Origin of the sequence: Allokutzneria multivorans (genome assembly GCF_039537405.1) — a bacterium.
Lineage (GTDB): Bacteria > Actinomycetota > Actinomycetes > Mycobacteriales > Pseudonocardiaceae > Allokutzneria > Allokutzneria multivorans.
The window spans coordinates 56111-418753 of the sequence record NZ_BAABAL010000009.1 but is presented as its reverse complement, the minus strand read 5'-3'; the positions used below and the strand labels follow the sequence as shown (position 1 = coordinate 418753).

348 protein-coding genes, 1 pseudogene and 1 riboswitch (1 of these 350 running past the window's edge) are annotated in these 362643 nt (G+C 70.0%); of the genes and pseudogenes, 163 read left to right on the top strand and 186 right to left on the bottom strand.

Features of this window, described 5'->3' with window-relative positions; genetic code table 11:
- Window positions 1-201: 201 nt before the first annotated feature.
- Together ABD798_RS16905 and ABD798_RS16900 are read right to left on the bottom strand one after the other, a co-directional pair.
- On the bottom strand, window positions 202-1899 hold the full coding sequence (locus ABD798_RS16905) for an alkaline phosphatase family protein (protein ID WP_344875755.1): 1698 nt from the start codon (window positions 1897-1899) through the stop codon (window positions 202-204).
- A 50-nt stretch (window positions 1900-1949) separates the two neighbouring features.
- Window positions 1950-3515 (bottom strand): PP2C family protein-serine/threonine phosphatase, encoded by a 1566-nt coding sequence (locus ABD798_RS16900; protein WP_344875753.1) that lies wholly within the window; start codon window positions 3513-3515, stop codon window positions 1950-1952.
- 188 nt (window positions 3516-3703) lie between these two features.
- On the opposite strand from ABD798_RS16900, the gene ABD798_RS16895 reads away from it, so the two are divergent.
- The gene (locus ABD798_RS16895; protein WP_425549229.1) at window positions 3704-8473 is read left to right on the top strand and encodes a HAMP domain-containing protein; all 4770 of its coding nucleotides are present in this window, start codon (window positions 3704-3706) and stop codon (window positions 8471-8473) included.
- A gap of 23 nt (window positions 8474-8496) precedes the next feature.
- On the opposite strand, the gene ABD798_RS16890 is transcribed toward ABD798_RS16895, so the two are convergent.
- Together ABD798_RS16890 and ABD798_RS16885 are read right to left on the bottom strand one after the other, a co-directional pair.
- Entirely contained in the window at window positions 8497-9141 is a 645-nt protein-coding gene (locus ABD798_RS16890) for a hypothetical protein (protein WP_344875752.1), read from the bottom strand.
- A 358-nt stretch (window positions 9142-9499) separates the two neighbouring features.
- Window positions 9500-11242, bottom strand: a complete 1743-nt coding sequence (locus ABD798_RS16885; protein ID WP_344875750.1) for an ATP-binding protein — start codon at window positions 11240-11242, stop codon at window positions 9500-9502.
- Window positions 11243-11507: 265 nt separating this feature from the next.
- Between ABD798_RS16885 and ABD798_RS16880 the strand changes: the two genes are divergently transcribed.
- Window positions 11508-11909, top strand: a complete 402-nt coding sequence (locus ABD798_RS16880) for an STAS domain-containing protein (RefSeq protein ID WP_344875748.1) — start codon at window positions 11508-11510, stop codon at window positions 11907-11909.
- 96 nt (window positions 11910-12005) lie between these two features.
- Here the strand turns inward: ABD798_RS16880 and ABD798_RS16875 are convergent, their stop codons facing one another.
- A complete protein-coding gene (locus ABD798_RS16875) occupies window positions 12006-12344 on the bottom strand; it encodes a PepSY domain-containing protein (RefSeq protein ID WP_344875746.1) in 339 nt (112 codons plus the stop codon).
- Window positions 12345-12502: 158 nt separating this feature from the next.
- Between ABD798_RS16875 and ABD798_RS16870 the strand changes: the two genes are divergently transcribed.
- The 7 genes from ABD798_RS16870 (at window position 12503) to ABD798_RS16840 (ending at window position 22205) form a co-directional block, all read left to right on the top strand.
- Entirely contained in the window at window positions 12503-13522 is a 1020-nt protein-coding gene (locus ABD798_RS16870; RefSeq protein WP_344875744.1) for a hypothetical protein, read from the top strand.
- Between the two features lie 267 nt (window positions 13523-13789).
- The gene (locus tag ABD798_RS16865; protein WP_344875742.1) at window positions 13790-14500 is read left to right on the top strand and encodes an Imm1 family immunity protein; all 711 of its coding nucleotides are present in this window, start codon (window positions 13790-13792) and stop codon (window positions 14498-14500) included.
- Window positions 14501-14679: 179 nt separating this feature from the next.
- Window positions 14680-16788 (top strand): HelD family protein, encoded by a 2109-nt coding sequence (locus ABD798_RS16860; protein ID WP_344875740.1) that lies wholly within the window; start codon window positions 14680-14682, stop codon window positions 16786-16788.
- A gap of 125 nt (window positions 16789-16913) precedes the next feature.
- Window positions 16914-18125 carry a glycosyltransferase 87 family protein gene (locus tag ABD798_RS16855; RefSeq protein ID WP_344875738.1) on the top strand — a complete coding sequence of 404 codons (1212 nt, stop codon included), beginning with the start codon at window positions 16914-16916 and terminating at the stop codon, window positions 18123-18125.
- Window positions 18126-18154: 29 nt separating this feature from the next.
- Window positions 18155-19372, top strand: a complete 1218-nt coding sequence (locus ABD798_RS16850; protein ID WP_344875736.1) for a glycosyltransferase 87 family protein — start codon at window positions 18155-18157, stop codon at window positions 19370-19372.
- Window positions 19373-19933: 561 nt separating this feature from the next.
- Window positions 19934-21106, top strand: a complete 1173-nt coding sequence (locus tag ABD798_RS16845) for a glycosyltransferase 87 family protein (RefSeq protein WP_344875734.1) — start codon at window positions 19934-19936, stop codon at window positions 21104-21106.
- On the top strand, window positions 21099-22205 hold the full coding sequence (locus ABD798_RS16840) for a glycosyltransferase 87 family protein (RefSeq protein ID WP_344875732.1): 1107 nt from the start codon (window positions 21099-21101) through the stop codon (window positions 22203-22205). Before ABD798_RS16845 ends, ABD798_RS16840 begins: the two co-directional genes overlap by 8 nt.
- Here ABD798_RS16840 and ABD798_RS16835 read toward each other — a convergent pair.
- Both ABD798_RS16835 and ABD798_RS16830 read right to left on the bottom strand, forming a co-directional pair.
- The gene (locus tag ABD798_RS16835; protein WP_344875730.1) at window positions 22171-22563 is read right to left on the bottom strand and encodes a PPOX class F420-dependent oxidoreductase; all 393 of its coding nucleotides are present in this window, start codon (window positions 22561-22563) and stop codon (window positions 22171-22173) included. The two genes, ABD798_RS16840 and ABD798_RS16835, sit on opposite strands and share 35 nt — an antisense overlap.
- Complete coding sequence (locus tag ABD798_RS16830) at window positions 22560-23036, bottom strand: vitamin K epoxide reductase family protein (protein WP_344875729.1); 477 nt, start codon at window positions 23034-23036, stop codon at window positions 22560-22562. Before ABD798_RS16830 ends, ABD798_RS16835 begins: the two co-directional genes overlap by 4 nt.
- A gap of 446 nt (window positions 23037-23482) precedes the next feature.
- Here ABD798_RS16830 and ABD798_RS16825 point away from each other — a divergent pair, with 446 nt between their 5' ends.
- From ABD798_RS16825 to ABD798_RS16795, 7 genes are read left to right on the top strand one after another with little or no spacing between them, the layout of a single operon-like run.
- Window positions 23483-25474, top strand: coding sequence for a hypothetical protein (locus ABD798_RS16825; RefSeq protein ID WP_344875727.1), 1992 nt, complete (start codon window positions 23483-23485; stop codon window positions 25472-25474).
- A 5-nt stretch (window positions 25475-25479) separates the two neighbouring features.
- The gene (gene pelF / locus ABD798_RS16820) at window positions 25480-26907 is read left to right on the top strand and encodes a GT4 family glycosyltransferase PelF (protein ID WP_344875725.1); all 1428 of its coding nucleotides are present in this window, start codon (window positions 25480-25482) and stop codon (window positions 26905-26907) included.
- Complete coding sequence (locus ABD798_RS16815; RefSeq protein WP_344875723.1) at window positions 26904-28352, top strand: hypothetical protein; 1449 nt, start codon at window positions 26904-26906, stop codon at window positions 28350-28352. Before pelF ends, ABD798_RS16815 begins: the two co-directional genes overlap by 4 nt.
- 12 nt (window positions 28353-28364) lie before the next feature.
- Complete coding sequence (locus ABD798_RS16810) at window positions 28365-29360, top strand: SDR family NAD(P)-dependent oxidoreductase (protein ID WP_344875722.1); 996 nt, start codon at window positions 28365-28367, stop codon at window positions 29358-29360.
- Window positions 29361-29374: 14 nt separating this feature from the next.
- Window positions 29375-30091: a nucleotidyltransferase family protein gene (locus tag ABD798_RS16805; RefSeq protein ID WP_344875721.1), complete on the top strand. Its 717-nt coding sequence runs from the start codon at window positions 29375-29377 to the stop codon at window positions 30089-30091.
- Window positions 30088-31002 carry an SDR family oxidoreductase gene (locus tag ABD798_RS16800; protein ID WP_344875720.1) on the top strand — a complete coding sequence of 305 codons (915 nt, stop codon included), beginning with the start codon at window positions 30088-30090 and terminating at the stop codon, window positions 31000-31002. The genes ABD798_RS16805 and ABD798_RS16800 overlap by 4 nt, the downstream gene beginning before the upstream one ends.
- Entirely contained in the window at window positions 30990-31619 is a 630-nt protein-coding gene (locus tag ABD798_RS16795) for a spherulation-specific family 4 protein (protein ID WP_344875719.1), read from the top strand. The genes ABD798_RS16800 and ABD798_RS16795 overlap by 13 nt, the downstream gene beginning before the upstream one ends.
- On the opposite strand, the gene ABD798_RS16790 is transcribed toward ABD798_RS16795, so the two are convergent.
- From ABD798_RS16790 to ABD798_RS16775, 4 genes are read right to left on the bottom strand one after another with little or no spacing between them, the layout of a single operon-like run.
- Window positions 31616-32026 (bottom strand): VOC family protein, encoded by a 411-nt coding sequence (locus ABD798_RS16790; protein ID WP_086819337.1) that lies wholly within the window; start codon window positions 32024-32026, stop codon window positions 31616-31618. The two genes, ABD798_RS16795 and ABD798_RS16790, sit on opposite strands and share 4 nt — an antisense overlap.
- Window positions 32027-32036: 10 nt before the next feature.
- Window positions 32037-32426 carry a helix-turn-helix domain-containing protein gene (locus tag ABD798_RS16785; RefSeq protein ID WP_344875787.1) on the bottom strand — a complete coding sequence of 130 codons (390 nt, stop codon included), beginning with the start codon at window positions 32424-32426 and terminating at the stop codon, window positions 32037-32039.
- A 29-nt stretch (window positions 32427-32455) separates the two neighbouring features.
- Window positions 32456-33076, bottom strand: a complete 621-nt coding sequence (locus ABD798_RS16780) for an HAD family hydrolase (protein WP_344875717.1) — start codon at window positions 33074-33076, stop codon at window positions 32456-32458.
- Window positions 33073-33369: a SemiSWEET family sugar transporter gene (locus ABD798_RS16775; protein WP_344875715.1), complete on the bottom strand. Its 297-nt coding sequence runs from the start codon at window positions 33367-33369 to the stop codon at window positions 33073-33075. The genes ABD798_RS16780 and ABD798_RS16775 overlap by 4 nt, the downstream gene beginning before the upstream one ends.
- 61 nt (window positions 33370-33430) lie before the next feature.
- On the opposite strand from ABD798_RS16775, the gene ABD798_RS16770 reads away from it, so the two are divergent.
- Complete coding sequence (locus tag ABD798_RS16770) at window positions 33431-34606, top strand: ROK family transcriptional regulator (RefSeq protein WP_344875713.1); 1176 nt, start codon at window positions 33431-33433, stop codon at window positions 34604-34606.
- 430 nt (window positions 34607-35036) lie between these two features.
- Here ABD798_RS16770 and ABD798_RS16765 read toward each other — a convergent pair whose 3' ends face one another.
- The 3 genes from ABD798_RS16765 to ABD798_RS16755 form a co-directional block, all read right to left on the bottom strand.
- Window positions 35037-35528, bottom strand: coding sequence for a YfbM family protein (locus tag ABD798_RS16765; protein ID WP_344875711.1), 492 nt, complete (start codon window positions 35526-35528; stop codon window positions 35037-35039).
- Between the two features lie 34 nt (window positions 35529-35562).
- The gene (locus ABD798_RS16760) at window positions 35563-36675 is read right to left on the bottom strand and encodes an HNH endonuclease signature motif containing protein (RefSeq protein ID WP_344875709.1); all 1113 of its coding nucleotides are present in this window, start codon (window positions 36673-36675) and stop codon (window positions 35563-35565) included.
- Between the two features lie 346 nt (window positions 36676-37021).
- Complete coding sequence (locus ABD798_RS16755; protein ID WP_344875707.1) at window positions 37022-37756, bottom strand: MBL fold metallo-hydrolase; 735 nt, start codon at window positions 37754-37756, stop codon at window positions 37022-37024.
- A gap of 154 nt (window positions 37757-37910) precedes the next feature.
- Here ABD798_RS16755 and ABD798_RS16750 point away from each other — a divergent pair, with 154 nt between their 5' ends.
- The 3 genes from ABD798_RS16750 to ABD798_RS16740 all read left to right on the top strand — a co-directional run bounded on the left by ABD798_RS16750 (window position 37911) and on the right by ABD798_RS16740 (window position 42868).
- Window positions 37911-40937 (top strand): AfsR/SARP family transcriptional regulator, encoded by a 3027-nt coding sequence (locus ABD798_RS16750; RefSeq protein ID WP_344875705.1) that lies wholly within the window; start codon window positions 37911-37913, stop codon window positions 40935-40937.
- Between the two features lie 319 nt (window positions 40938-41256).
- Window positions 41257-41607 carry a hypothetical protein gene (locus ABD798_RS16745; RefSeq protein WP_344875703.1) on the top strand — a complete coding sequence of 117 codons (351 nt, stop codon included), beginning with the start codon at window positions 41257-41259 and terminating at the stop codon, window positions 41605-41607.
- A gap of 94 nt (window positions 41608-41701) precedes the next feature.
- Window positions 41702-42868 (top strand): glutathionylspermidine synthase family protein, encoded by a 1167-nt coding sequence (locus ABD798_RS16740; RefSeq protein ID WP_344875701.1) that lies wholly within the window; start codon window positions 41702-41704, stop codon window positions 42866-42868.
- Window positions 42869-42873: 5 nt separating this feature from the next.
- On the opposite strand, the gene ABD798_RS16735 is transcribed toward ABD798_RS16740, so the two are convergent.
- Both ABD798_RS16735 and ABD798_RS16730 read right to left on the bottom strand, forming a co-directional pair.
- Window positions 42874-43335, bottom strand: coding sequence for a hypothetical protein (locus ABD798_RS16735; protein WP_344875699.1), 462 nt, complete (start codon window positions 43333-43335; stop codon window positions 42874-42876).
- A 4-nt stretch (window positions 43336-43339) separates the two neighbouring features.
- Entirely contained in the window at window positions 43340-44425 is a 1086-nt protein-coding gene (locus ABD798_RS16730; protein ID WP_344875697.1) for a carboxylate-amine ligase, read from the bottom strand.
- Window positions 44426-44551: 126 nt separating this feature from the next.
- Here ABD798_RS16730 and ABD798_RS16725 point away from each other — a divergent pair, with 126 nt between their 5' ends.
- A complete protein-coding gene (locus ABD798_RS16725) occupies window positions 44552-46159 on the top strand; it encodes a PucR family transcriptional regulator (RefSeq protein WP_344875695.1) in 1608 nt (535 codons plus the stop codon).
- Here the strand turns inward: ABD798_RS16725 and ABD798_RS16720 are convergent.
- Window positions 46121-47362 carry an MFS transporter gene (locus tag ABD798_RS16720; protein ID WP_425549234.1) on the bottom strand — a complete coding sequence of 414 codons (1242 nt, stop codon included), beginning with the start codon at window positions 47360-47362 and terminating at the stop codon, window positions 46121-46123. The genes ABD798_RS16725 and ABD798_RS16720 overlap by 39 nt on opposite strands.
- A gap of 2 nt (window positions 47363-47364) precedes the next feature.
- Window positions 47365-47877, bottom strand: coding sequence for a helix-turn-helix domain-containing protein (locus ABD798_RS16715; protein ID WP_344875691.1), 513 nt, complete (start codon window positions 47875-47877; stop codon window positions 47365-47367).
- 213 nt (window positions 47878-48090) lie between these two features.
- Here ABD798_RS16715 and ABD798_RS16710 point away from each other — a divergent pair, with 213 nt between their 5' ends.
- Both ABD798_RS16710 and ABD798_RS16705 read left to right on the top strand, forming a co-directional pair.
- A complete protein-coding gene (locus ABD798_RS16710; RefSeq protein ID WP_344875689.1) occupies window positions 48091-49119 on the top strand; it encodes a glycoside hydrolase family 5 protein in 1029 nt (342 codons plus the stop codon).
- 161 nt (window positions 49120-49280) lie between these two features.
- Window positions 49281-50840 carry an NCS1 family nucleobase:cation symporter-1 gene (locus tag ABD798_RS16705; protein ID WP_344875687.1) on the top strand — a complete coding sequence of 520 codons (1560 nt, stop codon included), beginning with the start codon at window positions 49281-49283 and terminating at the stop codon, window positions 50838-50840.
- On the opposite strand, the gene ABD798_RS16700 is transcribed toward ABD798_RS16705, so the two are convergent.
- Together ABD798_RS16700 and ABD798_RS16695 are read right to left on the bottom strand one after the other, a co-directional pair.
- Window positions 50794-51111 (bottom strand): DUF3040 domain-containing protein, encoded by a 318-nt coding sequence (locus ABD798_RS16700; RefSeq protein ID WP_344875685.1) that lies wholly within the window; start codon window positions 51109-51111, stop codon window positions 50794-50796. The genes ABD798_RS16705 and ABD798_RS16700 overlap by 47 nt on opposite strands.
- 65 nt (window positions 51112-51176) lie before the next feature.
- The gene (locus ABD798_RS16695) at window positions 51177-51680 is read right to left on the bottom strand and encodes a peptide deformylase (protein WP_344875683.1); all 504 of its coding nucleotides are present in this window, start codon (window positions 51678-51680) and stop codon (window positions 51177-51179) included.
- Window positions 51681-51744: 64 nt separating this feature from the next.
- On the opposite strand from ABD798_RS16695, the gene ABD798_RS16690 reads away from it, so the two are divergent.
- On the top strand, window positions 51745-52407 hold the full coding sequence (locus ABD798_RS16690; RefSeq protein ID WP_344875681.1) for a pentapeptide repeat-containing protein: 663 nt from the start codon (window positions 51745-51747) through the stop codon (window positions 52405-52407).
- 4 nt (window positions 52408-52411) lie between these two features.
- Here the strand turns inward: ABD798_RS16690 and amcA are convergent, their stop codons facing one another.
- Together amcA and amcB are read right to left on the bottom strand one after the other, a co-directional pair.
- Window positions 52412-52597: a multiple cyclophane-containing RiPP AmcA gene (gene amcA, locus ABD798_RS37215; protein WP_425549228.1), complete on the bottom strand. Its 186-nt coding sequence runs from the start codon at window positions 52595-52597 to the stop codon at window positions 52412-52414.
- Window positions 52575-53681 carry a cyclophane-forming radical SAM peptide maturase AmcB gene (gene amcB / locus ABD798_RS16685; RefSeq protein WP_344875679.1) on the bottom strand — a complete coding sequence of 369 codons (1107 nt, stop codon included), beginning with the start codon at window positions 53679-53681 and terminating at the stop codon, window positions 52575-52577. The genes amcA and amcB overlap by 23 nt, the downstream gene beginning before the upstream one ends.
- A gap of 119 nt (window positions 53682-53800) precedes the next feature.
- On the opposite strand from amcB, the gene ABD798_RS16680 reads away from it, so the two are divergent.
- Both ABD798_RS16680 and ABD798_RS16675 read left to right on the top strand, forming a co-directional pair.
- Window positions 53801-54973 (top strand): helix-turn-helix domain-containing protein, encoded by a 1173-nt coding sequence (locus ABD798_RS16680; protein WP_344875677.1) that lies wholly within the window; start codon window positions 53801-53803, stop codon window positions 54971-54973.
- A 262-nt stretch (window positions 54974-55235) separates the two neighbouring features.
- On the top strand, window positions 55236-55847 hold the full coding sequence (locus tag ABD798_RS16675; protein WP_344875675.1) for a hypothetical protein: 612 nt from the start codon (window positions 55236-55238) through the stop codon (window positions 55845-55847).
- Here ABD798_RS16675 and ABD798_RS16670 read toward each other — a convergent pair.
- Both ABD798_RS16670 and ABD798_RS16665 read right to left on the bottom strand, forming a co-directional pair.
- Window positions 55828-56247 carry an organic hydroperoxide resistance protein gene (locus ABD798_RS16670; RefSeq protein WP_425549227.1) on the bottom strand — a complete coding sequence of 140 codons (420 nt, stop codon included), beginning with the start codon at window positions 56245-56247 and terminating at the stop codon, window positions 55828-55830. The two genes, ABD798_RS16675 and ABD798_RS16670, sit on opposite strands and share 20 nt — an antisense overlap.
- 91 nt (window positions 56248-56338) lie before the next feature.
- The gene (locus ABD798_RS16665) at window positions 56339-57292 is read right to left on the bottom strand and encodes a quinone oxidoreductase family protein (RefSeq protein ID WP_344875671.1); all 954 of its coding nucleotides are present in this window, start codon (window positions 57290-57292) and stop codon (window positions 56339-56341) included.
- Between the two features lie 75 nt (window positions 57293-57367).
- Between ABD798_RS16665 and ABD798_RS16660 the strand changes: the two genes are divergently transcribed.
- The gene (locus ABD798_RS16660; RefSeq protein WP_344875669.1) at window positions 57368-58042 is read left to right on the top strand and encodes a TetR/AcrR family transcriptional regulator C-terminal domain-containing protein; all 675 of its coding nucleotides are present in this window, start codon (window positions 57368-57370) and stop codon (window positions 58040-58042) included.
- On the opposite strand, the gene ABD798_RS16655 is transcribed toward ABD798_RS16660, so the two are convergent.
- The 3 genes from ABD798_RS16655 to ABD798_RS16645 form a co-directional block, all read right to left on the bottom strand.
- Window positions 58017-58328: an ArsR/SmtB family transcription factor gene (locus ABD798_RS16655; protein ID WP_344875667.1), complete on the bottom strand. Its 312-nt coding sequence runs from the start codon at window positions 58326-58328 to the stop codon at window positions 58017-58019. The genes ABD798_RS16660 and ABD798_RS16655 overlap by 26 nt on opposite strands.
- A gap of 72 nt (window positions 58329-58400) precedes the next feature.
- Complete coding sequence (locus ABD798_RS16650) at window positions 58401-58838, bottom strand: SRPBCC family protein (protein ID WP_344875666.1); 438 nt, start codon at window positions 58836-58838, stop codon at window positions 58401-58403.
- A complete protein-coding gene (locus tag ABD798_RS16645) occupies window positions 58825-59979 on the bottom strand; it encodes a glycosyltransferase 87 family protein (protein ID WP_344875664.1) in 1155 nt (384 codons plus the stop codon). Before ABD798_RS16645 ends, ABD798_RS16650 begins: the two co-directional genes overlap by 14 nt.
- 67 nt (window positions 59980-60046) lie before the next feature.
- On the opposite strand from ABD798_RS16645, the gene ABD798_RS16640 reads away from it, so the two are divergent.
- A complete protein-coding gene (locus tag ABD798_RS16640) occupies window positions 60047-61297 on the top strand; it encodes a glycosyltransferase (RefSeq protein WP_344875662.1) in 1251 nt (416 codons plus the stop codon).
- A 91-nt stretch (window positions 61298-61388) separates the two neighbouring features.
- Complete coding sequence (locus ABD798_RS16635; protein ID WP_344875660.1) at window positions 61389-62897, top strand: AAA family ATPase; 1509 nt, start codon at window positions 61389-61391, stop codon at window positions 62895-62897.
- Between the two features lie 563 nt (window positions 62898-63460).
- On the opposite strand, the gene ABD798_RS16630 is transcribed toward ABD798_RS16635, so the two are convergent.
- The 9 genes from ABD798_RS16630 to ABD798_RS16590 all read right to left on the bottom strand — a co-directional run bounded on the left by ABD798_RS16630 (window position 63461) and on the right by ABD798_RS16590 (window position 76387).
- Entirely contained in the window at window positions 63461-64657 is a 1197-nt protein-coding gene (locus ABD798_RS16630) for an HNH endonuclease signature motif containing protein (RefSeq protein ID WP_344875658.1), read from the bottom strand.
- Between the two features lie 399 nt (window positions 64658-65056).
- A complete protein-coding gene (locus ABD798_RS16625; protein ID WP_344875656.1) occupies window positions 65057-66592 on the bottom strand; it encodes a GMC family oxidoreductase in 1536 nt (511 codons plus the stop codon).
- Window positions 66589-68088, bottom strand: a complete 1500-nt coding sequence (locus ABD798_RS16620) for an APC family permease (RefSeq protein ID WP_344875654.1) — start codon at window positions 68086-68088, stop codon at window positions 66589-66591. The genes ABD798_RS16625 and ABD798_RS16620 overlap by 4 nt, the downstream gene beginning before the upstream one ends.
- An 18-nt stretch (window positions 68089-68106) precedes the next feature.
- Complete coding sequence (locus ABD798_RS16615; protein WP_344875652.1) at window positions 68107-69567, bottom strand: aldehyde dehydrogenase family protein; 1461 nt, start codon at window positions 69565-69567, stop codon at window positions 68107-68109.
- Between the two features lie 90 nt (window positions 69568-69657).
- Window positions 69658-70770, bottom strand: coding sequence for an aromatic ring-hydroxylating oxygenase subunit alpha (locus ABD798_RS16610; RefSeq protein ID WP_344875650.1), 1113 nt, complete (start codon window positions 70768-70770; stop codon window positions 69658-69660).
- Window positions 70767-71897, bottom strand: coding sequence for an N-methyl-L-tryptophan oxidase (solA, locus tag ABD798_RS16605; protein ID WP_344875648.1), 1131 nt, complete (start codon window positions 71895-71897; stop codon window positions 70767-70769). Before solA ends, ABD798_RS16610 begins: the two co-directional genes overlap by 4 nt.
- A 15-nt stretch (window positions 71898-71912) precedes the next feature.
- On the bottom strand, window positions 71913-74324 hold the full coding sequence (locus ABD798_RS16600) for a GcvT family protein (protein WP_344875646.1): 2412 nt from the start codon (window positions 74322-74324) through the stop codon (window positions 71913-71915).
- The gene (locus ABD798_RS16595; protein ID WP_344875644.1) at window positions 74324-75409 is read right to left on the bottom strand and encodes an S-(hydroxymethyl)mycothiol dehydrogenase; all 1086 of its coding nucleotides are present in this window, start codon (window positions 75407-75409) and stop codon (window positions 74324-74326) included. The genes ABD798_RS16600 and ABD798_RS16595 overlap by 1 nt, the downstream gene beginning before the upstream one ends.
- Before the next feature lie 195 nt (window positions 75410-75604).
- Window positions 75605-76387 carry an IclR family transcriptional regulator gene (locus ABD798_RS16590; RefSeq protein ID WP_344875642.1) on the bottom strand — a complete coding sequence of 261 codons (783 nt, stop codon included), beginning with the start codon at window positions 76385-76387 and terminating at the stop codon, window positions 75605-75607.
- A 140-nt stretch (window positions 76388-76527) separates the two neighbouring features.
- On the opposite strand from ABD798_RS16590, the gene ABD798_RS16585 reads away from it, so the two are divergent.
- Together ABD798_RS16585 and ABD798_RS16580 are read left to right on the top strand one after the other, a co-directional pair.
- Entirely contained in the window at window positions 76528-76842 is a 315-nt protein-coding gene (locus ABD798_RS16585; RefSeq protein WP_344875640.1) for a bifunctional 3-phenylpropionate/cinnamic acid dioxygenase ferredoxin subunit, read from the top strand.
- Window positions 76839-77978 carry an NAD(P)/FAD-dependent oxidoreductase gene (locus ABD798_RS16580; protein WP_344875638.1) on the top strand — a complete coding sequence of 380 codons (1140 nt, stop codon included), beginning with the start codon at window positions 76839-76841 and terminating at the stop codon, window positions 77976-77978. The genes ABD798_RS16585 and ABD798_RS16580 overlap by 4 nt, the downstream gene beginning before the upstream one ends.
- Before the next feature lie 391 nt (window positions 77979-78369).
- Here ABD798_RS16580 and ABD798_RS16575 read toward each other — a convergent pair whose 3' ends face one another.
- Entirely contained in the window at window positions 78370-79929 is a 1560-nt protein-coding gene (locus ABD798_RS16575; RefSeq protein WP_344875636.1) for a cation:proton antiporter, read from the bottom strand.
- Between the two features lie 68 nt (window positions 79930-79997).
- On the opposite strand from ABD798_RS16575, the gene ABD798_RS16570 reads away from it, so the two are divergent.
- The 3 genes from ABD798_RS16570 to ABD798_RS16560 all read left to right on the top strand — a co-directional run bounded on the left by ABD798_RS16570 (window position 79998) and on the right by ABD798_RS16560 (window position 81361).
- Entirely contained in the window at window positions 79998-80372 is a 375-nt protein-coding gene (locus tag ABD798_RS16570) for a VOC family protein (RefSeq protein WP_344875634.1), read from the top strand.
- Between the two features lie 44 nt (window positions 80373-80416).
- A complete protein-coding gene (locus tag ABD798_RS16565; protein ID WP_344875632.1) occupies window positions 80417-81007 on the top strand; it encodes a TetR/AcrR family transcriptional regulator in 591 nt (196 codons plus the stop codon).
- 84 nt (window positions 81008-81091) lie between these two features.
- A complete protein-coding gene (locus ABD798_RS16560; protein ID WP_344875630.1) occupies window positions 81092-81361 on the top strand; it encodes a GlsB/YeaQ/YmgE family stress response membrane protein in 270 nt (89 codons plus the stop codon).
- A 46-nt stretch (window positions 81362-81407) separates the two neighbouring features.
- Here ABD798_RS16560 and ABD798_RS16555 read toward each other — a convergent pair whose 3' ends face one another.
- The gene (locus ABD798_RS16555; protein ID WP_344875628.1) at window positions 81408-82454 is read right to left on the bottom strand and encodes an LCP family protein; all 1047 of its coding nucleotides are present in this window, start codon (window positions 82452-82454) and stop codon (window positions 81408-81410) included.
- A gap of 121 nt (window positions 82455-82575) precedes the next feature.
- Between ABD798_RS16555 and ABD798_RS16550 the strand changes: the two genes are divergently transcribed.
- From ABD798_RS16550 to ABD798_RS16535, 4 genes are all read left to right on the top strand, one after another.
- A complete protein-coding gene (locus tag ABD798_RS16550; RefSeq protein ID WP_371503595.1) occupies window positions 82576-83139 on the top strand; it encodes a sigma-70 family RNA polymerase sigma factor in 564 nt (187 codons plus the stop codon).
- On the top strand, window positions 83136-83780 hold the full coding sequence (locus ABD798_RS16545) for an anti-sigma factor family protein (protein ID WP_344875625.1): 645 nt from the start codon (window positions 83136-83138) through the stop codon (window positions 83778-83780). The genes ABD798_RS16550 and ABD798_RS16545 overlap by 4 nt, the downstream gene beginning before the upstream one ends.
- Window positions 83777-84016, top strand: a complete 240-nt coding sequence (locus ABD798_RS16540; RefSeq protein ID WP_344875623.1) for a glutaredoxin domain-containing protein — start codon at window positions 83777-83779, stop codon at window positions 84014-84016. Before ABD798_RS16545 ends, ABD798_RS16540 begins: the two co-directional genes overlap by 4 nt.
- 70 nt (window positions 84017-84086) lie before the next feature.
- A complete protein-coding gene (locus tag ABD798_RS16535; RefSeq protein ID WP_344875621.1) occupies window positions 84087-85130 on the top strand; it encodes an NAD-dependent epimerase/dehydratase family protein in 1044 nt (347 codons plus the stop codon).
- A 166-nt stretch (window positions 85131-85296) separates the two neighbouring features.
- Here the strand turns inward: ABD798_RS16535 and ABD798_RS16530 are convergent, their stop codons facing one another.
- Both ABD798_RS16530 and ABD798_RS16525 read right to left on the bottom strand, forming a co-directional pair.
- Window positions 85297-86322, bottom strand: coding sequence for a sensor histidine kinase (locus tag ABD798_RS16530; RefSeq protein WP_344875619.1), 1026 nt, complete (start codon window positions 86320-86322; stop codon window positions 85297-85299).
- A 3-nt stretch (window positions 86323-86325) separates the two neighbouring features.
- On the bottom strand, window positions 86326-87600 hold the full coding sequence (locus ABD798_RS16525; protein WP_344875617.1) for a hypothetical protein: 1275 nt from the start codon (window positions 87598-87600) through the stop codon (window positions 86326-86328).
- A gap of 151 nt (window positions 87601-87751) precedes the next feature.
- Here ABD798_RS16525 and ABD798_RS16520 point away from each other — a divergent pair, with 151 nt between their 5' ends.
- The 6 genes from ABD798_RS16520 (at window position 87752) to ABD798_RS16495 (ending at window position 91499) form a co-directional block, all read left to right on the top strand.
- Window positions 87752-88396 (top strand): glycosyltransferase family 2 protein, encoded by a 645-nt coding sequence (locus ABD798_RS16520; RefSeq protein WP_344875785.1) that lies wholly within the window; start codon window positions 87752-87754, stop codon window positions 88394-88396.
- Window positions 88393-89040: a TIGR04282 family arsenosugar biosynthesis glycosyltransferase gene (locus tag ABD798_RS16515; protein WP_344875615.1), complete on the top strand. Its 648-nt coding sequence runs from the start codon at window positions 88393-88395 to the stop codon at window positions 89038-89040. Before ABD798_RS16520 ends, ABD798_RS16515 begins: the two co-directional genes overlap by 4 nt.
- Window positions 89037-89639 (top strand): class I SAM-dependent methyltransferase, encoded by a 603-nt coding sequence (locus ABD798_RS16510; protein ID WP_344875613.1) that lies wholly within the window; start codon window positions 89037-89039, stop codon window positions 89637-89639. The genes ABD798_RS16515 and ABD798_RS16510 overlap by 4 nt, the downstream gene beginning before the upstream one ends.
- Entirely contained in the window at window positions 89636-90715 is a 1080-nt protein-coding gene (locus tag ABD798_RS16505) for a molybdopterin-dependent oxidoreductase (RefSeq protein WP_344875611.1), read from the top strand. The genes ABD798_RS16510 and ABD798_RS16505 overlap by 4 nt, the downstream gene beginning before the upstream one ends.
- A complete protein-coding gene (locus ABD798_RS16500; protein ID WP_344875609.1) occupies window positions 90712-91083 on the top strand; it encodes a hypothetical protein in 372 nt (123 codons plus the stop codon). The genes ABD798_RS16505 and ABD798_RS16500 overlap by 4 nt, the downstream gene beginning before the upstream one ends.
- A 107-nt stretch (window positions 91084-91190) precedes the next feature.
- Complete coding sequence (locus ABD798_RS16495; RefSeq protein WP_344875607.1) at window positions 91191-91499, top strand: hypothetical protein; 309 nt, start codon at window positions 91191-91193, stop codon at window positions 91497-91499.
- 109 nt (window positions 91500-91608) lie between these two features.
- On the opposite strand, the gene ABD798_RS16490 is transcribed toward ABD798_RS16495, so the two are convergent.
- Both ABD798_RS16490 and ABD798_RS16485 read right to left on the bottom strand, forming a co-directional pair.
- A complete protein-coding gene (locus ABD798_RS16490; protein ID WP_344875605.1) occupies window positions 91609-92952 on the bottom strand; it encodes a serine hydrolase domain-containing protein in 1344 nt (447 codons plus the stop codon).
- Window positions 92953-93011: 59 nt separating this feature from the next.
- Entirely contained in the window at window positions 93012-93185 is a 174-nt protein-coding gene (locus ABD798_RS16485) for a hypothetical protein (RefSeq protein ID WP_344875603.1), read from the bottom strand.
- Window positions 93186-93321: 136 nt separating this feature from the next.
- Here ABD798_RS16485 and ABD798_RS16480 point away from each other — a divergent pair, with 136 nt between their 5' ends.
- The 9 genes from ABD798_RS16480 to ABD798_RS16445 all read left to right on the top strand — a co-directional run bounded on the left by ABD798_RS16480 (window position 93322) and on the right by ABD798_RS16445 (window position 101190).
- Window positions 93322-94512, top strand: coding sequence for a sensor histidine kinase (locus ABD798_RS16480; protein WP_344875601.1), 1191 nt, complete (start codon window positions 93322-93324; stop codon window positions 94510-94512).
- On the top strand, window positions 94509-95138 hold the full coding sequence (locus ABD798_RS16475; protein WP_344875599.1) for a response regulator: 630 nt from the start codon (window positions 94509-94511) through the stop codon (window positions 95136-95138). Before ABD798_RS16480 ends, ABD798_RS16475 begins: the two co-directional genes overlap by 4 nt.
- A 52-nt stretch (window positions 95139-95190) precedes the next feature.
- Entirely contained in the window at window positions 95191-95493 is a 303-nt protein-coding gene (locus tag ABD798_RS16470; RefSeq protein WP_344875596.1) for an urease subunit gamma, read from the top strand.
- On the top strand, window positions 95490-95792 hold the full coding sequence (locus ABD798_RS16465; protein WP_344875594.1) for an urease subunit beta: 303 nt from the start codon (window positions 95490-95492) through the stop codon (window positions 95790-95792). Before ABD798_RS16470 ends, ABD798_RS16465 begins: the two co-directional genes overlap by 4 nt.
- Window positions 95789-97492: an urease subunit alpha gene (locus tag ABD798_RS16460; RefSeq protein ID WP_344875592.1), complete on the top strand. Its 1704-nt coding sequence runs from the start codon at window positions 95789-95791 to the stop codon at window positions 97490-97492. The genes ABD798_RS16465 and ABD798_RS16460 overlap by 4 nt, the downstream gene beginning before the upstream one ends.
- Window positions 97492-98118, top strand: a complete 627-nt coding sequence (locus ABD798_RS16455) for an urease accessory protein UreF (RefSeq protein WP_344875590.1) — start codon at window positions 97492-97494, stop codon at window positions 98116-98118. The genes ABD798_RS16460 and ABD798_RS16455 overlap by 1 nt, the downstream gene beginning before the upstream one ends.
- Complete coding sequence (ureG, locus tag ABD798_RS16450; RefSeq protein WP_344875588.1) at window positions 98108-98788, top strand: urease accessory protein UreG; 681 nt, start codon at window positions 98108-98110, stop codon at window positions 98786-98788. Before ABD798_RS16455 ends, ureG begins: the two co-directional genes overlap by 11 nt.
- A gap of 56 nt (window positions 98789-98844) precedes the next feature.
- Entirely contained in the window at window positions 98845-99507 is a 663-nt protein-coding gene (locus ABD798_RS37210; RefSeq protein ID WP_425549226.1) for an urease accessory protein UreD, read from the top strand.
- Window positions 99508-99957: 450 nt separating this feature from the next.
- The gene (locus ABD798_RS16445) at window positions 99958-101190 is read left to right on the top strand and encodes an HNH endonuclease signature motif containing protein (RefSeq protein WP_344875586.1); all 1233 of its coding nucleotides are present in this window, start codon (window positions 99958-99960) and stop codon (window positions 101188-101190) included.
- 321 nt (window positions 101191-101511) lie between these two features.
- On the opposite strand, the gene ABD798_RS16440 is transcribed toward ABD798_RS16445, so the two are convergent.
- The 3 genes from ABD798_RS16440 to ABD798_RS16430 all read right to left on the bottom strand — a co-directional run bounded on the left by ABD798_RS16440 (window position 101512) and on the right by ABD798_RS16430 (window position 104265).
- Entirely contained in the window at window positions 101512-101955 is a 444-nt protein-coding gene (locus ABD798_RS16440; protein WP_344875584.1) for a hypothetical protein, read from the bottom strand.
- A gap of 69 nt (window positions 101956-102024) precedes the next feature.
- Window positions 102025-102711, bottom strand: coding sequence for a tetratricopeptide repeat protein (locus ABD798_RS16435; protein ID WP_344875582.1), 687 nt, complete (start codon window positions 102709-102711; stop codon window positions 102025-102027).
- Window positions 102712-104265 carry an ATP-binding protein gene (locus ABD798_RS16430; RefSeq protein ID WP_344875580.1) on the bottom strand — a complete coding sequence of 518 codons (1554 nt, stop codon included), beginning with the start codon at window positions 104263-104265 and terminating at the stop codon, window positions 102712-102714.
- Window positions 104266-104345: 80 nt separating this feature from the next.
- Between ABD798_RS16430 and ABD798_RS16425 the strand changes: the two genes are divergently transcribed.
- The gene (locus tag ABD798_RS16425) at window positions 104346-105194 is read left to right on the top strand and encodes a hypothetical protein (protein WP_344875578.1); all 849 of its coding nucleotides are present in this window, start codon (window positions 104346-104348) and stop codon (window positions 105192-105194) included.
- A 247-nt stretch (window positions 105195-105441) separates the two neighbouring features.
- On the opposite strand, the gene ABD798_RS16420 is transcribed toward ABD798_RS16425, so the two are convergent.
- Both ABD798_RS16420 and ABD798_RS16415 read right to left on the bottom strand, forming a co-directional pair.
- Window positions 105442-105846: a DUF6247 family protein gene (locus ABD798_RS16420; protein WP_344875576.1), complete on the bottom strand. Its 405-nt coding sequence runs from the start codon at window positions 105844-105846 to the stop codon at window positions 105442-105444.
- Window positions 105847-105919: 73 nt separating this feature from the next.
- Window positions 105920-106099 (bottom strand): hypothetical protein, encoded by a 180-nt coding sequence (locus ABD798_RS16415; RefSeq protein WP_086820483.1) that lies wholly within the window; start codon window positions 106097-106099, stop codon window positions 105920-105922.
- 181 nt (window positions 106100-106280) lie between these two features.
- Here ABD798_RS16415 and ABD798_RS16410 point away from each other — a divergent pair, with 181 nt between their 5' ends.
- The 4 genes from ABD798_RS16410 to ABD798_RS16395 all read left to right on the top strand — a co-directional run bounded on the left by ABD798_RS16410 (window position 106281) and on the right by ABD798_RS16395 (window position 110320).
- Window positions 106281-106586, top strand: a complete 306-nt coding sequence (locus tag ABD798_RS16410) for a hypothetical protein (RefSeq protein WP_344875574.1) — start codon at window positions 106281-106283, stop codon at window positions 106584-106586.
- Between the two features lie 49 nt (window positions 106587-106635).
- A complete protein-coding gene (locus ABD798_RS16405; RefSeq protein ID WP_344875572.1) occupies window positions 106636-107946 on the top strand; it encodes an MFS transporter in 1311 nt (436 codons plus the stop codon).
- A gap of 7 nt (window positions 107947-107953) precedes the next feature.
- On the top strand, window positions 107954-108961 hold the full coding sequence (locus tag ABD798_RS16400) for a PucR family transcriptional regulator (protein ID WP_344875570.1): 1008 nt from the start codon (window positions 107954-107956) through the stop codon (window positions 108959-108961).
- Window positions 108962-109177: 216 nt separating this feature from the next.
- A complete protein-coding gene (locus ABD798_RS16395; RefSeq protein ID WP_344875568.1) occupies window positions 109178-110320 on the top strand; it encodes a sensor histidine kinase in 1143 nt (380 codons plus the stop codon).
- Here ABD798_RS16395 and ABD798_RS16390 read toward each other — a convergent pair.
- Window positions 110317-110763, bottom strand: coding sequence for a hypothetical protein (locus ABD798_RS16390; RefSeq protein WP_344875566.1), 447 nt, complete (start codon window positions 110761-110763; stop codon window positions 110317-110319). The two genes, ABD798_RS16395 and ABD798_RS16390, sit on opposite strands and share 4 nt — an antisense overlap.
- Window positions 110764-110855: 92 nt before the next feature.
- Between ABD798_RS16390 and ABD798_RS16385 the strand changes: the two genes are divergently transcribed.
- From ABD798_RS16385 to ABD798_RS16375, 3 genes and pseudogenes are all read left to right on the top strand, one after another.
- Window positions 110856-111761, top strand: coding sequence for a bifunctional helix-turn-helix transcriptional regulator/GNAT family N-acetyltransferase (locus ABD798_RS16385; RefSeq protein ID WP_344875564.1), 906 nt, complete (start codon window positions 110856-110858; stop codon window positions 111759-111761).
- Window positions 111762-111931: 170 nt separating this feature from the next.
- Window positions 111932-113677: pseudogene (locus ABD798_RS16380) on the top strand (glycoside hydrolase family 3 protein); the annotation flags it as partial.
- A gap of 33 nt (window positions 113678-113710) precedes the next feature.
- Window positions 113711-114097: a carbohydrate-binding protein gene (locus ABD798_RS16375; RefSeq protein WP_344875783.1), complete on the top strand. Its 387-nt coding sequence runs from the start codon at window positions 113711-113713 to the stop codon at window positions 114095-114097.
- Between the two features lie 265 nt (window positions 114098-114362).
- Here ABD798_RS16375 and ABD798_RS16370 read toward each other — a convergent pair whose 3' ends face one another.
- From ABD798_RS16370 to ABD798_RS16355, 4 genes are read right to left on the bottom strand one after another with little or no spacing between them, the layout of a single operon-like run.
- Window positions 114363-114740, bottom strand: a complete 378-nt coding sequence (locus tag ABD798_RS16370; RefSeq protein ID WP_344875562.1) for a septal ring lytic transglycosylase RlpA family protein — start codon at window positions 114738-114740, stop codon at window positions 114363-114365.
- Between the two features lie 28 nt (window positions 114741-114768).
- Entirely contained in the window at window positions 114769-115581 is an 813-nt protein-coding gene (locus tag ABD798_RS16365) for a MaoC/PaaZ C-terminal domain-containing protein (protein ID WP_344875560.1), read from the bottom strand.
- Between the two features lie 2 nt (window positions 115582-115583).
- Window positions 115584-116345, bottom strand: coding sequence for a 3-oxoacyl-ACP reductase FabG (gene fabG, locus ABD798_RS16360; RefSeq protein WP_344875558.1), 762 nt, complete (start codon window positions 116343-116345; stop codon window positions 115584-115586).
- Window positions 116346-116359: 14 nt separating this feature from the next.
- On the bottom strand, window positions 116360-117886 hold the full coding sequence (locus tag ABD798_RS16355) for a PucR family transcriptional regulator (protein WP_344875556.1): 1527 nt from the start codon (window positions 117884-117886) through the stop codon (window positions 116360-116362).
- A gap of 163 nt (window positions 117887-118049) precedes the next feature.
- Here ABD798_RS16355 and uraD point away from each other — a divergent pair, with 163 nt between their 5' ends.
- From uraD to ABD798_RS16285, 14 genes are all read left to right on the top strand, one after another.
- Window positions 118050-118538, top strand: a complete 489-nt coding sequence (uraD, locus tag ABD798_RS16350; protein ID WP_344875554.1) for a 2-oxo-4-hydroxy-4-carboxy-5-ureidoimidazoline decarboxylase — start codon at window positions 118050-118052, stop codon at window positions 118536-118538.
- Window positions 118535-118870, top strand: a complete 336-nt coding sequence (gene uraH / locus ABD798_RS16345; protein ID WP_344875551.1) for a hydroxyisourate hydrolase — start codon at window positions 118535-118537, stop codon at window positions 118868-118870. Before uraD ends, uraH begins: the two co-directional genes overlap by 4 nt.
- A gap of 2 nt (window positions 118871-118872) precedes the next feature.
- Window positions 118873-119730: a factor-independent urate hydroxylase gene (gene pucL, locus ABD798_RS16340; protein ID WP_344875549.1), complete on the top strand. Its 858-nt coding sequence runs from the start codon at window positions 118873-118875 to the stop codon at window positions 119728-119730.
- 17 nt (window positions 119731-119747) lie between these two features.
- A complete protein-coding gene (locus ABD798_RS16335) occupies window positions 119748-120626 on the top strand; it encodes an FAD binding domain-containing protein (RefSeq protein WP_344875547.1) in 879 nt (292 codons plus the stop codon).
- Entirely contained in the window at window positions 120617-121096 is a 480-nt protein-coding gene (locus ABD798_RS16330) for a (2Fe-2S)-binding protein (protein WP_344875545.1), read from the top strand. The genes ABD798_RS16335 and ABD798_RS16330 overlap by 10 nt, the downstream gene beginning before the upstream one ends.
- Window positions 121093-122454, top strand: a complete 1362-nt coding sequence (locus ABD798_RS16325; protein ID WP_344875543.1) for an 8-oxoguanine deaminase — start codon at window positions 121093-121095, stop codon at window positions 122452-122454. Before ABD798_RS16330 ends, ABD798_RS16325 begins: the two co-directional genes overlap by 4 nt.
- A complete protein-coding gene (gene pucD / locus ABD798_RS16320; protein WP_344875541.1) occupies window positions 122451-124751 on the top strand; it encodes a xanthine dehydrogenase subunit D in 2301 nt (766 codons plus the stop codon). Before ABD798_RS16325 ends, pucD begins: the two co-directional genes overlap by 4 nt.
- Window position 124752: 1 nt before the next feature.
- Complete coding sequence (locus tag ABD798_RS16315; RefSeq protein ID WP_344875539.1) at window positions 124753-125805, top strand: XdhC family protein; 1053 nt, start codon at window positions 124753-124755, stop codon at window positions 125803-125805.
- A gap of 16 nt (window positions 125806-125821) precedes the next feature.
- Window positions 125822-126211 carry an allophanate hydrolase-related protein gene (locus ABD798_RS16310; protein ID WP_344875537.1) on the top strand — a complete coding sequence of 130 codons (390 nt, stop codon included), beginning with the start codon at window positions 125822-125824 and terminating at the stop codon, window positions 126209-126211.
- On the top strand, window positions 126208-127512 hold the full coding sequence (gene allB / locus ABD798_RS16305) for an allantoinase AllB (RefSeq protein ID WP_344875535.1): 1305 nt from the start codon (window positions 126208-126210) through the stop codon (window positions 127510-127512). Before ABD798_RS16310 ends, allB begins: the two co-directional genes overlap by 4 nt.
- A complete protein-coding gene (gene alc / locus ABD798_RS16300; RefSeq protein ID WP_344875533.1) occupies window positions 127509-128627 on the top strand; it encodes an allantoicase in 1119 nt (372 codons plus the stop codon). Before allB ends, alc begins: the two co-directional genes overlap by 4 nt.
- Window positions 128624-129193: a nucleotidyltransferase family protein gene (locus tag ABD798_RS16295; RefSeq protein ID WP_344875531.1), complete on the top strand. Its 570-nt coding sequence runs from the start codon at window positions 128624-128626 to the stop codon at window positions 129191-129193. Before alc ends, ABD798_RS16295 begins: the two co-directional genes overlap by 4 nt.
- 89 nt (window positions 129194-129282) lie before the next feature.
- Complete coding sequence (locus ABD798_RS16290) at window positions 129283-129687, top strand: hypothetical protein (RefSeq protein WP_344875529.1); 405 nt, start codon at window positions 129283-129285, stop codon at window positions 129685-129687.
- Window positions 129684-130220: a DUF3558 domain-containing protein gene (locus tag ABD798_RS16285; RefSeq protein WP_344875527.1), complete on the top strand. Its 537-nt coding sequence runs from the start codon at window positions 129684-129686 to the stop codon at window positions 130218-130220. Before ABD798_RS16290 ends, ABD798_RS16285 begins: the two co-directional genes overlap by 4 nt.
- A 13-nt stretch (window positions 130221-130233) precedes the next feature.
- Here ABD798_RS16285 and ABD798_RS16280 read toward each other — a convergent pair whose 3' ends face one another.
- Together ABD798_RS16280 and ABD798_RS16275 are read right to left on the bottom strand one after the other, a co-directional pair.
- Window positions 130234-130584, bottom strand: a complete 351-nt coding sequence (locus tag ABD798_RS16280) for a DUF3817 domain-containing protein (RefSeq protein ID WP_344875525.1) — start codon at window positions 130582-130584, stop codon at window positions 130234-130236.
- On the bottom strand, window positions 130581-130955 hold the full coding sequence (locus ABD798_RS16275) for a hypothetical protein (RefSeq protein ID WP_344875523.1): 375 nt from the start codon (window positions 130953-130955) through the stop codon (window positions 130581-130583). The genes ABD798_RS16280 and ABD798_RS16275 overlap by 4 nt, the downstream gene beginning before the upstream one ends.
- A gap of 243 nt (window positions 130956-131198) precedes the next feature.
- Between ABD798_RS16275 and ABD798_RS16270 the strand changes: the two genes are divergently transcribed.
- Entirely contained in the window at window positions 131199-131480 is a 282-nt protein-coding gene (locus ABD798_RS16270) for a hypothetical protein (protein WP_344875521.1), read from the top strand.
- Window positions 131481-131699: 219 nt separating this feature from the next.
- On the opposite strand, the gene ABD798_RS16265 is transcribed toward ABD798_RS16270, so the two are convergent.
- Complete coding sequence (locus ABD798_RS16265) at window positions 131700-133067, bottom strand: aminotransferase class I/II-fold pyridoxal phosphate-dependent enzyme (RefSeq protein ID WP_344875519.1); 1368 nt, start codon at window positions 133065-133067, stop codon at window positions 131700-131702.
- A 118-nt stretch (window positions 133068-133185) separates the two neighbouring features.
- On the opposite strand from ABD798_RS16265, the gene ABD798_RS16260 reads away from it, so the two are divergent.
- From ABD798_RS16260 to ABD798_RS16235, 6 genes are all read left to right on the top strand, one after another.
- Window positions 133186-134028: a nitrilase-related carbon-nitrogen hydrolase gene (locus ABD798_RS16260; RefSeq protein WP_344875517.1), complete on the top strand. Its 843-nt coding sequence runs from the start codon at window positions 133186-133188 to the stop codon at window positions 134026-134028.
- Between the two features lie 6 nt (window positions 134029-134034).
- Window positions 134035-135357 carry an aspartate aminotransferase family protein gene (locus ABD798_RS16255; protein WP_344875515.1) on the top strand — a complete coding sequence of 441 codons (1323 nt, stop codon included), beginning with the start codon at window positions 134035-134037 and terminating at the stop codon, window positions 135355-135357.
- The gene (hydA, locus tag ABD798_RS16250; RefSeq protein ID WP_344875513.1) at window positions 135354-136757 is read left to right on the top strand and encodes a dihydropyrimidinase; all 1404 of its coding nucleotides are present in this window, start codon (window positions 135354-135356) and stop codon (window positions 136755-136757) included. The genes ABD798_RS16255 and hydA overlap by 4 nt, the downstream gene beginning before the upstream one ends.
- Window positions 136758-136767: 10 nt before the next feature.
- Complete coding sequence (locus ABD798_RS16245) at window positions 136768-138255, top strand: CoA-acylating methylmalonate-semialdehyde dehydrogenase (protein WP_344875511.1); 1488 nt, start codon at window positions 136768-136770, stop codon at window positions 138253-138255.
- Between the two features lie 9 nt (window positions 138256-138264).
- The gene (locus ABD798_RS16240; protein ID WP_344875509.1) at window positions 138265-139263 is read left to right on the top strand and encodes a TIGR03842 family LLM class F420-dependent oxidoreductase; all 999 of its coding nucleotides are present in this window, start codon (window positions 138265-138267) and stop codon (window positions 139261-139263) included.
- Window positions 139264-139383: 120 nt separating this feature from the next.
- Window positions 139384-140634, top strand: coding sequence for an MFS transporter (locus tag ABD798_RS16235; protein ID WP_344875508.1), 1251 nt, complete (start codon window positions 139384-139386; stop codon window positions 140632-140634).
- On the opposite strand, the gene ABD798_RS16230 is transcribed toward ABD798_RS16235, so the two are convergent.
- The 10 genes from ABD798_RS16230 to ABD798_RS16185 form a co-directional block, all read right to left on the bottom strand.
- Window positions 140598-142124, bottom strand: coding sequence for an alkaline phosphatase D family protein (locus tag ABD798_RS16230; RefSeq protein ID WP_344875506.1), 1527 nt, complete (start codon window positions 142122-142124; stop codon window positions 140598-140600). The genes ABD798_RS16235 and ABD798_RS16230 overlap by 37 nt on opposite strands.
- A 1-nt stretch (window position 142125) precedes the next feature.
- The gene (locus ABD798_RS16225; protein ID WP_344875504.1) at window positions 142126-142509 is read right to left on the bottom strand and encodes a peptidase inhibitor family I36 protein; all 384 of its coding nucleotides are present in this window, start codon (window positions 142507-142509) and stop codon (window positions 142126-142128) included.
- 378 nt (window positions 142510-142887) lie between these two features.
- Window positions 142888-143742, bottom strand: a complete 855-nt coding sequence (locus tag ABD798_RS16220) for a M23 family metallopeptidase (protein WP_344875503.1) — start codon at window positions 143740-143742, stop codon at window positions 142888-142890.
- A gap of 239 nt (window positions 143743-143981) precedes the next feature.
- A complete protein-coding gene (locus ABD798_RS16215; protein ID WP_425549233.1) occupies window positions 143982-144932 on the bottom strand; it encodes a sensor histidine kinase in 951 nt (316 codons plus the stop codon).
- 26 nt (window positions 144933-144958) lie between these two features.
- A complete protein-coding gene (locus ABD798_RS16210) occupies window positions 144959-145672 on the bottom strand; it encodes a response regulator transcription factor (protein ID WP_344875499.1) in 714 nt (237 codons plus the stop codon).
- Window positions 145673-145737: 65 nt separating this feature from the next.
- Window positions 145738-146307, bottom strand: a complete 570-nt coding sequence (locus ABD798_RS16205; protein WP_344875497.1) for a carboxypeptidase — start codon at window positions 146305-146307, stop codon at window positions 145738-145740.
- Window positions 146308-146356: 49 nt separating this feature from the next.
- On the bottom strand, window positions 146357-147163 hold the full coding sequence (locus ABD798_RS16200) for a carbohydrate ABC transporter permease (protein WP_344875495.1): 807 nt from the start codon (window positions 147161-147163) through the stop codon (window positions 146357-146359).
- Window positions 147163-148035, bottom strand: a complete 873-nt coding sequence (locus ABD798_RS16195) for a carbohydrate ABC transporter permease (RefSeq protein ID WP_344875493.1) — start codon at window positions 148033-148035, stop codon at window positions 147163-147165. The genes ABD798_RS16200 and ABD798_RS16195 overlap by 1 nt, the downstream gene beginning before the upstream one ends.
- The gene (locus ABD798_RS16190; RefSeq protein ID WP_344875491.1) at window positions 148022-149350 is read right to left on the bottom strand and encodes an extracellular solute-binding protein; all 1329 of its coding nucleotides are present in this window, start codon (window positions 149348-149350) and stop codon (window positions 148022-148024) included. The genes ABD798_RS16195 and ABD798_RS16190 overlap by 14 nt, the downstream gene beginning before the upstream one ends.
- Before the next feature lie 14 nt (window positions 149351-149364).
- Window positions 149365-150492, bottom strand: coding sequence for a carbohydrate kinase family protein (locus ABD798_RS16185; protein WP_344875489.1), 1128 nt, complete (start codon window positions 150490-150492; stop codon window positions 149365-149367).
- Between the two features lie 155 nt (window positions 150493-150647).
- On the opposite strand from ABD798_RS16185, the gene ABD798_RS16180 reads away from it, so the two are divergent.
- On the top strand, window positions 150648-151400 hold the full coding sequence (locus tag ABD798_RS16180) for a DeoR/GlpR family DNA-binding transcription regulator (RefSeq protein WP_344875487.1): 753 nt from the start codon (window positions 150648-150650) through the stop codon (window positions 151398-151400).
- Window positions 151397-152734, top strand: a complete 1338-nt coding sequence (locus ABD798_RS16175; RefSeq protein WP_344875485.1) for a 6-phospho-beta-glucosidase — start codon at window positions 151397-151399, stop codon at window positions 152732-152734. The genes ABD798_RS16180 and ABD798_RS16175 overlap by 4 nt, the downstream gene beginning before the upstream one ends.
- 199 nt (window positions 152735-152933) lie before the next feature.
- Here the strand turns inward: ABD798_RS16175 and ABD798_RS16170 are convergent, their stop codons facing one another.
- The 6 genes from ABD798_RS16170 to ABD798_RS16145 all read right to left on the bottom strand — a co-directional run bounded on the left by ABD798_RS16170 (window position 152934) and on the right by ABD798_RS16145 (window position 160515).
- A complete protein-coding gene (locus ABD798_RS16170; protein WP_344875483.1) occupies window positions 152934-155099 on the bottom strand; it encodes a 3-hydroxyacyl-CoA dehydrogenase NAD-binding domain-containing protein in 2166 nt (721 codons plus the stop codon).
- A 21-nt stretch (window positions 155100-155120) separates the two neighbouring features.
- Window positions 155121-156332 (bottom strand): acetyl-CoA C-acetyltransferase, encoded by a 1212-nt coding sequence (locus tag ABD798_RS16165; RefSeq protein WP_344875481.1) that lies wholly within the window; start codon window positions 156330-156332, stop codon window positions 155121-155123.
- 100 nt (window positions 156333-156432) lie between these two features.
- Window positions 156433-157275 carry an oxygenase MpaB family protein gene (locus tag ABD798_RS16160; protein WP_344875479.1) on the bottom strand — a complete coding sequence of 281 codons (843 nt, stop codon included), beginning with the start codon at window positions 157273-157275 and terminating at the stop codon, window positions 156433-156435.
- On the bottom strand, window positions 157265-158143 hold the full coding sequence (locus ABD798_RS16155) for an oxygenase MpaB family protein (protein WP_344875477.1): 879 nt from the start codon (window positions 158141-158143) through the stop codon (window positions 157265-157267). Before ABD798_RS16155 ends, ABD798_RS16160 begins: the two co-directional genes overlap by 11 nt.
- Window positions 158144-158210: 67 nt before the next feature.
- Window positions 158211-159353, bottom strand: coding sequence for an acyl-CoA dehydrogenase family protein (locus tag ABD798_RS16150; protein WP_344875475.1), 1143 nt, complete (start codon window positions 159351-159353; stop codon window positions 158211-158213).
- 1 nt (window position 159354) lies between these two features.
- Window positions 159355-160515 (bottom strand): CaiB/BaiF CoA transferase family protein, encoded by a 1161-nt coding sequence (locus ABD798_RS16145; RefSeq protein ID WP_344875473.1) that lies wholly within the window; start codon window positions 160513-160515, stop codon window positions 159355-159357.
- A gap of 61 nt (window positions 160516-160576) precedes the next feature.
- Between ABD798_RS16145 and ABD798_RS16140 the strand changes: the two genes are divergently transcribed.
- The gene (locus ABD798_RS16140) at window positions 160577-161296 is read left to right on the top strand and encodes a MerR family transcriptional regulator (RefSeq protein ID WP_344875471.1); all 720 of its coding nucleotides are present in this window, start codon (window positions 160577-160579) and stop codon (window positions 161294-161296) included.
- 75 nt (window positions 161297-161371) lie between these two features.
- Here ABD798_RS16140 and ABD798_RS16135 read toward each other — a convergent pair whose 3' ends face one another.
- Window positions 161372-161992, bottom strand: a complete 621-nt coding sequence (locus ABD798_RS16135) for a VC0807 family protein (protein WP_344875469.1) — start codon at window positions 161990-161992, stop codon at window positions 161372-161374.
- Window positions 161993-162174: 182 nt separating this feature from the next.
- Here ABD798_RS16135 and ABD798_RS16130 point away from each other — a divergent pair, with 182 nt between their 5' ends.
- Complete coding sequence (locus tag ABD798_RS16130) at window positions 162175-162651, top strand: hypothetical protein (protein ID WP_344875467.1); 477 nt, start codon at window positions 162175-162177, stop codon at window positions 162649-162651.
- A 13-nt stretch (window positions 162652-162664) separates the two neighbouring features.
- On the opposite strand, the gene ABD798_RS16125 is transcribed toward ABD798_RS16130, so the two are convergent.
- Together ABD798_RS16125 and ABD798_RS16120 are read right to left on the bottom strand one after the other, a co-directional pair.
- On the bottom strand, window positions 162665-164188 hold the full coding sequence (locus tag ABD798_RS16125; RefSeq protein ID WP_344875465.1) for an FGGY-family carbohydrate kinase: 1524 nt from the start codon (window positions 164186-164188) through the stop codon (window positions 162665-162667).
- Window positions 164185-165459 (bottom strand): four-carbon acid sugar kinase family protein, encoded by a 1275-nt coding sequence (locus tag ABD798_RS16120; protein WP_344875463.1) that lies wholly within the window; start codon window positions 165457-165459, stop codon window positions 164185-164187. Before ABD798_RS16120 ends, ABD798_RS16125 begins: the two co-directional genes overlap by 4 nt.
- A gap of 122 nt (window positions 165460-165581) precedes the next feature.
- Here ABD798_RS16120 and ABD798_RS16115 point away from each other — a divergent pair, with 122 nt between their 5' ends.
- Window positions 165582-166163, top strand: a complete 582-nt coding sequence (locus tag ABD798_RS16115) for a pyridoxamine 5'-phosphate oxidase family protein (RefSeq protein WP_344875461.1) — start codon at window positions 165582-165584, stop codon at window positions 166161-166163.
- A 541-nt stretch (window positions 166164-166704) separates the two neighbouring features.
- Here the strand turns inward: ABD798_RS16115 and ABD798_RS16110 are convergent.
- Both ABD798_RS16110 and ABD798_RS16105 read right to left on the bottom strand, forming a co-directional pair.
- Window positions 166705-167490, bottom strand: a complete 786-nt coding sequence (locus tag ABD798_RS16110) for a response regulator transcription factor (protein ID WP_344875459.1) — start codon at window positions 167488-167490, stop codon at window positions 166705-166707.
- Between the two features lie 477 nt (window positions 167491-167967).
- Window positions 167968-169296: a helix-turn-helix domain-containing protein gene (locus ABD798_RS16105; protein ID WP_344875457.1), complete on the bottom strand. Its 1329-nt coding sequence runs from the start codon at window positions 169294-169296 to the stop codon at window positions 167968-167970.
- A gap of 27 nt (window positions 169297-169323) precedes the next feature.
- Here ABD798_RS16105 and ABD798_RS16100 point away from each other — a divergent pair, with 27 nt between their 5' ends.
- Window positions 169324-169707 carry a hypothetical protein gene (locus tag ABD798_RS16100; protein WP_344875455.1) on the top strand — a complete coding sequence of 128 codons (384 nt, stop codon included), beginning with the start codon at window positions 169324-169326 and terminating at the stop codon, window positions 169705-169707.
- Window positions 169708-169813: 106 nt separating this feature from the next.
- Here ABD798_RS16100 and ABD798_RS16095 read toward each other — a convergent pair whose 3' ends face one another.
- Window positions 169814-170479 (bottom strand): DedA family protein, encoded by a 666-nt coding sequence (locus ABD798_RS16095; RefSeq protein ID WP_344875453.1) that lies wholly within the window; start codon window positions 170477-170479, stop codon window positions 169814-169816.
- Between the two features lie 355 nt (window positions 170480-170834).
- Between ABD798_RS16095 and ABD798_RS16090 the strand changes: the two genes are divergently transcribed.
- Window positions 170835-171002 (top strand): hypothetical protein, encoded by a 168-nt coding sequence (locus tag ABD798_RS16090; protein ID WP_344875451.1) that lies wholly within the window; start codon window positions 170835-170837, stop codon window positions 171000-171002.
- A 142-nt stretch (window positions 171003-171144) separates the two neighbouring features.
- Complete coding sequence (locus ABD798_RS16085; protein ID WP_344875449.1) at window positions 171145-173490, top strand: SulP family inorganic anion transporter; 2346 nt, start codon at window positions 171145-171147, stop codon at window positions 173488-173490.
- 45 nt (window positions 173491-173535) lie between these two features.
- Here ABD798_RS16085 and ABD798_RS16080 read toward each other — a convergent pair whose 3' ends face one another.
- Genes ABD798_RS16080 through ABD798_RS16055 form a run of 6 tightly spaced genes read right to left on the bottom strand, consistent with a single transcriptional unit; the run spans window position 173536 to window position 177383 of the window.
- The gene (locus ABD798_RS16080) at window positions 173536-174408 is read right to left on the bottom strand and encodes an alpha/beta fold hydrolase (RefSeq protein WP_344875447.1); all 873 of its coding nucleotides are present in this window, start codon (window positions 174406-174408) and stop codon (window positions 173536-173538) included.
- A complete protein-coding gene (locus ABD798_RS16075; protein ID WP_344875445.1) occupies window positions 174408-175145 on the bottom strand; it encodes a metallophosphoesterase family protein in 738 nt (245 codons plus the stop codon). Before ABD798_RS16075 ends, ABD798_RS16080 begins: the two co-directional genes overlap by 1 nt.
- On the bottom strand, window positions 175142-175402 hold the full coding sequence (locus ABD798_RS16070; protein WP_344875443.1) for a BON domain-containing protein: 261 nt from the start codon (window positions 175400-175402) through the stop codon (window positions 175142-175144). The genes ABD798_RS16075 and ABD798_RS16070 overlap by 4 nt, the downstream gene beginning before the upstream one ends.
- Window positions 175341-175976 carry a nucleotidyltransferase family protein gene (locus ABD798_RS16065; protein ID WP_344875441.1) on the bottom strand — a complete coding sequence of 212 codons (636 nt, stop codon included), beginning with the start codon at window positions 175974-175976 and terminating at the stop codon, window positions 175341-175343. The genes ABD798_RS16070 and ABD798_RS16065 overlap by 62 nt, the downstream gene beginning before the upstream one ends.
- 4 nt (window positions 175977-175980) lie before the next feature.
- Complete coding sequence (locus ABD798_RS16060) at window positions 175981-176412, bottom strand: hypothetical protein (RefSeq protein WP_344875439.1); 432 nt, start codon at window positions 176410-176412, stop codon at window positions 175981-175983.
- On the bottom strand, window positions 176409-177383 hold the full coding sequence (locus ABD798_RS16055; RefSeq protein WP_344875437.1) for a TIGR03557 family F420-dependent LLM class oxidoreductase: 975 nt from the start codon (window positions 177381-177383) through the stop codon (window positions 176409-176411). The genes ABD798_RS16060 and ABD798_RS16055 overlap by 4 nt, the downstream gene beginning before the upstream one ends.
- Before the next feature lie 88 nt (window positions 177384-177471).
- Here ABD798_RS16055 and ABD798_RS16050 point away from each other — a divergent pair, with 88 nt between their 5' ends.
- Window positions 177472-178413, top strand: a complete 942-nt coding sequence (locus ABD798_RS16050; RefSeq protein ID WP_344875435.1) for a baeRF2 domain-containing protein — start codon at window positions 177472-177474, stop codon at window positions 178411-178413.
- On the opposite strand, the gene hisS is transcribed toward ABD798_RS16050, so the two are convergent.
- On the bottom strand, window positions 178410-179681 hold the full coding sequence (gene hisS, locus ABD798_RS16045) for a histidine--tRNA ligase (protein WP_344875433.1): 1272 nt from the start codon (window positions 179679-179681) through the stop codon (window positions 178410-178412). The two genes, ABD798_RS16050 and hisS, sit on opposite strands and share 4 nt — an antisense overlap.
- A gap of 135 nt (window positions 179682-179816) precedes the next feature.
- Between hisS and ABD798_RS16040 the strand changes: the two genes are divergently transcribed.
- Window positions 179817-180083, top strand: a complete 267-nt coding sequence (locus tag ABD798_RS16040) for a GNAT family N-acetyltransferase (protein WP_344875430.1) — start codon at window positions 179817-179819, stop codon at window positions 180081-180083.
- 331 nt (window positions 180084-180414) lie between these two features.
- Here ABD798_RS16040 and ABD798_RS16035 read toward each other — a convergent pair whose 3' ends face one another.
- Entirely contained in the window at window positions 180415-180678 is a 264-nt protein-coding gene (locus tag ABD798_RS16035) for a DUF3039 domain-containing protein (RefSeq protein ID WP_344875428.1), read from the bottom strand.
- 63 nt (window positions 180679-180741) lie between these two features.
- Between ABD798_RS16035 and ABD798_RS16030 the strand changes: the two genes are divergently transcribed.
- Together ABD798_RS16030 and ABD798_RS16025 are read left to right on the top strand one after the other, a co-directional pair.
- Entirely contained in the window at window positions 180742-181665 is a 924-nt protein-coding gene (locus ABD798_RS16030; protein WP_344875426.1) for a pseudouridine-5'-phosphate glycosidase, read from the top strand.
- Window positions 181662-182549, top strand: a complete 888-nt coding sequence (locus tag ABD798_RS16025) for a carbohydrate kinase family protein (RefSeq protein ID WP_344875424.1) — start codon at window positions 181662-181664, stop codon at window positions 182547-182549. The genes ABD798_RS16030 and ABD798_RS16025 overlap by 4 nt, the downstream gene beginning before the upstream one ends.
- Before the next feature lie 145 nt (window positions 182550-182694).
- Here ABD798_RS16025 and ABD798_RS16020 read toward each other — a convergent pair whose 3' ends face one another.
- Window positions 182695-183015 carry a DUF3099 domain-containing protein gene (locus ABD798_RS16020; protein WP_344875422.1) on the bottom strand — a complete coding sequence of 107 codons (321 nt, stop codon included), beginning with the start codon at window positions 183013-183015 and terminating at the stop codon, window positions 182695-182697.
- Window positions 183016-183077: 62 nt separating this feature from the next.
- Here ABD798_RS16020 and ABD798_RS16015 point away from each other — a divergent pair, with 62 nt between their 5' ends.
- Window positions 183078-184613, top strand: a complete 1536-nt coding sequence (locus tag ABD798_RS16015; RefSeq protein ID WP_344875420.1) for a PucR family transcriptional regulator — start codon at window positions 183078-183080, stop codon at window positions 184611-184613.
- Window positions 184614-184718: 105 nt separating this feature from the next.
- Complete coding sequence (locus ABD798_RS16010; RefSeq protein ID WP_344875418.1) at window positions 184719-186002, top strand: NAD(P)/FAD-dependent oxidoreductase; 1284 nt, start codon at window positions 184719-184721, stop codon at window positions 186000-186002.
- A gap of 66 nt (window positions 186003-186068) precedes the next feature.
- Here the strand turns inward: ABD798_RS16010 and ABD798_RS16005 are convergent, their stop codons facing one another.
- Window positions 186069-187133, bottom strand: a complete 1065-nt coding sequence (locus ABD798_RS16005; protein WP_344875416.1) for a C45 family autoproteolytic acyltransferase/hydrolase — start codon at window positions 187131-187133, stop codon at window positions 186069-186071.
- Between the two features lie 102 nt (window positions 187134-187235).
- On the opposite strand from ABD798_RS16005, the gene dtd reads away from it, so the two are divergent.
- Window positions 187236-187661 carry a D-aminoacyl-tRNA deacylase gene (gene dtd / locus ABD798_RS16000; protein WP_344875414.1) on the top strand — a complete coding sequence of 142 codons (426 nt, stop codon included), beginning with the start codon at window positions 187236-187238 and terminating at the stop codon, window positions 187659-187661.
- Window positions 187662-187936: 275 nt separating this feature from the next.
- Window positions 187937-188911 (top strand): sigma-70 family RNA polymerase sigma factor, encoded by a 975-nt coding sequence (locus ABD798_RS15995; RefSeq protein WP_344875412.1) that lies wholly within the window; start codon window positions 187937-187939, stop codon window positions 188909-188911.
- Window positions 188912-189396: 485 nt separating this feature from the next.
- Here ABD798_RS15995 and ABD798_RS15990 read toward each other — a convergent pair whose 3' ends face one another.
- Together ABD798_RS15990 and ABD798_RS15985 are read right to left on the bottom strand one after the other, a co-directional pair.
- Entirely contained in the window at window positions 189397-190113 is a 717-nt protein-coding gene (locus tag ABD798_RS15990; RefSeq protein WP_344875410.1) for a tyrosine-protein phosphatase, read from the bottom strand.
- Between the two features lie 4 nt (window positions 190114-190117).
- Entirely contained in the window at window positions 190118-191110 is a 993-nt protein-coding gene (locus tag ABD798_RS15985) for a LacI family DNA-binding transcriptional regulator (protein ID WP_344875408.1), read from the bottom strand.
- A gap of 53 nt (window positions 191111-191163) precedes the next feature.
- Between ABD798_RS15985 and ABD798_RS15980 the strand changes: the two genes are divergently transcribed.
- From ABD798_RS15980 to ABD798_RS15960, 5 genes are all read left to right on the top strand, one after another.
- A complete protein-coding gene (locus tag ABD798_RS15980) occupies window positions 191164-192297 on the top strand; it encodes an adenosylhomocysteinase (RefSeq protein WP_344875406.1) in 1134 nt (377 codons plus the stop codon).
- Window positions 192290-193243, top strand: coding sequence for a Gfo/Idh/MocA family protein (locus ABD798_RS15975; RefSeq protein ID WP_344875404.1), 954 nt, complete (start codon window positions 192290-192292; stop codon window positions 193241-193243). Before ABD798_RS15980 ends, ABD798_RS15975 begins: the two co-directional genes overlap by 8 nt.
- A gap of 89 nt (window positions 193244-193332) precedes the next feature.
- The gene (locus ABD798_RS15970; RefSeq protein ID WP_344875402.1) at window positions 193333-194997 is read left to right on the top strand and encodes a fumarate hydratase; all 1665 of its coding nucleotides are present in this window, start codon (window positions 193333-193335) and stop codon (window positions 194995-194997) included.
- 47 nt (window positions 194998-195044) lie between these two features.
- Window positions 195045-196268 carry a hypothetical protein gene (locus ABD798_RS15965; RefSeq protein WP_344875400.1) on the top strand — a complete coding sequence of 408 codons (1224 nt, stop codon included), beginning with the start codon at window positions 195045-195047 and terminating at the stop codon, window positions 196266-196268.
- Window positions 196269-196328: 60 nt separating this feature from the next.
- On the top strand, window positions 196329-197522 hold the full coding sequence (locus tag ABD798_RS15960; protein ID WP_344875398.1) for a hypothetical protein: 1194 nt from the start codon (window positions 196329-196331) through the stop codon (window positions 197520-197522).
- 62 nt (window positions 197523-197584) lie between these two features.
- Here the strand turns inward: ABD798_RS15960 and ABD798_RS15955 are convergent, their stop codons facing one another.
- Window positions 197585-198061 (bottom strand): hypothetical protein, encoded by a 477-nt coding sequence (locus ABD798_RS15955; RefSeq protein WP_344875396.1) that lies wholly within the window; start codon window positions 198059-198061, stop codon window positions 197585-197587.
- A 146-nt stretch (window positions 198062-198207) separates the two neighbouring features.
- Between ABD798_RS15955 and eccCb the strand changes: the two genes are divergently transcribed.
- Together eccCb and ABD798_RS15945 are read left to right on the top strand one after the other, a co-directional pair.
- Entirely contained in the window at window positions 198208-200832 is a 2625-nt protein-coding gene (eccCb, locus tag ABD798_RS15950) for a type VII secretion protein EccCb (RefSeq protein ID WP_344875394.1), read from the top strand.
- Window positions 200829-203264, top strand: a complete 2436-nt coding sequence (locus ABD798_RS15945) for an FtsK/SpoIIIE domain-containing protein (protein ID WP_344875392.1) — start codon at window positions 200829-200831, stop codon at window positions 203262-203264. The genes eccCb and ABD798_RS15945 overlap by 4 nt, the downstream gene beginning before the upstream one ends.
- Here the strand turns inward: ABD798_RS15945 and ABD798_RS15940 are convergent, their stop codons facing one another.
- From ABD798_RS15940 to ABD798_RS15905, 8 genes are all read right to left on the bottom strand, one after another.
- On the bottom strand, window positions 203265-204290 hold the full coding sequence (locus ABD798_RS15940; protein WP_344875390.1) for a hypothetical protein: 1026 nt from the start codon (window positions 204288-204290) through the stop codon (window positions 203265-203267).
- Window positions 204287-204628 (bottom strand): PadR family transcriptional regulator, encoded by a 342-nt coding sequence (locus ABD798_RS15935; protein ID WP_344875388.1) that lies wholly within the window; start codon window positions 204626-204628, stop codon window positions 204287-204289. The genes ABD798_RS15940 and ABD798_RS15935 overlap by 4 nt, the downstream gene beginning before the upstream one ends.
- Window positions 204629-204767: 139 nt before the next feature.
- Window positions 204768-205907 (bottom strand): hypothetical protein, encoded by a 1140-nt coding sequence (locus ABD798_RS15930; protein ID WP_344875386.1) that lies wholly within the window; start codon window positions 205905-205907, stop codon window positions 204768-204770.
- Window positions 205904-207163 carry a glucarate dehydratase family protein gene (locus ABD798_RS15925; protein WP_344875384.1) on the bottom strand — a complete coding sequence of 420 codons (1260 nt, stop codon included), beginning with the start codon at window positions 207161-207163 and terminating at the stop codon, window positions 205904-205906. Before ABD798_RS15925 ends, ABD798_RS15930 begins: the two co-directional genes overlap by 4 nt.
- Window positions 207160-208059, bottom strand: coding sequence for a 5-dehydro-4-deoxyglucarate dehydratase (locus ABD798_RS15920; RefSeq protein ID WP_344875382.1), 900 nt, complete (start codon window positions 208057-208059; stop codon window positions 207160-207162). Before ABD798_RS15920 ends, ABD798_RS15925 begins: the two co-directional genes overlap by 4 nt.
- A gap of 17 nt (window positions 208060-208076) precedes the next feature.
- Window positions 208077-208934, bottom strand: coding sequence for a carbohydrate ABC transporter permease (locus ABD798_RS15915; protein ID WP_344875380.1), 858 nt, complete (start codon window positions 208932-208934; stop codon window positions 208077-208079).
- The gene (locus ABD798_RS15910) at window positions 208931-209887 is read right to left on the bottom strand and encodes a carbohydrate ABC transporter permease (protein WP_344875378.1); all 957 of its coding nucleotides are present in this window, start codon (window positions 209885-209887) and stop codon (window positions 208931-208933) included. The genes ABD798_RS15915 and ABD798_RS15910 overlap by 4 nt, the downstream gene beginning before the upstream one ends.
- Entirely contained in the window at window positions 209884-211203 is a 1320-nt protein-coding gene (locus tag ABD798_RS15905) for an ABC transporter substrate-binding protein (RefSeq protein WP_344875376.1), read from the bottom strand. The genes ABD798_RS15910 and ABD798_RS15905 overlap by 4 nt, the downstream gene beginning before the upstream one ends.
- Window positions 211204-211329: 126 nt before the next feature.
- Here ABD798_RS15905 and ABD798_RS15900 point away from each other — a divergent pair, with 126 nt between their 5' ends.
- The 4 genes from ABD798_RS15900 (at window position 211330) to ABD798_RS15885 (ending at window position 215830) form a co-directional block, all read left to right on the top strand.
- Window positions 211330-212127 carry an IclR family transcriptional regulator gene (locus tag ABD798_RS15900; RefSeq protein ID WP_344875374.1) on the top strand — a complete coding sequence of 266 codons (798 nt, stop codon included), beginning with the start codon at window positions 211330-211332 and terminating at the stop codon, window positions 212125-212127.
- A gap of 15 nt (window positions 212128-212142) precedes the next feature.
- Window positions 212143-212958 carry an NAD-dependent epimerase/dehydratase family protein gene (locus ABD798_RS15895; protein ID WP_344875372.1) on the top strand — a complete coding sequence of 272 codons (816 nt, stop codon included), beginning with the start codon at window positions 212143-212145 and terminating at the stop codon, window positions 212956-212958.
- Complete coding sequence (locus ABD798_RS15890; RefSeq protein WP_344875370.1) at window positions 212955-214445, top strand: aldehyde dehydrogenase (NADP(+)); 1491 nt, start codon at window positions 212955-212957, stop codon at window positions 214443-214445. The genes ABD798_RS15895 and ABD798_RS15890 overlap by 4 nt, the downstream gene beginning before the upstream one ends.
- Before the next feature lie 191 nt (window positions 214446-214636).
- The gene (locus ABD798_RS15885; RefSeq protein ID WP_344875368.1) at window positions 214637-215830 is read left to right on the top strand and encodes an RtcB family protein; all 1194 of its coding nucleotides are present in this window, start codon (window positions 214637-214639) and stop codon (window positions 215828-215830) included.
- A gap of 54 nt (window positions 215831-215884) precedes the next feature.
- On the opposite strand, the gene ABD798_RS15880 is transcribed toward ABD798_RS15885, so the two are convergent.
- From ABD798_RS15880 to ABD798_RS15860, 5 genes are all read right to left on the bottom strand, one after another.
- Window positions 215885-216112 (bottom strand): hypothetical protein, encoded by a 228-nt coding sequence (locus ABD798_RS15880; RefSeq protein ID WP_086822773.1) that lies wholly within the window; start codon window positions 216110-216112, stop codon window positions 215885-215887.
- A 317-nt stretch (window positions 216113-216429) separates the two neighbouring features.
- A complete protein-coding gene (locus tag ABD798_RS15875) occupies window positions 216430-216831 on the bottom strand; it encodes a hypothetical protein (RefSeq protein ID WP_344875367.1) in 402 nt (133 codons plus the stop codon).
- A 108-nt stretch (window positions 216832-216939) separates the two neighbouring features.
- On the bottom strand, window positions 216940-218265 hold the full coding sequence (locus ABD798_RS15870; RefSeq protein WP_344875365.1) for a hypothetical protein: 1326 nt from the start codon (window positions 218263-218265) through the stop codon (window positions 216940-216942).
- 74 nt (window positions 218266-218339) lie between these two features.
- Window positions 218340-218663: a hypothetical protein gene (locus tag ABD798_RS15865; RefSeq protein WP_344875363.1), complete on the bottom strand. Its 324-nt coding sequence runs from the start codon at window positions 218661-218663 to the stop codon at window positions 218340-218342.
- 84 nt (window positions 218664-218747) lie between these two features.
- Window positions 218748-219305 (bottom strand): YceI family protein, encoded by a 558-nt coding sequence (locus tag ABD798_RS15860; RefSeq protein ID WP_344875361.1) that lies wholly within the window; start codon window positions 219303-219305, stop codon window positions 218748-218750.
- 115 nt (window positions 219306-219420) lie between these two features.
- On the opposite strand from ABD798_RS15860, the gene ABD798_RS15855 reads away from it, so the two are divergent.
- Both ABD798_RS15855 and ABD798_RS15850 read left to right on the top strand, forming a co-directional pair.
- A complete protein-coding gene (locus tag ABD798_RS15855; RefSeq protein ID WP_344875359.1) occupies window positions 219421-219912 on the top strand; it encodes a MarR family winged helix-turn-helix transcriptional regulator in 492 nt (163 codons plus the stop codon).
- 164 nt (window positions 219913-220076) lie between these two features.
- Window positions 220077-220568, top strand: a complete 492-nt coding sequence (locus tag ABD798_RS15850) for a DUF4232 domain-containing protein (protein ID WP_344875357.1) — start codon at window positions 220077-220079, stop codon at window positions 220566-220568.
- Between the two features lie 28 nt (window positions 220569-220596).
- On the opposite strand, the gene ABD798_RS15845 is transcribed toward ABD798_RS15850, so the two are convergent.
- From ABD798_RS15845 to ABD798_RS15815, 7 genes are all read right to left on the bottom strand, one after another.
- Complete coding sequence (locus ABD798_RS15845) at window positions 220597-223239, bottom strand: bifunctional acetate--CoA ligase family protein/GNAT family N-acetyltransferase (protein WP_344875355.1); 2643 nt, start codon at window positions 223237-223239, stop codon at window positions 220597-220599.
- Window positions 223240-223255: 16 nt separating this feature from the next.
- Window positions 223256-224428, bottom strand: coding sequence for an acetoin utilization protein AcuC (locus tag ABD798_RS15840; protein WP_344875353.1), 1173 nt, complete (start codon window positions 224426-224428; stop codon window positions 223256-223258).
- Window positions 224429-224511: 83 nt separating this feature from the next.
- A complete protein-coding gene (locus ABD798_RS15835; RefSeq protein WP_425549225.1) occupies window positions 224512-225126 on the bottom strand; it encodes a hypothetical protein in 615 nt (204 codons plus the stop codon).
- A 122-nt stretch (window positions 225127-225248) separates the two neighbouring features.
- Window positions 225249-225908: a response regulator gene (locus ABD798_RS15830; protein WP_344875349.1), complete on the bottom strand. Its 660-nt coding sequence runs from the start codon at window positions 225906-225908 to the stop codon at window positions 225249-225251.
- Window positions 225905-227035: a sensor histidine kinase gene (locus ABD798_RS15825; protein WP_344875347.1), complete on the bottom strand. Its 1131-nt coding sequence runs from the start codon at window positions 227033-227035 to the stop codon at window positions 225905-225907. Before ABD798_RS15825 ends, ABD798_RS15830 begins: the two co-directional genes overlap by 4 nt.
- A 10-nt stretch (window positions 227036-227045) precedes the next feature.
- Window positions 227046-228344, bottom strand: coding sequence for an APC family permease (locus ABD798_RS15820; RefSeq protein WP_344875345.1), 1299 nt, complete (start codon window positions 228342-228344; stop codon window positions 227046-227048).
- Between the two features lie 188 nt (window positions 228345-228532).
- Window positions 228533-229381, bottom strand: coding sequence for a sulfurtransferase (locus tag ABD798_RS15815; RefSeq protein ID WP_344875343.1), 849 nt, complete (start codon window positions 229379-229381; stop codon window positions 228533-228535).
- 98 nt (window positions 229382-229479) lie between these two features.
- On the opposite strand from ABD798_RS15815, the gene ABD798_RS15810 reads away from it, so the two are divergent.
- The 3 genes from ABD798_RS15810 to galE are packed head-to-tail and all read left to right on the top strand — an operon-like array spanning window position 229480 to window position 232394.
- A complete protein-coding gene (locus ABD798_RS15810) occupies window positions 229480-230172 on the top strand; it encodes an iron-dependent transcriptional repressor DtxR (protein WP_344875341.1) in 693 nt (230 codons plus the stop codon).
- Window positions 230169-231419, top strand: coding sequence for a galactokinase (gene galK / locus ABD798_RS15805; protein WP_344875339.1), 1251 nt, complete (start codon window positions 230169-230171; stop codon window positions 231417-231419). The genes ABD798_RS15810 and galK overlap by 4 nt, the downstream gene beginning before the upstream one ends.
- A 24-nt stretch (window positions 231420-231443) precedes the next feature.
- Window positions 231444-232394: a UDP-glucose 4-epimerase GalE gene (gene galE / locus ABD798_RS15800; protein WP_344875337.1), complete on the top strand. Its 951-nt coding sequence runs from the start codon at window positions 231444-231446 to the stop codon at window positions 232392-232394.
- 41 nt (window positions 232395-232435) lie between these two features.
- On the opposite strand, the gene ABD798_RS15795 is transcribed toward galE, so the two are convergent.
- The 3 genes from ABD798_RS15795 to ABD798_RS15785 form a co-directional block, all read right to left on the bottom strand.
- On the bottom strand, window positions 232436-233488 hold the full coding sequence (locus tag ABD798_RS15795) for a DUF4192 domain-containing protein (protein WP_344875335.1): 1053 nt from the start codon (window positions 233486-233488) through the stop codon (window positions 232436-232438).
- 173 nt (window positions 233489-233661) lie between these two features.
- Window positions 233662-237048, bottom strand: a complete 3387-nt coding sequence (locus ABD798_RS15790; RefSeq protein WP_344875333.1) for a phosphodiester glycosidase family protein — start codon at window positions 237046-237048, stop codon at window positions 233662-233664.
- A gap of 148 nt (window positions 237049-237196) precedes the next feature.
- Entirely contained in the window at window positions 237197-239053 is a 1857-nt protein-coding gene (locus ABD798_RS15785; protein ID WP_344875331.1) for a Xaa-Pro dipeptidyl-peptidase, read from the bottom strand.
- A gap of 252 nt (window positions 239054-239305) precedes the next feature.
- Between ABD798_RS15785 and add the strand changes: the two genes are divergently transcribed.
- A complete protein-coding gene (gene add / locus ABD798_RS15780) occupies window positions 239306-240316 on the top strand; it encodes an adenosine deaminase (protein ID WP_344875329.1) in 1011 nt (336 codons plus the stop codon).
- Window positions 240317-240427: 111 nt separating this feature from the next.
- On the opposite strand, the gene ABD798_RS15775 is transcribed toward add, so the two are convergent.
- Genes ABD798_RS15775 through ABD798_RS15765 form a run of 3 tightly spaced genes read right to left on the bottom strand, consistent with a single transcriptional unit; the run spans window position 240428 to window position 242724 of the window.
- Window positions 240428-241024 carry a class I SAM-dependent methyltransferase gene (locus ABD798_RS15775; protein WP_344875327.1) on the bottom strand — a complete coding sequence of 199 codons (597 nt, stop codon included), beginning with the start codon at window positions 241022-241024 and terminating at the stop codon, window positions 240428-240430.
- A 48-nt stretch (window positions 241025-241072) separates the two neighbouring features.
- On the bottom strand, window positions 241073-242002 hold the full coding sequence (locus ABD798_RS15770; protein WP_344875325.1) for a nucleoside hydrolase: 930 nt from the start codon (window positions 242000-242002) through the stop codon (window positions 241073-241075).
- A gap of 50 nt (window positions 242003-242052) precedes the next feature.
- Window positions 242053-242724 carry an alpha/beta fold hydrolase gene (locus tag ABD798_RS15765; protein ID WP_344875323.1) on the bottom strand — a complete coding sequence of 224 codons (672 nt, stop codon included), beginning with the start codon at window positions 242722-242724 and terminating at the stop codon, window positions 242053-242055.
- Window positions 242725-242818: 94 nt separating this feature from the next.
- On the opposite strand from ABD798_RS15765, the gene ABD798_RS15760 reads away from it, so the two are divergent.
- Together ABD798_RS15760 and ABD798_RS15755 are read left to right on the top strand one after the other, a co-directional pair.
- Entirely contained in the window at window positions 242819-243784 is a 966-nt protein-coding gene (locus ABD798_RS15760) for a helix-turn-helix transcriptional regulator (RefSeq protein WP_344875321.1), read from the top strand.
- Window positions 243785-243799: 15 nt separating this feature from the next.
- Window positions 243800-244255: an SRPBCC family protein gene (locus ABD798_RS15755; RefSeq protein WP_344875319.1), complete on the top strand. Its 456-nt coding sequence runs from the start codon at window positions 243800-243802 to the stop codon at window positions 244253-244255.
- Here ABD798_RS15755 and ABD798_RS15750 read toward each other — a convergent pair.
- Both ABD798_RS15750 and ABD798_RS15745 read right to left on the bottom strand, forming a co-directional pair.
- A complete protein-coding gene (locus ABD798_RS15750) occupies window positions 244252-245442 on the bottom strand; it encodes a GNAT family N-acetyltransferase (protein WP_344875317.1) in 1191 nt (396 codons plus the stop codon). The two genes, ABD798_RS15755 and ABD798_RS15750, sit on opposite strands and share 4 nt — an antisense overlap.
- A gap of 61 nt (window positions 245443-245503) precedes the next feature.
- A complete protein-coding gene (locus ABD798_RS15745; RefSeq protein ID WP_344875315.1) occupies window positions 245504-246823 on the bottom strand; it encodes an MFS transporter in 1320 nt (439 codons plus the stop codon).
- 70 nt (window positions 246824-246893) lie between these two features.
- Here ABD798_RS15745 and ABD798_RS15740 point away from each other — a divergent pair, with 70 nt between their 5' ends.
- Window positions 246894-247862 (top strand): GlxA family transcriptional regulator, encoded by a 969-nt coding sequence (locus ABD798_RS15740; protein ID WP_344875313.1) that lies wholly within the window; start codon window positions 246894-246896, stop codon window positions 247860-247862.
- Window positions 247863-247936: 74 nt separating this feature from the next.
- Window positions 247937-249166, top strand: a complete 1230-nt coding sequence (locus ABD798_RS15735; RefSeq protein ID WP_344875311.1) for an alpha/beta fold hydrolase — start codon at window positions 247937-247939, stop codon at window positions 249164-249166.
- Here ABD798_RS15735 and ABD798_RS15730 read toward each other — a convergent pair.
- Entirely contained in the window at window positions 249163-249657 is a 495-nt protein-coding gene (locus tag ABD798_RS15730; RefSeq protein ID WP_344875309.1) for a carboxymuconolactone decarboxylase family protein, read from the bottom strand. The two genes, ABD798_RS15735 and ABD798_RS15730, sit on opposite strands and share 4 nt — an antisense overlap.
- Before the next feature lie 27 nt (window positions 249658-249684).
- On the opposite strand from ABD798_RS15730, the gene ABD798_RS15725 reads away from it, so the two are divergent.
- Window positions 249685-250182 carry a MarR family winged helix-turn-helix transcriptional regulator gene (locus tag ABD798_RS15725; protein ID WP_425549224.1) on the top strand — a complete coding sequence of 166 codons (498 nt, stop codon included), beginning with the start codon at window positions 249685-249687 and terminating at the stop codon, window positions 250180-250182.
- A 7-nt stretch (window positions 250183-250189) separates the two neighbouring features.
- Here the strand turns inward: ABD798_RS15725 and ABD798_RS15720 are convergent, their stop codons facing one another.
- From ABD798_RS15720 to ABD798_RS15700, 5 genes are all read right to left on the bottom strand, one after another.
- Window positions 250190-250621 carry a CBS domain-containing protein gene (locus ABD798_RS15720; protein ID WP_344875307.1) on the bottom strand — a complete coding sequence of 144 codons (432 nt, stop codon included), beginning with the start codon at window positions 250619-250621 and terminating at the stop codon, window positions 250190-250192.
- A 111-nt stretch (window positions 250622-250732) separates the two neighbouring features.
- On the bottom strand, window positions 250733-251587 hold the full coding sequence (locus ABD798_RS15715; protein ID WP_344875305.1) for a neutral zinc metallopeptidase: 855 nt from the start codon (window positions 251585-251587) through the stop codon (window positions 250733-250735).
- Between the two features lie 13 nt (window positions 251588-251600).
- Entirely contained in the window at window positions 251601-252191 is a 591-nt protein-coding gene (locus ABD798_RS15710; RefSeq protein WP_344875303.1) for a hypothetical protein, read from the bottom strand.
- A gap of 59 nt (window positions 252192-252250) precedes the next feature.
- Window positions 252251-252799: a DUF2165 domain-containing protein gene (locus ABD798_RS15705; protein ID WP_344875301.1), complete on the bottom strand. Its 549-nt coding sequence runs from the start codon at window positions 252797-252799 to the stop codon at window positions 252251-252253.
- On the bottom strand, window positions 252796-253950 hold the full coding sequence (locus ABD798_RS15700; protein WP_344875299.1) for a DUF6923 family protein: 1155 nt from the start codon (window positions 253948-253950) through the stop codon (window positions 252796-252798). The genes ABD798_RS15705 and ABD798_RS15700 overlap by 4 nt, the downstream gene beginning before the upstream one ends.
- A gap of 241 nt (window positions 253951-254191) precedes the next feature.
- Here ABD798_RS15700 and ABD798_RS15695 point away from each other — a divergent pair, with 241 nt between their 5' ends.
- Window positions 254192-254878, top strand: coding sequence for a bestrophin-like domain (locus ABD798_RS15695; RefSeq protein ID WP_344875297.1), 687 nt, complete (start codon window positions 254192-254194; stop codon window positions 254876-254878).
- Window positions 254879-254899: 21 nt separating this feature from the next.
- Here ABD798_RS15695 and ABD798_RS15690 read toward each other — a convergent pair whose 3' ends face one another.
- On the bottom strand, window positions 254900-255769 hold the full coding sequence (locus ABD798_RS15690) for an ADP-ribosylglycohydrolase family protein (protein ID WP_344875295.1): 870 nt from the start codon (window positions 255767-255769) through the stop codon (window positions 254900-254902).
- Window positions 255766-256395: a TetR/AcrR family transcriptional regulator gene (locus ABD798_RS15685; protein WP_344875293.1), complete on the bottom strand. Its 630-nt coding sequence runs from the start codon at window positions 256393-256395 to the stop codon at window positions 255766-255768. Before ABD798_RS15685 ends, ABD798_RS15690 begins: the two co-directional genes overlap by 4 nt.
- Window positions 256396-256448: 53 nt before the next feature.
- Between ABD798_RS15685 and ABD798_RS15680 the strand changes: the two genes are divergently transcribed.
- The gene (locus ABD798_RS15680) at window positions 256449-257264 is read left to right on the top strand and encodes a CPBP family glutamic-type intramembrane protease (RefSeq protein WP_344875291.1); all 816 of its coding nucleotides are present in this window, start codon (window positions 256449-256451) and stop codon (window positions 257262-257264) included.
- Here ABD798_RS15680 and ABD798_RS15675 read toward each other — a convergent pair.
- The 6 genes from ABD798_RS15675 to ABD798_RS15650 all read right to left on the bottom strand — a co-directional run bounded on the left by ABD798_RS15675 (window position 257228) and on the right by ABD798_RS15650 (window position 260277).
- A complete protein-coding gene (locus tag ABD798_RS15675) occupies window positions 257228-257419 on the bottom strand; it encodes a hypothetical protein (RefSeq protein WP_344875289.1) in 192 nt (63 codons plus the stop codon). The two genes, ABD798_RS15680 and ABD798_RS15675, sit on opposite strands and share 37 nt — an antisense overlap.
- Window positions 257420-257946: 527 nt before the next feature.
- Window positions 257947-258396 (bottom strand): cytotoxic translational repressor of toxin-antitoxin stability system, encoded by a 450-nt coding sequence (locus ABD798_RS15670; protein ID WP_344875287.1) that lies wholly within the window; start codon window positions 258394-258396, stop codon window positions 257947-257949.
- The gene (locus ABD798_RS15665) at window positions 258372-258788 is read right to left on the bottom strand and encodes a prevent-host-death protein (protein ID WP_344875285.1); all 417 of its coding nucleotides are present in this window, start codon (window positions 258786-258788) and stop codon (window positions 258372-258374) included. Before ABD798_RS15665 ends, ABD798_RS15670 begins: the two co-directional genes overlap by 25 nt.
- 65 nt (window positions 258789-258853) lie before the next feature.
- Window positions 258854-259465: a hypothetical protein gene (locus ABD798_RS15660; RefSeq protein ID WP_344875283.1), complete on the bottom strand. Its 612-nt coding sequence runs from the start codon at window positions 259463-259465 to the stop codon at window positions 258854-258856.
- 138 nt (window positions 259466-259603) lie between these two features.
- Entirely contained in the window at window positions 259604-260020 is a 417-nt protein-coding gene (locus ABD798_RS15655; protein WP_344875281.1) for a type II toxin-antitoxin system VapC family toxin, read from the bottom strand.
- Window positions 260017-260277 (bottom strand): type II toxin-antitoxin system Phd/YefM family antitoxin, encoded by a 261-nt coding sequence (locus ABD798_RS15650; RefSeq protein WP_344875279.1) that lies wholly within the window; start codon window positions 260275-260277, stop codon window positions 260017-260019. The genes ABD798_RS15655 and ABD798_RS15650 overlap by 4 nt, the downstream gene beginning before the upstream one ends.
- A 47-nt stretch (window positions 260278-260324) precedes the next feature.
- Between ABD798_RS15650 and ABD798_RS15645 the strand changes: the two genes are divergently transcribed.
- Window positions 260325-260789: a hypothetical protein gene (locus ABD798_RS15645; RefSeq protein ID WP_344875277.1), complete on the top strand. Its 465-nt coding sequence runs from the start codon at window positions 260325-260327 to the stop codon at window positions 260787-260789.
- A gap of 58 nt (window positions 260790-260847) precedes the next feature.
- Here ABD798_RS15645 and ABD798_RS15640 read toward each other — a convergent pair whose 3' ends face one another.
- The 3 genes from ABD798_RS15640 to ABD798_RS15630 all read right to left on the bottom strand — a co-directional run bounded on the left by ABD798_RS15640 (window position 260848) and on the right by ABD798_RS15630 (window position 265030).
- Complete coding sequence (locus ABD798_RS15640) at window positions 260848-263667, bottom strand: vitamin B12-dependent ribonucleotide reductase (RefSeq protein WP_344875780.1); 2820 nt, start codon at window positions 263665-263667, stop codon at window positions 260848-260850.
- 227 nt (window positions 263668-263894) lie between these two features.
- Window positions 263895-264386 (bottom strand): transcriptional regulator NrdR, encoded by a 492-nt coding sequence (gene nrdR, locus ABD798_RS15635; RefSeq protein WP_344875778.1) that lies wholly within the window; start codon window positions 264384-264386, stop codon window positions 263895-263897.
- Window positions 264387-264667: 281 nt separating this feature from the next.
- The gene (locus ABD798_RS15630; RefSeq protein WP_344875275.1) at window positions 264668-265030 is read right to left on the bottom strand and encodes a LysM peptidoglycan-binding domain-containing protein; all 363 of its coding nucleotides are present in this window, start codon (window positions 265028-265030) and stop codon (window positions 264668-264670) included.
- Between the two features lie 490 nt (window positions 265031-265520).
- Between ABD798_RS15630 and lexA the strand changes: the two genes are divergently transcribed.
- Together lexA and ABD798_RS15620 are read left to right on the top strand one after the other, a co-directional pair.
- On the top strand, window positions 265521-266183 hold the full coding sequence (gene lexA, locus ABD798_RS15625; protein WP_344875776.1) for a transcriptional repressor LexA: 663 nt from the start codon (window positions 265521-265523) through the stop codon (window positions 266181-266183).
- Window positions 266184-266402: 219 nt separating this feature from the next.
- Complete coding sequence (locus ABD798_RS15620) at window positions 266403-267695, top strand: KamA family radical SAM protein (RefSeq protein ID WP_344875273.1); 1293 nt, start codon at window positions 266403-266405, stop codon at window positions 267693-267695.
- Window positions 267696-267972: 277 nt separating this feature from the next.
- Here the strand turns inward: ABD798_RS15620 and ABD798_RS15615 are convergent, their stop codons facing one another.
- The 5 genes from ABD798_RS15615 to ABD798_RS15595 form a co-directional block, all read right to left on the bottom strand.
- Complete coding sequence (locus ABD798_RS15615) at window positions 267973-268980, bottom strand: LPXTG cell wall anchor domain-containing protein (protein ID WP_425549232.1); 1008 nt, start codon at window positions 268978-268980, stop codon at window positions 267973-267975.
- Between the two features lie 55 nt (window positions 268981-269035).
- A complete protein-coding gene (gene hflX, locus ABD798_RS15610) occupies window positions 269036-270469 on the bottom strand; it encodes a GTPase HflX (RefSeq protein ID WP_344875271.1) in 1434 nt (477 codons plus the stop codon).
- Window positions 270470-270648: 179 nt separating this feature from the next.
- Entirely contained in the window at window positions 270649-271506 is an 858-nt protein-coding gene (dapF, locus tag ABD798_RS15605) for a diaminopimelate epimerase (protein WP_344875269.1), read from the bottom strand.
- Window positions 271466-272362 (bottom strand): tRNA (adenosine(37)-N6)-dimethylallyltransferase MiaA, encoded by an 897-nt coding sequence (gene miaA, locus ABD798_RS15600; protein WP_344875267.1) that lies wholly within the window; start codon window positions 272360-272362, stop codon window positions 271466-271468. The genes dapF and miaA overlap by 41 nt, the downstream gene beginning before the upstream one ends.
- Window positions 272359-273090 (bottom strand): class III extradiol ring-cleavage dioxygenase family protein, encoded by a 732-nt coding sequence (locus tag ABD798_RS15595; protein WP_344875265.1) that lies wholly within the window; start codon window positions 273088-273090, stop codon window positions 272359-272361. The genes miaA and ABD798_RS15595 overlap by 4 nt, the downstream gene beginning before the upstream one ends.
- A gap of 233 nt (window positions 273091-273323) precedes the next feature.
- Here ABD798_RS15595 and ABD798_RS15590 point away from each other — a divergent pair, with 233 nt between their 5' ends.
- Window positions 273324-274700 (top strand): DUF349 domain-containing protein, encoded by a 1377-nt coding sequence (locus ABD798_RS15590; protein ID WP_344875264.1) that lies wholly within the window; start codon window positions 273324-273326, stop codon window positions 274698-274700.
- A 55-nt stretch (window positions 274701-274755) separates the two neighbouring features.
- Here ABD798_RS15590 and ABD798_RS15585 read toward each other — a convergent pair whose 3' ends face one another.
- Together ABD798_RS15585 and ABD798_RS15580 are read right to left on the bottom strand one after the other, a co-directional pair.
- Window positions 274756-276237, bottom strand: coding sequence for an esterase/lipase family protein (locus ABD798_RS15585; protein WP_344875262.1), 1482 nt, complete (start codon window positions 276235-276237; stop codon window positions 274756-274758).
- Window positions 276237-276656: a hypothetical protein gene (locus ABD798_RS15580; protein WP_344875260.1), complete on the bottom strand. Its 420-nt coding sequence runs from the start codon at window positions 276654-276656 to the stop codon at window positions 276237-276239. Before ABD798_RS15580 ends, ABD798_RS15585 begins: the two co-directional genes overlap by 1 nt.
- Window positions 276657-276814: 158 nt before the next feature.
- On the opposite strand from ABD798_RS15580, the gene ABD798_RS15575 reads away from it, so the two are divergent.
- The 4 genes from ABD798_RS15575 (at window position 276815) to ABD798_RS15565 (ending at window position 279759) form a co-directional block, all read left to right on the top strand.
- Window positions 276815-277726, top strand: coding sequence for a hypothetical protein (locus tag ABD798_RS15575; RefSeq protein WP_344875258.1), 912 nt, complete (start codon window positions 276815-276817; stop codon window positions 277724-277726).
- A gap of 94 nt (window positions 277727-277820) precedes the next feature.
- Window positions 277821-278558: an LppM family (lipo)protein gene (locus ABD798_RS15570; protein WP_344875256.1), complete on the top strand. Its 738-nt coding sequence runs from the start codon at window positions 277821-277823 to the stop codon at window positions 278556-278558.
- Window positions 278559-278661: 103 nt separating this feature from the next.
- Window positions 278662-278736 (top strand): putative leader peptide, encoded by a 75-nt coding sequence (locus ABD798_RS37205; protein ID WP_425549231.1) that lies wholly within the window; start codon window positions 278662-278664, stop codon window positions 278734-278736.
- Window positions 278737-278793: 57 nt separating this feature from the next.
- Window positions 278794-279759 (top strand): helix-turn-helix domain-containing protein, encoded by a 966-nt coding sequence (locus tag ABD798_RS15565; protein WP_344875254.1) that lies wholly within the window; start codon window positions 278794-278796, stop codon window positions 279757-279759.
- A gap of 4 nt (window positions 279760-279763) precedes the next feature.
- On the opposite strand, the gene ABD798_RS15560 is transcribed toward ABD798_RS15565, so the two are convergent.
- The 3 genes from ABD798_RS15560 to ABD798_RS15550 form a co-directional block, all read right to left on the bottom strand.
- The gene (locus tag ABD798_RS15560; RefSeq protein WP_344875252.1) at window positions 279764-280237 is read right to left on the bottom strand and encodes an Rv2732c family membrane protein; all 474 of its coding nucleotides are present in this window, start codon (window positions 280235-280237) and stop codon (window positions 279764-279766) included.
- Window positions 280234-281724: a tRNA (N6-isopentenyl adenosine(37)-C2)-methylthiotransferase MiaB gene (miaB, locus tag ABD798_RS15555; RefSeq protein ID WP_344875772.1), complete on the bottom strand. Its 1491-nt coding sequence runs from the start codon at window positions 281722-281724 to the stop codon at window positions 280234-280236. The genes ABD798_RS15560 and miaB overlap by 4 nt, the downstream gene beginning before the upstream one ends.
- Window positions 281725-281849: 125 nt before the next feature.
- Window positions 281850-282329 carry a hypothetical protein gene (locus tag ABD798_RS15550; RefSeq protein WP_344875250.1) on the bottom strand — a complete coding sequence of 160 codons (480 nt, stop codon included), beginning with the start codon at window positions 282327-282329 and terminating at the stop codon, window positions 281850-281852.
- A gap of 110 nt (window positions 282330-282439) precedes the next feature.
- Here ABD798_RS15550 and ABD798_RS15545 point away from each other — a divergent pair, with 110 nt between their 5' ends.
- On the top strand, window positions 282440-283393 hold the full coding sequence (locus ABD798_RS15545) for a TAXI family TRAP transporter solute-binding subunit (protein ID WP_344875248.1): 954 nt from the start codon (window positions 282440-282442) through the stop codon (window positions 283391-283393).
- A gap of 195 nt (window positions 283394-283588) precedes the next feature.
- Here the strand turns inward: ABD798_RS15545 and ABD798_RS15540 are convergent, their stop codons facing one another.
- Window positions 283589-284998, bottom strand: coding sequence for a sensor histidine kinase (locus ABD798_RS15540; RefSeq protein ID WP_344875246.1), 1410 nt, complete (start codon window positions 284996-284998; stop codon window positions 283589-283591).
- Between the two features lie 81 nt (window positions 284999-285079).
- On the bottom strand, window positions 285080-285748 hold the full coding sequence (locus tag ABD798_RS15535) for a response regulator transcription factor (RefSeq protein WP_086828266.1): 669 nt from the start codon (window positions 285746-285748) through the stop codon (window positions 285080-285082).
- Between the two features lie 168 nt (window positions 285749-285916).
- Between ABD798_RS15535 and ABD798_RS15530 the strand changes: the two genes are divergently transcribed.
- From ABD798_RS15530 to ABD798_RS15510, 5 genes are all read left to right on the top strand, one after another.
- Window positions 285917-286645 carry an amino acid ABC transporter ATP-binding protein gene (locus ABD798_RS15530; RefSeq protein ID WP_344875770.1) on the top strand — a complete coding sequence of 243 codons (729 nt, stop codon included), beginning with the start codon at window positions 285917-285919 and terminating at the stop codon, window positions 286643-286645.
- Window positions 286646-286712: 67 nt separating this feature from the next.
- Complete coding sequence (locus tag ABD798_RS15525) at window positions 286713-287555, top strand: glutamate ABC transporter substrate-binding protein (RefSeq protein WP_344875243.1); 843 nt, start codon at window positions 286713-286715, stop codon at window positions 287553-287555.
- A gap of 93 nt (window positions 287556-287648) precedes the next feature.
- Window positions 287649-288329 (top strand): amino acid ABC transporter permease, encoded by a 681-nt coding sequence (locus ABD798_RS15520; protein ID WP_344875241.1) that lies wholly within the window; start codon window positions 287649-287651, stop codon window positions 288327-288329.
- The gene (locus ABD798_RS15515) at window positions 288326-289246 is read left to right on the top strand and encodes an amino acid ABC transporter permease (RefSeq protein ID WP_344875239.1); all 921 of its coding nucleotides are present in this window, start codon (window positions 288326-288328) and stop codon (window positions 289244-289246) included. Before ABD798_RS15520 ends, ABD798_RS15515 begins: the two co-directional genes overlap by 4 nt.
- 43 nt (window positions 289247-289289) lie before the next feature.
- Window positions 289290-290222, top strand: a complete 933-nt coding sequence (locus ABD798_RS15510) for a transporter substrate-binding domain-containing protein (RefSeq protein WP_344875237.1) — start codon at window positions 289290-289292, stop codon at window positions 290220-290222.
- A gap of 375 nt (window positions 290223-290597) precedes the next feature.
- Here the strand turns inward: ABD798_RS15510 and ABD798_RS15505 are convergent, their stop codons facing one another.
- The 4 genes from ABD798_RS15505 to ABD798_RS15490 form a co-directional block, all read right to left on the bottom strand.
- A complete protein-coding gene (locus ABD798_RS15505) occupies window positions 290598-291344 on the bottom strand; it encodes a succinate dehydrogenase/fumarate reductase iron-sulfur subunit (RefSeq protein ID WP_344875235.1) in 747 nt (248 codons plus the stop codon).
- Window positions 291341-293236 (bottom strand): fumarate reductase/succinate dehydrogenase flavoprotein subunit, encoded by a 1896-nt coding sequence (locus tag ABD798_RS15500; protein ID WP_344875234.1) that lies wholly within the window; start codon window positions 293234-293236, stop codon window positions 291341-291343. Before ABD798_RS15500 ends, ABD798_RS15505 begins: the two co-directional genes overlap by 4 nt.
- 20 nt (window positions 293237-293256) lie before the next feature.
- Window positions 293257-294057 (bottom strand): hypothetical protein, encoded by an 801-nt coding sequence (locus ABD798_RS15495; protein ID WP_344875232.1) that lies wholly within the window; start codon window positions 294055-294057, stop codon window positions 293257-293259.
- 69 nt (window positions 294058-294126) lie between these two features.
- The gene (locus ABD798_RS15490; protein ID WP_344875230.1) at window positions 294127-294408 is read right to left on the bottom strand and encodes a hypothetical protein; all 282 of its coding nucleotides are present in this window, start codon (window positions 294406-294408) and stop codon (window positions 294127-294129) included.
- 326 nt (window positions 294409-294734) lie between these two features.
- Between ABD798_RS15490 and edd the strand changes: the two genes are divergently transcribed.
- Together edd and eda are read left to right on the top strand one after the other, a co-directional pair.
- Entirely contained in the window at window positions 294735-296597 is a 1863-nt protein-coding gene (gene edd, locus ABD798_RS15485; RefSeq protein ID WP_344875228.1) for a phosphogluconate dehydratase, read from the top strand.
- Window positions 296594-297217: a bifunctional 4-hydroxy-2-oxoglutarate aldolase/2-dehydro-3-deoxy-phosphogluconate aldolase gene (gene eda, locus ABD798_RS15480; protein ID WP_344875226.1), complete on the top strand. Its 624-nt coding sequence runs from the start codon at window positions 296594-296596 to the stop codon at window positions 297215-297217. Before edd ends, eda begins: the two co-directional genes overlap by 4 nt.
- Before the next feature lie 44 nt (window positions 297218-297261).
- Here the strand turns inward: eda and ABD798_RS15475 are convergent, their stop codons facing one another.
- The 4 genes from ABD798_RS15475 to ABD798_RS15460 form a co-directional block, all read right to left on the bottom strand.
- Window positions 297262-297933: an HAD family hydrolase gene (locus tag ABD798_RS15475; RefSeq protein ID WP_344875224.1), complete on the bottom strand. Its 672-nt coding sequence runs from the start codon at window positions 297931-297933 to the stop codon at window positions 297262-297264.
- A gap of 345 nt (window positions 297934-298278) precedes the next feature.
- Window positions 298279-298956 carry a regulatory protein RecX gene (locus ABD798_RS15470; RefSeq protein ID WP_344875222.1) on the bottom strand — a complete coding sequence of 226 codons (678 nt, stop codon included), beginning with the start codon at window positions 298954-298956 and terminating at the stop codon, window positions 298279-298281.
- Between the two features lie 133 nt (window positions 298957-299089).
- Complete coding sequence (gene recA / locus ABD798_RS15465) at window positions 299090-300139, bottom strand: recombinase RecA (RefSeq protein ID WP_254236766.1); 1050 nt, start codon at window positions 300137-300139, stop codon at window positions 299090-299092.
- A 214-nt stretch (window positions 300140-300353) separates the two neighbouring features.
- Window positions 300354-300548, bottom strand: coding sequence for a DUF3046 domain-containing protein (locus ABD798_RS15460; RefSeq protein WP_344875218.1), 195 nt, complete (start codon window positions 300546-300548; stop codon window positions 300354-300356).
- 24 nt (window positions 300549-300572) lie between these two features.
- On the opposite strand from ABD798_RS15460, the gene ABD798_RS15455 reads away from it, so the two are divergent.
- On the top strand, window positions 300573-300695 hold the full coding sequence (locus ABD798_RS15455) for a hypothetical protein (RefSeq protein ID WP_344875216.1): 123 nt from the start codon (window positions 300573-300575) through the stop codon (window positions 300693-300695).
- Here the strand turns inward: ABD798_RS15455 and ABD798_RS15450 are convergent.
- From ABD798_RS15450 to ABD798_RS15440, 3 genes are read right to left on the bottom strand one after another with little or no spacing between them, the layout of a single operon-like run.
- The gene (locus tag ABD798_RS15450) at window positions 300640-301959 is read right to left on the bottom strand and encodes an MFS transporter (RefSeq protein WP_344875214.1); all 1320 of its coding nucleotides are present in this window, start codon (window positions 301957-301959) and stop codon (window positions 300640-300642) included. The genes ABD798_RS15455 and ABD798_RS15450 overlap by 56 nt on opposite strands.
- A complete protein-coding gene (locus tag ABD798_RS15445) occupies window positions 301956-303113 on the bottom strand; it encodes an acyl-CoA dehydrogenase family protein (RefSeq protein WP_344875212.1) in 1158 nt (385 codons plus the stop codon). The genes ABD798_RS15450 and ABD798_RS15445 overlap by 4 nt, the downstream gene beginning before the upstream one ends.
- 43 nt (window positions 303114-303156) lie before the next feature.
- Entirely contained in the window at window positions 303157-305001 is a 1845-nt protein-coding gene (locus ABD798_RS15440; protein ID WP_344875210.1) for an Hsp70 family protein, read from the bottom strand.
- Window positions 305002-305122: 121 nt separating this feature from the next.
- Here ABD798_RS15440 and ABD798_RS15435 point away from each other — a divergent pair, with 121 nt between their 5' ends.
- The 3 genes from ABD798_RS15435 to ABD798_RS15425 are packed head-to-tail and all read left to right on the top strand — an operon-like array spanning window position 305123 to window position 310895.
- A complete protein-coding gene (locus tag ABD798_RS15435; protein ID WP_344875208.1) occupies window positions 305123-305614 on the top strand; it encodes a GNAT family N-acetyltransferase in 492 nt (163 codons plus the stop codon).
- A 24-nt stretch (window positions 305615-305638) separates the two neighbouring features.
- Window positions 305639-306223 (top strand): class I SAM-dependent methyltransferase, encoded by a 585-nt coding sequence (locus ABD798_RS15430; protein ID WP_344875206.1) that lies wholly within the window; start codon window positions 305639-305641, stop codon window positions 306221-306223.
- Window positions 306224-306260: 37 nt separating this feature from the next.
- Window positions 306261-310895: an ATP-dependent helicase gene (locus ABD798_RS15425; protein WP_344875204.1), complete on the top strand. Its 4635-nt coding sequence runs from the start codon at window positions 306261-306263 to the stop codon at window positions 310893-310895.
- A gap of 19 nt (window positions 310896-310914) precedes the next feature.
- Here the strand turns inward: ABD798_RS15425 and ABD798_RS15420 are convergent, their stop codons facing one another.
- The 4 genes from ABD798_RS15420 to ABD798_RS15405 form a co-directional block, all read right to left on the bottom strand.
- Window positions 310915-311943, bottom strand: coding sequence for a 1-aminocyclopropane-1-carboxylate deaminase (locus tag ABD798_RS15420; protein ID WP_344875201.1), 1029 nt, complete (start codon window positions 311941-311943; stop codon window positions 310915-310917).
- A 231-nt stretch (window positions 311944-312174) separates the two neighbouring features.
- The gene (locus ABD798_RS15415) at window positions 312175-312951 is read right to left on the bottom strand and encodes a maleylpyruvate isomerase N-terminal domain-containing protein (RefSeq protein ID WP_344875199.1); all 777 of its coding nucleotides are present in this window, start codon (window positions 312949-312951) and stop codon (window positions 312175-312177) included.
- Window positions 312948-313400, bottom strand: a complete 453-nt coding sequence (locus ABD798_RS15410; protein ID WP_344875197.1) for an SAV_6107 family HEPN domain-containing protein — start codon at window positions 313398-313400, stop codon at window positions 312948-312950. The genes ABD798_RS15415 and ABD798_RS15410 overlap by 4 nt, the downstream gene beginning before the upstream one ends.
- Before the next feature lie 334 nt (window positions 313401-313734).
- Window positions 313735-314103: a hypothetical protein gene (locus ABD798_RS15405; RefSeq protein ID WP_344875195.1), complete on the bottom strand. Its 369-nt coding sequence runs from the start codon at window positions 314101-314103 to the stop codon at window positions 313735-313737.
- A gap of 163 nt (window positions 314104-314266) precedes the next feature.
- On the opposite strand from ABD798_RS15405, the gene ABD798_RS15400 reads away from it, so the two are divergent.
- The gene (locus ABD798_RS15400; RefSeq protein ID WP_344875193.1) at window positions 314267-314755 is read left to right on the top strand and encodes a YbaK/EbsC family protein; all 489 of its coding nucleotides are present in this window, start codon (window positions 314267-314269) and stop codon (window positions 314753-314755) included.
- Complete coding sequence (locus ABD798_RS15395; protein ID WP_344875191.1) at window positions 314752-315354, top strand: GNAT family N-acetyltransferase; 603 nt, start codon at window positions 314752-314754, stop codon at window positions 315352-315354. Before ABD798_RS15400 ends, ABD798_RS15395 begins: the two co-directional genes overlap by 4 nt.
- On the opposite strand, the gene ABD798_RS15390 is transcribed toward ABD798_RS15395, so the two are convergent.
- On the bottom strand, window positions 315344-316231 hold the full coding sequence (locus tag ABD798_RS15390) for a PI-PLC domain-containing protein (RefSeq protein WP_344875189.1): 888 nt from the start codon (window positions 316229-316231) through the stop codon (window positions 315344-315346). The two genes, ABD798_RS15395 and ABD798_RS15390, sit on opposite strands and share 11 nt — an antisense overlap.
- Window positions 316232-316298: 67 nt before the next feature.
- Window positions 316299-317996, bottom strand: a complete 1698-nt coding sequence (locus ABD798_RS15385) for a DUF885 domain-containing protein (RefSeq protein WP_344875187.1) — start codon at window positions 317994-317996, stop codon at window positions 316299-316301.
- 629 nt (window positions 317997-318625) lie between these two features.
- Here ABD798_RS15385 and ABD798_RS15380 point away from each other — a divergent pair.
- Window positions 318626-319291, top strand: a complete 666-nt coding sequence (locus tag ABD798_RS15380) for a DUF3153 domain-containing protein (RefSeq protein WP_344875185.1) — start codon at window positions 318626-318628, stop codon at window positions 319289-319291.
- On the opposite strand, the gene metF is transcribed toward ABD798_RS15380, so the two are convergent.
- On the bottom strand, window positions 319292-320203 hold the full coding sequence (gene metF, locus ABD798_RS15375; protein WP_344875183.1) for a methylenetetrahydrofolate reductase [NAD(P)H]: 912 nt from the start codon (window positions 320201-320203) through the stop codon (window positions 319292-319294).
- Window positions 320204-320418: 215 nt separating this feature from the next.
- On the opposite strand from metF, the gene ABD798_RS15370 reads away from it, so the two are divergent.
- Window positions 320419-321531, top strand: coding sequence for a polyprenyl synthetase family protein (locus tag ABD798_RS15370; protein WP_344875181.1), 1113 nt, complete (start codon window positions 320419-320421; stop codon window positions 321529-321531).
- Window positions 321532-321601: 70 nt separating this feature from the next.
- Entirely contained in the window at window positions 321602-323215 is a 1614-nt protein-coding gene (gene mptB, locus ABD798_RS15365; protein ID WP_344875179.1) for a polyprenol phosphomannose-dependent alpha 1,6 mannosyltransferase MptB, read from the top strand.
- Between the two features lie 83 nt (window positions 323216-323298).
- Here the strand turns inward: mptB and ABD798_RS15360 are convergent, their stop codons facing one another.
- Window positions 323299-323664, bottom strand: coding sequence for an Rv2175c family DNA-binding protein (locus tag ABD798_RS15360; RefSeq protein ID WP_344875177.1), 366 nt, complete (start codon window positions 323662-323664; stop codon window positions 323299-323301).
- Window positions 323665-323805: 141 nt separating this feature from the next.
- Between ABD798_RS15360 and ABD798_RS15355 the strand changes: the two genes are divergently transcribed.
- Complete coding sequence (locus ABD798_RS15355) at window positions 323806-325791, top strand: Stk1 family PASTA domain-containing Ser/Thr kinase (RefSeq protein WP_425549230.1); 1986 nt, start codon at window positions 323806-323808, stop codon at window positions 325789-325791.
- 436 nt (window positions 325792-326227) lie between these two features.
- On the opposite strand, the gene ABD798_RS15350 is transcribed toward ABD798_RS15355, so the two are convergent.
- On the bottom strand, window positions 326228-327616 hold the full coding sequence (locus ABD798_RS15350) for a class II 3-deoxy-7-phosphoheptulonate synthase (RefSeq protein WP_344875173.1): 1389 nt from the start codon (window positions 327614-327616) through the stop codon (window positions 326228-326230).
- Window positions 327617-327753: 137 nt separating this feature from the next.
- Here ABD798_RS15350 and ABD798_RS15345 point away from each other — a divergent pair, with 137 nt between their 5' ends.
- The 3 genes from ABD798_RS15345 (at window position 327754) to ABD798_RS15335 (ending at window position 332507) form a co-directional block, all read left to right on the top strand.
- On the top strand, window positions 327754-328800 hold the full coding sequence (locus ABD798_RS15345; protein WP_344875171.1) for a DUF2891 domain-containing protein: 1047 nt from the start codon (window positions 327754-327756) through the stop codon (window positions 328798-328800).
- 71 nt (window positions 328801-328871) lie between these two features.
- Complete coding sequence (locus ABD798_RS15340; RefSeq protein WP_344875768.1) at window positions 328872-330206, top strand: ferredoxin--NADP reductase domain-containing protein; 1335 nt, start codon at window positions 328872-328874, stop codon at window positions 330204-330206.
- A 57-nt stretch (window positions 330207-330263) separates the two neighbouring features.
- The gene (locus ABD798_RS15335) at window positions 330264-332507 is read left to right on the top strand and encodes an NHL repeat-containing protein (RefSeq protein WP_344875169.1); all 2244 of its coding nucleotides are present in this window, start codon (window positions 330264-330266) and stop codon (window positions 332505-332507) included.
- 208 nt (window positions 332508-332715) lie between these two features.
- Here ABD798_RS15335 and ABD798_RS15330 read toward each other — a convergent pair whose 3' ends face one another.
- From ABD798_RS15330 to ABD798_RS15320, 3 genes are all read right to left on the bottom strand, one after another.
- Window positions 332716-333741 carry a 6-phosphofructokinase gene (locus tag ABD798_RS15330; protein WP_344875168.1) on the bottom strand — a complete coding sequence of 342 codons (1026 nt, stop codon included), beginning with the start codon at window positions 333739-333741 and terminating at the stop codon, window positions 332716-332718.
- A gap of 268 nt (window positions 333742-334009) precedes the next feature.
- Window positions 334010-334498 carry a polyadenylate-specific 3'-exoribonuclease AS gene (locus ABD798_RS15325; protein WP_344875166.1) on the bottom strand — a complete coding sequence of 163 codons (489 nt, stop codon included), beginning with the start codon at window positions 334496-334498 and terminating at the stop codon, window positions 334010-334012.
- A 21-nt stretch (window positions 334499-334519) separates the two neighbouring features.
- Entirely contained in the window at window positions 334520-335248 is a 729-nt protein-coding gene (locus ABD798_RS15320; protein WP_344875164.1) for a lysophospholipid acyltransferase family protein, read from the bottom strand.
- Window positions 335249-335435: 187 nt separating this feature from the next.
- Here ABD798_RS15320 and ABD798_RS15315 point away from each other — a divergent pair, with 187 nt between their 5' ends.
- The 3 genes from ABD798_RS15315 to ABD798_RS15305 all read left to right on the top strand — a co-directional run bounded on the left by ABD798_RS15315 (window position 335436) and on the right by ABD798_RS15305 (window position 336992).
- Window positions 335436-336206, top strand: a complete 771-nt coding sequence (locus tag ABD798_RS15315; protein WP_344875162.1) for an alpha/beta hydrolase — start codon at window positions 335436-335438, stop codon at window positions 336204-336206.
- Window positions 336203-336703: a hypothetical protein gene (locus tag ABD798_RS15310; RefSeq protein ID WP_344875160.1), complete on the top strand. Its 501-nt coding sequence runs from the start codon at window positions 336203-336205 to the stop codon at window positions 336701-336703. The genes ABD798_RS15315 and ABD798_RS15310 overlap by 4 nt, the downstream gene beginning before the upstream one ends.
- A 160-nt stretch (window positions 336704-336863) precedes the next feature.
- Window positions 336864-336992, top strand: coding sequence for a hypothetical protein (locus ABD798_RS15305; protein ID WP_344875158.1), 129 nt, complete (start codon window positions 336864-336866; stop codon window positions 336990-336992).
- Between the two features lie 77 nt (window positions 336993-337069).
- Here the strand turns inward: ABD798_RS15305 and ABD798_RS15300 are convergent, their stop codons facing one another.
- The 6 genes from ABD798_RS15300 to ABD798_RS15275 form a co-directional block, all read right to left on the bottom strand.
- The gene (locus ABD798_RS15300) at window positions 337070-338032 is read right to left on the bottom strand and encodes an ROK family glucokinase (RefSeq protein ID WP_344875156.1); all 963 of its coding nucleotides are present in this window, start codon (window positions 338030-338032) and stop codon (window positions 337070-337072) included.
- Window positions 338026-338358, bottom strand: a complete 333-nt coding sequence (locus ABD798_RS15295) for a hypothetical protein (protein WP_344875154.1) — start codon at window positions 338356-338358, stop codon at window positions 338026-338028. The genes ABD798_RS15300 and ABD798_RS15295 overlap by 7 nt, the downstream gene beginning before the upstream one ends.
- A 1-nt stretch (window position 338359) precedes the next feature.
- Window positions 338360-339568: an ArsA family ATPase gene (locus ABD798_RS15290; RefSeq protein WP_344875153.1), complete on the bottom strand. Its 1209-nt coding sequence runs from the start codon at window positions 339566-339568 to the stop codon at window positions 338360-338362.
- A 26-nt stretch (window positions 339569-339594) separates the two neighbouring features.
- Window positions 339595-340038 carry an SRPBCC family protein gene (locus ABD798_RS15285; protein WP_344875151.1) on the bottom strand — a complete coding sequence of 148 codons (444 nt, stop codon included), beginning with the start codon at window positions 340036-340038 and terminating at the stop codon, window positions 339595-339597.
- Window positions 340039-340060: 22 nt separating this feature from the next.
- On the bottom strand, window positions 340061-340846 hold the full coding sequence (locus ABD798_RS15280; RefSeq protein ID WP_344875149.1) for a metallophosphoesterase family protein: 786 nt from the start codon (window positions 340844-340846) through the stop codon (window positions 340061-340063).
- A gap of 227 nt (window positions 340847-341073) precedes the next feature.
- Window positions 341074-341451 carry a polyketide cyclase / dehydrase and lipid transport gene (locus ABD798_RS15275; protein WP_344875147.1) on the bottom strand — a complete coding sequence of 126 codons (378 nt, stop codon included), beginning with the start codon at window positions 341449-341451 and terminating at the stop codon, window positions 341074-341076.
- 108 nt (window positions 341452-341559) lie between these two features.
- Between ABD798_RS15275 and ABD798_RS15270 the strand changes: the two genes are divergently transcribed.
- Window positions 341560-343386, top strand: a complete 1827-nt coding sequence (locus ABD798_RS15270; RefSeq protein WP_344875145.1) for an AMP-dependent synthetase/ligase — start codon at window positions 341560-341562, stop codon at window positions 343384-343386.
- 34 nt (window positions 343387-343420) lie between these two features.
- On the opposite strand, the gene ABD798_RS15265 is transcribed toward ABD798_RS15270, so the two are convergent.
- Window positions 343421-344683, bottom strand: a complete 1263-nt coding sequence (locus tag ABD798_RS15265) for a cytochrome P450 (protein WP_344875143.1) — start codon at window positions 344681-344683, stop codon at window positions 343421-343423.
- Window positions 344684-345138: 455 nt separating this feature from the next.
- On the opposite strand from ABD798_RS15265, the gene ABD798_RS15260 reads away from it, so the two are divergent.
- From ABD798_RS15260 to ABD798_RS15250, 3 genes are read left to right on the top strand one after another with little or no spacing between them, the layout of a single operon-like run.
- Window positions 345139-346419 carry an AfsR/SARP family transcriptional regulator gene (locus ABD798_RS15260; RefSeq protein ID WP_344875141.1) on the top strand — a complete coding sequence of 427 codons (1281 nt, stop codon included), beginning with the start codon at window positions 345139-345141 and terminating at the stop codon, window positions 346417-346419.
- Window positions 346416-348080 carry an AfsR/SARP family transcriptional regulator gene (locus ABD798_RS15255; RefSeq protein WP_344875139.1) on the top strand — a complete coding sequence of 555 codons (1665 nt, stop codon included), beginning with the start codon at window positions 346416-346418 and terminating at the stop codon, window positions 348078-348080. Before ABD798_RS15260 ends, ABD798_RS15255 begins: the two co-directional genes overlap by 4 nt.
- Complete coding sequence (locus ABD798_RS15250; protein WP_344875137.1) at window positions 348077-348670, top strand: AfsR/SARP family transcriptional regulator; 594 nt, start codon at window positions 348077-348079, stop codon at window positions 348668-348670. Before ABD798_RS15255 ends, ABD798_RS15250 begins: the two co-directional genes overlap by 4 nt.
- A 17-nt stretch (window positions 348671-348687) precedes the next feature.
- Here ABD798_RS15250 and ABD798_RS15245 read toward each other — a convergent pair whose 3' ends face one another.
- The 4 genes from ABD798_RS15245 to ABD798_RS15230 form a co-directional block, all read right to left on the bottom strand.
- Complete coding sequence (locus tag ABD798_RS15245) at window positions 348688-350055, bottom strand: basic secretory protein-like protein (protein WP_344875135.1); 1368 nt, start codon at window positions 350053-350055, stop codon at window positions 348688-348690.
- Between the two features lie 84 nt (window positions 350056-350139).
- A complete protein-coding gene (locus ABD798_RS15240; protein WP_344875133.1) occupies window positions 350140-351189 on the bottom strand; it encodes an NlpC/P60 family protein in 1050 nt (349 codons plus the stop codon).
- A 13-nt stretch (window positions 351190-351202) separates the two neighbouring features.
- Window positions 351203-351343, bottom strand: a riboswitch (cyclic di-AMP (ydaO/yuaA leader).
- 158 nt (window positions 351344-351501) lie between these two features.
- Entirely contained in the window at window positions 351502-351735 is a 234-nt protein-coding gene (locus ABD798_RS15235; protein ID WP_344875131.1) for a hypothetical protein, read from the bottom strand.
- 79 nt (window positions 351736-351814) lie between these two features.
- Window positions 351815-353143, bottom strand: coding sequence for an NYN domain-containing protein (locus tag ABD798_RS15230; protein ID WP_344875766.1), 1329 nt, complete (start codon window positions 353141-353143; stop codon window positions 351815-351817).
- Window positions 353144-353293: 150 nt separating this feature from the next.
- On the opposite strand from ABD798_RS15230, the gene ABD798_RS15225 reads away from it, so the two are divergent.
- A complete protein-coding gene (locus ABD798_RS15225) occupies window positions 353294-355039 on the top strand; it encodes a DEDD exonuclease domain-containing protein (protein WP_344875129.1) in 1746 nt (581 codons plus the stop codon).
- Window positions 355040-355397: 358 nt separating this feature from the next.
- Here ABD798_RS15225 and ABD798_RS15220 read toward each other — a convergent pair whose 3' ends face one another.
- Genes ABD798_RS15220 through ABD798_RS15210 form a run of 3 tightly spaced genes read right to left on the bottom strand, consistent with a single transcriptional unit; the run spans window position 355398 to window position 357191 of the window.
- A complete protein-coding gene (locus ABD798_RS15220; RefSeq protein WP_344875127.1) occupies window positions 355398-355679 on the bottom strand; it encodes an Lrp/AsnC family transcriptional regulator in 282 nt (93 codons plus the stop codon).
- A 31-nt stretch (window positions 355680-355710) separates the two neighbouring features.
- Window positions 355711-356769 (bottom strand): anthranilate phosphoribosyltransferase, encoded by a 1059-nt coding sequence (gene trpD, locus ABD798_RS15215; protein WP_344875125.1) that lies wholly within the window; start codon window positions 356767-356769, stop codon window positions 355711-355713.
- An 11-nt stretch (window positions 356770-356780) separates the two neighbouring features.
- Window positions 356781-357191, bottom strand: coding sequence for a hypothetical protein (locus ABD798_RS15210; protein ID WP_344875123.1), 411 nt, complete (start codon window positions 357189-357191; stop codon window positions 356781-356783).
- Window positions 357192-357419: 228 nt separating this feature from the next.
- Here ABD798_RS15210 and ctaE point away from each other — a divergent pair, with 228 nt between their 5' ends.
- The 4 genes from ctaE to qcrB all read left to right on the top strand — a co-directional run bounded on the left by ctaE (window position 357420) and on the right by qcrB (window position 361734).
- Entirely contained in the window at window positions 357420-358028 is a 609-nt protein-coding gene (ctaE, locus tag ABD798_RS15205; protein WP_344875121.1) for an aa3-type cytochrome oxidase subunit III, read from the top strand.
- A gap of 81 nt (window positions 358029-358109) precedes the next feature.
- Window positions 358110-358955 carry a cytochrome bc1 complex diheme cytochrome c subunit gene (gene qcrC, locus ABD798_RS15200; protein ID WP_344875119.1) on the top strand — a complete coding sequence of 282 codons (846 nt, stop codon included), beginning with the start codon at window positions 358110-358112 and terminating at the stop codon, window positions 358953-358955.
- Window positions 358952-360070, top strand: a complete 1119-nt coding sequence (gene qcrA, locus ABD798_RS15195) for a cytochrome bc1 complex Rieske iron-sulfur subunit (protein WP_344875117.1) — start codon at window positions 358952-358954, stop codon at window positions 360068-360070. The genes qcrC and qcrA overlap by 4 nt, the downstream gene beginning before the upstream one ends.
- Complete coding sequence (qcrB, locus tag ABD798_RS15190; RefSeq protein WP_344875115.1) at window positions 360067-361734, top strand: cytochrome bc1 complex cytochrome b subunit; 1668 nt, start codon at window positions 360067-360069, stop codon at window positions 361732-361734. The genes qcrA and qcrB overlap by 4 nt, the downstream gene beginning before the upstream one ends.
- Window positions 361735-361916: 182 nt before the next feature.
- Here qcrB and ABD798_RS15185 read toward each other — a convergent pair whose 3' ends face one another.
- Together ABD798_RS15185 and ABD798_RS15180 are read right to left on the bottom strand one after the other, a co-directional pair.
- Window positions 361917-362117 (bottom strand): hypothetical protein, encoded by a 201-nt coding sequence (locus tag ABD798_RS15185; RefSeq protein ID WP_344875113.1) that lies wholly within the window; start codon window positions 362115-362117, stop codon window positions 361917-361919.
- A gap of 48 nt (window positions 362118-362165) precedes the next feature.
- A protein-coding gene (locus tag ABD798_RS15180; RefSeq protein ID WP_344875764.1) for a GlxA family transcriptional regulator crosses the window boundary here: on the bottom strand, window positions 362166-362643 show its final stretch. It continues 494 nt past the right edge of the window; 478 of the gene's 972 nt are visible here — the last part of the coding sequence; its start codon lies off the right edge, out of view; it ends in the stop codon at window positions 362166-362168.

Below are 362643 nucleotides of genomic sequence, written 5' to 3'. Positions count from 1 at the left end.
CAAAACGCAAGGCGCACAACGCGACCGAGGCTTTACCTGGGGTGCGCGTGCCATACGCTCGCGCGAGGGCCGGGGTTCTATCCCGTGCCCCTGTAAGGCCCAGGGGCACGCGCAAGGGGTTCCCAGGTCAAGCCGACCCCACGCGAAAAACGGCGAACCCAACTCAACCGGGAAACCCAACCGCACCCCGCAACCAAAGAGCTAAAAATCCCATCGCCGCCCAGCCCCCAAAACCGCAAACCTCCCAGAAGGCACAGAAACCACCTCCTCCCCCAACACATCAAACCGCAAAACCTCCAAAGTCGAATACACGTACACAGCAAAGTGCACGCTCGCAGACCCGCGATTCCGCAACACCAACCGCCCCCCGTCCACAAACACCTCAGCCCGATAAGGCAAAACCCGCGCCCGCCGACCCCCGCTCTCCTGCCGAGGCATCGCCTGAACCCCCGGCGGAACAGGCCGCCACCGCCCGCTGAACGGCGGCACAACCCCCGGCTGCCGAACCGCAGGCCACCGCTCAACCCGCGAGAAATCGAACGCCGACGTCAAATCCCCGGACACCCGACGACGCCAAGCGCTGATGTTCGGCTCGCGCACCCCTAACCACCGCTCGACGAAGCGAATCATCGCCGTGTGGTCGAAGGTCTGCGAGCACACGAACCCGCCGACCGTCCACGGCGACACCACCGTCATCGGCACGCGCGGACCGAACCCCAAAGGCTTGCCGTCCACGTACTCGTCCGCCACCGACGCTGGCGGACACGGCGGGGGCACGTGGTCGAAGTAGCCGTCGTTCTCGTCGTAGGTGATGAACAACGCCGTGCGAGACCAAACGTCCACATTGGACGCAAGGGCGTCGATGATGTCGTAGGTGAGGTTCGCGCTCGACGCGGGCGAAGACGCACCAGGATGCTCAGAGTCCACAGAGGACGGAACCAGGTAGCTCACGCGAGGCAAGCGCCCAGCAGCGACGTCCGCACGGAACGAAGCCGCGAGCCCCTTCGGCCGCACACGCTGCAACCCCCGGGTATAAAGCTGCCGATCCGAAGCCGACAACCGACGAACACCGTCTTCAAGCCGCGCCAGCAACGCGTCCTGCTCAGCCTCCGGAAGCTTCGCCAACGCCTCGTAGAACGCGGTCAAGCTGCTGTAGCCCGAAGGCAGCACGCGGCGCGCGATCTCTTTGAACGTCACGAAGAACTCCAGGTTGTTGTCCTGGAAGTTGTCCCACTCCTGGTACACGCGCCAGCTGTGGCCGGCCGCCTCCAAGCGCTGCGGATAGGTCATCCACGAGTAGCCGGGGTGCGTGTCCTCGGCGTAAGCGGCGTTGCCGATCGCGCGTTTGCCGTTGGCCTCGAAGCCCGTGTAGCCGCTGACCCAGTAGTTGCGGTTCGGACTCGTGGAGCTCGGCACGGAGCAGTGGTAGGCGTCGCAGATCGTGAACGTGTCGGCCAGCTCGTAGTGGAACGGCAGGTCCTGGCGGTCGTAGTACGCCATGGTCGCGGCCGTCTTCGCTGCTACCCAACCGTTGTTCCACCCGCCGTTGAGCGCCTTGTGGCCGCCCTCCCAGGTGTGGTCGAGGTCGCCGATGAACTGGACGTCCTTGCGGTTCGCCGCGTCCCGGACCGCGAACGGCAGCACGCCCTGGTCGAACACCGAACGACCGTCGGGCAGCTCCAGCGCGTGGCGGTCGCCGAACCCGCGAACTCCGCGCAGCGAGCCGTAGTAGTGGTCGAAGGACCTGTTCTCCTGCATCAGGAAGACGACGTGCTCGATGGCGCGCAACCCACCCGGGCGCGGCGGGCTCGCCAACGCTTCCCCGAGCGAGGGCGGCAGCAGCGAGGCGGCGACGCCGAGCTTGAGGGCAGCACGGCGGGAGAACGGCTTTGGTCTCATCGGGCATGAGTACCGGACGCGAGCAAACTTCAGGTTGCGCGCGGAAGAAACTACGGCTCCGCGCGGACCGCCAGCACGGCGACGTCGTCGCGGTCGTTCTCGCCGGTCCACTCGTCGACAGCGCGTTCGACCCGCGCGATCACCTCGGCGGTGGACAGGCCGACGCAGCCGGTCAGGACCTCGGTCAGCCGGTGCTGGCCGAACATGTGCACGCCGTCCGGGCCGGACCGCGCCTCGGTGATGCCGTCGCTGTAGAGCAGGCACAGCTCTCCGGCGTCCAGTTCCACGCGGCAGCTCGGGAAGCGCGCGTGCGGCAGGATGCCGACGAGCGTGCCGGGCAGCGCGACCTCCTCGACCTCGCCGTCGCGGCGCAGCACCAACGGCGGCGGGTGCCCACCTGAGGTCAGGTTCAGCGCGAGCCCTCGGCCGGAGCGCGCCATCGACCCCGCGACCATCGTGGTGAAGCGACGGCTCTGCGTGGCCAGCAGGACGTCGTTGAGCAGGTACAGCAGCCGCGACGGGTCCTGCTCCACGAGGTCGAGCGCGGCGATCGTGTGCCGGACGCGCCCGGTCAAGGCGGCGGCTTCGGCCCCTTTGCCGCACACGTCGCCGAGCAGGAACAGCGCGCTGTTGTCCGCGCGCAGCCGCACGTCGTAGAAGTCGCCGCCAACCCCGAGCGGACCGCGCGCGGGACGGTAGGCGGCGCTCAGCTCCGCGCCGGGAACCATCGGCAGCTCGCGCGGGACCAACGTGGTCTGCAAGCCGGTGATCGCCCGCTCGTACTCGTCCCACTTGCGCGCCCGCGCGATCGCCAGATCGGCCCGCGCGGCGAAGTCCACCAGCGTGCGGTGCCGCTGCTTGTCGTAGCCGTAGCGCACGGAAACCACCAGCGCGCCAATGCCCTCACCGGCGCCGGGCAACGGGATGACGAGCACTTCACCGTCCATGTCGGACAGCCACGGCAGCGCTTCGACCTCCTCGGCGGACATCACCCGCGCGCCCTGCACGTGCCCGGCGAGCGCGGCGGCGAGGACCGGCGCGGTGCTCGCCGCCGGCCTGCGCGCCTTGCCGGGATCGGGCCGTCCGGAGCGCCACCAGTTCACCCGTCCGCGCGGGATCGGCAGCACCACGACGACCGCGTCGCCCAGTACGGGGACCGCCAGTTCGGCGATCTCGCGTGCCGTATGGGGGACATCGCGCAGCTCGGCCAAGCGCAGCCCGACCTCGTTGAGGAAGCGGGAATCGGTCGCCTGCCCGTTCCCGGCCGGTTCCTCGGTGGCCGCGTGCTCGGTCTCCAGCACCCGCCAGGAGTGCCACCCGCCGCCCAGTTCGCGGCGGCGCACGCGCAGCCTGGCTCCGCGGTGCGTCAGCTCGAACTCCGCGTCCGGCGCGGCGGCCACGGTGAACAGCGCGCTCCCGGTCGGCTCGGGTCGTCTGCCGATCACCAAGCCCGGGAACAGCGACATCGCCGCCTCGTTGGCGGCTTGAACCCGTGCCTCGCTGTCCTGGACCACCACGGCGCCCTCGGTGTCTTCCACCAGGGCCCGCACCATGTCCAGGGACACGGTCCGCACCGGCGAGCCGCCGGGCAGTGCGCGCGGTTCGGTGTTGCTCACCTGTGACGCCTTCGGTCGGCTGCATGAGGGTGGAGTCCGGGAATGATGTCCGGCAAGCCTAGCCGAGGACAGTGACACCAGGACTGGTGCACGAGGGCGATCTCCACCGGCCGGACGAGTGGCTGGTCCACACTGTCCGACGGACGTGGGACCCTGGGTCCTTCACCCCGATACGGCCTGGAGGTGTCGTGGAGTCGCAGTCGGAGCGGTCCGTTCGACGACGGGATTCGGATGACGCTGCGCTGGAGCGCCTGCTCACCGCGATGACCGACCTGCGCGACGGCAACTTCCGCAGACGGCTCATGCCCGCGGGCGACGGTGTCTCCGCGCGGCTGGCCGAGGTGTTCAACGAGATCGCCGAGCGCAACCAGCACCTCGCGGGCGAGCTGCTGCGGGTGCGCCAGGCCGTCGGCGAGCAGGGCAGGCTGGACGCGCGGCTGGACCAGGGCGGCGCGCGCGGCGGCTGGGCGACGGCGGTGGACGCGGCCAACGGACTGGTCGACGACCTCGTGCGGCCCACGGTGGAGCTCAACCGCGTGCTCGTCGCGGCGGCCGAGGGCGATCTGTCCCCGCGCATCCCGACGCGGCGCGGCGGCGGTGAGATCGCCGAGCTGGGCATGACGGTGAACCGGCTGCTGGAACAGCTCGCGGTGTTCGCCTCCGAGGTCACCCGCGTCGCGCGCGAGGTCGGCACGGACGGCAACCTCGGCGGCCAGGCCGACGTCCCCGGCGCGGCGGGCATGTGGCGCGACCTCACCGACTCGGTGAACGTGATGGCCTCCAACCTGACCGGCCAGGTGCGCAGCATCGCCTCGGTGGCCTCCGCGGTGGCCAACGGCGACCTCAGCAGGCAGATCCGGGTCAACGCCAGCGGCGAGGTGGCCGCGCTCGCCGACACGATCAACTCGATGACCGGCACGCTGCGCACGTTCGCGGGCGAGGTCACCAGGGTGGCCCGGGAGATCGGTTCGGACGGCCGCCTCGGCGGTCAGGCCGACGTGCCCGGCGTGGCGGGGATCTGGAAGGACCTCACCGACAACGTCAACTTCATGGCGGGCGCGCTGACCGCGCAGGTCCGCGACATCGCCACGGTGGCATCCGCCGTGGCCAGCGGCGACCTCACCCGCAAGATCAACGTCGACGCGCGCGGCGAGATCCTGGAGGTCAAGAACACCATCAACACGATGGTCGACCAGCTCTCCGCCTTCGCCGACGAGGTCACGCGCGTGGCCCGCGAGGTCGGCACGGAGGGCAAGCTCGGCGGTCAGGCCACCGTGCCCGGGGTCGCGGGCACCTGGAAGGACCTCACCGACAACGTCAACTTCATGGCGGGCAACCTCACCACCCAGGTCCGCAACATCGCCTCGGTGGCGACGGCGGTGGCCAAGGGCGACCTCAGCCAGAAGATCGACGTCGACGCCCAGGGCGAGATCCTGGAGCTCAAGAACACGCTGAACACCATGGTGGACCAGCTCTCCGCCTTCGCCTCCGAGGTCACGCGCGTGGCCCGCGAGGTGGGCAGCGAGGGCCGCCTGGGCGGTCAGGCCCAGGTGCCGGGCGTGGCGGGCACCTGGAAGGACCTCACCGACAACGTCAACTTCATGGCGGGCAACCTGACCAGCCAGGTCCGCAACATCGCCCAGGTCACCACCGCCGTCGCACGCGGCGACCTGAGCCAGAAGATCGACGTCGACGCGCGCGGCGAGATCCTCGAACTCAAGAACACCCTCAACACCATGGTCGACCAGCTCTCCGCCTTCGCCGACGAGGTCACGCGTGTCGCCCGCGAGGTCGGCACCGAGGGCATCCTCGGTGGTCAGGCCCGGGTTCCCGGTGTGGCGGGCACGTGGCGCGACCTCACCGACTCCGTGAACTTCATGGCGGGCAACCTCACCAGCCAGGTCCGCAACATCGCCTCCGTGGCGACCGCGGTGGCCAAGGGCGACCTCAGCCAGAAGATCGACGTCGACGCGCGCGGCGAGATCCTCGAACTCAAGAACACCCTCAACACCATGGTCGACCAGCTCTCCGCCTTCGCCGACGAGGTCACGCGCGTGGCCCGCGAGGTCGGCTCGGACGGCAGGCTCGGCGGCCAGGCGACGGTGCCGGGCGTCGCGGGCACGTGGCGCGACCTCACCGACTCCGTGAACTTCATGGCGGGCAACCTCACCAGCCAGGTCCGCAACATCGCCCAGGTCACCACCGCCGTCGCGCGCGGCGACCTGACGCAGAAGATCAACGTCGACGCGCGCGGCGAGATCCTGGAGCTGAAGAACACCATCAACACGATGGTCGACCAGCTCTCCGCCTTCGCCGACGAGGTCACCCGAGTCGCCCGCGAGGTCGGCACCGACGGCAAGCTGGGCGGTCAGGCCCAGGTCCGCGGCGTCGCGGGCACCTGGAAGGACCTCACCGACAACGTCAACGTGATGGCGGAGAACCTGACCAACCAGGTGCGCGGCATCGCGACGGTCGCGGGCTCGGTGGCGGGCGGCGACCTCAGCAAGAAGATCGTGGTCGACGCCAGTGGCGAGGTCGCCGCGCTGGCCGAGACGCTCAACGGCATGGTCGACACGCTGCGCGCCTTCGCCAACGAGGTCACGCGCGTAGCGCGCGAGGTCGGCACCGAGGGCCAGCTCGGCGGTCAGGCGCGGGTTCCCGGCGTGGCGGGCACGTGGAAGGACCTCACCGACAACGTCAACTTCATGGCGCAGAACCTGACCAGCCAGGTCCGCAACATCGCGCTGGTGACCACGGCGGTGGCCCAGGGCGACCTCAGCAAGAAGATCGACGTCGACGCGCAGGGCGAGATCCTGGAGCTGAAGACGACGATCAACACGATGGTCGACCAGCTCTCCGCGTTCGGCTCCGAGGTCACGCGCGTGGCCCGCGAGGTCGGCACCGAAGGCATCCTGGGCGGTCAGGCCGAGGTCATCGGCGTGTCCGGCACGTGGCAGCGGCTCACCGAGAACGTCAACAACCTCGCGGGCAACCTGACCACGCAGATCCGGGCGATCGCCGCCGTGGCCACCGCGGTCACCGCGGGCGATCTGACCAGGCAGATCGACGTCGCGGCCTCCGGCGAGGTGGCCGAGCTGAACGAGAACATCAACCTGATGATCGCCAACCTGGAGGAGACCACCAAGGCCAACCAGGAGCAGGACTGGCTCAAGACCAACCTGGCGCGGATCTCCGGGTTGATGCAGGGCCACCGCGACCTGGGCGCCGTCGCCTCGCTGATCATGAGCGAGCTGACCCCGCTGGTCTCCGCGCAGCGCGGCGCGTTCTTCCTCGCGCGCACCTCGCAGAGCGGCCGGGTCACCCTGGAGCTGACCGCGAGCTACGGCGGGCGCAGCGCCGAGGACGTGGTCACCGGGGTGGCGCTCGGCGAGACGCTGATCGGGCAGGCCGCGCAGGACAAGAAGACGATCCTGGTCACCGACGTGCCCGCGGGCTACGCGCGCATCGCCTCCGGCCTGGGTTCGGCGACGCCCACCAACGTGATCGTGCTGCCGCTGCTGTTCGAGAGCCAGACGCTGGGCGTGCTGGAGCTGGCCGCGCTCGGCGAGTTCACGCCGGTGCACCTGGACCTGCTGGAGCAGCTCAAGGAGACCATCGCGGTCAACGTCAACACCATCCTGGCGAACTCCCGCACGGAGGAGGCCCGCCAAGAGCTGGAGGACCGCGCCCGGCAGCTGGCGACGGCCTCGAAGTACAAGTCGGAGTTCATGGCGAACATGTCGCACGAGCTGCGGACGCCGTTGAACAGCGCGCTGATCCTGGCCAAGCTGCTCGCCGACAACCTGGAGGGCAACCTCACGCCCAAGCAGACCGAGTTCGCCAAGACGATCTACTCGGCGGGCAGCGACCTGCTCCAGCTGATCGACGACATCCTCGACCTGTCCAAGGTGGAGGCGGGCAAGATGGAGGCCGAGCGGACCGCCGTCCAGCTGCGCGAGCTGCTGGGCTACGTGGAGTCGCTGTGCCGCCCGCTGACGGTGGAGAAGGGCCTGGAGTTCTCCGTGGTCGTCGCGCCGTCGGTGCCCGAGACCCTGCTCAGCGACGAGCACCGGCTCCAGCAGATCCTGCGCAACCTGCTGTCCAACGCGGTCAAGTTCACCCACTCCGGCGGCGTCGAGCTGCGCATCCGGCACGCCGAGGCCGCCGAGGTCAGCGCGGCCGAGCTGCGCACGGCGCCCGGCCTGCTCGCGTTCGTGGTCTCCGACACCGGCATCGGCATCCCGCCGGAGAAGCTCGCCGTGATCTTCGAGGCCTTCCGCCAGGCCGACGGCACCACCAGCCGCAAGTACGGCGGCACCGGCCTCGGCCTGTCGATCACCCGGGAGCTGACGCAGCTGCTCGGCGGCGAGCTCCAGGTGCACAGCGAGCCCGGCAGGGGCAGCTCGTTCACCCTCTACCTGCCGCTGGACTCCGCCGTGCCCGACCCCAACGGCGTGCCGTCGCTGGACCCCGTGCCCGTGCCCGCCGAGCTACCGCCCGCGCGGACCCCGCAGCCCATGGTGATCGAGCCGTCCGCGCTCGCGTCGATGCAGACCTCCGCCCGCTTCCACGGCGAGAAGGTGCTCATCGTCGACGACGACCTGCGCAACGTCTTCGCGCTCAGCGCGGTGCTGGAGATGCACGGCCTGCACGTGGTGTTCGCCGACAACGGCGTCGCCGGAGTGCGCGCGCTGGAGCAGTACGACGACATCGCGCTGGTGCTGATGGACGTGATGATGCCCGAGCTCGACGGCAACGCCACCATCGGCGCGATCCGCGAGATGGCCACGCACGAGGACCTGCCCATCATCGCCGTGACCGCCAAGGCCATGCCCGAGGACCGCAAGCGGACCCTCGCCGCCGGAGCGACCGACTACGTCACCAAACCCGTGGACACCGAGCTCCTCCTCCAGCTCATCGCCACCCACCTGGAACCCGAGAACGCCCAGAACCCCTGACCCCGCGGCGCTGAAGGCAGCGCCTACTTCTGGTCCTCTCGTTGCAACAAGAGCCTGACCAGGCTTTTCGCTTTGTCGCACGGCGCTCCGAACGCCTTGGTCTTGTCCGCTACAGCGATCGCAAGCGCGCCAGCTACCCAGGGGAGACTCGCAGTGCAGACGGCAGTTGAGCTGTCCCACGTCAGGTAAATGGTGCGACCGGCCTCCTGGTACTGATCCGGAGACTCTTTTGCCTTTCTTCTAGAATCATAGGCAATCTTGACAACCACCCAGGAAGAATTTTCTTGAATGGATTTGTAGAGCGCAATGTCGCCGCCCATGGCCTCGATGTCTCCAGCGATACCTGGCGGGTACTTGTCGCGATTGGGAGGCGTCGGCGGCTTGTAGCCCGCGTTGTACTGCTGCTGATTCCAGCTGCAAGACTGCTCCCACTCGGTTATGTCGCCCGTCTTGGTCGGCCGGGACTTGGGGTCACCTACTCCCGGGTAGCCCAGATCTCCCCAGTTCAGCTTCGAACACAGATCGACAGCTACCGCTTTGACCTCGCTCCGGCCAGTGGCCGGCGCGGCCGCGACAGCCTCGCCGCGCACAGATCCGCACGCGGTCAGCAGGGCGAGGGCCGCAACCACAAGGCCACTCCTCGCCCACAACGTCTTCAAGATCGCCATGTCGACCTTTCGAATGAGCGCCGCCAGGCAAAAGCAGCAGGATTACGTGCAGCCCGCTCGCGGTTCGCTGTCGTGAGATTTTCACAGGAAGCGCCGACAAGGTTGGTGGTACGCCGAAAACAAGCGCTTCGCCGACGACAGTGTACCCCTGGACCAGCAATCCAGCACCGGAGTGACGGCCAGAGACCACAATGGACCGGCCCACGCGAACAGGAGAACAGTTCGGAGAACTGCACGACCCGGAGAACCCTGCGCCTCGAATGCCAGCCAGGAATTGTCTTCATCTCGACGCCCGGCATTCGCCTTGATCTGCTCGGCAAGCTCTATCGAAATGTCCGCGGGGCTTGACCGCAGGCGATCAGGGGGAGGCGAGAGTGGCTACCTGGTCGAGGCCGGTGATGGAGAGGACGCGGTGCGGTAGGGAGCCCTCCGGGGTGAGGACGGTGAGCGTGCCGCCCGCCGCCGCGGCCTGGAGCGCCAGCTCGAAGAGGACGCGCACGCCGGTGCTGTCGACCAGGCGCACTCCGGAGAGGTCGACGGTCAGGGGCGCGGAGCCCGCGCGGCTGAGCTGCTGGAGCCTGCGGTGCACCTCGTCGGCGTCGACCGCGTCGAGGATTCCGCTCAACCGCACCAGGATCGCCTCGTGTCCGTTGTGCACCTCGAAGCTCACCTGGTCGGTCTCGTCGGGGGCGGGAGCCTCGACCGGTCCGGGGGCCTCGGCGAGGCGGGCGCGGCCGAGGTGCCGGGACATCCGCACGACCGTGCCGTCCGCACCGCGCCGCACGTCCAGCTCGTCCATGGAGCTGCGGATTAGGTGCATGCCCCGGCCGCGGTGCTGGTTCTCGCCGGGATCGGTGGTGCGCCACTCCCCCTCGTCGGCGATCTCCACGACGAGGTCGCCGTCGCCGCGCACCTCGGCGGTCAGCCGCACGGGGCCGGGCTCGCGGTCGCGGTAGGCGTGCTCGATCGCGTTGGTGGCGGCCTCGCCGACCGCGAGTTGCAGGCCGAGGACCTCTTCGGGGTCGAGGCCGATCCGCGCGGTCCACTGGCGCAGCGCCCGGCGGATGGTGGCCAGCTGGTCGGGCGCGGCGGTGACCGCGACCGACAGCGGCGGCGTGCGCGAAGGCTCCGTGCGCACCACGAGCAGCGCCGCGTCGTCCAGGATCGCGTCCCCGTTGAGCGTCGTGCCGACGAGGTGCGAGCACACGGTGTCCACCTCGCGCGGCACTCCCCTGAGCGAGTCGGTGAGAGCTCCCGCGTTGAGCAAACCGTTGGAGTGCAGGACGAACACGTCGCCCGCCGCGATGGGGAAGGTGTGCGCGGGCGGGCGCAGCGCGGCCAGGGCGAGCGGGGGGCCGATGCGCCAGGACAGCTCGGTCGCCTCGTGCTCGGTCAGCAGCAGCGGCCGGGGGTGGCCCGCGCTGCCCACGCGCAGCTCTCCGCGCGCCGGGTCCAGCACCGCGACGCAGACGGTGCTGCCAGCGGCTCCCGGCACGTGCGCGGCGAGGCGGTCCAGCCGGGCGATCACCGCGTCGACGTCGTCGCCGTCCAGCAGCGCGGAGATCGCCGCGCCCCGCAGCTGCGCGGTGACCGACGTCGCCGCGAGGCCTCCGCCGACGACGTCGCCGAGCAGCACCGCGAGCCTGCCCCCGCCCACCGCGAGCGCGTCGTAGAAGTCCCCGCCCGCGCGGCCGGGCTGCGTCGCGGACACGTAGCGGGCGGCCAGGTGGTAGCCGGGCACGACGGGCAAAGTCGCTGGCAGCAAACGGTTCTGCGCGGTGGCGACCGCCCAGCGCGCCGCGACCTCGTCCACGTCAACCACCTGGACCAGGCAGCCGATGACGGCTCCGGCGGGGTCGCGGTGCGGGCCGACGAGCGCGACGCGGGTCGGGGCTCCGGTGAGCCCGACCCGGGTGGGGCGCCCGGTCTCCAGCACCGCGGCCAGCGCGCTCAGCAGCTCGGGATCGTGCAGCGGCGCGGGGTGCGCCTGCGCGCGGGAGTTCGCGGCCAGGACCTGAGCACCCGGCCCCGCCAGCAGCCACACCGCGCCGGGGAGGTCCTCGATCGGGAACGGCGTGGCGAGACCGGGACGGTCGGGCACGGTGCCTCCATGATCGCGCTCGGCGGTGAGCCTGTGCGGGACGGTGGGGCACCTCCGGTACCGAAACCCTGTGGGGAGGTGGACCGCCCAAGCGGGTTCGGCCCAGCCTATAGACTCAGACGAGGGTGGTTTCACGCGGCACGCGCCTGAATTCTCGCGCGCGTCGTGGGCCGACCCCGAAAGACGACGCTGCACGACAATGACGCTGCACGACGACGACGCTGCACGACAACACTGCACGACATCGCGGTGACGAGGAGCGCAGATGACCTGGCACGCGGATCGGCAGGCTCGGGGCGAGGGTGAGGACGGCCCCGACGCCAGCGATCTCATCCAGCTCTCCGTGCGCCCACTGCCGGGAGGCGCGGTCGTGCACGTCCGCGGCGAGATCGACATGCTCAGCGCCGCGCCGCTGCGCCAGGAGTGCGCGGGCCAGCTCGACCGCTCCGAGGCGCTGCTCGTGCTCGACCTCTCCGAGGTGACCTTCCTCGGCTCCTCGGGGCTGTCCGTGCTCGCCGAGGCCGCCGAGCTGGCCAAGGCGCGCAACACCCGGCTGCGGCTGGTCTACCAGGGCCCGATCGTCGGCAACCCGCTCGCGGTGACCGGTATGGACGCCGAGTTCGACTCCTACGACACCGTCGACCGCGCCCTCGCCGACCAGTCCTAGTCGGGATCGGGACCACCGGGTTCGGCGGTCTTCAAGACACCGCGACCGGAATCCACAGCTCAACCACGTGCAGGACAGGTCCCAGCCGGGGTCGGGCTAGTCGGGGTCGAGGTCGGGCAGCACCTGGCCGGTCTCGGCGTCGATGTCGAGGTCGCGGCGCTCGTTGCGGTCGTTGACCAGGTCCACGTCCCAGGTGCGGCGGCCGTCGTCGGTGTCGAGGTCCACGGCGGTGACGCGGAAGCCCGGCGCGGCCTGTTCGGCCAGCTTGCGGGCCTGCTCGCGGTCGATCTTGGGCGCGGCCGGGGAGGGCTGGCCGGGGGCCTGGGTGGCGGGCGCGGGCAGCGGGACGGTGGGCGCGGTGTCCGGCGGCGGCGCGGTCGAGCAGGCGGTCAGCGCGGCGAGCGCGACCAGGGCGCATACTCCCCTGAAGATCATCTTTCATCACACTTTCGGGTAGAGCGTGTCGGGGCAGGTCGCCGGTCAGGTACCCCGCAACACGCCGGTCGATCCCGTTTTCCACCTGATCAGGGCACGCCTGACGGTCCGGGAAGGCCCGAGAAGGGCTGCTCCGGGTGACCGCTACGGTACCCGGCGTGATCAGCACGAAGACTCGACGGCGGCAGGGCTCCGCCGACCAGCGACCGGTGGCGTCCTCGGTCTGGGTCCGCCCCGCCCGAGTCGGCGAGGGCAGGCAGGTCGCGGCGCTGCTGCCGAACGACCCGTCGACCGCGGAGCTGCTGCGCTCCTCGATCGAGGCCGACCGCGCCGACGGCACCAACGGCACCGAGCTGCTGGTGCTGGTCGCGATCGACCGCAAGACCGACCGCATGGTCGGCATGGGCGCCGCCGGTGTGCCGCGCCAGTGGATCGCCGCGCTGAAGCTGCCGCAGCAGGCCGCGCGCCTGGTCGCCAGGACCATGGTCGCGGTGGGGGCGCTCTCGGTGGTGCCGGAGGCGCTGCCGCAGAAGCTGATCCCGCGCATCCTGAACCGGCTCGCCGACCACTACCGCGACGCGGGCTTCCAGTGGATGGCCGGGCACTGCGCGACGGGTGCGCCCGCGTGGCTGAACACGCTGGTGGAGTCCGGGTTCACCGTGGGCGACAAGGGCGTCGGCATGCGCCTGCAGTCCGCGCTGTGGCCGATCCCGGCGAACCTGGCGACGCAGCAGACTCAGCACGCGTTCTTCCGCCAGCTGGCCGAGGAGCCGACCGTGATCATGACGCTGCAGGGCGTTCCGCTGCAGCTGCGCGACGGTGCCGCACCCGTGGTCCCCGCTCCCGCCGCGCCCGCTCCGGTCGAGCGGGCCGCCGCTCCGGCTGAGGCCGCACCGAAGGCTCAGGCCAAGGTCGAGGCCGTGGTTGAGGTCGCGCCCGAGGCGGAGGCGAAGCCGAAGGCCGCCGCCAAGCCGAAGGGCGAGCCGTCGGAGACCGCCGAGCAGACCAAGGAGCAGGAGCAGGCGGACACCATCCGCACGGTCCGCCGCCGGGTCTCCGCCGCCAAGGGCAGGCTGACCCGCGCGCTGGACAGCGGCGACGAGGACCGCATCGCCGCCGCCCGCGCCCACCTGGCCACCCTGGAGCAGCAGGCCGCCTCCCTGGGCATCGTCAACTAGACGGCCCGATCGGGGCCCCGCCTCAGCGATCCCCACCAGCCCCCGACCCCCACGGATCGGGGGCTGTTCGCCGTCCGGGAAAGCCCTGAACGACCCGTTTGGTGCGGTGAGCGCACTGAACGGGTCGTTCAGCGCGTTAGACGCACCGAACGGGACTTTCGCGGTGGTGGGTGCGGGCGGAGGCGGAGTGCGGGGGGTGCCGCTTTCGGCGGTTGCGGTCGTGGTGTGCGGAGCTACCGTCAGTGGTGATCATGACGAGGGGGTTTCATGTCGACGAGTTCGGTGGGTGCCGTCGCGGCGCGCATTGACGACGTCCGCAGCACGCTCGGGGAGAGCCTGGCGGCGTTAGGGCAGGTCGAAGAGCAGCTGGAGGAGTACGCGAGCACGCTCGCGGCGCTGGGCGAGGGCAGCACGGCGGAGGACCTGCGCGACGCGACGGCGCTCGCGGTGACGGCGCGGGAGGACCTGCTGCGGGTCTTCCAGATGGGCACCGACGCGGACAAGTCGTTGGAGCGCTTCAGAACGCGGCTCGCCGGGGGCGGCGGAGCGAGCGCGGCGCCCGTTGCCAGGACCGCGACGCCAACACCTACCCCCACGCCCGCGCCGAAGCCGGACCTCGAGGTCGAAGCGGCGGTCGAGCGGGCGCGCAACGGTGACCAAACCCCAGTACAGCCTGACAAGAACGAGAAGCAGGACCAGCGCCGCTACGTGCAGGTCGACGTGGACTACGAGCGCAAGGTCGGCGCGCTGTACTACGTCGGCCCGCGCGAGGAAGAGGACGGCGCCGAGGTCGGTTCCTGGGCCACGAAGGGGAAAGCGCGCGAAGAGGGCGCGCCGCCCCTGTACGTGGACCGCGCGGCCAAGCGCGAGTTCCCGCACAACGCCGGAGTGCCGCTGGACAAGCTCCGCGAAGCGCTGGCGGAGTTCCGCTCCACCGGCCGCCGCCCGCGTTGCGTCGACTGGCAGGACCACGCCTGAGCGCACGGCCGCACGCGGGTAAGGGACCTCACATGTGGGCCCAGCGAGCGGGAACGGACGGTCACCGAGGGCCAGAACCTCGGGTTTTGGCTGGTGGGAGCGTTGGCGGGCGCGGCGCGCAAGGTGGACGTGAAGACCTCTAAAGTTGTTCGACTTCACGAAACTTTGGGGAGCTGCGCGTGCAGGGAGTCTCGATCAGGCAGGCGGAGATCGCGGCGGAACAGCGGTACGTCGACAAGGTCTACGCGCGCTTGCTGGTGATGCGCGAGGAGGCGAAGGCGATGATCGCCGCCGCCCACGAGCGCGGACTGGAGCGGCTGCCCGCGGCGCTGGTCGAGCGGGACGCGATGGTGCACCACGCGACGCGCCAGCTGAAATCCCTCGAAGCGGAGTACGAGGGCCTGGTCTTCGGGCGGCTCGACCAGGGCACCGGCGAGATCTTCTACATCGGCAGGCTCGGGGTGCGCGACGCGGACTTCGACACGATGGTGATCGACTGGCGCGCGCCGGTGGCGGCGGCCTTCTACCAGGCGACGGCCGAGCAGCCGATGGACGTGGTGCGGCGCAGGGTGATCCGCTGCTCGGGCGGCAAGGTGCTGCACGTCGACGACGAGCTGCTCATGCCGGAAGCCGTGCCGGAGAGCCTGACGGTGGTCGGTGACGGCGCGCTGATGGCGACGCTGGCGCGGGCGCGCGGGCCGGTCATGCGCGACATCGTCGGCACGATCCAGCGCGAGCAGGACGACGCGATCCGCGCTCCCGCCGAGGGCATCACCGAGATCACCGGCGGACCCGGCACGGGCAAGACGGCGGTCGCGCTGCACCGCGCCGCGTACCTGATGTACCGCTACCGCCGCAGGTTCAACAGCGGCGTGCTCGTGGTCGGGCCGTCGCCGGTGTTCATGAACTACATCTCGCGCGTGCTGCCGTCGCTCGGCGAGGACACGGTGGAGCTGCGCGCGCTCGGCGAGGTGCTGGACGGGGTCAAGGCCACGCGCACGGACACGGCGCTGGTCGCGGCGGCCAAGGGCTCGCTGCGCATGCGCAAGGTGCTGCTCAACGTCATGAAGGAGGCGCCGCCCGGGGCTCCGACGGAGCTGCGGATCGTCTACGGCGGACAGGTGCTGAAGCTGGAGGCGCACGAGCTGGCCAGGGCCCGCAAGGCCGTGCACAGCCGCCGCGTCCAGCCGAACCAGGCGCGCAAGCCCGCCGCGGACGCGGTGCTGGAAGCGTTGTGGCAGAAGGCTTCTTCCTATTCCGACAACCGCTTCAACCGCAAGAACTTCATGGTGGACATCGCTGATCGCAACGAGTTCACCGACTTCATCGCCCAGTGGTGGCCGACGGTGCTTCCGACGCAGGTGCTGGGCTGGCTCGGCGACCGCGACCGGCTGCGCCGGGCGGCCAAGCGCGGCTTCACGCAGGAGGAGATCGAGGGCGTCGCGGCGTCCTGGGCCGATCCGGGCGCGGGCTGGTCCGTGGCGGACGCGGCGGTGCTGGACGAGCTGCGCGTGCTGCTCGGGGACCCGCCGCGCCGGCGCAGGTCCGACGAGATGGACGAGTTCGACATGATCGCGCACGAGGTGACCAGCTGGCACCAGCGCGAACAGGGGCAGTCGCAGTCCGGGCGCGCCGACCACTACGAGCACTACTCGCACGTGATCGTGGACGAGGCGCAGGACCTCTCGCCGATGCAGTGGCGGATGCTGGGCCGTCGCGGCAAGTACGCGAGCTGGACCATCGTCGGCGACCCGGTGCAGAGCTCGTGGCCGAACGACGCGGAGGCGGCCGAGGCGAAGGAGCGCGCGCTGGGCAAGGTGAAGCGCAGGCGCCGTTTCTCCTTGCGCACCAACTACCGCAACAGTTCGGAGATCTTCGAGCTGGCCGCCGACGTCGTGCGCGAGGTCGTCGACCCGGACGACCTGCCGACGGCGGTCCGCTCCACCGGTTCGGAGCCGGAGCTGCGCACCGTGCCGCTGACCGACGTGCCCGACCAGACGGTGGCGGCGGCGAAGGAGCTGCTGGACCAGGTCGACGGCACGGTCGGCGTGATCGGCACGATGGGGCGGCGCGCGGAGCTGGCGTCGTGGGTGGCCGACCTCGGCGAGCGCGTGCAGGCCGTCGGCAGCCTGGAGGCGAAGGGCATGGAGTACGACGCGGTCGTGCTGGTCGAGCCCGCCGAGCTGATCGCCGAGTCGCCCACCGGGCTGCGCGCGCTGTACGTCGCGCTGACCCGGGCGACGCAGCGGCTGACCGTCGTGGCCTCGGACACATCCTGGCGCGAGTAGCTTTCACGTCCACCCGTCTTCGCACGCGTGGACGCCGGTGAGCCCTTGGCGTTGTGCCGTTTCGAAGACTCTCGTTTCGGCTCCAGCCGCACAACGCCTGGGGCTCCAGCGGTGTCTTTCCTTGCGTGACAACGCTTGCAGGACTCCTCCGCCACCCGGCCACCGCGGTCGTGGGGGCCGCCGTCGCGCTCTTCCTCGCGCTGCGGCAGGTCTCCACCGCCCCGATCGTCGACCTGGACGTCTACCGCGCTGGCGGCGAGGCGTGGCTGGCCGGGCGAGGCCTGTTCGACGCGGAGTTCCCGCCGCGACCGCTGGCCTTCCCGCTGCCGTTCATCTACCCGCCGATCTCGGCCGTGCTCTTCAGCGGGCTCACGGTGCTGCCGCTGACGGCGCTGGGCTTCGTGGTGACCGTCGTGACGGTGCTCGCCCTCATGGCCGCGTGCGTGGTCACGGCGCGTCGCTGCGGGATGGACGAGCCCGCCGCGCTCGGCCTCGGTGCCGTGGTGAGCGCGGCGATGGTCTACGCCGAGCCGGTGCGGAGCACGATCGACCTCGGGCAGATCAACGTGCTGCTGATGACCTTGGTGGTGCTGGACTGCCTGATGAAGCACACGCCGTGGCCGCGCGGCCTGCTGATCGGCGTCGCGGCCGGGATCAAGCTGACACCGCTGGTCTTCCTCGTGTACTTCGCCGCGTCCGGGCGGTGGCGCGTCGTGGTCACCGCCGCGTCGGCGTTCGCGGGCAGCGTGGTGCTCGGATTCGTGCTCGACGCGCAGAACTCCTTCCAGTACTGGACCTCCACCGTGTTCAAGCTCGACACGATGGTCGGCGCCGGGTTCGTCACCAACCAGTCGATCCGGGGCGTGCTCGCGCGCTTCGGGCTGGACAGGGACGCGAGCTTCCCGTTCTGGGTCATCGGGGTCGTGCTCGTGCTCGCGGCGATGTGGTTCGCGGTGCGGCGACTGCTCGCCGAGAACCGCGAGGTGCTGGCGATGGTGGTGATCGCGACCGCCGCGCTGCTGTGCTCGCCGATCTCGTGGAGCAACCACTGGGTGTGGGTGGCGGTGGCCGGCACCGGGCTGGCGGCGGCCCTGCTGAGCGCGCCGAGCTGGCGCCTGGCCGTTCCGGCCCTGGTCGTGGCGGTGTACTTCGTCGGCCCGCACGCCTACGTCCCCGGTGGCGGCGGGCGCGAGGAGCACTGGACGCTCGGGGAGTGGTTCGTGGGCAACGCCTTCTTCCTGACCGCAGTCGTCGTGCTGGCCGTGCTCGCCCTGCGGAGACGGACGTCGGAGGTGGCACCGGAGGCACCCCGGTACGCTGCTGTGCTGTCCAGGTGAACGGTGTCGGTGGAGTGGATCGGGACGTCGTGAGTGCTAGCCCGTTGGGGGCCGTCGCGCCGAGCCGCAGGACCCGCGTCTGGATCGCCGCCCTTGCCGCGCTGACCTTCGGGTTGGCCCTGCTGGTCACCTCGTGGGTGTCGTTCATCGACCTCCGCGTGTACCGCGAGGGCGGGGACGCGATGTTGCGCGGCCTGAACCTCTACTCCGGCGAGTTCCCGTACTCCGACACCAAGTTCCGGCTCCCGTTCACCTACCCGCCGTTCGCCGCGGTGCTGTTCGGGCCGCTGGCGACGCTGTCCTGGTCGGCCGCGGTGGTGGCGACGCTGCTCGTCGGCAGCGCCGCGCTGATCGCGACGACCTCGATCACCGCGCGCGGCTTCCACCAGAACTGGACGCGCGCCGTTCAGGTCGGCGCCGCGTTCGCCGCCGTGTGCGTGCTGGCCGAGCCGATCCGCGCCACCCTCGGATACGGCCAGATCAACCTCGTGCTGATGCTGTTGGTGGTCGCTGACTGCCTGCTGCCGCGCACACCGTGGCCGCGCGGGCTGCTGATCGGGGTGGCCGCCGCGATCAAGCTGACGCCCGCGTCGTTCCTGCTGTTCTTCCTCGTGCGGTTGCAGTGGAAGCCGATCTTGGCCGCACTGGGCGGTTTCGTCGCGGCGGGCGCGGTCGGCTGGCTGGTCGCGCCGGAGGACTCGCTGAAGTACTGGACGACCTTGCTGCTGGAGCCCGGGCGCATCGGCAGCGCGGCCTTCGCCGACAACCAGTCGCTGCGCGGAGCCCTCGTGCGGTTCGGGCTGACCGAGGCCGAGGCGTCGCGGTGGTGGGTCGTGGTCGTGCCCGTCGTCGTGGTGGCCGCGGCGTTCGCGTGCTGGCGACTGCGCGCGTCCGGCCGTGATCTGCCCGCGCTGCTCGTGGTCGCGGCGGCCGGGCTGATCTGCTCGCCCGTGTCGTGGACGCACCACTGGGTGTGGATCGCCCCCGCGGCGGTCGGCGCGGTGATCGCGATCCGGCGCTCCGCGCGACCGTGGCCGTTGATCGCGGTCGCGGCCGCTCCGCTCGCGCTGTTCTTCGTCGGCGCGCACCTGTTGCTCCGGCGCGGCGGCAACCTGGAGCTGTCGTGGACCTGGCCGGAGCACCTGCTCGGCAACACGTACCTGATCACGGCGTTCGCGGTGGTGATCGCCGGGGTGATCTTCGGACTGCGACGACGGCCCCCGCACGCGGATCTCCCGCATGCGTGACCGCTCCCGCCGCTGCTCGCGCCGTGGTCCTTGCGGCGGGAACGCCCTGAATGACTCATTGGGGTACTTGAGCGCCCTCAATGACTCATTCAGGGAGTTGAGCGCCCCGAACGGCCCTTTCGGGTACTTAGACGCACCAAACGACCCGTTCAGTGCGCTCAGCGCACCAAACGGGCCGTTGGCATCGTGTGGGGTGGGGCGCGCGGGCGGGGGCTCGGGGCGGGGTGGCGGAGTGCCGGAGCGCGTGGGCGGAGTGCCGACGCGGGCTGGCGGTATGCCGACGGGCGCGAGCAGAGTGCCGACGCGAGCGAGCGGAGTGCCCACGGGGTGAGCGGAGTGCCGGAGAACGTGGACGGAGCGCCCATGCAGGTGGGCAGAGGCGCTGCGCGGGCGGACGAAGCGTCGGCGGGCGGAGTACCGGAGCGCGCGAGCAGAGGCGTGGCGCGAGCGGACGCAGTGCCAACGCGGGCGGACGCAGTGCCAACGCGAGCGAGCGGAGACGCTGCACGGGTGGACGGAGTGCCAACGCAGGCGGACGCAGTGCTAACGCGAGCGGGCGGAGTGCCAGAGAACGCGGGCGGTGTGCCGGGGTGGGCTGTCGGGGTACGGGCCTGGGTCTGGGCTGCGGTGGCGGTCGGGTGCGCGGTGGTGGTGGCGCTGCTGGTCATGGCCGGGGACGGGCTGGTCGACCTTCAGGTGTACCGCGCGGGCGGGGACGCGGTGCTGCGCGGACTCCCCCTGTACGGGCCGGGTTTTCCTTACACCACACCGGCTCTGCCGGATCTGCCGTTCACCTATCCACCGTTCGCGGCGTTGCTGTTCGCGCCGTTCGGCCTGCTGGCATGGCCGAGCTCGATGGTGGTGATGACAGTCATCGGCGCGCTGGCGCTGTGCGGGACGTGCGTGGTGACGGCGCGAACGGCAGTGCCGCTGGCCAAGGCACTGCCGGTCGGAGCGGGCCTCGCGGTGGTGTGCGTGCTCTTGGAGCCGATGCGCGCCAACATCACCTTCGGCCAGATCAACCTCGTGCTGATGCTGTTGGTGGTCGCGGACTGCCTGCTGCCGCGCACACCGTGGCCGCGCGGGCTGCTGATCGGCATCGCGGCGGCGGTGAAGCTCACGCCAGCGGCCTTTGTGCTGTTCTTCTTGGTGCGCAACCAATGGAAACCGATCCTGACTGCGGTTGGCGGATTCCTGGGAGCGAGCGCGGTCGCGTTCGTGGTGTTGCCGAGCGCATCGGTGCAGTACTGGACGTCGACGGTGTTTCGCACTGATCGGATCGGCGATGTGCGGTACGGAGACAACCAGTCGCTGGGCGGAACGCTGGCGCGCCTGGGAACGCAGAGCTGGCTGCTGGTCCTGGTGGTGCTCACGGTCGCGGTGACGTGGTTCGTCGCGTATCGGCTGCGCGACAAGGCCTTGCTGTCGCTGCTCGTGGTCGCGACGGGCGCGTTGCTGGCGTCGCCGGTGTCGTGGGAGCACCACTGGTCCTGGGCGGCTCCAGCCTTCGTCGGGCTGGCGATCTACGCCTGGCAGAGCCGAAACTGGGGCATCACAGCGCTGGGAGCGTTGGCGTTGCTGCCGTTCGCGCTCGGTCTCTACCGCTTCGCTCGGCGTGGTGGCGGTGTGGAGTCGCACTGGACGGTCACGGAGCACATGATCGGCAACGCCTACGTCTTCACGGGGGTCGCGGTGCTGGCGGCGTTCCTGGTGTCGAGGAGGCTGCGTGCTTAGGTGGATCGGCCTGACGGCCCTGCTGGCGTTCGCGGTGACGTGGGGGCGCTCGGCGATCGACCTGGAGGTCTACCGCGCGGCCGGAGCTGCTCTGCTGCACGGCCACGACCTCTACGGCGCGAGCCTGCCGGGCACCACGTCGAACCTCCCCTTCGTCTACCCACCTTTCGCGGCACTGCCGTTCAGCCTGTTCGCGTTGCTGCCGTTGCCTCTCGTGCCGGTGCTGATGACGGTGATCAGCGCGGCGGCGCTGACGGCGACGTGCGTGATCGTGGCGCGCCGTTGCGGTTCGACGCAGACGGTGGGCGGAGCGGTCGCGGCGGCGAGCGTGCTGCTCGAACCGCTGATGACGAACTTCCTGTTCGGCCAGATCAACGTGGTGCTGATGCTGCTCGTGGTCGCGGACTGCCTGCTGCCGCGCACACCGTGGCCGCGCGGGCTGCTGATCGGCATCGCGGCGGCGGTCAAGCTCACGCCGGTGGCGTTCCTGCTGTTCTTCTTGGTGCGCAACCAATGGAAACCGATCCTGACCGCGCTCGGCGGCTTCGTCGGCGCGGGCTTGCTGACCTTGGCGGTGACGCCGGGCAACTCGATCCGCTACTGGACGGACGTGCTGTTCCGCCCGGATCGGATCACCGTGCCGTCGTGGGGCGACAACCAGTCGCTGCGCGGAATGCTGGCTCGGCTGAGCACTCCGGACTGGGTGTGGCTGCTCGCGGTGGTACTGGTGATCGCGGCGGCGTGGCTGAGCGTGCACCGGCTCCGTGCGCGGGGCGAGGACGTGCCGGCGCTCCTGGTGATCGCGGTCGCGGGCCTGCTGGTGTCGCCGGTGTCGTGGGGGCACCACTGGTCGTGGGTCGCCCCGGCCCTCGTCGCAGTCGTGATCACCTTGTGGCGCTTGGGAAATCGGTGGCTGTGGGCGGTGCTCGCGGTCGCGCTCGTCCCCTTCGTCCTCGGGCCGCACCGCTTCCTGCCACGCGCGGCGGCCGAGCAGCTGGGGTGGACGCCGCTGGACCACCTCGTCGGCAACTGCTACGTGGTGATCGGGCTGGTGCTGCTCGGGCTCACGCTACGCGGCCGAGCACCTTCGTCGGCGTGACGCGGACGATCACCCGGACAGCGCCGGGAGCGTCGGCGCCCGCCTCCTTGCCGTCGTACTTCCAGGACAGCGCGTCATCCAGCGCGCGACCTCCCTCCTCGGTGATCGTCGCGGTGCCCCGGACCTCCACGTAGATCTCGGGGTCGGCGCGGTCAGCCACGACGACGGTCACCCTGGGGTCGCGGCGCATGTTGCGCTCCTTGCGGCGGCCAGCGACCGTGGAGAACAGCAGGTCGTCACCATCGCGGCCGACCCACATCATCGACGCCTGGGGCGAGCCGTCCGGGTTGATCGTGCACAGCGTCGCGTAGTTCGGGCGGTCCAGGAACTCGCGGACGGCCGGGCTCAGCGCGCTCATGCGGCGGGTCGGCGGCTGGTCTCGCCGAGCACGGTGACCACGAACAGCGCGATCGTGAGGACGTGCACGACGGTGCACCACTCGCAGATCACGTGCAGCACGAGCAGCTCCACCGCGACCAGGTAGGCCACGAAGACGATGCCGACACCGACGCTGGCGAAGCGCGCGAGGCGGATCTTCTGGTCGGTGGAGCGCCACAGCGCGGGCAGGTTGAGCACGCACACGCCGACGAAGAACGCGAGCCCGAGCACGGCGACGGGGATGCCGAAGACCATGGACTGCGGGCTGGAGGTGACGCGGGCGCAGTCGATCACGGAGTTGGTTGAGCACACCAGGACCTTCTGGTCGGTGTAGTGCGACAGCGTCATGTAGGCGGACACCAGCAGCCCGAGCACGGAGAGCACCAGCGCGGTCACCGGGACCCAGCGCCGCCCCAGCTCGCCCGGCGCGGCCGTCCCGATCTCTCCGGTCATGATCGTTCCCCTCTCGTTACCTCGGAGCGACAAAGATACCGCCCACCTTCGACGGCGACCGAAAAGCATTGACCGGAACTGAACGAGTCCTTTGACGGAATTACTTTTTCGTATTCGTTCTGTTCACCCCGGCGGGACAGACAAGTTGCACCGGCAATCAGTTCACCGATTGTTGCCAACCTCGTTCGGCCAACCGCAGCAAACACCGGTCTACACCGTCGGAGCTGTCACCCTGCTGGACTATTTTCCCGTCACTGCGGCACTTGTAGCGTTCCACTCGCTTCGCCCTGCGGGGACGCCGCGCCCTTGTCCGGCGCGCACCGCCGAGCGAACTCCCGCTGCCGGATATCGGGGGATGTTCGTCCGCAGCTCACACCACCTGCTTTGTGAGCAATTCGCTGTGCCCGAAACCCGAGCGCGTCCGCGCTGAGCGAATGGGGACGATTGTGACCGCACGCCGATCGATTCGGCACGCCCTGGCGACGGTGCTCACCGTCGCGTTGACGCTGGCCGCCGTTCCCGGCAACGCCGTCGCCACCACCGGTCCGCGCATCGATCTGCGGGTCCTCGTCGTCGACGACGGGCAGGGCCCGGTCGGGGCGATCAGGCAGCGGCTGGACGCCGAGGGCGTGCCCAGCACGGTGCTCTCGCTCGCCGACCCGGGCCGCCCGGTGATCACCCCGCAGTTCCTCGCCGACCCGGACGGCCAGCGCGCGCGGTTCCAGGGCGTCGTGCTGCCCAACGAGGCGCCGAACAGGCTGGCAGCCGCCGAGCTGACCGCGCTCGCCGACTACGAACGCCGGTTCTCCGTGCGCCAGCTCAACGCCTTCGTCTACCCGACCGCGGCGACCGGGTTCGCCGCGCCGACCTACTCCGGCACGCTCGACGGCACTGTCTCGCAGCTGAGCCAGCCCGCGCTGTCCGGCGCGTTCAAGCAGCTGCGCGGGCCCGTGGCCTTTGACAACAACAGCCCGGTCGTCGACGAGTCCTACGGCTACCTGGCGGCAGCGCTGCCCGGCGCCTCGGTCACGCCGATCCTCACCGGCAAGTCCCCCAGTGGCGCGGCGCAGGGCCTGCTCGCGGCGGTGCACGAGGACAACAGGCGCGAGCAGTTGAGCCTCAGCTTCGCCTACTACTCCGAACAGTTGCAGTTCCGGCTGCTCGCGCACGGGCTCATCACGTGGCTGACCAGGGGCGTGCACCTCGGGCTGCACCGCAACTACCTGAGCCTGCACGTGGACGACATCTTCCTGCCGGACGCGCGGTGGAACAGCGCCGCCAACTGCACTTCGGGCGAGCTGAACTGCCCTGTGCTGCCCAACATCCGGATGACCCAGGCGGATGCCGAGCAGGCGAAGCGGTGGCAGGGCACGAGCGGCTTCATCTTCGACATGTACTACAACGGCGCGGGCGCGGACCGAGCGGTCGCCGAGCACGGCTCCGACCCGCTGAGCGCGTGGATGGTGCGCAACCGCAACGATTTCCGGTGGGCCAACCACACCTACTCGCACGAGTTCTTCGGCTGCCTCCGCGACTTCTCGGTGTCGCCGTGGCGCTGCCAGACCGACCAGAACGGCCAGATCAAGTGGGTCGACGAGCAGCTGATCCTGGACCAGATCACCCGCAACCGGGACTGGGCGAACGCCAAGGGTCTCAAGATCAACCGCGCCGAGCTGGTGTCCGGGGAGCACGGCGGCACGCGCTCCGAGCCGCAGATGCCCACGGACAACCCGAACTTCGCCTCCGCGCTGCGCAAGGCCGGGATCGAGTGGGTCGGCCTCGACGCCTCGCGGGACCGCGATGTCCGCGCCGTCGGGCAGTCGCGAGGTGTGCCGCGCTACCCGATGAACCTGTTCTACAACAACGGAACCCGGGCCGAGGCCGCCGACGAGTACAACTGGATCTACACCTCCCGCGCTGATGGCGGCAGCGGCGCCTGCGAGGCGAGCGGCACGTGCGTCACACCGGTGCACCCGGTGACCGGATTCCAGGACCGCATCGTGCCGGGGCAGGTCGCGTTCACCATGCAGACGCTGACCGGCAACGACCCGCGCCCGTACTACATCCACCAGTCGAACCTGGCCGAGGACCGGATCGTCTACCCGATGGTGGACGCCATCCTCGGCGCGTACCGGGCGGCGTTCGCGACCAACACCCCGCTGGTGAACCCACGGATGTCCGAGGCGGGCGAGGTCCTCGCCGACCAGTCCGCGTGGCGCGCGGCCTCCGCCGGAGTGACCGCGTACGTGCAGGGCGACGAGCTGGTCATCCAGGCGCCCAAGGGGGTCCCGGTGCCGATCACCGCGCCGGAGGGCACCGACCACGAGGGCTTGCTGGCCCCCGAGTTCGGGACGCGGTACTCGGGCGAGCGCTCCGCCGTCCACCGCGCCGGAGGGACGCTGCGCCTGGACCTGCCGCGGTCCTGGGCATCCTCCTGACCGCCGTGGACGTCTCGCTGATGACCGAGGGCACCTACCCGCACGGCTACGGCGGTGTGAGCGTCTGGTGCGACCAGCTCGTCCGCGGCCTCTCCCGGCACCGCTTCCACGTCGTCGCCCTGGTCGCCTCCGGCACCGAGCCGCTGGCGTGGGAGCTGCCGGAGAACGTCGCTTCACTGACCCTGGTGCCGTTGTGGGGCAACGGAAGTCGCAGTCGCCGCGTCGGCAGGGCCGCTCAGCGGCGCTTCACCACGCTCTTCGCCGAGCTGGTGGAAAGCCTGATGGGCCAGGGACATCAACAGCGGTTCGCCGAGGTCCTGCACGAGCTGCACGACCTCGGCGAGCTGACGAGCTTGATGCGCAGGGAAAGCACCGTCCGGACGTTGCGCGACGTGTGGTCTCGCCGCTTGACCGGCACGCGTGCGACGATCGCGGACGCGGTCACGGCCGTTGACCTGCTTGAGCATTCTCTGCGTCCGCTGAGCGCTTCCGTGCCGCGCACTGCGGTCTCGCACTCCGTGGCGAACGGGTTGGCCGTGTTACCCGCGCTCGCCGCGAAGTGGCGCTACGGCACGCCGTTGCTGTTGACGGAGCACGGGATCTACCTGCGCGAGCGGTACCTCGGCTATCGCGGGTCGCCGTACCGGTGGCCGGTCAAGGCTCTGCACCTGGCTTTCCTGCGGCAGCTGTGCTCGCTGGCCTACACCAGTGCCGGGCTCATCGCGCCGGGCAACGTCTACAACAAGCGGTGGGAGGAGCGCCTCGGCGCCGACCCCGCGCTGATCCGCACCGTCTACAACGGCGTCGACCCCGCGGACTTCCCCGCTGCTTCGAGCGAGCCCCCGGTGCCGACGATCTCCTGGGCCGGACGGCTTGACCCGATCAAGGACCTGGAGACTTTGATCAGGTCTTTCGCGTTGGTGCACAAAGAGATTCCGGCGGCCGTGCTCCGCATCTTCGGCGGCGTCCCCAAGGGCGGTGAGTCCTATGTGGACCGTTGCAAGGCGCTCGTCGCCGAGCTGGGCCTGTCCGAGGTCGTGCACTTCGAGGGGCGCGTCGAGTTCATCCGGGACGCCTACCTCGCGGGCAGCGTGGTCGTGCTGTCCAGCATCTCCGAGGGCTTCCCGTACACCTTGATCGAAGCCATGACGTGCGCTCGCCCCTGCGTCGGCACCGACGTCGGCGGAGTGCCCGAAGCTTTGGGCGACACCGGAATTGTCGTTCCGCCACGCGATCCTGCCGCGATGGCTTCTGCTTGTGTTTCGCTGCTGCGCTCTCCGTCGCAGCGCGCACTTCTCGGCGCAGCCGCGCGCCAACGAGCCCTTGAGCTGTTCACCGTGGACCAGGCCATCGGCACCTTCGACACCCTGTACTCGGAGCTGACCGCGCCCACCCCCGCTCGCCCCCTCCTCCCCCACCTGGTCTCGCGATGAGCGCCGACGCGATCCTGCCGCCCAACACCAACGCCCCGTTTGGTGCGTCTAACGCGCTGAACGGGTCGTTTAGTGCGTTCAAGTACCCGAACGGGTCGTTCAGTGCGCTCAACGCACTGAAAGGGTCGTTGGGGGTTTCAGTTGACGCTGAGGGCGTTGAGGAGGAGTTCGACGAGCTGGTGCGGAGGATGGCGCCGGAGATCGCGGATGCGGTGGACCACCTGGAGATCGCAGCGGCGTTGGAGGCCGGTGGGCTGAGCGATCAGGCTGCGGCGAAGTACGGGTATCCGGATGTTTTCCTGTTGGCCGAAGCGTTGTGCGAGGTGGTGCCGCGTCAGCCTAGGGAGCCGGAGCCGCTGCCGGTGATCTGGTCGGCGAAGCCCGCGACGCACCTGCTGCGGGGAGTCCTTTTTGGACTGCCGGGCGTGTGTTACACGGCGGCGGCGGGAGTGCTGGCGGATCGGGCGGCGCTCTGGGTCGTGGTGATCTCGTTGTTCACGTCGTGGTCGCTCGGCCAGTCGCTGTCCTACCTCGGGCACATCCAGCTCGGCAGGGCGGACGCGGACGCGGCGGCGCGGGTGTTGCGGCGGGGGATGATCACGGGCTGCGCGATCGTCCTGGCGGTGAGCGCCGTGGCGGCCCTGCTCATGGGGAGTTCGGCGGCAGCGCTCGCGATGGCCGCAGGACAAGGGTTCTACCTGCTGGCCGCGACGGTGCTGCTCGTGCTGAACGCGGAGTACGCGTTGCTGGCCGCGCTCGCGCCCGGGGTGGTCGCCGGGCTGACGCTCAGCGGCGGTCCACTGTGGACTGGGCTCGCAGTCACAGTGCTGGCAACAATGATCCTCGCGATCGTGCGCACCAGGACCACGCGTCCGCGACCGCTCAGCAAGCACGACCTGGTCGCCTCGTTGCCGTACGGAGCGTTCGGCTTCATCGCGGCGGGTTTGCTGGTGCTGCCGCTGTTCTGGCCGAGCGGGCAGGGTCACGGGCTCGCCGCGCTGCCGATCTCGGTCAGCATGGGCGTGGCGGAGTGGAGCCTGGTGGCCTACCGCCGCCGGGCCACTTTCGCCTTGCGTGACAACCACGTCTTCACCGAGTTCGCGAAGGACACGCGGCTCGGGTTGCTCAGAGCAGTCGCGGTGTTCCTCGCCGTTGCCGCAGCACTGTCCACTGTGGTCCTCCTTGCGACGGGGGCGATCACCGATCCAGCAGCCCTGCTGCGCTACGGCGCCTACCTGGCGCTCGGCGGGGCGTTGTTCGTCGCACTCGTGCTCCAGGCGTGCGGCAGCACCGGCACCGCCGTCGCGGCGTGTGCCGTCGCCCTGGTCGCACAGCTGTGGACCGGTGACTCCGTCATCGGTCAGCTCGTCGTCAACACGGCACTGCTCGCGGGTCTCGGGGGATGCGCCGCGGTGGTGCTCAGCCAATCAGTTCGACACGGTTGAGAGGGACAAGTCATGGCAAGCGTCGTCGCGGTCACTGGTGCGGAGGGCTTCATCGGCTCGCACCTGGTCGAACTGCTCGTCCAGAAGGGCCATCGAGTGCGGGCGATGGTCCTGTACAACTCCTTCGGCTCCTGGGGCTGGCTGGAGTCGCTTCCCCGCGAGGTGCTGGACAATGTCGACGTCGTGATGGGCGACGTCCGCGACCAGGCCAGCGCGCGGGAACTGGTGGAGGGCGCGGAGGTCGTCTACCACCTCGCCGCACTGATCGCGATCCCGTACTCCTACCGCGCGCCACGGGCCTATGTGGACACCAACGTGATCGGCACGCTGAACGTGCTGGATGCGGTGCGCGCCTGCGGAACGCCGAGGATGGTGCACACCTCCACCAGCGAGACCTACGGCACCGCGCTCACCGTCCCGATCAGCGAGGAGCACCCGCTCCAGGCCCAGTCCCCTTATGCGGCGAGCAAGGCGGGCGCGGACAAGCTCGTCGAGAGCTACCACCTGAGCTTCGAGGTCCCGGCCGTCACGCTGCGACCCTTCAACACCTTCGGGCCGCGCCAGTCCGCGCGCGCGGTAATCCCCACGGTGATCAGCCAGCTGGCGGCGGGCGAGAAGCGGCTCAAGCTCGGCGCGCTCGACCCGACGCGGGACTTCCTCTACGTCAAGGACACCGCCGCCGCGTTCCACACGCTGGGCACCGCGCCCGCCTCCGCCGTGGTCGGCGAGCTGTTCAACGCGGGCACCGGCGAGGAGGTCTCGATCGGTCAACTCGCGGCGGACCTGGTGCGCCTCATGGGCAGCGGAGCGGAGATCGTCGCCGACGAGCAGCGCCTGCGCCCCAAGGGTTCCGAGGTCATGCGGCTGGTCTGCGACGCGGCGAAGCTGACCGCGCGCACGGGCTGGACCCCTTCGCACACCAGGGACTCCGGACTCGGCGAGACCATCGAGTGGTTCATGAACCCCGAGAACCTCGCCCACTACAAGCCCGGCCTCTACCTCCAGTGACGAAGGAGCGACCCATGCACGCGATCATCCTCGCAGGCGGCAAGGGCGTCCGGTTGCGCCCCTACACCACTCGGCTGCCCAAGCCGCTCGTGCCGATCGGCGACGAGTTCTCCATCCTCGACATCGTGCTGACCCAGTTGTCCAACAAGGGTTTCTCCGGAGCGACGCTGGCCATCGGCTACCTCGGCGAGCTGATCCGCTCCTACGTCGGGGACGGCTCGAAGTGGGGCATGAAGATCGACTACGCGGTGGAGGAGCAGCCGCTGGGCACGATCGGCCCGGTGCTGCACCTGCTCGACGACCTGCCCGAGCACTTCCTGGTGATGAACGGCGACATCCTCACCGACCTCGACTACGCGGAGCTGCTGGGCTCGCACGAGGACAGCGGCGCCCCGCTGACCGTCGCCACCTACCAGCGCTCGGTGAAGATCGACTTCGGTGTGCTGGTCACCGAGTCCGGCCGGATCGTGGAGTTCAGCGAGAAGCCGACGCACCACTACCGCGTCAGCATGGGCGTCTACGGCATGAGCCGGGACACCCTGGCCGGGTACATGCCGGGCACTCCGCTCGGCTTCGACGAGCTCGTGCTCGACCTGCTGGACAAGGAAACCCCGCCGAACTCCTACGACTTCGACGGCTACTGGCTGGACATCGGGCGGCCCGACGACTACGACCGCGCGAACGCCGAGTTCGACGACATCCGCTCGACGCTGCTGAAGGGATCGCCGTGACCCGGGTCCTGCTGCTCGGCGCGACCGGCTTCCTCGGCAAGCACGTGCACGACGTGCTGTTTCGCCAGTCGGGCATCGACGTCGTCACCGTTGCACGCTCGGCACTCTCGGAGTCGCCGGGCCACGTGCCCTTCGACCTCGGCTTGGCCGATGTGGGCGCTCTGCGCGGCCTGATCACCGCTGCCGCACCGGACGTGGTGATCAACTGCGTCGGCGCGGTCGGCGGTTCGATGACGCAGCTCGCGGAGTCCAATGTGGAGCTTCCGGCTCGCTTGGTGCGCGCGCTGCTGGAATGCCCGACCCCGCCGCGCCTGGTGCACCTCGGTTCGGCGGCGGAGTACGGCAAGGTGGAGATCGGCGTCCCGGTCACCGAGGAGACCGCGACCGCGCCGGTCGGCGCCTACGGGCTGAGCAAGCTCGCGGGCACGCGGGCCGTCGGCATCGGTCGCGCGGCGGGCCTGAACACGGTGGTGCTGCGCGTGTTCAACCCGATCGGCCCCGGTTCGCCCGCCACCGGGCTGGCCGGGCGGGTCGCGGCGGAGATCGTGCGCGCGCGCCGCGACCACGACGAGATCCGGCTCGGCCCGCTCGACGTGGTCCGCGACTTCGTCGACGCCAGGGACGTGGCCCGCGCGGTCTCGGCCGCCGCACTGTCCACTGTGGAGGAAGAGATCCTCAACGTCGGCAGCGGGATCGGCACTCCGGCCGCCGGGCTGGTCGCGGAGCTGACCCGGATCGCCGGGCACTCCGGTCCGGTCAGCGAGCAGGGGCGCGGCTCGGAGCGCTCGGCCGACGTGCCGTGGCAGCGCGCCGATCTCTCGGTGATCGAGCGCAGCCTCGGCTGGCGACCGGAGCACGACCTCACCGACTCGCTGACCGCGCAGTGGCGGGAGGTGGCGTGTCACGCGTGAGCCGGCAGCGGCACGTGGTGCCCGCCTACTTCCACCCGGCCGTCGAGCCGGAGGGGTGGCGGGCGCTCGCGTCGCACCCGGCGCTGCGCTTCGTGGTGCTCAACGTCGCCGACGGGCCGGGGACGAGCCCTGATCAGTCCTTTGTGGACGCTGCGGCCGGGCTCCCGGTGATCGGCTACGTGGACACCGACTACGGCGCCCGGCCCGCCGCCGACGTGCTCACCGACGTCGAGCGGCACCTCGCCTGGTACGGGGTGGACGGCGTCTTCTTCGACCAGGCCGGGACGGACGCGCGCCACTACGGCGCCCTGACCGAGGCCGCGCGCTCGCTCGGCGCGGGCACCGTGGCCCTCAACCACGGCACGCACCCGCCCGAGGAGTTCACCGAGCTGGCGGACCTGTTGGTGACCTTCGAGGGCCCGCTGTGCGCGTACCGGGACCTCTGGGTGCCCCGGTGGGTCTACCGGCACCGCCCGGAGTTGTTCTGCCACTTGGTGTACGAGACCCCGCCGAGCGCGACCGCGTCCGTGCTCCGGCAGGCGTGGCGTTCCAACGCCGCCGCGGTCCACGTGACCGACCACGGCGGCGAGAACCCATGGGGCCGCCTGCCGACCTAGGAGAACAACTGGGCGAACCTGATCTTGTTGCCGAACGGGTCGCGCAGGCCGCAGTCGATGCCGTACGGGCGCTCGGCCGGGGTGTCGGTGAACTCCACGCCCCGCGCCAGCAGCGTCTCGTAGGTCTTGTGGCAGTCGTCGGTGCTGAGGAAGAGCGTGCCGCCCATGGCGCCCTTGGCGAGCAGCTCGCGGACCTGCTCGGCGGTGGCCTCGTCCAGCGACGGCGCCCCCGGCCGCTCCAGCAGGATCTCGCGGCTCTTGTCGCCGGGGACGTTCACGGTGAGCCAGCGCATGAAGCCGAGGTCCTGGTCGGTGTGGACCTCGAACTCCAGCTTGCCGACGTAGAACTCCAGTGCCTGGTCCTGGTCGGCGACGTAGATCTGCGAGTGCGTGATGGCGTTGAACATGACGGCAACGCTAGTTCGGCTCGGCGGGCCGGGCTTCTCCAAAACTGCTCGGTCTCGTCCAGGCCATCGCGAAGCAGTTCGGCACCGCCGGGACCGGCCCCCGCGCGCGGTGGGCCGACGGTGACTCGCCGACGATGTCGCGGAAGGTCCTGCTGAACGTGCCGAGGCTGCCGAAGCCCACCTGGAAGCAGATCTCGGTGACGCTCAGCTCGGTGGAGCGCAGCAGGAACATCGACCGCTCGACCCGGCGTCGTTGCAGGTAGCGGTGGGGTGTCTCACCGAAGGTGGCGCGGAAGGTGCGGATGAAGTGCGCCTCGGAGACGTGCGCGATCGCCGCCAGCGCGGGGATGTCCAGCGGTTCGGCGTAGGCGCGGTCCATCGCGTCCCTGGCGCGCAGCATCCGCCTGTTGGACTCCTCGACCGCGCGGCTCACCGCGCAAGCACACCACGCAGCAGGTCTGCCAGCTCACCGAGGTGCTCGATCGGCACGTCGCTGGGCACCCCTCGCAGCCCGGCGACGCGCATCCCGGCGGCCCGCCCCGATGCCACGCCGGCCGCCGCGTCCTCCACCGCGAGGCAGTGCGCGGGCTCGACGCCGAGCAGCCGCGCGGCCAGCAAGAAGCCGTCCGGGTGCGGCTTGCCGCGCGTGACGTCGTCGCGCGTGACCACCACGGGCGCGTCGATGTCCGCCGCGCCGAGCCTGATCCCGGCGAGCTTGCGGTCCGCGCTGGTCACCACCGCCCAGGGCAGGCCCAGCTCGGCGACGGCGGCAAGCACCTCGGGCGTCCCGTGCGCGGGCAGGACCCCGGTCAGGTCCGCGTACTCCAGCTCCAGCTGGCCCTGCGAGTCCGCCGCGATCCGCCCATCTGTCCACTGTGGACGGAAGTGGCGGATCACCTCGGCGGCGGGCAGGCCCGGGCAGATCCGCAGCAGCTCGGCGTGGTCCACGTCGTTGCGGTCGGCCCACACCTTCCACGAGCGCGCGACCGCGCCGTCGGAGTCCACCAGCGTGCCGTCCATGTCGAACAGCACCGCGCGCACGTCCTTCACGCGACCACCTCCCTGCGGCGTTCAGCCAGCTTGAGCCCGATGAGGAACAGCAGGAAGCACAGCGTCGCGACGTTCGCCGCGATCACCGCCGCGTCGCCCTGCCACACCCCGTAGACCGCCCACAGCGCCACTCCGGCCGAGATGACGACGGGATGAAGCGGAGGAGAAGTCAGAGCTGATGCTCGAACCCGCAAGCGGTTCTTCGGGGTAGAGCGGGTCTTCCACGAGCGGAGCAGCTGCGGAACCCAACAGGCGGTGGTCAAGATCCCGGCGAGGAAGCCGATCGCGGTCATCCGTTCTCCTTTTGTTCGTACTGCGAGCATAATGGTCGGCATGGGCTGCCACAATCCCCCGGTGGACACTTCGGCGCGGCCGGGCCGGGCGACGGCCCTGCGGATGGAGGGCCGCCTGCACGTGCTCCGCGAGCTGCACGCCGGGCGGATCGCGACCAGGGCGGAGCTGACCACGCGCCTCGGCCTGTCCCGCGCTTCGGCGTTGGAGATCACCGCGCGGCTGCGCGAGGCCGCTCTCGTGCACGAGGAAGCCGCCCCGCCCGACGGCAGGCGCGGCCGACCGACCACGCTGCTGCTCCCGCATCCCGAAGGCCCGCTCGTGTGCGCCGTGGACATCGCGCACGAGACGTGGGCCGTCGCCGTTGTCGAGCTCGGCGGCGCGGTCCTCGCCAGAACCACCGGGCACATCTCCAGCCGTGAAGCGGATTCCGTGCTCAACGCGGTCCGGCACGCGGTCTCCGGGCAGCTCGACGAGTGGGGGCAAAGGGTTCGCGTGCTGTCGGTGTCGGTGCCCGGCACGGTCTGCGGCACCCGCGTAGTACAGGCCAGCAACCTCCGCTGGCGCGACGTGGATCTGTCCGTGCTAGCCGATCTTCCTGTGCTGGCGGGCAATGACGCCACGCTCTCCGGTCTCGCCGAGTCCCGCCGAGGGGCCGCCGTGGACGCCGACGTCGCGCTGCACCTCAAGATCGATGTCGGCCTCGGCGGCATCCTCGTGGTCAACGGCGCCCCGATGACCGGCGCGACCGGTGGTGGCGGCGAGTTCGGCCACCTCCCCTTCGGCGATCCACGACGCAGGTGCCTGTGCGGTGCCCACGGCTGCTGGGACACCGAGGTCGACGGCAGGGCTCTGGCGCGCCTGGCCTGGCAGGAGGACTCCGCCGAGCCCCGCGCCGCCGCCCAGCGCGTCCTCGCCGCCGCCCGCTCCGGCGACCCCGCCGCCGCGCGCGCCGTCGATTCGGTGGCTCGTGCTTTCGGTCGCGGTGTCGGCGGCTTGGTCAACGCACTAGACCCGCGCCTCATCACCGTTTCCGGCGTGGCAACCGATCTGCTGGCCGCCGCCCCCGAGTCCTTCGACACCGCTTACCGCGCCGGTCTGATCGCCTTCCAGCGCACGTCGGTCCCGCCCGTGCGCGCGTCAGCCCTCGGCGAGGACGGCAGCATCATCGGCGCCGCCGAGACCGGTTTCGACCACGTGCTCACCGAATCCGGCATCACCGCCTGGCGCGCCCGCTAGCCTCGTGTCGTGCTGGCACAGGACCTGACGTGGGACGAGGTCGATCCCCTTCGACGGCTCCTCCGCGCTCGCGGTGATCTCCGATCTGGATTCCACCGACTGCCTCGCGATGTGCGTGGCCGTGGAGGAGCGGTTCTGGAGCTGGGGCCGCGTGGACGGCGGACCGGTCGCGGACGCTTGGTGCTGCTCGGACCACTCCGTGACCACCGCTGCCGAGACGCCGCAGGTGCTCGCCCAGTTCGGCAGCTGGCGCGCCGCCGACCTGTTGGCCGCACTGGTTCAGGCCCGCACCGACGCCGCGAGCGCTACGGCCTCGACCTCCCGCAGTTGGAGGCCTGTCTCCGCGAGTCCGCTGTCCCCACGGTTCCTCTCGCCGCCCGTGCCGGAATCACCCTCGGCCAGGTGGGCTCGTTTCGGCGCTGATGCGCTCTCACTGATCGGCGACGAAGAGGCTCGCCCACCCCGATTTCGCGGCCCGCTGGTAGAACGCGGTGATCTCCCGCAGGTATCGGGTCAGGTACGCCAGCTCGCCCTGGTCGACCACGGCGCCGTACTCGTCCGGGTCGAGCGCCCAGTACTTGGCGGTGAACGGTTCAAGGTCGAGTTCGGTCAGCGCGGCAGCGACCTCGCGCACTTCGGCCGGGGTGTTGTAGCTGACCACGTAGTCATCGCCTTGGTACAGCGGCAAACCACCGAGCACGACCGCGTTGAGCGGATAGGTGCCGTCCTCGCCGCCAAGTCGGCCTTCGGTGAGGCACCGGTGGATTCCGTCCCACGCCTTGTCCACGCCGCACTCGTCCGGCACGTCGGTCATGTCGAGTTCTTTGATGACCTCGATGAGTCCTTCGTCGTCGCCGTCCTGGGCCAGCACCAACGCGATGCGGGGTTCGTCGAGGGCGAGGAAGTATCCGCGACAGGCCATGGGCCGCGACGGTAGCGGTGAAGTTGCGGAGAATCTAGAACGGGGCGGGTTCGGCGATGGGCACCGGGTGCACGTCTTCGGTCTTCCCGTTGGGTGTGGTCCAGGTGTGCGTCCCGTCGGGTTGGTTGGTGCACTTCCAGTTCGAGTGCGTCTTCATCCGGTGATGGCGCCTGCATTTCGGCCGCAGGTTGTTGAGTGTGGTGTTGGTTCCGTCGAACGGGCAGCAGTGGTCGAGGTCGCAGCGGTGGGCGGGTTGGTTGCATCCGATGGCCATGCAGGTCGAGTACCGGGCGGCGATGAGTTCCCGCTGTTGCGGGGATGGCCGGTAGACGTGGCTGATCTCTTCGGCCATGCCGGTCATGGGGTCGGTGAGGATGCGTTTCCAGATGCCGCCTGCTGCGATGTCCCGGCCGATGCGGGCGGGGATGGGGCCGTAGCCGCCGAGGATGGCGGGGTCGTTGGTCATGCCGAAGGCTGAGGTGATGGGCATGGTCAGGTACACCATGGTCTGGCCTTGCGGGGCGGGGGTGTCGTGGCCGAGCAGCAGATCGCGGGCGACGTCGGAGCGTTTCTGGTCGAGGGTCCGGTCGTCTTTCGGGAGGGAGCGGGCGATGCGGTTGACGTGGTCATAGACCATGGCGGCGTCGTGGGCGGTCATCATGAGCCGGATGAGGGCCATACCGTCGTTCAGGTTGATCTTCTCCACCATGCGCTGCTTGCGTTTGGCTTGGAAGCGGCGTTCAGCGGCCTTCGGATCGAGTCGGTGGATGAACCGGACCGCGTACTGACGCGTCGTGGAGTAGGAGTTCTTCTCCGCATGCGCCAACAGAGCCTCCTCCGCGATCGCGGCGTGCGCGACCGAGAGAACCCGGAGCAGGTCGATGATCATGAGCGCTTTGCCCTCATCAACTCGGCCTTCGACCATCGCCTTCAACACTCCTGGGCGGGATGTGAGGTCCGTGGCACGGTCGATCAACCAACCCGCTTTCACCCTCGACACGCGCAGTTCACGCATCAACAGCTCTTCAGAGAATTCCCGATCACGAGGCTCAAGATCGGATACATAGTTGAGCAGGGTCACCGAAAAGTCAGCCACGGCTTTCCCCATGCCCACGAAGGCCGCCTTGAGGACGGCGTCAGGGTCCATGCCCCTATTCTACGTGAAATAAATAGACGATCATGGCTCTAAAGGATGAATTGCCAGGCGCCGACAACGCCGAAAACGCAACCCGAGACTAACGCGACGGACGGCTGGAAATGGGTCGGCTTTACCTGGGGTGCGCGTGCCATACGCTTGTCCGCGAGGGCCGGGATCCATCCCGTGCCCGCCCGGCCTACCACGGCACGCGCAAGGGGCCCCAGGTCAAGCCGACCCCCACGCTGGAACCGACGCGAGCTGGAAGCCCAGCCGTACCCCACCCGGAAGCCCAGCCGTCCCCCACCAGGAAGCCAGCCGTCCCCGACCAGGAAACCCAGCCACCAAACAACCAAACCTAAAGCTCCACCATCAACCCGCCAACAGCCACCCGAACATCCCCAGAAAAAACACCCCGAGCCACCGCCACCGCCTCCCCCACATCCTCCCCAGGCCACAAATGCGTCAACAGCAACCTCCGCGCCCCACCCGATGACGCATAACCAGCGGCCTGCAAAGCACTCGACAAATAAGCAGCAGACTCCGCAGGCACCGACTCCACATACGTGGACTCCGCCAAAAACACATCCGCCCCGGACGCCAGCTCGAACAGCGCGTCGGTCGGCCCGGTGTCCCCCGTGTACGCCAGCGTCCGGCCGCCAGCCGTCAAGCGCATCCCGGCGTTCGGCACCCAGTGCGGCAGCAACATCGTGTCCACTTGGAACGGTCCGACGTCAAAACTGTCCCCCGCCGAGAAATCCTTGGGAACAAAGGACTTCGCCATGCGCGGCCCCGCGTCCAACGCCAGCACGTGGTCGACCGAGCCGGGCAGCGCGTACAGCGGCAGTGGCCCGGCGCCGGTGAAGATTCTCGCGCGCAGCAACGGGTTCAGGTCTGCGCAGTGGTCGGGGTGGCCGTGGCTGACCAGCACCGCGTCCACCTGGGACGCCTCGATCAGTTCCAACAAGCGCGGCAGGACGGCGTAGCCGGGATCGACCAGGAGGCGGAATCCCTCGTGCTCCACGAGGTACCCGCTGCACGCCTGACCGGCGGCGGGCCATGCGCCGCATCCTCCGAGCACTGTCAGTCGCACGAGGTCAGCGTAGGTGGCGCAGGTCCCGCGTGGGTTGCGAGCGGACAACGGCACACCATTCGCGCACAACGGAAAGGTCCACGAAGCCCGTGCGAAAGCCGCTCACCTTCCCTAGCGTCCGACGGACACACACAGGCTCAGGGGTGGGGCGCACGTGGCGGATCAGCTCAGCTTCGGCGTGCTCGGGCCGCTGACGGTCTGGGCGCGCGGGCGGGCGCACACGCCGGGTGGAGCCGGGCAGGCGAACCTCCTCGGAGCGCTGCTGCTGGCCAACGGCAGGCCGGTGAGCGGACGCCGGCTCGCGGAGTGGTTGTGGGACGGTGACCCACCGGAGCAGGAGCGCAAAACCCTTCAGGTCGCGGTGTCGCGTCTGCGCGCGTGGCTGCGCGGGGTCGGCGCGGACGTCGTGGTGGAGCTGGCCGAGGGCGGCTACGTGCTCCGCCTCCCGCCGGGCAGCAGTGACTTCGCCGAGTTCTCCGCGCTGGTGGAGGCGAACCCGCCCGGCGAGTCCTACCTCGACCAGCTCGACCGCCTTGAGCGCGCGTTGCTGTTGTGGCGGGGGCCGTTGCTGGCGGGGTTGACCGCGCCGACGCACGCTGCTCCGGAGGCGCTCGCGGTGGAGCGCGCGCGGGCGGAGGCGGCCACGGCGCTCTCCGAGATCGCGATCCGGTGCGGCGAGCCGAAGCGCGCGGTGGCTCTGCTGGAAACCCTCGCCGACGAACGGCCCTACGACGAGCTCGTGCACGCGTGCCTGGCGTTGACCTACTCCGCGGCCGACGAGCAGGCCAACGCGCTGCGCGTGATCGACCGCGTGCGCGGACGCCTCACCGAGGACCTCGGCGTCTCCCCCGGCCAGGCGTTGCGGGACGCGCACGCGCAGATCCTCAGCTCGCAGCAGGAACCGCAGCGCGAGCGGCAGCGCTGGTGGGGTCCGCGCCCGCGCTCCGGCCAGCTCATCGGGCGCGCGGCCGAGCAGGCGGAACTCGCCGATGATCTCGCCGTGCACCGGCTCGTCACGGTGACCGGGCCGGGCGGCTGCGGCAAGACGAGCCTCGCGATGAACGTGGCCGAGCACGCCGACTGGCCGGACGGCACGGCGGTCGCCGAGCTGGCGCCGTTGCAGGACGGCAACGCGATCATCCTCTACCTGGGCTCGCTGCTCGGGGTGACCGGCGACGGTGTGCACGGGGTCTTCGCCGGGCTCGTGTCGTGGGTGGCCGACCGGAAGTTGTTGCTGCTGCTGGACAACTGCGAGCACCTGGCCGAGCCGTGCGCCGCGCTGGTGGAGCGGTTGCTGGCGTGGTGCCCCGGTCTGACCGTGCTCGCCACCGCGCGCCAGCCGCTGGGCTTACCGGCGGAGCGCGTGTTCGCGCTCGGCCCGCTGACCGCGCCCGCCTCCGGTCGCTTCGACGCGGACAACCCGGCGATCGTGCTGTTCCGCGCGCGTGCCGGGACCGCGCTGCCGTCGGGGCCGGAGGCCGAGGCGGACGTGGCGACGATCTGCCACCACCTCGACGGGCTGCCGCTGGCGTTGGAGCTGGCCGCCGCGCGCGTGCCGTCGCTGGGCCTGCGGCAGCTGCGCGAACGGCTCGAAGGCGGGATCGACCTGCTCGCCAGGGCGGCGGGCGAGCCGAGGCACCGGACCATGGAGCGCGCGGTCGGTTGGTCGTTCCGCCTGCTCACCGAGCAGAAGCAGCGGTTGCTGGCGCGGTTGTCGGTGTTCCGGGGCGAGTTCGGCCTGACCGATGTGGAGTCGGTGTGCGGAGGCGCTCCGCTGGACGACGTGGACTTCGCGGCGCGGCTGGCCGACCTGGTGGAGCGCTCGCTCGTGCGCGCCCTGCCCGGCCAGCGCTACCGGCTGCTGACCGTGGTCCGCGAGTTCGCCGAGGCGCGCCTGGCCGAGTACGCGGAGACGGTGCTCGTGCGCGACCGGCACGCGCAGCGGTGGAGTTTGCGCGCGCGGGAGCTGGACGCGCTGCCTTCCTACCGCGATCGCCTCGCCGGGGTGCGCGCGATGGGGCGCGAGGTCGCTGATCTCGATTCCGCCTTGGCGCACTTGCACAAGCGCGGTCGCAACGCGCAGTCGAACGAGCTCGTGGCGAAGCTGTTCGAGTTCTGGCACGAGCACGGTTCCTACATCGCCAACGGGCAGGCGCTGTTGGACAGGGCGCTGCGCACGGTCTGGGACAGCGATCCCGAGACGCGCAGCCTGTTGCGGTTCCAGGAGGCGCAGCTGGCCCGGTTGCGGGAGGACTACGTCTCAGCGGTGTCGATCATGGCATCGGCACGGCGGGAGCTTGCCGCGCACCGCCCGCGCGAACACCGCGTCGCGCTGATCTTCGAGATGAGCTGCCTGCGCTTCCTGCTCGATCCCGGCGCGGTGCACGGGACGCCGCGCATGCTGGAGCAGATCTCCGCGCTGGACAACGGTTCCGGTGACGACGTGGCCACCTCGCTGACCGCGGGCGGCGGCGTGTACGCGACGTGGGGCCGCTACGAGGAGGCTGCCGAGCTGTGCGGGCGGCACGAGGTGCACCGGGCCGGGCGCGGCCTGTGGACCTCCACCGCGCAGCTGGCGCTGCGGACCGAAGTCGCCTTGGGGCACAAGGACATCCGGGCCGCCGAGGGGTGGTGCGAGCAGCTCGCTGAGCGGCTCGGCCCGACCGGGGGGCCGTTGGAGCAGGAGCCCGCCCGCCGCGCGATCGGCACAACGCTGCTGGCCAAGGACCCCGCCGCCGCCGTGGAGTTCCTCGACGACAGCGTGCGCCAGCTGCGCAGGCTGTTCCCGAGGTCGCTGTCCAGGGTGGTGCGCCTGCAATCGTTGTCCGCGGAGGCTTTGCGCAGGACCGGTCAGCCCGCGAAAGCACGCGAGGTGCTCTCGGACGCGCTCGCGTCGGCGATCGGCCGCTCGCACTTCCGCTTCGGCATGGCGGCGGCGTTGCAGGCGGCACTGGTCGCGGCCGAGCTCGGCGATCCGGCCGCCGCGATCCTGGCGTCGGCGTGGGACGGGGTGCGGCGGCGGCTCGGCCTGCCCGCGCCGATCGGCGTCGCCGCGGTGGTCGGCGACGTGCTCGGGCTCGACCCGGCGCGGTCGGACCCGCTGTTCCTGCCCTGGCCGGAGCCCGAGCTACGCGAGGTCGTCCACCAGGCCTACCTGTGGACCGTCGGGCTCGGGCCGTGACTCGCGCGGGGCGAGCACACCCGTGACGTAGCAGGACGCGGAGCCGAAGTGGCTGCGGGAATCGCTCATGCCCCGAGGATCACCGTCGCCGCTTACCGATCGCTTACCGCCGAACAAAAGCCTTCATCACGACTAGCTCAGAACAATCTCAACAAAACAAGAATCCCACTCGTGTCGTTCACGCGGAAGTAGCTAATTTCCCCCCACGCTGGCCACGCCGACACCAATCACGATAGCGTCACGGCGCCCACCGACCAGTAATTAACTCTCAGGGATTCACATGCGTTCAGACAATGCTTCGGGTGCATCCGAAAAGAAAATGCGTCGTCGTTTGCTGATCAGCGGCGGTGTCGCCGTCGGCCTCGTCGGGCTCGTCTCCGGCCCGTACGCGAGCGCCGCCCCGGTGGCTCCGGCGGAGTCCTGCTCCAGCCACGCCGAGAGCGGCTCACTCGACACCGACGCGATCTTCACCATCACTCCGAACAGCGGAAACGCGCAGTACAGCTACTTCTACCCCGGCGCGGCCCTGGCAGCGGCCCCCGCGACGTTCCCGGGCTCGACGCTGGTCCGGGACTCGCACGTCGTTCGCGGCGGCCTCGGGACCCGTGACGACTGCCCGAAGGAATGCCGCGACGAGCACGGCAGGTGCAAGCAGAACTGCGGCGGCTGACACCGGCGCGCGAGCAACGAGCGGTTCGAGTCCGGGCCGCCGGACTCGAACCGTTTACTTCTCACCCCGGAAAACCACACCAGAAAGACCCGCCATGCTCAGGAAAACCGCACCACAGCGCCCGAACTGGCAGGAGACCGTGGCGAGCCAGGGGCTCGTCTTCGGTGAGCCCGCCGTCACCGCGAACGGGGAACTGCGCCCGTACTGGAACGAATCCGCCCATTACGTGTTCGAGATGGACGAGGTGCTGTCGCTGGAGGCCGACGTCGAGCTGCTGCACTCGATGTGCCTGGAGGCCGTCGAGCTGGTGGTGAGCACCGAGCGGTACCGGGACTTCGCGATCCCGGAGTGGGCGTGGCCCGCGATCGCCGAGTCGTGGCGGCGGCGCGACCCGGACGTCTACGGCCGCTTCGACCTGCGCTACGACGGCTCCGGGCCGGCGAAGGTGCTGGAGTACAACGCGGACACCCCGACCTCGCTGCTGGAGGCGGCGGTGATCCAGTGGTACTGGGTGACCGAGGTCTTCCCCGAGGACGACCAGTGGAACTCCCTGCACGAGAAGCTGGTCGAGCGGTGGAAGCTGATCGCCGGGACGCTCTCCTCGCCCGAGGCGCACTTCGCGTGGTCCAACGCCAACGAGTCCGGCGAGGACCACCTGACCATCTCCTACATGCAGGAGACCGCCGCCGAGGCCGGGCTGACCACCAGCGGCCTCGCGGTGCAGGACATCGGCTGGGACCCCTCGCTCGGCCGCTTCGTCGACCTCGCCGACACCCCGATGTCCACGGTGGCCAAGCTCTACCCGTGGGAGTGGATCATCATGGAGCCCTTCGGCCGCCAGGTCGTGGAGAGCCTGCCCGGCACCCGCTGGATCGAGCCGCTGTGGAAGATGTTGTTGTCCAACAAGGCTTTGCTGGCCATCCTGTGGGAGATGTACCCCGGGCACCCGAACCTGCTGCCCTCGTTCCTCGGTGGACCGGGGCCGCTGACCGAGTACGTGCGCAAGCCGCTACTGGGACGTGAGGGTGCCAACGTGGACATCGTGGCCGCCGGTCACGAGACCAGCACCGAAGGCCATTACGGCGCGGAAGGCCATGTGTACCAGGCGTTCGCCCCGCTCCCGGAGTTCGACTCCTACCGGCCGGTGCTGGGCGCGTGGACGGTCGGCGACGCCTCGGCCGGGCTCGGCATCCGCGAGACCTGCGGGCTGGTCACCGACGACGGCGCGGCGTTCCTGCCGCACCGCGTCCGTCAGGGCTGAGCCGCTCAGCCGCGCTCGCCGTTGAGGTACTGCCAGTTCCCGTAGCTGTTGAAGGTGCGCAGCACGACCGCGCGGAACTCCAGCGACACGCCCTCGGCGTACTTCTTCGTCCAAGTGACGGTGGTGCCGTGGCCGTTCTGGTTCTTCGCGGTCATCACCTCGCTCTTGTTCCCGCTCCAGCTGTAGTGGAGGCGGTACTGCATGGCCGCGGTGTGCCCGTCCGCCTTGGTGTCGCGGATCTTGCAGGTGAAGGTGCTGTCATCCCAGCCGCGTCCGCTGACCGAGCACGTCACGTCGCCGCCGACGGCGTCGGAGGTCTTGGACGCTGCCAGCGCGCTCGGCGCGGCGAACAGGACCGTGCTCAGCGTGGCGGTGACGATGACGGCGATCCGGCCTGCGCGTATCGGGGGTGTCTCCTTCTGGCTCCGGTGAAAACCCTTGCGCGCACAGGAGAACACGGCGAACACCCGATCAGGTGATCTCTTCGGTCTGCTCCGAAAGCTTGTCCACCAATCCTTTCCAGCCGCCCTCGGCGAACGCGCGGCGCTGCCGCAACGCTCCGGAACCGAGTTGTGACAGGCGCGGCACGGTCGACCGCACGAAGCCGAGGTCGCCGAACTGCTCCAACTCCGGAGCCGTCCAGTCCACCAGCTGCTCCACCAACTCCGACATCGGCACGAGGCGGCCGGTGCGCAGGTCGTAGCCCTGACCGGAGATCCCGTCGCGCGCGGCGCGCCACAACGCCGAGCGCAGCGCGTGGTGCGACAGCCGAGGCGCGGGCTCCTCCGATTCCACCGCCCGCGCCACCAGGGCCCGCGCCAGCACGGCGAGCAGTGTCGCTTCCGAGGCGGTGGGCATGACATCGCATACCCGCAGCTCAACGGTGGGCCACTCGTCGGAGAGCCGCACATCCCAGTAGATCATCGCGCGATCCATCGCAGCGCCGCTGTCGAGCAGCTCGCGCACGGACTCCTCATAGGCGGCGTGCGAATCGGAGTACGGCGGCGGACCGGCGCTCGGCCACTGCGACCAGGACAGCGAACGCCAGCTCTCGTAGCCGGTGTCCGCACCGCCGGAGAACGGCGAGTTCACACTGAGCGCGAGCAGCACGGGCAGCCACGGCCGCAGGTGGTTGACGACCTGAACAGCGACTTCCCGGTCGGGCACGCCCACGTGGATGTGGCAGCCGCAGCACGGCGAAGCCGTCGCCAGCGCGCCCGCGTGCTCGGAGATCCGGCGGTAGCGCGGGTTCTCGGTGAGCCTCGGCGGGGCGGGCTCGTGCAGGGGCGCGGTGCCTGTGGCTATCAGCCTCAACCCCCGCCGTCTGGCGTGCTCAGCGAGGGTTCCGCGCAGCTCACGCAGGTTCTCCAGCACCTCGGTGGCCGTGGTGCAGACGGGGGTCGCCGACTCCACCTGGCAGCGGGTCAGCTCCGGTTGCAGGTCACCGTCGGAGCCGGAGGCGGCGCGCAGCAGCGCGGGCCCCTCCCAGGACAGGTTCCCCGTCTCGGCCTCGACCAGCAAGAACTCTTCCTCGACGCCCACTGTCAGCGGTTCCACGAATCGATCGTTCCCGTTGCGAGAACATCCCAATCCCGCCTCTGTGGACCGTGCAGCGCTGCGTTTGTGGTCCCGTCACGACCTAAGGTCTTGTTCACCCGTTGCCGCCCGCGAGATGGAGCCCGGATGTACCCGACGGTCGAGGACGTCCTCGCCCTGCCAGAAGTGCGTCGCGGACGGCCGGTCGTCGTGGCGGGTTCGGCCGGGTTGGAGCAGCGCGTCCGCTGGGTGCACGTGGCCGAGGTGGCCGACATCGCCGGGCTGCTGCACGGCGGCGAGCTGGTGCTGACCACCGGCATCGCCCTGCCCTCCGACGACGCCGGGCTGAGCCGCTACATCGACGAGCTGGCCGGGGTCGGTGTCGCCGGGCTGATCGTGGAGCTGGTGCGGCGCTGGCCCGCCGAGCTGCCGCCCGCGCTGGTCAACGCCGCGCAACGGCACGGGCTGCCGCTGGTCGCGCTCGGCGAGGAGACCCGGTTCGTCTCCGTGACCGAGGCCGTCGTCTCCGTGATCACCAGCGCCCAGGTGCGCGAGCTGCGCGCCACCGAGCAGGTGCACGAGATCTTCACCGCGCTCACGCTGTCCGGTGCCGGGCCCGCCGAGATCCTGCGCGAGGTGGCCAGGCTCTCCGGACTGCCGGTGGTCCTGGAGTCGCTGGATCACCACCTGCTGGCCTACGACGCGGCGGGCGGCGACCCGGCGGAGCTGCTGTCGGCCTGGGAGAGCGGCCTGACCACGCAGACCGGCTACGACGAGGCGACCGGCTGGCTGGCCACGATGGTCGGCGCGCGCGGGGACAACTGGGGCAGGCTCGTGCTGCGCACCCAGGAGGAACCTTCGCACCAGCACACCGTCGTGGCCGAGCGCGCGGCGTCCGCGTTGGCGCTGAACCGCTTGCTGGCCAAGGACGACGAGAGCCTGGAGCGGCAGAGCCACCGCGCGCTGCTGATCGACATGCTGACCTCGGGCAGCCCGGCGGCGGACGTGGCGACCCGCGCGACCGCGCTCGGCGTGCGGCTCGGCGATCGGCGGCTGGTCGGCGTCTCGGTCCGCCCGCGCACGACGATCTCCGCGACCCCGGCGCCCGCGCTGGCCACGCAGGAGGTGCTGCGCGAGCTGTCCGAGGTGACCGCCTCCGCCGCGCGCAGGGCCGGGATCCCCGCTCTGGTGGGGGTTGTGGACGACACGAGCGTTCGTGCGCTGCTCACACTGCCCACGGTCGGCGAGATCGACCCGGCGCTGCACCGCTTCGCGAACGGTCTACATAGGACAGTCGCGGCGACACCGTGGGCGCTGCCCGTGGTCGTCGCGCTCGGCACCACCGTTGCGGCCGTTCCGGAGGCCGCACGCAGCCTCGCCGAGGCCGCTCACGTCGCCGAAGCCGCACTGCGCTCCGGAGGCGCACGAGTCTTCCACCGCCTCGCGGACGTGCGGTTGCGCGGGCTCATGCACCTCATGCACGCCGACCAGCGCGTGCAGGCGTTCGTGGAGCGCGAACTCTCCGCCCTGCTGGCGCACGACCGCTTCCACAACACGCGCCTGCTCGACACGCTGCGCGACTACTGCCAGCACGGCGGCAACAAGTCGGCCGCCGCAGGAGCCGCGCACCTGTCCAGAACCGCCTTCTACCAACAGCTCGCGCGGATCGAGCAGATCCTCGGCATCTCCTTGGACGACGCCGAGTCCATGCTGTCCCTACACGTCGCCCTGCTGGCCCACGACGCTTCGCTCTGAGCTGCTGAGCGTGCGGATCTCCTTGCTGCACAAGGCGGCCAGCGTCGCGAGCACGAGCAGCGCCGCCCCGCCGAGCAGGGTCGCGCGCATCCCGAAGTGCTCGGCGAGCGGCCCGGCGGCCATCTCCCCCACCGGGATCGCGACGAAGGACCCGAGCGCGTCGTAGGAGTAGACCCTGGCGAGCTTGTCCTGCGGCACGTGCTGCTGGAGCGCCACGTCCCAGGCCACCACAAACTGTTCGAGCACGACTCCCACCAGAAACATCGTGGGCACGAGGAAAAGCACCTTCGGCACTTCGGCGAGCGCGACGAGCGGGACGGCCTCGAACAGGGTCAGCGCGACACCGATGAACAGCGCGCGCCGGGGCTGCCACCGCGCCGCGACGAAGCCGCCGACGAGCGCGCCCGCCGTCTGCGCCGCGAGCACCAGACCCCACGCCGCCCTGCCGAAGGTCGCGTCGGCGATCACCGGGCCCAGCACCGCGATCGAGCCGACGATCACCGCGTTGACCACCATGAACTGCAACACGACCGCCCACACCCAGGTGCGCGAGGAGAACTCCCGCCACCCCTCGCGCAGTTCGGTCAGCGGATGGGATCGCTCCTTTGTGGACGGTGCAGCCGTGATCACCCGCATCCTGGCGAACAGCACCGAGGCGATGAGAAAGGTGGCCGCGTTGAAGGCGATGCCCCAGCCGGGGCCGACCGCCGCGACGGCCAGACCGCCCGCCGACGTGCCGATGATCGTCGCAGTGGTCGTGCCCATCCTGGCGAGCGCGTTCGCCGGGCGCAGCAGCTCGGCCGGAACCGTCTGCGGCACGAGGGAAGCGGTCGCGGGCATCGAGGTCGCCGCCGCGGCGCCGTTGAGCACGCTGAGGCAGGCCAGCAGGGGCACGGAGGCGAACCCGCCGAGCACGCTGGCCGCGACCAGACCCTGCGTGAGTCCGGCCAGCGCGGTGGAACCCTGCAACACCAACGCCCTCGGCAGCCGGTCGGCCAGCACTCCGCCGAAGAGCAGCAGCACCACGTTGGCGATCGAGCGCGCCCCGACCACGATCCCGAGGTCGATCGCCGAGCCGGTCAGGTCGAGCACGGCGAAGGCCAGCGCGACCGGGGCGATGGCGTTGCCGAGGTGCACGATCGCCCTCGCCACCATGAGGAAGCGGAAGGACCTGTGCCGCAACGGCTCCCGCATGCCCGGCAGGCTCACTCGTCCTCCATCTGGAACAGCGCGATGGTGGCGTTGACGTGCACGGTGCCCTCGGTGCGCGGCGGGCGGGCGGCGTCGTGCAGCTGACCGGCCAGCTCCGCGACGGCCTCGCGAACCCGTTGCCACACCTCGGGATCGACCCACACCTCGGCGTCGGTGGTCAGCCCCTTGGCATCGAGCGCGCGGCTGCCCGCCCTGCGCCGCAGCTCCGCGCCCATGGTCGCGGCGAGCAGCACGTGGTCCTCGCGCCCCCTGGCCCGCACCTTGCCGCCGCTGTCGTGGTTGTGCCGGAAGCGCTTGGCCCGGCCGCCGCGGATCTCGACCTCCTCGGCGACCTCCAGCAGGCCCGCGTCGTGCAGCCTGCGCATGTGGTAGCTGATGTTGGCCTGGCTCTCGCCGAGTTCCCGCGCCGCCTCGGCCGCGCTCATCGCAGCGCCGGTGAGCAGCGACAGGATGCGCAGGCGCAGGGGGTGCGCGAGCACCCGCAACCCCTCCAGCTCGGTTTCCATGCCCCGAGTCTGACCCGGCGGGCACCCCACCGTCAAACGGTTCTTTGCCGGTTGACTCTCGGTGATCCAGCTCACTAGCATCGGTCACCACTGTTAGGAAACTAACTTAACTATTTACCGGTTTCCCGACACGCAGCACCAACCGCCGCCGCACGCCATCCGGAAGTCCCCTCGGTGATCCCTGCACCGACTTCCGTTCCGGGAGGAGAAGTGATGGGTCGGCACACGCTTCGCACGCTCGTCTCAGCGGCCGCTGTCTTCGCGGGCGCCCTGCTCGTACCGAGCGCATCAGCAGCTGAGGCTTCCGCTCTGCCCGCGGGCTCTTTCGCTGCGGCGAACGGCCAGCTCCGGGTCTGTGGAACGAAACTCTGCAACTCCAGCGGTCAGCAGATCCAGCTGCGCGGCATGAGCACGCACGGCATCCAGTGGTACAGCCAGTGCGTGAAGCCCGCCTCGCTGGACGCGCTCGCCAACGACTGGGGCGCTGACGTCCTGCGGATCTCCATGTACATCCAGGAGGGCGGCTACGAGACCAACCCGCGCAAGTTCACCGACATGGTGCACAACTACATCGAGGAGGCCACGCGGCGCGGCATGTACGCGCTGGTCGACTGGCACATGCTCACGCCGGGCGACCCCAACCACAACCTGGCGCGCGCCAAGACCTTCTTCACCGAGATCGCCGAGCGGCACAAGAACAAGACCAACATCCTCTACGAGATCGCCAACGAGCCCAACGGCGGCAGCGTCACGTGGTCGCGGGTGAAGAGCTACGCCGAGCAGCTGATCCCGGTGATCCGCGCCAAGGACAGCGACGCGGTCGTCCTCGTCGGCACCCCGGCGTGGTCCTCCTTCGGCGTCTCCTACGGCAAGAACGAGTCCGAGGTGGCGAACAACCCGCTGACACTCGGGAACCTCATGTACACCTTCCACTTCTACGCGGCCTCGCACGACGACACCTACCTGAACACCCTGTCGCGGGCGGCCGACAAGCTCCCGGTCTTCGTGACGGAGTTCGGCACGCAGAACTCCGCGGGCGAGGGCGCCAACGACTTCGGCCGGTCGCAGCGCTACCTCGACCTGATGGCGCAGAAGAAGATCAGCTGGATCAACTGGAACTTCTCCGACGACCACCGCTCGGGCGCGGTGTTCAAGGAGGGCACGTGCGCGGGCAACTCCTTCGCCGGGACCGGTGTGCTGAAGGAGGCCGGGCGGTGGATCAGGGACCGCGTTCGCGGCTGATCGACTGAACGGCTGAACCTCGCTGCTGGTGGGCACCTTCGGCGGGGCGCGAATGGACAGAGTGTGTGGTCAACTTGGCAAAGCTGTGACACTTTGCCACTCCCGCGCTCGGCCCCCGCCCCCGACGATGTGTGCCCACCAGCAGAAACGAGGAGTGACCGATGGCGCTGCCCTCCTCCACACCGCCCTCCTCCACACCCAGCGAAGCCGGTCAGATCGCGCAAGCCGACGGACGGGTGGAGCTCGCCGATCCGGCCTCGATCGAGCACAGCCCGTACTACAACGAGGAGCTGGCCCCGGTCCCGGTGGCCAAGCGCACCTGGACCACCTACAACTTCGCCGCGCTGTGGATCGGGATGGCGCACAACATCCCCAGCTACCTGTTGGCCTCCGGGCTGATCGCGCTGGGCATGAGCTGGGTGCAGGCCTTCGTCACCATCACGCTCGGGAACCTGCTGGTGCTCATCCCGATGTTGCTCAACAGCCACGCGGGCACCAAGTACGGCGTGCCGTTCCCGGTGTTCGCGCGCGCCTTCTACGGGGTGCGCGGGGCGAACTTCGCCGGGCTGCTGCGGGCTTTCATCGCCTGCGGGTGGTTCGGCATCCAGACCTGGATCGGCGGCGAGGCGATCTACGCGCTGGCCGGGAAGCTGCTCGGCTCGTGGTGGCGCGACGCCGACCGGGTGTTCGGCCAGCCGTGGACGCTGTGGGCGGCCTTCCTGTTCTTCTGGGCCGTGCAGATGGTGATCATCTGGCGGGGCATGGACACGTTGCGGCGCTTCGAGAACTGGGCAGCGCCGTTCGTGATCGTGGCCGCCGTCGCGCTGCTGGTGTGGGTGCTGATCGAGGCGGGCGGCGTCGGTCCGATCCTGGAGCAGCCCTCCAAGCTCGGCTGGGGCATCGAGTTCTGGAGCGTGTTCGCGCCCTCGCTGATGGGCATGATCGCCTTCTGGTCGACGCTGTCGCTGAACATGCCGGACTTCACCCGCTTCGGCGGCAGCCAGCGGCAGCAGGCGTGGGGCCAGGTGCTCGGCCTGCCCACCACGATGTCCTTCTTCGCGCTGCTGTCGATCTTCATCACGTCGGGCACGGCGGTGATCTACGGCGAGGCGATCTGGGACCCGATCAAGCTCACCGAGAAGTTCGACAACCCGCTTGTGGTGGCGCTGAGCCTGTTCACCGTGATGGTGGCGACCCTGTCGGTGAACGTGGCGGCCAACGTGGTCAGCCCGTCCTACGACTTCTCCAACGCCGCGCCCCGGCTGATCAGCTTCCGCGTCGGCGGGCTGATCACCGGCGTGCTCGGCATCGCCATCCAGCCGTGGCACCTCGTCGCCGACCCCAACATCTACATCTACGTGTGGCTCGGCTTCTACGGCGGCCTGCTCGGCTCCATCGCGGGCGTGCTCGCCGCCGGGTACTGGGTGCTGGGCAAGAAGACGTTGCACCTGCCCGATCTGTACGAGCGCGGCGGGCGGTACTGGTTCACCGGCGGCTGGAACATCAACGCGGTGTTCGCCACCGTCCTCGGCAGCGTCGCGGCCGTCGGTGGCGCGTACTCCGTGCCGGGCAAGGGCCCCTTCCCCGAGGACGGCCTGATCCCGTTCCTGAAGCCGCTCTACGACTACAGCTGGGCCGTCGGGCTCGTCGTCGCGCTCGGGGCCTACGTGCTGCTCAGCCTGCCGCAGCGGCGCCGGGAGGCTGCTCGCGCGGTGGACTGAGCCGCTGGCCCCGGTGGACGTGCCTGCGGCGCAACAACATCGATGCGCCGATCAGCACGACTCCGAAGAGCAGCAACGAGAACGACAACGCCACCACCGCGACGGCGATCGTCACCAGGGAGAGCGCGAACACCGTCACCGCCCACCAGCTGACGTCCCCCGCAGGACGCCGCGGACGGCCCTCGCTGAGCGCACGCGCGAAGCGGGGGTCCTCCTGGGCGAGGTGGCGTTCGATCTCCCGAAAGCGGGCCTGGTCGTCCTGGCTCAGCATGGCGGCTCCCGTGGCTGCGCGAGGCTGGTGGCTCCCCGGGTGCCCTGCCGTGCCGCCGGTCAAACTCAGCGCGCCTTCCAGAACCAGTCCGAGGCGCGGGCCAGGCGGAAGGCTTCCTTGCGCTGAGCGGGATCGAGCCGGTCCAGGTAGAGCAGCCCGTCCAGGTGGTCCGTCTCGTGCTGGAGGCAGCGCGCCAGCTCTCCGCGCCCGCTCACCACCACCGGCTCGTTGTTCACGTCCACCCCGCGCACCGTCGCGAAGGTCGCTCTGCGCGTCGGGAAGTTCATTCCCGGCACCGAAAGGCAGCCCTCCAGTCCGTCGTGGACCTTCTCCGACAGCTCCACGATCACCGGGTTCACCACGTACCCGTGCCTGCCGTCCACCAGGTAGCTGAACGCGCGCGCCCCCACCCCGATCTGCGGCGCCGCCAACCCCGCGCGCCCCGGCAGCGTCACCGACTCCATCAGATCGTCCACGAGCGACTTCAGCTTGGCGTCGAACACCGTCACCGGATCCGACGGCGACTTCAACACCGGATCACCGAAGTACCGCAACGGCCGGATCGCCATCTTTCCCCTCCCCCTCAGCACTTCCACCAAGCCTAGTCACCGTGCGATTCAGTAGGCTCGGGCGGTGGACTTCCTGGAAGTGGTTGCCGGGCGCTCGATCCAGCGACCGACGATCGAGCTTGAGGACCTCGTCGAGGACGGTGCGGGGCTGCGAGGCGAGTTCGACCTGTCCGAGGCACTCGTGCACGATCTCGACCAAACCGGTGCCGTCGGAGAAGGTTCGCTGACTGCCAGCACCGTGCGGCAGGTGAACCTCACCGACGCTCGGCTGGCCCCGCTCCACCTGTCCGATGTGCTCCTGACCGACGTCGACCTGTCCAACGCCGTCCTCAAACGCGTCGACGCACGGCGCGTGGAATTGGTGCGGTGCCGGGCGATCGGGCTGCGGTTGTCCGTTGAGCACGCGGCCGACCTGTTCTTCGACGGATGCCGCTTGGACTACGCCGACATCCACGTGGAGCGGGTGAAGGGCATCGCCGCGTTCCGGAGTTGTTCGTTCCGCGAAGCGCGGATCTCGGGCGATATCTCCAACATCGTGTTCGCCGACTGCGATTTCGCGGGAACGGAGTTCGACGTCTCCGGTGCTTCCCGGTGCGATCTGGGCACGTCGCGTCTGGAGGGTGCGCGAGGCCTGCACAACTTGCGAGGCGCGGAGATCACCCGCGCACAAGCCGTCTCGGTCGCGGTCGAACTGGCGACCGAGGCCGGGCTGTCCGTGCGGGACTAGGCACCTATCTCTTCTTTGCCCAGTTGTCCCAGCTGGGCTTGTTGTCCCAGGGTCTGCCGCCCGGCTTGTCGTCCCAAGTTGGACGGCTGTCCCAGTTCTGACTCGGCCGCTCGGGCGGAAGGAGCCCGGCGAGTGTTCGGAACTCTGCTTCGCATGACCGGACGCGCTCAGCGAGCGATGGTGCTGACATGTGCGAGCACTCCTTCCATCAGTGCCTTCTTGCTGTTGCGGCAGTAGTCCGTTTCTGTGGAGTCCATCCGTCCAGTTTCGAAGTAGCGGTTGGCCGCGGTACCGCCACCGCAGAAGTCGAAGTAGTCGCACGAGACGCGACAGCGACGAGCTCCACGCAAGAACTCAGCGACCCAAGGCGCACGAGAACCACGCCTGATGAGCTCATCCAGAGAAGTACGCAGAACGGAACCACAACTGAACTCACCCAAACGCGCAGAGCTGTAGCCGACCAGTTCGGGCGAGAACAGGGTGACCTCACCGTTCCACGCAACAGAGGGCAGAGGGTCCATAGTGGACGTTGCGAACTTCTGGCCGTTGAGAACACCTTGCGCGTAGGCCAGAGCACGCTGCGCCTCGCGCAAACGGACACGAGGTTGCCTGCTCCACTCCCCGAAGAGCTCCGCCCAGAATCCGACGACCTCGTCGGAGATGAAACTGTTCCGCCGGGTGTTCGCCCCCTCCCGCTCCTCGATGTTGACCCCGAGCCACGTGCACCCCAATTCGGAGACGAACGAGTAGAGGGATCGAGCGCGTCGCGGGGTCGGGTCCGACACGACCGCGATCGCTGAGACCTCGTGCCCGTCACCAACCAGCTGCCGGATACCACGGTGAATGCGCTCGTAGGCGTGGCGGCCAGCACGATCGACGCGGTCACCGTTGCTTCGCCTCGGCCCGTCGATGCTCACCCCCACCCGGACGCGGCGGTCCAAGAGGAACCGCGACCACTCGGGCGTGATGAGCGTTGAGTTGGTCTGGATGCTGTGGACCACGTCGAGGCCGTCGAACGCATCCATGAGCGAACTCAGGTAGTCACGTCCGAGAGTCAGCGGCTCACCGCCGTGCCAACAGATCTCGACGCGCCGTCGCGCCGTCCAATGAGCAACGGACGAAGCGACAGCCCGGGCGACCGCCGGAAGCATGTTGAGGGCTCTGTGCCGTGCGGGGAGGTAGCAGTAGGCACAGTCGAGATTGCACAAGGTCGTGGGCTGCATGACGACAACGGACGGTTGGACGAATCTGCTGTAGTCGATCGAAGCAGGCACCAGTTCAGTGAACACCTCACGGCGCGCCCGAACCGACACACTTCTTTCACAATCGACGGCTCGACAGGTTCAACTTCTGCGAAGATGCATAGGGGCTTCTGCTGCGGGAAGGCTGGAGTATGAGTCGCGAGACGACCACACCAGGACCGGGCCGGAATGTCGCTGTTCTCCGCAAAGAACGCAACATGAGTCAGGCCTCGCTCGCCCGCAAGGCAGGCGTGTCGCTCTCGCTGCTGACCAAGATCGAGACCGGCATCCGGACGCTGACCCAACCCGTGGCCGCAGATCTCGCCACGGCGATGGGCACGACCCTGGACCACATTCTCGGCAGCGCCCCTGTCGAACGCGACGACGCGAACGCTCTTGACGAGCTGCGCGCGACGATACGGCGGTTCGACCTGCCCAACGACAGTGTGATCACGCCGAAGGCGATTCGTGACGACCTGAGGGAACTCGTCAGGCTGCGCGGTAGCGCCGACCTCTCGGGAGTCTTGGCGAGACTTCCGAATCTGTTGGCGCGGTCCACCGATCACGCTCATTCATCGGGAACGCCCTCGGCATGGGGATTGGTGGCCGACGTCTACAGCAGCGTCTACTGGCTCGCCGCTCGGCATCGGTGGATGGATCTCGCCGACCTCGCCGTCGTCAAGCAACAGCTGGCCGCCGAGCGCGCCACCGCTGTGGCTGCCGCCGTAGCCTCGCGCGATGCGGCTGGTGCCTTTCTGAACTCAGGTGACTTCCAGAGCGGACTCGCCATCGTCGAACGATCGATCGTCCGCACCGAGGCATCCACAACTGGACGCGACCGTGCCTTCGCGCTGGGCATCCTGCACCTTCGAGGGTTGACACTGGCTGGAAGGCTCGGCGACACGGCCGAAGCGGCACGGCACCGGGCGGCCGCATGGCGACTGGCTCAGGAGTTTCCGCAGGACGTGGACGAGCACGGCCTCCACTTCGGCCCGGAGAACACGGCCACCCACGACGTCGCGACATTCGTCGATCTTGAGAGGCATCGCGACGCACTACGCATCGCGAGCGACTTGAGCAAGCAGCGGCTCGTCGTGCCAGCGACTCGGATCGCGCCCTTGCACTTGAACGTCTCACGAGCGCGGCTCGCCATGAGGGATCGTGACGGAGCGCTCGAATCACTCAGGCAGGCATGGGACGCGGCGCCTCAAATGGCAAAGGTGCATCCCACCAGCCAGGAGCTGCTACGGGTCCTGATTTCGCTCCACAGGCGGAGCAATCCGACTCTGACGAGTTTGGCGAAGAGAGCCCGGCTGGCTGTCTAGGGCCTGTCCTGTAAGTGGTTGAGCTGCGTATTCCGGTCACGGTGCCGCTGGGGGTTGGGGTGTCTTCAAGACCACCAAACCCCTCTGTTGATCATCGTTAACCGCCGCAAACCCAGCAGCCTCGCGAGGTTTGCCGTCGTTGAAGACCGCTGGGGCGGGGGTTTGTAGGTCTTGAAGACCGCCGAACCCGGCGACTTGCGGGACAGGCCCTAGAACCCGATAACGCCTCGGGCGTGGCGAAAGCCTGTCAGGATGTCGCGTCGTGGACCTCTTGTTCTTCCGCCGGGCGACCGGCGTGGCGATGGTCGGGCTGACGCTGGCGTTCCTCACGGCCATGGTCATCGGCGCCGTCCGCGACGGCGAGGCGCCCAGCGACGCGGCGCTGGTCCTCGCGGGCGCGGTCATCCTGCTCGGCATGATCTTCGCGGCGATGCGCACGATGCGCTACCACCAGGTGCGCAAGGACCTCCCGACCAACGGGCCGTTCGTGGCGCTCGTGCTGGTGCTGTTCGCCGGGTTCATCGGTGGCATCGGTCTGGCGCAGACGGTGGTCGCCGCCAAGCCGACGATCGCGGTCGACGCGGTCTACGCCGGGTGCACCACCAAGGGGCGCACCACGACGTGCGACGGCAAGTACACGGTGAACGGGGTCGAGTACCGGGGCAGGATGCCCGGCCGCGCGGACTCCGGCACGCCGGTCAGGGTCGAGGTGCTGGCCTCGGACCCGGAGAAGGTGGCCACGAAGAGCTGGATGGACATCCTGTTCTTCCGGGGCGGCGGGATCGTCCTCGCGCTGCTGGCGATCGGCGCGATCGTGCGGTGGCTGCGCATCGCGCGCGGGGTCACCGCAGAGATCACGCGATCTCGTGCGTGACCGGGATGTTGCCCCTGGTGGCGTTGGAGTACGGGCACACCTGGTCGGCCGCGTCGACGAGCTGAGCGGCGACGGCGCGGTCCAGGCCGGGCAGCGTCACGACGAGGTGCACGCGCAGCCCGTAGCCCACGCCCTCGGCCAGCGGCCCGATGCCCACCTCGGCCGCCACGGTTGAGGCGGCTACGTCCTGCTTCGCCTTGCGCGCCACCAACTTCAGCGCACTGTGGAAGCACGCGGCGAACCCGGCCGCGAACAGCTGCTCCGGGTTGGTGCCGTTGCCCGAACCACCCAGCTCCGCGGGCGGCGCGAGCGCGACGTCCAGCCGCCCGTCCCCGCTGACCGACTTGCCCTCACGCCCGCCGTCCACCGTCGCGCGCGCCGTGTACAAAACCTTGCTCACACCCACAGATCTCTCCTCCTCGTAAGCGCTCAATGACTCATTCAGGTACCTCAACGGACCAAACGCGGCATTCGCGTGCGTGGACGCGGGGCTAGCGGCGCGGGTCGAGCACGAGCTTGCCGACGGTGCGGCGCGAGCGGATGTCGTTGTGCGCCTTGGCCACATCGGACATCGGGTAGTCGCCGCCGACGATCGCGGTGAGCTGCCCCTTCTCCGCGAGCGCGAACAGCTCGGCCAGCGGCTCGCCGATCATGCCGGGCACGCCGAAGCAGTCGGCCAGCCAGAACCCGACGACGGACTTCGAGCCCCGCATCAGCGCGGCGGGGACGACCGGCGTCGCGGCCTCCCGCGAAGCGGCGCCGTAGGTGATGACGCGACCGAAACGGCCGAGCGCGGCAAGGGAAGCGTCGAAAGTGGGACCGCCGACCATTTCCAGCACGATGTCGACGCGCTTGCCGCCGTTGGCCTCGACGAGCCGCTCCTTCAAGCCCTCGGGAGCCCCGTCGACCGCGACGTCGGCGCCCAGCTCCAGAGCCTTGGCGCGCTTCTCCTCGGTGGAGGCGGTGGCGATGACGCGCCCGGCACCCCACTGCTTGGCGAGCTGCACCGCGAGGGATCCGACTCCCCCGGCGGCGGCGTGCACGACGACGGTCTCACCCTCGATCATCCGCGCGGAGGTCCGCAGCAGGTGCCACGCGGTCGTGCCCTGCAACACCAGCGCGAGCGCGGCGCCGTCGCTGACGCCCTCGGGCACGTCGAAGGTGCTGTGCGTCGCGGCGGCGGCCTTCTCGGCGTAGCCGCCGCCGTTGAGCAGCGCGACGACGCGACGGCCGTCCTCGGTGTGCCCGACGACCTCACCGCCCGGGACCAGCGGCAGCGAGGCGGGGGCCAGGTAGGAGTTCTCGACCTGGTGGGTGTCGGCGTAGTTGATGCCGGCGCGGTCCACGGTGATCAGCACCTGCCCGGGCCCGGCGACGGGATCGGGCAGCGAGGCCATGGTCAGCACCTCGGGCCCGCCGAACTCGGTGATCTGCACTGCACGCATCGGGAGTCCCTCTCCAAACAACGACTGTACGGCGTACAGTACACCGTACAGTAGCGCCGCCGAGCTGGAGAAGTGATGTCCGACAAGCGCACGAGGGCCCCGCGCAACACGCTCAACCCGGAGCTGATCGTCACCACGGCACTGGGCCTGATGAAGACCGAGGGCGTGGAGGCGTTCAGTCTGCGCGCGCTCGCGAAGGAGCTGGGCGTCGGCCCGATGGCGCTCTACACGTACTTCCGCAACAAGGACGAGCTGATCGACGCCGTCCGCGACCACCTGTTCAGCACGCGCAAGCTCTCCTCCGCCCAAGGCCCGTGGCAACAGCAACTCCGTTCTGTCGCAACGGGTCTGCGCGAGCTGCTGCTGGAGCACCCGTGCCTGCTGCGCATCCTCGCGAGCAGGCCGCTCAAGGGCCCGGAGACCGCCGCCGCAACGGAAACCGTCGTGCGCGCGCTACGAGAGGCGGGCTTCAGCAAGGAGAACGCGGCGCGGGCGCACACCTCGCTGTTCACCTTCGTGCTCGGCGCCGCCCTGTGGGAATCCCAGATGAACGCGGAGAAACAGGACCCCGAAGGGCGGCGCCGTCTGCGCGCGACCATGGCAGCGGTGTCCGAAGTGGACTATCCGACGGTCGTCGACCTCGCCGGGGAGCTGGCCGCGACCAGCGGCGGCGACGCCCAGTTCGAGTTCGGGCTGACCGCGCTCATCATGGGCCTGGAGCCGTTCACGACTCCTCGGCGATCTTCTTGATCACCGCGAGCCTGCGGTCCCACTCGGACGCGACGTGGTCCATCCACCGCGCGGTCGCCCCGAGCGCTTCCGGCCGGACGGCGTAGCGCACCTCGCGACCGTGCCGCCGCCCGGCCACCAACGCGGCTTTCTCCAGCACGGCAAGGTGTTTCACCACCGCCTGCCGGGTGACGGGGAGCTCGGCGGCGAGCACGGTCGCCGAGCACTCCCCCTTCTCGGCGAGCAGGTCGAGCAACCGCCTGCGCATCGGATCGGCAAGCGCCGCAAGAACCTCGTCGACCGTCATGCCGCCTCCGCTGGGAAGATCACGTCACCGGAAATCATGCCGCCTCCGCTGAGAAGATCACGTCGCCGGAAGTCATGCCTCCACGTACACCTTCAGCTCGTCCAGCTCGGACTGCCAGCCGCCGACGTTGTCCGCGTGCTTGGCGGCGCGCACCTCCGGCGCGAAGGCGAGCGCGTCGAAACCGTTCTCCACCAAGCGAAGCCGGGTTCCGGAGCCTTCGGGCGCGAGCGTGTACTCGACCCGGGTGGCGTTGCCGTCGGTGACCTCCACGCCCGATTCGGTGGTCCACCGGTAGACCAGCCGCGACGTGGGCTCGACCTCGTCGATCACGGCGTTGAAGCGCCCGTGCTCGGACCAGCCGAAGACCAGTCGCCCCCCGGGCTTCAGGTCGATCTCGGCGAAGTCCCCCAACCACTTCACGATCTGGTCGGACTCGGTGATCGCGGCCCACACCCTCTCGACCGGCGCGTCGATGACGAGTTCCCGCTCGATGCGGTCAGTGCTGCTCATGGCGTTCTCCCTCTCGGTTGGTGCAACCCAAGAGTTGCACATCGTTCCGCGAGGCGCAACCGACGAGTTGCACTAGGAGCGCGACGGCGATGATCAGGTAGGCGTTGCCGACCAGGTGCTGCCACCACAGGAAGTTCCCGTGCGGCGACATCAACCGGTGCGGCTCGGCGAAGAACACGGCCACCACGGCGAGCCACACCCACCTCCGCGCGAGCACCAGCCCGATCAGCGCGGGCACCACCCACACCCAGTGCGTCGTCCACGACACCGGCGAAGCCAGCAGCCCGGCCACCGCGACCACGGTCAACGCCACAAGATCCTCGCCACGGCGCCGCAACCTCGCCGCGACGAACCACGCCACCGCGACGATCACCACAACGCCGACTGTCCACAGTGGAATGATCGTGGAGTCCGGCAGCCCGCTGCGCGCGAGAAGCCCGCGCAGCGACTGGTTGTCCCGCGACCACGAGGCCCCGATGCGGTCCGTGCTGGCGAGGACGCCGAACCAGTAGGCCATGGAGTCCTTGGGGGCCAACAGGAAACCCAACGCGGTGGCCCCGAGGAAGCCCAGGACCACGTTGCCGACCGGCCGCCACTGCCGCGACACCACGAAGTACAGCCCGAAAGCCGCCGGGGTGAGCTTGATCGCCGCGACGATGCCGATCAGCAGCCCGCGCGGCCACGGCGTCCTCGGCAGCAGGCAGTCCGCGACGACGGCGACCATCAGCAGCACGTTGATCTGACCGAGCCACAGCGACGACCGCACGGGCTCGACCAGCACGCAGAGCAGCGTGAAGACCAGGCCCAGCAACCAGTTCCTGCCGAGGTGGCGCACGACGAGCACACAGGTCCCGGCCAGTGCGAGCACGGTCAGCAGCGTCAGCACCACTACCGCACCGGTCATCGGCAGCAGCGCGAGCGGAGCGAAGAGCACGGCGGCGAACGGCGGGTAGGTGAACGGCAGCCCCGTGTCGCTGGGCAGGTAGGGAAAACCGTCGCCGTACAGCGGCAGGCCGTTGAGCCAGGCGTGCCCGCCTGCCCGGTAGACCTGGAGGTCGATCAGCGTCGACCCCCAGGTGAACAGCGCCGCTAGCACGGTCGCCGCCGCGAGGGCAAGCAGAGCGTTCCGAGTGTGCACCACGGGTGCCTTCATACAGAGCCCGCGAGTTAGCGTTGCGATCGACACTCGCTACGGGGGAGAAGCAGCCATGCACGTGCTACTCGCGACCGCCGGTTCCAGGGGAGACGTCTCCCCCTACACGGGCCTCGGCGTGCGCCTGATCGCAGAAGGTCACAAGGTCACCATCGCCACGCACGCCCCCTTCGAGGAGATGGTGCGCGCGTGCGGGCTCGATTTCCGCGCGCTGCCGGGCGACCCCCGCGAGGCGTTGAAGTCCGAGGACGGCCAGAAGTGGTCGCAGGCCAAGTCCTCCGCGATCGGCATGTTCAGGCAGATGAAGGTGCTGAAGAAGGAGATGGTTCGCGCGGCAGGGGCGCTCGCCGACGTCGCCGAGGAGGAGGGCCCGGACGTGCTGCTCGCGGCACCGATGGTCTCCACGATCGCGTACTCGGTCGCCAAGGGCCTGCGCGTGCCGAGCGCCGGGGTGTTCCTCTCCCCCTCCTACCCCACGCGCGAGTTCGCGCCCATCCTGAGCAAGGGCGGCTCGTTCGGCCCGCTCGGCAACGTCCTCGCGGCGAACGCCATGGTGCGCATGGTCGGCTCCGCCTACGCTCCCGCCTCGGCCGTGGTGCGCGAGCGCTACGGGCTGCCCAAGCTCTCCGTCGGTCAGGCTCTGCGCGAGCAGAACACCGAGAAGTGGCCGGTGTTCAACGGCTACAGCAGGCACGTGATCCCGCGCCCGGCCGATTGGCGCGAGGGCATGGAGGTCTGCGGCTACTGGTGGCCGCACGTCGCGCCCGGCTGGCAGCCGCCCGCCGAGCTGGTCGAGTTCCTCGAAGCGGGCCCGCCGCCGGTGTTCGTCGGTTTCGGCAGCATGGTTCCCGGGGACGGCGAGCACCTCGGGCGCCTCGCCGCGACCGCGCTGCGGCAGGCCGGGGTGCGCGGGGTCGTCCAGGCGGGCTGGGCCGACATGAGCTCCCTCCAGGACGAGAACCTGATCACCATCGGCGATGTGCCGCACGAATGGCTGTTCCCGAGGATGGCCGCGGTCGTGCACCACGCGGGCGCGGGCACCTCGGCGGCGGCGCTGCGCGCGGGCGTGCCGGCGATCCCCGTTCCGGTGCTGGCCGACCAGCCCTTCTGGTCCGGCACGCTGGCCAGGCTCGGCGTCGCGACGCCGCCTGTGCCGATGAGCACGATCACCGCTGACCGGCTCGGCGCCGCTGTCCACGCGGCCGTGACCGACCCGCGCTTCCGCGAGCGCGCCACCGCGCTGTCCGCGCTGATCAACGCTGAGGACGGGGCGGCTCCGGTGGTGGAGTTCCTGAAGCGCCTGTAGCCCGGGTATCCGCCGGGTATGGGCGCGGTACAGCGTTTTTAGCGCCCGGTCAGCGGCGGGCGGCATCCTGGTTCCAGGACGGGGGTGCCACATGGAGTTCCGGGTCCTCGGAGAGTTGGAAGCCAGGGGTGCGCACGGTCGCGTTCCGGTCAACGGGAAGCGGCAGCGCGCGCTCCTGGCCGTCCTGCTGCTGCGCTCCGGGCAGGTCGTCGGGGTGGACGAGCTGGCCGCGCTGGCCTGGCCCGACCGCCCGCACGACGCCGCGCGCAAGCAGGTGAAGATCGCCGTTTCCGCGCTGCGCAAGGCTTTCGGTGATCCCGGTGTGATACTCACGCGCTCCCCCGGCTACGTCATCGAGACCAGCGGCCACCGCCTGGACCTGCGCTGGTGCGAGGCGCTCGTCCGCGCGGCGCGCACCGCGACGGCTCCCGAGGAGAAGGCTCGCTACCTGCGCGAGGCGCTGGAGGAGTTCCGCGGTCCGGTGCTGCCCGGCATCGACCTCGACACCGAGGTGCTGGAAGAGCTGCGCGCGGAGATCATCGAGGGGCTGCGCCGCGCCGAACAGGGTGAGGTCCGCCCCGCGCAGTTGCCCGCTGACATCGCCGAGCTCTCCGGCCGCTTCGCCGAGACCGATCGGCTGTGCGCGAGCTTGGAAGGCTCGCCTTCCGGCTACGCTCCCGCGCTCGCCGTGATCACCGGCGCGCCCGGCACCGGCAAGTCGGCGCTCGCCGTGCGCGTCGGCCACCGGCTCCGCTCCGAGTTTCCCGACGGCCAGCTCTACGCGGACTTCCGGTCGGGCAAGAACGATCCCCTGTCCACATTGGACGTCATGGCCGGTTTCCTGCGCGCGCTCGGCGCTTCTCAGGTTCCCGACGGCTCTGACGAGCGCGCCGCGCTCTACCGCAGTGTTCTGGCCGAGCGCCGCGTGCTGGTCGTGCTGGACAACGTCGCCGATGAGGAGCAGGTGGCTCCGCTGCTGCCCGGCTGCGGCGGCTGCGCCGTGCTCGCCACCTCGCGCAGGCGCCTGACCGGCCTCGCGGGCGCACACCGCGTGGAGTTGAGCGGCTTGAGCTCGCACGAGTCCCTGACCCTGCTCGACGCGCTCGTCGGCGAGGGCCGGGTGGCCGCCGAGCAGCTCGCCGCGCGGCGCATCGCGTTCCTGTGCGAGGGTCTTCCGCTGGCCCTGCGCATCGTCGGCGCCAAGCTCGCCGACCATCCACAGTGGACTTTGCAGCGGATGGCCGATCGCCTCGCCGTCGACGCGCACCGCCTGGCCGAGTTGCGGCACGGCGGCCTGGATCTGCGGGAGGCGCTGGAGGGAAGCGTGCGGGCGCTCGGCCCGCACGCGGGCCGGTTGTTCCGGCGACTGGGGCTGCTGGGGTTCTCCGAGATCACTCCGACGGTCGCTGGGGCGCTCGCCGGAGTGAGCTCGGAGAGGGCGGCTCGGCTGCTGGAGAGCCTCGCCGCGTCCCGGGTGCTGCTCGCCGGTGACGGGGACCGCTATCGGCTGCCGGATCTGTTCCGGCTCCTCGCCAGGGAGCACTGCGCACCCGAGGGGGAGGGCGGGCCGGCCCAAGTCGGGCTGGGGGTCCTGACTTGAGCCGACCGCCCCGCATGCCGGCGACCAGGGCGCACAGATCACCGGCGGGAATGAAGTTCTGGTGATTTCGATTTAGCCAGGAGCGTTACCCCGGAATCGATCGAGGGCAAAGCTAGCAGACCCCCGATGACGCGATTATCGTAGTGTGACCCGCATCACTGCACCCTTAACACACATTTAGGGTCACCCCCGGGAAAGCGGAGCCAAGCTGACGATCCTTCAGCATTCGGCCAGCACTGAAGCAAGAAAAGATCCTGGCCAGAGCGGTGCTTCTACGTAAAATCTTCCTCAAGCAATCGAAGGGCACGAAGATTAAGCGTGCCCCTCCACATTTTTACCCACCCGCGACGGCTCACTGGTCGATCGTGAGGAGGACAGGTTTTGGTTGTTGACGCTCGCCCCGGCCAACCGGGAAATACCCTGCCCGGCGCCGCCACCGCACAGCCAGCTCGGCAGCCCACCGGCTTGCCCGCATGCAGCCCTCAAGTGCCCGAATTGACCCATTCGGCTCAACACGGCAATCCGAGCCCGGCTCTACCAAACATGTCAATAGGACAATGTTTCTATCCCGCCACAGCCGCGAGCCGGATGTTCCTGCGTGGCTCACGTGCCGGGTCGATCCACGCAGGCGGCAGGAACACCGGCAACCCCGCCTCGAAGACGATCTCCCACTCTTCCTGGTGGATCACGTGATGATGATGCGAGCACAGCAGGACCATGTTGCCCAGGTTGGTCTCGCCCCCGTTGATCCAATGCACCACGTGATGAGCTTCCGTCCACGCCGGAGGCCGATCACACCCGGGGAAGGCACACCCCTCGTCCCGCACCGCCAGTGCCTTCCGGAGCGCTTTCGGCGCGGTCCGCTTCTCCCTTCCGTAGTCCAGAGGTACCCCGTTGCCGTCGAGCACTACAGGGATGGCGGTGGAGTCGCAGGCGATCTTGCGCACCAACTGTGCTGAGAGCGGCCCGCTCCACGATGTCCACCCGACGGAGAGTCCGGCGAGGAGGGCTTCGTAGGAGATCGTGATGATCACCTGCGGTCGTTCCCCACCCTGCATCGGCAACCCCTGAGAAGCCATCGCGACCCGCACCAGTTCGATGAGGGCGTCGGCGTTGCGCTGCTCCGGTGTCCGATCATCATCCTTGCGGGGCGTCGCGAGGGACTGCATCGCGGTCATGAACGCCTCACCCGCTTCCGGGTCCAACACGCCTCGGATGATCGTGTTCCCGTTGGCGTCCTGATGCGCCTTCAAGCCCCGTTTGGCGATGCTGTCCTGCTCTTCCGCGAAGACGCCGTCGGGGTCCAGGAGTGCGCGGAGGTATTTTCCGGCTTTCTCCAGTTCCTTGTGGTTCAAGGTGCGGGCGTGCTTGGCCAGCTCCCGCTCGGCGTCGTCGTGGTGTTCGGCGGGCAGGACGCGGAGGGTGTCGGCGATGACGAACACGTGCTCGGCTTGAATATCCCCCTCCCGCAACGCCCTCGCCGTCTCGGGCAGCGACGGCAGCTCTTTCACCAACCGCGCCCGACGCCGAGCCTCATACGGCGACAACACCAGAGTGTCCCGCAACAACACCGCCACGCTCCGGCACCCGTGCACCACATGCAGACTCCGGGCCTCGGCCTCGGCCGTCAGATCGGCCATGACCGCGACCACCATCCGCTGCACCGTCTCCAGTTCCCGCACCGTCGGCAGGATCTCTTCCTCCGGCAGCTGATACGGCTGAAACCCTGTGAGATGATCTATAAAATCAGTGATCTCCATATGTTCCCCTCCTCCTTCAATAGTAGAAAGAGGAGACGGGAATGGCGAAGTTCCAGCGGGTGATTCCCCTGCCTACCAACGGTTTCAGCCCGTGATACTCCCAGCAACAGAACGGGAGCGATCGAGTAACGTCCACAGTGGACTAACTCTCAGCGACACCCAGCCCAGGCGCCCCAAACAAAACGCGACACGCGGCTGGAACGGTCGGCTTTACCTGGGGTGCGCGTGCCATACGCTCGCGCGAGGGCCGGGTGTTTCATCCCGTGCCCCTGTAAGGCCCAGGGGCACGCGCAAGGGGCCCCCAGGTCAAGCCGACCCCACGCTGGCACCGCCGCACCCCATGCTGAACCGGCGCAAGCTGGAAGCCCCGTACCCGACCAAGAACCCAACCACCCCAACCTAAAACCCCCGAACAAGATCAGCGCACTTCTCCCCGATCATCATCGTCGTGATGCAAGGATTCACAGCGATCAAGAACGGCATCACGGACCCGTCAGCCACCCGCAATCCCTCCACCCCCTTCACCCGCAACTCCGCGTCCAAGGGCGACCCCGCGTCCGCCCCCATCCGCACTGTCGACGACGGGTGGTACACCGTGTTGTGGGTCTTCCGGATGTAGTCCAGCAGCTCATCATCCGACCGGACATCCACCCCCGGCGCCAACTCCGCCCCTGCCCAAGGCCCCATCGCTTCCTGCGCGACGATCCGCCGCGCCAGCCGGAACCCTTCTGTCATCACGCGAATGTCGTGCTCGTGCGTGAAGTACCGCGGGTCAACCAGCGGCCGATCCCGATAGTCGGGGCTCTGCAAGCGAACCGTCCCCAGGGACCGGCTCCGGGTGACGTTCGGGGTGAGGCAGAAGCCGTTCTCCGTCGTCGGATAGCCGTGCCGCGCGGTGTTGAGGTCGAAGGGGACCGAGCCGTAGTGGAACATGAGATCCGGCCGGTCGAGGCCGTCGCGAGTGGTGGTGAAGACGCCGATCTCCCACCATTGCGTGGATTCCACGGGCATGGGGCGCTTGGCCTCCCACTGGATCACGCCCTCGGGGTGGTCCTGGAAGTTCTCGCCGACGCCGGGTGAGTCGACGATGACGTCGATGCCGAACTCGCGGAGGTGTTCCGCAGGGCCGATGCCGGAGAGCATCAGCAGTTTCGGGCTCTCGATGGCGCCGCAGCTGACGATGACCTCGCGGCGCGCGGAGGCTGTCAGCGTGTGCAGCAGGTCGGGGGCGAGGTAGTCGACACCGGTGCAGCGGCCGGAGGAGATCACGAGTTTCTTCGCGCGGACGCCGGTGCGCACTTCGAGGTTGGGGCGCGTGCCCATGATCGGGTGCAGGTAGGCGGCCGAGGCCGACGAGCGGTTGTTCGCGGCGTCGGAGTTGATCTGGAACCAGTTCGCGCCGTTGGTCACGGTCTTGCCGGAGTTGAACTCCGCGCGCGGAATACCCGCTGCCGCACAGGCTTCCAGGAGCGCGGCGCCACACGGGTCGACGGACTTGATGCTGCGGATCTGCACGGGACCGGAGCGGCCGTGGTGGTCGCCGGGGCCGTCGTTGGTCTCCAAGCGCTGGTACAGCGGGAAAACGTCCGCAGCGCTCCAGCCGGTGCAGCCGTTGGCGGCCCACTCGTCGAGGTCCTCGGCCGGAGCCCAGAACGCGATGCACGAGTTGTGCGAGGAGCACCCGCCGAGCACCTTGGCCCGGGCGTGACGCATGAACGAGTTGCCGTTGGCCTGCTCCTCCACCGGGTAGTCCCAGTCGTAGCCGGACTCCAGCAACGCCATCCAGCGGTCCAGGCGCAGGATGGCCTCATCGTCCACATCGGACGGTCCGGCCTCCAGCAGGCAGACGGTGACGTCAGGGTCCTCCGACAACCGCGCGGCGAGCACCGACCCGGCCGTGCCGCCACCGACGATGACGTAGTCGAACTCGCTCACGACGACTCCTCCGCAGCGTTCTCCGCACGCACACCGGTCTTGTGCCGCAACACGAACCAGTAGCAGGCGAAGCCGATCACAGCGACACCACCGACGAACAGGACCGCGCCCCACCGCAGGTACCAGTGGAACGGCTCGCTGGGGTTGTAGATCTCCTGGCGTGGCCACAGCAGGTTCAGCGTCATGCCGGTTCCCCACAGGATCGCCAGCACGTTCACCGGAATCCCCCACCGCCCCAACGAGAAGCCCGCAGGCTGCCACCGTCCGCGCAGGCGCGCCAGCAGCATCGGCACGGTCACCATCAGGTACGCGATGTAGATCATGATGATCGCGATGCTGGTGATCACGGCGAAGATCTGCGGCTGCCCCACGTTCACCACCAGGATGCCGACCGCGATCAAGCCGGTGATCACCGCAGGCGCCACCGGCGTGCCGAAGCGCGGGCTCACCCGGGCGAGCAAACCAGCCGCTGGCAGGTTGTTGTCCCTGGCCATGGCGAAGGCCATTCGGATGCTCGCGGTCTGCACGGCGAGCACGCACACGGTGATCGCGACGACCACCGCCCACAGGAAGATCGTGCCGAGCGTCGGGCCGAGCACGTCCAGCAGGATGAACTGGAGGCCCGTCGTGGTCAGCTCGGGCGCGTTGATGTCCTTGGCCGCCATCAGCGCGAACAGCAGGATCAGCCCGCCGAGCACGAACGAGGCGATCAGCGCGCGCAGGATCGCCTTCGGCGCGTTCTTGCGCGGATTCAGCGACTCCTCGCCGAGCGAGGCGGCGGTGTCGTAGCCGTACATGACGTACGCAGAGGCCAGCGACGCGGTCAGGAACGCGCCGAGGTAGCCGAGCGAGTGCCCGGCTCCGGTGCCGTGCGTCTCCGTGACCACCTCCGGTCCGCGCGTGATGTTGGCCGCCAGCACGATGATCAGCAGCACGGCGGCGATCAGCTCGACGAGCACGCCCGCGCTGTTGATCCGCGCCATGAGCTTCACCCCGAAGGCGTTGACCAACGTGGTGAACAGGATCAGCACCGCGCCGAGCACCACCGCGTTGGTCGCGGAGTCGGTCGGGTCGCCGCCGGTGCCGACGACCTGGAACGCGGCGGAGATCTGCGGCAGCGTCTGCTGGTAGGCCAAAGCGACCGCGGCGATCGTGGTGATCGAGGCGATGAGCATCATCCACCCGGCCAGCCACGCCACGTGCGGGTTGCTCAGCCGCTTCGTCCAGTTGTAGACCGAGCCCGCGACCGGGTAGGTCCCGGCCAGCTCCGCGAAGCACAGCGCCACCATGAGCTGGCCCACGAAGACCATCGGCCAGGACCACCAGTACGCGGGGCCGCCCTGCGCCATGCCGAGGTAGAACAGCTGGAAGGTCCCGGTGAGGATGGAGATGTAGCTGATCCCCGCCGCGAAGGTGTGGAAGATGCCCAGTGTGCGTTTGAGTTCCTGCTTGTAGCCGAACTGCGCGAGCCCCGTGTCCTCCGGACTCTCCGCCATGTGGTCCCTCCGCTCAGGTCAGCTCCCGGCGAACCAGTTCTGCGGCTCCGGGTTCAGGTTCTGCCAGACGTGCTTGGTCTCCCGGTACTCCTCCAGCCCGCTCGGGCCCAGTTCGCGCCCGACACCCGAGCGCTTGAAACCGCCCCATTCCGCTTGGGGCACATAGGGGTGGTAGTCGTTGATCCACACAGTTCCGTGCCGCAGCCGCGCCGCGACCCGTTGCGCCCGACCGGCGTCGGTGGTCCACACCGCCCCGGCGAGGCCGTAGTCCGTGTCGTTGCCGAGCCGCACCGCGTCGTCCTCGTCGGTGAACCGCTCCACGGTCAGCACCGGCCCGAAGGACTCCTCGCGCAGCACCGTCATCCCCGATCGGCACTCGTCCAGAATCGTTGGCGGGTAGTAGAACCCGATACCTTCCGGCACGATTCCACCGCAGCGCAGCACAGCTCCTTCGGCGATCCCGGTCGCCACGTAGGCCTCGACCTTGGCGCGGTGCGCCTCGGAGATCAGCGGCCCGGTCTCGGCCTTCTCGTCGAACGGCCCGCCGAGGCGGATCGTGGAAGCCCGGCGCACCAGCTCGTCGACGAAGCGGTCGTGCAGCTCGTCCTGGACGATCAGCCGCGCACCGGCGGAGCAGACCTGGCCGGAGTGCAGGAAGATCGCGGTCAGCGCGTAGTCGACGGCCGTCTCGAAGTCCGCGTCCGCGAACACGATGTTGGGGTTCTTGCCGCCCAGCTCCAGCGCGACCTTCTTCACCGTCGCGGCCGCCGACGCCATGATCCGCTGACCCGTGGCGAGGCCGCCGGTGAACGACACCAGGTCGACGTCCGGGTGCTCCGACAGCGGCGCACCAGCCTCCGGACCCGCGCCCAGCACCAGGTTCGCCACTCCTGGGGGCAGTCCAGCCTCGTCGAGCAGGCGCATCAGCAAGATCGCGGTCGACGGCGTCAACTCGCTCGGCTTCAGCACGAACGCGCAGCCCGCAGCGAGTGCCGGCGCGACCTTCCACGAGGTCTGCAACAGCGGGTAGTTCCACGGCGTGATCAGCCCGCACACGCCGATGGGCTCGTGCACCACGCGGCTGAGCACGTCGGGGTTGCCCGTGTCGACGACGCGCCCCGACTCCGCGCCGACCTGCGACGCGAAGTACCGGAAGCACGCCGTCACGTCGTCGATGTCGTACTCGCTCTCCACCAGGCGTTTGCCGGTGTCCAGCGACTCCGCGCGGGCGAACTCCGCCTTGTCGCGCTGGAGCAGCTCGGCGACCTTGAGCAGCAGTGCCGCGCGCTCGGAAGCGGGTGTTCTCGGCCAGGGTCCGGTGTCGAAAGCCGTTCTGGCAGCGGCGATCGCGGCCTCGGTGTCCTCACGGGTCGCTTCGTCCACAGTGGACACAACGGCGCCGTCGGCAGGGCATCGGATCTCGCGCCGTCCTCCGGCGCGAGCCGACTCCCACCTGCCGCCGATGTACAGCTCGGGCATCGGAGGTCCCTTCGACCGGAACGGATTCACCAGAGTGATTCCGACCCTAGCCCACCCCTCCGGCACCCGCCCCCGGCCGAACGGGGGCGACTATCGGTTGTCAGCCGTCTGCTCGACCACCCACTTGTGGAACTCACCGATGTGGTGCTCGCTCGGCACGAGAACGCCGCCGGAGCGGTAGGCGCGCGAGTCCATCGCGGGCTGGCACCGCTCGCACGCGTCGAAGTCCTGCTGGTTCACCCGGTGGAACAGCTCCACCGAGCGCGAGAGGTCGCGGCCCTCGCGCACGACCTCCGGCGAGTACAGCCAGTCGCACTCCACGACCGTGCGATCCGCCGCCAGCGGGAACATCCGGTGCACGATCACGTGGTCGGGCACCATGTTGACGAACACCTGCGGCTTGATGGTGATCGCGTAGTAGCGGCGGTCCTGGTCGTCGGCGATCCCGGGCAGGCGCCCGAAACCCTCGCTGCCGTCGACGGTGAAACCCTTGGCCTCCTCGGCGAACTCGGCTCCGTGGCCGACGTAGTACTGCGCGGCGTAGCCGTCGGCGAACTCCGGCAGGACCTCGGTCAGCTCGGGGTGGATCGTCGCGCAGTGGTAGCACTCCATGAAGTTCTCGACGATCAGCTTCCAGTTCGCCTTGACGTCGTAGGTGATCCGCCGCCCGAGCGTCAGCTCCTCCACCGAGTAGCGGTCGAGCGATTCCGCGTCGCCGAGCCGGTCGACGACTTCGCGCAGCACGGTGTCCTCGAACGAGGGCGGCTCCTCGGCGAGGCACACCCACACGTAGCCTAGCCACTCCCGCAGGTGCACACCAACGAGCCCGTAGGTCGTGCGGTCGATGTCGGGCATCTTCGTCAGGTTCGGCGCCGCGATCAGCTTGCCGTCGAGGTCGTAGGTCCACGCGTGGTAAGGGCACTGGAAGTTGCGCCGGACTTCGCCTGTCTCCTCGACGCACAGTTTCGCGCCGCGGTGGCGGCAGATGTTGAGGAACGCACGCAGACCACCCGCGCGGTTGCGCGTGATCATCACACTCTCGCGTCCAATTTGGACAGTGCGGAAAGCGCCCGGCTTGGCCAGTTCGTCGGACCTGATGGCGCAGAACCACATGTGCTCGAAGATCCGCTCCTGCTCGCGGCGGAAGTTCTCGGGGTCCGTGTAGTCGCTTCCTGGCAGGGTGGGGATCAGAGAGGACGTCATGCGAAGCTCCTGCGTGGGTCGAACAGCGCGATCGGGTGCTCGGTGCGGCCGGTAAGAGCGAGGTCGGCCAGGATCTCGCCGACGACGGGGACGAACTTGAAGCCGTGCCCGGAGAACCCGCACGCGACGGTGACGCGTTCGTGCTCGGGGTGGCGGGCGATCACGAAGTGCTCGTCGGGCGTGGTCGTGTACATGCACGTGGCCGCGCGAAGAAAACGGCCGGGCAACGCGGGGATGCACTTTTCCATGTGCCCTGCCATCGCGTCGATCTCGTGCTGGTGCACAGTGCGCTCGATCGTTTCCGGTGTGCACAGCACGCCCTTGCGGAAGAAGGCCACCTTCGCGCCACCGGAAGGCCCGTCGTGCGCGGGGAATCCGTACACCTGCACTCCGGCGGCGTCCTCCCAGATGTAAATGGGGTGATGGCTCTGGTCGAAACGCTCGACACCGCCGGTCGGCTCGAACCAGAACTGGATCTGGCGCTCGATCGCGAACGGAACGTTGAGGTCCGCCAACAACTCCGGCGCCCAAGCCCCCGGGCAGATCACGAGCTCCCCGGCCTCGTAAGTCCCCTTCGCGGTGATCACACGCACACCGTCCGAAGTGGACTCATAGTGCAGCATCGGCTCTTCGAAGCGGATGTCGGCCTTCGCCGCGGCGAGCTGGAGATGGGCCGTGACCGTCTCTTCAGGACGGACGAAGCCCGCGCGCTCCTCGAACAGCGCGACCTCGTCCGGCAGCGGGTTCAGCGTCGGGAACCTCTTGCGCACCTCCGTCGCGTCGAGCATCTCGTGCGGGAGATCCCATTTCTCGGCCGAGAGTCGGCTTCCCGCTACGGTCTTGCTCGTTGGCGGGCCGACCATCACGCCGCCGGTGAGCGACAGGATCTCGCGTCCGGTGTCGCGTTCGAGCTTCTCCCACAGCTCGTAAGCGCGCAGCAGCAATGGAACGTAGGCGGGGTCCTCGAAATAGGACTGCCGGACGATCCGCGAGCCGCCGTGACTGGAACCCTTGTTGTGCGCGGGGCCGAACCGCTCCAGGCCGAGCACGCGCGCTCCCCTGTCCGCCAGGTGGTGCGCGGCGGCGCTGCCCATTCCGCCCAGGCCAACGACAATGACGTCATACATCGTTCCTCCGACGGGTCAGCGGCGGATGCGGGACATCTCCGGGTCGAACAGGGGCTCCTCCGCCACGGTCGCGGGGTAGCGGCTGCCGAAGTAGCCAATCTCCACGCGCGTACCGGGCTCGGCGAGCGCGGACGGCAACCACGCGTACGCGATCGGCTTGTCGATGGTGTAGCCGTACGCGGCACTCGTCACGTAGCCGACGACTTCTTCTTTGCTGTAAACGGGTTCCTTGCCGAGCACCACGTGGTCGCGCGCGTCCAGCGCCAAGCACGCGAGCCGCTGCTCCGGCGCATCGCGCAACGCGTCCTTGCCCAGGAAGTCGCCGGAGTCCATCCGCACCGCGAAACCGAGCCCGGCCGAGTACGGATCGTGCTCCGGCGTCATGTCAGTTCCCCAAGCGCGGTAGCCCTTTTCGAGCCGCAAGCTGTTGAAGGCGCTGCGTCCGGCGGCGATCACATCGTGTTCTTGACCGGCTTCCCACAGCACGTCCCACAGGCGCTGGCCGAGGTCGGCGGTGGTGTACAGCTCCCACCCGAGCTCGCCCACATAGGACAGTCGCATCGCGGTGACCGGGATGTTCCTGAGGTAAGCACGCTTCGCCTTGAAGTAACCGAAGCCCTTGTGCGAGAAGTCCTCCTGCGTCAACGGCTGAACGAGGTCGCGCGCGAGCCGGCCCCACACGCCGATGCAGCACGTCCCGGCCGTGATGTCGCGGACCTGCACCGAGCCGTCGTCCGGCAGGTGGCGGGCCAGCCAGTCGAGGTCCAGGTTTCCGTTGGCGCCGACCTGAAAGCGGTCCTTGGCCAGCCGAGCCACGGTGAGGTCGCTGCGCACTCCGCCAGCGTGGTCGAGCAGCAGCGTGTAGGTGACCGCGCCTGGTTTCTTCGCGAGGTTGTTGGTGGTCATGCGCTGGAGGAAGTCCAACGCGCCCGTTCCGGCGACTTCGAGGCGCTTCAAGGGAGTCATGTCGTACAGCGCGACCTTCTCCCTGGTGTGCCTCGCCTCAGCAGCGGCGATCGGCGACCAATAGCGCGCCGACCACGCGTCGCGCTCCGGCAGATCGATCCCGGCGGCGAGGTGCGCGTTCGACTCGAACCAGTGCGGGCGTTCCCATCCAGCCGCTTCGAGGAACACCGCGCCGAGTTCGCGCTGCCGCTCGTAGAACGGGCTCACACGCAGCGGTCGCGGCGATTCCATGGGCTGCAACGGGTGCAGGATGTCGTAGACCTCGACGAAGTTCTGACAGCCGCGCTCGGCGATGTAGTCCGGCGCGAGCTGCACGTCCTCGAAGCGGTGCACGTCGCACTCATGAACGTCCACAGTGGACTTCCCGTCGACGATCCATTCGGCGACCGCCCGCGCCACTCCGGCGGAGTGCGTCACCCAAACGGCCTCAGCCAGCCAGAAACCCTTGACCTCAAGGGATTCGCCGAGCAGCGGGAAGCCGTCGGGGGTGAACGAGAAGATCCCGTTGAAGCCCTCCTCCACCTTCGCATCGCCCAGCGCGGGCAGTAGGTTCCGGCAGTCCTGCCAGGGCTCGGCGAAGTCGGACTCGGTGAACTCCAACATCGACGGCATCGGTCCGTCGTCGCGGAGATCGTCGAGATCGACCGGCATCGGTCGGTGCGCATAGGACCCGATGCCGAGCCGGTCGTGGTGCTCGCGGAAGTACAGATCGCGGTCCTGGTGCCGCAGAATCGGCCGACCGGCTTCGCGCGAATCGTCCAGTTCGGACAGTCGACTCGTTCGGACGTATTGGTGGGCAAGGGGAATCAGCGGCACAGTCATGCCAACCATTGCCCCGATGCGCTGGCCCCAGAAACCCGCCGCCGACACCACGACGTCCGCCGCGAACGTGTCGTGCTCGGTGCGGACTCCGACCACGCGGCCGTTCTCCTGCAAGATCTCGACGACCGGTTGGTTGCCGTGGAACACGGCTCCGCGCGCCATCGCCCGCTGCGCCTGGACTTCCCCAGCACGCACGGCCTTGGCCAGGCCGTCGTCCGGCGTGTGGAAGCCGCCGAGCACCATGTCCTTGTCCAGCAAGGGCCACAGCTCGACGCACTCCTGCGGGCTCAGCAGCTCTCCACGCACGCCCCACGCGCTGGCGAAGCCGTGTCGCCTCTCCAGCTCCGCCAAGCGCTCCGGCGTCGTGGCGACTTCGAGCCCGCCGACCTGGTTGAAGGCACCGTCCAGCCCCGCGAACTTCTGCACGGTGTACGCGGCGAAGGCCGTCATGGTCTTGGACGGGTTGGTCTGGAACACCAGGCCGGGCGCGTGCGAGCTGGAGCCGCCCGTGGCGAACAGCGGCCCCTGGTCGAGCACGGTCACGTCGGTCCAGCCGCGCGCGGTCAGCTCGTCGGCGAGCGAACAGCCGACGATGCCCGCGCCGACGATGATCACCTTGCCGGGCACCTTGGCGGACATCAGAAGACCACCACCGAGCGCAGGACCTTGCCGGAGTGCATCCGCTCGAAGGCGTCCTCCACCTCGTCCAGCCCGATCGTCTCGGTGACGAAGCCGTCGAGGTCGAGCTTGCCGCTGAGGTAGAGGTCCACCAGCAGCGGGAAGTCCCTGCTGGGCAAGCAGTCCCCGTACCAACTGGACTTCAGCGCCCCGCCGCGCGAGAACAGGTCGATCAGCGGCAGCTCGATCTTCAGCTCCGGCGTGGGCACACCGACCTGGACGACAGTGCCCGCGTGATCACGCATGTAGAACGCCTGCCGGTAGGTCTCGGCGATGCCGACGGCCTCGATCACCACGTCCGCGCCGTTGCCGCCGGTCAGCTCGCGCACCGCCGCGACCGGGTCGGCGTCGCGCGAGTTGATCGTGTGCGTCGCACCGAAACGCGTTGCGGCGTCGAGCTTCGCGCCGTCGATGTCCACGGCGGCGATCAGCCGCGCTCCGGCGACCGAGGCTCCGGCGATGGCGGCGTTGCCGACCCCACCGCAGCCGATCACCGCGACCGTGTCCCCCATGCCGACCGCGCCGGTGTTGACCGCGGCGCCGAACCCCGCCATGACGCCGCAGCCGATCAGCCCCGCGGCTTCGGGCCTGGCGGCCGGGTCCACCTTCACGCACTGTCCACTGTGGACGAGGGTCTTCTCCGCGAAGGCGCCGATGCCCAGCGCCGGGCTCAGCGGCGTGCCGTCGAGCAGCGTCATCGGCTGCGCGGCGTTGCGGCTGTCGAAGCAGTACCAGGGCCGTCCGCGCCGGCAGGAGCGGCAGCCTCCGCACGGCGCGCGCCACGCGATCACCACGTAGTCGCCGGGCTTCAGATCGGTGACGTCCGGGCCGACCGACTCGACCAGCCCGGCCGCCTCGTGGCCGAGCAGGAACGGGAACTCGTCGTTGATCCCGCCCTGCCGGTAGTGCAGGTCGGTGTGGCAGACCCCGCAGGCCAGCACCTGCACCACCGCCTCACCTGGGCCGGGGTCCGGAACGATGATCGTCTCGACCTCGACCGGCGCGTTGCGCTCACGCGCCACGACGGCGCGAACCTCCTGCGGCACTGGCTGTCTCCGATCCGTGCGGATTTCCGAGGTTTGAAGCACGAGCGAAGCGGGCATCGCGCGCACGCGTGCGCGATTGAGGTAAGGAGAGTTGTTGCGCATGGCGCACGGTGTTGTGGAATTGGAGACACCATGAGGGCGCGCTCAGGGCAGTGTCAAGCCCCGCGCGTTCGCCTTAATGCGCTTGGAGCAGCGTCAGTTGAAGCCCATTCGGCGCGACGCCTCGACGCCCGCCCGCACGACCTGCTCGGTGACCTCGGCCAGACGCTGCGCGGTCAGCCGGTAGGCGGGGCCGGACACGCTGATCGCGCCGACGACCGTCCCGTCGTACGAGCGAACCGGGGCGGCGGCCGCGTTCAGACCGATCTCCAGCTCCTCGACGGAGAAGGCGCAGCCGGTGTCGCGGACGCGCACGAGCTGCTCGCGCAGCGACTTCGTCGAGGTCACGGTGTTGTCGGTGAACCTGGCCAGCGGGCGGGAGAGCGCGACGCGCAGCTGCTCCGGCGGGAGGAAGGCCAGCAGCACCTTGCCGCTGGAGGTCGCGTGCAGCGGAGTGCGCCTGCCGACCCAGTTGTGGCTGGTCACGGCGGCGGAACCGCGGACCTGCGCAACGTTCACCGCGGCGTCGTGATCGGCGATGGCGACGTTCACGGTCTCGCCGAGCTCGGCGGCGAGCTGCTCGCACACCGGCCGCGTCTCCTGGGAGAGGTCCAGCCGCGCCGCGGTCGCCCCGGCCAGCCGGACGATGCCGACGCCGAGCCGGTACTTGCCCCGGTCAACGGCCTGTTCAACCAGTCCCCGGTGCTCCAGAACGCCGAGCAGCCGGAAGGCGGTCGACTTGTGCACGCCCAGCTCGGCGGCCACCTCGGTGACCCCGGCCTCGCCGTGCTTGGCCAGGATCTCCAGGACGCTGACCGCCCGGTCGACGGACTGCACAGAGTTCGCGCCGCTGCGGCCCGTCCCGGCTCCGTTGACCATGCCGCCCACCGTAGCCGTGCGTGAGGAGCACTGCTCCAGACGGGTCTCTTGACGCGTCGGCGGCTCCGGCCGCACCCTGTTGCGCAGAGCACATTAGATCTCATCATCCGCAACAACATCATTCGCAACAAGGAGTGCCGATGTTGCGCGTCTGCGACCTCTCCCAGCTGCCGCCCGGCGAGTCGATCCGCGTCGACGGTCCCGTTCCCGTCGCGGTGTTCAACGCGGACGGGGTGATCTACGCGATCGACGACACGTGCTCGCACCAGGACGCGTCGCTGTCAGAGGGCTGGCTGGAGGGCTGCTTCGTGGAGTGCCCGCTGCACGCCGCCTCCTTCGACCTGCGCACCGGGCTGCCCACCTGTCTACCTGCGAAGCGGCCCGTGCGGACCCACCAAGTGAGTGTTGTCGACGGTGTCATCTGGTTGCACCGGGCCGCGCAGGACGTGGCTTGAAAACGATCACCGTGGTCGGCGCGTCGCTCGCCGGTCTCTCCGCCGCGAGGGAACTGCGCGCCCAGGGTTTCGACGGGCGCCTGGTGATCGTCGGCGATGAGCCGCACCAGCCCTACGACCGACCGCCGCTGTCCAAGGACTTCCTGCTCGGGCGGGCCGAGGAGGCCGACCTCGCGCTGACCGACGCCGCCGAGCGGTGCGCGCTGGAGGCGGAGTGGCTGCTCGGCGTGCACGCGAGCGGGCTCGACCTCGCGGCGGGCGAAGTCGTGCTCGACAACGGCACCGTGCGCACCGACGGCGTGGTGATCGCCACCGGTGCTCGGCCGAGAATGCTTGCTGGGCAAGGAAACCTCAATGGCGTGCACACCCTCCGCACGATCGACGACGCGCTCGCACTCCGTGCCGACCTTGATCGCGCCGAGCGGGTCGTTGTCGTCGGCGCGGGCTTCATCGGCGCCGAGGTCGCTTCGACGTGCGCCGCGCGCGGCCTGAACGTCACGGTCCTCGAAGCCGCTCCGAAACCCTTGCCCGGCTTGGGCGATGAGATGGCGTCCGCGTGCGCTTCGCTGCACACCGACCACGGCGTCCGCTTGCTGTGCGGCACCGGCGTCGTCGGGCTCAGCGGGGATCACCGCGTCCGCGAGGTGCTGCTCAGCGACGGCAGCGCCGTCGAGGCCGACGTGGTCGTCATCGGCGTCGGCGTCATCCCCACGACCTCGTGGCTGCAAGGCTCCGGGGTGCCACTGGGCAACGGCGTCGTCTGCGACCCCGGCTGCCGCGCCGGCCTGGCCAACGTGGTCGCTGTCGGCGATGTCGCTTCCGTCGGCGGGCACCGCGTCGAGCACTGGACCAACGCCACGCGCCAACCCCGCGTCGCCGTCCGCAACCTCCTCGCCGACTCGCTCGTCGAGTCGTGCGCCGAAACCCCCTACTTCTGGTCCGACCAGTACGGCGTCCGCATCCAGTTCGCCGGGCGCGTGCTCCCCTCCGACAAGGTCGAGGTCGTCGAGGGCAGCATCGAGGACCGCTCCTTCGTAGCCGTTTGGCGCCGCGAGAACTCCGACGTCGGCGTCCTCGCCTTCAACCACACCAAGACCTTCACCCGCCTCCGCCGCACTCTCCCCCGCGCCGTTTAAGCCCTGAACGACCCCTTCAGTGCGTTGAGCGCACCAAACGACCCGTTCAGCGCCCTCAACGCGTCAAACAGGCCGTTCGCTTCCCCACCACAACCTCCTTCCCCACCACAACCTCCGCGGAGCGCACCACCACACACCACCTGAGCCGTTCGCAAACGCCCTGAACGGGTCCTTCAGGTACCACCTCACGCACCAAACGACCCGTTCAGTGCGTTGAGCGCGCCAAACGGGTCGTTCAGGGCCCCAGCGCGCCAAACGGGTCGTTCAGGGCTTTCCACCACGCGCGCCAATGACTCGTTCATGTGGTTGAGCGGACCGAATGAGTCATTCAGGTACTTCAACGGACCAAAGGCGGCGTTGGTGGGTGGAGACGTTGGGGCGAGCGCGGGGGTCAGTGGAGTTGGGCGCTGCGGAGGTCGAGTCGGCGGAGGACGCGGTCGACGGCCTGGGGGTCGGCTCCGGGTTCGGTGCGGGCGGTGACGATCTCGCGGCGGGCGGCGGCGAGGACCTCGGTCTGGATCTCGCGGAACATCTGCACGGTGCGGATGCGTTGCGCCTGCTCCTCGCCGTGGTTCTCCGGCTCACGATCCGCGTACAGCGCCGCGAGCAGGCCCTTCTGCTTGGCCTGGATCTTCTCGATCATGTCCTCGGGGAGGTCCCGAACGGCGTCCAGCTCCTTGAGCCGCCGCAGCCCGGCCTTGTACGCGCGCTTGGCCAAGGCCTCGTCGGCGGCCTGCTCGGCGTCGGATTCGGCTTGCACGCCAAGCAGTTTCACCAGCGCGGGCAGGGTCAAGCCGGGCAGCACCATGGTCACGACGATCACGGCGAAGGCGATCAGCAGCAGCTCGGAACGCGCGGGGAACTCCGGCGGGATCGCCAGAGCCAGCGCCAAAGTGGCGAGCCCGCGCATGCCGCACCACGACAGCAAGAGGCCTTCGCGCCAGTTGCGCGGAGCGCGCTCGGGGTCGCCGGAGCGGCCGATGAGCCACGCGCCCATGCCCAGCCACACGGTGCGCACGACGATCACCACGACGCAGACCAGCGCCGCGCGACCGCCGATCTCCAACAGCCGTCCGTCGTTGGCGGCGAGGACTTCGCGCAGCTCCAAGCCGATCAGCCCGAACGCCACGCCGGTCACGAGCAGCTCGACGACCTCCCAGAACGCTCCGCCGCTGAGCCGCCCGTGCACGTCGGACTCCTCAACGGTGTGCCCGATGTAGAGCGCAACCGTGACGACCGCGAGCACTCCGGACGCGTGCAGCTCCTCGGCGAGCAGATAGGCGGCGAACGGGATCACCAAGGTCAAGCCGCTGCGCGCGGTCGGCTCGCCGATGCGCGCCAACGTCCACCGCGCCAACCACCCCAGCGCGAGCCCGAGCGCGACGGCGGCGGGCGCGGAGTAGGCGAAGCGCAGCAGCCCGGTCCACGGCGAGTACGAGCCGGTGATCGCCGCCGCGACCGCGAGCTGGTAGACCACGAGCGCGACGGCGTCGTTGAACAACCCTTCGCTCTGGAGCACGGCGACGAGGCGGCGCGGCATGCGCAACGGACCCGCGACCGCCTCGGCCGCGACGGGATCGGGCGGAGCCACCAGAGCGCCGAGCGCCACGGCGGCCGCGAACGTGATGCCGGGGACCAGCATCCACGCGGTGAACGCGACGGCCGCGACAGTGATCAGCACCAACACCAACGCCAGCAACAGGATGCTCCGCCAGCGCACCTTGAACATCGACCACGACGTGCGCTGCGCCGTCGCGTACAGCAGCGGCGGCAGGAACAACGGCAGGATCAGCTCGGGCGGGACGACGAGCACGGGAAGCCCCGGCACGAGCGCGACCGCGATGCCCAGCAAGGTCACCAGCACCGGGTACGGCAGCCGGACGCGCTCGCCGACGCCGACGAGCAGCACGGTCGCCAGCATCAAGCCGATGATCACCATGAGTTCCGCCACAGCCGGACCGTAATCGCCGGAAGGCCGTTCCGCTCGCGGGTGTCGGTGGTGGCAGGTAGACAGCAGGCATGACTACGCAGTCGGTCTTCCCCAGCCTGCGCTACCGCGACGCCGCAGCCGCCATTCCCTGGCTGGTCAGCGCGTTCGGCCTGACCGAGCGCGCCGTCTACGCCGACTCCGACGGCGTGGTGCGGCACGCGGAACTGGGCTGGGCGGACAACATCATCATGATCGGCACCTCCGAGGAGAACACCCGGAACAGCACCGGCGCGGCGTGGCTCTACCTCACCGTCGCCGATCCGGACGCGCACTTCGCCAAGGCCGTCGCCGCAGGAGCCCCGGTGGAGCGCGACCTCGCCGACACCGATCACGGCTCGCGGGAGTACACCGCGCGCGACCTGGAGGGCAACCTCTGGTCCTTCGGCACCTACCTGCCGGGCTGATCGTCCACTTCGGACAGTTCAGCGCGGTCTGTAAGGTGCACGCCGTGCCTGAGGAGACTGGCGTCCGCGCCCGCACCCGACGAGCGATCCTCGAAGCGGCGGCCCAGGTCTTCGCCAAGGACCGCGCGGCGTCGCTGTCGGTGGTCGCGGGGGAGGCCGGGGTGGGGCGCACGACGCTGCACCGCTACTTCCCCGACCGCGCCGCGCTGGTGCGGGGCCTGGCCTACGAGGTGGTGCGCGAGACCGGCGAGGTGCTGGCGCGCGCGGACCTGGACCAGGGCTCGACGTGGAGCGCGATCGAGCGGGTCGTGCACGACTTCGTGGCGATGGGCGAGCGCTACTACTTCCTGCTGCACGAGCACGAGCTGGACAGCGACACCAAGCTCACCAGCGAGGACAACGCCGCGCTCAGCCCGTTCGTCGAGCTGCTGCGGCGCGGGCAGGACGAGGGCGTTCTCCGCGACGACCTGCCGGTGGAGTGGCTGCTCCAGGTGACGGACGCGCTGGTCAACGCCGCGTGGGTGGCCGCTCTGGAGGGCACGCTGGCCCGGGCCGAGGCGGTGCGCGCGGTGATGCTGACGCTGCGCGGGGGCATCGCGCCCCTAGGGGACCCCGGGCGGCAAGTTCAGGGCTGAGACCGGATTCGCGCGAGCGCCCGCGCGGCCAGAGTTGTGTCATCAGCAAGCCGCCGGCTTCGGCGGAGAGGAGAGGACACACTCGTGGCCATCACCGGGTTCTTCAGTGCCATCCTGGTCGGCGCCATCGTCGGCGCGCTCGGCCGGTTGATCGTTCCTGGCGAGCAGAAGGTCTCGGCGCTGACCACCATCGTGGTCGGTGTCGTCGCCGCTCTGCTCGGCACCGCGCTCGCGACCGTCTTCGGCTGGTTCTTCTTCACACTGCCGTTCCTGGCCGAGCTCGCGGTCCAGGTCTGCATCGCCGCCGTCGGTGTCATCACCGTGGCGGGCTCCAAGAACCGCCAGCCCGCCTGATCGAGACAACGAAAAAGGGAGCCCCGGGGGCTCCCTTTTTCGCGTGTCAGCCGGTGACGATCACCGAGGACGGCACGTCGACGTCGCGTTTGAGCGCGTCGAAGAGCTGGCCCGCCTTGGTCTTGTCCCACTGGACGGTGGAGCCGACCCCGGGGACGTTGCCGGTGCGGGCGATCGGCACGGTCGTGGTCACCACGGACCCGGTGCCCGCCCCGCGCAGCCCCCACGCCAGCCCGGCGAGGTTGTGCAGGTGGTCGTCGTCGTTGACGATCATCGCCTTCGGCACGTCCGTGAGCAGCGGGAACACCCGGAACGGGTTGAGCACGGTGCCCAGGCCGGTGGCCTTGTCCATGACCGCCGACATGAACGCGCGCTGCCGTTCGACGCGGTCGAGGTCGGCGCGGGCGGAGGCCCTCGTGCGGACGTAGCCCAGCGCCTGCGCTCCGGTCAGCTCCTGGCAGCCCGGCTGGAGGTCGAGCCCGGCCTTGGGGTCGTTCATCGCCTTGTCGATGCACATGTCCACGCCGCCGAGGGAGTCCACGATGCCGACGAACCCGCCGAAGCCGATCTCGGCGTAGCGGTCGATGCGCAGCCCGGTCTCGCCCTCGATGGTGCGCACGAGCAGCTGCGGGCCGCCCATGGCGAACGCGGCGTTGAGCTTCTGCTTGCGCTTGCCGGGGATCGAGACGTAGGAGTCGCGCGGCAGGCTGATCAGCGTCGGCTTGGCGGAGCTGGACGGCAGGTGCACCAACATCATCGTGTCCGTGCGCTTACCGGCGGCACCGCCTGTGGCCAGCTCTTCGCGGTCCTCCTCCGACAGCCCCTCGCGGCTGTCCGAACCGACGACGAGCCACGTGGTCCCGGGTGTCTCGGCGGGCCGCCCCGAGTACTCGGGCAGCGCCGTCGTCCGGTTGAGCGTGGTGTCGACGTAGATCCACGTGCTCACGAGTCCCACCACGAGCACCAGCAGCACGACCAGCACGATCCGGCCGATCCGCACCTTGCGACGACGGGGGCGCTGCACGGGGGCCTGCCTCCGATCGTCGTAGTAGCCGCCCTGGTTGTGCGCGGGGCGACCGTAAGGGGCGTTCATGTTCCGTCCATTCGCACGCGGCCAACGATACGCAGATCCGGCCGGGCGCAGCGGGTTCAGGAAAACGGCACGGCCGGGTTAGACCTTCCGGGGCACAACGGTCAAGAATGTCCGAATGGCGCTGAGCCGGTTCACCCGAGCAGGCCGGGCACGGTCCGGCCGTCACACCGTGCCGCCCGCCGCCGACACCGAGCTGGTCACCACCCTCTACCAGCGCTTCGGCGGGCAACTGCTCGGTCATGCCCTGCGGCTGACCGGCGGGGACCGGCACTGGGCCGAGGACGTCGTCCAGGAGACGCTCGTGCGCGCGTGGAAGCACGCGGAGCGGCTGGAGCGAGATCCGGACCTGTTGCGGGCGTGGTTGTTCACGGTCGCCAGGCGGATCGTGATCGACGCGCGGCGCAGCCGGGGCGCTCGACCGCAGGAGGTCGACCCCGCGCCGCTGGACCGGGTCCAGGTGCCCGACCGGACCGAGGCGTCGCTGGCCGCGATGGTCGTCGAGGAGGCCATGTCGGCGCTCAGCCAGGAACACCGGGACGTGCTGGTGCACACCCACTTGCAGGGCCGTAGCGTCAACGAGGCAGCCGAACTCCTCGGAATCCCGGCGGGGACGGTGAAGTCGCGGGTCTTCTACGCCCTGCGCGCGCTCCGTCGAGCCCTCGACGACCGAGGAGTCACCCAATGAGGCCGCTGGTGGAACACACCGACCTGGGCGCCTACGTCCTGGGCGCGCTCTCCGAGACGGAGTCCGAGGCGTTCGAGTCGCACCTGATGGACTGCGCCGAGTGCCAGAGCGAGCTGAAGTCCTTCGCCGCTCTGCCGGACCTGCTAGACCAGGTGAGCATCCCGAAGGACAACGTGCTGACCGGCTTGCTGGACCGGGTCGGCCGGGAGCGGCGCAAGCGCAAGCGCACCTGGCTCGTCGCCGCGGCGGCCGCGGTCGTGCTGATCGTGGCCGGGCCGCTGGTGACGTGGAGCGTGCTCAGCTCCGATCAGTGGTCGGAGTACACGACCACCTCTGCGTTGAGCGCGCGCAAGGGCGAGGTGTGGGCCAACCTCACCGTCGACGGTGTGCCGTGGGGCACAGGCGTGCACCTGGAGCTGGGCGGGGTGACCGGCCCGCTGTCGTGCGGGTTGTACGCGGTGACCAAGTCCGGCGAGACCCGCACGATGATGGACTGGACGGTCCCGCCCTACGGCTACGGCGTGCCCAGCCAGCCGAAACCGCTGGTGGCCAACGGCATGGTCGCGTTGCAGCGCTCCGACATCGCGCGGTACGTGGTGCGCACCTCCGACGGCAGGGACCTCGTCATACTGGAGCCATGAGTGCGATCGTGGAGTTCTACTGGCGGCCCGGCTGCGGTTTCTGCTCGGCGCTGCGGTCCGGGCTGGCCAAGACCGACCTGACCGTTCAGGAGGTCAACATCTGGGAGGACCCCGAGGCGGCGGCGCGCGTGCGCTCGGTCGCCAACGGCAACGAGGTCGTGCCCACGGTGTTCGTCGGCGACAAGTCGTTGGTCAACCCGTCCGTCGCGCAGGTGCTCGCCGCGGCGAACTCGTAAATCTGACGGTTCTGTGACGGCGGGTCCCGGCGGGGCGACAAGCCCTCCGTGAGGTCCTAGCGTCGGCGGTGTGCGCGTACTCGTGACCGGCGGGGCCGGTTTCATCGGCTCCCACATCGCCGACGCCCTTGCGGCGCAAGGACATGAGCCCGTCCTGCTGGACGTGTTCCTCCCGGCTGCCCACAACTGCGTTCCCCCGTGGACTCGCGGCGAATGGCTTGAGCGCGGCGACATCCGCGACACCGATCTCCTCGCCCGACTTCTGTCCACTGTGGACGCCGTGTGCCACCAGGCCGCGATGGTCGGCCACGGCGTTGATCCGACCGATGCCCCGGACTACGCGCTGCACAACGACTTCGGCACCGCCGTGCTGCTCGCCGAGATGCACCGCGCGGGCGTGAAGCGGCTCGTGCTCGCGTCGTCCATGGTGGTGTACGGCGAGGGCCGCTACCGGTGCCCTTCACACGGCGTGGTTCGCCCCGCTCCGCGTCGCTTCTCCGACATCTCGGCGGGCCTGTTCGAGCCGCCGTGCCCGGAGTGCGGTGGCGCGCTGCACTCCGAGCTGATCGCCGAAGACGCTCCGCTCGACCCGCGAAGTACTTACGCGGCGACGAAGTTGGCCCAGGAGCACCTCGCGTCCGCGTGGGCTCGGCAGACCGGCGGCGGCGTGTGGGCCTTGCGCTACCACAACGTCTACGGCCCGCGCATGCCCAGGAACACTCCGTACGCAGGCGTGGCGTCGATGTTCCGGTCGTCCCTTGAGCGAGGGGAAGCTCCTCGATTGATGGAGGACGGCTTGCAGCGCCGCGACTTCGTGCACGTGAGCGACGTGGCCCTGGCGAACGTGCTCGCTCTCGAAGCCGCTCCGCCCGCTGGCGCGCTTGAGGCGGTGAACGTGTGCTCCGGCGAGCCGCACACCGTCGGCGAGCTGGCCACGGAGTTGGCGCGCGCCCACGGCGGTCCCATGCCGGAGATCATCGGCGGCGCGCGTCCCGGCGACGTGCGGCACGTGGTGGCCGACCCCGCCAAGGCCGCGCGCGTGCTCGGCTACCGCGCCCGCACCGCCTTCACCACCGGCGTCCACTCCTTCGCCACCGCGCCCCTCCGCCCCTGACCGCGCCGGGTTTGCGTGGCTTAAAGACCTCCTGAGCGGGGGTTTGCGGGTCTTGAAGACTGCTCAACCCCACCCGCGCCGAAGTTCACCAGTCTTCAAGTACGGCAAACCCCCCTCGCGGACGTCTTCAACCACCACAAACCTCGCGCCACAACCGGGCGCAGGGCTACGCGGGGAGCGGGATGCGGAGTTCGAAGCGGCAGCCGGGGCCGTGGTTGCGGGCGTCGATGCGGCCTCGGTGGGCCTCCACCAATCCGCGCGCGATGGCCAGGCCCAAGCCCGCTCCAGCAGGCTGGTGGCCGTGGTCGGGAGTGCGGGCGGGGGTGCCACGGAAAGCGACCTCGAAGACGCGGGACAGCTCAGCGTCGGGGATTCCTCCGCAGCAGTCGTCGACCGACAGCCACGCCTCGCGCTCGTCCTGCCCGGCGCGCACGACGACCGAGCCGGAGGGCGGCGTGTGCCGGATCGCGTTGGCGAGCAGGTTGCGCAGCACGCGCGAAAGCTCTGGAGTGCTGCCCTGGACGACGGGCGAAGCGCCGGGCTCGGTCACCAGGCGCACGCCTTTCCGCGAGGCGGCGGGGTCGGACGCGCTGACGGCCTCGTCGATCACCTCGCGGAGCGCGACGGGCGCCATGGTGAGCTTCAGCGCCCCGGCGGTGATCTTCGACAGCTCGAAGAGGTCCTCCACCATCGCGTTGAGCCGCATGGCCTCCCCGCCGATGCGCCCGCCGTAGTCGCGGACCTCGACGGGCGCGGCGACAACGCCGTCGGAGAGCGCCTCGGCCATCGCGCGAATCCCGGCGAGCGGGGTGCGCAGGTCGTGGCTGATCCACGCGACGAGCTCACGCCGGGACGCCTCGGCGGCGCGCTCGCGGGCGCGGGCCTCGCGCTCCCACACGGTGCGCTTGGCGATGCCCCTGCCGAGCAGCACGCCGGTCGGCACGGTCACCGCCGCGACGAGCAGGCACACGAGCAGCGTGATCGTCAGCGTCGGGGTGAACATGAAGCCGCTGATGCCGACCGCGCCCGCGAACGTCGCGACCAGCGGGATCAGGATGAGCACGGTCATCGAGGTGGTCAGCGAGCGGTGGCGCAGCGCGTGCAGCAGCCACGCGCCGAGCAGGAACACCGGCAGCGACAACCCCACCGCGTACGGCGCGATGTGCGCGAGGTGGGCCAGGATCTCGTCCACAGGTCACCAGTTCGTGAGCAGGAGATGGTTCACGGCGAGCGCGGTCACCGCTTGGACGGCGAGCCATCCGCGGCGGTCCCGCTCGGGGAGCAGGGCCGTCGCGGGCAGCAGCCAGACCGCGAACGGTAGCCAGATGCGCTCCACTTCGGCCTTGCTGAGCCCCGAAAGGGTGGCGGCCAGCACGGCGAGCACGGCGGCCCCGACCACCAGGAGCAGCAGCCGGTTGCCCCTCAGCCTGCGCAGACCCGGCGCGACGGCAGGCCCGGCGGCCAGCACCAAGCAGGCGAGATTGGCCCACACCCAGTACGAGTACGGCCGGTAGAGCCCGATGCCTTGGTAGTACCGATCGATCACTAGATGGTAGCCGTCCAGCCACCAGAACCCAGCGAGGGTGAACGCCGCGACGACGCCCAGCGCGCCGAGCACCGCCCACCCGAGAGCACGCCATCGACCGCTCATCAGAGCGACCACCAAAGCCAAGGGCCCCAACAACACCAGCCCGTAGGAGAGGTAGACGCCGAAGCCGAGCAACGCTCCCCCGGCCAACCACGACCAGCGACGACCGAACGCCACCAACGCGATCCCGGAGGCCGTCACCCCCGCGAAGAGCCCGTCCGCCGACGCGCCGACCCACACCGCGCCCGGAAACAGCACTAGAAACGGCAGTACGGCACGAGCGGCGTCCGGGGCGCCGAGCGCGCGCAGCGTCACCGGGACCGCGACCACCACAGCAGCCCCGACCGCGACGCACACAGCACCCGCCCAAGCTCCGCCGCCGAGCCCGATGCGGTCCAACCACACGAAGACCAGCGTCGCGCCCGGTGGATGACCCGACACATGAGTCGTCCACGAATCTGGCTGGTAGTCAAGGATTCTGGCCGCGAAGCCGCGCAGCATCGCCGGGATGTCGGTGATGCCGGGGACCTCGTGCAGGTACTCATCGCGGCTGGCGAGCTTGTCGGCGAACCCTGCTTGCCACCCGTCGATCATCGCCAGAGCGAAGGTCCAGGCCAGCGCGGCCAGGTAGCCGGACGCCAGCGCGCGTCGCCACGGCAGCCGCTCAGCGAGGCCGGGCCCCCACGCGCACACGGCGATCGCGATCAGCACCGCGAAGGGCGTTCCCGGGCCGATGTGCGGAGCCCACGTGCCGAAAACCGGTGCTGCGCGGGCGAAGATCGGGGCGCCGACGGAGTTCAGGTGGTAGCCGACCACGACCGCGACGGCGAGCAGGACTACCGCGACTCCCCCGGCGACGAGGTCGGCGCGACGCGTCGTCATACCCGCAGACTAGAGCCGACGCACGCCGACAACAGCCACCGACCGCGATTCGTCAGACTTCCGTAAGAACCTGCACGACGTCATGATTTGTTAAGCACCGCAAGGGTTCCAGAGCGAGTTCAACGACCATAGCTTCCGAGCTGTGGATGAGATCGACGTGGTGTTCCCGTGCTTGGACGAAGCGGCGGCGCTGCCGGCTGTGCTCGCGGCGCTGCCCTCCGGCTACCGCGCGATTGTGGTGGACAACGGTTCGAGCGACGGCTCCCCCCAGGTCGCTCGGGCGCACGGCGCGAAGGTCGTGCACGAACCCCGCCCCGGCTACGGAGCCGCCGTGCACGCGGGCGTGGTCGCGAGCCGGTCGCCGATCGTGTGTGTGCTGGACGCGGACGGCTCGCTCGACGCGGGAGAGCTGTCCAAGCTCGTCGAAGCCGTGGTCAGCGGCCGTGCCGACCTCGCGGTGGGGCGCCGAGTTCCCGCTGAACGCGGCGCGTGGCCGTGGCACGCCCGCGTGGGCAACGCGGTGCTGGCAGCACTTCTGCGCCGCAAAGGCTTGCCCGTCAGGGACATCGGCCCGATCCGGGTCGCACATCGCGACGCCTTGCTGGCGTTGAACGTTCGCGACCGCCGCTTCGGCTACCCGTTGGAGCTGCTGTTGCGCGCGGGCGCGGCGAACTGGCGCATAGCGGAGTTCGACGTCGCGTACCGGCCGCGCACGGCGGGGACGCGGTCCAAGGTTTCCGGCTCCGTCAAGGGAACTCTCCGCGCGGTGCGCGACATGGCGGGGGTGCTCCGGTGAAGGGCGCGATTCTCATCGTGGCGAAGGCACCCGTGCCGGGCTTGGCGAAGACGCGGCTGTGCCCGCCCGCGACGCCGGAGCAGGCCGCCGAGATCGCAGCCGCCGCGCTTCTGGACACAGTGGACGCTGTCTTGCGCACGCCCAACACGACGCCGTACGTCACGTTCACCGGCGATCTCCGCAAAGCTCGCCGCAGCAAGGAAATCGCAGAACTCCTTGCGCTCTGCGAGGTCTTCGAGCAACGCGGAGCGTCCTTTTCGGACAGACTCGCCAACGCGCACGCGGAGATCGCGCGGCGCGCGCCCGGGCAGCCCGTCGTGCAGATCGGCATGGACACGCCGCAGGTCACACCGTCCTTGCTGGCCGATTGCTTTCCGGAGTGGGACGCGACGATCGGACGCGCGCACGACGGCGGCTGGTGGGCGCTCGGCCTGCGCGACCCGAACCACGCGGAAGTGCTGCGCGCGGTGCCCATGTCGCAGTACGACACCGGCGTTCTCACCATGAAGGCGCTGTGGGACAAGGGCCTCGACGTGGCATCACTCCCGGTTCTGTCCGATGTGGACACCATGTCCGACGCGCTCGCGGTTGCCGACGCGACGCCGCACGGCCGGTTCGCCCAAGCGGTGGGAGCGCTGAGATGACGGTCTTCGACGAAGCGCTCCTCGGCACACCGAGCTGGCTGCACACCGCGACCGGAGAGCGCAGGCAGCTGCACCCGGACCGCTGGACGGCGGAGGCGGACGCGGCCGACGAGGTGATGCTCGCCGGGTGCGAAGGCCCGAGCCTCGACATCGGTTGCGGCCCCGGCAGGCTGACCGTGGCGCTCGCGGCACGCGGAATCCCCGCCCTGGGCGTGGACATCTCCTCCGTCGCCGTGCGCCTGACCACCCGACGCGGCGGGCTGGCTCTGCGCCGCAACGTGTTCGACCAGATTCCCGGCGAAGGACGATGGCGGCACGCGCTGCTCGCGGACGGCAACGTCGGCATCGGCGGCAATCCCGTCGCGTTGCTGAGCCGCGTCGGTGAATTGCTCTCGGCAAGCGGACGCGCGGTCGTCGAAGTGGACCCTCCCGGCGGAGGCGTGCGCCGTGAACGGGCGAGGATGGCCGAGGGGCCGTGGTTCGACTGGGCGTGGGTGGGCGCGGAGTCGATCGGCACGGTCGCGGCCGTCGCCGGACTGCTCACACAAAGGATCACTGAACACTCCGGGCGTTGGTTCGCAGAACTGGAAAAGCCGTGAAGCCGCGCTTCCGGTCACGGGTGCACGACGAGCGCGTGGCGGCGCGGATCGGCCTGTGGCTCGGCATCACGTTCGGACTGTGCTTCATCACCGGCCTGCTCAGCCACGGCATCCAGAACCCGCCGGGGTGGTTCACCTGGCCGACGCGCCCGGTCAGCCTCTACCGGATCACCCAGGGCGTGCACGTGATCTCCGGTATCGCCGCGATCCCGTTGCTGCTGGCCAAACTGTGGAGCGTCTACCCGAAGCTCTTCGGCCGCGCGCACATCCTGGAGCGCGGCTCGATCCTGGTGCTGGTCTGCGCCGCGTTCTTCGAGCTGATCACGGGGCTGTTCAACGTCGCGCAGAACTACCCGTGGTCGTTCTTCTTCCCCACAGCCCACTACGCGGTGGCTTGGGTCGCGGTCGGCGCCTTGCTCGTGCACATCGCGGTGAAGCTGCCGGTGATCAAACGAGCCCTGAAGACGCCCGTGAGCGATGAGCCCGCGCCAGGGATGTCCCGCCGGAACTTCCTGTTCACCACGGGTGCAGTGACCGGAACGGCCGTGCTCGCGACGGCGGGCTCCACCGTGCCGTGGCTGCGCGACGTCTCAGTGCTCGCGTGGCGCTCCAGCAACGGTCCCCAGGGCATTCCCGTCAACCGCACCGCACGCGCCGCCGGAGTCACCCGCGTCGATCCACAGTGGACGCTTGAGGTGATCGGCCCACGCTTGCGGAGCTTCACGCTGGCGCAGCTGCAAGCCATGCCGCAGGTCGAGGCCGAGCTGCCGATCGCCTGCGTCGAAGGCTGGAGCGCCTCGGCTCGCTGGACCGGCGTCCGCGTCGCTGACCTGCTGCGATCAGCAGGGGCCGACCCAATGTCCACTGTGGTCGTTGAGTCACTGGAGCGCGCGGGCAAGTACCGGTCGAGCGTGCTGCCGCCCAATCACGCGGCGGACGAGCTGACGCTGCTGGCGTTGCGGCTCAACGGTGAAGAGCTGGACATCGACCACGGCTACCCGTGCCGGTTGATCGCGCCGAGCCGTCCCGGTGTGCTGCAAACGAAGTGGGTCTCGCAGGTGAAGGTGATGTCATGACGCGCTGGGTGATCGGCGCCGTGGGTGTCGCATGTGGACTGTGGGGAGCCTGGCTCGCGCTCCCGCTGATCAGCTGGTCGTTCGTCGTCTGGCTGGCCAGTGGGCCGCTCGTGCACGACGTGCTGGTGGCGCCGATCGTCGGCGGTGTCGGCCTGCTCGTCTACCACGCGTGCCCGCCGCGCTGGGCGGACCTGATCGCGGCGGGGCTCGCCACGAGCGGCGTGCTCGGGCTGATCGCGCTGCCGTTGCTGTGGGCACCGAACGCGCCGAGCAATCCCGGGCTGCACGACCGCGACTACGGCTTGGGCTTGCTCGCCGCGCTCGGCGTGGTGTGGCTCGTGGTCGTCGTGGTCGGACGGAACAAGTAGCTCCGAACTCCGGTCCGGCCGCGATCTCCGTGCCGGGATGCGCGTCCGGCTGCGATGCACGGATCGCGGTCGAACCCGTTGCGGTGCAGGGCGGCGGGAGGCAGATCGTGCACCTCGACCTCGCCGCGACGGTCACCATCGGCGGGCGCGCCTCGCCGGGTGTCGATGTGGTGTTCGAGATCGGTTGGCCGTCCGGCGGGGGTGGAAGCCGTTACCTCGGTACGGCCAAGACCGGCGCGGACGGGGTGGCACGCCTGCACGCGGAGAACGCGGTCGGACCGTTGTCCGTGGCAGGCGAGAAGGCGAAGGAGTGGACCGAGTACACGGCTGAGCCGTCGATGGTCCAGGCATCGGACAAGGCCGCGAAAGCGGTGTGTGCGGGAAGGGCGAAGGCGGCGTTCCGGTACGAACCGTGATGGAACAAGGAAATGTCGGCTGAGTTCTGAGGCTGCCCGGACGGCGTTCAGGGCGGCGTTGGAACAGTGGACGACCGGCGCCGCCCACACTCACGCGAACCGAGCGCCCTCACGGGTGCAGACGCGGAATCAGGCGACTCGTGTGCAGGAATTGGACGCGGCCGGTGGCGGCGTCGTCAACAAGGCCGATCACCGTGTGCGCTCCCTCGTCCGGCACCACCGTGATCACGGCGTTCTCACCGAGCGCGACCACTTCCAGCGGTTCCGGTGGTGTCGACTGACCGGTGTGCATCACGATGCGCAGCCACGCGCGTCCGGCCTCGTCGACGTGCACGACGTTGTCGGCGAGGGCGGATCGGTACGTCCCGGTGATCCGGTCGGCATCCACGCGCAGCGGATTCGCTGGCGGAACGGGCAGGGCTGGCTGAACCACTCCGGCCAACTCGCGCAACAGGTGGCCGAACACCTTTTCGAACACGGGGAACACATCCCCGCCGTTGCTGAGCATCGCCACCGCGACCCCAGCTTCGGGAACAACGCGGAGAAACGCGCGCTGACCTGCCGTCCGCCCTGTGTGCCCGATTACCAGGGGACCGCCGTAGTCAGGCAAAGCCCACCCCAGACCCCAATGCCCCTTGAACAGCCCCAAGTCGGGAACCGCGACGTGGGGATGCCGCATCGCGTCGAAGTCGCGGCGCGCCAAGTGCATTTTCACGAATCCGAGCAGCTCGCGTGCGCTCATCGTCAGCAGGGCGCCCGCCGGGGCGTTCGAGGCCGTCAGCGACCACGTCCGCACCGGCTCGTTCCGGCCCCCCGGCGAGGCCCGGAAGTGGCCAACCGCAGGTAGTCGCACAATCGCTTCGCCAACCGACGTCGCGACATCGGACAGTCCCAACGGCGTGATCAGCCGGTCGCGCAGCACCGAGTTGAACGTCTGCCCCCGCAGCAACTCGACCAGGCGGCCGAGCACGACGTAACCGCTGTTGCAGTAGGAGAATCGTTCGCCTGGCGGGAACAACTGGCGGGCGTCGGCGAGTGTGGAAACGTACTTCTCCACAGCGTCGTCGTTGTTTCCGGTGTCGGTGAACAGGTCACCTTCGAATCCACCGGTGTGGCAGAGCAGGTGCCGGGTGGTCACGGTCTCACCGGCGACGTGGTCCGCGAGCCGGAAATCAGTGAGGTAGTGGCGGATCGGCAGGTCGAGATCGACCAGTCCTTCGTTGACCAGCTCCTGCACCAGCGTCGCCGTCCACACCTTGGTGATCGAGCCGATCTGGAACAGCGCCTCGGTGGTGACCGGAACGCCGGTCGCCGCGTTGAGCACGCCCGCTGCGGCGTCGACGACCCGATCATCCACCAGCACCGCGACCTGGGCGCCGACCACGTCGTGCCGCTCGACGAGCTGAGGCAGCACCTCAGTGATCCACTCGGCCGTTGCGCGCGCTCGGCTCACAGTTCCCCCCTGGCGGTCCACATCGCGACCGTAGACCACCCAGCCGTTCTGCCCTTCGGCTAGCTCGAAAGGATGCCGCGGATCGTCCAGAGCCCGCCGAGCACGATCGCTCCGATGATCGCGACGACGCCCGTGGCGGCGGAGTCGAGCATTCCGAGCACTCCGACCGTGGCGCCGAACAGGATGGTCAACAGCAGCAGGGCTTGCCCTGATCGCTTCTCGGTGATGTTCATGGCGGCAAAGCTAGGAACTCCCGGGGCCGCCCGGCACCACCCGCACGGGGACCGGCCGTGTCCACCGGACGGTGGACGCAGAAGGTACGCGACCAGGTCGATAGACAGCCCTGAGCTGCTCTGTCACGGTTTTCGGGTGAGCTCCTCCAACGACGCGTGGCTGAACTCGGCCGGCGGCTGGCACGTGGGTTTCGCCGTCATCGGCCTGCTGACCGCGGGCATGGCGTTCCCGCTGTCCCCGCCCGCGCACGAGATCGCGGCGATCTTCCTGCTGGTCGTGCTCAGCGGCTGGTACGCGGCGACCGGGGCGGAGGCGATCGGCGCTGGGATGATCAGGACTGGACCCGCCCGGCTCGGCGTGGTCTACCTCCTGGGGGCCGTCCCGCTCACCCTGCTGATCCTGTGGTTCTCCTCGGCCGGAGCGCTGGTGCTGTTCGTGCTCTACCCGCACATCTGGATGATGCTGCCGACCCGCTGGGCCGCGGCGAGCACGGTCACGACGGTCTGCGCGGTCGGCGCGATCATGGTCGTCCGCGAGGGCTTCACGCCGGGCGCGGTGCTGCTGGTCGCCGGGATCTCAGCGGTGTGCCTGCTGCTCGGCCTCGGGCTCGGCGCGTGGATCACCAGGATCATCCGGCAGAGCACCGAACGCGCGAGCACGCTCGCCGAGCTGGAGGCGACCAGGGCGGAGCTGGCCGAGGTCAGCCACGACGCCGGGGTGCTGGCCGAGCGTGAACGGCTCGCGCGCGAGATCCACGACACCCTCGCTCAGGGCTTCACCAGCATGGTGATGATGCTGCAAGCCCTGGAGCCGGAGATCGACACCGACCGCGCCGCCGCCCAGCGCAGGCGCGCCCTGCTGGAGGAGGTCGCGCGCGGCAACCTGGCCGAGGCCCGCTCGCTGGTGGCGCTGCTCACCCCGACCCACCTGGAGTCCGCGCCGCTGGCCGAGGCCGTGGAGCGGTTGGTCGTTCAAGTGGGCCGCGAACTCGGCATCAGCGCCACGATGCGGCTGCACGGCGAGCGGCGGCAGCTGGCCACCAACCACGAGGTCGTGCTGCTGCGCGGTACGCAGGAGGCGTTGGCCAACGTGCGCAAGCACTCCGGGGCCAGCTCGGTGGTGGTGGAGCTGGGCTACGAGCGCGACCGCGTCACGCTGGAGGTGCGCGACGACGGGAAGGGCTTCGACGGCACCGAGCACGACGGTTTCGGCCTCGCTGGAATGCGTGCACGGGTGGCGCAGGTCGGTGGCACGATGCAGCTGGCGGCGCCTTCCAGTGGCGGCGTGTCGTTGCTGGTCGATCTACCGACCGGAGGTGTCGCATGAGCGTGCGGGTGCTGCTGGCCGATGACCACCCCGTGGTGCGGGCGGGCCTGCGCGACATGCTCTCGGTCGATCCGGGCATCGAGGTCGTCGGCGAGTGCTCCGACGGCGCCGAGGCCACGCGCATGGCCGCTGAGCTGCGACCCGACCTGGTGCTGATGGACCTGCGGATGCCAGGGACCGACGGCGTGGTGGCCACCGCGAAGATCGTCGCGGCGGGCTCGGCGAAGGTCCTCGTGCTCACCACCTACGACAGCGACCGGGACATCCTGCGCGCGATCGAGGCGGGCGCGGCGGGCTACCTGCTCAAGGACACGCCGCGCGACCAGCTCGCCCAGGCGGTCGTCGCGGCCGCGCGCGGGGACACCGTGCTGGCGCCGCCGATCGCCGCGCGGCTGGTCACCCGGGTGCGCGAGCCCAGGACCCCCGCGCTGACCGCGCGCGAGGTCGAAGTGCTCGGCCTGGTGGCGAAGGGCCTGTCCAACCCGGACATCGCGGCCTCGCTGGGGATCGGCGAGGCGACGGTGAAGACGCACCTGCTGCGCTCCTACGAGAAGCTCGGCGTGCGCGACCGCACGTCGGCCGTCGTGACCGCGCTTGCCAAGGGCGTGCTTGTTTCGCCTGGGTGAACTGCGGGCGGAAAGCATTGGTGGAAGGCGGTTCCGGGCCTAGGTTCGGATCATGCACCTCTCCCCACGCGAGCAGGAGAAGCTGCTCGTTCACGTCGCGGCCGACCTGGCGCACCGCCGTCGCGCCAGGGGGCTGCGGCTGAACCACCCGGAGTCCGTCGCGGTGATCACCGCTTTCGTGCTGGAGAGCGCGCGCGACGGCCGCACGGTCGCGGAGCTGATGTCCTCGGGGCGCGAGGTGCTCGGCCGCGACGACGTGCAGGAGGGCGTGCCGGAGATGCTGCACTCCGTCCAGGTGGAGGCCACGTTCCCCGACGGCACGAAGCTCGTCACGATCCACGAGCCGATCCCGTGATCCCGGGCGAGATCCTCCCGGAGGACGGCGACATCGAGCTGAACGAGGGTCGCGCGCGCGTCACGCTCCGCGTGATCAACACCGGCGACCGGCCCGTGCAGGTCGGCTCGCACTACCACTTCTCCGAGGCCAACCCGGCGCTGTCCTTCGATCGTGAAGCCGCTTCGGGCACACGCCTGGACGTGCCCGCCGGGACCTCCGTGCGCTTCGAGCCCGGCATCGACCGCGAGGTCACCCTGGTCGAACTCGGCGGGCGCGGTGTGGTTCCGGGGCTGAGCTTGGGAAAGGGTGAGCGGTGAGCCGGATCAGCCGAGCCGACTACGCCAGGCGCTACGGGCCGACGACCGGGGACCGCGTGCGCCTCGCCGACACGAACCTGCTCATCGAGGTCACCGAGGACCTGTGCGGCGGTCCCGGGCGCGCGGGCGAAGAGGCGATCTTCGGCGGTGGCAAGGTGATCCGCGAGTCCATGGGCCAGGCCGCCATGACGCGGGCCGAGGGCGCGCCCGACCTGGTGATCACCGGCGCGGTCGTGCTCGATCACTGGGGCGTCGTCAAGGCCGACGTCGGCGTGCGGGACGGCCGGATCGTGGCGCTGGGCAAGGCGGGCAACCCCGACACGATGGACGGAGTGCACCCCGAGCTGGTGATCGGCCCGTCCACGGAGATCCTGTCCGGCAACGGCATGATCCTCACCGCGGGCGCGGTGGACGCGCACGTGCACCTCATTTGCCCGCAACAGATTCCCGAAGCTCTGGCCAGCGGTGTCACCACGATCGTCGGCGGCGGCACGGGTCCGGCGGACGGGACGCGCGCGACGACCGTGACGCCCGGCGCGTGGAACATCGAGCGGATGCTGGTCGCGCTCGACGACTTCCCGGTGAACGTGGCGTTGCTGGGCAAGGGGAACACCGTCTCCGAGGAGGCGATGTGGGAGCAGCTGCGCGCCGGTGCCAGCGGCTTCAAGCTGCACGAGGACTGGGGCACAACACCCGCGGCGATCGACGCGTGCCTGCGGGTGTGCGATGCCTCCGGCGTCCAGGTCGCGATCCACACGGACACGTTGAACGAGGCCGGTTTCCTCGAGTCCACTGTGGACGCCATCGCGGGCAGGGGCATCCACGCCTACCACACCGAGGGCGCGGGCGGAGGGCACGCGCCGGACGTGATCCGCATGGCCGGCGAGGCGCACGTGCTGCCGTCCTCGACCAATCCGACGCGGCCGTTCACGGTGAACACCCTGGACGAGCACCTGGACATGCTGATGGTGTGCCACCACCTCGATCCGGCCATTCCCGAGGACCTCGCCTTCGCGGAGTCCCGGATGCGGCCGAGCACCATGGCCGCCGAGGACGTGCTGCACGACCTCGGCGCGATCTCCATCATCAGCTCCGATTCGCAGGCGATGGGCCGCGTCGGCGAGACGATCATTCGCACCTGGCAGACCGCGCACGTCAACAAGGACCGCTTCGGCGCGCTCCCCGGCGACGGGCGGGCCGACAACAACCGCGCGCGCCGCTACGTCGCGAAGTACACGATCTGCCCGGCGGTGGCGCACGGCCTGGACGGAGAGGTGGGCTCGGTGGAGGTCGGCAAGCTCGCCGACCTGGTGCTGTGGGACCCGATGTTCTTCGGCGTCCGGCCGCACGTCGTGGTGAAGGGCGGCATGATCGCGTGGGCCGCGATGGGCGACCCCGGCGCTTCGATCCCGACGCCGCAACCCGTGCTGTCGCGACCGATGTGGGGCGCTTCGTCAGCGTCGGCCATTTCGCTGCACTTCGTCGCGCCCGTGGCCATGTCGTCGGAGATTCCCGTTAAGCGGCGGGTGGTTCCGGTGCGAGACACCAGGTCCTTGACGAAGGCCGATCTGCCCAACAACACCGCGCTTCCGCGCATCGACGTCGACCCCGACACGTTCACGGTGCACATCGACGGCTCGCTGGTGACCCCGGCGCCGCCCGTGTCGCTTCCGCTCGCACAACGGTATTTCCTGTTCTGATGGTGGGTTCGGGGCTGTTGCTGCTGGGCGATTCCCGTGTGCCCGCAGGCGGACACGTGCACTCCGGCGGCGTCGAAGCGGCGTGGCGAGCCGGTTCGGTCACGGATGTGGCTTCCCTGCGGTCTTGTCTCGTCGGAAGGCTCCATACGGCTGGCCGAGTTTGCGCCGCGTTCGCGGCTACGGCGGCTCGGATGACTCCTTCGTCTGATTGGGAGCTGCTCGACGAGGAGTTCGACGCGCGCACTCCGTCTGCGGCTCAGCGCGCGGCCTCGCGGCAGCAGGGGCGGGGGTTGTTGCGCGCGTACGCCGGTGCGGCGCCGTGGCTCGGAGCGCGGCCACACCAGCCCATCGCGTTCGGTTCGCTCGGCGCGCTCGGCGGGGCTACGCCGGAGGAGGTCGCCGTCGCCACCGCGCTCGCTTCCGTGACAGCTCCGGCCTCTGCTGCTCTGCGGCTGCTCGCGCTCGACCCGTTCGCCGTGCACCGCATGGTCGCCGGGCTCACATCCACTGTGGACAGTGTTGGCCTTGAGGCCGCGTCCGCCGGGCTGCCCGCCGACTGCGCTCCCCTGCTCGACATTCTCGCTGAGGCGCACCACCAAGCGGAAGGACAGCTCTTTGTCTCGTAACCACGGCGAAGGCCCCCACGACTTCGGCCACGACCCGCACGACCACGGCCACAGTCACCGTTTGGGCGCCAGCCCGCGCATCGGCATCGGCGGTCCCGTCGGCTCCGGCAAGACCGCGCTCGTCGCCGCGCTGTGCCGGACACTGCGCGAACGGCTCAGCATCGGCGTGGTGACCAACGACATCTACACCATCGAGGACGCGGAGTTCCTGCGCCGCAACGCCGTGCTGGCTGACGACCGGATCAGCGCCGTCAAGACCGGGTGTTGCCCGCACACCGCCATCCGCGACGACATCACCGCCAACCTCGACGCCATCGAGGACCTGGAGGAGCGGCACGGCGCCTTCGACCTCGTGCTCGTCGAGAGCGGCGGCGACAACCTCACCGCCACCTTCAGCAAGGGCCTGGTGGACCGGCAGATCTTCGTCGTCGACGTGGCCGGTGGCGACAAGGTCCCGCGCAAGGGCGGCCCCGGCGTCACCCTCGCCGACCTCCTCGTCATCAACAAGACCGACCTCGCGTCGTTGGTGGGCGCCGACCTCTCCGTCATGGCCCGCGACGCCGAGGCCGTCCGTCGCGGCCTCCCCGTCCTGTTCACCTCCCTGCCCGAGGACCCCGCCGCTTCCAAGGTCGCCGACTGGGTGCTCCAGCAGCTCGCCGAGCTTTCGTGAAGGCTCACGCCCGGTTGGTCGTCGCTCGACGGGATTCGCGCAGTGTCGTCACGGAGATGCACTCCGCTCCCCCGTTGACGTTGCGCCGCACTGGCTTCTCTGGTCCAACCGCTGAGGTGCACGTCGTCGGCACAGCCGCTGGTCCGCTCGGCGGGGATTCACTTCGCTTGGACGTGTCGGTGGTGGACGGCGCTTCTCTGTCGCTTCGTTCCACCGGGGCGCAGATCGCACTTCGCGGTTCGTCTACTGTCCATTTTGGACTGTCCGTGGACGGGTCGGCCGTCGTTCGACAGGAGCCGACCGTGCTTGCTCGGGGATGCTTGGTGCACAACCATTCCGTGGCTTCGTTGACTGCGGACTCCCGGTTGGTGTGGCAGGACATCGTGGTGTTGGGTCGGCACGGCGAGGAGCCCGGGAAGATGGTGCAGCACTGGGATGTCCAGCGGGCGGGTCGCCCCGTGCTGCGGACCACGACGTCGTTGCTCGAGCCGTCGCTGTACCGGTCTCCGGCGGTGGTGGGGACTGCTTCGGTTCTGGGTACGGGATTGGTTGTGGCGCCCGGTCTTTCGGTGTCGCCCTTCGCTCGGGATGGGGCCGCCGTGCACGCGTTGCGCGGGGCGGCGTTGGTGACCGTGCTTGGCGTGGACGCGGTTTCGGTTGGCTCGGTGTTGGATTCGCTGGTTGGCTCCGTGGCTGGTTCCAGCGTGGGGTCGGCTTGACCTGGGGCCCCTTGCGCGCAATGCCACTAGCTTAAGCGTTCTCGCTGGTCAGACACTTAAGGAAGGCCTGGATCAGCGTAGAAGCCGCCGTCTTCGACTGTCTACTTAGGACGTACGACGGTAGGTGGCTTTCAAAACGCCAGGTGACCCGCGCTCGGTCGAGCCACTTCAAGGCCGAACCGCCGAGTCCAAGGACCCCCTTGCAGCACCCGAGCAGCGAAAACAGCCCTTAAGTCAGCGGCATTGCCCTTGTGCGTGCCGACATGGGCCGGACGGGCACGGGATGAATCCCGGCCACGCTGACAAGCGTATGGCACGCGCACCCCAGGTAAAGCCGACCCAGTTTCGCTGACGGCTGAAAGTTGGTCTTTTCCCTTGGCCTGCAACGGATTTGACGCTATTGGAGGAGTTGCTAAAATTAGGGGTAGCCAACGGGCGAGGGGGTGAATCATGTTGGATATCATGGCAGTGAAGTCTCTTTTGGTAGATCATCTCGAATCACACGACGTCTACACGTTGTCGGAGAAGGAGCATCTCGCGTTCCTGGTCGAGTTGGAGACCATCACCAACCTGGTGACCGCAGCGAAGATCGACGCCGCCGAGTATGCGGAGGATCGTGGTCTGCACACCGCGCAAGGGTGCAGGAACCTCGCGACACTGTTGCGGTCACATCTGAAGATTTCTCCGGCGGAAGCGAAGCGACGCTCGCTGCTCGTAGAAGACCTCCCCGGCGTACCTTCCACGAAGGACGCCCTGTACGCAGGCGAGATCAGTGGGGATCACGCCGCCGTCATCGCCAATGTCATCAAAAACATTCCCGCTGATGCGGCCGACGAAGCCGAAGAGATCCTGCTTGAGTACGCGCCTGAGTTGACCTCGCGCGAGTTGGCGCAAGCAGGTAAACGGGTCCGGTCGCACTTCGATCAGGCGGGTGCCTTCGCGGACGAGCAGAAGGCCGTGGAAGCACGGTCGTTCCGGATGGGCAAGGATCAGCACGGATCGTTGTTCTTCACCGGATGCCTGCCGCCGATCGAAGGCGCGATCTTCGAAGAAGCCCTGCACGCCGTATCCAAACCTCGCCCCACCAACGGAGAGCAAGACCCGCGCACGGTCGAACAGCGCTACGCCGACGGACTCTGCGAGTTGGTCGCGGTCGCGATGGCCACCCATGATCTTCCGGCCAGTGGCGGGGTGCGGCCGCAGATGGTCGTCACGATGAGGTTGGATTATCTGGAGGAGAAGCTTCGCTCGGGGTACACCGACTGGGACGGCGAAGCCACCGCATCCCTGATCCGGCAACTCGCTTGCGACGCTGAACTGATCCCGGTGGTGTTGAACGGGGAGAGCGTCCCCCTGGACTATGGGCGCTCCGCTCGGACCGCGCCTGCTCCTCTGCGGAGGGCGTTGGCGGTGCGGGACAAGGGATGCGCGTTCCCTGGATGTGATCGGCCACCGGCGTGGACGGAAGCCCATCACGTGTTGCACTGGGTAGAACACCGAGGCCCGACCGACTTGAACAACATGACGTTGTTGTGCTCGCACCACCATCACGTGATCCACCAGGAGGATTGGAAGATCGTCTTCGGGGAGGACGGGCGACCCGACTTCATTCCGCCGACGTGGGTGGATGCGGAGCAGAAACCGATGCGCAACATCCGGGTTGACCCACGACTCGCCGCATGACCGAGAAGGGAGGGCGTGTTCGACATGCGCACGACACGGACAGCGAATGACAGCGCGCCCAGCGGCACCCCGCACGAACCAGGAACGACACCGGCACGCATTACAGGACAGGACACAACGCGCGCGACCGGCACCGAGCAGAACCGAACGCCATGCACACCGAAGTGGCTGGAACGCGAGCCGCACAACGGAACCGAGGCTTTACCTGGGGTGCGCGTGCCATACGCTCGCCCGCGTGGGCCGGTGATCCTTCACCGTGCCCGCCCGGCCCACTCCGGCACGCGCAAGGGGCCCCAGGTCAAGCCGGACCCGCGCTGGAACTCAGATCTTGGTGAGCAGTGCCTTGAGCTTCTCGACGATCGTCCACGCGCCCTTGTCGCACACGGGCTGGTGTGCGACGTAGTAGCCGATGATGGTTTTCCATTCCGCCGCATAGCGTTCGGCGACGAACTTGTCGATGGCGGCGCGAGAGTCCACGGCACACGGGTCGGGGAACTTGTACAGCTCGTGCCAGGCGGCGTTGACGAACTTCTTGATGGGATCGGGCATCTTCTTGGCCTGCTTGGCGATGATGTCGGTACCCGCGAGCACGAACCGCACACCCTTCTTCTGGGCACACGCGGCATCGAAACTCGTGCCGACAGCCTTGATGGCGGCGGTGATGTCGCCCTTGGGCACGGGAGCCGGAGGAGCCGCCGAAGCGGACGGGGCGGCTAGGAGGAGTGCGACCGGAACGCAGAACGCTGCGATGATGGGACGCTTCATGCAGGCGACAGTATGCACGCGCGCGACAACCGGCAGGGCACGGCCGGGGCTGTTCGATCGAATGAGTGATCAGCCGAAGGTGTTCAGCGCGGCCCGCGCCTCGGCCAGCAGCACGCGGTTGCCCAGCTCCTCGGCGTGCGCCAGAGCCAACTCCAGGTGTTCACGAGCCAGCGACAGCTCACCCAGCTGGTGCCGGATCTTGCCGAGGCCGATGTGCGCCAAGCCCATCGCCCAACGGTCACCACCGCGAGCGGCGTTGTCGAGAGCGCGGAGCTGGAAGCTGAGCGCTTCCTCGTGTTCGCCGAGCCTGCGGTGCAGCGCGCCGAGCGAACTCACGGCGAGGCCCCATGACCAGCGGTCACCGATGCGTTCGCTCAACTCCAGTGCCTGCTGGAAACGGGAACGGGCGCGGTCGTCATCGCCGTCCTCTACATCGATCAAGCCGAGGTTGGTCAGCGCCAAGCTCCGCGACCACAGGTCACCGGTGGCCTCGCTGACGGTCAGCGCGCGGTCGAGTTCCTTGCGCGCCAACGAGATCTCGCCGAGCTGGCGGTACGCGCTGCCGAGACCGAGGATCGACGGCGCGCGGCCGGACTCGATGCCGAACTTCTCGTACAGCTCGTCGGAGCGCAGGAAATGACGCAGCGCCTCCTCGTGCTCGCCCTGCCAGTCGTGCACCAAGCCGAGTCGACCGCGCGTCCTGGCCTCGTAACGTTCGTTGCCGGTGGCGAGATCGCGATCGAGGGCCTCACGCAACTACGCGATCGCCTGCTCGTTGTTGCCGAGACGCCAGTTGAGGACGCCGAGGTTCTTCAACACCTCCGCGCGGGCGTCGAGATCACCGAGCCGGTCGGCGGCCGCGAGCGCGACCTCGTGCGTGCGCTGCCAGTCCTGGTGGTAAGCCCGAGCGAGGAAGAACTGCCACAGCACAAGGGAAATCCGCCACGCGTGCTCATCGGAGCAGTGCTCGATCACCGCGACCAGGTTGACCCGCTCAGCCTCCAACCAACGCAACGACGCCTCAGTCGCTGCGGCGAGGTAGTAGTCCCACAGCCGCACCGAAGCCTCACTCAGCGCGGCCGGATCTTCCTCCGCGGCAGCCGTTGCGGCGGCGTGCCCGCGAAGCAGGTCATGCAGCCGGTAGCGACCGGGCTCCCGCTGCTGCACGAGGTGAACGTCCACAAGGGACTCAAGCACGTCCTCCGCGTCCAGCGGCTCGATCCCGGCGAGAGCTGCGGCAGCGTCCGCGTCGATGTCGGCGCCGGGGTGCAGGCCGAGCAGGCGGAACATGCGCTGCTGCGGCTCATCGAGGTGCTGGTGGGACAACGCGAAAACCGCGTTCAGCTCGGACAGCCCGCGGGTGCGCCTGCGGAGTCGCTTGTTCAGGTGCTCAACTGTCCACACTGGACGGTCACGGAGCCGGGCGGCGGCGATCCTGATGGCCAGCGGGAGAAACCCGCACAGGCGCACGCACTCGCCGACGGACGCGTCGTCGCCCCGATCCGCACCGGCGATGCGCCGGAACAGTCCGACGGCCTCGTCCTCGCGCAGCACGTCCAGAGCGAGCGCGCTCACGCCGTCCAGCTCCGACAACCGCCTACGACTGGTGATCAACGTCAGGCAGCCAGGATGCCCGGGGAGCAGTGAGCGCACGTGCGCGGCGTCGGTGGCGTTGTCCAGCACGAGCAGCACTCGGCGGCCCGCGAGCGTCGACCGCCACAGCGCGGCGCGCTGCTCGACGGTCGGCGGGATGCGCTCCCCCGGCACGTCGACCGCGCGCAACAGCGTCTCCAGGGCGGCGTCCGGGCTCAGCGGTGGATGTCCCGGCGTGTGCGCGTGCAGGTCGACGAAGAACTGGCCGTCGGGGTAGCTCGGCGCGAGCCGGTGTGCGCACCGCACGACGAGCGAGGTCTTGCCGACTCCGCCCATGCCGTCGATCGCGTGCACGTCCGACGCCGAGACGGCGGCCAGCAGCGCGTCCAGCTCGGCGTCGCGACCGGTGAAGTCGCCGATGTCCCTGGGCAGTTCGTTGCGGGGCCGCCAGCCGGGCTGCTCGGCCGGAGCCGCGGCCTCGGCCACCTCCCACAGGCCGCGCAGCCGCGCCAGATCCCTGCGGGTGGCACCGCACGCGGCGGCCAGCTGACTCACCAGGCGGAAGTCCGGCGGGAGCACCGTTCCGGCGCAGTAGCGGTGCAGGGTCGACCGGCTCGTCCCGGTGCGGTGCGCGAGGGCGGCGAAGCTGCGCCCCGACCGCTCCTTCAGCCCGCGCAGCGCGGCGGCGAACTCGGCGAGCGCCTCGGTTGCTCCCACCGCCCCATCATCGCGCACACGGCGAAGGTCTCAGTCGCGGCCACTTCCGATGTCCGGACTTCGATGCTTATGCTCCGAATGTGATCCAAACAATCGCGGCGGCCCTGTCGCTCTTATTTTTCTACGTCTTTCCGCCAGCGCCCACGGACTGGCTGTCGGTCGGTTCCGGAACCACCTCCGGAGTCAGCGGTTCGGCACTCACCGCGAGCGGTCAGCTACTGATCGTGCGCGACAACAAGAAATCCGGCGAGAACCGCGCCGCGCTCGTCACTTTTCCCGGCGCGAAGGTGACGCCGCTGAAGTGGAAGGGCGCGGTGCTGGACGACCTGGAGTCGCTCGCCGCGGTCCCCGGGCGGCCGGGCGAGTTCGTCGCGCTGGCCAGCTACGGCAAGGGCGCCCGGATCTCCTTGCACGACAAGGAAGTTCGCGTTCTCAGCGAGTTCACCCTGCCCAAGGGCGTCGACGGCGACAACTACGAGGGCTTCGCACTGGCGGTGCTCGGCGGGCGCACCGTCGCGACGTGGGCCGATCGGGGACAGGACGCGCGAGCGGGCAGGCTCATCGCCGCCGAGGTGGACCTGGCGCGGATGACTTTCGGCCCGACCACCTCGCTCACCGTTCGGGCGAACTACCCGGAAAAGGACGTCCGCCACATTTCGGATATCGCGATCACGCATTCCGGAGAAATCCTCGCGTCCTCGGCTTCCGATCCCGGCGACCAGGGCCCGTTCACCTCCGCCCTTTATCGCGCCGCACGCGTGTCGATCACCAACGGCCGCGTCGCGCTGACACCGATCGCCGGACAGCCGGAGATCGCCCGCCACCTCGGTCACAAGATCGAGGCGATCACCTGCGCGACCCTCACCTGCGACCGCCACGTCCTCGGCACCGACGACGAGTCCGCGGGCGGCTCGGTCAAGTTCGACTGACCCCGCGTCCCGTCCCACCCACGATCTCCGCACCTTCGCCGCAGGTCGGAGACCGTTGTCGTCCCACGCCGTCCCAGCACCCTGGCCGGGCCACCGCACGCGGTGCAGGCTTGCGACGCCTGGGGGAAACGCCGGTGGGACCCCTCATCCCAAGGGGTCCCACCGCCGCACTGCCGCCCACCCACCGCTTGAGCCCTGAATGACTCATTCAGGTACTTGAGCGCCCTCAATGAGTCATTCAGGGAGTTCAACGCGCCAAAGGAGCCGTTGGCGAGCGCGGGGTGATCGTGGGGCGGAGCGCGAGAGAACCTGGCCCACGCTCGACGTGCTCGACGATCAGGCTGGTGTCGCCCTCGTCGATGCGGCGCTGGTCGTCGTCGATCGCGGCCACGTACTCCGGGTTGGCGGCCATCAGCGCGACGGCGAACCATCGCTGGACGACATCGTCGACGCGGCCCAGGTCGAAGTCGTCGTCCGCCTCGGCCATCGCGATGTGGAACTCCGCCTCGAAGTCGGCGAGCCGGTCGCGGTCGTAGGTGGCCAGGGCGGCGCGGACGGCGACGGCGCTGCACTCGAAGGTCACGCGGGGCCGGTACAGCGGCCGGTCAGCGGAGTCGTCGACGACGAGGCCGGGAATGGCTGGCGAGGTCATCTCGCGATTGTGCGCCGCTGCTCGGTCGGCACCGCGCCCCGATCGCGGAACGGACTCGGGGAAATGCCGGTGTTCAGGGGAGTTCGGTCAGTTCGACGGCGGTGGTGAGGACGGTGATGAGCTGCCGCGCGGTGTCCTGGTCGAGCACCATGACGGTGCCGAGCGAGGTGGTCAGCAGGACCTGGCGGCCACGGACCCGCACGTCGAGGGCCGCCGAGCGTCGGGGACGCCGGGGTCCGTCGGTCGAGTCCATCCCACCCCCGTTCCGCCCAAGAGACTCCGCCTGAGCGTGCGTACCGTGGATCGTCCGTTAGTGCAAAGGGGTCCTCGTCACCCCGATCCGGTGAGGACGGCGTCATCGGGTGATCCGCGCGGTGTCTCCCCGGCGGAGGTGACGCACATGTCCGCGTCCGATGGCCGGTGGGAGCTCCGCCGTGTCTGACCTGATCGCCCCCTTCCTCATGACCGTCCTCGCCCTCCTCTTCCTCGCAGCGTGGGACAGCACGCCCTGGCGGCACCTGCGGGCCCGTCGCCGCAGCCGCAGGGTGGTGCGCGAGATCCGCTCCGGCTGCCCGTTCGCCCGGTTGGTCGTACGCGGGGGCGGCGGCAGGCACCGCGCCCGTCCCGTTCGAGGTCTTCCGCTGTCCACAATGGACTTGAATCGGTCGACCGGACGCATCGAGGTGGTCCGCCACCACCGCGACCGCCGCCGGAGTGTGGGGTTGAAACACATGGGCTGAGATCCACATCACCCCTACCGTCGGGGCAGGACACGGTCGGGGAGGCGCCATGGCGGGCAGGTCCAACACGCTGAGGGTGGTCGGCGCCAGCCTCGCCGGCACCACGGTGGAGTGGTACGACTTCTACATCTACGGCACGGCCGCGGCGCTGGTGTTCAACAAGCTGTTCTTCCCGGCCTCGGACCCGCTGGTCGGCACGCTGCTGGCGTTCGTGACCTATGCGATCGGTTTCCTGGCGCGGCCGCTGGGCGGGCTGGTGTTCGGCCACTACGGCGACCGGCTCGGGCGGAAGAAGCTGCTGGTGGCGAGCCTGCTGCTGATGGGTGTGGCGACCTTCGCGATGGGGCTGCTGCCGACCTACGCCTCGATCGGGATCGGCGCGCCGATCCTGTTGACGCTGCTGCGCCTGGTGCAGGGCTTCGCGGTGGGCGGCGAGTGGGGCGGGGCGGTGCTGATCGTCTCCGAGCACGGCTCGGACGAGCACCGGGGCTTCTGGGCGTCCTGGCCGCAGGCGGGCGTTCCGGGCGGCAACATCCTGGCCTCGGCGGCGATGGCGGTCCTCTCCGCGACGCAGAGCAACGAGGACTTCCTGTCGTGGGGCTGGCGGGTGCCGTTCCTGTTCTCCGGCGTGCTGGTGCTGATCGGCATGTGGATCAGGCTCTCCATCTCCGAGTCGCCGGTCTTCGTCGAAGCCGCCGAGCAGGCCAAGGGCACCGACGAGCGCCCTCCGGTGTCGGTGGTGTTCACCCGCTACCGCAAGGAAATCCTGATCACGATGGGCGCGCGTTTCGCGGAGAACGCGGGCTACTACCTGATCACCGCGTTCGTTCTGGTGTACGTGGAGCAGCACCTGGGGCTCGACCGGGGCGTCGCGCTGAACGCGGTCCTGATCGCCTCGCTGGTGCACTTCGTGGTGATCCCGTTGTGGGGAGCGCTGTCGGACCGCGTGGGCAGGCGCCCGGTCTACCTGCTCGGAGCGGCGGGCACGGGCGTGTGGGCGTTCGGCTTCTTCGCGCTGCTGGACCTGCGCTCCTTCGGCGCGATCACGCTCGCGGTGACGATCGGCCTGATCTTCCACGGCGCGATGTACGGGCCGCAGGCCGCCTACTTCGCGGAGATGTTCGGCACCAGGGTCCGCTACTCCGGCTCCTCGATCGGCTACCAGCTGGCGTCGATCTTCGCGGGCTCGTTGGCGCCGATCATCGCGACGGCGCTGCTCGCGGCCTACGGCGGCTGGTTCGCGATCGCGCTCTACCTGGCGGGGATGTCGGTGATCTCGATCGTCGCGGTCGCGCTCTCCCCCGAGACCCGGCACCGCGACCTGCGCGCCGACCCCGGCCAGGTCCCCGCTGCCCCATAGTTGGGGTGTGACGGTGGTCGAGCGGTTGGTGGCCGTCGCCGCCGCGGGCGGCGGAGCGGGCGGTCTCGCGGAGGTGGTCGCGGGCTGGCTCGGCGGCACCGTGGTGATCACCGACGCGGCGGGCCGGGAGCTGGCGCGCGCGGGGAGCAGGCGCGGCGGTCAGGTGCTCAAGGTCGCGGCCGTCGCGCACGGGCGGCGGGTCGGCGAGCTCGGCCGCACCGGGCCGGAGCTCGACGGCGAAGGTCGGCGGAACCTGGACGTGGCCGCCTCGGTGATCGCGCTCGACCTGCTGATCCGCGAGTGCGCCTTCGCCGCCGAGGAGCGCGAGCGCGGTCAGCTGCTCTCCGACCTGCTGACCGGACGTCCTGCGAAGCACGAGCGCGCGCGGCGGTTCGGCGTCGACCTCGACGCGCCGAGCTCCGTCGTGGTGCTCGCCGGTCCTGCCGGGCTCGCGTCCGCCGCGGCGCACTTCGCGAGCGCGCACGGAGGCCTCTCCGTCGAGCACGAGGACCACGTGGTGCTGCTGCTCCCCGGGTGCGACGCGGCCGACCACGCGGAGCGCAGCGCGCGCGGGCTCGGCGCGGAGCTGCGCAAGCCCGTGACGGCAGGAGCGGCTTCGGGCGAGGTGCGGGCCGCGCACGCGGAGGCGGCGCGCTGCCTGACCGCGCTGCTGGCGCTGGGCGGAGCCGGGCGCGGCGCGAGCGCGGAGCAGCTGGGCTTCGTCGGCTTGGTGCTCGGTGACCAGCCGGAGCCGAAGGCGTTCGTCCGGGCGACGATCGGGGCGCTGCTGGACCACGACGCGCGGCGCGGAACGAGCCTGGTGCCGACGTTGCGCGCGTACTTCGCGGCGGGGCGCAGTCCGACCAGGGCGAAGGACCTGCTCAACGTGCACGTCAACACGGTCGCGCAGCGGTTGGAGCGGATCTCCGCGCTGCTCGGGCCGGGCTGGCAGGAGCCGGAGCGCGCGCTGGAAACCGAACTCGCGTTGCGGCTGCTCGACCTGATCCGAATGTGAACATCTGTGTAAGTGTGAAAAAATCTATTACCCCGCTAATGGACCTGTCTTGGCGACTTTGCCGAATTTAGGATGAGGAATAGCCGTATCCGCAGGTCAGACCAGACGAGCCGAAGCGCCGGCCGGGGTGGTGCGATGCTCCAGGAAAGAACACGAGCGCGTCCGGAAAACGGACAGCTGTGTACGTTACCCACTGGTACCTCTAGGCTGCGGGGCGTGGTGACCCGGCGCGACAACGACGGGGCGAGCGGCTGGCTGCCCAGCGGGGCGGACTGTCGCTACGCGGTGGTCCTCGCGGTACTGGTGCTGTGCGGCTCGACGCTCATCGGCGAGCTGCTCGACGACGCACGTCCGCCCGACGCGTGGGGCTTCGCGCTCGCGCTGATCAGCTCGGCGGCCCTGGCCTGGCGGCGCAGGGCCCCCTTGGCCGCGCTCGCCGTGACGGTGGTGGCGGTCGGCGTCTACACGCTGCTGGGCAACCCCTACGGCCCGATCCACCTGTGCATGGTGCTGGCGATGTTCGAGGTGGCGCTGCGCCGCCCGGCCGCGACCTCGGGCCTGGCCTGCGGTGCCGCCGCGGCGGGCGGGGTGGCCTTCGCGCTGCCCCGGCTGATGGTCGACTTCCGGCAGCCCGCGCTGATCGTGATCGCGTGGACTGGCTGGTTCGTCGTCCCCTGGCTGCTGGGCAGGCTCGCCCAGGTCAGGCAGGCCGCGTCAGACAGGATGCGGCACGCGCTGATGGCCAAGGCCGCGCTGGAGGAGCGGATGCGGATCGCCCGCGAGGTGCACGACGTCGCCGGGCACGGGTTCGCGGTGGTGGCCATGCAGGCCGGGGCCGCGCAGGTGGCGCTGGACGCGCGACCGGACCAGACCAAAGCGGCCCTGGAAGCGATCCGGCTGACCAGCACGCAGGCCCTGGCCGAGCTGCGGTCGGCGCTGGACACGATCCACGCCAGGGACACCGACTGCCCCGCGGCCACCGGGCTTCGCGGACTGCCCGCGCTCATGTCGAGGGTTCGCGCCGGCGGGATGCTCGTGGAGCAGGAGGTCAACCTCAGCGCGGGAGAACTGCCCGAGGACATCGACGCGGCGGTCTACCGCGTGGTGCAGGAGTCGCTGACCAACGTGCTCCGGCACGCGGGCCCGACCAGCGCGAAGGTGCGCGTCTGCCGCGAGGCCGACGAGATCGTTGTCGAGGTCGCCGACCGGGGCCGGGGTGCCGTGCAGCGCGCCAAGCCGCCGGGGCGCGGGCTCACCGGCATGCGCGCCAGGGTCGAGGACGCGGGCGGGAGCTTCCTGGCCGGACCGCGCGTCGGCGGTGGCTTCGAGGTCCGCGCCCGCTTCCCCTGCCGGGTCTAGCGCTTGTAGAGACGGGTCTCCGAGCCGCACACGTCCTTGCCGTCGTCCATCTTGCGGCAGACGCGGAACCGGATGCCCTCGGGCCCGGCGATGCTGGTCATGTGCATGTTCTTCGGACCGGCGGTGGCCCTGTTGTAGGTCGGGCCGACGAAGTACTTCCAGTCCGTGTCGGGAAGGTTGTCGTAGACGACCTTCCACTGCACGCCGGTGCGGCCGTGGCCGTCCTTGGGATCGGCGGTGAGGGTCAGCTCGAAGGGCCACTTGCTGTGCGGACCCGCCGGCCCGTCCTGCCTCGGCTTCCAGACGATCTTGCCCCAGCCGTAGCCGTCCCTGCTCTCGAACTTGGCGACGGTCTCGGCGAGCGCGGGGGTGGCGGAGCCGAGGACGAGGACGGCCGCGAGCGCGGCCGAGGTGGCGGCGCGGCGGCGGTTGGCGGTGGTCATGCCCGGTATCAGACCCCCGCTCGCGAACCGGTTTCCAGCGTTTCGGCGAGAACCCCGACAATAAGCTTGACTAGGTCAACTATATTGTTGACGTGGTCAATGATTCGCTGGTCTCCTCGGTCCGCGCGTTCTCGCGCTTCTACACCAACTCCGTCGGCGCGCTGCGCTATGACGCGTTCTCGCTGACCGAGGCGCGCGTGCTGTTCGAGCTGGCGCAGTGCGAGTCGGCGGAGGTCGCCGACCTGCGCAAGGAGCTGGACGTGGACGCCGGGTACCTGAGCAGGCTGCTGAACCGCTTCGACGCCGACGGGCTCACGGTCCGCGCGAAGTCCACTGTGGACGCTCGACGGCAGGTGATCAGCTTGACGGACAAGGGAAGGGCGACGCAGCGCGAGCTGGACGACGTCGCCTCGGAGCAGGTGGCGGGGCTGCTGGACGGGCTCAGCGAGCAGGAGCGGGGCGAGGTCGTCAGCGCGATGAACACGATCCGGCGACTGCTCGGCGGCGAGGCGAAGGACCGCGCGCTGGTGCTGCGGCCGACGCGGGTCGGCGACTACGGCTGGGTGGTGCAGCGGCACGGCGAGCTGTACGCGCGGGAGTACGGGTGGGACGCGACCTTCGAGTCACTGGTGGCGCGGATCGTGGCGGACTTCGTCGACGAGCAGGACCCCGCGCGCGAGGCCGGGTGGATCGCCGAGGTCGACGGCGAGCGCGTGGGCTGCGTGTTCTGCATGAAGCAGGACGACGAGACGGCCAAGCTGCGGATCTTGCTGGTGGAGCCGAGCGCGCGCGGCATGGGCGTCGGCGCGCGGCTGGTGGAGGAGTGCGAGCGCTTCGCCAGAGCGGCCGGGTACAAGCGGATCACCTTGTGGACCAACGACATCCTGAGCGCGGCGCGGCGGATCTACCAGCGTGCGGGCTACGAGCTGGTGGACGAGCAGGCGCATCGCAGCTTCGGCGCCGAGCTGAACGGGCAGACCTGGGTGAAGGACCTCTAGGCGCCCACGGACACGCACAGGAAAGCGCTCTCACCCGTTCTGCCCTGTCGCGGGACCGCCCCGGCCGTCATTGTTGTGACTCCCAACAATCCCGCCGCCGAACGGGAGGTGTTCGGATGAGAGCGCGTGTGGCGGTGGCCATCGCGACGGCGGGTCTGATGCTGACATCGATGGTGACTGCGTCGGCGCAGCAGGTCGTCTACCTGGACAAGGGCGCGACGGTGCAGGACCGCGTCAGCGACCTGATGGCGCGGATGAAGCTGGCGGACAAGCTCGGCCAGATGGTGCAGACCGAGCGCAAGGCGGTGCAACCGGCCGATCTGACCACGCACCGGATCGGCTCGCTGCTCTCCGGCGGCGGCTCGGCCCCCGCGCCCAACACGGCGGCGAGCTGGGCCGACATGTACGACAACTTCCAGCGGGCCGCGCTGGCGACACCGCTGCGCATCCCGATGATCTACGGCGTCGACGCGGTGCACGGGCACAACAACGTGCATGGCGCGACGATCTTCCCGCACAACATCGGACTCGGTGCCGCTCGCGATCCGGAGCTGGTGCAGCGCATCGGCAAGGCCACCGCCGAGGAGGTCTCCGGCACGGGCATCGACTGGAACTTCGCGCCGTGCCTGTGCGTGGCCCGCAACGACCGCTGGGGCCGCACCTACGAGTCCTTCGGCGAGGAGGCCGAGCTGGCCACCGCGATGACGACGCTGGTCACCGGGCTCCAGGGCAGCGCGCTCAACGCACCGGGCTCGGTGCTGGCGACGGCGAAGCACTGGGTGGGCGACGGTGGCACCACGAACGGCACCGATCAGGGCAACACGGAGGTGTCCGAAGCGGAGCTGCGCTCGCGGCACATCACGCCGTTCCGCGAGGCGATCCGGCGCGGCGTGGGCTCGGTGATGATCTCTTACAGCAGCTGGAACGGCGTGAAGCTGCACGCGCACAAGTACCTGGTGAACGACGTGCTCAAGGCGGAGCTGGGCTTCTCCGGCATCGTGATCTCCGACTGGGACGCCATCGACAAGATCGACGGCCAGCCGGGCTTCACCCCGGAGGAGGTGCGCGCCTCGGTCAACGCGGGCATCGACATGATCATGGTGTCGGCGGAGTGGCGGCGGTTCCTGGACCTGCTGCGCGCCGAGGTGGAGTCCGGGCGCGTGCCGATGGCGCGGATCGACGACGCCAATCGCCGCGTCCTGACGAAGAAGTTCGAGCTGGGCCTGTTCGAGAAGCCGTTCACCGACCGCTCCTACACCTCGACCGTGGGCAGTCCGGCACACCGCGCCCTGGCTCGCGAGGCCGTGCGCGAGTCGCAGGTGCTGTTGAAGAACGCCAACGGTGTGCTGCCGTTGCCCAAGACCGCGGACAAGCTCTTCGTCGCGGGCAAGAGCGCTTCGGACATCGGAAACCAGTCCGGTGGCTGGACCATCGAGTGGCAGGGCAAGAGCGGCGCGATCACGCCTGGAACCACTGTCCTGCAAGGAATTCAGCAAGCCGTGCAGGGAACGGCTGTGACCTACAACCGCAACGGTGACGGCATCAACGACACGTACAAGGCTGCCATCGCGGTCGTCGGCGAGACCCCGTACGCGGAGTACAACGGCGACCGGCCCGGCGGGCTCGGCTTGGACGCCGAGGACCTGGCGACTCTTGCGAAGCTCAAGGCCTCCGGAGTGCCCGTGGTCGTGGTGCTGGTTTCGGGCCGCCCCATGGACATCGCGGCGCAACTGCCCGACTGGTCCGCGTTGGTCGCGGCGTGGCTGCCCGGCACCGAGGGCGCTGGTGTCGCGGACGTGCTCTTCGGTGATCACCCGGCGTCCGGCAAGCTCCCGGTGAGCTGGATGCGGTCGGTCTCGCAGCAGCCGATCAACAACGGTGACGGCAAGTCCGCACTGTTCGGCTACGGGCACGGCGAGTCGTTCCCGGCGACGCAGGACGCCTACCAGGTGATCGGCGCGGCCTACTACGACGAGCAGCGCGGAACCGGGGTGCAGCGGTGCACCGACGGCGGCTGCGGCCAGAACGTCGGGTGGATCGCGAACGGCGACCACCTGGGCTACGCCGACGTGGACTTCGGCTCCACGCCCGCCACCCGCGTGACGACGCGCTTCGCTTCGGGCGCAACGGCTGGTGGTTCTCTGGAGTACCGCCTGGACTCGCCGAGCGGCCCCGTCGTGGCAACGCAGGCGATCACTCCGACCGGTGGCTGGCAGACGTGGGCCAGCGCCACCACCACCGTCACCGGCGCGAGCGGCAAGCATCGCCTGTACGTGGTGGCCCGAGGCGGAAGCTCCGACTTCACCAACCTCAACTGGTTCCAGTTCTCCCGCTGAGGCCGTAGTCGCTTCTCCCGTTTCGTACTCCTAGCGGCTTCGGGGAGCGCTCTCCTGCCCGCTAGGAGTACGAAACGGATACCCCCGCTGGGCCAGGTCGCATGCGGCGCGGCTTCGGGTTCGCCGGTCTTCAAGTCCTACGAACCCCCGTCTCAGCGGTCCTTAACCGCCGCAAACCCTCATCGGGCGCCGGGTTTGCGGTGGTTGACGATGATCGACAGGGGGGTTGGGGGGTCTTGAAGACTGGCGAACCCCGAGGACTCCGCTAGCGGAGCACCGCGACCGTCACGTCGACGGGGGCCACGCCCATGGAGAGCGGGGCGATCTTCGTGAACGCGCCACGCGTCAGGTTCACGCAGCGGTCGCCCTGAGCCGCGAAGCGGTCGTTGACGCGGACCTCGACGGACAGGCCGGTGCGCTTGTTGGTGACCTTGAGCAAGGTGTCGAAGGGAAGGCTCGCGTGGGCGGCGGTCATCGCGGCCGGGTCGAGCACTTCGCCGCTCGCGGTGTAGACCGGCGTGGTCGCCTCGGGGTTGCCGTACCAGGTGGCAACGCACTGCTTGGGCGGCTCCTCCGAGGCGAAGGCAACCGCAGGAGCAGCGAGGCCGAGCACGAGCACTGCCGCGACGAAAAGGGCGCGCACCAAAGGACTCCTCGGTAGAAGGGCTTGATCAACTGTAGGCGAACGCGCCCCGGTCGAGCACGACGGCGCCCGAGGAGTCGGCCGTGCGGAACGCCACTTCACCCGGTCCAGTTCGCCACGCCGACACCACCAGCTCGGCGCCCGGCACGACCGGCAGCGAGAACCGCCCGAACATCCGCCGCACCCGCGCGGCCTGGCAGAACTCACGGATGAGCAACCGGCACGTGATGCCGTAGGTGCACAGCCCGTGCAGGATCGGTCGCTCGAAGCCGCCGCGCGCCGCGAACTCGGGGTCCACGTGCAGCGGGTTGTGGTCGCCGGTGAGCCGGTAGAGCAGCGCCTGGTTGGCCGAAGTGGTGTAGCGCAGGGAAACGTCGGGCGGCCGGGCGGGCGGCTCCCACGAGGTGGACGGCCCGCGCTCGCCACCGAAGCCGCCCTCTCCGCGCACGAACACCGACGAAGATGTTGACATCAAAGGCTTACCAGCCTCATCGGCGGCGTCCCACCGGCTGGCGACGAGCGCGCCGGAGCCCTTGTCGAACACGTCGGTCACCGTGCGCAGCACCGACACCGAGCCGCTTGCCGGAAGGGGTTGGTGCAGAACGATCTCTTGTTCTCCGTGCAGGAGAAGGGCCGGGTCGTAGTCGCCGAGCCGCTCGTCGAAGGCGCCGAACTGGGCGAGCACGACGCCGAAGCTCGGCAGCGCCTCCTGGCCGGTGCTCCACGCCAGCTCGTCCTGCCCTGCGCCGACCGCAAGCGCGTAGAGGGCGCTGTCCTCGCGCGTCCACTCGTGGCGCCAAGGCCCCGCGACCTGCCCGACGAGGCTCTGGAAGATCGCCACGCTCAGCCCCTCGGTCCACCGTCGACGTAGAGCACCTGGCCGGTGATGAAGGACGCGGCGTCGCTGGCGAGGAACGCGACGGCGGCGGCGACGTCCTCCGGCCTGCCGATCCGGCGCAGCGGTACCGCGTCCGCGACGGCCTTCTGGAACTGCTCGAACTCCACGCCGATGCGACTCGCGGTCGCGGCCGTCATGTCGGTGGCGATGAAGCCTGGCGCGACCGCGTTCACGTTGATGCCGAAGGGCCCCAGCTCGATCGCGAGCGTCTTGGTGAAGCCCTGGATGCCCGCCTTGGCCGCCGCGTAGTTGGCCTGGCCCCGGTTGCCGAGCGCGGAGGTGCTGGAGAGGTTGACGATCTTGCCGTAGCGCTGCGCGACCATGTGCTTCTGCGCCGCCTGGCTGCACAGGAACGCGCCGCGCAGGTGCACGTTCATCACCGTGTCCCAGTCGTCGTCGGTCATCTTGAACAGCATGTTGTCGCGGATGACCCCGGCGTTGTTGATCAGGACGTGCAGCCCGCCCAGCTCGTCGACCACGCGTGCCACCGCCGCTTCGACCGCGTCGCGCTGCGAGACGTCGGCGCCGACCGCGATCGCCCGTCCGCCCGCTGCGGTGATCGCTTCGACGGTCTCGGCGCAGGCCGACTCGTCGAGGTCGACCACGGCGACCGCCGCGCCCTGTTCGGCCAGCGTGCGCGCGGTGGCCGCGCCGATCCCCCGCGCCGCGCCGGTCACCAGTGCGACCCGTTCCTGCGAGCTGCTCACCCGTCGAACCCCTCTCAGCCCAGTTCCAGTGCCAGATAAAGGTCTACCCGATCAGGGAAGGAGCCAAGATCGCGTCCGGTCAGCTCCTCGATGCGGCTCAGCCGGTATCGCAGCGTGTTGACGTGCACGTGCAGCTGCGCCGCGCTCCTGGTCGGCGAGCCCGCGCAGTCCAGGAACACGCGCAGCGTCTGCACCAGTTCGCCCTTGTGCGCGGCGTCGTAGTCCAGCAGCGGCCCGAGCAGCTTGACGCGGAAGGACTTCCGCAGCTCATCGGGCACGGTGGCCAGCAACAACAGGTGCGAGGCCAGCTCGGCGGCGGTCGCCACCTTGGCCCGGCCGGGGCGGTGCTCCGCGAGCCGCCGCGCCTGCCTGGCCTCCTCGACCGCGCCGCGCAGCCCCGCCACGGTCGCCAGGCCGCTGACCCCGACGACCAAGCGCGCGTCGCCGAGCCCGGGCTCCATCATCCGCACAGCCTCGGTGATCTCGTCGAGCGCGGCCGCGAGCCCCTTCGCATCGGCGGAGAGCAGCGCCAACGCTTCCTGACCGGCGACCGCGACGAAGCCGCGCGCGGGGGCTCCGTGGACGAGTTCGCCCAGCACGACCGGCGCGAGCCCAGGGCCGCCGCCGGAGGTCGTCGCGGCGAGCACGCACAGCGGCTCTCCCCTGGCGAAGCCGAGCGCGCCGAGCCGGGACTCGACCTCGTTCTCCTCCACCTCGCCGTGCATCGCGGAGAGCAGCAGCGGCCCGGCGAGCCTGCTCTCCAACCGCTGCCGTTCCTCGCGGCGCGAGCGCTCCAGCGCGGTGAGCGTGGCCAGCTCGGTCGCGGTTTCGCTCGCCACGGCGTCCCACTGCTCATGATCACCTTCGACCACGAGGAACCAGCTGGCCAAGCGCTGTCCGGCCCGGCTCGCGGAGGGCAGCAGCGACACCGGCTCTCCGGTGCGCTCGCGCGCGGTCTTGGGCAGGCGGTCGGCGTGCAGGAACTGCTGCACGAGCAACCGCCGACGCTCAGAAGACAGTCCAGCGGGCCCACCGATCACGCGGCCCGACGGCGAGAGCACCCAGCACCGCGCGCCCAGCCTCGCGGAGCCCAGCTCCAGGACCGCGCCCAATCCACCGCCGTCAACGGCAGCGGCGACCATTCTGCGGTGCCAGTCCAGCTCGCCGCGCTCTCCGGCCAGCGCCAGCACCACGCGCTCGGTGATCGTCGCGAAGGAGACGTCGACGGGGACGCCGAGCAGGGGGACGCCGTGCGCGCGGCAGGCTTCGACCAGGTCGGCGGGCACGGCGCCGAACTCCGCGTCACCCGCGGCCAGCGCGGTGACCCCGGCGGCGGCGAGCGCGGCGACGAAGGGGTCGGAGTCCTCTGCGGAGCGGCGCCAGACCATCCCGGTCAGCACCAGCTCGCCGCCGGAGAGGTAGCGGCTCGGATCGCGCAGGTCGGTGGTGTAGATCCACCGGATCGGGCGATCGAGCTGGTCGGGGCCGGTGAGCAGGGCCAGGTGCAGGTCAGCGGCCTCCACCAGGTCGCGCAGCCTCATCCTGCTCCCTCCGCTTCTCCGGGGAACCTACCCGCACCGGGTTTGGAGGATGTTACGAAAGGCTCACCCGGCTGCGCGCTCACCTTCATGCGTTCTCGCCATAGTCGCGGTGAGCGCACGCGTGTGTACTGCGATCCACTCTCGGCCGCGAGGAGGGGCACCGGTGTCCACTGACGAGTTCAACGCGCGCCTGGAACCGGAGGCCCTGCTCGGATGCTGCGCCAACCCGGTGTGGGCGGAGCGGGTCGCCCGCGCGCGGCCGTTCGCCGACGTGGAAGCCCTGGTGGCGAGCGGGGCGAAGGAGCTGGCCGAGCTGGACTGGGCGCAGCTCAGGATCGCCGTCGACGCGCACCCTCGGATCGGTCAGCGGGCCGAGGGCGAGGGGCGCGAGGCGAGGTGGTCGCGGGGCGAGCAGTCCGCGGCGGCCACCGAGGACGAGCGCGTGCGGGCTGAGCTGGTCGCGGGCAACATCGCCTACGAAGAGCGGTTCGGCCACGTGTTCCTGATCTGCGCGACCGGGCTCGAAGCGACGCAGGTGCTCGCTTCGCTGCGCGAGCGGCTGCACAACGACGAGGCCGCGGAACGCGCGGTCGTGCGGGAGGAGCTGGGCAGGATCGTGGAGCTGCGGTTGCGGAAGCTGGTGACGGGATGAGCCTCTCCACCCACGTGCTGGACACCAACAGCGGACTGCCCGCCTCGGGCATGGTCGTGCGGCTGGAACGGCTGAGCGGGACCGAGTGGGAGCCGCTGGCCGCCGACAAGACCAACGCCGACGGGCGGATCACCGGCTGGGGTCCTGCGGTGGACGTGCCGCCGGCCACCTACCGGCTGGTGTTCGAGACGGCGGACTACCTGACCGCGCAAGGGCTTCCGGTGTTCTTCCCGGAGGTCGTCATCAGCTTCGTGATCACCGACGGCGAGCGGCACCACCACGTGCCACTGCTGCTGAGCCCGTACTCGTACTCGACCTACCGGGGGAGCTGAACATGGCGATCGCGCTCGGCGGCAACCAGTACGGCAAGGCCGAGGTGCGGCTGGTCCGCGTCGATCGGGACGGCAAGCGGCACCGCGTCACCGACCTCAACGTCAGCGTCGCGCTGTCCGGCGATCTGACCAGCACCCACCTGACCGGCGACAACAGCAAGGTGCTGCCCACCGACACGCAGAAGAACACCGTCTACGCCTTCGCCAGGGACGGGGTCGGCGAGGCCGAAGCGTTCGGGCTGCGGCTCGGCGAGCACTTCGTGCGGTCGCAGAAGTCGATCCACGGCGCGCGCATCGATTTCGAGCAGTACAGCTGGGACCGGATCGAGGACCGCCCGCATTCCTTCTCCCGCAACGGTTCCGCCACGCGAACAGCCACCGTCACGTGGTTCGAGGACGGGGCGCACGTGGTCTCCGGGCTGAGCGGGCTGACGGTCATGAACACCACGGACTCGGAGTTCTGGGGCTACATCAAGGACGGCTACACCACGCTCGCCGAGACCACTGATCGCATCCTCGCGACGGACGTCAACGCGCGGTGGCTGCACCACACGCACCCCACCGACTGGGCGGAGTCCTTCGAGCAGGCCAAGCACGACCTGCTCACCGCGTTCGCCGAAACGCACAGCCTTTCCCTGCAACAGACCCTGTACGCGATGGGGCAGCGCGTGCTGGACAAGCAGCCCGGCATCGCCGAGATCCGGCTCTCCATGCCGAACAAGCACCACTTCCTGGTGGACCTGGCGCCGTTCGGCCTGGACAACCCGAACGAGGTCTTCTTCGCCGCCGACCGCCCGTACGGGTTGATCGAGGGCACGGTGCGCCGCGACGATCTTCCCGAGCAGAACTCGGCATGGTGACGAGAGAGGTGTCCACAATGGACTTCATTCGGCCGACGAGCCTCGCGCAGGCCCTGGCCGCCAAGGCCGAGGTGCCCGGGGCGGTGCCGATCGCCGGGGGCACCGACGTGATGGTCGAGCTCAACTTCGACCGCAGGCGCCCGGACGCGCTGCTGGACCTCAACGCCGTCGGCGAGCTGGCTTCGTGGTCCGAAGTGGACGGACGCATCAGGCTCGGCGCCTGCGTGCCCTACGTGCAGGTGATCGAGGAGCTGGGCGACCGCCTTCCCGGGCTGGCCATGGCATCGCGGACCGTGGGCTCGCCGCAGATCCGCAACCGGGGCACGGTCGGCGGCAACGTCGCCGGGGCCTCCCCCGCAGGCGACTCGCACCCGCCGCTGCTCGCATCGGACGCTGTGGTCGAGGTGGCCTCGGTCCGGGGCACCAGGACGATCCCGATCACCGAGTTCTACCTGGGCGTCAAGCGCAGCGCGCTCGAAGCCGACGAGCTGGTGACCGCGATCCTGATCCCTCCGGCCGATGGGCCGCAACAGTTCTCGAAGGTCGGCACGCGCAACGCCATGGTGATCGCGGTGTGCTCCTTCGCGGTGGCGCTGCACCCGTCGAGCGGGACCGTGGGCACCGGGCTCGGCTCGGCCGCGCCCACGCCGCGCCGCGCGCCCGACGCGGAGGACTACATCGCCAACGAGCTGTCCGGGCTGTGGCAGTCGCCCGCGCCGCTGGCCGATTCCGTGCTGCGGCGCTTCGGCGAGCTGGTCGGAGCGGCGGCACAACCCATTGACGACGTCCGGGGCAGCGCCGCGTACCGGCGTCACGCCTTGGCCGTGCTCGCCCGCCGCACGCTCGGCTGGGCTTGGCACGACTACTGCGAAGGACGGGTGACGGCATGCGCGTGAAGTTCACGGTGAACGGCGAGGAGCGCACCGCTGACGACGTGTGGGAGGGCGAGAGCCTGCTCTACGTGCTGCGCGAGCGACTCGGCCTGCCCGGTGCGAAGAACGCTTGCGAGCAAGGCGAATGCGGCTCCTGCACGGTGTACCTGGACGACACTCCGGTGTGCTCGTGCCTGGTCGCGGCCGGCCAGGTCCAGGACCGCGAAGTCCGCACGGTGGAAGGGCTCGGCTCCGAGGACGAGCTGGACCCGGTGCAGCAGGCCTTCATCGAGCGCGGCGCCGTGCAGTGCGGGTTCTGCACGCCCGGCCTGATCGTCGCGGCGCACGACCTGATCCGCCGCAACCCCTGCCCGAAAGACGCCGAGATCCGCGAGGCGCTCGCCGGGAATCTGTGCCGCTGCACGGGATACGAGAAGATCATCGACGCCGTGCACACCGCGGCTGCGCACTCGCGTGGGGAGGCAACGTCATGAGAACCGTGATCAACGGCGCCCACGTCGCGACCGTGGACGGCTCCGGGACGGAGTACGCCTCCGGGCACGTCGTGGTCGAGGACGGCGTGATCGTCGCGGTCGGCGACGGCGCGGCGGAGACCCGCGAGGGCGACCAGGTCGTCAACGGCTCGGGTTGCCTGGTGACGCCGGGTCTGGTGAACACCCACCACCACCTCTACCAGTGGGCGACGCGCGGATATGCCCAGCAGGCAACGCTTTTCGAGTGGCTGGTCGCGCTCTACCCGGTGTGGTCGGGCATCGACGAGCGTGTCGTGGCCGCGACGACGAGTGCCGGGCTGGCGTGGATGGCCAAGTCCGGGTGCACCACGGCGGCCGACCACCACTACGTCTTCCCGTCCGGCAGCGGCGACATCATGGCCGCGCTCGTCGACGGCGGCAAGCGCGTCGGTACCCGGCTGCACGTCGTCCGGGGCTCGATGGACTGCGGGAAGTCGCAGGGCGGTTTGCCGCCGGACTCCATCGTGGAGTCGACCGAACAGGCATTGCTGGCAACCGAAGAAGCCATCACCACCTACCACGACGCGTCGCCTGGCTCGCGGGTCCAGATCGCGGTCGGACCGTGTTCTCCGTTCTCCGCCAGTGGTGAGCTGATGCGCGAAGGTGCCGCGCTCGCCCGGCGGCACGGCGTGCAGATGCACACCCACCTCGCCGAGACCACCGACGAGGAAGAGCACTGCGTCGAGCAGTTCGGCTGCACTCCGTTGGAGTACGCGGACAAGCTCGGCTGGCTCGGCCCCGATGTGTGGCTCGCGCACGGAATTCACTTCTCCGACAAGGAGATTCAGCGACTCGGCGCGACGAAGACCGGCGTGGCACACTGCCCCAGCTCCAACGCGAGGCTGGGCGCGGGCATCGCTCGCGTGCGCGACCTGCTCGACGTCGGCTGCCCCGTCGGGCTCGGCGTGGACGGTGCCGCGTCGAACGAGGCGGGCGGGCTCGGCGACGAACTCCGCCAGTCCCTCTACCTCGCCCGGCTCCGTGGCGGGCCCGCCGCGATCACCGCGCGGGAGTCCTTGTGGCTGGGCACGATGGGCGGGGCGAAGTGCCTCGGCCGGGGTGATCACATCGGCTCCATCGAGGTCGGCAAGCAGGCCGACGTCGCGGTGTGGCGGGTGGACGGCCTCGCGCACGCGGGCATCACCGACCCGGTCGCGGCGCTCGTGCTGGGCTCGCTGCCTCCGCTGGACCTGTTACTGGTCGGCGGCGAGACGGTCGTGCGACTCGGCCAACTGACCACTGTGGACGAAGAGCTGGTCGCAGCGGATCTCGCCGCTGCGTCACGCCTTCTCGCTGACCGAGCAGGGGTGACGGCATGACGCAAACTACGCGCACGGCGAACCCGCCGCTGACCACGCCGATCACCGGTGGCGTCGGCGAAAGTCCTCTGCGGCCGGACGGCGCTTTGAAGGTGCGCGGCGAGTTCGCGTACTCGTCCGACCTGTGGGCCGACCAGATGCTGTGGGGTGTGACGCTGCGGACTCCGCACCCGTACGCGCGCATCCGGTCGATCGACGTCGGCCCGGCGCTCGCGATCTCTGGGGTCTACGCGGCACTCACCCACGAGGACGTCCCGGGCCAGAACGCCTACGGCCTCGAACACATCGACCAGCCCGTGTTGGCGGTGGATGTTGTTCGCTACCAAGGCGAAGCCGTCGCGATCGTGGCGGCTGATCATCCCGAAACCGCGCGCCGGGCCGCCGCCGCGATCGTGGTGGACTACGAAGTCCTTGAGCCCGTTGACAACGCGGAGACCGCGATCTTCGGCGAGGACGTGCCGAAGCTCCACGAGGGCGGCAACCTCGTGCGCTACGTGCCGATCCTGTTCGGCTCGCAGGATGCGACGGCCGACGTCGTTGTGACCGGCACCTACGAGGTCGGCATGCAGGACCAAGCCTTCCTCGGTCCGGAGTCCGGCATGGCCGTGCCCGCCGAGGACGGCGGCGTCGACCTGTACGTCGCCACGCAGTGGCTGCACGTCGACCAGCAGCAGATCGCGCCCGCGCTGAACCTCCCGCAGGACAAGGTAAGGATCACCCTGGCCGGTGTCGGTGGGGCGTTCGGCGCACGCGAGGACCTGTCGATGCAGGTGCACGCGTGCATGTTGGCCTTGCACACCAACAAGCCGGTGAAGATGGTCTACACCCGCGAGGAGTCGTTCTTCGGCCACGTGCACCGGCACCCCGCCGTGATGCACTACGAGCACGGCGCGGACCGCGATGGAAAACTGGTCTACGTCAGGGCAAAGATGTTCCTCGACGGCGGGGCGTATGCGTCGAGCACGGGAGCCGTCGTGGCAAACGCCGCCACGCTCGGAGTCGGCCCTTACAACGTTCCCAACGTGAAGATCGAGGCTTGGGGCGCGTACACCAACAACCCGCCGTGCGGTGCGATGCGTGGATTCGGCGCTGTACAAGCGTGTTTCGCGTACGAGTCCCAAATGGACAGACTGGCCGAAGCGATCGGCGTTGACCCGGTGGAGATCCGCCTGCGCAACGCGATGAGCGAGGGCTCGATCATGCCAACCGGGCAGCTGGTCGACTCCGCCGCTCCAGTTCAGGAGCTGTTGGAACGCGTCCGTGACAAGCCCATGCCCGCTGAGCGAACGTCCGAAGTGGACATCCGCACGATGCCCGGCGGCGCGTCCAACACCACACACGGCGAGGGCGTTGTACGCGGTGTTGGCTACGGCATCGGCATCAAGAACATCTGCTTCTCCGAGGGCTTCGACGACTACTCCACCGCCCGCGTGCGCCTTGAGGTCATCGGCGGCGAGCCCGTCGCGATGGTGCACACGGCCGCCGTGGAGGTCGGCCAGGGCCTGGTGACGCTGCAAGCGCAGATCGCGCGAACCGAGCTGGGCGTGCAGCGCGTGACCATCCAACCCGCCGACACCTCGGTCGGCAGTGCGGGCTCCACGTCGGCGTCGCGGCAGAGCTACGTCACCGGCGGCGCCGTGCAGGCCGCGTGCGCGGCCGTTCGCGCTGAGGTGTTCGACCTCGCCCGCGAACGCTTCGGCGTTGATAACTTGGCTCTAGAAGGCGGAAAAGTCGTTTCCGCGAGCCGTGGTGTGCTCGCTGACCTCGGCGATGTGCTGGGCGACAAGGCGATCGAGCACACACGCGAGTACCGGCACCGCCCGTCGTTCCCGATCGACCCGCTGACCGGCCAGGGCAACGCTCACGTGCAGTACGGCTTCGCCGCGCACCGCGCCGTGGTGGACGTCGATGTCGATCTGGGCCTGGTGCGCGTGGTTGAGCTGGCGTGCGCGCAGGACGTCGGCAAGGCGATGAACCCGGACGCGGTGATCGGGCAGATCCAGGGCGGGTCGGCGCAGGGGCTCGGGCTCGCGGTGATGGAGGAGATCCAGCTCTCCGGGGCCAAGATCCGCAACCCCTCGTTCACCGACTACCTGATCCCGACGATCCTGGACATGCCGCCGATGGTCATCGACGTGCTGGAGCTGGCCGACCCGAACGCGCCGTACGGCCTGCGCGGCGTCGGCGAGCCTCCGACGATCTCCTCCACCCCGGCGGTCGTCGCGGCCATCCGCGACGCGACCAAGCTGGCGCTGAGCCGCATCCCGGTGCGGCCCGAGCACATCACCGGGACATGAGATGCACGAGATCGCCGGGGAACTGGCGCGGTGGGGTGACACGGATCTCGCCTTCGCCGTAGCCACCGTGATCGACGTGCGTGGCAGCGCCCCGCGAGGTCCGGGCGCCGCCATGGCTCTGCGGGCGGACGGGGTGGTGGTGGGCAGCGTCTCCGGCGGGTGCGTCGAAGGCGCTGTGTACGAGCTGGCGCACCAGGTCCTCAGCGAGGGCGGGGTCCTGCGGCACAGCTTCACCTACTCACCCGACGATCCGTTCGCGGTCGGGTTGACGTGCGGCGGCGAGATCGAGGTGTTCGTCCGAAGTGGACGATCAGCCGCGATGGCCGCCGCCGTCGACGCGGCCGCGAGCGCGCAGGCCGTCGCCCTGGTCACGGTGCTCGACACCGGAGCCGAGGTCGCGGTCTTCGCCGACCACCACGTCGGTTTCTCAGCACCAGAAATGCACGCGGTAGCAAGGGAAATGCTGCTGACCGGCCGCACGGGTCTGCGCACGCTGCCCGACGGGACGGAGTTCTTCGTCGAGTCGATCGCGGCTCCGCCGAGGATGCTCGTGTTCGGTGCCGTCGACTACGCGGGTGCGGTGTCTCGCGTCGGGAAGTTTCTCGGCTACCACGTCACGATCTGCGACGCGCGCGCGGTTTTCGCGACCGCTGAGCGCTTTCCTGACGCCGACGAGGTCGTGGTCGAGTGGCCGCACCGCTACCTGGCGAGCACGCACACCGACGCGCGGACCGTGGTCTGCGTGCTCACCCACGACGAGAAGTTCGATGTCCCCGTTCTGATGGAGGCGCTACGCATGCCACTGGCATTCGTCGGCGCGCTGGGTTCTCGGCGCACCAACGAGGCGCGGGCGGAGCGGCTTCGCGCGGCCGGGTTGACCGAGGAGGAGTTGGCCAGGCTGCGCGCTCCGATCGGGCTCGACCTGGGCGCGCGCAGCCCTGAAGAGACCGCCGTGTCCATCGCGGCGGAGATCGTGGCCGCGCGCCACGGCGGAACCGGAAGACCACTGTCCGAAGTAGACGGACCGATACATCGATCTCATCGGCACGGCTGAGCACTCGGAGGCGGTAATGGCACTGCTGTTCCTCAACGGCGGCGGCATGCGCGGCGGCCCGTTGCACCACCAGCTCCAAGGCGCGGAGCCCGTGCGCGTGGCCCGCAGCGCGCCGAAGTACCGGTACTTCTCCGTCGGCAACCGCTTCCCCGCGATGCACGAGGTCGGCGAGGGCGGGCACAGCGTGGTCGGCGAGCTGTACGACGTGCCGCTGGAAACCCTGCTGCACCACCTCCTCCCTGCCGAGCCCGCCGAGCTGGAGCTTGGCGTGATCGAGCTGGAGGATGGAACCGCCTGCCTGGCAACGGTCCTGCGCAAGTCCTACGGCGGCGCGGACCAGCTGATCGACATCTCCGAGGTCGGCGACTGGCGCAAGTGGAGCGCTACGCAGGGGAATCCTCAGTGACCGCGTACGACCTGGTCGTGCGATCGCGGTGCGCCCACCTCCCCGACAGCGTGCGCCCGGCGGCGGTGTGCGTGCGGGACGGCAGGATCGCCGAGATCACCGGCTACGAGTCCACAGTGGACTCACTTGAGAGCGTGGACATCGGCGAACACGCCCTGCTTCCCGGGCTCGTCGACTCCCACGTGCACATCAACGAGCCCGGCCGAACGGAGTGGGAGGGCTTCGCGACGGCGACGCGCGCGGCGGCCGCGGGCGGTGTCACCACCCTGATCGACATGCCGCTGAACTCGTTACCGCCCACAGTGGACGCTGCGGCCTTGGCAACCAAACGTGCTGCCGCACAAGGCAAATGTTACGTCGACGTGGGCTTCTGGGGCGGCGCGATCCCCGGCAACACCCACCACCTCGCCGAGCTGCACGAGGCCGGAGTGTTCGGCTTCAAGTGCTTCACCTCACCGTCCGGAGTCGACGAATTCCCGCCGCTGTCCTGGGCCGAACTTCCCGGAGTGCTCGCGGAGCTGCGGCGCTTGGACGCCCTGCTCATCGTGCACGCCGAGGACCCCGCCGAGCTGGCCGAAGCGCCGGACAGCGAGGAGTACGCGGGCTTCCTCGCCTCACGCCCACCTCGCGCCGAGGACAAGGCGATCGCGCGGCTCGCGGGCTTGACGGAGCGCGCGCGGGCGCGGGTGCACGTGCTGCACCTGTCGTCGTCGTCCGCGTTGTCGGAGATCCGTTCCTCCACGCTCAGCGCGGAGAGCTGCCCGCACTACCTGACTCTGGACGCGAAGGAGATCCCTGACGGCGCAACGGCTTTCAAGTGCTGCCCGCCGATCCGCGGGCGGGAGAACGCCGACGAGCTGTGGCGCGCGCTGGCCGACGGCACGATCACCTGCGTCGTCTCCGACCACTCCCCCTGCACGGAAGCGTTGAAGGAAGGCAGCTTCGGCACCGCGTGGGGTGGGATCTCCTCGCTCCAGCTCGGGTTGCCGGTGATGTGGACCGAGGCGCGGCGGCGCGGGCACGAGCTGGCCGACGTCGTGCGGTGGATGAGCGCCGGACCCGCCGAGCTGGCCGGGCTCACCGGACGCAAGGGCTCGATCGCGGTGGGCGCAGATGCCGACCTCGTCGTGTTCGACCCCGACGCGGAGTTCACTGTGGACGCGGGGAACCTGTTGCACCGCAACCCTGTCACGCCGTACGCGGGCCGAACCCTGCGCGGCGTGGTTACCGAGACCTGGCTGCGCGGCACCCCGGCAGGCCAGGACCCCGTTGGAGAACTGCTCAGGAGGGACACCCGGTGACCGACCAGCCCGACCTGCCCGATCTCGCCGCCCGCTCGCTCGGCGGATCGGTGATCGCCGCCAACGACGAGTTCTTCGCCGAGAAGGAGAACCTGATCAAGGCGGGGGCGCCGACCTTCCGCCCGCACACCTTCACCCCCAAGGGCCAGGAGTACGACGGCTGGGAGACCCGGCGACGCCGGGGTGAACCCGGCTCCGACTGGGTGGTCGTGCGGCTCGGCGCCCCCGGGCTCGTCCGCAGCGTCGTGGTGGACACCGCGTACTTCGTCGGCAACTACCCGGAGAGCTGCACCGTCGAAGCCACGGCGGTGGAGGGCTACCCCGCACCGTCCGAACTGGACGATCACAAGTGGGTCGAGCTGGTGCCGCGAAGCCCGTTGCAGGGCAACACCGCCAACACCTTCCAGGTCTCCGACTCGCAGCGCTTCACCCACGTGCGGCTGACCATCCACCCCGATGGCGGCGTCGCGCGGCTGCGCGTGCTCGGCGAGCCGTTACCCGATCCCCGCGAGCTGGCCGACATGCCGCTGGACCTCGTCGCGCTGCTCAACGGCGGCCGGACGACGGCGTGCAGCGACAGCTTCTTCTCCCCGCCCAACAACATGTTGCAGCCCGGCGAGTCCAAGTTCATGAGCGACGGCTGGGAAACCGCGCGACGGCGCGGTGAGGGCAACGACTGGGCCGTGCTCCGCCTCGCGGGAGCCGCCGTGCCCAAGGTGGCCGAACTGTCCACATTGCACTACAAGGGCAATCCCCCGCACCAGATCAGCTTGCTGGGCAGCGAGGACGGCACCACGTGGTTCCCGTTGCTGGAGCTGACCGACGTGCGGCCTGACACGCGGCATCGCTTCCGGCTCAACGGAAACGTCCCCGTGACGCACGTCCGGCTGGACATCCACCCCGATGGCGGCGTGGCGCGGTTCCGGTTGTGGGGCAAGCTGACCGAGGACGCCGCGACCTCGCTGGCGTTGAGCTGGTTCAACCTGCTGCCCGCTGAGCACGCGGTCGCGGTGCTGACCGGCGACTGCGGCTTGACGGAGGCCGCGGCCAACGAGGTCGTCGCGTCCCGCCCCGTCACCGAGCTACCAGAGGAACTGGCGTTGATCGTGCGATGAACCAGGCTGCCGGGATCGTGTTGGCCGCAGGAGCAGGTGTGCGCTACGGCGGGCCCAAAGCGCTCGTCGAACTGCGTGGCGAGCTGCTCGTGGAACGCGCGGCGCGGACGCTGCGCGAGGCCGGCGCGGACCCGGTGGTCGTCGTGGTCGGGGCGCGGGCCGACGAGGTCCGCGCCCGCGCCGCGCTCTCCGGAGCGCTCGTCGTGCACAACCCCGACTGGGCCACCGGCATGGGTTCGTCGCTGCGCGCCGGGCTGATGGGCCTCATCTCGTGCCGCGCCGCCGCCGTGCTCGTGCTCCCCGTCGACATGCCCGGCGTCACCCCCGCCGCCGTCCGCCGCGTCGCGTCCCTGGCCTCCCCCGGAGTGCTCGCCGCCGCGTCCTACTCCGGCCAGCGCGGCCATCCCGTCCTGCTCGGCCGCGCCCACTGGGCCGCCGTCGCCACCTCCGCGACCGGCGACCAGGGCGCTCGCGACTACCTCCGCGAACACCCGCCCGTGCTCGTGCCCTGCGATGACGTGGCCTCCGGCGACGACGTCGACCACCCCGAGGACCTCCCTGGGTAGATGCCGCACGAACGCCGATTCTGTGCGCCCCTGGCAACGACCTCCCGTACCGTCCGGTATGTGACCGAACCGGTGCCGAGGGGGGAACCGTGTCGAGCGACATGCCCTGGAACAGCGACCCGTGGGAGCACGACGGCCTCGCCCAGGTGAGCGAGATGGTGTCCAGCGGTGAGATCCGCATGGACGCGGGCACCAAGGACTGGGTCGCCAAACACATGGACGAGCTGATCGACATCGCCAAGGGTGAACTCGACGCCGCGAGGCAGTTTTCATACAAGGCAGAGGGAATTGATTTCGGTGCCACAAGAGCCGGACAGGCAATGCGGGAGAAGTTCATTCACCGCAGCTCGGATCAGGAGGGAGGGCTCGTCTGGTTCTGGCAGCGATACCATGACGCCCTGGTCGAGTTCCGAAAGCGCGTAGTCGGGATGGCGACCGCACTCGAAGCCAACGATCAGAAGGGCGCAGAACTTCAGTGGAAGGCCGGATCATGAGAATCGCCCGCAAGAGCCGCGTGTGGCTGGCCATCATGACCATGACTCTCTCCGGCTGCTCCGGTGTTGTCACCGGCCAGGCAACTTCCCCGAGCGCGCCGAGCCCGCTGCTCGCGCCCGGACAAGTCCCTACCGCTGCGGACCTGTGCCGGTTGATGACTCCCGCCGACTTCCCCGTCCAGGGACAGGTCTCGCCAGGCTCTCCAAAACTTGAAGAAAAATACTCCCCTTCGTGCAGATATCACGTGAAAACCGGAGGAATCGGCGAAACAATTTCGGTCAGCCTCAGCTTCATCCCGGAATCGAAGTTGAATCAGGGCAGCTTCAAGGGCCGCACGGAGATGACCGTCGCTGGAAAACGAACCGCCGTTGGCCAGGGAATAATGAAGGGAGAATCAGGGGAGTGCGATCTGGCCTTCGATTCACCCGCTGGAGAATGGCTGATCGTCGTCATTGACGACTCCGCGCCGAACCGCGACGGGTGTGCGGCGGCGAAGCACGTGGCGGAGCGTGTGATTCCCCGGATTCCATGAACCGCGCTGAGGACTAGAGCTTCTCGCCTGCCTGGACGCGGCGGACTACCTGCTTCTCGGCGTAGAAGGACACGAAGGGGATGGTGCCCGCGATGAGCACGAGCAGGGTGCCCTTGGCAGACCACTTGCAGCGCTGGGCGAGGTCGAACGCGGCCACCAGGTACACCATGTAGAGGAAGCCGTGCGCGGGCGCGATGATCGCCGACGGCGTGGTGATGTCGGTGGTCAGGCGAAGCCCCATCGCCACGAGCAGCCCGAGCAGGGCGAAACCCACGATGTACGCCATCACCCGGAACCGCACGAGCGCCTTGGCGATGCGCGACTCCGCGAGCGAGTCCTCGGTGGGTGCTTCCTGCTGGGTCATCTCGTCTCCTGGTCGCGGAGTTCGCGGAGGTAGCGGTTGTACTCGTCCAACTCGGGATCGGCCTCGCCGGGCGTCGCCGACATGACGGGTCGCCGTCCGTAGCTGGTCGGCTTGGTCTGCACCGGAGCGGGCGCGACGGGGGCCTCCCCGCGCTCCTCGGCGATCTCCATGCGCGCCGTCCGCACCCACATGTACACGCCGAAGAGCGCGAACAGCGGCCACTGGAGGGCGTACCCGAGGTTGAGGAAGCTGCCGCCCGCGGACTGCGAGCGTTCCCACTGCCACCAGCCGAGCGCGCAGCACACGACCACCCAGATGACGGCCAGCACATGCAGCACCAACCAGCGGGGAGTCAACAGCCTGGCGAGCACGTGTCGACGGTACACCGCCCCATCGGGCGATCGCGTGACGGTGTGCCAGCACCAGCCCTCCCGCTCCGGTGATGATCCGCCGCACGATCGGCCCAGTGCGGCACGCAGCGTCCACGTCGGCCCCCCGCATGGGCCACCACGACCGCGTGAAGAACTCCTGCGGTGTGCATTTCTTTGCCGCACAAGCATTCCCGGGGTGTGCTGGAGACACACCGCAACCGCCGACCGCAGGAGGACTCTGTCGTGTCCCGCACCTCACGAGTGGCCCAGCTCACCGTCGCCGCACTCGCCGCGCTCGCACTGCCCGTCGCGATCGCTCCAACGGCGTCGGCGGACATCGGGCAGTGCCTGAAGTACTTGGAGCGCGTGGGGATCGAGACGGACCGCACCCACGACAACGCGTGCGTGTACGGCGAACTCGGGTTCGACTCCGACTACTACTTCGAACGCTGCGTCGACGAACTCCTCGAAGCCGGGGTCAAGGCGTACGACGCGCGGAGAGCTTGTGAGCGTGCGACATGGTGACCGAAGGCGTCCGAGCGGGCTCCGAGCACACCAGCCCCATGACAGCGAGCCCGGCCCCGAGGTGGATCCGGCCGTGGCCCCGAGACCCTTTACCCGCACAGGTGATGCGCGCATGACCTGGTGGCCGCCCCGCTGACGCACGCGGAGGACGCGGCCCTCTCAGCGGCGGGCGGCCAAGCCACCTTCACGGTGGTGCCGCCCGCCGCATTCATGTGCGGCTCACATGGCGTTCGGCGTGTAGCGGGGATAGGGGCGGGCGGCCTCGGCGAGGGCGTCGGCGACGTCGTCCACTTCGGACAGTGGGAGCACCGCGGTGGTGACGCGCAGGTGGTTGGTCCCGGTGGAGCGGACCAGGAACGGCGAGCCCGGCGCGGCGCCGATGCCCTGGGCGGCGAGCACGACGAGGGCTTCCCGCTCGCGCTCCACCTCCACCCAGAGGTTGATGCCGTCGGCGCCGATGGACTTCACGCCCCGGGCGTCGAGGGCGGCGCGCAGGGCCTCGCGCCGCTGCGCGTACACCGCTCGCGCCCTGGCCACGGCGGCGACGCTGCCCGGATCGGTGAGCATGCCGACGAGGATCTCCTGGAGCAGGCGGCTCGACCACGCCGCGCCCAGGTGCCGCCGCGCGATGAGCGGCCCGACGAGCCGCGAAGGGCCACCCAGAGCGGCTAGCCGCAGGTCAGGGCCGTGTGACTTGGAGAAGCTCTGGATGCGCACGACCCGTTCGGGCAGCGCGGAGGCGAGGCTCACCGGCGGGGCCACCGCGACGTCACCGACGTGGTCGTCCTCGATCACCACCACGTCCGGGGCCTCCGCCAACAGCGCGCCCAGCTCGACGATCCGCGCGGCGGAGGTGCTCGTCCCGGTCGGGTTCTGCGCGCGCGGCTGCATCAACAGCGCGATCGGCCCCTCGGCGAGCACGGAGCGCAGCGCGTCCGGGCGCATGCCCTCGGCGTCCATCGGCACGGGCAACGCGGTGGCTCCGACGGCGTCGAGCAGGTCCAGGAACGGCGGGAACGTCGGGTTCTCCACGATCACCCGGTCACCGAGCGCGACGAGCTGGCTGAGCGCGCGGTCGATGCCGTCGAGCGAACCGTTGACGATGGTCAGCTCCTCCGGCTCGCATATCCCCCGCCACGACTCGCGGACCAGGCGCTCCAGCTCGGGCAGCACCGGCGTGTCCAGGTACCCCGACAGCGGCGGCTGGCCGTCCACGCGCGCCAGCGCCGGGCCGAGCGGGGGCAGCAGCTCGGGGTCGGGCACACCCGCGGAGAGGTCGCGGGTGAACCGCCCGGTCGCCCCGGCGAGCCGCCAGAATCGCGCGGGCTCGGCTCGGCGCTGCCCGCCGGTGACGAAGGTGCCGTTGCGGCCACGCGTCTCGATCGCACCGATCCGGGTCAGCGAGCGCCACGACTCGCTGACCGTCGTGGGGCTCACGCCGATCTCACGGGCCAGCGCGCGCACCGTCGGCAGCTTGCCGCCAACGGCCAGTTCACCGGCCCTGATCAGCCGGTTCACCGAGGCGGCTATCCCCTCGGCGGAGGTGTCTTCGATCTTGTTCGCGAGCCAGGTCAGGTCAACGTCCACCGCCACCACCGGCACTCGGGTGAAAAGTTTGTCCGGTAACAAAACATGTATTGCACCAGTGTGTTCCGCTTCATAGGTTCTACACCCTCTACCGCCCACCCCGCAGGGAGCTTCCGGCATGGCCAACGTGGTGCGCGCGGCGCTCGTCCAGACCAAGTGGACCGGCGACGCCGAGTCGATGACAGAGCTGCACGAGAAGTACGCCCGCGACGCCGCCGCGCAGGGCGCCAAGATCATGGGCTTCCAGGAGGTGTTCAACGCCCCCTACTTCTGCCAGGTGCAGGAGCCCGAGCACTACAAGTGGGCCGAGCCCGTCCCGGACGGTCCCACCGTGAAGCGGATGCAGGCGCTGGCCAAGGAGACCGGCATGGTGCTGGTCGTGCCGATCTACGAGGTCGAGCAGTCCGGCTTCTACTACAACACCGCCGCGGTGATCGACGCCGACGGCTCCTACCTCGGCAAGTACCGCAAGCACCACATCCCGCAGGTCAAGGGCTTCTGGGAGAAGTACTACTTCAAGCCGGGCAACCTGGGCTGGCCGGTGTTCGACACCGCGGTCGGCAAGGTCGGCGTCTACATCTGCTACGACCGGCACTTCCCGGAGGGCTGGCGCGCGCTGGGCCTGGCGGGCGCGCAGATCGTCTACAACCCCTCCGCCACCAGCCGCGGCCTGTCGGCCTACCTCTGGCAGCTGGAGCAGCCCGCGGCGGCTGTGGCCAACGAGTACTTCGTGGCCGCGATCAACCGCGTCGGCGTCGAGGAGTACGGCGACAACGACTTCTACGGCACGAGCTACTTCGTTGACCCGCGCGGCCAGTTCGTCGGCGATCCGGCCAGCGCGCACGACGAAGAGCTGGTCGTGCGTGACCTCGACCTGGACCTGATCGACGAAGTGCGTCAGCAGTGGGCGTTCTACCGCGACCGCCGCCCGGACGCCTACGGCCCGCTGACGGAGGCGTGATCTGACATGGGCAGCGACATCAACAGCACGCACGCAGACCTGTACAAGCGGCACCAGGCGGTCATGCCGAGCTGGATCGCCACCTACTACGACCCGCCCATCGAGCTGGACCGCGGCGAGGGCCGCCACGTCTGGGACGCCGAGGGCAACCGCTACCTGGACTTCTTCGGCGGCATCCTGACCACGATGACGGCGCACGCGCTGCCCGAGGTCACCAAGGCCATCACCGAGCAGGCCGGGAAGATCCTGCACACCTCCACGGTCTACATGAGCCGCCACATGGTGGAGCTCGCCGAGCAGATCGCCGAGGTCTCGGGCATCCCGGACGCGCGGGTCTTCTTCACCACCAGCGGCACCGAGGCCAACGACGCCGCGCTGCTGCTCGCGACGAGCTACCGCCGCTCCAACCAGGTGCTGGCGATGCGCAACAGCTACCACGGCCGCTCCTTCTCGGCGGTGTCGATCACCGGGAACTCGGCGTGGTCGGCGACCAGCCTGTCGCCGTTCCAGACCTTCTACGTGCACGGCGCCAACAGCTTCCGCAGCCCTTTCAAGGACCTGCCGAAGGGCGAGTACATCGCCGCGTGCGTCGCCGACCTGCGCGAGGTGCTGGACCAGACCGCGAAGAACGTCGCGTGCCTGATCGCCGAGCCGATCCAGGGCGTCGGCGGGTTCAGCGTGCCGCCGGACGGGCTCTACGGCGCCTTCAAGGAGGTGCTGGACGAGCACGGCATCCTGTGGATCAGCGACGAGGTGCAGACCGGGTGGGGCCGCACCGGCGAGAACTTCTGGGGCTGGCAGGCGCACGCCCCCGAGGGCGTCACGCCGGACATCGTCACCTTCGCCAAGGGCATCGGCAACGGCTCGTCCATCGGCGGCGTGATCGCGCGCGCCGAGGTGATGAACTGCTTGCAGGCCAACTCGTTGTCCACCTTCGGCGGCAGCCCGATCACCATGGCGGCCGGTCTGGCGAACCTGAAGTACTTGCTGGACAACGACCTCCCGGCGAACTCGCGCGAGATCGGCGGCTGGCTGATCGAACAGCTGCGCGCCGTCGGCGCCGACCTGCCGGTCGTCGCGGACGTGCGCGGCAAGGGTCTGATGATCGGCGTCGAACTGGTCAAGCCCGGCACCCTCGATCCGGCTCCCGCTGCCGCGACCGCCGCGTTGAACGCGGCGCGCGAGGGCGGTCTGCTGATCGGCAAGGGTGGCTTGCACGGCAACGTGTTGCGCCTCGCTCCGCCGTTGTCGCTGACGCGCGCCGAGGCCGAGGAGGGCCTGCGGGTCCTGACGCACGCCCTCACCGTCGCGCAGGAGGCTTCGGCATGAGGACGGTCATCCAGAACGGCCTCGTGATCAACTCCTCGGACGAGCTGCACGCCGATGTGCTGATCGAGGACGACAAGGTCGTCGCGCTCGCGGTCACCGGCTCCGAGCTGGCGTCCTCGTGGACGGCGGGCGCGGACAAGGTGATCGACGCGACGGGCAAGTACGTGCTGCCCGGCGGCGTCGACGCGCACACGCACATGGAGATGCCCTTCGGCGGCACCGTCGCGGCGGACACCTTCGAAACGGGCACGCGTGCGGCGGCGTGGGGCGGCACCACGACGATCGTGGACTTCGCCATCCAGCAGAAGGGTTCTTCGCTGCGCGAGGGCCTGGACGCGTGGCAGGCCAAGGCCGAGGGCCAGTGCGTGATCGACTACGCGTTCCACATGATCGTCAGCGACGTGAACGACCAGTCGCTCAAGGAGATGGACACCCTCGTCGGCGAGGGCGTGACCAGCTTCAAGCTGTTCATGGCCTACCCGGGCGTGCTCTACAGCGACGACGGCCAGATCCTGCGCGCGATGCAGCGCGCCGGGGACAACGGCGGCCTGATCATGATGCACGCCGAAAACGGCATCGCGATCGATGTCCTTGCGGCACAAGCACTTGAGCGCGGTCAGACCGATCCGAAGTACCACGGTGTCGTGCGCCGCGAGCTGTTGGAGTCCGAGGCGACGCACCGGGCGATCCAGCTCGCGCGCGTCGCGGGCTCCCCGCTCTACATCGTGCACCTCTCGGCGTCGCAGGCGCTGGCCGAGGTCACGACCGCGCGGGACAAGGGGCTCAACGTCTTCGCGGAGACCTGTCCCCAGTACCTGTACCTGTCCACGGAGGACTTGGCGAAGCCGGGTTTCGAGGGCTCGAAGTACGTGTGCTCGACGCCGCTGCGGCCGATGGAGCACCAGGCCGAGCTGTGGAAGGGCTTGCGCACCAACGACTTGTCCGTGGTGTCCACCGACCACTGCCCCTTCTGCTTCAACGACCAGAAGGTGCTCGGCATCGGGGACTTCACCAAGATCCCCAACGGTCTGCCCGGCGTGGAGAACCGGATGGACCTGCTGCACCAGGGCGTGGTGGACGGTCACATCAGCCGCCGCCGGTGGGTCGAGATCGCGTGCGCCACCCCTGCGCGGATGTTCGGCCTGTACGGGCGCAAGGGCGTGCTCCAGCCGGGCGCGGACGCCGACGTGGTGATCTACGACCCGAACGCGGAGCAGGTGCTCTCCGCCGAGACGCACCACATGGCCGTCGACTACTCCTGCTACGAGGGCAAGCGGATCACCGGCAAGGTCGAGACCGTGCTGTCCAGGGGCCGCGTCCTCATCGAGGGCGAGGCCTACCACGGCCGCAAGGGCGACGGCGCGTACGTGCCGCGCGAGACCTGCCAGTACCTCACCTAGGAGCTTGTGCGTGAAGACGATCAACCACTGGATCGGCGGCGAGCTCACCGAGGGCACCTCGGGGCGCTTCGGCGTGGTGACCAATCCGGCGACCGGCGAGCAGTCCGGACAGGTCGCGCTCGCTTCTGTGTCCGATGTGGACAGTGCGGTCGCGACGGCCAAGGAGGCCTTCAAGTCTTGGCGCAACGCCTCGCTGGCCAAGCGCTCGCAGGTCCTGTTCGCCTACCGGGAACTCCTGCACCGCAACCGCGACGAGATCGCATCGCTGCTGACCTCCGAGCACGGCAAGGTGCACTCCGACGCGCTCGGCGAGGTCGCGCGCGGCCTTGAGGTCGTGGAGTTCGCTTGTGGCATCCCGCAACTGCTGAAGGGCGGGTACTCCGAGGGCGCGTCCACGTCGGTGGACGTGTACTCGCTGCGCCAGCCGCTCGGCGTGGTCGCGGGCATCACGCCGTTCAACTTCCCAGCGATGGTTCCACTGTGGATGTTCCCGATCGCCATCGCGTGCGGCAACACCTTCGTGCTCAAGCCGAGCGAGAAGGACCCGTCGGCGGCGCTGCGCGTCGCGGAGCTGTTCGGCGAGGCCGGGCTTCCGCCGGGTGTGCTGAACGTGGTGCACGGTGACGCGACGGCGGTGAACGCGCTGCTGGACCACACCGACGTGAAGGCCGTGTCGTTCGTCGGCTCCACGCCGATCGCACAGCACGTGTACTCGCGTGGAACCACTGCGGGCAAACGAGTCCAGGCCCTCGGTGGCGCGAAGAACCACATGATCGTGCTGCCCGACGCGGACATGGACCTCGCCGCCGACGCCGCGGTCTCGGCCGCCTACGGCTCGGCCGGTGAGCGCTGCATGGCCGTCTCGGTCCTGGTCGCTGTCGGTGCCGCGGGTGATGAGCTGGTCCCTCGCATTGCCGAGCGGATCGCGAACCTGCGCATCGGGCCCGGAGACGACCCCAAGTCCGAGATGGGTCCGCTGATCACCCGCGAGCACCGCGACAAGGTCGCGTCCTACGTGGAGGCCGGCGCGGCCGCGGGCGCTTCGGTCGTGGTCGACGGGCGCGAGCTTTCCGTTGACGGGGAAGGGTTCTTCCTCGGCGTGAGCCTGATCGACAACGTCACGCCGGAGATGAGCGTCTACACCGACGAGATCTTCGGGCCGGTGCTGTCGGTGGTCCGCGCGGACAGCTACGACGAGGGCGTGCGGCTGATCAACGAGAACCAGTGGGGCAACGGCGCGGCGATCTTCACCAGGGACGGTGGCGCGGCGCGGAAGTTCCAGAACGAGGTCGAGGCGGGCATGGTCGGCGTGAACGTGCCGATCCCGGTCCCGGTCTCCTACTACTCCTTCGGCGGGTGGAAGGCGTCGCTGTTCGGCGACAGCCACGCGTACGGACCGGAGGGCGTGCACTTCTACACGCGCGGCAAGGTCGTCACGTCGCGCTGGCCCGACCCGGCCGACCGCGGCATCGATCTCGGCTTCCCGCAGAACCGGTAGGAGGACGTCATGGACTTCGGCATGGTGTTGCAGACCGATCCGCCCGCGTCCGGGGTGATCGAGCTGATGAAGCGGTCCGAGGACGCCGGGTTCGGCTACGGCTGGACCTTCGACTCCTGCATCCTCTGGCAGGAACCGTTCGTGATCTACAGCCAGATCCTGGCGCAGACCTCGAACATGATCGTCGGGCCGATGGTGACCAATCCGGGCACCCGCGACTGGTCGGTGACGGCGTCGCTGTTCGCCACGCTCAACGACATGTACGGCAACCGCACGGTCTGCGGGATCGGGCGCGGCGACTCGGCCATGCGCGTGGTCGGCAACAAGCCGAACACGTTGGCGCGCTTGGGCGAGGCCATGCACGTGATCAAGGAGCTGGCGGAGGGCCGTTCGGTCACCGTCAACGACAAGGACGTGCAGATCCCGTGGGTCCGCGACGGTTCGCTGCCGGTGTGGATGGCGGCGTACGGGCCGAAGGCGCTGGAGATGACCGGCCGCCAGGCCGACGGCTTCATCCTCCAGCTCGCCGACCCGTACCTCACCGAGTGGATGGTCAAGGCCGTGCGCACGGCCGCCTCCGACGCCGGCCGTGACCCTGCTTCGGTCAAGATCTGCGTCGCGGCGCCCGCGTACGTGAGCGAGGACCTCGACCGCGCGCGGTCGCAGTGCCGGTGGTTCGGCGGCATGGTCGGCAACCACGTCGCCGACCTCGTGTCGCGCTACGGCGAGCACTCCGAGATGGTCCCGGAGGCGCTGACCGCCTACATCAAGGAGCGGCAGGGCTACGACTACAGCCACCACGGCAAGGCGGGCAACCCCAGCACCGACTTCGTGCCCGACGAGATCGTGGACCGCTTCTGCCTGATCGGCCCGCCCGAGCGCCACATCGAGAAGCTCGAGCACCTGCGCTCGCTCGGCGTCGACCAGTTCGCCGTCTACAACATGCACGACGCCAAGGAGGCCACCATCGCCGCCTACGGCACCAAGATCATCCCCGCCCTCTCCTAACCCCCCGCCCCGGCCGTTAAGCCCTGAACGACCCGTTTGGTGCGTTGAGCGCACTGAACGGGTCGTTTGGTGCGTAAAGCGGTGGGCGCGGAGTGGAACAATGGTGTACCGTTTTGGACTGTGGGGGTTCCTGAGAAGAAGCGTGGCGCGGTGTGGTGCCTGTTGGGGGCGACCGGGCTGTCGGTGATGGGCAACTCGATCGTGGCGATGGCGCTGCCGTGGCTGATCCTGCAACGCACGGGCAGCGCGACGATCGCGGGTGTGGTGGGCTCGGCGGCGGTGCTGCCCGGCCTGCTGTCGGCGATGTTCGGCAGCGCGCTGATCGACCGACTGGGCCGCAAGCTGGTGAGCAACGGCGCGGACGTGCTGAGCGCGCTCGCGGTGGCGGCCGTGCCGATCATGGACGTGCTGGTCGGGATCGACGCGGCGTTGATGGCGTTGCTGGTGGCGATCGGCGCGACCTTCGACGGCCCCGGCATGGCCGCGCGCGAGTCACTGCGGCCTGACGTGGCCAAGCACTCCGGCATCCCGCTCGTGAAGATCAACGCCTGGGGCGAGACGGTGGACAGCCTCGGCGCGTTCGGCGGGCCCGCGGTGGCGGGCGTGCTGATCGGGATCATGGGTCCGGCGAACACGTTGTGGCTGACCGTCGGAATGTTCCTGCTCGCGGTCCTGCTGGTCTGGTTCGGCGTGCCGAGGGTGCCGCCGCGCCCGCAGGCCCGCGAGGAGTCCTACCTGCGCTCGGTGCGCACGGGCCTGGTGTTCGTGCTGCGCGACCCGGTGCTGCGCTCGGTCACGCTGATGTCGGTGATCGCGATGATCTTCCTGAGCCCGATCGACCCGGTGTTCTTCCCCGCCTACCTCCAGGGCGAGCAGGTCTCGCCCGCGCTGGCAGGGCTCGTGCTGGCGGCGTTCCCGGTCGGCACGGTGATCGGTTCGCTGGCCTACGGCGTGGTCGCGGAGAAGCTGAGCATGCGGATCACGCTGAGCGCCGGGCTGCTGCTGGCCGGAGTCGGCCTCGCGCTGTTCGTGCTCACGCCGCCGGTCTACGGCATGATCGCCCTGGCCGTCGCGGTGGGCATCGCAGCGGGGCCGCTGAACCCGATCATGGCGACCGGGCTCCAGCAGCGCACCCCGGACCACCTGCGTGGTCGCGTGATCGGCACGGTTGTCGCACTGAGCGGCGCGCTCACCCCGGTCGGCCTGCTCGCCGCCGGGCCGGTGGTGGACGGTTTCGGCGCGCCGTTCGGCTTCGTCGTGATCGGCGCCGGATGCGCGCTCACCGCGCTCTACTGCTTCTTCAGCAAGGGCATCCGGCAGATCGACTCCGAGCCTCAGCCGAGCCCTGGCTTGCCGTCGGCGACGGTGTAGGTCTTCGCCACGCTCCTGGTCACCTTGGCGGGGTTGGGTTCCAGCGCGTTCGACACGGTGACGTACTGCGTCGTCAGCTTCTCCGGCGTGACCGTGGTGTGCGCGTAGCCGCGCCGCTGACTGACGAAACGCAGATGCGGGTTGGCTTTCAGGTACGCCGCGCCCGGAACTCCGTCGTTGGGCGAGGTGATCGAGCCGACCACGAACTCCGTCCCGACGACCGGGGCGTTGGCGGCGAAGTAGTCCTGCTTGATGTTCGCCGCCCAGTGCCGGTGCACGTCGCCGGTCAGCACGATCGGGTTGCGCACCTTGCGGTCGAGCCAGCCCTGGACGATGCGGTCGCGGGAGTGCGGGTAGCCGTCCCACGCGTCGGTGCTGACATCGCACGTCGCGGGCTTGCCGTCGTCGTCGCGTTGGGCGAAGAACACTTGCTGGCCAAGGAAGTCCCACCGCGCGGAGGGTTGGGCGAGCCCGTCGAGCAGCCACTTCTCCTGCACGTCCCCGGTCAGGGTGCGGCGGGGGTCGCGGATCACCCCGCAGTCCTTCGCCGCGGCCTGCTTCCACCGGTACTGGCGGGTGTCGAGCATGTGGAAGCGCGCGAGCTGACCCCAGGAAACCCTGCGGTACAAAGGAATCGCGGTCCCCGTCGGGCGCTGTGCCGCTCGCAGGGGCATGTTCTCGTAGAACGCTCGCAGCGCGGCTGTCTTGCGCGCCTTGAAGTCTCCGGCAGGATCGTTGTCGCCACGGTGGTCGGCCGCCCAGTTGTTCTCCACCTCGTGGTCGTCGAACACCACGAGCCACGGCGCCGCGGCGTGCGCGGCCTGGAGGTTGGGGTCCATCCGGTGCTGGGCATAGCGCAGGCGGTACTCGGCGAGCGTCGTGACTTCCTTGCGCGGCAAGTACTTCCGGCTCGGATTGGGCACTGGGCCCGCGCTCGTGCGCCACGGCGCTTCGTAGATGTAGTCGCCGAGGAAGAGCACCAGATCGGGCTTGTCCTGCGCCATGTAGCGGTAGGCGTGGAAGAAGCCGTGCTCGTAGTGCGCGCACGAGGCGAACGCGAACGTCAGCTTCGACGCCAAGCCCGACGGCGCGGTCCCGACCGTCCCCTGTGGAGACTCGTGGCCGTCGGAAATGAAGCGGTAGAAGTACTTCGCGCCCGCCTTCAAGCCGCCGACCTCCACGTGCACGGTGTGCGCGTCGGATGGGCGGGCGAGGACGGTGCCGGAGGCGGCCAGCGGGGCGAAGGACTCGTTTTCCGAGACCTCCCAACGGACTTCGACGTCACGGTTCGGCATGCCGCCGAGGCCGTCGCCGTTGAGCGGGGCGACCGCGAGGCGGGTCCACAGCACGAAGCCGTCCGTGCTCGGCTCCCCCGAGGCGACTCCGAGGGTGAACGGCGAGGCGCTGAGCGCGCGGGCCGGAGTGGCTGCGGTCGCGGCTGTTGCGGCGAGTCCGCTGAGCAGGAAGATGCGGCGGTTCAACTGGGCCATGTCAGCACGCCGTCCACTTGTGCGAGCTGGCCAGGTTGTCCAGCTGCCGCAGGTGCGACACCGCCGAGCGCGGGCCGATCGTGATCAACGGCTTGGCGTGGTTGATGTCCTGGTAGAGCGTCACGCAACGCGCCGGGTCGTTGTTGACCACCGACGTGGCGCGGTTGTCCAGCGAGTACGTCGTGCCGTGGAAGACGTCGCCGTTGGTGTAGTTCGCGTCGTCGCCCACGAAGTCGAGCAGCCCGCCGGTGTAGTTGGCCAGCCGGTACACGCACAGCTCGCCCGACTCGCACTTGCCGTTCTTGCTCGCCGCCGACGCCGTCCCCGCCGTCGTCAGCACCAGGAGCGCGGCGCCCAGCAGCACCGTCGCGGTTCGTCTGACCATGCGTTCCCCAAAGTCAGTCGTTGACATGCAACGCGAAGACTTTGTCAGAAATTGTCAGCCGCTCGTACCGCCGAACGCCCCGCACCGCGCTGCCCCGTTCGCCGCGCTCCACCTCAATGACTCGTTCAGTCCGTTGAGCCACCTCAACGAGTCATTGAGCACGCTCAACCCGACCGCATCACGAACGGCCCGCTTGGTGCGTTGAGCGCACTGAACGGGTCGTTCAGGGCGTTGAGCGCACCAAACGACCCGTTCAGGGCGAAACGTCGGCCCACGCCAATGACTCGTTTGGCGCGTCGAGGGTCCTGAATGACTCATTGAGGACGCTCAAGTACCTCAATGAGTCATTCAGCGCGTAAGAGGGGGCGGCCGGGGTGGTTAGACGCGGATGCCGCGCTGGGCGAGCCAGCCGATGGGGTCGACGTCGCGACCGCCGGGCAGCTTGACCTCGAAGTGCAGGTGCGGGCCGGTGGACTGGCCGCGGTTGCCGATGGTGGCGATCTGCTCGCCCGCGCTCACCTTCGCGCCGAGGCGGGTGGTGATGGTGTTCATGTGGCCGTAGGTGGTGATGGTGCCGTCCTCGTGCTGCACGCGGACCCACAGGCCGAAGCCGCTGGCCGGACCGGCGTCGATGACCACGCCCGCGGCGGCGGCGCGGATCGGGGTGCCGATGGCGTTGGCGATGTCGATGCCGCGGTGGGTGGTGCCCCAGCGGGCGCCGAAGCCGGAGGTGAGCCTGCCCTCCGCGGGCTTGGCGAAGGCTCCGCGCACGGAGTTCTTCTTCTCCTCGGCGGCCTTCTTGGCGTCCTCGGCGGCCTTCACGGCCTTCTTGGCGGCCTCTTCGGCCGCGGCGCGCGCCTGGTTCTCGGCGGCGGTGCGCTCGTCCTGGACCCGCACGCCCAGGCTCAGCTTGGCGAGTTCCACCGAAGGGTCGTTCTGCGCCAGGTTGGGCAGCATCTCGACGGCCTTGGGCGGGGCGGCGAAGCGGGCCTTGAAGAGGTTGGCCTCAGCCGCGGAGGGGTCCGAGCCGCTTCCCGCGGCGACTCCCTGGTAACCGATGACGATCAGGGCGCCTGCCGCGACCGCTGCGACCGCGGCCTTGCCTGCGGGAGCGGGCTTGGTGGTGCCGGACGGGCGACGGACCCGCTTCGGGGCGGTGGTCCTGCCCGCGCGTCGTAAAGCTTCTTCGAGTGCCGGGGAGGTTGCCCCACCCGGGGAACGATGTCGAGCCACTACCAGCCCTTTCACTCACGTCGGGGAGTCCGGACGGGACACCCGGCGGGGGATCCGGGGTGGCATCGGCTTGGGCCGCCGGTGCCGTGTCCGTGGTGCTGTTCGGACCGTGATGTGCAGCGGCGAAGCTAACGGGGGGTTACCAGCAGGGGCAACCCTCACCCGCCTGGGGGGTGATCTATCCCACAAACAACTACCGTTAGTTAAGGCAACCTTGAGGGAACGCGCGCCTGAGCGGCCTAAACGCGTTCTACCTGCGGCGAACGGGGCACGGTGAGCCGGAAACGACAGCCCGTTCCGTGGTTCGAAACGCCGAGCGAACCGCCGAGCGCGCGCACGAGCCCCTGGGCGATCGGCAGCCCCAGACCGGCCCCCGACTCCCCCGGAGTACGCGCCTGACCTCCTCGGAAGGCGACGTCGAAGACGCGGTCAAGATCGCCAGGAGGGATGCCTCCGCACTCGTCGTCGACCGTCACCCACGCGGATCCGTCGGCCACACCCGCGCGCACCGTCACAACGCCGTCCTCAGGGGTGTGCCGGAGCGCGTTGTCGAGCAGATTGCGCAACGCCCGGCTGAGCTCGCGTTGTCCCCCGAGCACCACAGGCCACTCCTCTACCTCCACGCGCACAGAAGAGGAGCCGACGACGTCCTCCACAACGTCGCGCAGGGGCACCGGATCGCGCCGAGGCCGTACTTCGCCCGCGTTGATCCGCGACAGCTCGAAGAGGTCGTCGACCATCCCGGAGAGGCGGTCGGCCTCGCCGCGAACGCGCACGACGTACTCGCGGACCTCAGCGGGGTCGGACACCACTCCGTCCGCGAGCGCCTCCGTCATGGCACGGATGCCCGCGAGCGGCGTGCGCAGGTCGTGGCTGATCCACGAAACCAACTCACGCCGGACCGAAGCGGCCTCGCGCTCCCACACGCTGCGCCTGCTCATCGAACGCCCGAGCAGCAGCGCCACGGGCACGGTGATCAGCGTGACGAGCCCGCACACCACGAGAGCCGCCTGGGTCTGCTGGGTGTACATGAAGCCGCAGATGCCGATGATCCCCGCCAGCGTCGCGGCGAGCGGGACGAGCACGAGCACCGCCATGGACACGGTCAGCGAGCCGCGCCGAAGTCTGTGCAGTAATACAGTGCCGATCGCCGCGACGGGCACCGCGCAGGCGAGCCCGATCAGCGCCATCTTCGGCAGGTCGGCGAGCACCGGGCTCACCCGGAGGGGTCGTAGCGGTAGCCGACGCCCCACACGGTCGCGATCCGAGCCGGAGCAGCAGGATCGGCCTCGACCTTCTCCCGCAGTCGCCGCACGTGCACCGTCACCGTGGACTGGTCGCCGAACTCCCAGCCCCACACCTCAGCCAGCAGGTCGGCACGGCTGTACGCGCGGCCCGGATGCGCCATGAGGAAGGCGAGGAGGTCGAACTCGCGCCCGGTCAGCGTCAGCTCGCCGCCGTCGCGCTCCGCCCGCCGCGCAGTGAGGTCCAGCCGGAGCGTCCCGTCGGCGAGCGCCGGGGTGGCGGCGGGGACCGGCCGGGGTCCGACGCGCCGCAGCACGGAGGAGACGCGCAGGGCGAGCTCGCGGGCGCTGAACGGCTTGCTGACGTAGTCGTCGGCGCCGAGGGAGAGTCCGAGGACGCGGTCCTCCTCGTCCCCGCGCGCGGTCAGCATGATCACCGGGACCGCGCTGCGCTCGCGCAGGCGGCGGCAGACCTCCAGGCCGTCGACGCCGGGCAGCATGAGGTCGAGCACGACGAGGTCGGGTTCCCGCTCGGCCGCCATGCGCAGCGCTTCCTCGCCGTCGCCTGCCAGCTCCACCTCGTGCCCGGCGAGTTCGAGGTAGCGGCGGACGACGTCGCGCACGGTCAGGTCGTCGTCGACGACGAGCACCCGGCCGGTCACGTCGGCCTTCGGCAGTTCCTCCATCTACGTGGTGTAACAGACAACCGCACCGTGCAGCAGTGCCGGGTCTTACGAACTGCTTACGGCGACTAGCGCGGCCACGCGCAGTGGACGTGCCCGCTGTGCCCGGCGTTGCCCGGCCCGAGCACCTCGGTCGCGCCGAACGCGCGGCACTTGTTCATGAACGTCCGGTAGCTCGGGTGGCTGGAGCTGACCGCGCGCCCGTTGATCTGGGCGACGTCGAAGGCCAGCCCCGCGTAGTGCCGCGAGTTGGTGCTGTGGTCGCCGCCGACGATCGTGGTCACGCGGAACTTGTAGCCGGCCGCGCGCATCTTGAGCATTCCGGTGAGCATGCGCTCGGTCAGCGTCACCTTCTTCACCCCGACGTCGCTCCACGGGCTGGTGGTGGCCCTGCCGCCCGCCGCGGTGTCGGCGATGTTGGCGCGCGCGGTCGACGCCGGGTGGTTGCGGCCGCTGACGTGGGAGTTGAGCAGGACGATGCCCGCGTCCGCCCTGATCTTCTTGGCGGTGGCGGCGCTGGTCAGCTCGGCGTCCGGCTCCGGCCTTGGCTCCGCGAAGGCGAGGGCGGTGCCGGAGGCTCCGAGCAGCACGGCCGTCGCGCAGGCGAGGCCGCTCAACACAAGTTTTGTTCGCGTCATCTCAGCAGGCTGGCAGCAGCCGGTTAAGGCTCGCTTTCGATCCGCCTGCTCAGCCCTTCACGGCGCCGTCGAGCATCCCCCGGATGAAGTGCCGTTGCAGGAACAGGTAGACCAGCACCACCGGCAGCGCGACGAGCACGGAGGCGGCGGCGAGCAGCGGCACACTGGTCACCGCGCGCCCGGAAAAGAAGCGCAGCCCGAGCGGAGCGGTGCGCAGCGCTTCGTCGGTCACCATGACCAGGGCGAGCAGGAACTCGTTCCAGGTCCACATGAACACCATGACGATCAGCGTCACGAGCGCCGGACGGCCCATCGGCAGCAGCACGCGCCACAACGTCTGCCAGTGCCCCGCGCCATCGAGCCGGGCCGCCTCCACCACCGACCGCGACGTCGAGCTGAAGTACGTACGCATCCAGAAAGCGCCGAAAGCCACCGACTGCGCGACCTGAGGGCCGATCAGCGCCACGTAGGTGTTGGTCAGCCCGAGGTCTCGCAGATCGAAGTACAGCGGCACGACAACGGCCTCAGCGGGCACCATGATCCCGACCAGCATCAGGTAGAACAGCGCCTGATGACCTCGGAACCGCATGGTGCCGAACGCATATCCGGCGAGCACGGACAGCACTACTGAGATCACCACGACACATGCGCTGACGATCGCGCTCGTGCCGAGGTAGCTGCCGAAATTGCCCTGCTGCCACGCCGTCACGAAGTTCTCCCAGTGCACCCCGCCCTGGCCGACGACCTCGGGCCGCAGCGCGGTGAACAGGATCGCCAGCACGGGATACAGCGCGTAGGCGGTGAACACGCCGAGAACCGCGTACGTGCCAACGCGTTCCAGTCGGGAAGCCCTCATCAGCGATCCCTCCCGGTGACCTTCGTGATGCCGAAGGTGATCAAGAACGCGAGCGCGGTCAGCGTGATCCCGATAGCGGCGGCCGAACCGACCTGTCCACTGTGGAACGCGCGGTGGTAGATCTCGTAGGACGGCACGGTGGTCGAACCGCCGGGGCCGCCCTGCGGAGTCATCACGTACACGAGATCGAACGTGCGCAGCGCCGCGATCACGGTCAGCGTCAGCGCCACACCGATCTCGGCGCGCAGCGCGGGAAGCACGACAGTGCGGAACTCCCGGGCCACCCCTCCGCCGTCGAGGCGCACGGCGTCGAACAGCTCGGTGGAGATCTTGCCGATGCCGCCGAGGAAAAGCACGACCGCGAGCCCGGTCTGCACCCACGTCCCCACGAGCCCGACCGCGATCAGCGCGGTGCCCGAGTCACCCAGCCACGCGGTGACCAGGCCGTCGAGCCCGACGAAGCGCAGCAGGTCGTTGAGCGCGCCGTCCGGGGCGAAGATCCGCTGCCACGCGATCGCGACGACGACCATCGCGACGACCTGCGGCAGGAACAACGCCGTCCGGAAGAACGCCATGCCGCGAATCCTGGTGCGGGACAAGGCGGTCGCGAGCACGAGACCGATGCTCACCGGCAGCACCGCGAAGAAGACCAGCAGCACGGCGACGTGCCCGAAGGCCGACAGGAACCCGACGTCGGCGGCGAGCGCGGCGTAGTTGTCCAGGCCGACGAACGTGCCCAGCGTCAGCCCGTCCCAGGAGAACAGGGAGATCCAACCGCTGTGCAGCAACGGAAACAGCAGGAACAGCCCGTACACGAGGAACGCCGGCAGGATGTAGAGGTAGCCGACGCGCCTCGGCTCAGCGGCCGCCACGGTTCTTGTCCAAGTCGTCCTGGAGCACCGTCAGGAACTGCTCGACGGAGAGCTGTTTGGCCAACAGCTGTTCGGTCGCTCCGGTCACCACGTCGTAGGCGGTGACCGTCGCGTAGTCCAGGTACGGCACCATCTGCGCCGAGCGCGAAGCGGTCTGCCATGCCGCGAAGACGTCCTTGTTGAGCCCGGAGACTGCCTGCTTGTCCGCCTCGGTCGCAGGCAGATTCCCGTTGTCCGCCAACACCTTCATCGCGGCGGAGTTCGTGATGAAGTCGATGTAGGCGGCAGCCGCGTCAGGGTTCTTGCTGCGCCCGCTGACCGCGAACGGCAAGCCCGTTCCACCGGTGACTGTCTGCCCGGGAGGCAGCTGGAAACCGGCCTTGTCGCCCATGGCGGCCTGCAAGTCAGCGCTCAGCCAGGTGCCGCTGACGTGGAAAACGCCCTCGCCCCTTGCGAAAGCTGCCCAGGAGTCGTCGCCCTTGATCCCCGCGAAACCCTGCGGGAAGTAGCCGTTGTCCGCCCAGGACAGCACCAGTCGCGCGGCCTGCTTGTTGGCATCGGTGTTCCAGGTGACGCCGTCGCGCCCGGTGGCGAGCCGCGTCTCCTCCTCCGCCTTGCCGTAGCGGTGCATCGCGAGGCTGAACAGGTAGGTGCCGCTGCTCTTCTCCAGGTTGCCGAACTGGATCGGCAGCTCGCCAGCGCGCTTGGCGGTGGCCAGCGCGGCGTCGAACTCCTCCCAGGTCCTCGGCGCCTGGATGCCGAGTTTGGCGAGCTTTTCCTTGTTGTAGTAGAGCCCGACCAGCTCCCCGGTCTGCGCGACGCCGTAGAGCTTGCCCTCACCGAGCACCGCGCCGCTGTCGGGGTACTTGGCGAGGCGCAGCACGGAGTCCGGCATGCGCTCGGTCCACTTGTGCGCCGTCGCGTAGCCGTCGAGCGGTTGCAGCAGACCGGCTTTGACGAACGAGCCCATGTCCTGCTTGCCGTTGTTGACCTGCACGACATCGGGCGCGTCCGCTCCGGTCAGCCCGAGCTTCACCGTGCTGCGCAGGTCGTCGAAGGACCGCGCTACCCGCTTGATCCTGATGTTGGGGAACTTGCGCTGGAACGCGTCGTTGAGCGCGGTGATCTGCTTCTCCTGACCGCCCCGGACCTCCTGGTCCCAGACCGTCAGCGTCACCTCGCCCATGGTCGCGGGGTCGGTGCGCACCTCCCCCGCCGGGCGCTCGGCGGGGCGCTGCCCGCTCGATCCCGATCCGGGGACGCACCCCGCGAGGACCAGGGACAGGGCCGCGAGAGACGCCGCGAAGCCGCGCAAGACTCCTCCTCACATCACGGGTTTCCCCGGAGGCCGATCGTCGGGCTCGCCCTGCGCACGGTGGCACACCCGTGGCTGGGCAGCAGGTCGTCGAGGAAGTGGTAGCCGCGCAGACCGTCGTCGGGACGGCAGCTCAGCGCCCGCCACCACGTCGCGATGTCGCACCAGCCCGGCGCGGAAAGCGAGCCGCCGAAGTGCTGCACCGACAGCGCCGCGCAGAGGTTGGCGAAGTGCACGCGGTCGGCGAGCGGCCACCCGGCCAGCGTGCCGAACACGAAGCCCGCGCCGAACACGTCTCCGGCTCCGGTGGGGTCGAGCGCGTTCACGTTGAGCCCGCCGACCTCGGCCTCCTCACCGGTGCGCGAGTCCACCGCGACCGCGCCGTCCGCGCCGCGCGTGACCACGACGACCGGGACGATCTCGGCGAGCTTGCGCGCGGCGGCCTTCGGGTCGTCCGTGCGGCTGTAGCGGGTCGCTTCGACGGAGTTCGGCAGGAACACGTGGTAGCCGTCGAGCAGCTCGCGCAGCATCGAGGGCGCCCACTTCTCGCTCGGGTCCCAGCCGACGTCGGCGAACAGCAGCGAGCCGTCCTGCTTGGCCTGCTTGACCCAGTTGTCGCTGTGCAGGTCCACGTGCACGAAGCACGCGCGGGTCCTCGGCGGCGGGCTGAGCAGTTCGTCGGCCCCGGTCGGCGCGGCGTGGCCGTGAGTGACCATGCTGCGGTCCTTGTTGACCGCCATGGACACCGTCAACGGCGAGTGCCAGCCGTAGAAGCGGCGCGAGTGCGTGAGGTCGACCTTCTCCTGGTTGGCCAGCACCTCCCAGCAGAAGTCGCCGTAGACGTCCTCGCCGAAGGCGGCGGCCAGCCCGGTGTTGAGCTGGAGCCTGCTCAGCGCGACGGCGAGGTTGGCGATGCCGCCGGGGCTGGAGCCCAGGCCGGTCGACCAGATCTCGGTCCCGGTCCTGGGCAGGTGCGGCAGTCCGGTGAAGATGATGTCGAGGAAGACCGTGCCGGAGAGCAGCACGTCCAGCGCCGGGGGTTCGCCGGGCAGCTTCGCTCCCGCGTCGAGGTCGACCTCGATCTCGACGTGGTCGTGGTCGTGGCGCTCGTCGTGTGGGCCATGGGGCGGCTGATGATCCACCGACAACTCCTCCCCTGCGAATTCGTGGAGTCTGCACCCGCGTGCAGAGATGTGACAAGACATGAGCATGCCACCTGGCCCGGATCGGACTTTTCCGGACTTCACTCACCAAACGATCACAGATGTGAGCGGTTTTGACTGATACTGTCCAGGTCGTGCTTCCTCAGCGCCGCCACTCGGAGATCCTGCGATGCCTGTCGCGGGACGGCTCGGCCTCCGTCACCACGCTCGCCGAGCTGCTGGACGCCAGCCACGCCACCATCCGCCGCGACCTGATCTGCCTGGAGCGCGACGGCGTGCTGACCAGGGTGCACGGCGGCGCGATGATCAGCGCCGACGCCGAGCCGCCCTTCGACTGCGCGGCGGCCGAGGACCTGGCCGACAAGGACGCCGTGGCCAGGGCCGCCGCGAGCACGGTCGCCGACGGCGAGGTGCTGCTGCTGGACATCGGCACCACCACCCACCGCCTCGCCGCGCACCTGCACGGGCGCGCGGTCACCGTCCTGACCAGCAACCTCGCCGTCTACGAAGAGCTGGTGGGCGATCACGCGGTGCAGCTGATCCTGCTCGGCGGCGTGGTGCGGCGGAACTACCGGTCGATGGTCGGCTTCCTGACCGAGGACGCGCTGCGCCAAGTGCGCGCGAACCGGCTGTTCATGGGCACGGCGGGCGTGCGCTCCGACGGCTCCGTCATGGACGACACCGTGGTCGAAGTGCCGCAGAAGCGCGCCATGCTCGCCGCGGCCGACCAGGTGGTGCTGCTCGCCGACGCGGCGAAGTTCCCCGGTGCCGGGCTGGCCAGGATCTGCGGTCCGGACGAGGTGAACGTCCTGGTCACCAACACCGGTGCGGACGAACGGACGCTCAGCGTGATGAGCGAGGCAGGGGTGGAGGTAGTGCGCGCATGAGACTGGTCGTGCTGGGCGGCGGCGGGTTCCGCGTCCCACTGGTGCATTCGAGCCTGCTGGGCGATCCCGACCGCTTGGTGGACGAGCTGGTGCTCTACGACGTCGATCCCTTGCGGCTCCAGGGCATTTCGGCGGTCCTCGACCGGCAGGCGGCTTCCTTCGACTGGCGTCCCCGGCTGCGGGTGACCACGTCCTTGGAGGACGCGGTGCGCGGGGCCGACGTCGTGTTCTCCGCGATCCGCGTCGGCGGTCTGCGCGGGCGCACCCTGGATGAGCGCGTGGCGCTCGGCGAGAACCTGCTCGGTCAGGAAACCGTTGGCGCGGGCGGGATCTGTTACGCGCTGCGAACGATCCCGGTCGCCATGGAGATCGCGTCCACTGTGGACAGACTGGCCCCGGACGCGTGGCTGATCAACTTCACCAACCCCGCGGGCATGGTCACCGAGGCCATGTCGGCGGTGCTCGGCGATCGGGTCGTGGGCATCTGCGACTCCCCCGTCGGCCTGTGCCGCCGCGTGGCTGGCGCACTGGACGTGCCCTTCGAGCGCGCGGGCTTCGACTACGTCGGGCTCAACCACCTCGGCTGGCTGCGGGCCGTGCGGGTCAACGGCCACGACCGCCTGCCCGCGCTGTTCTCCGATCCCGCCGCGCTGACGTCCTTCGAGGAGGGCAAGCTCTTCGGCGCTTCGTGGCTGCGGACGCTGCGCGCGATCCCCAACGAGTACCTGCACTACTACTACTTCGCCCGCGAAACCCTCGCTTCGGTCGCCGACCAGGCAACGACTCGCGGCGAATTCCTTCTGGCGCAACAGGATCAGTTCTACTCCAACGTGCTCTCCGCGCCCGATGCTTTGGAGCTGTGGGAAAACGTGCGCTTGGAACGCGAGGCCACCTACATGGCGGAGGGCCGCGCCGTCGCCGAGGCCGGGGAGCGCGACGCCTGCGACATGGACGGCGGTGGCTACGAGCAGGTCGCGCTCAGCCTGATGACCTCGATCGCGGGCAACACCCCCACGTCGCTGATCCTCAACGTGCGCAACCGCGGTGCTGTCCCCGGGCTGCCCGACGACGCCGTCGTCGAAGTGCCGTGCGTCGTCGACGGCAACGGCCCACGCCCCATCGCCACGGACCCGTTGCCGGAGCACGCCATCGGCCTCATGCGCCGCGTCAAGTCCTGCGAGCGCGCCGCCATCACCGCCGCCGTCCACCGCGACCGCGACCAAGCCCTCCTGGCCCTCGCCAGCCACCCCCTCACCGACTCCGTGGCCGCCGCCGAGCGCACCCTCGACGCCTACATCACCGCCTTCCCCACCCTCTCCGACCTCAAGCCCTAACCCCTGGCACCGCACTCCGCCCCCACACGAAAGCCCCGTTTGGTGCGCCGTACTCCCTGAACGGGTCGTTTGGTGCGTCTAACGCACTAAACGACCCGTTCAGTGCGCTCAACGCACCAAACGGGTCGTTCAGGGCATAAAAACGGCTCCCCGACCGTGGGGGTCGGGGAGCCGGTGAGGGGGTCGGTGGTGCGGGGGGCTACTCGAAGGTGGTGCCGGTGTCGGCCTTGGTGCGCAGGAGGGCGGGCGGGGTGAAGCGTTCGCCGTAGCGCTCGGCCAGTTCCTCGGCGCGGGCCAGGAAGCCCTTGGGGCCGCCCTCGTAGCCGTTGATGTACTGGAGCACGCCGCCGGTCCACGGCGGGAAGCCGATGCCCATGATGGAGCCGATGTTGGCGTCGGGCACGGAGGTGATCACGCCCTCCTCCACGCAGCGCACGGTCTCCAGCGCCTCAATGAACAGCAGGCGCTCGACGAGGTCCTGGAACGGCACGTCCTCGGTGTGCAGCACCGGGAACGCCTCGGCCAGGCCCGGCCACAGACCGGCGCGCTTGCCGTCGGGACCGTAGTTGTAGAAGCCGGAGCCGCCCGCGCGCCCCTCGCGGCCGAACTCCTCGACCATGCGGTCGATGACGACCTCGGCGGGGTGCGGGGTCCAGGTGCCACCGGCGTCGATGACGGCCTGCTTGGTCTCGGTGCGGATCTTGCGGCCGAGGGTCAGCGTCAGCTCGTCCATCAGCTGGAGCACCGGCGCCGGGTAGCCCGCCTGCGAGGAGACCTGCTCGATGGTCGAGGCGCTGTAGCCCTCGGCGAGCATGGCGACGCCCTCGTTGAGGAAGGTGCCGATGACGCGGCTGGTGAAGAAACCCCTGCTGTCGTTGACGACGATGGGGGTCTTGCGGATCTGCCGGACCACGTCCACCGCGCGGGCCAGCGCCTCGTCCGAGGTCTGCTCGCCGACGACGATCTCCACCAGCGGCATCTTGTCCACCGGCGAGAAGAAGTGCAGTCCGACGAAGTCCTTGCGGCGCTTGACGCCCTCGGCCAGGCCGGTGATCGGCAGCGTCGAGGTGTTGGAGGCCAGCAGCGCGTGCGGCGCCACGACGCCCTCGATCTCGCCGAAGACCTTGTGCTTCAACGCGGTGTTCTCGAAGACCGCCTCGATCACCAGGTCGCAGCCGTCGAGGTCGGCGACGTCACCGGTCGGCGTGATGCGGGCGAGCACCTCGTCACGAGCCTCAGGAGTGGACCGTCCCCGTGCGACGGCCTTGTCGAGGATCTTCTGCGAGTACGCCTTGCCCTTCTCGGCGCTCTCGGTGGAGACGTCCTTGAGCACGACCTCGATGCCGGATTTCGCGCACACGTAAGCGATTCCGGCGCCCATCATGCCCGCGCCGAGCACAGCGACCTTGGTCGCCCTCCACGAGGGGACGTCCTTCGGCCTGCTGCCGCCGGAGTTGGCGTGCTGGAGGTCGAAGAAGAACGCCTTGATCATGTTCTTCGCCACCTGGCCGGTCGCCAGGTCGACGAAGTAGCGGGTCTCGATGCGCAGCGCGGTGTCGAAGTCGACCTGCGCGCCCTCCACCGCCGCCGCGAGGATGTTGCGCGGCGCGGGCAGCGGAGCGCCCTTGAGCTGCTTGCGCAGGTTGGCCGGGAACGCGGGCAGGTTCGCCGCGAACTTCGGGTTGGACGGCGTGCCGCCGGGGATCTTGTGGCCCTTGACGTCCCACGGCTGCACGGCCTCGGGGTTGGCCTTGATCCACTCGCGAGCGCGGGAGATCAGCTCCTCCGGCGTCTGCACGATCTCGTCGATCAGGCCGGTGTCCTTGGCCTCCTGCACGCGCATCTGCTTGCCCTGCAACAGGACCTTCATCAGCGCGTCCACGATGCCGAGCATCCGCACGGTGCGCGCGACACCGCCGCCGCCGGGCAGCAGGCCCAGGGTCACCTCGGGCAGGCCGAAGCGCGCCTTCGGGTCGTCGAGCGCGATGCGGTGGTGGGTGGCCAGCGCGATCTCCAGGCCACCGCCCAGCGCGGCGCCGTTGAGCGCGGCGACGACGGGGCGCCCCAACGTCTCCAGCCTGCGCAGCGCGGCCTTCATCCGCTGCGTGGCGTCGAAGGCCAGCTGCGCGTTCTCCGGCTGGATGCGGCCGAGGTCCTTGAGGTCGCCGCCCGCGAAGAAGGTCTTCTTGGCGGAGGTCAGGATCACGCCGGTGATGCCGTCGCGCTCGGCGTGCAGCCGGTCGGTGATCTCCACGATGGAGCGCTGGAAGCCCTCGTTCATCGTGTTCGCCTGCTGGCCCGGGTCGTCGAGGGTGAGGAGGACGATGCCGTCCTCAAGCGACTCCCAGCGAATGGTCTCAGTCATTGTCCGTCTCGCTCCCGGGAATCAGACGCGCTCGATGATCGTGGCGATGCCCATGCCGCCACCGATGCAGAGGGTGGCAAGGCCGTAGCGCGCCTCGCGGCGCTCCAGCTCGTCCAGCAGCGTTCCGGTGATCATCGCACCGGTCGCGCCGAGCGGGTGGCCCATGGCGATGGCGCCACCGTTGACGTTGACCTTGTCGTGCGAGACGCCCATGTCCTGCATGAAGCGCAGCACCACGGCCGCGAACGCCTCGTTCATCTCGATCAGGTCGATGTCCTCGATGGACAGTCCGGCCTTGGCCAGCGCCTTGCGGGTGGCGGGGGCCGGGCCGGTCAGCATGATGGTCGGGTCGGCTCCGGAGAGCGCGGTGGCCACGACGCGGGCGCGCGGGGTCAGGCCGAGGTCCTTGCCGACCTGCTCGCTGCCAATCAGCACGAGCGCGGCGCCGTCGACGATGCCCGAGGAGTTGGCCGCCGTGTGCACGTGATCGATCTTCTCGACCCAGTGGTACTTCTGGAGCGCCACCGCGTCGAAGCCGCCCATCTCGCCCATCGCGGCGAAGGAGGGCTTGAGCGCGCTGAGGCTCTCCACCGTGCTGTCCGGGCGCACCTGCTCGTCGCGGTCGAGCACGACGAGGCCGTTGCGGTCGCGCACCGGGATCACGGAGCGGTTGAAGTAGCCGTTGGTCCACGCCTTGCCCGCGCGCACCTGGGACTCCACGGCGTAGGCGTCAACGGCCTCGCGGTCCCAGCCTCCGAGCGTGGCGATCAGGTCGGCGCCGATGCCCTGGGGCACGAAGCCCGTGCTGTAGCTGGTTTCCGGGTCCATCGCCCACGCGCCGCCGTCGGAGCCCATGGGCACGCGCGACATCGACTCGACGCCGCCCGCGATGACCAGGTCCTCCCAGCCGGAGCGCACCTTCTGCGCGGCGGTGTTCACGGCCTCAAGGCCGGAGGCGCAGAAGCGGTTGAGCTGCACACCGGCCACGGTGTCGGGCAGCCCGGCCGCGAGGGCGGCGGTCTTGGCGATCACCGAGCCCTGGTCGCCGACCGGGGAGACGACACCCAGGACGACGTCCTCGACGCGCTGCGGGTCCAGGTTCGGGTTGCGGTGCCGCAGCTCGTCGATCAGGCCCACGACCAGCGAGATCGGCTTGACCTCGTGCAGCGATCCGGTCTTCTTGCCGCGCCCCCGTGGGGTTCGGATCGCGTCGTAAATGAACGCTTCAGACATCTCAGCCGTGCCCTTCAGCCTCGCATCGCTACCGGCGCGTAACAAGCTCACCGCAAGTGTTACACCAGTGCTGTCACATGGGTCAAACTTGTGGCCCCGCTCACGGGAGCAGGGCGGGGCGAGGCGTGGTGGAGCGGCCGAGGCGGGCGATCGCGTCGAGCAGGTGGCGGGACGGCACGGACCACCGCAGGCGCTTCGGGATCGCCGACAGCGCCAGCCGGAACGCCCGCGCCCCCGACGTCGCGCCCGCCTCCGAGTACGCCGGACGCCCGTAGCGCACGATCGCCCAGTCCGGCAGCAACGAGTACGACAGGTGGCCCAGCGGCCGGTAACCCACGCGCGCGGGCAATCGCAGCCACGGCGGCATGGGCGGGGCGTGCAGGAAGTCGTAGACGAGGTCCGCGTCCGGCGTGCGCCGCAGCCGGGGCTTCATCGCGGAGAAGTACTCCGACATCTCCCCGATCGAGCCCGGCACGTCGCCCGCCGCGAGCCCCACCAGCTCCGCCGACCGCCGCTGCTCCGAGAAGTACTGGTCCAGGTGGGCCCGCGTGGCGGGAAACCCGGCGCGCACGGTCGCGGACGCGAAAGAGGCCACCTCGGCGCAGTGCACCCACAGCAGCAGTTCCGGGTCGTCCACCGGAAACCGCTCACCGGTCTCCTGGTCGCGCCCCTTCAACGCCTGGTGGATCCGGCGCACGCGCGCGGCGGCCTCGTGCACGTCGGCGTGGGTGCCGTAGGTCGAGAGCCCGACGAAGCTCCCGGTGCGCAACAACCGGCCCAGCGGGTCCTTGAGGAAGATCGAGTTCTGCACGACGCCCGCGACCGCACGGGGGTGCAGCGCCTGGAGGTACAGGCTGCACACGCCGCCGAGCCACATCGCCGGGTCCCCGTGCAGGTTCCACGTCACCGAGTTCGGCCCGAACAAGCCGGGGTCAACTGCCATGCGCGCCAACGTCCTCCAGTCGATATCCCTTGGGGTAGCCAGGATAAGTCCGGTTGACAGTGCCGCGCTCCAGTCGGTTCACCATCCTTTTCGGCAGCCAGCGCTCCGCCGCGCCGTGCGCGCGCAGCACCCGTTCCACGGCCCGCTCAGCGCCCGGAGATGGCTCAGCGAAGCCGAAAGCGGCCCTCAGCGGCTTGCCGAGCACCGCGAGTACGCCCTGCTCAGCCACCCCGCGCAGCGGCTGGGGGAACCAGCCGCAGAACATGGTCAGCGTCGATCTGCCGACCGCCTCGTTGCTCGGGGAGTAGCGGAAGTGATCGCGCTCGTAGTCGACGTTGAAACGCTCAAACGCCTCGAAGCTGGGCGGAATGTCCTTTATGCCCATACGTTTTCCAACTTCGCGATAGAACACGTACCCCGCGACGCGCTCGTGCTCGGTCAGCGGGCGCCAGCCGTACCGGTCGATCCACCGCACCGGCTCGTAGATGAAGGTCGACAGCACGTAGAGCATGTCGTCGTTGCTGATGTCGTAGCGCCCGTGCAGGCGGTTCATCGTGCGCAGCGCGGTCTTCCCGCGCACCGAGTCGTAGCCGTGCAACGCGAGTTCGCCCATCAGCACGCGCGTGTCGTCGTAGCGGCGCTGCGGGCGCTCCGCGAACTCGCGCGTGCGGTCGACCAGCCGCGAGATGCTTGGCACGCAGAACGTCCGGAACAGCGCGAGCTCCAACGCGCGCGTGTAGTCCCACGGCAGCTCCAGCCCCGCAGACGTTCTGTAGATCAACAAGTGGTGTTCCACCGGGTCAAGCCGCTCGATCAGCCGCACGCGGTCAAGCCGCCCGAACCCTGCCCTGGAAGGTGTTCTGCCCATGGGAGGAGCGTATGAACCGGGAAACCGCCGTCCCGGCACCGCGAGGGTGGTGGAGTCAGGAGAAGACCTAGAGCCCCATCGAGCGGCCGACGATCTCCTTCATGATCTCAGTGGTGCCGCCGTAGATCGTCTGCACGCGCGAGTCCAGGTACGCCTTGGCGATCGGGTACTCCATCATGTAGCCGTAGCCGCCGTGCAGCTGAAGGCACCGGTCGACGACCTTCACCTGGAGCTCCGTCGTCCACCACTTCGCCATGGCCGCGTGCTCGACGCTGAGGGCGTCGGAGAGGTGCTCGGTGATGCAGCGGTCCACGAAGACGCGCGCGATCTGGGCCTCGGTCGCCATCTCGGCCAGCTCGAAGCGGGTGTTCTGGAACTTGCCGATGGGGCGACCGAAAGCCTTGCGCTCCAAGCAGTACTGCTTCGTCTGCGCGATGACGAGTTCGACGGCGGCCACAGCGGCGACAGCGATGGACAGCCGTTCGCGGGGCAGGTTCTGCATCAGGTAGACGAAGCCCATCCCCTCCTGCCCCAGCAGGTTCGCGGCGGGAACGCGCACGTCGGAGAAGAACAGTTCGGCGGTGTCCTGTGCCTTCAAGCCAATTTTATCGAGGTTTCGGCCACGCTCGAAACCTGGCATGCCGCGCTCCACCACGAGCAGGCTGATGCCCTGGTGACCCGCATCGGGATCTGTGCGCGCGACGACGATCACCACATCGGCGTGGATACCGTTGGAGATGAAGGTCTTGGAGCCGTTGAGCACGTAGTCGTCGCCGTCCCGGGCCGCCGTCGCGGTGATCCCCTGGAGGTCCGAGCCGACGCCGGGCTCAGTCATCGCGATGGCGCCGACCAGCTCGCCGGAACAGAATCCCGGCAGCCACCGGCGTTTCTGCTCCTCGGTGGCGAGCTTCAGCAGGTAGGGCACGATGATGTCGTTGTGCACCGGGAAACCGACGCCGCTCGCTCCGACCCTGACCAGCTCCTCGTCGAGGATCACCTGGTAGCGGTAGTCCTCGACGCCCCCGCCACCGAGGGATTCCGGCACGTCCATGCCGAGCAGGCCCTGCGCTCCGGCCTTCGTCCACAGCTCGCGGCTGACGATGCCGTCGGCCTCCCACTGCGCGTGGTGGGGCTCGATCTCCTTGGCCACGAAGGTCCTCGCGGCGTCGCGGAACGCGTCGTGGTCGGCGGTGAACAGCTCGCGGCGCATCTCAGTCCTCGCTTCTCTGGTGCGCGGCACCGGATTCGATGAGTTCGTCCACATCGGACAGACCCCACTCGGAGAGCACGGCCCTGGTGTGACTGCCCGCCGCGGCCGGAACGCCGACCGGGGGCGCCGGAGTGCCGGAGAAGCGCGGCGCCGGCGCGGGCTGCACGACTCCGCCCGGCGCCACGAAGACACCGCGAGCCTTGTTGTGCGGGTGTTCCGCTGCCTCGGTCAGGCCGAGCACCGGGGACACGCACGCGTCGGTGCCGTCGAAGACCTTGGTCCACTCGTCGCGGGTCCGGCTCACGAAGATCTCCGCGATGCGCCGCCGCAGCTCCGGCCAGTTCGCGGGATCGCCCCGGTCCGGCAAGCCATCAGGGGCCAGCAAGCGCGCGAACTCCGCGTAGAACTGGGGTTCCAGTGCGCCGACGGCCATGTGACCGCCGTCCGAGGTCTCGTACACGTCGTAGAACGGAGCGCCGGTGTCGAGCAGGTTCACGCCGCGCTGGTCCTGCCAACCGCCGCTGGCGACGAGGCCGTGGATCATCGCGCTGAGGTGCGCCGTGCCGTCCACGATCGCCGCGTCCACGACCTGGCCCCGCCCGGTGCGCCCCGCCTGGATCACCGCGGAGAGCACGCCGACCGCGAGGTACATCGCCCCGCCGCCGAAGTCCCCGACCAGGTTCATCGGCACCTGCGGCGGCCCGCCCGCGCGCCCGAACGCGTGCAGCGCGCCGGTGATCGCGACGTAGCCGATGTCGTGCCCGGCGGAGGAGGCGAGCGGACCGTCCTGCCCCCACCCGGTCATCCGCCCGTAGACGAGCTTGGGGTTGCGCGCCATGCACTGCTCCGGGCCGATGCCCAGCCGCTCCGCAACGCCGGGACGGAAGCCTTCGATGAGCACATCTGCCTTCTCCGCCAAGCGAAGCACGACCTCGGCACCACGCTCGTGCTTGAGGTCGACCACCACTTCGCGGCGGCCTCGGCCGAGCACGTCGGCGGCGTTCCTGGGCAGCATCCCGCCGCCTCCGGGGCGGTCGACGCGGACCACCTCGGCGCCGAGGTCGGCCAGCAGCATGCCGCAGAACGGCGCGGGCCCGAGCCCGGCCAGCTCGACGACCCTGACTCCGGAGAGCGGACCCGGCACCACGCACCGCCTTCGCATCGGGAAGACCTGAACGTGGCTAGTGTTACAGTCCTGGTGTCACATCAGTCAAGGAGAGATGATGGCCGAGCACGAGGCGCAGTACACCGTGGACGAGCTGGCCGTTCGAGCCGGAGTCACGGTGCGCACCGTGCGCTTCTACGCGGGCCGCTCCCTGCTGCCGCCGCCTCGTCTGCGCGGTCGTGTCGGTCTCTACGGCCCCGTGCACCTGGCCCGGTTGGAGCTGATCCGCGAGCTCCAGGCGCTCGGTTTCACCCTGGCCGCCGTCGAGCGGCACCTCCAGCGCATCCCCGACGACGCCTCCGCCGAGGACCTGGCGTTGCAGCGCGCGCTGCTCACGCCGTGGGTGGCCGAGACGCGCGAGGAGGTCGAGCTGCACGAGCTGAGCCGCCGCGCCGGTCGCCAGCTCGACGAGGACACCCTCGAGCAGCTCGTCTCGCTCGGCGTGCTGGAGCGCACCGACGGCCCCGGGTTCACGCTGCTCAACCCGACGTTGCTGGCCAACGGCCTGGAGATCATCGACCTCGGCATGCCGCCGGAGATGCTGCACGCGGCGAAGAAGGTCGTCGAACGGCACGTGGTGGCCATGGCCGCCGAGCTGCAAGAGCTGTTCGAGGACAACGTCCTTCGCCCCTACGTCGCACAGGGCCGCCAGGCAGGGGACCGCGAACGGGTCCGCCAGATCACCGACAAACTCAAGCCCGTCACCATCCAGGCCCTGGTCAGCGGCTTCGAACGCGCCGTCAACCACACTCTCCGCCGCAAGGTCTCCGGCTCCTGACCTGCGCATTGCAGATCCGCGCAAGGTCAGCGGTGCAGCATCCTCACCGCGCCGAGGGGTGGGCGCGGTGCGTCGCTACGCGGTGTACCGCGCCCCGGCTCGCTTGCCGTACCAGGACGTCCACACCAACGCGGCGGTGATGATCACGGCGGGCATCACCGACGAGAGGCCGATGGCCGCGTCCAAGGGGAACAGGAAGGCAACGGGAACGCGCAGCGCGGCCTCGCCGACCAACGACAGCGCCCACACCAACGTGATCACCGTGAAGATCCGCCGGAAGCCGGATTCCTCGGCGTAGAGCGATTCCCAGCGTCGCACGAGCTCCTTCTCGCCGGAGCGGACGCGCTTGGCGACGGTGAACGCGGCGGGCGCGCCGAACACGCACGTGCCGAGCAGGAACAACCCGAGCACTCCGGTCGTGCCGGACTGCAACACCAACAGCATGCGCTCCTCGCCGGTCACGAAGGACAGCGCGAGGCCGACGCCGAACATCAGCAGCATCACCATGGAGATCGCGTCGAAGGTCCTGCGCCGCCACGCCGCGTAGCCGACCCGCGCGCCCGCGACGAGCGTGGCCGCGAGCAGCGCGTGGTACTCCGCGAACCCGAGTGCGCGAGCCCCGTAGTAGGCGCCGAGCGGGAGGCCGACGTCGAACAACAACACCGGCACGATCGACTTCTTGCTGGACTTCGGCACCTTGCCTCCCCACAGCGCGACGAGCGAGGACAGCGAACCACACGGATTCCCCACCACGACGGGAAATCAGTGTCCCTATGAGGCGCCTCAGCAGAATGACTGAGCCAAACCCGCCTCACTCAGAGGTGTGCGTTCCCTGGCGCGGCACTGCGGCGGCGCACGCCCGGTGCGAGGGTCGGAGCATGCACCGCCTCACGCCGCCGCTGTTCCTCCTGGCCGCGCTCCTCGCCGCGCCGGGCACCGCGAACGCGGGCGAGGACACGAAAACGGTCAGCTACCACGGCTACGAGATCGACGTGCCCGCCTCGTGGGAGGTGGTGAACCTGGAGAGCGCGCCGAGCACCTGCGTCCGCTTCGACAAGCACGCCGTCTACCTCGGGCACCCCGGCCAGGCGCAGAACTGCCCCGCGCAGGAGAAGAGGACCGACGCGCTTCTCCTGGAGCCGGTGGAGAACGCCAAGCCCAGCACCGAGATCGTCACCAGGCTGCCGTCCTACGTGGCGAAGCCGACGCAGCTGCCGTACGCGCCCGAGTTCTCCATGGTGGTCAGCGCGGCGGGCGTGCTGGTGACCGTGAGCCGGGGCGAGGACAAGGCGCAGATCGCCCAGGTGCTCGACACCGGCCGCATCACCCCGGCAACCGCTCCCCCGAACCCCTGACCACGAGCGCGGATCATCGGCGCGCGGGGAACTGCTCTCCGGTCGGCGGCAGGAACCTCCTGCGGTACAAGGCTTCGTAGCGCGCGGAGACGACGGGCCCCGCCGTGACCTCGGTCCGCTCCACTCCCGGGTCCACCGACGCGAGACCGGCGGCGGGCGCGGCCAGCAGTGCGGCGCCGACCAGGGTGGGGTCCCCGTTCACCGTGGTGGTGGGCCACGGGTTGACCGCGGCCTTGATCTGCGCCCAGCCCGGAAGTCGTTCTCCGCCAAGCACTGTGACACGTGCGGGAAGCACGTTGGTGATCGCGGCGATCTCTTCCGACACCCAGCGCGCGTGGAACGCGGTGCCCTCCAGCACGGCAGCGGCCAGGTCGGCGAGATTGTGCCGCTCGGTCACCCCGCGCAGCGCGAGCCGGCGGTGCGGTCGCGGTTGCGGCGCCGCGCAGCCGTGCAGGTACGGCTCGACGACAACGCCGGTCGGCCGCTCGGTGCTCTCCGCGACGAGGTCGATGAAACGCTTCACCGCGTCCTCGCCGGCGTCGCGCTCAGCCAGCATCCGCCGCACGAACCACTCCGCGAGCGCGCCACTGCCCGGCAGCTCGCCGATCATGCACCAGCGCGAGCCGTCCACGTAGCGCCCCGCGCTGGTTCCCGTCGCGACCAGAGCGGACGGGTCGGCGAGCCGGTCGGCGACCGCGATCACCGCTTCCGTCGAGCCCGCCGAATCGGCGAGCTGGCCGGGCGCCCGCACCCCGGCCGCGTACGCGCCGACGAGGTGGTCGTGCCCGGCGATGACAACCGGTGTGCCCGCGTACAGGCCGGTGCCGACCGCGACGGACTCGGTGACCTGACCCGTGACCTCACCGCGCGCCAGCACCGGCGGCAGCTGCGAGCGGCGGAGTCCCGCCAGTGCGAGGAGATCCGCGTCGAACTCGCCGCTGCGCACGTCGAAGGCCATCGTGCGCTGGGCGAGCGTGACGTTCGTGCTCAGCTCCCCCGTCAGCGCGAGAGCGACCAGGTCCGCGACACTCACCCAGCACCGCGTCTTGCGCAGCACTCCGGCCGCGTTCTCGCGCAGCCACAACCACTTCGGCAGCGGGTGGCGCGCGTGCACCGGGAGCCCGGTCGTCGCGGCCAACGACACCGCGCCCAGCTCGCGGTCCAGCCACGCGGTCTGCGCCGCTGCCCGTCCGTCGGCCCAGGAAAGCATGGGGTGCAACGGTTTCAGGTCCGCGTCGAGGGCGACTCCGGTCTCCGCCATGCTCGCGACGCCGATGGCCTCCGGCGCCGTGCCCGCGACGCTGACGCACTCCGCGAGGCAGTCCAGCACCACCCGGACGATCCGCTCGGCGTCGTAGTGCTGGCCGCCCTGCCCGCGCGGGGTCGGCCGCACCAGCCGCACGACCGGGACGCCGTCCACGCCGAAGAGGCCGACCTTGGTGTTGGCGCTGCCGACGTCGACCCCGGCGAGCAGGCGGCGCGGTGCGCCACCGGCCGGTCCGGCCGGTCCGGCCGATCCGGCTGAGGAGGTGCTCACCCGGCGAACGCGCTGACGAGCCTGCGCAGCGCGTCGTCCTCGCCGACGGAGCCGGGAACCACCACGAACGGCCGGTTCTCCAGCAACCACAGCGGAACGCCCGGCATCAGCTGCCCGGCGACCGTCGCGCGGCGCGCCCGGAACCCGTCGGTGGCGACCCTGGAGGAGGTGATGCCGCCCTTGACGATCACGCTGTCCACGTCGTTGGCGACCACCGAGACGATCTCGGTGATCGAGTCCAGCAACATGGTCGGGGTGTCCGGTCCCCCGTGCTCGGAGCGCTCGGTGCTCAGCATCGCCACCCCGCGCTCGTCCAGCTCGGCGGTGATCCGCGTGGTCAGCTCGCCGACCATGTCGGGGCAGCCGCCGATCGAGGCGGCCGTGGAGATCTCGATCCGCCGGTTCGCCAGCTCGCCGAGCGCGTCCACCTGCCTGGTGCTGGTCTCGCTGACCGATCCGCAGATCACCAGCAGCCTGCCGCGCCCGCTGAGCTTGGCCTCGTCGATCGTGCGCGAGCGCAGGCACGCGCGCACCGACGCGAAGGACACCCCGCAGCGGGTGACGACGGACTTGCCGGAGCGCTCGGCGGCGATCAGGCCTTCGGAGATCGTCTCCAGGTCCGCGTGCTCGGTGGCGTCGGGCACGACCACCTCGTGCGGCCCGGCGTCGAAGAGCGCGTCCCGCACCGCCGCGTAGCCGCGCTCGCGCAGCACGTCCAGGCCGACCGTGCGTGCTTTCCACCGGCCCTGGGTGACCTCGTCGACCCAGTCCGCGATGGAGTGGCTGCGGTAGCCGAAGACGCTGTCGCGCGCGAACGCCGTGTCAGCGGCCGGGACCGCCGTGCCGTCGACGCTGATGTAGTGCACGCCGTCCCTGGTGAACCGGCCGCGCTCCAGGAACGCCGGGACGAACAGCCCCGAGGTGTTCTGCGCGACGGCTTCCATCTCCGGGAAGACGTGCCCGCGCAGCGCGGAGTCCCCTCGTAAGAGAAACGCGACGTCCTGGCCGGTGGCCTTGGCGGCCGTCCTGGCCTGTTCGACGATGCCGGAGACCATCGCCGCCGCCGTGGAGCGGGGCAGGCCTCGGGTGTTGGACAAGGCGAACACGGCCTTGCGAGGGCCGCGCAGGAACGCGTCGAAGGCGGCGGTGTCCGGACGCAGCACGACGTCGATGTCGGAAGCCGTGTGGGTCCCGGTGGGGTCGTCGTCGATGATGACGACCCTGCGGTGGTCGGCGGCGGCGGCGAACACCTCATGGGTGGCAACAGTCAAGACCGGTCCAGCCAGTGAGCGATGAGCGGTGTGATGCAGGGCACTGCCGAACCTCTCGCATTCGGGTGTGAGCTGTCAACAATCTGACGACCCTTCGGGAATATCGAGTGCACACTCGCTGCATGGGAAAGAGCTACCCGCGGATCGACGGCCGGCTGCGCGAGTTCATCGAGCGCCAGCCCCTGTTCTTCGTCGCTACGGCACCGCTGTCCGGGGACGGGCACGTCAACCTCTCGCCCAAGGGCCGCTCCAGCACGCTGGCCGTGCTGGACGAGCTGACCGTGGCGTACCTGGACTTCGGCGGCAGCCACGCCGAGACCATCGCGCACGTGCGCGAGAACAAGCGGATCACCGTGATGTGGTGCGCTTTCGAAGGACCGCCCGCCATCGTCCGCGTCCACGGGACCGGTGAGGTGGTGCTGCGCGACGACCCGCGCTTCGCCGAGCTGATCCCGCACTTCGCCTCGGCCGACGGGCCCGCGGTCCGGGCGATCATCGTGATCAACGCCGAGCGGATCACCGACACCTGCGGCTACGCCGTACCGTTCATGGACTACCGCGAGGACCGCGACCTGCACGCCCGCTACTTCGGCCGCAAGACCGACGAGGAGTTCGCGGCGTACTGCGCGAGCAAGGACTTCAACGGCACCAGCATCGACGGCCTGCCCGCCCTGCCGCTCCCCCTCCCCCCGCGCACCGCCTGACCCCACCCGCTCCCGTTTTCGTACCCAATGTGGCATTTGTTTCGCCAGACGTAACCAATGCCGCATTGGTTACGCCACACCCCCTCGAACGCACCAAACGACCCGTTCAGGTCCTTGAGCGCACCAAACGACCCGTTCAGTGCGCTCAACGCACCGAACGGGACTTTGGCGTGAGGTGAGGGCTTCCGCTCACGGCGTCGCCGGGGGTTTGGGCGTCTTCAAGACCACCGAACCCCCGTGTCGATCATCGCTAACCGCCCCCTACTTCGGCGCGGCGCGGGGTTCGCGGGACTTGAAGACCGGCGAACCCGGTGACTCGCGGAGACACGGCGGCTTGACAGGTTTGTCACGCGCGAAGCGCACTGGTCAGTCGGAGACGGGCCTGGGCCGGTGGTGACTGGAGATTGTCACCACCGGCCCAGGTCCCCACCGGCACCACTCCGGCTGGTCGCCCAACCGGTACAGGGTCGTGGGCCGGATCGCCCCGACTGGCAGGTCCGGGCTGACCCCCGAAGCCGGCCCGGGCAATGCCTGGCTCGGCCTAGCTCGCCGACCGGCGGGCGCCGGTCATCACGGGCTCGGCGTCGAGGACGCGCAGTCCGCCACCGAAGCCCTCGGGCCCCGGGATGAGCAGTCCGTTGGACAGGGCGTTGGCCACGGCCGCCGCCCGGTCGCTGACGTGCAGCTTGGAGAAGACCCGCTGCAGGTGGGTCTTGACGGTGGTCTCGGCGACGAAGAGCCTGCGGCCGATCTCGGCGTTGGTCAGCCCCTCGGCGACCAGGCGCAGCACGTCCAGCTCGCGACCGGAGAGCACCGAACGGCTCTCCTGCCTGCGCAGCCTCGGCATCCGGCCGGGCGCGGGCAGCAGCTGCGACGGCATGGCCGCGACCCCGCTGCGGGCCTGGCGGACGGCGGAGATCAGCTCCTCCGGCGCGGCGGTCTTGAGCACGAAGCCCATCGCGCCCGCCTCCAGCGCGGCCCCGGCCCGCGCCTGGTTGTCGGAGAAGACGACGACGACCACGGGCAGGCGGGTGCGCAGCACCGCCTTGATCACCTCGATGCCGTCGACCTCGCCGAGGTCGATGTCCACCAGGACGACGTCCGGGCGGGCCGCGCAGACCTGGTCCACGACGCGGGCGCCGCCACCGACGGCGCCGACGAAGGCGAAGTCGGGGTGCCTGGCGAAGCAGGCGCGAAGGCCCTCAGCCACGACCGGGTGACGGTCGACGGCGAGCACGCGCAGTCTGGTGTCCTGCGTCTCCTCACGCGAACAGGTGCACGAAACATCGCGTGGACGCAGGTCAGGCGGCGGAGTGTGCAGCGACATGACAGACCTTTCGACTGGCCCCCGGGACAGAGCTGCCAACTTGGCATCCCACATTGCCGCGAGTGTTGACAACTTCTGACAACCCGATCCTACTTAAGTAGGCGTCCGTCAGTCAACACGCCTGTCATCGAGATGGGCAGCGTCCCCCGCCCCGGCAACGCGCCGTTAACCTGCAAGTAGGTACTGCCGGAGTAGCCCGGACGCGTGTCCTTCGGCCAGAGTACGCCGGGAGCGCGTTTGTCAAACTGTTGACAACCCGTCCCAGACCGCCGAGTCACGTTGACGGGCCAGGCTCGCCCTTTTACCCTTCTGCCGTTGAACACCGTGGGTGAGCACCACGGGAAACGGGCGGCACCATGGCGCGACGGGCCTACCTTCGTAGCCACTCAGTCAGGGTCAACCATGACAGTGCGTGACAGGCGAGCGGGCGGCTCGCGGGACGGCGAGCCGGTCTCCCCCGGGGCGGGGGAGCGCCGGCTACGCGCGTGCGCGCTGATCGCGCAGGGTCTGCACGGACAACGAGGCGACCTCTTTGAGCAGCGCCGGGCGCACCTCGTCCGGATCGGCCGAGTCCAGGTGCTGCAGCAGCTCGTCAAGCGCGCTGAGCCGCCGCTCCTCCCTGCCGAGCTGAGCGCTCAGCCGCACCACCGTCATCAGGGCGCGCATCTGGTCGGCGGTGTCCAGCGGTCCGGACAGCGCGCTCTCCGCGTGGTCGAGAGCGCTTTCCGGTTGTCCAGCGCGAACCGCGACGGCCGAGCGCATCAGCGCCACCTGCGAGTCGACCTGGCTGCTGGCGGCCCTGCGCAGCTGCGTGACCTCTTCGAGCAGGGACTCGGCGGAGACCGGCAGCGGCAGGTCGAAGTTCAGCACCATGTAGACGGTGGTCAGCCGGACCCGGCACCACAGGTCGGCGCCGATGGTCTCCGCGGGGTACGCCAGCGCGGCCTGGATCTGCTCCGCGGCCTTGTCGAGGAAGCCCGCGCGGGTCAGCGCACCGGCGTAGGTCCAGTGCATGGTGACCGCGGCCTCGGTGAACGTGGAGCGGCTGCGCCAGTCCGGGACGTCCTGAGGACCGGCGTTGACCAGTTCGATGCCACGGGCGCACACGCGCAGCGCCTCGTCGATCCGGCGCGCCTCGGCGAGCGAGGACGCCAGCGACACGGAGGCGCGCAGGCGCAGCGGCCACGCCTGCCCCGGCGAGAAGTCGGCGTTGGCGAGGCCCTCGGCCTCCAGCAGCGCCCGCTGGGCGAGGTCGGCTGCCTCGCGGAAGCGCCCGAGGTTGCGCAGCGCGGCGGCGTTGAGGGTCTCGCTGGCGACCTTGGCGGCCGCGGGCAGTCCCCGGTACATCGGCTCGATCGCCTCGAGGCGATCGGCGACGTCCTGGGTGCGGCCGAGCTTGCCCGCGCAGGAAGCCGCGACGTACTCGCAGAACCAGCGGTCCTGCGGGTCACGGACGTTCTCCCGCAGCGCGTCCAGCACTTCGAGGGCGGCGTCCGGCCTGCCCTCCAGGAGCAGGTCCATCACGCGGGCGTAGCCCACCATGAACTCACCACCGCTGACGCGGGTGCCGTTGTCGAGCCCGGCGAAGGACTCGGTCGGCACCCCCAGCCTGGCGGCGAGCTGTTCCACGACCTTCGGCGTGGGGGTACGTTGCCCCGATTCCAGGCGGGACAGGTAGCTGCTCGACAGACCCTCACCGGCGAGGTCGCGCTGCGTCAGACCTCGGGAAACACGCAAGGCACGCAGTCGGTCACCGAACGTGGCGGGCAGCTCGCGCTCGGCGCTGACTCGATCGGCAGATGTCATGACAGGTAGCTACTCAAGGAGGCAGGCATGCTTGTTGCCTTTCTGATGACACTGTACGCGGGAATTCTTTCACCGCTAGACAGTGGCGTTCAATCCACCGATACCGTTTCGACGCTTGCGACCGAGACGCAGCAGGTCCAGGCGGACCCGGGGCGCAAGCCCTGCGGCATCGAGTGGCCGCTCTGCCAGCCGCCGAACCCGAAGGCCGTCGTCAGCGAGTTGACCGCCGCCGCACCCGCGATCTGCGACGATGTCGCGTGGCCGGGCTCCTGCCAGCCGACGGGCAGGAACGCCGTGACGCGGCTCGCCATGGACCCGGGCGGTATCGAGTGGCCGGACACTCCCGGCTTCGTGGTCCTTAGCGGAGGCCTCCCGCCGCTGGGCCCGGGCGTTGAGTGGCCCGACCCCTGACCGCCGGGGACGACTAGCACTGACATGACATGAGGGACGGGGTGCCTGCGAGGGCGGCACCCCGTCCTTTGTCATGTCCGGGACCTCTTCTCCGGAACGGCGCGACCTACAGCGCCTGCTCCAGCTGCTTCTCGTCCTCGGGCGGGAGCGCGGCGGCCTTCTTCTTGGCCTTGCTCTTGCGGACCAGCAGGAACACCACGATGGCGATGACGAGTCCGCCGAGCAGGAAGTAGCTGGCGGTGCTGAGCTTGGACTCGATCTGCTTGGCGGCCTCACCGGCCATGGCGGCGATGGTGACGTGCAGCGCGGCCCACGGCGCGGCGCCGCAGATCGAGGCGATCACCAGCTTCGGGTAGGGCAGGCCCGCGGTGCCCGCGGCGGCCGGGGTGAGCGAGCGGACGACGGGCAGCCACCTGGCGAAGAACACCGCCCACGCGCCGCGGCGGCGGATGAGGGCGGTGGCCTTGTCCCAGTTCTCCTGGCCCATCTTCTTGATCAGCCGGGTTTCCCTGAGCCTGCCGCCGAAGCGCCTGCCGACCAGGTAGCCGACGGAGTCGCCCGCGACGGCGGCCAGGGTGACCACGGCCCACATGACGACGCCGGTGCCGAAGGCCTTGACGGTGCTCGCGGCGACGAGCAGGCCGACCTCACCGGGCACGATGAGGCCGAGGCCGATGGTGGTCTCGCCGAAGGTGAAGGCCGCGGCGGCGGCGAGTACGAGCGGTTGCGGGAGCCCGGCGATGGACTCCAGGCCGTCACTGATCAGTCCCACGGGTCTTCTTCCCCCAGTGCGTGTGCGGGATCGGGTGCACGGGCCGTGATCGACTACCCCCACCGGCCCGGCCGCCTACCCTATCCGGGCGATCATGGCGGCGAATCGGTATTGGGGGGTAATGTCCGTTCCGTCCGAAGATCGACGTTTGGGGGGATGCGGACGAGGCACGATCGGCAGGTGCCGACCGCGACCCACTCGCCCGAGAGGCTGAATTCAGGTTCACGGACGTGCGAACTTGCTCCCCGGAGATCGTTTTCGGTACTGATTATTAGGACGCAGGTCACATCTCGACCTCGCTCGACGAACGTGACACGACTGACTCCCGACGCGGGTAGGGCCAGGAGGAGCCGTCATGGCAACGACCCGGTACCGCGCCGAAGCCGAGCCAGTGCTCGACGCCTTCAGCGCCGACCATGCCGACACGACGAACGACGCACGCCTGTGGCCGCCGGAGACCGGCCGGACGCCCCGTTCGTTAGCCGCGAGCCCGTACTGGGCCGCCTTCACCCACATCGGGTAACCCCACACGCACCGCGCCCGGCCCCGCGCCGGGTACCCCGCTGGCAGGACCCGCCGCGCGAACCGCGGCGAGGCCTGTCCGCTTGCGCACACCCCAGCTCCGGGCAGCCCGCCCGGGGCACCGTCCTGGAGGCACGACAACCATGATCAACACCCGCCGCGCGACCGCCCCGGAAGGGGAGCACGCCAGCACGGGCCCACCCGGTTCCCCCGACACCAGCGGGAAGAAGGAGTCCGCCGGGGAGAGCGGTCGGCCGTCGACGCTGTCCACCGTGCTGCGGCGCGACGTGCCCGCCTCGCTGGTGGTCATGCTGATCGCCATCCCGCTGTCGCTGGGCATCGCGGCCGCCTCCGGGGCGCCGATGATCTCCGGGCTCATCGCCGCCGTGGTCGGCGCCGTCGTGGCAGGCGCCCTCGCCGGGGCTCCGTTGCAGGTCAGCGGCCCCGCGGCCGGTCTGACAGTGATCGTCGCGGGCATGATCGCCGAGTACGGCTGGGCCGCGACCACGTTCATCACCCTGCTCGGTGGAGCCATCCAGCTCGTCCTGGGCATCACGCGGATGGGCAGGGCCGCCCTGTCGCTGTCCCCCGCCGTGGTGCACGGGATGCTCGCGGGCATCGGCGCGGTGATCGCGCTGAGCCAGATCCACGTCGTGCTCGGCGGTCAGGCGCAGAGCTCGGTGCTGGCCAACCTGCGCGACCTGCCCGGCCAGATCGTCGGGCACCACGACGCGGCCTTCGGCATCGGCATCGTGACCTTCGCCGTGCTGCTGGTCTGGCCGAGGATTCCCAAGGTGTCGCTGATCCCCGCGCCCCTCGTCGCGGTCGCGGTCGCCACCGCGGTGTCCATCGGCTTCGGCCTCACCGTCCCCAGGGTGGACCTGCCGGAGAACGTGCTCTCCGGTCTCACCCTGCCCACGCTCCCGTCGGGCAACCTCGGCGGAATCATCATCGCGGCGTTCACCATCGCCGCGGTCGCCAGCGTCGAGTCGCTGCTGTCCGCGGTCGCCGTGGACAAGCTGCACACCGGCCCCAGGGCCAACCTGGACAAGGAGCTGGTCGCGCAGGGCGCGGCGAACATGGCTTCCGGCGCGCTCGGCGGCCTGCCGGTCACCGGCGTGATCGTCCGCAGCTCCACCAACGTCGCCGCAGGCGCCAAGACCCGGGCTTCGGCGATCCTGCACGGCGTCTGGATCGCGCTGTTCGTGCTGTTCCTGGGCAGCACCCTGGAGCTGATCCCGATGGCCGCGCTGGCCGCGGTGCTGGTGCTCACCGGTGTCCGTCTGGTCAGCCTCGCGCACATGCGGGAGCTGTGGCGGCACCGCGAGTTCCCGGTGTACGTGGTCACCTTCGCCGGTGTGGTGTTCCTGGACCTGGTCAAGGGCGTGCTGCTGGGCATCGCCGTCGCGCTGCTGCTGGCGCTGTGGCGGCTGACCAGGGCGACCGTGGAGGTCGCCGAGGACGCCGCCGACCAGTGGCGGGTCGTCGTGCGCGGTTCGCTGATCTTCCTCGGTGTCGCGAACCTGGTGAAGGAACTGCGCCGGGTGCCCGAGGGCAAGCAGGTCGTGCTGGAGCTGCACGTGGACTTCATGGACCACGCGGGCTACGAGGCGATCCACGACTGGCGCTCCGGCTACGAGCGGACCGGCGGCACCGTGCGCGTCGACGAGGTGCACGACACCTGGTACCAGCGTGCGCACCTCGGCAAGCCGGAGCAGAACAAGAGCCTTCCCGGCCAGCTGCCGAGGTGGTTCGCCCCGTGGTCGTACTGGCAGAACATGCACGCCGACGACGAGCAGGCCGAGGCGAGCACGACCGGCACGATCATCCCGGAGCCGCGTCCCGGCGCCGATCCGATGATGCTCGGCATGCACGAGTTCCAGCGCCGGTCGGCGCCGCTGGTGCGTCCGTTCCTGTCGGAGCTGGCGGAGCGGGGCCAGAAGCCCAGCCAGTTCTTCGTCACCTGCGCGGACTCGCGCGTGGTGCCGAACCTGATCACCAGCAGTGGCCCCGGTGACCTGTTCACCACCCGCAACGTCGGGAACCTGGTGCCGCGCAACGACATCCCGAGCATCGGTTCCTCGGTGGGCGCTTCGATCGAGTTCGCCGTCGAAGCGCTGGAGGTGCCCAACATCGTGGTGTGCGGGCACTCGCACTGCGGCGCGATGAAGGCGTCGTTGCACGGCGGGGTCCGCGAGGGCACGCACCTGGCGTCCTGGTTGCGGCACGCGGAGCCGAGCCTGGCCCGCTACCACGCGTGCGAGGGCGACAGCCACGACGACGACATGGCCCCCGAGGACCGGCTGAGCGTGCTCAACGTGGTGCAGCAGCTGGACAACCTGATGACCTACCCGTCGGTGCGCGAGGCGGTGGAGGAGGGCAGGCTGACGCTGGTCGGGCTGTACTTCGACATCTCCGACGCTCGCGTGCACGTGGTGGACCCGCAGACCGGACGACTGTCCCCTGTGGACCCGGCGACCGTGCTCTGACACCAGCCGAAGCGGCCCCCTCCTGCGTGGAGGGGGCCGTTTTGCTTACTGGGAAAGGAAATCTCGAATCCGGGCGGCGAGGTCCTCCGGCGAGTCCTCGGACATGTGGTGGCCGCCGGGGATCGAGCCACCTTCGACGTTCTCGGCCCAGCCCCGCCACGCGTCCACCACGTCGCCGTACAGCTCCGGCAGGTCGTCGCCGTCGGCCCAGAGCACGAGGCTCGGGCACCGGACCTTGCGACCCGCCGCGCGGTCGGCGTCGTCGGCGATGCGGTCCACGCCGAGCCCGGCCCGGTAGTCCTCGCACATCGCGTGCACGGTCGCCGGGTCGTTGATCGCGAGCTGGAAGTCAGCGAAGTTCCCCTCCCCCATGGCTTCCGCGCGATCGCCGTAGCGGGCGCGGTACCAGGAGACGGGGTCGGTGCTGATCACGCGCTCCGGCAGGTCGGTCTCCTGCCCGAGGAAGAACCAGTGCCACCAGCTCGCGGCGAAACGTGCGTCGCAGCGAGCGAGCGCCTCGCCGATGGGGACCACGTCGAGCGCGATCAACGCGGTCACGCGGTCCGGGTGGTCCACCGCGAGGCGATGCGCCACATAGCCGCCTCTGTCGTGGCCGACCATTGCGAACTGCTTGTGCCCCAAAGCTTCCATCAGGTGCGCGCAGTCGTTGGCCACGGTGCGCTTGGACTGCTGGCTGTGGTCGGGTCGCGTCGACGGCTTCGAGGACCGGCCGTAGCCACGCATGTCCGGGCACACCACGGAGTACTGCCGCGCCAGCAGCGGCGCGACCCGGTGCCAGGTCGCGTGCGTTCTGGGATGCCCGTGCAGCAACAGGATCGGCGGTCCGGAGCCGCCGTGCCGGACGTTCAGGCGCACCTCGCCGACGTCGATCTGCTCCAGCGCGAAGCCCTCGAACATCAGCCGACGGCCCGTTCCAGCTCGGCGGGCTCCAGGGAGTAGACCTTGTAGGCGGAGCGGATCACCGGCTGGGCGACGTTGCGCACGCGAACCCCACCTGCGGTCATGCCGTGCTCCGTGCCCGCGTGGGCGTGGCCGTGGAAGGCGATGTCGGCGCGCGCCTTGTCGATCGCTTCGGCGAGCAGGTAGGAGCCGAGGAAGGGGTAGATCTCCAGCGGCTCTCCGCGCAGCGTCTCCTTGACCGGCGCGTAGTGGGTCAGCGCGACGCGGACGTCGGCGTCGAGCCCGTCGAGTGCCTTGCCGAGCTGGTCGGAGACCTCCACGGTGTGGTTGACGAACGCCTTCATCTCCTGCTCGCCGAAGGCGCTCGCGCATTTGCCCGCGAAGCCCCCGCCGAAGCCCTTGACCCCGGCGACCCCGACCTTCGTGTCGTTGACGTCGAGCACGATCCCGTTGCCCTCCAGCACGGTGATCCCCGCGTCACTGAGCACAGTGGACAGTTCGTCGCCCAGATCGCTGTGGTGGTCGTGGTTTCCGAGCACGGCGACTACCGGGACGGCGAGTCCGCCGAACTCGCGCGCGACGACCTCGGCCTCCTCCACCGTGCCGTGCTTGGTGAGGTCGCCCGCGAGCAGCAGCAGGTCCGCGCAGTCGCCGAGCTCCTCCAGCGCGGGGCGGAGGTGGCCGCTGGCGTCCGGTGCGAGGTGCACGTCCCCGACGGCGGCGATCCTGATCATCGCAGTTCCTCCCGTCCGACCGGGGCCTGCGCCTCGACCACGTGGACGTCGTTGTGCACCTTGAGGTTCGCGGCGATGTCGTGCACCACCTCGTCGAGCCGGTGCTTGCGTTCCTCGCTCGCCACATCGCCGCTGAGGTAGACCTGCTCACCGCGCAGGTCGACGCGGACGCCCTGTTCAGCGGTCCTGGGGTCCTCAGCCAGCGCGCGACGCAGGCGGGCCACCGCGTACTGCGGCGGCTCCTGGTCCGGTGTCATGGGCTTGCCTCCCTGCTTGCTGTGCGAGTGTCGTGATGTCGAGCCGGTGCGCCAGCAGCAACAACGCCTCCGCGTAGGGCGATGCCGCCGTCCTGCGAGCCACTTCGGCCCAGTCGAGCTGTTCCCTGAGCGCGCGCAGGATCGGCAGCAGCACCGCGAAGTCGCAGCGGTGCTCGTCCAGCACGAGCATCTTGTCCACCACCAGGTCCGTCGCGGGGGCGACCGGTGCTTTCACCGAGCCCACGCGCATCCACTCCGCGCGAGCCAGGGTTTCGTCGGTCACCGGCGTTTCCACCGGCTCGTGGATGAGGTCGACGAGGTGGTCGCGGTCGTAGACCTTGGTGAGCCACCGCTCCGGTGGTTCGGCGGCGCGCATTCCCGCTGCCACGAGCACGCGCACGGCTTGGGCGCTGTCCTCCTCGCGCACGAGCACGTCGACGTCGTGTTCGGATTCGGGCCCGCCGCGCGCCCAGACCGCGATGCCACCAGTCAGCGCGAACGGCACTTCGGCTTCGCGCAGGGCGCTCACCACCCGCACCGTGGTGCGGACGAGTTGGTCGAAGTCGTCGGCCATCAGATCACCAGCGCTCGACGCGTTCAGCACGTTCTTCCGGTGCCTGCGAGTTGCCTGCGACCACTTCACCGTCCTGTGTGGACGCCGCGAGGCCACCGGGCTCGACGTCCTCGCTCACGATGACCGGATTCTCTTGCTCCCTCGTCATTTCCTCGGGATTGTCGTCGGCTGGCGGGTCCTCGTCGATGGTCTCGTCCAGCTCGCTGTCGGGGGTCACCGCGCGCGGGCGCTCCGGGACCGGTTCCGGCTCGACGTCGGGGCGCTCCTCGGCCAGGCGCTCGTCCAGCGTCTCGCCCTCGCGCTGCTCGTTGGGGGTCGTGCCGTGCTGGTCGACGCCGCTCCAGTGCTCCGGCGGCTCCACGCCCTCCTCAAGGGGATCGACGCCGATGCGGTCCTCGTCCAAGCTCTCGGAGACCTCTTCCCGTGGCGTGCTCATGACCTCTCACTCCTCGCGTGCTCGAACCTCGGCAGCACGTGCGCCGCCCACGCCTTGAAGAACTCGTCCTGGTTCGGCCCGATCTGCTGCACGTAAACCTCGTCGTACCCCGCGTCGACGTACTTCCTCAGCGCGGCAACGTGTTTCCCGGGGTCCGGCCCGCAAGGGACGGCTTCGCGGACCGCGTCCTCGGTGACCAGCTGCGACGCCTGCTCGAAGTGCCTCGGCGTCGGCAGCACCTGCGCCAGTTCGCCGGGAAGGTGTTCGTTGGCCCAAAGCCTGTGCGCCGTACGGACTCCTTCGACCTCGGTGTCGGCCCAACACACCTTGAACCCGGCCTGTGCGGGCCGGTTGTCACCACCGCTCGCGCGGAACGTGGAGATCAGCTCGTTGTCCGGGATGGTGCTCATGAAGCCGTCGCCGATACGACCGGCGAGCTTCGCGGCCTTGGGGCCGAACGCGGAGACGTAGATCGGGACCGGCTGTTCCGGCAGCGTGTAGATCCGCGCGTTCTCCACCGTGTAGTGCTCGCCGTGGTGGCTGACCTCCTCGCCCCGGTGGAGGGCGCGGATCAGCTCGACCGCCTCCTCCAGCATGCTCAGCCGCACGCCAGCGGGCGGCCAGTGATCACCCAGGACGTGCTCGTTGAGCGCTTCGCCGGTTCCGACGCCGAGGGTGAACCCACCTCGGCACTGCACTGCGGCGGTCGCGGCGGCCTGGGCGATGACCGCCGGGTGCACGCGCACCGTTGGGCAGGTGACCGCCGTGGTGATCGGCAGGCTCGTCGCCTCGGACAGCGCGCCGATGACCGACCACACGAACGGGCTCTGCCCCTGCTCGCCGTTCCACGGGTGGAAGTGGTCGGAGATCCACAGCCGTTCGAAGCCCGCGTCCTCGGCCAGCCGGGCCTGCCGCACCAGCTCGCGCGGGCCGAACTCCTCGCAGGACAGGAAGTAACCGATGCTGACCATGTCCCCGGGCTACCCACGTGCTCGACCGCCAACCACCGGTGTGGCCGCGAGTGGCGCCGGGTAGCCCGGCTGGTGGAGGTGGGCGGACATGGATCTGACGCAGCTGCGCGGGCTCGTCGCCGCGCCGGGACCATTCGTGTCGGTGTACCTGGACGGCGCGGAGCCGCACTGGGCCGATGTGCGGGCGACCTTGGCGGAGCAGGGCGCTGACGCGCGCACACTGTCCAGTGTGGACAGAGCGCTCACGGAGAGCCCCGGCGGGTCCGGTCGCGTGCTCGTGGCGTCAGCGGGCGAAGTTCTGCTGGACCGGCGTTTGCCGGAACCGCCTGCCCAGCCGCTCGCCCGCTGGTCGGCGTTGCCCTACCTGATGCCGCTGCTGGAGCGGACCGAGGCCGACCTGCCACACGTGGTCGTCTTCGGTGACGAGGTCCTCGGTTTCGACAGCGACGGCATCCTGGTCGAGAAGACCAAGCAGGACAACGCGATCGCGCTCGCCGAGTCGGCGGACCGCATGGCGCGACGGCTCAGTGCGCGCTTGCTCGTGCTGAGCGGGGAGGTCCAGGCTCGGACGGCGGTGCGCATGGCTTTGCCGGAGAACTCCGCCGCCATCGCGGAAGAACTACCGGAGGCCGGTTGGTCCACTGTGGACGGAGCGGTGCGCAAGCTGATCGCACAACGGGCAGATGCGTTGGGGCACAACGCTGTTGACCGTTTTCGCGTGGAGCTGGCCAGGGGCGGCGACGTGGCGCGAGGGCTGCGCGCGGTCGTCTCGGCGCTGCGCGAGGGACGCGTGGACACCGTGCTGCTCGACGGCGCGGCCACGGCTGACCGCACGATCTGGATCGGCTCGGAACCGACCCAGATCGCGGTGGACGAGGCCGAGCTGCGCGCGCTCGGCGTGCCCCGCCTCGCCCGCGAGCGAGCCGACTCCGCCCTGGTCATGGCCGCCGTGGCCACCGGCGCGATGCTGCACCTGGTCACCGGCGACCCCGACCTGGCCGACGGTGCCGGCGCGCTGCTGCGGCTCTAGGCCCGCGAGCCGAGGGGGCGTTCCTCCAGCGGGGCGGCGGGGTCGGTGTCGGCGCGGAGGTGGACGAAGGCGGTGAAGCCCCACTCCTCCAGCCTGCCGAGCTGCGCGCCGAACTTGCCGCGCCTCCCGAGCACGGTGGCGGTGCGGCCTTCCTGGCGCATCTCACGCGCCACGGCCATGGCGCGCGCCGCCGGAACGTCCTTCTCGAACAGCACCGCCACGGAGTCCTTGGCCGGGGCGTCGCCGAGCAGGTCCACGATCCGCTCGAAGCCGATGCTGAACCCGCAGGCGGGCACGTCCTTGCCGAGGCTGCGGCCGATGAGCTGGTCGTAGCGGCCACCACCGGCGATGGAGGAGTTCATCCCGGGGTGCATCACCTCGAAGATCTGGCCGGTGTAGTAGCCCATGCCCCTGACCAGCGTCGGGTCGAACTCCCAGCTCACCGCGCTGGCTTCGGCCAGGCTCGCGGTGGTCGTGGCGAGGTCGGCGATGACGTCCTCGGCCAGCGTGGGCACGGCGTTCGCCAGCGCGTCGGCGATGGAGGTCGCGGGCAGCTCGCGCAGCTTCTGGATCCGCTCCAGGGCGTCACCGACCTTGTCGGCGGGCAGGCCCTTGGCCTCCAGCTCCGTGCGGACGCCGTCCCAGCCGATCTTGTCGAGCTTGTCCAGGCCGATGAAGAACGCTGGCCAGACCGCCTCGTCCAGCCCCGCCGCCTGCGCGAGCGCGGCGACGAAGCGGCGGTCGGAGACGCGGACCGTGGCCCCGGTCAGGCCGACGGCGGCCAGTGCCTGCGTGGTGGCCTCGATCAGTTCGGACTCGGCGAGCACCGACTCCTCGCCGATCATGTCGATGTCGCACTGGACGAACTGGCGGTAGCGCCCCTTCTGCGGCCGCTCCGCGCGCCAGACCGGGCCGTACTGCAGGCTGCGGAACGGTGAGGGCAGCGTCGCGTGGTTGGCGCCGTAGAAGCGGGTCAGCGGCACGGTGAGGTCGTAGCGCAGCGCGAGATCCGCCAGCTCCGAGGTGCGCGTGCCGGGCTCGGGCACGTCGGGAAGGCCCCTGCGCATGATCTTGAAGAGCAGCTTCTCGTTCTCCCCGCCCTGGCCGGAGGTGAGCCGGTCCAGGTTCTCCAGCGCGGGCGTCTCGATCCGCTGGTAGCCGAAGCGGTGGTAGACCTCGACAATCGCCGCGAGAACGTGATCGCGCCGGGCGACGGTCGCCGGGAGCAGGTCTCGGGTGCCCCTCGCGGGGCTGTTGTCGATCTTCACCGTTGTCCTCTTCTAGAAGTGCCGTGACCGGCTCAAACTACCCGGCTCCCGTTCGGCGTCGCGATCAGGTTTACTGCCGGGAACTCGCTGGGCGCACCCGTGCCGCGCCTGGTAGGAACCCGGGCACGCCCACTGGTGAGCTGGTCGGGCCGCACGCGTTCGAACCTCGCCGACCTCCAGAAGTGGATGGCGGAGCGGAAGCCCACGGCCTGCCGGTTCGGTTTCGAGAAGATGCGCCTGCACCGGATCACGCTCTGGGTGGTCGCGGGCGACTCGGCGGCACGGCGCGTTTACGAGAAGGTCGGGTTCGTCACCGAGGACCTGCTCGCAGGGTCGAGCATCGGTTCAGAGGGCCGTTCCCTGTCGCTGGCCGGCGCGACGGCAAGTGGTACGACATGGTGATGATGGGTCTGTTGGAGGGCGATCTCCGCAGCTGAACGGGCGCTGCGGCACGCACGCCACTACTCCGTTTCGTACCCCAGCGGGAAAGAGACGTTCCCGTAGGCAGCTACGAGTGCGAAACGGATTAGGCGCGGCCGGGCCCGGTCCGTGTCCCGCACGTCAGGTTCGCCGGTCTTCAAGACCACCCAACCGCCACCCCGACCGTCACAAGACCGCGAGGTTTGAGGCGGTCAACGGTGATCAACAAGGGGGTTTGGGGGTCTTGAAGACACCCCAACCCCCGGCGGCACCGTGACCGGGGTCCACGGCTCAACCACCTACGGGGCCGAGGTCAGTCGTCGTCGCCACCGGGGCGCAGCGAGTCGTAGACCTTCTTGCACTCCGGGCACACCGGGGAACCGGGCTTCGCGGAGCGCGTGACGGGAAACACCTCACCGCACAGCGCCACCACGTGGGTGCCCATGACCGCGCTCTCGGCGATCTTGGCTTTCCGCACGTAGTGGAACATCTTCGGGGCGTCATCGCCCGACTGGTCGGTGCTCTCGGGGCGCGTTCCGGTGTCCGGCAGCGTCTGCGTCAAGCTCACGTACACCATGATGCCTCACGGATGATGCCAACCGGACAGCAAGTTCGGACGCTTGAGACTGAGGAGATTCGGGTGGCGCAGAGCCAGCTCCGGGTGGGCGAAGAGGTTGCGGGCGCGCTCGCGGAGGGGCGCGCGGTGGTCGCGCTGGAGAGCACGCTGCTCTCGCACGGCCTGCCCGCCCCGGCCAACCTGGCCGCCGGGCGCGAGCTGGAGCGCATCGTGCGCGAGCGCGGCGCGGTCCCGGCCACGATCGCCGTCCTGGACGGAGCGGCCGTCGTCGGGCTGACCGACGCGGAGCTGCAGCGCGTGTGCGATCCAGCGAACAAGCTGGTCAAGCTTTCACGGCGTGACCTCGGCCCGGCGTTCGCGCTGGGTGTGGACGGTGCGACCACGGTGGCGAGCACCGCGGCCATCGCCGACGCGGCGGGCATCGGCGTGTTCGGCACGGGCGGCCTCGGCGGCGTGCACCGGGGCGCGCGGGACACCTGGGACGTCTCCGCCGACCTCGCGGTGCTGGCCGAGACGCCGGTGACCGTGGTGTGCTCCGGCGTGAAGTCGATCTTGGACGTGCCCGCCACCCTGGAGCTGCTGGAGACCAGCTCGGTGCCGGTGCTCGGCTACGGCACCGACCGCTTCCCCGGCTTCTACCTGCGCGACTCCGGGCTGGACGTGCCGTGGCGGGTGGACGGCGCCGAGCAGGCCGCCGCCGTGGTCGCGGCCCACCGCTCGCAGGTTCCGGGCCGCGCGGGCGTGCTGCTGGTGAACCCGATCCCGGTCGAGCACGAGATGGACCTCGACCTGCACGACCGGCTGCTGGCGAGCGGGCTGGCGAAGCTGGAGCGCGAGGACGTGCGCGGCAAGGACGTCACGCCCGTGCTGCTGGAGCACTTCCACACCGCGAGCGAGGGCGTCAGCCTGACCGCCAACGTCGAGCTGGTGAAGTCCAACGTGCGCGTCGCCGCGGAGGTCGCGGTCGCGCTGGCGGGGCGGGCATGAAACCGAGGGTCCTCGTCGTCGGTGACGCCGGGCTCGACGTCGTCGCCCGCCACCACGGCCCGGTGGTGCACGGCGGCGACGTGCGCTCCACCGTGACCTTGCAGCCCGGAGGCGCGGGCGCGAACACCGCCGCGTGGCTGGCGCACTGCGGTGCCGAGGTCGTGCTCGTCGGCCGGGTCGGTGCCGACGCGGCCGGGCGGCAGGTGACGGCCGAGCTGAACGCGGTGGGTGTGCGCTGCGCGTTCACCCTCGACCCCGTCGCGAACACGTGCTGCGTCGTGGTGCTCGTCGACGACGACGGCCAGCGGACGATGCTGCCCGATCGCGGCGCCAACGCTCGGCTGTCCCCGGACGACCTCGACGCCTCGTTGCTGGCCGAGGTGGATCACCTGCACCTGTCCGGTTACGTGCTGCTCGACCCGTCCTCGCGGCAGGCCGGGCTGGCCGCGCTGCGCGTCGCGAAGGAGGCGGGCAAGACCACCTCCGTCGACCCGCAGGCCGCCGCGCTGATCGTCGCCGGCGGTGTCGAAGCCTTCGTGGAGGACATCCGCGGCGTGGACCTGTTGCTGCCCAACACCGAAGAACTCGTTGCGCTCACCGGCTCCAAGGAGCCCGAGGCCGCGCGCGAGCTCCTCGGCGTCGTCGGCGCGGTCGCGGTGACCGCCGGAGGCGACGGGGCTTCGTGGGTGGAGGCCGAGCGGATCGTCTCCGTCGAGTCGCCGCGCGTGGAGTGCGTCGACACCACCGGCGCCGGCGACGCCTTCGACGCGGGCCTGCTCAGCGGCTGGCTCTCCGGGCTCCCGCCTGAGGAGTTCCTGCTCTCCGGAGTACGAGCGGGCGCCACCGCCGTCCAGCACATCGGCGCCCAACCCCTCCGCCCCTGATGCCCTCCGCCTGGCGCGCCGACTTAAGCCCTGAACGACCCGTTTGGTGCGCTCAACGCCCTGAACGGGTCGTTTGGTGCGCTCAAGGAGCTGAACGGGTCGTTTGGTGCGTTGAAGGATGCGAACGGGTCGTTCAGGGCTTCGCTCAGCCGTCGATGACGGGGTGCTCGCGGGATTCGATCTGGCGGGTTCGCGAGGGCGCGCGGTAGCGGTTGGGCTCCTCGGCCTTGCGCGGCGGGCGGTCGTTGGCCATGAGCACGGCCATCCACGGCAGCGGCACGGAGATCACCACGAACGCGAGCGCGAGCCACCAGGTCTGGTAGAAGACACCGGCCAGGACCAGGCACGGGATGCGCATGGACATCATGAGCAGGTACTTCCGCTTGCGAGCGGCGTACTGGTCCTCGTACGAAGGAGCGGCCTCGGTGATCAGGACCGGGGTGTCGTCCCGTTGGGAACCGTTCACGTCCCACCTCCACACCCCATACTTCCACCGTCCGCGCGATGTGAACACAACGAGGGGTCGTGATGGTCGCCCTGGATCGCCTCGTCGACGTGCTCGGCGGAGTTGGGGCCGTGTTGTGCGCGGCGCCCCGGGGCCGGGACGTCGATCTTCGCGGGGTCGCGCTGCACGACCCCACGGAGGAGTACCCCACGGCGCCCAGTGACGTGCTGCTCGGTTTGGGTACGAAGACGGTCGCGGCGGCGGTGCGGCTGATCGGCACGACGAACGCGGCCGTGCTCGTGCTGCATGGAAGTCAGCCGCTGGACGAACGGATCTTGGCCGCCGCGCGCAAGGCGGGGGTCGCGGTGCTGCTGGTGGACCCCGGTGTGCCGTGGAGCCACCTCGCGGGCGTCGTGCACACGCTCGTCCTCGGCGGAGCATCGGCGAGCCGCGAGCACCCGGGCGATCTGTTCGCGGTGGCGGACGCGATCGCTGCGGTGGTGGGCGGCGCGGTGACGATCGAGGACCAGCAGTCGCGCGTGCTGGCCTACTCGGGCCGCCAGGAAGCCGTTGACGCGGCGCGGGTCCAGACGATCCTGGGTCGCCGTGTGCCGCCCGACGTTCTGGAAGCGTTGCAGGAGCAGGGAGTTTTCAAGCACCTCGCGGTCTCCGACGAGCCGCTGGTGGTGCCGTCGCTGATCCCGGGCCTGGGTGCTCGCCTCGTTGTGGCGATCCGTGCGGGGCGCGAGCTGCTGGGATCGGTGTGGGTGGAGGCCGAGCCGCCGATCTCGCCGCAGCGGATGGCCGGGCTGGTGGACGGCGCCAGGACGGCGGCGCTGCACCTGCTGCGGGCGCGCGCGAGCTCGGACCTGGAGCGGCGTGGCGAGAGCGATCTGGTGCTGCGCCTGGTGGAGGGCGACGCGGACGCTCCTGCGGTGCTCGCGCGGCTCGGGCTGCCGACGGCGGGGCTGCGCGTGATCGCCCTGCGCGCCGACGCCGGGGAGGCCGAGCACGGGGCCGCGCTGCTGGCATTCGAGCGCGCCACGGCCGGATTCGGGTGGTCCCGCCCCGGCCGGAGCGCGCTGCTGGGCAACGTGCTCTACACGGTGCTGCCGTGCGGCGAGAACACCGAGACGGCGCGGGACTGGGTGCGCGCGCTCGCCTCGGAGCTGCCGTCGGAGGTGGTGCTGCACGCGGGCATCGGCGGCGCGGCGTCCACGGCGGAGCTGCCGTCGAGCCGTCACGAAGCCGACGAATGCCTTGCGGTGTCTACGGTTCAGCCTTCAGCGGAGGCTGCGGTCTCCTATGACGAAGCGTGGTCGCAGGTGCTGCTGATGCGCTTGGCTGCGGTGGCGGAGGCGGGGCGGCTGCCCAGCCGTGGACCGGTCGCGGAGCTGTTGCGGCAGGACGAGGAGAACGGCACCGCCTACGCCGAGACGCTGCGGGCGTGGCTGGCCGCGCAGGGCGACGCGCGGGCGGCGGCGCAGCGCCTGGCTGTGCACCCGAACACCCTGCGCTACCGGCTGCGCAAGATCGAACAGCTGACCACGGTGCGGCTGGACGACCCCGAGCAGCGGCTCGCGCTGGCCATCGCGCTGACCGCCACGACGTTGTTCTGAGAGCACAAACGGACCGCTGATATTTGTCCGGAGATGCCAGTGTCTTCGGTGTTTTCCCAGCTCATAGTTTCTGCCATCGGGCCAGAACACGTGAGGGAGGCCACCGTGACCGCAGCTGGACAGCCGCGCACCGCCGTCGTCGTCGGCGGGGGCATCGTCGGCCTCTCCGTCGCCTGGTTCCTCCAGGAGCACGGCGTCGAGGTGACCGTCGTCGAGCGCGCCGAGGTCGGCGCGGGCGCGTCGTGGGGCAACGCTGGGTGGATCTCCCCCGGCCTGGCGATCCCGCTGCCGGAGCCGAGCGTGCTGCGCTACGGCTTCCGCTCGCTGATGGACCCGGACGCGCCGCTGTACGTGCCCACCAAGCCGGACCCGAAGCTGTGGGCGTTCCTCACCCGTTTCGCGGCGCACTGCACGATGCCCCAGTGGCGCAAGGCGATGCGGCACTACCTGCCGGTCAACGCGGGCGCGCTGGACGCTTTCGACGTGCTCACCAACAACGGTGTCGCCGCCAAGACCGTGGACGCGCCGATCATGGCCGCCTTCGAGCGCGCCGAGCAGGCCGCCGACCTGCGGCACGAGCTGGAGCTGATCAACCAGGCGGGCCAGGAGATCAACTTCACCGAGCTCTCCGGCGCCGAGGTCCGCAAGGCGGTCCCGCAGGTCAGCGGCAACGTGGAGCTGGCGCTGCGGCTGGACGGCCAGCGCTACATCGACCCGGGCGCCTTCACCCAGGCGCTGGCGGACGCGGTGCGCGAGCGCGGGGCTGAGATCCGCACCGGCTTCACCGCCCGCACCCTGCGGCACGGCCCGAAGGGCGTCACCGTCGAGGCCTACGCCGGGGACCCCGTGCACGCCGACACCGTGGTGCTGGCGACCGGTTCCTGGCTGGACGAGCTGGCCAAGCAGCTCGGCGTGAAGATGCCGGTGCGCGCGGGCCGCGGCTACTCCTTCAGCGTGCCGGTGTCCGAGGACGTGCCGTGCCCGGTCTACTTCCCGGCCGTGCGCGTGGCGTGCACGCCGTACCAGGGACGGCTGCGCGTGGCGGGGACCATGGAGTTCCGCCACGCCGACGCCCCGCTGGACCCGCGCCGGGTGACCTCGATCGTCAACTCCGCGCGCAAGCTGCTCACCGGCGTCGACTGGTCCGAGCAGGCGGAGACCTGGGTCGGCCCGCGCCCGGTCACCCCGGACGGCCTCCCGCTGATCGGTGAGACCAAGGTGCCCGGCGTGTACGTCGCCGGCGGGCACGGCATGTGGGGCGTGACCCTGGGCCCGCTGACCGGTCAGCTGCTCGCCGAGCAGATGGTGACCGGCAAGGCCCCGGCCGCGCTGCACCCCTTCAACCCGCACCGGGGCGGTCTCCGCTCCCTCGTGCGCCGTTCGGCCTGACGGCAGGGGTCAAGCCGAACGGAGTGGGGGTGACCGGCGTTCGCGCCGGTCACCCCCGCCGCATTTTCAGGGGCCGGTGAGCAGGCGGTCGAGGGGGACGGTGACCGGGGCGCCGCCGCGCAGGGCGATGGTGACTTCGCGAGCGGTGAGGTCCGTGACGAAGGAGCACAGGGTCGCGGACGGATCGCCCGGCACAGGGTCGCGGTAGACGCCGCGCGGTGTTGGCCTGGTGAGGACGTCGAGGAACCACGCAGCGTCGGGCTCGGTCTTCGGCGGGGGGAGCCTGGTGAGCGCCTGCGCCCTGGCGACGCTGGACGGGCTGGCCCGGTCCGGCCGCTCGGTCAGGTAGCGCAGGTGGTTGGTGTGCCAGGCCCAGGGCTTGGCGGCGTCGGGCTCGTGCATGGCGATGTCGCCGCTGGCGCTCTCCACCTGGAGCAATCGCCCGGTGTCCAGGTCGCCGACGTTGTAGGCGAAGCCGCCCGCGCTCGGGTTCCTGCCGAGGAAGCGCACCACGTCCTCGACGCCGCGCACACCGTGCAGCCCGCGCGCGACGAAGTGCCTGCCGACGCCGGGCTCCGGCCGCACGAGCGGGATGTGGTCGAGACCGAACACCATGCCGAGGCCGGTCACCGCGAACGCGTTGCCGGGCAGGAAGCCCGGGTACCAGAGCGCGGTGACGGCGGGCTCGTCGTCCAAGTGCAGCGTCAGCAGCACCAACTGCTCCTCCTGGCCCGCCGCGCCGTCCTCGTTGTGGGCGAGCACCGAGCGCTGTCCCCGCCACAGCACGTCGGAGCACCCCGCTGAGACGACCTCGTTGGGCACGTCACCGCGCAGGTTGGCCAGGAGAAGGGTGCGCAGCGGCATGTCGGCGCCCTCGGCCAGCGCGGCGAGTTCCGCGTACTGCTGTGGCGCCCCCAGTTCTGTCAGCCGGATCAGCTCGTCCAGCTCGCGTGCTCCGTCCCCCATGGCTTCAAAGCGGCGCACACCGGGCAATTCAGGCAGGCCGAGCACCAGTGCCCGCACCCGCTCCGCGAACTCCGCCCCGAGCGCCTCGAAAACCGCCTGCCGGTCCCCCCGCGCCACCACCCACGGCATGCCGCCCAGTTCGTGGTGGTCGATCCGCACAGTCATGCCTCCCCTGTCGTTCCGGACGACTCCGGTGTAACCCCTCAGGACGACATCACGCGCGGACACGGCCGCGGATTTCGGTGAACCCCGTGGAAGGATCGGTGAATGAGGGCTGTGGTGACGCGGGTCACTCGCGCGCGGGTGACGGTGGACGGCGAGGTCGTCGGGGAGATCGACGAGCCGGGACTGCTGGTGCTGCTGGGAGTCACCCACACCGACGGGCCGGAGCAGGCCGCGACCATGGCGCGCAAGCTCTTCGAGCTGAGGGTGCTGCGCGACGAGCAGTCCTGCGCGAGCACGGGAGCCCCCCTTTTGGTGGTGAGTCAGTTCACGCTCTACGGCGAAACGCGCAAGGGCCGCCGTCCTTCGTGGACCGCCGCCGCACGTCCTGAACACGCGGAACCGTTGGTACAGGCCGTAACTGAGGATCTTCTCAGCAGGGGCGCGCGCGTCAGCACCGGGCGTTTCCGGGCGACCATGGCCGTGGAGAGCGTCAACGACGGGCCTTTTACCGTCATGGTCGAAGTCTGAACGCGTCCTGAGAGAGGGACGGCGTTTCTCTCAGACAATCCTCAGGCTCGGCTGGGCAACCGCGTGACGCGAAGTCGCGTCTTGCTAATTGCGAGACACGGGAACGAAAACGACTTCGTGGTCGTTCTGAAAGTGTCCAGCCGAGACAGCGCGGATACCCCAGGGGGGACCCGACCTGCCGAGGCTCGCCGCGCAAGGGAGCGCAGGCGCCGCACCACAGCGCGCCGCGCCACGGCGTTGCACCGCCAGGAGCCACCGACCGGGGAGGAAGCCCGATGACCGTCCCGCAGACCGTTACCGAACTGAACGCGCCCGCCGAGATCGACCTCGACGCGCAGGGACCGGCAGCCGACCTGGTCCGGGTCTACCTCAACGGCATCGGCAAGACAGCGCTGCTCACCGCCGCCGACGAGGTCGAGCTGGCCAAGCGGATCGAGGCCGGGGTCTTCGCCCAGCACATGCTGGAGACGGCGAAGTCCCTTGCGCCCCAGCGCAAGGCGGACCTCAAGGCGCTCGTCCGGGACGGCCACCGCGCCAAGAACCACCTGCTGGAGGCCAACCTCCGCCTGGTGGTCTCGCTGGCCAAGCGCTACACCGGTCGCGGCATGCCACTGCTGGACCTGATCCAGGAGGGCAACCTCGGTCTGATCCGCGCGGTGGAGAAGTTCGACTACACCAAGGGATTCAAGTTCTCCACCTACGCGACGTGGTGGATCCGCCAGGCCATCACCAGGGGCATGGCCGACCAGAGCCGCACCATCCGGCTGCCGGTCCACCTGGTGGAGCAGGTGAACAAGCTCGCCAGGATCAAGCGCGACCTGCACCAGCAGCTCGGCCGCGAGGCCACGCACGAGGAGCTGGCAGCGGAGTCCGGTCTGCCGGAGGGCAAGATCTCCGACCTGCTCGACCACGCGCGCGACCCGGTGAGCCTGGACATGCCGGTGGGCACCGAGGAGGACGCCCCGCTGGGCGACTTCATCGAGGACTCCGAGGCGACCGACGCCGAGAGCGCGGTCATCTCCACGCTGCTGCAGGCGGACCTCCGCCGCGTTCTGTCCACTTTGGACGACCGCGAGCAGCACGTGATCCGGCTGCGCTACGGCCTCGACGACGGCCAGCCCAAGACGCTGGACCAGATCGGCCGCCTGTTCGGCCTCTCCCGCGAGCGAGTGCGGCAGATCGAGCGCGAGGTCATGTCCAAGCTGCGCCAGGGCGAGCGCGCCGAGAAGCTCCGCGCCTACGCCAGCTGATCCGTTCCCACGGCCAGGGGTTTGTGGCGGTTGATGACTGCCGAGGGAGGGGTTTGGTGGTCTTGAAGACCTACGAACCCCGGCTGGCGTGGTCGCCAACTGCTGCAAACCCCGTGCGTACGGCGGGAAACCACTCCAACGGCAGCGTTGACGTGTGACCTGAGTCACGGCAAAGTCAACGATTGCCTGACACGCAACTTCGCGGACCCCGGTGCTTCTGCTCGGGCGTCCGCTCACCCCGGGAGGTCGGACCCGTCGGGGGCGGGTCCGGCCTTCCGACTAGGCGACGCCTGCTCGCGAAGAGCGCTCGCCGGGGTCGGGCGGTGATGACGTTGGGGGAGCGACTCCCCCAAACCCCCTACGGTGCGAGTTCCTCTTGAACCAGCCGGGTCCGGCTGGATGTGACCAACGTCGGTTCGTTGGGGCTCGGTTCGTTGTGACCAACGTCGGTTTGCTGGGGCTCGGTTTGCTGGGTCTTCGTTGTCTTAGCCGACCAGGCGGGCGGTCAGGCGGTCCAGGGTGCTGGGGCTGAGGCCCTGTTCGTCGAGCCAGCCGAGCGCTCCCCGCGGATGCGCTTCCAGGCGGTCGAGCACGGCCTCCATGGCACGCGCGGGAGCCTCGAAGAGGTGGCGCACGGGCTCGAAGTCCATGCCCTCGGGCAACAGCACGCCTCCGGTCATCCGCGAGATGACCGCCTCCATGTTGGCCTGGGTGCGCACGTAGTCGGCCACGATCGCCTCGCGGCTCACACCGACCGCCGAGAGCGCCAGGGCCACGGCCACACCGGTGCGGTCCTTGCCGGCGGCGCAGTGCACGAGCACCGGCCCCTCTGCGACCGCGATCAGGCGAAGCACCTCGACGAAGTCGGCGGCGGAGGCCTTGAGCATGCCGACGTACACGGCGGCGAGGTCCTTGGCGGCGGGCGCGACCGGGGACGACGGCTCGTTCAGCTCGGCGACGACGGCTTCGAGCAGCGGGATGCGCCGCACGGCCGTGTCGGGTCCGGCGAGCGGGTGCGCGGCACCGGAATGCTCCGCGGTGGCCCTCAGATCGATCACCAGGGCAGGTGGCCAGTTCGGCAGGTCCGGGCCGCCGTCGCCCTCGTGCGGCGCGTCGGAGCGGAACAGCACGCCCGCCCGCGTGGTGCGGCCGTCCGCCGTGGGCAGGCCGCCGAGGTCCCTGGCGTTGGCCAGCTCAGTCATTCACTCATCCCTTTTCGCTGGAGGCGCGGACGATCAGCTTCGCAGGCACCCGAACTCGCCGTGGCCGCTCCCCCGTATCGATCCAGGACAGCAACGACCGGCCTGCCGACTCCCCCGCGCGGCGACCGCCGAAGTCGATCGAGGTCAGCGCCGGGCGGCACAGCTGAGAGAACGGCAGATCGCCCATGCCGACGACGGCGATCCCGGTGCGGCCGAGCCGGTCCAGCGCGGTGAGCACGCCGTAGCCGAGCAGGTCGTCGGCGCAGACCACGGCGGTCACCCCGGAGTCCAGCCAGCCCGGCAGCACCGCCGCCGTGGTGACGGCGGCGGCGAGGGGGTCCCAGTCGGGCAGGTCGAGGGTGCGCACCACGTCGGCGCCCGCGACCCGGTCGAGGAACGCGGAGCGGCGCGTGCGGAAGGTCGGCTTGTCGCTCTTCGGCCCGATGTAGCCGAAGCCGCGATGGCCGAGGCCGGTGAGGTGGTCGCTGATCAACTCGCCCGCCGCGACCGTGTCGAGGTCCACGCGCGGCAGTGCCGGAGTGCGCCCGGGGCCGTCGACGACGATCGTCGGGCACCTCGGCACCAGGCCGCGCAGGACCGGCTCACCCGGGCTGATCAGCACGACGCCAGCCGAGTCCAGCGAGTACGCGCGCAGCACCGTCCGCTGGTCGTAGTCGGTGCCGGAGGTCGGCAGCACCAGCGCGAGCGTGTGCCCGTCACCGATCGCGGCGCCGAGCCCGGCGAGAACGTCACCGAAGAACGGGTTGGCGGGATCGGGCAGGACCACGCAGATCGTGCCGGAGTCGCCGGTCACCAGGCTGCGCGCGGAGCGGTTCGGGCGGTAGTCCAGCTCGGTGACCGCGGCGAGGACGCGCTCGCGCAGCTCCGCCGAGATCCGACCGGAGTCCTTGCCGTTGACCACCAGGGAGACCGCCGAGACGGAGCACCCCGCGTGCTCAGCGACCTCGCGCGCCCCGATCCTGTCCTTGCGAAGCATTGAGACAGCCTACGGCGCTTGACGTCAAACGTTTGACGCCGCACGCTCCGCTCGTGCTCTCACGCATCCCCTGGGTGGTCGACAGCTGCGGTCTGCTGTCGGCGATCGGCGACGAGTTCGACCGCACGCAGCCCTTCGCGCACATGGTCATCGGCACCGCGATCCACCTCGAACCGAAGACGGCCGCGCTGTTGCTGACCCTGAGCAGGGGCGGCGCCGAGATCGTTGCTGCGGGCAACCTCAACAGCACGCAGGCCGAGACCGTGGAGTTCCTCAGCGAGCACGGGATTCGCGTGGTCGGCAGCACCACGACCGACCACAACACCCATCTCGCCGAGCTGGACTGCGTGCTCGACGCGGAGCCACACCTGTTGCTGGACAACGGCGGCGAGCTGTTCGAGCGCTTCCTCGCGCGGCCGTACGAACGCCTGCTGGGCGGCACGGAGGAAACGACTTCGGGACGGATGCGCCTAGAACCGCTGCGTGCGGGGCTGAACAGGCCGGTGCTCGTGGTCAACGACAGTCCGATCAAGCAGTTCGCGGAGAACACGCGCGCGGTCGGGCTCAGCGTGCTGGAGTCGTTCCTGCGCATCACGAACCGAACGCCGCACGGCGCGCGCGTCACGGTGCTGGGCTACGGCGCGTGCGGGCGGGGCGTCGCGGAGTGCTTCCGGCAGGCGCACGCGGTGGTTTCGGTGATCGAAGTCGACCCGGTGGCACGGCTGCGCGCGCACTTGGACGGCTTCGACGTGCTGGATCGAGCCGCCGCGCTCAGCAACGCCGAAGTCGTCGTCACCGTGACCGGAGCGCGTGACGTACTGCTGCCGAAGGACTTGGCGCTGCTCAAGAGCGACACGATCCTGGCGAACGCCGGGCACTTCCCCGACGAGATCAACCTCGGTGACGCGGAGGTGGCGCCGGGCGCGGAGGGCATCGACACCGTGCGGCTGCGCGACGGCAAGCGGCTCTACCTGCTCGGCGGCGGACACATGGTGAACCTCGCTGGGCCGCGCGCGCTGGGCAACTCCGTCGAGTCGATGGACCTCGGCTTCGCGTTGCAGAGCCGCTGCCTCGAAGCCGTCGCCACGGGCGCGGTCGGGCCGGATTCCTGTGTTGTACCAGTGCCCACGGCGATCGACGACCGCGTCGCCACCGACTACGTCGCTTTGAGGAGCACCCGTGGCTGACCTCCGCATCGGCATCCTGGGCGCGGGCCGCATCGCCGAGAAGGCCGTGATCGCGCCCGCGCGAGCGAACGGTTTCGAGGTCGCCGCGATCGCCGCCCGCGACCACGAACGTGCGCAGGACTACGCGCGCAAGCACGGAATTGCCAAGGCGCACAAGGACTACGCGGCCTTGGTCGAAGACGGTTCGCTGGACGCGGTGTACGTCGCACTGCCGCCGTCCACACACGCCGAGTGGTCGATCGCGGCACTCCGCGCGGGGCGGAACGTGTTGGTGGAGAAGCCTTTCGCCTCGAACGCCCGGGAAGCCGAAGCAATGGTGGCGGCGGCCGGGGACCGCGTGCTGATGGAAGCGTTCCACTACCGCTACCACCCGCTGACCTCGCGGTTGATCGACCTCGTCGCGGGGCTCGGCGCGCTGCACAGCATCGAAGCCGTGTCGAACGTGCCGATCCCCGACCGCTCCGACATCCGGCACAACCCGGCGCTCGCGGGCGGCGCGCTGATGGACCTCGGCTGCTACCCCGTGCACCTGATCCGCACGCTGACCGGCGTTGAGCCCGAGGTCGTGCGCGCGGAGGCCGTCCAAGAGGTGCCCGGCGTGGACGTTGCCATGGCCGCAACCCTCGCTCTTCCGGGTGGTGGTGCGGCCGAGGTGCGCTGTTCGATGACCGCAGGCCCGGAGATCACGCTGACCGTCATCGGCGAGCATGGGCGTTTGCACGTAATCAATCCGACGCTGCCCCAAGCAGGCGCTCTGATCAGCGTCAACGGCGGCGCGAAGGAGCACGTCGAGCGGTCGCCCACCACGTTCGACTGCCAGCTGGCGGCCTTCGCGGAAGCCCTCCGAGGCGGCGCCGCTCCCATCACCGGCGGGGCCGACGCCATCGCCAACATGCGTGCGATCGACCGGATCTACCAGGTCAGCGGGATGGCGCCGCGAGGCTGAGAAGCATCACACCACGGTCACGACGGGACTGTCGGTCGCTAGAGGTAACGTCCCCCGCGTACCCGAAGCGCGCAAGGGAGCACGCCCACGTGACCGCCACCACCACGACGGAGTTCCAGTACACCGACCTGCTGCCCTTGGGGCCGGACAACACGGAGTACCGCCTGCTCACCAGCGAGGGCGTCCGTGTCGTCGAGGCCGCGGGCAGGCGGTTCCTGGAGATCGCCCCCGAGGCGTTGACCCTGCTCGCCCGCGAGGCGATCAAGGACATCCAGCACCTGCTGCGCCCGACGCACCTCGCGCAGTTGCGGGCGATCGTGGACGACCCCGAGGCCAGCGGCAACGACCGCTTCGTCGCGATGGACCTGCTGCGCAACGCCTGCATCGCCGCGGGCGGGGTGCTGCCGATGTGCCAGGACACCGGCACCGCGATCGTGATGGGCAAGCGCACCGAGACCGTGCTCACCGGTGGCGAGGACGAGAAGGCCCTGTCCAGGGGCATCTTCGACGCCTACCAGGAGCTGAACCTGCGGTACTCGCAGCTGGCCCCGCTGACCTTCTGGGACGAGCGCAACACCGGCACCAACCTGCCGGCGCAGATCGAGCTGTTCAGCAAGCCGGGAACGGACCCGTACTACGAGTTCCTGTTCATGGCCAAGGGCGGCGGCAGTGCCAACAAGACCTTCCTCTACCAGGAGACGAAGGCCCTGCTGAACCCCTCGCGCCTGGCCACGTTCCTCGACGAGAAGCTGCGCAGCCTGGGCACCGCCGCGTGCCCGCCCTACCACCTGGCGATCGTCGTCGGCGGCACCTCTGCCGAGCACAACCTGAAGGTCGCCAAGCTCGCCTCCGCGCGCTACCTGGACACGCTGCCCACCGAGGGCTCCGCGAGCGGGCACGCCTTCCGCGATGTCGACCTGGAGCAGCAGGTCCTGGAGATGACCAGGCAGTTCGGCATCGGCGCGCAGTTCGGCGGCAAGTACTTCTGCCACGACGTCCGGGTCATCCGGCTGCCGAGGCACGGCGCGTCCTGCCCGGTCGGCGTCGCGGTGTCCTGCTCGGCCGACCGGCAGGCCAAGGCCAAGATCACTCCCGACGGCGTGTTCCTGGAGCAGCTGGAGCGCGACCCCGCGCGCTACCTGCCCGAGGTGGCCGACGACCAGCTCTCCGACGAGGTCGTGGAGATCGACCTCACCCGGCCGATGAGCGAGATCCGCGCGACCCTGTCCGCGCTTCCGGTGAAGACCCGGCTGTCGCTGACCGGTCCGCTGGTGGTGGCGCGCGACATCGCGCACGCGAAGATCAAGGATCTGCTCGACGCGGGCGGCGAGATGCCGCAGTACCTTCGTGACCACCCCGTGTACTACGCCGGTCCGGCCAAGACGCCGGAGGGCTACGCGTCCGGTTCGTTCGGCCCCACCACGGCCGGGCGGATGGACTCCTACGTCGAGCAGTTCCAGGCGGCGGGCGGTTCGCTGGTGATGCTGGCCAAGGGCAACCGCTCCAAGCAGGTCACCGAGGCGTGCCAGGCGCACGGCGGCTTCTACCTGGGCTCCATCGGTGGTCCGGCGGCCAGGCTGGCGCAGGACTGCATCCGCAAGGTCGAGGTCCTGGAGTACCCGGAGCTCGGCATGGAGGCCGTGTGGAAGATCGAGGTCGAGGACTTCCCCGCGTTCATCGTCGTCGACGACAAGGGTGAGGACTTCTTCGCGGGCACCTCGCAGCCGACGCTGCGCATCTCCTTCCGGAAATAAGAACTTCTGAGGAGGCGGGTTGAGCGAGAACGCTGATACTGATCAGCATGATTCGACCCGCCGCGTCCTGGCTCCGTTTTCCCTGGTTGCCAGGAGAAGCGGTGGCGCTGCACCACAAGCCGGTGCGCGTGCTTCCGCTGCTCCGGTTCGCGCTGCTGGCGGTGGTCGTGCTGGTGACGGCCTTCGTCGAGCTGCGCGTGTTCGGGGTGCAGCCGCCGAGGTGGGCCGTCCCCGCCGTCGCGGTGCTGCTCGCGGTGCTGTCGGTGTTCGGCCGTCGCAACGGCCGGGTGCCGGAGGGCGTGACGTGGGCGGTCAACGACGGGCGCCGCGTCGGCCTGCTGACCACCGGCTACCCCGTTCCCGGCGATCCCAGGATCGGTTCGCTGACCTGGTTCGGCCCGGAGATGACCGCCGTGCTCGCCGAGCAGCGCGCCCGTCCGGTGAGCGAGACCGCCGTCCGGCTGCTGCGCTGCACCGGCCGCGACGCCGAGGAGGAGCAGTTCCTGGCGCTCGCCCAGACGCAGCCCGCCGAGCTGGTGCTGGCCGATCGGGACAGCGCGGGGCAGGTGCTCACGCCGAGGATCGGGCTCAGCGGTGGGATCACGCGGTTCACCCGGGCGCGCGAGCGGGTCTTGAGCTGGTTCTCCGACTCGTCCCCGCAGTGGACCGGTGGGCGGATCACGCTGGAGGACGTGCGCACGATCGCCACGACCGGGATCGCGCCGGGGCACCGGTTGGAGGAGCTGCTCGGCGGCTTCGCCGCGCCGGTGGCGACCGACGAGCGGCTGGGGCTCGGCTATCCGCGCTGCTGGCCGTCCAGAGTGGACGGACATCGGGAGCTGGCGGAGGCCGTGGTGATCAGCTCGCTGCGCGCGGATCTCGCGTCGCAGGTGGAGCTGGACGAGAAGCTCGCGGCGGAGGACCAGGAGGAGCAGCTGCGGGTCGCGCACTGGGCTCGCCGCTGGCGGGACCGGCTGGACTCGATCGCGTACGAGCGTGGGCTTGCGCGTGTTCCACCAGCCGAGGTGCGCGCGGCGATGCGGGAGCTGTCCGAGACGGCGAGCGTTGTCGTGCGACTGGTGGCGTCGGAGACCGATGTGAGCACGGTTCCCTTGCGCCCCAAGCTGATCACGCTCGGCGTGCCGGAGCGGCCGTCCACGGTGGCCGTGCTGCGGCGACCGTCCGCGCGGCGCTGGCGGCTGCTGGACAGCGCGGTGCTGGTGCTCACCGGAGCCCTGCTCGTTCTTGCGGGGTCGGCAATCCTGCCCTGATCCGGTTCAGGCACGGCAAAACACGCGACGGATCGAGCTCGCGCGGCGATACTCCACACCGTGAACCGGTTCCCGTGGCTGCCCGCGTACGCGCTGCCGATCTCCAGCGAGTTCGGCGACCGGGCGCTGCCCATCGCGCGATGGGCGCTGCTCGCCGTGTCGGTGGTCTGCGCGGTGCTCGGGCCGGTGGTGAACCCGGAGTTCGCGCCGCCGTGGTGGGTGCTCACCACCGCCGCGCTGGTGCTCGCGGTGCTGGCGTTGTTCACGCGCCGCAACGGGATCGTGCCGTGGGACATGACCTGGCTGGCGCGTCAGGACGGGCACGTCGGACTGGTGGAGACCACGGAGTCGATCCCGCACGGCGTGTCCGCGATCTGGCTGGACTCCTCGGCGGTCTCGGTGGCTCAGGGCTTGCGGGCGAGGGCGGTCCTCACCGCTGCGACGGGTGTCATCGCCGCGAGTGGGCGCGATCCTGGCTACTACGGCTTCCCGACGGCGGAGGACGCGGATCTCGACGACGCGCCGAACATCTCCGATCTCGTGATCGCGTGGGACGGGGCAGGGGCGTTCTGGGGACCGGTGCCGCCGGAGTGGCGGGAAGCGGTGTTCCGCGACCTGGGCGTGGAGCAGGAGCCGGTGTCCACTGCGGCGATCATCCCGCTGGACATGCGGATCACCAGGCGGGATCTGCGGTCGATCGCGCACGCGGGCGTGGCGTCGGCGGCGATGCTGGAGACGGTGTTCGCGACGCACTCGCTGCCCGACGAGGCCGATCACGCGCTCGACCTCGGGCTGACGCGGTGCTGGCCGTCACGGGTCGACGGACTGTCCACAGTGGAGCTTCACGAGCTCGGCAAGGACCGGCTTCTCGCGGCGCTGCGGGCGGATCTCGCAGCGCAGGTGGAGCGCGACCACGGCGAACCGAGCTTGGCGGAGTGGTCGAAGCGGTGGACGGAGCGCCTGGATTCCTTGGCGTTGAAGGAAAATCTCGCCGAGACGGAGGCTCCGGAGAACACCGCTCCGAGACCCGAACTGTCCACTGTGGCCAGAGCGGCGCTGCTGGTGTGCGCGTCCAGCACGGACCTGCACGTGGCGCCGATGCGCTCCGACCTGGCTCCGCTGGGCGTGCCCGCCGCACCGAAGACCGAGGTGCTCTGGTCCGGCTCGAAGCCGTGGCGGTGGGCCAACACCCTGGTCACCGTGCTGACGCTGGTGGTCACCATCGGCGCGCTGACCGCCGTGTTCGGCGAGTGAACGAGATGCGGAAGGCGGCGCTTCCGGCCCCTGCTGCCGGTCGCGCCGCCTTCAACGCGGCATTACTTCTTCTCGGTCTTCTGCTCGACGGTGACCGTGCGGTCACCCAGCGGCTTGGTCAGCTTGACCTCGACCGGTGGGTAGCGCATGTCCATCGTGCACGCCTGGGGCTTGGCCGGAACGGTCTCGGTCAGCAGGAGCTTGACGGTCTTGTCCGTCTGCTCGACGGCCTCACCGGTGACCTTGCTGCAGCCGCCCTCGCGGCCGTAGGTGCCGACCGTCGCGCCCTGGTCCTTCGTCCAGACCAGGCGCTTGTACCCGTCCATGTCCTGGCTGGCGGGGTTCAGTTGCTTGTCCGGGATCGCGGTGCCGCCCTCGGGCGGCTTCGGGATGGCGATGTTCGGTTCGGAGGTCGGCCCGGGAGTGCTGGACGCGGGAGGCTGGTTCGACGGCTGGCCGCCGAAGCCCACCTCCGAGCCACACGCCGCCATGGCGAGCAACAGTGCTCCGGTGCCGACTACGGTTGCAATGCGTCTCATGCCATAGAGACGGAAGCTCCCCGGCCCCGGGTTGCTCGGAACCACAATTCAGTGAGATGCCAAGGAAAGCTGATCCGGGCTGGTGGCCGTCTGGCCACTGTGGATGATGCCCGGCAGCGCAGGCGCCCTTTCCCCGGAGGACTGTGATGACCGGCGCAGCAGAGGCGGAGCTCTCCCGCCAGCAAGCCGTGGTCGGCGTTGACCAGCTCGACCCGGAGCGGTGCTGGGCGGCGCGCCCGCCGGAGCGGATGCTGCGGGTGCCGATCGGCTTCGACGGCAGCGGCACCCCGGTGACGCTGGACCTCAACCCCAGCCACCACGGCGGCAACGGGCCGCACGCGCTGCTCGTGGGCGCGGCGGGTTCCGGCAAGACGGAGCTGGTGCGCTCGCTGGTGCTCGGCCTGGCCGTGCACCACCACCCCGCGCAGCTGGAACTGCTGCTCGTGGACCACCTCGGCGGCTCCTTCCGAGGGCTGGAGCGACTGCCGCAGGTGCTCGGCGTGGTCGGCCAGTACCCGCCGCACCCCGCGCGCTTCGACATCGACCCGAGCCTGTTCGCCAGGCTGGGACGGTTCCTGCACTGGCTGGCCGACGAACGGCTGGGCTGGATGGGGGCGCTGGGCGCGCGGAGCATGGAGGAGTACAACCAGGCCCGCAAGGCCGCCCAGCAGCAGCCGATGCGGCCGATGGTGATCGCCGTCGACCACTACGACGTGCTGGTCAGCCAGTCGCTGGAGGTGCGCGACGCGCTGTTGCGGCTGGCCGAGCAGGGTGAGGCGCTCGGCATGCACCTGCTGGTCTCCGGCGAGCGGCTGGACCCCGGCGCGCTCGGCGGGCTGGAGCGCAGCCTGTCCTGCCGGATCGTGCTCGGCACGCCTTCTCCTGCCGAGTCGCGGATGCTGCTGGGCACCGAGGACGCCTACGGGCTGCCGCCGGGCGCGGGCCTGCTGACCGGCCCGGTCGGCGGGACCGTGCTGTTCCAGGCCCCTGACCAGTCCGGACTGGTGCAGCCGGTGGCCGACCGGGTGGCCAGCTGGGCCCCACCCCGGCCGAGAGCGCTGTGGCCACCGCCGCTGCGGCCGATGCCGCTGGCCGAGGTCGTGGGCTGGCTGTCGATCGACCCGGAGCGCGGGCTGTCCACCGACCAGTGGCAGCCGGGCCGGATGAGCGTGCCGCTGGGCAGGCTGGACCACCACGTCAGCGGGCCGGACGGGGAACTGCCCCGCCTGGAGCTGGACCTGGCGCGCGGCGGCGGGCACCTCGCCGTGTGCGGGCGCCGGGGTTCGGGCACGAGCACCGCGCTGCTGACGCTGCTGACCACGCTCGCGGTCACCCACACCCCGCGCGAGGCCGGGTTCTACTGCCTGGACTTCGACGGGGGCGAGCTCGCTGAGCTGGACGGGCTGCCGCACACCGCCACGGTGTCCGGGCCGGAGGACACCGGTCTGGTGCGCCGCGTGCTCGGTGACCTGACGAGGATCGCGCGCGCACGCACGGAGCTGTGCCGGGCCAACGGCGTGAACTCGCCGACGGGGTTCCGGCAGCTGCTGGAGGCCGGTGAGCAGGGCCCGCTGCCGCGCGAGATCTTCCTGGTGATCGACAACGCGCCGCGCCTGCTGCACGAGCACCCCGGTGCCGAGGCGGCGCTGCTGGAGCTGGCCACGCGCGGATCGCTGGTCGGCGTGCACCTGGTGTTCACCACCGACCGCTGGGCCGCCCTGCCCCCACAACTGGTGGAGCTGGTGCCGACCCGCCTCGAACTGCGCATCGACGAGCCGCAGAGCTCGCTGGTCGAGCCGAGGCTGGCCGAACAGGTCCCGCTGGACGTGCCCGGCCGGGGCGTCCTGCTCGACCCGAGGCCGGACGGGGCCGCCGGGGTGCCCAGGCACTTCCAGCTGGCCGCGCCGGTGCTGCCGAGGACCTCCACGCCCGCCGAGACCTGCGCGTTGATCAGGCAGTTCGGCACCGGGGTGAGCGTGCCGAGGCTGGAGCCGATGCCGACGATGGTGCGCCCGGAACAGCTGCCGCCCGCGCCGGGCTCGGCGTTCCCGATCGGCGTCGACGAGTCGCTGGCGCCGGTCTCGCTTGACCCGTTCGGCACCGCGCACATGCTGATCTACGGCGAGCCAGGCAGCGGGCGGACCAACCTGCTGCGCCTGCTCATGCTGGGCATCGCGGAGAACTGCGATCCCGGGGCCGCGCGGATCGTGCTGACCGACCACCGAGGTGGGCTGGCCGACCTGCCGACCAAGCTGGGCAACCACCTGGCGGGCTTCGCGCCCAACCCGGAGTCGCTGCAACCGATCGTCGAGGACCTGTGCACGGCGATGAGCGCGCGCCTGGCCGCGGCGGACACGGCGGCGGCCGAGGGCACCGGGCAGGGCTGGGCGGGGCCGGAGATCTTCCTGATCGTGGACGACTACGACCACCTCAGCGGCCCGACGCACGACCCGCTGCTGCCCCTGCTGCCGTTGCTGCCCGAGGGCGGCCGGATCGGGCTGCACGTGGTGCTCGCGCGGTCGACGGCGGGAGCGGCGAAGGCGCACTCCGGACCGATCCTCACCGCCGTGCGCGCGGCCGGGGCCACCGGCGTGCTGCTCTCCGGTGACCCGCAGGAAGGCCCGCTGTTCGGGCCGGTCGCGCCGAGCCCGCTGCCGCCGGGCCGCGCGGTGCTCGTCGGCCCCGACGGCAACTCGACGCTGGTGCAGACCGCGTGCAACACCGACGCCGTCTGGCAACCGCCGCTCGCGGAGGAGGACGCACTGCGATGAACCCCGAGACCGTCCCCATGCGCGATCACCCCATGGCCGCCGAGCCCCAGCACTGGGAGCCCGCCCCGGAGCCACCGGCACCCGCTCCCGCGCCCGAGCTGCTGCGCCTGCTCGGCGTGCCCGGGATCGAGGCGTTGCACCCGCAGCCCGCGTGGCCGCCGCGCCCCTACGACCGCAGGCTGCGCGCGCCGATCGGGCTCGACCCGGCAGGGGCGCCGGTGGTGCTGGACCTGAAGCAGGTGGAGGCGGGTGGTTTCGGCCCGCACGGCCTGATCGTCGGCGCTGACGGCAGCGGTCGCGACGAGCTGCTGCGCGACGTGCTGCTCGGACTGGCGCTGACGCACCCGCCGGAGTCGGTGAACTTCGTGCTGCTCGGGCACCGGGGCGCGCCGGAGCTGGAGGAGGTGGCCGGGCTGCCGCACGTGCTCGGCACCGCGCTGGACCTGGCGCACGACCCGCGCCAGCGGCGCAGGATGACCGAGCAGCTCCAGGGCGAGGTGGACCGCAGGCACCAGCTCCAGCTGGACGGCGGCCACCCGAGGTTCCTGGAGTACCAGGAGGCGATCCAGGCCGGGGACAACCTGCCGCAGCTGCCCGCGATCGTCTGCGCGGTGGCGGGCTACGACGTGCTCGCGGCCGATCCCGCGCTGCGGGAGACGCTGCTGTGGGCGGCCAAGGCGGGTCCGCGCGGCGGGCTGCACCTGGTGCTGACCACCAACGAGATCGACTCCGAGCAGTTCCGCGGCCTCTACAGCCACCTGGCGTGGCGGATCGCCCTGCGCACCAACGACGAGGAGACCTCGCGGATCGCGCTCGGCACGCACGACGCCGCGCGGATCGAGCCGGGGACCGGGTTCCTGCGCACCGGCATGACCGGGATGACGGAGTTCCAGACCGTCACCAGCGGCTCTTCGGCGTCGCGGCTGGTCAGGACGCTGGCCGGGTGGAGCCCGCCGCCGCCGACCGCGTGGCTGCCCCCGCCCGCGCCGCACGACCTGGACACGGTGCTCTACCCGCTGGTGATCACCGACGACGGCCGGTTGCTGGCCAAGCACACGCACTTCTCCCCGCAGGAGCGGCTGTCCACGCCGATCGGCGTGCTCGACGATCCCGGGGCGCTGGCGCACTACTCGCTGCTGTTCGACTTCGCGGGGCCGCACGGGCACCTGGCCGCCTACGGTCAGCCGGGTTCCGGCACGTCGACGGCGCTGTGCACGCTGCTGGCCTCGCTGGCCCTGAGGCACCCCGCCGACCAGGTCGGATGCCTGCTGGTGGACCTCGACCCGGGCGCTGGGCCGCTGAGCACGCTCCGCGAGCTGGGCAACGTCCTGGGCGCGGCGAACGGCGAAGAACCCGAGCAGGTCACCGAGCTGGTGCACCGGGCCGGGCAGGTGCTGCGCTCGCGCGAGGCGCTGTTCTCCTCGGCGGGCATCGAGTCGATCGAGGTGCTGCGCCAGCGCAGGCTGCACGGCGAGCCGCTGGACGACTGGCCCTCGGACGTGTTCCTGCTCATCGACGGCTGGCCCCAGCTGCGCGAACGCTTCCCCGACCTGGTCCCGTTGGTGGAGCACCTCGTCGAATCGGGGCCGCTGCACGGCGTGCACGTGGCGCTGGCGACCGACAGCTGGCAGGCGATCGACCGGCAGATGCGCTCCAAGCTGGGCACGACCCTGGAGCTGCACGAGGCGGGCCGGGGTGTCGAGGCCGGTGGCCACGACATCCAGGTCGCGCGCCCGCGCATCCAGGGCTGCCCGGACCTGCCGACGCTGGCGGCCACCCTGGCGCGGTTCAGCGCGGTGTCCCCGCAGCCCGCCATGGCGGCCGAGGAACCGCCGCTGCCCGAGCTCGCGCCGGAGCCGCCGCCGTTGCCGGTGGCTGAGCCGGAGCCCGCTCCCCCGGCGCGGGCCACGGTGACGTGGGACCCGGCGGAGAACCCGCACTTCGCGGTGTTCGGCGAGGCCGGGCCCGAGCGGACCGGGCTGCTGCGCGCGCTGATGCGCGAGGTCACGCAGCGGCACCCGGCGACGCAGAGCAAGGTGCTGCTCTTCGACTACCGCAGCGAGCTGCGCGACACCGCCGAAGAGCTGGGCGACCACCTCGTCGGCTACGCGGACGACCCGGAGACGGGCGCGGAGATGCTGCGCGACCTGCACGCCCTGCTGCGCAACAGGTTGCCGTCGGTGGAGGTGCCCGCCGAGGCGGTGCGCGAGCGCAGCTGGTGGAGCGGTCCCGACCTGTACCTGGTCGTCGACGACTACGACGGCGTCGGCGCGGGCCCGGTCGGCCTGTCCTGGCTGAGCCCGCTGCTGCCGATCGCCGACGACCTCGGCTTCCACCTGCTGCTCTCGTGCGCGCCCCGGGTGCCCGAGGACCTGGCAGACGATCCGCTGCTGGACCGCCTGTGCGCCATGTACACCCCTCGGGAGGGCTGATCAGCTCGCGACGCTGAGCGGGCTGCGGGCCTCGGGCGGCAGCACCTTGACCGCCTGGGCCCGCAGCCACAGCGCCATCACGACCAGCACGGCGACCTGGGCGACCGCGAACGCCAGCGAGACCAGGTCGCCGTAGAGCAGGTGGGCGGTCATCCAGGCCAGCCTTTCGAGCGCCATCAAGGCGCAGACCGCCGCGACCGCGAGCAGTCCGGTGGCAGGGGCGCGCCAGAGCCTCCGCTGGTGCACGATCACATAGGCCACCGCGCCGACCAGCACGTAGACGTCGATCATCAGGAACGTCGTCCAGCCGAGGCTCATCCACAGCGCGGCGATGCCCACAAGTGCCACGAGCCACCACTTCGGCTTCACCGGCTCGACGTCGGAGTGGAACCCGACGAGGACGCACAGCGCGTACAGCGCGCAGATCAGGTGGAACAGGAACGCGTTGACCAGAACGAACTCCTCGCCCGCCAGGTCGTCCGCCATGAACGCGAGCAGTGTCAGCAACAGGACCGCCGCGCCTGCCTTCGCCAAGCGCCACGCGCCGAAGAGCAGAGCCAGCAACGCCAGCACCGCGGCGCCGTCCAGGAACGCGTCGAGCACGAAGCGCCAGTCCCAGATGACCGGGATCGGTCCCTGGTAGGCGCCCATGTAGCCGTCGGCGCCGATGTAGTGGATGGCGTACAGCTCGGGGGCGATCCGGGAGAGCCACTGGTTCAGCGCGGACGCCGACGCCAGCAGCAGGCCGATCAGCCCGATCAGGCGGACGACCTCGCCCTTGACCAGCGCGCGGGGGCTGCCGGTGCGGCCGGGCCAGCGGGTGCGCGCGGACAGCGCCACGACGCTGCCGAACTCGCCCCACCCCGGCCAGCCGAAGTCGTGCCGGACGTCCGCGTCGGGGTCCTGGTCCACGTCCTCCAGGAAGGCCGCGACCATCTCGTCCTCGCGCTCGGCCCGGTACCACTTCGGCAGCACCACGAGCATCCTGCGGTAACGCCGCTCCAGCACGGTCATGGGCACGGTCATGCCGGTCCTCCCTCGAAGCCCCACGCCCGCAGGCGCGTCGCCGCTGCCCTGGCGTTGCTCTCCAACCGCGCGATCTCCGCGTGCAGTGCGCGAGCGCCCTCGTTGGTCAGCCGGTAGTAGCGCCGCAGCCGGCCCTGGTGGACCTCGTCCCGGTCGTGTTCGACCAGGCCGGAGGCCACCAGCCGGTCCAGCACGCCGTACAGCGTGCCCACGCGCAGCCGTACGCGGTCCTCGGTCAGCTCGCCGACCGCGCGCACGATCGCGTAGCCGTGCAGCGTTTCCTCAGCCAGCACGGTCAACACCAGGAACGTCTGTTCGTTCATCGTCTCGGACGCCACACGTCCACTATACATCGCCTTGCGATATATACCAAGACCCGCTCATGGAGAAGGCCCGCCCGCCGAGCTCGGGGGGCTCGACGAGCAGGCCTTCAGTCATAGGTGCTTACCCGCGACAACGACCGTCAATCACGCGGATTCACAGGGAGCTGAGCGCCTCGCGGACGGCGGTCAGGCGAGCCGGGGAGGCCAGGCCCGCGTGGTAGACGTGCAGCTCGTCCACGCCCGCCGCGAGGTACTGCTCGAACTCGGCGCGAAGGGTGTCGGCGTCGGCCGCGCGCGGCGGCAGCGTCAGCACGTAGGCGGCCAGCCCGCGATCGGCACCCGCGATGGCGCGTGCGGCCTCGATGCCCGGGATGCTGGCCTCCGGTCCTGGCCAGCAGCTGACGACCACCGTATCGATCTCCTCGTTGAGCGCCGGGGCGATCGTGGCGAAGGGACCGGCCGCCCAGGGGTCGGGGTTGCCGTGCACGGAGATCGCCGCCTCGGGAGCCAGCGCGCGGATCTCCTTGACCAGCAACGACCTCAGGTCAGCCGCGATGCCCGTGCGCACATCGCGGACCCGCTCGGCGACTCCACCCAGGGCGTCCTCCACTGTGGATGGTGCTTGTCCATCTACAGTAGACATAGCGACCGCGCGCAGCTGCGAGGCGTCGATGTCGGCCTTGGCGTAGCGCGCGAGGCAGCCGGAGCAGAAGCACAGCGACAGCAGCTGCTGGTGGACCTTGCCCCAGTCCGCGCCATCGGTCTTCTCGTGGTGCCCGCCGTGGAAGAAACCCAAGGGCCCGCAGGCTTCGAGGATCACACCTTCCGGCTCGCCGAGCGTGACGACCTCGCGCACGAGGGTTGAACAGTACTCGACAACGTCCTCATTGGACGGACACAACGCGTAGGGGTACAGGTCGCCGAACGCGTTGCGCACCAAGAGATCCGGGTTCGCGGAACCGAGGTGCGTCGAGTGGGTCAGCACCGTCCACGCGTGTACCGGAAGCCCAGCCGAGCGCAGAGCTTTCCTTGCCTCACCAAAAGAATCACCCGGCGCCCAGTTCGGCGCGGGTGGCGTCAAGCGCCCCGTCCACGCCGATTCCCGAACGGGGACGTAGCAGGCGGCGTGGGCCGCGTTGACCATGCGGTGCTGCGGATGGAACGGCGTCGCGGCCCGCGTCGTGTGATAGGACGCGGCGAGCGCCACCGCGTCCACGCCGAGGCTCGCGATGCGTTCTGCGGCGGCCGGATCGCCCACGACGTCCCAGGTGTAGGCATAGGGAACTTTGGTCACCAACGCGGTCGTTTCCTCTCATAGCCAGGCTCGAAGCGCTGCATGTAACCGGTGTCGTCGCGCTGGCGGATACCGCAGCTCAGGTAGTTCTCGTGCAGCAGCGCCAGCTTGTCACGGTCCAGCTCCACGCCGAGCCCCGGTGTGGTCGGCACCGGAATCGCTCCATCCACAAAGGACAGCACGCCCGGCATAACGACATCGTCGGCCGCGTTCCACGGGTAGTGCGTGTCGCACGCGAAGCCCAGGTTCGGCGTGGCCGCCGCGAGGTGGGTCATCGCGGCGAGGCTGATCCCCAAGTGGGAGTTGGAGTGCATCGACAGGCCGATGCCGAACGTGCGGCAGATCGCGGCCAGCTCGCGCGAGCGGTTCAGGCCGCCCCAGTAGTGGTGGTCGGACAGCACGACCTGCACCGCGTTCAGCGCGACGGACTCCGGCAGGTGCTCGAACGCCACGACGCACATGTTGGTGGCCAACGGGATTTCGGCCTTCGCCGCCACCTCAGCCATACCGGGGATGCCCGGCGTCGGGTCCTCGAAGTACTCCAAGACCCCGGCCAGTTCGGAGGCCACGCGCACCGAGGTCTCCGGAGTCCACGCCGCGTTCGGGTCGATGCGCAACGGGTGATGGGGGAAGGCTTCCTTGAGCGCGCGGACAGCTTCGACCTCCTGCTCTGGCGGGAAGACACCGCCCTTGAGCTTGATCGAACCGAAGCCGTACTCATCGATCATCTTGCGCGCCTGTGCGACGATGCCGTCCGGGTCGAGCGCCTCGCCCCACTCGTCGTCCGGCCCGCCTGGATGCCCGGCCCACTTGTAGAAGAGGTAGGCGCTGTAAGGGACTTCGGACCGAACGGCGCCGCCGAGCAGGTCGCTGACCGGGCGCCCGAGGATCTTGCCCTGGACGTCCAGGCACGCGACCTCGAACGGCGAGAGCACGCGGTCGACCGTGCCCTCAGCGGTGATCTGCCCGGTGAGGCCGTGCTTGTCGGAGTTGCTCGCGCCGCCGAGCACGTCGGAGACCTTGGCGCGCAGGGCGTTCGTCGCGAACACGTCGAGCCCGGTGAGCTGACGTGCCACCACGTTGAGCAGGTTGAGGTGGCCCTGGTCGCCGTAGCTCTCGCCGAGCCCGGAGACGCCGTCCTCGGTGATCACCTCGACGATGCTGCGCAGCGCCCACGGCTCGTGCACTCCGGCCGAGTTCAGCAACGGCGGGTCCGCGAAGGCGATCGGCGTGATGACCACTTCGCGGATCTTCACAGCAGCTCCAAGCCCTTGCCGATGATCCGGTCGAGCTCGCGCACGTGCTCCGGCGTCGGGTCGACCAGCGGCGCGCGCACCGAGCCGACCTCCAGGCCCCGCAAGCGAACTCCGGCCTTCACCAGGGAGACCGCGTAGCCGGGGACGGTGTCGCGCAGCTCGACCAGCGGGCGGAAGAACTCGCCGAGGAAGGCGTTGACCTGCGTGGTGTTCCCGGTGGTGACCGCGTCGTAGAAGGCCAACGAGATCTCCGGCGCGAAGCAGAAGACCGCCGAGGAGTACAGCTCCACGCCGATGCCCCGGTACGCGGGCACGGTCATCTCGGCGGTGGGCAGGCCGTTGAAGAACTGGAACGGCTTGTGCACGGCGTCGCGGACCGCGAGCACCACGCGCTGCATCTGGTCCAGGTCGCCGAGGCCGTCCTTGAAGCCGACCACGGTGGGCAGTTTCGCCGCTCGCACAGCGCTCTCCGGCGTGAACACCGCGTTGTTGCGCTGGTAGACGATCAGCGGGAGGTCGGTCGCGGAGGCCACCTGCTCGACGTAGTCCACGAGCCCGTCCGGCGGAGAGCCCACGAGGTACGGCGGTAGCAGCAAGAGCCCGTCAGCACCCGCGCGCTGAGCGATCTGCGCGTACTTGCGCGCCAACGGAAGCGGCCCGCCCGCACCCGCGAAGACCGGGGCCTTGCCCGCCGTTGCCTCCACCGCCACGCGGACAACGCGCTCGTACTCCTCGGGCTCCAGCGCGTGGAACTCGCCGGTGCCGCAGGCCGCGAAGACGCCGCCGGGGCCCGCGTCCACCCCGTGCTTCACGTGCTCGGCCAGCACCCCCTCGGCCAGCTCGCCGGTCCCGGTGAACGGCGTCACCGGGAAGAACAGCACTCCATCCAGCTGCATGTGAGACCTCACGCGAGTCATCCCTTCACCGCACCGGAGGTGATGCCGCGAAGGAAGGATTTCTGAAGGGACAGGTACACCAGCAGGCTGGGCACCAGGGCGAGCAACGCGCCCGCGAGCACCACACCGGGTCCGACCTGGTCGTCGGAGCGCAGCGAGGCGAGCGCGACGGTGAGGGTGTAGTCGGCGGGCTCGGTGGCCACGATCAGCGGGAGCAGGTACTGGTCCCAGATCATGGTGAAGCCGAACACCGCGACCACGCCGAGCGCGGGACGGCACAGCGGGACGACGATCTGCGCGAAGATCCGCAGCTCACTCGCACCGTCCACTTTGGCCGCTTCTTCGAGCTCCACGGGGATCTCCTTCATGAACTCCGTCATGACGAAGATGGAGAAACCCCACGCGCCCAAGGGAAGGATCACGCCGAGCAGCGTTCCCTTGAGCCCGAGCTGGCCGATGGTCAACGAGAGCGGGATCGCGATGACTTCCTCGGGCAACATCATCGTGGTGAGCACGGCCACCATCACCAACGCCTGCGCACGGAACTTCTTGCGCGCCAACGCGTATGCGGCAAAGACGCTCACCGAGACCTGGAGCAGCAGGCCACCGCCCGCGATCACCAGCGAGTTGACCAGGTAGCCCCAGATCCCGCGCTCGCCCGCGACCTCGAAGTTGATCGTCGAGGGGTTGTTGGGCAGCAGGGAGAGCTTCGTCGGATCGGGGCTGTGGTCGAAGGCGCCGGAGAACACGGTGATCAGCGGGCCGCAGAAGACGAGCAGCGCCGCGACGCACATCGCGGCCCGGCCCACCATGCCGACGCGACCCGATCCCCACCCGAGGGCGGTGTCGCAGCGCTGGGCGACTCCCGTGCTCACACAGCCTCCTTGCGGCGTCGGTAGTACTGCACGAGCAACGTCAGCAACAGCGTCACCAGGAACAGGATCACCGAACCTGCCGAGGCGACACCGAGTTCGTTGCGCTCGAAGCCCAACGAGAACACCCGCGTCATCCACACGTCCGTCGAACCCGCTGGGCCACCACCGGTCAGCACGTAGACCTCGGTGAACACGCGAAGCCCGCGAATCGCCGCCAGGGTGAGGAGAATCGTGATGACCGGGCGCAGCGCGGGGAGCGTGACGTGGCGCAGCCGCTGGAGGGTCGTCGCGCCGTCGATCGCGGAGGACTCGTAGAGCTGGCGGTCGATCCCGGCGAGCCCGGCCAGGATGATCACCATGTCGTAGGGGGCGCCCTTCCAGATGCCGACGCCCATCACCGACCAGAGCGCGGTGTCCGGGCTGTCGAGGAACGGTTGCGCCCCAATGCCGAACCACGCCAGCACCGAGTTCAAGAAGCCCTCATCGGCCGGGAAGTACAGCAGCCGCCAGATCTCGCCGACCACCGCCGTCGCGGCCACCACGGGCAGGAACACCGCTGAGCGCACGAACCACAGCGACCGCGCGGAGCCTTCGAGCAGCAGTGCCAACGCGAACCCGAGGACCATCGAGCCGACGGTCTGCCCGAAGGCCAGGATCAGCGTGCGCCCCAACGCCGACTGGAACCGCTCATCGGTCAGCACGGCGATGTAGTTGTCCAGCCCGACCCACAGGTCGCCCAGGAACGGGCGGACGTTGAACAGGCTCAGCCGGATGCCCTCGGCCATCGGGATGTACTTGAAGAGCAGGAAGATGAGCAGCGCGGGGGCCAAGAAGAGCCATGGGGTAAGGGTTCCCGTGAGGCGGCGACGGTGCCGCCGCCTCACGGGGTGGAGCCCGACGGCACCGCCGCCACTAGCCGCCGGGTCCACGTCTTGGGTGGCCAGGGTGGTCACTTCGCGATCCCCTGGGCCTTCAGTTCCTTGTTCAGGTTCGCGGCGAGCTTGCCCAGCTCACCACGGATGTCGATGCCGCAGCGGGCGAAGAGCGCGTTGAGCGTCTCCGCGGTCTGCTGGCGGAAGGGCTGGAAGTTCGGCACGTTCGGGAACGGGCGGGCGCTGTCGGCGTAGACCTTCGCGACCGTGCTCCACCTGGGGTCGTTGTAGACGGCGTTCACGTCGACCTTGGAGTTGACCGGAAGTCGCACGACGGGACGCGGAACTCCTTGCATACCAGCCTTTTGCGCGTCCGGCGAGACCAGGAACTCGGCGAGCTTCTTCTGGTCTGCGGGCCGCGCGGACCCGGCCATGAGGTACATGTTCTCGCCCTCGCCGAGCACGGCGGAACCGTTGGGGCCCTTGGGCGAGGCGATGACCTCGTACTTGTCCTTGCCTGGCGCCTTGTCGAAGCGCCCCATCATGTAGGGCCCGGTCAGGTAGATCCCGGCCTTGCCCTGCTCGAAGAAGGTGTGCGCGTCATTGGTGATCGTGGTGAGCGCGCCGGGCTGGACGACTGGACGCCCTCCCGCGACGGTGTCGCAGAACATCCCGCGAAGCCATTCCACCGCGGCAACGGTTCCCGGCGAGTCCACCGCGACCCGGTACTTCCCGCCATCTTGGGCGAGGATGTCACCACCAGCCTGCCAAATATAGGAGGAGGCCCACCACGCCAGGTACCCGCGATCCGTCGAGCCCGGCACGAGCATGCCGTAGGTGTCGCTCTGCCCGTTGCCGTCCGGGTCGCCGGTGGTGAACGCCTTCGCCAGGTCGACGAGTTCGGCCCACGTGGTCGGCACCGGCTTGCCCAGCTTCTCCCGCCAGTCCTTGCGGATGAAGGTGGCCTGCGCCTGCGTGCTGATCGGGACGCCGTAGTACTTGCCGTCCGAGCCCTTCGCGTTGCCCCACGCCCGTTCGACCAGGTCCGCACCGCCCGCGAACCCGGCCCGGTCGATCTCGGTGGCCATGCCCTGGGACTGGTAGACGCCGAGCGCGCTGACGTCGGTGATCACCAGGTCCGGCAGGTCCTTCGAGGCGGCCCGCTCCTGCATGCGCTTGTCGAAGTCGTTGTAGACCGGCTTGTAGTCGATCTTGATGCCGGTCTTGGCCGTGAAGTCGGCGAAGATCTTCTCGTAGACCTTCGCGGTGTCGTCCAGGCTGCGCGTCCAGACCTCCAGCGGGGCGTTCGGATCGCCTTGCGGCGCACCGGTTCCGCAGCCAGCCGCGAGGAGGCTCGCGGCCGCCAGGACCGCTGCGGAACGCCGGAGTCCGGACATCAACGCCTCCTCGATGAGTTCATATATCTGAACGCGAGTCGTACTTGTGAACGCGTTGGGAGGACTGTAAGAATCGGTTCCACGCGCTGTCAAGAGGTCGGCGCACGGGGAATCGAGGAGGCGGTCATGACCGAATCGGCCGCAGGGAGCACGAGCCGCCCCGCAGCGGTGAAGTCGGCGGACCGGACCGTGGAGCTGTTGGAGGTGCTGGCCTCCTTCGACCGCAGGATGACGCTGACCGAGCTGCACCGCGAGCTGAGCTATCCCAAGTCCAGCCTGTACATGCTGTTGCAGACGCTGGTCGCGCGCGGCTGGATCGAGGTCGACCCCGATCGCGGCACCTACGGCATCGGCGTGCGCGCCCTGCTCGTCGGCACCTCCTACCTCGATCACGATCCCGTTGTGCGCACGGCGATCCGGCTGATGGAGCAGATCCGGCTGGAGATCAACGAGACCGTCCACCTCGCCCGCCTCGACGGCCCGAACGTGGTCTACCTGGCCAGCCGCGAGTCAGAGCACCACCTGCGCGTGGTCTCCCGCGTCGGCCGCAGGCTGCCCGCCTTCAGCACCGCGCTCGGCAAGGCCGTGCTGTCCACGCGCCCGCCGGAGGAGCTGGAGTCCTTGCTGCCCGAGGACATGGCGCCGCTCACCGCGAACACCGTGACCGATCCCGACGCACTGCGCGCGCAGCTGGCCGAGTTCCGCTCGCTGGGCTACGCCTTCGAGCGCGAGGAGAACACGCCCGGCCTGTGCTGCTTCGCGGTGGCACTGCCCTACCGCAGCCCGGTCACCGACGCGCTCAGCTGCTCGGTTCCGGTGGCGCGCCTGGACGACGAGCACGAACGCCAGGTGATCTCCGCACTGCTCGGCGCCTCGCGCACCCTGAGCGAACTGCTCCGCCAGCCCGGTCTCACCAGTCTCTAGGAAGGTCTTCTCCCTGTGTCAGAACGGATTCTGCTCACCGGAGCCGCCGGTGGGGTGGGCACCCTGATGCGCGCTCGGCTGGCCAAGCCCGGCCGGGTGCTGCGCCTGCTGGACATCGCCGCGCTGTCGGCGGGCGAGTCGGAGGAGGTCGTGCGCGCCTCCGTCACCGACATGGACGCGATGGAGCGCGCCTGCGAGGGCGTCGACGCGGTCCTGCACCTCGGCGGGCACAGCCTTGAGGCGCCGTGGAAGGACATCCTCGACGTCAACATCAACGGCACGCACACCGTTTTCGAGGCGGCGCGCAGGCAGGGCGTCCGGCGTGTGATCTTCGCCAGCTCCAACCACGCCGTCGGTTTCGTGCCGCGCTCGGTCGGCGAGGTCGGCGACTACGCGTTCCCGCGTCCCGACACCAACTACGGCGTCGGCAAGGTCGCGGGCGAGGCGATCGCGTCGCACTACGCCGACCGCTACGGCTTGGACGTCATCAGCGTGCGCATCGGCTCGTGCTTCGAGAAACCGCGTGACACCAGGATGTTGTCCACGTGGATGTCGCCGGATGACTGCGCGCGGCTGTTCGAGGCGTGCCTGTCCACGCCGAACCCGGGCTACCGCGTGGTGTGGGGCGTCTCGGACAACACGCGCGGGTGGTTCAGCCTGGCCGAGGCCAAGGCGATCGGCTACCTCCCGCAGGACGACTCCGAGGAGTACGCGGCCGAGCTGATCGCTGAGCACGGCGAGCCCAAGCTGGATGAGGACCCGCACCGCTTCGTCGGCGGCGCGTGGTGCGGACCCGACATGGACACTGCGCGGAAGGAGGCGGGCAAGTGAGCGTTCAAGGCTACGAACCCCGTACCGGCAAGGCGTTCGGCGACCCGATCCCGTCCACTTCGGACAGTGGAGTCGGCGAGATCGTCGATGCGGCGGCGCAGGCGTTCCCGGCGTGGTCCGGACTGGCCTCCGCCGAGCGCGGCGCGGTGCTGGAGCGGCTGGCCGACGCGCTCGACGCCGAGTCCGAGCTGCTGATCTCCACTGCTGACAGCGAAACCGCGCTCGGCGTGCCGCGACTGACCGTCGAGCTGAAGCGCACCACGAACCAGTTGCGGCTCTTCGCGAGCGTGCTCGCCGAGGGCAGCTACCGCGAGGCCACCATCGACTCGCCGAACCCCGACATCATCCCGCCGCGCCCCAACCTGCGTCGCATCCTCCAGCCGCTCGGCGTGGTCGCGGTCTTCTCGGCGAGCAATTTCCCGTTCGCCTTCTCCGTCGCCGGCGGGGACACCGCGTCCGCCCTCGCGGCAGGCTGCCCCGTTGTCGTCAAGGCGCATTCCGCACACCCGCAGACCTCGCAGGAAACCGCGCGCGTGGTCGCTTCCGTGCTGCCCCAGGGTGTTTTCGGCATCATCTACGGCACCGAGGCCGGTCGCGTGCTCGTGCGGCACCCACTGGTGAAGGCTGTCGGTTTCACCGGCTCCACCTCCGGCGGGCGTGCGCTGTTCGACCTCGCGCAGGGCCGCCCCGAGCCGATCCCCTTCTACGGCGAGCTCGGCAGCGTGAACCCGGTCGTCGTGCTTCCCTCAGCGGCGGCGAACCGATCCGCCGAGCTGGCAACGGGTTTCGCGCAGTCGCTGACCATGGGCGTCGGGCAGTTCTGCACGAACCCCGGCCTCGTGTTCGCCCCCTCGTCCGTTGTGGATGCTTTCGCGGAGGCGGTCGGCGGTGTCGGCGGTGGCGCGATGCTGACCGAGCGGATGCGCGACTCCTACGAGTCCACTGTGGACAGTCTGTCCGCGCACCCGTCGGTCCGGCTCGTCGCGACCGGCTCGGACTCCGACGGCGGCTGGAGCGTCACCCCACGGCTCTACCAGGTGTCGCTCAAAGACTTCCTCGCCGACAAGGAGAAGCTGACCGAGGAGTGCTTCGGCCCGGCCGGAATCGTTGTCACCTTTGACGATCCCGCTGATCTACCGGAAGTTCTGCGCACCCTCGAAGGCAGCCTGACCGCCACCGTGCACGCCGACCCCGACGACCACGACCTGGCCGCCTCGGTGCTGGAGGAGATCCGTCGCTTCGCCGGGCGGCTGGTGTTCAACGCGTGGCCCACCGGAGTCGCGGTGAGCTGGGCGATGCACCACGGCGGCCCCTGGCCCGCGACCACGTCCCCGCTGCACACCTCCGTGGGTGCGACGAGCATCCGCCGCTGGCTGGCCCCGGTCACCTACCAGTCGTGGCCCGACGCGCTCCTCCCGCCGGAGCTCCAGGACGCCAACCCGCTCGGCATCCCCCGCCGCGAGGACGGCGTGCTCATCACCCCGTAGCCGCGCCGGGTTCCCCAGTCTTCAAGACCACCAAACCCCCTCCCCAGCGGTCTCCAACCACCCCCAACCCCCCGAAGGTTGGCCGCGGTTGAAGACGGTCGAGGAGGGGGTTCGTGGTACTTGAAGACTGCCCAACCCCGGCTCGCGGAAATGCGGTGCGGGCGACGGGCGGGGGAAGTACGTTGTGGCGCATGGCGATTACGACGATTCCCGGTCAGCAGGCGGACATCCGTCTCTGGACCCGTGAGGAAGATGTCGAACCCATCGCCATGCGCCAGCTGCACAACATCGCGGCTCTGCCCTGGGTGGTGAAGCACGTCGCGGTGATGCCGGACGTGCACTACGGCAAGGGCGCAACGGTGGGTTCGGTCATCGCGATGCGAGACGCTGTCTCGCCCGCGGCTGTCGGTGTGGACATCGGCTGCGGCATGTCCGCGGTCCGCACATCGCTGCGCGCGGCTGACCTACCTGCCGACCTGCGACGGCTGCGCTCCGGCATCGAGAAGGCGGTCCCGGTCGGCTTCGGCATGCACAAGGGCGACGTGGCCTTCCGCGCCGGGGACGCCGACAACGACAAGGCGGGCTGGGACCGCTTCTGGGCGCGATTCGAGGACCTCACCCCCGCGGTGCGCGGTCAGTCCGAGCGCGCGCTCATGCAGATGGGCAGCCTCGGCGGCGGCAACCACTTCATCGAGGTCTGCATCGACGAGGACGGCGCGGTCTGGCTGATGCTGCACTCCGGCTCGCGCGGGATCGGCAACGTCCTGGCCCAGCACCACATGGAGGTCGCGCGCGGTCTCCAGCACAACCAGGCACTGCCGGACCCCGACCTCGCGGTGTTCCTCGCGCACACCCCGCAGATGAAGGCCTACCGCCACGACCTGTACTGGGCGCAGGAGTACGCGCGCAGGAACAGGGCCGTGATGATGCGCCTGGTCTACGACGTGGTGCGCAAGCAGTTCCCGCGGGTGAAGTTCGACGAGGCGATCAGCTGCCACCACAACTACGTCGCCGAGGAGACCCACTTCGGCGAGGAGGTCCTGGTGACCCGCAAGGGCGCGATCAGGGCGGGGCACGGCGACATGGGCATCATCCCGGGCTCGATGGGGACGGGGTCCTACATCGTGCGCGGACTGGGCAACCCGGAGTCGTTCTGCTCGGCCTCGCACGGCGCGGGCCGCCGGATGTCGCGGAACCAGGCGCGCAAGCGCTTCACCGCGCAGGACCTCGCCGAGCAGACGGCGGGCGTGGAGTGCCGCAAGGACTCCGGTGTCGTCGACGAGATCCCGGGCGCCTACAAGAACATCAACGAGGTGATCGCGAACCAGAAGGATCTGGTCGAGGTCGTCGCGAAGCTGCGCCAGGTGGTCTGCGTCAAGGGTTAGGGCCGGACACACAGCAAGGGCGCCCCGGTGGTCCGGGGCGCCCTTGTCGTGTCTTCAGGCTTCGAGAGCCGGGGCGTTGATGGACTCGACCACGCGGTCCTGCTCGGCGCTGCGCGGGTGCCACCAGCCGGAGCAGCCGTTGATGCAGGGGTGGCGCATCTCGCGGAGTTCGTAGCTGCCGGAGACGGGGACGGGCTGGGTCCAGACGATGTCGCCGGTTCCCTCGCACAGACGGCAGGCGGCGCCGTCGTGGAGCTCACCCGGGGATCTCGCCAAGTCCACCGCATCTCCCACATGTCGCGTAGTCGTCCTCGGGGATGACACCCGAACCCAGACAGACCGGGCACGTTCGCATCCTGGGACCGTCGTTCATGGTGTCACTCCCTTGTCACGGATGCCAGGCCGCCCGGTCAACCGGAGTCACCCGGTTGGTGGTCGACCCGGCTGGGCCGAAAAGACGTACCCCAAGCACATAGCGCACCCGACCGGGTGGTGGGCATGCCGACGCGGGCGAAGACCGGCAATCACCTGATCACCGGAGCGCCACCCGACGAACGGCGGCCCCCCGTCCGGGGTGCCGCCGTCGTGAGTTGATCACCTTAGCGGGTGATCTTGCGCAATCCGATCACCTGGAGCACCGCGAAAGCGTCCACGACCACCGCCTGGGCGACGATCCAGAGCACGCCCCAGCCGGTCAGCGGGAAGAAGTCGCTGAACGCGACGACGAGGCTGTCCACCACCCACACCAGATTCACCAGGACCACGCCCCACGCCGCCTTCACGTTGATCTCCGGCCTGGTGCCGATGAACCACACGGCGACCGCGTAGCCGACCAGGAACACACCGACCGGGACGAGAAGTCCGGCCGGGAGCCCGAGCAACGGACCGACAAGAGCGGCACCGAGCAGATAGGCGATCCCGTTCGCTCCGGTCACCACCGCGTCGAGCTTCATGGCGATGCGAAGGAAAGCGTCCTTGCGGGTGTTGGTGATGGTGCTCATGTGTCCGTCCTCCTGGGCTCTGACGTCGTTTCGACGAGAGCCAAGTTAGGTCGGAAACCACTGCCAACAGCAGACGTGGCACTGCCATCCACTGCCAGTTTCAGCAGCTCACCTGGGTGTTTCCTGACGCAGCCCCGCGGCGACCAGTTTGGCGGCCGCGTTCTGCCAGTTGTAGAGCGTGCGTTCCGGAACGGTTCGCGAGAACCACTGCAAGGCGCGCTTGGTGGTGTCGTCGAGCTTGTCGTTGCGATCGCGGCGGCTGTACGGGCGCACTCCGAGGACGTACGGGAAATAGAGGGCGTTGTAGTAGCGCCACTCATCGCTCGTGCCGAAATCGCCCTCGTTCGGCTTGAGCCGCAGAATGCCGTTCAACAACAACCGCTTCAGTTCGTTGGCGCGTTCCAGGGGCTGATCGGGAAGATTCTTCTCGGCCAGGCTCTCCGTGATACCGGGCAACATCGTGAGCGGACTGCTCACCAGCCTGCCGAGATCGCCGTAATTGCCGAGCGCCCTCCGCGTCAGCTTCACGAACTCCACGTCGTCGAGCCCGTCGAGAACCGGATCATTCGCGCGGCGCGGCAAAGCCTCCTCGGCCTCGCGCAACTCCACCCGCGCCTGGCGCAGTTCGGGGGCGTCGGCGAAAGCCACCCGATCGAGCAACGCCTGGAGCGGGTTCGCGAGCACCTGGACGGCGATCGCCGCGGCGACACTGCCGAGCAGCAGCGCGGTCAACGGCAGCGTCGCGCCGGAGGACAGCGCCATCGCCAGTGCGACCTGACCGCCGAAGACGGCCGCGATCACGGCGGCGGTGACCAGTGACCGGACCATGTCGGCGCCGATCGACTCCCCCTCGTCGAAGGCGTCGAAGGCCGCGATGCCCACGCCGAGCAGCACGAGGTCCACGCCCATCGCCGCGACCACGAGCCACGACGGCAGGAAGGAGGTCGGCAGCACCACGAGCACGGCGGCGAGCACCAGGAACATGCTCACCACGAGCAGCGTCATGCGCACGGGCGCGGGCCTGACCCGGTCGCGGTGCTTGACGAGCAGTCCGAGGCTGATCACCAAGGGCAGCAACACGTCCACCGCGCGGAGCACACGCGCCCCGTCGGTGTCGATCACCACCGGCGCGAGCACGAGCAGACCGAACGGCACCAACCCGATCCGCCACCACCGGTCGTACTTCGACGGCAGCAGCGCCACCGCGACTCCGCTCCACGCCAACGGCGGCAGGCAGACGAGCACGCCTTGGACGTCGAGCAGCACGTCCGGGGACTGCGAGTACGGCAGGAGCACTTCGACCGCGAGCGCCGCCGCGTAGGCCACGAGGCCGACCCCGGCGCGGAACAACGCGGGCTTCCTGGAGCCCCTGGAAACCAGGTACAACGCCAGCCACCAGGCCACTCCGAACGCGACGACACCCACCACGCCCACAGCCTGCCACCCCGGCCCACCAGCGCGCGTCGTCGTGACCAACGCGGCATCGGGTACGAACGCGGGGCTCTGGGTCAGCCGGGGTCTTGGAGGCCCAGTTCGATGGAGTCCACCTCGGCGGCGATGGTGGCGTCGACGAGGCTGTCGAGCAGGGCGTCGCAGTCGCGGTCCTCGACGCCGAAGTCGGGCACCAGCTCCGACCAGATCTCCTCGCTGTTCCAGAACACCGAGGACACCTCGTCGACGGTGTTCAGGTAGCGGAGCCTGCGGTCGGTCTCGGGGAGGTGGCTGAGGTAGTCGGCGAACTCGGCGACGGCGTCGGGCCTCGCGAGCTCGACGGGGCCGGTTCCGAGGACGCATTCCTTGAGGCGGGCGAGGAAGTCGGCGGTGAAGGCCATCTGATCACCCCATCCGGCGCACGGATCTTCCCCAAGGGTAAGCCCCGCGCGGCTCGCGCGGGGCCTCGCCGTGCCGAACCGTGATCACCCCTGCTGGAGCACGGCCTGGATCTCCAGGAAGATCTGCACCTTGTCGCCGACCACGACGCCGCCACCGTCCATCGGCATGGCGATGTCGATGCCGAAGTCGTTGCGGCTGATGGTCGCGGTCGCGGAGAAGCCGGCGCGGGTGCCGCCGTAGGCGTCCGGGCCGAAGCCGTTGAGCTCCAGCTTCAGCGGGACCTCGCGGGTCACGCCGTGCAGCGTCAGCTCGCCGGAGACCACGAAGTCGTCACCGTCGGCGCGCAGGCCGGTGGAGCGGTAGGTCATCTCCGGGAAGGTCTCGACGTCGAAGAAGTCCTTCGAGCGGATGTGCGCGTCGCGCTGGTCGTTGTTGGTGTTGATCGAGGTGAGGTCGATGGCGGCGGTGACGGTGGACTCCAGCGGGTTCTCCGCGGTCACCAGCGAGCCGGAGAACTCGGTGAAGCGGCCGCGGACCTTGCTCACCATCATGTGCCGCACGCTGAACTCGACGCTGGAGTGCACCGGGTCAACGGCCCAGGTGCCAGCGACGTAACCGGGGATCTGGAGTGCGGTGCTCATGGCGTCGTCCTTCACGTAGTCGAACCCGGGGTCGAACCCCGCTTAGTTGAACTCTCAACCAGGAGACTAGCCCACTTTGATTGAGAGTTCAACCATGACGGGTAGGATGGCCCCCATGAGCGACACGCGGTGGCTGGACGCCGGCGAACAGGGCACGTGGCGGGCGCTGGTCTCGGTGCTGGGCAGGCTCAACGAGCAGCTGGACCGCCAGCTCCAGCGCGACACCGGGATTCCGCTGACCTACTACGAGATCCTGGTCCGGCTCTCCGAGACACCCGGCCGCGAACTGCGGATGAGCGAGCTGGCCGAGCAGTCGGAGTACTCGCGCAGCCGCCTCTCGCACGCGGTGTCGAAGCTGGAGAAGCTCGGCTGGGTGCGCAGGAAGTCGTGCCCGACCGACAAGCGCGGCCAGCTCGCCGAGCTCACCGACGAGGGCATGGCCAGCCTGGTCGCGGCGGCCCCCGGGCACGTCACCGAGGTCCGCAAGCTCGTCTTCGACCCGCTCACCGCGCGCGAGGTCCAGCAGCTCGGCGAGCTCTGCGACAAGCTCCGCGTGTCCTGGGGCGATTCCCCGTGCGATTCACCGTGCCCTGAAACCACTCAGTAGAGATCACAAAGAAGATCTCTATAAACGCAGCGTGACGGCCATTCGGGGGCTCCACTAGGCCGTTCGGCCCGGGTGAGCTGGACCACCTGGTGCAACTAATGGCGCTGTTCCGTCGTCTTGATCAGGGGCTTGAACAGCCCCTACCTGACGAGAAGGAGCACCCCATGTCTTCCACCACTCGCCGCGGCCTGGTGTCCGCAGCGGCCGTCGCCACCGTTCTCGGCGGCGCCCTGGCGCTGGCCGCGCCCGCCCAGGCTTCCCCGATCGGGGCGGCGCAGTGCGGCGCGAAGGACCTGACCGTCACCGCCGGTTACAGCGACTCGGGCTTCGGCAAGGCCCACTGGCGGGTGGAGTTCGCCTCCACCGGCGCCACCTGCACGCTCCAGGGCGCCCCGACCAACCTGGTGTTCTCCGACGCCAAGGGCCTGGCGCTGCCCTTCGACCGCGAGGCCGGCGAGCCCGCGTCCGGTCCGGCCGTGACCGTCTCCCCCGGCACCCCGGCGCACGTGTTCGTGCGCACCCGGCTGGAGGGCGACCGCCTGCCCGCCACCAAGCTCCAGCTCACGCTGCCCGGCAGCACCGAGCGCGTGGAGACCGCGTGGCCTGCCGCGATCACCGGCCCGATCGGCGTGACCGAGGTCCGCACCGGCGCCTGATCCACGCGGATCAGCCGGTCGTGCCCCCTCAGCGCAGGCGACGCGGTCCCGTGTCGCCGCGCGAGGGGGGCGGGCCGAGGGTGATCCGGGCGCTGCTGACGAAGGCTCCCTTGGCCGAGGCCAGCACCGGTTCCAGGGTGAGCGAGCGCACCTCCGGCAGGTCCTCGGCCAGCGTCGCCACCCGCAACACCAAGTCCTGCAAGGCTTTCAGGTCCACCGGCTCGGTTCCCCGGTAGCCGGTGAGCAGCGGGGCGGCCTTGGGCGCGAGCACGATGTCGGCCACGTCCACGTCGGTCAGCGGCACCGCTCGGTAGGCGCGGTCGCCGAGCAGGTCGTTCACCACGCCGGAGAGCCCGAAGGACACCAGGGTGCCGAAGGACGGGTCGTCCTGGAGCCCTATCACGCAGGAGACCCCGCGCGGCGCCATCCGTTGCACGTACACGTCGTCCATTCCAGAGGCCTCGTGCAGCGCCGAGTACCCGCCGCGCACCGAGGCCGGCCCGTCGAGGTCGAGCCGGACGCCGAGCAGATCGGCGCGGTGCCGCAGCGGTTCGCAGATCGTCTTCAGCACCACCGGGTAGCCCAGCTCGTCGGCCGCGGTCACCGCCTCGTGGATGTTCGAGACGAGCTTGTACGGCACGATCGAGATGTCGTAGCAGTAGAGCAGGCGCAGCGTCTCCGCGTCGGTGAGCACGCGCTCGTCCGCGTCTCCCAACCACTCCTCCACCAGAAGCCGGGCCTGGTCGGTCGCGATTCCCTTGGGGCGCACGACACTGCCCTGCGGTGAGCGGCGCCAGCGGCCGTACCGGGCGGCTCGGGCCAGGGCCAGCGCGGCGCGCTCCGGGCTCGGGTAGGACGGGATCGAGCCCCGACCGCCTTCCACGGCCAGCTCCGCCGGGATGCCCTCCACGGCGAGGAACGTTGACACGATCGGCTTTCCGACCCCGGCGACCGCTTCGCGCAGCGCCCTGGCGTACGCGGAGCCGGGCACGGCGACCGGCGGGACGAACACGACGATGAGCGCGTCCACGTCGGAGCGCCGCACCGCCTCGCCGATGGCCGCCGCGAAGATCTCCGGCTCGGCGCCGGGGCCGACGTCGACCGGGTCGCCCGCGAGTTCGAGGCCGTTGGCCAGCGCGGCGTCGGCGGCCAGCGTGCCCAGCGCCGAGGAGTTGCCGACCACCACGATCCGCTGCCCGCGCGGCAGCGGCTGGTACTCCAGCAGCAGCGCGGTGTCGAAGAGCTGGGCCAGCGACTCGACCCTGATCACGCCCGCCTGCTCGAAGAGCGCCTGCACGCTGGTCTCGTCCACGCTGACCGAGGTCGCGGCGAGGCCGGGCCGCACGGCGTGCCTGCCGGACTTCACCACGATGATCGGCTTGGTCCGGCCGAGCCTGCGCGCGACGCGGGCGAACTTGCGCGGGTTGCCGAAGGACTCCAGGTAGAGCAGCACCACGTCGGTGGAGGGGTCGGTCTCCCAGTACTGGAGCAGGTCGTTGCCGGAGACGTCCGCGCGGTTGCCCGCCGAGACGAAGGTGGACAGGCCGAGGCCGCGTTCGGTCGCGGCGGCCAGGATCGCGGTGCCGAGCGCGCCGGACTGGCAGAAGAAGCCGGTGCGCCCCCGTTCGGGCGGACTCGGTGCGAGGGTGGCGTTCATCCGCACACCGGGATCGGTGTTGATCACGCCGAGCGCGTTCGGGCCGACGACGCGCATGCCGTGCGCGCGGGCCTCAGTGGCGAGCCTGCGTTGCAGTTCGGCGCCCTTGGGGCCGGTCTCGGCGAAGCCGGAGCTGACGATCACCAGCGCCTTGACGCCCTTGGCGAGGCAGTCGTCGAGCACGCCCTCGACCGAGGTGGAGGGCACCGCGACGACGGCCAGGTCGACGTCGTCGGGGATGTCGAGCACCGAGGCGTACGCGCGGACGCCGCTGACCGAGCGGTACTCGGCGTTGACCGGGTAGACCGGCCCGGCGAAGTCGGCGTAGAGCAGGTTGCGCAGCGCCGCGTGGCCGATCTTGGCGCGGTCGGTGGAGGCGCCGATCACCGCGATGGAGCGCGGGTGCAGCACGTTGTGCATGCTGCGCGCCTCGGCGGCCTGCTCGCGGGCGTGGGCGACCTCGATGGAGCGCTCGGTCGGGTCGATGGCGAACTCCAGGTGCAGCACGCCCTCCTCGATCTCGCGGGAGATCGAGTAGCCCGCGTCGCGGAAGACCCGCACCATCTGGCCGTTCTCGGCGAGGACCTCGGCGACGAAGCCGCGCAGCCCGGTCTCCTTCGCCGCGGCGGCGAGGTGTTCGAGCAGGATCGAGCCGAGCCCCCTGCCCTGGTGGGCGTCCTCGACGACGAAGGCGACCTCGGCGACGTAGCGCCCCGGCAGCCGGTCGAAGCGGCCGACCGCCACGATGTCGTCGCCGAGCTGGGCGACCAGCGCCACCCGGTCGCGGTGGTCGACGGTGGTGAAGCGTTCGAGGTCGCGCGGGGGTATGCGCGGGTACGGCCCGAAGTAGCGCAGGTAGCGGGTGCGCTCGCTCATCCGGCCGTGGAAGGCCAGCAGCTCCTCGGCGTCGGAGGGCACGATCGGGCGCAGCCGCACCGTTCCGCCGTCGGAGAGCACGACATCTGCTTCCCAGTGCCGGGGGAAGTCGTGCGGGTCACTGGTTTTCGTGTCCACTGTGGACTTCTCCTGGTCAGTCGCGCGGATCGTCGGGGTCGAGCCCGATGAGGGGGAAGACAGCGCGCCTGGTGGCCACGATCGCGTTGTCGAGCTGTGTCTCCGCCGTGCCGTCCCAGCGCGCGAACCCGGTGTCGCCGCCGTCGGAGAGCGAGGTCGGCAACGCGGTGCCCGCGAGGGGAGCGGTGTGGGCCATCCATCCGGCGGGGACGGTGGTGTCGGGGTTCAGGTCGCGGTCGACCACCGTAGCGAGCAGGTGTGTCCACGAGCGCGGAACCACCCGGAAGAGCGAATACCCACCGCCGCCCAGCGCGAGCCACTTGCCGCCCGCGTGCTGTTCAGCCAGCTCACGCAGCCTTTGGTAGGTCGCGCGGTGTCCGTCGACGGAGAGCGAAAGGTCCGCGAGCGGGTCCTCGTGGTGGGTGTCGGCGCCGCACTGCGTCACCAGGACCTGGGGCCGGAAGGCGGCGAGCGCGGCGGGCACGACGGCCTCGAAGGCTCTCAGCCAGCCGGGGTCCTTCGTTCCGGGTGGCAGCGCGAGGTTGACCGAGGTGCCCTCCGCGCCACCGGTGCCCAGCTCGCGGGGGTATCCGGTGCCGGGCCACAGCGTCATCGGGTGCTGGTGCACCGAGATCGTGAGCACGCGCGGGTCCCCGTAGAAGGACGCCTGCACGCCGTCCCCGTGGTGCACGTCGACGTCGACGTAGGCGATCCGCTCGAAACCGTTCTCCAGCAACCAGGCGATGGCGATCGAACAGTCGTTGTAGACGCAGAACCCGGCCGCGTGCGAGGCCATCGCGTGGTGCAGCCCGCCGCCGATGTTGACCGCGCGGTCCACCGCGCCCGAGGCGATCAGCTCGGCCGCGACCAGCGATCCGCCCGCCACCAGCGCGGAGGCCTCGTGCATGCGGTCGAAGACCGGGTTGTCGGCGGTGCCGAGGCCGTGGCCGACGTCCCAGCCCGAGTACGGTGCCGCATGGACCGCCGCGAGGTAGCTCGGGTCGTGCACCAGCTCGATCTCGTCGTCGGTGGCCGATCGCGGCTTGACCAGCTCCACCCCGTCGAGCACGCCGAGTTCGGTGGCCAGGCGCATCGTGAGGTCGAGGCGGATCGGGTTCAGCGGGTGGTCTCCACCGAGGTCGTACCCGAGAAAACTCTCGTCCCACACCACCGCGACGCGCTCACCCATACGGGCAAACTACCCCCGCGAAACACCGATCGCGAAGCCACCACCTCGCACAACGGATTGCATCGACCGATCGCGAACGATGGTCATCTTTGTCGCGAAACGATCTTGAGATCCTTTGGCTTATGCCTCATCGCGCAGCCGATGACGACGAGCAGGGACACCATCGGCATCGGATGTCCGAAGAGGCCGAAGCCCACCGCGAAGTCGATCACCGGTACGACGAGCGCGACCGCGAACAACCACGCGGGGCCGGTCGGCACCTTGCCCGGCGGCGTCCACGGCGTGCGCTTGCCCGGCTTGGCCACCGACAGCCACGCCTGGAACGCGATCGCCGTGCACATCAGCGCGGTGGCCGCGACGTTGATCCCCGCGACCGTCGGGACGAGCACGAAGATGCCGAGTGCCAGTTGCACCACGGTGATCACGAACTTGACCAGCACCCACCAGTGCCTGAAATACCCCCACTGCGTCAGCGCGGACAGCATGAACCCGGTGAACGCCGACGCGTTCGCCAAGTGCGCGAGGACCTGCTTGTCCAGCAGGTGCGCCATGGCGTCCGCGCTGTCGCGCATCCCGGCCGTCTCCGTGCTCAACCCGAAGGTGAACAGGGCGAACAGCACGAGCGCGAGGCTCATCCACCCGATCGAGGTGATGACGTGCAGCCAGACCAGCAACTGGCGAGATCGTTTCGGCAACACAGGCCCCCTTCTCCGCGGAGAAGCCTGCTCGTCGAAGCGATTCCGGTCGTCCGGCCACAGTGGACACCCGCGCTACCGCCACGGTTGTCCCGTAAGGGCGTTCCCGTACTACCGGGGTTGTGTCAGCCCATCCACCCCGGGGTGACCATGCCCGTCTCGTAGGCCAGCACCACCAGCTGCGCGCGGTCGCGGACGGCCAGCTTCGTCATGATCCGGCTGACGTGGGTCTTGGCGGTTGCCGGGCTCAGCACCAGGCGCGCGGCGATCTCGTCGTTGGACAGGCCCGCCGCGACCAGCGTCATCACCTCGCGCTCCCGTTCGGTCAACGCCGCCCAGCGGGCGTTGGGCGCGGGCTTGTCCACGCGCGCGGCGAACTCCGCGATCAGCCTGCGCGTCACCGAGGGCGCGAGCAGCGCGTCTCCCCGCGCCACCACGCGGACACCGTGAATCAACTCCATCGGCTCGGTGTCCTTGACCAGGAACCCGCTCGCCCCGTCGCGGAGCGCCCCGTACACGTAGTCGTCCAGGTCGAAGGTGGTCAGGATGATCACCTTGGCCCGCTCGTCGGCGGCGACGATGCGCCGGGTCGCTTCCAGGCCGTCCAGCTCCGGCATGCGGATGTCCATCAGCACCACGTCCGGCGTCAGCTCGCGGGTCAGCCGCACCGCTTCGGCCCCGTTCGCCGCCTCGCCCACCACCGTGATGTCGGCCTCGCCGTCCAGGATCGACCGAAAACCGGCTCGCACCAACGTCTGGTCGTCGGCCAGCACCACGCGGATCATGCGTTCTCCCCTGTCGGAAGCGTTGCGGTGACGAGGAATCCGCCCTCCGTCGACTGCGCGCTGAACTCTCCGCCGAGCAGGCGCGCTCGCTCACCCATGCCGCGGATGCCGTTCCCCGGTGTCACCGCTCCCCCTGTTCCGTCGTCCTGGACCTCCACGCGCACAACGCTTTCGCCGTGGTGCACGCGCACCGCAACCGTGTTCGCGTTCGCGTGCCGCGCCACGTTGGTCAGCGCCTCCTGCACGATCCGATAAGCGGCCAGGTCGATCTGCGGTGGCACCGCGCGCTCCGTTCCTCCGACCTCCACGCTGACGCGGAGTCCGCTCCCCCGCGCCCGTTCGACCAGCTCGCCGAGCCGTGCCAGCCCCACCTCGTCGACCTGGCGGAGCACGCCGAGCGTGGTGCGCAGTTCGCGGAGTCCTTCCTTGCTGGCCTGCTTGATCACTTCGAAGGCTTGGTGTTCGCGAGCCGGGTCTCCGCCGTGCAGCGCGGCGCTGGCCTGCACGTGGATCATCGACAGGTTGTGGCCGAGCGCGTCGTGCAGTTCCCTGGCGATGCGCAGCCGCTCCTCGCTCGCCCGGCGGCGCGCCTCTTCCTCCCGGCTCCGCTCCGCCTCGGCCGCCCGCGCTTCGGTCGCCGCCAAGTACGCCTGCCGGTTGCGCTTCACCCCACCGACCGCGATCACCGCGACGAGCCAGCCCGCGAGCATGAACAACGCGAGGTTGTCGACGTGCCGCGTCGGCGAAACCAGTTCTCCGAAGCCCACCGCGACCAGCGTGAGGACCGCGACGAGCACCGAAGCCACCACGTGCCCCTCGGCCGAAGCCGTGTACAAGGCGACCACGAAGGTCAACAACAGTGGAGTGCCAGCGGTGGTGGACAGGTAGAACCCACCAGCGACCACGAGCGTCAGGAGCACCACCGCCACCGGATGCCGCCTGCGGAACCACACCGCCGCGCACCCGATCGCGATCAGCACCCAGCCCAGCACGCCCGGCCCGGCCAGATCACGCGAAGCGATCTGCGCTCCCACCGCGACACCGACCACGATCAGCGCGACACCACCCGTGACGGCGACGTCGGCGGCCCGACCGCGCAACGGCCAGGCGGAACGGAGTGCGGGCACACCTCGCAGGCTACAAGCCGAGCAGGACGTCGAACTGGCTGATCGACAGCACCAGGATCACGCCGAGCAGCAGCGTGCCCAGCGCTGGGGCCACCCGCTGGGACCACCAGCGCTCGCGCGGTCGCTTCGCGAAGAAGACCGTGATCGCCAACGAGGTGAGCGTCAGCAACAGGATCACGCCGAGCGAGCCCGCGTTGGTCAACCAGGTGAACAACGTCGTGATCGGGTCCAACCCGGTGAGCGCGAACCCGCCGACCACGAGCAACGCCAAGCCGCTCTGCGTCAACGACCCGATGTGCGGCGAACCGTGGCGCGGATGCGTCCTGCCCAACGCGCGCGGCAGAACTCCCTTGCGCCCCATGGCGAGGAAGTAGCGCGCCACCACGTTGTGGAAGGACAGCAGGGCCGCGAACAGGCTCGTCACGTAGAAGACCCGCGTGAGGTCGACGAACCACGTGCCGAGGCTCGTCTCCGCCAAGACGAAGAACAGCTCCGGCCCGTGCTCCGTCGAAGCTCCGACGAGGCCGTCCACCCCCGTGCCCGCCGCGAACGCCCACGCGGTGACGGCATAACCGACGCCGATGAACGCCACGGAGATGTAGGTGGCCCGCGCGACCGTGCGCCTGGGGTCGCGGCACTCCTCTCCGTAGATCGCCGCCGCCTCGAAGCCGACGAAGCTGCCCATCATGAAGCACAACGCCGCGCCCGCGGCCCCGGTCGCCACCGCGGCGGGACTCAGCACCTGCACCGCTGCGGCCCCGCCATCGCCCAGCTCCGCCACGTCGAAGATCACCACGGCGACCGTCTCCACGAGCAGGAGCACCGCGAGCACCCTGGCGTTGAGGTCCACCCGCAGGTAGCCCAGCACCGCGACGAGCGCCATCGCCACCAGGCCGCACGCCCACCACGGCACGCTCCAGCCCGCCTGCTTGGCGAGCAGGCCGGAGGCCGCCACACCGAACAGGCCGTAGAGGCTGACCTGCATCGAGTTGTAGGCGATCAGCGCCACCGTCGCCGCGCTCGTGCCCATGCGAGCGCCGAGCCCTTCGGCGACGTAGGCGGAGAACGCTCCCGCGTCGACGATGTGCCTGCTCATCGCCGCGTACCCGGCGGAGAACACCGCGAGCACCACCGCCAGCACCAGGTACAGCACCGGCAGGCCGAGCACCCCGGTAGCCGCGTAGACCTGGGGCACCCCGCCCGCCGCCACGGTGAGCGGGGCGGAGGCGGCCACCACGAAGAACACCAGGTCGGCGACCCCGAGCGGACGCCGGTTCTCCTTGCCCGGCACCGACACAGACACAGACACCGAGCCCGAAACCGAGCCCGACGCCGGGTCAGCCGGATCCGCGCCGGACGGATCTGCGCAAGACGACGCTGGACCGGACGAAACGGTGCCGGACGAAGCTGGGCTGGACGGAACCGGGCTGGACGAACTCGCGCCGGACCGAACCGGGCCGGACGAGGGAGCCGGGTCCGGTAACGGAACCGGCGAACTCACGGGTTGGGGCCGATGGCCACCGGGCGCTCCGGGTCGGTGCACCAGTGCGACCAGGACCCCGCGTACAGGGCCGCCGGACGCTCCTGGCTGGTCAGCCGCGCCGCCTCCAGGGCGAGCACCACCGAGGAGGCGGTCACGCCCGAGCCGCAGTACGCGCCGACCGGCTCGCCGGGCCGCACGCCCAGCTCGGAGAACCGCTGCGCCAGCTCGCTGGTGGACAGCCACCGCCCGTCCTCACCGAGGTGCCGGGAGAACGGCGCGTTGCGGGCGCCCGGCACGTGTCCGGCCGCCGGGTCGATCGGCTCGACGTCGCCCCGGTAGCGCTCCGGCGCGCGGGCGTCGAGCAGCGTGCCCTTCCTGGCCAGCTCGGCGGCTTGGTCGGCGTCGATCACCGGCATGGAGCCGGGCTTGACCACGAAGTCACCCGGAACGGGGACCGGCACCTCGGCGGTGACCGGCCGCTGCTCCGCCGTCCACGCGGCGAACCCGCCGTCCAGCACGGCCGCGCGCCTGTGCCCCGCCCACCGCAGCAGCCACCACGCACGCGCGGCGACCGAACCGTCACCGGCGTCGTAGGCGACGACGTCGCGGTCGGCGGTGACGCCGGCCGCACGCAGCACGGCCTGCAGCGCGTCGGCTTCCGGCAGCGGATGGCGTCCTCCAGCGCCTGGCTCGGCGGCCAGTTCGCGGTCGAGGTCGACGAAGACCGCGCCGGGCAGGTGGCCCTGGTCGTAGTCTTCGCGTCCCGGTGGGCCGACGAGGCGCCAGCGGACATCCAGGACGACGGGGCCGGGCTCGGTGGCGCGCGCCTCGGCGAGCTGGGCGGGTGTGATCAAGGGCGACACGCGCCCATACTGCACGCTCACCACGGCTGGGCACAGCAGCCGCCCACGTTCGATGTCAGCCACTAGGACTAACATCGGGGTGGACGAAGGGGAGCGGTGTGAACGACCTCATCGACACGACGGAGATGTACCTCCGCACCATCTACGAACTCGAAGAGGAGGGCGTGGTCCCACTGCGCGCCCGAATCGCCGAGCGGCTGGAGCAGAGCGGCCCCACGGTGAGCCAGACGGTCGCCAGGATGGAACGCGACGGCCTGCTCGTGGTGGCCGGCGACCGGCACCTGGAGCTGACCGAGTCCGGCCGCGCCCGCGCCATCTCGGTGATGCGCAAGCACCGGCTCGCCGAGCGCCTGCTGGTCGACGTCATCGGCCTGGAGTGGGAGCACGTGCACGCCGAGGCGTGCCGCTGGGAGCACGTGATGAGCGAGGCGGTCGAGCGCAAGCTCGTCAAGCTGCTCGGCAACCCCACGACCTCCCCGTACGGCAACCCCATCCCCGGGCTGGACAAGCTCGGGGTCGGCGAGCCCGCCCCTCCGGTGGAGCGCGACCTGCGCAGGCTCAACGACGTGGCCAAGCAGGGCGGTGGCCGGGTGGAGATCTGCCGGATCGCCGAGCACGTGCAGCCGGACCCGGACCTGATGGCCGAGTTGAAGAACGCGGGCGTGGTGCCGGGCAAGGACGTCGAGGTGCTCGCCTCGGGAGCGAACAAGTCGCTCACCGTGCGCGGGGAGCACGGCTCCGCGGAGCTGACCGTGGACATCGCCCACGCGGTGCTGGTTCGCCTCCGGTGAATCAGGCCCACCGCGCGGCGAAGGCCTTCCTGGCCCAGCACGGCCGCGCGCCGTTGGGCGTGTGGTCGGCTCCCGGCCGGGTGAACCTGATCGGCGAGCACACCGACTACAACGACGGGTTCGTGCTGCCGTTCGCGCTGCCGCACCGGATCGCCGTCGCCGCGGCGCCGCGCGAGGACGGTCTGCTCGCGGTCACCACGATCTCGGACAACGGCAGGGCCCAGCCCGCCGCGCCGGTGGCGGTCGCGGACCTGGAGCCCGGCTCGGTGACCGGCTGGCCCGCGTACCCGAGCGGGGTCGCGTGGGCGCTGCGCCGCCAGGGCTACGACATCGGCGCCCTCGGCGGGGACATCGGCGCCATGGGCGGGGCGGACCTGGTCATCGCGGGTGACGTGCCCGCCGGTGCCGGGCTGTCCTCCTCGCACGCCTTGGAGTGCGCGGTCGCGCTGGCGCTGCTCGGCCTGCTCGGGCACGAGCTGGACGCCGGGGACGCGCCTTCGCGGCAGCAGATCGCGCGGTGGGTGCAGCACTCGGAGAACGACTTCGTCGGTGCGCCGACCGGGCTGCTGGACCAGACGGCCTCGCTGTGCTGCACCAAGGGCAACGTGCTGTTCCTGGACGTGCGCTCCGGCGAGTCCGAACAGGTGCCCTTCGACGCCGCCGCCGAGGACCTCGCCGTGCTGGTGATCGACACCAGGGCGAGCCACTCGCTCGCCGACTCCGCCTACGGGGAGCGGCGGCGCGGGTGCGAGCGCGCGGCGGAGCTTCTGGGCGTCGCCGCGCTGCGCGACGTCGCGGTCGACGACCTGCCCTCGGCGCTGGGGCGGCTGCCCGGCGAGCTCGCTCCGCTGGCGCGGCACGTGGTCACGGAGAACGCCAGGGTGCTGGAGACCGTCGAGCTGTTGCGGGCGGGCAAGATGGCGCAGATCGGCCCGCTGCTCACCGCCTCGCACGAGAGCCTGCGCGATGATTACCGGATCTCCTGCGCGGAGCTGGACGTCGCGGTCGACGCTGCGCTGTCCGCCGGGGCGCTCGGCGCGCGGATGGTCGGCGGCGGCTTCGGTGGCTCGGCCATCGCGCTGGCCTCCACCGCGATCCTCGACGACGTGCGGCGCGCGGTGAACGCGGCCTACTCGGAGCGGGCCTTCACCCTGCCCCGGCTGTTCGTGGCGGTCCCGGCCGCCGGTGCCGGGCGGGACGAGACCGCCGAGGATCGCCAGACAGACAAGAACGAACACGACGCATGACCCAGTGAGGAAGGTAGGAACCAGGTGAAGCTGCTCGTCACGGGCGGGGCCGGATACGTCGGCAGCGTGAACGCCGCCCGGCTGCTGGAGGCCGGGCACGAGGTCGTCGTGCTCGACGACCTGTCGACGGGGCACGCGGACGCGGTCCCGCACGGCGCCCGCTTCGTCGAGGGCGACGCGGGGGACGCCGGCTCGCTGCTGGCCGAGGGCTTCGACGGGGTGCTGCACTTCGCGGCCAAGTCCCTGGTCGGGGAGTCCATGGAGAACCCGTCCAAGTACTGGCACGGCAACGTGATGACCGCGTTGAACCTGCTGGACGCCATGCGGGACAACGGAACCCCGCGCCTGGTGTTCTCCTCCACCGCCGCGACCTACGGCGAGCCGGAGGAGGTGCCGATCAAGGAGTCCGCGCCGACCAGGCCGACCAACACCTACGGCGCGTCGAAGCTGGCGATCGACTTCGCGATCACCTCGTACGCGGCCGCGCACGGCCTCGCCGCGGTGAGCCTGCGCTACTTCAACGTCGCTGGCGCCTACATGAACTACGGCGAGCGGCACGCGGTCGAGACCCACCTGATCCCGATCGTGCTCCAGGTCGCGCTCGGGCAGCGCGAGCAGGTCCAGATGTACGGCGAGGACTGGCCCACCGAGGACGGCACCTGCGTCCGCGACTACATCCACGTCGTGGACCTCGCCGACGCGCACATGCTGGCGCTGCAGCACGCCGAGCCGGGCCAGCACCGGATCTACAACCTGGGCAGCGGCACCGGGTTCTCGGTCAAGCAGGTCATCGACACCTGCCGCGAGGTCACCGGGCACCCGATCCCGGCCGCCGTCGCCCCGCGCCGCGCCGGTGACCCGGCCGTGCTGGTCGCCTCCAGCGACCGGGCGCAGGAGGAGCTGGGCTGGAAGCCGCAGCGCACCGACCTCGCCAGCATCGTCAGCGACGCGTGGGAGTTCACCCGCAAGCGCTGAGGTCTCCCCCGCCGGTCGCGGAAGCCCTCCGCGACCGGCGGTCACGTCGTTCCCATCAGGCGCTGGTGCTGGGCCACGCCGTCCAGTGCGAGGAGCCCGACCTGGTCGGGCGGCAGCCCGGTGTCCAGTGCCACGCGCAGCAGCCGCGTCAGGCGGTGGGAGCCGTCGGCCGTCTCGGCCACCTCCAGCGCCATGCTCGCCAGGGCGCCGTCGCCCCGCAGGTAGCTGGCGTAGGCCAGCAGCGCGGCGGGCTCCGCTCGTTCCGGGCCGGGCACCGCTCTGGTCAGCTCCAGCCACAACCTCTCGGCCGCCTCGGCCCGGTCGCCGAGCACCGTGGCCAGGCACGCGTCCCGGACCGAGTGGTGCGCGAGGCCCATGGCCAGCAGCGCGACGTCCTCGTCGGAGAGCTGGAGCCGGTGTTCCGCCGTCGCTTCGATGGTGTCGTGCACCGTGCGCAGCGCCGCTTCCGGGCCGTCGAATCCTGGCGGGGTGACGCCCGCCGACCCGTCCAGGAGGGCGTCGATGAGCGCGGTGCGCCGTGCGAGCGCGTCCGGCGGGTCCGGATCGAGCAGCGCGCGCATCTCCTCACGGCTGGCGAAGGTCACGTTGCCCGCGAGCGTGGTCGCGGCGGCGACCGGGTTGGTGGCCGGATCGGTCAGGGTGCCGCCGCAGTCCGGCTCGTCGTAGCAGCGCCAAGCCGCTCCGTCCACAATGGACTCTGCCCAGACGGCGTGCCGGACCCGGATCTCGGCGGCGGCGAACGCCTCGTCGAGTTCGGCGATCAGCCCGGCGTGCGGCAGCTCGGCGGGCCACGGCCCGGGTTTCGCCGGGCACACCACCACCGCGACGATCCGGGTGGCCCCGTGCCCGAGCACGGGTGCGAGCAGTTGCGCCGCGACGGCCTGGCGATCGGCCACGGCGGGCAGGTCGACCCGCAGCGCGAGGCCGACGCGGGTGCGTTTCTTCCGCCGGGTGAGGCAGACCAGGACCAGTGACTCGGTCGGGTGGAAGCCGAGCAGGTGCGGGACGGCCGCGACCAGGTCGGCGATGTCGTGGAGCCGGGTCGTGCCGCTCAGGGCGGTGGTGGATGGCATGTCCCCACTGTCATCGCTCGCCGGCCGCCCGGGGGCTCGCCGAGCGAATCTGTGGATGGACGGGGCCTTTGTGGACAACTACCCGCGTCTGCTCGCCCTCGCCACTCCCGTTTCGCGCTCTTTTCCTTGCTGTGAGCGCGAAACGGGAAGGGCAAGCACACGATGGGGTGGAACTAGGAGATCTCGATCGGCGCGGTGGTTCTGACGCCGTTGACCACCACGCCCAGCTCGACCTTGCCGGTCCGGAGCGCGGTGAGCGTCCCGGTGGCGGGGTCGAAGGCGGCACTGTGCGCGGACGTGGCGCCCTGGGCCGGGCCGATGTGCAGGTTGGCCGAGCCGAACCAGTCCGCGCTCACGGGGTAGCCCACGGCGATCCTGCGCTGTCCTTGAAGGACGGTCGCCCCCGCCGGTGCCGTGCTTCCGGGCGCGAGGCGCGCGGGAGCGGCCAACTCCAAGCGGTCCACGTGCGCCCTGATCTCCGAGCGCACGGGGTCCCGTTGTTCGGCGGGGTCGATGCGGACCATCGTCCAGCCGGTGAAGCCGCCGTCAGCGGGCGCGGCGGCGGGCGCCTTGCCGGAGTTGCCGTTGATCAGGAAAGGCACACCGTCGGTGCGGCCCGCGTGGAACAACCCCGCGTGCGAGGCGATCGACAGCGCCGTCTTCCCGCTCCGCGCACGGAAATCGGCCAGCCACTGCGACAGCAGCGGTCCTTCGAGCGGATCGGTCAGCTCCGAAGAGCCACCGGGCAGCGGATCGTCGACGGGGTGGTGCATGGCGACGAGCACGCCGCGCACGGACGGGTCGGTCGCGGCCGAGTCCAGGGCTTGGCGCAGCAGCTTGATCTGGTCGAAGCCGCCAGCGCGCAGGGTGCCGAGCGAGGAGTCGAGGAGCACCATCCGCACACCGCCCTGGTTGACGACGCGGAAGGTGTCACCGAAGGCCTTGCGGAACTCCTCGGTGGTGCCGGGGCCGTAGGTCTCGTGGTTGCCGGGGAGGTAGTACCAGGGCACGCCCTTGCCGACCAGCTCTTCGTCGATCACCTTGCGCGCCAAGGCGAAATCGGCCGCAGTGCCCCGGTCGACGAGGTCACCGTTAATCAGGAGAACGTCGGGTTTGGCGGCGAGTGCCTCGCGGAAGGTGCGTCGTGCTTGTGCGACGAGAGGACCTTCGGGGTTGTCGGAGGTGAACTGCGCGTCGCTGACCACTGCGACGCGAAGCGCACCCGGCTTCGCGGGAAGGTCCCCGTCGGTCACCACGACGCGGTCCTTGCGCGGAGCATCGGCGGGCACGGAGATCTCCGACGCCACGGACGCGGTCAGGTCATCCAGCAGGAGACGGCCTTCGTACTGTCTGCTGCCATCGGTTTCCACCACGTAGAGCCGTTGGACGCGCAGCTCTCCCGTGAGCGCTGGGGGCACCTCGGTGTCCACGTAGCGCCAGCCGGTCCAGTCGACCTTCTTGGACAGATCGAGCACCGTCGCAGTGCCAGTGCTGTCAAGGAGGCTCAGCCGCAACCAGGTGCCCTTGCCGTCACCGTTGACCCAAGTCCCCACGCGCTGCGTGCCTGCCGGTAGCACGATGGGCGTGCGCGCGTTGACGTAGGCAGCCCTGGTAACCGTGGCGCCCGTGAGCCGGTAGTCCAACGCGATCGCGTTGCCGGTCCTACCTTCCACAGTAGACAGAGATGCGCCCACGACAGCCGGGAACACGGTGGCGTTCCACGGGTCAACGGAGTCCATAGTGGACACACCGATTGCCTTTGTGCCGATCGTGACGCCGAAGTGCGTGACGAGGCCGCCGACGTTCACGGTGATGACAGCACCACCAGACGGCGCTGCGGCAGACACCGCGAACCCGTCACCGTCCGGCGTGACGTGCACGATCCGCTGGTCGTAGCTCAGCTGGACGTCGCGCGGCTCCACCCACGTGGTGAAGCCCTCCGTGTCCTGGCCCATAACGCGGAAGCGCCCGCTCGCGCCAAGGCCGGACAACGAAACTCGTTCAGTGTCAGTGTCCACGCGCACGGGTGCACCGAGCACAGTCATGCCCAATTCACCGCTGGCGCTACCTGATGAGACGGAGAGCTTCGCGGCGCCTGGTTGCCCCGCGCGGAACACGCTCAGCCCTGAAGCCGCTTCGAGCTTGCCCGCACCGGACGGACTGACCTTCCATCGCGGCGAGGCGTTCACCGGAGAGCCGGTCTCGTCGTGACCCCAAGCCCCAACAGTGCGGCTGAGGCCTGCGAGCACGCGGTTCGACTGGTCGCCCGCAGTCCCTGGTTCGACGCGGAACCCGGTCAGGCGCCCACTCCCGCTGGCGCTGGTCAGGCCGAGACCGTTGGGCACGATGCGCTGTCCGCCGTCGGAGGGCGAGTTGTGCACGGACACCGCGCTCTGACCGGGCAGGCGTGCGACAAGGGTCGACGATCCGCCGCCGTCGAGATTGAGCGCGTCGTCGGCACCGAGGGACTTCATGTACTCACCGAGTTCGCGGTAGGTCATGCCGCGACTGGAGACCTGCCTGCCGTCGATCGTGACGAGCCACATCTTGCGACCGTCAGCGGAGAATCCGACTGCGGTGCGCGGGTGGATCGCGGTGTCCGTCTGCGGCAGAACGACACCGTCGCGCAGCAGCGAGAGGTTGCCGCCGATGGCCACCTTCAAGGGGTCGCCCTGATGCCGCGGTTGGTAGCGGACATCGACCTTGTCGCCGACCCGTAGGGCTTCAAGTGATCGTGCGCCAGTGTCGATTCCCAGCAGCACCAACGTGTTCCCGGCAATCGGCCCCTCTCCCGTGGTGGAGCGGAGCGCGCTGACGACACCGTCGCGGATCTCGACCTCGCGGACCTGGTTCGCGCCCACAGCGGCCCAGGAGCGCGGCTGCGTGCCCCACAGCGACGTGAAGATGCCGACGCCGTTCTTGGCCACGTCCGGCGAGTTGAAGTTCGTCGCGGTGATCGAAGACCCGTTGGGCAGGGTCACGCTGGCTTGAAGAAAGACTTCGAGCATGCGGCCGACACCGTTGCCGTTGATGCCAACGCCGTGGTTCCAGCCGCTGGCGGGCGCGTGCCGCAGTGCGCCGTTGTCGATACCGATGCCCCGTGGCGCCCCGGTCTCGTTGATGTCGAAGAAGTCACCGTTGACGCCCGCGATGGCACCTGTGCGCGCGGCCTGGTCCGTGAGCACGGTGCGCGCGGCGACCGGGCCGGGGCTCAGGTACTGCGCTTTGAGGCTCGGCTGTGACAGGTCGGCCGTGAGCACATCACCCTGAATCCAGCCAGTGGGTCGCAGACTGCGGAACTCGCTCAGCGCCAGACCGGGGGCGATCGGCCGCTCGGCCCTGCTGACCACCAGGTCCTCATCGGTCGCCGCGACGCGCGCGGCGGGGGTCTGCGGGAGCAGTTGGACCGGTCCGTCCACGGAGGACGAACCGGGACGACCCTCGACCGGCTCCGGCCCGAGCGCGGCGGTCGGGGCGGCGACGCCCAGCCCGGTACCGCCCAGCGTCAGACCGAGCACGGCGAGGACCGCGGAGACGACGGCGGTGCCACGGGTGCGCACAACGTCCTCCAGCGACTAGGTGAATAACTCACCGGAAGCACACTGTATGGAGGTGAACTTTGACTATCCACCAGAGGAAGGACGACTTGCCGCTGGACGGCCGAAAGGCCCCCTCCCCTGACGGGAAGAGGGCCCTTCGCGAGGTGGGTCAGCGGCCGAACGCCGCCAGGAAGGCCTGCTTGCCGCCGAGGGCGGGCAGGACGATCCGGGTCTGGTTCAGCGTCACGGCGAGGCCCGCGCCGGGCTTGGGCCGCAGCGTGTAGTCGTAGTCGCTGGACAGCAGCACCAGCCCGAGCTTGTTGCCCGCGGGCAGGACGTAGTCCATCGGCTGCATCTCCACGCTGAGGGAGTACTGCTCCCCCGGCTTCACCGGCTCCGTGCGGTCCGGGCGCGCGCGGTTCTGCGGGTCGGTCCACCCACGCGTGATGACCTTCGTGGTGCCGTTGGGGGCGCGATCGACCAGCACGGCGGTCACGTTCGCCGCAGGACGGTCGAAGGCGACCTTCAGGTCAGCCTTCACGGTGCCGCTGATGCGCAGAGCCTGCTTGGCAGCGGGGGTCGCGTAGGACAGGCGGTTGCCGGAGCTGGGCAGCGCGAGCAGCTGGTCGACCTTCTTGCTCGCGTCGTCGGCGAGCTTCTCCACGACGGCGCTGCCGGGGACGGACGCGGTGGCTTCGAGGTTGCCCGTGGAGGTGCCGCCCGGCCACGGGTACACCGAGACGTCACTGCTGCCAGGAACGGGCCATTCGGCTTCGTTGACCCAGGTGCGGTCCTCGCGCTGGATAGTCGCGCGGGGCTCCGCCTCCACGTTGTTCTGCTGAGCGAACAGGTAGCGGGTGTACCAACGGTTGAGCGTCTTCAGCCACTCGTCGCGGCGCAGGCCCAGCGGGTCCGTGTGCCCGGACTGGTGCCACCAGATCTTGTGCGGCACGTTGTTGGCCTTCAAGGCGTCGTACCACTGCGCGGCGTGCTTGGTCTTGACGTTCCAGTCCTTGAGCCCGTGCACGACCAAGGTCGCCGCGCGCACCTTCTTGGCGTCGTTGAGGTAGTTGCGCTCGTCCCAGAAGGGGCCGTAGTCGCCCGTGACGCGGTCCTGCTGCCGCACGATCTCGTCGATGACCGGCTTGCAGATCTCGCGGTCGGAGCGGCTGTACACGTACTCCGCGAGCACGTCCGCGTCCTCGCCCTGGTAGCCACCGGGGGCGACGACCGCACCGTCAGCGCGGTAGTAGTCGTACCAGCTGGAGATGGCCGCAATGGGCACGATCGCTTCGAGGCCCTGCACACCGGTGGAAGCAACCGCGTTCGGAAGCGTGCCGTTGTAAGACACGCCCATCATCGCCGTCTTGCCCGTGGTCCACGAAGCGACTGACGGCTTGTTCGCGGTGTCGCGCGCCGTAGTGCGTCCGTTGAGCCAGTCGACCACCGAACGCGCACCGATGGTCTCGTTGCGACCGCCGGTCGTCGGGCAGCCCGTGGACTCACCAGTACCGAGCGACTCCGCGTAAACGACGGCGTAACCGCGCTCCAGAAGGAACTTCTCGTAGCTCGACGGGCCGATCACTCCGGGGTTCGGACCGGCAGTACCGAGCGCGGCCGCGATACGCGGGTCTTGTTTCGGGTCGGTGCCGGGGCTGTCGCGCCGGTTGTCGTTGCGCGGCCCGTCCGGCACGTGCAGCTCGACATCCACGTTGTGGTTCGGCACGTTGTTCCCGCCCGCGTAGTACGGGCTCGGGAGGTACACCACGGGCAGCTTCACGCCCTGCGTGGTCACGCGCTGGCGCACCACGTCCGCGCGCACCTCGTCGTCCTTGCCGTCCCGGTCACTGTCGATCGGAACGCGGATGAAGACCTTCTCCCGCACCACGTCCGTCGCGTCGTAGACGGGCTGCGCCTCACCGTCGGCGAACACCGGCTGCTGCGGCGGAGCGGCCGCCAGCGCGTGCGCACCGGTCAGCGGCAACACCACCATCGCGGCCAGCAGGACTGTTCGTGCACGCCTCATCGGCTTCTCCCCTAGCAGGTTGGGTACCTGCGCACCTTCGCGGCGGGAGACGACGGGGTCAATACTCCAAATGTCCTTCTAAATCCACACTGAGTCGTGAAAGACTGCGTCGGTGAACGTGAGCGTGTTCCTGGCGGGCCTGGTGGCCCTGCCGCTCTACGGAGCCGATCACGCGCGGACCGACCTCGCGTGGTGACTGGGGCCTGACTGCCCGCACCCGCACATCCCATTTCTTGGAAGGTCTGTTTCCGCATGTCCAACGACATCGCGGCGTTCGTCGCCGCGCTCCCCAAGACCGAACTGCACGTCCACCTCGTCGGCGCGGCATCTGTACCGACGGTGCTCGAACTCGCGCGCCGTCACCCCGACGGCGGCGTTCCGACCGATGAGGCGCAGCTACAGGACTTCTACGTCTTCAGGGACTTCGCGCACTTCATCGACGTGATCCTCGCCGTCAGCGCCTTGGTGCGCACCGGCGAGGACGTCGTGACGCTGGTGACCGGTCTCGCGCGCGACCTCGCACAGTGCACAGTGCGCTACGCCGAGGTCACCGTCACCCCGCACCTGCACCTGCTGGCCGGGATCGAACCGGACGAACTGGCCGAAGCGCTGGAGACCGGTCGCAAACGCGCACTGGACGAACACGGCGTCGTGCTGGCGTGGATCTTCGACATCCCCGGTGAGAAGGGCCGTACCGCGGGGACGACCACCGTGCGGTGGGCGCTGCGCCATCGTCCTCAGGGGACGGTCGCGTTCGGGCTGGGCGGGCCGGAGATCGGGGTGGGGCGCGCGCAGTTCGCCTCGATGTTCACCCTCGCCAGGGAGGCCGGGCTGCGCAGCGTGCCGCACGCCGGGGAGACCACCGGCCCGGCGACGATCTGGTCCGCCGTGCACGACCTGGGCGCCGAGCGGATCGGTCACGGCATCTCGGCGATCCACGACCCGCGCCTGGTGGAGCACCTCGCGGAGCGTCAGATCGCACTGGAGATCTGCCCGACGTCGAACCTGCGCACGCGCGCGGTGCCGACGATCGCTGAGCACCCGCTGCCGCGATTGGTGCAGGCGGGCGTGCTCGTCACGCTGAACACCGACGACCCCGGCATGTTCGACACGGACCTCAACCGCGAGTACCTGTTGTGCCACAAGGAGTTCGGGTTCGACAGGAACGACCTCGCGGAGCTCGCCCGCAACGGTGTGCGCGCGTCGTTCTGCGACGAGGACGTGCGCGGGCGGATCCTCGCGGAGATCGACGCGGTGGTCTGACCAGGCGCTCCGGCACGGTGCTCCGAGCCGGAGGCCCCACCCGAAAGGGGTCGTACCCAATGTGGCATTTGTTGCGTCTGGCGAAACAAATGCCACATTGGGTTCACAACGTCAGCGGGGGCGGCGGCAGACGTAGGTGATCGCGGGCGGCAGGTTCGCCCAGACCACGCGGGTCAGCAGAACCTCGTCGAAGGTCGATTCGAGCAGGCGGCGGAAGCGGCGGGCGTTGTCCATGCCCAGCGCGTGCACGTAGGCGAAGGTGGTGAACACGCCGTGCGGTTGCAGGGTCTCGGCGACGTGGCCGAGGATCTCGCGCTGCCCCTGCTCACCGATCAGCGCCCACGGCAGGCCGCTGACCACCGCGTCCACCGCGTCGACACCCCGGTCGGCGAGCAGCTTGCCCAGCTCGGTGGCGTTGGCGTTGAGGACCTCCATGTGCGGGTAGTTCTCCCGCAGCAGGCCGGCCAGCTCCTCGTCCAGCTCCACGCCCAGGTAGCGGCCGCGCGTGCCGAGGCGGGCCGTGATGCCGTCGCTGACCGCGCCGCTGCCCGCGCCGAGCTCGACGACGACGGGGTCGCCGGAGCCGGGGATGACCGAGGCCAGCCGGGCGGCCAGCGCGGGGGAACTGGGCCAGACGCCGCCGATCAGGCTGGGGCGGCGCAGAACGGCCTGGAAGAACACGCGTGAAGCGTTGCGGGGGCTCGACACCCGTCCTAGCCTGCCCTGTCGCTCCCCGGCCGTGCCACCCACCCTCCGCTAAGAAGCGCTGACCAGCATGTCTTCGAGGATCTTCGCCATGACCGCCTTGTCGGTGGCGAGCGTGAGGTACGAGTGCTCGCGCGTGGCCGGGCTGACCCACTCGTTCGCCCCGCCCGCACCGATGCGGTTGGAGCCGCCGCGCACCTCCGTGAAGTGCTTCGCGCCGCGCACCGCGTAGTACATCGGCAGCACGTCCCACAGCTCACCGTCGACACCAGCGCCGAAACCGATGCGGAAGGTCTCCGCGAGCGGGGATTGGCCAGTGATCCGTTTGCCGAAGGACACCGACAGCTCTCCACCGCTGAACACGACCGGAGTTGGCCAGTCGTGCACCACGCGTGCCGTGGCTGCCGGATCGAGTGCGAAGTTGAACTCCGGCTCCGTGGTGCTGCGCGGGTATTGACCACCCATCACGACGAGCCGCGAGACCTTCCTGCGCACCAGATCCGCGTCTGCGTCCAACAGGTTGCGCAGGTTCGTCGTGGCCCCTAGGGACACCACAACGACACTGTGGTCTCTTTGTGCGACAAGCAGTTTGCGGTAGAGCGCGGTCGCTTCGGGCGCCGCGCTGCCGCCACGGAGGTCGTGCGGGAACTTCTCCGCGAGCTGCGGCGCGTAGTTGTGCGCGAACTGCTCACATGTGGAGTTGTCCGTGGGCTTAAGGGCACCGATCGGAATGTTCGGGTGCTTGTAGTGCGTGTTGACCACGTCGACCGCCGCAGCGCCTGCCTCGCCCTTGGTGTCGACCATGACACCGAGCAGCTTCGCCTCGCGCTTGCTGTGCATGAGGTTGGCCATCGCGAGCGCGGGAACGTCGTCCACGGCCGCGCAGATGTCCGTGTCGATGATCAGGGGCACCGGGGCCGTGGTGGTGACCGGGACGACGAGCGTCGCGGCCACCACCACCGCGCTGAGGATCGAGAACACGCGCAGAGACTAATACGATGCGTGCTCGCGTCCTTCGAAGCATCTTGCGCTCAGAGGGCGTGCAGGACCTCGGCGAGTTCCTTGGGAGCGGTGACCATCGGCCAGTGGCCCGTGTCGATGTCGACGCGGTGCCACGCGGGCGCGACGAACTGCTGGAAGCGCGGCATGCCCGTAGCGACCAATCCGCGGAAGTCGTCACACGCGATCACGACGCGCTTGTAAGTCGGCTCCTTGTCGCTGATGCGCAATGCCTGCGCGTACGCGCCGTAGGGGTGGCCGACCGCCTTGGTGCTCAAGAAGTCGTAGGTGTCCTTGTCGATGCCCGCGTCCTGGCTCAGCGCCTCGAAGGACGGGTACGGCAAGCGACCGTCGACGTTCGGGACCGGACCCGTGAAGTCCAGCATCGCCTCGCCGTTCTCGAAGGGCGCCGAGTCGAGGTAGACCAGCTGCGCGAGCCGTTCGCCGACGCGGTCCGCCACGCCCGTGATCACCAGGCCCGCGTAGCTGTGACCGACCAGGACCACGTTCTCGCGGTCGCCGATCACCTCGACCACGTCCGCGATGTGCGTCTCCAGGTCGATCGAGGCCGCGTCCCCACCGCCGTCCAAGCCGCTGAGCGTGACCGCGTGCACCTCGTGGCCCTCGGCGCGCAGCAGGTCAGCGACCTCCGCGTAGGCCCAGCCGCCGATCCAAGCCCCGGGAACCAGCACGTAAGTGGCCATCTCGTCACTCCTCGGTCGATGTGGTGCTCGATGTCGTTGGGAGAACCGTAGGATCAAAACCGGACAGAACACGTCCGGATTGAGGTTGTGACCCGTGCCACATCCCACTACCCGCCTCCTGGCGATGCTGGAGCTGCTCCAGGCGAACCACCACCTGACCGGCCGGGACCTGGCCGAGCGGCTCGGGGTCGACGAGCGCACGGTGCGCCGCTACGCGAGCCGACTGGTCGAGTTCGGCGTCCCGGTCGAGGCCGGGCGCGGGCGCTACGGGGGTTACCGCCTGCGCCCCGGCTACAAGCTGCCGCCGCTGATGCTGAGCGATGACGAGGCCGTCGCGGTGACGCTGGGCCTCACCGCCAGCAAACGGATCGGACTGGCGACAGCGGAGCCCGCCGTCGAGAGCGCACTCGCCAAGATTCAACGCGTTCTCCCGTCCGCGCTGCGTGAACGCACTCAGGCAGTGCAAGAAGCACTTGGCTTCACACTGTTGCCCCGCGAGGGCAAAGCTCCGGCCACCGACACACTGCTCGTCATGGGCGAGGCCGTGCGCCGTAGGACACGCGTGCGACTCCGTTACCGGTCGTGGCGCGAAGAGGAGTCCGAACGCGAACTTGACCCCTACGGTGTCGTCTTCCACTCAGGCCGTTGGTACGTCACGGGGCACGACCACCGCCGTGGCGAACTACGCACCTTCAGACTCGACCGTGTGCAGTCGGTTTCCTTACAAGACAAGACGTTCACGGTCCCGGCGGGCTTCAACGCCGTGGAGCACGTCACGCAGTCGCTGGCGGGCGTGCTGTACACGTGGGAGGTCGAAGTTGTTGTGGAGGGACCAGTAGACGCTGTGCGCAAACGCATCCCACCGACGACGGGAACTGTCGTCGAAGAGCACGGCGTCGTTCTTCTGCGCACGCGCGCGGAGAAGCTCGACGGGATGGCGCGGATGCTCGCGAGCTTGGAATGGCCGTTCGTCATCCGCAAGCCCGTCGAACTCCGCAGCGCGCTGCTCGACTTCTCCCGTCACCTAGCCGCACTCGCGGAGCGAAGAGAGTCCTTATAGGGCAACCTGATGCGCATGGAGAAGCTCAACCCGGTCGCATCCGCGTGCATGCTCATTCGCAGGCCAGCGGAGGACGCGTTCCAAGCCTTCGCCGACCCCACCGTCACGTCGCGGTTCTGGTACAGCAAGAGCAGCGGCGCGATGGTTCCCGGCGCGGAGCTGCACTGGGAGTGGGAGACCTACGGAGCGACCGCCGACGTCCGGGTGAAGGAAGTCGAGCAGTACCGGCTGATCCGCTTCGAGTGGGGCAACTACGCGCAGCCGACGACGGTCGAGCTGAAGTTCACTCCGCGCTCCGCGAATGCCACCTTCGTCGAAGTCACCGAAACGGGCTTCACGGGCACTGACGACGAGACCCTTCAGTGGGTCAACGACACCGTCGGCGGCTTCAGCACCGTTCTGTGCTCGATGAAAGCGCTTCTAGAGCACGGAATCGAACTCAACGCGGTCCCCGACCACCACCCCGCCTAGAACGCGTCCAGCAGGCCTGGGCGTGGTCCTGCGAAGGCGGCGTCCAACAACGCGTCCGTACGGCCGTCACCGCCGTGCAGCAAATCGGAGCGCCGTAGAGCCGCAGTGCTCGCACCGCCGCCGTAGAGCACCGCGAGCCCACGGCTGCCGATGACCACCTCGCCGCTGCCACCGGGCTCCAGCGACGCCGAGCCTGCCGCGACGACCAAACGGTGCGGTCCCGCGTTCCACGGGCACACGTCGTCCACGATCTCCAGGTCCACGGTCGCGCGCAGCTCCGGCCACCCGCGTGCCGCGATAGCCGCGCGTGCGTCCACGAGCCGCAGCATCCACGCATCGGTGGACGCGCGCTCCAGATGCACAGGCAAGCCCCACGTGAGTTCGTCGGGCACTGCGAGGCGCAACTCCGTCGTAGGCGCCACAGTGCCCCAACTGCCGAACTGCGCGATCAGTGCCGTGAGCGCACGATCGGTCAGCGTGACCAGATCGGTGACAACGAGCTTCGCGCCGGGACCGTAGTTGTCAGTGCGCTGCCAGCTCGCGTAGCCCTCCGCGCCGTCAGGGCCCTCAACCAACGTCATGCGGTAAGCGTCGAGCACTTCGGCGGGAGTGGCCTTGAACAGCGGGCCGCTGCGCTCCATGAGGCCGTTCCCAGCGCGTGCGTAGGCGCGGTAGACCTCCGCGACGGTCGGGAAGTCAGAAACAGTCACGGGGCGCACGGTCACTCCGGCCGCAGAACGCACCGATTGCAAGGCAGTGGTCGCAACACGCTCGTCGACGATCGCGCCGACCTGCTCCCACCCAAGCTTGCGGTAGAGCCCCGGCACGCTAGGCATCAACGTGCTGATCGCCGCACCACGGTCGCGCGCGGCGCCGAGCATGTGCTTGAGCAGCTTCTGCGCGACTCCGCCCCCACGGGACTCCGGAGCCACCGCGACGCCCGCGATGCCGCTCGTGGGGACGAGCCGCCCGCCGAACCACTGGCCCTGTTCACGGTCAGCAGCGTCCGCGACGAGCGTGCCTCGCGCGTCGAACACGCCCCACCAGTTCATGCCCGCCTGGTCCGCGATGCGCGGCAGTGTCGCTTGAACCTGGGACAACGGCTTGGTTCGCCCGAACGCAACGCTGTTCAGCTCGTAGCGGGCGGGCACGTCCTCGTCGGCGAGTGGCCGGATCGTCAGCTCCACGCGCTCATTCTTGACCACCGGCACGCACTCCGACCACCAGAAACATCGGCGAGCAATGACGTCATCCGGCGTCACCGCCAGGAGCTCGCGAGAGCGTGCCCTGCTTTGGGGCATTCAGCTCCACAACGGCGGCTTTCCTGCTCTTCACGATCAGCAGCGACAGGGCGGCAGCCACCGTGCTAAGCCCCGCGGCGACGTACCACGCCACGGTGTACTCGCCGAGCGAATCGCGCACCAGGCCTGCTGCAGTGGCCGCGATCGCCGCGCCGACCTGGTGCGAGGCGAAGACCCACCCGAAGACCACCGCGCCGTCTGCGCCGAAGTGTTCACGGCACAGCGCTACGGTCGGCGGAACGGTCGCCACCCAGTCCAAGCCGTAGAAGATGATGAACACCAACATGCTCGGGTGCGCGGTCGCGTCGAACAGGCTGGGCAGGATCGCCAAAGACACACCCCGCAGGCCGTAGTAGACGGCGAGCAGCACACGGGAGTCGATCCGGTCCGTCAGCCAACCGGAGAACACAGTGCCCGCGATGTCGAAGATGCCCACCAAAGCGAGCAGTCCCGCCGCAGCCGTAGTGGGCATGCCGTGATCGTGCGCGGCGGGGATGAAGTGCGTGCCCACCAAACCGTTCGTAGTCATGCCACAGATCGCGAAGCCGCCCGCGAGGTACCAGAACGTCTTGGTGCGCGCGGCGGAGAACAACGCACGAACAGCCCGTCGCGCAGCTCCCCCTTCAGACGCAGGCGGTGCCACTACGGGGCCGGAAGCACCGTAGGCGGTCAAACCGACCTCGCTGGGGTGATCGCGCAACAGCCACAACACAAGCGGCACAACGGCTAGCGCGGCCAACGCGACCGTGAGCGACGCGAAGCGCCACGTGCCTTGTTCGACGATCAGCGCGAGTACGGGCAGAAACACCAACTGTCCCGCCGCGCCACCCGCGGTGAGCACGCCGGTCACGATGCCGCGGTGCTTCACGAACCACCGGTTGGTCACTGTCGCGACGAACGCCAACGCCATCGATCCAGTGCCCAAACCGACGAAAACGCCCCAGAACAGGATGAGCTGCCAGGACTGCGCCATGAACACCGTGAGCCCACTGCCCGCCGCGACCAACAACAGCGCCCACGCGACCACCTGCCGGATACCGAAGCGGTCCATCAACGCGGCGGCAAACGGTGAAGTCAGGCCATAAAGCAGCAGGTTGATCGAAACAGCGAGCGAGATCGTGCTCAGCGGCCAGCCGAACTCCTCGTGCAGCGGGTTGATCATCACTCCGGGGGTGGCCCGGAAGCCCGCCGCGCCGACGAGCGCGACAAAAGCGACGGCGGCCACGATCCAGGCGCGGTGCGGTCGCCCGCGATATCTCTGTGTCACCGGACGAGCTTCAAGCAACGGTTTCACTCGGACGAGTGGCCTGATGGTCAACCTGTGTCAGGATCGGGCCATGACCGGACCGCACCGCATCGCCGTGCTCGCCCTGGAGGGCTCGGTGGGATTCGACCTCGGAGTGCCCGCGCAGGTCTTCGGCTGCGCGCGGGACGAGAACGGCGCACCGCTGTACGAGGTGCGCGTCTGCACCCCCGACGGTGGCCCGATCCGCTGCGCGGCCGGGTACCGCGTCCATCCCGAGCACGGCCCGGAAGCGCTGGACTGGGCGCAGACGGTGATCACCATCGGCATGCAGCAGGGCAGCCCGGTCAAGGACGGGGTGCTCGACCAGCACGTCATCGACACGCTGCGCCGGGCGGCGGGCCACGCGCGGATGATGTCGATCTGCACCGGAGCCTTCGTGCTCGCCGCCGCCGGGTTGCTCGACGGCAGGCCCGCGACGACGCACTGGGCCTATGCGCGGCGGTTCCGGCGGCTGTTCCCGAGGGTGCTGCTCGATCCGGACGTGCTGTTCGTCGACGACGGCGACGTGCTGACCTCGGCGGGCGTCGGCGCGGGCCCTGACCTGTGCCTGCACGTGATCCGCCGCGACCACGGAAGCGGCGTGGCCAACCGCGCCGCGCGCCGCTGCGTGATCGCCCCGTGGCGCGACGGCGGGCAGTCGCAGTTCATCGAGCGGCCGCTGCCCGAGCCGGCCGAGGCCAGCACGGCGGCCACCCGCGAGTGGGCGCTGCACCGCCTCGGCGAGCCGCTGACCCTGCGCGAGCTGGCCGAACACGCCCGGATGAGCGTGCGCACCTTCACCAGGCGCTTCCGCGAGGAGACCGGCTCCAGTCCCGGCCAGTGGCTGGTGCACCAGCGCGTCGAGCACGTGCGGCGGTTGCTGGAGGACACCGACCTGCCGGTGGAGAAGATCGCGGCTCGGGCCGGTTTCGGCACGGCGGCTTCGCTGCGGCAGCACCTTCGTGCCAGGCTCGGGGTCGCGCCGAGCGCGTACCGCAGGTCCTTCCGGCCCGCGGGCTGAACAGAGCTGGAACCCGACGACCGTCCCGCTCGTTCACCGGGCGGGGCGGGCCAGAGGGGGGATGGATGTCCACTGTGGACACACGACGGGAAGAGAAGCGGGAGCAGCGCAGCGAGCAGGTGATCGCGGAGTTCCGCCACAGCCCCTCGGTGCGCAGGCTGAGCAGGCCGATGATCGAGGGCGGCTCGCGGCGGTTCGAGCTGACCTACGTCCGCGAGGGCAGCAGGGGCGCGACGCCGCTGCTGGTGCTGCCCGGCGGGCCCGGCCTCGCCTCGGTGCTGCCCTACCACCGGCAGCGGGCGCTGGCCGCGCGCCGCGAGTTCGACGTGATCATGGTGGAGCACCGGGGAATCGGGCTGTCCCGGCACGACGAACTGGGCCACGACCTGCCCTTCGGCGCGCTCACCGTGGACGCTGCCGCCGACGACCTCGCCGCCGTGCTCGACGACTGCGAACTCGAACGCGCGATCGTGCTCGGCAGCTCCTACGGCGCGTACCTGGCGCAGACCTTCGGGGCCAAGCACCCCGAGCGCGTCGCCGGGATGGTCCTGGACTCCACCTACTCCACCACCTCGGACTTCGCGGTCGCGCGGGACGAGGTGCGGCGGTTGCTCTGGCACGGCGAGGACCCGGCGACCAGGGGCGTCGCGGCCAAACTGCGCGAGCTGGTCGCGAGCGGTGTGGTCCCGGCCGAGGAGACCGGCAGCGTGATCCCGGCCTTCTACGAGCTGGGCGGGCCCGCGATGGTGGACCGGCTGCTGGACGCCGTCGCGGCGGGCCGGTGGGGTCCGTGGCGCTGGATCCACCGGGTCGCCGACGACGAGCTCGGCAAGCCCAGCCGGTACGTGCTGGAGCTGGACCTGGTCTCGGCGATGAACTACCGCGAGCTCTACGACCTGGAACCGGACGGTCTCCCGCTGGACCAAGCCGTTGCCTTCGCCAAGCACGCCAAGGGTTTTCCCGCCTTCGAGGGCGAGCCGCGCTGCCTGCTGAGCGCTCTGGAGAACTTCACGTGGCCGACCGCGGTGCTGACCGCCGAGCGCGATCTGCGGACCGTGCGCCCGGTGGCCGAGCGCACCGCCCGGCTGCTGCCGGACGGTGTGCTCGTGCCGTTCCGGGACATGTCGCACAGCGTGCTGGACAACCACCCCGTCGCCGCGCTCAACGCCGCCAGGGGGGTCGCGCTGCGCCAGCACCACCGGCTGCCCGCGATGGCCCCGAAGCTCGCCGCGCTGCCGAGCGGATCGGCTCGCTCGCTGCTCGGACTCGGCCTGCGCGCCTGGCTGACGATGGCCAGGAACTAGGACCGCGTCATCCGGTTGGCCAGCGTGGACATCGTGTAGGTGCCGATGCCCAGCACCACCTCCAGCGCGTTCTGCTTCGTGTAGCCGTGCGCGAGGAAGTCCTCCAGTGTCTCGTCGTCCACCCCTCCCGCGGTCTCCAGCACGGCGATGGTGAAGCGCCGCAACGCTTCCAGCCGTTCGTCGGGCAGCCTCGCGCGCTCGCGCAGCGCCGTGACCAGCTCGGGGTGCTCGGCGAGCTTCGCGGAGTGCATCTGGACGCAGATCTCGCAGCCGTTGCGCACCGCCACGGTCATGATCACCGTCTCGCGGGAGACCATGTCCAGCGTCGTGCTCTCGAAGATCCCGCTCATCCTGAGGAAGCCGTCCAGCAGGTGCGGCGACTCGGCGAGCCGGGCGACCGCCGTGGGCACGTGGCCCAGCTTCGCCCTGGTCGCCTCCATGGCCCTGCGGGAGGCGGCGGGTGCGGTCTCGATCGTGTGGTCGGTGAACATGGGGCCCCCAGGGGTAAAGTCGACAACGTGGTTGACGAAAAGGTAAACCAGGTTGTCGAGTTGCGCAAGCCCCCGGGCTTCGAGCTGCCGTTGCTGCTGTTCGCGGGCTTCCGCTCGCTGATCGACCGGCTGCACGCGGAGCTGGCCGTGCAGGGCCACCCCGATCTGCGCCCCGCGCACGGTTTCGCGATGCAGGCGATCGGCGCGCAGGGGGCCACCGCGAGCGACATGGGCAGGCGGCTCGGCGTCTCCAAGCAGGCGGCGGGCAAGACCGTGGACCGCCTGGCCGCGCTGGGCTACGCGGAGCGGGTCGAGGACGCCGCCGACGCCAGGCGCAAGCACGTCCGGCTCACCCCACGCGGCGTGGACGCGCTCGCCAGGTCGGCGGCGATCTTCGACGAGCTGCGCGCGACGTGGGAGAAATCCCTTGGCGCACAACGACTCCAGCAGGTCGAGTCGGCGCTGCGGACGATGGCGCCCGCCGAGGGGGTCCGGCTCGACGCCGCGAGCTGGTTCGGGATGTGAGCCCCGCTCAGCCCTGGGAGATGTAGGCCTGGAGCTGCTCGCCGTGCTGCTCCAGCTGCGAGATCCGGCTCTTCACCACGTCGCCGATGCTGACGATGCCGACGAGCGCGCCGCCGTCGAGCACCGGGACGTGCCTGATCCTGCGCTCGGTCATCTGCACGGTGAGCGTGTCCACGGACTCCTCCGGCCCGCAGGTGAACACGCGGCTGGTCATGATCGCCGAGACGGGGCCGGTGAGCACCTCGGCCCCGCGCTCGTTCAGGGTGCGCACGACATCGCGCTCGGAGACGATCCCGGCGAGCCCGCCGTCGGCGTCGACGACGACCAGGGCGCCGACGTTGTGCTGGGCCAGCGCCGCGAGCAGTTCGGTCACCGAGCTCCGCTGCTCAATGGTGGCCACGGCCGAACCCTTGCCGCGCAACACGTCCGCGATCCTCATCGGGGGTACCTCCGGTGCTCGTCGCCAGCGGTGCCTACCCTCCGGCACGCTAGCGACTCCGCCCCGCGCCGCGATACCCCGAATGTCCGGGTTCACCCACTTCGCCGCTGTTCAGGCGACTTGGGCGGAAGGGGCGTTGTAGGTGTTGCAGGCCGAGGTCGTCCGTTTCCGGAACCCGTCGGTGCCCCAGCGCACCTGGTTGGGGAGCTTGCCGTGCGTGTCGTCGGCGACGGAATCGTTGAACGAGCGGACAGCGGCGTCGGCGAGCTGCTTGGTCACGGTGCCCCGCCCCGACGCCGCGGCGATGAACAGCCCGGAGAAGCAGTTCGCCTGCAACTCCTGGCGGCGGATCAGCTCCAGCCCGGCCGGGGTGTCCTCGCCGGCCTTGTGCACGGCGCTGCCGTTGGCCAGCGCGATCCCGCTGAGCAGCTGCACGTGGTGGCCGTACTCGTGCCCGAGCAGGTTCAGGTGGCCCGCGCGGTGGGACTCCACGGCGTCGAGCACGGTCGCCCTCGGCACGTAGATCGTCCGGTCCGCCCCGCAGTAGAACGCGGTCGCCTCGTTGTCCGAGGGCGCGGGCCCGCAGCCGGTGGTCGGCTTGTCCTCGATGTTCAGCTCCGGCGAGCCGAACGGCAGGTTCGCCTGCTCCAGCGCGGGCCGCCACGCGTCGTCCATGCAGGTGATCATGGCCTTGTAGTAGGCGCGCAGCTGCTCGGCCGCCCTGCCGAACTTCGGCAGCTCGCAGGTGATCTCGCGCAGCCCGATCCCGTTGCCCAGCAACGGGTTCTCCGCCGTCTTCAGCACGGCCCGAGCGACCGGGCGGGTGGTCGTGGTGACCGTCGGCGCCGGCGGGGGTGGTGCCTCGACGGCGACGCCGGTGACCTTCCCGGCGTCGGGCCCGAACACCAGCACGGCGACGAACACCGCCGCTGCCGCCGCCGCACCGATCGCCCCGCTCACTCGCATCGGGACAGCATATTCAGCGAGTGCCGCCCCGGGTGGGTCGATCAGCGATCTCGTCGTTGAGCCTGCGGAACCTGCGGTAGTCGCCTGCGCTGACGAACATCGGCGGCACTCGCAGCAGGAACCACGCCAGCACCAGGTCGGCCTGCCCGTAGGTGGTCCACTCGCCGCCGAAGCGGGTGAACAGCAGCATCCGCCAGCGCACGCGCTCGCGGAACAGGTCGACCTCGGCCTCGGTGAAACCCCAGTACCGCAGGTCGTCCTCGATCCGCTCCTTGACCTCGTCGTAGTCGCGGTCCAGGAACGGCTCCAGCAGGTGGCCCCACACGTCCGGGCGGTGCGCCAGGGTCACCCCTGCCGCCCACAGCCGCTCGGCCAGCTCCTCGCTCTGCTCGGCGGCGAGGAAGACCGTCCTGCCGTCCTGTAAGCGCAGTTCCGGCGGGGTCGTCGAGGGATCGGCGTCGCGGATGTCCGACCAGGCCACGAAGTCGCCGACGTAGCTCGCCTCGGCGGAGCCCGTCCGCCATTGCAGCCGCATGCCGTCCGGTTCGAAGCGCACGGGACCGGAGACGGGGAGATAGGCGAACACGAAGGCCAGTTCTACCACCTCCTACCGACGACACCCGGAATTTCAGCCTCGCGCCAGCAGGTCGGCACCCATCCGGATCACGGGAGCGGTCGCGACCGGTCGCGCGTGCGCCCGCCGAGCGCGACGATCAGGCCGATCGAGGCGACGACCACGTTGCGGAACGCGGCTTCCACGCCGTTCCACTTCGAGGACTGCCACATCTGGAACCACTCGCCGCCGATCGCGATGAAGCCGCCGCCGAAGAGCAGCACGGCCATCACCCACCCCAGCACGGACAGCCGCCGCGCGGTCTCCTCGCCGCCGCGCCGCAGCCACGCGACGAAGGCGGCGACGAGCACCAGCGCGGTCACCGCCTCCCACGCGATGATCAGCACGTAGGCGATGGTGACGGCGGTGGGGCTGGTGATCGCCCGCCACATCACGTCGGGGTCCTGGAACGTGGTGTCCATCGCCAGCACGTGCACGACGAACTGTTCGTTGGTGCCGTAGTCGGTCACGTTGCCGAAGACGATCAACGCGAAGTACAGCGCCGTGACACCGGTCAGCGCGGTCAGTGCGACCCGCGCCGTCCCCAGCCTCGCCAGAGCGTTCATGTCCTTGTCCCCCTTGGCATGGGCGAGTCTCACCTGCGGTTACGGTACGCCGCGGCGGCCGATCCCGCGCCCATCATCACCATGACGACGGTGGCGATGGCCCACTTCCGCGTCGGCGTGATCGAGGACTGCGCAACCTCCTCCTTCTTGAGGTCCGTCACCGGCAACGGCTTGGACTTCGGCTTCGGCGGCGGGGCGGGCGGCGGCGCGGTGGTCGGGGGCGGCGGCTCCGTCGTGGGTGGCGGCGTGGTCGTCGTCGTCGTCGGCGGCGCGGTGGTCGTCGTGGTCGGGCGGGGCTTCGTCGTGGTCGGCGGCGGGGGCGGAGGAGGCGGCGGAGGCGGAGATGGCGGCGCCGCAAGGCATCCGGCCGCGTCCGTCGCGACGAGCCGCGGCCCCTGCGCGACCTCGCGCGTCGCTCCGGAGCCGTCCAGGGAGATCTGGAAGACCCGGCTCGCCCCGTGCGTGTTGTTGTTGAGCGCGTACATGGTCCGCGCGGAGTCGATCACCACGGCGCCGTAGGTCGAGGAGCCCGGCAGCGCGGGGTGCGTCGGCAACTGGGTGACCGCGCCCGTGGACGGGTTGATGCGCACCAGGATCCCGTGCAGCGGCCCGCTGGAGGAGACGCCGTAGAGCTGTCCGTCGGCCTCGTTGACCGCGAAGTCGTCGACGCCCTCGACCGGCCAGCTCGGCCGCATCCGCACCGAGCTGAGCACGCCGAGGAAGGTCGGGCTCGCCGGGTTGATGTCCAGCGCGTACAGGGTGGAGTCATCGCGCAGGTAGAGTCGGCTCCCGGAGACCGCGCCCGCGTAGGTGTCGAGGAAACCGCTGTGCGGCAAGCGAACCGGCCCCGTCGTGCGCACCGGCCCGAGATCGGTGGCGCGGCCCTGGTTGTCGATGGTCACCACGTGCGCGACGTGGCGGAACGGCCCGCTCCGCCCGCGCGAGGCGATGCCGTAGGTCAGCCCTTGGGAGCGCGCGAAGCCGATCGCGTTCACCGCGAAGTCCAGCTGTCGCTGGGAAACCGGGTTCCACGACGGCGACTGCACGCGCAGCAGGGTGGACAGCGAGCCGCCGCTCGCGGTGCTCACCTGGTAGGCCGTGCACAGCGGCGGGGCCGCCTCGGCGCTGTCCTGGCCGTCCGGCAGCGGGACGGAGACGACCAGCACCAGCGCCGTGCCGCACACGACGACGATTCGACCCCGCCACCGTAATGGAGCAACGGAATACGACATTCGAGCACCACTTCCGGTATCGCACCGTGTTTTCACCCGGCGCGGACGCCTTCTGTCCCATCTGTTCAGCGACTGTACGGCCCCAGCGCGCCGTGATGTAATTCTGCACCAGAAAGGGGCCGAATTGAATATCTACACCATTGGGTTACTTTGGGTCCTGGGTGCTTCGGCCGTCGCCGCCACGATCGCGGTGGTGCTGCAGACGAAGTTCGGCTGGGACGACGAGCGCAACAACTCCTCGGCGGGCAGCGTCTTCGCCGTGGTGGGCGGGCTGCACGCGGTGCTGGTGGCCTTCGTGCTGATCTCGCTGTTCGACGCGGCGGCCAAGGCGCGCTCGGACTCCGCGGAGGAGGCCAACGCGCTGGTCGCCGTGCACTGGGCCGGCAGTTCGCTCCCCGAGCCGACCAAGGACCTCGTCAAGGAGCTGAGCAGGTCTTATGCGGCCACCGTGCTCAACGAGGAGTGGCCGAGACTGCGCGAGGGCGAGCCCGTCGCGACCTCCGGCGCGCTGACCCTGGAGCGGCTGAAGAACGTCATCGCCGAGGCCAAGCCGGACGGCGACTGGCAGGAGAGCAGGCAGGCCGAGGCCGCCAACCAGCTGTGGCAGGTCTACCAGTCGCGCCAGGCAAGACTGGAGGCGGCGGGCAAGGGCGTGAACAGCGTGGTGTGGTTCGCGCTGATCATCGGCGGCATTATGTCTGTTTCATTCCCGTATCTTTTCGGCGGCCCCAACCTGATCCCGCACGTCATTATCGTGGTGGCGCTGACCGCGACCATCACACTGCTGCTCTTCGCGATATCGCAGATGGAGAATCCGTTCAGCGGCGGCGCCCAGGTCAACCCGGACGCATTTCGCGCCGCCACCGAACGGCTCCTCTAGGGGGTGCCGGAAAAGCTCCCCTCACCAGCCGGGAAGCGGTTCCCTCGCGGCCAGCCAATCTCTCGGAACCGCCGTTCGGGTGGCCACAACGCCGCCGACGATGGCCCCCGTCGTGTCGACGTCGCCGCCCGCCTCGACGCACGCGGTGATCGCCGCCGCGTAGTCGTCGAGGTGGGTCGCGGCCGCCCACAGGGTGAAGGGAACCGTGTCCTGCGCGGTCACCCTGGACCCGTTACCGAGTTGGTACGCCGCCTCAGCGGTAGTGCAACCGAGCAGCGCGGCGGCTTGGGCAATTCCCTGTCTCACTTGGCCTTCAGCCATCTGGTCTATGACGGCGTCGAGCAGGTCGCGCGCGGTCACCGAGGGGTCGGCCGCGTGCGCCGCCGCCAGGGCGACCGCGACGGCTCCGGCGACGCCTTCCGGGTGCGGGTGCGTGACCTCGGCCGACAGCGCGGCCTCGGTCGCCGCGCGGCCCGGGTCGTCGGCGAAGTGGGCGCCGAGCGGGGCCACCCGCATCGCCGCCCCGTTGCCGCAGGACCCCTGGCCGCCGAAGGCTTCCCTGGCCACTGTGCGCCAAGGCTCGCCCTCGCGGATGCGGCGCAGCGTCACCACCGCGCCAGGGCCGTAGCCGCGATACGGCTCGCAGCGCTCTGCGAACGCCAGCGCGAGCCGATCCTGGTGCACAGAGCCATGATCTCGGAGTTCGGCGGCGAGGGTGCACGCCATCTCGGTGTCGTCGGTCCAGGGCCACGGGGGCGCCGGGGTCGTACCGAGGAGGAGGTCCGGCACGGAGGAGCCGGGAACGAAGAACTGGGCGCCGAGAGCGTCGCCGACGGAGAGCCCGTCAAGAGAGTCGGTGGTGCGTTTCCCTGAGGTCGAGGTCGATGTCATCGCGGCGGATCATGCCAGCCCCCGCGGTGTTCCGGTAGCAGCAACGAGTCGATGTGCGCGAGGACAACCGCGCGCACGCGCTCCGGCGTCATCCGCTCCGGCTCTGTCGCGACCTGCACCGACAGCCCGTCGAACAGCGCGTGCAGCCGGTCCGCCTCCAGGCCCGCGTCGAGCCCCTCCGCCGCCATGCCCGCATCGCACAGCCCGCCGATCACCGTCGCGAACAGCTCCGAGGTCTCACGCGCCGTCTGCGAGTTGAAGGCCCGCGCGTCCGCGTCGATGAGCACTCGGGACAGGAAGGCCACCCACAGCTCCGTCGCGACGCGCGCGTCGGAGTCCAAGGGCAGCAAGCGTTCCACCGTCGTGAACACCAGCGACCTCGGGTCCTCCGGGTTCGCCGAATCCTCCCGCAGCCGCTGTTCAGCCCCGTCCACGGTCATCCGCATCGCGAACGTCAGCAGCTCGTCCTGAGTGGCGAAGTAGTACTGCACCGAGCTCGGCGACCAGCCCGCTTCCCGGGCGACCGCCCGCACCGAGGCCGCAGCCACCCCGTCCCGCCGAACCACCGCCCACACCGCGCTTGCCAGCTCCCGCCTGCGCTGCTCGTGGTCCACGATCTTCGGCATGTGCCCATCCTACATCTTTTCTGTACAGTCGTACGGAAACGAGGAGGGACAGCATGCATCCGTACTTCCGGGCGCTCCTGGGCACCGCCGTCTTCGCGCTCGCCCTCGGCGTCGCGGGAGCGAGCGGGGTCGGTGGGCTGGGCGCCGCGCTGGTGTGCTCCGCCATCGCCGTCCCGCTGATCGTCCTGCTGCGCAAGCGCGTTGACCGCCAACCACTGTCCGATTTGGACGTTCGCTGGTCAGCGCGCTCCTTCGGGCTCGGCGTCCTCGTCACCGCGAGCGCCGCGACGATCACCATCGGCACCGCGACCGCACTCGGCTTGCTGCGCTGGGGCCCGGTAGACCTGTTGGCACTGGTGGGTTTCCTCGGCACCAACGCGCTGATCGCCTTCGCGCTGGAGGCACTGCCGGAGGAGCTGGCCTTCCGCGGCTACGTCTTCCAGAACCTGCGCTCGCGCCACCGCCCGGGCTGGGCGATGTTCTTCACCACCGCCCTGTTCATGATCGCGCCCGGACTGTCCACAGTGGTCAGTTTCGGTGTCTCCACCCTGCTCGGCCGATCAGCACAGCCGCCCTCGATCGCCCCCGTCGGCGAGGAACCGGTGTCCTACCTGCCCCTGCTCGCACTCTTCGGCTACACCCTGCTTGTCGCCAGGATCGCGACAGGATCACTGTGGACCAACATCGCCCTGCACCTGACCTTCTTGTCCGTCAACCGAATCGTCCTCGGCCGCGCGTCCGGTGCCCCCGTCGAGATCCTCGCCCCTGAAGCACTGCTCGCCGTCCCCGCCTACCTCGTCCTCACCGTCGTCGCGTTCAAGCTCATCGCGCGCTACTCAACGACCTCGTCCGCGAGCCTGCGCAAGTAGTCCGCGAACCGCTTGCGATCGGCCAGGTCCCAGTGCGCCACCAGGCTGTCGAACCGCTCCTGCTGCCAACGATGCGAGGCGTTCAGCAACTCCCGCCCCGCGCCCGTGAGCTTCACCGCCACGCGGCGCGCGTCGACCTCCGACGCTTCGCGCACCACGTACCCCGCCGCCCCCGCTTCGGTTTCCGTCAGCTCGTCCCGAGCCCGCGATTCCCCTGGAAGGCACGGAAATCCGTCTCTCCGACCAAAGCTTCGGCCGCGTCCCGCGCGTCTACGTCGAGTGCACTCGTGACCGCGCGCTCGGCATCGCCACCCAGCGCCGCATGCACACCGCCCTACCCGGCGTCCAGGTCCACACCCTGCCGAACGGCCACTCCCCGTTCCTCTCCATGCCGACCACCCCGCAGCCTGCCTGCAAGACCTCACCCACGCCTAGACCGCGAGCGGAGCACAGGGTTCGCCAGTCTTCAAGACCACCCAACCCCCACCCCAGCCGTCTTCAACCGCAGCAAACCCTCACGGAACGCCGGGTGTGCTGCGGTTAACGATGATCAACAGGAGGGTATGCCGGTCTTGAAGACACCCCAACTCGAGGCGAAGTCGGAGTGCTCAGTCGGGGTGCTAGTGGTCGACCAGCGCGCGCTGGCATGATCGACGGGCCACGGAAATCCGCGAGATGCCCGTCATTCTCCCTCGGCCCAGAACCTCTGCAGCCTGGCCGCCGCTTCTTCCTTGCTCATCCCGGCGACTTCGGACTCTTCGAGGCCGACGCGGGTTATCAGCAGGTGCACGAGTTCAACGGGCAGCGCCTCCGCGGACGGCTCGGGCACTCCTCTCGCGGGCCTGACGCCGTCTCGCGCACATGCCCAGAACTCCGGTTCGCCGACCTCGAGCTGATCACGAAGGGTGTGCTTCCACATGCTCGCCCCGTAGCCACTGCGGTCCACGGGATGGGAGATGCGGGTTCGCAGAATCCTGCCGTCAGCGAGATCGAACTCGTAGGTGACGTGGTGGGTCCCGGTGCGCCCGCGAGCGTCCCGCACCCGACGCCATTCCTCGACTCGGCAGAACGTCTCGTGATCCTTGCGCGTCGGCTGGGGCCAGGACGTCACCGCGCGCCGCCGACAAGCCACTCACGCACCTGCTCGTCAGAACTGAGGCTGACCAACTGCACCAGCCCCCAGTTGTCACGGTGGTTCGGCGCGTCGAGCAAGCGCTCCTGCCAGTCCTCGGCGTACTCCCGCAGGGCATCGACCATCTCGCCGATCGCTTCGTCGAACGAGGTGCCGTCGGCGGCGACCGGCAGCCCTGGGATGAACACCGACCAACCGCCGCCCTCCGGCACGACCTGAGCACGTGACGGTACGTTCGACGAGAGAAAGTGACGCAGACGCTCGACGTCCACGACGGCGGTCACGGCCGCGTCACGCCGAACGGTGGCGACCCGTCCTTTCTCAGCGGCGTCCAGCAGGTCCTTCAGATGCGCGCGAGCCTCGGTGTAGCTGTCGAAGTGGACAGCGGACATGTCGGCCTCCCCAGTGGTGTCCCAGCAGCACGCTTTAAGTACGTGACGTACGTCAAGCACTTAGCTCAGTCCGGCATGCTGGTGGAGTGGTCGCTGACGTCGACCAGCAGGGCGGGAACCCACAGGAAGACCTTCGGATCGCCGAGCCCGGACGTCGTGAGCCACGCCGCGGCCCGACGAGCCTCCTGCTCGTCCTGGATCAACCCCCATCGCCCCGGCCGAACGCCCGTCGCCTGCCGAACGTCGTCGACGAGCCCGCCGAGGCAGGTCCACGTGTGCCAGGCGCCGACGTCGAAGCCGACCAGCTCGAAGCCGCTCGCTCGGCCGGAGCGGACGTCGGGGAAGGCCTCCCGCCGGGCCAGGCGTCCCATCATCCCGCCCGCGTCCGGGCCGTAGCCCGCTTCGGCCATGTCCTGGAGCACGGCCGGGGCGTCGGTCGCGGCGATGCCGACGGCGAGCACGCGCAGCCCTGGTCGATCCGCGTGAGCGCGTGATCGTTCAGCCGAAACCGGGTCGTCGAACCAGTCGTCCCAGCCGTCACGATTCGCAGGCACCACGTCCACGACGCAGTCGCTCATCGAGATCAGGTCGGCGCCGGGCAGCCCCGCGTCCTGCCAGTCCGTCCTGACACCTCTCGTCGCCACCAGGTAGCCGGCCAAGAGCCGATCCGCGTCCATCAGAACTTCCCTGTCGTCCGTACGACCACGAGCGGACAAGGTAGAACCGGGGCCGACGTGGCGTCGACCCCGGTTCCGAACAGCTCATCCAGACGCGTCTTGATGCCACAGGTAAAGCTTCTCGTTCACAGCCGGCGATCACGGAGGCGAGCTGAATGGATCCACGAGGCGAACTCCGGTTGACGCGACATCGCTCGTGTTGCGAGTGACAAGGGTCCAGCCACGCACCAGCGCAGTGGCCGCCAGCAACCCGTCGATGGCAGGCACGGGATTGGGAACGTTGAGCCGCCCCCACGTATCGGCGATCTCCGTAGTGATCGGGACGATCCTGTCCTCGTAAGCAGTTACCAGTTGCTTGAGCCAACGCTCGAGAACTTCAGCCTGCGTCGCGTCACGCCGCGCCAACCTCTCGATCCCCTGCCGGATCTCGCCGACGACGAGAACACTGAGGAACAGCTCGGTCGCCGGAACAGAACCGAACCAGTCAAGCACGCCTGCGTTGGGTGTTTTCTTGCGAATCTCGGACACCACGTTGGTGTCGAGCAGAAAACTCACGCACCCTCACCCAGATCAACGACACGGGAAAGTTCCGAAGATCGTTCGATCTCCAAAGCGCTGAGATCCGGCCCTGATCGCAAGAAGTCCTTGAAGTCCTGCGCGCCACCACGCAGACGCCGGTACTCGACGATGTCGATGACGACTGCGACTTCCTGACCGTGCCGCGTGACGAACTGCGGACCGTCAACCTCTACCGATCTGATCAACTCGCTGAAGCGCTGCTTGGCTTCTTGCAACTGCCAGTGCCCGTTCATACACCCTCCCGCACGGTATCTAGACAGTCTAGACAGAACGTCCGGGCTTGTCATCCACAGTCGATGCGGGCTGGCAGTTCGGGGCGATCTTTCCCCTCTTCTGCAAGGTGCTGCCCTGGTCACAGGCCCAGGGCAGCACCGATCACTTCTTCTTGGCTTGCTTCGGCGTCTGCGACAGCGCACTAGCAGCCGCAGCCTTCGCTGCGCCTGATGCCTTCGGGTTCGATAGCGTCTTACCAGCAGCCGAGGCTGCCTTGCTGCCTGTCTGGCGTGAGTTCTTAGCCATGGCCTTCACCTCCTTCCACCGTTTGATCGGCGGCTCGGAAGGTGATTCGATGCAGGCTCTCACACCAAGCACGACACCCTCCGGTCACCCGGATGGCCAGTTCCCTGCGGAACAAGCCATCCGCTGCCCGAACGTCATAGTGACGATCGGCGCATCCGGTCGAGGTGACCCGGCCCGCTTGGCAGCGAGCCGGGTCACCTCCGCTTCTCGGCGAACGAGCCCCTAGGCAGAGGCAGCTTTCCAGCCGTCAGAACCGATGCCGCACCTGTTGTGGAGTCCAGGCGTCAGCTGCAGCCCGAGGTGGAGCCGCAGCCCTCGCAGACGTAGCAGGAACCGGCGGGCCGCATCTTGGTGCCGCAGGTGAAGCACAGCGGCGCGTCGGCGGCCTTGCCCTGGCGCAGTTCCAGCATCTCCATCGAACTGCCGACCTTGCCTGAGGAGTCGGACTTGGCCTTCTCCACCTGCGGCGCGGGCTGCGGGGTGGCGTCGACGGTGGTCCGCAGGCCGGTCAGGTCCACGTCGGAGCCGTAGCCCTGCTCGACCTGGGCGGTGCGCTCGTCGGCGGTGAAGATGCCGAGCTCGGCGCGCTTGTCCAGCGGCAGGTGGTCCAGCGCGAGCCGGCGGAACAGGTAGTCGAGCACGCTGGTGGCGATCCGCACGTCCGGGTCGTCGGTCATGCCCGCGGGCTCGAAGCGCTGGTTCATGAACTTCGAGACGTAGAACTCCAGCGGGATGCCGTACTGCAGGCCCACCGAGATCGACATCGAGAACGCGTCCATCACCCCGGACAGGGTCGAGCCCTGCTTGCCGAGCTTGACGAAGATCTCGCCGAGGCCGTCGTCGGGGAAGGACCCGGCGGTCAGGTAGCCCTCGGCGCCGCCGACGGTGAAGGACACGGTCTGGCTGGGGCGCTTCTTCGGCAGGCGCTTGCGCACCGGGCGGTACTCGATGACGGTCTCGGGCTGGGTCTCACCCGAGGCCTTCGCGCCCTTGCCCGCCGAGAGCGGCTGGCCGACCTTGCAGTTGTCGCGGTAGATCGCCAGCGCCTTGAGGCCGAGCTTCCAGCCCTCGAAGTAGATCCGCTCGACCTCCTCCACCGTCGCCGACTCCGGCATGTTGACGGTCTTGGAGATCGCGCCGGAGATGAACGGCTGCACGGCGGCCATCATCCGGACGTGGCCGATCGGGGCGATCGAGCGCTCACCCATCGCGCAGTCGAAGACCTCGTAGTGCTCGGGCTTCAGGCTGGGCGCGTCCACGACGTGGCCGTGCTCGGAGATGTACTCGACGATCGCCTCGACCTGCTCGGACGGGTAGCCGAGGGACTTCAGCGCGCCGGGCACGGTCTGGTTGACGATCTGCATGGAGCCGCCGCCGACCAGCTTCTTGAACTTCACCAGCGCCAGGTCGGGCTCGATGCCGGTGGTGTCGCAGTCCATCATCAGGCCGATGGTGCCGGTGGGGGCGAGCACGCTGGCCTGCGCGTTGCGCCAGCCGTTGCGGGCACCGATCTCCAGGCAGTCCTGCCAGGCGATCGTGGCCAGCTTGTGCACGGCGGAGTCGTTCTTGTGCATGGTGCGCACGAGGTCGTTGGCCGCGGCGTGCTGGCGCATGACCCTGCGGTGCGGCTCGGCGTTGCGCGCGAAGCCCTCGTACGGGCCGACGACCCCGGCGAGCTCGGCGGAGCGCCGGTACGCCACACCGGTCATCAGCGAGGTGATCGCCGCGGCCAGCGTGCGACCGCCGTCGGAGTCGTAGGCGTGGCCGGTGGCCATCAGCAGCGCGCCGAGGTTGGCGTAGCCGATGCCCAGCTGGCGGAACTTCCGCGTGGTGTCGGCGATCGGCTCGGTCGGGAAGTCGGCGAAGCAGATCGAGATGTCCATCGCGGTGATGACGATCTCGACGGCCTTGGCGAAGGTCTCGGCGTCGAAGGTGCCGTCGGCGCGCAGGAACTTCATCAGGTTCAGCGAGGCGAGGTTGCAGCTGGAGTTGTCCAGGTGCATGTACTCGCTGCACGGGTTCGACGCGGTGATCCGGCCCGACTCGGGGCAGGTGTGCCAGGCGTTGATCGTGTCGTCGTACTGGATGCCGGGGTCGGCGCACTCCCACGCGGCCTTGGCCAGCTTGCGGAACAGGCCCTTGGCGTCGGTGGTGGACACGACCTCGCCGTCGGTGCGCGAGCGCAGGCCGAAGGAGCCGCCGTCCTCGACCGCGCGCATGAACTCGTCGGAGACGCGGATGGAGTTGTTGGCGTTCTGGTACTGGACGCTGGTGATGTCCTTGCCGCCGAGGTCCATGTCGAAGCCGCCGTCGCGGAGGATGCGGATCTTCTCCTCCTCGCGCGCCTTGGTCTCGATGAACTCCTCCACGTCGGGGTGGTCGACGTCGAGGATGACCATCTTGGCGGCGCGGCGGGTGGCGCCACCGGACTTGATGGTGCCCGCGGAGGCGTCGGCGCCGCGCATGAAGGAGACCGGGCCGGAGGCGCTGCCGCCGGAGGAGAGCAGCTCGACGGAGGAGCGGATGCGGGAGAGGTTGACCCCGGCGCCGGAGCCGCCCTTGAAGATCAGACCCTCTTCCTTGTACCAGTTGAGGATCGACTCCATGGTGTCGTCGACGGCCAGGATGAAGCAGGCGGAGACCTGCTGCGGGGAGGGCGTGCCGACGTTGAACCAGACCGGGGAGTTGAAGCTGAAGACCTGGTGGAGCAGCATCCAGGTCAGCTCGTGCTCGAAGACCTCGGCGTCGGTGGCGCTGGCGAAGTAGCCGTGCTCGACACCCGCCTTCACGTACGTCAGCACCACGCGGTCGATGAGCTGGCGCAGGCTGTGCTCGCGCTTGTCCGAGCCCACGGCCCCGCGGAAGTACTTGCTGGTCACGATGTTGACCGCGTTGACCGACCAGCTGTCGGGGAACTCGACCCCGCGCTGCTCGAAGTTCACCGTGCCGTCACGCCAGTTGGTCATCACCACGTCGCGGCGTTCCCACGTGACCGAGTCGTAGGGGTGCACGCCCTCGGTGGTGTAGACGCGCTGGACGCGCAGACCACCGTCCTCGCCCCCTGACGCCGCCGTTGTTCCGCCAGCGCCGACGGTCTCCGTCATGGACTTCCCTCTCTCCTGCTGCTCCACCTGGGCACGCGCGACCTCGTCCGAGCTCCCCGTCCGGTCCGGTCGCACCTGCTGCTTGTTGGACGCCGTGCTCGGCGTCGCGACGGCACCGCCGCTGTCGGTGCCGCCCTTCTGCTTCCCGCCACGCCGTTTACCGGCGGCGGGGGCAGCGGTCGCGGTGCCGCGCTTGCGTCGCGGCCTGTCCTCTTCTGACCCCGCGCTCATCCGCTGGTCGCCTCCGCTGATTCACCCGCTGTGTCGCTGTCGGAGCCTGCCTGCCGCAGGTCCGCGATCTCCTTCTCGAAGTCCTCCACCGAGGTGAAGGACCGGTAAACGCTGGCGAAGCGCAGGTAGGCGACCTCGTCCAGCTCGCGGAGGGGGCCGAGGATCGCCAGCCCCACCTCGTGACTGGGCACCTCGGCCGCGCCGGTGGAGCGGATCGCCTCCTCCACCCGCTGGGCGAGCTGCTGGAACGCGTCCTCGTCGACCGGCCTGCCCTGGCAGGCCCTGCGCACGCCGGTGACGACCTTCTCCCGGCTGAACGGTTCGGTGACCCCGGAGCGCTTGACCACGGCGAGGATGGCCTCCTCCACCGTGGTGAACCTGCGGCTGCACTCCGTGCAGGACCGCCTGCGCCGGATCACCTGGCCCTCGTCCACCTCACGCGAGTCGACGACCCGGGAGTCGGAGTGTCGGCAGAACGGGCACCGCACCCGGCTCACCCCTTCCCTCATGACGCGGGTTCGGTGGTCGCGCGGCGGGCGTCCGGGGTGCGGGCACGACGAACAGAGCGTGCCGGAAGCGACACGCTGTGAAGATCGCGTGAACCCAACCTGTGGACTAGCTGCGCCGAAGCAACCACTAGATGTTGGGGTAGAACCTAGGCACCGAGGCAGCCAGATGCAACTCGCCTGGCCAGGACACGGGCGTGCGAGTCACTCGAAATGGGTGACTTGGTCGCCCGGCAGGGGGAAGCCCCGGGCGTGGCGGCGTGCTACTGCGGCGCACGGCCGTCCGGCACGCGCAGCGGCTGCCCCGGGTGGACCACGTGGTCGGACAGTTCGTTGAGCTCGACGATGCGCTCGATCACCGCGCCGGAGGGCGAGTCCGGGGCGACGCGGCGCGCCAACTGCCACAGCGACTCGCCGGGGCCGACCTCCACGATGGAGACCGCCTCGGGCACGCCAGGCCCGTCGCCGATGCCCCTGAGCTGGGCGAGCAGACCGAGTGCGACCACGGCGACGGCGGTGAGCGCCAGCGCCACGAGAACCCCGCGGACCCGCTCGGCCACGCTCCGGCGGCGCACCCGGCAAGCCACCGCCCGGGAGGCGATGCCGGCGTGGCGTGCGACTGGCACGATCACCGTCCCGCGGCCAGGATGCGCACGGAGGGGGCGGCGGTGGAGCTCGACCACCACCCGGCGGGCGCACCGCTCCCCCTCGGCCCGGGTCTCGGTCCGGGTTTCCGCTGTCCGGGTTTCCGCTCCGATACGCGCCAGCACGGTCATGACACGCCTCCTCGTCCTACCGCTCGCCTCGGTCACCCAGTAAGATCGAACAGACGTTCGATCGAACTGCTGTGCGAATGTCTACCACCCGGGGCGGCGGAAATCGAGCCGAAACCCGCCCGAAGCTCCGGGGCGACCCGAACGCGTGGCGTTCGAACACCTGTTTGATCTCTCGCCCGGTGACGGCTAGCGTTCACGGGGTGACGCACACCAGCGACCAGGGAGGGCGAGGACGGTGACACGCGAGGGAACCGGCGAGCGGACCGGCCCGACCGCCGAACTCGACAGCAGCGCCGGAGCGCGGGCCGAGGTCCGCGTCTTCCCCGACCGCGGCGACCAGCTGGCCACCGCCGGGGTCACCGGCGACGCCGCTGACGACACCGCGCTCACCCCACGGCAGCGCCGGGTGCTCGAGGTGATCCGGGACTGGGTGGAGCGCTTCGGCTACCCGCCGAGCGTCCGCGAGATCGGCGAGGCGGTCGGCCTGACCTCCACCTCTTCCGTCGCCCACCAGCTGCGGGCGCTGGAGCGCAAGGGCCACCTGCGCAGGGACCCGAACCGGCCGAGGGCCTACGGCGTGCGCTCCCCGGAGCCGGACGCCCAGGCCGAGCAGGCAGCGGAGCGCCCGGTGCCCGCCTACGTCCCGGTGGTCGGCCGCATCGCCGCCGGTGGGCCGATCCTGGCCGAGCAGGCCGTCGAGGACGTCTTCCCGCTGCCGAAGGAGCTGGTCGGCGAGGGGTCGCTGTTCCTGCTCAAGGTGGTCGGCGACTCCATGGTCGACGCGGCGATCACCGACGGCGACTGGGTCGTCGTGCGCCAGCAGCCCACCGCCGAGAACGGCGACGTGGTCGCGGCGATGATCGACGGCGAGGCCACCGTGAAGACCTTCAAGCGGCGCGACGGCCACGTCTGGCTGTTGCCGCACAACCCCGCCTACGAGCCGATCCTCGGCGACGAGGCGGCGGTGCTGGGCCGGGTCGTCGCGGTGCTGCGCCGCCTGTAGTCCCGGTCCTCCCAGACGCACCCGCCCCGGGGACTCCCTCCCAGCTCCGGGGCGGGTACAACCCTGTTCGGGGGTTTGCCGCCGCGTCAACTCACCGGCCGGGTGGTGGTTGGTCACCGAGGGCGGTGGACGCAGGCCCGCCAGGCCCGTTCGGCCCTCGCGCGAGACCTGCGAACGGCGGTAGTCCGCATCCGGCGCCCGCACGTACATTCGGGGGCGATGATCACCCAACCAGAGCAACGTATGACGTCCACTCCGGGGTCGAAGCTCGCCGACCTACCCCAGGTGAGCAGGCTCGCGCCCGAGCTGCGCCGCGACATCGCGGTGGTCAGCGCCGTGCTGCCGTTCAAGGTGAACAACTACGTCCTGGACGAGTTGATCGACTGGTCGGCCGCGCCGGACGACCCGATCTTCCGGCTCACCTTCCCGCACCGGGACATGCTGCCGGACTCGATGTACCAGCACGTCGCGTCGATGCTGGACGCCGGAGCCAACCGGAGCGAGTTACGCGCGGCCGTGGAACCGCTGCGCAAGGAGCTCAACCCGCACCCCGGTGACCAGATGGAGAAGAACGTCCCCGGCGATGACGAGGGACAGCTCTCCGGCGTCCAGCACAAGTACCGCGAGACCGCGCTGGTCTTCCCGGCCAACGGCCAGACCTGCCACTCCTACTGCGGTTACTGCTTCCGGTGGGCGCAGTTCGTCGGCATCTCCGAGCTGAAGCAGCAGGTCGACCGGCCGGAACGGGTGTTCGGCTACCTGCGCCGGCACTCCGAGGTCTCCGACGTGCTGCTCACCGGCGGCGATCCGATGATCATGAAGACCGAGCTGCTGGCGCGCTACGTGGAACCCCTGCTGGAGCCCGGTCTCGAGCACGTCCGCAACATCCGCTTCGGCACCAAGGCCCTGTCGTACTGGCCGTACCGCTTCACCACCGACCCGGACGCCGACGCCCTGCTCCGGCTCTTCGACCGCCTCGTCGCGCAGGGCAGGCACGTCGCGGTGATGGCGCACTTCTCGCACCCGCAGGAGCTCAAGACCGATGCCGTGCAGGAGGCCGTGCGGCGCATCCGCAGCACCGGCGCCGTGATCCGCGCGCAGGCGCCGATCGTCAAGCACGTCAACGACAACGCCGACGCGTGGGCGACGATGTGGCGCGAACTGGTCCGCATCGGCGTCGTGCCGTACTACATGTTCGTCGAGCGCGACACCGGCGCCCGCGACTACTTCGCGTTGCCGTTGCACCAGGTCCTGGACATCTACCGGGACGCGATCAGCCAGGTCTCCGGGCTGGAGCGGACCGCGCGCGGGCCGGTCATGTCGGCATCACCGGGCAAGGTGGTGCTCGACGGCACCGCCGAGGTCGGCGGCGAGAAGGTCTTCGTCTGCCGGTTCCTCCAGGCACGGGACCCCAGCAAGGTGAACCGGCCGTTCTTCGCCGCCTACGACGACCAGGCGCTGTGGTTCGACGACCTGAAGCCCGCGTTCGGCAGGCCCGACTTCCTCGACTAGGGCTTGTCCTGCAAGTGGTTGCGCTGTGTATTCCGGTCACGGTGTCGCCGGGGGTTGGGGTGTCTTCAAGACCCGCAAACCCCGCTGTTGATCATCGCTAACCGCCGCAAACCCTGCGGTGTTGCGGGGTTTGCCGTCGTTGAAGACGGCTGGGGTGGGGGTTGGGTGGTCTTGAAGACCGGCAAACTCGGTGACTTACAGGACAGGGCCTAGGCACACGGGCGCAGGACATCAACGACGATGTCCTGTGCCCGCCCGGTGGCCTGGCGGGCAGGTCCTAGGACTTTGCCTTGCGGCGGCTGAAGAAGAAGACCACGCCGAGGGCCAGGAGACCGGCAACGGCGAGTGCGCTGACGGAGGAGCTTCCGGTCTCGGTGGGCGGCTGAGCCTGGCCGGAGCCGTCGGGGCTGGGCGAGGGGGCGGTGCGCTCGGTGCCGCCCTGGCTGCGGGCGAGTTCGACGGCGCCTTCGATCGCGCGGATCGGGGAGTTCTTGCCCTCGGAGCCCGACAGCAGCGAGCCGTCGGTGTCGAAGGCGATGGCCTCGCCCTGCTCCTCGTTGGGCAGTGGGACGCGCACGGGCTTGCGGGCGAGCGCGGCGGCGATGTCGCCGTCGGGCGCGGAGAACAGGTAGGCCTCGGTGTAGGTGCGAAGCGCCACAACGGTTCCGTCGGCGTTCACGGCACCGCCGGTCACGAGCACGGAGCCGATCCCAGCGCCGACCGGACCACCGGGAGTGCTGGTGGAGCGCAGGGAGACCGCGCCGACCTTCTCCAGCGGAGTGGGGCCGGGGGCGGAGAGCTTGCCCGAGGGCCGGTAGACCTTGGCCTCGCCGAACGGTTCCTTGGACACCAGGTACGGCACGTTGTCGCGGTCGAGCAGCAGCGCTTCGACGTCGTGCGGGCCATCGGGGTAGGTCAACCGGTACAGGGTGGACTTGCCGTTGGGGTTGAGCGCGTGCAGCGCGACTGTCTCCCGTTGCTTGCGGTTGTCACCGGTGTCGGCGAGCCACAGCGTGCCGTCGGAGGCCCGCGCGAGGTCCTCGACGTCGAAGGGGTCGGTCGCGTTGGTGATGGTGCGCTGCACGGCACAGCTCTTGTTCAGCACGTAGACGGTCAGCTTGGTGCCGCCGTCGTTCATCGCGTACCAGTTCTTGCCGTCGGCGGCGAGGCCGGACAGCTCTCCGATGCGCTTGTCGGAGATGCGGCACCGCTCCACCGGGTCGGCGGAGGCAGGTGTCGCGGAGAACGTCAGCATCACGGCGACAACACCGATCAAGGCGCGCAGCCGACCCACTCGTTTACCCCCCACGTCGGAGAAGACGCATGAAACACCAGTGGGTTCAGTGGCGCACGACGAACTCGTCGAGGGCTCCGGCCAGCGGCGGCAGCACGCGGGCGCGCAGCTCGGTGCCGTCGTCGGTGTGCTTCTCGTCGAGCACGACGCCCTCGGCGTGCACCCTGGCGACGACCTCGCCCCGGGCGTACGGCACGAAGACCTCCAGCTCGACGTCGGTCCTGGGCAGCCGCTCGGCGATCACCTGGCGCAGGTGCTCGATGCCCTCGCCGCTGTGCGCGGAGACGAAGACCGCGCCGGTGAACAGGTGGCGCAGCCGGGTCAGCGTGACCTCGTCGGCGGCGTCGATCTTGTTCACCACCAGCAGCTCCGGCGGCATCGGGGTGTCGCGCTCGGCGATGATGTCGTTGAACACCTCGCGCACGGCGGAGACCTGGCGCTCCGGGAGCGGGTCGGAGGCGTCGACCACGTGCACGAGCAGGTCGGAGTCGGCGACCTCCTCCAGCGTCGAGCGGAAGGCCTCGACGAGCTGGTGCGGCAGGTGCCGGACGAAGCCGACGGTGTCGGTCAGGGTGTGCACGCGCCCGTCCGGGGTCTCACTGCGCCGGGTGGTCGGGTCGAGGGTGGCGAACAGCGCGTCCTCGACCAGCGCGCCCGCGCCGGTGATCGCGTTGAGCAGGCTGGACTTGCCCGCGTTGGTGTACCCGGCGATGGCGACGCTGGGCACGTCGTTGGACTTGCGCATCCCGCGCATGGTCTCGCGGACGGTGCCCATGGCGCGCAGTTCCTTGCGCAGCTTGGCCATCCGCTTGTTGATGCGCCGCTTGTCGGTCTCCAGCTTGGTCTCACCGGGACCGCGGGTGCCGATGCCGCCACCGGTGCGGCTCATCGCCTGACCCCAGCCGCGCAGCCTGGGCATCATGTAGGACAGCTGGGCGAGCTCGACCTGCGCCTTGCCCTCCTTGGAGCGGGCGTGCTGGGCGAAGATGTCCAGGATCAGCGCGGTCCGGTCGATGACCTTGACCTTGAGCTTCTCCTCCAGCTGGCGCAGCTGGCCGGGCGAGAGCTCGCCGTCGCAGACCACGGTGTCGCAGCCGGTGGCGATGACGATCTCGCGCAGCTCGGCGACCTTGCCGGAGCCGATGTAGGTGGCGGTGTCGGGCCGGTCGCGGCGCTGCACGAGGCCGTCGAGGACCTCGGAGCCCGCGGTCTCGGCCAGCCGGGCCAACTCGGTCATGGAGGCTTCCGCCTCCTGCGCGTCGCTGCCGGTCCACACGCCGACGAGGACGACGCGCTCCAGCCGCAGCTGGCGGTACTCGACCTCGGTGATGTCCTCGAGCTCGGTGGACAGCCCGGCCACGCGGCGCAGTGCGGCGCGGTCGGCCAGCTCCATCTCGCCGGTCGACACGTTCGCGCGGTCGAACCGGTTGGGCTCGCCGATGTCCCGGTCGTGCTCGGGCAGGCTCATGTGCTCACTCATACGTCTTCCAGTGTCCCACGCCCCGCACCCGATTTCCCCCCTCGGTGTTCACCCGGACCGGTAGCGGGCGAAGAACAGGCTCACGGCCTGCGCCTCGGGATGGCGCGAGAGCGTGCCACGTCCAGCGACCAGGACAGCCCTGTGCCTCGGCAGGGGATCTCCCGCGCAACCTGCCGGTGTCAGCCCGCTAGCCACCACGAGTCGGACAGCGTGCCCTCGGCGACCAGGACAGCGGGGCCGGTGAGCGTGCTGGTGTCCTCACCGATGGACACGCAGACCTGACCGCCGGGGATGTTCACCAGGAGCTGACCGGAGGCACGACCGGCGCGGTGCAGGAACGCGGCGGCGGCGGCCACGGTGCCGGTCCCACAGGAACGCGTCTCGCCAACACCGCGCTCGTGGACGCGCATGCGCAGCTCGGAGTCGGACAGCTGCGAAATGAACTCCACGTTCACACCGTGCGGGAAAACCACCGGATCGTGGCCAGGCGGCACCGTGAGGTCGAGGTCGGCGATCTCGACATCGGTCACGCAGACGAGGTGCGGGTTGCCCACGTCGACCGCGATGCCGTGGAACGCACGACCAGCAACAGTGGCCGTGGACTCACCAACGATGCGTGCGGGACCCATGTCTATGGTCACCGTGCCGTCTTCGTTCACCACGACGGGCTTGTCACCGGCGCGCGTGCCTACAAGGAAGCCGCCGGGCTTCGCGAGCTTCTTGTGCACCAAGTAGTTCGCGAACACACGGACGCCGTTGCCACACATTTCCGCGATGGAGCCGTCGGCGTTGCGGTAGTCCATGAACCACTCCGCCTCGGTGCCCTCAGGCGCGTCCACGACGTGTTCGCTGCGCACGACGCGGAGCACGCCGTCAGCGCCGAGGCCGCGGTTGCGGTCGCACAGCGCGCGCACGCGGTCGTCGGTCAGCTCCAGCTTGCCCTCGGCGTCAGGGAGCACCACGAAGTCGTTCTGCGTCCCGTGGCCCTTGGCGAACTCAATACCCACGCTGTTCAGCGTAGTTACTGAGCACCACATCAAGCAGGTCGGGCCTGGCAGCATCGAGCCAGGTGATGCGTTTGTCACGTCGGAACCACGAGCGCTGACGGCGGACGAAACGCCTGGTCGCCTGCGCGGTCACCGCGATGGGATCAGGCACGGCCTCAAGGATCTGCTGGTAGCCAAGGGCTCGTGCCGCCGTGCTGCCCTTGCGCAGCCCAACTGCTTCCAGTCGGCGAACCTCCTCCACGAGACCGCCGTCGAACATGCGCACAACGCGGTCCTCGATGCGCTTGTCCAGCTCAGTGGTGTCGCGGTCCAGACCGATCAGCAACGCGCCGTAGCGCGGAGGACCGGGGCGCGGCAGCGTCGCCGAGAACGGGCGGCCGGTCACCTCAATGACCTCCAGCGCGCGCACGATGCGACGGTCGTTGGTCGGCAGCACCGCCTCAGCCGCAGCCGGGTCGAGCCGGGAAAGCCGCTCATAAAGCACGCCCAGCCCCGATTCGGCCGCTTCAGCCTCCAAGCGCGCCCGGACCTCCGGATCGGTGCCGGGGAACTCCAAGTCGTCCACCACCGACTGCACGTACAGCCCGGAACCTCCGACCAGAACCGGAACTCCGCCCTCCGCGAGCACTGTCTCAATGTCAGCGCGCGCATCCTGCTGATAAGCCGCGACGGACGCGTTCTCAGTGACGTCGAGGACGTCGAGCTGATAGTGCGGAATCCCGCCGCGCTCCGCCTCGGTGAGCTTGGCGGTACCGATGTCCATGCCCTTATACAGCTGCATGGCGTCGGCGTTGACGACAGCGCCGCCAAGCCGCTGCGCGAGCGCCACGCCGAGGTCAGACTTGCCGGTACCCGTCGGCCCGATGACCGCGATCAGCCTGCTCACGCGGCCGGTTCCCAACGCGCCACGTGGTAGCCGACGCCGTAGGGGGCGCCGGAGTAGTCGACCGCGCCGCGCCAGCTCACCCCGGAGCTCTGCGCGACGCTGGCCAGCACTTGCCACGCGGAACGACCTCGCGCGCCCAGTTCGGCGGCCAGCTCGGTGTCGATGTCCATCAGCGCGTCGGCGTCGGCGGCCGCGAGCGCGTCGCGGACCTTGTCGTCGAACTCGCCCGCGCGCGGGTCGGGCCGCCCGGGGGCGCGGTCGCCGTGCCGGGGCGAGGAGTCGCCGAGGACCAGCAGCGCGACCGGCTCCGGCCCGGACAGCGCGTCCACCAGCTCGTGGCCGACCAGCCAGCACTGGTCGGGGTCCAGGTCGGGGGTCACCAGCCGCACCCGGACCTCCTCAGCCCCGGAGTGCTCGCGCAGCCAGCCCGCGATCAGCGCGGGCAGCGGCAGCAGCGGATCGGCCCTGCCCTCGCCCTCGTCCAGCTCGGCGAGGCTCACCGGCACGTCGACGCCGAAACCCGCGAAGCTGCCCCGCGTCGCGGGCTCGATCACCCGCGAGCCGACCTCGTCCACGGCGACGGCCGACCACCTCGACGTCGCCTCGGCGAGCCAGCGGGCGGCGTCCAGGCACGCCCGGCGCAGCGGTTCGGTCTCCTCGGTTGCACCCGCGACCAGTTGCGGCACGAGCAACGGTGGGTGCGGCAGCACGGCGGCGCGAACGATCACGTTCGGGCAGGCTAGTGCCCCCTCACACGTTCGGCCGAACACACCCGGGTGGGCGGTGCAAGGTCATGGGTAGGTCACAACCCGGCCTCGAAGTTCCGGCGGGCGCCCTGACCTGTTTCAATCCCCCTTCAGGGATCGCGGGCCACACCGGTCCGGATGCCCGGTTGCCAGGCCCCGCCGCCAAGCGGGGCGCCCGCACGCGGTGCGGGCGGTGAAGCTAGGAGGAGCCGGCGATGACGGACCAGGAGACGACCCAGGCCGACGGGCAGCAGGGTCGGGCCACTCCGGACACCACGGCCCAGGACAACGCGGCCCAGGACAACACGACCCCGGTCATCCCGCCCCCGGCGGCCGTCGCCGCGCCCGCCGCCCCGGTGGTGCCGACCGCGTCGGAGCACCCGGAGCGCTGGGGCCGGGTCGACGACGACGGCACGGTCTACGTGCGCACCGCCGACGGTGAGCGGTCGGTCGGGTCGTGGCAGGCGGGCGAACCCGCCGAGGGCCTCGCGCACTTCGCGCGCAAGTTCGACGACATGCTCACCGAGCTGGGCCTGCTGGAGGCGCGACTGCACTCCGGCGCCGGTGACCCCAAGCAGGCGCTGGCCAGTGCCAAGCACCTCAAGGAGGCGCTGGTCGAAGCCGCCGTCGTCGGCGATCTCGCCGGGCTGGCCAAGCGGGTCGAGCACGTGATCGGCCGCGCCGAGGTGGCTCTGGAGGCGGGCAAGGCCGCCAAGGAGCAGGCCAGGGTCGACGCGATCGCGCGCAAGCAGGCGCTGGTCGAGGAGGCCGAGGGGCTGGCGAACGACTCCACCCAGTGGAAGACGGCCGGTGACCGGCTGCGCACCATGCTGGAGGAGTGGAAGTCGGTGCGCGGTGTCGACCGCAAGACCGACGAGCAGCTGTGGCGGCGCTTCGCCAAGGCCAGGGACGCGTTCAACCGCAGGCGCGGCTCGCACTTCGCCGACCTCGACCGGCAGCGCTCGACCGCCAAGCAGCGCAAGCAGGAGATCGTCGAGGAGGCCGAGTCGATCGCCACCTCCAGCGAGTGGGGCGACACCGCCAACCGCTACAAGGAGCTGATGACGGACTGGAAGGCGGCCGGGCGCGCGCCCAAGGACGCCGACGACGCGCTGTGGAAGCGGTTCCGCGCGGCGCAGGACCAGTTCTTCGCGCACCGCTCCGAGGCCTTCAGCGAGCGGGACGCGGAGTTCTCCGCCAACGCCAAGCTGAAGGAGGAGCTGCTGGCCGAGGCCGAGTCGATCGACCCCGCGGCCAACGGCCTGGAAGCCGCGCGCAACCAGCTCTACAAGATCCAGGAGCGGTGGGACCAGATCGGCAAGGTCCCGCGCGAGCGGGTGCGCGAGCTGGAGGGCAAGCTGCGCTCGATCGAGGAGCGCGTGCGCTCGGCGGCCGACGCGCAGTGGCGGCGCACCGACCCGGAGGCCGAGGCCAGGGTCTCGCAGTTCCGCGAGCGGGTCGAGCAGTTCGAGGCCCAGGCCGCCAAGGCCCGCGCCGCCGGGGACAAGCGCCGCGCCGAGCAGGCGGAGTCCCAGGCCGCGCAGTGGCGCGAGTGGCTGGCCGCCGCCGAGAGCTCGGTCGCCAACCGCTGAGCCGCAGTGGCAGTGCCGGAGCCCCCGCCCCCCTCGGGCGGGGGCTCCGTCTGTTTCAGCAGGACCAGCCGTGCTCGCACATGCTCTTCACCACTGAAGTGAGCGCGGCGACGGCCTTCGGATCGGCCGTGCGCAGGTCCGGTCGCGGTTCGTTCTGCGGTCTGCGCGCGTAGAGCAGCACCGCGTTGCCGATCCGGGTGGCCGCGCGGAACAGGCCGTCTCCCGGCTCGCCGACGGCGACGGCACCGGAGAACTTGCTCCTGCTGAAGCCGCCCGAGCCGACGGGGATGTCCACCGCCGGGCCTTCCTGGCCCGTGCACGACTCCCCCGCCCGGATCTCCGCCAGCGCCTTGGCGGCCGTCGCGTCGTCCCGGTACGTCGCGAGCTGCCAGTGTTCCTGGGAGGCCAGGGGATCGCCGCCCTTCGGAAGGACGACGCCGCGCATGTCCAGCCGCGCCGAGTCGCTGGGCCGGTCGTCCGTCGGCTCGCACGCGTTCGCCGCGTCCCACGGCCGCATCGCTCGGGTCAGGGTTCCGGTGTCCTCGTTCGGGAGCCGGAACGTCGCCGGGATGCGCGGCGGGCTCGACCGCGCGGCCTTCTCCACGAACTCGACGATGTCGTTCTGCACGCCGATCCGCCCCTTCAGGTTCGAGTGGGAGCAGGTCGAGGTGAACACCTTCAGCAGTCCGCCCGGCTCGCACTCCTTCACCTTCCGCCCGTCGCTCCGCTGCTCGGCGGTCGCTGACGAGACCGAGACGAACGGGTCGCCCATGTCGAAGTCGGCGATCTTGGGGTCGGGGAGCAGGACGAGCTTGAGCGTCCAGCGGTACTTCGTGTTCCCGGCGACCGTCAGCAACGGCAGGTCGCGTGGCCAGGGCGGCAGTGCCTTGATCTGCGCGGAGTCGATCGTCAGCGCCCTGCCGACCGGCTGGCTGATGACCGCGTCGATCGTGCCGCACAACGAGTTCGGCTTCTTCTGGAACTTCTTGCAGAGCGCGAGCCCCGCGCGCAACGCCAGGTGGTCCCCCGGGCGGAGGTTCGCGGCCCCGCCGTGCAGACCCTGCCCGACCGACAGCAGCAGCGAGCCCCGGAACGGCGTCCCGACCGTGAACACCCCCGCGACACTGTCCCTGACGGTGCCGAGCGCGTACTGCGTGACGAGTCCGCCCATCGAGTGCGCTCCGACGATGACCTGCTTGCCTGAAGCGACGGCGAGGCACTGGACGGCGCGCGCCAGCGCCGGGCCGATCCGGTCGTTCGTGACCCACTGGTCGGAGACCTCGGAGTAGTCGAAGGTCCACAGCGTCACCGACGGCAGCCCGCGCAGCCTCCGGTGCAGATCCGCGAGATCGCTTCCACCCCAGTGGTTCCGGCCGCTGAGGATGCCGTGCACGAGCAGCACCGGCCGACTGCCCGCGAGCACGGGCTGGGTCCCCGCCACCGGCGTGACCTGGCTGCCGCAGGGACGCTCCTGCGCAGCCGCCGACGCGGGCACCAGCAGCCCGGCGAGGAGGAGAAGGGCGAGCAGCGAGCGCATCACAGCTCCTCCTCGAACAACAACCGCCACAGCCCGTCCGCGCGTTCGAACCCGAAGACCACCCTCCGGGGAGCCTGCCCCGGCAGCGTCACGGTCGCCGTCGCGCTCGCGTACGGCGAGGCATCACCGCTCCACCCGTCCGCGTCGAGCACGAGCTTGGTCCCCGGCGGGAGCGTGGCGGCGGCGCCGACGAGCTCCCGAACCTCCGGGCTCAGCGCGGAGTCGCGTTCGGCCCGGTCGCCGGACAGCAGCCGCCGCACCGTCTCGGCCGCTTCGGGCGGGGGCGGTCCGCCCGCGTCGAACTCCTCGGCCGTCGCGGGTCGCTCGGGGGTCAGCAGGTAGCCTGCGAGCCCGCCGAGCGCGGTGGCCAGCACCAGCGCGAAGATGATGATCATCGTGCGGCGTCGGGCGGATGCCATGGTCGACTCCTCGGTCGTGCCCTTCCTGCGTTCGCGGGATCGGACCACACTCCGGGCCCGACCGGTGATCATCCGATGGCCGTTCACCCGAACACCCCGAGCCGTTCAGCGGCCCGAACGCAGGTCAGCCCCGCCGTGTCAACGAGGAGAAAGTGCACGTGAGCGCCCCGGAAGCTCCTGGTAGGCCCGCCAGCCACGCCGAACTGCGCGAACGGCTGCTGCGGCTCTACGAGGAGTCCGACCGCCCTAGCTACAAGGCGATGGACACCGCCGCGCGCACCCACGGCGTGGCGCTGGCCAGGGCGACCCTGTCGGACCTGCGCAACGAGAAGTACCGCGACCGCCGCAACGGCTGGGACGTGGTGAAGGCGGTGGTGGTCGGCTGCCTGCTGTGCCGGGGCGAGACGGAGGAGACGGTCGCCGCCGAGCTGGAGCGCTGGCGCGGCTGGTGGTCGCACGTCTCGGTCGAGTCGGGCGAGGTCGTCAACCGCAAGGCCGCCGCGAGGCCGGAGCCCCCCGCGCCCGAGCCTGTGCGCGGGCGCGGCTGGTTCGCGCGGAGGTGGCGAGTGCTGCTCGCGTGCGTGGTCAGCTTCGTGCTGGGCATCGCCGTCGGGGTGCTCGCCGCGACGTGGGAGGACGGCTCCGATCCCTCGCTGGCGTACGACGCCTGCGGCGAGGCGGTGGCACCGACGAGCCAGCACGGGAGCCTGGCGCTGATCGCCGAGACGGGACCGCCGAAGAAGGTGGTGCGCGACCGCCTGATCCAGCTGAAGGTCCAGCTGCACCCCGCCCACGGCTGGATCGCCTGGGCGCACCTGGAGAAGACGGGCGATCCCCAGGACCGGCTCTGGCTCGACTGGAGCTACCAGGAATCGCCGAAGGACCACTCCAGGTGGCGGCAGTGCGGCGCCCAGTCGATCAGCGTGGGGGTGGACACCCCGGCGCTGCTCGTCAAGGACGCCGGAGGGCGTGAGCGCTGGTTCCGCGCCTGCGGGCAGGTCCCGGACTGGCACCGCGCTCCGACGGCGAACGGGACCTTCTGCACGAGCTGGACCAGGCCGAGGACCTGACGAGCGTTCGCCGCTCCGAACGGCCCTCACCCGTTCGGTCGAGCAACGCCGAACCCGGTTCCCCTCGCGGGGCCCGTGTGCTGCGGTGTCGATCATGAGACGCGCCACCGCCCTGCTGGGACTTCTCCTGTTCGCCGCGCTGGCCCTCTCGGGGTGCGTGCGCTACCGCGCGAACGCGGTGATCGGGGTCGACGAGACCGTGAGCGGATCGGTGATCGTCGCCTACTCGCCGCAGGGCCTCGGCATGGCGCAGGGGCCGGGGCGCGACGGTGTCGCCGACCTGAAGCGCTTCCTGGAGCGCAACGCCACCACGGTGAGCAAGGGGACCGCGAGCGTGCGCCCCTACACGGCGGAGGGCCACCGGGGCTACGAGACGATCTTCAACGGTGTGTCCCCCCAGGACTTCCTCTCGCTGCTGCGCTACGAGGACGGCGGGCAGGGCGTCGACATCTCGCTGGCCAGGACGCCGGAGGGCTACGCGTTCTCCGCCAAGGAACAGCAGGACAAGCGCGGGCAGATCCCCCTTCCGGCGGAGGCCTTCGAGTCGGTGGAGATCACCTTCTCGATCACCTTCCCCGGCCCGGTGCGGCGCGCCAACGGCGAGGTGTCCGGCACCACGGTGACCTGGCGGCCGAAGCTGCGGCAGTCGATGACCCTGGAAGCCGTCGGCAGCGCGACGACCGCGCCCCCGATCGCCGACCCGGGCACCGCGGCCCCCGAACCCGGTGGTTCCGAAGATGGCTTCCCGGCGGGGATCGTGGTGGGGGCGCTCTGCGGACTGGCCCTCGCCGTGGCCGCGGTTCTGCTGCTGCGGCGGCGATTCTCCCGCTGACCGTCCACTAAGGACAGTTCACGTTCAGGAAAGCGCATGCAAGCGTTGTCCAGAAGCTGGGACTCCTTGACACTGCAAAACGTCACGTCCTAGCGTCGGCCCCATGGAGCGAGGAGTTCGTCTGGTCACGCGGGGGCACATCGACCTCGTCCGCGTGGCGTCCTCCCTCTGTCGCTGATCCCGCACAGTCGCTCGTCCACCCGCCAGACACCGACGACACGTGGGATTCGAATCCATGACGCTGACCGCAGGCAACCAGAACGCCCTCGCGGTGCCGGAGCCCTCCCCGGAACTCACCGAACTGCTGCGCACCGGGCCGTTCCCGGCGGCGCTGCGCGCGGTGATCCAGGCGAGCGGGCTCAGCCTGGACCGGGTGCAGTACCGCCTGCGCGCCAGGGGAGCGTCGGTCAGCGTCGCGACGTTGAGCAACTGGCAGTCCGGCCGCCGCCAGCCCGAGGGCGACGCGTCCTTCGCCGTGCTGGCCAACCTGGAGGGCGTGCTCGGCCTCGCGCCGTCCGCGCTGCGCGCGCTGGTGGGCCCGCCCCGGCCGCGCGGCAGGTACGCGCCGAGCACGACCAGCGCGCCCGCCATCGAGGAGATGTGGACGGCGAAGGACGGCCTGGCCACCCTTCTGTCCACAGTAGACACCAGCTCGGACGCGCTGCTCACCCGGCTCAGCCAGCACGACCTCGTCGAGGTCGACGCCTCCGGCGCCCAGCGCGGTGTGCGCGTGCGCCAGGTGCTGCGCGCCGACGCCGACGGGGTCGACCGCTGGGTGGTCGTCTACGCGCCCGGCCACCCCCTCGGCGAGGCCGCCGAACTGGTGCCGCTGCGACACTGCGCGCTCGGCCGGAGCGCCGTCGACGACACCGGCCTGATGGTCGCCGAACTGCTCTTCGAGGTCCCGCTCGCCAGGGGCGAGACGATCATGATGGAGTACGACCTGGTCAATCCGGCGGGCATGAGCGGGCACAGCTCCGACGTGTTCACCCGCAAGTTCCGCAGGCCCGTGCGCGACTACCTGGCCGAGGTGCAGTTCGACCCGGCCGCGCCGCCCCGCCGCTGCACCCAGATCAGCGCTCCGCTGGAGCAGCCGACCCAGTTCCGCCGCAGGGCGCTCACCATCAGCCCCGCCGGGGCCGTGCACGCAGTGGGGCTGGACGTCGGACCGGGCACCTTCGGCATCCAGTGGGACCTCTAGGGCGCTAGCGGCGGGAGCTGGCGACCTTCACCCACATGATCGCCAGCGCGATCGCGGCCAGCTCGGCGAGAACGAGACCGAACCCCGGTCCGGGCCCCGGCACCTTGTTCGACCTGCCGGTCTGCTGGGTCCAGATGGAGAGCATGCCGAGCACCGCCGCCGCGCAGCCGCCGACCGCGCACACCCAGGCCAGCGCCCAGTTCCGCAGCGCCAGCGCCAGCCCGGAGCCGAGCACGCCGACGCCGAGCAGGAAGGCCGCGAACAGCACCGGCAGCACGCCGACCCGCACGTCGCCGAAGAGCACCTGCCAGCCAGGCGTGTCGCCGACCCACGGCAGCACCGAGGTCAGCAGCACGACAAGCACCGCGACCGCGATCCGCACCGCGCGCATGCCGGGGTCGATGCGGCGGTTCACCCGGTGCTCGACCTGGCGCAGGTCCGCGTGGAACTGCTCGAAGTCGTTCCCGTTCGCCGTCACCGGACCGCGCACCCGTTCTCAGCAACGGCGGGCAGGGGCTGCGGGGTGCCGAAGCCGGGCAGGCCGAGGCTGACGCCGGAGGTCTTCGGGCGGATTCCGGCCTCCCAGTGGTCGCCCGCCCTGGTGCGCCGGTGCGCCAGCAGATCGCCGTCGGCGTTGAGGTGGTGCGGGGCGCCGTAGGTCACCACGGTCTCCACGATGTCCCCGGGCCGGATCTCGCGGTCCACCACCGAACCGGTCGGCGCGAAGTGCACGAGACGACCGTCCCGCGCGCGACCGCTCATCCGGCGGGTCTCGGTGTCCTTGCGGCCCTCGCCCTCAGCCACGAGGACCTCCAGCCTGCGGCCGACGATCTCCCTGTTGAGCTCCCAGGCGACCTGCTCCTGCACCTCGATCAGGCGCATGTAGCGCTCCTGCACGACGGCCTTGGGCAGCTGCTCGTCCATGTCGGCGGCGGGCGTTCCCGGGCGCTTGGAGTACTGGAAGGTGAAGGCGTTGGAGAAGCGGGCCGCGCGCACCACGTCCAGGGTCGCCTGGAAGTCCTCCTCGGTCTCCCCGGGGAAGCCGACGATGATGTCGGTGGTGATCGCCGCGTCTGGCATGGCCGCGCGCACCTTCTCGATGATCGAGAGGTAGCGCTCGCTGCGGTAGGAGCGCCGCATCGCCTTGAGCACGCGGTCGGAACCGGACTGCAACGGCATGTGCAGCTGGTGGCAGACGTTGGGCGTCTCGGCCATCGCCGCGATCACGTCGTCGGTGAAGTCCTTGGGGTGCGGGGAGGTGAAGCGCACGCGCTCAAGACCCTCGATGTCGCCGCAGGCGCGCAGCAGCTTGCCGAAGGCGAAGCGGTCGCCGAACTCCACGCCGTAGGAGTTGACGTTCTGGCCGAGCAGCGTCACCTCCAGCACGCCCTCGGCGACCAGTGCCTCGACCTCGGCCAGCACCTCGCCGGGGCGGCGGTCCTTCTCCTTGCCCCGCAAAGAAGGGACGATGCAGAAGGTGCAGGTGTTGTTGCAGCCCACCGAGATCGACACCCAGCCGGAGTGCGCGGAGTCGCGGCGCGCGGGCAGCGCGGAGGGGAAGACCTCCAGCGACTCCAGGATCTCCACCTCGGCCTTGGCGTTGTGCCGCGCCCGGTCCAGCAGCGCGGGCAGCGAGCCGATGTTGTGCGTGCCGAAGACGACGTCGACCCAGGGCGCGCGCTTGACGATCTCGCCGCGGTCCTTCTGCGCGAGGCAGCCGCCGACCGCGATCTGCATGTCCGGGTGCTCGGTCTTCACCGGGCGCAGGTGGCCCAGGTTGCCGTAGAGGCGGTTGTCCGCGTTCTCGCGCACCGCGCAGGTGTTGAACACGACCACGTCGGCGACGTCCTGCTCGTCGGCGCGGACGTACCCGGCGTCCTCCAGCAGCCCGGAGAGGCGCTCGGAGTCGTGCACGTTCATCTGGCAGCCGTACGTCTTGATCGCGTAGGTGCGAGGGTCCTGCATCGTGCTCACGCGTTCCACCATATCCCCTGGTCAGCGGCAGTCCTCAGCGCGGCAGCCGCGAGCAGGGTCACTGCGGGCCGCGAGGAGGTGCCCGTTGAGCATGGTAGGCACCGCGCGTCCGGCGGTCAGCGCAGGGCGGCCAGCTCGCTGACGTGACGCGACGGCTCACCGAGGAAGACCTCAGCGCTCGGCGTTCCATGAGCGATGTTGAAGGTGTCCATGCGGTAGGACCACTGACCGCCGCAGGAACACGGGCTCGCGAAGCGGTAGTTGACCTGCCACCGCAGCCACTCCCCGCGCGCGAGCCGCACCGCGGGCGGGCGACGCCTCCGCTTCGGCATGCCGTACGGCGACACGACCAGCTCGACCCTCAGCAGGCCGTCGACCTCGCGGAGCTGAACGCCCACGTCAGACACGTCTTCCCGGGTCGTGGACCTCGGGGAGAACTCGTCGTGCTCATCCATCAGGACCTCGTGCGCGAACGGCGCCCGTGTGCTCGGCGGCAGCGCGAAGGCGACGGGAGCGGCATTGCGGCGCGCGGCCTCCTCACCGCCGCGAGACCGCTTGGTCCACGACGTGCGCACGAGCTGGAGCACCGCTTCCACCGGGCGATCGTGGGCCATCGGCGGCCGGGACCGCCACCGAATTCGCCCGCTCACCGAACTCGTCATTGATCTGGAATTGATATGGGCCGTTGTCCTGGCACCATGTGCGGGTGCTTCGGAGGACAACGCTGACGGCCCTCGTCCTTGTGGTGGCGAGCCTGCTCGCCGGCTGCCAGGCGAGCTTCGCCGACCTGCGGCTCAAGGTGGCGGCGGGCGCCCGCGGCGGCGTCTACTACGGGCTGAGCAACACCCTCGCCACGGTGTGGAGCCGCCAGCTGGCGATCCGGCCACCGGAGGTGCTGGCCACCGAGGGCTCGGTGGACAACCTGCGGATGCTGCGCGAGGGCCGTGCGCAGGTCGGCTTCTCGCAGGGCGACACCGCCTCCGACGAGTTCGCGCGGGAGGCCACCAACCCGGCGCTCGCGGCCAACGGGCTGCGCACGCTGACCCGGATGCACGACGACTACCTGCAGATCGTGGTGCGCGCCGACTCCCCCATGCGCAAGCTCTCCGACCTGCGCGGCAAGCGCGTGTCGATCGGCGCGATGAACTCCGGCGTCCAGGTCATCGCGCAGCGCCTGCTGGACACGGCGAAGGTGCGGGTGGAGAAGGACCTCGTCGCGGTGCAGTACGGCGTCGCCGACTCCGCGACCGCGCTGCGCGAGGGCCGCATCGACGCGTTCTTCTGGTCCGGCGGCCTGCCGACCGAGGCGGTGGGCGCGCTGTCGAAGGCGGTCAAGCTGCGCATGATCGACCTCTCCGACGTGCTGCCGGAGCTGCGCAAGCGCTATCCCGGCTACGGGGCGGCGAGCCTGCCCGCCTCCATCTACGACCTCGCCTCCGGGCCGGTGGCGACCCTGGTGGTGCGCAACTTCCTCGTGGTGACGGCCTCGATGCGCGACGACGTGGCCGAAGCGCTGACCAGCAGCGTCTACGCCTCGCTGCCCGATCTGGTCAGCGCGAACTCGGCGGCGCGCACCATAGACGTGCGCGGAGCAGTGGAGACCGACCCGCTCCCGCTGCACCCCGGCGCCGTCAACTACTACCGCTCGGCGAAGCTCTAAGCCCCCGGGCGACCGGCCCGAGGTGTGCGGCGGCGCGCAGGGGTTCGCCGGTCTTCAAGACCACCCAACCCCCACCCCAACCGTCTCCAACGACAGCAAACCCCGCAAGGCCGCCGGGTTCGAGGCGGTTGACGATGATCGACGGAGGGGTTCGCCGGTCTTGAAGACCCCCCACCCCGCACGGGACCGGGCGGGCTAGCGGATCGAGCGGATCGAGCGCTCCGGCGGGGCCAGCGGCATGGTCACCACGACGCGCAGGCCGCCGCCCTTGGGCAGCTCCAGGCGGACGTTGCCGTCGACGCGCGCCACGATCCGGGTCACGATCGCCAGGCCGAGACCGGAACCGGGCACGTTCTGGTGGCTCGGGCTGCGCCAGAACCGGTCGGTCGCCCGCTCCAGCTCCTTCTGCCGCAGGCCGGGTCCCTCGTCGCGCACGCTGAGCTCGACGCGGTTGTCCACCCGCCGCGCGCCCACCTCGACGACGGTGCCGTCGTGGGTGAACTTCAGCGCGTTGTCCAGCAGCGCGTCCAGGATGCCCTCCATACCGCGCGGGGTGAGCATCGCGACGAGGTCGGTCTCGCCGGTCTGCACCAGCTCGACGTGCCGGGAGTCGGCGACCGCGCTCCACGCCTGCAACCGCTCGATGACGATGTCGTCGACGTCGATCGGCACCGGCTCCAGCGAGCTGGCCTCGGCCCGCGCCATCACCAGCAGCTCGTCCAGCAGGCGGTTCAGCCGGTCGGTCTCCTCGATGGCGGCCTCGTGGTGCACCTCCGCCTCGGCGTCGACGTGGCCCTCCAGGTTGCCCAGCCGCAGCCGCAGCGCGGTGAGCGGGTTGCGCAGCTGGTGCGAGGCGTCGGCGACGAAGGCCCGCTGCGCGGCCAGCACGTCCCCGACCGCCGCGGCCATCTGTTCGAAGGAGCGGGTCAGCATCCGCAGCTCCGGCGGGCCGCCGTTGCCGCCGACCGGCTCCACCGGGCGCCCCATGACCAGCGCGGTCACCATCTTCCCCGTGGCCTGGTCCAGTCGCTGCACCGGCTTGAGGATCCAGCGGACCACCGGCAGCGCGAACAGGATGCCCGCGCCGAGCGCCAGCAGGCTGCCCAGCAGCAGCGCGCCCCACCACACGACGACCCGCCCGCGCGCCGACGACGTCGGCGAGATGATCAGCGCGGCGCCGCGCACCTCGCCGTCGGCCAGCACCGGGGCGGCCAGCACCAGCGGCGCGTCGTGCCACGGCAGCATCAGCTCGCCCGGCTCGGAGTGCCGCCCGGCCAGCGCGAGGCCGACGCGGTCGATCACCTCGCGGTCGGTCAGCTCCAGGCCCGGCCGCGAGCGCGCGACCACGGTGCCGTCCCGGTCGGTGATGGCCACCGCGATCCGGTAGACCTCGTCGTAGCGGCGCAGCTCGCGCTCGATCACCGAGGGCTGGTCGTCGATGATCGGCCGCTGGGCCAGCGACGCGAAGCGGGTGACGTCGGTCAGCCGGTCCAGGAACAACCGCTGCTGCTCAGCACCCGCCACCGTGGCCGCGAGCGGGACGCCGAGCCCCGCGAGCACGAGCACGAGCAGGGACAGCACCGTCGTCAGCAACCGGGAACGCACCCGACCACCCTTCCAGCGGCACCCACTGCCGCGAAACCCTTACCGGACACCCGAACCACAGCGAAGATCCACTCGATCGGGTTACCCGGCCGGGGTCGCGGCGGCGAGGCGGTAGCCCACCCCGCGCACGGTCTCGATGAGGTCCGGGCGGCCGAGCTTGGTGCGCAGCGTGGCCACGTGCACGTCCAGCGTCCGGTTCACCCCTGACCAGGTCCGGCCCCAGACCTCGGAGATGATCCGCTCCCGCGTGCACACCGAGCCGCGCGCGGCCACCAGCAGCGCGAGCATCTGGAACTCCTTGCGGGACAAGGCGATCGCCTCGCCCGAAACGCGAACCTCGTGCCGGTTCAGGTGCACCTCGACATCACCGATCTTGACGACGTCGTCGGTGCCCGCGTGGCCGCGGCGGCGGCGCACCGCCTGCACCCGCGCCATCAGCTCGCCCACGTCGTAGGGCTTCACCAGGTAGTCGTCCGCGCCCGCGTGCAGCCCGAGGATGCGGTCGTCGACCTCTCCTCTGGCGGAGACGACGATGATCGCCACATCGCTGGCCGCCCTGATCGCGCGGCACAGCGCGACACCGTCCACATCGGGCAGTCCGAGGTCCAGTAACACCACGTCCACATCGGACAGGCTCTCCAGGACTCCCTTACCGCCGGGCAGCCGGGACACGGTCATCCCGCGCCTGGTGAGGGCCGGTTCCAGCGCCTCGGCGACGCGGTCGTCGTCCTCGACGAGCAGTACCCTCACGGGTGGTACCTCCCTTGAGCCTGCGAGGCTCATCCGTGACAGAGTTGAGACCCTAAGTCTTGCTCAACCGATCTGGACTGGTGTGGTCACCCACACCTAGGTTTCCGCCAACTGAATCACCCTTGTCGACGAGGAGCGCCGATGACCGCAGCTGCCCCCACCCCGCCGATGATCCGGATGGCGGGAGTGGACAAGCATTTCGGGCCGCTGCACGTGCTCAGGGGCATCAACATCGAAGTGCCCAAGGGTCAGGTGGTGGTGGTACTCGGTCCGTCCGGCTCTGGCAAGTCCACGCTGTGCCGGACCATCAACCGTCTCGAACCGATCGATTCCGGTGACATCGAGGTCGACGGCGACCGCCTGCCCGAGGAGGGCAAGGCGCTCGCCGCGCTGCGCGCCGACGTGGGCATGGTCTTCCAGCAGTTCAACCTCTTCTCGCACAAGACCATCATCGAGAACGTGATGCTCGCGCCGATGAAGGTCAGGGGCGTCAAGCAGGACGAGGCCCGCAAGCTCGCCCAGCAGCTGCTGGAGCGGGTCGGCATCGCCAACCAGGCCGACAAGTACCCCGCGCAGCTCTCCGGCGGTCAGCAGCAGCGGGTGGCCATCGCCCGCGCGCTGGCGATGAAGCCGAAGGTGATGCTCTTCGACGAGCCCACCTCCGCGCTGGACCCGGAGATGGTCAACGAGGTCCTGGACGTGATGACCACGCTGGCCAAGGAGGGCATGACCATGCTCGTGGTCACCCACGAGATGGGCTTCGCCCGCAAGGCGGCCGACCGCGTGGTGTTCATGGCCGACGGCGAGATCGTCGAGGACACCACCCCGGAAGAGTTCTTCACCGCCCCCAGCTCCGATCGCGCCAAGGACTTTCTCGGCAAGATCCTGCCGCACTGATCATCCTGATAGCAGGCGGACGCGGGCGGCGTCCGAGAGAGTCAGCAGAGTCGAAAGAAGGAAGCAGATGCGTTTCAGCAAGGGACTGCGGATCGGTGCGGCGGTCGCCGCGCTCGCGGTGCTGGCGGCCTGTGGCGGTGGCAAGAGCGGCGGCGGTGGCGACAACCTCGTCGAGAAGGCCAAGAGCAGCAAGAAGCTCGTCATCGGCGTCAAGATCGACCAGAACGGCCTCGGCCTGAAGACGCCGGACGGCAAGTTCGTCGGCTTCGACATCGACGTGGCGAAGTACATCGCCAAGGAGCTGGGTGTCGAGGAGAGCGGCCTGACCTTCGTCGAGGCCCAGTCCTCCCAGCGCGAGTCGATGATCAAGAAGGGTGACGTCGACTTCATCGCCGCCACCTACTCGATCACCGACAAGCGCAAGGAGGAGGTCTCCTTCGCGGGGCCGTACCTGCTTCCCGGCCAGGACCTGCTGGTGCGCGCGGACGACAACTCGATCACCGGCCCCGAGTCGCTCAACGGCAAGAACCTCTGCTCGGTCAAGGGTTCGACCTCGGCGCAGGCGGTCAAGGACAAGTTCGCCAACCAGGCGCAGCTCAAGGAGTACGGCGGCTACTCCGAGTGCCTGACCGGTGTGGAGAACAAGGCGCTGGACGCGGTCTCCACCGACGACTCGATCCTCGCGGGCCTGTCGGCGGCCAACCCCGGCAAGTTCAAGCTGGTCGGCAAGCCCTTCACCAAGGAGCGCATCGGCGTCGGCCTGAAGAAGGGCGACACCGTCGGTCGCGACGCCATCAACAAGGCGCTGGAGAAGATGTACGCCGACGGTTCCTGGAAGGCCTCGCTGGAGAAGCACCTCGGCCCGTCGGGCTACAAGATCCCGAGCCCGCCGGAGATCACCGAGAAGTGACCTCCTAGCGCCACAAGTTCGTCAGACTCCGCTGTGCCGGGTGCGCACAACCGCACCCGGCACAGCGCTTTCAAGGACCCGCCGAGGGAGACCATGCTGGACTTTCTGAGCGAATACGACGTGCTCGGAGCGTTCTGGGGCACCGTGCAACTGACCTTCTACTCAGCGGTGGGCTCGCTCATCTGGGGAACCGTTCTCGCCGCGATGCGGGTGGCGCCCGCCCCGATCATGCGGGCCTTCGGCACCGGCTACGTCAACATCGTGCGCAACATCCCGCTCACGGTGATCATCATCGGCTGTTCGCTCGGTCTGAGCGACACGCTCGGCCTGGTCCTCGCCAAGCAGGGGTCCCCGACCTCGCTGGCGGACAACGGTTTCTGGCTCGCCGTGCTCGGGCTCGTCGCCTACACCGCGACGTTCGTCTGCGAGTCGCTGCGCTCGGGCATCAACACCGTCCCGGTCGGCCAGGCCGAGGCCTCCAGGGCGCTCGGCCTCGGCTTCACCCAGACCCTGACCATCGTGGTGCTGCCGCAGGCCTTCCGCTCCGTGGTGGCGCCGCTGGCCAGCGTGCTGATCGCGCTGACGAAGAACACCACGGTCGCCAGCGCCATCGGCGTCGCCGAGGCCTCGCTGCTGATGGCGGAGATGGTCGAGAACGAGAGCGACGCCCTGCTGCTGGTCTTCGCGACCTTCGCGCTCGGCTTCGTGGCCCTGACCCTGCCCACCGGCCTGCTGCTGGGCGCCCTCGCCAAGAAGGTGGCGGTGAAGCGATGAGCGCCCCCTCCGTCCTCTACGACGCCCCCGGCCCCAAGGCCAGGGCCCGCAACATCGGCTACACCGTCGTCTTCGGTGTCGTCGCGGTCGCCCTCGCCTGGTGGGTCCTGGCCACGCTGAGCGAGAAGGGGCAGCTCGCCCCCGAGCTGTGGTCGCCGTTCGTCAGCGACGGCCGGGTCTGGACGCAGTTCCTGCTGCCGGGCCTCGGCAACACCCTCTTCGCCGCGTTCCTGTCCGTGGTGCTCGCCCTGCCGATCGGCTTCGTCTTCGGCATCGCCCGGCTGTCGGACCACAAGTGGATCCGCGTGCCCGCGGGTGCGGTGGTGGAGTTCTTCCGCGCCATCCCGGTGCTGCTGCTGATGGTCTTCGCCTCCGAGCTGTTCTCGCTCTACACCGACCTCGACCGCGACTCCAGGCCGCTGTTCGCCGTGGTGACCGGTCTGGTGCTGTACAACGGCTCGGTCATGGCCGAGATCGTCCGCGCGGGCATCCTGTCCCTGCCGAGCGGCCAGGGCGAGGCAGCCTCCGCGCTGGGCCTGCGCAAGGGCCAGACCATGCGGATCGTCCTGCTGCCGCAGGCGGTCACGGCGATGCTGCCGGCCATCGTCAGCCAGCTCGTGGTCATCCTCAAGGACACCGCGCTCGGCGGCGCGATCCTGACCTTCTCCGAGCTGCTGCGCACGATCCGGCCGATCGCGGCGAACTACCACAACAACGTCATCGCGACCCTGGTCGTCGTCGGCCTGATCTACGTCGTGATGAACACCCTGCTGACCACCTTCGCCACCTGGCTGGAGAAGCGGCTGTCCCGCAGGGGCCGTCCGACGGTCGGCGGCGGCCCGATCGAGGAGCAGGCACCCGGCATGGAGTTCACCGGTATGCGGACCGGCGAGAACACGGGAGGTGGCACCCTCTAGGGTGCTCTGGACCCGGTACGACCCGCGAGGGGGAGAAATGCCCATGCACCGTCGATCCGCACTCGCTGCGGCGGTCGTGATGGGGGTTCTCCCCCTCGCGGCGTGTGGTGGCGGTTCGTCCGAGACGCCGACGCCCACCGAGGCGCCGAGGACCTCGGTCACCGAGGACGGCTCCGGCTCGCCGACGATCGACAAGATCCGGCAGAACGGGCGCCTGCTCATGGGCACCACCGACAGCCTGCCGGGGGTGTCGGTGCAGGAACAGGGCAACGGCAAGTACTCCGGCTTCGACACGCAGCTGTCGGCGGCCATCGCCAAGGAGATCGGTCTCAAGGACCCGGACCCGGTGCGCTACCGATCCGCGAGCCTGGACACCCGGCTGAACTCGCTGCGCAGCGGTGACGTGGACCTGGTGGTCGGCGCCATCAAGACCAACCAGCCGCAGCCGCAGATCGCCTTCGTCGGCCCGTACCTGAAGGTGGCGCAGGACCTGCTGGTCCGCTCCGACAGCGGGATCACCACGGCCGCCCAGCTCGCCGACAAGCCGGTGTGCGTGGTCGCCGAGACCGGCGCGGCGCAGAAGCTCAAGGCCGCGCGGGTGACGCAGAACGTGGTCGAGGAGAACCTGGGCAGCCGCTGCGTGGAGTCCTTGCAGGCGGGCCGCGTCTCGGCCTTCTCCGCCGACGACGCAGTGCTGCGCGGCTACGCGGGGCAGGCCAAGGGCGCGTTGAAGGTCCTCGGCGTCAAGCTCACCGACGAGGGCTACTACATCGGCATCCCGGCGCGCGACAAGGAACTCCGGCGCCAGCTCGAAGCGATGCTGAAGAAGGCGTTCCAGGACGGTTCCTGGGCGCGGATGTACGGCGAGGTCTACGGCACCGCCGAGCCCGCCCCCACCCCGCCCGTGCTGAGCCCGGCGCCCGTCACCACCACGCCCTCCAGCACCACCGCCACGACCACCCCTCCCCCGCGCTAACCGCTGTCCTGCGAGCGGCTGAGCCGCGCGTCCCAACCGCAGAGCCGCCGGGGTCCGCCAGTCTTCAAGACCACCAAACCCCCTTCTCGATCATCGCCAACCGCCACAAAACCCCCGGCGCTCGGTGAGGGTTCGCCGTCGTCACGAAGGCGCGAGGCATAGCCCAAGTCGTCGCCACAACACCGAGCGCGCGAGCGAGGGTGGCTTTCGTACGCCTGGGGGTCCCCCCGCTTTCAAGCGTGGCGCGCAGTGGTGGTGGACGACAACCGCGTGGGCGGGGTGGGCGGATCTCCGCTCACCACGTCGGCGGGAGTTGTGTACCCAATGTGGCATTTGTTACGTCAGACGCAACAAATGCCACATTGGGTACAACGGTCACTTCTTGCGGATGCGGCGGAACAGGTGCTGGAGCGGGTCGTAGCGGCGGTCCGCCACGCGCTCCTTCAAGGGGATCAGCGCGTTGTCGGTGATCTGGATGTGCTCGGGGCAGACGTCGGTGCAGCACTTGGTGATGTTGCAGAAACCAAGCCCGTGGTCGGCCTGAGCGGTCTCCACGCGGTCCTCGGTGTCCAGCGGGTGCATCTCCAGCTCTGAGATGCGCATGAGGAACCTGGGGCCGGAGAAGGACTGCTTGTTCTCCTCGTGGTCACGGACGACGTGGCAGGTGTTCTGGCACAGGAAGCACTCGATGCACTTGCGGAACTCCTGCGAGCGCTCCACGTCGACCTGCTGCATGCGGTACTCGCCCGGCTTCAGCCCCTCCGGCGGCTTGAACGAGGGGACCTCGCGCGCCTTCGTGTAGTTGTAGGACACGTCGGTCACGAGGTCGCGGATCACCGGGAACGTGCGCAGCGGCGTCACGGTGATCGTTTCTTCCTCGGTGAAGGTGGACATGCGGGTCATGCACAGCAGGCGCGGGCGGCCGTTGATCTCCGCCGAGCACGAGCCGCACTTGCCCGCCTTGCAGTTCCACCGCACCGCGAGATCGGGCGCCTGCGTTGCCTGGAGGCGGTGGATGATGTCGAGGACGACCTCACCCTCGTTGACCTCCACCACGAAGTCGGTCAGCTCGCCGCCCTCGTCGTCCCCGCGCCACACGCGGAAGTTCGCCTTGTAGCTCATGGAAGCTCCCGGTGTCCGGCCAGTTCGGGGTCGGTGTAGTACTTCTGCAGCTCCTCGCGCTCGAAGAGGTCGAGCAGGTCCGAGCGCATCTCCAGCTGCGGCAGGCTGGTCACCGAGACCCCGTCGCCCTCCACCTCGCAGCGCAGCAACTGCTTGCGCCACAACGGGTCCATGCCGGGGAAGTCGTCGCGGGTGTGCCCGCCCCTGCTCTCCGTGCGCAGCAGCGCGGCCCTGGCGACGCACTCGCTGACCAGGATCATGTTGCGCAGGTCGATCGCCAGGTGCCAGCCGGGGTTGAACTGCCGGTGCCCCTCGACCGCGGCGTTGCGCGCGCGGACCTTGAACTCCTCCAGCTTCTCCAGCGCCTTCTCGATCTCGCCGCCCTTGCGGATGATGCCGACGAGGTCGTTCATCGACTGCTGCAGCTCGGTGTGCACCGTGTACGGGTTCTCCACCTCACCGCCCTCGGCCGCGTCGAACGGGGCCTGCGCCCACCGCGCCGCACTGTCCACATCGGACTGCTGGATCGACGGCCTCGCCGCGAGACCGTCCACATAGGACGATGCCCCGAGCCCTGCCCTGCGCCCGAACACCAGCAGGTCCGACAGCGAGTTGCCGCCGAGCCGGTTCGAGCCGTGCATGCCGCCCGCGACCTCGCCCGCGGCGAACAGCCCCGGCACGGTGGACTGCGCGGTGTCCGGCTCGACCTCGACGCCGCCCATGACGTAGTGGCAGGTCGGGCCGACCTCCATCGCCTCGGCCGTGATGTCGACGTCGGCCAGCTCCTTGAACTGGTGGTGCATCGACGGCAGCCTGCGCCGGATCTCCTCGGCGGGCAGGCGCGTTGACACGTCGAGGAAAACGCCGCCGTGCGGGGTTCCGCGCCCGGCCTTGACCTCGGAGTTGATCGCACGCGCGACCTCGTCCCGGGGCAGCAGCTCAGGGGGCCTGCGGTTGCTGTCCGGGTCGGTGTACCAGCGGTCGGCCTCGGCCTCGTTGTCGGCGTACTTGTCCTTGAACACCTCGGGGATGTAGTCGAACATGAACCGGCGGCCCTCGGAGTTGCGCAGCACGCCGCCGTCCCCGCGCACCGACTCGGTGACCAGGATGCCCTTCACGCTGGGCGGCCAGACCATCCCCGTGGGGTGGAACTGGATGAACTCCATGTTGATCAGGCTGGCCCCCGCGCGCAGTGCGAGCGCGTGACCGTCGCCGGTGTACTCCCAGGAGTTCGAGGTCACCTTGAAGGACTTGCCGATGCCGCCCGTGGCCAGCACGACCGCGGGCGCCTCGAAGAGCACGAAGCGGCCCGTCTCCCGCCAGTAGCCGAAACCGCCCGCGATCGCATCGCCGTCCTTGAGCAGCTCGGTGATCGTGCACTCGGCGAAGACCCTGATGCGCGCCTCGTAGTCACCGGTGGCGCGGAAGTCCTGCTGCTGCAACGACACGATCTGCTGCTGGAGGCTGCGGATCAGTTCCAGGCCGGTGCGGTCGCCGACGTGCGCGAGCCTCGGGTACTCGTGCCCGCCGAAGTTGCGCTGGCTGATCCTGCCGTCCTTGGTGCGGTCGAACAGCGCGCCGTAGGTCTCCAGCTCCCACACGCGGTCCGGGGCCTCGCGCGCGTGCAGCTCGGCCATCCGCCAGTTGTTGAGGAACTTCCCGCCGCGCATGGTGTCGCGGAAGTGGACCTGCCAGTTGTCCCGGGAGTTCACGTTGCCCATCGCGGCGGCGATACCGCCCTCGGCCATCACGGTGTGGGCCTTGCCGAACAGCGACTTGCAGACGATCGCGACGCGCTTGCCCTGTTCCCGCGCCTCGATCGCCGCGCGCAGCCCGGCCCCACCGGCACCGATCACCACGACGTCGTAGGCGTGGCGCTCGATCTCAGTCATAGAAGCAAAACCCTCGCTCTTCAGTTGAACAACCGCAGGTCCGTCAGCACGCCGCTGGCCACCAGCGCCACGTAGAGGTCGGTGAGCCCGACGGAGATCAACGAGGCCCAGGCGAGCTGCATGTGCTTGCCGTTGAGCTTGGAGACCATCGTCCAGAGCCGGTACCGGACCGGGTGGCGGGAGAAGTGGGTCAGCTTGCCGCCGACGATGTGCCTGCACGAGTGGCAGGACAGGGTGTAGGCCCAGATCAACGAGACGTTGACCAGCATGATCAGCGTGCCGAGCCCGACACCGACGCCACCGTCGGCGCCCTTGAAGGCGATCACCGCGTCGTAGGTGAGCACGCCCGCGACGGGGATCGCCGCGTAGAAGAAGTACCGGTGCAGGTTCTGCATCACCAGCGGGAAACGCCGCTCACCGGTGTACTTCGCGTGCGGTTCGGCCACCGCGCACGCGGGCGGGGACAGCCAGAACGAGCGGTAGTAGGCCTTGCGGTAGTAGTAGCAGGTGAACCGGAACCCGAGCACGAAGGGCAGCACGAACAGCGGTGGCGTGATCAGCCAGCCCAGGTCCGGGAACCACCTGCCGAAGTGCGCCGCGCCCTCGACGCAGGCGTCGGACAGGCACGGCGAGTAGAACGGCGCGAGGTAGTTGTACTGGGGAACCCAGTAGTTCGCGTTGGAGAAGGTGCGGACGAGACCGTAGACGACGAACGCCGTCAGCCCCGCAGCGGTCAACAACGGCGACAGCCACCACCGGTCGGTGCGAAGCGTGCGCGCCTCGATGCGCGCCCGGCCGGTGGGGCCGGTTGAAGCGGTCATAGTGTCCTCGGTCTGCGCGGTCGGGACACCAGTCCTACGGACGGCAGGACCCGACCGCGGACCGAACGCTCATCTGCGGTGCGGGCGATAACCTCCGACGCCTTCGTCGTCCGCGCCGTCCCACAGCTGCGGGTCGTACGGCGTGTCCGGGACGACGACCATCTCGGCGTGCCTCGGCATGGGGGCCATGCGCCCGCCTGCCAGCTCGGCGGCGTCGATCTCCAGCCGTTCGATGTCGTTCGCGATGCGTCGCACAGCAGGGGTGTCGCCGTACCGCCCGCGGAGAGCGGACATCGTCTGGCGCAGCTCGTCGATGGAGCGTTGCAGGGCAGTCAGTTCCGTGTTCGGCATGCCGAACACCTCCGTCGGCGCATCGTGGTGGTGGGCAGACTCTGCACCCGCTCACCCCCGTGTGACAAGGGACACACGCCGCGAACCCCCATTGATCGCAACGGTGATCGAGATCACCCTCAAGGCGGCGCGGCGTCGCTACAAGAGAGTGACCTGCGGCACAGCGTTTCCGCAACCGGGATGTCAACCTTCTGGATCGTTTTTGTGGTTACCTACGTGTAACCCGTAGAGTGTGAGGTCTGTCGCACCCGAGTGGCGCCATCGTCGTCGTCAACCGGCCCGAAACACCCCTTTCGAGTCCGTGACAACGACGAGGAGATCCGTAGATGAACGCGCCCTTGCACCCGGCGATCGCCGCGGTGACCGAGCGCATCGCAGCCCGCAGCGAACGCACCCGCTCCGCGTACCTGCGCAAGATCGCCGCCGCCGCGTCCGAGGGCCCGGCCCGTGGCGCACTGGGCTGCAGCAACTTCGCGCACGGCTTCGCGGGCTGCCTCGGCGAGGACAAGCAGTCCCTGCGCGAGCTGCGCGGCGCCAACGTCGCGATCGTCTCCTCCTACAACGACATGCTCTCCGCCCACCAGCCGTTCGCGGAGTACCCGGACTGGCTGAAGGACTCCATCCGCGCGGCGGGCGGTGTCGCGCAGTTCGCCGGCGGTGTGCCCGCGATGTGCGACGGCATCACCCAGGGCCGCGCGGGCATGGAGATGTCGCTGTTCAGCCGCGAGGTCATCGCGATGGCGACCGGTGTCGCGCTGTCGCACGACATGTTCGACGCCGCGCTGCTGCTGGGCGTCTGCGACAAGATCGTGCCCGGCCTGATGATCGCGGCGCTGTCCTTCGGGCACCTGCCGACGATGCTGATCCCCGCCGGCCCCATGGCCTCCGGCCTGTCCAACCCGGAGAAGAGCGCTGTCCGCCAGCTCTTCGCCGAGGGCCGTGCTGACACCAAGAACCTGCTCGACGCCGAGGCCGCCTCGTACCACTCGCCCGGCACGTGCACGTTCTACGGCACCGCGAACTCCAACCAGCTCGTCATGGAGGTCATGGGCATGCACCTGCCCGGCGCCTCCTTCGTCGCGCCCAACACACCGTTGCGCCGCGCGCTGACCGAGCACGCTGGGCGCCGTGTGCTGGAGATGACCAACGGCGGCGACGAGTTCACACCGGTCGGTGAACTGGTCGATGAGCGCGTTGTCGTCAACGGCGTCGTGTCGCTGCTGGCAACCGGTGGCTCGACCAACCACACGATGCACCTGGTCGCCATCGCGGCGGCTGCGGGCATCAAGCTCACGTGGGACGACTTCTCCGACCTGTCAGCGGTCGTCCCACTGTTGACCCGCGTGTACCCCAACGGTTCCGCGGACATCAACCACTTCCACGCCGCAGGCGGTGTGCCGTACCTCGTCGGGCAGCTGCTCGACGCCGGTCTGGTGCACGGCGACGTGAAGACGGTCGCGGGCTTCGGGCTCGACCGCTACCGCCAGCAGCCCGAGGTGGTCGACGGAGAGCTGCGGTGGGTCGACGCGCCTGCGGTTAGCGGTGATGAGTCGGTGCTTCGCCCGCACACCAAGCCTTTCGCGGCCGACGGTGGACTGCGTGTGCTGCACGGCAACCTGGGCAACGCGGTCATCAAGGTGTCGGCGGTGAAGCCGGAGCACCGGATCGTGCTCGCTCCCGCGCGCGTGTTCACCGACCAGGCCCAGTTCAGCGCCGCGTTCCGGGCTGGCGAGTTCACCGGCGACATGGTCGTCGTACTGCGCAACCAGGGGCCGAAGGCCAACGGCATGCCGGAGCTGCACGGGCTCACCCCGTCGCTGGGTGTGTTGCAGGACAGGGGTTTCAAGGTCGCGCTGGTGACCGACGGCCGGATGTCCGGCGCCTCCGGAAAGATCCCGGCGGCCATCCAGGTCACCCCGGAGGCCGCTGCGGGCGGACTGCTCGCCAAGGTGCGCGACGGTGACATGATCCGGCTGGACGCCGAGAACGGCGCGCTTGAGGTGCTGGTCGGCGACGCCGAACTGAACGCGCGCGAGATCGTCGACGGCCCGCCCAGCGACGACGAGTGGATCGGCACCGGACGCGAGCTGTTCACCGCGTTGCGCCGCGCGGTCGGCCCTGCCGACGGTGGCGCGATCGCGTTCGGCACGATGGACCAGAACCAGACGCACGTGGAGGCTTCCCGGTGACAACGTCACTCGAACTGCTCGACCTCTCCCCCGTCGTGCCGGTGGTGGTCATCGAGGACGAAGCGCACGCGGTGCCGCTGGCCCAAGCGCTGCTGCGCGGGGGCATCGGCGTCATCGAGGTCACCCTGCGCACGCCCGCCGCGCTGGCCGCGATCGAGCGGATCGCCGAAGAGGTTCCGGACATCGTGCTCGGCGCGGGCACCGTGACAGCCCCGGAGCACGCCGCCAAGTCCGCTGCGGCAGGCGCGCGGTTCCTCGTCACGCCCGGTACCACGGACACGCTGCTCGCGGCCGTGAAGGACACCGGGCTGCCGTTCCTGCCCGGCGCCGCCACTGTCTCCGAAGCGATGCGTTTGGCCGAGCAGGGTGTGGAGGCGCTGAAGTTCTTCCCCGCCGAGCCCAGCGGTGGCGCGGAGTTCCTCAAGGGCCTCGGCGGACCGCTCCCGCACCTGAGGTTCTGCCCGACCGGCGGCATCACCCCGCAGAGCGCGCCGAAGTACCTGGCGCTGCCGAACGTCGGCTGCGTCGGCGGTTCCTGGCTCACGCCGAAGTCCGCTGTGGTCGCGGGCGATTGGTCCGCCGTCGAGGCGCTCGCGAAGGAAGCCGCCGCGCTCCGCTGACACATCGCGCACGGGCGGTCGTCGCCGCCCGTGCGCGGACAGCCCTAGGCGGGCTGGATCAGTTGCAGGGCTTCGGGGATGGAGTCGGCGACAGGGGCTCCCGTGGCTTCCAGGGCCGCGCGGCTCATCACGCCGGTCGTGACGAGGACGCAGCGCGCGCCGACCTGCTGGGCCGCGAACGCGTCGTCCACCACGTCGCCGATGAGCACCGCGTCGGCCGGGTCGATCTCCTGCGCCTGGAGGTGGTGCGCGAGGTGGTCGGCCTTGGAGTCACCGCCCACCTCCGTGCGCAGGCCGTCCACGCGCTGGAAGAGGTCGAGCAGCCCCATCTCGGTGATCAGCGGGACGAGCCGGTCGTGGAACCACATCGACAGCAGCGACTGGGTGCGCCCCGCGTCCCGCCACTCGTGCAGCAGCTCAGGAACTCCGCGCGCGAGCCCGCACGTGTGCAGCAGCCGCTCGTAGCGGTCGTGGTAGAGCCCGTCGATCCGAGCCCAGTCGTCGGTGCTCAGCGGGCGGTCCAGAACGCGCTCGTAGCACTGGAGCAGCGGGCGGCTGAACAGTCCGCGCCACTCGTCCAGGGTGAGCGCTTGGCGACCGAACCCCGAGCAGACGTCGTTCACGGCGGCCAGCACCGCGTCGTTGTCGTCGAGCAGTGTCCCGTTCCAGTCCCAGACAATGTGCTTGGCGCTCAGCGCCATCCCAAGGCTCGTCACCGCACCGAGCCTAGGCACACCCCGCCCCGACCCCCAACGTGATTCCCGCCCCCGCTTTCCCCGTTCCGCACTCCTGGCGCCTGTCCCGTAAGTGGTTGCGCTGTGCATCCCGGTCACGGTGCCGCCGGGGTTGGGGTGTCTTCAAGACCCGCAAACCCCTCTGTTGATCATCGCTAACCGCCGCAAACCCTGCGGTCTTGCTTGAAGACCAACGAACCTGATGACTTGCAGGACAGAGCCTGACGGCCCCTGCGAGCGCCCTCTCCCGTGATGGGTACGGAACGGAATGAGACGCCGAAGCAGGAGTTCCGTCTTGTACTCCTGGCAGGTGCGGGGAAACGGGGGCTAGTCGTCCAGGAGGGTGGTTTCGGATCCTGCTTCGCGGAGTTCGTCGCGGACGACGCGGTAGGCCATGCCTTCGGGGTAGCCCTTGCGCGCGAGCATGCCGACGAGGCGGCGGACACGGGCGGTCTCGTCGACGCGGAGCACCGAGGGGATCTTGCGGCGGACCAGGGCGCGCGCCCGCTCCTCCTCGGCCTCACTGTCCACTGTGGACGCCGCTTCGGCCGCGGTCTCGCCGTCGACGCCCTTGCGGCGCAGTTCGGCGACGAGGGCGCGGCGGGCCATGCCCTGGTGGGTGTGCCGGGAGCGCACCCACAGCTCGGCGAACGCGGCGTCGTCGACCAGTTTGAGGTCGCTGTAGCGGTCGAGCACCGCCGCGATCACGTCCTCGGGGATCTCCTTGCGCCGCAACGCCTGTTCCAGCTCCACGCGGGTGCGAGGGCGCACCGTGAGCAGCCGCAGGCAGATGTCGCGCGCGTGCTCCACCGGGTCACGCGGAGCCTGCTGCCGACGCTCGGCCGAAGCACCCGTGCCATCGCCAGGGCCGGGGCCGTCGGGAGCGTCAGAGCCGGAGCGACCGGCAGCGGAACGGCCGGAGCGACCAGTGCCGGAGCGGCCAAAGCCGGAACCGCCGCCGAAACCGGAGCCGGAGCGGCGCCGGGGACGATCGGGCCGGGTCATGGGAGATCACCTCGGTCCTGGCGTTCCCTCCCGCCGGGGTGCCGGAGCACCTGGGCTCCCAGGCTCGGGAGCACCGGCGCCCCAGCGGCACCCCGGGCGGGAGGACGAACGCGGTCGCGCTGCGCGGAAAGGGCTAGAACTCGACGGGGGCGGGCGCGGCGTCCTCGCCCTCCACCACGACCTGCTGGCCGATGTTCAGCTTCTCCTTGATGCGCTTCTCGACCTCGTTGGCGATATCGGGGTTCTCCCGCATGAACTTGCGGGCGTTCTCCTTGCCCTGGCCGAGCTGGTCGCCCTCGTAGGTGTACCAGGCGCCGGACTTGCGGACGATGCCCTGGTCGACGCCCATGTCGATCAGGGAGCCCTCGCGGCTGATGCCCTGGCCGTAGAGGATGTCGAACTCCGCCTGCTTGAACGGCGGGGCCATCTTGTTCTTCACGACCTTGACCCTGGTGCGGTTGCCGACCGCGTCGGTTCCCTCCTTCAGGGTCTCGATCCTCCGGACGTCCAGCCGCACCGACGCGTAGAACTTCAGCGCCTTGCCACCGGTGGTGGTCTCGGGGCTGCCGAACATGACGCCGATCTTCTCGCGCAGCTGGTTGATGAAGATCGCGGTGGTGCCGGAGTTGTTCAGCGCGCTGGTCATCTTCCGCAGCGCCTGGCTCATCAGCCGGGCCTGCAGACCGACGTGGCTGTCACCCATCTCGCCCTCGATCTCCGCGCGCGGCACCAGGGCCGCCACGGAGTCGATGACCAGGATGTCCAGCGCGCCGGAGCGCACGAGCATGTCGGCGATCTCCAGCGCCTGCTCACCGGTGTCCGGCTGGGACACCAGAAGCGCGTCGGTGTCCACGCCGAGCGCCTTGGCGTACTCGGGGTCCAGGGCGTGCTCGGCGTCGATGAACGCCGCGATGCCGCCGAGGCGCTGGGCGTTGGCGACCGCGTGCAGCGCGACCGTCGTCTTACCGGAGGATTCCGGCCCGTACACCTCGACGACGCGGCCCTTGGGCAGGCCGCCGATGCCCAGCGCCACGTCCAGGGCGATGGAGCCGGTGGGGATCACCGCGACCGGTGGCCTGGTGTCCTCACCGAGGCGCATCACCGATCCCTTGCCGAACTGCTTGTCGATCTGGGCCAGGGCAAGCTCAAGAGCCTTGTCCCGGTCGGGTGCTACCGCTGCCATGGGCTTCCTGCCTTGCTTCACTGCCTCGCCTTTTGCCGTCAGATGGGGCCCTCTACCGGGTCGTGGTCGACGCTACGGCGTAGGTCTGACAGTCAGCGCGGAGAGGTCGGGATCTGTGGATAGCTGGTGCCGATGTGGACAACACCATAGCCGAACAGGTGTTCGAGTCCAGTCGAGACACGCCACAGGGTGAGGCGGCGAGGAGAAGCGCTGGTCAGCGCCGTTCCGGTGGGACGTCGAAGGCCTCGCACACGGCGAGCCAGATCCTCTTCGGGTCCATCCCGGCCTCCATGGCCTCCTCGACGGTGCGGCCGCCGAGGGAGGAGAACACGTGGGTGCTGGCCATCAGCTCGGCGCGGACCTGGCCGAACTCGTCGGTCATCCGGCTGCGGAAAAGGGTGATACGCATCGCGAGCAAGGCTACGCTCGGCGCGTGTTCACCGAAGACGACCCCACCGGCCTCTCCTCGCCGCTCGGCCAGCTGATCATGGCGGGCGGCCTCATCGGCGTGATCGTCTACGGACTGATCTGGTTCCGCCAGAACCGAAAGCGCTGAGCAGGCAGAGCACCAGCAACGGCAGCGCGAGCACGCCGACGAGCAGGCCGAGCACCTGGTAGGACCACACGGTCACCACCAGGCCCGCCGTGAGCCCGCCGAGCGCGCCGCCGACGTTCATCGCCAGGTCGGACATGCCCTGCAGGGCGGGCCGATCGGCCAGCGGAACGGACTCGGTGAGCAGCGCCGACCCGGACACCAGCCCGGCGGACCAGCCGAACCCGAGCAGCACCAAAGCGATAATGAGCTGCGGCGCCGTGCTCATGCTCGACCCCGCAAGCGGGTCTTCGGAAGGCGAGGAGGCTGTCCCCGCAACACCGGCCGCCGCCACCACGAGCCCCGCCCCCAGAGCGAGCACGGGCACCCGGCCCCAGCGGTCGGCCATCCACCCGAACACCGGGCTCGCCGCGTACATCCCGGCGATGTGCAGGCTGATCACCACTCCGACCAGGCTCAACGAGGCGCCGCCGTGGTCCATGTGCACCGGCGTCATGGTCATCAGCCCGACCATCGCGGTGTGGCAGAGCACGATCCCCGCCAGCGCCAACCACCCCATCGGGTGAAGCTTGGCGAGCTTGCCGGTCCACCGCAGCGGGGCCCCGTGCGCGGGGCAGGACGGAGCGGGGTCGACGACCTCGACCGACCGCGCCAGCACCAGCGGATCGGGCCGCAGACCGAACCACACCCACGCCGCCGCGGCGCTGAAACCCAGCACCGACACCAGGAACGGGCCGGAGCGCTCCGCGATGCCGAGCCAGCCCGCCAGCCGCTGCGCGGGCTCGGCGAGGTTGGGGCCCGCCACCGACCCGATCGTCGTCGCCCACACCACCAGCGACAGCGATCGGGCCCTGCGCTCCGGGGCGGCGAGGTCGGTCGCGGCGTAGCGGGCCGCCAGGTTGGCGGTGCTGCCCCCGCCGACCAGCACGAGCGCGGCGAGCAGCAGCGGCCACGAGCCCAGCGCGATCGCGGTGGCCGCCAGCGCGGCACCGATCGCGGCCAGGCCGTAGCCCATGATCAGCGCGGGACGGCGGCCCCTGCGCTCGGCCAAGCGCGCGGCGGGCAGCGACAGCAGCGCCGCGCCGATCACCGCGCTGGTCTGGGCGAGCCCGCCGACCACCTCGGAGCCGGACAGGGAGGCCGCCGCCAGCGAGCTGACGGTGACACCGGTGGCCACGCCGACCCCGCCGAGGACCTGGCTCGTGGTGAGCGTGCCCAGGACCTTGCGCTGCACGGCCGCGACGGGGCGGCCGAGGAGTTCGGTCACGGCCGCTCTTCCAGGCCGAGCGACCGGCCGATGATCTCCTTCATGATCTCGTTGGTGCCCGCGTAGATCGCCTGCACGCGCCCGTCGAGGAACAGCTTGGAGATCTGGTACTCGCTCATGTAGCCGTAGCCGCCGTGCAGCTGGAGGCACCGGTCGGCGGCCTTCCTGGCCAGCTCGGAGGTCCACAGCTTGGCCATGGCCGCGTCGGTGGCGGACAGCTTCCCGGCGTTGAGGTCGCGCACGCAGCGGTCGAGGAAGACCTGGGTGACCCAGTACTCCGTCTCCAGCTCGGCCAGCTCGAAGCGGGTGTTCTGGAACGCGCCGACACTGCGCCCGAACGCCTTGCGCCCGCGCACGTACTCCTTGGTCAGCTCCAGCGCGGTGCTCACCGTGGCGATCGAGCCGACGGCGACGGAGATCCGCTCCTGCGGCAGCATCGCCATCAGGTGGTAGAAGCCGCGGTTGGCCTCGCCGAGCAGGTTCTCAGCGGGCACGCGCACGTCCTCGAAGAACAGCTCGGCGGTGTCCTGCGCTTTGAGGCCGATCTTGTCGAGGTTGCGGCCACGGGAGAACCCGGCCATCCCGCGCTCCACGGCGAGCAGGCTCAGTCCCTTGCTGCCGGGGGCCTCCGGGTCGGTCTTGGCCACGACCAGCACCAGATCCGAGTTGATGCCGTTGGTGATGAAGGTCTTCGAGCCGTTGAGCACGTAGTCGGAGCCGTCACGGCGCGCGTGCGTGCGGATGCCCTGGAGGTCGGAACCGGCGCCGGGCTCGCTCATCGCGATAGCGGTGATCAGCTCGCCCGAGCAGAACCCGGGCAGCCAGCGCGCCTTCTGCTCCTCCGTGGCCAGCTCGCGCAGGTACGGGCCGACGACGTCGGTGTGCAGGCCGAAGCCGCACCCGGTCGAGCCGGTGCGCACGAGCTCCTCGCCGACCACGGTGTTGAACCGGAAGTCGCGCTGCCCGCCGCCGCCGTGCTCCTCGGGCATGTCGAAGCCGAGCATGCCCAGCTCACCCGCGGCGGTCCAGACCTCCCTGGGGACGGCCCCTTCGGACTCCCACTGCGAGTGCTTGGGCACCACCTCGTCGGCGAAGAACCTGCGCACCATCTCGCGGAACGCGTCGTGGTCGGCCTCGAAGAGATCACGCTGCATGACCCGATCGTGGCACGCGAGAATCGCCCCGGCATAGCTCCGGTCAGGTCCCGGGCTGAACCTGCTTCTCGAAGTAGTCGGCCAGCTCGTTGGCCTTCGGGCCCGCGCCGGAGGGGTTGATGACGGTCATCATCCCGAGCACGGGGCGGTCCTTCACCGTGAAGACGAGGTAGCCGACGCTCTCGTTGGTGGTGGCCTGGTAGTGCCCGGTGAGCCCGTTGCCGCCCCAGTCCGCCTCGACCTGCTCGGTCCTGGACTCGCCGACCACGGAGTTGGCGATGCCCTGCACGACCTCCATCGAGCCCGCGTGCGCGTAGGCGATGGTGAGCGTGGGCGCGCCGTTGCCCGCGGGCAGCTGGCAGGTCACCTTGACGCCCTGGATGCGGCCGAGCGCGTTCTGTGCGAGCCCGCTGACACCCGGTTGGCACTCGACGTTGTCGGCCAGATCGCCCGCGAGCTGGCGCATGCACGAGGTGAAGCCCTTGGGGTCGGCCTCGCCCGGCTTCGCGCAGTCGCCCGCGCTCGGCAGACCGGAACCGCCGAGCAGCACGATGCCCAGCACCACGGCGAGCACCACCACGACGGAGGACGCGACGCCGATCAGCAGCTTGGAGTTCTTCTTGGGCTGCTGCTGCTGTTGCTGCGGGAACTGCGGGTAGCCGCCGTACTGCGGCGGGACCTGGTGCTGCTGTTGCTGCACCGGCTGCGGTCCGGTGTTCGGGTAGGCGGGGGCGGTGGTCATCGCCGTGGGGTACGGCGCGGTCACACCGCCCGGGTACATCTCCTGCGGCGGGAGCTGGCCGGTGCGGGCACTGGTGCCGTCCTGCGGCACGTGGTGCGCGCCGAGCGCGACGGCGGTCTCCGGCTGGTCGAGGCTCGTCGGGACGACGCGCAGCCGGTCGGAGATCAGCTTGGCCACCAGCGGGATGCGGCTGGAGCCACCGACGAGGTAGATGCCCGCCAGCGACTCCGGGGTCATCCCGGCGGAGCCGATGGTGTCGGCGAGCAGTTCGATGCTGCGCAGCAGGCTGGGGCGGATCAGCGCCTCCAGCTCCGCGCGCGTGACGAGCACGTCGTCAAAGGGCTCCGGCATCGGCACTTCGGTCTGCGGGTGCCGCGACAGCGCTTCCTTGGCCGCGCGCACGTCTTCAAGGAGCGTGCGGCGGGCACGGCGGTCAGCAGTGGACTCGGGGCGCAGAACGCGCTGCCACTTCTCGGGGTCGCGGTAGGACACCTCGCGTCCCACGTGCACCAGCAGCGCGTGGTCCACGTCGAGACCACCGAGGTCCGGCAGGCCGTTCTCGGCCAGCACGACGAAGCCGGTGGGGGTCGCGCCGACCACGGCGACGTCGAAGGTGCCCGCACCGAGGTCGTAGACGGCGAGCGCCTGTCCAGGTGCCAGCGAGCGCTCCGGGAAGGAAGCGAAGTGCGCGGCGGCCGCGACGGGCTCCGGCACCAGCGTCAGCTGCGGGCCGAAACCGGCCAGCCGCGCGGCGGAGAGCAGCACGTTGCGGCGGATCGCGCCCCACTGCGCGGGATGGGTCAGCCGCACCTCGTCCGGCATGGCGTCGCCGAGCTGGCGCTTGGTCTCGTCCGCGACGCGCTGGAGCACCGCGGCCATCGCGTCGGTCACCGTGATGACGGTGTTGCCCAGCAGCAGCGTGGTGTCGTCCACCCGGCGCTTGGGGTTGGGCTCGAAGCGCGACGGGTCGAGCCGGGCGCGCCGCTCGGCGTCGCGGCCGACCACCAGTCCGCCGTCCTCTGAGGCGAAGACGGCTGACGGCATCGTCGCCGAGCCGTCGACCTCGACCACGCGCGGTGGCCTGCCGTGTGCTGACAACACGGCAACGGTGTTGGACGTACCCAGGTCCACCGACAGGACGCGCACTGCTTTCCCCTTGTCGCCACGGGACGCACAGCGTCCGGTTTGGACGCTGGGGTGTGATGCTGCCATGTCGGGGTTAGGCCATGTGGCGGGGTTGCCAAGATTGGCGGCTACGGTCGGCGACATGGGCCCGTTGCGCACTGATCGCCTCGACCTCGTTCCGCTCTGCGTAGAGCACGCGGAGGAGATGGCGGAGGTCTTGGCGGACACGGCGCTGTACGAGTTCACCGGTGGCACGCCTGCCACTGTCGAGCAGTTGCGCAAGCGCTACGCGAAGCAGGTCGACGGCTCCTCCGATCCGGCCGTGACCTGGGTGAACCTCGTCATCAGATCGCGCGCGGAGAACTGCCTCACGGGTTACGTGCAGGCCACTGTCGCTCACGGCAGCGCGGAGATCGCGTGGGTCGTCGGTACGCCTTGGCAGGGCCGTGGCATCGCATCTGAGTCTGCGTGCGCGTTGGCGGACTGGCTGCGTTCAAGTGGTGTGACCGAAATCGTGGCTCACGTGCACCCCGGGCACGCCGCGTCGGGCGCGGTTGCCGCAGCGGCCGGTCTCACGCAAACGGACACGGTCGTTGACGGTGAGTTGCAGTGGCGTTGGAGTACAACCAAGTAGGACGTGAAGGCGTCCTTTAAGGCGATGACTTTCAACCACAACGACTTCTATCACCGAAGACTCCTGAAGCACGTGCCTTCGCATTGCGCTGACGCACTAGATGTCGGTTGCGGCACTGGCACGTTCGCGAGGCGTCTGGCTCGTCGAGCCGGTTGGGTGGACGCGATCGACGCGTCTGCCGGGATGGTGGACGTGGCGCGCACGCGGTCCATGGGCGCGGCGAACATCGAGTTCCGTCCCGGCGATCTCATGGACGTCGAGCCCACGCGCTACGACTTCGTCTCGTGCATCGCGACCGTGCACCACCTGCCGTCGTTCCCTGACGCGCTGGAGCGGCTTCGCGACTCCCTGCGACCAGGCGGCGTTCTGGCGATTCTGGGCCTCTACCGCGAGAAGACCGCGTCGGATCACGCGCTCAGCTTGGCCGCCGTGCCGGTGAACCTGGTGCTCAACGCCGTGTCCAAGAAGGACGACGGGGTCTCCGCCCCGATCAAGGGCGCCGAGCTGACCTACGCGGAGATCCGCGCCGACGCCGAACGCGTTCTGCCTGGTCATCAGGTGCGGCGGCACCTTTTCTGGCGGTACCTGCTGACCTATCGCAAGCCGTAGCCCGGCGACTGTCAGACCCCTGGTTCAGGATGGGGTCATGTCCGAAGTGCTGGAGAAGTTCTCCGCGCCGACCAGGGAGTGGTTCCGGGGCGCGTTCGCCGCGCCGACCGATGCCCAGGTCGGCGCGTGGAACGCCGTCGCGGACTCCGAGCACGCCCTGGTCGTCGCCCCGACCGGCTCGGGCAAGACGTTGGCGGCCTTCCTCTGGGCGCTGGACCAGCTCGCCCGCTCCGAGCCCCCCGCCGAGCCGAAGCACCGCTGCCGCGTCCTCTACATCTCCCCGCTCAAGGCGCTCGCGGTGGACGTGGAGCGCAACCTCCGCGCGCCGTTGACCGGCATCAGGCAGGCATCGCACCGGCTGGGCCTGCCGGACCCGGGGATCACCGTGGGCATGCGCACCGGCGACACGCCAGCGGAGGAGCGCAGGTCCTTCGCCCGCCGACCGCCGGACGTGCTGGTGACGACGCCGGAGTCGCTGTTCCTGCTGCTGACCTCGGCCGCGCGGGAGTCGCTCGCCGGAGTGCGCACGGTGATCGTCGACGAGGTGCACGCCGTCGCCGGCACCAAGCGCGGCGCGCACCTGGCGCTGTCCTTGGAGCGGCTGGACGCGCTGCTGGAGCGTCCGGCGCAGCGGATCGGGCTGTCCGCGACCGTGCGGCCGATCGAGGAGATCACCTCCTTCCTCTCGGGTGGCCGTCCCGTGCGCGTGGTGCGGCCGGAGAACCGCAAGACCGTCGAAGTGCGCGTAGAGGTCCCCGTCGAAGACATGTCCACTTTGGACAGACCTGCGGAGCCGCTCTCCGAGGAAGAGGAGATCACCGGCTCGGCCGCGGGCGCGGCGCGGCGGCCTTCGATCTGGCCGGCCGTGGAGGAGCGCATCCTCGACCTGGTGCGGCAACACCGGTCCACGATCGTCTTCGCCAACTCTCGGCGGCTCGCGGAACGGCTGACCTCGCGCCTGAACGAGCTGGCCAGCGAACCGGCGGAGCTGGAGCGCTTCCCCGCCGAGGCCGTGGGCGGCTCGGGCATCACGACCGGCGCGAGCGTCGTGATCGCCAAGGCGCACCACGGTTCCATGGCCCGCGAACAGCGCACCCTGGTCGAGGAGGAGCTGAAGGCGGGCGTGCTGCCGTGCGTCGTCGCGACGTCCTCGTTGGAGCTGGGCATCGACATGGGCGCGGTGGACCTAGTGATCCAGGTGGAGGCGCCACCGACTGTGGCCTCCGGGCTGCAACGCGTCGGCCGTGCGGGGCATCAGGTCGGCGCGGTGTCGAAGGGCGTGGTGTTCCCGAAGTTCCGTGGCGATCTGGTGTCCTGCGCGGTGGTGGCCGAGCGGATGGCCTCCGGCTCGATCGAGGCGCTGCGCTATCCCCGCAACCCCCTCGACGTGCTGGCGCAGCACGTGGTCGCGATGACCGCGATGGAGCCGTGGACCGTCGACCAGCTGGCGGCCGTGGTGCGCGGCGCGGCGCCGTTCGCGTCGTTGCCGGACTCCGCGCTGCACGCGGTGCTCGACATGCTCGCCGGGCGCTATCCGAGCGAGGAGTTCGGCGAGCTGCGCGCGCGGATCACCTGGGACCGCGTCACCGGAGTGCTCAACGGGCGGCCGAGCGCACAGCGGCTCGCGGTGACCTCCGGCGGCACGATCCCCGATCGCGGCCTGTTCACCGTCAGCACGCCGGGCGCGGACGGCAAGGGCGGCTCGCGCGTCGGCGAGCTGGACGAGGAGATGGTCTACGAATCGCGCGTCGGCGACGTGGTGCTGCTGGGCACGTCGTCGTGGCGGATCGAGGACATCACGCACGATCGCGTGATCGTGACCCCCGCGCCGGGTCAGCCCGCACGGCTGCCGTTCTGGAAGGGCGATGCGCAAGGCCGCCCGCTGGAGCTGGGGCGCGCGCTCGGCGCTTTCGTCCGCGAACTGTCCACTTTGGACAACGCGGAGGCGGTGCGGCGCGCCACCGATGCCGGGCTCGACGAGTGGGCGACGCAGAACCTGTTGGCGTACTTGGCGGAGCAGCGCGCGGCCACCCGGCATCTGCCCAACGACAAGACGATCCTGGTCGAGCGCTTTCGCGACGAGCTGGGTGACTGGCGGCTCGTCGTGCACTCGCCGTTCGGCGCGCGGGTCAACGCCCCGTGGGCGCTGGCGATCGGCGCACGCCTGAAGGAAAAGCACGGGTGGGACCCGCAGCTGGCGCACTCCGACGACGGGATCGTGCTGCGGCTGCCGACCGTGGGGTTGGACGACGGCTTCGAGGACGCGGGCGCGGACATCCTGCCCACGGCCGAGGACGTGCTGGTCAACCCCGAGGAGGTGGAGCAGATCGTGGTCGCCGAGCTCGGCGGCTCCGCGCTGTTCGCCGCCCGCTTCCGCGAGTGCGCCGCGCGGTCGTTGTTGTTGCCCCGGCGCGATCCCCGTCGCCGTTCGCCGTTGTGGCAGCAGCGCCAGCGCGCGTCGCAGCTGTTGTCGGTGGCCGCGAAGTACGAGCGGTTCCCGGTCGTCCTTGAGGCGATGCGCGAGTGCGTCCAGGACGTCTACGACCTGCCCGGCCTGCGCGAGCTGATGGCGGAGGTCCGCGCGCGCAAGGTGCGGGTCGTGGAGGTGGAGACGCCGACCGCTTCGCCGTTCGCGCGCAGCCTGCTGTTCGGCTACGTGGGGATGTTCCTCTACGAGACCGATGCGCCGCTCGCGGAACGGAGAGCCGCCGCGCTGTCGCTGGATTCGGCGCTGCTGGCGGAGTTGCTGGGCTCCGAGGCGATCCGCGAGCTGCTCGACCCCGAGGTTCTGGCCGAGGTCGAGGCGCAGCTCCAGCGGCTGAGCCCGGAGCGCAGGGCCCGCACTCTTGAGGATGCGGCCGACCTGCTGCGCGCGCTGGGCGAGCTGTCTTCTGAGGAGGCTCTGGAGCGCGGTGTCGAGCCGGAGTGGTTGACGGAGCTGGAGAACCAACGCCGGGTGATCCAGGTCAGGATCGCCGGGCAGATGCGGTGGATCGCGATCGAGGACGCGGGGCGGGTCCGGGACGCGCTCGGCGTCGCACTGCCGGTTGGCGTGCCCGAGGCGTTCACCGAGCTCGTCGCCGATCCGCTCGGCGACCTGCTGGCCCGCTACGCCCGCACGCGCGGCCCGTTCCCGGCTGCCCAGGCGGCTGAGCGGTTCGGGTTGGGCGTCGCGGTGGTGACCAGTGTGCTGGAGCGGCTCGCGGGCACGGGGCGGCTCGTGCGCGGCGAACTTCGGCCGTTGGTGGCGGCGGACGACGCGGGCATGGAGTTCTGCGACGCCGAGGTGTTGCGGCGGCTCAGGCGTGCGTCGTTGGCGAAGCTGCGTGCTGAGGTCGAGCCCGTCGAGCAGGCCGCCCTGGGCCGGTTCTTGCCGTCCTGGCACGGGATCGGCGGGAAGCGGCGTGGTGGCCAGTTCGCGCCTCGGACGGCTGCGACCGTCGATGACCTGATGACCGTGGTGGAGCAGCTCGCGGGCGCACCGCTCCCGGCGAGCGCGGTGGAGTCGCTGATCCTGCCCGCGCGACTGCCCGGCTACTCGCCCGCACTGCTCGACGAGCTGACCGCGACCGGTGAGGTGTCGTGGACCGGCTGCGGTGCTTTGGCAGGCGGAGACGGCTGGATCGCCCTCGCCCCAACGGATCTGGCCGACCTGTTGCTGCCCGAGGTGGACGAGGAGGTCCCCGACGGCCCGCTGCACCGCGCGCTTCTGTCCACTTTGGATGGTGGGGCGCAGTTCTTCCGCCAGCTGACCGATCGCGTGTCCGGCGCCGTGTCCGGTGTCACTGACGAGCCCGTCGATGATCCAGCGGTGATCGCCGCGCTGTGGGACCTCGTGTGGTCAGGGCAGGTCACCAACGACACGCTCGCCCCGCTGCGCGCTCTGGTCTCCGGTAAGGGCGCCGCGCACAAACCACGCCGTGCGGCACCGCGCGGTCGCTACGCCCGCCTGCGTGCTCCTCGCCCGACCATGCCCAGCCGCACCGGTCCGCCGACTGTTGCCGGGCGGTGGTCCCTGGCCCCGGAGCGCGAGACCACGCCGACTCGACGCGCCCACGCTCGCGCGGAGGCTTTCCTTGAGCGCCACGGTGTTCTGACCAGGGGCGCCCTGGACACCGAGCGCGTGACCGGCGGGTTCAGCGGCGTCTACCGGGTGCTCCGCGCCATGGAGGAGTCCGGCCAGGTCGTGCGCGGCTACGTCGTCGAAGGGCTCGGCGCCGCCCAGTTCGCCGCGCACGGCGCCGTCGACCGCCTGCGCGCGCTGTCCACTTCGGACTCCAGCTCCGTGCGCGACGTCGAACCCGTCGCCGTCGTGCTCGCCGCCGCAGACCCCGCCCAGCCCTACGGCGCCGCGCTCGACTGGCCCGCCGCCCTCGGCGACACCAAGCACCGCCCCGCCCGCAAGGCAGGGGCGATCGCCGTCCTCGTCGACGGCCGCCCCGTCTTCTACGTGGAGCGCGGCGGCCGCTCGCTGCTCTCCTTCACCGAGGACGAACCCGCACTGCGCGCCGCCGCCGACGTCCTCGCCGGAGCCGTCCACGACGGGTGGCTCGGCCAGCTCGCCGTGCAACGCACCGATGGCGAACAGGCACTCGGCTCGCACCTCTCCGCCATCCTCCGCGACGCCGGTTTCCGCGCCACCCCCAAGGGCCTCCGCCTCCGCGCCCAATAACCCGCGAAAAAAGGGGTGCTCAGGGGAAGAGGGCGGAGTAGGCGTTGAGGGCGGGTTGGCCGCCGAGGTGGGCGTAGAGGACGGTGGAGTCCTGGGGGATCTCGCCGGAGCTGACGAGGTCGATCAGGCCCGCCATGGACTTCCCCTCGTACACGGGGTCGGTGATCATGCCTTCGAGGCGGGCGGCGACGCGCATGGCGGCGAGGGTGCGCTCGTCGGCGATGCCGTAGGTGCCCGCGTGGTAGCGGTCGTCCAGCTCGACGGGCGGCAGGCCGGTGACGCCGAGCAGTTCGGCGGTGCCTTCGGCGATCCGGACGATCTGGGTCTCGGTGGCGGCGGGCGCGGCGGAGGCGTCGATGCCGATGACGCGCCGGGGCGGGCCGTCGAGCGCCGCGAAACCGGCGATCATGCCCGCCTGGGTGGAGCCGGTGACGGAGCAGACGACGACGGTGTCGAAGAAGACGCCGAGCTGGCGCTCCTGCTCGGCGACCTCGGCGGCCCAGCCCGCGAAGCCCATGCCGCCGAGCCGGTGGTCGGAGGCGCCGGCCGGGATCGCGTAGGGCTTGCCGCCGCCCTCGCGCACCTCGGCGAGGGCGTTCTCCCAGCTGGGCCGGAGGCCGATGGTGAACTCCGCCTGCACCAGGCGGACGTCGGCGCCCATGAGCCTGCTCAGCAGGATGTTGCCGACGCGGTCGTAGACGGAGTCGGGCCACTCCACCCAGCTCTCCTGCACCAGCACGCAGTGCAGCCCGGCGCGGGCGGCAGCGGCGGCGACCTGGCGGGTGTGGTTGGACTGCACTCCGCCGATGGAGACGAGCGTGTCGCAGCCCTCGGTGAGCGCGTCGGCGAGCAGGTACTCCAGCTTGCGGGTCTTGTTGCCGCCGTAGGCCAAGCCGGAGTTGCAGTCCTCCCGCTTCGCCCAGATCCGCGCGCCGCCGAGGTGGGCGCCGAGCCGCTCCAGCTCGTGCACGGGCGACGGCCCGAACAGCAACGGGTACCGCGACAACCCCGCCAGCCCCTCGCGCAGTTGGCCGACCGACGACGACATGGCCCCTCCTTCACCTCGTGGCCCAGCGAACCCCGCAAGTCATGGGTTCGCCGGTCTTCAAGACCACCCAACCCCCACCCCCACCGTCTCCAACGACAGCAAACCCCGCAAGGCCGCAGGGTTTGCGGCGGTTAACGATGATCAGCAGCGGGGTTTGGTGGTCTTGAAGACACCCCAACCCCAGCGACACCGTGACCGGGATGCACAGCGCAACCCCTTGCAGGACAGGCCCTACGCGGTCGCCAGGCGGAGCAGTGCCCAGAGCTGCGCGGTGGCGTGGCGGTCACCGATGAGGCGGACGGTGTGGTCGGGCGCGCGGCCCCACAGCCAGCGGTACACGGCCGACGGCGCTCCGGTGATCACGGCGTCCACGTTGGTGAGGCCGGTGGGCGCGGCGCGGAACACCGAGATGCCCTCGGGCTCCACGCGGACGTACCACGCGTGCTCAGCGGCGCGAATGCCGAGCGAGCAGCGGTGCGGGCCGGTGATGCCCCTGGTGCGCAGGCGATGCCCGAGCCACAGCAGCAGTACCTCGTCGACGCCGTCCAGCGCCACGTCCTCGGGCACGTCGAGCACGTGCCCGCCGAGCGCGGCCTGCACGTCGATGCGGTGCACGGTGCTCTCGTGCGCCATCCGCCGCCGCCAGAAACCGTAGGTCTGGTCCTGCGGCCACCACGTGGGGCAGGGCTCGTCCGGCTCGTGCTCGCCGAGCTTCACGACGAGGTCGACGAGCCCCGAGCGCAGATCAGCCACCCCCGGCTGGGCTCGGGGGTCGGACGCGCGCTGCTCGGGCACCGGCCACGCGGGAACGCCGCGGTCGCGCATCCAGGCGAGCGCGCCGCGGTAGCCGTCACCGGCTTGGCGCAGCACGGTGCCGACCGTGATCCCGGGGCGCCCCGGGATCGGCAGGTCCATCGCGTCGGGAGGTGCGGAGTGGGCGAGCGTCTCGCCCTCGGTCACCAGGACGTCGAGCAGGCGGCCGTGATCGATGAGAGCCGCCCCGCTCACCGCCCCGCCCCGTGCACGATCCGCCGCACCAGCTGGAGGAACTCCCCCGTGCGCCGGACGAGGTCGTCGGCGGTCGCGGCGTCGACCAGCCTGCTGGCGCCCGCCTGCACCGCGGCGCGGCGCGAGGAGCCCGCAGCGAAGAACGCCGCCCATTCACGCAGCTCTGGCGCGTTGCGGACGAGCAGCTCCCACACGCTGGCCGGGCGGGCCCGCGCGCGGTGCGGACGCCCGCGCATGGCGAGCACGGCGGCCGACCCGCGGATCGCGGCGAGGTAGGCCGTCGAGTAGCGGTCCGCGGGCGTGGTGGAGCCCTCTGCCTCGCGCAACGTGCGCACCGCGTGCGCCAGCAGCGAGACGGCCTGGGGGTTGCGCGGGGCCGGGATGGCGGCGGTGCGCGCGTCGTCGGGATGGCGGGGGGAAGGGACCGGGAAGTGCAGAGGAACGGACATCTCGGCCTCCTGGGGACGTCAGGGAACGACGGTGTGCCGAGGGGAAGCCGGCGGTGCCGGGCGGCGGGGTGCTTCCCCCACTCCGCCGCCCGGCGTGTTCGGACGGGTGCTCGAGAACCGGCGGAGCCAGGGTGCTGGCACCCCGTCGGGTCAACCAGCAGGTCACTCCTCCAGCAGGTCACTCCTACTGCCTCGAACACTCGTTCGAACAAGACCAACGATACCCGGGGGGTCTGACAGTCTCAAGCGACCTGCGGCGCGACCCTGCCGGGGGAATGCCAAGGGCCCACCACCGGTGCGGCGGTGGGCCCCCGGCACCCGGCACCGCCCGGCCCTATCGGACCCAGTAGGTCCCGCTCACGAAACCCTGGCGGCGACCGCCGAGGTACAGGGCCTCGATCTGCACGGTGATCGTCCGGTTGGTGTCGTTGTGCCAGAGCAGGAACTCGGCGAAGAGAGCCGGGTCCTTGACGGCGAGCAGGTGGTGGCCGTCGGCGTTGTACGCCCTGAGGCTCGCCGGATATCCGCTCGACGTGTATTTGACCGAAACGGACTTGCCGGACGGCACCTGGAACGGCTTCCCGCATTCCTTCGCAAGCATCTGCGGCGTGCAGGAGAACTTGCGCGGTCCGGCGGAGGCGGGCGAGCTGAGCGCGATGACGCTGAGCAGCGCGAGGCCGAGCGCGGTGATGACACGAGACATGGAATGCCTTTCACGGTGGTCCCCCGACCGCGATTCAGCGTATTCACGTGAAGAATCCGCACAAATCAACGCGAGCCGCTTTCGCGTCACCGCAAAACGAACGGAACGCGCGGATCAGGGGGCGGGACGGGCTCGACCGCCCGGGGCATGGTCTGATGAGCCGGTGAGCGCACAGGACCACCCGGGCATCCACAAAGTCACCACCGCGCTGGCCGAGGCCGGACTCGACTCCGCGGCGACCGGGGTCCGCGTGCTGACCGACGCCGTCCGCACCGCCGCGCAGGCGGCCGACGCGCTCGGCGTCGAGGTCGGCGCGATCGCGAACAGCCTGGTCTTCGTCGCGGACGGGGCGCCGTTGCTGGTGCTCACCTCCGGCGCGCACCGGGCCGACACCGCGCTGCTGGCCGAACTGGCCGGGGTCGCGGAGGTGGGCAGGGCGACACCGGACTTCGTCCGCGAGCACACCGGCCAGGCCATCGGCGGCGTGGCACCGGTGGGCCACCCCGCCCCGATCCGCACGTTCGTCGACAGCTCGCTGGCCGCGCACCCGGAGATCTGGGCGGCCGCCGGTCACCCGAAGGCGGTCTTCCCCACCACCTTCACCGACCTCGTCGCCCTCACCGGCGGCACCCCCGCGGAGGTGACCCGGTGACCGCGGCGCCCCGCCCGGAACAGCTGCGGCTGATCGAGTTCTCCGCCGCCGACCTGCGGCCCCGGCTCGACGAGGCGCTGGAGCTCTACGTCGCCGCGATGGACTACCCGCCCAACACCGTGCGCCAGCGGGCCCCGATGTGGTTGGCGCACATGATGCGCGACGGTTGGCGCTGCGTGGTCGCGCTGGACGAGAACGAGGCGCTCGCCGGGATCTCCTACGGCTACCGGGGCGCGGTCGGCCAGTGGTGGCACGAGCAGGTGCGCCGGGGCCTGAACGCGCGGACGAACTCCAATCAGTCCTTTGTGGACGAATGGATGCGGGACTACTTCGAGCTGACCGAGCTGCACGTGCGGCCGGACGCGCAGGGGCGCGGCCTCGGCGAGGGGTTGCTGCGGCGGCTGGCGGGCATGGTCGACTCCGAGCGCGTGCTGCTGTCCACGCCGGAAGGCCCCACGCGCGCGTGGAAGCTCTACCGGCGCCTGGGTTTCCAGGACGTGCTGCGGCACTACCAGTTCACCGGCGACCCGCGCCCGTTCGCGGTGCTGGGCCGCGTGCTGCCGATCGAGGAGCACGCGGAGAACGCTGTCAGCGGTTGAGGTCGGCGACCACGCTCGCCGGGCGCGTTCCCGACGTGGGTTGCTCGTAGAAGTCCACCGAGACGAAGTTCGGCTTGCGCCCGGCTGCCGGGGTGCACGTGTCCCGCACGCGCTTCGCCAGTTTCTCGCCGTTGTCCGAGCGCGCCGCGAAATCCGCGGGCACGTCGCGGAAGTGGTTCATCACGAACAGCCGCTTGAAGTTCGGCTCCTGCTTGTTCAACGGCACGTCCGACCACCGGCTGACGCAGTCGAGCTTGTCGCCGAGCGGGCCGAGGCTCCAGTAGTTCTCGACGGTGTAGTCCTTGCCGTGGAAGACACCCATCGATTCGCGACCGGAGGCGCTGGACAGCATGAGCAGGCGTTTGTTCTGCGCCACCATGTCGCTCAGCTTCGGCCAGCCCTGCTCGCGCACCTTCCACTCGTCAGGCCGGAAAATCAGATCGTTGAGCCCGGGAACACCGTTGAGCGCGCGGCTGAGCGCGGGCGCGTCCGCGTAGTCCTCCAGCAGCAGCGTGACGATCTCGCCGCGGTTCTCGTTGAGGAAGTCGACGATCGTCCGCAGCGATCCGGCGAAGGTCTGCCTCGGCGTTCCGTGGTGCAGCCCCGGCACGGGACCGCATTCGCGGCCGTCGTTGTGGCACAGGTGCACTTCGTCGCCGTACATGTGCAGGTCGAGCATCAGCCCGCGCACGCCGTCGGTGAGCTGCTTGCGCAGGCTCTGCCCCTGGTTCGGCGGCCACCACTTCGCGTCGCCCGTGCTGACGTGCGCGTTGTGCGTGGTCAGGTAGGTCGTGTCGGCGAGCGTCTTCTCCGCCTGGGCCGGGGCGGGGAGCACGGTCAGGACGGCGGCCAGGGCCACGCGCAGCACTGCGGACATACACCCTCCTCGATATGAATCAATCTCACATCAAGGAGGGTGCGTCCGACACCGCCGAAAGTCGCGCTCAGCCGATCATCTGCTCGCGGAGCAGGTCCAGCCCCATCGCACCAGCGCGCAAAGCCTTGGTGTGGAAGGACTTCTGGTCGAACGCGGCACCTTGGACGGCCTTGGCCTCCTCGCGCGCGGCCAGCCACAGCCGCTCGCCGAGCTTGTAGGACGGCGCCTGCCCCGGCCAGCCCAGGTAGCGGTCGATCTCGTCGCGCACGTGCGTGGGGTCGGAGATCGTGCGGGTGAGCATGAACTCCAGGCCCAGGTCGGGGCTCCAGCGCTCGCCCTCGTGGAAACCGGTGCCCTTCGGGATCTCCAGCTCCAGGTGCATGCCGATGTCCACCACCACGCGCGCCGCGCGGAACAGGTGCGCGTCCAGCATGCCCAGCAGGTCGCCGTCGTCGTCGAGGTAGCCCAGCTCGCGCATGAGCCGCTCCGAGTACAGCGCCCAGCCCTCGCCGTAGCCCGACACCCAGCACATGAGGCGCTGGAAGCGGTTCAGCTCGGCCGCCTGGTGGACCGCCGTGGCGATCTGGAGGTGATGGCCGGGGACGCCCTCGTGGTAGACGGTGGTGACCTCGCGCCAGGTCGAGAACTCCTCGCGGTCGGCGGGCACCGACCACCACATGCGGCCAGGACGGCTGAAGTCGTCGGTCGGGCCCGTGTAGTAGGCGCCCACGCCACCGCCGGGCGGAGCGATCTTGCACTCCAGGCGCATCAGCGGCTCGGGGATGTCGAAGTGCGTGTCGCGCAGCTCGACGAGCGCGGTGTCGGAGAGCTTCTGCATCCACGCGGCGAGCGCGTCCTGGCCGTGCACGCGGTAGCGCGGGTCGGCGTCGAGCGCGGCGGCGGTCTCGGCGAGCGTGGCGCCCGGTCGGATGCGGTTGGCGACCTGCTTCATCTCGGCCTCGATGCGGGAGAACTCCGCCCAGCCCCACTCGTAGGCCTCGCGCAGGTCCAGCTTCGCGCCGGTGTAGTAGCGCGATTCGAGGCGGTAGCGCTGCTCGCCGACCGCGTCGCGCTCCGGAGCCCGCGGCGCGAGGTCCTCGCGGAGGAAGCGGGCGAAGTCCCCGTACGCGGCGGAGGCGGCTTCGGCGGCGGCGCGCAGGTCCGAGCGCAGCCCGTCGCTGACCCCGTCCACCTTGTCAGCAGCCGCGATCATGTTGGCGAAGAAGGAGGTTCCACCGCGGCGGCCCGCCCAGGTCTCGCACTGCTCGGCGACGCCGGAGACCTGGCGGATCGCCGAGACGTCACCCTTGTTGGCGGATCCCTTGTTGGCCGAGTGCAGCAGAGAGGCGCGCACGCCCGCGAGCGCGTCCGGGGTCTTGGCCAGCCTGGAGGCGATCACCGCCCAGTCCTCGGCCGTCTCGGTCGGCATCAGGTCGAACACCTGGCGCAGGCCCTGCGGCGGGCTGTCGATGACGTTCAGCGAGGACGTGTCCAGCCCGGCCTCGTGCCGCTCCACGTCCAGCCCGACGCGCTCCTGGAAGACGGCCTTCGCCAGCCGCTCGGCGTCCGAGGCGGGTTCGGCGGCGTCGAGCTCGCGCAGCGCCCGCGCGGCCAGCTCGGCGCGCGCGGCGTGGCCGTCCGGGGAGTAGTCGGTGAGATCCTGGTCGTGCCCGGTCACCCCGAGGTAGGTCGCCGCGATGGGGTCGAGCGCGGCGTAGTCACCGACGAAGTCGTCGCTGATCTGGTTGATCACGCTGGCTGGCATGACCGGCACGCTACCCGACCTCCGCGCCCTCGGACCGCGCCGCGAGAGCGTCCTGGCGGGCGTGGGTTTCACAGTCTTCAAGACCCGCGAACCCCCGCGTGCACGGCGGGTTTGCTCCCTGAATGACTCATTCAGGGAGTTGAGCGTCCTGAATGAGTCATTCAGGACGCTCAACGCACCAAAGGCGGCGTTCGCGGCGGTTGACGACCGTGGCGACCGGGGTTGGGCGGTCTTGAAGACCGGCAAACCCCCCGCGTACTGGGGTTCGCGGCGGATAGCGACCGCAGTGACCGGGGTTCGGCGGTCTTCAAGACCAGCAAACCCCCCGCGCGCTGAGGTTTGCGGCGGATAGCGACCGCAGTGACCGGGGTTCGGCGGTCTTCAAGACCAGCAAACCCCCCGCGCGCTGGGGTTCGCGGCGGTTAACGACCGCAGTGACCGGGGTTCGGCGGTCTTCAAGACCAGCAAACCCCCAGCGCGCTGAGGTTTGCGGCGGATAGCGACCCGTGCGACCGGGGTTGGGGGGTCTTGAAGATGCGCGAACCCTGGGCGGCGGCTCGGGCGGCGGTGTGGTCAAGAGTCCTCGATGAGGGTGTTGTGCGGCCTGCGGCGCTGGCACGATGAGCCGGGTGCCGTCCCGCGTCCGCCGTCGTGCCGTCCTCGTGCTGGCGCTGCTCGGGGTGCTGCTGCTCAGCGGTTGCGTGCGGGCGCGGATGACGCTCGCGGTCTCCGAGGACGACCGGGTCACCGGCGACCTCCAGGTGCTCGCGGCGCCGCAGCGGGAGGGCGACGCCGGGCCGCAGCTGGTGGTGCCCGCCGGGCTCACCGGGCGGGCGCGGGTCACGAAGGCGACGGCGGCGGACGGTTTCACCGGCTCGCAGCTGACCTTCACCGGGCTGACCTTCGAAGAGCTGCGGCTGCTGTCGGCGACCGCCACCGGCGACAGCGGGAAGTACCAGTTCAGCCTGCGCCGCTCGGGCGGGATCGTGACGCTCTCCGGCTCGGTGGACCTGACGCAGCTCAGCCCCGACCGCACGGACGTGCAGATCAAGGTCAACTTCCCCGGCAAGGTGAACAGCGGCAACGGCCGCGCGCGCGGCAACGAGGTCACCTGGTCGCCGAAACCGGGGCAGGTCACCGAGCTGAACGCGCTGGCCCGCTACGCCGACGCCACCTCGGAGGCGTGGGTGCGCTGGGCGCTGATCGTGGGCGGGGCGACGGGCCTCGCGGCGGTGATCGTGATGGCCATGGCCTACACCGTCCACCGCCGCGAGCTGCGGCTGTCGCCGGCCTAGCTAGCTCCGCGCGCGGGCGGGAAGCAGGCCGAGCCGGTCGAGCACCTGCACGGTCGAGTTGGACCGGTTCATCGTGTAGAAGTGCAGCTGCTTCAGTCCCTCGTCGAGCAGCCGCTGCGCCAGCTCGGTGGCGATGTCGACGCCGACCGCGCGCACGGCTTCCAGGTCGCCCGCGTGCGGCTCGACCCTGGCGATGACCTCCGGCGGGATCTCCGTGTTGGCCATCTCGGCCATCTTCTGGATGCCCTTGACCGAGCGGATCGGCATCAGCCCGGGCAGCAGCGGCACCTCGTCCAGGTCGATCCCGCGCGCGGCGATGCGGTCGCGCAGCCGCAGGAAGTCCTCGACGCGGAAGAACATCTGCGACACCGCGTAGTGCGAGCCCGCGCGCAGCTTGCGCACGAAGAACTCGGCGTCGGAGTCCAGGTCTGCGGAGCGCGGGTGGCCGAACGGGTAGGCGGCGACGCCCACGCAGAAGTCACCGAGGCCGCGGATGAGCTGGACCAGCTCCTCCGCGTAGGTCAGGCCCTGCGGGTGCTTGACCCACTCGCCGTTGGGGTCGCCGGGCGGGTCGCCGCGCAGCGCGAGGATGTTGCGCACGCCGACCGAGGCGTAGGAGCCGATGACGTTGCGCAGTTCGGCGACCGAGTGGTTGACCGCGGTCAGGTGCGCGACCGGGGTCAGCGTGGTCTCCTGCGCGATGCGCCCGGTGACCCGGATCGTGCGGTCGCGGCTGGAGCCGCCCGCGCCGTAGGTCACCGACACGAAGGCGGGGTCGAGCGGTTCCAGCTCCCTGATGGCGCGCCAGAGCTGGCGCTCGGCCTCGGCGTCCTTCGGCGGGAAGAACTCCACCGAGAACACCGGGCGATCACTGTCACTGCTCACGCGGAGCCGGTCAACCACCGCCGTCATGGGTCAAGGTTACTCGGGGTGTCCGCTGGCCGGACATGGAGTTCCACTAACTGGAAGAAGGTACAAAGCACCCTTGACGGGCGAACGGGAGACGCCTGGCGTGAGGTGGGCGATATCGGGGGACCTCTCTTGTGTCTCGTGCGTCTTCCGTTCACCGGAGCAGGCAGGCACACCCCGACTTGGCCGCCCCCCACCACTAGGCAGAGGATGTCTCCGTGCTCGAACAGCAGGTAGATCGGCACTCTGACGTGGACGCCACCCTCACCGCGCACGTGGAGCACGAGCTCCGCGTGTTCCTGGGGCAGCAGCGGAGCACGGCGGCCGACATCGACGAGGCCTTCGCCAGCGCGGTGGGCGCGCTCTCCGACTTCGTGATCTCCGGGGGCAAGCGCATCCGGCCCACCTTCGCCTGGTGGGGCTGGCGGGCGGCGGGCGGCGACCCGGAGGACCTGGACGCGGTGGTGCCGGTGCTGCGCGCGGTCAGCTCGCTGGAGCTGATCCAGGCGTGCGCGCTGGTGCAGGACGACCTGATGGACGACTCGGACATGCGCAGGGGTCAGCCGACGGTGCACGTGGCCTTCGCCGCCAAGCACCGCGAGCTGGGCTGGTCGGGCGGCGCGGAGCGGTTCGGGCTGTCGGCGGCGCTGCTGCTCGGCGACCTGGCGCTGGTCTGGGCCGATGACATGGTGCGCTCGTCGGGGCTGAGCCTCGAGGCGCTCGCGCGGACGAACGAGGCCTGGCGCGGCATGCGCACGGAGGTCCTGGCCGGGCAGTACCTTGACGTGCTCGCGCAGGCGCGGGCCGCCACCGACCTGCACAGCGCGGAGCAGGTCAGCCGCTACAAGACCGCCGCCTACACCGTGGACCGGCCGCTGCACTTCGGCGCGTCGATCGCCGGGGCGGACCCGGAGCTGATCGCGGCGCTGCGGCGCTACGGCGCGGACATCGGCATCGCCTTCCAGCTGCGCGATGACCTGCTCGGGGTGTTCGGCGACCCGGCGGTCACCGGCAAGCCCGCCGGTGACGACCTGCGCGAGGGCAAGCGGACGCCGCTGGTGGCGCACGGGCTGGAGCTGGCGCGCAAGGCGGGCGAGACGGCGTCGGCGGAGCTGATCGAGAGCGCGCTGGGCGTCCCCGAGCTGGACGGCGGGCTGCTGGAGCGGGTGCGGGCCACGCTGATCAGGCTGGGCGCGGTGCGCGCCGTGGAGGAGCGGATCAACCGGCTGACCGGTTCCGGGCTCGCCGCCCTCGAATCGGTGACGATCACGCCCGCGGCCGTCACCCGACTGCGTGAACTCGCCCAGGAAGTCACCCACCGCAGCTACTGACGGTCGCCGCAGCCGTCGGGCGAGGCGTTGCGTACAAGCGCTCCCTGGGGCTATGGGACCATGGCCAGCGATGTCCACCATGTCCTCTCCGCCCATCACGGGTCCCGGCGACGAGCCGGACTCGAGCGAACCCGGGGGGCGCACCCGGGTCGCCGAGCGGCCAGTCGAGCGCGCGCACCCGGGCCAGGTCGCCGACTCCGGCACCGGGACCTCGGGGACCTCCCGGACGGCAACGGCCACCGGGATCCCCAGCCGCACCATCCTGCTCGGTGTCATCGGCGCCTGTCTCGCGGCGCTGGGGGCACTCGGGGCGGGCGGCATCCTGGTCAGGGACCCCATCCTGTCCGGGACCCCACTGACCTGGGTCCGCTTCGGGCACGGCAAGAACCTGGCCGAGCTCGTGGTCTACCTGGGCGTGGGCCTGCTGGTCTGGGCCTGGGTGCGACTGGGCAGGCACGTGCGCGCGGGCCGCGTCGGCCGCAAGGGCGTGCTGCTGGCCATCGGCGCGTGGTGCGTGCCGGTCATGCTGGGCCCGCCGCTGTTCACCAGGGACGTCTACAGCTACCTCGGCCAGGGCCTGCTGCCGCTGGAGGGACTGGACACCTACGCGCTCGGCCCGGCCGCGGTGGACGGCCCGATCGCGGAGAACGTGGCGTGGATCTGGCAGACCACCCCGGCCCCGTACGGGCCGCTGTTCATCCTGATCGCCAAGGGCGTCGTGGCGATCAGCGGGCACAACATGATCGCGGGCGTGCTGCTGATGCGCGTCGCGCTCATCGGTGGCCTGCTGATGCTGTGCTGGGCGCTGCCGAGGCTGGCCGAGCGCGTCGGCGGCAACCCGTCGGTGGCGCTGTGGATCGGCGTCGCCAACCCGCTCGTGGTGGTGCACCTGGTCGGCGGGCCGCACAACGACCTGATGATGGTCGGCCTGCTCGCCGTCGGCACGCTGATGGTGATGCGCCGACAGCACGTGCTGGGCATCGTCCTGGTCACCCTCGGCGCCGCGATCAAGATCCAGGCCGTCGTCGTGCTGCCGTTCCTGGTCTGGATCTGGGCGCGGCACCTCAGGGGCACCGACCTGGCGCGCTTCACCAGGGCCGCGGGGACCGGGGCCGCGGTGTTCTTCGCCGCCTTCGCCGCCTGCCAGCTGGTCGCCAACGTCAGCCTCGGCTGGATCCCGGCGCTCTCGGCGAACTCCGTGGTGATCAACTGGACCTCGCTGCCGACCGGCGCGGGTCAGCTGGCGCACGGCATCGCGAGCTGGTTCTACAGCCCCAGCCACAGCCTCTACTACAACACCGCGCGCACCCTGGGCATGGCGCTGCTCGGCTACATCGCGCTGCGGCAGTGGTGGAAGTCCCGGGACGGCGAGGAGGCCAACGTCCTCCGGCGGGCCGCGCTGGTGATGCTGGGGATGTCGGTGCTGTTGCAGACCACCTTCCCCTGGTACTTCACGCTGGCGCTGGCGCTGGCCGCCGCGCTGCCGCTGTCGGAGTGGGCCTCGACGGTGATCGTCTTCGGCTCGGCCTTCCAGATCGCGATCAGCTACCCCGACGGTGACGCGGCGAGCAACAACTACCTGCACGTCGCCGTCCTGGTGCTGCTGGCGTGGCTGGCCGCCACCTCGCTGGTGCGGCCGGACCCGCTGAAGTTCTCCAGGCGGAGCAAGGGCGCGCACCTCTAACGCGCACCACGCCAACGGCCGAACGGCGCTGCCCCTCGCGTACGGGGCAGCGCCGTTTGTCGTTGGTGTGGTGGGAAGAAGGACTAGAAGGCGAGGGCCTGCGCTCGGCGCTTCACCTCACGGCCGCGGTCGCCGCGCAGCGCGTCGATCGGCGTTCCGGGGAGGGTGTCGTCCGCGGTGAACAGCCACCGCAGGATCTCCTCGGTGTCGTATCCGGCGTCTCGGAGCACGGTCACGGTGCCGGAGAGGTGCTTGACCACGCCCGTCTCGGTGAGAAAGGCGGCGGGAACAGCTCGGACTCCGTTGCGGCGCACCGCGAGCAACTGGCCGTCTCGAAGCATCTGGTGCACTCGCGTCACCAGCAGGCCGAGCCGTTCCGCGACGTCTGGCAGCGGGAGGACCTCCACCTCGGCGTCGAGCACGTCCGGGGAGGTAGGGATCTGACTCACAGCGGTCCAGCCTGCCACAACGCGCAAGTGCATGCCGTCGCGCGGGTGTGTCACACCGACCGCTTAACATCAGGCGTTGTGGAATCGAGGGGTGCCGAACTGAGTGGGACGCTGCTGGAGCGGCGCTACCGCATCGACACCATGATCGCGCGCGGAGGCATGTCCTCGGTCTACCTGGGCCTGGACACCCGTCTCGAACGGCCCGTGGCGATCAAGGTGATGGACTCCCGGCTGTCCGGGGACCGGTCCTTCCTCGACCGGCTGGAGCGCGAGGCGCGCACGGCCGCGCGGCTGCACCACCCGAGCGTCGTGGGCGTCTACGACCAGGGTGTCGACCACCGCGAGGACGGCGAGATCGCCTACCTCGTCATGGAGTACATCGAGGGCGGGACGCTGCGCGACGTGCTGCACGAGCGGGGCGAGCTGCCGATCCCGCTGGCGCTGAGCGTGCTGGAGCCGATCCTGGCCGCGCTCGCCGCCGCGCACGAGGCCGCGCTGGTGCACCGCGACATCAAGCCGGAGAACGTCCTCATCGGTCGCGGCGGCACCGTCAAGGTGGGCGACTTCGGCCTGGTGAAGGCGATCGCGGGCGCGGGGACCACCAGCGACAGCGTCATCCTCGGCACGGTCGCCTACCTCGCGCCGGAGCAGGTCGCCACCGGCGCCGCCGACGCGCGCAGCGACGTGTACTCGGCCGGTCTGGTGCTCTTCGAGATGCTGACCGGCACGCCGCCCTACACCGGCGACACAGCGCTCTCCGTGGCTTATCGGCACGTGAACAACGACGTGCCCGCGCCGAGCACGCTGCGCCAGGGCATTCCCGCCGAGCTCGACGAACTGGTCGTGCGGGCCACCCGGCGCGACCCGTCCGTGCGGCCCTCCGACGCCACGGCGTTCCTCAACGAGCTGCGCCGGGTCCGCTCCGCGCTCGGGCTCCACCCGGTGCCGGTCCCCGTCCCGCCGAGCAAGGTCGCGGCCAAGCTGCCGTCCTACAAGCCCGCGCGCGACGACGATCCGCCGACGGAGCAGATCACCGCGATCACGGACTACACGGACGGTCCGACGGTGGTGAAGCCTCGCCAGCAGCCCGCCAGCGCGGGGCCGATGGGCACGCGGACGATGAACCGCTCCGACCTGCCCGCGATGCCCCAGCACCCACCACCGGCCGAGGCGGAGCCCGAGCCCGCGCAGCAGCAGCAGCCCAGCAAGCGCCAACGCGAACGGGCGCGCGGCAAGCGGCTCGCGCTGATCTGGTCGATCGTGATCATGGTGCTCGTGGCCGGGGTCGGCGGGACGGCGTGGTGGCTGGCGTCGGGGCGCTTCACCGACGTGCCGGTGCTCGCCGGGCAGACCCTGGTCAAGGCGCAGGAGCGGCTGCGCACCGCGGACCTGGTCGCCAAGGTCGTGCACGAGCCGCACGACGAGGTTCCGATCGACGAGGTGATCCGCTCAGACCCGCAGAGCGGCTCGAAGATGTTGCGGGGCAACGAGGTCACGGTCATCGTCTCCAGCGGGCTGCCCGAGGTGCCCCGCGTGGTCGCGGGCGCGAGCCTCACCGACGCCGAGCAGGCGATCCGCGAGGCGAAGCTCCAGCCCGCGCAGAACGCCTCCGTCAACGACTACAGCGTCGAGGTGCCGGAGGGCTTCGTCCTCAGGCTCGTCCCGGACCCGGGCGTGAAGCTGAAGGTCGGCTCACCGGTCACCATCGCGCTGTCCAAGGGCAAGCCGCCCGTCGCCGTGCCCGCGGTCGCGGGGATGACGAAGGAGACCGCCTACGCGGAGCTGCGCAGGCTCGGTTTCGAGCCCGAGGACGGCGGCCAGGACTTCAGCGCCGACTACGAGGCAGGACGCGTGGCGCGGACCGATCCGCCCGCGGGGACGAAGCTGGACTCGAAGTCCTCCAGGCGGGTGAAGGTGTTGCTGTCCAACGCCATCACTGTGCCCAACGTGACCAACCAGAAGGCCAGCGACGCCGCGAAGACCTTGCGGGAGAAGGGCTTGGACGTCGAGGTCCGGCACGTGCTCCCCGGCGGCGGCCGCGACGACGCCACCGTCGTCTCGCAGTCGGCGGCGCCCGGCACCAGGGTCAAGCCCGGCACCAAGGTCGTCCTGACCTGCCTCTTCTAACGCCCGGTAAGTGGTTGAGCTGGGGATTCCGGTCACGGGCGTCGCTGGGGTTGGGGTGTCTTCAAGACCCCCCAACCCCCCTGTTGATCATCGTTGACCACCGCAACCCCAGCAGCCTCGCGAGGTTTGCCGTCGTTGAAGACGGCCGGGGCGGGGGTTGGGTGGTCTTGAAGACCGCCGAACCCGGTGACGTACAGGACAGGCCCTAGTCACCCGGGCGAGGGCCGCGCCACGTCTGTCCCCCGTGGACGCCCCCACGCACCACCGGCACGCATCCCCTCAACCTCTTCAGCGTGGACTGACGTACCCAATGTGGCATTGGTTGCGCCAGACGAAACAAATGCCACATTGGGTACGTAAACGAGCTGGGAGCTGGGTGTGCGAAAGGCCCGGACACCTCCACTGTGGAGGTGTCCGGGCCTTTCGACGAGGTGGGTCAGGAGCGGAGCATCTCCGCGACCAGGAAGGCCAGCTCCAGCGACTGCTGGGTGTTCAGCCTCGGGTCGCAGGCCGTCTCGTAGCGGCCTGCGAGGTCGACGTCGGAGATCTCCTGGGCGCCGCCGAGGCACTCGGTGACGTCCTCCCCGGTCAGCTCGATGTGGATGCCGCCGGGGTGGGTGCCCAGCGCGCGGTGCACCTCGAAGAAGCCCTGCACCTCGTCCACGATCCGGTCGAAGTGCCGGGTCTTGTAGCCGGTGCTGGCCTCGTGGGTGTTGCCGTGCATCGGGTCGCACTGCCAGATGACCTGGTGGCCGGAGGCGGTGACCTTCTCGATGATCGCGGGCAGCACGTCGCGGACCTTGCCGTTGCCCATCCGGCTGATCAGCGTCAGCCTGCCGGGCTCGTTGCGCGGGTCGAGCCGCTCGACGTACTCCACGGCCTGCTCGGGCGTGGTGGTCGGGCCGATCTTCAGGCCGATCGGGTTGGCCAGCAGCTCGGCGAAGGCGATGTGCGCGCCGTCGAGCTGGCGCGTGCGCTCACCGATCCACAGGAAGTGCGCGGAGAGGTTGTAGAGCTTGGACTCCGCGCCGGAGTTCTCCAGCCGCAGCATGGCCCGCTCGTAGTCCAGCACCAGCGCCTCGTGGCTGGCGTAGATCTCCACGGTGTGCAGCGGGTAGGCGTCGACCCCGCACGCGGACATGAAGCGCATGCCGCGGTCGATCTCGGTGGCCAGGGCCTCGTAGCGCTCGCCGGCGGGCGAGGTGCGGACGAAGTCCTTGTTCCAGTCGTGCACGCGGCGCAGGTCGGCGACGCCGGAGCTGGTCAGCGCGCGCAGGAGGTTCATCGCGGCGCTGGCGTTGGCGTAGGCGCGGACCATCCGCGAGGGGTCGTTGACCCTGGCCTCCGGGCTGGCCACGATCGAGTTGATCATGTCGCCGCGGTAGGACGGCAGGCCGAGGGAGTCGGTGGCCGAGGAGCGCGGCTTGGCGTACTGGCCCGCGATCCTGCCGACCTTCACCACCGGCATGCTCGCGCCGTAGGTCAGCACGACCGACATCTGCAGCAGGGCGCGCATGTTCGCCCTGATGTGGGGTTCGGTGTTGTCGACGAAGGTCTCCGCGCAGTCCCCGCCCTGGAGCAGGAACGCCCGGCCCTGCGCCACCTCGGACAACCGCTCGCGGAGGCGGTCGACCTCGGCGGGAACGGTGATCGGGGGGACGCTCTCCAGCACGGTCCGCACGTTGCGGGCCTGCTCGGCACTCGGCCACTCGGGCTGTTGAGCAGCGGGGCGCGACAAAGCGTCATCGAGCCGAGCACGCAGCTCCGGCGGCAACGGGGGCAGCTCGGGCAACGTGTCGACCGGCACATCCACGGTCCAGTTCACCCAACAAGCCTACGGCGTGACGGCTATCTCCTGGCTATCGGTACTCCGGTTCCACCAGCTGGGAAGGGCTGAACTTCGTTCGCGTGCGGCCGATCGGGCGCTGTGGGCGCGCACGGGGCGGGGCAGGATGGGTTTCCATGGCCTCTCGACTGGACGACGACACCGCCGCCAGGCTCCTCTCGGTGGCGCTGGAGAACGTGCTGCGCGACCACCCGGTGCACTGGACGCACCTGATCTCCTCCGACGAGGAACTGGTCCCGCAGAGCCAGCTGCACCCGGTGTTCGCGCGCAGCTACGACTGGCACTCCTGTGTGCACCAGACGTGGCTGATCGTGCGCCTGCTGCGGCTTCGTCCGGCCCTTGCCGAGGCGGCGCGCGCAGCCGACGTGCTGGACAGCCTGCTCACGGTCGAGGGCTGCGAGAAGGAGGCCGAGTTCTTCCGAGGGCCGCGCGGCGGATACTGGGAGCGCCCGTACGGCTGGGCGTGGCTGTTCGTGCTCGACGCCGAACTGCGGTTGTGGGCGGCGCAGCTGGGCGGTGAACGCGCGGGCACGTGGGCCGACGCCCTGCGTCCACTGACGGAGGTCCTGCGCACGCGCTGGCTGGAGTGGACGGGCAAGGCGCGGTGGCCCGTGCGCAGCGGCGTGCACTCCAACACCGCGTTCGCGGCGGGCCTGGTGCTCGACTCCGCGCGGGCGGTCGGTGACACCGAACTCGTCGACGCGACCGCGGCGGCGGCGCTGCGGTGGTACGGCGCGGACGCGGGCTACGGCGGCTTCGAGCCGAACGCGTCGGACTTCCTCTCCCCCGCGTTGACGGAGATCGACGTGATGCGGCGCGTGCTTCCCGAGCCCGCGTTCCTGGACTGGCTGGCGGCGTTCTTGCCAGACCTTGAAGCGCCGAGGTGGAGCGTGCTGCGCGAGCCGGTTCCGGTTGACGACCCGTCCGACCCGCACGGCTCGCACATCTCCGGCCTGATGCTGTCCAGGGCCGCCGCGTGGCGCTCGCTGGCCGCCGTCCTGCCCGCTGAGCACCCGTACCGCGCCATCGCCGACGAGGCGGCCCGCACGCACGCCGAGGACGGCTGGCGCTACGTGTTCGGCTACGGCTACGCGGCCGACCACTGGCTGGGCACCTTCGCGGCCTACCTGGACATCGGGGCGCTGTTAGCAGACCCACACTGACCTAGAGATTAGGTAAGGCTAACCTTGGCGACGTGAGTGCTCATCAGCGTCGCCCGCTGCGGATCGCCGTCGTGGGGGCCGGTCCCGCCGGTATTTACGCGGCCGACATCCTGACGAAGTCCGACACCCCGGTCAGCATCGACCTCTTCGAGCGGCTGCCCGCGCCCTACGGCCTGATCAGGTACGGGGTCGCGCCGGACCACCCGAGGATCAAGCAGATCGTGCACGCGTTGCAGCGCGTGCTGGAGAAGCCGGAGATCCGCCTGCTGGGCAACGTGCACTACGGCCTGGACATCACGCTGGAGGACCTCCGCAGGCACTACGACGCGGTGATCTTCTCCACCGGCGCCGCCAAGGACCGCGACCTCGACATCCCGGGCATCGAGCTGCCGGGCAGCTACGGCGGCGCGGACTTCGTGTCCTGGTACGACGGGCACCCCGACGTGCCGCGCGACTGGCCGCTGACCGCGCGCAGCGTGGCGGTGCTGGGCGTGGGCAACGTGGCGCTGGACGTGGCGCGCATCCTGGCCAAGCCCGCCGACGAGCTGCTCTCCACCGAGATCCCCGACAACGTCTACCGGGGCCTCGCCGCCAGCCAGGTCACCGACGTGCACGTCTTCGGCAGGCGCGGCCCGGCGCAGGCGAAGTTTACGCCGCTGGAGCTGCGCGAACTGGACCATTCGCCCAGCGTCGAGGTCCTGGTGTACCCCGAGGACATCGAGTTCGACGACGGCAGCATGGCCGCGATCCACTCCAGCAACCAGGTCCGCCAGGTCGTGAAGACCTTGCAGGACTGGGCGATCCGCGATCCCGGGAACCGTCCGAGGCGGCTGCACCTGCACTTCCTGCACCAGCCCGTCGCGGTGCTCGGCGCGGACGGCGTGACGGGTCTGCGCACCGAGCGCATGGAGCTGGACGGCAACGGCGGCGCGCGCGGCACGGGCGCGTTCCACGACTGGGACGTGCAGGCCGTGTACCGCGCGGTCGGCTACCTCGGGTCGCACCTGGCGGACCTGCCGTTCGACCACTCCTCCGGCACCGTCCCGCACGACGCGGGCCGCGTGCTGGACCAGGACGGCCAGCAGCTGCCCGGCTGCTACGTCACCGGCTGGATCAAGCGCGGGCCGGTCGGGCTCATCGGGCACACCAAGGGCGACGCGCTGGAGACGGTCGGCAGCCTGCTCGCCGACCTGCCGACGCTGCGCACCGCGCCCGAGCCGGACCCCGCCGCGGTGCTGGACCTGTTGGAGCGCAGGGACATCCGCTACACCACGCACGAGGGCTGGAACCGGCTGGACGTGCACGAGCTCCGGCTCGGTGACGCGCGCGGCCGAGAGCGGATCAAGGTCGTCTCGCGCGAGGAGATGCTGGCGATCTCCCGCGACGAGGTGATTCACGCCCGATGAGGCAGCCCTAGGAGCAAACGCTTCTCCGCGTGGCCAAAGGCTTCGAGACTCGCGGCCATGTGGAAACGCCTGTTGCTCGCGACGATCCTCGTCGTGCCGGGTGCGACGGCGGTGGCTGAGACCCCGCTGTCGCACCGCACGTCGTGGCTCGGGGAGACCCTGTCCGCCGAGGACGCAGCCTCCCTCCACCCGACCGACCAGGGCTGGCCCGGCTACGGCAGGAAATGGGTCCAGGTCCGGGTCGCGTCGGTTTTCGTCGACCCACAGAGCACCGATGGCTTGGCGTACACCAATTCCGTGTACGACGAGATGTCACGGGAGAAGGGCGTCTACCGCTTCGGGGTCGGGGCGACGGCGCGGCCGGTGGCCCAGCTCTACCCGCAGGGCTCCGGCGGGACGGTCGTGGCGGGCGACGACAAGTACTTCTACGCCGACCACACCCGCTGGGGCGAGCGGTTGCCGGACGGCAGCCTGAAGAACCTCGGGCAGGTGCTGACGCGGTTCCAGCGCGGCTCGGTCCCGCACAAGAACCCTTGGTACGGCGACACGATCCCGATGTCTGACTTCGCGGGCGGCGACCCCGTCGCGTCGAGCTGGACGGCCGGGCGCAACCTCACCGGTGTGCCGGGCGGGCTCACAGCGGGACTCGGGTTCGTGTTCGTGTCCCGCCCTTCGGAGAACCTGATTTACGTCTACGAGCGCGAAAAGATGACGCTCGTCGCCGAGTACCCCGCGCGCAACCCCGGCGCGCTGACTTTCCGCCACGCCACGAACAGTCTGTTCGCCTTGTCCGACAACGCATCCGGCAAGCGCGAGGCGCGGGAGTGGAAGGTCCAGCCGACCGGCGCGGTCACGGCGGGCGCCACGATCACCGACGTGGGCACGTCGCCGATGGCGTTGGCCGCGAACGCCAACCGGCTGCTCATCGCGGACAACCACGTTGCGGCACAACAGGTTCGGCTCTACTCCGAGCGCAACGAGCTGATCGGCAAGCTCGGCCAGCCGGGCGGAGTCGTTGCACACAAAGGCGTTTACGGCGACGACCGCTTCGACAACCTCGCCGGGGTCGGCATCGACAAGGCGGGCAACATCACCGTCGCGGCGAACGGGCGCGGCACTTATGGCTGGCTCGACATCCGCCGCTTCACGCCGAACAACGTGTTGGACGGCAAGGTCGTCAACCACGTTTTCCTCGACGCCGCCGTGCCGGACCCGCGTGATCCGACGCAGGTGTACACGGCGTTCAACAGGTACACGCTGAACTACTCCACGACCACGCCCGGCCAGGAGTGGTCGCCGAACCGCACGCAGCTGACCGTGAACCGCGCGACCTGCCCGCACGACGGCCGGAGTCCGCATCCGGTCACCGGAGCGACGTCGCAGACGCAAGCCGTGGCGCTGCGGTACCTGAAGGGCTCAGACGGCATCGAGCGGAAGTACTTGTTCGTCCGTCCGCAGGGGCAGGCGTTCACGAACTTGGGGATCTACAAGGCCGATGGCGATGAGATGCGGCCGTCCGTGTTGTTCTCCGAAGGCGTCAACGCGTGGCCGGACGGCACCCCGGCGACTCCCGGGCGGCGGAAGTGGGTCGACACCAACGCCGACTGCCGCGTCAGCCCCGGCGAGATCACCGACATGGCCGACGGCCGCGACTGGATCTCCTTCGCGCACTCGATCGACGTGAAGGGCGGGGTGTGGGGAACCGGCCCCAACCTCAAGTACGTGCACCACTTCCCGCTGCGCTCGTTCGACGCCGCCCAGAACCCGCAGTACGGCAGCGCGGAGAACATCCTGCTGGCCGACGCGCCGATGGACAAGATCCTCAACGTCCACTACGTCGACGCCACCGACACCATGTACCTCTACGGCTACCGGGGAGCGCCCGCCGGGCCGACCGCGTCGCCGCGCTACATCCTCGCGAAGTACGACAACTTCAGCACACCGCAACGTCGGCTGAGCAGGTCGGTCGACATGGACTACAAGCGCTGCTGGTACTCGCAGTGGAGCATCGACCCCTGCTCGCCGATCGGCATCGCGGTCGCCGGGAACCGCGTCTACGTGGCCGATTCCGGTGCCGGAGAAGGAGATCCGGCGGGACGCGTGCGCACCTTCAGCGCCGACTCCTTGACCTACCGCGGTTCCCTCGTCGCCGGTCCCGAGGTCGGGCGCCGCGCGGGCTGGGTCGACGTCGCCGTCACCGGCATCACCGCCACCGCGCTGCCCAACGGCGAACACGTGATCTTCCGCGAGGAGGACGCCCTCACCCGCGTCCTCCTCTACCGCCACACCCCCACCACCTGAGGCCGTGGTCTTGAGCCCTGAATGACTCATTCAGGTACCTCAACTCCCCGAATGAGTCATTCAGGACCCTCAACGCACCAAACGGGCCAATGGCAGGCCGTGGTGGTGGACCTCAATGAGTCATTCAGGGCCTCAGATGCACTGAACGACCCGTTCAGTGCGTTGAGCGCGCTGAACGGGTCGTTCAGGTGTTGAGCGAATGCCTGGGTCAGCCGAAGAAGACCTCGGCCTCGGCGTAGCGCTCGGTGGGGACGGTCTTCAGTTCCGCGGTCGCCTCGGAGAGCTTGACGCGGACGATGTCGGTGCCGCGCAACGCGACCATGACGCCGAAGTCGCCGTCGTTGACCGCGTCCACCGCGTGCAGGCCGAAGCGGGTGGCCAGGACGCGGTCGTAGGCGGTCGGGGTGCCACCGCGCTGGGTGTGGCCGAGCACGACGGCGCGGGACTCCTTGCCGGTGCGCGCGGCGATCTCGTCGGCGAGCCAGGTGCCGATGCCGCCGAGGCGCACGTGCCCGAACGCGTCCTTCTCGCCGCTGACCAGGATCTCGGCCCCGTCCTGCGGCATGGCGCCCTCGGCGACGACGATGATCGGGGCGTACTCGCGCTCGAAGCGGCGCTGCACCCACTCGACGACCTTGTCGACGCTGAACTTCTTCTCCGGCACCAGGATCACGTTGGCGCCACCGGCGAGGCCGGAGTGCAGCGCGATCCAGCCGGCGTGCCTGCCCATGACCTCCACGACGAGCGCGCGGTGGTGGGACTCGGCGGTGGTGCGCAGCCGGTCGATGGACTCGGTGGCGATGTGCACCGCGGTGTCGAAACCGAAGGTGTAGTCGGTCGCGCCGAGGTCGTTGTCGATCGTCTTCGGCACGCCGACGACGCCGATGCCGTCGTCGGTGAGCCTCTTGGCGACGCCGAGGGTGTCCTCGCCGCCGATGGCGATGAGCGCGTCGACCTGCTGCTCGGCCAGGGTCTTGCGGATGGCGTCGACGCCGCCGTCGACCTTGTACGGGTTGGTCCGCGAGGACCCCAGGATGGTGCCGCCCCTGGTCAGGATGTCCTCGACCTGGTCGAGCCCGAGCGGGCGGGTGTGCCCCTCGATCGGCCCCTTCCACCCGTTGCGGAAGCCGACGAAGTCATGCCCGTAGACCTCGACGCCCTTGCGGACGACCGCGCGGATGACCGCGTTGAGGCCAGGGCAGTCCCCGCCGCCGGTGAGCACGCCGATGCGCATTTCATCGCCTCCTCGCTGCGCCGGATGCGCGCAGAGTGTGACCGTCGTCGCGCTCAGCCTGTCAGGAGCTTGATCGGTGCAGCGAGGCGGGTCCCCCTTGGGGCCTGTCTGGCAGGTCCGTGTTCGCGATGGCCGGGCCGAGCCCGCCCCTGGCGGCGCCGTCGGAAAGCCCACGTACAACACCGGTACGCGGTCTTCCCGCCGTCTTGCCAGGAACGACCTCGATCCCGACCCTCATCGAACGAGACCCACCAGACAGGCCCCGGGCTCAGCCCCGCTTCCAGAGGGGTTCCATGATCTTCCAGCGGACCAGGTTGTGCCTGGCGTCGGCCAGCGCGGAGTGCGCGTCGGCGGGCGGCGGGGTCAGGCGCGGGCGCTTGAGGTCCTCCCAGCGCTGCCGCAGGTCCTTGGTGTAGCGCGGGATCTCCCTGGGCAGCGCGGGCATGGCGCCCCACAGCTGCGCGAGCGCGACGTGGTCGTAGGCGGCGAACCACGCCCACAGCTCGATGTCCTCGCCGGGTTCGTTGAGGAACTCCAGCAGGTCGTCGCGGATCTGCTTGCGGCTGCGCCACGCGGGATCGGCAGGCGGCGGGAGCTTGTCCAGCACGTTCTGCCGCACCCACAGCCCGGCCCGCTCGGGGTCGAACTCGGTGGACACCGCGTAGAACTCGCGGCCCCGCTCGTCGACGACGCCGATCGACACCAGGTCGATCGTCACGCCGTCCTCGATGAACTCGGTGTCGTAGAAAAACCGCACCGCAGGGACTCTAGAGTCCGCTCAGCCCGCCTTGGCCCCCGGTACCCGGTCCGCGGCGGGCTTGCGCCGCTGGGGCGGGACGGGGTCCTTCAACTTGGCCGCGTAGACGTCCACGTACTCCTGGCCGGACATCTCCATCAGCGCGTACATGATCTCGTCGGTGACCGAGCGCTCCACGAACCGGTCGCCGCCGAGCCCGTCGTAGCGGCTGAAGTCCAGGGGCTCGCCGATCACGATGCGGATGCGGTGCGGGCGCCACATCTTGGAGCCGATGGGGTTGGCCTTGTCGGTGCCGACCATGACGACGGGGATGACCGGGACCCCGGCCTCCATCGCCATCCTGGCCACGCCGATCTTGCCCTTGTAGAGGCGGCCGTCCGGGGAGCGCGTGCCCTCGGGGTAGATGCCGAGCAGGTGGCCCTCGCGCAGCAGCCGCACCCCGGTGTCCAGCGCGCCCTGGGCCGCGGCGGCGCTGGCCCTGTCGATCGGCACCTGGCCGACCCCGCTGAAGAAGGCCCGCTTGAACCGGCCCTTGATCCCCTTGCCGGTGAAGTACTCCCGCTTGGCCAGGAAGGTCACCCGGCGCGGGATCATCAAGGGCAGGAAGAACGAGTCGGCGACCGCGAGGTGGTTGCTCGCGAGGATCGCGCCGCCCTTGCGGGGCACGTTCTCCAACCCCTCGATGGTCGGACGGAAGAACAACCGCAGCAGCGGCCCCAGAATGACGTACTTCACCAGCCAGTAGAGCACTGTGAAGACCGCCTCCTCCCTGCCCTCAGCGTGACGCGCCAGCCTACGGAGCGTTCCTTACCGAACACAACGCGGAACAGCCAACCACAGTGCCCAACTCGATGAGATCTGCCGCACCGTCGGTGACGCGTGGGACTATGGAGGGCGGCGTCTCGCCGTCACCCAGCAAGAGACCAGGGAGGCCATGGTGCCCGTGCTGACCGGTGCGGAGCCCTTCGCTCACGAGGGCTCCGACGACATCGGTGTACTGCTCTGCCACGGTTTCACCGGAACGCCGCACAGCATGCGGCCCTGGGCGGAGCACTTGGCCGCCGAGGGCTTCTCGGTGCGCGTTCCGCTGCTCCCGGGGCACGGGACGCGGTGGCAGGACATGAACCGCACCCGGTGGCAGCACTGGTACGACCGGCTCGACACGCACTTCGGCCAGTTGTCCGCGCGGTGCCGCTCGACCTTCGTCTTCGGCCTGTCGATGGGCGGGACCCTGGCGCTGCGGCTCGCGCAGCGGCACGGGGCCGAGGTCGCCGGGCTCGCGCTGGTCAACCCCTCGCTCACCACGCTCCAGCGCGGCGCGCGCCTGGTCCCGCTGCTGTCCAAGGTGTGGCCGTCGGTGGCGGGCATCGCCGACAACATCGCCAAGCCCGGGGTGCACGAGGTCGCCTACGACCGCACCCCGCTGCGCGCGGCGGCCAGCCTGCAACAGCTCTGGGGCGTGGTCCGCGACGACCTCGGCCGCGTGCAGCAACCGCTGCTGCTGTTCCGCTCGGCCGTGGACCCCGTCGTGCCCGCGATCAGCTCGCGACTGCTGCTGGACGGGGTGACCAGCGACGATGTGACCGAGGTCGTGTTGCCGGACAGCTACCACGTCGCCACGCTCGACCACGACGCTCCGACGATCTTCGCGGCGAGCACGGAGTTCGCGCGCCGCGTGCACGAGTCCAGGGTGGGGGAAGCCGCTTGAGCAAGAAGGCAGAGGAGACCGGCGGTCCCGAGGACGTCGACGCCGCGTTCGCCGCGATCGTGGCCGGACTGCAACGCGAGGGGGTCTCCGCCGACTGGCCCGACAGCGAGGCCGGGACCGGCGAGAAGAAGGCCGAGAAGAAACCCAAGGCGCAGGAGCCGGAACCCGACTCCGCGGCGGCACCCTCCGGATCAACGCCCGACCCCGCGAGCGGGTCTTCGGGGTCCTCGGCGTCGTCGGCGTCTTCTCTCGACGACCACTTCGTTCCGCCGGAGCCGCCGCCCCTGCCCCCGCTGCGCCCGGCGACGCTCGGCGCGTTCGCCCTGCTGTGCGTCGGCGCGCTGCTGCTGATCGCGCCGAGCGTGCTCGGCATGGCGGCGAGCTCGGCCACCCCGCTCGCCCTGCTGGCGATCAGCGGCGGCATCGGCTGGCTGGTGCTGCGGATGCGCAAGGGACCCCCGCCGGACTCCGGCTGGGACGATGGCGCACAGGTCTAGACCACTACGCAGAGTGGTCCAGACCACAAACCGTGGGCCAACTCGGTGAGATCGAGCACGAAAGTGATTTTCCGCTTGTCACAACGATTCAGTGCTGCCGTAACGTGATCGCGGGCTCCGGGGCACAACCCCGGGACCCGCGCACCGGAGGGAGTGACTCATGGATCAGTTGCAAGCCTTCGTGCTCGTGCGTGCGCTGTCCCGGGCCGCCGAACAGCGGTCCGAGCGGCGCACGCACCACTCCACCGAGAAGCCGCGTCGCCGGTTGCTCCGCCGTCGCAACCGCTAGGGCCTTCTCCGCGAGAGCACGACGAGTGAGCGCTGTCGGCAGCGTCGCCGGCCGCGTCCTCCTCCAGCTCGACATCCTCAGCGGGGGTTGAGCCGCCGCCCGGCGAGATCGGCCGCGAGCGAGGCGGCTCCCACTATCCCGGCGTCATCGCCCAGCTGAGCGGTGCGGATGCGCGCGAGCGGCCGGTGCCCCGCCCCCGTCACCAGCGACGCGTAGCGCTCGCGAGCGTCGTCGAGGAACAGCGGCGCCGACTGCGAGACCCCGCCGCCGATCACGATCACCTCGGGGTCGTAGACGTCAGCCACCAGCGCCAAGCCCTGACCGAGCCATTTCGCCAGCTCGTCCATCGCCCGCTGTGCCAACGGATCGCCGTCCAGCGCGGCCCCCGCGACCTTCCTGCCGGTGACCGCGCGCATGTCGCCCGCGGCCTCCCGCGCGAGCAGCGTCGAGCAGCCCGGGTCGCGCGCCAGCATCTCCACGGCGGTCGCGGCGAGCGCGGTGCCGCTGCAGTACCGCTCCCAGCACCCGCGCTTACCGCACGGGCACGGCCGACCGTCCGGCACCACGCGCAGGTGACCCAGCTCGGGGGCGACGCCGTAGGCCCCCCGGAAGATCTCGCCGTCGATCAGCAGCGCGCCACCGATGCCCGTGCCGAGCGCGACCAGCGCGGCGACTCGCGTCCCGCGCGCGGCACCGAAGCGGTACTCGGCGAGCGCGGCCGCGTTGGCGTCGTGCTCCAGCACCACCGGCAGCCCGAGCCGCCCGGAGATCCGCTCGGCCACGTCGGCGTTGCGCCAGGCCAGGTGCGGGGCGAAGCGCACTCCCCTGCGGTCCGCGGTGACGAACCCGGCGACGGCCAGCCCGAGCGCGGTGACCTGGTGCCGCGAGGCCAGGTCCTTGACCTCCGCGACGATCGCGTCCTCCAGCGGCGCTTCGCCGCTCGGGGTGGGCGCGACGGCGGTGTCCAGGATGGCGCCGTACGCGTCGACGACGCCCGCCCGGACGCTCGTGCCGCCCACGTCGACGCCGACGGTCAGCACCGGTCGACGCTGATCTTCTGCACCCGCGGCGCGGGCTCCGGGCGGGGTTCGGGTTCCGGCGCGGCCTCGGGCTCCGGCTCCGGGCTCTGCGGTTCCATCGACGCGCGCAGCACGGTCAGCAGGCCGCTGAGGTGCTCGGCGGCCTTCGCGGCGAGTTCCGGCCGCTCCCCGCGAGCCAGGGAAATGGCCGCGCACAAGGGACACCAGGTGCAGCTCGCACGGTGTTCGGCGTCAGGATCTTGGGCAATCTTCCGCAGCCAAGGCTCAGCGCGCTGAGCAACGGCGTCCAACAGCTGCCTCAGCTCCTGGTTCACGTTCTCGCTCATGTCACCGCATCCACACTCGGGGGTCGGGGCGGAACCGCACCGTGATGCCCTCGTCGTCCGCGCTCGCGCCGACGATCTCGCAGCGGCACAGCACGGCGGGCAGCGCCACCAGCCTGCGGCGGCCGTCGAGGGTGATCACCAGCTCATCATCGACCCTGGCCAGGTCCAGCTGCGCGTCGGCGGCCAGCGGCAGGTGCAGCCGCATCGCGTACTCGGAGTCCAGGCCCTTGCCGCCGCCGGTGACCTCGATCAGCTCAGCGCCGACCGCCCCGCCGAGCGGATCACCGTCGCCGTACAGCTCCGCGGCGACCTCCAGCAGCGCGAGCACCCCGATGGGCTCCTCAGCGCGGTGGCCGACCGTGTTCAGCGGGGTCCGCACGTCGCCGCCCAGCTCGCTGAGCACGGCGTCCTGCTCGGTGCGCCTGGTGCGCAGCCACGCGGCCGCGACGCCCTCCTCGCCCTCGACCTCGGGGAGCAGGCGGTTGGCGACCAGCCGGTCGACGCGGATGCCCTGCAACGCGAGCGCGGTCAGCGTGCGACGGGTCTCCGCCGCGACGACGCGCTCCGGCGTGAGCACGAGGCGGACGCTGGTGACGTTCTGGTCGATCAGCATGGCGCGCAAGGACTCCAGCCGTTCGGCCAAGCGGCCCAACGCGTCGGCCGCGGAGTCCCAACGCTCCACAGTGGAGCTTCCGGCCAGCCCGGCGAGCAGTCCGCGCACCACCCTGCGGTGGGTCGGGAACAGCCGCTCCAGGTACCCGGCGAGCGCCTCCGGCAGCGACAGCAGGCGCAGCGTCTCGGCGGTCGGCCCGCAGTCCACGACCACGGTCTCCCAGGGGCCGGTCGCCGCGAGCCGCTGGACCTCCGACAGCGCCAGCAGCTCCTCGACGCCGGGCAGGACGGTCAGCTCCTCGGCCTGCACCTCGTCGACGCCCGCCCCGGAAAGCACGGTGTGCAGGTGCACGCGCAGCTCGCGCCACGCTCCGTCGACCAGGGACCTGGCGTCGACCTGGGCCGCGAACAGACCCGACGGTCCCGCTTCCGAGGGCTCCGCCCCCAGCGGGACGCCGAGGGCGTCGGCGAGGGAGTGCGCCGGGTCGGTGGAGACCACCAGCGCCTTGTGGCCGTCCGAAGCCAGACGAGCGGCCGTCGCGGCGGCGAGGGTCGTCTTGCCCACGCCGCCCTTACCGGTGAACAGCAGGACGCGCACGAGGGACGATTGTCCGTGACGGCGGATCAGGCCGCGCTCTCGGCCCTGTTCTTCAGCTCCTTGAGCGCCACGTCCATGATCATCTTCTCGGCCTTGCGGCGGAACAGGCCGATCATCGGGATGGTCAGCTCGACCGACAGGGAGTAGGTCACCTTGGTCGAGCAGTCGCTCTCGGGCGCGAGCACGTAGCTGCCCGCCTGCGCCTTCTGCATCTGGCCCTTGACCAGGTTCCAGCTCACCGAGCGGCCGTCCGCCGCCCAGTCGTAGTCGAGCACGTACTCGTCCTTGATCGGACCCGCGTCGATGACGAACCGGACCTGCTCACCGCGCCCGGCGGAGTCGCTGCTGAGCACCTCGGTGTGCTTCACCGCCTCGGCCCATTCCGGGTACTTCGCGAAGCCCGAGATCACCGCCATGATCTGCTCAGGGGTGGCGTCGATCACGATGGACTGAGTGGACTGGTCGGCCATGCCGCGCAGGTTACCCGTACGCCTACCACCGCAGTACATACGGCTGACGGGTGCGCTGGAAGTGCCCGACGTTCACGCACTCCGTGCGCCCCACCCTGACCCGCCGCGCGAGCGGCTGGTGCACGTGGCCGAACAGCGACCAGCGCGGCGCGTGCTTGCCGATCGCCTCCAGCAGCGCTGCCGAGCCGTACTCCGAACGCGTCGCGATCACGTCGTAGGTCAGCTCAGCGACCGCGGGCGGCACGTGGCTGCACAGAACGTCCATCGCGGGCAGCGCGCGGACGGCCTCCGCGTGCTCCTCGACCGGGCGCACGTAGGGGACCCACGGCGCGTCACGGTTCAACGTGAAACCAGGAGGGATCAAGGTCCCGCCGACGAAGCCGAAGTTCAGCCCGCCGATCTCCGCCGTGCCACCGTCGACCAGGTGCACGCCCTGACCCGCGAACTCCGGCCACAGCTCGGGCAGGTCGACGTTGCCGGGGATCGCGTAGGTGGGCGCGGTCATCGCCGCGAACATCTCCGCGTACTGCTGCCGCGCCGCGTCCCGCACCACCGCCGCCGGATCGTCCAGCGTCGCCCACAGCGAGCGGACGTAGGCGCCCGCCTCGCGCCCGTGACCCCGGCGCAGCTCCGCGAACCTGGTGACCTTCTCGGCGCCGAACACCGAGCCGAGGATGCCCTTCGAGTGGTCGAAGTAGTCGACGAAGTCGATCAGGTCCCCGAGCACCACCACTGCGTCGGCGCCCTCACCCGCCCTCGCCAGCGCTTCGGCAGCTCCGTGGACGTCGGACACCACATGGACTCGCACAACCCGACCTTAGCGACCGCGCCCCACCCCCCGGTGTTGCTCCCTGAATGACTCATTCAGGTACCTCAACGCGCTGAATGACTCATTGAGGGAGTTGAGCGTCCCCAATGACTCATTCAGCTACTTCAAGCGCACCAAACGACCCGTTCAGCGCGCTCAACGCACCAAACGGGTCGTTCGGGCGTTGAGCGGGGGCGGGAGGGGGCGTTGGGGGTGGTTGGAGATGATCAAGCGAGCGGGGGTGGTGGGTGGCCGGGAGGGCGTCCGGCCTCCAGCCTGGACTTGAGGGCGAAGCCGACGCGCTTGGCGGCGAGCTGCCTGCGCTGGGCCTCGCCGGGGCGCACGCTGCCGCCCGGTGGTGGGTCGGCGCGGAGGAAGTAGTGCAGCAGGGTCCCGTCGAGCATCGGCTCCAGCCAGACCTCCTGCGTGCCCACGAGGGCGCCGTCCACCGTCCAGCGCAGTCCCTCCACGCCCCGGTCGGCGTAGACCTCAAGCCGAAGATCCGGCCAGAACCGGCGCCACACAACGGAATCCGCGAAGACCGCGGCGACGGTGGCGGGCGGGACGGCGAGGAAGATCTCGTCGAGGACGTCAACCGATGGCATAGCGGCAGCGTGCCACGGACGGGAACATCTGGGTTACGGCCTATTGTCTGCGCGTTACCGCGCGCTACGTTAACCCGTCAGTAACACCTGTCACCCGGAGGTCATGACGTGCGTGAGTTCAGCGTCCCCGCCACCGCCACCGTGGCTGAGGAAGAAAACCTCACCGACATGGTGTGGGCGAATGCCGAGCGGTTCGGCACGGCGGTGAGCTTCCGCCGCCGCGTCGACGGGACCTGGGTGGACGTCACGGCCGCCGATTTCGCCGCCCAGGTGCTCGCGGTGGCCAAGGGCCTTGTCGCCGCCGGGCTGGAGCCGGGTGACCGGGTCGGTCTGATGTCCAAGACCCGCTACGAGTGGACGCTGATCGACTTCGCCATCTGGGCGGCGGGCTGCGCCACCGTGCCGATCTACGAGACCTCCTCGGCGCACCAGGTGGAGTGGATCCTGTCCGACTCCGGCGCCAAGGCGGTGTTCCTGGAGACGGCCGCGCACCGCAGCACCGTGGACGGCGTGGTCGACCGCCTGCCCGAGGTGCGCCACGTGTGGCAGATCGACGGCCCCGGCGCCGGCGGACCGGACCGCGAGAACACCGCGGGTGCGGTCGACGAGCTGACCGCGCTCGGCGCCGACGTCACCGACTCGCAGGTGCACGACAGCCGCAAGGACGTGAAGGCCGACGACCTCGCGACGCTGATCTACACCTCCGGCACCACCGGCCGCCCCAAGGGCTGCGAGCTGACCCACCGCAACCTCCTCGCGGAGGTGCGCGCCGAGATCGCCGCGTTCCCCCGCCTGATGCAGCCGGGCAACTCGCTGCTGGCGTTCCTGCCGCTGGCGCACGTGCTGGCCCGCGCGATCACGATCACCGGCGTCTACGCGCGGCTGACCATCGGGCACACCGCCGACGTGAAGAACCTGGTGCGCGACCTCGGCTCGTTCCGGCCGACCTTCGTCGTCGCGGTGCCCAGGGTCTTCGAGAAGGTCTACAACAGCGCCAAGCAGAAGGCGCACGCCGAGGGCAAGGGCAAGATCTTCGACGCCGCCGAGGCGACCGCGGTGGCCTTCAGCCAGGCCCAGGACGCCGGTGGCGCCGGGATCGGGCTCAAGCTCAAGCACCTGGTCTTCGACAAGCTGGTCTTCGTCAAGCTGCGCGCCGCGCTCGGCGGGCGCTGCGTCGCGGCGGTCTCCGGCGGCGCCCCGCTCGGCGAGCGGCTCGCGCACTTCTTCCGCGGCGTCGGCATCCCGGTCTTCGAGGGCTACGGCCTCACCGAGACCTCGGCGGCGGCGTGCGTGAACACCGAGCAGGCCTTCCGCGTCGGCACGGTGGGCAGGCCGGTTCCCGGCACCTCGGTGCGCATCGCCGACGACGGCGAGATCCTGGTCAAGGGCGACATCGTCTTCGAGCGCTACTGGCGCAACGAGACCGCGACCGCCGAGTCGGTCCAGGACGGCTGGTTCCACAGCGGCGACCTGGGCAAGCTGGACTCCGACGGCTTCCTGAGCATCACCGGCAGGAAGAAGGAGATCATCGTGACGGCGGGCGGCAAGAACGTCTCGCCCGCGATGCTGGAGGACCGGCTGCGCGTGCACCCGCTGATCAGCCAGTGCATGGTGGTCGGCGACAAGCAGCCGTTCATCGCCGCGCTGATCACCATCGACCCCGAGTTCTTCCCGGCGTGGAAGGAACAGCGCGGCAAGCCCAAGGACGCCTCGGTCGAGTCGCTGGCCACCGACGCGGAACTGGTCGCGGAGATCCAGGCGGCGGTGGACGAGGCCAACCAGGCGGTGTCCAACGCGGAGGCGATCAAGAAGTTCCGCATCCTGCCGGTGGACTTCACCGAGTCGGGCGGCGAGCTGACGCCGAGCCTGAAGCTGCGCCGCAACGTCGTCGCGGAGACCTTCTCCGGCGACATCAAGGCGATGTACACCAGGTGAGCGCGAGGGGCGGCCGGTCGACCCGGCCGCCTCGCTACAGCCGGACCGGCAGCGCGACCGGGGTGCGGAAGAGGTAGTCCGGGTCGTAGTCGGCCTCCGGCCCGGGCAACGCGAGCCGCATGTGCGGGAAGCGTTCCCGCAGCACGCTCAGCGCTTCACCGATCTCCAGCCGGGAGACCTCGCGGCCGATGCACAGGTGCGGTCCCGCGCCGAAGGTCAGCGGCTTGGGTTCCTGCCGCTGCGCCCGGTCGAGCCGGATCCGGTGCGGCTCCTGGAAGTGCTCGGGATCGCGGTTGGCCGCGCCGAGCATCACCAGGATCTGCCCGCCCGCCGGGATCTCGGAGTCCCCGAGCCGCACGGCGTCCTTCGCCTTGCGCTTCCAGCCGGTGAGCCCGGTCTCCACGCGCATCAGCTCGTTGGCTAGCGCGGGCACGATCTCCTTGTCCTGCAAGGCGTCCCAGTGCTCGCGCCCGCCGTCGGACAGCAGGTAGCGCATCGCGTTCAGCAGCGTTCCGTAGGTCGTGGAGTACCCGGCGGCCATGATGTTCATCAGCACGGCGGCCGCGCGCTTCTCCGGAAGTCCTTGGCGCAGAAGGTGACTGGCCATGTCCTCGGCCGGAGTCCGCACCCGCTCGGCGACCAGGCGCCTGCACGCGCGCGACAGGTCGCTGAGCCCGCGCACGCCCGAGACCTGGCCAGGACGGTCGAGCACGCGGCCCAGCAGCGAGGTCTGACCGTCGCTCCACGAGCGCACGCGCTCCTCGTCGGACTCGGCGAAGCCGACGATCTCGCTGATGATCCCGGCCGACAACGGGCGCGCGAAGACCGCCGCGAAATCGACGATCCCACCGTCCACAGAGGACTTCTCGACGTCGTCGGCAACCGCGGCGACCCGGCGCCGGATCAGCTCGCCGAAGCTCTCCTCGTTGACGGCGGGGCTCAGCGAGAGGCCGCCGGGCGGGGCGAAGACCGCGCGCCGCACGGCTTCGTGCGCGGCGCCGTTGGAGTTCGCGGTCGCCTTCGGGACGCCGACGAGGTGCACCAGGCTGGAGTACGTCCCCGGATTGGCGGCGAAGCGCGCCATGGGGGTGAGCGGGTCCAGGGTGTTGGCGTTGGTGACCCCGGGATCGGCGCCCTTGAGGATGTTCTCGACGAACTCGTAGCGCCACACCGGGTGCAGGCCCGAGTCCGCGTCGCGGAACGTGCCGAGCCCGGAGGCGTGCAGCCGGTCGTACAGCGCCGCGAGCGCTCCGGGGGCGTGGGCCCCGGGGTCGGTCAGCGGCAGTCGCCAGGTCATGCGGCCCCCAAGTGCGTCGCGGAAGTGCGGCGGAGGCTAACACTGGCAAATGCCCGAACGAAATGCTTCAGGTACCGCCGAAAGTAGTAATGAGGGTGACCCGCGCCTGGTTCCCCCCTGGCGCGGATCACCCTCGTCTCCCTCGTGACCGCGGTGTCCAGCACCGGTTCATGGCTACCGGTGCTCGTCCCCGGATCACCGCCTCCCCGCGCACGGGCCGTCGACGCGAAGCGGCGGGTTCACCGGGCAGTCCAGGCTGGGGGACCTGGGAAAGCCCGGTGAGGGAAATCCTGGGGTGAGGGTCATTGGATGGCCCGCACCGAGTCCCCCCGGCTCCTGTGCGGGCCATCCCTCCCCCACGAACAGAAGCTTGTCAGCCGGTTCTGTCGTATCGCTGACGCCGGACCGACGCGGCCTAGGATCGCTGCGGGCCGTCGTGGTGGGGGAGGACGAACGTGCAGACGATCTTCCGGGTCCTCGGACCGATGGAGATCGCCCGGGACGGGGAGCCGGTGGCGCTGCGCCCGGCCAAGCAGCGCGCGCTGCTGGCCGTGCTGCTGTTGCGGGCCAACGTGGTGGTGCCGGTGGCCACGCTGGTGGACTGCCTCTGGGAGGACGTCCCGCCCGCCGGGGCCAAGGGCGCCGTGCAGGCGTACGTGATGCGGATGCGGCAATCCATCGGTGACCACGGCGCGAGCTTGGTCAAGACACGCCCGGACGGCTACGTGCTGGAGACCGCCGCCGAGAACGTGGACCTGCACCGGTTCCACATCCTCGTGACCCGCGCCCACACCTCGCGCGAGGCGACGGAGCGGGCCGCGACGCTGCGCGAGGCGGTCGGGCTGTGGCGCGGCCCGCTGCTCGACGACGTCGGTGGCGCCGCGCTGCGCGAGCGCATTCCGGACATCCCGATCCACTCCGAGGCGCGGTTGCAGGCGATGGAGCAGTGCTTCGACGCCGAACTCCAGCTCGGCGGGCACGAGGAACTGCTCGACGAACTGCACTCCATGACCGCCGAACACCCGCTCAGGGAACGGTTCTGGGGCCAGCTGATGATCGCCCTCTACCGCGCGCACCGGCAGCAGGCCGCGCTCGCCGCCTACGACGAGGTGTCCCGGCGGCTCGCCGACGAGCTCGGCATCGACACCGGCGCCGAGATCCGCGCGCTGCGCGACCGCATCCGAGACGGCGACTTTCCCCTTGCGCCCCAACCTCCTCGCGCCTCCGCGGTGGTGCCGTCGCAGCTGCCCGCCGACCCCGGAGAGCTGCCCGGGCGGGCGGAGCTGGTCGAGGAGATCACCGAGCTGCTCGTGAACCCCGAGGAACGGCCGACCGTGCCGCTCGTGGTGCTGACCGGCAGCCCGGACGGCGGTCGGGCGCAGCTGGCCGCGCGGATCGCTCACCAGGCTCGCCCAGCCTTCCCCGGCGGCCAGCTGCACGCCACGCTTCGCCAGGGCATCGACACCGCGAGCGTCCTGGTGGGTTTCCTGCACGCGCTCGGCGTCCGCGAGGAGCAGGTGCCGCCCGAGCCCGAGGAGCGCACCGCGCTCTACCGCTCCCTGCTCGCCACGCGCCGCGTTCTGGTGATGCTGGACTCCGTGGCCGACCCCGACCAGGTCCGGCCCCTTCTGCCGGGCGACTCCGGCTGCGCGATGCTCGTGACCAGCGAGAACGACCTCCGAGGACTGACCGCTCTGCACAGCGCGCGTCAGTTCCGCGTGGCCCCGCCGCGATGATCGAGGAGCTGGAGTTCCGCGTCCTCGGACGCCTCACGGTCACGCGTGGCGGCGAGGAGGTGGCCATCCGCGCGACCAAGCACCGGGTGCTGCTGGCCTGCCTGCTCGTCTCGCCGAACACGGTGGTCCCGGTGCGGCGGCTGATCGACCGGATCTGGGACGGCGCGCCGCCGGAGGACGCGCGGGCGGTGGTGCACACCTACGTCAGCAGGCTGCGCGCCACTCTCGGCCGCACCGGGCTGATCGAGACCGTTCCCGAGGGCTACCGCATCCACGTCGAGGCACAGCGGCTCGACCTGACGCGGTTCCGCGCGCTGGTGCGCGACAGCGCCGCGGAGAACGATCTTGCGACCTCGATCTCCTTGCTGCGCAAAGCTCTTGGCGAGTGGACCGGCCTCCCGCTGTCCGATGTGGAGTCCGAGGAGCTGCACCGCGTCGAGGTCGCGCGGCTCGACGCCGAGTGGAGCGCCGCCAACGAGAAGGTCGTCGACTTCATGATCAGGTCCGGGCGGCACGGCGAGGTGCTGCCCCTGCTGCGCTACCTGGTCGACGAGAGCCCTCTGGACGAACGGCTGCGCGGCCAGCTGATGATTTCCTTGTACCGCGACAGCAACCAGGCCGAAGCGGTGTCGTCCTACCACGACCTGCGCGAACGGCTCGGCGGAGAACCAGGCCCGGCACTGCGCGGACTGTACCGGGGGATTCTGCGCGCCGAGCCCTCGCTGCTCGCCCCGGCCGCTCCCGACCCGGAGACCTGGTGGCCCGCGTGCCAGCTCCCCTCGGCCTCCGGTGATCTCGTCGGGCGCGCGTCGGAGCTGGCCACGCTCACCACGGACTTGGCTGGCTCGACAGCGCTGGTCACCGGCCCGCCCGGCATCGGAAAGACCGCGCTCGCGATCCACGCCGCGCACGGCGTCAAGGCCGCTTTCCCCGATGGCCAGCTGTACGCCGACCTCACGCGAGAACGCGCACTCCCCCGGTTCCTGCGCGCGCTCGGCATGCTGCCCGGGGAGATGCCCGCTGAGAAGGCGTGGCACTCGGCGAGGTATCGCGGTCTGCTCGCCGGACGACGCGTGCTGATCGTGCTGGACAACGCGACCAGCATCGACCAGGTCCTGCCGGTGCTGCCGATGTCGCCCGGCTGCGCCGTCATCGTGACGAGCCGCTACGAGCTTCGCGGGCTGACCGCGTGCCGCGTCCGGCTCGGTCAGCTCTCCACCGCCTCCTCCCAGGAGTTGGTGGATTCGGTGCTGCGCCGCCGCGAGCGCTCCACCGCGATGAGCGAGCTGATCGAGCTGTGCGACGGTTTCCCCTTGGCGCTGCGCATCGCCGCCTCGAACGCGGACGATGAGTCCTATGTGGACAGACTTCGCGCCGACCTGTCCGCGCTGAGCGTCCCCGGCGATGAGGCGGCCGACCTGCCCGCAGTGTTCTCCCCGTCTTATGAAGCACTGTCCCCTGATGCGCGCCACGTGCTGAACACCTTGGCAAATGCCCACTTCAGCGACTTCCGCGCTGAGCAGGTCGCCGCCCTCGTCCGAACCCCGGTTGCCCCCGCACTGGACCAGCTCTGTGACGCGAACCTGCTCCAGCGCACCGCCGCCGATCGCTTCCGACTGACCTCCCTGGTGCGCCGGTACGCGCTAGCGTTCGGTAGGTGAGTGGGGGAATCGAGTTCCGCATCCTGGGCCCGTTCGACATCACCCGCGGAGGTGAGCCCGTGCGGGTGGCTGCCACGAAACACCGGGTGCTGCTGGCGCGCTTGCTCGCCGACGCGAACCAGGTCGTTCCGGTCGCCAGGCTCGTCGAGTGCTTGTGGGACAACGACCCGCCCGCGACCGCGCGCGCCGTCGTGCACACCTACGTCAGCAGGTTGCGGCACGCCCTCGGCTCGGCCGAGCTGATCGAGACGCTGCCCAACGGCTACCGCGCCGTCGTCCGGGAGGACCAGCTCGACCTGCTCCGGTTCCGCTCGCTGGTCCGGCTCAGCCGCCAGGCGGGCGATCCCGTCGCCGAGTCCGCGCTGCTGCGCGAGGCCTCAGACCTGTGGCGAGGTCCGGCGCTCGCGACCGTGCCGTCCGACGCGCTGCTCACGGAAGCCGCCCGGCTCGACACCGAGGAGGTGGCCGCCGCCGACCGCCTCGTGCCGCAGCTGCGCGCGATGGTGGCGCGTCGGCCATTCAGTGAGCGCCCGCTCGGGCGATCTTCGAGGAGCTCGGCATCCCGGACGCCGAGGACATGGCGCGGCTGATCGAGGAGAACCGGTGATCAGCCGAAGGTCTTGCGGAGGAACTGGCCCCAGCCTCGGATGATCTCGGCGCGGTCGGTGTCGAGGACGTCGCGCAGGACGCCGTCGACCACGCCGTCGGGGACGCGGCCGACCCCGGCGAGGCGGCGGTAGAGCTCGACGACCTTGGCTTCGCCGTACTGCTGCGACAGGAAGAGCATCGTGGTCCACGCCGTCTGGTAGGCGAGGTCGAGGCGGCTGCCGCCCGCGCGGAAGTCAGCGTCGGAGGGCAGGGCGAGCGGCGGGCCGGAGATGCGCAGCTGCTTGGCGAGGTCGGGAGCGGCCTCGCGCGGGGAGATGCCGCTGTCGCGATACCCGACGTAGTCAGCGAAGCCTTCCAAAAGCCACATGGGAGCGCCGTCGACGGTGTCGGAGCGGGCGGCGATGTGGGTGATCTCGTGACGCAGGACCACGCGCAGCGAACTGGCGGACAGGCGGGATGCGGTTCGCGGATTGAAGACCACGCGAGCGCCTTCGACGATGTCGCTGTCGTGGTCGACACGATCGGCGACGGCGACGGCGGCGATGGCGTCAACGGCGAACTCGGTGCCGACCATGGCCTGGAGCTCGGCGGTGGTCTCGGGCAGCATCACCGCGACGCGTTGGGTCCACTGCTGGCCCCACACCTCGGAAACCGCGCGGATCGCCGCGTCGAGTTCACCAGCGACGCGGTTGGCGAGCGCCTGGTTGCCGCCGTGGCTGAGGACGATCCCGAACTCGGTCTTGTCGACCCGGCAGTTCCCGAAGTCCCACGGGCCGCGCCACGTCTTGCGCCCGCGATCGGCCAGCGCGGTGTCGGAAGTGAGGTACCAGTCGTTGCCGCGCCTGGCGAAGAGGTAACCCATGGGGCGGCTGGTCGCGGCGCGGTCGACGCCGTCGAAGGCGTAGCTCAGCTCGACGCGCGGCGCCCACAGCTCATCGGGCGGGCGCTCACCGAAGAGGGAGTCCAGCTCGGTGAGCGAGTCGGTGGAGTCGATCCGGTAGCGCCACTCGCGCAGCGGGACTCCGCGCAGATTGGCGAAGACCGCCTGCTGCGTCGCGAGGAACTTCGGGTCGGCGAGCGGGTCCAGGGTGCCCATGAACGCGGCGAGGTCGCGGCTCTGCACCGCGTCGGCCCGCCGCCGGAGCAGGTCGGTGACCGAGGAGATCCGGCTGCGCCCCAGTTCCACCGAGGGCTCGACTGCGGGCTCCGGCGGGGCTGGGCGGGCGTTGGGGTCCAGCGAGGGCGCGGCCTGCTCGGCGGGCACGACGGGATCGGCCGCGGGCAGGGACACCACCGCCAGCCCTGCGAGGAGGACGGCGGCGACCGCCGCGGCCAACCAGTTCCGATAGCGGCCCTGCCAGCTCACCCTCGAATCGTAGGGCCACACACACGTCGAGGCCGGTAGCCCACTAGGGGGACCGGCCTCGAGGTGTTGCTCACAAGCTGTGGATCAGCCCATCCGGCGAACGCCGGAGAGCCCGCTCTGCACCTTGTCGAACTTCAACGGCTGACCGGTCGTCGACGCGTGAAACTGCATGCCGTTGCCAGCGTAGATGGCCACGTGGTGGACCCTGTTGCCGAAGAAGAGCAGGTCGCCCGGCCGCCAAGCGTCCCGGTTGTTCATCGGGACGGCCGCGCCGACCCTGGCCTGCGCGGCGCTGGAACGGGGCAACTTGACGCCGACCTTCGCGAACGCCCAAGACGTCAGGCCGGAGCAGTCGTAGGAGTCCGGCCCCTCGGCACCCCACACGTAGGGCTTGCCCTTCTGGGTCACTGCGATCTTCAGTGCCGCCGCGCCGATGCCACCGTCCGGCAGGTTGGACAGGTCGATGTCCAGACCGGCGTCCTGGAGCTTCTTCTTCTCGGCGGAGCTCAGGCGGTCCAGCGCCTGCTTGGCCTTCTCCTGCTTCTGGGCCGCTTCCTTCTTGCGGTTCTCCAGATCGCCCTTGATCCGGGCGGACTCGGCGGCGGCGGCCGCGGCCTTCGCCTTGGCCTCGTCGGCCAGGCGGGCGGCGGTCTTGGCCTGGTTGATCGTCGCGTTGAGCTTGTCCAGCGAGTCCTTGCTCTCGCTCGTGATCAGATCGACCATCGAGAGCTTGTCGAGGAACTCGTTCGGGGACCGGCTCAGCAGCAGGGCGCTGATGTGGTTGACCCGGGTGCCCTGGAAGTTGGAGCTGGCCAGCTGGTCGACGCGACCGCGCAGCTCGCCCTCCTGCTTCTTGGCGAGCTCACCCGCAGCATTGGCCTTGGTCAGCTCTTCGTTGGCCTTGGTGACCTCGCCTTCCTTGGCCTTGAGGTCGTCGTTGGCCTTGTGCAGCTCCTCGGTGAGCTTCTCGGCTTCCTCACTGAGGGCCTTGAGCTGCTTGAGCGCCTCGGAGGCGTTCGCCGGAGTGTCCGGGTCGGCGACAGCCGGGGCCACCGGGACCATGCTCACGGCCACTGCGACAGCACCGGCGGCTAGTGCTCCGCGCATGGTGCGCTTCAGTCGGTTCGACGCCACGTCGACGCATTGCTCCTTCGTGCTCCGACCGCCTACCGAGTTAGCTGACGGGTTCGGGCCGGAAGCTGCCCTACCGGCCCGCAGGCCGGATTCACCCCAACTCACTGGGTCCCCGGTTCGGCTCCCCGACAGGCCGATTCGGCGGTGATCACGCGGAGTCGCCCGGTGTGGACGACTGCCCGCCGCGAAATCTCGGCTAGGTTACGAAACGTGAGACCTCGCGTCCACCGGCGTCAACGAGAAAGTCGTGAAAACGCGCACAAGGCATCGTTCGGCGTAGCGACGGCTGCGCCTGGTGACCGGTTGCGCTGATCAGCCCACCTGACGCCTTGCCCGTTCGGCGTCATCGGCCGACCGCTCGGCCGCGCGGGTCCGCAGGGGTTCGAGCGGGATCAGCCGCAGTACCGGCAGCTCGACCGCGGACGGCGCCATCACCTGCGGTTCAGGCCCCTCGACGAGCTCCGGCGGCACGCCGATCAGGACCGCGAGGACGCAGTCGTGACAGCCGGGGCCGCGCCGTGGGCACCCGTCGCAATCGATGATCACGCCGTCGACCTCCGTTCGATCATATGTTCGAACGGAAGCTTAGGGTTCCGCGGCGAACTTGTCTAAAGAGAGCTGCGTCTCACACCCGTCCGAGGCGCGCGATCAACACGGCAGAAGGAACGGGATGCGCCCCGCGCCGCCGCACGGAGTCGGCCACGGCACGGTCGGACGTGGCGACCACGACCGGTCTACCTTCGGGTTCAGCCGTAACCAGAGCGCGAATCACGTCGTCGGCGAGCACACCGGGGTCACTGAACAGGACTCGCACTCCGCGCGGCGGAGCTTGAGGCACGGCAACGACTCCAGCTCCGTCGAACACGACGGTGACCTCAGCGCCGGTGCGCGCGGCGAGCGCGGCGAGCTGCTGGTTGAGCCGGTCACGCTGCCCGGAGAGCGTGAGGTCCGGGTAGCCGGTCTTGGTGACGTTGTAGCCGTCCACGACCATGTGGACGCTCGGCAGCGCGAGCAGGCGGTCCAGCGCGGCGGGGTCCTCGACGCGGCCCACGGTGCCGTGCGCGGTCGTCGCGCCGCGCACCATGTCCGCCGGGCGTGGTCCACTGCCACCGAGCGCGAGTTCCCTGCGCAGTCCGGTCACCGCTCCGGCGAGCGTGTCCACCAGAAGCTCCAGGCGGACCTCGTCGGCCTGGCGGGCTTCCCTCGCGGACTGACGCGCGATCTCCGCGTCCTCCTTCGCCCGCGCGGCGCGGTTGCGCTCCAGTTCCGCACGCTCGCGCTCACGGTCCCGCGTGGCGCGCAACGTCTGCGTCTCCGCCTCGAACTCGGCGCGACTGCGCTGGAGTTCCTCCGCCGCTGCCGCTGCTTCGTCCCGGGCCTGCTTGAGCCGGACTCCCTGTTCGCGCAGTCGCTTGCGGAGCTTCTCCAGCTCCGCCTCGCGATCAGTGCTGACCTGGTGCGCCGCGCCCTTGGCGATGTCGAGCTCGGCGTGCAGCTTCTCCGCCTCAGCGGCGAGCTTGTCCGCCTTGGTGATCGCCGCGTCGCGGTCGGCGCGCAGGTGCGCGTCCTCGGTGCGGCGCGCGACCAGCTCGATGTACAGCTGCGCGGTGTCGGCCTCGACCAGCACGGCGGCGGCACCAGATGCCACCGCGTCGGCGGGGTTCAGGTCCAGCACGGAGGGCCGGTGTTCGCGGCACCACTCCACGACCGCCGTGCGGAACGCCTGGTTGTCGCGGAGCGCGGCCAGCAGCGGGCCCGCGCCGAGGCGTGCGCGCTTGGCGGGGGCGAACTTCGCGACGGCGCGCAGCGTCTGCGGGATGTCGACCCTGGACAGCGTGCCGAGCGCCTCGGCCGCAAGTTCGGCGAGGCGCGCGCGGATCGGATCGGGGATCCCGCTCCAGTCCGGGACCTCCTCGGTGCCAGCCTGGTCCGCGACTTCCGGCTGACCGTCCATCGTGGACTGCCGGTCGTCCGGATCAGGCTGTTCGCCGCCGGAGGGCTGTTCTTGGGCTGACACCGTCCCAGGCTACGGCCTGCCGCCGCGCCGACGCAGCTGGCTTCCCGGCCGTCGTGTTGTCAGACCCCTGCTCTAGCTTCACCGGCGATGACGATCACGGCGCCGGGTGACTCTGGTGACTCCTCGGGTGCCCAGCTCTCCTTCGACGAGCTGGGCACCCCGTTGCGCGACACCACCTTCGTCGTCGTGGACCTGGAGACCACCGGCGGCAGCGCGGCCGAGGACGCGATCACCGAGATCGGCGCGGTGAAGGTCAGGGGCGGTCAGGTCATCGGCGAGTTCGCCACGCTGGTCGACCCGGAGCGCGGCATTCCGCCGAACATCGTCGCGCTGACCGGCATCACCCAGGCGATGGTCATGGAGGCGCCGCGACTGGTCAGCGTGCTGCCCGCGTTCCTGGAGTTCGCGGGCTCGGCCGTGCTGGTCGCGCACAACGCCGGCTTCGACATGGGATTCCTGCGTGCGGCGGCTGAACGTCACGGTCACGTGTGGCCCAAGCGCACCGTGCTGTGCACCGTGAAGCTCGCCCGGCGGGTGCTGTCCCGGGAGGAGGCGCCGAGCTGCCGCCTGTCGGCGCTGGCCGAACTGTTCGGTGCTGCGACGACTCCGACGCACCGAGCGCTCGACGACGCCCGCGCGACCGTGGAGGTGCTGCACGCGCTGCTGGAGCGGGTCGGCTCGCTGGGCGTGCAGTCGCTGGAGGAGCTGCTCGGCTACCTGCCGGACGTGTCCCCCGCGCAGCGCAGGAAGCGCGAGCTGGCGAAGGACCTGCCGAGCGCTCCAGGGGTCTACCTGTTCCGGGGCCCGCGCGAGGAAGTGCTCTACGTCGGCACGGCGAGCGATCTCCGGCGGCGGGTCCGGCAGTACTTCACCGCGAGCGAGAACCGGCGTCGGGTGCGCGAGATGGTCGGCATCGCCGAGCGCGTCGACGTCGTCGTCTGCTCGCACTCGCTGGAGGCGGAGGTGCGCGAGTTGCGGCTGCTCGCGGCGCACCGGCCGAGGTACAACCGCCGCTCCACCAACCCGCACCGGCGCTGGTGGGTGGCGTTGACCGACGAGCCCTTCCCGCGCCTGTCCATCGTGTCCACGCCGAAGCCCGGCGCGTTCGGCCCCTTCGGCTCGCACGGCGCGGCCACCGAGGCGGTGGAGGCGTTGCAGGACGCGCTGCCCGTTCGCCGCTGCACACAACGGATTTCGGCTCGCTCCCCGAAGGGCGTGCCGTGCGCGCTCGCCGACCTGGGGCGATGCGCGGCCCCGTGCGCCGGTCGGCAGAGCGTCGAGGACTACGCCCCGGCCGTGCACGAGGTGCGGCGGTTGTTCACCGGGGATTCCGTTGAGGCGCTGGACATCCTCGCCGGACAGCTCGACCGGCACGCGATGGCCGAGCGCTTCGAGAAGGCCAGCGCCGAGCGAGACCGACTGATCGGCTTGATCAGGGCGTTGGACCGGGGACAGCGGCTCGCCACCCTGGCCGCGCTCGCCGAGGTGGTGGCCGCGCGGCCCGACGGCACCGGCGGGTGGGACTTCGCCGTGGTCCGGCACGGGCGGCTCGCGTCCGCCGGGTCCGCGCGGCGCGGAGTGCGGCCGATGCCCGTGGTCGACCAGATCGTCGCGGCGGCCGAGACCGTGCTGCCCGACGACGGTCCGCTGCGCGGCGCCTCAGCCGACGAGGTGTCCGTGGTGCTCCGCTGGCTGGACCGCCCCGGCACGCGCTTGGTCCACTGCGACGTTCCGTGGGCCGAGCCCGCGCGCGCCGCCGCTTCCTGGCGCCCGTGGGTCGCCCGCGCCGAAGCAGGACGCGTCGCCCACACCCCACCCTCCGAACGCCGGTGAACCAGACGTAACCAACGCCACATTGGTTACAACCCCGGCCGCCCCGAACGACCCGTTCAGTGCGTCTGACGCACCAAACGACCCGTTCAGGGAGTTGAGTGCACTAAACGACCCGTTCAGCGCGCTCAACGCACCAAACGGGGCGTTGGGGTGCGGGGGAAGGCGTTCTGGGAGAACGTGCGGGACGGCCGCGGTCACGACAGGCGCCGCGCTCCGCGTCGCGTGCTGAACGAGTCATTCGCGTGCTCCACCAAAGCCCTGAATGACTCATTGAGGTACTTGAGCGTCCTCAATGAGTCATTCAGGGCACTCAACGCAGCGAACGGGGCATTGGTGGAGCGCGGAGTGCGGGTGGGCGTCAGTCGTCGAGGCCGATGCTGAAGGCGGCCTCGGTGTCCCGCTTGGAGTAGGAGCGGAAGGCGATGTGGGTGTCGGTGTTGAGCACGCCCTCGACCTTGCCGATGCGGCTGGGCACCAGGTCGGCGAGGTCCTCGTGCGAGGGCACCTTGACCAGGGCGATCAGGTCGACGTCGCCCGCGCAGGAGTAGACCTCGGTGACGCCGTCGATCTCGGCGATCTCCTGGGCGATCTCCGGGATGGCGCCTGCCTCGGCCTGGATCAGCACGATGGCGTTGATCACGTTGAGCTCCTTGGAGAAGTCCTGGGGAAAGTCAGCGGAGGAGTTCGGCGCGCACTGCCGTGGAGCGCCGCGCCCAGGTCTCCAGCAGGCGCGCGGCGGCGCCGGAGTCCACGGCCTCGGCGACCCGGGACATCCCGGCGCGCAGGTCGGCGACGAGGTCGCCGGAGGTGCCGGTGTGGGCGGCCACGGCCCCGGCGGCGTTGAGCAGCACGGCATCGCGCACGGCACCGCGTTCGCCGTCGAGCAGCTTGCGCACGGCGAGCGCGTTCACCGACGCGTCACCGCCGAGCAGGTCAGCGGGCTCGCACGGCGGCACGCCGAGGTCGGCGGGGTCGAGTGTCTCCTGGCGGACCTCGCCGTCGCCGACCACCCAGACCGAGCTGGTCGTGGTCGTGGTCAGCTCGTCGAGCCCGTCGTCGCCGCGCACCACGAGCACGCTGTGCCCGCGCTCGGCGAAGACCTCGGCCATCAGCGGCGCGATCCTCGGGTCGGCGCAGCCGATCAGGCCCGCAGACGGCTGCGCGGGGTTGCTCAGCGGCCCGAGCAGGTTGAACACGGTGGGGATGCCGATCTCCCGCCGCGCCTGCGCGGTGTAGCGCATCGCGGGGTGGAAGACCGGGGCGAAGCAGAAACCGATGCCCAGTTCGGCGACCGTGCGCTCCACGCCCGCGGGAGGCAGGTCGATGGCGACGCCGAGCGCCTCCAGCACGTCGGCGGTGCCGCACTGCGAGGACGCGGCGCGGTTGCCGTGCTTGACCACCGGAACCCCGGCGGCGGCCGTGACCAGCGAGGCCATCGTGGAGATGTTGACCGTGCCGGAGCGGTCACCGCCGGTACCGACGATGTCGACGGCGCGGACGTCCACCCGCACCTTCCGCGCGTGGTCGAGCATGGCCGCGGCCATGCCCGCCACCTCGTCGGCGGTCTCGCCCTTCGCGCGCAGCGTCACCGCGAGCGCGGTCACCTGGGCGATCGTGGCGTTGCCGGACATCACCTGGTCCATGGCCCAGCGGGTCTCCTGCGCGGAGCAGTCCTGCCCGTCGACGAGCTTGCCCAGCAGCGCGGGCCACGTGCGGTCGGTGCCGGCCATCGCCGAGCGCCTCAGCCGCGCACCGCGGGGAGCCGGTGGGAGCGCAGCACCTCGGCCACGGTCTCCGCCGACGCCAGCGGGTCCAGGGGGTGCACCAGCACCGCGTCCGCCTGCGACCAGGTGGCGAGCCAGCGGTCGTCCTTGCGGCGCACCGCGACGATCACCGGGGGGCAGGGGTCGATCTCGTTCTTGACCTGGCGGGACAGGCCCATGCCACCGGTCGGCTGCGCCTCGCCGTCCAGGATCGCCAGGTCGACGGCGCCGGAGTCCATCTCGGAGAGCACGTCGGCGACGGTCTCGGCCTCGATGTAGCGCACGCGCCCCAGGTCGGGGGCCGGCCTGCGGCCCACAGCGGTGATGATGGCCTCGCGCACCTCTGCGCGGTGGCTGAACACCAGAACGGTCATGGCCTGCGTGCTCATCGGTGGATGTCCTCCCGACAGTGCGATCCCAAGACGCGATCCCAAAGACTGCGATCCCGACGAGCCACGATGCTATAGCTCTCCCCCGACACCTCGGCGGTCGTGCCCGGGGAAGGGCGCTCCGGTGCTCACCCGGAGTGCACCGGAGCACCACGCACGGTGCCCGTCGCGGACCCTCGCGCGCGGGGTGCGGACCCGGGCCAGCGTGCGCCATCCCTGCAAGACATAATGCGTCGCGTGACAACGGCTGCGCCCTCAATCGGCCAACGGGTGCACTCGCTGAACCGTCCCAACATGGTCAGCGTGGGCACCATCGTCTGGCTCTCCAGCGAACTCATGTTCTTCGCCGGCCTCTTCGCCATGTTCTTCACGGTGAAGGCCCAGAACGAGGGCGCGTGGCCACCCGCGCCCACCCATCTGAACCTGCCCTACGCCCTGTTCTTCACCGTGATCCTGGTGGCGTCGTCCTTCACGTGTCAGTGGGGCGTCTTCAAGGCGGAGCAGGGCGACGTGTTCGGGCTGCGGCTCTGGTACACGATCACCCTGGTCATGGGCGCGATCTTCGTCGGCGGCCAGGTCGGTGAGTACGTCGAGCTCGTCGAGCACGGCACCACCATCGCCAGCACGGCCTACGGCACGGTGTTCTACCTGACCACCGGCTTCCACGGCCTGCACGTGATCGGCGGCTTGATCGCCTTCGTGTTCCTGATCTGGCGCACGAAGCTGAGCAAGTTCACCCCGGCACAGGCGACGGCCGCGATCGTCGTGTCCTACTACTGGCACTTCGTCGACATCGTCTGGGTCGGCCTCTTCGCCTGCATCTACCTCATTCCCTGACGTGCGTGCCCACCCCCCGGGCGGCGACGCCCGGTACGCACGCAACGAGCCCCGAACTCGACAGCAAGGGTTGCCGCAGACATGACCACCAGGAAAGACGCCGCCTCCGCGGAAGCGGGAGGACGTGGCGCAGAACGGAACCGCAGGCCGCGCACCAAGCTGCGGCGTCGGCTCTCCGGTCTGCTGGCGCTGGGTGTCGCTCTCGTCGGAGCGGGCGCGCTCTACGCGGGCGCGGTGACCCAGCCGCACAAGGCGCAGGCTGCGGCCGATCCCGCAGTGGTCCGCCAGGGCGAGCAGATCTACAACAACGCCTGCATCACCTGCCACGGCGCGAACCTGCAGGGTGTCGAGGACCGGGGCCCGAGCCTGATCGGCGTCGGGGAAGCGGCCGTGTACTTCCAGGTCTCCTCCGGCCGCATGCCGATGGTGCGCCAGGAGGCCCAGGCCGCGCGCAAGCCCGTGAAGTACACCCCGGAGGAGATCGACGCGCTCGGCGCGTTCATCCAGTTCACCGCGGGTGGTCCGGAGAAGCCGCGCGAGAGCGGCGCGCAGCTGCGCGGCGACAACCCGGCGCGCGGCGGTGAGCTGTTCCGGCTCAACTGCGCCTCCTGCCACAACTTCACCGGTCGTGGCGGCGCGCTGTCCTCCGGCAAGTTCGCCCCGCACCTGGACGGCGTGACCGAGGAGCAGGTCTACACGGCCATGCTCACCGGCCCGCAGAACATGCCGAAGTTCTCCGACCGGCAGCTCTCGCCGGACGAGAAGAAGGACATCATCGCCTACGTCAAGTCGGTGACGGACGGCAACAACAACCCCGGCGGCAACCCCCTCGGCGGCTTCGGCCCCGGCACGGAGGGTCTGATCGCCTGGATCATCGGGCTCGCCGCGCTGGTCGGCGTGACCGTGTGGATGGGAAGCAGGGCATGAGCGAGCAGCAGCGCAGTTACAGCGAGGCCGAACTCGCTGAGATGAGCCAGGAGGAGCTCGTCGCCGCCGGCCTCGAGGCCGACCACGTGGTCATCGCCAAGCGGGTCGAGCGGTTCCCGGTTCCCGGGACCCGCGCCGAGAAGCGCGCGATCCGCGGCGTGTCCGCCTGGTTCGCGCTCGCGGCGCTGTCCGGCCTGGCCTTCATCGTCGTGTACGTGGCCTGGCCCAGCGAGTACCGGACGCCGGACACCCACGGCAGCTTCTGGTACGACCTCTACACCCCGATGCTGGGCGTGACCCTGGGCCTGAGCGTGTTCGCGCTCGGCATCGGCGTCATCGCCTACGCGAAGAAGCTGCTCCCGGACGAGACCGCGGTGCAGCAGCGGCACGCCGAGGGCTCCCCGGAGTTCGACAAGCGGACCACCGCGGCGATCCTGGCCGACGCGGGCGCCACCAGCGGCCTCGCCCGGCGCAAGCTGATCACCCGCAGCGCGGGCGCGGCGGCCGGTGTCTTCGGCCTCGGCGTCGGCGTGTTCGCGCTCGGCGGCCTGGTGAAGAACCCGTGGGCCAAGGGCGACAAGTCCGACCTGCTGGTCACCGGCTGGGCCTCCGACAACGGCGAGAAGGTCTTCCTGCGCCGCGACGTCGGCGACCCGCACAAGGTCGTGCTGGTGCGGCCGGAGGACCTGGACGCCGGTGGCTTCGAGACGGTCTTCCCGTTCAAGGAGTCCGAGCGCGGCGACGAGCACGCGCTGATCAAGGGTGTGCGCCGCTCCGACAGCCCGGTCATGCTGATCCGCCTGCGCCCCGGCCAGAAGGTCGGCAAGCGCAAGGGCCAGGAGGACTTCAACTACGGCGATCTCTACGCCTACTCGAAGATCTGCACCCACCTGGGCTGCCCGACCTCGCTGTTCGAGCAGCAGACCGGCCGACTGCTCTGCCCGTGCCACCAGTCGCAGTTCGACGTCTTCAACTACGCCAAGCCGATCTTCGGCCCGGCCACCCGGTCGCTGCCGCAGCTGCCGATCACGGTTGACCCCGAGACCGGCTACCTGATCGCGCGCGGCGACTTCATCGAGCCGATCGGCCCCGGTTACTGGGAGCGTAAGTCATGAGTTCCATCACCACGCCGACCAAGTCGGCAAGCGCCGCCAGCAAGGCGGTCGGCGGGGCTGCGAAGTGGGCCGACGACCGGTACCACCCCGCCGCTGGCCTGCGCCGCCAGATCAGCAAGGTCTTCCCGACCCACTGGTCGTTCATGCTCGGTGAGATCGCGCTCTACAGCTTCATCATCCTGTTGCTGTCGGGCGTGTACCTCGCGCTGTTCTTCGACCCCTCCATGGAGGAGGTCCAGTACGCGGGCTCGTTCACCAACCTCCAGGGCATCTGGATGTCCCGGGCGTTCGAGAGCGCGCTGGACATCTCCTTCGAGGTCCGGGGCGGCCTGTTCGCCCGTCAGGTGCACCACTGGGCGGCGCTGCTGTTCATGGCCGCGATCGTCGCGCACATGCTCCGGGTGTTCTTCACCGGCGCGTTCCGCAAGCCGCGCGAGGTCAACTGGGTCATCGGCATCCTGCTCTTCGTGCTGGGCATGTTCGAGGGCTTCACCGGCTACTCGCTGCCCGACGACCTGCTCTCCGGCACCGGCCTGCGGATCGGCTCCGGCATCGTGCTCTCGATCCCGGTCATCGGCACGTGGATCCACTGGGCGCTCTTCGGCGGCGAGTTCCCCGGCACCGAGATCATCCCGCGCCTCTACACCATCCACATCCTGCTGCTGCCCGGCATCATCCTCGGCCTGGTGGCCGCGCACCTCGCGCTGGTCTGGTACCAGAAGCACACCCAGTTCCCGGGAGTCGGGCGCACCGAGAACAACGTGGTCGGCGTGCGCATCATGCCGCTGTTCGCGGCCAAGGCGGGTGGCTTCTTCGCCGTCACCGCCGGTGTGATCGTGATGATGGCGGGTCTGTTCCAGATCAACTCCATCTGGAACTTCGGGCCGTACAACGCCGCGCAGGTCTCCGCGGGCTCGCAGCCCGACTGGTACATGGCCTGGACCGACGGTATGAGCCGGTTGTGGCCCGCGTGGGAGGTCTACCTCGGGGACTTCATGCTCCCGGCGATCTTCTTCCCGCTGGTGCTGGGCATGGGCATCGTGTTCACCCTCGCGGGCGCCTACCCGTGGATCGAGGCCAAGCTCACCAAGGACAAGGCCCCGCACCACCTGTTGCAGCGCCCGCGCGACACCCCGGTACGCACCTCGCTGGGCATGATGGCGCTGACGTTCTTCATGGTGATGGCACTGTCCGGGTTCAACGACCTCATCGCGGACAACTTCAACATCTCGCTGAACGTGATGACCTGGGCCGGCCGCATCCTGACGCTGCTGGCGCCGCCGATCGCCTACTACGCCACCTACCGCATCTGCATCGGGCTGCAGCGCTCCGACCGCGCGGTGCTGGAGCACGGCGTGGAGACCGGCATCATCAAGCGCCTGCCGCACGGTGAGTTCATCGAGATCCACCAGCCGCTCGGCCCGGTGGACGAGCACGGCCACCCGCTCCCGCTGGAGTACCAGGGCGCGTCCGTGCCGAAGAAGATGAACAAGCTCGGCTTCGCGGGCAAGCCGGTTCCGGGCAGCATGCTCCGCCCGGACCCCGCCGAGGAGACCGCGGCGCTGGAGCGGGCCGCCAAGACCGGCGAGGGCGACCTCACCCCCGGCAACGGCTCCGCCAAGAAGGAGATCTCCGCGGGCAAGCCCCAGCAGCCCAAGGACTGACTCCCTCGCACGCACCACGAAGGCCCCCGCCCACACCGGCGGGGGCCTTCTCCTTTCCCACGCCCATCCCCCGCTCGCGCCGAAGTAGCTGAATGACTCATTCGGGTACTTGGGGACCCTCAATGACTCATTCAGGACGCTCAAGTACCTCAATGAGTCATTCAGCTCGCAAGCGGCGGCGGTTAGGCGTGGTTGCGGCGGCGGCGGGCGGAGGTTCCGGCGGCGGCTAGGAGAAGGCCGAAGACGGCGATGGCGATGTGGGCCCACGGCGAGTAGGGCGTGGCCCAGCGCATGAGGAACCACTCCTGGCCGTTGAACGCCTTGGTGATGACGAGCGAGCCGATGCCCTGGACGATGAGGATGATTCCGATGACTTCCCGCATGGGGTCAACGGTGCCCGCGTGGTCGGCCCGGCCCATCAATCGACGGGGTTAGCGCGGTGTCGGCCGACCGGTTGACCCGAAGGCTCTGCGGTACGCGCTCGGATTGGTGCCGCGCAGGCGCGTGAACTGGTGGCGCAGCGCGGCGGCGGAGCCGTAGCCGCACGCCACGGCGATCTCGTCGACGCTGAGCGCGGTCTCCTCCAGCATCCGCTGCGCGCGGTCGAGCCTGCGCTGGGTGAGCCAGCGGTGCGGCGTGGTGCCGGTCCCGGCGGCGAAGCGGCGCAGGAAGGTCCGCTCCCCCAGGCCGGAGCGCCTGGCCAGCTCCGCGACGGTGACGGGCTGGTCGAGCCTGCGTTCGATCCACTCCAGCACCTCGGCGAGCACGTCGTCCTCGGCGGCGGGGACCGGTGTCTCGACGAACTGCGCCTGGCCGCCTTCGCGGTGCGGTGGGGCGACCATCCTGCGGGCGAGCACGGTGGCGGCGCGCAGCCCCCTGGTGCGTCGCACGATGTGCAGGCACAGGTCG

Excerpts from the sequence above, each read along its gene's own strand:
- ABD798_RS16905 (WP_344875755.1), bottom strand. The coding sequence starts at position 1,899 with ATGAGACCAAAGCCGTTCTCCCGCCGTGCTGCCCTCAAGCTCGGCGTC.
- ABD798_RS16890 (WP_344875752.1), bottom strand. The coding sequence starts at position 9,141 with ATGGCGATCTTGAAGACGTTGTGGGCGAGGAGTGGCCTTGTGGTTGCG.
- ABD798_RS16880 (WP_344875748.1), top strand. The coding sequence starts at position 11,508 with ATGACCTGGCACGCGGATCGGCAGGCTCGGGGCGAGGGTGAGGACGGC.
- ABD798_RS16875 (WP_344875746.1), bottom strand. The coding sequence starts at position 12,344 with ATGATCTTCAGGGGAGTATGCGCCCTGGTCGCGCTCGCCGCGCTGACC.
- ABD798_RS16865 (WP_344875742.1), top strand. The coding sequence starts at position 13,790 with ATGTCGACGAGTTCGGTGGGTGCCGTCGCGGCGCGCATTGACGACGTC.
- ABD798_RS16835 (WP_344875730.1), bottom strand. The coding sequence starts at position 22,563 with ATGAGCGCGCTGAGCCCGGCCGTCCGCGAGTTCCTGGACCGCCCGAAC.
- ABD798_RS16830 (WP_344875729.1), bottom strand. The coding sequence starts at position 23,036 with ATGACCGGAGAGATCGGGACGGCCGCGCCGGGCGAGCTGGGGCGGCGC.
- ABD798_RS16815 (WP_344875723.1), top strand. The coding sequence starts at position 26,904 with ATGAGCGCCGACGCGATCCTGCCGCCCAACACCAACGCCCCGTTTGGT.
- ABD798_RS16810 (WP_344875722.1), top strand. The coding sequence starts at position 28,365 with ATGGCAAGCGTCGTCGCGGTCACTGGTGCGGAGGGCTTCATCGGCTCG.
- ABD798_RS16805 (WP_344875721.1), top strand. The coding sequence starts at position 29,375 with ATGCACGCGATCATCCTCGCAGGCGGCAAGGGCGTCCGGTTGCGCCCC.
- ABD798_RS16790 (WP_086819337.1), bottom strand. The coding sequence starts at position 32,026 with ATGTTCAACGCCATCACGCACTCGCAGATCTACGTCGCCGACCAGGAC.
- ABD798_RS16785 (WP_344875787.1), bottom strand. The coding sequence starts at position 32,426 with ATGCTGCGCGCCAGGGACGCGATGGACCGCGCCTACGCCGAACCGCTG.
- ABD798_RS16775 (WP_344875715.1), bottom strand. The coding sequence starts at position 33,369 with ATGACCGCGATCGGCTTCCTCGCCGGGATCTTGACCACCGCCTGTTGG.
- ABD798_RS16765 (WP_344875711.1), bottom strand. The coding sequence starts at position 35,528 with ATGGCCTGTCGCGGATACTTCCTCGCCCTCGACGAACCCCGCATCGCG.
- ABD798_RS16760 (WP_344875709.1), bottom strand. The coding sequence starts at position 36,675 with ATGGACCCTGACGCCGTCCTCAAGGCGGCCTTCGTGGGCATGGGGAAA.
- ABD798_RS16745 (WP_344875703.1), top strand. The coding sequence starts at position 41,257 with ATGCGTCGTCGTTTGCTGATCAGCGGCGGTGTCGCCGTCGGCCTCGTC.
- ABD798_RS16740 (WP_344875701.1), top strand. The coding sequence starts at position 41,702 with ATGCTCAGGAAAACCGCACCACAGCGCCCGAACTGGCAGGAGACCGTG.
- ABD798_RS16725 (WP_344875695.1), top strand. The coding sequence starts at position 44,552 with ATGTACCCGACGGTCGAGGACGTCCTCGCCCTGCCAGAAGTGCGTCGC.
- ABD798_RS16715 (WP_344875691.1), bottom strand. The coding sequence starts at position 47,877 with ATGGAAACCGAGCTGGAGGGGTTGCGGGTGCTCGCGCACCCCCTGCGC.
- ABD798_RS16710 (WP_344875689.1), top strand. The coding sequence starts at position 48,091 with ATGGGTCGGCACACGCTTCGCACGCTCGTCTCAGCGGCCGCTGTCTTC.
- ABD798_RS16705 (WP_344875687.1), top strand. The coding sequence starts at position 49,281 with ATGGCGCTGCCCTCCTCCACACCGCCCTCCTCCACACCCAGCGAAGCC.
- ABD798_RS16700 (WP_344875685.1), bottom strand. The coding sequence starts at position 51,111 with ATGCTGAGCCAGGACGACCAGGCCCGCTTTCGGGAGATCGAACGCCAC.
- ABD798_RS16695 (WP_344875683.1), bottom strand. The coding sequence starts at position 51,680 with ATGGCGATCCGGCCGTTGCGGTACTTCGGTGATCCGGTGTTGAAGTCG.
- amcA (WP_425549228.1), bottom strand. The coding sequence starts at position 52,597 with ATGTCAGCACCATCGCTCGCTGAGCGCGTCCGGTCATGCGAAGCAGAG.
- ABD798_RS16680 (WP_344875677.1), top strand. The coding sequence starts at position 53,801 with ATGAGTCGCGAGACGACCACACCAGGACCGGGCCGGAATGTCGCTGTT.
- ABD798_RS16665 (WP_344875671.1), bottom strand. The coding sequence starts at position 57,292 with ATGCGTGCAGTGCAGATCACCGAGTTCGGCGGGCCCGAGGTGCTGACC.
- ABD798_RS16660 (WP_344875669.1), top strand. The coding sequence starts at position 57,368 with ATGTCCGACAAGCGCACGAGGGCCCCGCGCAACACGCTCAACCCGGAG.
- ABD798_RS16655 (WP_344875667.1), bottom strand. The coding sequence starts at position 58,328 with ATGACGGTCGACGAGGTTCTTGCGGCGCTTGCCGATCCGATGCGCAGG.
- ABD798_RS16650 (WP_344875666.1), bottom strand. The coding sequence starts at position 58,838 with ATGAGCAGCACTGACCGCATCGAGCGGGAACTCGTCATCGACGCGCCG.
- ABD798_RS16640 (WP_344875662.1), top strand. The coding sequence starts at position 60,047 with ATGCACGTGCTACTCGCGACCGCCGGTTCCAGGGGAGACGTCTCCCCC.
- ABD798_RS16635 (WP_344875660.1), top strand. The coding sequence starts at position 61,389 with ATGGAGTTCCGGGTCCTCGGAGAGTTGGAAGCCAGGGGTGCGCACGGT.
- ABD798_RS16630 (WP_344875658.1), bottom strand. The coding sequence starts at position 64,657 with ATGGAGATCACTGATTTTATAGATCATCTCACAGGGTTTCAGCCGTAT.
- ABD798_RS16620 (WP_344875654.1), bottom strand. The coding sequence starts at position 68,088 with ATGGCGGAGAGTCCGGAGGACACGGGGCTCGCGCAGTTCGGCTACAAG.
- ABD798_RS16615 (WP_344875652.1), bottom strand. The coding sequence starts at position 69,567 with ATGCCCGAGCTGTACATCGGCGGCAGGTGGGAGTCGGCTCGCGCCGGA.
- ABD798_RS16610 (WP_344875650.1), bottom strand. The coding sequence starts at position 70,770 with ATGACGTCCTCTCTGATCCCCACCCTGCCAGGAAGCGACTACACGGAC.
- solA (WP_344875648.1), bottom strand. The coding sequence starts at position 71,897 with ATGTATGACGTCATTGTCGTTGGCCTGGGCGGAATGGGCAGCGCCGCC.
- ABD798_RS16600 (WP_344875646.1), bottom strand. The coding sequence starts at position 74,324 with ATGTCCGCCAAGGTGCCCGGCAAGGTGATCATCGTCGGCGCGGGCATC.
- ABD798_RS16590 (WP_344875642.1), bottom strand. The coding sequence starts at position 76,387 with ATGGTCAACGGAGCCGGGACGGGCCGCAGCGGCGCGAACTCTGTGCAG.
- ABD798_RS16585 (WP_344875640.1), top strand. The coding sequence starts at position 76,528 with ATGTTGCGCGTCTGCGACCTCTCCCAGCTGCCGCCCGGCGAGTCGATC.
- ABD798_RS16570 (WP_344875634.1), top strand. The coding sequence starts at position 79,998 with ATGACTACGCAGTCGGTCTTCCCCAGCCTGCGCTACCGCGACGCCGCA.
- ABD798_RS16555 (WP_344875628.1), bottom strand. The coding sequence starts at position 82,454 with ATGAACGCCCCTTACGGTCGCCCCGCGCACAACCAGGGCGGCTACTAC.
- ABD798_RS16545 (WP_344875625.1), top strand. The coding sequence starts at position 83,136 with ATGAGGCCGCTGGTGGAACACACCGACCTGGGCGCCTACGTCCTGGGC.
- ABD798_RS16540 (WP_344875623.1), top strand. The coding sequence starts at position 83,777 with ATGAGTGCGATCGTGGAGTTCTACTGGCGGCCCGGCTGCGGTTTCTGC.
- ABD798_RS16525 (WP_344875617.1), bottom strand. The coding sequence starts at position 87,600 with ATGACGACGCGTCGCGCCGACCTCGTCGCCGGGGGAGTCGCGGTAGTC.
- ABD798_RS16510 (WP_344875613.1), top strand. The coding sequence starts at position 89,037 with ATGACGGTCTTCGACGAAGCGCTCCTCGGCACACCGAGCTGGCTGCAC.
- ABD798_RS16500 (WP_344875609.1), top strand. The coding sequence starts at position 90,712 with ATGACGCGCTGGGTGATCGGCGCCGTGGGTGTCGCATGTGGACTGTGG.
- ABD798_RS16485 (WP_344875603.1), bottom strand. The coding sequence starts at position 93,185 with ATGAACATCACCGAGAAGCGATCAGGGCAAGCCCTGCTGCTGTTGACC.
- ABD798_RS16475 (WP_344875599.1), top strand. The coding sequence starts at position 94,509 with ATGAGCGTGCGGGTGCTGCTGGCCGATGACCACCCCGTGGTGCGGGCG.
- ABD798_RS16470 (WP_344875596.1), top strand. The coding sequence starts at position 95,191 with ATGCACCTCTCCCCACGCGAGCAGGAGAAGCTGCTCGTTCACGTCGCG.
- ABD798_RS16455 (WP_344875590.1), top strand. The coding sequence starts at position 97,492 with ATGGTGGGTTCGGGGCTGTTGCTGCTGGGCGATTCCCGTGTGCCCGCA.
- ABD798_RS37210 (WP_425549226.1), top strand. The coding sequence starts at position 98,845 with ATGCACTCCGCTCCCCCGTTGACGTTGCGCCGCACTGGCTTCTCTGGT.
- ABD798_RS16445 (WP_344875586.1), top strand. The coding sequence starts at position 99,958 with ATGTTGGATATCATGGCAGTGAAGTCTCTTTTGGTAGATCATCTCGAA.
- ABD798_RS16440 (WP_344875584.1), bottom strand. The coding sequence starts at position 101,955 with ATGAAGCGTCCCATCATCGCAGCGTTCTGCGTTCCGGTCGCACTCCTC.
- ABD798_RS16420 (WP_344875576.1), bottom strand. The coding sequence starts at position 105,846 with ATGACCTCGCCAGCCATTCCCGGCCTCGTCGTCGACGACTCCGCTGAC.
- ABD798_RS16415 (WP_086820483.1), bottom strand. The coding sequence starts at position 106,099 with ATGGACTCGACCGACGGACCCCGGCGTCCCCGACGCTCGGCGGCCCTC.
- ABD798_RS16405 (WP_344875572.1), top strand. The coding sequence starts at position 106,636 with ATGGCGGGCAGGTCCAACACGCTGAGGGTGGTCGGCGCCAGCCTCGCC.
- ABD798_RS16390 (WP_344875566.1), bottom strand. The coding sequence starts at position 110,763 with ATGACCACCGCCAACCGCCGCCGCGCCGCCACCTCGGCCGCGCTCGCG.
- ABD798_RS16355 (WP_344875556.1), bottom strand. The coding sequence starts at position 117,886 with ATGAGGCTGCGCGACCTGGTGGAGGCCGCTGACCTGCACCTGGCCCTG.
- uraH (WP_344875551.1), top strand. The coding sequence starts at position 118,535 with ATGAGCCTCTCCACCCACGTGCTGGACACCAACAGCGGACTGCCCGCC.
- pucL (WP_344875549.1), top strand. The coding sequence starts at position 118,873 with ATGGCGATCGCGCTCGGCGGCAACCAGTACGGCAAGGCCGAGGTGCGG.
- ABD798_RS16335 (WP_344875547.1), top strand. The coding sequence starts at position 119,748 with ATGGACTTCATTCGGCCGACGAGCCTCGCGCAGGCCCTGGCCGCCAAG.
- ABD798_RS16330 (WP_344875545.1), top strand. The coding sequence starts at position 120,617 with ATGCGCGTGAAGTTCACGGTGAACGGCGAGGAGCGCACCGCTGACGAC.
- ABD798_RS16325 (WP_344875543.1), top strand. The coding sequence starts at position 121,093 with ATGAGAACCGTGATCAACGGCGCCCACGTCGCGACCGTGGACGGCTCC.
- pucD (WP_344875541.1), top strand. The coding sequence starts at position 122,451 with ATGACGCAAACTACGCGCACGGCGAACCCGCCGCTGACCACGCCGATC.
- ABD798_RS16315 (WP_344875539.1), top strand. The coding sequence starts at position 124,753 with ATGCACGAGATCGCCGGGGAACTGGCGCGGTGGGGTGACACGGATCTC.
- ABD798_RS16310 (WP_344875537.1), top strand. The coding sequence starts at position 125,822 with ATGGCACTGCTGTTCCTCAACGGCGGCGGCATGCGCGGCGGCCCGTTG.
- ABD798_RS16295 (WP_344875531.1), top strand. The coding sequence starts at position 128,624 with ATGAACCAGGCTGCCGGGATCGTGTTGGCCGCAGGAGCAGGTGTGCGC.
- ABD798_RS16285 (WP_344875527.1), top strand. The coding sequence starts at position 129,684 with ATGAGAATCGCCCGCAAGAGCCGCGTGTGGCTGGCCATCATGACCATG.
- ABD798_RS16280 (WP_344875525.1), bottom strand. The coding sequence starts at position 130,584 with ATGACCCAGCAGGAAGCACCCACCGAGGACTCGCTCGCGGAGTCGCGC.
- ABD798_RS16260 (WP_344875517.1), top strand. The coding sequence starts at position 133,186 with ATGGCCAACGTGGTGCGCGCGGCGCTCGTCCAGACCAAGTGGACCGGC.
- ABD798_RS16255 (WP_344875515.1), top strand. The coding sequence starts at position 134,035 with ATGGGCAGCGACATCAACAGCACGCACGCAGACCTGTACAAGCGGCAC.
- hydA (WP_344875513.1), top strand. The coding sequence starts at position 135,354 with ATGAGGACGGTCATCCAGAACGGCCTCGTGATCAACTCCTCGGACGAG.
- ABD798_RS16240 (WP_344875509.1), top strand. The coding sequence starts at position 138,265 with ATGGACTTCGGCATGGTGTTGCAGACCGATCCGCCCGCGTCCGGGGTG.
- ABD798_RS16230 (WP_344875506.1), bottom strand. The coding sequence starts at position 142,124 with ATGGCCCAGTTGAACCGCCGCATCTTCCTGCTCAGCGGACTCGCCGCA.
- ABD798_RS16225 (WP_344875504.1), bottom strand. The coding sequence starts at position 142,509 with ATGGTCAGACGAACCGCGACGGTGCTGCTGGGCGCCGCGCTCCTGGTG.
- ABD798_RS16215 (WP_425549233.1), bottom strand. The coding sequence starts at position 144,932 with ATGGCGCTGATCGGGCTCGCCTGCGCGGTGCCCGTCGCGGCGATCGGC.
- ABD798_RS16210 (WP_344875499.1), bottom strand. The coding sequence starts at position 145,672 with ATGGAGGAACTGCCGAAGGCCGACGTGACCGGCCGGGTGCTCGTCGTC.
- ABD798_RS16205 (WP_344875497.1), bottom strand. The coding sequence starts at position 146,307 with ATGACGCGAACAAAACTTGTGTTGAGCGGCCTCGCCTGCGCGACGGCC.
- ABD798_RS16200 (WP_344875495.1), bottom strand. The coding sequence starts at position 147,163 with ATGAGGGCTTCCCGACTGGAACGCGTTGGCACGTACGCGGTTCTCGGC.
- ABD798_RS16175 (WP_344875485.1), top strand. The coding sequence starts at position 151,397 with ATGAGACTGGTCGTGCTGGGCGGCGGCGGGTTCCGCGTCCCACTGGTG.
- ABD798_RS16170 (WP_344875483.1), bottom strand. The coding sequence starts at position 155,099 with ATGACTGAGACCATTCGCTGGGAGTCGCTTGAGGACGGCATCGTCCTC.
- ABD798_RS16165 (WP_344875481.1), bottom strand. The coding sequence starts at position 156,332 with ATGTCTGAAGCGTTCATTTACGACGCGATCCGAACCCCACGGGGGCGC.
- ABD798_RS16160 (WP_344875479.1), bottom strand. The coding sequence starts at position 157,275 with ATGGCAGTTGACCCCGGCTTGTTCGGGCCGAACTCGGTGACGTGGAAC.
- ABD798_RS16155 (WP_344875477.1), bottom strand. The coding sequence starts at position 158,143 with ATGGGCAGAACACCTTCCAGGGCAGGGTTCGGGCGGCTTGACCGCGTG.
- ABD798_RS16150 (WP_344875475.1), bottom strand. The coding sequence starts at position 159,353 with ATGCGCCGCGAGCTGTTCACCGCCGACCACGACGCGTTCCGCGACGCC.
- ABD798_RS16145 (WP_344875473.1), bottom strand. The coding sequence starts at position 160,515 with ATGCGAAGGCGGTGCGTGGTGCCGGGTCCGCTCTCCGGAGTCAGGGTC.
- ABD798_RS16140 (WP_344875471.1), top strand. The coding sequence starts at position 160,577 with ATGGCCGAGCACGAGGCGCAGTACACCGTGGACGAGCTGGCCGTTCGA.
- ABD798_RS16130 (WP_344875467.1), top strand. The coding sequence starts at position 162,175 with ATGCACCGCCTCACGCCGCCGCTGTTCCTCCTGGCCGCGCTCCTCGCC.
- ABD798_RS16115 (WP_344875461.1), top strand. The coding sequence starts at position 165,582 with ATGGGAAAGAGCTACCCGCGGATCGACGGCCGGCTGCGCGAGTTCATC.
- ABD798_RS16110 (WP_344875459.1), bottom strand. The coding sequence starts at position 167,490 with ATGTCGCTGCACACTCCGCCGCCTGACCTGCGTCCACGCGATGTTTCG.
- ABD798_RS16105 (WP_344875457.1), bottom strand. The coding sequence starts at position 169,296 with ATGACATCTGCCGATCGAGTCAGCGCCGAGCGCGAGCTGCCCGCCACG.
- ABD798_RS16100 (WP_344875455.1), top strand. The coding sequence starts at position 169,324 with ATGCTTGTTGCCTTTCTGATGACACTGTACGCGGGAATTCTTTCACCG.
- ABD798_RS16090 (WP_344875451.1), top strand. The coding sequence starts at position 170,835 with ATGGCAACGACCCGGTACCGCGCCGAAGCCGAGCCAGTGCTCGACGCC.
- ABD798_RS16085 (WP_344875449.1), top strand. The coding sequence starts at position 171,145 with ATGATCAACACCCGCCGCGCGACCGCCCCGGAAGGGGAGCACGCCAGC.
- ABD798_RS16080 (WP_344875447.1), bottom strand. The coding sequence starts at position 174,408 with ATGTTCGAGGGCTTCGCGCTGGAGCAGATCGACGTCGGCGAGGTGCGC.
- ABD798_RS16075 (WP_344875445.1), bottom strand. The coding sequence starts at position 175,145 with ATGATCAGGATCGCCGCCGTCGGGGACGTGCACCTCGCACCGGACGCC.
- ABD798_RS16070 (WP_344875443.1), bottom strand. The coding sequence starts at position 175,402 with ATGACACCGGACCAGGAGCCGCCGCAGTACGCGGTGGCCCGCCTGCGT.
- ABD798_RS16065 (WP_344875441.1), bottom strand. The coding sequence starts at position 175,976 with ATGGCCGACGACTTCGACCAACTCGTCCGCACCACGGTGCGGGTGGTG.
- ABD798_RS16060 (WP_344875439.1), bottom strand. The coding sequence starts at position 176,412 with ATGAGCACGCCACGGGAAGAGGTCTCCGAGAGCTTGGACGAGGACCGC.
- ABD798_RS16055 (WP_344875437.1), bottom strand. The coding sequence starts at position 177,383 with ATGGTCAGCATCGGTTACTTCCTGTCCTGCGAGGAGTTCGGCCCGCGC.
- ABD798_RS16050 (WP_344875435.1), top strand. The coding sequence starts at position 177,472 with ATGGATCTGACGCAGCTGCGCGGGCTCGTCGCCGCGCCGGGACCATTC.
- ABD798_RS16035 (WP_344875428.1), bottom strand. The coding sequence starts at position 180,678 with ATGGTGTACGTGAGCTTGACGCAGACGCTGCCGGACACCGGAACGCGC.
- ABD798_RS16025 (WP_344875424.1), top strand. The coding sequence starts at position 181,662 with ATGAAACCGAGGGTCCTCGTCGTCGGTGACGCCGGGCTCGACGTCGTC.
- ABD798_RS16015 (WP_344875420.1), top strand. The coding sequence starts at position 183,078 with ATGGTCGCCCTGGATCGCCTCGTCGACGTGCTCGGCGGAGTTGGGGCC.
- ABD798_RS16005 (WP_344875416.1), bottom strand. The coding sequence starts at position 187,133 with ATGACTGTGCGGATCGACCACCACGAACTGGGCGGCATGCCGTGGGTG.
- dtd (WP_344875414.1), top strand. The coding sequence starts at position 187,236 with ATGAGGGCTGTGGTGACGCGGGTCACTCGCGCGCGGGTGACGGTGGAC.
- ABD798_RS15995 (WP_344875412.1), top strand. The coding sequence starts at position 187,937 with ATGACCGTCCCGCAGACCGTTACCGAACTGAACGCGCCCGCCGAGATC.
- ABD798_RS15990 (WP_344875410.1), bottom strand. The coding sequence starts at position 190,113 with ATGACTGAGCTGGCCAACGCCAGGGACCTCGGCGGCCTGCCCACGGCG.
- ABD798_RS15985 (WP_344875408.1), bottom strand. The coding sequence starts at position 191,110 with ATGCTTCGCAAGGACAGGATCGGGGCGCGCGAGGTCGCTGAGCACGCG.
- ABD798_RS15965 (WP_344875400.1), top strand. The coding sequence starts at position 195,045 with ATGATTCGACCCGCCGCGTCCTGGCTCCGTTTTCCCTGGTTGCCAGGA.
- ABD798_RS15955 (WP_344875396.1), bottom strand. The coding sequence starts at position 198,061 with ATGAGACGCATTGCAACCGTAGTCGGCACCGGAGCACTGTTGCTCGCC.
- eccCb (WP_344875394.1), top strand. The coding sequence starts at position 198,208 with ATGACCGGCGCAGCAGAGGCGGAGCTCTCCCGCCAGCAAGCCGTGGTC.
- ABD798_RS15945 (WP_344875392.1), top strand. The coding sequence starts at position 200,829 with ATGAACCCCGAGACCGTCCCCATGCGCGATCACCCCATGGCCGCCGAG.
- ABD798_RS15940 (WP_344875390.1), bottom strand. The coding sequence starts at position 204,290 with ATGACCGTGCCCATGACCGTGCTGGAGCGGCGTTACCGCAGGATGCTC.
- ABD798_RS15920 (WP_344875382.1), bottom strand. The coding sequence starts at position 208,059 with ATGCAGCTGGATGGAGTGCTGTTCTTCCCGGTGACGCCGTTCACCGGG.
- ABD798_RS15905 (WP_344875376.1), bottom strand. The coding sequence starts at position 211,203 with ATGTCCGGACTCCGGCGTTCCGCAGCGGTCCTGGCGGCCGCGAGCCTC.
- ABD798_RS15900 (WP_344875374.1), top strand. The coding sequence starts at position 211,330 with ATGACCGAATCGGCCGCAGGGAGCACGAGCCGCCCCGCAGCGGTGAAG.
- ABD798_RS15885 (WP_344875368.1), top strand. The coding sequence starts at position 214,637 with ATGGCGATTACGACGATTCCCGGTCAGCAGGCGGACATCCGTCTCTGG.
- ABD798_RS15875 (WP_344875367.1), bottom strand. The coding sequence starts at position 216,831 with ATGAGCACCATCACCAACACCCGCAAGGACGCTTTCCTTCGCATCGCC.
- ABD798_RS15865 (WP_344875363.1), bottom strand. The coding sequence starts at position 218,663 with ATGGCCTTCACCGCCGACTTCCTCGCCCGCCTCAAGGAATGCGTCCTC.
- ABD798_RS15860 (WP_344875361.1), bottom strand. The coding sequence starts at position 219,305 with ATGAGCACCGCACTCCAGATCCCCGGTTACGTCGCTGGCACCTGGGCC.
- ABD798_RS15855 (WP_344875359.1), top strand. The coding sequence starts at position 219,421 with ATGAGCGACACGCGGTGGCTGGACGCCGGCGAACAGGGCACGTGGCGG.
- ABD798_RS15850 (WP_344875357.1), top strand. The coding sequence starts at position 220,077 with ATGTCTTCCACCACTCGCCGCGGCCTGGTGTCCGCAGCGGCCGTCGCC.
- ABD798_RS15840 (WP_344875353.1), bottom strand. The coding sequence starts at position 224,428 with ATGGGTGAGCGCGTCGCGGTGGTGTGGGACGAGAGTTTTCTCGGGTAC.
- ABD798_RS15830 (WP_344875349.1), bottom strand. The coding sequence starts at position 225,908 with ATGATCCGCGTGGTGCTGGCCGACGACCAGACGTTGGTGCGAGCCGGT.
- ABD798_RS15795 (WP_344875335.1), bottom strand. The coding sequence starts at position 233,488 with ATGCCATCCACCACCGCCCTGAGCGGCACGACCCGGCTCCACGACATC.
- ABD798_RS15785 (WP_344875331.1), bottom strand. The coding sequence starts at position 239,053 with ATGAGGCGTGCACGAACAGTCCTGCTGGCCGCGATGGTGGTGTTGCCG.
- add (WP_344875329.1), top strand. The coding sequence starts at position 239,306 with ATGTCCAACGACATCGCGGCGTTCGTCGCCGCGCTCCCCAAGACCGAA.
- ABD798_RS15765 (WP_344875323.1), bottom strand. The coding sequence starts at position 242,724 with ATGGCCACTTACGTGCTGGTTCCCGGGGCTTGGATCGGCGGCTGGGCC.
- ABD798_RS15755 (WP_344875319.1), top strand. The coding sequence starts at position 243,800 with ATGGAGAAGCTCAACCCGGTCGCATCCGCGTGCATGCTCATTCGCAGG.
- ABD798_RS15740 (WP_344875313.1), top strand. The coding sequence starts at position 246,894 with ATGACCGGACCGCACCGCATCGCCGTGCTCGCCCTGGAGGGCTCGGTG.
- ABD798_RS15730 (WP_344875309.1), bottom strand. The coding sequence starts at position 249,657 with ATGTTCACCGACCACACGATCGAGACCGCACCCGCCGCCTCCCGCAGG.
- ABD798_RS15720 (WP_344875307.1), bottom strand. The coding sequence starts at position 250,621 with ATGAGGATCGCGGACGTGTTGCGCGGCAAGGGTTCGGCCGTGGCCACC.
- ABD798_RS15715 (WP_344875305.1), bottom strand. The coding sequence starts at position 251,587 with ATGCGAGTGAGCGGGGCGATCGGTGCGGCGGCGGCAGCGGCGGTGTTC.
- ABD798_RS15690 (WP_344875295.1), bottom strand. The coding sequence starts at position 255,769 with ATGACATCGACCTCGACCTCAGGGAAACGCACCACCGACTCTCTTGAC.
- ABD798_RS15685 (WP_344875293.1), bottom strand. The coding sequence starts at position 256,395 with ATGCCGAAGATCGTGGACCACGAGCAGCGCAGGCGGGAGCTGGCAAGC.
- ABD798_RS15680 (WP_344875291.1), top strand. The coding sequence starts at position 256,449 with ATGCATCCGTACTTCCGGGCGCTCCTGGGCACCGCCGTCTTCGCGCTC.
- ABD798_RS15665 (WP_344875285.1), bottom strand. The coding sequence starts at position 258,788 with ATGTCCGCTGTCCACTTCGACAGCTACACCGAGGCTCGCGCGCATCTG.
- ABD798_RS15660 (WP_344875283.1), bottom strand. The coding sequence starts at position 259,465 with ATGGACGCGGATCGGCTCTTGGCCGGCTACCTGGTGGCGACGAGAGGT.
- ABD798_RS15650 (WP_344875279.1), bottom strand. The coding sequence starts at position 260,277 with ATGAACGGGCACTGGCAGTTGCAAGAAGCCAAGCAGCGCTTCAGCGAG.
- ABD798_RS15640 (WP_344875780.1), bottom strand. The coding sequence starts at position 263,667 with ATGACGGAGACCGTCGGCGCTGGCGGAACAACGGCGGCGTCAGGGGGC.
- ABD798_RS15620 (WP_344875273.1), top strand. The coding sequence starts at position 266,403 with ATGATCACCCAACCAGAGCAACGTATGACGTCCACTCCGGGGTCGAAG.
- hflX (WP_344875271.1), bottom strand. The coding sequence starts at position 270,469 with ATGAGTGAGCACATGAGCCTGCCCGAGCACGACCGGGACATCGGCGAG.
- dapF (WP_344875269.1), bottom strand. The coding sequence starts at position 271,506 with ATGTGGTGCTCAGTAACTACGCTGAACAGCGTGGGTATTGAGTTCGCC.
- ABD798_RS15590 (WP_344875264.1), top strand. The coding sequence starts at position 273,324 with ATGACGGACCAGGAGACGACCCAGGCCGACGGGCAGCAGGGTCGGGCC.
- ABD798_RS15585 (WP_344875262.1), bottom strand. The coding sequence starts at position 276,237 with ATGCGCTCGCTGCTCGCCCTTCTCCTCCTCGCCGGGCTGCTGGTGCCC.
- ABD798_RS15580 (WP_344875260.1), bottom strand. The coding sequence starts at position 276,656 with ATGGCATCCGCCCGACGCCGCACGATGATCATCATCTTCGCGCTGGTG.
- ABD798_RS15570 (WP_344875256.1), top strand. The coding sequence starts at position 277,821 with ATGAGACGCGCCACCGCCCTGCTGGGACTTCTCCTGTTCGCCGCGCTG.
- ABD798_RS15565 (WP_344875254.1), top strand. The coding sequence starts at position 278,794 with ATGACGCTGACCGCAGGCAACCAGAACGCCCTCGCGGTGCCGGAGCCC.
- miaB (WP_344875772.1), bottom strand. The coding sequence starts at position 281,724 with ATGCAGGACCCTCGCACCTACGCGATCAAGACGTACGGCTGCCAGATG.
- ABD798_RS15530 (WP_344875770.1), top strand. The coding sequence starts at position 285,917 with ATGATCCGGATGGCGGGAGTGGACAAGCATTTCGGGCCGCTGCACGTG.
- ABD798_RS15525 (WP_344875243.1), top strand. The coding sequence starts at position 286,713 with ATGCGTTTCAGCAAGGGACTGCGGATCGGTGCGGCGGTCGCCGCGCTC.
- ABD798_RS15520 (WP_344875241.1), top strand. The coding sequence starts at position 287,649 with ATGCTGGACTTTCTGAGCGAATACGACGTGCTCGGAGCGTTCTGGGGC.
- ABD798_RS15515 (WP_344875239.1), top strand. The coding sequence starts at position 288,326 with ATGAGCGCCCCCTCCGTCCTCTACGACGCCCCCGGCCCCAAGGCCAGG.
- ABD798_RS15510 (WP_344875237.1), top strand. The coding sequence starts at position 289,290 with ATGCACCGTCGATCCGCACTCGCTGCGGCGGTCGTGATGGGGGTTCTC.
- ABD798_RS15505 (WP_344875235.1), bottom strand. The coding sequence starts at position 291,344 with ATGAGCTACAAGGCGAACTTCCGCGTGTGGCGCGGGGACGACGAGGGC.
- ABD798_RS15500 (WP_344875234.1), bottom strand. The coding sequence starts at position 293,236 with ATGACTGAGATCGAGCGCCACGCCTACGACGTCGTGGTGATCGGTGCC.
- ABD798_RS15495 (WP_344875232.1), bottom strand. The coding sequence starts at position 294,057 with ATGACCGCTTCAACCGGCCCCACCGGCCGGGCGCGCATCGAGGCGCGC.
- ABD798_RS15490 (WP_344875230.1), bottom strand. The coding sequence starts at position 294,408 with ATGCCGAACACGGAACTGACTGCCCTGCAACGCTCCATCGACGAGCTG.
- edd (WP_344875228.1), top strand. The coding sequence starts at position 294,735 with ATGAACGCGCCCTTGCACCCGGCGATCGCCGCGGTGACCGAGCGCATC.
- ABD798_RS15470 (WP_344875222.1), bottom strand. The coding sequence starts at position 298,956 with ATGACCCGGCCCGATCGTCCCCGGCGCCGCTCCGGCTCCGGTTTCGGC.
- recA (WP_254236766.1), bottom strand. The coding sequence starts at position 300,139 with ATGGCAGCGGTAGCACCCGACCGGGACAAGGCTCTTGAGCTTGCCCTG.
- ABD798_RS15460 (WP_344875218.1), bottom strand. The coding sequence starts at position 300,548 with ATGCGTATCACCCTTTTCCGCAGCCGGATGACCGACGAGTTCGGCCAG.
- ABD798_RS15445 (WP_344875212.1), bottom strand. The coding sequence starts at position 303,113 with ATGCAGCGTGATCTCTTCGAGGCCGACCACGACGCGTTCCGCGAGATG.
- ABD798_RS15435 (WP_344875208.1), top strand. The coding sequence starts at position 305,123 with ATGGGCCCGTTGCGCACTGATCGCCTCGACCTCGTTCCGCTCTGCGTA.
- ABD798_RS15430 (WP_344875206.1), top strand. The coding sequence starts at position 305,639 with ATGACTTTCAACCACAACGACTTCTATCACCGAAGACTCCTGAAGCAC.
- ABD798_RS15425 (WP_344875204.1), top strand. The coding sequence starts at position 306,261 with ATGTCCGAAGTGCTGGAGAAGTTCTCCGCGCCGACCAGGGAGTGGTTC.
- ABD798_RS15420 (WP_344875201.1), bottom strand. The coding sequence starts at position 311,943 with ATGTCGTCGTCGGTCGGCCAACTGCGCGAGGGGCTGGCGGGGTTGTCG.
- ABD798_RS15410 (WP_344875197.1), bottom strand. The coding sequence starts at position 313,400 with ATGTCCGTTCCTCTGCACTTCCCGGTCCCTTCCCCCCGCCATCCCGAC.
- ABD798_RS15405 (WP_344875195.1), bottom strand. The coding sequence starts at position 314,103 with ATGTCTCGTGTCATCACCGCGCTCGGCCTCGCGCTGCTCAGCGTCATC.
- ABD798_RS15390 (WP_344875189.1), bottom strand. The coding sequence starts at position 316,231 with ATGTCCGCAGTGCTGCGCGTGGCCCTGGCCGCCGTCCTGACCGTGCTC.
- ABD798_RS15385 (WP_344875187.1), bottom strand. The coding sequence starts at position 317,996 with ATGCCAGCCAGCGTGATCAACCAGATCAGCGACGACTTCGTCGGTGAC.
- metF (WP_344875183.1), bottom strand. The coding sequence starts at position 320,203 with ATGACGGCGGTGGTTGACCGGCTCCGCGTGAGCAGTGACAGTGATCGC.
- mptB (WP_344875179.1), top strand. The coding sequence starts at position 321,602 with ATGTCCACCATGTCCTCTCCGCCCATCACGGGTCCCGGCGACGAGCCG.
- ABD798_RS15355 (WP_425549230.1), top strand. The coding sequence starts at position 323,806 with ATGATCGCGCGCGGAGGCATGTCCTCGGTCTACCTGGGCCTGGACACC.
- ABD798_RS15345 (WP_344875171.1), top strand. The coding sequence starts at position 327,754 with ATGGCCTCTCGACTGGACGACGACACCGCCGCCAGGCTCCTCTCGGTG.
- ABD798_RS15335 (WP_344875169.1), top strand. The coding sequence starts at position 330,264 with ATGTGGAAACGCCTGTTGCTCGCGACGATCCTCGTCGTGCCGGGTGCG.
- ABD798_RS15330 (WP_344875168.1), bottom strand. The coding sequence starts at position 333,741 with ATGCGCATCGGCGTGCTCACCGGCGGCGGGGACTGCCCTGGCCTCAAC.
- ABD798_RS15305 (WP_344875158.1), top strand. The coding sequence starts at position 336,864 with ATGGATCAGTTGCAAGCCTTCGTGCTCGTGCGTGCGCTGTCCCGGGCC.
- ABD798_RS15295 (WP_344875154.1), bottom strand. The coding sequence starts at position 338,358 with ATGAGCGAGAACGTGAACCAGGAGCTGAGGCAGCTGTTGGACGCCGTT.
- ABD798_RS15285 (WP_344875151.1), bottom strand. The coding sequence starts at position 340,038 with ATGGCCGACCAGTCCACTCAGTCCATCGTGATCGACGCCACCCCTGAG.
- ABD798_RS15275 (WP_344875147.1), bottom strand. The coding sequence starts at position 341,451 with ATGCCATCGGTTGACGTCCTCGACGAGATCTTCCTCGCCGTCCCGCCC.
- ABD798_RS15265 (WP_344875143.1), bottom strand. The coding sequence starts at position 344,683 with ATGACCTGGCGACTGCCGCTGACCGACCCCGGGGCCCACGCCCCCGGA.
- ABD798_RS15255 (WP_344875139.1), top strand. The coding sequence starts at position 346,416 with ATGATCGAGGAGCTGGAGTTCCGCGTCCTCGGACGCCTCACGGTCACG.
- ABD798_RS15230 (WP_344875766.1), bottom strand. The coding sequence starts at position 353,143 with ATGGACGGTCAGCCGGAAGTCGCGGACCAGGCTGGCACCGAGGAGGTC.
- ABD798_RS15225 (WP_344875129.1), top strand. The coding sequence starts at position 353,294 with ATGACGATCACGGCGCCGGGTGACTCTGGTGACTCCTCGGGTGCCCAG.
- trpD (WP_344875125.1), bottom strand. The coding sequence starts at position 356,769 with ATGGCCGGCACCGACCGCACGTGGCCCGCGCTGCTGGGCAAGCTCGTC.
- ABD798_RS15210 (WP_344875123.1), bottom strand. The coding sequence starts at position 357,191 with ATGAGCACGCAGGCCATGACCGTTCTGGTGTTCAGCCACCGCGCAGAG.
- ctaE (WP_344875121.1), top strand. The coding sequence starts at position 357,420 with ATGCGTCGCGTGACAACGGCTGCGCCCTCAATCGGCCAACGGGTGCAC.
- qcrC (WP_344875119.1), top strand. The coding sequence starts at position 358,110 with ATGACCACCAGGAAAGACGCCGCCTCCGCGGAAGCGGGAGGACGTGGC.
- qcrA (WP_344875117.1), top strand. The coding sequence starts at position 358,952 with ATGAGCGAGCAGCAGCGCAGTTACAGCGAGGCCGAACTCGCTGAGATG.
- qcrB (WP_344875115.1), top strand. The coding sequence starts at position 360,067 with ATGAGTTCCATCACCACGCCGACCAAGTCGGCAAGCGCCGCCAGCAAG.
- ABD798_RS15185 (WP_344875113.1), bottom strand. The coding sequence starts at position 362,117 with ATGCGGGAAGTCATCGGAATCATCCTCATCGTCCAGGGCATCGGCTCG.